This is a genomic window from Exiguobacterium sp. s193 (assembly GCF_018618755.1).
Lineage (GTDB): Bacteria > Bacillota > Bacilli > Exiguobacteriales > Exiguobacteriaceae > Exiguobacterium_A.
Window position 1 is genome coordinate 403,700 of sequence record NZ_JACSMR010000001.1, and the last position, 358,918, is coordinate 762,617.

Consider the following 358,918-nt stretch of genomic DNA (forward strand, 5'->3'; position numbering starts at 1 on the left):
TTTCAGCCAGGTTTTCGTTCGCAAATTTCTCTTGTGCGTCACGTGCACCTGCCATCAATTCTTCGATTGAAATACCGGCAGCAGCAATTGGTAATAGACCGACCGGCGTCAAGACGGAGAAACGTCCCCCGACATCATCGGGAATGACGAACGTCTGGTATCCTTCAGAGTCTGCCAGCGTTTTTAACGCGCCACGTGCTTTATCCGTCGTTGCGTAAATCCGGCTTTTTGCTTCTGCTTGTCCATATTTCTCTTCCATGAACGATTTCAAGAGCCGGAATGAAATCGCAGGTTCTGTCGTCGTCCCTGATTTCGAGATGATGTTGACCGAAACATCTTTTCCTTCGAGTACTTCAAACAAATCATGCAGATACGTCGATGAAATGTTATGACCCGCGTAAATGATTTGTGGTGCCTTCCGTTCCTCTTTTGATAATAGGTTATGGAAGGAATGACCTAACATCTCGATTGCGGCACGCGCTCCGAGGTAAGATCCACCGATTCCGACGACGAGCAATACATCTGAATCTGATTTGATTTTTTCAGCTGATTCTTGAATACGGGCAAATTCAGCTTTGTCATAGTTCGTCGGTAAGTCGACCCATCCGAGGAAGTCACTGCCGGCACCTGTGCCGTTGTGAATCGCTCCATGTAATGTCTTAACCGTGTCTGCCATGTAATCTACTTCATGTTGTCCTACGAATTGTAATGCTTTCGAATAATCAAAACGTACCGTTGTCATTCCATCGTCCTCCTTATTCATTCGCAAACAAATGCGACCTTCCCTCTCATTAAAACGCAAGAAGGAAGGTCGTTCAAGTCTTTTGTGAAAAGATTAGCAAATGTTAGCGCAACTTATAACGCTGCTGTTACGATTTCACGGACATCTTCACTACCGAGTGATTTGAAGTTACCGAAGTCACCGCGTGTCATTGCTGATTTCACGATTGAGTCGATTGTATCTTCTTTGATGTCGTAGTCAGCGAGACGGTTTGGTGCACCGAGTGATGTCCAGAATGCACTGATTGCATCAATCGTCGCATGAGCCGCTTCCATCTCTGACTTACCTTCTGTGTCGACGTTAAAGACGTTTTCACCGAGTGTGACGAAACGATGTGCGTTTGATTCGTCTAACACGTGGCGCATCCAGTTCGGGAAGAGGATTGCCAGACCACCTGCGTGCGGGATGTCATGAACAGCTGAAACCGCGTGTTCGATGTTGTGTGATGCCCAGTCACCGCGTGCTCCCATTTGGAGTACACCGTTTAGTGCCATCGTACCTGCAAAGAGGATCGTTCCACGAAGCTCAACGTTCTCAAGGTCGTTAACGAGTTTTGGTGCCGCTTCGACGACAGCTTGCATAACGCCTTCTGTCATTCGTTCTTGGACAGGTGCATGTGCTGTATGGAAGTACTGCTCAAGACAGTGACTCATCATATCGACGATCCCGTAAATCGTTTGATCTTTTGGAACACTGACCGTGTATTTTGGATCAAGAACTGAGAACGTCGGGAATGTAAGCGGGCTGCCCCAACCGTACTTCTCTTGCGTTTTCCAGTTCGTGATGACAGAACCAGAGTTCATTTCTGAACCGGTTGCTGCAAGTGTCAAGACTGTTCCGAATGGAATAACTGTTTCTGGTGTTGCTTTCCCGATGACGAGATCCCATGCTTCGCCTTCATATGGAATACCTGCTGCAATTAATTTCGTACAGTCGATGACAGAACCGCCACCAAGTGCAAGTAATGCATCAACGCCTGCTTCACGTGCAATCTTAATGCCGCGCTCTGCTGTTTCGATGCGTGGGTTTGGTTCAACGCCGTCACATTCGACATATTCGATTCCTGCTTCGTTCAGTTCGCGTGTAACGTCGTCATAGACACCATTCCGTTTAATACTTCCGCCACCGAAAACGAGCATGACTTTCTTAGCATTTAACGTTTTAAGTTCTTCTTTGATTTGGCTGACCTGACCGTCACCAAAAATTAGTTTCGTTGGATTGCGATATTGAAAGTTTTCCATTGTGTGTTGCCCCCTTGATAAGTAATGAACACCTTACATTATCCACACATTCCCCTTTCGCATCTATTTTAATGCTTATAACGCAAAAAAAACGAAAAAAAGAGAACCGACCGATGTCGATTCTCTTAAACATTCTTATTTTTGGAAGTTTGATTTTTCAATCCATTCTTCCAATTTGCCTTTCAACACGTTGAAGCCAGGAGCTTCTTCTTGTTTGAAAGCAGGACCTGCATCGCGACGTCCAGCGTTTTTGCGTGGGCCTTTAGCGCGTGCTTCACGTTTTGGAGCTTCTTGAGTTGCTTTGATCGAAAGCTTCATTTTTTTGTTAGCTTCGTCGATGTCGAGAACTTTAACAGTTACTTCATCGCCAACTTTTACGTAATCGTTGATATCTTTTACGTAATCGTGTGAGATTTCTGAAATGTGGACGAGACCTTGTGTTTGCTCGTCAAGTGCTACGAAAGCACCAAAGTTTTGAATACCAGTTACTTTACCAGTAACAACTTGGTCTTTTTCAAAGTTTGCCATAGTTTATACACTCCCTAACTAAATTCATCAACTTATAATAACATACTTTTTACAAATGGTAAAAAATATTTTTTAAATTGTTTATTTTTTATTTCTCGAGGGAACATTTCAGTAGCAAGACTTCAAGTATTCCCCCTGATTCTGCCGGACTTTTCGAGTCCGGCCCTTTTTTTGTCTAGTTCTTGATTGACCTAAAAAATAAACAGATAAAAAGGACCGGTCTGGTCTGCCCACTTTCCGCGGACAAGCCATCATGCCGCTTCAGATGCGTTGCATCTTCCAGGGTCATGATTGCCTTGTTTTTCCGCAGGAGTCGGGCATGACCTCACCTGTCCTAGCGTAAAGGAAAACGAATTGTGAAGCAATCAAAATTTAAAGATTCATTCACGGCTTACAAATCGTCAAATCCGTTCGCATCCGTCACTTTTGCGTACGACCGTGATTTCTGTTCGAAGAAATCAGATTTTGTCGCGTTCATCGAGTCATCCGAATACGCACGAATCCATGGCATGACGTCCTCGTCGTGTCCTTCGTATAAATCTGAAAGACCGATGACGCGGAGTCGTTTATTCGCAAGATACTTGACGTAGTCACGCATCTCACTGACGTCAAGTCCATCCAAGTCACGCAGGACATACTCGCTCCACTCGATTTCAAGATCGACGGCACGCTCAAACGTCGCATAAACGAACTTCGTGAATGAACCATCGGCATCGATGTCTGGATGTTCTGTCAGGACAGCACGCAACAATTGACTGATGAAGTACGAGTGTTGCAACTCGTCACGCTGGATGTAACTGATCATCGTCGATGTACCAACCATTTTTTGATGGCGCGCTAAATTATAGAAGAAGGCAAAACCAGAATAGAAGTTGATTCCTTCAAGGACGATTGATGCAACGAGTGACTTCGCAAAGTTTTCCGGTGTCCGGTCGTTTTGAAAATCTTCATATAAATCAAGAATGAAGGCATTTCGTTTCATGACCATATCGTCATCTTTTGCGATATCGAAAATCCGGTTTTGTTCCGATAGTGGGACGAGACTCGATAAGACATAGCTGTACGACTGGTTATGGACGACTTCTTGTTGTGCGATGATCGCAAGGATCGCATGGATCGATGCGTCTGATGTAAACATGGCTGACTCTAAGATGTAACGCGTTTGGACCGAGTCTAAGATTGATAGGAGACCGATGATCCGTTCGAACGCATCTTGTTCCCGCTCACTCAGCTGATTCCACTGTTGCATGTCTTTTGACATCGAAATTTCATCCGGAATCCAAAAGTTTGATAAAAGCTGTTTATAGATTGAATAAAACTGCGGATACGCGATATCGTTCCAGTTGACGATTGAACTCGTCTCCCCACCGATAATGGCTGTCGCACGATTCGGATGGCGGGCATCAAGCAGTTTGATTTTTTGTAACTGTTCCATGTTGTTCGACTCCCTCTTGCTGTAATTGCAGGATCGTTCGTTTCGTCCATTCTTTGACGGTATGCGGACGATTCCGTGGTGACTGTTCGATCTTTAACAGTTCACCGGCGAGCGGCACACCAAACTTTGCGAGATGGTATGCCATTTCATCAACGGCGCGGCAGTACTTGACGAACATTTTATCGCCCGTACCGAAGACGGCAGCTTGCGGAATTTTGTGCGGACTTTCCTTTAAGACAAGCTTCAGGCAGTCGCGCATTTCATCCGGTAATTGACCGTCACCCCATGTGTAAGAACCAAAATAGACGATATCATAAGGTGCTAATTGATATGTCGTCACATCATCAGCGAACATCATCGTTGGTTCGACGTGCATGTCGGAACAGGCTTTCGCAATCAGTTCCGCAACCTCCTCTGTGTTACCGCTCATTGACGCATATACGATTGCTGCCTTCATGATATCGTCCCCTTTCTTATGACGAACACGACTCACATTCATCAATTTCAACAGTTGTCGAACGTGTGTAGTAAATCGTCTTCATCCCAAGTTGCCATGCTTCCATGTGCATCTCGAGTAATTCAGTTGCTTTGACATTGTTTTTGACATAAAGATTAAAACTGATTGCTTGGTCAATATGACGTTGGCGTGATGCATTTTGACGAATGCTCCACAGTTGATCAATCTCAAACGCTGATTTGTAGAACCAGTTCGTGTCCGGCGTCAAATCCGGAACCGTCACAGGAATCTTGTAGTTTTTCTTTTCTTCTGCGTAGACTTTTTTATAAATTGGATCAATCGATGCCGTGCTACCGGCGATGATTGCTGTCGACGAGTTCGGTGCCACTGCCATCAAGTAGGCATTTCGCATACCATGTGCTGTGATATCTGCTTGGAGACGATCCCAGTTCAGTTCGCTCGATGATTTGTAGTGGCGACGTTTGATGTATTCACCCGTTTGCCATTCTGACCCCTCGAACAGACGGTATGCTCCTTTTTCTTTTGCCAGTTGCATCGATGCATCAATCGTCAAGTACGCGATTTTTTCGTACAGACGATCCGCATACTGGACGGCTTCGACCGATTCCCAACGAATTCCTTCGAGTGCAAGCAGGTGGTGCCAACCGAACGTCCCAAGACCAACGGCACGGTATTTTTGGTTCGTGATTTGTGCTTGCGGGACATCAATCGTATTCAAATCGATGACGTTGTCGAGCATCCGCATCTGAATCGGAATCAATCGTTCGAGGACATCCGAACGAACGGCGCGCGCAAGTGCAATTGAAGATAAGTTACAGACGACGAAATCGCCCGGTGTTTTCGTAATGATGATTTTTCCATCTTCCGTGTATTCTTCCGTCACTGTCGTCGGGCTCATGTTTTGCATGATTTCCGAACAGAGGTTGGAAGAATAAATCATGCCGGCATGTTTGTTCGGGTTGGCACGGTTAACCGCGTCACGGAAAAACATGTACGGTGTTCCGGTCTCGAGTTGCGAACGCATGTAACGTTTAACGAGATCGATCGCCGAAACTTTTGTCCGGCTGAGACGTGGTTCGTTGACACAAGCTTCATACTTTTCAGTAAAGCTGCCGCCTTGTTCCGTCTCATCGAAGTAATCTTCGAGGCTAAAGCCCATCACGGTCCGAATTTCGTGTGGGTCGAATAAATACCAGTCCCCACGCGCCTTAACCGTACGCATGAAATGATCCGGTAAATTCACGCCTGTAAAGAGATCATGTGTCCGTAACCGCTCATCTCCGTTGTTGAGTTTTGCGTCAAGGAACTCAAGGATATCTTTATGCCAAATATCGAGGTAAACCGCAATCGAACCTTGACGCATCCCGAGCTGATCGACACTGACTGCCGTGTTGTTCAACTGTTTCATCCATGGAATGACACCACTCGAAACACCTTTGAATCCTTTGATGTCTGAACCGCGCGAACGAATTTTACCCATGTAGACACCAATTCCGCCGCCACCTTTTGAAAGTGTCGCAACATCCGTATTCGAGTCGTAAATCCCCCGGAGCGAGTCGTCGACCGTATCGATGAAGCAAGAGGATAACTGTCCGTATGATTTCCCGGCATTCGAAAGCGTTGGTGTCGCAACCGTCATATAAAGGTTCGACAATGCCCAATACGACTCTTTGACAAGCTCGACGCGGCGTTCTTGCGGTTCTGTCTGCATCAACGTCATCGCGATGATCATGAAGCGTTCTTGCGGTAGTTCATATAATTTTTTTACGTGATCCCGCGCGAGATAACGGTCTGCTAACGTCCGGAGACCGATATATGTGAAGAGCTGATCGCGTGACGGATCAATCGTCGCAGCGAGTTCTTCGATTTCATCCTTCGTGTAGGCTGAAAGTAAATGTGGTGTGAAAATACCGATTTCAGTGAGCTTTTCAATCAACGTGTAAAGCGATCCATAACGTTCATCTGCTGCATATCCACGATTTTCACCCGCCTCTAAATACAGACGATTCAAGTATGTTGCTGTCGCGACGAACGTCCAGTTCGGTTCCTCTGCTTTTAACATGTCGAGCGCATGCATCGTCAATAATTCATACACTTGATCGGCCTGGAGCGTTTTCCCTTCGAGCGCCCGGATCGCACGTTCTGAATAACGTTCGATACTGAGTTCTGGATAAGACGCTGTCACTTGTTGAATCACGAATTCTACGTCTTCTATTGTCATTGCACCCTGATAGATGCGTGCTGTATTCAGTGGAGATGCCACTATGAACCACTCCTTTTGTGCATTATTTATATAAATTTTATTAGAATCCAAAAATGAAAATAGTTGATAAAACAACATTATGTATAACATAATTACCACTTCTATCATAAAAAATAGAATTCGTCTCAATCGGTTATAGTGTTATAAACTCTATAACCGATTGAGACGAATCCCAAACTATATATTGACCATTTAGGGACCCATATAACTCTCACAATACAATATGTAGATTAACCGCACATTTTATTTAATACAATCCTTGACTTTAATAGAACACTAATAGGAGGAATAATCAAATTTATCGACTCGCAATTTAAAGGCATTTGAGACATTTAAAAACTATTATGAGATAAAGCATCAATCTTTTTTCGAGTTCGTTTGACCCTTTCTTATTTTTGTTTTTTTATTTTCTTTATTTTGTATTAATATTTAATTGAATTAAAGGAGGATGGCATGAAAAAATCTTTAGAACAACTCCTGTATAAATACGATCCATTTGATTTAGGGGAAGGAAATTATCCAACGGAAATGTCTGCTATACTGAACTTAATGACGATTCATGATCAAGTAACGCCACTTGCGCAAGCAATCGGTGATGTGTTTGAAGAATCATTTGATGAACAGCCCGATCAGCAGGAACTAACTACTCTCGCCACGAATTTACTTTTGTGCGAAGACCCGTGTGAACTTTGAAAGGAGACTTATTATGCAAGTAGACTACACACCGAACCCGAATTCAGTAAAAATCACGCTCGACGGTGATCGTTTTGGATCAAAAAGTACAAGTGTCAAAAAAGACGATACACCGGAGGACGCGTTGCTCGCAGCCTTGATTACCGTCGATGGGATCGATAACCTGTTCGCTTACGGTGACTTCATCACCGTCACGAAAGAACCGACAGCTGAATGGAACGAACTGCTTCCAGTCATCGAAGAACATATGTAATTATTACGAAAAGACACCTGGATGTTGCAGGTGTCTTTGTTGAAGGAGACGATTCTTATGCCCATGGTATCTGTCATCATCCCGACCTACAATCGGCTGCGTGAACTGTCAGAAGCCCTTGAAGCACTGACACGCCAACAGTTTAAAGATTTTGAAGTCATTATCTTGAACAACAATGGTGATTCAATTGCTTCTGTCGTCGCGGCTTTTCAAGACCGGTTGACACTGACGCATGTCGATTTGCCTGAAAACCATCATGTCCGGGCACGGAATCACGGTGTCACGATTGCGAACGGTCAATACATCGTCCTTCATGATGATGACGATCTATTGTTACCGACACATCTCGCTGAATCAGTCGGCGATTTAGAAGCTGGAGCCGACTTGACCTATTCTGATGCAGAACTATTTACGTACCGCTTTGAAAACGGACGACGCGTCGTCCTCGAGACGGAACCGTTCGCCTACCCATACGACCGGGACGCGATGCAACACGACTCGACGTACATCCCGTCCGGGTCGATGTATCGCAAGTCACTCCATCAAACGTTAGGTGCGTTCGATGAAGACGTCTTTAACTATTGGGACTGGGACTGGATCCTCCGTGTCGGAAAAGACCACCTCGTGCTCCACCCAGCCCGTGCGACCGTATTATACGCATTTAATCCGTCCGGGAATCACCAATCCGCGCAGCAAGACGCGTCACGCCGCGTCTATTTCGACCGGCTCGTTGAAAAACACGACCTACCAACAACGGAAATGAAAAATTTTCATATCGTCCAAGCAGAACGACGGTCCCGTTTACGCAAGACACGCCGGACGTTCGACGGACGACTGACAGAAAGTGAGTGAATAACATGTATACAGAAAAACAATTAGAACTCTTAGAGTTATTATCCCAAAGTGGTCCTGTCGATGTGACACTCGCTGCACAAATGCTCGACATGACGACGGACGAAGTCACGTCTTCAATCGTCCGCTTCAAGGAAGACGGTGTTTTGCTTGGTTATACGGCAGTCATCGACTGGCAAAAAATCAATACCCATCATGGTGTCACGGCATTCATCGATGTCAAGGTCACACCGAAGCGGGGGCGCGGATTTGACGAAGTCGCAGAGCGGATCCACCGTTTTCCGGAAGTCACGTCCCTGTACTTGATGTCAGGGGCGTATGACTTACAAGTCGTCCTCGACGGAAAGTCGCTCCAAGAGGTCTCCCAGTTCGTCTCTGAGAAACTATCGACACTCGATTCCGTCATTTCGACGACGACACATTTCCGTCTGAAGACATATAAACACGATGGTGTCCTCTTCAGTCAGGATGACGGCGATAAACGATTGAAGGTGTCCCCATGAAGTCACTCTCGGAACGCGTCGAACAGTTAGCACCATCCGGTATCCGTCGTTTCTTCGACTTAGCCGGGTCAATGGAAGATGTTATCTCGCTTGGTGTCGGCGAACCCGACTTCGTCACCCCGTGGAACGTCCGGGAAGCTAGTTTTTCCGCACTCGAGCAAGGTTATACTGCCTATAGCGCCAATGCCGGCCTCGTCGAGTTACGCCAAGAGATCCGGACATATATGCAAGAAAAGTTTGCGATGGATTATCAAGTCGCTGACGAAATCATCGTCACGACCGGTGCATCGGAAGGACTCGACTTAGCTTTTCGGACGCTGATCAATCCAGGTGACGAAGTCATCGTCGTCGAGCCGGCATTCGTCTCGTATGCACCTTTGATTGAGCTCGCAGGTGGGATACCAGTTGCTGCTGCCTGTCGTCCGGAAGATGGATTCGCCATCTTACCGGAAACGATTGAAGCCAACATCACAGCACGGACAAAAGCGATCATTTTTTGTTTTCCGTCTAATCCGACCGGCTCTGTCATGACGCGTGATCAACTCGCCGACCTTGCGCTTCTCGCAAAAAAACATGATTTATATGTCATCAGTGACGAAATCTATGCAGAGTTGTCCTACGAAGAAGATCCGACTTGCTTCGCGACACTCCCTGATATGCGTGAACGGACCATCATCATCAATGGTTTTTCAAAAGCCTTTGCGATGACAGGTTGGCGTCTCGGCTTTACCTGTGCACCAAAAGAAATCACGGAGTGTATGTTGAAGGTCCATCAATACGGCATGATGTGTGCACCGACACTCGTTCAGTTCGCAGGAATCGAAGCACTGCGTTCACGGCATAAGACGGTCCCTGACATGGTCCGCAGTTATCGCCAACGCCGTAACTACTTTGTTAAAGCCTTGAACGAGGCGGGTCTCCCGACACATTCACCTGGTGGCGCGTTTTATGCCTTCCCTTATATCGGGCATACGGGTTTGTCGAGCGAGTCTTTTGCAGAGCAACTGCTATTAGCAGAACGTGTCGCCGTCGTTCCCGGTTCCGTCTTCGGGGCAAGTGGTGAAGGGTATGTTCGCGCGAGCTACGCCAGTTCAATCGAACAACTGCAAGAAGCCATCCAGCGGATCAACCGCTTCATGCAACAACTCGAACAACAAGCGGTAGCCGCGGATCGTCTGACATGATGTTATTGACGATTTCCTTTTAAACACAAAGAAGCGAACCACCTCATCGGGCGGTTCGCTTCAGACTGTAGACAACGTGTGATCGGGAGATAAAGCGTCTTTTTCGTTGCTTTTCTCGGGCGAGGTGCAAGCTGCGTCAAAAACGCACTCAGACTGTAGACAATGTGCAATCGAGAGATAAAGCGTCTTTTTCGTTGCTTTTCTCGGGCGAGGTGCAAGCTGTGTCAAAAACGCACTCAGACTGTAGACAATGTGCAATCGAGAGATAAGCGTCTTTTTTCGTTATACCGTGACGGAAAGCCGGGCATGCAGACGGTTTAGAGCGCAATCCGTCTCGAATCGCTTTTAAAGCAAAAAGCATGTTCACGTTTCATAAGCGTTTGTCTACACGCTAAAAGGGGCTGACTCAAAAGTGAGGATGGTTATCGATTAACTGACTCAGGACTTTTTCAGGCATGTCCCGCGCACACACTACACCATCATGAAAAAGAAGAATTTGCATCGAAATGGCCGATGATTCCCTGAAAAGTGGGATCATCGGCCATTCGATTAATCGAGGACGGAAACGTCCGTCACGAGGATGGATGTTCGTCTGACTTATGAGTCCGCCCCATTTTGTCGTTGTTTTCGTATCTCAACCTACCCACTACTCACGCATCAATGTAAAGCAACAAAAACATACGGTGGTCATCTTCAGAATGAAATGGAGAAACTGGACCGAGTTGTGAGGCATACACATCGATCCGGTACGGCGCCTCCTTGAACGATAACGGAGTTTGCTCCTTGATAATCCGTCCGATTTCTTCCGCCTTTTCTTTAACAGCAACCAATTGGTCACTTCGTTCAATCGGTGCTTCGATCACAAAAGCATCAATGCCTTCATTTCGGGCACAGCGTAAGAACCGGCGTAACGAGGGGAGCGCTTGCTCGACGTTCGCTTCTAGCGATAACGTCTCTTCATATGTCGGCGCTCCCCAAAGACGTTCTTCACTCCCGGTTGCACTCCGGTAATGATCAAGCGTCGCTTCCGTTATCGGATCCCGTGTCAACGCAAACCGTTTTTTGTCACGCGCCAGATTTTTTTCATTCGTCCGATCGATTTCTCGTAATAACTCGAGCTGTAACGGACGGGCAAAGCGGAATAGTTCGCGCTGCAGACGGGCGATTGACGTCCCGATGGTCAAAGTAGCTTCCGTTTTCTTTGGTGGCTTATCGCCTTCGTATCCGTTCATGACACGTGCGACCTGCCCCGCTTCATGGACGAGCCGATAAAACGATGCTGCCGTTGTATCCTCTGCTGTCTGTAACTGCCGGTGTTCCGACGCTAAATCGGTCACGTACTGATTCGCAAGGCACGTTGAAATCATCAAGACATCGACGAGTTCCGCACGAAGTGACGCCTCGTCCCCCGCCTCGAGCGCTTCTCCGACCTCACCGACTTCTTCAATCAGCCGCGCAAGTCCGGATAATGGACGGAAATAACCGCCTAACGCCCGAATGGTCTCATCGACCGTGTGTTGGAGTCGTATCATCTCCTGCATCTGCCTCGACCTCCGTCATTTCTTTGATCAACCGCGCTTCTGTCTGTTGTTTGAACTGCTCCGCGAACTTCCGATTTTTGCGCCATTCGCGGATTGCTACACCACTTGCAATCGCTAATGAAACCATTAATCCGACTTCTTTTCGTTTCATCCGAATTCCTCCTCTGTTTGAGCTACGTTCTCTTTCCTGAACATGCTATGATGATGGTATTACATATTTATAAGAGGTGTTGCTCGTGTCGACTGAACGTCTTTGGCAATTGGCTCGTTTCATCGGTGTCATACTCGCCTTGTTTCTCACAGGTTGGATCATCATCCGCTTATCGTCGTTGATGTATCCGTTCGTCTTCGCTTTTTTGTTAGCTTTACTCAGTCGTCCGCTTGTCGACTTTTTTCAAAAACGCCTTCGCATCAACCGCGGATGGGGTGCCTTATTATCAATCATTTTAATGAGTGGTCTCTTGATTGGTTCCCTCGTCTTAATCATCATGCAGCTGATTCGCGGACTCGTGTTTGTCGCTAATCAATTACCGGCACAGATTCAAGAGCTGAGCTTTTATTTCCAGACGCTCTATAATGATAAATTGGCACCGATGTGGAACGACGCCTCCGAAGCGCTCCGGTCACTTGGTCCATCGCAGCAAAATACCGTTCAAAATAGCATTGAATCGCTCGGAAGCTCACTTGCAAGCTTCATTGGTGAAGGCTCAAAAAGTATCGCAACCGTGCTCCAAAGTATCTTAGCGACTTTACCTTCGATTGCCTTGATTCTCGTCATTGTTTTGCTTGCCTGGTTTTTCCTCGCGAAAGACTGGCACAAATATGAAATCCGGATGAAACAGTATGAGATGTTTCCCTGGTTCGCCCGGGCAGAAACCGTCGTCTCGAGCCTACGTTCGGCATTGTTCGGATATATGAAGGCGCAGTTGACCTTGATTACGATTACTTTTTTCATCGTCTTAATCGGTCTCTTGATTCTTGGTGTCGATCATCCATTCGCGATTGCCTTCATTGCCGCCTTTTTTGACATCCTGCCTTACCTTGGTACGGGGTCCGTCTTTTTACCCTGGATTGCTTACTCAATCATCACGGGGAATACGGGTCTCGCGATTGGACTCGGCATTCTTTATGCGGTCGTCATTTTACAGCGCAATATCATGGAACCGAAAATCGTCGGTGACAACATCGGCATCCAACCGATCACCGCATTGATTGCCCTATTCGTCGGCATTAAGTTCTTCGGCGTCTTCGGTCTCATTCTCGGACCACTCGTCGCTGTCATCATTAAAGCCTTATATAATGCCCAAATCTTCCATTACTTATGGGACTTTATTAAAGGATCACCCACACCATTCCGGTGAGGGTGATTTTTTAGGTACTGCCGCATATAATGGATGCCCCGTCGAATCGACCGGTCGATCACTTGGCATATATTCCACCGGACAGGTCGCAGCGACGGCAAGCAGACAGGCATCGATCCAGTCGTCCGTCGCGACACCCGCTATCCGCTGTTCCCAAAATGCCGGGCAACCATACTGCTGTAAGAGATGGATGCGTTCATTGACTCCGTCAATCGTCTTTTTGTTATGTCGGGCCGGTCGTCCCGTCAGGCGGGCAAAACAGACTTCCGGATGCGCCTCATGCATGCCGGTTCGGTAGTAGCTCCGGGCTTCCCGAATCTTCGGTAACAAGTACCAAGCTTGTTTTGATAAGCCGAGTCCTGCAATTTGTTTTGACTGCTCGTTTGCGGTTGCATAGTCCTGCGCGTCAAGCGCTGTCACTAAAGGCGCATTAAACACACTGCTTGTCCGCCCCGGCTTCAACTCGTCTCGTAACAGCTGATCGACAAGACGTCGCACTCCTGTCTCAAGTCCGATTGGCATGTCGATGTAGAGCACGTCGGTCGGTTTCAATTGCTCGAGCTGCTCGACGATTTGATAGGAAAACCGTCCCTCTTCAATCGAGACGGCGACCCAGCCGGCTTTTGCCGCATCAATCCCGGTGACGTGCATTCGTTTTCTCCCGGAATGATTTCATCAGTGACAAAATCGTGAAGACACCTAAAAAGGTAGCCCACGCTAACGAAACTTGTGTCCTTGACTCCACATACCAGACGATGCTGAGCACCGTCATGACAAGTAAGAGTAAATTCAGACGTTTCATCCTTCTTGTTCAGCGAAGCGGTACAGGCTACGGACCATGACACCCGTCGCCCCTTTTGGACCAAGCTCTGACGCTGCATTTTGCTCGGATGTTCCAGCAATATCAAGATGGAGCCATGGTGTTTTTCCGACGAATTCACCGACGAACGCTCCGCCAAAGATCATGTGTCCCATCCGTCCTGGTGAGTTATTTAAATCAGCGACTTCCGACCGGCGCACTTGTTTGATGAATTGATCGACGTATGGCATCTGCCAAATCATTTCATTCGTTTCTTTTGTGATAGTTTCAAAACGGCTGTACAAAGCTTGGTCGTTCGTCAATGCTCCTGTGATTTCTGTTCCTAGCGCTACGAGTACGCCACCTGTAAGCGTCGCAAGGTCAATGATCATCTTCGGATTGTATTCTTTTGCATAGGTGACGGCGTCGGCTAAGACAAGACGACCTTCCGCATCCGTATTCAAGACTTCAATCGTTTTTCCAGCCATCGATGTAATGACATCGTCCGGTTTGAATGCATCACCTGAAATCATGTTATCCGTTGCCGGAATCACCCCGAGGACGTTGACGTTCGGTTTGAGGCGACCGAGTGCTTCAAATAAACCGAGTACAGCTGCCGCTCCACCCATGTCACCCTTCATACCGACGATTCCATCTTTCGGTTTAATCGAGTAACCACCCGTATCGAACGTGACACCTTTCCCGACGACGGCGATTGGTGCTGCGGCTCCTGCTCCCTTGTATTCGAGGACGATCATTTTTGGTGGTACGGTCGAACCTTGGTTAACAGCAAGCATCGCACCCATTCCGAGTGCTTCCATCTCTTCTTTTTCAATAATTTTTAACGCATGTCCGTGACGTTCTGCAATGAAACGAGCTTCTTCCGCGAGTGCTGGAGCCGTCAAGATGTTCCCAGGCATCGTCACGAGACGACGTGCTAAATTCGTTGCTTCAGCGAGTGCCTCACCACGGACGACCTCTTGCTCCCCTTCATCCGACCAAATCGTCAAATCAAGTTCGTACGAAGCGTTTGGTCCTGTTTTATAGTGCTTGACGTCATATGTAGCAAGTGAAAACGTCTCTGCGATCAGTTCGACCGGTTTTCCTGGGAATGTCGCAGCATCGACCGTTACGCTAGACAGTTTCCGTGTTTTCAAGAACTGAGCGGCTTTCCCGAGTAGACGACGTAATTCATCGTGCGACAGACGGTCCGCTTTCCCCAGTCCTACGAAAAGGACGCGGGCAACGTTTCCTGTCAAAGTCGGCAATAAACGGAGTTCGCCTTGTTTTGTCGAGATATCGCCACCCCGGACCCACTCTTCAAAGCGCTCCGGATAGAGTGCTTGAATCCGTTCTTCCATCTGTGCGTTTCCTGAAATACCGACGACAAGTACTTCGACAGCTGTTTCCTGGTTTACTTGTTTCAATCGCATCTTTAAAATCCCCCTTTTAGTCATACTAATTAGTATGAAGTGTTTCATGTTATTTTCCAACTGATAGCCTTCAACAACGATGAAAACGTTCTCATTTTTAGCGTTCGTTAATTTGTCGAAATGCACGGCTTCAAACAATTGTTGCCCGTTTCACAATGTGATAGGATTAACAGGTGAAAAGGACAGGCACTTCATATAAACGTTCATTTTGGTAACGACAGAAATGTCTACGTTTTCATTCAAAGGGAGAGTTCGCAGCCGACCCGTTAAGAGAGATGCGTTTATGGGTATCTATAGATAGCAGAGAATCGACGTCGCTGCGGCGAAAAAAATTACTGAAAAGAGGGTAATGCACATGGCACAGCATATCAAAGGAATTGGCGCTTCTGCAGGGATCGCGATTGCAAAGGCATTCGTGATGGAAACACCTGTCTTTGACATTCCAACGAATAAAATCGAGGATACAGCAGCTGAACAGGAACGTTTCCAAGCAGCAATCGCTCAATCAAAAGGTGAACTCGAAATCATCCGTGAAAACACATTAAAAGAACTTGGTGCAGACAAAGCAGAAATCTTCTCCGCTCACTTATTGATTCTTGAAGATCCTGAAATCGTCAGCCAAGTTAACGCAAAAATCGCAGACGATAAAACAAATGCAGCACAAGCACTCGACGAAGTCGCTCAAATGATGGTCAGCATCTTTGAATCGATGGATAACGAATACATGCGTGAGCGTGCAGCTGACGTCCGCGACGTAACAAAACGGACTATGGCGCACCTTCTCGGTATTACATTCGTCACTCCTGCGCAAATCAACGAAGAAGTCATCATCATCGCAGAAGACTTGACGCCTTCAGATACTGCCCAACTCAACCGGAAGTACGCAAAAGGTTTTGCGACGAACATCGGTGGACGGACTTCGCACTCGGCGATCATGTCACGTTCTCTTGAAATCCCGGCAGTTGTCGGGACAAAAGTCGTCTTGACTGAAGTCAAACACGGTGATTTCTTGATTCTTGACGGAGCAGAAGGCGATGTCATCGTCGACCCTTCAAGCGAACAAATTGCAGAGTACGAAGAAAAACGCTCCGCATATATCGCTCAAAAAGAAGAGTGGAAAAAACTTAAAAACGAAAAAACAGTTACAGCAGATGGTCATCACGTCGAGCTTGCAGCGAACATCGGAACACCAAACGATGTCAAAGGTGTGCTTGAGAACGGTGCAGAAGCTGTCGGTCTTTACCGGACGGAGTTCCTCTACATGGATGCGGAAACGTTCCCGACCGAAGATGAGCAATTCACAGCATACAAAACAGTTCTCGAGTCGATGGGCGATAAAAAAGTCGTCATCCGGACACTTGATATCGGTGGAGATAAAGAACTTTCATACCTGGACCTTCCACACGAAATGAACCCGTTCCTAGGATACCGTGCAATTCGTCTTTGCCTGGACCAAACAGACTTGTTCCGGACACAACTTCGTGCGTTGCTCCGCGCAAGTGCATACGGCAAACTTGCTGTCATGTTCCCGATGATTGCGACACTTGAAGAATTCCGTGCAGCAAAAGCGTTACTTCTTGAAGAAAAAGCGAACCTGCAAGGTGAAGGTGTAACGGTTTCTGACGACATCGAAGTCGGGATGATGGTCGAAATTCCAGCGACAGCAGTCATGGCGAAACAATTCGCGAAAGAAGTCGACTTCTTCTCGGTCGGCACAAACGACTTGATTCAATACACAATGGCAGCAGACCGGATGAACGAAAAAGTATCGTATCTTTACCAACCGTTCAACCCTGCTATCTTGAACCTCTTGAACAACGTCATCACAGAAGCACACAAAGCCGGTAAATGGGTCGGTATGTGTGGTGAGATGGCTGGAGAAGAACTCGCACTTCCAATCCTCCTCGGACTCGGACTCGACGAATTCTCAATGTCTGCTTCTTCTGTCCTTCGCGCACGTAGCTTGATGACGCGCTTGAACAAAACAGAGTGTGAAGCAATCGTTGATCAAGTACTCGATATGGATACAGCGGAAGACGTCGTCAACTTCCTCAGCACGACATTCGATATCAAAAAATAAGATTTTTCGGACATGCCTCATCCTGGGGCGTGTTTTTTTGTCGTGTCAAAAAGAATTACTGCTTCTCGTTAGTAGTGTCCAACACAAATAAAGGACGGATTTTAAAATCCGTCCCACTGTTTGCGTTTTTAAAGAACTCCTTTGGTGCGGGAGATCAAGCGTCTTTTTTCGTTGCTTTCCTCGGGCGAGGCGCAATCCGTCTCGAATCGCTTAAGAACCGCGAAAAGCAATCGGTCTCGATCCTAACTTTGCTGTAGCAGCGCGACCGATTTCCACTTTGAAGACGAGGCGAGACAGGGAAGCGCGAACGGATTGCCTCTTGATGTCGCATGTTCACGCTTCATAAAAGTTTGTCTACACGCTGAGCACAGGTGTAAACTGCGCTGTCAGAGACAAACAAAACTCGCTTTCTTGCCCACATGGGGCTGGAAAGCGAGTGCATATCCAAATGATTTCTTTTGAGTCAAATTTTGTTCGTTGACCTTCTTTTTATGCTTGCTTTGTTTTCGGTCGTTCGCCTTGTTCTTCTTTTAAGATCGGCCGTTCATTGCCCATGAAGAACACGAAGATGACACCCAGTATCGCCGGAATCAACGCCCACATGTAAACCGAGGAAATCGAATCCGCAAGTGCCGTTTTAATCGCTGTCGCCACTTCCGGTGGCATCTTCGCAAATGCAGACGCCGTCGGGAATTGCCCTCCTGCTGGAGCATTTCCACTCGGTAATTGTTCACTGATCGATGACGTAAACGTCCGCGATTGAACGATTCCGAGAATCGTTACCCCAAGCGTCATCCCAATCGTCCGGAACGTCGAACCCATCGATGTCGCCGCACCACGACGTTTCATCTCGATGCCATTGATGCCTGCAAGATTCAATAAAGAGAAACTGAAGCCGACACCAAAACCTAAGATGATCATATAGATGGTAACGGCAGTCCGTGTCGTCTCAAGTGACATCGTACTTAATAAATAAACACCGAGAACAAAGAACACAGCCGAGACCATCATGACGTTTCGGAACCCATATTTATTTGGGAGACGTCCTCCGAGTTGCGCCGAAACTACTGAAGCAATCAACATCGGCATCAAGATCAGACCCGAGTTTGTCGCACTGCCGCCAAAGACACCTTGGACGAAAATCGGAATGAAGACACTTGCTGAAATGAAGACGAATCCATAAAAAAATGCAACCCCTTGCGTCGCTGCGAACAGGCGACGACTGAACAGACTGAACGTAATGACCGGATCAGCCGCCCGACGTTCAATCAGACCAAAGAGGATGAACAATGCGAGTGATGCGCCGAATAATCCAAGAATTTGTGGAGAACTCCACGCATACTCTTTCCCACCAAGTTCAAGACCAAGCAAGAACGTGACTAATCCAGCAACGAGTGTCGCGGCACCTGCATAGTCAATTTTTTGTGTCCGGTGAATCGGTGACTCCTTGTAGAATAAAGAAACGAGCGCCAATGCAATTAAACCCAGTGGAATATTAATGTAAAATACCCAACGCCAGTTGATTGCATCTGTCAATACGGCACCGAGCAACGGTCCAAAAATACTTGAAATCCCGAATACCGCCCCAAATAAACCACTGACTTTCCCACGTTTTTCAGGTGGGAAAATATCAAAGATGATTGTAAAAGCGATCGGCATCAAGGCACCGCCACCCAATCCTTGAACAGCACGGTAAATCGATAATTCCGTAATCGAATCGGCAATCCCACAAAGGATGCTTCCTGTGATAAAAAGCAACATCCCGAATAAGAAAAAGCGTTTCCGACCATACATGTCACTTAATTTACCGAAAATCGGCATTCCCGCGACCGTCGCGATCATATAAGCGGACGTGACCCACGCATATTGATCAAAACCGTTCAGCTCACTGACAATCGTCGGCATAGCCGTCGCAACAATCGTATTATCCATTGCCGCTACTAAAATCCCAATCAATAATCCAAGTACGACATACTTTGTTTTTGTTGAAGTCGAAGCCATCGACTCACCTCTTCCTTAAAATATAGCTAATCTTCATAATAGCTAATTCATTGTATCATCATATGTGCACATTCTCATTATTGAATGTTTTCGATTACAAAAAAATCGTATCTGACAAGCTAGTCGGATACGATTTCAGGCTGTAGACAACGTGCCATCGGGAGATCAAGCGTCTTTTTTCGTTGCTTTCCTCGGGCGAGGCGCAAGCCGTTACTCCTTGATCCTCACGGACAACGAGCAGGGTCTTGCCCGCCTCTAAAAGTGCGTTAAAGACGCACTTTTCCCCGCAGGAGTCAACGAAACGTGACGCTTTTTAAGTAACACTATGACGGAAAGCCAGTCATGCAAACGGTTTAGGGCGCAATCCGTCTCGAATCGCTCAAGAACCGCGAAAAGCAATCGGTCGCGCCGCTTTGAAGACGAGGCGAGACAGGGAAGTGCGACCGGATTGTCTCTCGTCATCGCATGTTCACGCTTCATAAGCGTTTGTCTACACGCTGAAAATCGTATCCGACAATCCAGTCGGATACGATTTCGAGGTCTACTTATTTTTTAAAAATGACGTTACTTAATTTCATACGTGACTTTTTCTCCAGCCTCAACCGTCCGACCAATATCAACCGTTACTTTCCGGTCTCCACTGTTCGTGACGATGATTGGTGTTAAGAGTGACGGCACGAGTGGGCGAATTTGTTCAAGGTCGACGTTCAGCAACGGTGTTCCTGGCTCAACACGATCCCCTGCTTTCGCAAGTGCTTCAAACCCTTTTCCTTCGAGCGATACAGTATCAATCCCGATATGAATCAAAATCTCGTCTCCATTATCGGCCAAGATTCCAATCGCGTGTTTCGTTGGGAAGAACGTCGTGATTTCACCCGAAACAGGTGAAACGACATACCCTTCTGACGGTTCAATCGCATACCCGTCACCCATCATGCGGCCAGAGAACACTTGATCCGGTACGTCATCGAGCGAACGAATCGTTCCGCTAAGTGGCGAGACGTATCCGTCACTCGGAACATACTCTCCACCCGACCCTGCTAAGTTTTCCCGCTCTTCACCACGCGACTCCGCTCCCGTCGGAACTTGTGGGATTGGGTCCGCTTCTGGTTTTTCAGGAGGCTGGTAGTTCGGATCGTTCATGATTTCTGCCATTTCCGTCTTAATTCCATCTGATTTCGGACCAAAGATCGCTTGGACGTTATCCCCGACTTCGAGTACGCCGGCTGCTCCAAGTTCTTTCAGACGCTCCTTATTGACGCCTGATTTATCATTAACGGTAATCCGCAGACGTGTGATACACGCATCAAGGTGTTTAATATTCGATGGTCCACCAAATGCTTGCAGAATCTCATACGGGAGCTCACCAGCCGTTGCACCAGCTGTTGCCGCCCCTTCTTTAATTGCTTCACGCCCTGGTATTTTTAAATCAAACTTCGTGATGACGAAACGGAATCCGAAGTAGTAGATGACGGCGAAGACTAGACCAACCGGAATGACGAGCCACCAAGCGGTCCGGTTCGGCAAGATGCCGAACAAGGTGTAGTCAATCAATCCACCTGAGAAGGTCATTCCGATTTTAACGTTCAAGATATCCATGATCATAAATGAGAGCCCTGCAAACACAGCGTGGACTGCAAACAATAGTGGTGCAACGAACACGAATGAAAATTCAACTGGTTCCGTGATCCCTGTCAGGAATGATGTTAAGGCAGCGGAGAAATAAAGTCCTTCGACTGCTTTCCGGCGATCTTTCGCAACTGTGTGATACATCGCGAGACAGGCTGCCGGAAGTCCGAACATCATGAACGGATATTTACCGGTCATATACGTCCCAGCTGTAAAGGGTACACCATCTTTTAACTGGGCAAAGAAAATCCGCTGATCACCATTGACGACCGTTCCGGCTTTATCCGTGTACTCCCCAAATTGGAACCAGAAACTCGAGTACCAAATATGGTGGAGACCGAATGGAATGAGTGAACGTTCGACTAATCCAAAGATGAAAGCTGATAACGTTTCATTTGATTCGATGATTGTTTTTGAGAACGTATTGATTCCACTTCCAATCGGCGGCCAGATGAAGGACAGTGCAAAACCAGCGACTAAACTAAATAACGCTGTCGCAATCGGTACGAACCGTTTACCGGCGAAGAATCCAAGAAAGTCCGGTAGTTTGATTTTAAAGAATTTATTATAGCTATACGCGGCAATTAACCCCGCAATGATCCCTCCGAATACCCCCATTTGTAAGGTCGGTATTCCTAATACGGTCGCATACGATAAATCACTTGTTTTTTGTGCTTCTGATACTTTTTCCGGTGTGATTTGTAGGAATGAACTGATAACCTTGTTCATGATCAAGAATCCAACGATTGCGGCAAGCCCTGCGACACCTTCACCATTCGCAAGACCAATCGCAACCCCGACGGCAAACAGTAATCCTAAGTTGGCAAAGATGATATCCCCTGCGTCTTGCATGACACGCCAGATGACGACAAGCGAATCATTTTCGAGAAAAGGCAGATACTGCGTTAAGTTCGGGTTTTGAAAAGCCGTACCAAACGCCAGTAGAAGCCCCGCCGCAGGCAAGATAGCGACCGGTAACATCAATGCTTTACCGATCCGTTGCAACACTCCGAATACATTTTTCCACATCAGTGATTTCCCTCCTTTTTTTGACCAGACTATTTAGTTCATACCCTAAATCTTTCTTTCGCAAAACTATTCACCTTATTTTTTTAGAATACAAAAAAGCGAGCCTCCCCATACTAGGGAGGCTCGTATCCGATAAAACTTAAACTGATTTTTCTTGTTTACGTGTATTGATGACGGCTTGAATTTCAGATTTGATGTTATCTGATTTTGGTCCGTAGATCGCTTGAACGTTGTTACCAACTTCAAGGACACCGGCAGCTCCAAGTTTTTTCAATTCGTTTTTATCGACTTTTGATTTATCGAGAACTTCAACACGAAGACGTGTGATACATGCGTCAAGGTGTTTGATGTTTGATTCAGAACCGAGTGCGTCAAGGATACCTGCTGCGAGCTCAGAACCTTGAGCCAATGACGTTTCTTGTACTTCATCTTCACGACCTGGTGTTTTCAAGTTGAACTTGCGGATCGCGAAACGGAATCCGAAGTAGTAAATGACTGCAAGCACAAGACCGACGACGATGACGAGCCACCACTGCGTACGTCCTGGAAGGACACCGAAGAGAAGGAAGTCAATCAATCCACCAGAGAATGTCATCCCGATTTTAACGTTCAAGAGTTGCATTGTCATGAATGAAAGACCTGCGAAAACTGCGTGTACTGCGAACAAGATTGGCGCAACGAATAAGAATGCGAATTCGATTGGCTCTGTGATACCTGTTAAGAATGCTGTAAGTGCTGCTGATCCAAGAAGACCACCAACGACTGCGCGACGCTCTGGGCGTGCTTCGTGGTACATTGCAAGTGCTGCTGCTGGAAGACCGAACATCATGAACGGGAATTTACCAGTCATGAACGTACCAGCTGTTAATGTCACGTTATCTTTCAACTGTGCGAAGAAGATCGCTTGGTCACCACGGACAAGATCTCCTGCTTTGTTCGTGTACGAACCGAATTCGAACCAGAACGGTGCGTAGAAGATATGGTGAAGACCGAATGGAATCAATGAACGTTCAATGAGACCGAAGACGAATGCTGCAAGCGTCGGGTTTTTCTCCATCATAAAGTGAGAGAATGTGTTCAACCCGTCCTGAGCGAACGGCCATACGAAAACAAGAATTAAACCTGCGAACAATGAAATGACTGCTGTAACGATTGGAACGAAACGTTTACCTGCGAAGAATCCAAGGAACTGCGGCAATTCAAGATTATGATACTTACCGTAAGCCCAAGCTGCGAGTAAACCGATGATGATACCACCGAAGACACCTGTTTGAAGTGTCGGAATACCAAGTACGTTGGCGTAGCCTTGACCGTTAGCAACCATTTCTGGTGTAACGCCGAGCCAAACGCTCATTGTTTTGTTCATGATCAAGAATCCGACGATGGCTGCGAGTCCGGCTGCGCCGTCTCCCGCTAACCCAATCGCGACACCGACCGCGAATAAGAGTGCTAAGTTACCGAAGATGATGTCCCCGGCTGCTTCCATCAATTTTGCAACCTTGATGATTGCATCATTTTTTAAGAACTCGAGTTTTGACGTCAAGTTCGGATTTTGCATCGCGTTACCGAATCCAAGTAAGATCCCGGCAGCTGGCAAAATCGCAACAGGAAGCATTAACGCTTTACCGACACGTTGAAGGACAGCGAAAATCTGTTTGAACATGTGTGTTTCCTCCTTTTGATGTAAAAACTAAAAATAATGAATAATACCAATGACAGGAAGAAAAAAGTCAGACATCCGACCGATTTTTTACAGAAAAAAATCAGGCACGAGCGGATTGTAGAACAAAATACACTTATCCCGTAAAAATATAAACGGAAATAAATCATTTTTGTCCGACTTCCCACTCATGCCTGATCGTATCAGTAACACGTAGTCCGTGCGGTCATTTATCTAAGTCGTACTGCACTAAGCGTTGCAGATGCATCGTAAGATACGTCGCCTCACCGCGCGGTACCGCTTTCTTCAGCTGACGTTCCATGATGGACATCAGCTCCCAAGCAGTATCATAGCACAGGGGATATTCTTCACGCAATAGCTTTTCTACTTTTTCTGGCGCGTCTAGGTACTCCCCATTGGAAACCCTTTCAATCGCCGACCGCAAGTGCCGAATCAAACGCTTATAATCCAGCGATTTCCGGTCGATTTTGATTTGCAGCCGCTGCTCGATATGACTCGCAATTAATCCGACGAGTTGATGATGACGATTAACTTCAAGGACGTCTTTAAAGTTCGTTGCCGAATGAATATGGAGTGCGATGAATCCAGTTTCTGCCGGAGGAAGATAAAAATTCATCTCGGCGCTGATAAATTCAACGATTTCTTCTGCCAGCGCATATTCTTCCGGATATAAGGCTTCGGTCTCCGCTAAAAAGGGATTCGTCACTTCCATACCTTGCTCTAAGCGCTTGAATGTAAACGTCAAATGATCCGTCAGCCCGATATGAATATGTTCATCCACACGTTTTCCGAACCGCGTTTCAATCATCGACACGATGTCATTCATCAAGGCAACAAAGTTTTCATCGACTTGACCGACAAGCGCCTTATATTGGTCTTGCTCTTCTTTATCCTTCAAGGTATAGACTTTTTCTAATTTTTCGAGATCCGTCAGTTGATCGCCTGGCTTCCGTCCGAAGCCAATCCCTTTTGCGAGGATAATGACTTCCTGATTTGCACCAGTCGAACAAATGACGACATTATTATTCAAGACTTTGATAACGTGGTACATTTGTTTATCCATTCGCTCTCAACCCTATCTGCTCTACACATTTTTTTAAAAGACACTGTTTTTATTATAACGTGTTTTAACACACTAAAAAAGCCTACTCACTCAAGTAGGCTTTAAAACATTTGGTAACCGCTTTTCCGTAGGAAACGAATCGACATTCCGGCAATGATGATACCGGCAAGTCCTGCCGCGAACATCGTAACGTCCGCTGTCTGCAGACCCATGATTCGGTCACCTAACGCTGGAATCGCTTTTTTCGCGTTCGTGAAGTATTCAAGCGTCGACTGATTATCAATCATCATGATGATGATGATCGGATATAAGACGAGCATGATCCAGGTGCTGCGTAACAACATGTTTAAAATAAAACCAATACTAAAGAACATGACGAGATAAAGTACACTCCCGATCACGGCTTGGATGATATGCATAATGTTCCCCCTTTAAATCTCTTCGTCTAGTATAACCGACAAAAAAGGCAAATGCACGAGTGTACATTTGCCTAAAAGGTGAACTTAGAATTTACCTTTTTTGATCGCAAGACCAATTTTCTTCAGTTCAAGGAAATGTTTGTTGTCGATGACTTTTTTCATGAACGATGCGTTACGGCCATAAATCTTCTTACCGAAGACCATACCGATTCCATCTTTATGACCAAGTGATGCGACGGTTCCTTTATTTTCATATGTGAACGTCGATGTTTCACGTCCACCGATGAGTGCTGAAATGTTTTCAGCGACTTTATGCGCTTGTTGTGTCGCGATTTGTGCTGTTGGTGGGTATGGACGGTTCGAGCTTGGGTCCATGACCGCTGAACAGTCACCAATCATGAAGACATTATCATGTCCAGGGACACGTAGGTCTCCTTCGACGACAACACGGTTACGCATTGCTTCAAAACCTGAAGCCGCGACGACGGGGTTCCCGCTGACGCCACCTGTCCAGATGATTGTGTTCGCTTCAATCGTTTCTGTCGTATCACCTTGGAGTGGACCAAACGTAACTGTTCCAGGACCACATTCCTTGATGCCGTTACCGAGTTTGAACTCGATGCCTTGGCGCTCAAGCCATTTGTGTGCGTAGTTGACGAGATCTGCATCAAAACCTGGAAGGACAGTCGGAGCTGCCTCGATGTTGACGACACGAACGAGTTCGCGTGGGATGTCGTATTGTTTACAAAGTTCTGGAATTCGGTTAACGAGCTCACCCATGAACTCGATTCCTGTAAATCCAGCTCCACCGACGACGATTGTCAGAAGTGAACGATCTGTTGAACCAGTCGTTTTGTATTCCGCAAATGAGTAGTCGATGTGTTCTTTGATTTTCCGGACACTGTTCAATGAGCTGATCGTTAGAGCGTTCTCTTTCAATCCTTTGATGCCGAAAGTCTCTGGAACTCCACCAAGTGCAACAACGACGTAATCGTAAGGAACAGCTCCACCGTCTTGAAGTTTCACTGTGTTGCTTGCCGTGTCGACTTTTTCAACAATCCCTTTGACGAGTTTGACGCGTGAAGGATTGATGACATCATTGATATAGATACGTGCTTGTTCTGCTGACATCGTACCTGCCGCAGGTTCGTGCAACCAAGTAGTTTGGTAATGATAGTCGTGTTTGTTGATCAATGTGATGTTGGCTTGATCGACGCCAAGTTTCTTTTGAAGGTTGACTGCTGTGATTAATCCACCGTAGCCGGCTCCAAGAATAACAATGTTAGGTGTGTTCATGTTCTGATACTCCTTACGAATGGTAGTTTTGTTGTGATTTTCTTCACATTCAATTGCAGACGAATGCACAAAAACTTTGTTCAAATAATGTTCACATGTCTATACGCTTATTGAAACACTTTTTCTAATGGATTGCAAAAGAAAATTGTAGATTCCCTAAAAAAATGTGAGATTTCCCTCACTTGCAACATCGCCCCCTACTTCCTATATAATAGGGTTATCCAACTATAGGAGGGAATCAGATGTACCAACCATATGATGTCACGATTATCGGGGGCGGTCCAGTCGGATTGTTCACCGCGTTTTATTCAGGGATGCGTCAGATGAAGACAAAAGTCATCGAAAGTCTCCCGCAACTCGGTGGGCAACTCGCGACGCTTTATCCTGAGAAATATATATACGATATTGCCGGTTTCCCAAAGGTCAAAGCACAGGATCTAGTCGACCGCTTGCTTGAACAAGCCAACGAATTCGACCCGACGTATGTCCTCGGCGAAACCGTCGTCGCTTACGAGCGTCTCGAAGACGGAATCATCCGTCTCGTGACGAACAAGGGAGAACACTTCACGAAGACGGTCATTTTGACGGCTGGAAACGGTTCGTTCGCCGCCCGTCCACTTGGTGTCGCTGACGCTGAACGTTTCGAAACGAGTAATTTACATTATTTCGTTAACGAGATGGACCGCTTCAAAGATCGTCAAGTCGTCTTGCTCGGTGGTGGCGATTCCGCCGTCGACTGGTCATTGATGCTTGAGCCGATTGCGAAATCCGTCACGCTCGTTCACCGTCGGGATAAGTTCCGCGCGCATGAGCATTCAGTCGAACTGCTCCACAATTCATCCGTCAATGTCATGACACCGTATACGCTCGAATCCGTCACGGGTGAAGACAGTATCGAAACCCTGACGTTCAAACATGCGGAAACGGAAGAAGTCATCGTCGTCGGTGCAGATGATGTCGTCTGTAACTTCGGTTTCGTCTCGTCGCTCGGACCGTTAAAAGAATGGGAAGTCGAGTTCGAACGGAATTCGATTCGTGTCAATTCAAAAATGGAGACGGCAATCCCCGGAATCTTTGCCTGTGGTGACATCGCGACGTACGATGGTCGTGTCAAATTGATTGCGACCGGTTTCGGTGAAGCACCGATCGCTGTCAATCAAGCGAAACTACTCGTTGATCCGTCCGCCCGTCATCCGCAACACTCGACAAGCCTGTTCGAAAAAGTAAAAAACCATTAATGGACGTGAAGAAGAAGCATTTCCTCGGTGTAAGCCGAAGCAATGCTTCTTTTTTTGCGATTCCTAAAAATCTGCGTTTTTCTTCACGAAGCAGAAATCGGTAAAGCAATCCGGTATACATATTCCTCTAGCTCTTTTCCCCCGCGTTCAATCACACACTCGGAAACACGGATACCTCCAAGCCGTTCGTAAAAGTGGCAGGCCGGATTATCCGCAAGTACGGCAATGACGAGTGACGTAACACCATGCTCCTCCAACTGACGGACGACACGGTTGACTAAGGCGCGGCCGATTCCGCGACCTTGATACGGACGCAGCAAATAAATCGCGGACAGTTCGCCTTCCGTCGATTCTGTTTGACGTTGCTTCCCGTGGGCAAAACCGATCACGCCCTTCTCGTCAACTGCAACAAAAACCAGTCCATCGACTAACAATTTGCGCCATGTAGCGGCACGCTTTTCTGTCGACAACTGATTGAGGTAGTCGTCCGGAATGATGCCGCGGTAGGTTTCTTGCCACGCTGAAACGTGGACGGTGGCGATTGCTTCAGCGTCGTCTAACGTCGCTCGCCGTATCTGCATCTCGAAAACCCCCTCCCTCAAATTAAAAATCATCCTAATCAAAGTAGGATGATTAGAATGATGTTAAGACAGCGGAATGTTGAATCGTCGTACACGTGTCCCGTCTTCTTTCATAAAAGGCTCCAGTTCTTCTCCACCGTTCGCCTCAATCACGCGACCGGACGCGATGTTGTCTGCACTGCACGTAATCAAGACCGATGTTAACCCGCGTTCTTTTGCGACTTCGAGTGCTTGACGCAGACCTTCTGTCGCGTAACCGCGCTTCCGAGCACTCGGCCGAATCCCATAGCCGATATGACCGCCGATTTGTTTCAACTGATCGTTCAAATCATGACGGAAGTTCACGGCACCGACGATTCGTTCCCCATCATAAAACCAATACGTCGAATGTGTCACCCAGTTTTCCGGGGCCGCCAATGCCTCTTGCTCTTGCTCCGCTAAAAAGTCAGCGAGCGGTAAAAACGTTTTACTGACGACACTTGGGACAATCGGTTCACCTGCTTGTTCCCATTCTGCGACAAAGTCTAAATACTCCGCTTCGAGATGGACGGACGGTTTTACTAACGTAATCATTTGTGTGTTCGTACCTCCTCTTCGATGAGTCGATCGAGCCAATCGTCGACATGTTGGAATAAATAGCCGGATTTTTTCGCTGCTGATGTGTCCATATAGAAATCACGTTCCGGCGCCAGTGGTGATTCATCGTCACCTGTCGTTACGAACGTTGATTCCGTTCCTGCGACACGGTCAATTTTATCCATCACATCTTGAATCGATAATACGCCGTCACTCGCAGCATTCAGTGGTCCCGTCATCGTCGAACGACCACACCATTCAAGGAACGCAGCCGCTTCATAGCTTGAGATATATCCCATCTTCGCATAAAGGTTTTCAGCAACTACAGGCGTCCCTGCGAGCGCACGTTTCACATGGAAGACCAGTCGTTCTGTATAATCATCCGGTCCTAAAACAACCGGGAAACGAACGGCGATGACAGGAAATGTCGCCCGTTGAAAGAAATAACTTTCCGCTTGGCGCTTTCCTTCCCCGTAATCATGTTCTTGTTCTAAATCATATTTCCCGGGAAACGGATTGTAATCCCGCTCCGATAGACTTGCTCCTCCTCCGTCATAGACGGACATCGTCGACGTTAAGATGTAGCGTCCGACCTTTCCTTCGAATGCATCGACGGCAAGTTTTGCTTGATATGGGTTAAAACAAATGTTGTCGTAGATGATATCCCAGTTTTGACTGCCTAAGTCTTTCATCGTACTGCTTGACGTCCGGTCCCCTTTAAAGAATGTCAAGCCCTTCGCGACAGGTGGCGTATGTTCCCCCCGTGTGACAAGCGTCACATCATCCCCGGCATCCGCCAGTCGTAATGCCAGACGTCTTCCGAAATAACGTGTCCCACCAAAAATCAACACTTTTCGCATCGATAGTCCTCCTTCATGATGACGTACTCATTCCGTTGCCTTACTGTCTTCTCTACCCGATTCTTAAAATCCTGTATCGCACGAAAAAACAAAAAAAACGCGGACTCTGAGGTCCACGTTGTGAATTAGCAACCACCGGGTGTTCCGGCGTTCGTCGCTGTTCTGAATGATGTTCCGCAACCGCATGTCGCGATGGCATTCGGATTCGTGATCGTGAATCCGCCACCGAGCATCGATTGTTTATAGTCAATTTCTAATCCTTTGACGACAGGATAGTCTTTTTCATTGACGATGACATTGACACCATGTTGTTCAAATGTCAGGTCCGTCTCCTTTTGGCTGTCGAAACCCATTCCGTAGGAGAGACCACTGCATCCGCCACCTTGAACGAGCATCCGGAGATTTCTTTCATCGTCCGGTGCTTGTTGCATCATCTCTTTGACTTGAAGAGCAGCTGCTTCTGTTAATTGGATCATGTAATCACCTTCCCTTTTTCTATAGTATACGCAATTTCATGCGGATTCGAAACCTAGTTGCTTGAAACTATCTTGAATTCGTTGTATAAATGAATTGTATCAAAAAAATTAAATCGTTCCATCTTCAGGGCAGGGTGAAATTCCCGACCGGCGGTAAACAGACTTTTGTCTGAAGCCCGCGAGCGAATAGGGCGCTATTTGCTGATTCTGTGTGACTCAGGAGCCGACAGTATAGTCTGGATGGGAGAAGATGGCGGCATGTATATAGACTTATTCCGATTTTGCAAATTTCGGATAGGCTTATTTCATTGCGGACTTCTCCCCTGTTGAATTCATTTCAATGGGGGTTTATTTTGGACGCAAGCATGCCAATACTTCATCGAGAGGAACGAAAAAGGAGAATTTACTCGTATGAAACGCACTCAAAAAATGGTCACACTCTCAATGTTAGGTTCAATTTCGTTTGTTCTTATGTTACTCAACTTCCCACTACCTTTTTTACCCAACTATTTAAAAATCGACTTCAGTGACGTTCCGGCGTTGATTGCTGCTATCATGTTCTCACCGGTAGCCGGCGTAATCGTCGAAGCATTGAAGAACGTGCTCTATTATATCTTCCGTGGAAGCGGTGTTCCGGTCGGCGAACTTGCAAACTTCGCAGCTGGTGTCGCTTTTATCCTTCCCGTCAGCTGGTTCTACCATAAAAAGAAATCAACGCAAGGTCTTGCGACTGGTTTAGTCGCCGGAACCATTACGATGGCACTTGGACTTGCGATTCTCAACTATGTGTTGATCCTTCCCGCATACGCTTGGTTCTTCGGGATGGACTACATGCTTGATCCGGCAGTCAAATGGACAACGATCATCGCTGGTATCTTACCGTTTAACATCATTAAGGCTCTCTTCATTTCAGCTCTCTTCATTCCGCTGTTCCTGAAATTAAAACCTTGGATGAACCGTCGTCAACAAGCTGCATAAGTCCTAGGCGCGCCCGCCGACCGACAAAAATCCCCCACTTCACTTGAGGTGGGGGATTTTTTTAGAGTTCATTTTCTTCGATTTTAGCGTAGATGTTTTCTAACAGTTCTTCCGGTGTCTCTCCGATGACGGTTTCGCCGTCAACCAGACAAAAATGATCAAGCGAACAGATGCCACAGTAGCCAAGACAACCATACTCGACGACATCGACATTCGGATCCCGTTCGAGTTGCGCCATGACGACTTGTGTCCCTGCCGCTAAGTTACTGATACAAAATTCAATAATTGGATTCACTTTTTTTCCTCCTTTAAGCAGGAATTAACCTTCCTCATGTCGTATTATACAAGGTCAGACTGATTTAGGGGAACTAAGGGGGATTTTAAGTTATGAAGCAACTAGTCGTTTTAGGTGGCGGATATGGCGGAATGCGGATTTGTGAACGCTTCAAAGATGAAGAGGTCGCGGTGACACTTGTCGACCGCTTGCCGTATCATGCGCTAAAGACCGAGTATTATGCACTTGCAGCAGGTACATTATCCGATCGTGATGTCCGGATTGAATTTCCGGAGGGGAAACATCTCACATATAAATATGGACATGTCGTCAACATTTCACCAGAGACGCATTCTGTTTTCTTGCAAGACGGAACGGAACTTTTTTATGACGATCTCATCATCGCATTAGGTTGCGAAGATAAATACCATAACATACCGGGTGCTCAAGAGTTTACGTACAGCATCCAGACACTTGAAGAATCTCGGAAGACACACCATGCGATTTGTGGGCTATCGCCTGGTGCGACGGTATCGATCGTCGGTGCCGGACTCTCGGGTGTCGAACTCGCAAGTGAGCTCCATGAAAGTCGGAAGGACTTGAAGATTCGTTTATTCGACCGCGGTCCTTCTGTCTTGTCATTTTTATCCGATAAAGTATCATCTTACGTCCAAGAGTGGTTTGAAGAGCATGACGTTGAAGTCATCAACAATTCAAACGTCACACTCGTCACGGCAGATGACGTCCGCAACGGTGAGGATGTCTACCCGACGAACTTGACGATTTGGACAGCCGGAACACAACCGGTCAAAGTCGTCCGGGACCTCGGCTTTGAAGCAGATAGCGGTGGACGGATTAAACTGACGCCGCATCATCACGTGCCGGAACATGAGAATGTATTCGTCATCGGTGATTGCGCCAGCTTGCCATACGCACCAAGCGGGCAACTCGCAGAGCATCAAGCCGATCAAGTCGTTGATGTCCTCGAAGCGAAATGGGCCGGAAAAAAACTTCCGAAATTACCGGAAATCAAATTACGCGGCATGCTCGGGTCACTCGGAAAATCAGATGGATTCGGTATCGTCATGGGTAAACAGGCTCTGACGGGAAAAGTGCCACGACTCTTAAAGTCAGGTGTCTTATGGAAACATAAAAAGATTAAATAAGCACGTCCAAAATCCCCAAAGACCATTTAGGTACTTTGGGGATTTTAGCGTGTAGACAAACTCTTATGAAGCGTGAAGAGAGACAATCCGGTCGCGCTTCAAAAGCGATTCGAGACGGATTGCGCCCTAAACCGTCTGCATGACTGGTTTTCCGTCATAGTGTTACCTAAAAAGCGTCACGTTTCGTTGACTCCTGCGGGAAAAAGCGCGTTTTTGCGCGCTGCCAAGAGGCAGGCAAGACCCCGCTCGTTGTCCGGGAGGATCAAGGAGCAACGGCTTGCGCCTCGCCCGAGGAAAGCAACGAAGAAGAAACAAGCTTTGATCAACCCATACCATTTTTGTCTACATACTGAAATCCCCAAAGACCGTTTAGGCGCTTTGGGGATTTTTAAATGTTAATGAAGTTTACTTGGCAGCCTGATCCAATTTCAAATCAATCGCGCGTGTGACTTTTTTCAATTGAACATACCCTTCGTCAACCATTTCGCCATCGAGCAAGACCAGTGGGTAAAAATATTCGTCGTCTTTTAAAGCATCCACCCAACTGTCGTCTGTCGTCGCCTGTTCAAAATCAACGTAAACAAATGTTAACTCCGTCTCATATTTCCGCCCAAGCACGGCCTGTAACCAGCTGAACGTCTCTTCCGAACTCGGTGCCCCGACACAACTCGGACAGGTCACTGCTGCCCCGTATACCTTGATTTCCATCAGATATCCCCCTTCTTTCGTCTACTCTTTCTCAGTATACAAGTTTTCCAGATTGAGAACATTTTTCAACCCTGTTACAATGAATTTATAAGAAAGGATGTGTTTACGCATGGAAATGTTTGATCAAGTGAATGAAGTCCTCGAAAAATTGCGTCCGTTCCTTCTTCGTGATGGAGGAGACGTTGAGCTCGTAGATGTTGAAGATGGTATCGTTAAACTTCGTTTGATGGGAGCTTGCGGCAGTTGCCCAAGTTCGACAATCACATTGAAGGCTGGTATCGAACGTGCCCTGCTTGAAGAAGTAGCTGGCGTCGTTGAAGTAGAACAAGTCTTCTAATTCTAAAAAAATCCCCGATGACATCCGTCGTCGGGGATTTTTATGTTTACAGAATCCATTCGGCAAGCGAATCGACCATGTACGTCGGCTGAATATCCTGTCCTTGGATGAAGACAGGCGTATGGACACCCGAGTTAACGTGCATCGTCCGAATCCCACCATTGATTCCGAATAAGATATCCGTATGGTAGTTGTCACCAACCATGATGACATCTTCCTTCGCAAGACCAATCATTTCAGCAGCGATGTTGACCATGACCGGTTCCGGTTTTCCGATATAGAACGGTTCTTTTTCTGTCGTCACACGCAAGACAGACGTCAAGGCGCCATTCCCTGGTAAGAAGCCACGCTCTGTCGGAATCGCGATATCGCCATTCGTCGAGATGAATCGTGCTCCTGCCCGGATGGCCAGTGCACCGATAGCTAACTTCTCGTACGTGATTTGGCGATCAAGACCGATGACGACATAATCCGCATGCTCGTCAGCAACGACTTGAAGCCCTTGTTGTTCTAACGCATCATGCAGCCCATGTTCACCGATGGCATAAACGTTTGCACCCGGATCCAGTTCCGCGATGTAGCGACCTGTCGCCATCGCACTCGTCAAGACGTGCCCTGCATCGGAATGAACACCCATGCCGCGTAATTTTTCAGCGACAGCCTCTGCTGTCATCGATGCATTATTCGTCACGAACAGGTACGGGACACCTTCTTCCTGCAAGCGATTGACGAAATCAACCGCTTCTTTGACAGGTTCCGTGCCATTGTACATCGTTCCATCTAAATCAAATAAATATCCTTTTGCTTTCATCCTGACTCACTCCTCGTTTGGTAAAAATGCTGAGACGGGCCCGAGTTCTGTCTCTAGGTATTGGCGGACTGCGGAAGGAAAACGGCGAAGCTCCAGTTCTTCCTCATCTAAGACGGTCCGAATCTCTGCTGTACTCGACTTCGTAAACTCACGCACGATTGGCGTCCGTAAAGCGACGATTCGTTTTAGGCCCGTCGCGAGTTCCGTATCAATCACCCGCTCGTCCTCTAAAATCAATACGATATCTTCATAACTTCCCGGATCGCGCATGATGAAACCATCAATCATACTATTTCCGATATCGATGATACTTTCGATGATCAAAAACCCAATCCGTTCTAAAGCTAAGGCAGTCGTCACCGCATCCCCCGTTATTTCTTTGCTTTGACGAAGTGCCGTTTCAAAACAAACGACCGTTTGTTCAATCTTTTCCCGATTCACGAAATACATCTAGCATTCCCCCTCACATTCTTCATTTTAGCCCTATCCGCGGTCCATGAAAAGCAGAAACGCCATTTGCATCACATTCCTCAATGTGTTATCCTCAATTTAGATTTTTACCTAAAATAGTATGTCACATTACGTGACTTGGAGGTTATTTATACATGGAACGGGAACTTGCACTAGAAATCGTCCGCGCAACGGAAGCTGCTGCCCTTGCATCTGCAAAATGGATTGGTCGCGGGAAAAAGAACGAGGCGGATGATGCCGCAACAACAGCGATGCGTGAAGTCTTGAATACGGTCAACATGACGGGAACCGTCGTCATCGGCGAAGGTGAACTTGATGAAGCCCCGATGCTGTTCATCGGCGAACAACTCGGCACGACAAACGGTCCGATCGTCGACATCGCGGTTGATCCACTCGAAGGAACAAACATCGTCGCAAAAGGACTTGGTAACGCAATGGTCGTCATCGCTGTCGCTGACCAAGGTGCACTCTTGCATGCTCCTGACATGTACATGGATAAATTGACGGTTGGTCCGAACTTAAAAGGGCATGTCTCGCTCGACGATCCACTCGAAGTCATCATTGAAAAGGCAGCTGAACGAAACAATAAACGGATCGAAGACGTCACGGTCATCATGCAAGACCGTCCACGTCACGATCACTTCCGTGAAGCCGCGATGCGAATGGGCGCACGCGTCCGGTTATTCGAGGACGGCGATGTCTCTGCTGGAATCGCTCCCCTTTCACCGGCAACTGGAATCGATATCTTCATCGGAACGGGTGGCGCACCTGAAGGTGTCATTACGGCTGCTGCCGTCAAAGCCATGGGTGGCGACATGCAAGCACGCTTGCATCCGATGGACGACGAAGAAACGGCCCGTGTCATTCGGATGGGACTTGCTGATCCGTTACAATTGTTGACGCTCGACGACTTAATCAAGAGTGACGATTGCATCTTCGCGGCAACAGGTGTCACGACAGGAGAAATGCTCGACGGTGTCAAATTCATCACGGACGATATCGTGGAAACGACATCGCTCGTCATGCGCTCGAAAACACGGACCATCCGCAAAGTCATCGCGGAACACAGCCTTTCACGCAAACCGTACTTGCAAAATGTTCCCCAAACCCTTTAATCTGGGAAGAGAAGAGGAAATGAGGGACTTTACACGTCATGATGGAAGAACGCGATTTTTTATATGATGATGTCGAACAGACAAAAACACGTTTTATATGTTGGATTGGTGAAACGAGCCGGTTCGATTTAGCAATCACGCACTCGGAACACTTTTTCGGTAAGATATTAGTGCTGAATTTACTTTCGAACCGCTTTGCGATCATCGGTGCCGATGATTTTGACGAACCCGGGTATATCGCGCATGCCTTCGATCTCGAAGAAGACGCAGCTGATGAACTCGAACGCTATTTAAGTGAATACATCGGTCTCACATGAAAAAAGCAGTCGCATCCTCACGGGATGCGACTGCTTTTTCGTTTCTTATAATAGACGGTCATTGCGTTCATTCAGTGTATTCGGTCCACTAAAGACGTTCGTATTGTCTGATTCATCATGGGCTCTGCGCTCTGAATGTTCATCTGCCTCGTCCCCAACGAGCAGTACGAACTGATGATCTTCGACTGCTTTGTTTGCACGGTCGACATCTTCTTTGCTCAAGCCGCTCGCTTCCAATACACCGGTATGTGACGTCGAAGCGGATTCTTTCTTTTTGAAGATTCCTTTGATTTCCTGCCACAGATTCATATGATCTTCTTGCGACAGCTTCGTTGACGTTTGGTGATTATGCAAATCCGCCATTTCTTCGATTTGTTCTAAATCATAGCGGTCATGGGCGACGACTTTTAAGTCAGTTGAAACGACTCCAGCGACACGTAAATCATGAACAGCACTAACGATTTCTGGTACAGTTTTATAAATCCCGACGATTCTCATGGATGGTTCCCCCTATAGGTACGTGATACTTATAGTAATAGCCGAAATCAGGCGATTAGAAACGCAATTCCATATGTCTTTTTGATTACTTCGTCTCTTCGGTCGGAGAGAACTTTCGTTTCAGCTTCAGCGTATTGGCCGAAGATCCGTCGAAGCGAGGTGGTGCTTCTTCTCCTTCTACCGGTTCCATCCGCTTGACGATGAAATAGGCACAGCCGAAATTACAGTATTCATATAAATAATCCGCGACATGCGAAATCTTCGTATCAAACGTCGCTTTGATATGATCGTCATTATAGAAGCCACGTAGTCGAAGTTGACCGTGCCCCCAATCTCCAACGATGTAATCATATTTTTCGAGGACATCACTAAACCGTCCAATGAACGCTTCTTCATTGAAACCTTCACGCTTTTCTTCAACGATTTCATATCGTTCGCGATTGACTTGTATCATTTTTTCCACCCCCTGCTCCTGTTATCATAGCATATTCAATTCTGAAAACGAATCTCCGCACAGACAAAAAACCGTCCCCTGCAACTACTGAGACGGTTTTAGATACTCAATCGATTGGTAAAGCGGCTTTATTCTTTTTCGCTGCGTTGACCTGTTCATCCGCATGGTACGAAGACCGGACGAGTGGACCAGCTTCACAGTGGGAGAAGCCTTTGCCAAGCGCGATTTCTTTTAGTTCAGCAAATTCTTGTGGCGTATAGTATTTGATGACGGTCAGGTGCTTTTTCGTCGGTTGAAGGTATTGACCGATTGTCATGATATCGACGTCATTCGCACGGAGATCATCCATCGTCTGTAAAATTTCTTCCCACGTTTCACCAAGCCCTAACATCAGACTGGACTTCGTCGGGATTTCAGGAGCAAGCTCTTTCGAACGACGAAGGAATTCGAGTGTCCGGTCATACGTTGCTTTCGCGCGGACCGTCGGTGTCAAACGACGCACTGTTTCAATGTTATGGTTCATGATATCCGGTTTTGCATCAATCAAGGTTTGAAGCGCCTCAAAGTTTCCACCCATATCTGACGGCAAGACCTCGATTGAAGTTTCCGGGTTCATCCGGCGCACTTCACGCACTGTTTCGGCGTAAACTCCTGCCCCGAAGTCATTCAAGTCGTCACGTGCTACTGCTGTGATGACCGCATGTTTCAAGTTCATCAGACGGACTGACTCCGCGACGCGTTTCGGTTCTTCTAAATCAAGTTCATTTGGACGTCCTGTCGTGACGGCACAAAAACGGCAGGCCCGTGTACAGATACTCCCAAGGATCATAAACGTTGCTGTCCGGCGAACGGCCCAGCACTCATGAATGTTCGGACACTTCGCTTCCTCACAGACCGTATGTAGCTTTTTTTCACGCATCATACTCTTAAGCTCTGTGTAGGTTTCGTTTGTGTTCAACTTGATTTTTAACCATTCCGGCTTCCGTTGAATCTCTCCTCTAGCCATAAATACACTTCCCCCTTCATCCCCAAAAAAGTCATCTATTTTCTGTTTCAGTATACCAAATAATTATCGTTTAGGGGCATGCAATTCGGTAAATTCTGACTTCTCCGATAGTCGATTAAATAACAGATCACGCAGTAGTTCAGGCATGAAATAGTGTTTCGGCATATCTTTGATGGCTGGGAAGAGCGGACCGAATGTAAACATATCCGGCATTGCGACCGTGTAGTGTGCCGCCTCGTCAAACGTTGCTAAGACGGAGTCACGTCCCGCGTAATGCATTTTTCCCATCAACTTCCCACGAAAACCGAGTCCACGGACTTTGAGCTGTTCAAACTGATCGGTTTCGACTTCTTCCATGAACGTCATCAGTTGCCGACCCGTCATCGTGACGTTACACGGATTGATTGGATGTGGACATAACCGGTGCAAGTCGAAGGAAGAGACGGGACCGGGAGATAACGAACCGAGCAACATACCGGCCGGAACGCAGGCGATGTCTGCTTTACACCAGTCCTGCATCGTGTCGGCCAACAGTTGTGAAAACGGTGACGGACTAAACCAGTCATTCGCTAGACCTGATGTCCTGCCAATCGGTTCCTTCATCACTTTTTCAGCGGCATATTGTTCCCGGTCGAGCAGAACGGAGCTCGCTTCATCTGCCGTATAGTCGTGGAGCGGATGCAAGACAGCTTCCTTTTCACCGGTGTCCGTGTTGAGATAGATTTCACCCGCGTATTGTCCGTGCTTACCAGCTTGAGCAATCAAGACACCATTTTTGACGACACCATCGTCTAAGACATGATGCGTATGGGCTCCGATGATTAAATCAAGTTCCGGGAAGCGTTCTGCCAGTTCCTCATCTTGATAAAACCCGAGATGACTCAGACAAATCAGGACATCAACCTGCCCGCGAAGCGCTTCGATTTCACGCGCCGCTGCTTCGAACGGGTCTTCAATCGTCCAACCGAGCAACTCATATAATTCATAATAAGGGGCCGTCAGACCAAAGATTCCGACTTTACCAGTCGGCAGTTCCTGAATCATGCCCGGTTTCGCGAACGGCGCCGTCATGTTCGAGACAAGCACAGGGAACGCCGCTTCTGTATAAAGTGCAGCCAGCCAGTCATGCGGGAACGTGATTCCTTCATTGTTTCCGATCGTCACGGCAGTCGGTGCTAACGCATTTAAGAGATGGGTATTGATTTTTCCTTGCGTCGCTTCCGTCGCCGGTGCAACGCGGTCCGCGTGATCCCCTAAATCAAAGACAAGGGAGTCGTACGTCCGGTGTTCCTTGATGAACGACATATAGCGCGGCCACATATCAAAGTGTGAATGAAGATCATTATAATGGATGACGTGTAACTTCACGCTTAAAGCCTCCTCTAAAGTTAAAACAACGAGATTTGCCGGGGAGCGAGTTCATAATCGAGACCAAGAATCTCAATCAGACGTTTCGCATTCGGCGCGGCATCGCCTGCTGAATTGTTATTAAAGAAAACATACACGTCTTTCGCTTGTCCTGCAAGCGTCCGAACGTGTTCTGCTAATTCTTGGAGTTCTTCTTCCGAGTATCGGTATAAACAGCGGACCTTTCGCCAGTCGTCACTGCTTTGTCCGGGTTTCTTGAGCCAGCCGTTTTTGTTCCGGCCATGCAAGCGGACGAACGCCGTCTCATGTGTGACGACAGGAACGAACGGGACGGAACCGTCTTCCGTCTGCGGTTCATCACAAATCGTATGAATGAACTGATGCTCGGCTAAAAACCGGAGCGTTCGTTCCCGGTAAGCTTCCGAATACCAAGACGGGTTTCTGAATTCAATCGCGACCGGAAGTCCGGCGAGCGATTTACGAACGGTTTGCAAGTATTCAAGGTGGACCTTGCTGACATCGAACCAAGGCGGCAATTGGACGAGAATCGCCGCAATCTTTCCGCTCTCCTTCATCGGTTCAATCGAGGCAAGGTACTGTTCAAAAATCGGACCGAGCGAATCCTTGTTGTCCCGATCGTGTCCACTCATCGCCCGGTGGACCTTGACGATGAACCGGAAAGCATCCGGTGTTTCCGCGACCCACTTTTGGTAGTTCCGTTCCGGTTGAATCGCGTAAAACGTCGAATCGACCTCGACCGCCGGAAAATGTCCCGCATAGGCAGCAAGCTTCTCTTTCCGGTCTTGTGGTGTCGGATAGAGGGAATCATGATCCCCCCAACCGGTCACGCCGACATAAATCATCCGTCTACCCCTCCTTACGACAAAAAGACCTACCGCTTTCGTTGACGCAGGCTTTTTTGCACTGTCTATTTTTTTATCATACCATAGCTAAATCGAAAACTTCCCCCCGAAGATTACCGTTAACGCGTCCGTTCATAACGGAGAACGACGCAACCGGAAGAGGCAAAGTGCCGTTGTTCGACGAGGCGTAAAGCAAGTGGTTGAGCAAGGCGTCCAAACATCCGCTTCCCGCCTCCGAGCAGGACGGGATAGACGACAACATGGTATTCGTCAATCAGGTCACGTTGCATGAACTGTGCAGCAAGATTGGCGCCACCGACGGATATCCGTTTTCCAGGCATTCCCCGTAAACGGTCGACTTCCTCTTCAATCGTCCCTGTTGCGAGCCGGGCATTCCCATCGACGTGCGTCAATGTCCGAGAAAAGACGATCTTCTCGATTCCTGTCCAAATCAGTGCGTAGTCACGAATTTCTGCCACTTCTTCCGTGTCACGTACGTTCGACCAAAACGGATGCATCATTTCATATAACTTTCGTCCATAGAAATGCGTATCGAACTGTTTTTCGTAGTCATTGAAGTAGCGGTGAAGCTCCTTATCAGGTGTAAAGGGAAGCTGACCTAAGTCATCTTCGAGATAACCGTCGAGTGATACTTGAAATGAATAGACGATTGGTCGCATCAGTCATCCGTCCTTTCGAGAGAACTGTTTTTTTACTCTCTACCCGTTGTCGGAAAGAACAATCAACAATACCCCCGGATCAGTAAAATAGACCGTGCGCCAAACGAATAGTTCGTGTTGTCCGACACTCTTTTCCTTCTCGAACCACATCTTGAAAACACGTTGATTCTCGTGACTTCTACTGGAAAAGCGTTTAGCGATAATCGCTTTAGCAAACAACCTGACTTTGGTTAAAGTCAGATACTGTAGACAAATGCTATCTTATGAAGATTGAAGAGTCAACATCGCTATACTACCGTGTCGCGCTTCCATGTCTCGACTCGTCTTACTCTGCGGCACAACCTAAACAAAGCTTCTCTTTTTCGTTGACTCCTACGGGAAAAAGCGCAAGGCAACTTGCGCTGTCAGAGGCAGGCGAGACCCTGCTCATTGTCCGATAGGTCAAGGAGCAACGGCTTGCCCTCGCCCGAGGAAAGCAACAGAAAAGGGGGAAGCTTTTTCTTGCCTAATCCTGCTTCGTCTAAAAAAATACAAGAGTAGATTTTCATCTAAACGAAATCACGCGCCTCACCCGATTCCTAGAGGGAAACGAGCGAAGCGCGTGAAAACTTTGAAGTTAATTTCGTGATTTAGATTATCCGATTGAACCTTCCATCTCGAACTTGATGAGACGGTTCATTTCGACCGCATATTCCATCGGCAATTCTTTTGTGAATGGCTCGATGAAGCCCATGACGATCATTTCTGTTGCTTCTTCTTGTGAAATCCCGCGGCTCATCAGATAGAACAATTGTTCTTCCGAGACCTTCGATACTTTCGCTTCGTGTTCAAGCGAGATGTTATCGTTGAGGATTTCGTTGTACGGAATCGTATCCGATGTCGATTGGTTATCCATGATGAGTGTGTCACATTCGATGTTCGAACGGGCACCTGTCGCTTTACGGCCGAAGTGGACGATTCCGCGATACGTGACTTTCCCACCATGTTTCGAGATCGATTTCGAGACGATCGTTGAAGACGTGTTTGGCGCAAGGTGAATCATTTTCGCACCCGCGTCTTGGTGTTGTCCTTTACCTGCGATGGCGATTGATAATGTCATACCACGTGATCCTTCACCTTTTAAGATGACGGCTGGGTATTTCATCGTCAATTTCGAACCGATGTTACCATCGACCCACTCCATCGTCGCGCCGGCTTCACAGATCGCACGTTTCGTCACGAGGTTGTAGACGTTGTTTGCCCAGTTTTGGATCGTCGTGTAACGGCAATAGGCATTTTTGTTGATGAAGATCTCAACGACCGCCGAGTGAAGCGAGTTCGTCGTGTAGACCGGTGCTGTACATCCTTCGACGTAGTGTACCGATGCTTCTTCGTCAACGATGATGAGTGTCCGCTCAAATTGACCCATGTTTTCCGAGTTGATCCGGAAGTAGGCTTGAAGCGGCGTATCCATCTTGACGCCTTTTGGGACGTAGATGAACGATCCACCTGACCAAACCGCTGTGTTCAAGGCAGCGAATTTGTTGTCTGTCGGCGGAATCAATTTACCGAAGTACTCACGGAACAAGTCTTCGTTCTCTTTGAGTGCTGTATCGGTATCTTTGAAGACGATCCCTTGATCCTCGAGTTCCGTCTTCATGTTGTGGTAAACAACTTCTGATTCGTACTGTGCCGAAACACCCGCCAAGTACTTTTGTTCTGCTTCCGGGATACCGAGTTTGTCAAACGTACGTTTGATTTCTTCCGGTACTTCATCCCATGATTTTTCAGCACGTTCCGACGGCTTCACGTAATACGTGATATCGTCAAAACGAAGATCTGATAAATCGCCACCCCAAGCTGGCATCGCTTGTTCGTTGAAAATCTTAAGCGATTTCAAACGGAAGTCGAGCATCCATTGTGGTTCTTCTTTCATTTTCGAGATCGTTTCGACGACTTCTGTCGTCAAGCCACGTCCAGAACGGAAGATCGAGATATCGCGATCGTGGAAACCATATTTATAATCGCCAATTTCAGGCATGTTCTTAGCCATGTTCATTTCCTCCTCTTACTTACTGACCGAAGTTACTTGCCTTCTTCCACGCCACGTTCGAGCGCTTTCCAAGCAAGTGTCGCACACTTGATTCGTGCTGGGAATTTCGTCACACCAGAAAGTGCTTCTGCGTCCCCAAGATCAAACTTCTCATCATCATAGTCTTTTCCTTGAACCATCTCCGAAAAGATTTCTGCGAGTTGTAATGCTTCTTCGACCGTTTTTCCTTTGACGATCTGTGTCATCATCGACGCGGACGCCATACTGATGGAACACCCTTCGCCGTCAAACTTCGCATCTTGGACGATATCGTCTTCGATCGCGAGCTGTAAGCGAATCGTGTCTCCACACGTCGGGTTATTCATATCGATCGTCACGCCTCCCTCGATCGCACCGCGATTACGAGGAGTTTTATAATGATCCATAATCACTTGACGGTACAAGTGATCGAGATTGTTAAAATCCATGACTGAAATACTCCTTCGTTTGACGAAGTCCTGTCACTAAGGCATCGACTTCTTCTTGCGTGTTATACAAGTAGAAGCTTGCCCGTGCCGTTGAACTGGCACCGAGCCAACGCATCAGTGGTTGTGCACAGTGATGACCGGCGCGGACTGCGACACCTTGCATGTCGAGTACCGTCGCGACATCATGCGCATGGACATCGCCGAGATTGAATGTGACGAGACCGACACGTTCTTCCGGACCATAAATCGTTAATCCGTCGATTTCACGCATCTGTGCCATCGCATACCGTGCGAGTTCACGTTCATGGGCTTCGATGTTCTCTAGACCGATTTCTTCTAGAAAATCAATCGCTGCCGACAGACCGACTGCTCCCGCAATGATCGGTGTACCGGCTTCGAAACGGTACGGTGATGGTTTGAACGTCGATTCTTCGAGTCCGACGTAATCAATCATCTCGCCTCCGAATTCGACCGGTTCCATCGCATTCAGTAATGCTTTTTTACCATATAAGACGCCGATTCCTGTTGGTCCACACATTTTGTGGGCAGAGAACGCCAGGAAATCACAGTCGAGATCGACGACGTCAATGTTTTGATGCGGTGCACTTTGCGCTGCATCGACGACCATGACGGCACCGACGGCATGTGCGAGTTGCGCCACTTCTTTGATCGGGTTGATTGTACCGAGGACGTTCGAGACATGTGCCATCGCAACGACTTTCGTCCGATCGGAAATTTGTGCTTTGACGGCTTCGATCGTCACACGACCATCGGCTGTCAAATCAACATATTTCAATTTCGCTTTTTTCTTTTTCGCGACCTGTTGCCACGGAATGAGATTCGCATGGTGTTCAAGATAGGTGACGACGATTTCGTCCCCTTCCTGCACATGCTCCATTCCGTAACTCGACGCGACGATATTAATCGCCGTCGTCGTCCCGCGGGTAAAGATAATTTCTTCATGGTGTTGCGCCTTGATGAAACGACGTACGTTCTCACGCGCACCTTCGTACGCATCCGTCGCTCGTGTTCCGAGCGTATGGACGCCACGGTGCACATTCGAATGAACCGTCTTGTAGTAGTTGTCGATCGCTTCGATGACGACGAGCGGCTTTTGTGACGAAGCCGCACTATCTAAATAGACGAGTTTCCGGTCATTAACCTGTTGGTCAAGAATCGGAAACTGATTGCGGATGGATGCATCGATTCCCATATTAGTTTACTTTCCCTTCAATCACTTGAACGAGACGTTCCTTAACGGAGTCAATCGCAAGCTCAGAGACGACCGGTTGTAAGAAACCATGAACGACAAGACGTTCTGCTTCTTTACGTGACAACCCGCGGCTCATCAAGTAGTAGAGTTGGAGTTCGTCGACACGGCCGACAGATGCCGCGTGTCCTGCCATGACGTCATCTTCATCGATCAAGAGGATCGGGTTTGCATCACCACGTGCCTTTTCAGACAACATGAGGACACGTTCCGTTTGGACTCCGTTTGATTTCGACGCACCATGGTGAATCATGGACGTTCCGTTGAAGATCGATGTCGCCGAATCTTTCTGGACACCGTGAATCAAGATGAATCCTTCCGATCCTTTACCGAAATGATCCGTCCGGACGTTGAAGTTTTGTTTTTGATCGCCACGACCGACCGTAACGGCTTTCGTATCTGAGAACGAATCGTTCCCGACGAGGTGCGTTTTCGTTTCTGTGATCGTATGTCCGTCATTCATGTGACCGAGTGCCCATTCGAGCTTCGCACCTTGTTTGACGACACCGCGGCGGTTCATATACGTGACTGCACCTTTCGCAAGCGTATCAACGCCTCCGAAAAGAACTTTTGCGTTCGCTTCGACGAATACTTCCGTCACGACGTTAACGTTATGGGCTTCTTCGCCGTAAGAGACGAAGTTTTCGATATACGTCAATTCGCTGTCTTGATCGGCAACGATGATTGCGTGGTGGTAAAGTGCACCGCCAGCTTGTTCGAGCGTATAGATCGCTTGCATCGGTACCGTCAGCTTAACGCCTTTAGGTACGTACAAGAATGTTCCGCCGTTCATCAGTGCTGCGTTGAGTGCTGCGAGACGGTCTTCGTTGACGTTGACGCCTTCTGTCATGAAGTACTTCTCGACGAGTTCCGGATGATGCTTCATCGCATCAACGAGTGTCGTGAAGATGACACCGTTCGTCGCTTCGCTGTTTTGCGCGTGGACAAGTTGTCCGTTACGCGTGATCAACATATGGTCACGGTTTTCACCGATTAGTGTTTCGATATCCGGCGTGAGACCTGTTACTGTCTCAAGATCTGCTGTGCCTTCTGTGAAGTTCCAGCCACCGATTTTAATTTTTTCTACTTTTGGCAATGCGAGCGTTGGGGCAAGATCAAGTGCATCTTGGCGCTTAGAAATCATCCAAGCGGGCTCCCCTAAGCGAGTCGCACGTTCTGCCACTGCCTCGCGATTTACGGCAAGATTCAGTTCTACAGTCATCATGCTTCCTCCCTCGTCTTACGCTTTTGTTTCGATTTCGACTTCTTCGATGCCGAGTTCTTTTTTAACCCAGTCATATCCTTCTGCTTCAAGACGGTGTGCGAGTTCTTTTCCGCCGGACATGACGATTTTTCCACCCATCATGATGTGGATGAAATCAGGCTCGATGTAGTTCAAGAGACGCTGATAGTGCGTGATGATGAGGCAACCGAACTCAGGTGAACGCATTTCGTTAACACCTTTCGCAACGACTTTAAGTGCATCGATATCAAGACCTGAATCGATCTCGTCGAGGATTGCGATTGCTGGTTTCAGCATCGTCATTTGAAGAATTTCGTTCCGTTTTTTCTCTCCGCCCGAGAAACCTTCGTTGAGGTAACGGTGTGCCATTTCGCCTGGCATTTCAAGAAGTCCCATTTGCGCGTCAAGTTGACGGATGAACTTCATGAGTGAGATTTCATCGCCTTCTTCGCGACGTGAGTTGATTGCTGAACGAAGGAAGTCAGAGTTCGTGACACCACTGATTTCGCTTGGGTATTGCATGGCGAGGAACATTCCTGCTTGCGCACGTTCGTTAACTTCCATCTCAAGAACATCTTCGCCGTCGAGTGTGACTGATCCAGATGTTACTTCATACGTTGGGTGACCCATCAATGCAGACGCGAGTGTTGATTTACCTGTCCCGTTTGGTCCCATGACCGCGTGGATTTCGCCGCCTTTGATTTCTAAGTTAACGCCTTTCAAGATTTCTTTGCCGTCGATTGCGACGTGTAGATCTTCAATCTTCAAGTGTGAAGCCTTCATGTAGAATCCCTCCATCTATTCATTTCGTGTCTGACGATTCAGTTCACGAGAGTTACTAATTTAGTATCATTCTAATCTTAATGAATCATACCACATTATTCAAGCGTCATCGCTCATGGTTTTTTCTCAAAATGAAGCCTTTTAGTGAGAATGACTTTAAAGTGAGACGACTTCTTTCTCTTCTGCCACCTTCGTTCGTCTGTGAACACGTTGTGACAGTAAGAGCAGTGGGATTCCGAGTAATGTCAAGAGGGCTAACCAGCCAAAAATCGGCAGCGGACGATCGGCTCCAAAATAAAAAAGTAATTGTCCGCCAATGACCGGTCCGATCGATTGACCAATCGATGTCAGCCCCATCGCCCCGAAATAACTGCCCCGTAGTTCCGGTTTCGCAAAGCTGTCGGTTAGGATATCCGTCATCGTGAACATCATCACTTCCCCACACGTGAAGATGAACATCGCACCAATCATCAACCAGACCGTTCCCGCATTCCCCATGACGAATAAACCGATTGCGACGGTCGCAATCCCGACCGTGATCGAAACGAGCGGTGACGTCTTCATCCCGAATTTCATGATCGGGTACTGGACGACTAAGACGGTCACGGCATTAATCGTGATCAATAAAGCGAACAGGCTTGTCCCACCCGACAGTAACGTCGTCGTCGTCAAAAATTGTGGCAACGTCGAGTTGAACTGGCTGTAACCGAGAATCCCGAAGATGATGCCGGCGAGGGCAAACGTAAAGGCGACGTCCGTTTTCAACAGTTGAACGGTTGCCCCGAACGAAACTTTTTTCCCACCATGACTTTCCGTGATCGGATACCGCTGGAACAGGATGAAAATCGCAATCCCGTACGCGAGGTAAACGAATGCCGTTATATAGAAGGTAATCGCTGTATTGCCGGCACTGAGCAACAATGCGATTCCCGGCCCGATCGCAGCCGCGACATTGATCATCGCGTAACGGATGTTAAAGACGAACAACCGGTTTTTTTCATCCGTCGTATCACTAATCAAGGCACGGGCGGACGGTTCGAAGATGGAACGAAACACTCCGTTCAAGGCACTCAACGTAAAGAACGCCCAAAAGGTCTCGACCTGGGCCAAGGCGATGAAGACAAAGACGAAGCCAAGTGTTCCGGTCAGCATCATTGTCCGGCGCCCGTAGCGGTCGGATAAGGTTCCGCCAATGAAACTCATGACGAGACTCGAGACGGCTGAAATACTGAGGACCCAGCCGACATCGACCGGGCTGAACTTCAGTACTGTCGATAAATAAATCGCAAAGAATGGCATCGTGATGAACGTCCCGAGCCGCGAGAAAAATGTTCCGAGCAGGACGCCGATCGTCAATGGATGTAACTGGCGTAAACGGTGCACCTAAAATCCCCCCTTCAACTAAAAAAATAATGCATCCTTCCATTATATTAGGAAGAATGCATTATTCAGCGTGTAGACAAACGCTTATGAAGCGTGAACATGCGATAACGAGAGGCAATCTGTTCGCGCTCCACTGTCTCGCCTCGTCTTCAAAGCGGCAATCGGTCACGCCGCTACAGCAAAGCTGCAGGGTCGCGATCGATTGCTTTTCGCTTTAAAAGCGATTCGAGACGGATTGCGCTCTAAGCCGTCTGCATGCCTGGATTTCCCTCACGGTATTACCTAAAAAGCGTCACGTTTCGTTGACTCCTGCGGGGAAAAGTGCGTTTTTAACGCACTTTCAGAGGCAGGCAAGACCCTGCTCGTTGTCCGCTAGGACCAAGGAGCAACGGCTTGCGCCTCGCCCGAGGAAAGCAACGAAAAAAAGACGCTTGATCTCCCGATATCACTTTGTCTACAGTCTGAATAATGCATCCTTCCATTATATAGGAAGAATGCATTATTTGAGCAAATTATTTACTGACCGGAACGACGGCCCCTTTATATTCTTTCGTAATCCAATCTTGGTTCTTTTTCTCGTGTAAGATATCGAGTAATGTCGTCACGCGCTCATCTTTTTCGTCACCTTCACGTGTGACGATGATGTTGACGTACGGTGAAGACTCATCTTCAAGGGCAATCGTGTCTTTCAACGGGTTCAAACCGTTATCGATCGCGTAGTTCGTATTGATGAGGACCGCGTCGCCTTCATTGTTTTTGTAAGCTTGCGGTAAGAGTGACGCTTCGATGTTTGTTTTAAACTTAATATTTTTCGGGTTTTCCGCAATGTCTTTCAGTTGTGCATCAGTTGTTTTACCGTCTTTCAACTTGATGAGTCCTTCATTTTGAAGGAACGTCAAGACACGTCCACGCTCAGCGACGTTTGAGCTCGTCAAAATCGTTGCACCTTTCGGCAGTTCGTCGAGCGACTTGTATTTTTTTGAGTAGACGCCGAGTGGTTCGACGTGAACACCGCCGGCACTTTCAAATTTGTATGATTTGTTTTCTTTTTCTTGTTGCTCAAGGTACGGAACGTGTTGGAAATAGTTCGCATCGATTTCTTTTTCAGCGAGTGCTTTGTTTGGCAACACATAATCTTGGAACTTCTTGATTTCGAGTTTGTACCCTTTTGCTTCATACTCTTTTTTAACGTGCTCTAAGATTTCAGCATGGGGAACGTTTGAAGCACCGATGACAAGTGTCTTCGCGTCGTCGCCTGACGATTCCTCCCCACATGCTGCGAGACTGACTGCTAAGACGGATACGGCTGCTGTCCCTACGAATTTTTTCCAAAGTTTCATGAATAATTCCTCCCAAGTTAACTAAAATAGTATTATCGTTTATCGATTGCTTTTACGAGCAAGTCGCCAATAATCTGAATGATGAAGACGATGACAAGAATCAACAGTGTTGCGATAACGGTGATGTTATTTTGTGAGCGCTGAAAGCCTTCAATGAAGGCCATGTCTCCCAGTCCACCACCACCGGCTAACCCGGCCATTGCCGTGTAACCGACGAGAGCGACAAGCGTGACGGTAATACCCGAGACGATTGCCGGAAGAGCTTCCGGAATCAAGACTTTATAGATGATTTGGAACTTTGTTGCCCCCATCGATTCGGCTGCTTCGATGACACCTTTATCGACTTCACGCAGCGCAAGTTCGACCATTCGCCCGTAAAACGGTGCTGCACCGAGAATCAGTGCCGGAAGTGCTGCTGTCGGTCCTAAGAATGATCCGACGATGATGAGTGTAATCGGAATCAATAAAATCAACAAAATGATAAACGGAATTGAGCGGAAGACATTGACTAAAAAGCTGAGCACAGAATACAGTGTCCGGTTTTTAAACAACAATTCTTCGTTTGTCGCATATAACAACAGACCGATGACCAATCCTAGGATAAACGTTGCGAGTCCGGCAACAGCTGTCATATAGATCGTACTGCCGGTTGCTTCCCAGACCATATTCCAATCCACATCTGCAAAAAATGTACTCATCGGTGATCCACCTCCACTTCAACGTCACTCGCTTGAAGTTTCGCGATGACCGCTTGTGTTTCATGTTCGGCACCAATCAGTTGGATGAACAACGTTCCGAGTGCACCGTCCTGCGTCTGTCCGACGTTCCCGCCGATGATATTAAATAATAAGGTCGAATCTTTCATGACTTCTGCGAGAATCGGACTTTCTGCTGTCGAACCAACGAATGTAAGCTGGACGATTTTTCCGGTCGGATAGCGTTCACGGAGTTTCGCGAACGTCAATTCGTTTTCGGATGGTGATGTCAATTGTTTGACGAACTCTTTTGTCATCGCCTGTTTCGGGTGCCGGAAGACTTCTGACACAGGACCCTGCTCGACGATTTTCCCGGCCTCCATGACGGCGACCCGGTTACAGATTTTTTGAATGACGTGCATCTCGTGTGTAATCAAGACGATGGTCAGTTTCAGTTTTTTATTGATGTCGACGAGTAACTCGAGAATCGAGTCTGTCGTTTTCGGATCAAGGGCGCTTGTCGCCTCGTCACATAATAAGACGTCAGGATTTGATGCTAATGCGCGGGCAATCCCGACCCGTTGTTTTTGTCCACCGGATAGTTGCGATGGATACGCACCTTCGCGACCGTCGAGTCCAACGAGTTGAATCAGCTCGGCGACCCGTTCTTTTCGTCGTGCTTTCGGATACCCACCGAGTTCGAGCGGGAACATGATGTTTTCTTCGACCGTCCGTGACCAAAGCAAGTTAAAGTGCTGAAAGACCATCGAGACGTTTTTCCGGACACCACGTAATTCTTTCGGTCGTAGCGTCGTCATCTCGACACCATCAATTTGAATCGAACCGCTTGTCGGTGCTTCCAACATGTTCAGCAGGCGAATCAAAGTTGACTTCCCTGCACCGGAATAACCAATTATTCCGAAAATTTCGCCGCGCTCAATCGTGAGATCGACGTTTGCGACAGCTTCGACTTCGCCGCGCTTCGAGCGATAAATCTTTCCTACATCCTGTAAACGAATCACTACTGTCCCTCCTAAACATAAAAAAAGTGCGCACGTTTTAGAGCAAACGCGCGCACTTTCAGTACACAAAACCATTTGCTCTCATCTTGCAGACGTTCGTCTGCTGGAATTAGCACCACTTCGGAAATAAATTCCGCGGTTGCCGGGTTTCATCGGGCCAGTCCCTCCACCACTCTTGATAAGAGTTATCGGTATTTAGTTGTTTTTAATATAATCTGAATATTAGCAGGGGTTATTTTGCTTGTCAAACAGTTTTTTCAGAAACTTTTTCGAGCAAACTGAAAGCATGTGTTAAATCTTCTTTCAAATCTTCTACATCTTCAAGTCCGACCGAGATCCGGACGAGACCATCCGTGATGCCGAGTTCAGCCCGACGTTCTGCAGGAATCGACGCATGTGTCATCCGTGCCGGAACGGAAATCAAACTTTCGACCGCCCCTAAGCTTTCAGCAAGCGTGAAGAAGTGTGACGCTTCAACAAGTTTCTCTGCATTTGCAGCTGAACCGACGTCGAAGCTGATCATCCCGCCGAAACCGGTCGCTTGTTTTTGCTGGATGGCATGACCGGGGTGCGAGGCGAGTCCCGGGTAGAAAATGTTCGAGACGACGTCCTGTGCTTGCAAGAAGCTGACGAGTTCGTGTGCTGTCTCTTCGATTGCTTCCATCCGGATACCGAGCGTCCGCAAACCACGGACGAGCAGGAAGCTGTCTTGCGGTCCGAGAATTCCACCCGTCGAGTTTTGGATGAAGTGGAGTTCTTCGCCGAGCGTATCATCGTTGACGACGACAAGTCCCGCGACGACGTCCGAATGGCCGCCGATGTACTTCGTTGCACTATGCAGCACGATATCTGCCCCAAGCGCGATTGGTTGTTGCAAGTATGGTGTCGCGAACGTGTTGTCGACGACAAGCTTTAAGTCATGGCGACGCGTGATCGCTCCGATTGCTTCGATGTCCGTCACTTTTAATAACGGGTTTGTTGGTGTCTCGACGTAGAGCATCTTCGTGTTGTCCTGAATCGCCGCTTCCGTCGCAGCAAGATCCGTCGTATCGACGAATGTCACTTCGATGTTGAACTTCGGTAGGACACGTTGCATCAAACGGAACGTTCCGCCGTAAACGTCGTCCGTCATGACGATGTGGTCGCCGGACTGGAGCAGGTTGAAGACAGCATGAATCGCCGCCATCCCTGATCCGAATGCGAATCCACGGACGCCTCCCTCAAGATCAGCAATCAATCGCTCGATGCTCGTCCGCGTTGGGTTCGCTGTGCGTGAGTACTCATATCCGTCTTTTAATTGACCGATTTTTTCTTGCTTATATGTGCTCGTTTGATAGATTGGCGGCGTAACGGCACCAGTTGCCCGGTCTACACCCGTTCCTCCGTGAATCAACGCTGTTTTTTTACGCATGTGTCTCGTCCACCTTTTCAAAGATTTGTTGGCTCAAATACCGTTCTGCACTGTCTGCGAAGACGGTGACGATCGTACTTCCAGGATGGCGCTGTGCGATATCAAGCGCCGCGGCGAGTGCCGCTCCTGCCGAACTACCGACGAGTAATCCTTCACGTGCCGCCAGTTCATGGACCTTCGTAAAAGCATCCGAATCAGAAATCGTATGAATTTCATCGACTAGGTCGCGAGAAACGAGACTTGGCCATTTGGCTGTCCCGATCCCTTCTGTTTTATGCGGTCCAGCAGGGCCACCATTGAGGACGGAGCCTTCCGGTTCGACGATTGCCCCTTTTGTCCCGAAGCGTTCTTTTAAGAAAGCAGTCGTTCCGGCAAACGTCCCACCTGATCCGCATCCGGCGACGAACCAGTCGATGTGACTAAGTTCCGCTACAAGCTCCGGACCAAGTGTCCGCTGATAGGTGACCGAATTTTCTTCGTTTTCGAATTGGAGTGGCACATAACTGTTCGGAATCGTTTGTCCGAGTTCTTTTGCCTTATCGATTGCGCCTTGCATATCGAGTTCAGTCGGCGTGTTGACGACAGTCGCGCCGAGTGCCCGCATCAACGTCTGTTTCTCTTGACTGAACTTTTCCGGGACGACACAAATGACCTGTAAGTCATATTTTTTAGCGGCGAGCGCCAAACCGATGCCGGTGTTGCCGGCAGTCGGTTCGATGATCGTTCCGCCTGGTGTCACGTAACCCTGTTCGATTGCGGCATCAACGAGTTGGATACCGAGGCGGTCTTTGACGCTGCCCCCAGGGTTCATCCATTCGAGCTTCGCCAAAATCCGCGTACCAGCAGGCAAATCGAATGAAGTAATCTCGTAGAGTGGCGTATTTCCGACGAGGTCCCGGACTGACTTCGCGATCATCCGAAGACGATGTCCCATTCGTCGCGACCGGCAAGCATTTTCTCGGCATAGTGCTTCGCTCCTTTAAGGTCGTGTGCGCTCGCAAATCCACATTGTGTTTCGTTTTGTGCCGGAATCACTTCAGCCGCTAAGACGTCGTTCAGTGTCTTCTCGACGAGTTCACTCATTTTTTCGACTGAGTCAAAGTTCATCATCGCCATGTAGAAACCAGTTTGGCAGCCCATTGGCGAAACATCGATGACGTCGTCCGAATAGTTGCGGATATTTTCAGCAAGTAAATGTTCGAGTGTGTGCATCGCACGCATCGGCATTTGCTCGACGTTCGGTTGTGTGAAACGAATGTCATATTTGACGACTTGATCGACTTTACCGTCTTTATAGCCTGCTACACGAATATACGGTGCTTTGACTTTCGTATGATCCAGGTTAAAGCTTTCTACGTTCATTTTTTTAAGTGTCATGATTTATTCCCCCATTTTCTCGGCTTCTACGAGCCAGACGAAGTGATTGTATTGTGTAAAGGTCACGTCAAATCCGCGTGACGTAAAGATTTGTTCCATGACTGGAATCAGTGGATAAAATTCGCGTTCTAAATCTTCTGCGAGATTATCGAACCCTTGAGTTTTTGCTTCTGCAATCGTTTCTAGACGCGCTGCTTCCGAAACGAACATCGTGTCAGCGTAGACGATCTTTCCGTCTGCCGGTAAAATCGTTGCCATCAAGTCGACGGCGGTTCCTTTTTCTTCATCCGTCAAATGATGGAAGGCGTAAGTCGAAACAAAACTTTTTGAGTCTTCTGCTTCAAACGATAAGAAGTGTCCATCCTGTACAGGCAACGTCGGAATCTTGTTGATGAGGATTTCCCTCATCTCCGGACTCGGTTCGATTGCCAGCACTTGTTCATGACGCGCAAGCAAACGTTGCGTCAAATTTCCTGTCCCTGCACCAAATTCAGCGACGGGTGAAATCGCTTTTTCAGCGACCGTCTCTAATATTTCGTCATAACGGCGAAAGACTTCTTTGTACTCCGGATCTTGCCCCGTTACCGTGTCGTCGTAAGATGACGCCCACTCTGTAAATACATCCATGAAACGTACTGTCATGCCCTTTCGTCCTCCGTATCCCGCTTTTAATTCCGACTAATCGGATATGAATTAAAGTAATTTTCCTTAATCGCATTGTAGCAGGGACAATTCTGATTAGCAAGACGACAGCTTAAAAATCTTCCGGAAACAAAAAAAAGGCGTTGCCGGAGAACCGACAACACGAATAATGTGGTTAGAAACACCATGAAGGAAAACCCAGCTCTGATACGAACTTCTTCGTTCGTCGCATCAGAGGACGGCGCCTTTTCGAACTACAAAATCAAGATATCACCACTTCCGGATCGACCAGTCGAATCCACCATTCTTTTTTTGATCCGCTTCGTCTTTGGGGGACGACTTAAGGGGAAACAGAAAAAAGTATTTAGGATTTTAGTGAATGGTTCCGAGCAGGAGAAACATCCTATTCTATACCTCTGCCAGACTTCCTATAAAGTATTTCTAGAAGTTGATATGAATATACCATTCATAAATTGTCGTTGTCAATGAATTATTGTAAATATTCCGACAATTTAGCGTAAAGAAAAATCAACACTCGATTTTCCTCGTCATTCTGCACAAAACGCAAAGACGTTTTGAACGTTTTGAAACGCATATAACCGCTCTACGACTTGATGATCCTTCACTTTCAGTAATGCCGGTACACTCATGACTTGCGCCTGTTCTAAAAATTCAGGAATGAAATTTCCATTCGCTTTTTGAATCCATTCCCCATCTTTCGTCGCTTCGACGATTTCAAGCATCCGACTCGCGATGGCACATGTGCCGCACATCGGTGCATAGACATACAGTAAACCGTTTGCCGGGACTGTCGTTACTTCTTTCATCTTGACCCCTCCTATAATACAGTGCTTCTGAAGCCAGTATACAAAAAAAAGAACAGCGATGAAACGAAATCGTTTCACCCCTGTCCGTCTTACCTTAAGTATTACTCGTTAATCATTGATTTGTATGCCGCAGCATCCATCAATGCTTCAACTTGTGACTCATCTTCAAGCTCGATATCAACCATCCATGCACCTTCGAATGGTGATTCGTTGACGAGTTCCGGGGAATCTGAGAGTGATTCATTGATTGCGACGACTTTCCCTGAAATCGGTGCGTACAGTTCTGAAACCGTCTTGACCGATTCAACCGAGCCGAATGGTTCGTTTGCTGAAATCGTATCTCCGACTTCTGGAAGCTCAACGAATACGATGTCACCAAGTTCATGCTGTGCAAAATCCGTGATTCCGATTCGTGCTTTGTTACCTGTTACTTCGACCCATTCATGCTCTTCCGAATACCGTAGATTGTCTTTGACCTGACTCATTTGCGATTCCCCCTGTGTTCTAAAGTGGACTAACGGTTTTAGTATACCAAACCCGGTCGGCTTCTTAATACCATTTTCCTTGATACATCTCTTCTTTAAATCCAAGTGTCACATCTGTCCCGTCCGTGACGATTGGACGTTTCAACAGCATCCCGTCATTTGCGAGCAGCGCATATTGCTCTTCTTCCGACAAGTCGGGTAAGCGATCCTTGATACCACCCGCACGATACGATTGACCACTCGTGTTAAAGAATTTTTTCAGCGGTTCGCCACTTTTTTGATGGAGTTCGCGAATCGTCGCGGCACTCGGGGTTTCGTCGACGATGTGTTTGTAATCGACTTCGACGCCGTTGCTTTCGAGCGCCTTCTTCGCTTTGACACACGTACTGCATTTTGGATAGCCATACATCGTTACCATATTTATCACCTCACTTTCAAGACTAGCAGATGAATCAGTGTTTCTTCAAGTGAGCGAGCGCCGCATCGATTTGATCTTGATGGTGGTGATCGTGGGCGATAAACGACGCGACGAACTCACGTGGACAAAAGCGACCTTCATACGTTTGTTCATATTGCTCGTCCGTCAGCCGTTCGAGTTGCGTCACGAGGTCGATACGAACAGCGATTGCTTTTTTCAGTAACGCCAATGCGTCGACATGATGGGCATATTCGACCGCTAACCGGTTGAACTCATCAAAGTCTGTTTCGACTAGCGTCAGCCGATCGTCAGGGAGCTTCGCGACGGCATGGTCGAGGTAATACCGGTCCCACAAGAACAGGTGACTGACACATTCCTGGACCGTCCATTTATCGATTGCGAGCGGCGACTGCCACTCTTCTTCCGACAGACGTTCGAGCGATTTGTAGTAGTCAACGGCAAACTGAAGTTCTTTTACATCTTCACGCATCGCTATTCCCTCCTCAAAAAAATTCGCCTTTACAGAGATTTTCCCTGCAAAGGCGAACTCGTAAACCTGACTTAGACAAGATATTTGTTAGCTTCAATCAAACGTTTGGCGATGGCACGTTTCGTGCCGATTGAGTTGATTGGTTGGTAACGGCTGAATTTCTTCAGTGCCGACAGCAACATCCGTAACTCATCTCCACTTGCTGCTGCGTAGAGTGTTTCTTTCGCGTCACGTTCAACACCTTCGAATGCCTGTTGGGCGAAGACTTCCGTATAACGGATTTTGAGTTCGCTCTTCTCGACGCCTTTCGAAGCGATCGCTTTTTCTGTCCGGACGATGGCTGACTCGAGCGCATAGATCGCACTCATGATATCGGCCGTGTTCGCAAGGATTTCTTGTTCGCCTTGTAACTTATCTTGATATTTCTGAACAGCCGTTCCAGCCGTCAATAAGAAGATTTTTTTCATCATTGCGAGCAAGTGACGTTCCCGGTCGAGTGGTTCTGTTCCGACTTCTGTCGGCATGAAGCTCATGACTTCTTGTTGGAGGCGCTGCGCTTCCGCTAAGAGTGGTAACTCGCCTTTCATCGCTTTCTTCAAGAGCGTACCTGGAACAAGCAGACGGTTGATTTCGTTTGTTCCTTCGAAGATCCGGTTGATCCGTGAGTCACGGTACATGTTTTCGACTTCATATTCCGCCATGAAACCATATCCGCCGTGGATTTGAACCGCTTCATCGATGACATAATCGAATGTCTCTGACGCAAAGACTTTGTTCATCGAACATTCAATCGCGTACTCAGCAATCGAATCAGCGACGCGTTTGCCGTCTTTACTTTCTTCTTCCGACAGCTGATCGAGACTATCTTGGAAGAGACCGCCTGTCCGGTAGACTGAGCTTTCCATCGCATACGTTTGGGCTGACATCGTCGCAAGTTTCTCTTGGATCAATGGGAACGAGCTGATCGGCGTTTTGAATTGTTTCCGTTCGTTCGCATACTGAACGGCGAGATCGATCGCGCGTTTTGATGAACCGACAGCACCGACAGCGAGTTTATAACGTCCGACGTTCAAGATGTTGAAGGCGATGACGTGCCCGCGCCCGATTTCACCGAGAACGTTTTCGACCGGTACTTCCGCATCTTCTAAGATCAATGTCCGTGTCGATGATCCTTTGATGCCCATTTTTTGCTCTTCCAGACCTGTCGAGACGCCTGGGTACTCACCCTCGACGAGGAAGGCCGTGAATTTATCACCATCGATTTTTGCGTAGACGACGAACAGACTAGCGAAACCGGCGTTCGTGATCCACTGTTTTTCACCGTTCAAGATATAGTGTGTCCCGGCTTCGTTCAAGACAGCTGTCGTCTTCGCACCGAGTGCATCTGACCCTGAGCCTGGCTCTGTCAACGCGTATGACGCGATCCATTCACCTGACGCAAGCTTCGGCAAATACTTTTGTTTTTGGTCTTCGTTTCCGAAGAAAACGATTGGGAGTGAACCGATTCCGACGTGTGCGCCGTAGCTGAGAGCGAACGAACGACCGCGTGCGAATTTTTCTGTGATGATTGAAGACGAGATTTTATCCATTTGGTAACCGCCGTATTCTTCCGGAACGTCTGCTCCGAGAAGACCGAGCTCGCCTGCTTCACGTAAGAGACCGACTGACAGTTCGAACTCATGTTTTTCGATCCGGTCAAGGACAGGAACGACACGATCTTCGACGAATTTCGCCGTCATGTCACCGACCATTTTATGTTCTTCTGAAAAATCCTCCGGTGTAAAGAGACGCTCTGCTTGTAATTCATCCAGTACAAAACTTCCACCTTTAATCAATTCGTTTGTCGTTTGGCTCATTGTCCTGTTCCTCCTTCAACTAATTCGAATACACCGGCAGCACCCATGCCGCCACCAATACACATCGAGACGACACCATACTTCGCGTTGCGGCGTTTCATTTCATGCAAGAGTGATAATGTCAATTTTGTTCCCGTACAGCCGAGTGGATGACCGAGTGCAATCGCTCCCCCGTTGACGTTGACGATGTCTTCGTTGAGACCGAGCTCACGGATGACACCAAGGGATTGTGACGCGAATGCTTCATTCAATTCGATCAAGCCGACCTCTTCGAGTGTGATTCCTGCGAGTTCAAGAGCTTTCGGAATCGCGACGACAGGTCCGATTCCCATGACTTCCGGACGGACACCACCGACGGCAAACGATTTGAACTTCCCGAGAATCGGCAGGCCTTGACGCTCTGCTTCCTCACGGTCCATCACGAGTACGGCTGCTGCCCCGTCTGATGTTTGCGACGAGTTACCGGCCGTGACACTGCCACCAAGGCGGAATGCCGGGCGGAGTTTTGCCAATCCTTCTTTTGAAGAGTCTGCCCGGACCCCTTCGTCATGCTGGACGACCCAGGATTTTTCTTCGACCTTCATGTCATCGTTGACAACGTATTCCGTCACCGTGACGGGGACGATTTCATCCGTAAACTTCCCGGCTGCGATTGCGGCTGCCGCTTTTTGATGACTTTTCAGCGCAAAGGCGTCCTGGTCTTCGCGTGAGACGTTATACGTTGCTGCGACTTGCTCTGCCGTATGTCCCATGCTCATATAATATTCAGGTGCTGATTCGACGATTGATGGATTCGGACGAACGACGTGTCCGGGCATCGGGATTTGACTCATCGACTCGAGACCACCGGCGATGACGGCCGTCGCTTGACCGGTCATGATTTTCATCGACGCATCAGCGATCGATTGCAGACCGGACGAGCAGTAGCGATTGATTGTGATGGCCGGTACTTCGTGTGACAAGCCGCCAAGAACAGACGCGTAACGGGCGATGTTCATCCCTTGCTCCGCTTCCGGAAGGGCACAACCGAGAATGACATCATCGATTGTTCCCTCATATTTCGAACGCTTCAACGTTTCCTTAATCGCGATTCCTGCGAGTTCATCAGAACGCATCGCTTTAAATGACCCTTTTTTTGCTTTACCGACTGGTGTCCGCGCACCAGCGACGATTACTGCTTCTTTCATTCGAATCCCCCCAGTCAGTTACGAAGCGGCTTGCCTTTGACAAGCATATGCTGCATCCGTTGTTGTGTTTTCATCTCACCGATCAAGCTCAAGAACGCTTCCCGTTCAAGGTCGAGCATGTATTGCTCATCGACGTGTGTACCGAACGCAACGTTTCCGCCCGCGATGACATGCGCTAACTTGTTCGCGATCTTCAAGTCATGCTCCGAGACATAACCGCCATAGAACATTTCCCGTGTTGCCAGCTCAAGCGTCGCTTTCCCTGTCCGGCCGACGACTGGAATCAAGGATTTAGCAGGTGGCGTATAGCCTGTCCGGTCGAGTTCGAGGACAAGTTGTTTCGCATCATACGTCAAGTGATCCCTGTTCATCGAAATCTGGTCGACAGAGCGGACATAGCCGAGTTCGCGTGCTTCGAACGCTGATTTCGAGACTTTTGCCATCGCGACGTTTTCAAATGTCTTTTGTGCTGCTTTTTCGAGATTGACTAAACCGTCCGGCGTGTTTTCAAGTAAACGACGGTACGTGTTGACGTTTCCGCCACCACCCGGAATCAAGCCGACACCGACTTCGACGAGCCCCATGTAAGTTTCGAGTCCTGCTTGCAAGCGTGCTGCCGGAAGGGAAATCTCCGTTCCGCCACCGAGCGTCATTCCTTGTGGTGCTGCGACGACTGGACGTGACGCGTAACGAATTTTTTGAATCGATTGCTGGAATTTATTGATGATCCAGTCTAGTTCGAACCAGTTTTCATCTTCTGCTTCCATCAGCATCATTGCGAGGTTCGCACCGACACAGAAGTTTTTGCCATCGTTTGCGATGACGAGTCCGCGGTGATTTTTTTCGACTAAGTCAATCGATTGTTCAATCATCTGCATGATGTCGACGCCGATTGCATTACTCTTCGACGTAAACTCAAGCACGGCCACGTCATCTCCGACATCGAGTAAACGGGCTCCGTTGTTCTCAAGTAAGACGCCGTTCGACTTGCGGACGTCACGTAAGCGGATTTCTTTCGGATTCTGTTCGCTGCCGACATACGTTCCGCTCGTCGCATCATAATGCTGACCATTTTCGTTGTAGAAACTTGTGTTGCCTGACGTAAGCATCTCGTCGACCCATGCCGGGACGTCGTAACCATCCTGCTTCATTTTCGCGACGGTCTTTTCGACACCGAGTGCGTCCCATGTCTCGAATGGTCCCATCTTCCAACCGAAGCCCCATTTCATCGCTTCATCGATTGCTTTGATGTCATCCGCGATTTCATGTGTCAGTTGTGCCGAGTAGAGCAGTGTCTTCGCATGGATCGGCCAGAGGAGTGCACCGACACGGTCGTTCGCAAAAACAACGGCTTTCAATTTATTTTTGGCGCCAGGAAGAGCTTTCGCCTGACCAATCGACGGTTCAGTAAGCGCTTTCTTTTCGACGTATTCAAAAGAGTTCACATCGAGTTCAAGGATTTGTTTCCCGACTTTCTTATAGAAACCTTGTCCTGATTTAGCACCGAGCGAACCTTCTGTGACGAGTCGCTTCATTTCTGCCGGGACTTCAAATGTATCTTTTTCAGGACCTTCCGGTAACAGGTCATAGACGTTGTTCGCTACATGGACGAACGTATCGATTCCGACGACGTCAAGCGTCCGGAATGTCGCCGAGCTCGGACGACCGAGTAACGGTCCCGTCACGGAGTCGACTTCTCCGATTGTATAGCCGCCTTTTTTCATCTCTTCCATCGTCACGAGCAGACCATACGTCCCGATTCGGTTGCCGATGAAGTTTGGTGTGTCCTTCGCGATGACGACACCTTTTCCAAGACGCTCTTCCGCGAATTGTTTCATGAAACGGACGACTTCCGGATTCGTGTCCGTCGTCGGAATTAATTCGAGCAGCTTGAGGTAACGTGGTGGATTAAAGAAGTGTGTGCCAAGGAAACGTGCATTAAATGATGCCGAGCGTCCTTCACGCATCGCTTCGATCGAGATCCCTGACGTATTCGAGCTGACGATCGCATCTTCACGGAGGAACGGTTCAATCGTCGCAAACAGTTGTTGTTTGACATCCAAACGTTCAACGATGACTTCGACGATCCAGTCCGCTTCCTTCAAGCGTTCGAGGTCGTCTTCAAGATTTCCCACTTCGATTAAGTCAATCAACGACTTTGAAGCGAGTGGTGCTGGATTTTGTTTCAGCAACTTTTGGCGGTTTTCGCGCGCGATCCGGTTTCGGACGGCTGGGTCCGATAACGTAAGTCCTTGTTTTTCTTCTTGTGCCGTAAGTTCTTTTGGTACGATATCAAGCATCAATGTCCGAATTCCCGCATTCGCGAGGTGTGCCGCGATTCCTGCACCCATGACCCCTGAACCGATGATGACGGCGAATTGAATATGTTTCGTCAATTTAACTGTGGTCGGCTGACCGATCTGACTCGCCATGATATACCCCCTGACTAGTAATTGAATGAACAACCATTCATTATTCTGACAAAAAAAGAAGCCCATCAATCTTTCCCCTGCTCCTTCTACTCCTTTATCATAAATGAATAATGGTTCAGTAGCAATAAAAAAACACGTTTTGGTCAAATTTTCCTGTTAGACTAAAAGAAACAAGGGGGAGATGTCATGAAACAGACGGAACAACTGTGGGACCAGAAGGCAACGGACTGGGCGGAACGCTCGGAAATGATGTGGACACAAGGGAGTCGTAAAACGATCATTCCCTTCCTAAAGTCGGTCATCACCGCTGGTAAGATGCTTGATTTAGGGTGTGGCGATGGGGCGGCCTGTCGACTGCTGGCGGATTCTTTTGACATGACGGGACTTGATTTATCGGAGGAAATGATTCGGATTGCCCGCGACAAATCACCGGCACTCGACTTCGTCGTCGGCACCGGTGAAGCGTTACCGTTTGCAGATGATGCGTTTGATGCTGTTCTCGCTGTCAATTCGCTCGAGTGGTCGATGCGTCCGCTCACAGTCCTTCAGGAAATCGAACGGGTCGCACCAATTGTCATCATCAGTTTACTCGGTCCGACAGCTGCCCCACGGCAACTCGCTTATCGTCGTCTCTACGGCGAGGAAGTCGCGATGGGGAATACGATGATGCCGTGGGAATTGCTGCAACTAGCAAAAGAGCGCGGCTGGACGTTACTTGATGAAGCGGTCATCCAAAAGGAAGGAGCTGTCATGACAGGACACCGGTTACTTGATCAAGCACATGCTTTCTCGTGTTTATTTGCTTTTCAGACGACGGCTGTAAGAGAGAGATAAGATGTCGTATACAACCTTTTATACATTTATTTTGATTGCTCTAGGTATCGTTTTTATTTATTACATTGAAGCTCTCAATGTTTTGGAGCGATGGCAATTTTTCTTATTGTTTATGGTTTTCTTCATGGGTCATGGGTGTACCTGAACTCGGAAAGCGACTTTTTAGACGGTATTAAGAAAAACGATTTCATCCACAGACTGCCGTATTTCTTATCATCCTTATATTCGCGGGTATGCTGTTGTTAGGAAATATCGTGGAACCTAATTAATTGATCTCAAAAAGTAAAAGGAGTTTCCTCACTGTCTTCTCACCCGCTTTCCTCAGGCGAGACACAAGCCAGTCTTCCTCATCCTTCGGATGAAGAACCCGGGTCTTGTTTGTCTCTGACAGCGCGAGATGGAACGTCGCGCTTTTTTCTGTAGGAGTCGGGTGAAGACGTGAGAGCTAGCATAAATTTAATAAACGGTCTCTCACCAGGAGGTAAGAAACCGTTCTCAGCTAGTTCATCTATTTTAAGACTGCAAGCAACACTGTTTTTACCACACCAGTATTAGCAATGAATATTGTGATTAAAGAGCATTTACCTAACTAAAATTTATTAGGGGATTTTACATTATTTGAGATGTACTTTTTGCAGATTCAATCTTCTAAGTCATATTTCAAACTAGAAAAAGAACGACTTACCTTAAAATTTAAATCAATAAGAGTATTTAAATCGTATTTCTTTTGCTGATACATCTCTTTCATGAATTGCAAGAAAATGTAGCGACACGTATATAAATCGTCTCCAGTGTCTTCTCTCATCGAAGCATAATCAATTTCTTCACCTAGCGAATCATACACAATCGTTTCAAACTCTAAATTCGTATGCCACATAAAATCTAAAAATCCTTGTAGAACTGCTTTTTTATACATATCTAGTGGAAAAGTAGCCAATATCTGATTTTTATAATAAAACTCTACTACTTTTTTTTGATAGAAAAATCGAATGATAAAGTTAGAAGAAACTTCCTCGCTCTCATATTGTAAAAACCAGTTTGATTTTTCAATGTTATAGAGTTCACTTGTCGATACACTTTTTATTAAAGAGTGCCAAAACATGTATAGCTCACTTACATTTGCGTTAAAAGAAAGTTGTTCGCCATCTATATAAAAAACAACTTTTCCAGAAGGATACCCGTCAGCTCGACCAAATGAATAATTAAATAAATCATTGTCTTTTAAATCTGTCATCTTTATAAACCCTGGGTATTCTTGATTAATGTCTAGTTCTTCTTTTTCAGGAGGAATTTTAATGAAACTTTTAACTTCTAAATACATAATAAAATCGCCCTTTCGTCCTTATTTATTTTTCCCTATTTTACTTACAGGATAAAAAGAAGATACTGTTAGTTGTTTCTTTTCTCCAACATTTATAACTTTATTATTGGCGTTCTAAAAATCAACATTTAAATAAATAAGTAATGTGTTCAGTCACCAGCTAATAAATTATATTAATTTTTGACCGATACCTTCCGAGTCTTTTATATTTTTCTCAACGTCAAGTTAAGAAACGCATCGTGCGCAACGACTAATATAGACCTCTTAGTTTTCAGTGTATTTCGTATTAGATTTTTGTATAGATTTCGGTAAATTCGTGACTCCTGAGAAGTGATAAGTATTGATTCTCTTCTAAGTTTGATTGTATAAATCCAACATCGTTCACCAACTGATTGACTTTGGATAGTTCTAAAAACGAAAACAATTAATTCAAGGAAATTATTTTTTACCGAATTAGCATACAATAAACTCCCCTTGTAAGATTGGTATTCCATACCAGCTTTGGATAGAAAGTAGTCATTTTCAGAAGTTAGTCATTATCTTAAGTTGACATCTACGAGCTTACTCCTCGCCTGAGGAAAGCGAGGTCCGATATACTCTACGTCCTCATCCTCCATGCGTTCGCTGATACACTTTTCTTAACCGGTCCTCTACCTGTTTACCGCCTGGCCGCTCTTCCCATTTCAGTCGGAAATAGAGTGTCTGTAGCATCTGCTTGATGTTACGATATGTCGTCCACTCCGCATCACCCCATGTCACGTCACTCTCAAGCCACGCCTTCATGTTCTGGTCGATTCGTTGTAATAAGAGATTTTCCGACAGTCCATGGCGACAAGCTTGCAACCATGCCGTTACCATCCGATCAGCTTCTTCATCAATGTAGAGATAATCGGACCGCGTCAACTGACGAATCATCGCATCAATCGCTCCGATTTCCTCCTGCGGGCGACTGGCTGGATGCGTAAACCAGACCGCATAAACATCCGCGATATGCGCCATACTATGTGCCCATCCAAATCCGTTAATAAATCCTCGGACATCTCTTTCTTGCTCCAAGTAGATTTGTAAGTAATTCGATAGTAGATCCAGTTGATCTTGCGTCAATATGCGTTGGATTTTATCCATGACTAACAGCTCAGCAAGTGCCAAAGCTGAAAACGATCGCGTCAGGACAGCTGTTGCATCCGACGTTCCCATCCGGTACATCAATCCATGCCCGATTAAAATAAAATCGAAAATTTGATTTGCCTCTTCTATCGTAAAGGACTCTGATGCGATGTAGGTTGCTAACTGCGGATAGATCAAACCATCCCGCAACTCAGGATCCGTCGAACCGATATGTAGAAGTAACTCCTCGAGTAACGCAGATGTTACACGCACGTTTTGTTGTAGCAGTTCTTTTAGCTGTTGTTCCGTTCGAGCCATTTTGTTCTCTCCCTTCTGAATTCAAAAAAGACGATGCAACGTTGCATCGCCTTCTCTTCTTATCCTTTAACCATTCCTTTAAGGACAAACGCCACATTCGCCGGACGTTCTGCCAAACGGCGCATGAAGTAGCCGTACCAGTCACGACCATACGGGACGTAGACACGGACTTTATAACCGAGCTTCACGAGCTCAAGCTGACGCTCAGCGCGGATGCCGTACAGCATCTGGAATTCGAACTTATCATTTCCAATCCCATTTTCTTTCGCATAGCGAATGATTTGTTCAATCATCGCGTCGTCATGCGTCGCGACCGCAGCATAATTTCCGAGTGACAATTGAAGTTTTACGAGTTTGATGTAGTTGTGGTCGACATCTTCTTTTTCCGGGAAGGCGACCGTCGCAGGTTCCTTGTATGCCCCTTTGACGATGCGGAGGTTCGTTTCAAACCGTCCGACCCGTTTGATGTCGTCTTCTGAACGATAGAGGTAAGACTGAATGACGGTACCAATGTTATCAAACGACTGACGCAACTCTTCAAACAATTGAATCGTTTTTTCACAACGTGGTTCATCTTCCATGTCGATGGTCACGAATACGCCGAGCTCTTTCGCCCGTGTCAATATCCGTTCCATGTTCGATCGAATTAATTGATCTGAAATATCAAGGCCAAGTGACGTTAACTTTAGTGAAAGTTGCGAGTCTAATTTCTCTTCCGCAATCATTTCGACGGCGCGGATACATTCTTGCGTCATCATCTCCGCTTCGGCTCCAGTCGAGATGAACTCACCGAGGTGATCCATCGTCACACATAATCCTTTTGCATTCAAATCTTGAATCGCCCGTTTCGACGCTTCGAGTGAATCCCCCGCCACGAAGCGACCGGCCCCAAATTTCAGACCATATCGTTTCGCTAATCCGTTCAATGTCTTATTCTGCGATAAGAAGATAAAACCATCCCGTAGTACTCGTTCCATCACTCATTATTCCCCCTAAATAAATGCTAGGCTGTTTTACCGTATCGGTTCACATCACTGCACTCATATTATGACATAAAGCGCTTACATATGCTCTCTCTTTTGTTTTTTTCGTAAGGTTCGTTGTGCAAAAAAGCCAACTGTAAAAAACAGCACATATAAAAAAATTGCGAAGAAGAATTGCCAGGAGAACGGGTCACGTAGGCTCGCCCCGATATTATTGTAGACAAAGGCCCCAGGAATGATACCGAGATAGCTCGCTAAGGCAAATTGTTTAAATTTAATTTTCGATAAGCCGGACGCATAACTGATTGCGTCAAACGGAAATAGCGGAATCAGCCGGACAAGCAGGACGACCGTAAAACCATTCGAAGCAATCCGTTCGTCGAGCACTGTCAGCTTACCGGTCCCAATGATTTTTTCGACACCTCGCCGTCCGAGCAGGCGGGCAATCCAAAAGCTCAGTAAACTGCCTGTCCCGGCGCCGACAACATCTAAAATCGTTCCAATCCATGGACCGTATGTATAGCCACCGAACATCGTCAGTAAGCTCGCCGGGAAAAAGACGAGTGGACGGATCGTATAGGCGAGGACATAAAGGAGCATGCCGGGAAACCCTTGCGCAAGGATCCAGTTCGACAATACCTCTAAATCAAATTGCTCCATCATCCCCGACAAGCGGAAATAAAGGAGCAATCCAAGTCCGAACAATAAATAAAGTGAAAAGGGAAGCCAATCTCGCAAGCGAAGTTTCTTCATGACATTGGTGCCGGTGCCACGTAATAGAAAATCGACAGGAAAATCAAGACACTTCCTGCGAGGACAAACAAATGCCAAATCGCATGGTTGTATGGCAAGCGGGCCCAGACATAAAAGATGACGCCGAGTGAGTACGCGAGTCCACCGCCGAGTAGTAACAAGAACCCTTGTAAACCAAGTGCTTCATAGATCGGTTTAATGGCGAAGAGACAACACCAGCCGAGCACCAAATAAGAAACGTTCGAAATCCAGACGTGTTTCCCCGTCGAATAGAGTTTCCAAATCATCCCGAGTGTCCCGACGCCCCAGACGATGCCGAGCAACGTCCAACCGAGTGGTCCGCGTAACGTAATCAACGCGAACGGTGTGTAACTCCCTGCAATCAAGAGATAAATGCCTGCGTGATCGAGAATTTGCAGGACTTTGTTCGCTTTCGTATGCATCAGCGAATGCATCAATGTCGAGAACAGATAAAGTAAAATCATCGTCGCGCCAAAGATACTGACCGCCGTGATGTTCCATGCACTACCGGATTTTGTCGCCTGTAACACAAGCAACACGAGTGCCACGATACTGAAGATGACACCGAGCCCGTGCGTAACCGCACTGGCGATTTCTTCTTTCAAGGAATCCCCTTTTGCGAGTAACTCTTCGAGCGTTTCTTTGGACTGTTCCTTAATCGTTTTCGTAATTTCTTTTTTTGTGATCAAACAAACACCTACTTTCTAAACAAGACAGACTATGCCCTTGATTATACGCCCGAACAGCAAGACTGCCTATTAAAACATTCTGTCAATTTGATGACGATTCGGGCACTCTAATCTATTCCCGCTTTTTCATCAAAAAAATCCACTTCCCGTAAAGGAATGTGGATTTCGGATTTACCACCGTTCGATATCCGGACGATCTTTGAACGTCGATTTCGTACCGTGCCGTTCGTTCAGCACCGCTTCGACTTCTTTATACGAGACACCGCGGTCAGCAAGCAAGACCGTCAAGTGGTACAGCAGGTCTGCCGTTTCTTCCGCGAGTGTGTCATCGCCTGCGAGGACGACCTCAAATGCTTCTTCCCCGAACTTCTTCGCGATTTTCTCGCGTCCAGACTGGACGAGATAGTTCGTGTACGAAGAGTCATCATTCGCTGCAATTTTATCTTTTACTGTCTGTTCCAATTCATGTAGCATGGGGCACCTCCACTTCAGTATAGAAACATGTCCGGTTGCCGGTGTGGCACGTCGGACCATTCGCTTTAACCGTAATCAACAAACTGTCCTGGTCACAATCAATCCACATGCGACGGAGTTCAAGCGTATGTCCGCTCGTCTCCCCCTTCGTCCAGAGCCGATTCTTCGTCCGCGAGAAAAACGTGACGAGTCCGGTCGCAAGCGTTTTGTCGTAAGCGGCCTGATCCATGAACCCGACCATCAGGACATCGTTTGTCGTTTCGTCTAAAATCACCGCCGCAACGAGTCCTTTTGAAAAATTCAGTTCGATCATCGGACGTCGACTCCTCTCGCCTTCAAGTAGTCCTTCGTCTCCGGCATCGAATACGTCGCTTCGTGAAAAATCGAAGCGGCAAGTGCAGCGTCGGCACCGGCTTCGAGACCCTCGGCTAAATGCTCAAGTGTCCCGACACCACCGGATGCAATGATCGGCACGTTGACGACGTCACGTAACCGTTGAATCAGTTCCAGGTCATACCCGTCCTTCGTCCCGTCGGCGTCCATCGACGTGACAAGTAACTCACCGGCGCCGAGCGCAACGACTTCCTGCGCCCACTCGATGACGTCCCGTCCGACAGCCTGTGTCCCGCCGTGTGAGAAGACCCCCCACGAGTCGCCCGTCCGTTTGGCGTCGATCGCAACGACCGTCGCCTGGACACCAAACAACTGACTGACGTCATGGACAAGTTGCGGATTCTGCAGAGCGGACGAATTGAGAGAGACTTTATCGGCACCGGCGCGGATCAGGCGTTTCGCGTCCTCAAGCGTCTTGATCCCGCCGCCGACCGTAAACGGCATGTAGATGACTTCAGCGACCCGCTCGACGATATCGAGCATCGTTTCCCGGCCTTCTTGTGTCGCCGAGATATCAAGCAGGACGAGTTCGTCCGCCCCTTGTTCATAGTAGTACTTCGCGACGGCGACGGGATCACCGAGGTCACGTAAGTTTTGGAACTTGACGCCTTTGACGACACGGCCTTCCTTGACGTCGAGGCAGGGAATGATCCGTTTCATCAACATACGGTCAGCACCTCTTTCAACGAGAGTGACCCGTCGAGTAAGGCACGGCCGATGACGGCACCGTCCATCCCGATTTCTTTTAAGCGGGCGACATCTTCGACCGTCGTCACGCCACCGGAAGCAATCAGTTCAACGCCGTCCCGTTTCAAGCGGTCGAGTCCGTCGACATCCGGTCCCTGCATCATCCCATCGCGCGAGATGTCAGTATATAAAAACGTCTTGATGCCTTTTTGAATCAAGTGTTCGATTGCCCGTTCGAGCGTCCAATCACTTGCTTCGAGCCAGCCGCGAGTCTGGACGATGCCATTTTTCGCATCCAGGGCAACTGCTAACTTGTCGCCGGCTTTCTCAATCATCTGTTCGAGCAAGGCTTCGTCCTCGAGGGCGACCGTCCCGATCAAAATTCGATCGATACCGGCACCGACGTAGGCTTCGACCGTCTCGATGTTGCGGACACCGCCGCCTGCTTCCACGAACAACCCCGTCTCTTTTTTGATGTCGGCGATCAAGCTCAAGTGCAAGGGTTCGCCCGCTTTCGCGCCATCTAAGTCAATCAGGTGAATCGCTGTCGCGCCATCGTCCTTAAACCGTTTTGCGATGGTCAGCGCATCCCCGAAAAAAGTTTGTTGTTGAAAATCACCTTGCTTGAGCCGGACGGCTTGTCCGCTCATTAAATCGATTGCTGGGTAGAGTTGCATGTCGTCTCTCTCCATTCTTTAAGTAATTTCAGTCCGACTTCGCCACTCTTCTCCGGGTGGAATTGCATCCCCGTCACTAAGTCCTTTTGGACGATTGCCGGGACGAGTCGACCGTATTCGACGGAATCGATAATCCAGTCCGGTTCGCAGACGGCACCGTACGAGTGGACGAAATAGACGGCTTCACCATGATTCGTCAGTTCGTGCCAGCCCATATGGGGTAAGCGGACCGTTTCCGGTAACTTCTCGATCGTTCCCGGTAAGATGCCCAGACCCTGCGTCCGACCGTTTTCGTCACTCGATTCAAACAATAACTGCATCCCGAGACAAATCCCGAGGAACGGTTTTTTCGTCGCTTGGTCCTGTAAGAAGTCAATCAAGCCGGTCTCTTTTAACCGGGCCATCGCCGGGGCATAGGCACCGACGCCGGGCAGGACGAGTGCTTCCGCCTGTCCGAGCAGTTCGATGTCACTCGTGACGATGACGGCTTCCCCGAGTTCTTTTAACGCCCGTTCGATGTTCGCGATATTCCCGACGCCATAATCTACGATTGCGATCATTGATCAATCAGTCCTTTCGTCGAGGGCACGCCTTCACTCGTCACGGCGATCGCTTGGCGAACGGCCCGTCCGAGTGCTTTGAACAAACCTTCAATCATGTGGTGCGTGTTCGACCCGTAGAGGACCTCGGCATGAATCGTCATCCGCGCACTCCGCGACAAGCCTTGGAAAAATTCTTCCGCGAGCTCCGTATCGAAATCCCCGAGCTTCGGATTTTTGAATTCAGCACGGAAGACCGTATAAGGACGTCCACTGAAGTCGAGGACGACGGAGGCGAGGGTCTCGTCCATCGGCACACGCGATTCACCGTAGCGTTCAATCCCGGCCTTGTCGCCGAGTGCTTCCGTCAAGGCAGCCCCGAGGACGATTGCCGTATCTTCGACCGTATGGTGGGCATCGATCCAGAGATCGCCCTTCGCTTCGATGACAAGTCCGATTCGCGCTTGAAAGGCGAATAACGTCAACATGTGATCAAAGAAGCCGACCCCAGTTTTGATTTCGACCGGGCCTCCCGTGAGATCGACCGCGACCTTGATTTCTGATTCTGAACTTACTCGTTCGCTTGTCCCACGACGCATTGCATTTCCTCCTCTACACATCTTTCTAGTACGTTCATTGATTCAACCGAACCACAACTGATCCGGAACGCTCCGTCAAACAAGCGGATCCGCAGTCCGGCTTTGGCGCACCGTTCAGTAAAACGTTCCGCTTCATCGTATTCGACATAAACGAAATTCGCGGCACTCGGATAGGTTGTTCCGAGCGGCTCGACGAGACGGGCAATCGTGTCCCGGCTCGCATACGTTTCCGCTAAGACAAGATCAAGTTCCGGTTCGGCCATAATGGCGATCCCGACCGCTGCCGAAAGGCCGGATACATTATACGGCGACTTGATTTGTTCGACTTCCGCAACGATCGCTTCACTGGCGATCAGGAAGCCAAGCCGCAGGGACGCAAGTCCGAACGCTTTCGATAACGTCCGGAGGATGATGGCGTTCGGATACTCCTCGAGTAAGCCGACCATCGACTGCTCGAGGGCGAAGTCGATATACGCTTCATCGATGACAACGTATTTGCCGCTGTCGAGTAACCGGCGCACGTCGGCTTCTTTTCGTAAGATTCCCGACGGATTGTGCGGGTGACTGATGAAGATGATGTTCCCCGGTGCAGCAATCAAACCGTCGACGTCGAGTTCCATCCCGTCGAGGAGCGGGACTTTGCTGAAGTCGGCCCGCGCGCGGTCGGCATAAAACTGATACATGACGAAGTCCGGTTGTGACGCGATGACCGGTGACTCTGGACCAGCGTAGCGGGCACAAAGGTAACCGATCAGTTCATCGGACCCATTCCCGGCCACGAGTTGTGTCGGACGGACACCGGCATAGGTGCTGTAAGACGTTTTGACTTGGTCGATGATTTCGACCGGATATTCATTTAACGGAAACGTCTCGACGAGTTGTTTAATCGTCTCGATGCCAATCGTACTATGGGCAGTAAAGCGTTCATTTTGGTGGAGTCGCATCAGTTTTCCCTCACTTCTATCGCTTGTGCGTGCGCTTCGAGTCCTTCAACCCGGGCAACGGTTTTTGCGGCATTGGCAAGACGTTGTACGCCTTCGCGTGTTGCTTCAAGCATCGTTTGGTGACGTAGGAATGTCCGGGCCGATAAGCCGGACGCGAAGCGTGCCGTCCCTGATGTCGGTAAGACGTGGTTCGTCCCGGCGACATAGTCCCCGAGCGTTTCCGGCGTTTCGTGACCGAGGAAAATCATCCCGGCGTGACGGATCAATTTGACGACGTCTTGCGGATTAGCGACGGCGAGTTCCAAGTGCTCGGCTGCTAGGCGGTTCGCTTCTTCAATTGCATCATCGAGTGAGGCGACGAAGACACCACCGTTTTCCATCGCCCGGCGTGCAATTTCCTGACGCGGCAGTTGTTGCAGGCGTGTTTCGATGTTGGCATCGACGTCTGCTTTCATCGCTTCCGTCGGGACGAAGGCGATCGCGACCGCGTCCCGGTCGTGTTCTGCCTGGGCAAGTAAATCAGCGGCAATCCGGTCCGGGTGCGCCGTCTCATCCGCGATGACGACGACTTCTGATGGTCCGGCAACGGAATCAATCCCGACGATCCCGTAGACTTGGCGTTTCGCTTCCGCGACAAACCGGTTCCCCGGCCCGACGATCAAGTCGACGGCACCAATCGTTTCCGTTCCGAATGTCAAGGCAGCGACAGCTTGCGCGCCACCAATCGTATAGATTTCCGTCACACCGGCGATTTGAGCCGCGACCAAGACTTCATCCGTCAGTCCTGTCACGGGTGTCACCATGACGATTCGTTCGACACCGGCAACTTTTGCCGGAATCGCGTTCATCAGGACGGTCGACGGATAACTTGCCGCACCACCCGGGACGTAAATCCCGACCGAATCGACGGGAAGAAACCGTTGCCGCCGTGTGATATCCGCTTCGACGAGTTCGATGTCGGACGGTAACTCTTGTTCGTGCCACTCGACGAGGCGTGTCGCCATCAATTTGAGCGAGTCGATTAAATTCGTGTCCGCTTGCTCGAATGCTTGTTGAATCCGTGTTTCGTCTAATCGTAAATCCGTCAGTTCGATGTTGTCGAACTGTGCCGTATAGCGACGGACTGCTGCGTCACCGTTGTTTGCGACCGTTTCAAGGATCGACCGGACGGTTTGCTCCGTCTCACGGTCGACGCTGAAGTTTTTTGTCGTTGCCATTACCGTGTCACTCCTTCTGTCAGCTGTTCCAGTAATTGAATCACTTCGACCCGTTTGCGTTTCAGTGTCCATTCGCTCGTAAAGAACCGGGCACTGATGTCGATGATTTTTTCGTATTCGTTCAGTCCGTTCGCCCGTAACGTCTCGCCCGTCTCGACGATATCGACGATTGCATCGGCGAGGCCGAGGAGCGGTGCCAGTTCAACCGAGCCGTTCAACGGGACGATATCGACGTCGACGCCGAGTTCACTGAAGTACCGTTTCGCGATGACCGGATACTTCGTTGCGATCCGGACCCGGCGTCCGCCTTCGAACTGGAGCGGCTGTTTCGCACAGACCGACATCCGGCAGACGCCGAACGGTAATTCCGTCAGTTCCGATAACTCTTGATCCGACTCAAGTAAGATGTCACTTCCCGTAATCGCGACGTCAAGGACGCCCTGGGCAACGTACGGGATTAAGTCCGATCCTTTCATGAAAACGAATTCATGCTCGCCCCTTTTGACGATCAATTCACGTTCAATCGCTCCCCATGTCTCGACGCCTGCTTCTTTTAGGTAACGCTCAGTCGCTTTCGACAGGCGTCCTTTCGTGATTCCGATTCGCATTTACAGCACCTCCGCGAGACGTTCGACCGAAAATCCGATGCCGAACGCTTGTTGTTGTTGACCAAACTGTTCATATAACCGGTCGTAACGACCGCCGACTAAGACCGGCTCCGTTACACCATCGATGAAGCCGTGGATCGTCACGCCGTCATAATACGTCTGTAAGCCCATCTGTCCGAAGTCGAGATCGGCATTGACGGCGTCCGCTAAATCAAGGACGGCGTTCAACCGTGTTTCATCGACGAACGGTAAGATTTTTTCTGCGCCTTCACGTCCGAATAACAGTGGGAGTTTTGCCAGCAATCCATCATCGAGTTCCCGGGCGATTTGTTTCAATTCAATCACGTTCCGTAAGCGCAACATCTGCGTCACCTGGTCACGCAAGTGGTGGTCACCGACCCGCGTCTCAATCAAATGTTCAATCAGTCCGGCGTCGCCAATCGATAACGTCACTGCTTTGCCCGTCAATTCTTCAATCAGACGGACGGCCAGCTGAATCGCTTCAATGGCTGCGATCTCGCCCCGTTCCTCAAACCCGACTTGGAACTTCTCTTCCGGCTGAAAGACCGAACCGCTGTAAAAGACACGCTTATATTGTTCACGACCGCGCTCACTGAGGGCGCGGGCGACACTTGTCGTAAAGTCCATCCGAATTTGTTCCCGTCCACCGATTTCTTCAATTAAAGGTGTGATTAATCGGGTATAGTTAGATTGTTCGAGTCCATCCTCAAGCTGACGGATGACCCGTTGCAGACGTTCTGCTGACGGTCCGACATAGTCTGTCGCCCCGTCCTTGAGTCGAATCGTAGAAAATGATTGCATGTCGCCACTCCTTTATCTTATTATCACTGTACCACGCTAAATTATTTAACGATAAGATACCTTTTTTGCGGTCCGCTTGTCAATCCTTTTGCCTGTTTTACTACCTAAAAAAACATATCGGAGGTTTTGTCATGCATTTAATGAAATGGGACGGTCACGTCCACAGCCCGTATTGTCCGCACGGAACGAAGGATCCGCTCGAAGCCTATATCGAACGCGCCTTACAACAAGGGCTGGAACGAATCAGTTTCACGGAGCACGCCCCGTTGCCGGAAGGACTCAACGATCCGGCACCCGATAACGACTCCGGGATGTCGTTTGCGACAGCCGAACGCTACATCGAAGAACTGCAAATGTTACGGGAAAAGTATAAAAACGATATCGAGATTCGAATCGGGATGGAGTTTGACTACTGGGAGCACGACGTCGACGGGACGCGTGACATCATCGCCCGCTACGGCCCCGAGCTGACGGACGGCATCCTGTCGCTGCATTACCTCTGGATCGAGGACCGTTATTACGGAGTCGACTTCAGTAAAGAAAGTTTCGGTGAAATCGTCACGAAACTCGGCAGCGTCACAGCCGCCCACGAGCGCTACTACGAAGGCATCCAGGCACTCGTCATGACAGACTTAGGGAAACACCAACCGAAGCGCCTCGGTCACTTGACGTTGCCGACGAAGTTCATCCAAGCCTATCCGCTCGAGTCAAACCCGGCGAACCTCGACGATACGTTACGGAAAATCCGTCAGGCGGACTTCACACTCGACGTCAACACGGCAGGCCTCCGTAAACCGTTATGTGGTCTTTCCTATCCTTACCCGGAACTCCTCCAAGTCACGCAGTCTTTATCGATTCCGCTCGTCTACGGATCAGATGCGCATCTCGCGAAAGACGTCGGGGCTGATTTTGATTTTAAATGGTAAACAAAAAAACCGGATGCCGCCTGGCGTCCGGTTTTTTCATTACTTCGAGTACGGGAAACTGTCTGAGCTGACAGGCGCAACCGTCACCGCTAACTCCTTAAGTTGTGAAAGCGACAGATTGCCCGATAAGAGGACGAGTTGCTTGCCGTCCGCATAATACAGGTTGGCCCCTTGGTTGTTCTCCTGCATATAAGCCGTTCGGCCGTCTGCAAGTGTGCTTGTCTTCCAGTCAGACGCAGCAACGTCCTGCTTCGGAATGACGGTGATCACTACAGCATCAGTTTTCGTATGAAAGAGCCACATCATCTTGGAACCTTCAGTAGAAATTGTACTACTCTCAATTGCTTGAAATGTCGAGAAGGGCAGCTTCAGACCGCTCACCGCACTGGTAGCTTTTATCGGCTTGATGTCTTCAAGCAGGATGTCTTTTAAAATCCAGGTCTCTGCTTGTCGTTGATACGTCAGGACGGCAAGGCGATTTGCCCCTTTCGGATAATGGAGTGTCGCCGTGGCATGGTCTCCGACGACGGCACTGCTCCATAAATCGCTCGCTGTCGGATGCGCCGACGTCCCGTCCTTGAATTGAAATTTCAGGTGGCGACGGACTCCCTCTTCAAAAGTAGTCGCATCTTGCGGAAATGCCTCAACCTTAATCCTCTTCACGATGGCATCTGATGTCGTTCCACCATCCGCCGTGGTATCATCAATCCATTTCATTTCTTGATGACTCGAGGGCAAAAGTTGTTCCGGTTCCGCGCAACCGGTCAAGATAGTCGCAAGAAGCAGTGTGCCAATCAAATCGATTCGTTTAAATCGCATGTGTCTCTCCTTCGTAAGATTCGTCATGCATTTAGTATTGCACAGTTCATAACAACGTTTGGCATTTAATTTACAAAAATAAGGGAATCTAGATTTTCTTACACTAAAAAGTTACTCAGCAATTCTGAGCAGTCGATGTATGTAATGAATGGATCCGCCCTACAAAAAAAGATTAGCCACTTCTTCGATTTAAGAAGAGGACTAATCTTTTTCACATATCTATTTCACTCTAAATTAGCATGTTTGCCGTACATCGTTTTTGAATCAAGTTGTTTCGCCGCCATGATGTGAAGAATCAACGCATCATAGAACAGCAACATCGTTTGCTCAAACAATGATCCCATCGGCTGAACCGTTTCGTCTGCCTTGGCTGTCCGCTCTTTCGGCACTCCCGGTAGCTTGACGGTTAAGTCCGCTAACTTCGCCAGTGTAGATGTTGGCTCAATCGTAACGACCGCGACGGTTCCACCAAGTTGTTTCGCTTTCTCGACGATCGGGACGAGTGTTTTCGTCTCCCCTGATCCTGATCCGATGATCAACAAGTCTCCTTCGCGCAAGTTCGCGGTGACCGTCTCACCGACGACATATGCATCAAGTCCCATATGCATCAGACGCATGACAAACGCTTTTCCCATCAAGCCGGAGCGACCGGCTCCAGCGAGAAAGATCCGGTCTGCCTTCAAAACGGCTTCGGCGAGTTGCGTCGTCTCGGCTTGATCAATCGCTTCGACCGTCGACGTCAGCTCTTGTAAAATCGTTTGAATAGGTGTCATTTACGCCTCTTGCAGCATCCGACGCATCGTTGACGCTGTTCCTTGTTTGTCGTCTTGTCCGGTAATCCCGCCACCGACGATGATGAGGTCTGGACGTGCTGCGATGACTTCCGGTAATGTTTCCATTTTGATGCCACCCGCAACTGCTGTTTTTGCGTTTTTAACAACGGATTTGATCGTTGCGAGATCCTCGAACGAGTTTTGACCGACGGCTTGAAGATCGTAACCTGTGTGGACACAGATGTAGTCAACGCCGAGTTCATCAAGTTCTTTCGCACGTGTCGCGATATCTTTGACAGCAATCATATCAACCAAAATCTTCTTGCCTGATTTTTTCGCTTCTTCCACAGCACCTTGGATCGACATATCTTCCGCAGCTCCAAGAATCGTCACGATGTCGGCACCGTGTGCGACAGCTTGGCTGACTTCATAGCCGGCAGCATCCATGATTTTTAAGTCGGCGAGAACCGTTAAGTTCGGGAACGTTGCTTTCATTTCTTTAACGGCACGAAGCCCTTCGTTGATGACGACCGGTGTCCCGATCTCAACGATATCCAAGTTTTCTTCGCCAATTTCTTTGACTAAAGCGATGGCACCTGCTGTATCGACTAAATCGATCGCGAGTTGTAATTTCATAATTGATCTCTCCCATTCTTCTCTCTATTTATGGATCCTGGCACTTCCTTCTGACGTTCGTGAAGGAACAGAACTAAATATAATCCTCATAGACGAACTTGGGAAGTACGCACTTTTAATTTACATAGTGCGGAAAAGTATACTGTCGATGACAAGAGGGCTATACTGAAAAAGGAGGTGGGATGATGCCACATTTTGAAGACCGGCAGTTTAATTGTGAAAAGGAATTGACCCTATCGATCATCGGGGGGAAATGGAAGATGCTGATTCTTTGGCATCTCGGTAAAGAAGGCACGAAACGCTTCGGAGAGCTGAAAAGCCTGATGCCCGGCATTACGCAACGGATGCTCGTCAATCAGTTACGGGAGCTGGAAGACCACCACATCATCCACCGGGAAGTCTATCCGGTCGTTCCGCCGAAGGTCGAATATTCGTTGACGCCACACGGCCACAGCCTGATGCCGATTTTAGACGCGATGTATGACTGGGGTAAGGATTATGCCAAAAACGTCCTCGAAGTCGACTTCGAACAACAAAAATTATCCCAATAAAAAAGATGCTCGTCTGTCCCGTCTCAATCTGAGAGGAGGCAACTGAGCATCTTTTTTAGGTTTCTTCCGTTGTAAAAATCTTCGACATCGCCAGTTCGTCGACGTACTCGCCGTCAATGAACAGCGAGGCAATCCGTGTTCCTTCGATGTTGAAACCAAACTTATGATACAACTCGATCGCCCGCAGGTTATCCTTGCGGACCGTCAGTTCCAGCCGGACGAGTCCCACTTCAACGGCAAACGCATCGACGGCTTCGAGTAATCCCGCACCAAGCCCGCGACCCGTATAGGCATCGAGCAGACCGATGACAAGGTTCGCCCGGTGACGGATTCGACTCGGCTTCCCACCGACGACCAGTACATAGCCGACAAGTTGCTCATCGACATCGACAACGAAGATATCTGAGTTTGCTGCCTGACCAAACCGTTCGATGAACGCTTCCGCCTGCTCCGTCGACATGCTGCGTTCTTCCGGTTCATACAACATATATTTCGTTTCCCGATCAATTCGTCGCATCAAATCCGATAAGGCCTTTCCGTCCATCAAGGTGGCACGTCGTATCATAAGTGTCAGCTCCGTTTCTTAGTTAAACAATATTTTTTGAATAACTCTATCCTCAAAAAATATTATTCTCCAATTCATCACTTAACCTTCTAATAATTATTTTATCTGCCATTTCCACAACAAGGACATACGACATACCACTTATGACTATGACTTACTTGCAGATGATAATTTAAAGTATGTTTTATTATCAAATGCTTACGATTTTCTCGACAATGAACTTTCACCCAAAATTCGTTACAATTTTTACAGGTGAAATGATATTTTGGATGTCCTCCACTCGTCATTAGTTGACGCTTTGAAATATTAACTTCTTCACCACAACACCAACAAGTTTCATATGATTTGATTGGGTATTCCATAATCATTCTAAACCAATTTTTAAATATATGAGTTTGTGATGGAAGCAAGTAGATTGATCCATATTTATGAGCAGTTTCTGTTGAAAGTTCTTTATTAAAAATCTCCTTATTATAAAGAACATGGTACGGATTAATTTTTGAAATGCTGTCACTAGAAAAATTAGCGTCACAATGAACAATACCAGAGTGTAGTATTGGAAGCCTCCACATTTCCTTAACAGGTTGCATTTGACCGTATTTTTCAATTGCTACATCCTGAATGTCAGATTTCCATTTATTAATTCCTTGAATGCTGTAATCCCTATATTTCGCATCCAAAATCACTAATCCTGTTGGAATATTTTTGTAAATATATCGAAATACAAAGTCTGGTGTTATATAATTACCATTTTTTAAATTAATTTTGGGCTCGTAATAGAATTCTATATCCCACTCTCCATTTGTTAAAACAGTAGAAAACCCCTTTAATAATTTCCCTTTTAGTAAATAGTAGTCTAATTGATCAACTAAAGATTTACTCTTAATTTCCCAGCCGAGTTCCTTAGTTATAATCTCTAAAATTTTATATAAAACCCATACTTCGTATATTTGCTCAACTTTCGCAGTCTTGACTAAATGATTATATCCTCTGGCAAACAGAGATGCCGAAATTTCATAATTAATCGCTTTAATTGCAGTCCAAGCACTATGGTAATTAGGATCATGTAAAAACAATGGTGTCAGGTTACTCTTTAAGCGATGATTTGAAATTATATTTGTAAAGATTGAAACGTTCAAACAATCATTTATAATCTTTTCAAGACGTTTGTAACCTTGTAATTGATAATCGAGATGTTTTTTTTTCTTTTCTAGTCTAGTTAGCGTGTAAAGCTGACTTAGTTGCATTTCAGATTCTTCGATTCCATCTGCCACTTTCAATTCTTCAATCTTAACCGGTAGTTTTGTGTTTAGAAATTCTTGTAAATCTGGTCGAGATACTGGCACCGAAACTGGTACTTCATTAACAATTATTTCTGTAATTCGAGAAAATTGAAATTCATAATTATTATAATCTTCATTATTTGGATTTATATAAGATACTGGATCAATCCCGTTCATTACAGGTCGAACATATCCTTTTATAACAATTTTTGATACAGAATTTCGAAGTAACTGATCATGATGAAATGCTTCATATATTAATGAATGGGAATGAACGTGTGTTGATTCTAATGATATTGAACCAAAATAGCTATTAAATCTTCTACTTACAAGTTCATTATTATTGTTCCTAAACTTATAAGAAATTGTCTTAAAATTTGAGTCTCTATTATCATAAGAAAAATTTAATTTAATACCATTTTTTGACTGTTGATGTTTAAAGCTCGGAGTTTCTAGGCATTCGACTTCTAATTCAACGTACTTGTGATCTTGAATTACAGAATTCGTGATTGAATAATCAGCTACTTTATATATGTGTTGTCGAATATTATTTTCAAAGATTGAATACTCATTTAACTTTTTTTGAAGTTTATCTGTATAAGCGATTAATCGTTGTTCATTTTTCAAGTTTTCGATTTTCCCTATTAAATTCTTTAAATAACTATCACTATTTTCAAACAAATATTTTTGTTCATTTTCAATTTGATTTATTGTCCCTATTTTAATTTGTTGTTGTACATAATTTCTTAAGTCGATTAGTTGTTGTTTTATCAATCCATTTTCATAAGTTGTAGTAGTTTCCTCAATACTGCGCTGACGATAAGTAGGTTTTCCTGGGGAACTATATTCTTCAATTTCTGCTCTGATATCAAAACGACCATTTATTTTTTTTTTCTTGTTTCTTGAAACTAATTTCAACCTTTTATGAGGTTGCATACATATGTTATTAATAGCTTTACTTAAGTTTTTTACTTGTTGCTCTAAACTTAAAAAAGTTTTTTTCTGTCGAATTGCTATTTCTGCAAGATTTTTTTCATCTTTAACTAACTCTTCTCGGATACGATAAAGATCAATAATCATTTCTTCGTAATCCTTCATCTTTAATCCTGAAGGGACAAAATTAATAATTAATTTATTCACTACCTGATTATTTCTAACTATTGAAACACCTACTGTACCTGCACTCATGATTCCTATCGTAGTGTTATCTCTACTATATCTATAGTACTTATCTTTTTTTGTAGACTCAAACTTTGCCGGTTGGTACCACAAATTTGTTCTTTTATCCAATACCAATCTTATTCCTTCTATTGCATTTAATTCGTGAATAATTACATTATCCGTTGGTAAAGCTGATTCATCTAACCTTAAGGCTATTTGTTTTAATCTATCATTTTTAAATTCTCGATAATGATTAGTTACTACCCATTCATTTTCTTTTTTATATTGTATTTCCGATCCTACATTAATTTTTTTAACTTCTAAAAAACCAAACTCATTTGGTTTTTTAGAATGATCATAATTTATAGAAATCATTATCAATTTTGACTTCATATCTAATCAACTCCAATAAGATAAAAGACCAATATCTTTAATTTGAGATTTCATATCTTCAATTTTTTTAAGAGTTTGACTACTCTCACCTATTTCTAACTTGATTTTCTCAATTAAATTATTTATTTCTACATCTTCAAATGTATTATGAATACGAGGTAGAAATTTTAACAGTACCAAATCGTCAACTTGTTCTTGTTCACTTATATCAAATTTTTGTGCAATTTGATGATAAGATTTTAACTGTTTTTCAAAGCGATTATTAAACTCAATATTAAACTTTTTCAATTCTTTTTGAATTGAAATTAATTCTGATTGTAATAAAAGCGAATCATTACTATTTGATTTACTTTTATAATCATTAGGATTAAGAGAGTAACGTCCAATTGATTTTTTACTATAGGTCTCTTCGTCTATACTTTGTTTCATTACAGGGATAATAAAACTACGATCAATAATTTTAGGACTAATAGATTGTACAGCGCCATCTACGTTCATAGTTCCTAGAATTCTAATATTTGAAGGTATTTCTAATTTAGCGGGATATCTTTGAATGTTTTTATATCGAGATATCATTTCAAAATGCATCATCGTATCTATATTTTTATCTGACATAGCCTCTTCTATATTTTTTTCACTTTTAAGAATATTTTGAACAAACCACCGGATTTCTGAAATGTTTTGCTCATACTCCAAATCACTGTATAGACGTAATTTTTCACCAGGAACTTCACGAATACTTAACATATCTGCTAGATAATATTCTATTTGTGCTAAGTTCATTTCATCTAAACAAATGAAAAATAACTTATCTGGATTGTCTTTTGCCTTAATTAAACAATCTAAAAAAGGAGACGGTACAAAAAGCTTTCTAATTGGATTATAAAAACCAATTAAATCTTGCTTATCTGTCCAACTTGGCTGGACCGGCATTATCTCATAATCTGCATCAATAACATCAGCTAATTGTCTTACAATCGATGTCTTACCTGTGCCAGAAGGTCCAATTAAAATAATCATTTCTCCTGTTAATAAAGATAACAAGATTTGCCTTAATAAATCGATACTATAATAGAAACCACGTAGTTTTAACTGCTCTTTAATCAACAAAACTAATTCATTATTATTAGGTAATTCGAATTTTGTTAATTGATCTTTTTCGCTCTTTGTTTTTTGTAATTCTAGTGCAAAGCCTAATTCATTGATTTTTTTTATTTTTTCAGCAAATATTTTATATTCACTTTCAAACTTTTTTTCTTTTAATATTATTTCTTCTAATTTTTCTTCTAGTTTTCTATTTTCTAATTCTTTTAATTCCTTAATAGTCTGCCGCTCTTTTTCTGCTACCTTTCTTACTATATTTGTTAATTCGTCAAATTCTTTCTCTGTTCGTTCATAGTATAGGGGACTAGTAAGTGCAATAAGCGGCAAGTTCATATCTGTTTTTTCGATCAATTCAGCTACTTTATCTAGACTTTCAATCACTTTTACTTCTTTATGAAATGTTTTAAATAGAACTCCTTTTTTTGATAAGTTTTCCTCATTTGAATCTAAAGTTATTTTGGCCAATACTAGAGTTCCGTCTTTTATTTTTTCGTTTTTATGATGTATATCAAATTTTAACTTATTATTTAAGGCAATATCCGAAAAAACATTCCAATTTAAGCTTAATGTAGTATATGGATTTATAAGGTTTTCAATAAAATAAAAAGAGTTTTCTTTTCGAGTATTTTTTACATATCCCATTACCCAAAATGCCTCTAATTCCATGATTTCAAGTATGTATTCTTTTTTTTCTTCAGTGTCTAAATTATAGTAATCATGGATAGATAATTTTTTTCTCATTCTGCACCTCATTTAAAATATAAAATAGATTTTTGATATCAATCATGTATAATTTTAACATAAAATTAAAAAATCATACTAAAAAGTCATTTTTTATTCCAAAAAAAACATAAAAAAACCCCCCTGATTTACAGGAGAGTTTAATCTTCGAAATCCTTAAGATTTCAGGGTATGGAGACGGTGGGAGTCGAACCCACGTCCGAAGGCATCGTATACTTAAGCTTCTACGTGTGTAGTCAATTTATTGGGATCTCGTCGTCAGGCTGCCAATTGACAGGCGTCCGTCCGACCAGTCTGATTCCATCTCTTCTCTTTCCCTCCAGACGGAAGGGTCCAAGCGTAGCCTGTTTAAAGTGAGACCCTAGAAATCAGCCGACCAGGCGACGGCTGCTAGGATCCGTAGCTGCTATTAAGCTGCTGCGAGTTGTGTGTTAGTTTTGCCAGTTATGGCTGATGCGTTTTAACGAGGCCGACCCCTCGACACGCCACAGAAGACCGAACTACCCCCGTCGAATCCGTAACGTCCCCAAGATATAAAATTGGGGCTTTCCGAATACTATTATAATAGCAGAAAAGTGTTACGGGTTCAATACTTTTGCTTGTCGCGTAATGCACGGTCGATATCGCGCTTCGCATCCTTCTTCTTCAGATCGTCGCGTTTGTCGAATTTTTTCTTCCCGCGACCGAGTCCGATCAGACATTTCGCGTAACCGTTTTTGATGTAGACCTTCAGCGGGACGATCGTGTAGCCGTCACGTGAGACCGATCCCATCAAGGTTGCGATCTGTTTTTTGTGCAGCAACAGTTTTCGTGGACGGAGCTGTTCGTGGTTGTACCGGTTCCCTTGTTCGAAGTGGGCGATGTTCGAGTTCCAGAGAATCGCTTCTCCGCCGTCGAACCGGACGAACGCGTCGCCGATACTGATTTTTCCTTTCCGGACCGATTTGATTTCGGTTCCCGTCAAGACGAGACCCGCTTCGATCGTATCTTCAATCGCATAATCAAACGACGCCCGTTTGTTGTTGGCTAATACTTTTGAACTTGTCCCTTTTGGCATCTCTCTTCCACCACATTTCTAAACAGAAGCGCTTATTTGCGCTTCCGTTTTTTATTCGAGACCGCTTTATGGAACGGCGGTTTATCCTTCTTGTCTTTCCCGGCGAAGCCTTTCCCTTTTGACTGTTCGTTCGGTTTCCCTGGACGTTTCGACTTGCCGCGACGGTCGTCTTTCTTATCGTCGCGTTTTTGTCCCGGACGGCCGCCGCTTGAACGGATCGTCTTCGACTCAAACCGTTTTTTCTGTTGGCGTTCCGGCATGCCGACGACTGCGAAGTCGATCGTTTTTTCATCAATGTTGACACCGGTGACTTTAATTTCAACGACGTCGCCGATCCGGAACTGTTGTTTCGTCCGTTCGCCGATCAACTGGTAGTTCGCTTCATCATACCGGTAGAAGTCATCCGTCATCGCTTGGATGTGGACGAGTCCTTCAATCGTGTTCGGTAACTCAACGAACATACCGAAGTTCGTCACGCCACTGACAACCCCTTCAAACGTATCGCCGATGTGTTGCTCCATGTACTCGGCTTTTTTCAGGGCGTTCGTTTCGCGTTCGGCGTCAACGGCACGGCGTTCACGTTTTGAGGCGTGATCGGCGATTTCCGGCAAAATGGCAGAATAACGGTCTTGTGTCTTTTGCGATTTATCATTAAAGATGATGTACTCGCGCAAGAGACGGTGGACCATCAAGTCGGGATACCGGCGGATCGGTGACGTGAAGTGCGTGTAGAAATCGGTCGACAGACCAAAGTGACCGATCGGCTCGACGTCATATTTCGCTTGTTGGAGCGACCGTAACATGACCGTACTGACGACGGCTTCTTCCGGCTCGCCTTCGACGGCGTTCAGAATCGTCTGCAACGTCTTCGGTGCGACCGACTCGCCTTTACGTTCAACGTTGATGCCGAAGTTGGCGATGAACTTGAAGAACGTATCGAGACGTTCTGCTTTCGGCTCATCGTGAATCCGGTACATGAACGGCAATTTTTGGTGCTGGACGTGCTCGGCGACTGTTTCGTTCGCTGCGAGCATGAACTCTTCAATCAACTTCTCAGCGACTGACCGTTCGCGGAGGATGATCTCGCTTGTCTTGCCTTCTTCATTGACGAGGACTTTTGCTTCCGGGAAGTCGAAGTTGATCGCCCCACGGCGCGAGCGGCGTTCGCGGAGGATCGCTGCCAGTTCCGCCATCTGATCGAAGTTATCGACGAGATCGTGATATTTCGCGATCACTTCTTCGTCTTCGCGTTCGATGATTTTCCGGACATCGGTATACGTCATCCGTTCCGTCGTCTTGATGACACTCTGTAAAATCTCCTGGTTGACGACAGCACCGTTCTGGTCGATTTCCATGATACAGCTCAGCGTCAACCGGTCGACGTGCGGGTTGAGTGAACAAATCCCGTTCGACAGACGGTGCGGAATCATCGGAATGACGCGGTCGACGAGATAGACACTCGTTCCGCGTTCGCGCGCTTCTTCGTCGAGCGGTGAATCTTCCTTGACGTAATGCGAGACGTCGGCGATGTGAACACCGAGCTCGTAGTTGCCGTTCGCAAGTCTTTTGACGTGAACGGCATCATCCAAGTCCTTCGCGTCAGCGCCGTCAATCGTCACTGTGACTTCGTTCCGTAAGTCAACCCGACCGACAAGGTCCTTCTCGTCGATTTGATCCGGAATGTCATTTGCTTCGGCAATCGCTGCGTCCGAGAAGTCGACGTTGATGCCGTGCTTATGAACGATCGATAAGATATCGACACCTGGGTCATTTTTATGACCGATGATTTGTAAGACTTTTGCGGTCCCGGCGTAACGACCGTCCGGGTACTTTGTGATCTGGGCGAGGACTTTATGTCCGTCGACGGCACCGAGCGTATCTTCGTCCGCGACGACCGGTAAGAACGTCAGCTTCGAGTCATCCGGTTCGATGTAGGCGATCGATTCAATCCGTCCTTTAGGACTGACGAACGTCCCGACGAAATCAGCCGGTCCGCGTGAAAGAATCTTCAGCAGCTTGCCTTCGCGGCGGTCGCCGCCGTTTGATTCAGCAAAGACTTTGACGAGGACACGGTCGCCGTTATAGACGTTGCCGAGTTCCGGCGCCGGCAGGAAGATATCGCCTGCTGAACCGTCCTCCGGTGAAACGAATCCGAATCCGCGTTGATGGACGGAGATTTTCCCGGCGACTTGCCCGATTTGCGCGAGCGTGCCGTATTTGTTCGAGCGGGTCCGGGCGACGAGGGCCTCTTCTTCGAGTGCGTTCAACGTCCGAATCAATTCTTTGAATTCTGTTGTATCCGATAGTTCTAGTTTTTTTGTTAATTGATCAATCGACAGCGGACGTTCTTCCGCCGTGATGACCTCGAGTATTCGTTCACGTAATTCCAACGTGACACCTCCAGTTAATTGCTCCAGTTCAACGATTCTAAAAAGTCATGAATGTCCGCGTGGAGCTTATCTTTTTCTTTGTCGAGCGTAATGACATGACCTGAGTTCTCATACCAGATCAGCTCTTTTTGGAAGGCACTGACACCATCATGGATGATGTTGGCCGAGTCCGTATTGATCATATGATCATTGCGGGCCTGGATGACGAGTGTCGGCGCATAGACATCTTCGAGCGAATCGCGTGTATCTTTCAGCAACGCTTGTAAATCTTTTAAGGTCGGCATTGGTTCGAACGCTGCCATTTCTTGTTCGATTTGTTCCGGTGACTTTCCTTCCCGCTTCTTAAATTCGATAGCGTACTCGGTAACGCCTGCATACATGACGTCTTCACTTTTAATATAGGCGGGTGCGCACATCGGAATGACCGCTTTGACGGGACGGTTCATCGACAGTTTCAGTGACATGACGCCACCAAGCGATAATCCGCAAACGGCGATTTCGTCGTACCCTTTCGCGACGAGCTCTTCGTACCCGCCGAGGACGTCCTGCCACCAGTCGGCTGGCCCAGTCTTCGTCAGCTCTTCGGGTGGGGCAGCGTGCCCTTTATATTGTGGGGCGAGTGATGTATAGCCGTGTTTTTGCAGGTAACGTCCAAGGATCCGGACATCGGCACTCGATCCCGTGAAGCCGTGTAACAGTAAGACGGCCCGTTTGCCGGCTTCAAAAAAGAATGGTTTTGGTAATGTAATTTTCATAAAATGATTCCCCCTCTAACTCTATACCCCAAAATGAAAATTTAGAAATCGAGAAAACAAGAAAAAACGACAGCGCAAACGTACGGCTGTCGTTTCAATACTCACTTATAAAAAGCGACGAGTAACGCCAAAATAAAGAATAATGCTCCTAAAACAGATGCCACACGATTCAGGACCGCATCCAAGCCACGAGCTTTTTGGCGACCAAATAATTGTTCTGCCCCACCAGTTAATGCTCCGAGTCCAGCCGTACGGCCTGACATCAAGAGAACGACGATGATGAGAAGAACGGAAACGACGATGAGGCCGACAAGAGCCACGTTATGAATGATCATCGATGATCCTCCTTCAATAATATACGCTTCTTTCATTATAGAGAAAAACAGGTACGGGAACAAGGAATAGATTTAACGGATTCCAGTTCCTGCAAAAAAACATCAGTCGCTCAAGGATTGCTCCAGTGCGACTGATGATAGAAGACTTATTGTTTGATGAGATCGAGTTCAACTGGAATGTTCTTTTCGACGTCTTCCCCTTTAAGGTGTTTGATCGCCGTATCGATGCCCATCTTCCCGATTTCTGTTGGTTTTTGCGCGACTGTTCCTGCCATCTTGCCATCTTTGACGGCTTTGACAGCATCGTCCGTCGCGTCAAATCCGATGACTTTGACGTCTTCCATGCCGGCTGCTTTCAATGCTTCGGCAGCACCGAGTGCCATTTCGTCATTATGTGCGAAGACCGCTTTGATGTCTTTGTTGTTTTGAAGAATGTTTTCCATGACAGACAGACCTTTTGCCCGGTCGAAGTTGGCTGATTGTTTTGCAACGACGTCCAGTTTCCCGTCAACTGCCGCGTGGAAACCTTCGCCGCGGTCACGAGTTGCTGAAGCACCTGGAATCCCTTCAAGTTCAACCACTTTTGCTTTGTCGCCAACGAGTTCGATCATGTATTCACCCGCTTGTTTTCCACCTGCGACGTTATCCGACGCGATGTGGGCGATGACGTCACCGGCTTCAGCGTTCCGGTCGACTGTGATGACTGGAATATCGGCATCGTTTGCTGTTTGGACTGCCGCACCGACTGCTGCTGAATCCGTTGGGTTGATCAAGATGAGATCCACTTTCTTTTGAATCATGTCTTCGATGTCGCTTGCTTGTTTTGCCGCATCATCTTGTGCATCGGCAACTTGCAGTGTTGCCCCTTGTGCTTTTGCTTCTTTTTCGGCGCCGTCTTTAAGCGAAACAAAGAACGGGTTGTTCAGTGTCGAGATCGAGAGACCAATCTTAAAGTCCTTTGTCTTCTTCTCTTTTTCTGTGTCGCTGCCTGGCTGCTCTGTCGAACAAGCGGCTGCGAACACCATCAATGCCATCATGACGAGTGCGAGTAGTTTTTTCATATCAATATCCTCCTTTTGGATGGTAAATCACGTAGTTTGTTTCCGGTCCGCGAGTACCGCGAACAGGATGACGAGTCCTTTGACGACAAGTTGGAAGAACGATGACACACCGAGTAAGTTCAAGCCATTGTTGAGTGTCCCGATGATCAAGGCCCCGATTAATGTTCCGACAATCCAGCCGCGGCCACCTGAAAGACTTGTCCCACCGAGGACGACAGCCGCGATCGCGTCGAGCTCATACGATGTTCCTGCCGTCGGTTGCGCCGAGTTGAGGCGTGACGTCAAGATGATGCCGGCGAGTGCTGCCATCAAGCCGGATAAGGCGTAAATCATGATTTTGACTTTGTTGACTTGAATCCCCATCAATTTTGCTGCTTCTTCATTACCACCAATAGCATATGTGTAACGCCCGAACGTCGTTTTCTTCAAGATGAAGTACAGGACCGCGAAGGCGATTAACATCGTCACGACCGGTACAGGGAAGATCCAGAAGTAACCCCGACCGAATAATTCGAACCAACCCCCTTGACCGAGACCGGTAATCGGTTTCCCGTCCGTATAGACGAGCGTCAAGCCACGGAAAATCGTCATCGTCGCGAGTGTCGCGATGAACGGTGCGACTTTCCCGAGTGAGATGACCATGCCGTTTAACGCACCCATGATGGCGCCGACAATCAGTCCGGCAAGCACGGCGAGAAGTGCGGACGTCCCGTCCGTCATCAGTCCGGCGACGAACGCCGACGACAAGGCGAGAATCGAACCGACCGATAAATCAATCCCGCCCGTCAAGATGACGAACGTCATGCCGAAGGCGATCAAGGCGTTGATCGACACTTGGCGTAAAATGTTGAATAAGTTATTGAGTGTTAAAAAGTCCGGTTCCATAATCGATACGACAAGCACGATTGCGAACAGTCCGGCGAGCGGACCGAGCTTCTGCCCGATTCCGAGCCGACGTGGTTTCTTTTCCGTCAGTTTCCCTTGCATCAATTCCATGTCATTGTCCTCCTGTCGCAAGTGTCATGATACTTTCTTGCGTCGCCTCTTGTTGTTCGAGCATACCGCTCACTTGCCCTTCCCGCATCACGTAAACGCGGTCACTCATCCCAAGAATCTCTGGGAGGTCGGAACTGATCATGATGATCGCGACACCAGACGCGGCGAGCTCATTCATGATCAGGTAAATTTCTTTTTTCGCCCCGACGTCGACACCGCGTGTCGGCTCGTCGAGGATCAAGACATCCGGTTTCGTCCCGAGCCACTTCGCGAGGACAACCTTTTGCTGATTTCCGCCGGAGAGCGACTTCGCCGGTTGATCCATCGAACTGTGTCGGACGGACAACGACTTGAGATAGCCTTCCGCGAACTCGCGCTCCGATTGATTGGAGATGACACCTGACTTCGCTAACGAACGGATCGTCGGTAAGGAGATGTTCTCCCGGAGTGAGAAGTCGAGGAACAAGCCCTCGCCTTTTCGGTCTTCCGTCAAGAAACCAAGTCCTTGTTTGATTGCATCGTGCGGTGATTTGATGTTGATGACGTTGCCGTTTAAGCGGATTGTTCCCGCCTTCAGGCGATCGACACCGAACAGACCACGCATGACTTCCGTCCGTCCCGCTCCCATCAAACCGGAGAAGCCGACGATTTCACCGGCACGGACGGAGAAGGAGACGTCTTCAAACCGTTTCCCGGTCGCTCCCGTCACTTCTAAGACGGTGTCACCGTGTGTGACTTGACGTTCCGGATACCGTTCACCCATTTCGCGTCCGACCATTTCCCGAACGATTTGTTCAAATGATGTGTCGGCGATGCGGTGGGTCGAGACGGAGACACCGTCCCGCAAGACCGTGATCCGGTCACACAGTTCGAAGATTTCTTCCATCCGGTGCGAGATGTAGACGATTGAGACGCCTTGCGCCCGTAACGCCGTCGCGACACTGAACAAGGCGCGGATTTCACGTTCCGTCAAGGCGGCCGTCGGTTCATCCATGATGATGACTTTTGCATCAGTCATCAGTGCTTTTGCAATCTCAATCATCTGTTGTTGCCCGACCGATAACGTCCGGGCGAGCTGATTGACATCCATGAAGACATTCAGTTCCGCCAGTTCCCGTTCGGCGAGCCGTTTCATGTCCGCTTGCTTGAGGATGCCGAAGCGGGATTTCAGCTCCCGACCGAGAAACAGATTTTCCGTGACCGTTAAGTCCGGCAAGATATTCAGTTCCTGGTGGATGAAGGCAATCCCCGCTTCTTCCGCCAGTTTTGGATTTTTATAATGCTGTTCGACACCGTCGACTCGAATCGTTCCTTCGTCCGCTTTATGGACACCTGTCAAGATCTTCATCAGCGTTGACTTACCGGCTCCATTTTCCCCCATCAGGGCATGAATCTCACCTGTCGCAAGTTCGAAGTCGACACCCTTTAAGACGGGCACGGGACCAAACGCTTTTGTGATTCCTGTCATCTCAATTTGCATCGTGCTTCCCCCTTAAAAAATGACGCCGGCGTGTAAAATTACATTGGCGTAAGGTGTCGCTTCCCCTGTCCGGATGATGACTTTCGCCTGCTTCGTTAGCTCTTTGAACGCTTCATGCGAGACATAGTCCTGCGGCACAGCGAGTTTCGTGACGGCTTCGAGTGCAACCGGATTGGCGTCTTTGATTTCTGACGCCAGCGTCACCTGTTCGACCGCCATATCGTCCGCGACGACGCGCAAAACGTCGACGAACGACGGTGTCCCGAGTTCAAGTGCCAAATCAATCCGCTCTACACCTGCCGGAATCGGCAGACCGCAGTCAGCGATGACAATCATATCGGTATGACCGAGATCGGTTAGGACTTTACTGATATGACTGTTCAGAATCCCGTGTCGTTTCATACTTCAACCTCCATTTGTTCACGTGTCGGCATGCCGCCTTGAGCACCAAGCGCCCGGACGGACATACCGGCTGCCTTGTTCGCAAAGCGAATCGCTTCCATCAATGACTTTCCTTCCGTCAACGCGACAGCGAGTGCCCCGTTGAACGTATCACCGGCCCCTGTCGTATCAACGACGTCCGTCTTAATCGCCGGGACCGTCACAATCGCTTCGCCGTCATAAAAACGGGCGCCCCGGCTGCCTTCTGTCACGATCAATTTATTCGGATACTGCATCAACCAATGCTCAAGCGGTTGCTGTTGTCCGAAAATCAAGCCGCATTCATGTTCGTTTGGTGTCAGGTATGTCACGTTTGCGAGCAACTCGTCGTCCAGGACGATGGCTGGCGCCGGATTCAAGACGACGGGAATGCCGTGCTCTTTTCCGTAACGCGCCACCTGTTTGACGGTTTGAAGCGGAATTTCGAGCTGTAACAAAATCATGTCCGTCTGACCGAGCAAGCTGTCGAGCTGGCTCTCGTCATAGACGACGGCGAGGTTCGCCGACTGGACGACAACAATCGAGTTGTCGCCTTCCGCGAGCGTAATGTGCGCCGTTCCCGTCCGTTCGTTCGTTATCGTCTGGAGGTGCGTCGTACCGACGTGTTCTGCTTCGAAGTTTTGTCGAATCGCTGTCCCGCTCGCATCGTCACCGATGCAACCGACCATCTCGACGTTGCCACCGAGCCGGGCGACGGCGACCGCTTGATTCGCTCCTTTACCTCCCGGGACGGTATGGAAGGCGGAGCCGATAACCGTTTCACCGGCTGACGGACGACGATCGCTTTCAACGACCAAGTCCATCGAGATACTACCTACTACACTGATTTGTTTCATATCTGTTCATCCTTCCGCTTCGTCGTTTCCCGTTCGATGACCTCGACCATCAGTTCATGATGGACGGCAGCGATCGTCGCCCCTTCAATCCGTTGAATCAACAACTTCGCTGCGAGTTCCCCCATCTGATAGATTGGCTGGGCAATCGTCGTCAGTGGTGGTGAAATCATTTGTCCGAGCTCAATTCCGTCATACCCAATGACCTGCAGTTGCCCGGGAATCGCAATCCCGCGTCCTGTTGCGACTTGAATCGTCGCTGCTGCAATGACATCGTTCGCCGCAAAAATCCCGTTACAGGTATAGTGGTCGAATAAGTAGTTTGCTGCGTCGAGCGCACCTTGAAAATGAAACGGCGACTCGATACTTGCGACGAGGTGTTTGCCTGCAACTTCTTCAAAACCGTCACGCCGTTTTTTGATCGTCGGTAACTTCGATGGTCCGCTGATGACGGCAAGCTCATCTGCTCCGTGATCAAGCAAAAATTGGGCTGCCTTCTTCCCGCCATCGTACCCGTTCGAGGTGACGGTCGGAATCGCTCCTTGTAAGACTCGGTCAAGTGCGACAATCGGCACTTCGATGTTTTCATAGTTCGGGTTGTTCGAATAGTTCGTCGTAATGATCAACCCGTCGACATGCATCGCTTCGAGGGATCTTATATATTCATGTTCTTTCTGAAACTGCTCATCCGTGTTACACAAAATCACTTGATACCCATGTGTATGTGCCATATCCTCGACCGCACGTGCCAGTTGGGGAAAGTAAGGGTTTGTGATGTCGGGAACGATTAAGCCAATCAATCCTGACCGTTTTTGAAATAATGAACGCGCGACACGATTCGGTCGATAATCAAGCTCTTTAACCGCTTGAAGCACCGCCGTACGCGCTTTTTCGCTGACATATCCTTTTTCATTCATGACGCGTGACACCGTTGCGACTGATACATTAGCCACTTTCGCTACTTCCCGGATGGTCGACATGATTTCGCCACCTCTTTCTTTTGATAACGCTTACAATATGTATCATATTGTGTAACCGGTTACACATCAACCGTTTTTCGTAAAATATATTTTATTTCTTTTTTTGCTCCGCTTTTTCAAGAATCCGTTCATCACAAAAAGCACGAAAGAACGTTCAGAACAAACGTTTTTCGCACTTTTAGGAATCATGACTCCGCTTTTTGAATAAACGTCCGAGGACAGCACTGACAAAAGCGATAATGGCGAGCGGCTCAAATAAATAAATCAATAAAAATGTAACATCGATGATTGCATCTTGCGGATTGTACCGTAAGATATAAATCGCACCCGGTAGTAAAGCAATCAGTCCCCCGACACCTAGAATCGTCCCGATGATTAAGCTCTGTCGCGAGAAACGACTCGTAATTTGGTAAAGACCAATAAATAAAATCAATTCCGTAAAGTAGATGATCCGTAGTGGAATGTCGTCAATCGATGTCTCCATCCCAAGAAATAGATAACGAAACAGCATAGTTCTTCCCTCCCCGTTCTTTCTTCTGTACCCCGTTATCCATTTGATTAATGCATTGAATGCGACTTGACTGCATATCCTCCCATACTTTAGGGAACTATAAAATAGTGCAGAACGAGTATAAAAAGAAAGTTGGGGGTTTTGATGAAAGAAGAGTATTCAATGAAAGTCGTCAGTTGCTTAAATGACTTTTTTAAAAATAACAAAGAACCACTCGAAGTCGATTTACTGCGTGGTCTTCCACCGGTCGTCTTATTACTAAAAGACGGAGCGAAACGGTCGTTCCCGGTTGAAACCGATCTTCATGATGAATTACTTAGCGATATCAAACGGCTCGTCCAAGAGTGCCTTGATCCGGAAACCTTACGTAACCTCGACATCGATACCGACTTACCCGAATTCTTTGTCACGCGAGCGCCACTCTATTCACCGTATCATTACCTTGTGACATTTATCGAGGACTGATTTGCAAGCACTTCATTTTCCTATCACGGGATTCGACAATACGTCGCGTCTCGTTTTTTTAGATCTACCAAAAAACATTCATCCGCTCGCTTTTCTAGGGCGGAACGCGAGCCGCGGATTTCTTTCAGATCTCCGGGTCTCGCCTGTTCCTGACGGAAGCGTTGCTTCCTTTTCCCTTAGAAGTCGAGCTATGAATGCTTTTCTGCTTTCCTATGAAACTGTTGTCACGCGTTTCATGCGACTCCTACAGGAAAAAGCGCAAAGCCTGCTTGCGCTGTCAGAGACAAGCAAGACCCGATTGTCTGCCTCAAGCAGGCAATCTGGCTTGTGTCTCGCCTGAGGAAAGCGCATGAAAAAAGCGTGATTCCTGACGATCTACTGCGCCGCCTCAAAAAAGCGAGCAAACAGCTGGTTGTGGTTAGTAATCCCCAATGCAAAAAGACAGCCTCCCGCTTAGCGGAAGACTGTCGACTCAAATAAATCGGGTAATTAATTTTCAACCTCAAGAATCGCTTCGATTTCTGCTTCGACCTCTTTATTCACCATCTGTGAACGTTTTTTTCTCAATTCAAGATCCATTTCTTGGTCAATGAACTCGTTCGTATGCTTATCAAAACAGCTGTAACAAATCGGATAAAAGTCTTTTTCCTCAGTTTTCAAAGAATTAAATTCCCATGTGTTCAGTTCCAAATAACTGACTTGGTTATTCGTTTCTTTTCCGCATATTTCGCACGTCATGTTTATTATGCTCCCCTCTTCAGGCATCAATCTTATTTTTTGCTGATTGGCGATCCTTGATGCGTTTCAAACGCCCGTGATATTTCATGATGTTTGCTTGGGATTGTTTGGCCTCTTCGCTCGTAGGTTCCAAGTTGGCAATATCCCAGTATTTCACGACGACATCTAATACTTGGTCAAAGTATTGGAGTGGTCCGTAATTCGTATCGACCGCAATGGTTTTCATCCGCTCGGTAAAGTCCGGCATGATTGCACCCGGCATCGAGAAGTTAATGATGACATCTTCAAAGAACACGATGAAGTTCGGATCAAGTTCAAGGTGTGCCTTCACTGTATCGCGATAGAACGCATAATGAAGGGCTTCGTCTTTCGCCAAACGGCGGAGCAGCGTCGCTAAATCTTTATCATGAGCCCCCGCTACCTTCGCTACGTTATTATAGAAAACGAGCGTCGCAAGCTCTTGCAACGATGTGTAGGCCATTGTCGCCAATGGATTCGTGAAGTCCGGGAACCAACCGCTTTCAACGACACGTCTTCTTAATTGATGCAATCTCGTCGGATTGACGTTTCGTGTGACGAGTAAATACGTTTCGAGTAAGCTCGAGTGCTGATCTTCTTCTGCCGTCCACGTGCGGACGAAATCATTGATGACTTCCATCGAGTTTTTAAAGGTATAATCCAAATGTGACGTATACCAAGGTAGATTCACTTCTGTCAGTAAGGCCGTTTCGACGGCAACGATGACACCTTCCGGAAGCGTAACTTGACTCTCTTCCCAAGGAACGCGCTTAAACGACATCGCCTTATCCCATGGAATGAACTCGTGGTAGCTCCAGTCGATATTGGCAGAACGCTCCTTATGTAAACGGTAGAGTTCTTTAATCCGTGGTTCTAAACGTATATCTAAATCTGAATTTAACATGTGTAGGTCTCCTTTTAGATGTTTTTTGAACCTTCATTCGTTCAAATGTATTTAAGCCTTATAATGATCTAACTTAAACCTATTAATAACTATAACATTTTAATGACCAGGTAGTAAAAAACAACGTCTCATCAGCTTGATTTTTAATCCCGTTTAGAACGGATTGACAGGATTGCGATGGTTTGAATCATCCTTTCTCACGTTAAAGGGAATGTAACGATTTCTCATCATCCACACAAAAAAACCTCCTATTCGTGTATACGTATCACACGAATAGGAGGTTTTCCTTATAGCTTGTTCAAACGATCAACCTGAAATTACTTCTTAAGGTTGTAGAATGATTTGATTCCGTCGTAGACAGCAACGTCTGAAAGCATGTCTTCGATGCGGAGAAGTTGGTTGTATTTCGCGATACGGTCTGTACGTGAAAGTGAACCTGTTTTGATTTGACCAGCGTTTGTCGCAACAGCGATGTCAGCGATCGTTGAATCTTCTGTTTCACCAGAACGGTGAGAAACGACTGCTGTGTAACCAGCTTTTTTCGCCATTTCGATTGCGTCGAATGTTTCAGTCAACGTACCGATTTGGTTAACTTTAATGAGGATCGAGTTTGCGATGCCTTTTTCGATACCTTCAGCCAATTTCTCAGTGTTTGTTACGAACAAGTCATCCCCAACGAGTTGAACTTTGTGTCCGATACGATCTGTGAGAAGTTTGTGACCATCCCAGTCGTTTTCGTCACAGCCATCTTCGATTGAGATGATTGGGTATTTGTCGACGAGTTGTGCGTAGAATTCAACAAGCTCTTCTGTAGAAAGGACTTTGCCTTCGCCAGCGAGGTTGTATTTTCCAGCTGCTTTGTCGTAGAACTCAGAAGAAGCGACGTCCATAGCAAGGTAAACATCTTCGCCTGCTTTGTAGCCTGCTTTTTCGATTGCTTCAAGGATAACTGTGATTGCTTCTTCGTTTGATTTCAAGTTTGGAGCGAATCCACCCTCGTCACCAACTGCTGTGTTAAGACCCATTCCGCTAAGAACTGATTTCAACGCATGGAAGATTTCAGCACCCATACGAAGTGCTTCTTTGAATGTTGGAGCTCCAACAGGCATGATCATGAACTCTTGGAAGTCAACGTTGTTGTCAGCGTGTGAACCACCGTTGATGATGTTCATCATTGGAGTTGGAAGTGTTTTCGCGTTGAATCCACCGAGGTACGTGTAAAGTGGAAGTCCAAGCTCATCTGCAGCAGCACGGGCAGCAGCCATAGAAACACCAAGGATTGCGTTAGCACCGAAGTTGCCTTTGTTTTTTGTTCCGTCGAGGTCGATCATTTTTTTGTCGATTCCCGCTTGGTCGAAAACATCGTATCCGATGATTTCAGGTGCGATTTTTTCGTTGACGTTGTCAACTGCTTTTAAGACACCTTTACCGAGGTAACGTGCTTTGTCGCCATCGCGAAGCTCAACTGCTTCGTGCTCACCAGTAGATGCGCCTGATGGGACGAGTGCGCGACCGAAACCGCCGTCTTCTGTATAAACTTCTACTTCTACTGTTGGGTTACCGCGTGAGTCAAGAATCTCGCGTGCATAAATCTCTGTAATCATTGACATTTAAATTCGCTCCTTTTAGTTGGGAAAATAGTTTTTTCGTGTGACTCCTCCATCGACGGGATTATTTCTTTAATACGATGGATTTACCTGTCATTTCTGACGGCTGATCTGCGCCAAGTAGATCAAGTAATGTTGGTGCCAAGTCCGCTAACGCGCCAGTTAATGGTTCAAGCAATTCGACGTCTTCGACTGTCACGATACATGGGACCGGTTCTGTCGTATGGGCCGTCATCTTGCTACCGTCAGCGTTCAACACTTTGTCGGCATTACCATGGTCAGCAGTCACGATTGCTGCGCCACCTTTGCTGATGATCAAGTCAACGACTTTACCGAGACATTCATCAACTGCTTCGATTGCCTTAATTGTCGGTTCGAGCATACCCGAGTGACCGACCATGTCCGGGTTCGCGAAGTTCAGGATGATGGCATCATGTTTGTCGGAATTGATCGCTTCAACAAGCGCATCCGTTACTTCATAAATGCTCATCTCTGGTTGTAAGTCGTATGTTGCGACTTTTGGCGACGGGATTAAGATACGATCTTCGCCTTCATACGGTTCTTCACGTTGTCCGTTGAAGAAGAACGTGACGTGTGGATACTTTTCAGTTTCCGCGATCCGTAATTGTTTTAAGCCTTGCTTCGAGAGCGTTTCTCCAAGCGTGTTTTTAATGTCTTCTGGCGGGAAAACGATATCCGTATCAATTGCATCCGAGTACTTCGTCATGGAGACGAGCAGCAGGTTCTTCGGTGCATTGTCCGGAAGTTCGAATCCTGTGAATCCAGCTTTCTCTTTGTAGACCTTCGAGAGTTGAATCGCACGGTCTGGGCGATAGTTAAAGAACATGATCGCATCGTTGTCGTGGATCGGTGCGACTGGCGTACCGTCTTCCTGCACGACGACGGTTGGTTCGATGAACTCGTCCGTAACGTCCTTCTTGTATGATTCTTCGACCATTCCGATCGGGTCTTTTGTAGTTGGACCTTCACCAAATGTGATTGCATCATAAACTTTCTTGACGCGCTCCCAGCGGTTGTCGCGGTCCATTGCATAATAACGCCCAGAGATACTCGCGAATTGACCAACGTGAAGTTCGTCCATTTTCGCTTGTACGTCACGGAGGAAACCAGCACCTGATTGTGGATCACAATCGCGGCCGTCCGTGAAGGCATGCAAGTATACTTTTTCGATTTCGTGAAGTTTTGCGAATTCAAGGACAGCATACAAATGGTTGATGTGACTGTGGATTCCACCGTCAGATACTAACCCAAAGATATGGAGTGCTGAATCATGTTTCTTCACGTGACCTGCCGCATCGTTCATTGCTTGACGCGAGAAGAACGAGCGATCTTTGACGGCATTGTTGATTCGGGATAGCGATTGATAGACGACGCGACCTGCCCCGATGTTAAGGTGACCCACTTCTGAGTTCCCCATCTGACCTTCAGGCAAACCAACGTATTCCCCTTTCGCATTCAACAACGTATGCGGATATTTATTCCAGAAACGGTCGAAGTTCGGTTTATTTGCTGCTGTCACAGCATTCCCGAATGCTTCATCACGCATACCGAAACCATCAAGGATGATAAGTGCGACTGGACGTTTTTTCATTTAAATCGCCTCCAACAGTTTGAGGAACGATCCTGTCTCAAGACTTGCTCCACCAACGAGTGCTCCGTCGATGTCAGGTTGAGCCATATATTCTTTGACGTTCTCTGGCTTGACGCTGCCGCCGTACTGGATACGAACTGCTTCTGCAGCTTCTGTACCGAATTCAGCAGCGATGACGTCGCGAACGAATTTACAAGAATCTTGTGCATCTTGTTCTGTCGCTGATTTACCAGTTCCGATTGCCCAGACAGGCTCATATGCGACGACAAGATTTTTCACTTGGTCGACAGTCAAGCCTTTAAGGCTGTTTGTCGTTTGTTCACGGATGACGTCTTCGAACTTGCCGCCTTCGCGCTCTTCAAGTGTTTCACCTACACAAACGATTGGAACGAGACCGTGCTCGAACGCTTTTTTCGCTTTGCTGTTGATGAATGCATCTGTTTCACCAAAGTACTCACGACGTTCAGAGTGACCGAGGATGACGTATGTGACGTCAAGCTCTTTCAGCATGACAGGACTGATTTCGCCTGTGAATGCGCCACTTTCTTGATCGTACATGTTTTGAGCACCGATTTTAAGATCAGTTCCAGCTGCTGCTTCCGTTAAATGAGCAAGAAATACAGCTGGTGCACAGACAGCAGCATCGACAGTCGATGAAGCTGGTACTTTGCCTTTTACTTCTTCTGCGAATGCGACTGCATCCTTCAGAGTTAGATTCATCTTCCAGTTACCTGCGATGATTGGTTTACGCATTGAGAAACACTCCCTTGTGAACTATTGGATTACTTGTCGTTAAGCGCTTCGACACCAGGAAGGGCTTTACCTTCCATGAACTCGAGGCTCGCTCCGCCACCAGTCGAGATATGGCTCATCTTGTCTGCAAGACCGAATTTCTCAGCTGCTGCAGCAGAATCCCCACCACCGATGATTGAGTATGCGTCGCTGTCTGCAAGTGCTTGAGCGACACCTTTCGTTCCGTTTGCGTATTTATCAAGTTCGAATACGCCCATCGGTCCGTTCCAGACGACGAGTTTCGAGTTTTTGATTGCTTCCGCATACAGTTCGACCGTTTTTGGTCCGATATCAAGTGACATGTGATCCGCTGGGATACTGTCGATATCGCGTGGTCCGACATATGTTTCTTCGCCGAATTCCTTCGTGATGACGCAGTCGACCGGCATTAAGAACTTAACGCCTTTCTCTTCTGCTTTCTTCATGAATTCTTTCGCTTGGTCGATTTTGTCGACTTCAAGAAGTGACGTACCGACTTCATAACCTTGAGCTTTGAGGAATGTATAAGATAATCCTCCACCGATGATCAACGTATCGACGATATCAAGCAAGTGATCGATGACACCGATTTTGTCGGCGACTTTCGATCCTCCGATGATTGCCGTGAACGGACGATCTGGATTCGAGATCGCTTTCCCGAGAACTTGAAGTTCTTTTTCAATCAACAAACCTGCTACAGCAGTATCGACATGGTGCGCGATTCCTTCTGTAGAAGCATGTGCACGGTGAGCTGCACCAAATGCATCGTTGACGAAGATGTCTGCAAGTTTTGCAAATCCTTCTGCGAGTTCAGCATCATTTTTTGTTTCTCCAGGGTAGAAACGAACGTTTTCAAGAACGAGAACGTCTCCTGCTTCGAGCTTGCTGACCGCTTCTTCAGCGACCGGGCCGTATGCTTCTTCAACGAGCTTGATGTCTTTACCAAGCAATTCGCTGAGGCGTGCTACGACAGGTGCAAGTGAGAATTCAGGATTTTTTTCGCCTTTAGGACGTCCCATGTGGCTAGCGAGAATGACTTTCGCGCCGCCATCCATCAAATGCTTGATTGTTGGAAGTGCTGCACGAATCCGTGTATCGTCCGTAATTTTACCGTCTTCTAGTGGTACGTTGAAGTCGACACGTGTAAACACGCGTTTTCCTTGTACATCGATGTCGCGAATTGATTTCTTATTCATACATTCGTCCTCCGTCTCATACGTATAGTGAGGGGCTAAAACGCCCCTCCAGACTTTTTTTCGCAATAAGAGCGGAGACTGGTAGTTTCCGCTCTTATTCAATTGCTATTTAATTGCTCGAATTACTTAGCGATTTCTGCGAAGTGTTTGAGTGTACGAACGAGTTGGCTAGTGTAAGACATTTCGTTGTCATACCAAGCAACTGTTTTAACGAGTTGTTTGTCACCGACAGTAACAACTTTAGTTTGTGTTGCATCGAAGAGTGATCCGTAAGAGATACCAACGATGTCAGAAGAAACGATTTCGTCTTCAGTGTAACCGTAAGACTCGTTCGCTGCTGCTTTCATAGCTGCGTTAACTTCTTCAACTGTAACTTTTTTCTCAAGAACTGTTGTGAGCTCAGTGAGTGAACCTGTAGCGACTGGTACACGTTGTGCAGATCCGTCAAGTTTACCTTGAAGTTCTGGAAGAACGAGACCGATTGCTTTAGCAGCACCAGTTGAGTTAGGAACGATGTTAGCAGCTGCTGCGCGTGCACGACGGAAGTCACCTTTAGGGTGTGGAGCGTCGAGTGTGTTTTGGTCGCCAGTGTAAGCGTGGATTGTTGTCATGAGACCTTCAACGATTCCGTACTGATCTTGAAGTACTTTCGCCATTGGAGCGAGACAGTTCGTAGTACATGAAGCACCAGAGATAACTGTTTCAGTACCGTCAAGAATTTCGTGGTTCGTGTTGTAAACGACAGTTTTCATGTCGCCAGTTGCAGGTGCTGAGATAACAACTTTTTTAGCTCCAGCTTTCAAGTGAAGTTCAGCTTTTTCTTTGTCTGTGAAGAAACCAGTACATTCGAGAACGATGTCAACACCGAGCTCGCCCCATGGAAGTTCTTCTGGGTTGCGGTTAGCAAGTGTTTTGATTTCTTTACCGTTTACGAGGAAGTATCCGTCGTGTACTTCAACTTCTCCGTCGAAACGACCTTGAGTCGTATCATATTTTAAAAGGTGTGCAAGCATTTTAGTGTCTGTGAGGTCGTTGATTGCGACTACTTCGATTCCTTCGAATTGAAGAATTTGACGAAGAGCCAAACGTCCGATACGTCCAAATCCGTTAATACCAACTTTTACTACTGCCATGATAATTTTCCTCCTTTTAGTGTAAAGCGAGTTATCTATTATTCAAAAGGGGGCTACCCTTTCAAAATCGTTGTTGCTGCTCCTTCATCCGTAATCAAGATGATGTTTGGAGACTGTTTGACGTAGGCATTGATCGCTTCTGCTTTCGAATGACCTCCGGCGACGACAATGACATGCTCGACCTGTTTCAAGTCGTCGAGTTGAAGCCCGACCGTCTTGACACGGTGAACGATGTTTCCGTCCCGGTCAAAATAATATCCGAATGCTTCTGCGACAGCTTGCTCGTCTTCGAGCTGTTCCAAAAGAGCTGTCGAAGCACGACGGCGTTTTGCCATCGTTTTTGCCTCACCAATTCCATGTACCACGATTGAAGCATCTTTAATCATCTGTAACACATTTTTAATGCTCGGCTCCTCGACCATCTTGACGAATGTCTCGGTGCTGACCATGTCTGGGATGTGAAGCAGATGATAGTCACTTTGGGCACGTGAAGCCATGCGTGAGCAGACTGTGTTCGCTTGGAGTTCAAGCGTTTCACCAAGACCACCCCGTGCCGGTACGAAAGTCATCGGACGATTTTCTTTATCGGGCGACATCATCGCCGCGACAGATGCCATCGTCGTCCCACCTGTAACTGCAATCGTATTGTGGTCCGTTGACAATTCACGTTTTAAACGAGCAACTGTCGCCCGTCCCATATCGCGTTGTACCCAGAACGTCTGATCCGAATCACCCGGTACGATGACAACGTCTCGGACACCGAGTTTCTCTTTTAAGGCTTTTGCCATATCGGAGATACCGGCGAGTTCCGCCATCACACTGTGCATGCTTCGTAACACCGTCCGCCCTTCATCCGTCAAGGACATGCCTTGCGTCGCAACTTCTAATAAGTCTTGTTCTTTTAAGAAGTCGACCTCCCGGCGTAGAACGCGTTCCGTCAAGCCAAGGCTCGTCGCAAGTGTTCGTCGTCCAATCGGTTGCATCAGGCGTACATAGTGAAGAATGTCGTAACGTGTCTGCATTTCTTCAATCAGATCAGGCACGATTCGCTTTTGGATCTGTACTAACTGCCGAATCATGTGACTCCCGCTCCTCTCAAGTTGCTGGACACTTTACGTCCCGCGTGTCGTTTCTTGTCCCACTTGGTACATTGCTATCATAACAGCACACTTGACTTGTTTCAAGCCTCGTCCATCATCTTTTTTCAAGTAAGCGGTTTCTTACCGTTTCTGTCTCCAATTTGCCATAACTCCAGACCGCTTCTTGGTGCACGAGGACTGGTATTTCATAGAGGTACTTCAGACTGAGCGCCGCATCTTCTTCAATGTTGATCTCTTCAAATGTCCACTCGGGAAATTCGTCTAATACAAAATCGAGCAAGATGGCGGCTTCCTCACATAGTGTACAACCCGGACGTGAATAGAGTGTTAAGTGCATGTTTTCTTTTGATTGCATCATGAATTCGCCTTTCGTCTCTCGAAGTCAGCTTGGGTCAAACCGAGGGCTGCCCGATATTTTGCGACCGTCCGTCGGGCGACCGTAATCTGCTCCATCGCCAGACGGTCGGTCAATTGTTGATCGCTCATCGGAACAGGCGACGCTTCAAGAAGCTGTGCGATCCGGACCTTAATCAAAAAGCTTGATGTACCGGTCAATGTCTTCGACACGAAAAAGTCTTCTAGCTGCATCGTTCCCTGCATCGTCTTGACCGTCTTGTTCGCAACTGCACGGCCAATCGTCGACGGATGGTACCCGGTCACTGCCGCCACCTCTTTTTTAGTCAGCGGCGCGAGCTCGAGTCGTCCTTTGAACCAGTGGTGTTGCCGTTCAATGATGACGTCCAGAATTGCCCGCAGTGTCGACCGTCTTCGTTCGTACGCACTCAAGAACGGTTTTGCCGCCTCTAAGTTCGTCCAACTTCGGTCAATGTCTAAGTCAGACCAATCGATCGTCAATTCCCCGTCACTGTACCGAACCTCTGCTTCCGGAATCGCTACGACGGTCGCCTCCTGAAAAATCGGTGCTTTCGGTAACCGTTTGAGCGCAGCCTTGACTCGTTTTCGATCAGCTTCCGAAGCGATCCGAAGCAATACGTTGTTTAAAACAACACCCGCATTCAGCTCTGTCGCGGCATCAATCAACAGGTCATCCTCTTGTTCTAGTGCGTGCAACAAGCGACATTCACTTGCCGACCGCGCCGCAATTCCTGTCGGTTCACACCGTTGCAGGACAAGCCGTGCTTGTTTGACCGTCTCGACGTCACTCGCTAACAAGTCTGCAAGCCTCGTGTCCGTCGTTCGTAGTAATCCATCCGTATCTAAGTACGTCATGAGTTGTTCCGCCATATATCTTATTTCCTCTCTGGGCGATTCTAAACGTATTTGTTGAAGCAGCTCCGCTTCAAACGACGCGATACGGTCAGCGATTCGACCAAAATCAAGATTAATTGTTTTTCCGCCATCATTCTTAAAGGCGGTCGTCCGACGTACGATCCGGTACAGATGTTCTTCGAGCTCGGTTACGGATTCCTCGAGAATCGCCAGCTGAAATAAATGAGATGTTGATAATGTCAGTCGTTGTGTTTGTTCCTGTCGCTGTTCCATCGTCGGTCCTCCTTTCATCCATTTATTCTCCAACCCTTCTATATAGTATAGAGGAAAAAAATCATTCAACCGATGATAAAGCTACCATCGTGCTTCGTTCCCTCGGAAAAAAACTGCTAAATTTAACAAACGAGTATTGCTTTCCTGAAAAAATGTCGGTATACTATTAATTGTTCAGTAAATACATGCACCCGTAGCTCAGGGGATAGAGCACTGGTTTCCGGTACCAGGTGTCGGGAGTTCAAATCTCTCCGGGTGTACCATATTTGAATCTACAGGCAATGCCGTTCGCGGTGTTGCCTTTTTTCTATATTGATATGTTTAAGTCAATGCCATTCAGGAAAAATATATAAAAGCCGCATCGTATCTTTTGACCAATATTGACCAAAGGATTATGATAGGAATAAGTCGAATATGAGCTACATACCAATCATAAGGAGGCAAAGACTATGTTAATTCCAACAGTCATCGAACAAACCAACCGCGGGGAACGTGCTTACGACATCTATTCACGTTTGCTCAAGGATCGTATCATTCTTCTCGGGAGCGCGATTGACGATAACGTCGCCAACTCAGTCGTTGCCCAGTTGCTCTTCTTAGCAGCAGAGGATCCAGATAAAGAAATTTCGCTCTACATCAACAGCCCAGGTGGATCAATCACAGCTGGTATGGCGATTTACGATACGATGAACTTCATCAAACCACAAGTTTCAACAATTTGTATCGGAATGGCCGCTTCAATGGGTGCGTTCCTCTTACAAGCTGGTGCAAAAGGAAAACGTTTTGCACTTCCGAACGCTGAGATCATGATTCACCAACCGCTCGGTGGCACACAAGGACAAGCATCGGACATTAAAATCCACGCAGAACGTATCATCAAAATGCGTGAACACTTAAACAAAATCATGGCAGAGAACACAGGACAACCGCTTGAAGTCATCGAACGCGATACAGAGCGTGACAACTTCATGTCTGCTCAAGCAGCAGCTGACTACGGTCTCATCGACCGCGTCATGGAACGTGCTTAATCTGTTAACTCGACCGACCGTTGATGTTTTTACATCATCGGTCGTTTTTTTGTTGTCTTCAAAAAAAATCCTCTCCACGCCGGGCATGAACTTCATTGAATCATGAAAGTTCGTCCCGAACCGGAAAAGGATCGTTTGTGTTAGTCGATGAGATCTGTAATGTCAGACACGATGTCGTGGTTTTCACGAATCAATGTGTAAATCCCGTTCGCATGTGGTGATAATTCTTCTTCTGCTTGCAATTGTTTAAGGAAAAGTGATGTTGCAAATGTAACGAGTGTACTTTTTGGCACACCGATTGATTTTGCTTTTTTCGTCAAGACTTCATCAAATTTCGCATCAACTGTCAGCGAAATACGTTTTTTTTCGTTAGCCATTTCAAAAACTCCTTAATTCGAACATTTAGTTGCATCGACTATATATTATAGTAGACTATGGTTCATCTCGCAAGTTTCCCCTTTAGAGCGCACCTGTCAACGACTCACCATTCCGTAGTTTATCCGCGATTTGATCAATTTTCCGCAATCGGTGATTGATCCCTGATTTTGAGATGGAGCCACTTTCGACCATTTCACCGAGTTCTTGCAGGGTCACGTCTTGATGGGTCACACGTAAAATCGCGATTTCACGTAATTTGTCCGGTAAGACGTCGAGTCCGACCGTCCGTTCAAGAAACTTGATGTTCTCGACTTGGCGGAGCGCTGCCCCGACCGTCTTATTGAGATTCGCTGTCTCACAGTTGACGAGCCGGTTAACCGAATTTCGCATATCTTTTAAAATTCGCACGTCTTCAAACCGAAGCATCGAATAGGTCGCCCCAATCAGCTTAAGGAAATCAGAAATCTTTTCGCTTTCCTTGATGTAGAGGATATGACCTTTCTTCCGTTCGATTGCTTTTGCATTTAAATCGAACTGGTTCGTCAGACTCCGGAGTGCTGCATTGTGCTCCTCATAGAGGCTGAAGATCTCGAGATGATACGACGAGGTCGCTGGATTATTCAGTGAGCCTCCCGCTAAAAAGGCTCCCCGTAAATAAGCACGCGCCCGCCGTTCATCATGCAAAATCGAATCGCTGATGGAACGAATCATCGTGAAGCCTTCGCCGAGGATTCCTAAATCTTGCAGAATCTTATCGGCTTGTTGTTTCACACGGACGATGTAGACGTTATTTTTTTTGAGCCGCATTTTCTTTCGGACGAGCAAGTCGAGGTGTACCGCGTAAGCCCGTTTCAGCAACGAATAGATCCGTCGCGCAATCGATGCATTCTCTGTTGAAATATCAAGTGTCAGACCACGACCAAGTCCAAACGAAATCGCACCGTTCATCCGGGCGAGTGCCGCAAGTTCGGCTTTCATCTCGTGATCAGTCATCGCAATCTGCGTTAACTCTTTTTTGACTTCTGAAGCAAAACTCATGTCAGTTCCTCCTTTCCTTCATATTGACGGACCCGACGAATCGATAACACTTTCCGCATGACAAGGCTTGCGACGGCATCCGAATCGTGCCGAATGAAGTGATGATTGTAATCGACGATATCATCCGCGAGCACTTCGATTCCTGCTTTGACGAAACTTTCATCGTCATAGGTGACGATATCGGCATGATCTTTTTGGTATTTCCGCAAGTAACTCGCGTCGATCGATTCGTTATTGACGATGATCGTATCGACGACACCTTGACCAAGAAAACGTTCAAGCGCAGTCAAGTGATCATTCGCCGTAAAGGCGGTCGTCTCACCGGGTTGTGTCATGACGTTACAAATATAGACGACTGGTGCCAACGACTGTTTGATCGCTTCGCGAATTTCATCAATCAAAACGTTCGGAATGATGCTCGTGTAGAGGCTACCTGGTCCGAGGACGATGACATCGGCCTCTAAGATAGCTTGAATCGCTTCCGGAACCGGGCGGACGTCTTCTTCTTCTAAATAAATCCGCTCGATGACTTTGCCGACTTTCGGAATCAACGACTCGCCTTTAACGACCGTCCCGTCCTCAAACTCTGCGCATAAGGTGATTGTCCGTTCTGTTGCCGGATAGACCTTCCCTTCCGCATTCAACAGTTGTCCCATGACACCAATCGCTTCGACGAATGAACCGTTACAGAGCTGCGTTGCTGCCGTCAGCATTAAGTTTCCGAGCGAATGCCCATGTAAACCTTCCCCTGTCTCAAATCGATACTGCATGATCCGGTCCATCAACGTCTCTGATTTCGATAACGAGACGATGACGTTTCGAATATCACCGGGTGGCAACATATTGAACTCAGTCCGTAAACGTCCCGAGCTGCCACCATCGTCAGCAACTGTGACGATGGCTGTGATGTCGAGTGGATAATGCTTGAGACCACGCAAGAGAGTCGACAGGCCCGTCCCGCCGCCAATCGCGACGACTTTCCGTTCCCATTTCATTACTTTTCCTCCTTCGCGTGGACGTAATCCCGATGATTCGTCACGATATGATACTGATTCGCAAATTCCTTACTGATCGCTTCCGCAAAGGTGATCGAGCGGTGTTTCCCGCCGGTACAACCTAACGCGACGACAAGTTGGGATTTCCCTTCCCGTTCGTACTGGGGAATCAAGAATTCGAGTAAATCAACGAGTTTCTTATAGAACAATTTCGCTTCCGGCCACTGCATGACGTAGGACGAGACTTCTAAATCAAGCCCAGTTTTCGGCCGGAGCTCCGGGATATAAAACGGGTTCGGCAAGAAACGAAGGTCAAAGACTAGGTCGGCATCAAGGGGTAACCCATGTTTGAAGCCGAACGACATGACGTTGACGGTAAACGGCGGGCGTTCGCCTTCCGTGAATTCTTTCAATAAACGTTCCTTGAGCGCAAGCGGTTTGATGTCGCTCGTATCGATCAACATTTGTGCCTTATCGCGGAATCCTTCGAGCAACGTCCGTTCGCGCTCGATACCAATCAGTGGTGACGCGGTCGGTGCAAGGGGATGCGAACGCCGTGACTCTTTATAACGGCGCACGAGGACATCGTTGCGTGCGTCTAAGTACAACATTCGAATCTGTAAGTTGGTTTTCTTTAAATCTTCGTAAACGACAAAGAAACTATCGATAAAATCACGCGCCCGGGTATCGATCGCGACGGCAATCTTCGGACGGACCTGCCCGATGACTTCAATTAATTGGGGGAGTAATGTCGGCGGTAAATTGTCGACACAAAAATACCCTAAGTCCTCGAAGCTATTCATAGCAACGGTTTTTCCTGCCCCACTCATTCCCGTGATGATGACCAGTTGCGGTTGATTCTCTTCCATCTCTTCGCCCTCCAGACAACAGTTCCGTGTGTATTTTTCATTCCAAATTCAGTATATCATAAAAAAAGAGCCAGCTTGATGGAAGGAGCCTCCACCAAAGCTGGTTCATGTCTTACACGTGTGATGATTCTTGTAATTCTTCGAGTAATGCTTCGATATAATGCTGTGCATTTTGAGCAGCAATCGAGCCATCATTCGTTGCTGTCACGACTTGACGGAGCGTTTTCTCACGGACATCTCCAGCTGCGAAGATTCCTTTGATGTTTGACTCCATCCCTTCATTCGTCACGACATAACCTTGGTCATTCAAGATACCAAGATCTTGGACGTATCCAGTAATCGGGTTCATCCCGATATAGATGAAGACACCATCGATCGGATGTGTCGTCACATCTGCCGTTTTCGTATTGATTAAATCAATCGAACCGACTTTTCCATCTTGTTCGTTAATTTGTTTAACGGTATGGTTCCAGATGAAATCGATTTTTGGGTTGTCGAACGCACGTTTTTGAAGAATTTTTTGTGCACGTAATTCTTCACGACGGTGGACGATTGTGACTTTCTTCGCGAAACGTGTCAAGTAGACACCTTCCTCGACTGCCGAGTCACCGCCACCGATGACGAACAATTCTTTTTCTTTGAAGAATGCCCCGTCACAAACCGCACAGTACGAAACACCACGACCGCCAAGCTCTTCTTCGCCAGGTACGCCGATTTTTTTATATTGTGCGCCAGATGCGATGATGATCGCCCGGGCGTGATAATCCTTATTGTGTGCATGGACCGTTTTAAAAGCACGTCCGTCTTCGATACTACGTACGTCGCCGTATGCATATTCTGCACCGAATGCTTTTGAGTGGTCGAACATTTTTTGCGAGAGATCGGGTCCGAGGATGCTATCGTATCCTGGATAATTCTCGATATCTTCCGTGTTCGCCATCTGACCGCCTGGAATACCACGTTCGATCATGAGTGTCGAAAGGTTCGCACGTGATGCGTACAGTGCTGCTGTCATTCCAGCAGGACCTGCACCGATGATAATGACATCATAAATTTTTTCAGCAGTTTCTGTCATGTTTCCACCCCATCTGTAAGTTTCATTGTAGTTTGAGTATAGGTTAGAACTAGACAAACGTCTAACATTTTGCCCGAGCAGGTGTCAGCTGTTGCTTGAAGGCACGGATTGTCATTGCCACTTCATCAAAGGAAACTCCGACCAACTCTGCACATTCTTCAATCAAGATGCCTTCCCGTAACTCATGGAACAAGTGAATCAAGGCTGCTGCCGAACCTTCGACCGAATCAAACGTCTCACCACTCAGGACGAGTCGCGCAAACCGTTCGTAGAAATCACCTTCAAGGCTCATTCGTTCTTCATCGGAGACGTAGTGTTCTGCGAGACGAATCGTTTGTAACGCACGATCAATCCGCGCGTCGACGACATCACTCCGTCCGTTCATTTCATGAACAATTTGTTCAGTCAACTGCAGGACGTCTTCGTGATCCGTCACTTCCGGCATCATCGAGAGTGCCAGTCGTGCTTCTTCATCATTTAATTTTCCGAGCAGCAGTGCCGTGAAAATCCGTGAGACATCATCTTCCGTCTTCAATGCTTGAATCAACGCGGAACGAAACTGCAAGTTATGACGGATGTCATATGCTTCTCGTTCCTCACGCATACTTGCTGCTTCATTTGATTGTAAGAAAGCCGTTGCTTCTTCGACATGCCCTGTCTTGAACGCTGAAATCGACAACCAGTGTCCAAATAACGGATCGCCACGGTATCCACGGCGTTCAAGCAGTTTCAGTTCTTCATACGCTATATCATGTCGACCGATGATCGCAAGCGTCGATGCGACTTTATAACGTGTCTCCAGATTAACGGAACGAACGTGTTCGAGCTTCCGTGACAAGCGGTGCGCCTCTTCATCCTGCCCCATCTCATGTAAGAGAACGAGCGTATTACAAAGCGCATGGAGATTTCCTGGATTTCCTTCTAAAACACGTTCAAGTGACAGAAAGGCCCGGTCATTTTCGCCGAGATAAAATTCAACGATTGCTAAATTATTGTATGCTGGCCAAAATGTCGGATACGTCGCAATCAACGACTCGAGTGTTTCTTGTGCCGCAAACAACATGCCTTTATCGATTTGACGTTGCGCTTGTGCGTGGAGACGAATCAATTCGTCCTCATCGTCATCTTCCATCTCTTGTTCGAGATCAATCAATTCCACGAGTGCGGCCGATGCCTCTGCGTGTTTTCCTGCCGGTGCATACTTGAGATATTCAAGCGCATATGCTTTCGCTTCTTCATATAAAGACACATGCGCGTAATTGTTTGCTAAATAAAACAGTGATTCGGTATTTGACTCATCGAGTGTCCGGACACGTTTCAACACGTCGTTCGCATGATTGATTTCGCCTGTTTCAAACAGGACCCGTGCGTAACGTAACAAGTAACGGACATCCTCCGGCTGAAGCGTCGTCGCTTCATCGAGATGATAGACCGCCTCTTCGAGTCTCCCTTCCCGGTGCGCCTTCCGTCCGCGGAAATAAAAAAGCTCCGCTTGGCGCGTTGTAATCGCAAAGGGGTCTGCTTTGTATTCGGTTAATTCCATAGTGATTCAAGCCCCCATAATTTAAATCTGGTTTCGTAGTTGCAGAAACAAGAATAACCTATCTCGGATAGCGTTGCAACAGAAAAAAACGCCGGGGTTTACGCCCAGCGTTTTGCATAAATGGTTTCGAGTTCCTTATAGTTCTCTAAGCATTTTCGTACAAAAGCATCTTCTTGCGGATTCTTGTTTTGCAGACGTTCAACATCTTTTTCGAATGCTTGACGTAAGCTATCCGGATACGATGGAATCTCGCCATCATAGTCATAGACGACACTTGGGGAAACCGTGATCTTTTCGTGTTGATGTAAGGCTGTACGGATATGAAAGAGTGGAACGTTGACTTGGTTCGGTTGATGCAAGTCGCCTTGCGTCGGATGTTTCTCGACGGCGAGTACTTCGACGACGAGCCCTTGCGGACGTTCTGCGAATAATCTTCCGAAATACTTTCCGGTCTTATACGTAAAGCGAATATAATTCATCGCGTGTCTACCTCCTTCTCACAGTTTCGTCACATTTCATGGCGCCGGAGCGGCTGGCTCGAGACCCGTTCGTTCGGTAGGATATCCCGGTGAACGATGGACCCGGCACCGATGACGGCACCATCTCCGATCGTCACGCCTGGTAAAATCGTGACGTTCGCGCCAATCAACACATCACTACCAATCGTCACGTTGCCAATCCGGTACTCCGTCGTCAAATATTCATGACAGAGAATCGTCGTATTAAAGCCGATGATCGTATTCGAACCGATTGAAATCCGTTCCGGAAACATCGTGTCCGGCATCACCATCAAGGCAAGTGCCGTCCGGTCGCCAATCTTCATTCGGAGACACGTCCGGTACAAGCCATTTTTGAAGCGGAGCGACGGTGAAAACCGTCCGATCGTAATGATGCTGAAACACCACATGACTTTCAAGAACGAGACCGTCCGGTACATGTGCCATAGCGGATTTGTTGTCCCGACCTGATAGCGATCAGTCCGCCGTGCCATTTTGCGCCTCAATCCAGTCACTCAAGTGGTCCATCGAATCGATGATGACATCTGGTTCCAGTGCTTCAAGATACGGACGACCTTTGATGGCCCAACCGACCGCGACGGTTTTTAAGCCCGCATTTTTTCCGCCATGGATATCCGTGTCATTGTCTCCGACCATGATTGTTTCGTCGGTCGTCGACCCGAGAAGCGCCATCGCTTTTTCAAACGGTTCGACGGCTGGTTTTTCTTCCGTCACGTCGTCTGCTGCGATGATTGTCTCAAACAGTGACGTCAGTCCAAATAGTTCAATCCCTTTTAACGCGACGCGACGACTTTTTGATGTCACGATCGCCATCTTGTACCCCTGCTCCTTCAAGCGGCGTAAACCGTCGAGGACACCCGGGTATTCAAGAACGAGTGCATCATGCATCGCAATGTTATAGCTGCGGTAAAAGGCGACCATTTCTTTCCACTGTTCGGCATTGAGTTCAGAAAATGATTTTTCAAGCGTCGGACCGATGAACGGAAGCAATTCTGCCTCCGTAAACGTCCGCTCCGGATAGTAGTAATCGAGTGTATGTTCAAAGCTTTTCAGAATCAACGGATTCGTATCGATCAACGTACCATCTAAATCAAATAAAATCGTGTTAATCATCGGATCAATTCGCCTCCCGTGTTGTTCCATCCAAGTAGCGGACGGCATTTTTCCGGACGACCATCATGACAAGACCGAAGATGATCAAACAAATCGAAACGATTTGTGCCGTCCGTAGTCCGTCACCCATCATTAAGCTATCTGTCCGTAATCCCTCGATGTAGCAACGTCCGATCGAATACCAGACGAGATAGCCGAGGAAGACATAACCACGGCGTGGATTGAACTTCATCCGCCAGACAATCAACAAGATGACACCGATGATGTTCCAAACACTTTCATAGAGGAACGTCGGTACATAATAAACACCGTCGATATACATTTGGTTGACGATCCAGTTCGGTAAGTGCAACGTATCTTGCAAGAACGTCCACGTCGTTTCGCCACCATGCGCCTCTTGGTTAAAGAAGTTCCCCCAGCGTCCGACCGCTTGACCGAACAAAAGTGATGGTGCCAAGATATCGGCAATTTGCCAAAACGAAATCTTTTTCTTACGCGTATAGATGATGACCGTCAAAATCGCACCGATGATGGCACCGTGAATCGCAATTCCGCCTTGGCGGATGTTGATGATTTGATCGAGGTGTTGTCCATAGTATTGCCATTCGAAGGCAACATAATAGATCCGGGCACAGATGATGCTGATCGGAATCGACCAGATGACGACATCGACCGCATATTCTTCGTTGAACCCAATCCGCTTCGATTCGAAGATGGCGATCATCAATCCGACGATCGCGCCTAAGGCGATGACGACACCATACCAATAGATTGGAATCGGACCGAGTTCAATCGCGACCCGATCGAATGTCGGTTGTACCGTTGCAAGTGTCCCCATCATAGACCACCATTCCCGTCTTCAATCGCTTGCGCGAGACGTCCGGCGAATTCTTCTGCTGTGTTGATGCCCATATTTTTCAGGCGATAATTCATCGCCGCGACTTCGATGATGACGGCGAGGTTACGCCCGGGACGAACCGGAATCGTCAAAAACGGAATTTCCGTATCGATGATTTGTAACGTCTCCTGGTCGAGCCCGACCCGGTCATAGACTTTCGTTTGATCCCAAATTTCAAGATTACAGACGAGGCTGATTTTTTTATGCGACCGTACGGCACCTGCACCGAACAATGTCATGACGTCGATGATGCCGATTCCTCGAATCTCAAGGAGGTGTTGGATCAACTTCGGAGCCGTCCCGACTAGAATACCGTCTCCGGTCTGACGAATTTCAACGGAGTCATCCGCAACAAGGCGGTGTCCGCGTTTGACGAGTTCGAGTGCCGTCTCGGATTTACCGACGCCACTGGCCCCTTTGATGAAGACGCCGACGCCATAAATGTCGACGAGGACACCATGCATCGCCGTCGTCGGTGCGAGTTCCGCTTCGAGGAAGTTCGTGATTTGAGATTCGACCGATGTCGTATGTCCCTTCGTCGTCAAGAGCGGTACGTTCGTTTCGTCAGCTGCTTTGATGATTGCTTCCGGTACTTCAAACCCGCGCGTCACTAAAATCCCTGGTGTTTCATCTGTACAGAGGACATTTGCCCGTTCGAGCTGTTCCTCATACGTCAGGTTGTTGAAAAACGTCAATTCTGTTTTCCCGAGGACTTGCAGACGTTCTGCTGGATAATACGCATAATAACCAGCGAGGACGAGGCCTGGTCGACAGAGATCAGCCGTCAAAATTGGACGATGTAGTCCTTCTTCTCCGGTGACAATTTTTAAATTGAATTGCTTTACGATTTCAGCTGTTCGCACTTTTGCTTGCACGCTCAATCAGCCCCTTTCACTTGAAGTATTGTACCATATTTTTGTTAAAATCAATGAATTCGATTAGAAGGGGAGTAACTTGGGGAAAGAATACAGTTAAGAATAAAACAAAGGAGGTTTTTTTATGATGAATATGTCAGGTAGTGGCATCGGCTTAATCATTATCATGATTTTAGTTGCGATTGTCGCCATCCTCGGTCTTGTCTATATCATCATCTCGTTGATTGACATGTGGAAGGCTTATTCGCGTGATCAAAATCAGACATCGCTCTTATTTTTCATCATCTCACTGGTCGGAATCGTGCTAAGTGGTCCATTTATTTCACTCATTCTCGCAATCGTCTTTTATTGGAACCGGGCGCGCAGCAAAAGTTGGATGGGAATCGGCTTAATCATTGCTTCCATCGTCCTAGCAATCATCGCCATCATCACGTTCATTTCATTCGGTTATGACATGAATAACTTTGATCAGATGAATTGGGACGAACCGATGATGGATGAAGACTATAACTATTGATTCAAAAAATCCCGTCTGCCTCTCACTGAAGAGGCAGACGGGATTTTAGCGTGTAATGGTGGCAATAGAAGCGTCTTTTTTTCGTTGCTTTCCTCGGGCGAAAAGTTTCCAAAGTGATTAACCAGCATATGCACAAAGGGACATAGGTTTGCCTACAAAAAGAAGGGATTGCCATCTAAAGTCGATGGGCAATCCCTTCTTTGGTCTTTTTAAATGCGGAGTTTAGAACGCTTGCGGACTCAGGTGGACACCATGTGTCACAGAAATCGTCCCTGTCTTCGTTTCCGCTTCGACTTCAATCTTCGGCGTGCGGTCACGACCCGAGATGAAATGCAGTTTACGGTTCACGACATCTTTTTGATCGCGAATCACTTCCATCTCATCAAGGTTGCAGTTCAACCCACCAAAGTTCGTTTCAAGCTCGCCATACACTTCAGCGCCATGCGGCAACATCAAGGCAATGCTTCCGGCAAGCGATGAAGCTTGAATCTTCGCATCATGCGCTGTTTTTAGTTCACAACGGACGTTTCCGTTTGCCGTCTTCAGCTCTGAACGTTCGAAAACACCGTTAGTTATGATTTGACCATTCGCCGTTTTCGCTTTTAACAGTTTGACTTCTGATTCTTCCACTTCAATCGAGCCATTCGCCGTCGAGGCTTTGAGGTCTTCACTGTACAGGTCACGGACATGAATCCGACCATTCGCTGTCATCAGTTGAACACTCGTCGCATCAAGCGACGATAACGTAATCTCGCCGTTCAACGTCTGTAAGACGAACGACTCATAATGGCGACGCGGGACTTTCAAATGGAGCGTCGCACGGACGCGTTTGTCTTTCAAACGAATCGATAGTGTGTTCGCGGAGACAGAGTGTTGGAGTGACGCCTGCAGTTGTTCGAGCGCCTGCTCCTCATTGACTTGGCGAAGCGGGCGACCCGTCACCGTCAATTCACACTCTTCTAAATCACTTGGTTCGACGATGGCATTGGCATTAAATAAATCCAGATGAATCGTCTCACCACTGAATGGGAACTGTTTGACATACGTGACATTCGGACCGGACGTCTGATTGAACGAAAGATCGCTCTCTTTAATCCGGTTAACGAGACCGTCAAAGGCAGACATCACTTTTGACGTCAGTGAGTCGACGGTATAATGATCGACGCGGTCATATTGTTCGGGCTCATCGACATACTTATGATCACTTGCAGTCGTCGGGCGTTGATCGATGGCTTCGAGACGTTCGAGCTTATCGAGTGCCTCGTCAATCGTCAACTTTCCTTCTTTTACTTGTTCAAGTATCAATTGGCGCATATCTTGTTTCATGAACATTCCCCTCCTATTTTCTGAACACATGGTGACACAGGAAAACTTACTCACTCTTTCGTTCTACTTCCCTTACTTCCCTTTTACGAATCCTCACTCAAAAAAGTTTCATGATTCGATCCGGGCAGCGTCACGTTCTAAAACAGGTGCCAAGTAGTGACCCGTGTAGGATTCCTTGACGCGCGCGATCTCTTCCGGTGTTCCGGTCGCGACGATCACTCCGCCCCCATCGCCACCTTCTGGACCAAGATCAATCAAGTAGTCTGCCGTTTTGATGACATCAAGATTATGCTCGATGACGAGAACTGTGTCGCCGTTGTCGACGAGGCGTTGCAAGACTTTTAAGAGCCGGGCGATATCGTGGACATGAAGCCCCGTCGTCGGTTCATCAAGAATATAAATCGTTTTCCCCGTCGACCGCTTATGGAGTTCCGACGCGAGTTTGACACGTTGGGCTTCCCCACCGGATAGTTCCGTCGCCGGTTGTCCGAGACGCATGTACGTCAAGCCGACGTCGGCAATCGTTTGAAGTTTCCGACTGATTTTAGGAATTTTTTCGAAGAAGACGAGCGCATCCTCGACCGTCATCTCAAGCACGTCAGAAATCGTTTTGCCTTTATATTTCACTTCGAGTGTCTCGCGGTTATACCGTTTCCCGTGACAGACTTCACACGGCACATAGACGTCCGGTAAGAAGTGCATCTCGATTTTGATGATTCCGTCCCCGCGGCATGCTTCACACCGGCCACCTTTGATATTGAAGCTGAAACGTCCTTTTTTATAACCACGGAGTTTCGCTTCGTTCGTCGAAGCAAACACGTCACGAATGTCATCAAAGACACCGGTATAGGTCGCCGGGTTCGAACGTGGTGTCCGACCGATCGGTGACTGATCAATATCAATCACTTTATCGATTTGGTCAAGTCCCGTAATCCCTTTATGGGCACCCGGCTTTTCTTTCGCTCGGTTCATTTCGTGGGCAATCGTCTTGTAGAGAATTTCATTGATTAAAGTCGATTTCCCCGATCCAGATACCCCTGTCACAGCAACGAACAAACCGAGCGGAATGTCGACGTCGACGTTTTTCAAGTTGTTTTCAGATGCTTTCTTGATCCGTAACGCCCGACCGTCCGGTTGTTTCCGTTCAGTCGGCACAGGAATGAATTTTTTCCCGGACAGGTATTGTCCCGTCAATGAATTGGCGTCATTCATCAATTCTTCCGGACGCCCCGCTGCCGTGACGAAACCACCATGGTCACCGGCTCCTGGTCCGATATCGATTAAATAATCAGCTGCCATCATCGTATCTTCATCATGTTCGACGACGATTAACGTATTCCCGAGATCGCGCATCGTTTTCAGCGTACTGATCAAACGGTCGTTATCACGTTGATGTAAGCCGATCGACGGTTCGTCGAGAACGTACAGGACACCCGTTAAGCGGGAACCGATTTGTGTTGCGAGACGAATCCGTTGTGCTTCTCCACCAGATAATGTCCCGGCCGCACGCGAAATCGTCAAATAGTCGAGACCAACGTTTTCGAGGAATGAGGACCGTTCGTGAATCTCTCGGACGATCATCCGGGAAATCGTTTGGTCTTTTTCCGACAGCTTTTCAGGCAATTCTTCAAACCAAACGACCGCTTGTTTGACCGACATCTTCGTCACTTCTCCGATATGGATGCCAGATACTTTAACAGCAAGTGATTCACGTTTCAGACGGTGTCCCTTACAAGTTGGACATGCTTTTTTCGCCATGTATCCTTCCATCTGTTCGCGAATGTAATCGGATGACGTCTCTTTGAAACGGCGTTGTAGGTTATTTAAGACCCCTTCAAAGAACAAGTCCGTGTTCCGGACCATCCCGAAATCATTTTCATAGCGGAAGTGAATTTCTTCTTTTGAACTTCCGTTTAAGATGATGTCACGCTGTTCCTCAGGCAACTGATCGAACGGTGTATCCATATCGATCGTAAAGTGTTCACAGACCGCTTTGAGCAACTGCGGATAATATTGTGAACTCGTTGGTTCCCAGGCGACGATCGCTCCTTCGTTGAGCGTCTTATCCGGATGTGGCACAACGAGGTCGGCATCGACCTCAAGCTTAGTCCCAAGTCCGTCACACGACGTACAGGCACCGAACGGCGAGTTGAACGAGAACATCCGTGGTTCGAGCTCGCCGATTGAGAATCCACAAATCGGACAAGCATGGTGCTCACTGAAAAGTAACTCATTGCCATCCATCGTATCGACGATGACACGACCATCTGCGAGTCGAAGTGCCGTCTCAAGCGAATCAGCAAGCCGTGATTCGACGTCTGGACGAACGACGACACGGTCGACGACGACTTCAATCGAATGTTTCTTGTTTTTTTCGAGTTCGATGTCATCCGTCAAATCAATCGTTTCCCCGTTGACGCGGACACGGACGAACCCTTCTTTTTTTAAGTCCTCGAAGACTTTAACATGTGCCCCTTTTCGACCGGAGACGATTGGCGCTAAAATTTGCAGGCGTGACCGTTCCGGTAGTTCCATCACCTGGTCGACCATCTGACTGATCGTTTGACTCGAGATTTCGATGCCATGATTCGGACAGATCGGTTTGCCGATCCGTGCATAGAGCAACCGCAAATAATCATAAATCTCCGTCACTGTCCCGACCGTCGAACGCGGGTTTTTACTCGTCGTTTTTTGGTCAATCGAAATCGCAGGACTGAGTCCTTCAATCACGTCGACGTCTGGTTTGTCCATCTGACCGAGGAATTGACGCGCATAGGCAGAGAGACTTTCGACATACCGTCGTTGGCCTTCCGCATAAATCGTATCGAACGCGAGTGACGATTTCCCGGAGCCCGATAAGCCCGTCAAGACGACGAGCTGATCGCGTGGAATTTCGACATCGATGTTTTGAAGGTTATTGACGCGAGCGCCCTTGATGATAATCTTGTTTTTCTTGTCTCCCAACTTAGGCACCTGCTTTCAATTCTAATATAAGATCGCGAAGCTCTGCCGCTCGCTCGAACTGCATGTCTTTCGCTGCTTGTCGCATCTCTTGATCCAACTGTTCGAGTAACGTTTCCCGCTCCGGTTTTTTCAATTTGTTGAACTTCTCAAGTTTTTCGACCGTATCATCACTTTCAATCGTCGTACTGATGACACCACGGACATCTTTTTGAATCGTTTTCGGCGTGATGCCATGTTCTTTATTGAACGCGAGCTGAATGTTTCGCCGACGTTCCGTCTCATCCATCGCCCGTTGCATCGAATCCGTGATTTTATCCGCAAACAAGACAACGTGTCCTTCCGAGTTCCGGGCAGCCCGACCAATCGTCTGGATCAACGATCGCTCCGAACGCAAGAACCCTTCTTTATCTGCATCGAGAATCGTCACGAGTGATACTTCTGGAATATCAAGTCCTTCACGAAGTAAGTTGATTCCGACGAGGACGTCATACTTCCCAAGCCGCAGATCACGAATGATTTCGATCCGTTCAAGCGTCTTGATTTCCGAGTGCATGTAGTTGACTTTAACACCATGCTCTTTCAAATAATCCGTCAAGTCTTCCGACATTTTTTTCGTCAGTGTCGTCACAAGCACCCGTTCGTTTTTGGCGACACGCTCCCGGATGTTGTCCATCAAGTAATCGATTTGTCCCGTGATCGGATGAATCTCGATTGTCGGGTCAACGAGTCCCGTCGGACGGATGATTTGTTCGACCATCTCTTTTGAGTGCTCCATCTCATACGGTCCTGGTGTCGCTGAAATATAAATCGCCTGACTGACCTTCTCCTCGAACTCTTCAAAACGAAGCGGCCGGTTATCTTTTGCTGAAGGCAGACGGAATCCATGATCGACGAGCACTTGTTTCCGCGCTTGGTCCCCGTTGTACATTCCGCGGATTTGCGGCAATGTAACGTGAGACTCATCCGCGACAAGCAAGAAGTCCTTCGGGAAGTAATCGATCAGCGTATAGGGTGTCGATCCTTCCGGCATCAAGTTTAAATGACGGGAATAGTTTTCAATCCCTGAGCAATAACCCATTTCGCGCATCATCTCGAGGTCATAGTTCGTCCGTTGCTCGAGGCGTTGGGCTTCGAGTAACATGTTGTCTTCACGCATCTTCGCGAGTTGTGTTTCAAGCTCGACTTCAATGTTTGCAATCGCTTTTTGAAGACGTTTGTCCCCCGTCACGAAGTGGGATGCCGGGAAGATTGAAATATGCTCACGGTCGGCGATGATTTCACCCGTCAATGGGTCCATATCACGAATCCGTTCGATTTCGTCACCGAAAAACTCGACGCGGACACACTGCTCGTCTCGTGACGCCGGGAAAATCTCAACGACGTCACCCCGGACACGAAAACGTCCGCGCTGGAAGTCGATATCATTACGTTCATATTGAATGTCAATCAATCGACGGAGCATCTCGTTACGCCCCATCTCATTCCCGACACGAAGGGACAAGACATGATTGTTGTATTCTTCCGGGTTACCGAGACCGTAGATACAGGATACGGAGGCAACGATCAAGACGTCATCCCGCTCAAATAAAGCAGACGTCGCCGAGTGACGGAGTTTATCGATTTCATCGTTGATGGACGAGTCTTTTTCGATAAACGTATCCGTCGACGGAACGTACGCTTCCGGTTGGTAGTAATCATAGAAACTGACGAAGTATTCGACGGCATTGTTCGGGAAGAATTCCTTGAACTCTGAATACAGTTGTCCCGCAAGCGTCTTGTTATGCGCAAGCACGAGCGTCGGTTTTTTTATCTCCTTGATGACGTTCGAAACGGTGAACGTTTTTCCGGTTCCGGTTGCCCCGAGCAACGTCTGGTGTCGCTCTCCGTTCTTGACGCCAGCAATCAATTGCTGAATCGCGGTCGGCTGGTCACCGCCCGGTTCAAATGGTGACACTAACTCAAAATCCATCGTTAACTTCCCCCTCATCACGTTTAAAAATCTATCTCTATTGTATCACTTTACGAACAAACATTCGATTATGAAGTGCTCCTTCTAGGAAGTTACCCGTTTTTCGGAAAAAGAAAAAGTCTTAGTACGGATTCCTTCCGAAAATTGAGGGATGCCTCAAGACATAACACTGACGGGATGAACAAAGAAAAAAACGTTTGGGTTGCTCCATCTGATGCCTCACATTTGCTAACAACCCCTATCACGGATGTAATAGGGCTAGACTGTAGATAATCTCTTATGAAAAACGAACTTTCTATATCGAGATGCGATTAGTTCGCGCTTCCCTGTCTCGCCTCGTCTTTAAAACGATTGGAGACGGATTGCGCTCTAAACCGTCTGCCATCCCGGATTTGCGTCACGACGTTACCTAAAAAGCGTCACATTTCGTTGACTCCTACGGGAAAAAGTGCGTTTTTAACGCACGTTCAGAGGCAGGCAAGACCCTGCTCATTGTCCGTGAGGATCAAGGAGCAACGGCTTGCGCCTCGCCCGAGGAAAGCAACGAAAAACGAAGACGCTTGTATTACTCCATACAATGTCGTCATCTATACATAAAAAAAACCCTATCACAAAGGTGATAGGGGTTGCAGCGTGTAGACAAACTCTTATGAAGCGTGAACATGCGATAACGAGAGACAATCCGTTTGTCTCGCCTCGTCTTCTAAGCGGTAATCTTCCGCGCCGCTACAACAAAGCTGCAGGGTCGCGACCGATTGTTTTTCGCGGTTCTAAGCGATTCGAGACGGATTGCGCCCTAAACCGTCTGCCATCCCGGCTTTGCGTCACGACGTTTACCTAAAAAGCGTCACATTTCGTTGACTCCTACGGGGAAAAGTGCGTTTTTAACGCACGTTCAGAGGCAGGCAAGACCCTGCTCATTGTCCGTGAGGATCAAGGAGCAACGGCTTGCGCCTCGCCCGAGGAAAGCAACGAAAAATGAAGACGCTTGTATTGCTCCATCCACTGCCCCTTATACGCTATCCCCCCCTACCACGGATGTGATAGAGGGTGTCTGTTTATTGCAATGTCCGGATTTTCGTCCGGCGATTTCCCGGCTCACTGACGAACATGATGCCGAGTTCATGATGATCTTGTTCATAAAAGGCACGTTGCGCAAACCGGACGTCCCCGTTATGGTTCATCACCTCAAGACGTAAGTATGGTTTGTGCCGCTGAATCGCTTCATAGAAACTGACTTCTGAATCAACGAAATCACCGTTGACCTTATAGATCGCCTCTCCGGGAACGAGCCCCATTTCTGACGCCGGCAATCCCGGGAACGTACCAAGGATGACGACGCCACGTTTCCCGTTCAGGAAGATCGGCGTCTGTGAACGGTTCAATCGTTTGACCCGCTGGTGCAAGACGATATGCAGAAGCAATAGCACCGGGAGTCCGTATAACCATTCTTCACGCCCCGTTACATAGGCGCCGAGCGTCAACAATACGGCGAGGAGTAACGTAATGATCCGACTCTGGACGATCGGACGCATCAACTCAGCCGGTAGTTTACCCGTGAAGAGAAAACTAAAGCCAAGCGGGAAGAACAGAACGAGCGGAACGTATTCCGGGAAAGCGAACCGCGGAAACCATTCTTCGAGGCTGCTCCCCGGAACGATGACGAGCAACGGGATTAACCAAAGCTTGTTCGCTGACAATCCGCCGATGAAGCGCCCCCGTTTCGACAGGACGAGTGACGGCGATAAGTTCTTCCGTCCACGCCACGTGACGAGCACGAGTTCTGCGACGAGCGTGAGCGTCGCAAGCAAGAGGAACGTCGTTGCATTAACTTCTTTCACGCCGTCCACCCGCTCGTCCGTCACGAACCACACGAGTAGCGCAAGCACCGTCAATGGCCAGAGCGGCAGATTAAAGCGGACGACCCCAATCACTAATGTCACGGCGGCGAGCAGTGTGAACGCCGCGATGAACAACGGCGTCAACGTCACGCCTAAACTTAAGCTGATGGCAGAGAGAACGATCCCAACGAGAAGACCCGGGAAGAACGTCTCCAACACATCGGTTCGTTGACCACGTGCTTTCGAGCGGAATAAATTACGCTCCCGTCTGACACGACGGATACCAATTACGACACTGACTAAAATAGCTAACCACAAGATTGGATTAGCGAAAAAACTAATCACCGTCCAACCGATTCCATCGAATAATTCCACGCCCATTCAGACCTCTTTCTATGATTTATTGCGCCGCAACTTCGAGTGCTTTCATACGTTGTACATCGTTTTTCTTATCTTCCAGTTTCTTCAGGAGACGTGTCTCCATCTCAGACGCTGTCACCGGGTCGATTTTACCCGTGACCTCAAGCTTCGCGTCTGCTTGCAGTTGTTCGACTGCTTTTTTCATCGTGTCGCCGTAATAGCCGTCCTGTCCTTTCGGCTCATAGCCAATGGCTTCAAGGACGAGGTGCGCGTTTTCGACCGGTTTTCCATAGTCGCCGACAGCAAGCTCTTTATCGTCCGTCAAGACTTTCGTGACGTTGAAATAGGCCGGTTGCTTCACTTCGACGGTCGGTTTAACACCCTTTTTATGGATCCAGTTGCCGTCCGGTGTCAGCCATTTGTTCGTCGTCAACTTCAAGTCGCTGCCGTCTTTTAAGTCGTACGCACTTTGGACGATCCCTTTCCCGAACGATTTTGTCCCGACGACCTCTGCGTCCGCGCCTTCTTTTAATCCGGCTGCCAAAATTTCTGACGCTGAGGCGGAACCGCTATCTTCTAAGACAACGAGGTTATACGGTTTCTTCTCTTCTGCCTTCCCGAATTCCTGCGTCCGGTCACCTTTATTATCTTCGACCTGGAAAATCGGCGTGTCTTTCGGGATGAACGGAGCAATCATCTTCGAGACAGCGGTCAAGAGACCACCCGGATTCCCCCGGACGTCGATGACGAGTCCATCGATGTTTTTCTCTTCCAGTTTCGCCAGTTGCTTCTCAAATTCATCCGCCGTCGGATCCGAGAACTGCGTCACTTGCAGGACACCAATCGTTTTCCCTTTCACTTCGACCGTATCCGAATAGACCGTCTCAATTGGAATCGTATCGCGCTCAATCGTGATTTTCATTGGGTCTTGTCCGCTGCGTTGAATCGTCAAGACGACTTCCGTCCCTTTTTCACCGCGAATCTTTTTGACTGCCTGATCGGTTTTTTGACCTTTCGTCGACTTCCCGTCAATTTCTAAAATGACGTCCCCCGGTTTGATTCCTGCTTTTTCAGCCGGCGCCCCTTTGATCGGAGAGACGATGACGATTGCTTCGCCCTTCTGTTCAAGCGTCGCACCAATCCCTTCGAACGAGGACGACAGGTTCGTATTGAAGGATGCGGTTTCCGATTCATCCATATAGACGGAATACGGGTCATCAAGCACTTCCGTCATCCCACTGAGTGCCCCTTCTAATAACTGTTGGTCCGTCACATCCTCGAGATAATTCTGTGAAATCATCTGTCTGACCTGATCGACCTTTTTCCAGTCACCCGTCGCGTTTGACGAACTTGTCGTTCCTGTATCCGTTCCACCTGTCGCTAACATCCCGACTGCGCCCGCCCCTAAGCCAAGTCCGAATGTACTCACTGCTATGACTGCCGTTGTAGATTTTTTCACACTTGATTCCTCGTTTCCGGTGTAAACCTGCTATTTTTTTCAGTATAGCAAAAAAAGATAGGTTACCCTATCTTTTCGCTAAACGCTCTATTCGACTTTCAAAAGATGAAAGGTGCTGGATCAACCGCGTTCGGCTGTCCGACAGCCCACTCACCACGGTGGATTTCAAAGTGAAGGTGTGGTCCGGTCGACCACCCTGTCGACCCTAACTTTCCGACGACCGTTCCCGGCATGACCGTTTGGCCCGCCTTGACGGATACTGAATCGAGATGTCCATAGACCGTCGTCCAGACTTGTCCATCGATAAGATGGGTAATCATGACGACATTCCCGTAGCCGGTCGCACTGCCTGCCCGGAGAACGATACCACCTGCCGCCGCCTGAATCGGTGTCCCTTTTGCATTGACGAGGTCAATCCCGGTATGAATCTCCGCTTTTCCTGTCAACGGATTATTTCGGGGACCAAACGGACTTGAAACATATCCGGAAACAGGCAACTGGAATGGTTTTGACGTGTCAGCAGCCGGTACCGGATCATTCGGTTGCGGAACGGTTGCCGGAGGTGCGAGTGTCGTTTCTTCATTCGCCGACGCCTCAGCCTCCGCTTCTGCCCGTTGCTGTGCTTGCTCTTGTTCCCGGGCGACTCGTTCCGCTTCCGCCTTGGCAACGGCTTTCGCTTTCGCGCGTTCCGCAGCCAGTTCTGCTTCTCGGAGCTCCGTCAACTGGTCACTGATCAATCGTTGTTGATCGGCTAAGATTTGTGCTTCTTCTGCTTTCGAAAATTGTTCCTGTTTCAAGTGTTTGACTTCATCGTTCAGCTGGACGACCAACTTTCGTCTTAATTCCGACTCCGCGATGATCCGCGTCTGAAGAATCAACAATTTCCGTTGGTCTTTCTTGAGTTGACCGAGGACAAGTTCTTGACTTGAACGTTGTTCCGTCAGTTGCATCACGTTTGCTTTATACGCGTTTAAGACACCATCGTCCTGCTTGATGATTTCACTGACAGTACTGAACCGGGAAATTAAATCTCCAAAATCTTTTGAATCAAGTAACACCTCGATGTACTTGATGTCCCCGTCACGCTGGACGGCACGAAGCCGGTCGCCAAGTAAATCTTCTTGCGACCGGAGCTCGGACGACGTTTGCTTGATGTCTTCTTCTACTAAGCGTAACTCCTCTTTTGATGCAGCAACAGCCGCTTGTTGATCTGCAATTTCACTCGCTAAATCATCCAAACGGCTGCTGACTTCATCCAAACGTGCCTGTGCGAGGCGGCGTTCTTTTTTCGTCAAGACTAACTTCTCTGATGTCTGATTCTGTGATCGCTCCGTCTCTTTCAGACGGGATTCGACCTCCTGTTGTTCCTGCAACAATTCTTCTTTAGACAAAGCATGAACGGATATACTTGAACCAACGAGGGCCAAGCTGAGCACAGCTGAACAGAACCGAACTTTCATGAGAAGCATCTCTCCTCTATATTTTGTTTTCAGTTAGACTTTTAAGAAACGTCCGAGTGATGTCGTTGATCCCCAAACCCCGATGAACGCACCAAGTGCGAGTAAAATCAAGGAAACTTGTACCGACAATTCGCCTGGTGGAATCAAACTAAAGATGGAAGCGTTCAAGGAAATCAGTTGCGGTTGAAGGGCATTGTACGTCACTTCATATCCAAAGTAGACGACAGCGATTGGAATCAATGCTCCGAGTATCCCCATCAAAAGACCTTCGACGAAGAATGGCGCCCGGATAAATCCGTTTTTCGCCCCGACGAGACGCATGATCTCAATTTCCCGGCGACGCGAGAAAATCGTCACTTTGATCGTGTTCGAGATGAGGAACATCGCCATGAATGTCAGACCGACAATCAAGATGATTCCACCGATCCGGACACCTTCGAGGAAGTTAAACATTTTCTCGACGTAATCTTCGCCATATTCGACGCTATCTATATTTTCCATTTTTTTGACTGTATTTGCAATAGTTTCTGTCTCATTTGGTGAAGTTGCTTTGACGATGAAGCGGTCGTGTAAGGGATTATCCTTCTCGACTGACTGGTACGCCTGCGATCCTTCCCCTAATTGTTCTTTAAAACGATTCAGTTCATCTTCTTTTGAACTGTACCGGACCGATTCGACACCCGGCATCTGTTCCAATTTCGAGCCGACAGAATCGATTTTCGCTTGATCCGCTTCTCGTTCGACGAACACTTGAATCTCGACGTCTTTTTCGACGTTGTCTGAAATTTTATTGACGTTAAACATGACCATCGCAAAAATCCCGACGAGTAATAATGTCACAGTTACGGCACTGACAGAGGCGAATGTCATCCAGCCGTTTCGGACAAGACCTTTCGACCCTTCCCGTAAATGACGGAATCCATTAAACTTCATAGCCGTACATTCCTTTCTCTTCGTCACGGACGATTTTTCCATCGTCGATCGCAAGTACGCGGTGACGCATTTTGTTGACGATATCCCGGTTGTGCGTCGCCATTACGACCGTTGTCCCACGGCGATAAATTTCTTCGAAGACCTCCATGATTTCCCATGCCGTATCCGGGTCAAGGTTTCCGGTCGGCTCATCGGCGATGACGAGTGACGGACGGTTGACGATTGCACGGGCAATCGAAATCCGTTGTTGTTCCCCACCCGACAGTTCATCAGGATAGTTTCGTGCTTTGTGTTTGAGTTTAACGAGATCGAGGACCTCGTTCACTTTTTTCCGGATTTGCGCTTTGTCGTCTCCGACTACTTCAAGCGCAAACGCCACATTTTCATAAACCGTCAACGACGGGAGCAATTTAAAGTCTTGGAAGATGACGCCGATTTGACGGCGGAGTTCTGGAATCTGACGGTTTTTCAGCTTACCGACTTCGATTCCTTTAAACAAAAATGAACCGCTCGTCGGTTTCTCTTCGCGGTACATCATCTTCATGAATGTTGATTTCCCGGCACCAGAAGGACCGACGATATAGACGAACTCACCTTGATTGATCGTCAAATTGACCTCACGAAGTGCAGTGACTCCGTTCGGATATATTTTACTGACTTGTTGCATCTTGATCACGTACTTCACATCCTTACTTAATTACTGAGGCGATCAGCTAGGTCTCAAAACCTACCGAATCCAATTATAACAGGCATGAAAAAAATCCACATTACAATCAAATGTCATTTCCTACTGATTTCCATAAAAAAAGAACAAGAAAATGACGAACACATGTCGTGTCAGGCATCTCTTGTCCCATACTATCACATAGTCATTCTTATTTCATATCTGCCAACCAGTCAGCGACAGCGACGATTTCTTTATCGTCTTTCAAGATTCCAGCAGGCATCTGCCCTTTACCGTTCTTGATGATTTTTTGAATTTCTTCAGACGAATATTTTGAACCGACTTTTGTTAAGTTAGGTCCAACGTTTCCTTCTAAATTGTTCCCGTGACACGTTGCACAGTTGTTCGCGAAGATTTTTTCCGCGTTGACTGCTGTTTCAGTTTTTGAAGAATCATCATTCATCGACGAATCATCGTTCATCGACGTATCCTCTTTTGTTGTATCCGATGAGCTTGAATCATCACTACCACAAGCACCGAGTGCAAGTGTTGCGCCTAATCCTGCCGCGAGTAAAAGATTTTTTAATTTCATCCGTCATACCCCCTTAAAAATGCCAAGCACCATTCTTACCTAATTAGAGTATAACCGTTCCTGACGATTCTTAAGCATGATTTCACAAAAACTTCACGTTTTTACTACATTTAGGGCACATTGTGATACCGCTTGTCGTCCGTAAATCCAAGTCCGAGTACTTCATGCGCTTCGCTGACGACGAGGAACGCGGTCGGATCAATGTGTTTGACGATTTCTTTTAAGGTCGTGATTTCGCCTTGGCGGACGACAACCATCAGCATCGGTTTTCGTTTTCGGGTATACGCACCAGCCGCCTCGATTTCCGTTGCCCCACGGTCGAGCGTCTCGAAAATCTCTTTGACGAGTGCTTCCCGTTGATCCGAGATGATATACGCGAGCTTGTCGTTCGTAATCCCGAGTTGGACGATGTCGATCATCTTGATCGTGATGAACAACGCGACGAGCGCATACAGACCGATTTCGAGCGAGAAGATGATCGCGGCACTGATGACGATCGTCCCGTCGAGCAAGGCGATACATAAATGAAGCGGCAGTTTCGTGAAGCGGTGCAGAATTTGGGCAATTAAATCCATCCCTCCGGTCGAGGCGCGTCCCTTAAAGATGAGCCCAAGTCCGATTCCGACGCCAGCCCCACCAAAAATCGCGGCGAGCATCGGATTCATCGTTGCTGCCGGGACCTCGAAGCGTTCATAAATCAAGATGACGACGGGCAAAAAAATGGAGCCGACGAGTGACTTGACGCCGAACCCCATCCCGAGAATCATCCAACCGATCGCAAGCAAAATAATGTTCGCAGCAAGCTGGAACAGTCCCGGTGAAATCCCGAACAACTCATTCAGGACGATCGACAGACCACTGACGCCTCCCGAGGCAAGTTGATTCGGTGCGAGAAACAGGCTGAAGGCACTGGCGACGAATAATGAACCTAATAATAAATAAATATAGTCGCGGACGACTTCCTGACGTGTCGATGTCATGCGTTGCATTTCCCCTTACCTTAAAATCTAGAACCTGTTTTTTATTTTAGCGCAAAAAGGGAAGTGACGACTAGCCAGTCCGACCAACTCGCAGTGGTTCTCTTATACCGCACTAAAGGGTTTTGAATACCGGACCGTCCCCGTGACGCCCGTTAAGGCATTTCGGACGAGCGGCATGACGAAGAAGACGTCTGCCGGAACCGGGAACGGTGCTTCGATTCCGTAATCGATTGCCCGCTCAAACCCGAACTGGGGATAATAACTGTCGTGTCCGAGCACGACGATATGGTGTTCCCCCGCTTCCCGAGCTTCCTCGATGACTTGGCGAATCAACTCTGACCCGATGCCTTTGCGTTGCCAGACCGGCATCACCCCGACCGGTGCTAACGCAAGAGACGGGACGTCCTCGATATGGATGCGACTGAGTAAGACGTGACCGATGATTTCTCCCCGGTCAGCGACGGCGACCCGGCTGAACCGCGGCATCGCCTCGTCGTCTTCCCGCAACGCGTCGACTAAATCCGATTCTGCAGCCTGTTCAAATGCTGCTTCATGAACACGGCGAATCGCCGCCGCATCCTTAAATTTTTCCTGACGAATGATCATCGCAGTTCCTCCTTTTTTGAAAAAAACCGCCGACATGACCGTCGACGGCAGGTGCTTGTTACATATTGAGTAAACGGAGGTAGGCATCGATGAAGCCCATGATGTCGCCATCCATTGCCCCTTGCGTATTCCCGACTTCGTAGTTCGTCCGGTGATCCTTGACCATGCTGTATGGGTGGAAGACGTATGAACGAATCTGGCTTCCCCACGCGATATCCGATTTTTCGCCACGGATTTCATCGAGTTTCTTTTGTTTCTCCTCGATTTCACGTTGGTAGAGTTTTGCTTTCAACATCTTCATCGCTGCTTCACGGTTCTTGATTTGCGAACGTTCTTGTTGACATGAAACGACGACGCCCGTCGGTACGTGTGTGATCCGGACGGCAGAGTCGGTCGTATTGATGTGCTGTCCACCGGCACCTGACGCGCGGTACGTATCGACACGGAGGTCTTCCGTCCGAATGTCGATATCGATGTCATCGTTGAACTCCGGCATGACGTCACACGAGACGAACGACGTATGACGACGGCCCGACGAATCAAATGGCGAGATCCGGACGAGACGGTGAATCCCTTTTTCCGCTTTTAAGTATCCATAGGCATTGTGCCCTTGAATACGGAGCGTGACTGATTTGACACCCGCTTCGTCACCTGGTTGGTAGTCCATTGTTTCGACTTTCCAACCCTGTTTGTCGCAGAAGCGTTGATACATCCGTAACAACATTGACGCCCAGTCTTGCGACTCGGTCCCGCCTGCACCTGGGTGCAACTCAAGGATGGCATTGTTGGCGTCATATTCACCGTTCAACAAGATTTGTAGTTCAAACTCGTCGAACTTCTGTTTGATGTCGCCGAGTTCTGACTCGAGCTCTTCTTGTAACTCGACATCCGGCTCTTCTTTAATCAATTCATACGTCAAAACGATGTTCTCATGTCCATCGGCGAGGTGTTGGTACTTATCGACCATCGCCTTCAAACCGTTCGACTCGTCGATGACTTTTTGCGCTTCTTCTTGATTGTTCCAGAAGTCCGGGAACGTCATCTCGTTTTCAAGCTCTTCGATCCGGGAAATCTTCGTTTCTAAATCGAGCGATGCCTTATATTCTCCGAGTTTCTTTTCCATCCACTCGGCGGTGTTGCGTATTTCTGCTAATTCCATTGTGTTCCACCTTCTCTTTCCGTCAAAAGAGGCAGGAATCTCCCGCCTCTTTCAGTCGATTCATCACTTACGCCTGACGGCCGTGACAGTTCTTATATTTTTTACCGGATCCGCACCAACATGGGTCGTTGCGTCCGATTTGGTCATTCGGGTTTTTACGGACGGGCGCTTTTTTGACGACCTTATCCTCTTTTCCTGAGACCGCGACTTCATCTTTGACGACTTTTTCGCGTTTCAAGTTCGGATCAAGGTCGGCACGAAGGACAAATTGTGTCACTTCTTCTGCGATTGCCGCGTTCATCGTATCGAACATCATCGAACCTTCTGATTGGTATTCCCGCAGTGGATCATTTTGACCGTAGGCACGAAGGTGAATCCCTTCACGCAACTGATCCATCTGATCGATGTGGTTCATCCAGTGTTGGTCGACGGCACGTAAGACGATGACTTTTTCAAACTCGTCAAACGCTTCAGCCGGTACTTCCGACCGTTTGTGTTCGTAGTGTGCGAACGTCCGCTCTTTGAGCAGCTCGATGATTTCTTCGCGTTCTTTGCCGAACAACTCTTGCTCCGTCACTTTTTCTTCGACGGCAAGCGTCTGGTTCGCCCAGTCCGCAAGTGCACCGATGCTCCATTCTTCCGGAACGAACTCGATCGGTGTGTACTGATGGACACCTGATTCAATCGTTTGTTCCATCATTGGACGGACGATGTCGGACACAGACTGCGCATCAAGAATCGCGGCCCGGTCCGCGTACATGACTTTCCGTTGGTCGGCCATGACATTATCATACCCGAGGACTTGTTTCCGTGCATCGAAGTTATTTCCTTCGACCCGTTTTTGAGCGGATTCGACGGCACGTGAGACCATCCGGCTTTCGATTGGTTGCGAATCGTCCATTCCAAGACGGTCCATCATCGATTGCAGGGAATCTGATCCGAAACGACGCATCAGTTCATCTTCGAGTGAAAGGTAGAACTGGGATGCCCCCGGGTCTCCTTGACGACCGGCCCGACCACGTAACTGGTTATCAATCCGGCGCGACTCGTGACGTTCTGTCCCGAGGATGTAGAGACCACCTTTTTCGATGACGCCTGCGCCGAGCTTGATGTCGGTACCACGACCGGCCATGTTCGTTGCGATCGTTACCGAGTTCGGTTGCCCCGCATTCTCGATGATTTCTGCTTCACGGGCATGGTTTTTCGCATTCAAGACTTCGTGACGGATGCCACGTTTCTTGAGGATCCCACTGAGGAGTTCCGACGTTTCAACAGCGACCGTACCGACGAGGACAGGTTGTCCTTCCCGGTTCGCACGGGCGATTTCGTCTGCGACGGCAGCAAATTTTCCGTTCATCGTCTTGAAAATCAAATCCGGCTGATCGTTACGGATGACGGGTTTATTCGTCGGAACCGGTACGACATGCATGTTATAGATGTTACGGAACTCTTCTTCCTCCGTCTTCGCCGTACCGGTCATCCCGGCAAGTTTCGTATACATCCGGAAGAAGTTTTGATACGTGATCGTCGCTAGTGTCATCGACTCACGTTGAATCTCGACACCTTCTTTTGCTTCGATTGCTTGGTGAAGTCCTTCCGAATACCGGCGACCTTCCATGACACGACCTGTGAATTGGTCGATGATCATGACTTCGTCTTCCCGAATCATGTAGTCGACGTCACGATGCATGACTGAATTCGCTCGGAGCGCGAGGCTCAAGTGATGATTGAGTGCGACGTGTTCAAGTCCAAACAAGTTGTCGATGCCGAAGTATTTCTCAGCACGGTCGATTCCCTGTTCCGTCAACAGAACACTTTTCGTTTTGATGTCGACCGTATAATCTTCATCCGCTTTCATCATCTTTGCAAACATGTCCGCTTGTGAATAAAGCGCTGTTGATTTTTCGGCAGAACCTGAAATGATCAGTGGTGTCCGCGCTTCATCGACGAGAATCGAGTCGACTTCATCGACGACGGCATAAGAGAGCGGACGTTGGACGCGGTCTTCTTTATAGAGGACCATGTTGTCACGCAAGTAATCGAATCCGAACTCATTGTTCGTTCCGTACGTGATGTCACAGCTATACGCTGCTTGTTTTTCTTGACGTGACATGCTTGACAGGTTCAAACCGACCGATAGACCGAGTGCCGCGTAGAGCGGCTCCATGATGTCACGGTCACGTTTTGCCAAATATTCGTTGACGGTGATGACGTGAACGCCATTGCCGGCGAGTGCATTCAAATAAACAGGAAGCGTCGCAACAAGCGTTTTCCCTTCCCCTGTCTTCATCTCGGCGATATCCCCGTTATGCAGGACATATCCCCCAATCAATTGGACGCGATAGTGACGCATGCCTAAGACACGTGTCGATACTTCACGACAGACGGCGAATGCTTCCGGTAAGATATCATCCAAATCTTCTCCGTCCGCAAGACGCGTCCGAAACTCCACTACTTTACCTTCTAATTCTTGATCTGATAAAGCACCGATTTGTTCTTCGAGTGCTTCAACGGCGTCTGCCGCTTTGTCTGCTTTTTTCAGGACACGTTTCGTCGGTGCGAATAACTCTTTTAGAAAATTAGCCATGCCTTACAGTCCCCTTACTTCGAACGATTCTTTATATGAACAGAATTCCGAGATTTTTCCTTTATTCAGTGTACCGAATACGCCGTCAAATTTCAACACGCGGACCGCGAAACCTCTCTTCTTCCTGCTTCCATCAAGCATACGCATCAATCAAAAATATAGTTTTCTAGCATATCAAAAAGGGACTCACTCCTAAGAGCGAGTCCCTTGTACATTCATTATTCTGGTTCAATCAAGCCGTAACGACCGTCTTTCCGACGATAAACGACGTTCGTGTTACCCGTTTCAGCGTCTGAGAAGACGAAGAACGTGTGACCGAGCATATCCATTTGAAGAATCGCTTCTTCCGTATCCATCGGCTTGAGTGTGAAACGTTTTGTTCGAACGAGTTCGAGTTCCGCTTCATCCTCTTCGTAGACAGGTGCTTCTGCCTCCGGTCCTTCGAGCGTTTTGAAGTACTCCCCAATGCCGCCTTCTTTGGCGCGTCCTCTCCGATTGATCTTTGTTTTGTGTTTCCGGATTTGACGTTCGAGCTTATCGACGACGAGGTCGATTGCTGCGTACATGTCGCCATTTACATCCTCTGCACGAAGCAAGAGGTTTGGCATTGGAATCGTCACTTCGACTTTTTGCTTCTCATTGTTGACTTTGAGATTAACATAAGCCGTCTGCGCTTCCGTAGGAGTTGTAAAATAACGAGTTAACTTTTCAAGCTTTTTCTCGACGTAATCCTTGAGAGCATCTGTGACGTCCAAGTTTTCACCGCGAATGTTGTAGATCATGTAAACTCCTCCTTAAGTAACCGGTTGAACCTATGAATTCGATAAACTTCAGGCGTTTCCTTCTGAAGATTCAAAATTCTTTTGGTTCGTAATTATTATACCACGATAAACGATACAAGGAAATGAAAACGATGACATTCTGTTGAACATCCCCCTCAATCTCTAGCGTACTATAATAGTTTTGTGTGGTGATATTAGCGTATATACCCGTAACAAAATAAGATGAAACAAAAAACCGCTTTTAGGCATTGCCTAAAAACGGTGGTGGCTGCGACTTGGATTAAAGTTTCGACACGTTCGCAGCTTGTGGACCGCGATCGCCTTCGACGACTTCAAACTCAACTTCTTCGCCTTCTTCAAGTGATTTGTAACCGTCTGCTTGAATCGCTGAGAAGTGGACGAAGACGTCTTTTGCGTCTGATGTCTCGATGAAGCCGTAACCCTTTTCAGCATTAAACCATTTTACTTTGCCTTGTTCCATTCGAATTCACGTTCCCTTCGCAAACCAGAGTTCGAGAGCAAGCTCTCTACCGCTTAGTCTATCAAAAGAAGGAATTATTGACAATTAAAAATTCAGACTAATTTGAATTCAGTGACGATTTCGAAAATAAAACGCCATCTATTGCTGTATATTTAAAAAAATTACATTGTCATTACAGGTGTAGTATTGTATTATATCGTTAGTAATTACCTATTTTATCCATTGTCCTATTCTAAGGAGGATGCAGTCGAATGCGACCATTCCATAATGACGAAAAGTATCGAATCACGAAACGGACCGTTGCGATTTTGCCGTGCTACGACATGATGAAACAATCCATCATCGTCCTAGAAGACGGCTCAACGATCATGACGCCGCTTCGTCCGTATCAACTCCTGCAGCTGTCTTGCAGGCAGTACAACAGTTCCATCGAGGAACGGATCGTCACGGCTAAACGTGTCGCGTCCGTCAAAGGAAAAGTACCTGTCGTCATCGAACCGACGCTTGGTCTCGTCTTTTTCCCTACCAAATCACCAAAACGTGATGATTGCGAGTGGTATGCCTGGAGTCACATGTCCGACGTCATCGAGGAGGACGGACAAACTAAACTCCAAACTCGTAATGGCATGATCCTTCCCGTAAACGCCTCTCCCTACATCGTCCGTAACCAAATGAAAGCAACCGGCGAGCTGATGGCTCGTTACCAACAATTGAACGCGATGACATTAGAGGAACGCTTTAATGCAATCAAACATTAAAAAAAATCGATTGGGCGATGAATTCGCTCAATCCTTTTTTGTTTATGCCGATATATAATAAGATGAAGAATTTATTGAACAGGAGGTGCAGCGATGAATATCCAGTTGCAACCAAACAGTCCAGCCGTCCCGTCGAAACCGGCGACACTGTCCGACAAAAAGACCTATACCGGGACCGTGCTCGAACAGACAGGACCGAACACGGCACTCGTCCAGGTCGGACGGGATCAAATCGAGATGACGTTCACAGGTGACGTCCCCACCGGCGAATTCCAGTTTAAGGTAAAAGGAACGACGACGGAAGGATATTTAATTGAACAGTTGACGGACCAGACCACTCCTGCACCGGCGAGTCCCGTCAAGACCGACGCGACTGGCGTCGATCCGACCTTGCTCGAAGATTTACCACAAGACTTAAAACAAGCCGTCGCCCGACTGCTTGCGACAGGGCAACTGCCGCAAACACCGGAGACCGTCGCCCGGCTCGTCGCCGCTCTGCAAGGAACATACAAAGACCTCGTCGTCGCTCTTGTCACCCGCCCTTCCGACAGTGCCTTGCCGGCGGACGCCGACGCGCTGATCAGCAACTTGCTTACCTCGACTGATTCGCTCGTCGATTTATTACCGGAACGGCAAGCGGTCGTCGATAAACCGACACTCGGCAACGTTATCGCACTCGACGTCGCCCGGACGACACTTCCGACACGAAGTGATGTCGACCAGGCAACAGAGCCCGTCTTACGCCAAATCGTGACGCATTTGCCGCGCGAAGCGCAAACACAGATTTTCGAAGCAATCGACCGTGGCGCATTACACGAAGCCCGGGAGCAGCTCCGTCCCCACTTCCCGCTTGAAGTGACGGCAGCAACTCCGACGAAACTCGAACAATTGATGACACTGACGGCTGCCCGGCAAACAACGGAGACGGTCACGCCGCCCGTTGCGAAGTCGGTCGAACCGGCAACATCACCCGTCCGCTCAGCATTGACGATCGTCCGCGAAGTGACACCACGACTGGCCGAGATGACGAACGACTTCCGCAGTAATCAGCGGACGATCGTCTCACAACTGAAACAAATCGAACCGCTTGTCGAAGGGCGTCCGGCACAGATGGCACAAGTCATCGAAAGTACGGCGAACCGCCTCCGGCAAACGCTCCAACAGACGGATGCGATGTTACATACGTCGATGCGTGACGAAAAACAATTGATTCAGTGGCTGTCGAAACTCGAACGCGGGGCGGATCTTGCCGCAAGCGGCCGTGGAACTGAGGCAAAAGCAGTTCTTCAGGAAGTAAGGCTCGGTTTCGAAGCATTCCGCTTTACACCGGCAAACGTTCGGACGACCTACTTACCGGAGTTGAACCCGGCTGCCCGTCCGCTACCGACGACATTACCGGCTGCACAATCTATGCCCCAAGCGGCTAACCGGGCGATTCCTTACGAACCGGGGCAAAACAGCCCCCGTGTCTTACAGGAAACAGTTCAGAAGACTCTTCAATTGCAAACGGCCGAGTTGAAGCTCGCGACACCGGCAGCAAACCCGGAAGCGGCGAAACTGCAGACGTTCCTGACGACACAGCAGCAAGTTAATAAACCGGATGCCAGTCAACAGCTGCAACAGCTGTTGCTCGCTCTGCCCGTCCAACTCGTCGAAGGGACAGCCGGCTTACACGTCCACCTGCAAAATAAACGACCCGATGAAGTCATCGACTGGGAAAACAATACACTCTATGTCCAGCTTGAGACACCCCGGCTCGGCGACATCGGCGTCCGCGTCGAAACGGTCAACCGCAAGATGCAGATCACGATTGAAAATGATTTGCCGATTCTCGAGCGGCTGGCGACCCCATTCCTCGAGCGGACAACGGATGCTTTAGCAGCAACCGGCTTTCAAGACGTCCGGATTCGCTTCAATCCGTTCACGAAAGAACACGTAACGGAAGAACCTGTCAAACCAGCCGACACACCTGCCGGCTATGATTACCGGATTTAAGGAGGAGCCATGTATCAAAAAATCGATTTAAAACATCGGAAATCTGCAGCCGTCCTGCGGTATGATGAACAGGCAGGCAGTGCGCCAATCGTCGTCGCCCGGGCGACCGGACAAGCAGCGGACCGGATTTTACAGGAAGCCCGTGCGAGCGGTGTCGCGATTGAACACGATACGTCGCTACTCGGACACTTACTTGACCTCGATCTCGGAACAGCGATTCCGCCGCAACTCTACGATGTGATGGCAGAATTATTATTGTTGATTGAAGAACTCGATCACGCGAAAGGACGGGACTGATGACAGAACAGGAACTGTATCAAATGACACCGCAACAACTGACGGAAACGATGCTCAAAGGGCTCGTCCTGCAATACGACCGGTCGTTACTCGCCCGTGACGCCAACCGGTTCGACGAAGTCAACGAACGGTTGCAAAAAGCCTATCAACTCTTAATGAAACTTCAGGCAGGTCTACATGACGACGGTGGCATCATCACCGGTCAACTCGACGCCCTTTACCACTACTTAGCAGACCAGACGTTACAGGCCTACCGGACACCACTTGTGTTAGACGAACTGCTCCAACTGGCAGAAGAACTGCTCGTCACGTGGCAAGCCGCCAGTCTGAAAAAAGAACGGCCGCTCGTCCGGGCGGCACACCATGAACGGTATGAAGGGATGGATTATTAATGCGGATCACCAATAACGTACAGGCACTCAAAGCGTACCGGAACTTAAGCGTCAATCAGACGAACGTCAAGACGACGATGGATAAGCTGTCAAGCGGTCAAAAAATCAACCGCGGTGCCGATGACGCGGCCGGTCTCGCCATCTCGGAAAAGATGCGAAACCGTCTCAAAGCACTCGATAAAGCGGAACAAAACGTCCTCGACGGCATTTCGATGGTCCAGACGCTTGAAGGCGGCATGAGCGAAACCCATAACTTATTACAACGGATGCGCGAGCTTGCCGTCCAGGCCGGAAACGGGACACTCGCGGCCGAAGACCGGACAGCCATCCAGGAAGAAATCAACCAGCTGACGAATGAAGTCTCACGGATTGCTACAACGACCCAGTTCAACGGCAAAGATTTATTGACGGGTAACTTTAGCACAGAAGACAATGCAATTTTCATCCAGACGAATGCCGGAGCAAACGAAGGCATTTCCTTGACGATTGACGACATGCGGGCACAAAACATCGGCATCAGCTCGACTACCCAGCCGAACACCGATTTCCGCAAATTGGATGTCCCGAGCGTCGACGGTACTCCCGAATACGCCCTCAGCGTGATGACCGAGCAGGACGCGAATGATGCAATCAGCCGTTATACGCAAGCAATCGATACGATTTCAAAGCAGCGGTCAAAACTCGGCGCCATCCAAAACCGCTTCGAAGCGATGACATCCGTCCTCAGTGTCAGTAAAGAAAACCTGACGGCGTCGGAGTCACGGATTCGTGATACGGACATGGCGCGTGAGATGATGGAATATGCAAAATACAATATTTTGAATCAATCCGGTATGGCAATGATTGCCCAAGCGAACGCTTTACCGCAAGGCGTCTTACAACTACTCAACTAATCAGGGAGGACGACAGCCATGGATATCCGGCGCATCCAAGAAACGAGCCGCCTGCAGACACCGAAGACCGGACCACGCGAGGTCGAGGCGTCGACGACGTTTTCTGCGTTAATGCAAGACAAACGTGAACATAAAGGCTACGAACGGCTCCAACAAAAATTGACGCTCGTCGAAGAGCATGGACAATTGCTCGCCGAGAGCCAGACAATCGAGAACCTCGAGAGCTATAAAGAAAAAATCAAGGACTTCTTAAAAGATGCCCTCGATCAATCGCAGCAACTTGAGGAAAAACGCGGGTTCAACCGGCGCGGACGGACGAAAATCTATAAAGTCGTCGAACAGGTCGACGCGAAGTTACTCGAACTGACGAACACCGTCATCTCCGGCGAATCACGCCGCCTTGATATCCTCGATCAAGTCGGGGAAATCAAAGGGATGCTCGTCAACGTCTTCGTCTAAACTCAATCAGTTAAAGGAGCCAGCACCATGGCCGAAATCTATTCAAAAAAGTGTAAATGCCCGTATTGCCTCAAGGAAACAGAGACGAAACGTGTCTTAAGCCGACATATCCGAATTAAAAGAACAGACCTAGACGGCTTTATTCATTATCAAGGACCGAACGTCTATTATTACGAACCGGTCCAGTGTGAACATTGCCATCTCATCTTTCACGAAGCATTCGAAAAACTGCGCCCGGACGCGCGTGAGACACTTGCGACGAACATCTTGCCGTCATTGCCCGTCCTACCGTTTGCGGCGACCGAGCGGACTGCAGAGCAAGCGTTGCAGATCTACAAGTTATGCCTCTACACGGCGCAAGTGTCAAAACAAAAAGACAGCATCCAAGCGATGCTTGGGATTCGGATTGCCTGGTTGAACCGGTTGCTCGAAAACAAGGAACAGGAATTCCTCTGGCTCGAACGGTCAGTCGAAAAATACGAGGCGCTTTATCTGGATTATACAGACGCCGTCCGAACCGGCATCCCGCATGATGTTTTGCTACTGCGAATTGCCGATCTTTATGCGAGTTTGGAGCGGACAGATGACGCTAAGCAATGGTATAGCCTCATCTTCCAAAGTCCAAAAATATCTGACCGGATCAAAAAAGATGCCCGCGAACACTGGGAACTGTATCGGGAACAGCACTCTGTCTAAATCGACTGTTATTCAGCAAAAAAAGCTATCTGATCCGCTTCTACAAATGCGAATCAGATAGCTTCTTTAATTAGAAAAGGACATCCATTACGGATGCCCTTTTTTTGTTATGACTCACGTCGATATTTTTCTTCTTCGTAGACGTCAGGTCCGTCCGAGATCGGGCGTTCCGCCTCTTCCCAAGATTCGGTCTCGACGTCCGGTTCGATGAATTGATCATACGAACCATCCGATCGGTAAAACGGTTTTGGCACGGTACGTTTTTTCTCTTCACGTTTAGTCACGCAAGATCCCTCCCTAGAATAAGAAAGTTACTGACGAGAATCAAAATATGGTGAAAAACTACCTTCCACTTCTTCGTACGGGTCGATATACGATTTCCGGCTGACTTTCGTCTGTCGGAGTTGACTGATTTGTACCCCTAATTTAGCGGTTTCTTCAGATAATTTCAAGTCTAGTTTCCGACTTTCGGCGACGAGTTCTTGAATGACCGCTTGATTTGCTCCGGCAAGCAAGTTCGAATGAGCGGCAATGAACGCTTCGCGTTCATTCAGCAAGTTTTGAATCTTGCTGAGCCATTCATCATAGACTTCTTCTTCCGGTGTCTGCTCAAGCAATTCCATTAAGTGTTTCGTCTTCAGGCGCAGCGGATCAAGCGGACTCATCGCTGACGCGCGAGCTTCATCGCTTCTTTCCATGTTTCACGGAATTCTTCCGCAAAACCAATCACTTCGTCGATTGCCGTTACATCATTTTTAATGTTCGCGTCAATCAAGCGTCCCTGCATGTAATCATATAAATTATTTAAATCAGTTGATAAACTGATTGATTTATTGAGTGTCAGTTGGAGTTCCGTGATGATGGCTTGTGCTTTTTGAATGTACATATTTTTCTCTTGAATGTTCCCTTGTTCGATGTTACGTTTTGCCATCATCGCAAACTTAATCAGTCCTTCATACAGCATCAACGTCAAGTCTTGCGGTAATGCTGTCGTCACCGAATTTGATTGGTACGTTGCATATGGGTTCATCGTCTGAAGTCCTCCTTATTGTCCTAAGTAATTCGCAAGTGTAGCTGATTGACTATTTGCTTGGTTCATCGCCTGTTCCATTGCCGCGAAACGGCGATAATAGGCATTTTCTTTTTTTGCTAGCCTTTCTTCCCACGACAGCATACTCTTATCTACATCAGCTAATGATTTTCCGAGACGATACGTCGTCGCAATAGCACCATCAAGTCCGGCGACTTTTGAAATCTTCTCTCTAATAATATTCGAAAAGCCTTGGATTTGACGAACAAATCCATCCAGTCCCCCAGGGTTTGGTGTAACTGAACCATCTGGATTCGTAACAGGATTTGGTGCATCCACTGTAAATAGTTTATAAACACCTTCTGGTTGCTCCTCAAGCATTTTTTTTAGCTTTGTTTCGTCAATTTTAAGTTTGCCACCATCACGGAAATCACTCGTCGTTGTAATCCCGATTTGCGACATGTAGTTCAAGGCAACCGTATCTGTTCCTGATTGGTACGTATAACCCGTATCAATTTTCGAAGAAATTGCACTGCGGAATTGATTTATTCCATTACGAAGAAAATTGTCATTTCTTAAAACTCCACTAATCGCTTTTTCTTCCCACTTTTTAACTTGATCTTCACTAAGCTCTTTACGTTGAGCATCCGTTAAGGGTTGGAAATCGCGGTACTTCTCTTCACGCACTTTAGAGTTCATTTTATCAATCATCTCGTTGTACTTATCGATAAATTTTTTAATTGAATCAAAGTTCGCTTGCGTATCGACCTTTGTATTAAGTGTGACTGGTGAATCTGACGCACCATTTAAAGTAATTGTCAGACCGTTTTGTGTAAATGTATTTGTTCGTTGTTCCAGCTCCTGTCCACCAATCGTATACTTAGCGTTCTTTCCGTCTTTCCCCAAAACAGGATCTGCTGAATTCACCTTTTCAGTTGCTGTATTAGCATCTGTAATTGAGATATCGGCTCCACTCGGATTAAGTTTTCCAGTGCTTGTTTTTGTGATGACAAGCTTTCCGGTAAGATCATTGTAAACCGCACTCATACCAAGACTTGTTTTACTATTGATTGCTGCCGTCAAGTCAGTGAGTGTTTGCGTCGAATCAAGCGAAAGTGTTTCACTGACTGCGGTTCCGTCGGCAGAAAAAGTGTTGATTTGAACGTTCACCTTTCCATTGCCGTCGACAGTAAATAAGCCACTATCAGCAAGCGTCGCACTACCTGCTTGACCAGGTACAGTCTTCATCGTAACAGAAGCTGAAGATGCCAATTGACCTACTTTATCAATAGTGACACTCCCAGTAGTCGCAGTTGAACTTGCCGTTACTGACACCTTTGACGTATCAGAACTCGTGACGGTTTTTGACATATAGTTTTTTGATAACAACATGTCACTCGCCGCTGTCCGTAAGTCAAGTAATCCCCGGTTCATTTCACGGTAGGCATCGCGTTGCCACGTTAAGGTTTGTTTCTTTTGCGCTAAACGATCGACAGGTGCACGTTCCGCCTGCATCAATTGTTTAATCATCGTTTCTGTATCGATCCCACTTGCGAGACCACTTATCCGAAGTCCTGCCATCCAATCAGTCCTTTCTAGTTAAATCCGTTTGTCGATCAGTTGATTAAATTCCATGAATGCTGCAAAAAAATCCAGTTCTTTTTTACTTGGGATTTCTTGAACGACATTGTTGTTCGTATCAACGACTTGAATATAAAATTCATTCAGCTTTTCATGTTTGACGAACTTTAGACCGGTACGCTGTGTTTCTAATTGTAAATTTGCTTTATCAATCGCCGTCTCAAGTTTCGTTACATGTTGCGGCGTCGGTAAGATGACGATTCCGTCTTGCGCGAGTTCCTCTTGATTCGCTTCAACGAAGACGTTCCGTGTTGCTTCGTAAGGTAATACATTTGCAGGCAGGTGAAGCCGAATTTCCGTATTGATGGAATTCATAGACAGACACTCCTTATTTATTCTCTATTTAGTATATCGGTCCAGACGATTCTTTTTATTAGTTTTTCTTTAAAGTTCTTAAAATCGGGAATAAAGGAACATACGTTCTTTCATTTAAAAGGAGGAGTTTTCATGTTACTTAACGCACTAACCAAGTCACAACAAGCTATCTTACTGGGAAGTATATTAGCCGATGGTGAAATCACGAAATGTTATCCGCAATCACGTCGGAAAAACAATAGTTACCGTGAGCATTTTGGAGAGTCACAACGCTTCTATCGAGAATGGAAAATGCAACAATTACATGACTTACTTTACATTCGTCAAAATTATTTAGTTTCAAAATCTCTTCCACTTTTGACTGAGCTATACCCATTATTTTATCCGCAGCACTTGAAAGTGATACCGATGTCCTTACTTCCACGTTGTCAGCATCCGTTATTTTTGTTGACGCTTTATTTAGATGACGGTTCATTAATGATTTCAAAACGATTAAATCGAAAAGGTCAACTCTTCGTCACCCCTTCGATTGCCCTTTATTTACAGTCCTTCCCTTTAGATCAGTTGACGCTTTTCTGTCGATGGTTAAATGAGACATTTTCGCTGAATTTTCGATTATCCAAAACACCGAATGAGAGTGGTTATTTCCTAAAAACAACTCGTGTAACGGATGCTCTCGATTTCTTAAACCTGCTTACTTCGTATACAACAGCTTTACCGAATTTTTCTTACAAATTGAATTGGCCGATTCGTCTTGAACAACTTAAGCAAGACTATCCCAATCATGAAGTCGTGTCATCAAGTCCGAGTCGGCCTTATACAGTCGATGAATGTTCAACCATCCTTCAGTTAAAAGAACAAGGCCGGACGACACAAGCGATTGCCGATGAACTAAATCGAACATACTGGTCCGTCACTTATAAATTCGGACAACTAAAAAAGGCCATGGAACGAGTCCATGACCTTGAAGTAAAAAGTATGACCAATTACGATTAACGGAGTAATTGGAGAACGCCTTGCGGCTGTTGGTTCGCTTGCTACGCGCATTAGCTTTCGCTAATGATAAGACTATATCTTCATCCTAGTTGTTACTAGGAGCTGGGCGCTTCCCCCGCCGTTTACGGAGTACGGATTTCATAACCATCGGACATGTCCATTAGGTCGTTTATCCTAGTCGTTGAACCTTCACCAAGGTTTCCCTACAGGTGCTTGGCTGCTGATTGTCCAATCCTTGACGTTTTTCAGAACGGTCACGCTCGCCGTTTCCAGCCACGTTGTCGTACATCAAGGCTCTAAGGAGTTCCAGCAATTCACCCAGTCATGCTCTGATCAGTTACCCGATCAGACGCCCGGTGGAATCAAATTACCGAAGGAGTTGAAGCACGCCTTGGGGGGTTTGGTTCGATTGAGCCAACATTGCTTGTGCAGCTTGTGCAAGAATCGAGTTTTTCGTTTGGTTCATCATTTCTTTCGCCATGTCAACGTCACGAACACGTGATTCAGCTGCTGTTAGGTTTTCAGAAGATGTTTTGATGTTGTTGATTGCGTAATCTAAACGGTTTTGGTTTGCACCAAGGTTAGAACGCTCTGTCGAAACAGTTTTAATAGCATCATTAATTGTAGTGATTGCAGCTGTTGCAACTGCTGCAGTAGATGAAATATCAATTGCAGTAGCGGCTTCTGTATCATCCGATGCGATACTTAATCCTGTTGCGCCTGTCATGTTACCGACAGTTAAAGTGATTTGTTGGCTTTCGTTCGCTCCTACTTGGAAAGTAAAAGTACCGTTTGTGTTAGGACCACCAGCTCCTGTCAACAAATCTTGGCCATTGAATTGTGTATCTCTAGAAATACGGTTGATATCTTTTGCAAGTTGATCTGCTTCAGATTGTACAGCTTCACGGTCTTCAGTTGTGTTTGTGTCGTTTGATGCTTGGACAGCAAGTTCACGCATCCGTTGGAGCATTGAATGAGTTTCATTTAATGCACCTTCAGCTGTCTGAATCAATGAGATACCGTCTTGCGCGTTACGTGAAGCTTGATCAAGTCCACGAATCTGCCCGCGCATTTTTTCAGAGATTGAAAGACCAGCTGCATCGTCACCCGCTTTGTTGATGCGGAGACCTGAAGCCAGTTTCTCCATGGATTTACCTTGAGCTGCAGAAGCGCTCGAAAGTTTGTTGTGTGTGTTAAGTGCTGTAATGTTGTGATTGATAATCATTGTAGTTTCCCTCCATAGGAATAATTTTTTTGTCTCTTTGAAGATCCTTCTTCTCCGAGATGCGCCCCCTGGCCGGCCCAAGAGTAGCGCGGTGGTTGTAGTCGATGACTGCTTCCACTCTATATATCGTCGCCGTGCAGAAATGTTTAACAGTTTCTCTCAAAAAAAATAAAAAAATTCAAAAGAAAAATCGCAGACGGGACTTCCGCCTGCGATTCCTAAATTAGAGACGCGTTGCCCCTGTCTCTTCCTGCAGTTGTTCCGCGACTGCGACCAGCTCTTCCATAGCGCCGTTGACTTCACTGAGTGATGCTGCCTGATGGCTTGATGCTTGTAAGACTTGCTCGGCATGTTTTGATGCTTCTTCGACCATCGCCAGGATGTTCGCTGTCGTCAAACCGACTTGATCGATTTCTTTATCCGACTTCACGACAAGTTGATCGACCGATTTAACGCGTGAATAAACATGTTCTGTCGAATGGTGAATCTCTTCAAATGATGATCCTGCTTGTTCGACAAGTCCGACACCGGTCGCGACTTCTTTTTGAACGTCCGTCATCGCATTCGCCGTATCATTGACAAGACGTTTGACACCGGAAATCAAATCAGTGATTTCTTTTGCTGATGTCGCTGTTTGTTCGGCCAGCTTCTTGACTTCCGCCGCAACGACGGCAAAACCGCGCCCGGCTTCACCGGCACGTGCTGCTTCAATCGAGGCATTCAAACTGAGTAAATTCGTCTGTGCTGAAATGTCACTGATGACGTCTGTGATTCGTGAAATTTCACCAGTCATATCCGTCAAACGACCATTGAGTGTCGCTGATTGTTCCATTTTACTTGAAATCATATGCATCGCTTCAACGGAATCCGTTGCAAGTGTCTTGCCGTTCTCGGCTTCCGTCTGCATGACGGTCGCGGATTTCAAGGCTTCGTTCATTTCTTGGGCGACTTCATCCATCGTCCGTTTGACGGCGCCGAGCGCATCCATCGAGAGGTAAGCTTGATCAACGTTTTCGTTCATCTTCGTCGATAGCTCCGCCATCGCTGAACGGATACTCTCGCCTGACGCGTTGCCTTCCTGGACGGCTGCCGCGATTTCTTGGGCAGATGCTGTCAATTTATCGCTTGAGCTGCCCATCTGTGTCGCTTGCTTGCGAATATGTAACACCATCACTTCGAGTTCATGCATCAACTGATCCACTTCGTCGCCACGCGTCGCTTCTTCGAAATCCACATCAAAGTTGCCGTTCGCGACTTCACGTGCCGTCTGTGTCGCTTTTTCGATGGCTTTGATTGGCTGACGGAGAATCAACTGAATCAACAGTGATCCGAGAATCGACAAGACTAATCCGATGCCCGCTCCAAATAAAATCCCTTGACTTTCTGCGACGTCGACTCCACGCGAGAGGAATAATGTAAGCTGGGCAGAAATTCCGCCTGTAATGATTGAAATGACGAGAACCCATACAAATAACCGAATCTTTAAATTGCTACGTAACTTACTCATATCCGTAACTTCCCTTCCTGATTCTTTTCTCAACATTCTCCTTATCGGCACCAGATGAGAACGCTTTAATAGGATTGACCTGATTTCAAAGTCGATTCAATGATTAATTTGTAACAAAATAACAATTTCTTTCATTCTGCTTCTTACTTCATGAAAAAACCGTCCGCTTCGTCATCTGAGCATGACAAGGCGAACGGCTGATATTTTTACTTACGGTCAATTTCGACGTATTTATACGAGATGTCCGTCCCGACGTTGTGACGGACGAGGTGTGTGACTTCCGTGTTTTGTAAGAAGGCGTTTTTGCGCTGGTAGACCGGTGAGATCGCTTGATCATCGAGCAACAGCGATTCTGCCTGACTCAACAGTTCCAACCGTTTGTCCTGATCGAGTTCGTTTTCTGCCTGCTCCAAGAGACGGTCATACTTTTTGTTCGAGTAATCCATCATGTTGAACGGGTTACCGGTCATGAACAAGTTCAAGTACGTCGTCGCGTCTTGATAGTCCGGTGCCCAGCTCGCGAGTGACAAATCATAGTCCCCTCGTCCTTCACGGGCAAGGCGTTCCTTCTTCGGCAACGACAGGAGTTTGACGTCGACGTTTTGGCGTTTGAGCGTGCCCTGGATATACTCGCCGATTTTTTTCGAGACTTCATCGTCTTCGATGATCATCGTCAATTCCAGATTTTGCGGTTCAAGAACTTTCTTCGCCTCTGCTTCATCAAACGATGACGTGATTTGACGCGTTTTGTCATACTGCGGATCAAGGTCTTGTGGGACGATGTAATCGGCCGGTAACGAACCGTTTCCGAGTAATGTTTTCGTCAACGCTTCTTTATTATATGCAGCGTCAATCGCTTGGCGGGTCTGCTTGTCTTTTAAAGCGTCCGTTTTTTGATTCATCCGGATGAAGAACATCCGCGAATCACTGAACGTGTTGTACTCTTTTTTATCTTTATAGTTGATGACGTTTTCCGAGTTGAGTGGTGCGACATCAAGTTCGCCTGTTTCAAACAGGTTGATCGCAAGCATCGGGTCCTTGATGATTTTGACATCGACTTCGTCAATCTTGACCTGCTTTTTGTCCGCATAGTCGGCATTTTTCGCAAGCGTGTAGCCTTGCTCTGCTTGATATTTTTTGAACGTGAACGGTCCATTGTAGACATTCGTCTCCGGGTCCGTCCCGAACTTGTCGCCTTCCGCTTTGACGATGTCTTCACGGACCGGCATGTATGTCCCAAACGTCGTCATGCTGAGGAAGTACGGTGTCGGCCGTTTCAGTTCGATTTGTAATGTTTCATCGTCGATGACTTTCGTCTCTTTGACGGGCTCGAGCAAGTAGGCGAATGGTGAGCTCGTTTCGATGACACGCTCATACGCATAACGGAAGTTTTCTGCCGTGACGGGTTTCCCGTCAGACCATTTTGCCTTTGGGTCAAGCTTAAACGTATAGACTTTACCATCTTCCGATACGCTGTGTGACGCGGCAGCTGCCGGGACGAGTTCATTGTTTTCATCAAAGCGGTACAACCCTTCATAAATCTGGTTGAAGATGTTTGATGTGATTGCATCTGCCGGGTCGACCGACAAGAGATCATAACTTTCCATCGTGTGCAGGACTTTCTTTTCGTTTTCATTCGGTGCTGCTTTTTCTGTGTCTGTCGTCGAGCATCCTGCGAGTAGGAACGCCGTGCTTGCCGCCGCGATCAATGTCTTCTTCATAAAAAATTCCTCCTAAAGATAATGTGCGTTGGATGATTCGGCGTTCCTTGACGTAAAACAAAAGACGCCCTCTATGCATAGCAAAAGCTGCTGCATAGAGGACGCCTGTATCCGCGCGGTGCCACCTCTAGTTGAGATTAAAAATCTCCTCTTGTCGCTGGTCCAACAACCAGCTAGCCCGATAACGGGGGCAACCGTCCTGTCTACTGCAATCGTTCAACAGGCTCTCAGCGGTCCATTCCCTAATCAGCTTACCGCGTCAGGCTCTCACCTTTCCTGACTCGCTTTGTCGGCAGTGTTGACGGTACTTACTCCGCGTCGTTGATTTGTTTGATATGGCTTAACTTGGTCTTTACTTTACACGGCTCGGATTTCACTGTCAATCAAAAAAGCTTAAAACGGATGATCTTCCTGTTTCTCCTGTTCTTTTCGGACCGGACGGGGACGAATCGGTTCGACCCGCTCGACGTGTGTTCGCGTGATAATCCGGTTACCGAATGCCGCGTCGAGTAAGATTGTGATCGCCGCTGCGATGTGCAACAGCATCCCGACGACTGGAATGACACCGACTGTCGATGCGACGATTCCGACGATGTTCCCTTTTGAGACATTGCCGGCCCGTGCCGTCAACACCACAACTACGATGTGGAACGCAAGCATCAACCATAACGCGTTATAACCTGACCCGAGAACAATCAATCCACCGAGAAACGGAATCCCGAGGATTGCCTCTAAACCACCTGATACCCACTTCAACGTCCGTAATGATTCCTGTCGACCATTCACTACCGTCGCCTCCTTTGTTTTTCCATATGCCTAGTATACGACAAAACCATAGGAAGGTTTCAGACTTCTTTTAGATTATGAACTTGTTTTTAAGATCGTTTCCTTCACCACATATCATCGGATTCCTAACAAAAAAGTTTCCGTCGTCCGGGCGCGACTCCTACAGGAAAAGGAAGGGCTCGTTCCTTCCGTCAGGAACAGGCAAGACCCGGTCGGCTGAAAGTCGATCGCGGCTTGCGTTCCGCCCGAGGAAAGCGCGTCAGCGGACAAAAGGAAATGAAACTCTATCTTTTAGAGCAATAAGACCCCGACGCTATGTCTTTTATAACAATTATGATAAACAAGCCAAACTCATGAACTTTCCATCGATTTACTACGTTTCGGTCGTCCGGGCGCGACTCCTGCGGGAAAAGGAAGGGCTCGTCCCTTCCGCCCGAGGAAAGCGCGCCCGAGAACGATCGAAAACGACACCCTACCTTCTTAAAGAGTAGTAAGACATAAGGTCTATGCTTACTATACAAGTCCACAAAAAAAGCCCACTCCCGTGGACTTTCCGTCAAACTGCTTATAGTTCAAGCACGTGGAACTGATAACCGCGTCCGACGACGAACCCAGCTTCTTTATAGAGATCCAGTGCGCGAGCGTTGTCTGTCTCAACATCGAGTTCAAGCTGCGTCCGACCTGTTCGGAACAGCGCTTGGACCATTAATTTCAACATTTTTTTTCCGTAACCATTGCCTTGTGCTTCCGGACGAACGGCAAACGCATGAATGCTGGCTTGTGTGTCAGACGCTAAATATGCCCGGATGACACCGACCGATTGACCGTTCGCGACACCGATGAACGTCACGCGGTCCTCTGTTTCGATTGCTTGATAGATTGCTTCCGCTTCATCATCCGTATTTCCGAACGACTTGCCGAGCGTCTCGACGATGAACGGACGGTCATCTGCTGTCGCTTCGCGTAACTCGAAGTCAGGATCCGCTTTTAAGAACAATTGCGCTTTTTTCAGCACCATGTTGTATTCCGTCATCCGGTACTCTGCCCCGAGTGTTCCTAAAACTGCTTTACCAGATGTACTGGCATCATCGACGACGAACGTAAAACCTTCCGCTCCCGCTGCACGCGCCGACTCTGCTGCCGCTTCGACAAGTTTTGTAAAGATGCCTTGCTTCCGGTAATCCGGATCAACGAAGACATTGACTTCCCACTCTGTTGGTAAGTAGGCGAAAGCCTGCAGGTAGCCGACCAATTTCGACTCATCGTAGACGGCAAAATCATTTTCGCCGATCCAGTCCGCTGCGACCTTCAATTCAATTCCGTCATGATCATTGACACATTTCTCAAGCTGCAAGACATCTGTCGTTTGTAAGACTTTTGTTACTGTATATTCCATCTCTCTTCACCTCAACCTTTACTATATAGCGAACCATTAAAAGAAGCACTAGCAAAAAGCTAATGCTTACTGCAGTTTAAATGTTTTCATCATCGTCGGAACGTGATACGTGATCAAGCGGTCGATTTTTTTGTTCCCGACCGCCCCATCGACGGCTTCCGTCGGTTGGACGTAATAATACGTTTTATTGCCTTTTGTCCCGAGGTATGTGCCATACCCGACTTGACGTTCGAACTGTTTTTTTGACAGTTTTTTCGGCTCATAGTTCAAGTTGACGAGCAACTGATCTTTTCCTTTGACCTTATAGTAGAACGAAAACGTTCCGCTTCGTGTCACGGTACCGTATTTCGTCTTGACTGTCTTGTTTTTGATCAGCTCGACTTTGTCTTCGGCGATTGCTTTTTTCAGCGTCTTTGTCGTCTTAACGGTATAACCAAGCTGTTTGTTTTGAACCGTTCCTTTTTGATACGTAACCCCCGTCGCCCCAAAAGCTGTCACAGGAATCAGACATGCCCCGATTAATAGTCCTGTCATTGCAATTCGTTTCATGCTGATTCCTCCTCTATGTATGCGATAATAATGAAATTCCCTTTCGTACAATAGGTAAACCTTATTCTCGAAAAAGATTTGACGGAATTGTCTAAATTTCTTACGATAAGAGTAACGAAACGAAATGGGGTTAAACGGATGGCTGAACAAGAACAATTAACGCAAGAACAACTCGATAATCTGCTCAAGAACTCATTTGCGATGCAGGTACCAATCCTTGAGAAGTTCATGAAAGATACACATGACCGTTACGCGCTCGCAACCACTTCCTTTAAACGTGACATGGAAGCGATGAAAGAGTCGGAGTGGCATCAGTTTTTTGCTGGTAAATTGTTACCACACTTCTTCCTCGAGCACCTTGGGTTCGGCGCATCATTCCGCTTCAACGGACACGATAAAGAAGTCGACCTCCCGGACAACGTCGTCCCGGTCCGAAATGACGCGGATGACCAAATCGCTAAAGTCGTCCTCGGTGTTGAAAAGGCGATGAAGGACATGCACATCAAAAACCACAGCCTCGTCGCGAAGTTCTATCAAGAAACACTTGAACTCGCATGCCAGATGGGGAGTCGCGTCGGGATGAGTGACGAATTCTATACACTCGTCAAACCGAGTCTCGCACACGAAAACGAAACGAAGTAATCAGAAAGACGGCCGATTGATCAGTCGCCTTCAAATCAAAACGCCGATGGTCCCGTTTCTTAGACGGAATCATCGGCGTTTTTGATGCGTTTTTTACAACTTGACAAAGAAACAAGCCCCGCCTTGCCGGCCCGTCTGGACGCCATACTCCAGGTCGTGGCTATCGAGAATCAATCGGCTGATCGCAAGACCGAGACCATGTCCGGAACCACCGTCCTGTTTGACATACAGGTCCCAAATCGTTGCCCGGTCAGCTTCCGAAACACCACGCCCGGCGTCTTCTACCGTCAATTCAGCTTCTGTCAGCCGGACCGTGACCGGACTGCCGGGCGGGGCCGCAGCATGGGCATTCATCAAAAAGTTGACGAGGACCCGTTCAAACAAGCGAACATCAATACGGCGCGTGACAGGCACGACGTCCGCGACGAGCGACACCCCGTTTTTCTCAAACGTCGCCTTTAACCGTCCGACCGTATCGCGCACGAGGGTGTCCAGTCGTGTCTCCGTCCGCTTGAGCGGCATCATCCCTCCGGCAAGCTTCGAGTAGACGAGCGTCTCGTCAATCAACAGACCGAGCCGGTCCGTCTCTTCGATGATGCTGTCCGTGACGTCCGGCAGTTCGTCTAGCGGAATCACCCCTGCTGCGAGCGCCTCTGTTTCGTTGCGGATGATCGCGAGCGGCGTCCGCAAATCGTGTGTGATGCCGGCGATGAAGGACTTTTGTAACGTTTCTTTTTGAAGCAGTTGCTCCTGCATCTCGTCGACGGCCGCAATCAATTCCCCGACTTCATCGTTCGGCCGCTTCGGTAGCGGTACGCTCTTTTTCCCCGCCCCGATTTGCCGGGCGACGGACCGTAAGTTGACGATCGGACGCGTCAACTGACGCCCCATATAATAGGCGAGTCCGGTCGCAAGCAAGAGCGTCACCAGCAGCGCGACACCGATTGCTAAGTACACGCCATTGAGGGCGTTACTCGCAAGCGGCGCATTCCGGATCGTCGTGATGACCGTGCCGCCGTCCTTCAATTGATACGTCAACAGGCGTTGCCCTTGGACTTCAATCGCGTCTTCTTGTTGTAGGCCGTCCAGGGCTGGTAAGTTAACCGGTTGCGGTCCCCGTCCGCCGATACGTTGCGTTTGACCGTCGATCGTAACGAACCCTTGAATGTCACGGGGAATCGGTTGATTGCCGTCAATTGCCTCCTGGATGATGTTCGCTTCCCGTGCAAGTTGGCTGTAACGTTCATCTTCCGCAAAGCGGTTGACGAGGACAGCGGTCAAGATGAAGCTCAAAATCCCCATGACGAGCAGCGGTGCGACGACCGCTACTAAAAACTTCCGCATCAGTCTGCTCATTCGATCGCCTCCAGCCGGTAGCCGACCCGGTGGACCGTTTTTAATTGTCGTTTAATGGTCGGGAATTTATCACGCAGTTGTTTGACGTGGGTATCGACCGTCCGCGTATCTCCACCGAACGTATAGCCCCAGACGTCATCGAGGATTTGATCGCGGCTGAGTGCTTCACCGATATGCTCAATGAAGTATGTCAACAGCTCAAACTCCATCTTCGCAAGGTTAATCGACGCATCCGTCGTTTTGACGAGCCGCGCTTTCGGATCGAGCGATAAGTCACCTAACCGTAAACTTGATTCTTTCGGACGTTGTTTTAAGGCCCGTTCGAGCCGAATCGTCAATTCCTTTAAGACAACCGGTTTGACGAGATAGTCGTCCGCACCAAGCTCGAGCCCAAATACCCGGTCATCGGCTTCCCCGCGTGACGTCATCATGAAGACGACCGGCGGAACGGCGGTTGCTTTGATGGCCGGAACGAGCGACCACCCGTCACCATCCGGTAGCCGGACATCAACGAGGACGGCATCGAACGCGATTTTACTTAACGCCTGTTTTGCTTCTGCGAGCGACATCGCAAGCTCCACTTCATATCCATGGTGACGCAAGAACCGCTCCGTCACCTGAGCGAGCTTCCCTTCATCTTCGATTAATAAAATATGCATCGTCATCCCTCCACGTCCTTAGTGTACCGCCTTTTTCAGCCGATTTGTTTTTCTTGGCAATTTCTTTGCAACTTCCTCACAACTCCGTTTTTGATTCACGCTAACATACAAGGTGAAAGGAGTGATCACCCATGAAATTCAAAAAACAATGGATCACCGCACTTACAATCAGCGCACTCACAGTAGGAGGAGCTTCCGCTCTCGCCGCCACGAACGACAGCGATGCTTCAACGAAAACGAAATCAGAACGCCATCACTTCGAGGGTATGAAAAAAATGGACATGACCCTGCTCTTAGATAAACTCGGTATTACGGAAGACGAGGCACAGGTCGCCCGGGAGGACAGAAAATCAATCGCCGATCTCGCAGAAAGCAAAGGGATTTCATTCGCCGACTACAAAGCGGCGGAACTTGCAGCAGCAAAAGAACAACTGGCAAGCCTCGTCGCGTCAGGCGATATCACGAAGAGCCAGTCGACGGAGATGTTGCAACGTCAAACGGAACGGTTCAGTGGTGTGTCAAGTTATGACGAGCTGAACGAACAACATCCGCAAGGTCCGCGTCATGGCGATAAAGGCGGTTTCTTTAACGAAGCATTCGTTGCTGACGTCTTGAAAGCACTCGGACTCAGTCAAGACGACTTCGATGCAGCGAACCAATCGCTCGCAGCTTTCGCAAAAGCCCAGTCGATTAAATTTGCCGACTATAAGAAAGCACTCCTTGCCGCCCAAACGACGCAACTCGATCAATTCGTCAAAGACGGGAAGATGACGGAAAAACAGGCGACCGCCATCAAAGAACGCATGACGGAAGAATTTTCGGATGCGACCAGCTATGATGATTTACCAGACCGCGGCGACCACGGTCCCGGTCATCATGAGGATGGACGTGATGTCTTCGGTGATACGACAGCAAGCATCTTAGCCAGCCTCAAGCTTGATGAAACTAAATTCGAAGCCGCCAATCAACCACTCCCCGCTTTTGCTGAAGCCAATGGGATCGCCTTCGCTGATTTCGAGAAAGCGGTGATCTCGGCACAAACGGCTGCGGTTGACGCAAAAGTCAAAGACGGCGCGATCACAGAAAAACAAGCCACGGCAATCAAAGAACGGATTCAAGAACGGGCAGACGAAGTCTCGAGTTATGATGATCTCAAACAAGGTCCGCGCGGCGGACATGGCGGACGGCATCATGGAATGAACGATTCACAAACAGATGAATCTGCAGATCCAAACGCGAGTGAAACATCGGTTGATTTAGCGATTTAATCTTAAATGAGTGATGCGGGCATCTGCTTTCAGGCAGATGTCCTCATGCTGTAGACAAAGTGCCATCGGGAGATCAAGCGTCTTTTTTCGTTGCTTTCCTCGGGCGAGGCGCAAGCCGTTGCTCCTTGATCCTAACGGACAAGAAGCAGGGTCTTGCCTGCCTCTAAAAGTGCGTTAAAAACGCACTTTTCCCCGCAGGAGTCAACGAAACGTGACTCTTTTTAGGTAACACTATGACGGAAAACCATTCATGTAGACGGTTTAGGGCGCAATCCGTCTCGAATCGCTTTTGAAGCGAAAAGCAATCGGTCGCGACCCTGCAGCTTTGCTGTAGCGGCGTGACCGATTGCCGCTTTGAAGACGAGGCGAGACAGGGAAGCGCGACCGGATTATCTCTCGTTATCGCATGTTCACGCTTCATAAGAGTTTGTATACACGCTGCGGACATCTGCTTTCGGGCAGATGTCCTTTTTCCTGTTTTTTAAGAAAAGATAGTATATTTTTGAAAAAATAGTCGATTTCTCGAACTTTGATTGCAATTGTCCGCCTCTTCACCCGATACTAGATAGGAGACGAATTACATTCTAGCGAGGAGATTTGACTATGGCTTTTTTCGACGCTGTGCAACGACTAAGTCGTTCTTCTACCTCCCCTCTATTCATCGGTGAACTTGAGCTTTCGCATCCGGATAGTGTAGAACCTTTCTTCCAAAAAAATTCGGATGCGATTTTCTTTTTCAATCATTTGGGGGAAATCATCTACTTTAATGACCAGCTCCCGTCCATGCTCGGCTATTCGGCCGAGACATTGTACGAACATTTTGCAGTCTTTAACCCGCCTGAACAAATCGATGCGGTCACTGCCTTCTTTGAACGTGCCCTTGCCGGGGAAACCGTTCACTATACGGCACAAGGCCTTCATCTCGATCAACGTCGTTTGACGTTAAAGATTACGAACATGCCGATCCGCCAAGACGGTCAAGTCATCGGTGTCTACGGGATGGCGCGGGACATCACCCGTGAAAAACAGCTCGAACAGGACGTCGTCCAAATCCGCTCTCAGCTTGAACTGACCGAACAGATACCGGAGCTTGTCGTCTTCCATTATGATCCGCTGACACAAGCCGTCGAACATTCGGCGTCACTCATCAACTACCTCGGGATTTCTGCCGAACAGCTACATGCACTCTCGCGCAAGCAGATGAATCAACTGATCCATCCCCGGGACCTTGATCCGCTCCATTTCGAGATGGAACGGCTCATTCACCATAAAATCGACACCTTTGAGCAGGAAGTATCGATTTTAAATTCGGATAAACAGTATCAGTTGTTACGCTTAAAGGCATTGCGCCGGCTCGAAAATCCCTCACAGATCTCTGTGATTTTATATGATTTATCAGAAGTCAGCGAAGCACGCCGTCAATTGACACTCGAACGGACACAGACACGTGAGATTTACGAAGCGCTCGATGCAGCGATTTCGCAAATCAATCTCTCGAACGGCCGCCTCCTGTTTCATTCAAAAGGTTTCTTGCAAATCTTCGAGGAGTTACCTAACGATTTATTACTGAGCCAGGACTGGTTGTTCCATCGGATTGATCAACGGGACATCCCGGCGATGAAGCAGTTCATCCGTCAATTGACGGCGGGAAAACCGGGAACGATCCAGTATCGTCTCATCTTTCCCGATGGTCGGATGAAATGGATCGAGGATCAACAGATTCCCGTCTTCCAACTCGACGGGACGATCGCCTACTCGAACAGCATCATGCATGACATCACGCTACAAAAAGAATACGAAGATCGCCTCAAGCAATTGGCACTCCACGATACCGTGACCGGTCTTCCGAACCGGACTGCGTTACATGAAACCATCAATACCTGGATGAACCGCGGACAGGCCTTCTCGATTTTGTCCGTTTCGTTTAACCGGATCACGGAAATCAATAATGCCTTCGGCCATGAATCCGGTGATCAGTGGCTGAAAGCGACGAGTCAGTCGCTCGCGGCAAAGAAACCACCCGAGATGTTTCTCGGTCATCTCGGCGGGGATGAATATGCCCTCGTCGTCCCGTCGAGCTACAAGGATGATGTGACGTCGTGCGCGGAACAGCTCTTGAGTTTGTCGGAACAACCGATTCTCATTGAACCGTATGCCCTGTTCGCGCGAATATCAGTCGGGGTCAGCCGCTTCCCGGACGACAGTCAAGATGCGGTCGAGTTGATCAAACATTCCTATACCGCGCTACGCCGGTCGCGCCGTGAGAATCATAGTACGTTCCACCACTATGCCTCGAACCTCGATATCGACTACTATCGCAGGTATCGCCTGGAGCAAGATTTGCATTACGCAATCGAACGGGACCAGTTATTCCTCGAGTACCAACCGAAAGTCGATAGTTGGACAGGGAAAATCATCGGACTCGAAGCCTTGATTCGTTGGCAGCATCCTGAATGGGGTCGGATTCCTCCGAACGATTTCATTCCGCTCGCCGAGGAAAGTTCCCTCCACGTCGCAATCGGCGATTGGGTCGTCGAAACAGCTTGCCGGGCCATGAAGACGTGGGCGCGTGCCGGGGTCAATCTTGTCCCGATTTCTGTCAATGTCTCACCGAAGCGGTTTTTGATTCCAGGGTTCGAACATCAAATCGAGCAAATCTTACTCAAGTATAATCTCTCGGCCCATCTGCTCGAGCTTGAAATCACGGAAGCCGCACTGATCATGGATGATCCAAATACGAGCCGGATGCTCGAATACTTGAGTCATCTCGGCGTGCGCATCGCCTTAGACGACTTCGGAAAAGGCTATTCCTCGATGGTCTACCTTCAGCGTTATCCGATTGATGTCGTCAAAATCGATCGACAGTTCGCAACACACATTGCGGATAATGCCAAAGCCCAAGCAATCGTCAAAAGTATTCTCTACATGGCTTCCGTCTTCCATTTATCCGTCATCGCGGAAGGCATCGAAACACTTCGGGAACTCGAGACGTTCCGGACACTGACATGCCCGAATATCCAAGGGTATCTCTTCAGCCGTCCCGTCCCGACAGATGTCATGCAAAGTTTCTTATTACGAGAAGTCCTGTATCCAATCGAAGCCTGTTCGCTCGCTGCCGATAGTACACCGAGTTTCGCGATTGAAGGAAAAATCAAAATGTTGACGCACCATGACGCAGCACTCGATTTTCGTTACTCCGACATTCAGGCGCACCAGACGAGTACACGTTTTCTCTACTTTTCGACGGATACGGCCCTGCCCCTGAATACAGCGACGTTCGAAGTTCGCCTGATGGCAGGGATTCAACTCGTCTCCTGTACCGTGACCATCGTCCGGATGGAACAGGGACAATATGTCGCCGAGTATGCTTCCCCGCAGGAAGCTGAACTTGTTTTACGCTTTTTCCAATCGATTCGCCCCATCGGATAATCCGTTGCACTAAGGTTGCTCTCGCACGCCTTAGTGCTTTTTTGTTATAGTAATGACAGAAACAGTTCGGAAAGGAAGGGATACGGTGGAGGCAACGACACAAGCAAAAGTCCATCGTCGTTCGACGAAATGGCAACTCGTCCGGCGGCTGTTTTTGTTGACGATTGGTGCCATCGTTTTTGCGATTGGGCTGAAGGGATTCCTCGTCCCGAACAATATCATCGATGGCGGAATCGTCGGAATCTCAATCATCGGTTCAAAACTGACTGACTCGACACTCGCCTTATGGCTATTCTTCTTAAACATTCCATTCATTTTTTTCGGTTATAAACAAATCGGTAAAACCTTTGCGCTGTCGACGCTCTATGCGATTTTCATCATGGCCGTCGCAACGAAACTGCTCGAAGATATCGGACCGATGACGAATGTCGATCTCCTTGCGACCGTCTTTGGCGGTTTAATCCTCGGAATCGGCGTCGGAATCGTCATTCGCGCGAGTGGCTCGCTTGACGGTACTGAGATTCTCGCCGTCTCGTTCAGTCGCTCGACGCCATTTTCCGTCGGTGAAATCGTCATGTTCTTTAATGTCTTCATTCTTGGTTCGGCCGGGTTCGTCTTCGGCTGGGACCGGGCGATGTATTCCTTGATTACGTATTTCATTGCCTTCAAGACGATTGATGTCGTCATCGACGGACTCGACCAATCGAAAAGTGTATGGATCATTTCTGAAAACTATGAAGAAATCGGACTTGCCATCCTGGACCGGCTCGGTCGGAGCATGACGTATTTGAACGGGGAAGGTGCTTTTTCCGGTGACGGCAAAAAAGTCATTTTTTGTGTCATCAGTCGCCTCGAGGAGACCAAATTAAAAGAAATCGTCCGTGATTTTGACGAACAAGCCTTCATTGCGATCGGCAATATCCATGACGTCCACGGGGGTCGCTTCAAGAAAAAAGATATTCACTAATTCACAGTTGTCCGAGAAAGGGAGTCGCGCCGTTGTTGAAGAAACATCGTAAAAAGATTATCGGGGGCCTGATCCTCGTCATTGTCTTGTTGTTGATTGCACTCGTCGGAATATCAGCTTACGTCGGTTCCTCCCTGACGAAACCCGAACGGGAAGCCTTGACGACGAATCCTAAAAAAGCTGAAAAACTGGCTTATGAAGATGTCTCCTTCCGTTCTCTAAAAGACCGCACCCGCCTATCCGGCTGGTGGATCCCGAGTGAAGACGCCAAACTGACAATCGTCTTCGCCCATGGCTACGGGAAAAACCGTGAACAAACGGATGTCCCGATTTTACCGCTCTTCAAAAAATTCCATGATGCCGGCTATAACGTGTTGACGTTTGATTTTCGCGGTTCCGGTATCTCGGAAGGAACACGCGTCACAGTCGGGGCAAAAGAACAAGATGATTTGCTGACGGCTGTCAAATATGCGAAGTCGCGCGCTTCCAAACCCGTTGTCCTATACGGCATCTCGATGGGTGCTTCGACCGCGCTCGTGACGGCGCCGAAAGCGGACGTCGCCGGCGTCATCGCTGACAGCCCGTTCAGCGACCTGGAGAATTACTTAGAAACGAACCTGCCTGTCTGGAGCGGATTACCGAATTTCCCGTTCACACCGGTCATTCTGCAAGTCACACCACCGCTAACAGGATTGAATCCGGAACGCGTCAAACCGATTGAAGCGATTCGCCGGATCGATTATCCAATCTTGATGATTCACGGCAAGGATGATGATGCCATTCCGGTCACGGAAAGCATGCGGCTGCAAAAAGCAGCACCGCACTCCGAACTCTACGTGACGGAAAACGGCGGCCATGTCCAGTCCTACGCCCATGACCGAAAAGCGTATGAAAAAAAAGTTTTATCTTATTTAGAAGACATCAACTGATTTCACATCAATCATCGTAAATCACACGTATAGTCAGATTGGAGATCAACGAACATGAACACGCTTCTCGTTCTTGTAATGCTTGTGCTGACAGTCGTGATTGTCAGCGCGGGCATATTCTTTTTAAAGTTTTCCGCTACTATAAATCCATCAGCACGCCTCTCCGGATTGATTTTAGTTGGTGCCGGAGTCATCGGTTGTATCGTATACCTCGTAGCCATTCTCTAATTAAGGAACAGCCGATGTCCCTTCAAGCCTAAATCCAAAATCCCAAAAAAGAGTCGATCCAAGCTGAACTTGCATCAGCCGGTTAGACTCTTTTTCGTTTGGGACGACTTTACCTGGAATGCTTCGAAGTAAAGAAAAGCGTGGCGACTGCACTTCGACTCTAGACAAACGAGATGAAAGATCGCTTGAATGTGATCTTCCATTTTTTTCGCTCTCTCTCTCCTTCCTAATCGTCTTCCAGTGGCAAACATCGCGCCGCTTCGCTTCGCTGCAGGGTCGCTCCTGTTTTGCTTTCCACTAGGAAGCGATTAGATCGGAAATCGAGGCTATTTCAGATTTACTTCATAATATAAAATAAAAACCGTATCAAGAAGTAGGGGTTCCCCATGATGGGAAAACGAAAAGTTTTTTTACCCTAAGCTACTTTGTCTACACGTTTAAATACAGCTAGAAACCGCGGCAGAACATTAGCGTTTCAGACGCCTTCCAACGACAAAAAACACTTACCCATGCGCTTCATCCTGCGAAGCTTCATGTGTAAATGTTCTTTCTCTTTTCGTCCATTCGTTATCGTTTTAACACCGCACTGCCGACGATTTTTAAGACTTCTGGTCGACTGAGCTTCTCTTTTCCCCGTGCGAGCGCATCCAGTGTTCCATGTGCGAGGGCAAGTGGAATCTTACAGAACTCGTAGATTGTCGTCTCTTTCGGAATCGATGCAAGATACCGGTCTGCTTCCGCCAAGTTGTCTTGCGCATACGTAAACATCGTTTCCGTCGTCCAACCGGGTGGGAAATACCCGACACCCCGTTCTGCGTCTTCTTGTTGGTTACGCAAGATATTGACCGCCTGCAGTCCCCGACCAAAACCAATCGCTTGTTGTTTGTCGGTCACGATACCGGCTTTCCAGTACCAAATATCTGATAACATGACACCGACTAGGCCTGCGACATAATACGTGTACTCATCAAGATCCGCTTCCGTTTCGACCGTCCAGTCCCGTTCTGCCCAGACCGCCATTCCTTCTGCCATCTCAGCCGTCGATTCGAGGACTTTCGCCCGAATCCCGGTCGGGCAGTAGGCAATCCATTCTGAAAGACGAAGCGTCACTTCCGGCAATTGGTTGGCAAATGGCGCAATCAATGCCCGGTATGTTTCATCTGAAAACGTCCCCCGCATCATGAGTGCCGTCTCCCGAAGAAGCGTTGTCTTGACGTCCGTCGACAATGCTTCATGATCTTCGATTTCATCAATCGCACGCATGCAGAGATACGCTGATCCGACTGCCTCTTGCAATTCCTGCGACAGGCGACTGATTGGTATATAAAAGGTTCGGCTCGTCGCTTTAAGTACACGATTCGCATCTTTTTTCAGTTGCTTCGTCTCATTCATTTCCTACACTCCCTCTTTGTCTAAAAAGGTTTCTTTTCTCTACATTACTATACACGATTCGGCAGGAATGAGCATTTTTTTCGTGAAAATGAAAAAACTTCTTTTGATTGCTTACGCAAAAAAGAAGTTCGCTGCATCACTCTGAACGCTGTTTTAATAATTGACTCATCAGCCCCGTACTTCGTGAAGCTTCTGCATTTTCATCTTGGATTGCAAGATAAATTTCTTTCCGGTGGATATCGATTTGACGCGGTGCATCGATTCCGATCTTGATTTGATCGCCTTCAATCGCGAGAATCGTCAGCTCGATGTCATCCCCGATTTGAATGGCTTCCCCTGTTTTTCGTTTTAAGACGAGCATCAGCGACCACCTACTTCTGTCAGACTACCGATGACCTGCCGATTCGAATACGTTTCATCCAAAATGACTTGTTTGGCTTGCCGACGTTTCGTCTCCATGACGAAAGGCGCGCGCAAATTCGTCGTCGATTCTTGGAACGGTTCCCGTAACGTCACCGTCGTATAAACTGCGACTTGTGCCGTATCTTGAATCCCGAGTTGTTCTTTTGCGGATTCCGGTAGCTCAAAAACGTAATCCGGATCAATCCAAAACGGATTCGTCACGACGAAGGCACATTCCGGTTGATCAATCGATTGGAACGACCAAAAGGGAATCCCTTCTCCAAATGGCAATAAGATAAAACGACGTGCCTCTGGAAAACCAGGAACTTCGGAAGCGAATGTAATGATTTCACTTTCAACGACTTGAACGGCTCCAAAAAAATCTGTTTCGATTTGCATGTGATTATCCTTCCCCATCGAATATGCCGCCGACCGGCCACATATCCAGTTGATTTTGTTCGCGTAAGTAAATTTCTGTTGTACCCGGTGTGACATGTAACTCCGGTCGATGGATTTCAACATCAATCCGTGGTTTTTGCGCCGTATAGTTCACACGCACTTCAGCCGGCGTGTAATTGATTTTAACCCGGTCGAGACTACGTGGCGTGAAACCCAGTGTCGTCACTTCAGCCGGCGGTGTTTGACGCGACGCCGCAATCCGGGCGACGGCGTCTCCCCGTTGCTCAATCCGCATCAACTGATCCCCTTCAGCCGCTGCCCGTCCGACTGCTTGTTGCCCCATTTGGCGTCCGTAGTCGGCGTACCGCTGAACAGACTCAAATGCCGGAATCCGTCCAATCTCGATCCAAGCTTGTGAAGAATCGATTTCAAGTCGGGCAGCAACCGTTTCGAGCGACAGTTCGCCTTGAGGTTGTTCAATCGACAGCGAGGCTTGTTGCTGATGTTGCTCAAGTGTCGCGCGCGTCGTATTGATGCCAATCTTCGCAGACGTTTGACGCATTTCAAGATGCGGCAGATTCATCTCCCGTCACCTCCTCAGCGTAGGAAATCGAGTAATGTCGGTTGAATGATCCGTGCACCAGCACTTAGTGCGGCCCGGTGAAGCGTTTCATATGATTTCAATTCCATGATGACCTTCTCCGCCTCGATGTCTTCGTTATCCGACATGACGGACTTTGCGATGATTTCTTGATCTTCCAGACGTGAGGCATTCAGTTCAAGCCGGTTGACCCGGGCACCGAGATCGGCACGCGTCTCGACCGTTTGATTGAGCATGCCATCAAGGTCCTTCAGCATCCCTGACAGCTCTGCCCCGTTGTTCGAGCTGTCAACGGCACCTGTATCTGAGACTCCGCCGAGGGCATCGTACAGCTTTTTGAGTGTCGTGAAAGTCTCTTTGCTAAAGACGCTCGTTGGTGAAACGTTGACCTGGACTTCAATCCCGGAAGAGATTTCATAGCGAATGATTTCGCCGTCTTTTCCGACCGGATCCCCGTCCGTAAAGACCGTATCGACCGACTTGCCTGGTGTCTCCATGAAGTCTTTTAGACCTGCCATCGAAATGAACGGCTGATCCGTTTTTGTGCCGTTAAAAATTCCTTTTTCATTGTATTTCGTATTGGCGAGCGTCCCGATGTGTTCAACCAACTGACCGACCTCACTCTGGATTGCTTTACGTTGTGTCGCATCATACGTATCTGTCGCGGCTTGCGTCGTCAACTCACGGACACGACTCATCGCCGACGTCACTTCATTCAGCGCAGAATCGGTCAAGTCCATCCAACCGGTCGCTTCATTGACGTTCTTTTTGAACTGCTCGACTTCACGGACTTCAGTCCGGTAACGAATGCCTTGCATCGCAACGACCGGATCTTCCGATGGACGTTGGATTTTCTTCCCGCTGATCAACTGTTCTTGGAGCGTACTTAATTTTTGATAACTGGACGACAGGTGTCCGATATTCGTTTTCGTCAACATCGTTTGTGTTACTCGCATTTAGTCATCACCGTCCTACGATTCCCATACCGTTGATGATTTTATCGAGCATCTCATCAACCGTTGTGATATTTCGCGCTGCCGCGTTATAAGCATGTTGATACTGAATCATCATCGTCATTTCTTCATCGATCGAAACGGCCGAGACCGACATACGGCGTTGATCGGCACTTTCCATCAAGACAGCTGAACTCTGCCCGAGTCGTGCGACTTGATCAGTCGCAACTGCCATGTCACCGATGACGTTTTGATAAAATGAACCGATTGTCGTCGTCGTGTCTGAACGATCAAACCGGATGCTTGCCGTCTTCATGTTGGCAAGCTTCAAGGCACCGGCACTGTCGCCGATGTTTCCGTCCGTCGACGTCGCGATGTTATCGAGACTCTTTTTAATTTCGCTTCCGAGCGAAATCGTCTTCGCTGTAATCGGTCCGTTTGACGAAACGAAGAATCCGGTCGTCCCATTTGTCCCGTCTTTTTTTAGGTTACCTGCATGAGCTCCGTTAAAGGCTGTCGCAAATGTTTCCGCCATCTCATCGAGGTGTCCTTGCATCTTGACGTATTCGCCCGTTGCTTGACCATTGTCGACATGGCCATACATTTCAATTAAACCAATCAAGCGACCAGACGGAAACCCGCCAGCTTCATCAAACGAGATTGTCCGAGAAGTCGTTTTCAAACCGGTATAGAGACCGGCAGCATCTGTCGTGAAGGCAAGTGTCCCTGCTTGCGGTAAATCGGAGTCGACCGCGAGTAAACGATCCCCGTTCGGTAATGTGATGCGGACGTCAATCCGTCCTTCTGCCGTTTTGACGGTATTTCCTAGGTTTCCTTGTTGAATGGCATCTGCATCAACTGAAACCTTTTCGAAGTCGATATACTCCGAGAGTTCATCAAAGTAACGGTCCCGCTCATCGTAAAGGGCATTCGGCAACACTCCGAGTGGTTCGACCGTATGAATTTCTTCGTTGAGATTATGAATTTTTTTGAATAGGTCGTTCACTTTTTTAGTCGAGACATCAATTTCACTTTTCAAGTCACCTTGCACTTGGTTGAGGGCTTTCGCCATATAATTGAACGTCTGTGTCAGCGTCTCGGCTTTTTGGCGGACGACACTCCGTGCACCGGAATCTTGCGGGTTAGTCGATAAAGTCTGCAACGACTCCCAAAATCCATCGAATGCTTTAGATAATCCGGTATCCGACGGCTCATTGATGATGTCTTCCATTCGACTGAACGCGGCTTCTTTTGTGCCGTAATACGATGTTTTCGTCGCTTCATCGCGGTATTGTTTATCAAGCATCACGTCACGGACACGTTCGAGCAGTTCACCTTTGACCCCGGTGCCGATTTGTCCCATTTTGCCTGTACCAATCGACATCGAGAGTTGCTCCGTCGTCGCCATGATGAGACGTTGACGTGAGAATCCTGCCGTTCCGGCGTTGGCGATATTGTTCCCTGTTGATTGAAGGGCCCATTGGTTCGTCGTCAGTGCCCGACGTCCGGTCTCAAGCCCCATGAAAGTTGATGGCATTCGTCTACCTCCTTATGCATTCCGATTAAAGTGTGTGCGGTCGAGTGCGGACTGACCATATGTAAAATCATCGGCTTCTGGTATCAACAATTGAAGGTGCCAATCGAGATAGTGAAGCGATTGTTCGAGCAATTCGGCATTTAAGTCATTCAATCGTTTCAGTTGACCGATCGTTTGTAACAATTGACGTAAGGAGTCGACATCTTCCGGGTGTCCTTGCAACCATTCCGTCATCGTAAGATCGCCCATCTGCGCGCTCCGTTGCTGTTCAAGCTGCTCAATCCGTTTTAGGTAAACAGGCTCTTCTTTGACGATTTGCGAGAGCCGACGCATATCATTTTGAATCAAGACATCCTTTTTTTCTTTCGCAAGATCCAATAAGGCTTCATGCTCACTTACGAGTTGATCAATGATTTCCATCCGATTGCCTCCTCACGAGTTCTTCTTCATATAAAAAGCGACCCGCGCATCCGTGCCCCGAGTCGCCTCTACTGTCATAGCTTACCTTCTTACAAGTTCAAAAAACGCTCAGCGATTTTTTTCGCATCTGGTTTATAGGTTCCATCCTGAATGGCTTGACGAAGGGATTCGATTTTTTCGGTCCGGGCTGTTGGTGTCTCGTTAAAACGCGCACGCGCTTCGCTTGAGATCGTTACTTCATCCGGCCGATTCGTTCGTTTGGCTTCTGTTCCTTCAACTGCTTGATTTCTTTCGTACGTTTTAGGCATGTTAACCCATTTCGTAGAATCAATTCGCATGTGAACACCTGCTTTCTAGACTACAAGATTCTTAATTCATGTTCGATACGTTCTCGGTTTCGAAGGGTTAGAAGAATCTAGCATCGCTTGGGCGAGGTCACGTCGTAACTTGTCACGACATTCAGCACAAATTGTGCCGTCACGGGAAGGATTCCCGCAACTCTCACAGGTGATTTCCATCTGTGAAATTTCTGACATCAACAAACGTCCATCCTTGATATAACGTAGGACAGTTTCCCGCTTGACCCCAATCGCCTGCTCCACGTCAATAGGTGAGGTTCGGATTTTCCGCCGTTCTCGCAAGAATTCACGCACCTTCTCAAAATCAGTATGATCTTTCCTAATGCAATCGATGCACAGGTCAGAAGATTGACGAACAAATAACTTCCCACAAGATTTGCAGTTTAATACATCCATTTCCTTCACCTCATTATGAATATCGGCAGAAAGGACGAATTCTTAAACACTTCGAAATAAAGTTACGGCAGAAATTTCTTTTGCACCGGCTTCACGTAACCGTAAAGCCGCCTGGTGCAAGGTCGCTCCTGTCGTATAGACGTCATCGACAAGTAAAATTGTTTTTCCTTCGATGGAAGAAATGACAGTAAAGGGATTAACCCGTTCCAGCCGTTCTTGTCTCGAACGGCCACTTTGCGCTGGACCGTCCGATCGGGCTAGACACAACTTGATCCGCCCACGCATTAGACGCGCAATACCTTCTGCTTGATTAAAGCGACGATCACTCAGTCGTTCTTGGCTTAGTGGGATTGGCACAATGAGATCCTGTTTCACTTTTACCTTCTTCAAGTCTTCTTTAAACACATTTATTAATGCCGTGTCCCCTAAAAACTTATACCGCTTTAAAAATGCCTTGGCGTGTGCATCGTATAAAAACAATGGCGCTGTCTGTAACGAATGGCCTTGTTTACGCCAACGTTCACAATCCCAACACAGGGAATGACCGGGTTTCCCACAATCCGTGCATTCCCCTCTTTTCACAAAACTTATTTTACAGGGTAAACATACCGTTTGCCTAGTCCATACGTTCGACAACGACCAGCTCGGCAAAAAAAACTGCTGGCAGAGTAGACATTTCATCGGAACCCCTCCCGGTTTGCCCGCTTGATTTCGTGAATGGCTTCATAAAGTGCATTCGACCGGTCGTTCGCAAAAAAAATAATTTCGCCCTTCGGAAAATCGGCACTCCGACCGACCCGTCCACTGATTTGAATCAATCCGGCGGCGCGAAAGGACACATCCGCATCAACGACCGCGACCTGAACATTCGCAAACGTAACGCCTCGTTCCAAAATCGTCGTCGTCACTAAAATAGAAGTCGTCGTTCGAAACCGCTCCACTTTATCGATGCGTGCTTCGTCTGCAGCGTGAACCGTCTCTGACGACAAACCTGCCTGTTCAAGTCGTTCTTGCCACTCACTGAGTGCCGCGACGGTCGGCACAAAGACGAGTCGTGGTTTATCTTCATGGCGGCGTAACCACTCAATCAGCTGATTTGTTGTATAGGGAATCTGTAATTGCGGGACAGGTAAAGGAAAACCATGATAGCGTCGCATCAAGCGAACGGTCGGGAGTCGTTTGTTCTTAAAGGAAGGGGTCGCGCTGAGAAGGATGAGGGAGGCTGCCGGGCACATCACCCGTTTGACATAACGGTGAAGCGTCCGGTCCGTACTATAGGGGAAGGCGTCGACTTCATCGATGAAGACGACATCAAAGCAGGAACGGTAATGAATCAACTGGTGTGTTGTACTAATCGTGATGTCTCCAATGTCGAGCCGTTCTTCGGAACCCCCGAATAAGGATACGATGCGCGCTTCCTTAAAGGCTCGTTTGACGTGAAGCGTCAATTCACGGACGACATCCGCCCGAGGTGTCGTAATCAATACACGCTTTTGTAACCGGAGCGCCGTTTCAATCCCCGGGAACAGCATCGGTGTTTTCCCTGCCCCACAAACAGCATGGACGAGCAAACGTCCCGACTGCTCAATCGTCTGTCCGATCTCCGTTGCGATCCGTCGTTGATCGTCTGTCAATTCAAGTGGTTGATGTTGACTTGGCAAGACCGGATCCAATGGACGAGTGTCCGTAACGAGTGTGTCGCACGTCCGAAGTTTACCGAAAATCAGACACTGCCGGCAATAATAGCAACGTTTTCCGCATGTACATGGTCCGCGTGTCGGAATCGCCCCGCACCGCTGACAACGCCACGTGACGGCAGGAACTCGTTTTTCATAAGGACCGAGCGAGATGTTTACTTGTTCACTCGGAATCAACCGTCCCCGAATGTCCATAACTCACTTCCTTTCCGAGATGAGAGTATCCACCTTTTCGTCGGTCAAGCCTCTTCCTCCTGCACGAAACGAAGCGGACAATGAAAAAACCTTTTAACTGATTTCCAATAGAAATGGCCGATGATTCCATGAAAAGTGGAATCATCGGCCATTTGATGGGTGGAGGACGGAAACGTCCGTCACAAGGATTGATGTTGGTCTGACTTATGAGTCAGCCCCTTCACCTTCTAGACTCTTTAATCTTCTTTATACCACGTGATGCCGATTGCACCAGGACCAAGATGTGTCCCGATGACTGGACCAAACACACTCATCTCAATCCGCGCTTTCGGGAAACGTTGGCCGAGCACTTCGATTTCAGCGCGTGCTTTGCCATCGTCTTCGGCATGAATGACGCCAATGACGTATCCCGCACCGTCACCATGAATCGTATCTTCCATCATCTCTTCAATCCGTTTAACCGCCCGTTTGAACGTCCGGATTTTTTCGAACGGAACGATTTTCCCTTCGACGAAATGAAGGACGGGTTTAATCTTCAAGAAAGATCCGACGACGGCTTGCGTCATGCTGAGACGTCCGCCGCGCTGTAAATGTTCTAAATCATCAACAACGAAATAGGCACGAATCAAACCTTTTAGTTCTTCGAGACGGGCTACGATTTCTGCCGCTGTCGCTCCAGCATCACGCATCCGGACAGCTTCTTTGACGAGAAAGGCTTGGGGCATACACGAGATACGTGAATCGACCGGGTGCACATGAACGTGGTCAATCATCATGTTGATCGTATGTAAAGCTTGATACGTCCCACTGATTCCACTCGATAACGTAATCCCAATCACGTCGGTCCCTGCCGGAAGACGTTCGAACGCATCGGTGATGTCGCCGATGTTCGGTTGCGAAGTCGTCGGTAAGCTTCCTGTCTGGATCCGCTTGTAAAAATCGGGTACAGAAATGTCGTACCCTTCACGATACGCTTCTCCATCAAAGATGACGCTAAGCGGTGCGACTTGTACATTATTTTCTTCACAATAGGTAGTTGGCAGATAGGCTGTACTATCCGTTAAAATCACAATCTGGCTCATTCGTGAATTTCCTCGCTTTTAAGAGTTCCGTCGTGACATGAAGTGTTCTGACACGTCACAATCGTTATTAAGTGTATCATAATCCCGGTCGATAAAAAAAGAAAGACGGCGCTTGTTAGGCGACCGTCACAGCGTTTAGACAAACGCTTATGAAAAGTGAACATACGATAACGAGAGGCAATCCGTTTGCGCTTCCCTGTCTCGCCTCGTCTTCAAAAGCGATTCGAGACGGATTGCGCCCTAAACCGTCTGCATGACCGTCATTTTGTTAAACGACGACGACCCAGCCCCGTCGAATCGATTCGACGACAGCGCCCGTCCGGTCGGGTACGTTCATTTTCCGCAAAATTGAAGACACATGGTTCTTGACCGTCTTCTCACTGATATAAAGCGTATCACTGATCGCACGGTTCGAAAAACCATCTGCGAGCAACTGTAAAACTTCACACTCACGGCGTGTTAAAACGTGGAGCGGTGCTTCCGCGACACGTTTTTCAATCGGTTGCGATGACATCGTCTGCTTCATCTTCATCAAGCGGCGGTATTCTTGCAGCAAGTTCGGCGTGACTTTCGGGTGAACATATCCCCCTTCACGGTAGACAGAACGAATCGCGTTGACAAGTTCATCCGTCGCCATTTCTTTTAGCAAATACCCGACGGCCCCGGCACCTAACGCGTGCATGACATACGTTTCATCATCATGAATCGATAAGATGATGACACGGACATCTGGGTACACTTCCATCAAACGTTTTGTAGCTTCGACTCCATTGACTTGCGGCATATTGATATCCATTAAAACGATATCCGGTTGATGGGCTTCGACGAGCGGAATGACCTCCGCTCCACTTTCCCCTTCCGCGACGACGATAAATTCCTGTTCGAAATCAAGAATCCGTTTGACGCCTTCCCGGAACAACTGATGATCGTCGATGATGACTACTTTTACTTGCTCGTTATTCACAATGATTCCCCTCTCGCATTGGACTCCTCAATCGGAATCCTCACCTTGATGACTGTTCCTTTGCCCGGCTTCGTTTCGATGTCAAACTCACCATCAATCAATTCGATTCGTTCCCGCATGCCGACAAGTCCAAATGACTCGTCGCACGACGCGAAGACTTCGTCAAAGTTAAACCCGACGCCATTGTCCTTGACGTGAATCCGGACAGAATGATGATATTGTTCTATGATAATACGAATATCACTCGCTTTGGAGTGTTTAACTGCATTTTGAACCGCTTCTTGGACGATCCGGAACACGGCGACCTCATAGGTCGACTCAATCCGTTCCCCACCCCCAAGATAGTTGAAATGAATTTGAATGCTCGAAATTTCTTGCATATGACGCAGGTATCGCTCAAGTGTCGGGACAAAGCCCAAATCGTCGAGGGTCATCGGACGTAAGTCATAGATGATTCGGCGGATATCGGCGAGCCCGTCGCGAATCAGCTTGCGCAGTCGGCGAATTTCTTCAAAGGCTGCCTCCGCGCCGTTATGTTGATGAATCTTTTCAATTAAATCAGCACGAATCAACACATGGGCCAGTGTCTGGGCCGGTCCGTCATGCATATCCCGCGACAAGCGTCGCCGTTCATTTTCAGCGGACTGGAACACTTTTAAACCCATTTCTTGTTTTTGCATCGCTTTTTCATACTTTTCGTTCATCGCCTGCATGTCGTCCGTCAAGAAGTTTAACACAACGGAGACGCGACCAATCAACATGTCCGCGCGTTCAATCGTCTCGTCGAGGTGAACCAACCGGCGCTCCAGTTCATCCCGCCGTTTTCGGCAGTTCATTTCATCCCGTTGGTTAATGAATGACTCGAGTTGCAGTGCGTTTGCCGTTTCGTAAGCACTTCTGACGTCTTTTTCGGAGTAGTTGTCAAAATTTTTACTGACGACGACGAGTCGCGCCTTCGAATCCTTGATATGTCGTTCCAGTCGTTCGGCTTCTTTAATGTAGTCATGCACACGCGTCTTCAAATCCCGCAGCTCCTGCTGGATTTCCGCGTATTGTTCTCTCGAATCCTCTGTGATACGAACGATTTCTTCCCGACTTTCTTCTACGACACCAATGATGTTCTGTACGATATCATTCAAGGACAGCCGCTCCTTCATCTCATTCGTCATACTACTCCCTCCGCTCCTTGCCAGTCCCCATGGTTGTCTCCCTCACAAATCGTCGTTATGCTAGAAAGAACTAGTTAACGAGGAGGACATTTTTGATTATGACATTATTTAATTATTATACAGTAAAAGAAAATGGTTTCCATGAAATCATTATTCAAAAGTCACGATTTATTACATATCTGGCACGGGTTACCTCAGAACAGGAAGCTCAAAGCTTCATCACAACCATCAAAAAACAGCACTCTGACGCCAATCACAACTGTTCCGCCTATGTAATTGGCGAACAAAATGATATCCAAAAAGCCAATGATGACGGGGAACCGAGTGGCACGGCTGGCGTGCCGATGCTCGAAGTCTTAAAGAAACGTGATTTGCGAAATACTGCCGTCGTCGTTACTCGCTATTTCGGAGGCATCAAGCTCGGTGGTGGTGGTTTGATCCGCGCCTATGGGTCAAGCGTGTCAGAAGCACTGAACGCGATTGGTGTCGTTGAACGTGTTTCACATGATGTCATTGAAGTGACCGTCGACTATACCTGGTTAGGGAAACTTGAAAACGAACTACGGGCGACCGTCCACATCATCGATCAAATCCACTACCTCGATAACGTCCAAATCGATGTCCTCGTCAACTCAAACGACGTCACTTCTTTCACCAATTGGATGACGAATCTGACGAACGGTCAAGCTGTGATGAATCAAAACGGATCACGCTATATCGAACGCCCCCTTGCGTGACATTTCCCCGCGACCTGCTATACTGTTTGTAAAGAATTTAAAAGTTTTTTAACAATTCAGTAAAGTTAGGGGCAATGAAGAGTGGATGATTCTACACGATCTCGTTCTACTAAACAAAAACCAAAACGCTCATGGTTCAAGGTTTTTGTCACCGTATTTCTCATCGTCTTAGTCACAGGTGGCGCTGCTTTCGCCTATGTCGCACATAAAACATTCCAAACAGCCAACAAAACAGAAGTCGAGCTCACGCGTGGTGATAAATCAGAAAAACGGGCTGCTGCCGTTGATCTGACTAAAGACCATTTTTCTGTCCTCCTCGTCGGAACGGATGAGCGCCCGGGTGATACGTTCTCACGTTCCGATACAATGATTGTCGCAACCTTCAATAAAAATGCGAAGAAAGTCAGTATGTTAAGTATTCCCCGTGATTCGCTCGTCATGATTCCGTCTGTCGGATACGAAGATAAAATCAATCATTCGTACGCGTTCGGTGGAATCGACTCGACGATCGAAACGGTCGAGAACCTGCTCGACATCCCGATTGATTATTACGGCGCCATCAACTTTAATGGTGTCGTCGCAATCGTCAACGCGATCGGTGGGATTGAAGTCGACGTGAAATTACCGATCGACACACTCAATTCATCGGATAAACAAGGTGGGGTTAAACTTGATCCGGGTCTTCAGACATTAACAGGCGAAGAAGCCCTTGCTTATGCCCGCATGCGCTACCAGGACCCGGAAGGCGACATCGGTCGGACGAAACGTCAACAGCAGGTCTTACAAGCGATTGTCGACCAGTCGACTTCACTTGGGTCGATCACGAAGCTGAATCAATTGATGGAAGCGACAGGCGATAACTTCCAAACGAACATGTCGTTGACGGAAGCTTTCCAACTCCAACCGTTCGTCAAATCGCTCGGTACCGTGAACAGAATTGACTTAAAAGGAAAAGATGCGCGCATCAATGGTGGTTATTATTATCAACTCAACAAGAAATCTCTCGCAGCTGCGAAGACGACCTTAAAAGAAGAACTCGCTCTTCCGACGAATGAGGAGGCCGTCAGTGCATCGGAGGCGACAAATGATTCGACGACTGACACCAACTGATTTTCAAAATCTCTTTCAACTGCAACAACAAGCCTATCAAATCGAGGCTTCGTTGATTGGTGCACCGGACTTCCCGCCATTACGCCAAACGTTCGATGAATTCACACGCGAAGCCCCGACCGGCTATGTTTACGTCACAAACGCGCGACTGCTCGGATGCCTCACTTATTCCGGTGACACCATCACGCGGCTTATCGTCTCACCCGACTTTTTCCGTCGAGGGGTCGCAACACAGTTATTGACGCATGCGCTTCAAGAAATCGACTTACGTTTCGTCTCGACGGCAAAAGCAAACATTCCGGCGGTCAGACTCTATCACCAGTTCGGCTTCCTGGTCGTTTCGATGACAAACCGTCATGACATTCAACTTGTCCATCTCGAACGAACTTAAACCTGAGAGCCCTGTCCCTTTACGCGGACAGGGCTTTTTTTCATGCGAGTCCTTGTACGACTACACCGAGCACTGCGCCGAGGGCGACGATTCGTAACGGCGATTGTTTGTAAAACCGCAGCAGGCAGAACAAGCTGAACGCGACAAGAAAATCGATGCCGGTCTTGACACTCGTTGTAAAAATCGGATCATAGAGTGCAGCGAGCAACAGTCCGACGACTGCCGCATTGACACCGATCAACATCCGACCAACCTGCTGATTCGCCCGGACACGATCCCAAAACGGCAACACACCGAGCACGAGCAAGAAACCAGGAAGAAAGATAGCGAGCGTCGCAATCAGGCCACCCGTCATGCCAGAGGCGATTGTTCCGAGGTACGTCGCAAATGTGAAGAGTGGTCCCGGAACAGCTTGCGCTGCCGCATACCCAGCAAGAAAGGTATTTCCGTCCATCAACCCGGGAACGAGCGCTTGTTCTAAAAATGGCAGGACCACATGCCCCCCACCGAACACGAGCGCACCCGCATTGTACATGATGCTTGCGAGTTGGACCGGCCCTGTCGCGATCGTTGCTAAAATGGGTGTGACGAATAGAAGTCCTGTAAAGAGCACTAGTGCGGCGATACTTAAACTGCGCGGGACGTCGATCGCAAGTGTCCGGCCTGTTTCCGACTCGACTTGAAACAGCACTAACCCGAGCAGTGCCGCGACAGCCAAGACACCGACTTGAACCAGCGGATGATCAATCATCAAGACACCGGCTAACGCTAGTATCATCAACGCGAGCCGCTTCGGTCCGACTGCAAGTTTCAGACCCATTCCGAGAACAGCATCGGCGACGATCGCGACGGCAACGAGTTTAAGACCGTGGATCAAGCCGCTACCCGCCACATCAAACGCTGTCGCGAGCATCGCGAACAAAACTAACAGTACGCTCGACGGTAACGTAAATCCGATGAACGAAACAAGTGCGCCGACAACACCACCACGGACGAGTCCAATCCCCATTCCGACCTGACTCGAGGCAGGTCCCGGAAGGAACTGACAGAGCGCAACGAGATCCGCATAACTTTTTTCGTCGATCCATTTCCTTCGTTTAACGTATTCCTCATAAAAGTACCCGAGATGCGCGACCGGACCACCAAACGAGGTCAAACCAAGCTTCAGGGAGACCAGAAAGATTTCAAGCCAGCGATTCATTCCGTTACCTCCAATTAAAATTATGTCACTTCCAAACTAGTATACGAAACGGATGTAAATTTTCTGTGACAGTTCACATTTTTGCCCATTGTTTCCCGTAAGTTCCTTTTCTCCACAAAGCTTCCACCGGTCCTTGCTGATGACGATCTAAATACCAACGCGAGAAAAACATTTGGCAGACTAATAAAACGAGGGCCGCTAACGTCCCTTGCCACAGGGGAATCGTGCCGTATGTACCGGACAAGAAAACAAGAATTGTGAAGAGTAGCGTCTGTGCCAAATAATTCGTCAATGCCATCCGACCGAGTACTTGAAATCCGTCAAACCGTCTACCCGTTCTTACGAGTAAAGCAACCGCTGTTGCATACGTCACGGCAAGCGTCCGTCCGGACAACCAGACGAAGAAATAATTGACGAGTCCGTCCGGCACTTGTCCTTCGTGGACACGAACGATTTGTAATAAGGCTGGTAGCGAGAGGACAAGGCTCACGACGAGTGTGACCCCTAGAAATCGCATCGTTGGCGGACGCATCGAAAAACGTTCCATCAGGTAGGCACCAATCAAGAACAGCGATAAGATTTCTGGAAAAATCACAAAAGAATTTCCGAGTGCGTCCGGTAATTGAACCGTTGCATGATAAATGAAATAACCTTTGATGTCGTGTGAGGCCACAAGATTTGCTAAACGGTCGTCGGGTTCGACGATCGAACGGTCACTCCCAATGGCGAATGAATAGATCGATAAGTACAGCATGAGGGTATAGAGTTGGAGGAATAGACCGATGATTAACTTCGTCACCGGTTTCGTTTTCGCAAACAGTAACAGCAAAAATCCACAGATGGCATACGTTTGTAGGATGTCGCCTTCCCAGAACAATAAATGAACAAGACCAATTACAAACAGACTCGTTAAGCGCCGGACGAACACCCATAACGAACGCTCTTTTTGACGCAGACGATCGATAAAGATGATGAAACCGGCACCAAATAAGACGCTGAATAACGTATAGAACTTCGTTTGAATGAATAAATCGAACAATAAGCGGAGCATCCGGTCGGCCTGTCCCATATCAGCAACAAACCGCTCACCGAGGAAACTCGGCATATTAACGAGCAAAATCCCACATAATGCAAAACCACGTAATACATCTAAGTATACAATCCTGTTTTTCGTTTCGATTGGGTTCATAATAGGTGTCTCCTCAATCAATCAGCCGCTCAAAATGCGTATTTTGAGCGGCTGATTGGTCATTTTGATGTAATGCGTTCTAATAAATCCAACAATGGGCGGTAGCGTTCCCCAAGCAACCCAAGTGACTCGACTAAAATATCAAGCACAAGCAATAACATGATGAGTGAGACGAGGGCCCCAAGGGAGTTCGTTTGCGAAAATAAAATAGCTGTCATCCCAAAAATCGCGCATAACCCATAAATCACGAGGACGGCTTGACGCATCGTGAACCCAAGATCGAGTAGACGATGGTGGAGATGGGCTTTGTCCGGCGCAAATGGCGGACGCCCTTGTAAAACCCGACGCACAATCGCGAACAACGTATCAGAGATTGGAATCCCAAGCAAGATGACGGGAACGGCAAGAGAGAATAAGGTGACATTCTTAAAACCAAGTAACGATAACACCCCAAGCATGTAACCGAGGAATAAGGCGCCCGTATCTCCCATAAAAATCTTCGCCGGATAAAAATTATGAAACAAAAATCCAAGCGTACTCATCAAGAGCAAAATGGCGACAATCGTCACGTAAACATTTCCTTGGATGACGGCGAGACTGATCAAGGTCAGCAACACGATGCTTGAGACACCGGCAGCCAGCCCGTCCAGTCCGTCAATCAAGTTAACGGCATTCGTGATTCCGATCACCCACAGGAACGTCAACGGTACACTCCACCAGCCGAGGAACAGTTGTTGGTCGAACGGTAAGTTAATGAATTCGATGCGAATGCCTCCATTTAAGACTATGACGGCGGCAACGATTTGCCCCATCAACTTCAGCCGGGCATTCAATTGGAACCGGTCGTCGAAGGCCCCCGTCAAGATGATGACGAATCCTCCGACTAAAATATGAGTCGCATACGGACTCGAAGGTTGCAAAATAAAATAGCCAATCATGAAGGCGATATAAATCGCTAACCCACCTAGACGTGGCATGATTCGCACGTGTACTTTTCGCGCGTCCGGACTGTCAACGGCACCGACTGCAATCGCAAAGCGTTTTACGACGGGTGTGATCAGTAAGGCCGCGATAAAACAGACGATGGACGCAGTCCATAACATAATAACATCACGCTCCTGCGCGAATTATATCATAAAAAAAAAGAGCCGACGAGCGGCTCACATGAAGATTGGAACTTCAGCAGATGGATCATATGTATAAATCCCACGACCAACCTTTTTAATTGCCGGGTTCGCTTGTTCGACTTTTGCCATCAGTTGATAAATATTACTGATTTGATGACGGTAGCGTAGTTCAAGTTCCATTTGAATGTCACGCGCTGACATCGATTCGCGTTCACGCATCAAGTCACTGATTTGGTGGACGTATACTTCAAGCGGATAACGTTGATTCACGCGACGTTGTTTTAACGGACGTTCTTGTGTAACTGCAATTTCTTTTGAGTAGTCCCCTGCACCACGACTCAGTTCCCCAATCAAATACTCTGCCCGGCGTTGAAGCCGACGGTATTCCTCTTCAATTTCCATCAATTCACGATAAATATGTTCACTCGTTCCCATGATTACCCTACCTTCCAAAATTAAACATAAATATTTCAATTATGTTTCAATTGTATGTTTTTTGAAATATTACAGACTATAATTTGTCTTTATCTTATATAATTTCTTTAAGTATTTAATTATCCTGTAATATTTTAGCTTTGATGCCGATACAATGGTTACACCTCATATTAACAGAAAGGAGTACGAACGGAACATATAAATTATAAATTAAACTATCGTAAAAGCACTTATTTTCTTTTAAAAGGTATTTAAATTACTGATTTTACATAAAAGGAGACTGGAAATTTAATGGGCAAATTAACTAAATTCTTGTCGTTTACACTCGTATTTGCATTGTTACTGGCAGTGATTATCCCGTCCTCTCTAGTATCGGCAGCATCCGGTACTTCCTTTACGAAAACAACCTATCAAACAACCGATTCGTTAAACTTACGTTCTTCAGCGACGACGGCTTCAAAGAAATTGATCACGATTCCTAAGAATACAAAAATGAGTTCTTCTTATCGTCAAGGGAACTGGTACAAACTTTCTTACAAAGGTAAAACCGGTTATGTCCTCGGTACATACTTAAAGAAAGTCACGACCTCGACTTCCTTCACAAAAACAACCTATCAAACGACGGCCGCACTAACGTTACGTAAAACAAATTCCGCTTCCTCAACACGTCTCTTAACAATTCCTAAAGGAAAACAATTGAGCTCGAGCTATAAAAAAGGAAATTGGTATAAAGTAACGTACAGTAAAAAAACTGGTTACGTCTCAGGGTCTTACTTAAAAAAAATCACGCTTAGTAGTCCGACATCAAATCCTGTCCAAAAAACGACAGCTTACACGACGACCGAACGACTCAACTTACGCGGTGCACCAAACACATCCGGGAAACTTCTCTTGACGATCCCGAATGGTGGCGTCATCCAATCGATTTCACAAAGCAACGGCTGGCATAAAGTGACCTATAACGGGACGACTGGATACGTCGTCGGAACGTACTTGAAAAAAGGAACCGTTCCGCCTGTTGCTCCTCCAGCCAGTTCAGTCGATTACAGCGGTTCAAAAATGTATGTCTTAATCAACTCAAATGATACGCTCACGTTACGCTCAGCCCCGTCCGCGTCAAGCGGCCAACTCTCGCGTCTTGAGCGTGGTACACCCGTCGTCGTCGCGAACAGCCTTCATAAAACACGTGGCTACGTCGCCGTCAAAACGGCTGACGGACGTGCCGGATATGTCGAATCCCTTTACTTAACACTGTTCAAACCGGCTTCATCCAATCGTCCACTAATCATCCTTGATCCGGGACATGGTGGTCGTGATCCGGGTGCGATTCGGTATGGCGTGACAGAACGTGACATCGTTCTTGCTGTCGCGCGTCAAGTCGCGGCTATCCTTGAAGGAAAAGTCGATCTTCAGCTGACGCGTTATACAAACGACTACTATCCAACATTGACAGACCGTAGTGTCATGGCAAACGTCCATGCGACGACGCGCTTCGTCAGTATTCATATCAATGCTGCTTCTGCGACGAGTGCGTCTGGTGCTGAAAATTATTATTACAGTGGATCAACGTCCGTCCAATTAGCGAATGCAATCCAACAACGTCTTGTCAGCTACGCTGGCATGCGGAGCCGTGGTGTTCACTTCGGAAACCTTGCCGTCATTCGTGGCACTCGTGCGCCTAGTGTTCTAACGGAACTTGGATTCCTGTCGAATAGCACGGACCGTTCGAAATTAATGAGCACTGCCTATCAAGCACGTTATGCCCAAGCGATTGCCGACGGTATTCTCGCAACACTTTAATTTTCCACAACACTTCGAGCAGACTAAAAAATATGACCTACGATCACAAAAAAGGATTGCCATCCACCGATGCGCAATCCTTTTTGCGTGTAGACAAACGCTTATGAAGCGTAAACACGCGATATTGAGAGGCAATCCGTCATGGTATTACCTAAAAAGCGTCGTATTTCGTTGACTCCTACGGGAAAAAGCGCGTGATTCACGCGGCTTGCAAGAGGCGGGCAAGACCCTGCTCGTTGTCCGTGAGGATCAAGGAGCAACGGCTTGCGCCTCGCCCGAGGAAAGCAACGAAAAAAGACGCTTGATCTCCCAATCGGATGTTGTCTATAATCTTGGATTGCCATCCAGCGATGCGCAATCCTTTCAGCATGTAGACAAACCCTTATGAAGCGTAAACACGCGATATTGAGAGGCAATTCGTTCGCGCTTCCCTGTCTCGCCTCGTCTTCAAAGCGGCAATCTTACGCGCCGCTACAGCAAAGCTGCAGGGTCGCGTAAGATTGCTTTTCGCGGTTCTAAGCGATTCGAGACGGATTGCGCTCTAAACCGTCTGCATGCGACGTTTTCCGTCATGGTATTACCTAAAAAGCGTCGTATTTCGTTGACTCCTACGGGAAAAAGCGCGTGATTCACACGGCTTGCCAGAGGCAGGCAAGACCCTGCTCGTTGTCCGTGAGGATCAAGGAGCAACGGCTTGCGCCTCGCCCGAGGAAAGCAACGAAAAAAGACGCTTGAACTCCCAATAGGACGTTGTCTATAATCTGGGACTGCCATCCACCGATGCGCAATCTTTTTTGTTTAGCATTTTACGAAAAATGAGGTTTGAGAAGAAACAGAAAAGCAACTTTTCACCATTCGTTAAAATTTAAAAACGCTTAATTTGTCTACACGCAAAAAGGACCGCTCAGGGAAGCGGTCCTTTTTGACTCACATGAAAAGAGATCAATCAGATGAAACAACGGACCATCAGGGAATGGAACGTTGTTGTTAGCGACTAGCTAAGATTTGCTCAAGGGAAAGCAAATCTGTCGAATCGACACGATAGTCTGCCTCATGTAACGTCGTTTCCGGTCCTACACCAACGGCATACATACCCGCTGCGTGAATCGCCGTAATCCCGGCCGCCGCATCTTCTACACCGATACACCGACTCGGATCGACGTCAAGCGCTTCAGCTGCCCGTAAAAACACTTCAGGGTGTGGTTTTGACTGGGCGACTGTTGCCGCATCGACGATATCATCGAAATAGTGCCGGACCTTTAGTGCCTCAACGACTGTCAGCGCATTTTTAGAAGCCGACGCCATCCCGATTTTCAGCCCAGCAGCACGAATTTCATCCAAGAATGAAATAATCCCCGGAAGAAGATCCTTTTCTGAAATGTGTTGAATCAACTGGACGTAATGGTCATTCTTTTTCGTCGCAAGCGTACTTTTCTCAGCTTCCGTGAAAGCATCTTGCTTTCCGCCAAGCGCTAAAATACGTTCGAGCGAGTCCGTCCGACTCACGCCTTTGAGCGTCTCGTTGAAATCCCGGTCGAACGGAATCTCAAGTTCCTCCCCCAGTTGTTTCCACGCCAGATAATGATACTCTGCCGTATCGGTAATCACGCCGTCTAAATCAAAAATGACCGCTTCAATCGTTGGTGCCATCCGACATCCATCCTTTCTTCCATCGTACATGAAAGACAAGAAATCGAATGATTTGCGCAAACGATTGCACTTGCCTCATAAAATATTCTACCTGTTCTGTTGTACATTTGCAAGCGTTATCAAAAAACTATTTTGAAACATGAATCCGATTGTTTTTTAAAGATTGACCTCCTTAAAAAATCCTTTTAAATCCGAGGAAATGTTTTGCTTATTTATCTTTTTACTATTCGTTTTACAATTTTTAACTGGTATAATTAGGTGAAGTTACCTGTAAAAATGAAGGAGTGGCTAGCGATGTTCCAACGTGTCAAACAACTTCTCGATGAACAAAGTCGCAGGATGCGCCGTTATGAAAAGATCGTTCTGTCGATCAACAGTCTTGAAGCAGAAATGCAACAAAAAACAGATGACGAGTTACGTGCATTGACGGTCTCGTTAAAAGAACGCCTCGAAACCGGTGAGACAATCGAGTCCATCACGGCGACCGCATTCGCTCTTGTCCGGGAAGCAAGTATCCGAACGCTCGGTTTCCGTCATTACGATGTCCAACTCCTTGGCGGCTTATCTTTACTAGAAGGGCATATCGCTGAGATGGCGACGGGTGAAGGGAAGACGCTTGTCGCTTCTCTCGCAAGCTTCACGCAAGCCTTACACGGTCAAGGTGTTCATGTCATCACGGTCAATGAATACTTGGCGCAACGCGATGCCGAACAAATCGGACAAATCCATCGTTTTTTAGGACTGACGGTTGGAATCAATCGCTCCGACTTGTCCTTCGAAGAGAAACAACTCGCATACGCCGCTGACATTACATATGGTGTCGGAACAGAGTTTGGTTTCGACTACCTTCGAGATCATCTCGTCTCACGCAAGGAAGATCGGTTGCAGCGTCCGCTTCGCTTCGCACTCATCGATGAAGTCGACAGCATTTTAATTGACGAAGCGAAGACTCCCCTCATCATGGCAGAGCGTGATACTGTCCATGAAGCTTTACAACAACTCGTCCGTCGTGTCATTGAGACGTTCAAGGCGGAGGAAGATTATAATTTCGACGATGAGATCAAGGCTGTCGCCTTGACTGATCAAGGAATCGAAACGATTGAACGCTCCTTCGGGATCGACCAACTCTTCGCAGCAGAACATGCTGTGTTGTTCCACTATGTCATCCAAGCGCTTCGTGCCCATGTCGTTTTGACACGGGATATCGATTACATCGTCAAAGATGATAAGATTGCGCTCGTCGACTTGTTTACCGGGCGATTAATGGAAGGCCGCAGTTTATCAGACGGCTTACACCAAGCCCTCGAAGCAAAAGAAAATGTGACTGTGACGGAAGAAAATCGGACGACCGCCCAAATCACGGTCCAACATTACTTCCGCCTGTATCATCATGTATCGGGGATGACCGGTACTGCCGCGACGTCACGTGATGAATTTCTAAAAACGTACCGGATGGATGTCGTCTCGATCCCGTCAAACCGTCCTAAAATCCGGATTGATGATCCGGACGTCCTCTTTTTGACGAGCCAGGAAAAATATCAAGCCATCGCAAAAGCGACACGACGCGCACACCAAACGGGACAACCTGTTTTAATCGGAACGACTTCCATCGAACAATCCCTAAAAGTAGCGCATGTCTTAGATCTCGAAAACATCCGCTACGAAATCCTCAACGCGAAGACCGTCGATCAAGAAATTCGGATCATTGAGACGGCCGGACAAGCAGGTCGGATCACGATCGCGACGAACATGGCAGGTCGCGGAACCGACATCGTCCTCGATGAAGCGGCCAAACAACATGGTGGTTTGTTCGTCATCGGGACAGAGCGCCACGAATCCGTCCGGATCGATAATCAATTGCGTGGCCGGGCAGGACGCCAAGGTGACCCTGGATTGACTCGTTTTTACTTATCGCTTGAAGATGAACTGCCCCGTCGCTTCGCAAAAGACCGTCTGATCCGTGTCCAAAAAAAATTGACGACTGTTTCAGGTCCCATCACCTTAAAGGAAGCACGTCACTTGTTATCTTATGCCCAAGAAACGTGTGAATCCGTCAATCGGAGTGTGCGTGATGAACTGGTGCAATTAGAAGATGTCATCAGTGAACAACGCCTCGCGATCTATCGTCTTCGTAACCAGATTGTTGAGTCTGCTTCACTCGATACATTCATTCAGCCATTCGCTTCACGTGTCATCCACGCTTTTGTTGATCATCATTTAGACGACGAACTCGTTCCGGAAGAGTGGCCGCTCGAATTATTAATAGCAGACATTGAACAACTCGTTCAGCATCCTGTCACACTTGATCGTGTCGAGTCGATTGATGAAATGAAACAACAATTAACATCTCTCATTGCTGACACGGAATCCGTAATGCAAGATCACCTTGCCCTGCACGAAGAGGCAGCACGCCGTTTCATGCTTCTCGCACTTGATGAACAATGGACAAGTCACTTGACTGCGATGAATTCATTGAAGGAAGGCATTCACCTTCGGGGGTACGCGCAGGAACAACCTGTCCGCATCTTTGAACAGGAAGGGATGGCTTACTTCACTTACGCCATTGGTTCTTTCGAAAAGCAAGTCGTTTCAAGCCTTTGCCGTTTTGAGAGCGTTACGATTGAAGGAGGAATGATTCATGCAACCGTCGACTGACACAGCGTCGCTGCACCCAGCGCTCTATTTCACGGATGATATGCCGATTGTCAAAGAAGATGAATATGTCTTCCGCTACGTCGCGACCCAACTACCAGGGCTCGCACCGGGTCAAATGGCCATTCATCTGTTTCAACTATTAGAAAAACAGCCACTTCGGTTGATTGCCCTCTTCCAGAACACACTCGACCAATCATTCCAATTGAATGATTTAGTTGTTCTTGCGTTGTCCGGTGATCAACTGATTGCCCGGAAAACGCTCAGCGTCGAAGAAATACCTGTCCTGTTGCCAATGGCGACACTGCCGCTTTGGCTTGAGTTTTCGGAAGAAGATGTTTTTGTCGACCTGGATTCGCTGACTGATCCGGTCCAACTCGTCTTCTCGAACGAATTGTTGACGGATGTGCAGATCGATTCGTCGTTCTCGGAGACGGAACGTCAACGGATCCGCCAAATCGCTTTTTCTCACCCGGCTCCTCCGACGGACGGTTGGTCACTGCTTCCGGTATCGCTGCTAAAAAAAGAGACTTCCGTCGAGGCAATCGTCTTAGTGCGTAATCCAAGTGATCAGCTGTTGACACTCGATCAGTTGGCATTCGAACTCGTCACCGGAGAGACGACGGTTGCACAGACCGAGCACCCCACTGTATCTGTTTTTTCAATGAGCGAATATGCCATTCGCCTGCAGTTTAATTATTCAGCAACGGCAACCGAACGTCTTGCCCTCCGCTATCTTCCTTAATCAAAAAAAGCGCCTCGTCTGCTGACGAAGCGCTTTTTCATTTCATCCCTTGAGTAACCCGATGACTCGAACATTGACTGCTTTCGGTTGGAACGCCAACATGTTTTCCATGTCTTGTGCAATCCGTTCCTGAACTTTCCCCGCTGTCTTGATGATCGACATACCATACTTGATATGGAGCGACAAACTGACCGTGATGTCTCCACCGACATCTTCGACCTTAACGAGTTTAACCATTTGTTTTTCTTGTAGTTTGGAGTCATCCTGCGAAAAGGCGATACCTTCCGTTTCCTTGACCGCAACTCCCGCGATGACCTCGATTACTTGTTGCGAAACGTTTACGACACCATCCGCGTTGTTTAAGTTATATGACATACTTTCCACGCCCTTCATCTATTAATCCATCTACTTTAAAGTGTATAGCATTTAACCTTTTTTTGAAAGGTCTTCCCGCTTCTCGACGATCGGACGAATATCGATTTCAATCAACGGCCGTAACATTCGGACGACCGCAGGGTGAATGATGATGCCGACAATCAAAATCGCAGCCCCGATAATGATCAGTAAGGCGACCCAAGGTTCAGGTACAAAGGCATCCGTTACATACTGGCGCCATGCCATGACGAAAAAGACATGCAAGAGATAGACGTAGAGGCTCAGTTCGCCGGCCCGGGTCACGAGCGGCAGACGACGCATCGGTACGAGCATCATGAATCCGAGCGATGCCGTGATCGAGACGAAATAAATGACACTGTGTTTAAGGACGCCAATCCAAGCATCGCTGTCGTACTGTTCGACATAGGGAAAACGGTGTTTGAACGCATTCGCGAGATCGACGATTTCTCGTGGTGTATCCCGCCATGCTTCAAATAATAAAAAGACGACGACGGACGTAAACGCCAATCCACCAAGCAACCGGACGTTCATGCGGCGTTTGAAGTTCTTCGGCATCTCGAAGATACGAATAAATTCGTGTTCCGAGAGGTAGTTCCCTAATAAGAAATACGGATAGAACATGATTAACTTCCGTAGTGCTAAGAAGCCTGTATTTTCGAGTTCGAAACCATACAAGAGAGCGAACGCTAATCCGAACCAGACATAACCTCTCAAGTGAACGACGTATGGTGTGACGATATACCAGACGACCATGACAAACAAATACCAAAGTGCCCAGTACGGTCGGAGCAAGTGCGTCCCAATATTTTGGCCCGACAATAAGGGGAGTCCTTCACCAAATGTCGCCCACGAACCAATCAAGATTTGCCAGACGCAGTAGACGGCAAACAATTGAATGACACGTAAGTACTTGTTTTCGCGAAAGAAGTAGCCACTCAAAATGATGAACAATGGCATGTGGAACGAATAGATGATTAAATAAACCGTTTCGAGCACCTTGCCATCATAGTCGAATCGAACGTCCGTCAGCATATGACCGATGACAACGAAAATGACAAGAAATCCTTTAATATTATCGAACCATGGATTTCGATTCATGTTACACTACCCCTTATACTCCTCTGAAAGGAACGATTGTTTTATGAAAAAAGCACTATTGATTCTCTCGGTTGTCATAAACATCGTTCTCCTTGCATTACTGTTCGGACGTAAACCTCTTGATTTAATCGAAGACGTCTTTCCTGCAATGAGTTCGAAACCGGTTACGACATTCCAATACACGAAAAATTCCAACTATGTCCGATTGAATAGTCTCTTCCATACTTATCAATACCCAAAATCTCCGAATGCTGTCATGTTAGGTGATTCGATGACACATTTTGCCGATTGGCGGATCTTGATGAACGATGCATCAATCGTCAATTTCGGAATTCCCGGTGATACGACGGAAGGTTTTTTGACACGCCTCGACTTAATTCTCGAGTTAAAACCGAAACAAGTTTTCTTGATGGGTGGCATCAATGATATTCGTCACTTTACACCGGTCTCTAAAATCACTGAGAACATGACGACAATCGTGACGACACTCCGAAAAAATAACATCGATGTCGTCATCCAGTCAACGGTTCCCGTCGCGCCGAAGTACTCCGACTCCGTTCGGGTCAACCGTGAAGTCGAAGCGTTAAATCGTAATTTGAAGCAGCTCGCAGAATCAGTCGATGCCGATTTCGTCGATTTACGACCTGTCTTGACGAACGATCAAGGCTATCTCCAAAATCGGCTAACCTATGATGGACTGCATCTTGTCGGTGGTGGGTATCTACGCTGGAGCGATGCCTTAAAACCATATGCGAAAAAGATAGACGTGACAGCAAATAAATAACATCCACTCCACAAATGAAAAGGGCGATTCCGAACACGGAATCGCCCTCAGGCTGTAGACAGACAAAGTGCCATCGGGAGATCACGCGTCTTTTTTCGTTGCTTTCCTCGGGCGAGGCGCAAGCCGTTGCTCCTTGATCCTAACGGACAAGAAGCAGGGTCTTGCCTGCCTCTCGACAGCGCGTGGATCACGCGCTTCTCCCGTAGGAGTCAACGAAACATGACGCTTTTTTGGGAATACCGTGACGGAAATCCCGGCATGCAGATGGTTTAGAGCGCAAACTGATCGCAATGTTCACTCTTCATAATAGTTTGTCTACATGCAAAAAGGACGATTCCGACTGCGGAATCGTCCTTTTTGTTCGTGAAGATTCAGCGAGGCAGATGCCTGACCACTTCTTAGTCTTCTTGGTTTTTAACTCCCATGTATGCAGCAACGCTTGATGCCGCAAACACCGCGATTGCGACGATTCCGACTGCAATCCATACAACTTGATCCACCATCTTTTCTCCTCCTTTATGTAACCGCTCACTTTCTTTTTTTAGCGTACACGAAAAACGTCAAGAAAGAAACACATTTTCCATGTCTAACGACTGGACGTTTAGGGAAAAAGTAACTATAGTAGAGGGACAAGTATAAATTGTCAGAAAATTCGATTATTTAACAAGGAGGTGATTCTGATGGCCACTCCACTCTTGAAACCAAAACTTATGATTCAGCAGCGAAGCACACTCAACTTTGGTTATTGGCTTGTCATCGGACTCATTGGATGGACGATGCTCAGCTTAGTTACTGGACTTCGTGATGTAATGACGAGTCTTCCTTTGTACGAAACCCTCCCGCTCTCACTCGTCGTTGTCCTCATGACTGGTGTCACCCTGAAAATGATCCGTGACGAATGGTGGATTCGTTATCTCAATCGGCAAACGCAATTTTATATCGGTCAAGAAACTGTCCTCACCTGGTGCTCCATCATCGATAGTATGTGGCTCGTCCGAAAACCGATGCGGCGTGAGTTACGGCATCTCTATAAACACATTACGAAAATGAACGTCTCCGAGGATGCAAAAGAACTTCTGGCCATGCACCTCGTCGAACGTGGCATTCTGATTGTTTATTCCCGCCCAAAAAGTGATCATCCCGCTTGATTAGAAAAAGCATCACGCACTTAGGGATTCTGCCCCCTTAAGTCCGCGATGCTTTTTTATTAAGCTAACTGCTTCTTCAGCCAAGACGCTGCGCTGTCGATGGTCGGCATGACGAGCTGATGCCCATGATTCGACCACGTCACGTCGACACGTGCTCCGGCACCTTCAAATAGTGCTTTTAATTCTTCCGTCTCACTTGCTGCACAAATCGGATCATTTGCCCCCGCTCCGATGAAGACGTTGACGCCTGCACTATTTGGCAACGGGATGCCACGGCGCGGTACCATCGGGTGAAGCAAAATCGCTTGTGCGAACAGTGCTTCTTCGAACATCATGTTTGCTGCGATATTCGCGCCGTTTGAGTAACCGACGGGAATTAATTCTTGAACGGAGAATTGATACGTCTCACTTTTCTCTTTGATGAATGCGATCAATTCTTTTGTCCGCAATGCTAAGTCTGCTTCGTCAAATACACCTTCTGCCAAACGTTTAAAGAAACGTGGCATTCCATTTTCTGTGACTGCTCCGCGGACCGAAAGATAACCGGCATCCGGATGAAGCAATTGGACGAGCCCGATCAAATCTTGTTCTGTGCCACCTGTTCCGTGAAGGAGCAGGAAAACCGGTGCCCCTTGTTTTTTAGGTTGTTCATAAAGATGAATCATATAAGTCTCCCCTTATTGATAGTGATTGGTGCGACATGTTGTGCGATTTGCGTCCGGTGTGCCTCAAATTGCTCAGGCAACTTCAATTCTTCACCAAGCGTTTCGAACGCTTCGCCGACGGAAAATCATGGATTGTCCGTTGCGCTTTCATGACGACTCCCTATTTAATCTCTTTTACCCTTAACATAATAATAGTAACTTATTTACTAAAAGTAAATAAAGATGCTCATGTGATTTTTGTCCAAAATGGAACCTTTAACCATTTTTTTCGTAGGGATACAATGAACGGTTACATACTTACTTAATTCATCACGTTTTCAAAGGAGGTTCATATGCTAGAACTAAAGAACATCACTAAACAATTCGGCGAGTTCACAGCTGTCGACGAGCTTTCATTTCAAGTCCCGGAAGGTCAAATCTTTGGTTTACTTGGCGCAAACGGTGCTGGGAAGACGACGACGTTCCGGATGTTGCTCGGTATCTTACAACCGACGACAGGATCGATCACGTGGAAAGGAAAAGCCATTCCCCTGTCGAAAATCGGCTACTTACCAGAAGAACGGGGATTGTACCCAAAGATTCGGGTCGATGAACAGTTAATCTTTTTAGCCGAGCTTCGTGGGATGCGGCGTAAAGACGCAAAAAAATCGTTGGTCGATTGGTTGGACTATTTCCAAATCCCTCAGTATGAAAAAATGCGGGTCGAGCAGCTGTCTAAAGGGAATCAGCAAAAAATCCAATTGATTTCTGCCGTCCTACACAAGCCAGATCTGTTGATTCTCGATGAACCGTTCAGCGGACTTGACCCTGTAAACGTCGAACAACTTAAAAAAGCGGTCCGGAAACTGACGACGGACGGGACGACGATTGTCTTCTCAAGTCACCGGATGGATCATGTCGAAGAATTATGCGAACATGTCGCGATTTTAAATCATGGAAAACCCGTTGTCGCCGGTTACTTACCAGACATCAAAGCAGGCTACGGCAAAACGCGTGTTTTGTTAGCAACTGATGCCCCACCATTGTTATGGGATGCACTCCCTGGTATTTTACAGGTCGAGACGGAAGGCACCGGCTACACGCTCCAAGTCGAATCGAAAGAAGCCGCCGACGGATTACTTCGCCATTTAATTACCGAAGGTTTCCACGTCGAACGTTTCGTCTGGGATCAACTCTCACTACAGGACATCTTCATCGAGGAGGTCGGAAAACGTTATGAACCGTAAATTTATTACCTTGTATCGCTTTAGTCTATTACAAAAATTGCGGTCGAAAAGTTTTCTCATCTCGACTGTGTTACTTGTCGTCTTTTTAGTCGGTCTGACGAACATTGAACGGATTATCGATTGGTTTTCAGGAGATGACCCTAAAATCGCCGTTGTCAGTTCACTTGATGCGGACATCATTCCTGTTCTAAAAGAAAGTGGCATTAAAACCGACGTCGATAAAAAAGACTTCACCTTAAAAGAAGCACGTGACGTCGTAAAAAAAGGGACTTATGATGCCGTCGCACTAATGACCGATGATCCTTACGCCGTCACATTGATTAGTGAAAGCCCGGAACAGCAACTTCAGATGCAATTGTCAGCCGCCCTGAAACAAGTGCGTGATCAGCGTATCATTGCCGAGGCGGAGATCGATCCTACACTTCTCGCCTCAATCGCCGAGCCTGTCGCGATGAAACAGGAACTGACTTCAACCGGCGGAAAGAGCGAAGAGGAACTGTTCGCTGCTTCGTCCCTCGTCTATATTTTACTCTTTTTGATGTACTTTACGATTGCGATCTACGGAGGGATGATCGTCTCAGAAATTGCGAATGAAAAATCATCACGGGTCATGGAACTGTTGATTTCTGCCGTCAGTCCTATCCAACACATGCTTGCTAAGATTTTGTCGATTGCAACGGTCAGTATGATTCAACTTTCACTCCTCATCCTCGTCGGTTACTACAGTGGGAAGCAGAGTAGTCTGTTTGATCGTTTAGCACTCGATTCACTTGGCATTCGAACGATCAGTTACTTGTTCTTGTTCTTCTTACTCGGGTATTTCCTCTATGCGACGTTACTTGCAGCACTCGGTTCACTCGTCAGTCGGGTCGAAGATGCCCAGCAAGTGACGCTACCGGTCATCATGTTAATCGTCATTGCCTTCACGATTTCGATGTTCAGTCTGAATGCTCCGACGAATCAAGCGGTCGTCGTCTTATCATTCATTCCGTTCTTCACCCCGATGTTGATGTTCTTACGGGTCATGCTGACAGACGTCCCGATTTGGCAAGTCGCCTTGTCGATTGGTCTAATGGGTATCAGCATCGCCCTTGCCCTGTTTGTCGGGACAAAATTTTATCGAGGTGGCGTCCTGTTCTATGGGTCGAACCCCCTCAAGCAACTGCGACGTATTTTAAGTGGTCGTCAGTAGTGGTTTACAAGACGAATCGTTTCCGCTATCTTTAAGTGAGAAAAACTTTAGGAGGAACTTTGTTATGCGGTCTCGTTTTTGGGCAGCTATTCTGTTTACTGCTGCCGCCATCGTCTCGTCCCTTGTCATGTTCACGAAATTTCCACAAGCAAGCGAGACGTGGAAGCTCGTCCTTGCCTATGGTGGCACGACGTTCGTCGTCAGTCTCTTTTACTGGTCGTTCGTCGCTGTACGCATGCAATCGTCGCGTTTGTTCGGGAGTTGGATGGGAATCTTCATCGCCGGTACGACCGTGCTTCTCGTCTGTGTCGCGCGCTTCGCAATCCGTGGAGATTTCATGATGATCTTTAAATGGCAAGCTATGCTCGGTAGCTTGACGCTCAACTTCGGTTATGTCGGTTGGGTCCTCGTGATTGCGAATGCGATCATCGGGTTCGTCATCGGTCGCACACGTCAAAAAGGTCGAGCACCTTACCGCCCAGTTCCACAACGATAATCAAAACTGCCGTCTCCTCTCAACGAAGGGACGGCAGTTCAGCGTGTAGACAAAGTGACATTGGGAGATAAAGCGTCTTTTTCCGTTGCTTCCCTCGGGCGAGTCAACGAAACGTGACACTATTGGCAGTATTGCTTGAAAAAGACGGTTTAGAACGCAATCCGTCTTGAATCGCTTAGAACCGCGAAAGGTTGCCGCTTTGAAGACGAGGCGAGACAGGAAAGCGCGAACTAATCCCATTTAGATATATCATTTTTACTCTTCATAAGAGTTTGTCTACATGCTAAAACTGCCGCCACCTCTAAAAAAGGGACGGCAGTTTTTTTATTTCCGGTGATAACGTGACCGATTGATTTGTTGACTGTATTTCGCATAATGGGTCGTCCGGACGGGTGTCGTCCCTTCCGTCAACCGGTCCAAGTATTCATCCAGTTGCGTCATCGAAGGGAGTTTATCCTCGAACATCTCGAACGTTTTCAGCGTTTCTTCCCGCTGAAGTTCGCCTGCCTCCATGACGGATTCGACCAACTCATGAAAGATCCGTTGCTCCGTCGTACTCATCGTCTGTTCAATCTGTCTTACATCTTCATCGTACATTAAGTCAAACATCCGCATCCGTTCCTCGAGTTGTGCCTCGATGACAGCTTCATCCTGACCAAGTGTCTGCTCATACGCTAAACGCATTTCCTCGAGCGGTGTGTTGTCCTGCATGACAAATTTCAGTGACTCTCCCGTCCAAATATGCCGCGCTAAATAACTCGAATCGATTTTTAATACGTCTGCGAGCGACTCGATATACGCTTTTGTCGGATAGACCTCACTCAATTCCGTTCGTCGGATGAAGTAAGGTGCGACACCTAGATTTTCTGCTAACTGATCAATCGAGATGCCGGCCCGCTCCCGTAAAATCCGAATGCGGTCCCCGTACCCTCGATATGGTGAATGATCCAGCATGTTCTCCCTCCTCGCTATGCTCTTATCATACCCTTGAATCGGGTATCGGATACATCGAACTTTCGCAGGATTTTCGTAGAAGATGTTCCGGGTATCGAATCCATAATGGAAAAATACTGACGAGATAACAACACGTGACGATACCAATCCACATCAAGGACACTCCTAGGAATGGCGTCATCTTCAGTCCCGCTTCCGAGACAACGACTTGAAACAGCAACCATGCATGGAAAATCGAAATTAAGTACGGAATCATCAAGACAGCACCATACTTAACAAGCAAAAAGATGCGCACGCTTCGTCGGTCAAACCCGAGTGCAAACAGTGTCTTCAACCGCTGTTGTTCTTGTTCCGCCGTCATCTGCATCCAGACATGTAGAAAACTCGCGTTGATGACGAACAGCCAGACGGTCAAAAGAATCACGACGAATGAGACGAGACGGACGATTCGAATGCCATCAAGCTCATCTTCCGTTTCATTGATTAATTGATAAGGTGCCGCCGTTTTTTTCGTCATCTTGGCTTTCGATTGAATTTCCCGGACGATTGACATCCAGTCATCCCACGCCTTCGTCCCGTAATCACGATAAGCAGGCGTTTCAAAAACACGTATACGGGCAGGCCGTTCTGCCAGCCGATCAAACGCATCATCACGGAGGACAAATAACGTTTCAATCCGGTAGTTGTAGCCAAACAAGAGACGGTGTTTGGCAGGTGACGTGAGTGTAAATCCTGCCTGCTCCATCTTTTTCTTCGCCTGCTTCATCGTCGGTGTCACTTCTTTTAACTGGACCGGACGCGCCGGGATGAAGAAGGTCTCGTTCCGCTTCAGGGCACGCGGCTTTCGTCCAAGATGGTCGAGCAGCTGATTGTAGTCAGAGAGACCTAAGACATACCGTGTCCCCTGTCTCTTCAGCTTGATCTCTTGTTGATACTTTTCCGGAAAGGTCTGCTTCATCGTCTGCTCAATCTTTTGGAGACGCTCCGACTGTGCGTCGGTTTCTTCATAATAGACAAGACCGAATTGGTTTTGCGAAGACAAGTCTAACCCGACGAGCTGAAACATGAAGACAAGTCCGACAGCAGCCAGCGCACACGACGTTAAAATCGTTCCTAAGGCGACTAACGTACTGTTCGTCCGCAACTGTTTGGCGATTTCAGAGACAATCAGTTTTCGAAGTGACAACGTCCGCGGACGATACAGTTTCATCATCGTCGGTAAGACGTCACGACAAATAAAAAACGAGCCGATGAAAATTACGAGCGGAAATAACATAAAGAAACCTGGTTGTTTATTCAATGCGAGCACATACCCATAAAACAAAACAGCGACTGCGAGAATTCGAATAACGAAACGAAACCGTCTCCGGAACTTCGACCGTGTCCGAATCGGACGGTCGGGACGGAAACGATAGATCGCGAGAACGGTCGCCGTCATCAGGACAAGTAATGCGCCGGCGATCAGCACCAAGAAGGATAACGCCGAAATCTCGATATCGAGCGGTGGTAAAAACATGACTTTCTCAATCGCAAGTAACATCAGTTTCGTCAAGACGACACCTAACAATAAACCTGCCGAAATCGCGACCCCGCCGACGAGCAACACTTCGATCAAGAAGTATTTCAGGAAATGCGAAAACCCGCTCCCTAAAGTACGCATGACACGCAAATCATTTTTCCGGTGCTCAAGCATCGTATATGTCGTCGCATAAATAAAGAGAATACTGAAAAAAAGAATAATCAGTTCGGCGATAAAAACAAAAATCATCGTCAGTTCGATGACTTGATTCAATTGACTCAAAACTTTGGCGACATTTTGGAACGAAGCACTCGTCACTAAGTTCCAGTAGGTCGTCGAAATCGTCATCGCAATGACAATCGTCAGGGCGTACCCATAATACAGACGCTGATAGCGTTTGATGTTACGTAGGGCGTATTGTAGATAGTTGATGTTCGTCCCCCCCTAGTAACGACAACGACTCGATGACGCGTTGAAAGAAGACACGACGCGGTTCGTCACGAAACAACTCGGTTTGAATATTACCATCCTTCAAAAATAAGACATGGTTACAATACGAGGCGACGGTCGGGTCGTGTGTGACGATGACCATCGTCATTCCTGTTTCATTCAATTCAGCAAGTAATTCCATTACATGTTTTGTCGCTTGGAAGTCGAGTGCTCCGGTCGGTTCATCGGCGAGCATCAGACGTGGCGCATGGATCAACGCCCGACCGATGGCCGTCCGTTGCCGCTGTCCCCCGGATACTTCATCCACTTGTTTATCGAGTAACTCATCGATTTGCAGACGTTTTGCGAGATGCAGCATCTCGTCACGCGCCTGCTGCGTTTTTTTGCCAGTCAACATCAACGGCACAAGCATATTCTCACCAAGTGTCAACGAATCGAGCAGATTAAATTCTTGAAAGATAATTCCGAGCGTCTCTCGCCGAAAGCGTGTCGTCTCTTTCCGCTTGAATGTCGCCGTATCGACCCCGTCCATCAAAATCGCACCCCAGCTCGGTTGGTCGAGGGTCGCGAGTAAATTGATCAATGTCGATTTTCCACTTCCGGACGGACCCATCACGGCAACCATCTCGCCTTCTTCCACCCGAAAATTGAGATCCGTCAATGGCTGTTCCGTCACTTTTCCGGCATAGACTTTTCCAAGCTGTTTGACTTCAATCATCTGTTTGTCCTCCTACCAGTTTCATGCGACACGTCGTACCCACCCCTTCACTGCTATCCAGTTCGATTTCATGTCCCAGTTTCATGCAGACCTGTCGGACGAAATAAAGCCCCATACCAGTCGATTCGCCGTACCTCCGTCCATTTTCACCCGTGAAGAAAGCATTAAAGACACGCGGTAAATCCCGCTTCGGTATCCCGACCCCATCATCCGCAATCGTCAGAATGACTTGCCCGTCTTGTTCCGTTGCCCGAATGACTACTTCATTCCCATGTCCCGTCGTATATTTGACGGCATTCGTCAAGAGTTGCAGCAAGAGAAAACGAAACCACTTCGCATCTGTATAGACATAAAGCGAACGGTCGATTTCAAGTTTCGGGTAGACTTTATTTTTGACGAACAGTCGTTTTTCCTGATTGATGATTCCTGTGACGAGCGTCCGTAAATGCAATTGTTCTGCTTTCAAGTCCGTCTCAATTGCTTCAAGGCGTGACGAATACAACATTTGGTCCAGTCCTGTCCGCAAACGTTCGACTTCATGACGCAAGTCCGCCTGATAATCTTCTCCCGGATGCTCAAGAATCAATTCGATGACGGATAGTGGTGTTTTCATTTGATGAATCCACTGGTCGACATAACGGTGCCGTTCCTTTTCTTTCCTTCGCTCGGCGAACAGACTGTTCCGAAAAATCGTCTGCTGTCGTTCTAAAAAAAGTTCGACCGCTGCTGCAATCGGTTCTTCACTGCCCGGTCGAATCGGTTCTGCGACGGACGTGATCGGGTTATGTAACCGGTTGAGCAACGGAAGCATACTAAAGAAACGATAGCTCAAATAAATGGCGAGTCCAATCGTATCTAATAAAATGATGTAAAAAAAGGCGGCCGGTTGATAGAGATCGTACAACCAAAGGACAAGAAACAATCCTGCGAGTTGAATGATAAAAAAGAGGAGTCCGGGAAGTGAATAACGGAAGAAAAGTTTCATTGATCAAACACCAAGCGGTATCCGACACCGCGGACCGTCTCAAGACCCACTACTCCGATTTCCGCTAACCGTTTTCGGACACGGGTGATATTGACATTTAACGTATTTTCATCGACAAATGCCTCATCATCCCAAATCCGTTCGAGCAAGTCCCCCCGACTGACGATACGTGGACTTGCCGTCAGTAACATCTCTAAAATCAAGCCCTCTTTTTTTGATAGTTCGATTGACCGTTCACCCATTTCGACGATATAACGGTCTAAATATAACGTGATTCCGGCCTTATGGACGGTCCGCTCATCCTTTTCGCTTGATAGTGTTCCATAGGCCCGGCGAATCTGACTTTTTATCTTTGCGATGACGACGGCTCCTTGAAACGGCTTGACGATATAATCATCTGCACCATATTCAAGCGCCATGACTTGGTCCATTTCACCGACACGGGCGGAAATAAATAAAATCGGTGCCCGTGTTTTCAGGCGAAGTTGGCGGCACCAATAAAACCCGTCAAACTTCGGTAGATTGACATCCAGTAAAATGACGTCTGGTTTCGTCTCCTCGAATCGGGTGACGACATCCCCCAGACCGTCTTCATGGACGACATGAAAATCATAACGTTCGAGTAATTCTTGAAGCAGTTTTGCAATCTTTGGATCATCTTCTACTAATAAAATCGTTTCCATCGGATGATTCATCTCCTTCATCATCTATCATACCGAACAAAAAAAGGACTGAAAACGATTATTCGTTTCCAGTCTACCGTTCTTACATCACAATCCGTCGATACGCCCGAACGGTCATGATGTAATATACGAGATATACGACCGTATAACAACCGATTGCAAGAAGTGTCGGCATGACGATATTGTAATTGAGTAATTTTTGAAGCACTTGCATCGCTACGAGACTGTGGACAAGCCCAAGGACATACGGCAAGGAGAAGACGAATCCGACAAGGCGGCGAATGATACTTGCCTGTTCCTCCCGCGCGACCCCGATGTTTTGAATGATTGTAAACCGTTGTTTCGACTCTTCCGCTTCCGCTAGCATCTTGAAGTAGATGATTGAACCGGTCGCAAGTAAAAAGACAAGTCCAAGGAATCCGGCAGCAAATGCGAGCAGTCCTGTCGTTGCCGTCGTCATCGCATACACCGGATAATAAGCGGCCATATCCGTCTCTGCCTGTTTTCCGTAAAGTGCCTCGAGTTTTTTCATCAATCCATCATCCGTCCGTTCATCTGCGAACTGATAATTCGTCAAGAGCATCGCCCGTTCCGGCATCATCGCAAACGCATCATCCGAGACAACGAATGCCAATCGTTGTTTCTCATACAGTTGAGCGATTGGTAAATCCGTTGCGTCCGTGATCCGAAAAGTAGAGTGGACGTCAGTGATTTTGATTCCGATTGGTGATTTGACCCGCTCCTGCAACAACTCATTGCCTTTGAATGTCTCAAGGACAATTGCTTCGTCTTGTTTCGGCGCTGACAACACACGTTTTCCGTTCGCTTTCGCTAATCTGCTGTAATCCGAATAATTGATATAGCTGAACTGTCCTTTTTCGCCCTCCAAGCCGTACGTCTGGTAGTACTTCGTCAAATATAAGGGGTTCGGAAGTTCCTCCATCCGGTGATTGACGTTTTTGACGTTGACCATCGTCCGCTGTTCAATCGTTTGGTTCGAGTTCTTGATTAATCGTTCTGCCTCGGCCCGTTTACTCGCGATCGATAAACTATATGGCATCTGTTGCTCGACCGTCCGATCGATGAAATAGTAAATCGATGTCGCGGTGCCGACCGTCGTTAACGTGACGGCTGTGATAACTGTAATCGTCGATAACATGACGGCGTTCGACTTGACGCGTGACAACAGTTGACCATGGACAATCAAGTTCGTCCCTTTAAAATGCTGCGCCCGTTTACTCAAGATGCGCAACAGGAAAATCGTGAAGTAACTCATCGTTCCGAACGTTCCGACGATGACACAGATCATCACAAGTGGTGCGACTACTGTGAAGTGATCCAGCAAGGGCTGTCCCGTCAAGTAATAACCGACACCAATCAAGAGAACAGATAAGACGGCGAGAAACGGATGGACTTTCGGAATCCCTTCGACTTGTTGTTTTGCCCGGAACAGTTCGATCAAGGTGAAACGGTAAATCGTTCGTGCTGACCGGAGTGCAATCAGGAAAAATATTATGCAGAACACAGCAATCGTCTGACCGATTGCAGCCAAGCTAATCGTAAACGTTGCTTCGATATCGATTGCCATGACGTAGGCTAGGAGCTGGACAAAATATTTTGAGGCAATCGTTCCGAGAACGATGCCGAGGACTAACCCAATCATCCCGTACCCGATTGTTTCCATGAACAGCAGTTGGACGATTTGTTTTCGTTCAAGTCCAAGTAACGCATATAAACCCAGTTCTTGCTTACGGCGACGTAAGAAAAAATCACTTGAATACCAGATGAAAATGGCAGAAAAAATGGCCAATATGACACTTGCCCCTGTAAAGACCGTCCCGAGCTTACCATACAGTTCATTCGCTTGAAGCATCGCCTCGTTCGAGCGAATCGCCAAAAACGTATAATAGATCAAAATTGCAAACGTCACAGCTCCCAGGTACATCGCATTATGACGAATATTTTTCAAATTACGAAAGGCCAGTTTAGACAAACTCACGTGCCGCACCTCCGAGCTCGCGTTGGACTTCCATGATTTGTTCGAAAAATTCTTTTTGTGTCCCGAAGCGGTGGATTTCGCGGAACAGCTCCCCGTCTTTGACGAAGATGATTCGTTCCGCATAAGACGCCGTGACCGGATCGTGGGTCACCATCAAAATCGTTGCCCCTTGTTCATTCAACGTTTGGAGAGATTCAAGTAAACGGGTCGCTGCTTTCGAGTCAAGGGCCCCCGTCGGTTCATCGGCTAGGATGAGGGACGGTTGGTGGATGATTGCGCGTGCTGCTGCGACACGTTGTTTTTGACCACCTGAAAGTTCAACCGGCCGTTTCTTCAACAAGTCTTCGATTCCAAGTTGCTGTGCGACCTGTTCGACACGCAGTACAATCATCGTTTTCTCGATGCGGGCCAGTGCGAGTGGCAAAGCGATGTTTTCTTCGACCGTCATCGTATCAAGCAAGTTAAAGTCTTGAAAGATGAAGCCGAGTTGTTCGCGCCGAAAACGTGCCAATTGTTTTTCACGCATGTCCGTGACATTTTCACCGTTGATGGAAATCATTCCTTCACTCGGCCGGTCGATCGTCGATAAAAGATTGAGCAGTGTTGATTTCCCGGCACCGGACGGACCCATGATGCTGACGAACTCTGCCTCATGAACGGTCAGTGACGTTGGTTTTAATGCTTCGTGTTGCGCCATTTTTGTTTGATACACCTTCGTAATGTTTTCTGCATTCAAAATGGTTTTCATATGCTTGTTCCTCCTGAAGTCGATTCGTTACCTTCAGTCTACTGGGCGTTCACGTTTTGAGGGATTGCGTTAACTTTCAATCGACTTACAAAACAGTAAGGTCCGGTCGGAGTACGAAACAGGGAGAAGCTTTTCCGCCCGGATACTCCTTTTTCGGCATAGTAAAAACTCCCTCATCTCGTAAGATAAGAGAGTTTCAAGAGAAGCGCGAAAATTCGCGCGTAATCAGATTATTTATGTGTTGCTTTGAACAATTCTGTTTCACCTGCAACGACTGAAGTACCTTCAGCAGGAACAGCAGAAAGTGTGAATTGATCGTGGTTTGTGACGATGATTGGTGTGACTAATGAAGGGGCATTCGCACGGATGTAATCTAAATCAAACTCAACCAAAACATCGCCTGCTTTGACTTTATCGCCCGATTGAACGTGTGCCGTGAAACCTTCACCTTTTAAGTTAACTGTATCTAAACCGATGTGGATCAATAGTTCAAGACCATCTTCACCTTTAAGTCCGATTGCGTGTTTCGTCGGGAAAATCGTTTCGACTGTCGCATTGATCGGCGCGACGACTTTACCTTCTGTCGGTTCGATTGCAACTCCGTCTCCCATCATTTTTTGTGAGAAGACTTGATCGGGTACGTTCTCGATGCTGACGATTTTACCTGTAAGTGCAGAAGTGATTTTAGCGTTTCCTGCTTCGTTGCCACCAAACAATTTTTTAAAGAATCCCATGATACTATCCCTCTACTTTCTTGATCGTTTTCTTCATTTAAGAAGATTCGATTTTTTTATAGGAGCGTGTTTATGAACAACTCGCTCACGTTCTCACAAAAAGCATACGTTTGTCCCTCTAGTTTTGCAAGTATTTTTGTGTGATAATAGTTAGAAATCAAAAGGAGGCGCTTACATGTTACCATTTTCAGAACTTACATATGTCCGTCCTGATCTGAATGTTTTAGAAACGACCATGCAAAACGCAATTTCTCGTTTGAAAGAAGCCACACAAGTCGAACAGGCAAACGCAGCCATCACTGAGATTAATACCCTCAGAAACCAATTCGAAACAGCGAGCCAAATCGTCGAGATTCGTCATACGATTGATACACGTGATGCTTTTTACGAAACGGAACAAGGTTTCTTTGATGAAGCAGGTCCCGTCTATCAAGGCTACGTCTCGAGTTATTATCATGTATTGACGGCGCACGCGCTCCGTGAGCAGCTCGAAACGACTTGGGGGAAACAACTCTTCCTCTTAGCAGAAGCAAGCTTAAAAACTTTTTCGGAAGAGATCATACCGAAGCTTCAAGAAGAAAATCGCCTCTCGAGTGAATACACGAAGTTGATGTCCTCTGCCGAAATCGAATTTGATGGCAAAACGTTGAACTTATCTCAGTTCGGTCCTTACTTGCAGTCACCTGACCGCGCTGTCCGTAAAGCAGCTTCAGAAGCACGTTACGGTTATTTAAAAGAACACGGCGAAGCAATCGATACGATTTACGATAAACTCGTCCATGTCCGGACTGACATCGCAACGACGCTCGGCTTCCCTTCATTCGTCGAGCTCGGATATGCCCGGATGCTTCGCGTCGACTATAACCAATCGATGGTCGAAGATTACCGCAAGCAAATCCTTGAGACGATCGTTCCGATTGCGACGTCATTAAAAGAACGCCAACAGCGCCGGATCGGTGTCGATTCACTCTACTACTATGATGAAGGATTCGCTTTCAAATCAGGAAACGCTACACCGCAAGGCGAGGAAGCATTCATCATTGAGGGTGGAAAGAAAATGTATCGCGAGATGTCTCCTGAGACAAATGAGTTCTTCGACTATATGTTAGAACGTGGCGCCCTCGATTTGACGGCGAAACCAGGAAAAGCAGGCGGTGGGTACTGTACCTACATCGCTGACGAAAAACTACCGTTCATCTTCTCGAACTTCAATGGGACTTCGGGAGATATCGATGTCTTGACGCATGAAGTCGGTCACGCTTTCCAAGTCTATGAAAGCCGTCACTTCACGACACCGGAGTATGGGTTCCCGACATACGAGGCCTGTGAAATCCATTCGATGTCGATGGAATACTTCGCGTACCCATGGATGGAAGAATTCTTCGGTGAAGAAACGTCGAAGTATAAATTCAGTCACTTGGCTGGTGGGGTCACCTTCTTACCGTACGGTGTCGCAATCGATGAGTTCCAACACGTCATCTACAGCAAACCGGAACTCACACCGGCCGAACGGCGCCAGGCATGGCGGACGATTGAGAAGAAATACCTTCCGCATCGCAACTACGAGGAGAATGACTACCTCGATTCAGGTGCGTGGTGGCATCAACAAGGACATGTCTTCGGCAGCCCGTTCTATTACATCGATTACACGCTCGCTCAAGTCTGTGCCTTCCAGTTCTATGCTTGGATGGAACAAGACCGGGAAGCCGCTTGGAAATCGTATCTCGCGCTCTGTAAAGCAGGCGGGTCAGAAAGCTTCCTCGCACTTGTCGAACGCGCCGGCTTGAAGTCACCTTTCGCTGACGGAACAGTCGACGAAGCGGTCGCACCAATCAAAGCTTATCTCGAACAAGCAGACGACTTAGCACTCGACCGCGTCTAACGAACGATCACTACTAAACAAGTATCCAGCGTGTAGACAAACGCTTATGAAGCGTGAACATGCGATAACGAGAGACAATCCGGTTGCATGACCGGCTTTCCGTCATAGTGTTACCTAAAAAGCGTCACGTTTCGTTGACTCCTACGGGGAAAAGTGCGTGATTCACGTACTTTCAGAGGCAGGCAAGACCCTGCTTCTTGTCCCTAAGGATCAAGGAGCAACGGCTTGCGCCTCGCCCGAGGAAAGCAACGAAAAACGACGCTTGATCTCCTGATGGCACTTTGTCTACAGCCTGTAGTATCTTCTAGCGATAACAAAAACCCGAAAGCTTCCCATTTCTTTAATCAAGAGATGAGGAACTTTCGGGTTTTGCTTGTCTCATGCGCTTCGGTTCAAACCGGTACATATCAAGACGTCTTTAATGCCGCTTGGTGACGCATGAACCAGATTTCAAACTCCTCTGCCGGAATCGGACGGGAGTAATAGAAACCTTGTCCGTACTCACAGTCGAGTTTGCGTAAATTTTCGCTTTGTTCGAGTTGCTCGATTCCTTCCGCGACGACATCGTACTTCAATGTATGCGCGAGCTTGATGATTGTTTCAATCAACGGGGCATTCGAACACGCGTCTTCACCACTGATGAACGAACGGTCAATTTTTAAACGTTGAATCGGGAGACGACTTAAATAGGACAGGGATGAATAACCCGTTCCAAAATCATCGATTGCCAGTCGGTACCCTATCGTATGCAGTGTCTCTAACGCATCGAAGACCCGTTTATCTGAAAAGACACCAAACGATTCTGTGATTTCAAGTTCCATTCGTTGCTCGATCCCCGGATGGCGCTCCTTGATGTCGGATAAATACTCGACAATCCGGCCGGACACCAGTTCCTTCACCGATAGGTTAGCGGACACACCCAGTGTAGCAAGCGGCGTCTGATCCCAACGTTTGATTTGATTAACCGTTTCTTGGACGACCCACATGCCGACTTCCTCAATCAACATCGAGCGTTCAGCAATCGGGATGAAGACGGCCGGACTAATCATCCCCCGCTCCGGATGGAACCAGCGGAGCAATGCTTCACAGCCCTCGACGTGTCCCGTTTTTAAATTGATTTGAGGCTGATAAAATAATTGCAGCTCATTTTTCGCAATCGCCTCACGTAACTCTGCTTCAAGGACAACCGATTCCCGGTATTCCTCGCTCATCCATGCTTCGAACCAGACCGGATTGCCAGCTTGATCCCGTTTCGCATGTTGCATCGCGATATCGACCGAGGACAGGAGTGACGTCACGGCTACCGCATCGTTTGGATAACGGACCATGCTCATGCTGATACTGACGTTGATTTGTTCACCGTTCACGTAATACGGCAGCTCCATGACACGTTTTAGCTCATGGTAATCAACGAGTCCTTGTTGTGAGACGAGGACTGCGAATTCATCTCCACCGATTCGTGCTGCCGAGCCCGTACCGATGAAATGACGACGGAGGCGGTTTGCGACTTCTTTTAAGATTAAATCGCCCGCACTATGTCCATAGACGTCATTGATCCGTCGGAACTGACGCACCCCAACCGTTACGAGCTCACCAGGCTGAAACTCGGCTAACGCTTCTGTCATCTTCTGTTCAAATCCATTTCGATTGAGTAGCCCCGTTAATACGTCATACAGCGCGAGTTGCGTAATCCGTTCTTCCCGCTTGATTTGATCCGTTTCATCGTGACACATTAAATAAAGCGCAATGCCGTCGTCACTTTTAGAGGGAACGTAAATAATATTGACGAACATGTTCCGAATGTCTGATTGGAAAATCATTTTACAGCGAATCGTTTGACTGTCTCCGTCGATTGCTTGATTCAATGCACTGCGGACACGATTTAAGTCTGCCGGATGAATCAACTCTTCAATCGTCATCCACTCGGTCGTCCGGACCAACCGTTGGAACTGTTCATTCCCGTTCAAAAGTGTAAAATCAGCCGACAGTGCGACAATCGGATCGGTATTTTGTGAGAACAGTGATTCAATTTCGATTTTCTTTTGCTTCAGCTCAAGTGTTTTTCGGTCGTTATAATCCAGCAGCCCGGAAATGATCGCCGTCATCGTCCGAAACGCATAGACGACCGGGTGGAAGTCATTTCGCTTCGGTACTTGATAGAACGATTGTTGTTGTCCTTCCGCAAAGACATTCGCTTCTTCTTGCAACATGACGAGGTCCTTTCGGAAGGCCCGTAACAACGAGAGCGTCAGTAACAATAAAGCCAGAATGACGAGACATGTCACAACGAACATCAACCAGGCGTTTCGAATGATGTCATTTCCTCTGTCGACCATCTCTGTCTGGACATCGACGACCGCTTGATCAAACAGACGATACATACTACTTTGATAACGATCGGAAACACGCTCGAGCGTACCGTATTGTCTCAATGACGGTTCACGGACCGTCGCGTCGATGACTTGAAGATAATCAATCATTTGACTTTTCATCACGGAAATATCCCGCCTTGCCGACTCATCGTCAGCACTAGTCGAAGCTTCAAGTGATTTAACCAGTGTGTCGTTTCGTGAATTTAAATCTTGCCGGATTTGACGAATCCGTATCAAATCAATCGCATCCAGTTGTTTGTCCTCGTCTGCATTCAGTAACGTTTGTCCCGCTTTCCCAAAATCTTTTTCCATCAAAAAAAGATTGGAGAACAAGGAATAATACGCCCCGGTATCTTGACTGAGGACCAATTGATTAAATAAGATCTCACTTTTATAATTTGTCACTGCCGTAAAGAAACGATGATCCGTCCCATATCCGGATGTTTGAATCTGCTCGATTTCAGCTAACAAATCTGCTTTTGCCGGGCCATTCGTGTCTCTTTTCTTCAAAGCCTTACTCAAGGAGCTAAGCTCTTCTCCGACTTTTTTCGACCACTCGACTTGTTGTGTCAAAGAGTCATCGACACGATCGTTCAATGACAGATAGTAGTAATGCGTCAAATCCCGCTCGACACGATTGACTTGATCGAAGACTCCCATCATGTCGCTCGCTCGTTTGTATCCGTATCCCTCATCTAAATTTTTAATCAGTTGCTGCGCTGCAATCAATACTGCTAAAAGTCCAATAATCGAAATCATCCATGTAAATGTTTTATAGTAGGAGCGTTTCCGGAATGCTTCTACGATGGAGACTGGTTGTAAACGTCGCAACACATCGTCCTCCCTAATATGTCATTATGTCTGTATATCGTCCTGGCAGAGCGATTCGTGAAGCGAAAAGAGGTCAATAAAAAGCACTTACCCCCACTTTTTGTGAAAATAAGTGCTTTTAATACTAGATTTTAGTATTGGACGTTCTCTCGTGCTACTTTTTTAGCAAAATAATCGATGATATCACGCCGGCGGATGATGCCGATGAAGTGTTTCCCATCATCGATGACCGGTACGAAGTTTTGATCGGTGATGACTTCAATCATCTCTTCCATCTGCGCTGTGATCGAAACCGGTTTGTAACGGACACGTTGTTTTATATCTGTCAGTCTCGTCTGCAAGACATGGTCATAATCCGCATGTTCCAGGTTTTTTTCGAGCGCCCACAGGACGTCGCCTTCTGTCAGTGTTCCGGCATATTTTCCTTTATCGTCAACGAGTGGGACTGACGTGAATCGATGATGCTTCATCTTTTCAAGTGCTTGTCTGACCGTCGATTCAGGATCTAAGTATTTGACTTCATCTTTTGGTAGTAAGAAAAAAGCAATGTTCATTTCTAAGTTCCTCCCTAGTCACTCTGTGACACCCACCTTATTTTATCATGAACTCCCATTCGATTCATTTCTCAAATCATGAAATTCTCCCGATAATTCCTTCATATTTAACTCTACCCTTCCGATAATCAGAATAGACAGATTTTAAAGACTATTTAGATAGGAGAATTACATATGCGTCTTCCCATCACCCGCCGTCTTTTTATCGGCCTCATTTTATTACCCGCTTTGACACTAGGGGCTTCGACCTGGTTTTCGTACCAACAAACGAGTCAAACCGTTGAGAACCTCGTCGATTCAACCTCGCAAACAGCTCTAAAGCAACTCGAACAATCCTTCTCCCGCATCATCGATGACACAAAAAAAGATACGACCTTACTCGCCGGTTTACCGTTTAACCGGGCGAACGGGAAGTTGCCGAACTATACCGATGCATCGGATCTCCCAACCCAAGGAGAGGAGCCCTCTCAAAAAGCGAAGGATATCTACAGCGTCCTCGAAAAATACGGTTCATCGAAAATCGAAAATTCCTATATCCAATATGCTGATACAACAGGTGGTTACTTAAACTGGCCGAAACAAGATGTGGCGGCCGGTTATGATCCCCGCAGTGAACTTTGGTATAAACAAGCACTTGAAAATTCGAGCACGGTCGCGATGAGTGAACCGTATTATGACGAAGCCACAAAACTCTCCATCATCAGCTTCTCGAAGGCGACGCTTGACGAACAAGCGAACATCAAAGGTGTCTTGTCCGTCTACAAAAGCATCAACCGTCTGTCGGAAGACATGAAACGAATCGAAATCGGACAAGACGGTTTCGTATTCAGTTACACAAAGGACGGAAAAGTCGTCACCCATCCAAACAAAAACTTTTTCTTCAAGAAGCTTGATCAACTCCGTAACAACGGAAAAGCATATTTCAGTGCTCCAAAAGAAATGATTGATCAAGAATCCGGCTCAACGATTATGGACGTCGGCGGAAAAAAATCAGTCGTCATCTGGCAACTGTCATCCAAAACAGGCTTCAAGCTTGCGGTCGTGCTTGATTATGCGTCGTTGTATGCACCAAAAGATGCCATGCTCAAACAATCGCTCATTAATTTTGTCGTCGCGATTGCGCTTGCGACAATCATTGCCTGGTTGATTGGCCGTTCTATTAATCGTCCGTTGTCGACACTCCGGACAGAAGCACTTGCCATCGCTAGTGGTGACTTACGGACACCGAAACGACCGAACCGTCTAATTCGTGATGAACTGTCCGATTTAGGTGGAAACTTTGACACGATGCGTCAAAAATTACGCCAAACGATTACGGCGATGACCCAGTCAGCCGTAACGGTCCGTGATGCCTCAAGCGACTTATCGGCGAATGCGACACACGTTCAAAATGCCTCTCACCAAATCGGTCTGACGATGGAAGAAATCGCCTCTGCTGGAGAAACACAGACGAAGCAAGCAGAACGGTCCTCACATGCGGTCTATGGTGTCAAAGAACGTTCAGCAGCAATGCAGCAAGCTGCTGCCACGACACTATCTGAAGTCGCTTCCGTTGCTGATGCGGCGACGCGTGGAAGTTCTTTAACAAAACAGACGATTACGGATTTACTCCAACATTCCGTCTCACTCGAACAGGAAATCCAAAATACGTCCGACTTCCTCGGCAAACGTTCCGGCGAAATCGGAAAAATCCTTGGCACCTTACAGGCGATTTCGAGTCAAACGAACTTATTAGCGCTCAACGCTGCAATCGAAGCAGCACGGGTCGGTGAACAAGGGCGTGGTTTTGCCATCGTTGCAAGTGAAGTCCGAAAACTGGCTGAAGAAAGCGATCATTCAGCGAAACAAATTAAACAGCTCCTCGATAACATTCAAAAAGAGACGCATACTGCGATGAGTGCGATGAACCACGTCATGGATGACTTAAAACTCTCGCTCGAATCCGTCAAAACGACGGGCGTCGACTTCGAACAAATCGCCGGTTCCGTCCATCATGTCTCTCGCCGGACGGAATCACTCACAAGTGATATCAGCGCATTGACGAATGCGACGGAAGAAGTGTCTGACGCGATGGGGACGATCCTCGCCTTGACGGAAGAAAATGCTGCGGGTGTCGAAACGAGTGCCGCAAGTATCCAGGAAACGAATGCAACCATCGAAGCCGTCACGACGGCAGCGACGCACTTGGCACATATCGCAAATGAACTGCATCAATTAACATTCGACTTCCAGATTGATGATACAGACGAAGTTCCTGAAGAAGTAACGGAACACAGCACTGGAGACGAACAGGAAGATGCATCGGACGAAAAAAGCAATACCTCTTCTGTTGAAACGACGCTAGACCAGTCAGACGAAGTAGCCATCTCACTCCTCGATGAGTCGACGATTGAAGTGGAGAACACACCTGAAGAATCAACGGAAGCGTCTTCAGAAGATACATTTACCGATTCCGAATCAAATCAATCCAATCAGTAAGGCTGTTATTCAAAAAGAGGGGCTGACTAACATCCATCCTTGTGACGGACGTTTCCGCCATCCTCGCTTTCCATGGGCGGAAGGTAAGCCGCGGCAGCCCGCACTTCATGCGGTCATGCCGGGTCTTACCTAATCCTGACGGAAACGCGAATCACGTTTCCTTTTCCCATAGGAGTCGAGGATGATCGTTTCCGTCCTCCATTAATCGAATGGCCGATGATTCCAATTTTCACGGAATCATCGGCCATTTCGATGTAAATTCTTCTTTTTCACGATGGTTTAGTGTGTGCCTGGGACACGCATGAAAAAGGAAGACACTTTTGTCACCTCATGTTGCTCTATCTACACGCCGAGGAACCTAGTCCAACTGGGTTCCTTTTTGAATTTATATTTTTTTCGTGGATAAGAAACGGTTTCAGCTTTAATTCGTCCTACCTTGGTATCACGGTATGACCCTATACAATTTCTTGAACACCGCTTAGACTAGACATATTAACTTGACTAGAAAGGAGCAAACAGATGGATCGCTTAGATCAAGAGGACTTAATACAAATCGCAGAGAGCATTTATGGGACGACCGGTTTTTTCGTCACCTATCAATCTCATGACCGACTTCAACTCGACGTCCGTCCGCTAGCCCCGATTCATCCTGACGACTTGCCGATCGAAGAGGACTGGCCCGCTACAACAGACATTCCCCTGCTCTATACATTAAAAGATGGAACGGCTTATTTGTTCATCACCGTCGCAGCGCAAGGACAATACCGGATTGGCCCCGTCCTCCTTCAATCGGCCTTATTTCGCGCGCACATTCAAGATGAGTCCTACCACCAGTTTTATAAGTCGTTACCGCGGACAACAGAAAACCGGTTGGTCGACTGCGCCCATCTCGTTTATCGATTATTGAACGGAAAACAACTTCCCTCCCGCAAGATTCATATGGAATCGGAAGTGGCTGAAGCAGAAATTCCGCTAGTCGCCGATGTCCCCTCGCATACAGGTACGACAGCTTACCGAAAAGCGTGGCAACGGGAACAGCAAATCATCGACTGGATTTCATCCGGTCAAAGCGAACGGTTGGCGACGACCTATTCTTTACCTGCCTACGGAGAGTTTGGTTCGCTCGCCCGCCACCAACCACTCCGGGCGGAAAAGAACCTGTTGCTCGGTACCGTTTTGCTGAGTGCACGGGCTGCGATCCTCGGTGGTCTCGAACCGGACGAAGCTTTTTCACTCAGTGACCGGATGATTGATTCGATTGAAGCCGCAAACAGTATTTCTGAGCTCCGTAATCGTCATGTCCGGATTACGGTTAGCTTTGCGGAAGCGGTCAAACAAATCCAAGAATTGCGACACTCGCCCCATGTCTTAGCCGCAATCCGTTACATTCAACAACATCTCTATGAACCATTGTCCGTTTCGTCGATCAGTCATGCGATTCATGTGTCTGCCAATTACCTGTCTGTCCTGTTCAAAGATGAAACGGGACTGCCGCTCGCCCGATATGTCATTCGCGAGCGGATTCGGGAAGCACAGCGTCTCCTTCGCTCAACGGACGACTCCTTATTGACGATATCGAACAAATTACATTTTTCGAGCCAAAGCCACTTCAGTCAGGCGTTTAAGCAAGCGACAGGTGAGACGCCAACCCATTATCGGCAACGGCACTATCTATAACACGCAGCTGACGATTTAGTCTTTAACCGACAACAGGACCCCTCCGTTTATACGAAGGGGTCCTGTTAGGCTGTAGACAAAGTGCCATCGGGAGATCAAGCGTCTTTTTTCGTTGCTTTCCTCGGGCGAGGCGCAAGCCGTTGCTCCTTGATCCTAACGGACAACGAGCAGGGTCTTGCCTGCCTCTGAAAGTGCGTTAAAAACGCACTTTTCCCCGCAGGAGTCAACGAAACGTGACGCTTTTTAGGTAACACTATGACGGAAAGCCAGTCATGCAGACGGTTTAGGGCGCAATCCGTCTCGAATCGCTTTTGAAGCGAAAAGCAATCGGTCGCGACTCTGCAGCTTTGCTGTAGCGGCGTGACCGATTGCCGCTTTGAAGACGAGGCGAGACAGGGAAGCGCGACCGAATTGTCTCTCGTTATCGCATGTTTACGCTTCATAAGAGTTTGTCTACACGCTGACAGGACCCCTCCGTTTACACGAAGGGGTCCTGTTTTTCGAATCGCCTGATTTAGTTAAAAGGATGAGTCGAACTCTTTTTTTAGAAGATCGATCGGCGCTGCATAGCCGATCGGACCACACAATAAATTTTCTCCGACCCACATACTTAAATCCATCATATGCACTTGTTCTGTCGGTAAAAAGTCCTCAAGCTTCCACGAAATACTAATGATGGCGTCATTCAATTGTCCGATGATACTTCGATCATGCGTCTTCGAATACTCGACGTCACCGCAACGCTCAAGGTAACGGTTCACGACCGCTTCAGAAAATCCTTCTGCTAAAAATGTGTCCTTGATGGCCTTCAATGCAATGACATCAAATTGTTTGAATTCTTTCATTTTCATGCCGTAGAAGACGATACTATATCTTGTTTTGTTATTCATCAAGACAACACATTTTCTTCGATTAAACGTAAACACATTCGCATGCCATTCATAAAAAGAATCTGCGTGAGTTGCATCATACGGCGTTACATTGATTTTCATCGCATCCGCTAGCTTTTTTGTACATTCAATCAGCATGCTCCGACCCCACTTTCCCTTTAGTCAGGAAGTTGCTTTTACATTTTTACGAAAAGCGCTACACTCTCGACGTGTGTCGTATGCGGGAACATATCGACTGGCGTCACTTCCATCAGCTTGTAACCGAGTTCAGCAAGCAACTTCGCGTCACGTGCTTGTGTTGAAGCGTTACATGAGACGTAGACGATGCGTTTTGGTGCCACTTCAGCCGCTGCACGCAGGAATTCTTCGTCACAGCCTTTACGAGGCGGGTCAACGACGATGACGTCCGGTTTGATTCCAGCTTTGACGAGTGCCGGCATGACCGATTCAGCCGTTCCGTACTCGAATGATACGTTGTCGATGCCGTTCGCAGCTGCGTTACGACGTGCGTCGTCGATTGCTTGAGGAACCATTTCAATCCCGTAGACATGTTTCGCCTGTTGTGCAAGGGATAATGAAATCGAGCCGATGCCGCAATACGCGTCGACGACGATTTCTTCGCCTGTCAATTGTGCATATTCCAGTGCTTTACCGTATAGTTTCTCCGTTTGCAACGGATTGACTTGGAAGAATGAATGGGGCGAGATTTCATACGTCAACCCGGCGATTTGATCGCGGATGACAGCTGGTCCGTGCAGGACGATATTCTTTTTCCCTAAGATGACGTTCGTATCTTCCGGGTTGATGTTGTGTTGAATCGATGTCACGTTCGGGACGGCTTTTAAGATGCCGGCGACGATTTTATCGATGCCACGCAATTGTTTGACCTTCGTCACGAGGACGATCATCAATTCATTCGTATGGTACCCGTGACGTGCCATGATGTGACGGATGACACCCGTTTGTTTCTTTTCATCGTAAGCTGGGACTTTTAAGTCAGCGAGGACTTTACGGACCGCTTGGATGGCTTCATCATTTTCTTTATTTTGAATCAAGCAGTAATCCATATCAATGATACGGTGGCTCCGTTTTTGGTAGAAACCGGCCATCAACTTGTTTGATTGGAAAGCAACCGGGACTTGTGCTTTGTTACGGTAGCCCCATGGATCTTCCATACCAATCGTTTCGTGGACCGGGATTTCGAGTCCTGCGAGGCGGGCAAACGCATCACGGACACGGTTGTGCTTGAAGACGAGTTCCGCATCATATGATAAGTGTTGCAGCTGGCAGCCTCCACATTGGTTGTAGACCGGACATGGCGGCTCGACACGATCGACACTTTTCGTCTTTTGACGGATGATTCGTCCGAACCCGTATGATTTCGTTGTTTTCGTAATTCTGATTTTGACTTGTTCCGTCGGTAACGCGCCAGGAATGAAGACCGTATAACCATCGATTCGTGCGACACCTGAACCGTCGTGCGTCAAATCGACGATATCGACGACATGCTCGTCATTTTTTTGTACTGGGATCATAATTGGGTTCCTCCTAGAAAACCCCACGCCTTACGCGAGGTTCGTTTCTGTTTCTTGTAGTTGTGTATTAATCAGTTCCATCTCATCGATCCGGAACTTCGGTGTCATGACATCGAAATGCGACTGTAAATTCGTCATCTCCCCTTCACAGGTGCCACCGAACTCACCGTCGATGTTCAAGCTCATCTCAGAAGTGTTTTTCATCCGGACGAATGAAGTCGTGACATGCTCGACACAAGGATCCGAGAAGTGATCCCCTTTTAAGGCGAGACGCATGACGCGAATCAGTTCGACAAGATTACATTTTTTTAAGATGAATAAATCAAACCGTCCATCATTGAGTGACGCATTCGGAGATAGCTTCTCAAAGCCACCGACGGAGTTCGTATTCGAAGTCAAAAACAACATGACTTCGCCTTTGAATATTCCTTTTTCGTGTTCGAGCTCGACATACGTCGGGCGGATTTGCGGTAACTTCTCCATCCCTTTGACGTAATAGGCAAGTTGTCCAAGTGCTGTTTTGAGTTTTGACGGAACCTCGTAAGACAACTCCGTCATGATGCCACCACCTGCGATGTTGATGAAATAATGAACACCCGTCGTCCCTTCAATCTTGCCAATGTCGACAGGCATCGTATAGCCGGTACAGATGACATCCATCGCGCCTTCAATCGTCAACGGAATCCGCATCGCCCGTCCAAAATCATTCGTCGTCCCGACAGGCAAGACACCCAGTTTGGGGCGGACCTGATAGGCAGCCATCCCGCTGATGACTTCGTTTAACGTTCCATCTCCACCCGCAGCCACGACGAGGTCAAATTCAGCTTCACAGGCCCGTGCTGCTTCATGTGTTGCGTCACCGACCGCTTTCGTCGAATAGACGGAAGTCTCATAACCCGCTGCTTCAAGCCGGTCTAAGATATACGGCAGATTTCGCTTTACCATCTCTTTCCCGGAAGTCGGGTTATAAATCACTCGCGCTCTAGGTCTCATAAGTTTTTCTCCTTTTTAATCAACCGGTCCATTTGATACATAACTGTTTTATTTTACATGAAGTTTTGCTACATTACAAAGCCGAAAAAAAAGATGTTCCCGTTTTCCGTCTGATTACAAGACGAAAAATGGGGACATCTACTCTAATTTAAAGGATTATTTTAATTTTTCGAGTTCTTCATGGAAGAGTTGGTCGAGGAGAGCTGGATTCGCCATCCCTTTCGTTTTCTTCATGATTTGACCGATGACAAAACCTTTTTTCCGGTCCCGTCCACCCACGAGTTCTTCGACGACGGCTGGATTCGCTTCGAACATCTCGACGACCAGTCCGCGTAAGAGACCTTCGTCAGAAATTTGAGCGAGTCCTTGTTCTTCGACATACTGACGGGGTTCGACACCCTGTTCAATCGTCGCCGCGAAAACTTGTTTCGCGATTTTCGAAGAAATCGTTCCGCCGGCAATCAATTCGATCATCTCGGCGAGACGTGCCGGTGTCAGTTTGATTGTTTCGAACGTTTCACTCGACTTGTTCAAGTGTCCTTGGACTTCACCGACCGTCCAGTTCGCTGCTGCTTTCGGTTCTGCACCGGCAGCAACCGTCGCTTCGAAGTACTCTGCCATCTCACGGGTGACGGTTAATTGTTTTGCGTCATACGCAGATAAACCAAGTGTTTCTTGATAGCGGACACGACGCGCATCCGGAAGTTCTGGAATTGCGGCACGAATCGCCTCTTTCCAGTCTTTGTCGAGGACGAGCTTGACGAGATCTGGTTCCGGGAAGTAACGGTAATCGGACGCCCCTTCTTTCACACGCATCAAGACAGTTTGTTTTTTTGTTTCGTCGAACCGAAGTGTTTCTTGACGCATGACTCCACCCGCCAGTAAGAGTTTACGGTGACGGTCTTCCTCGAACTCGAGTCCTTTTAAGACGTTCCCGAACGAGTTGAGGTTCTTCAGTTCTGTTTTTGTACCGAACTTCTCTTGCCCGTATGGACGGACCGAAATGTTACAGTCGCAACGAAGTGACCCCTCTTCCATCTTGACGTCCGAGACGCCCGCGTATTGCAAGACTTCTTTCAAACGTTCGAGGTAGGCGACCGCTTCTTTTGGTGAACGCATGTCGGCTTCACTGACGATTTCAATCAAAGGTGCTCCTGTCCGGTTAAAGTCGACGACCGAATGATTGGCACCCGTATGGTTCATCTTCCCAGCATCTTCTTCTAAATGGACCCGTTCAATCCGGAAGCGTTTCGTTTCGCCATCGACTTCCGCGTCGATGAATCCGTCAAACCCGATTGGCTGATCGAATTGTGAGATTTGGTATGCTTTCGGCGTATCTGGATAGAAGTAGTTCTTCCGGTCAAATTTTGTTTGATCTGCGACGTGGCAGTTAAGCGCCATTGCCGCACGGACCGCGAGTTCGACTGCTTTTTCGTTGACCATCGGAAGGACGCCCGGATGTCCGAGACAAATCGGACAGGTCTTTGTATTTGTTTCCGCACCGTACTCACGGGCACAGCCACAAAACATTTTTGTATTTGTATTTAGTTCAGCGTGGACCTCGATGCCGATAACCGTTTCAAAGTTCATAACGCACTCTCCTTATAACTTCGGAAGCGCGAATCCGCCCGTCGCAAGCTCGAAAGCATGCGCAGCACGATAGATCGTCGCCTCGTCAAAGTGTTTTCCGATGATTTGTAGACCGACTGGTAATCCGTCGACAAGACCTGCTGGGACCGAAATCGCAGGCACACCCGCTAAGTTGATTGGAATCGTCAAGATATCATTCGCATACATCGTGACAGGATCATCGTTTTGCGCACCGAGTTCAAACGCTGGTGTAGGTGCCGTCGGTCCGATGATGACATCATAGTTTGCGAGGACGTCATCAAAGTCTTTTTTAATCAATGTCCGCGCTTGTTGCGCTTTTTTATAATACGCGTCGTAATAACCTGAACTTAACGCGTACGTTCCAAGCATGATACGGCGTTTGACTTCATCGCCGAACCCTTGGGCCCGTGAATATTTGAAAACATCTTCGAGCGCATCTGCTTCAGCACGGACACCGTAACGGATGCCGTCGAAGCGGGCTAAGTTCGATGATGCTTCAGATGAAGCAAGTAAGTAATACGTCGCAAGTGCGTACTTCGAGTTCGGAAGAGATACTTCGTCGACCGTCGCTCCGAGGGACTCGAGCTTTTTGATGGCTGTACGAATGTTGTCTTTCACAGATTCACTGACACCTTCACCGAAGTATTCTTTCGGAACGGCGATTTTCAAGCCTTTGATATCACCTGTCAGTGCTTTCGTATAATCAATCCGGTCGACGTTCGCTGACGTCGAATCCATGTCACAATGTCCTGCGATCGCGCTGAGCAAATAGGCGTTGTCTTCGACCGTCCGTGTCAATGGTCCGATTTGGTCGAGTGATGATGCGAATGCGACGAGACCAAAACGTGAAACGAGACCGTACGTTGGTTTTAAACCGACGACACCACAATAGGCAGCCGGCTGACGGATCGAACCACCTGTATCAGAACCGAGACTGAACAAGACTTCTCCTGCCGCAACAGCTGCTGCTGAACCACCTGAAGATCCACCTGGAACGTGTTTTGTGTTCCACGGGTTACGGACTGGTTTGTATGCTGAGTTCTCATTGGAAGACCCCATCGCGAATTCATCCATGTTCAGTTTACCGATCGTGATGGCACCTGCTTCATGTAAGCGTTCGACGACAGTCGCGTCGTGCGCAGGGACGAAGTTCTCGAGGAATTTCGAGCCACATGTCGTCGTCATCCCTTTTGTGACGATATTATCTTTCACACCGATTGGTAAGCCGAACAGTGGGTTTGCTTCATGTTTTGCGAGCTCATCCATCCGTTTTGCTTGTTCGAATGCGTCTTCGTTCAAGGACAAAAAGGCGCCAACCTTCCCGTCAACACGGTCGATTTGATTAAACGATTCTTGAACGAGATCCGATACTTTCACTTCGCCATCCTTGACGAGTGTATGCAGTTTTTTGACACCATGCTCAAAAAGTGACATTTCTGTGGTCTCCTCCTTATTCGAACACTGCTGGGACGCGGACTTGTCCGTCTTCCCAATCAGGTGCGAGTCGTTCTACTTCCGTGCGCGGAAGCGATGGGCGTACTTCGTCTTTTCGTAAGACGTTCTTTAAATCAAGGACATGCGTCGTAGGTTCGACACCTGTCGTATCAAGTTCATTTAATTGCTCAGCAAAACCGAGAATTTTTTCGAGCTGAACCGTAAATTGTTGTACTTCTTCATCTGTCACGGCAAGGCGTGCCAAATGCGCCACGTGGCGGACTTGCTCTTCATTAATATTTGCCATGTCATTCCACCTCCGGAACTTTTGCAGTATATTTTACACTATTTCTAATCATAGCACTTTTTAGTCAGACAAAAAAGACGATGGTGCATCGGGGGGAGGTCCGCACCATCGTCCTTATAGGGGTAGCAAAGCTTTCGGGCGGAAAGCTTCTAGTAATTCATTACCCATGCGACTGTCTTACAAAACAAAATAACAGAATATTCAAACTAAAAGATCAATCAATAAATAGACATTGAAAATGATGACAATCGTCACGATACTCCAGGCAAGGAGCTTCATCTTGATCCCGTTCTTGAAATCACCCATGATTCGCCCACTCGACGTTGCCCGAATCAATGGAATCAACGCGAACGGGATCCCGAAGGATAAGGCGACCTGACTCAAAATCAAGGCACGTGTCGGATCGAATCCAGACAACAACAATACAATGGCTGGTGCCATCGTGATGCTCCGACGAAGGAAAATCGGAATCTCAATCTTTAGGAACCCACGCATGATGGCATCGCCGGACATCGTCCCGACACTTGATGATGCGAGACCAGACACGAGTAAGGCGACCCCGAACAAGTACGGTGTTACACCGCCGAGCGACGTCCCGAGTCCTGAAAAAATACTTTCAAGTGTTGCTGCTTTTTGATCCGTTCCGAAGAAGACGGTCGCCGCGATGACGAGCATCGCCCCATTGACTGCCCCCGCAATCAACATCGCTGCCCAAATATCGAGTGTCTGAATCTTCATCAACCCTCGTTTATCCGCAATCTTTCCCATCCGGCGTTTCGTCAAATCCGAGTGCAAATAAATCGCGTGCGGCATGACCGTCGCTCCTAACATGCCGGCAGCGAGGACGATACTCGGCGTTCCCTCGAATCCCGGGATTAAGCCGCCTGCCATGTCCCGCACATTCGGCTCGACCTGAATGACTTGAATCGCAAAGGCGACAGCAATCACAAGGACGAGTCCCGCGATGACGGCTTCGAAATGCCGTAAGCCCTTCCGTTCAAATCCGAGAATGACGAACGAGGCAATCGCCGTTAAAATCGCGGCGATTTTCATATCGATATTAAACAACAGATGAAATCCGAGTGCAGCACCAACGAATTCCGCGAGATCCGTCGCCATGGCGACGAGTTCCGCCTGCGCCCAGTAAAACAGTCGGGCGACGGGTGACAGCTCGTCCCGGATGACTTCCGCCAAGCTCATATTACTGACGAGTCCAAGTTTCGCTGACAACGTTTGAATGACGACCGCCATCAAGTTCGCTGCAACGATGATCCAAAGTAATAAAAATCCGTACTGGGCACCGGCCGTCATGTTCGTCGCAAAGTTCCCCGGGTCGAGGTAAGCGACGGCGGCAACAAAGGCCGGACCGATAAATTGTCTTTTTTTCAATCGTTCGACCGGTGCTACCGGTTGACTGACCATATTGAACACCTCTCTTTAGTTGCAAGTATACGCTTTTCTTTCCTCTAGGCAACATACATGCTTCATGGAAATACTTATTAATAAAGTAAACTGAATCATTCAGTCCTGAAGTCAAGCCATCTCCCATTCTTTTTGACTGCGCATTCTAACTACAAAAAAAGTCGAAGTTCACATTCAAGTGAACTTCGACTAGCGTGTAGACAAACTCTTATGAAACGTGAACAGGCGATAACGAGAGACAATCGGTCGCGCTTCCCTGTCTCGCCTCGTCTTCAAAGCGATTCGAGACGGATTGCGCCCTATACCGTCTGCATGACTGGCTTTCCGTCATAGTGTTCCCTAAAAAGCGTCACGTTTCGTTGACTCCTGCCTCTAAAAGTGCGTTTTTAACGCACTTTTAGGGCAGGCAAGACCCTGCTCGTTATCCGTGAGGACGAAGGAGCAACGGCTTGCGCCTCGCCCGAGGAAAGCAACAAAAAAAGATGCTTGATCTCCCGATGGCACGTTGTCTACAGACTGAGAGTGGTTGCTCTCAAGAGAGAACAACCACTCGCTCGTTTCATGTTAATTCAATCAGACAATCTTCCGCTCTGATTCGACACCTTTCAACTGCGCCTTTACTTCATCAAACTCACGGTAGACCGCTTCGCTTGGTTCAGCAGTCGCCAGACTGACAACAACGAGTGCAATCGTCGACGCAAGGAATGCGGGAATCATTTCATACATTTCCGAAATGTAGAACGGTAAATCCTTCACGTACAGTTTGACTAAAATCCAGGCGATGACGACGACCGATCCCGTCAGCATCGAAGCGAGTGCTCCCGCTTTGTTCATCCGGCGCCACAGTAAGCTGAACAAGACGACCGGTCCAAAAGCAGAACCGAATCCTGCCCACGCGTAACCGACGAGTGTCAAAATCGATTTTTGTGCGCCGAACGATAACGCAATCGCAAGTAAGGCAACCGCCAGCACCATGATACGACCGACGAGCATCAACTCTTTGTCTGAAGGCGTCCGTTTCATGAACCGTTGATAAAAGTCATTCGTCGCAGCGCTCGAAGAAACAAGCAACTGTGTCGAAATCGTCGACATGATGGCAGCAAGTAACGCGGCGAGCAAAAGACCCGTAATGAAGCCTGGGAATAGGTCTCGCGAAAGCTGAATGAAGACGTTCTCCGGGTTGTTCAGCTCAATCGCTTGTTGCGTAAAGTACGCATAACCGAATAATCCTGTCACCATCGCACCGATGATGGAAAAGGTCATCCAGACCATCCCGATCCGGCGGGCTGACTTCATTTCACTTAAGTTACGTATCGCCATGAAACGGACGATGATGTGTGGCTGACCGAAGTAGCCGAGTCCCCAAGCGAGTAAGGAGATGATCCCGATAAGTGTCGTCCCTTTAAACAGTTCAAGTTTTGAACCGTCCGTCGTCCGAATCGTCTCGAGCGTCTCATTGATCCCGCCGCTCAGCGACAGCGCGACACCCGGAACAATCAAGAGCGCGATGACCATGATCATCCCTTGGACCACATCCGTCCAACTGACGGCGAGGAATCCACCAAGGAACACGTAGGCGATGACGACACCTGCTAAAATCCAAAGACCGGTCGTATACTCTAAACCGAAGACGGCTTCAAACAGCCGACCACCGGCGACAAACCCACTGGAAGCGTACATTATAAAGAATATTAAGATAACTCCAGCTGAAACTGTACGCAACACACCACTTTTGTCATGGAATCGTTTTTCAAAATAGTCCGGAATCGTGATGGCGTCGCCGGCGTGCGCCGTATACGCCCGCAGACGTGGTGCAACGAGTAACCAGTTTGCATAAGCTCCGAGCAATAAACCGACTACAATCCAGCCACTGGACAGACCAGTTGCAAACATCGCACCCGGTAATCCCATCAACAGCCACCCACTCATATCGCTTGCTCCGGCTGAGAGCGCCGTGACGACGGGACCGATCGTACGTCCTCCAAGCATATAATCATTCATGTTTTTCGTCCGGTAATACGCCATCACGCCAAGCGTCACCATCAGACCGAGATACAGTAAAATCGCCAACCACATTCCGTTCATCCTTGCTCCCCCTTTTCTATGGTGTATAAAAAAAACGGATATGCAGGTCGCATACCCGTTTCATCTATTAAACACTAATTCAAAACATTTCTGAAGTCGTTTTTGCTTGCAAGTGAAGTGTTAAATAATCCGGTCCACCGGCTTTTGAATCCGTTCCCGACATGTTGAAGCCGCCAAACGGTTGGTATCCAACGATTGCGCCTGTGCAACCACGGTTGAAATAGAGGTTACCGACGTGGAAGTTCGCCCGTGCGTACTCTTGGTTTGTCCGGTCTTGTGTGATGACCGCCCCTGTCAAACCGTACTCCGTGTTGTTTGCGATCGCGATGGCTTCTTTGAAGTCTTTCGCTTTCGTGAACGCAACAACCGGTCCGAAGATTTCTTCTTGCATTAAACGATCCGTCGGTTGAACATCAGCGACGACCGTCGGTGAGACGAAGAAGCCTGTTGAATCGTCAGCTGTTCCGCCTGCCGCAATCCGTCCTTCTTGTTTTGCGACATCGAAGTACGATGTAATTTTTTTGAAGGCCGCTGCATCGATGACCGGACCGACGTTGTTCGTCACATCAACCGGGTTCCCGATGCTAAGTTTCGCTGTGTTCGCGACGACTTTTTCGAGTAACTCGTCGTAGACGGAATCGAGTGCGACGACACGTGAACACGCTGAACATTTTTGACCGGAGAAGCCGAATGCTGCTTTTGTGATCATATCTGCCGCATAATCAAGATCGGCTGACTCATCGATGACCATCGTATCTTTTCCACCCATCTCGGCGATGACACGTTTAAGCCAGATTTGACCGTCATTTAATTTCGAAGCACGTTCGTTGATGCGAAGACCGACATCACGTGAGCCCGTGAAGCTGATGAAACGTGTTTTCGGGTGGTCGACGAGGTAATCCCCGACTTCTGCCCCAGGTCCCGGGATGAAGTTCAAGACACCAGCCGGAAGACCCGCCTGTTCCATGACTTCAACGAATTTAGCAGCGACGACAGGTGTCGTTGATGCCGGTTTCAAGAGAATCGGGTTTCCGGCGACGATTGCCGCAACCGCAGTCCCTGCCATGATGGCGAGTGGGAAGTTCCATGGTGAGATGATGACTCCGACACCAAGTGGGATGTAATCGTAACGGTTGTATTCACCCGGACGACTTTCGACTTTTTTGCCGTCTTTTAAGACGAGCATCTGACGTGCATAATATTCGAGGAAATCGATTGCTTCTGCTGTATCCGCATCCGCTTCGTTCCACGGTTTCCCAGCTTCTTTGACGAGGTACGCCGAGAATTCATGTTTACGTTTACGGATGATGTTCGCTGCTTTGAACAGGACGTCCGCACGAACACTCGGATTGACGAATTTCCACGTTTCGAATGCTGTGACTGCTGCCTGCATCGCATCCTCTGCGTGTGCTTGTGTCGCTTTTGAGACACGTCCGACGATCTCTTCTTTGTTTGCCGGATTGACCGAAACGATTTTATCTTCCGTCGTCACATGTTTGCCCCCGATGACGAGCGGATAATCTTTTCCTAGCTCTTGCGATACGAGTGCAAGTGCCTCCTCGAACGCTTTCTTGTTCGCTTCTTGTGAGAAGTCCGTGAATGGTTCGTGTTTGTACGGAATCATCTCTATTCCCCCTTTATACATACTTTTAATCGCTTACATTCTCCATTGTACAGAAGCATGACGCCGCTTACAATTATTCTAGTCAAAAAAATGAGCGGGTACGTTCTCCCGCTCACGTTTCATTTGAATTATTCAGCTGCCTGTGAAAAGACAATCTCTTCGTTTTGGATTGAGACTTTGACGTCTTGCCCTTGGAACAACCAATCATCTTGGTCCGAGACGACGAAATGAATGCCATCAACGACTTCTTCGACAGCCGCCCGTTCGACTTCTTCCATATGGACGCCGACCGAAAAGCCTTGTGTCAAATCCGTCGATCCGCCGTATTTCGCGAAAAAGCGAATCGTATCGCCTTCCTTCGCTTCCATCTCATCTTTAAAATATTGTAATGCTTCATCCGTCACGTGAATCTTCATGTTTTATCCACTCTCCTTTAGACTAGTGTACCTATTCCCTACTCAAAAAAGCGAATATCCTGTATGGTGAAGACAGTAAACACTTCACTCGATTATTCCTGTTGATTCTGATTTAGGAGGTCCCATATGAAACGATTAATCACTGCTCTGTTATCAACGAGCATTCTGTTAGCCGGATGTGGTAACGACTCCACGTCCTCTACAGATACTGAATCCCCGAAGACGTCGGAAACGAAACAAGTGGCGAAGGCTGATCAAGACGTTCTTGCTGTCTATCAAGCCTACCAAGATACATTAGGAAAAACCGGGGCGGCGGATGCAAAAGCACTTGCTAAGCTCGAGTACACGGGTGAGGAACAGCCGTTACGTGCAGCAGCGACCGGCGCCAAAAACCTAAACGTCACACCGGGTAAAGTCGTCAAAAGCTTTCAACAAGGTGACGTCGCCTATATCATCCATGAGTTCAATGATGCGGATGGATCACCGCTCCCGAATCGGGCGTCGAAGTTATTCCTCAAGAAAGACGGCGAATGGAAAGTCGTGATTGCACCAACGACCTTTGAACCATCGGTCTTTACGACGCTCGCTGAGATGTTTGATTCATTTAATGCCGACGAATACGGCGTCAATGCGAAAGCAGCGGAAGCCGTCGGGAACACGCCGGAGGATAAACAGGACAAAGTCTTCACACGCGTCAATGCCCAGACGGACTATATGGCACTCGAGATGAACAGTAACATCCTGATGATTTACGGTATGGCACTCGGCAATGATGGCAATCCCGAGGTGTTGGTCGATTACTACTCCGATTATGCGGACTGGTACACCGATGAACAGGATTTGTTACGCAAGACGGCGAAAGCCGGCACAGACTATGAAAAATATTTGATTGCACTTGACCCATTAAAGGAAAGCTTACAAAAGAAACTCGGAAAATATGCCGATCAACTGAATATGGAATTAGGTTAAAGGGGGACTCTTAATGAACGCGCCAACATTTACGTTACCGAACGCCCAGGGTGAAAACATTTCACTCGCCGATTACCGGGGTAAAAAAGTCATACTTTACTTCTATCCGAAAGACTCGACACCGGGTTGTACGACAGAAGCCTGTGATTTCCGTGACGCGACAGACGCCTTTGCAGCTGAAAATACGGTCATCCTCGGAATCTCCGCTGACAGTCAAAAACGCCATCAAAACTTTATCTCAAAATACGAACTTCCGTTCCAGCTCCTCTCCGACGTCGATCATGCGGTCTGTGAACAGTATGGGGTCTGGCAGTTAAAAAAGAACTACGGAAAGGAATATTATGGAATCGTCCGGTCGACTTTTCTCATCGATGAGCAAGGTGAATTGCTCAACGAGTGGCGGACGGTCAAGGTCAAAGATCACGTAGCTGAAGCGCTTAAATACGTCAAAGGACTTTCCTGACGAAAAAAACACGTTACTGATGTAGCGTGTTTTTTAATTTCACAATCATTTTCACGCTACCAATTTTATCCTTTAAAAAAATTATTTTACACGAAAACCCTTGATATCCCTCACAATTTTAACGTTTTTGAAATAATCTGAAAATATTCTATTGATTTTTCTGAATATTGTATTTAATATTAGAACCAAGTTGATCCGGTGCTTTCCTTCAAGAAAAGTAAAAGGCGATGACCCCTCTTATTTTTTTCATAGGACACCGGATCGCTCTAACTATCGGGTACTCATTTTATCATCATATATATTTATTCTTGGGAGGGAACTTATCATTATGAAGAAGAAAAAAACACTCGCACTCGTCGGTGCCCTATCAATCGCAGGAGCAAGCTTAGCAGCATGTTCGTCAACAGATGACTCGAAAGATACTTCAAGTTCTTCAGGTAGTAAAAAATCAGAAGACAAACAAGTCTTAAACTTAACAAGTGGATCAGACATCCCGGCACTTAGCCCTACTGTCGCAACAGACTCTGTTTCTTTCACAGTCTTAAACAACGTTCAAGAAGGTCTCTTCCGTCTTGACGAAAACCAAGAGCCTACGCCAGGTGTTGCTGAAAGTGTTGATGTCTCGGAAGACGGACTTACATACACATTCAAATTACGTGATTCGAAATGGTCTGACGGCAGCGATGTCACTGCAAAAGACTTCGAATACGCTTGGAAACGTGTCCTCGATCCTAAGAGTGGATCACAATATGGCTACATCATGTATGTCATCGAAGGTGCTGAAGCGTACAACACAGGAAAAGGAAAAGTGGATGATGTCGGCGTCAAAGCAGTTGACGACAAAACACTTGAAGTTAAGTTGACACAACCTGCTGATTACTTCAAAGCGTTGACTGGATTCGGTTCATTCATGCCGCTTAAACAGGAATTCGTCGAAGAAAAAGGAAAAGACTTCGCGAAAGATCCTGAGAACTTCCTTTACAACGGTCCATTCCAATTAACGGACTGGAAAACAGAAGTCGGCTGGTCGTACAAAAAGAACGACCAGTACTGGGATGCTGATACGGTCAAACTTGATCAAGTAAACTACAAAGTCGTTAAAGAAGTATCGACATCCGTCAACTTGTACGAAAAAGGTGACATCGATCAAGTTGGTTTAACAAGTGAATTCGTTGATCAATACAAAGACAGCGAAGACTTCGATACACGTCTTGACGCTTCGATGTACTACATCCAAATGAACTTCAAAAATGAATTGCTCAAAAACAAAGACATCCGTAAAGCAATCGACTCAGGGTATGACAAAGAACAGATGGCGAAAGTCCTCTTAAACAACGGTTCAATCCCTGCTTATTACTATGTTCCGAAAGAATTCGCTAAAGGACCGGACGGAAAAGACTTCCGTGACGGCAACGAAGGGTTCGGCTCATTCGATGCTTCTTCTGCAAAAGCATCATTCGAAAAAGGTCTGAAAGAAGTCGGTAAAGACAAAGTCAAACTCGAACTTCTCTCTTACGATGATGACAACTCGAAGAAAATCTCTGAGTACCTTAAAGGCGAGTGGGAGAAAAACCTTCCAGGTCTTGAAGTTACGATCAAACAACAACCGTTCAAGAACAAACTTGATCTTGAATCAAAAGGTCAGTTCGAACTTTCGTTCGCCGGCTGGGGACCTGACTATCAGGATCCAATGACATTCCTCGACATGTGGATGACTGGTGGACCGTATAACCGTGGTGGTTACTCAAGCGACAAATACGATTCACTCATCAAATCTGCGATGAAAGATGCGGATGCAGAAACACGTTGGCAGTCATTGAAAGATGCTGAAAAAGTCTTGCTCGAGGACGATCAAGCGATCTCAGTTATGTACCAACGCGGTGCGTCACTCTTACGTAAACCTTACGTCAAAGGCATCGTCAACCACAAAGTCGGAGCAGATACTTCGTTCAAATGGACTTACATCGAAGGAAGATAAGCAATCACCCAAGACCAGCCTCGCTTTTAAGCGGGTCTGGTCTTTTTTTCCATATGAGGCAAATGTACTGTTTTTTAGATATTGATTAAAAAGTGGTAACATTCTGTTTTCATTTGTATTACTTCCATTTATACTTATGCAGAAGAAACTAAATTCACTTTTTTTTACAATAATTCGCGGTAATTCTTCAGATTTAATGAAAAAGTGCCGATATATTCTATACAGAGGACTTTTGCCTCAATACATTGAATGACTAGGAAGGAGGACTCATCTTTGAAGCAACGTGTACTGAAGAGTCAACAAACACTTACGGAAGAACAAACCGAAATGGTAGAAGCGATTCAAGCAGTCGGTGAACTGATTCAAGACAGACCACGACGCACCATCTATCGTCGTTATGCGGTCGTCCACGGTTGGCCATTGCCCGAAAACATCATTCGACAATTCGGCTCTTGGCCGGAAGCTTTATCTGCAGCTGGGTTTGAATGGCACATCGATCAGCAACCGGAAGAACTGGAGCGGGCGCCTAAATATACGAAGGATGAAATTTTAAAATCTTTCCAGCGCTATGCAAAAGACGTCGGTTCGACCATCACCTTGAAGAAGTATCAAACTTGGCGGAAATCTGTCCACCATGCACCGAGCCACTATCATATCGTGAAAATGTTTGGTTCTTGGCATGATGCCTGTACGGCAGCTGGACTCGAAGCGAGTGTTACTTATTCGAAAGCTGAGCTTGCGTCATCACTTCGACAAGCGATCGAAGAAGTCGGCTTCTCGCTATCTTTCGAAGCCTACCGTGAATGGGCGAAACGTAACAACAAGCCCTCTACAAAAGCCCTACTTCATCGTTACGGCTCATGGTCGGCAGCCATCCATGCCATTGAAAGTGAAATTCGTTCGAGCAAACAACAAGCCCAGTAATCAAGATTATGCATTCATTTACTTCTATTTCTTTTACAATCAGGCACGCCGGTCGGTCTTCGACTTGTGTGTTTTTTTGTTTCGTTCATCGAAAATCATCTCAAAAAAAATACTTTTCCTAAGAAGGACATGTCAGCGTGTAGACAAACGATTAAGAAGCATACACATGCGATATCGAGATGCAATCTGTTCGCGCTTCCCTATCTTGCCTCGTCTTCAAACCGCCTTTGTCTCCCCACTAAAAAACCGCCACCTAAGAGGTAGCGGTTTTACTTCAAATGACTTTTTCTTTCCATTCTTGATAAGACGCGACACGATCACGTCCCTGGAATTTAGCACCTACGTACATCGCACGGTCCGCATTCCGAATCAAGCTCGCTAGGTCACCGAGTTCCTTCAACGTGTCGACACCGATACTTGCTGTGACATCAAGCGTATGCCCAGACACTTCAATTGGATTCGCATGCAACGTCTCCCGGATTCGCTCCGCGACGATTCGCGCCGATTCAATATCCGTGTTCGGTAACAAGACGACGAACTCTTCTCCCCCATAACGCGCGACAAGATCCGTGATGCGAGTTGCTTGCATCAACAGTTTTGCGACTTCGAACAAGACGACGTCGCCGATTTCATGTCCATACGTATCATTGATTTGTTTGAAATGATCCAAATCAATCATCAAGGCTGAGAAAGGATACAAATCCTTTTGTTTGATGCGACGGTCTCCCCATTCCTGTAACGCACGGTAGTTCGGAAGTTTTGTCATGGCATCCGTCCGGCTATCCATCAAGAGATGTTCGCGTTCATGTGCCCGCTCGACCGCCCAGGACAGGACACGTAACGCACGGTATAATTCATAACCAAAGTCCTTCGTGAACTCTCCACTTGCTTCCGAGGCTAACATCAAGGAACAGTTAATCGTTTCCGTCGCTTCCGGTTTAATGAATAGAATGGATTGCATTTCTTCCGGGAGCGCATCATAGAGCCGGATATCCCACTCTTGCTGCATGACATAGAGCAGTACTTCCTCTTTCTCGATAATTTCCTCGATGATGATTCCTTCGACATGATCTGCTTTTAACTTACGTCCGTCCTTCAATGAATAATAAACGGTTTTGCCCTCTCCAAAATCAAACTTAATCCAGGCAATGTCGGGTTTGACGAACTGATTCAGCTGTCTTAAGTACCGTTCGATGATGAACTGTGCGTCACCATCTTTCCATGCCGCTTCTTTTAACCGTTCAATCTGTTCCCAGTGTTCAAGTCGATCGCTCGCATGAACGGAACTCCCAAGCGAACGTTTAATGATGAACAGAGCAAAGGCGGTCATGACTAAAGCGCTATTCCCGTTATTTTGAACCATCAATGTACTGAAAACACCATATAAGAGCTCCGCTGTAATGACGACCGCTTCAAAACGTAATAACGGAAGCATGACACTCGTCGGAATGTTCTCACCGAGTAAAAAGTTTGATAATTTGTATTGGAACAATAAGACCATCCATAAGATCACGACCATTGTCATCAACGGGACAATGTTCCCAATGAGTGAGAATGCTGCTCCGTGCGTGCCGCCTAATGCGTTGTAGGCAAGGCCTGCCGGTAAAATCAACAGCAATTCAAGGGCAACGTTAAACGGATAATTGTGCAACATCCGCCGCCGACCGATTGCCGTATTGAAAGAACGTAACTGATAGATCAACATCGTCAATTGACCGACACAGATTGCCGGCAACAGTCCGTAAGTTAAAAACGTATACAGCACAAATCCGAAATGGAATGTAAAACTCATGTGTCTTCTTCGAACCGGATCGACAACAAAAATCGTCGATAAGGCGACTATCAATAAAAAGGTGAAATAATCGACATTGAGGCTATAATCATTCGCTCGCGCTAAAAGATCGAGCGCAATGACGATTATAAAGAACACGACCCAACTTCGAAGAAGGTATTGTTGAAACCGCCGCACATTGACTTCCCCTTCCTAAACTACTATCTTGTCTATTTTTGGAAAACCTTCACTTCATTCTTGTCCAAATGAATCATGAAGTCCAACTTCTGCTCTCTCATTTGCTACAATATAAAGAGAGGTGATAAATGAATGAGTACACACTTTACAAAAGAAGCGTTTAAGGCATTTGAAATTGAAGGGCTAGAAAATCGGATGGATGCGATTCGCAAGCGAATACAACCTGTTTTCCGCCACATTGGTGCGGAGGTTTCTCCTGATTTGACGGTGAATCTCGCAGAGGACATGTACGTCCATATCGCACAACACGCAAGACGAAAGGTAAATCCGCCAAACGATACATGGATGGCCTTTTCGCCTAATAAACGTGGATATAAAAAACACCCGCATTTCCAAGTCGGGCTCTTTGATGACCATCTCTTTATTTGGTTGGCCTATATTTATGAACTTCCAAATAAACAACAGTATGCGTCAAAACTTCTTGATCAGCAAGAGCTGTTACGGACATTACCAGAGGACTTCGTCATTTCGTACGACCATATGAAAAAAGAGGCCGTTCGCGTGACAGATGCCAATCTGGAACAAGGGTTGGTCCGTTTCCGCGATGTAAAAAAAGCTGAATTTCTTGTCGGTCGTCATGTGTCTGCCCAACAAGTCAGCGCGATGTCTCACGACGAACTCCTTGAATTGATTCGAAATACCTATGCGCATCTCGTCCCTGTTTATAAAAAGATTCAATAAAAAGGATGGCCTAAAAGGTCATCCTTTTGTCATTAGTTATATTTTACTAGAATTGACATGACTTGTGTACGGTCGGAATTTAAATTTAGATAAATGTTGACCTTTTTCGCCGAAACCGTCATCGTGTTGAACATTGGATCAAGTTTTGCAGTCGGATAGGCTTTTTTCACTTCCTTGACAGAAATCGTGCGTTTGACCATTTTCGGATCATAGACGATGGCAGAGACTGTTGCTTTACTATCTTTCACGCCGTACGTCGAACAATAGTGAACGGCACGATCCGCTGACATCAGTCCATTCCCACTTTGACACCAGTTTGATTTCTTTTCACCTTTATATGCACTATGTACCTGTGCTAACGTTGTCCGTTCTAACTTTACCGTTTTATCAAGTGATTTTGCATAACTGGCATTCTTTTTGATATGTTGGAGCCAACTGACGTCCGATGGTTTCGTTGCTTCCGCTGATTGATTATATGAAGTGCCTGACACGACGCTGACGGCAAGAGCTGCTGTTAAGATAAGTCCTAAGATTTGTTTCATGATGTAACCCCCTAAAAATGCTTTGTTAAATAACTCATTCCCCCAATTCTCAAAAAATACTCACGTTCCATACATTTTTCAGAAAAATATTTTTAAAAAGAATGTTGTTTGATTCAGCATGTAGACAAACTCTTATGAAGCGTGAACATACGATAACGAGAGACAATCCGGTCGAGCTTCTCTGTCTCGCCTCGTCTTCAAAGCGGCAATCGGTCACGCCACTACAGCAAAGCTGCAGGGTCACAAATGATTGCTTGTTGCGGTTCTAAGCGATGCGAAACGGATTGCGCCCTAAACCGTCTGCCTACCCGGCTTTCCCTCACGGTATTATCTAAAAAGCATCGCGTTTCGTTGACTCCTACGGGGAAAAGTGCGTCTTTAACGCACTTTTAGAGGCAGGCAAGACCCTGCTCATTGTCCGTGAGGACGAAGGAGCAACGGCTTGCGCCTCACCCGAGGAAAGCAACGAAAAAGACGCTTGATCTCCCGATGGCACTTTGTCTACAGCCTGGTTTGATTGAATAAAGCGCACCGCCCATTTGACCAATCCTTTGTTTCCACACACGATCGGGTCGGGCAAGTAACGTCTACGACCTAATAGAAAATATCCGTACTACAAAGCCAGTGAAAAACCCGCTTTCCTGTCGAGAAACGGACAGGGAAGCGGGTCTTGTGTCTTGCTTGAGGAAAGCGTGGCTAAGCCCTCACTTATTTCTTATGCATCTTAAATTCTAAAAATAACTCATTGTAATGCGCAAGCATCTTTTTGCCTAAGTTTTCATAGACTTCTAACGTATCCGTGACATCTTTGTCCGGATAAAATCGTTTATCTTCCCGGACTTCCGGATCAAGTAACTTCAAACCGTCTTTGTTCGGTGTCGAATAGCCGACATAATCGGCATTCTTCGCAGCGATATCCGGACGCAACATGAAGTTGATGAACTCGTGTGCCCCGTCGACGTTCTTCGCCGTTTTCGGAATGACGATGTTATCGAACCAGACGTTTGACCCTTCCGACGGGATGACGTAGTTCAACTCTTCATTTTCACTCATGATTTCATTGGCATCCCCGGACCAGACGACGCCAATTCCGGCTTCTTCGTTTGCGAGCAGTAGTTTGATTTCATCCCCGACGATTGCTTTGACGTTCGGCGTCAAGTCCATCAAGTTCGCTTTTGCTTCTTGCAGCTTGTCTTCGTCCGTTTCGTTCAAGGAATAACCGAGACTGTTTAGACTCATCCCCATCACTTCACGGGCACCGTCCGCTAGCAAAATTTGATTTTTAAAGGCAGGGTCCCATAAATCTTTCCAACTCGTCGGTTTTTTACCATCCAGTAGTTTTTGATTGTAGACGATGCCGACCGTTCCCCAGAAATACGGAATCGAATACTGATTATCCGGGTCAAACGACAAATCAAGGAAACGATCATCGATATGCTTAAGGTTCGGAAGTTTCGACTTGTCGATCGGGATGACGAGATCTTCTTCAATCATCTTCGCAATCGCATAATCTGAAGGAACGGCGATATCATACGTCGTCCCTCCTTGCTCAATCTTCGTCAACATCGCTTCGTTCGAGTCGAATGTCTGATAGACGACTTTAATTCCTGACTCTTCTTCAAACTGATCGATTAAGTCCGGGTCGATGTAATCCCCCCAGTTGTAAATATTCAAGACATTTCCCCCGGAATAGCCTTGTGTCGCGTTTAAGCGGTTCAAAGCAAACAGGATGACGCCCGAGATTAGAAAAATCGTTACGAACAATTGTATTAATTTTTTCAACAGTCATTTCACCTCCGGTCGTGACAACTTCGCTACAGAACGTTGGTTCAAGAAATAGTAGCCGATGACAAGTAAGAACGTAAATAAGAAGATGACGGTCGACAAGGCATTGATTTTCATCGAAATCCCTTGGCGTGCCAATGAATAGATTTCAACGGATAAGGTCGTAAACCCATTCCCCGTCACGAAAAATGTCACAGCAAAATCATCGAGTGAGTACGTCAGTGCCGTAAAGAATCCGGCAAAGATCCCCGGTGTGATGTACGGCAAGATGACTTTCGTCAGGACGTCCAAACGACTTGCCCCTAAATCACGTGCCGCATCGACGAGCGTCGGGCTCATCTCTTGCAGTTTCGGCAAGACGAGGATGACGACGATCGGGACAGAAAACGCGATGTGCGACAGTAAGACGGATGTAAAGCCAAGTTGAATCCCGAGCATCGTAAAGAAAATTAAGAACGATGCACCGATGATGACGTCCGGACTGACAATCAAAATACTATTAAGTGTCAGGAGCGACGTTTCAATCCGCTTTTTCCGAACTGCTTGAATTCCAATTGCACCGAACACGCCGACAATCGTCGAGATCGCTGCTGAGAGCAAGGCGATGACAAGTGTATTCAAGACGATGATCAAGAGGCGTGAATCTTGAAAGACTTCCTTATACCAATCCCACGTGAAGGAATCAAAGTTCGTCATGTTATCTGCACTGTTGAACGAATAGAATGCGAGATAGAAGATTGGAGCATACAAGACGATGAAGACACCAATCAAATATAGGTTTGCCAGTTTAAACCGTTTCATCATGTCGTCGCTCCTTTCTTCCGTTTTGTACTCGTCAAGGCGAGAATGATGGCCATCGCGATGATCAAGAAGACGGCGATCGTCGCACCCATCCCCCAGTTTTGGGTGACAAGAAATTGTTGTTCAATTGCTGTACCGAGCGTGATGACACGGTTCCCGGCAATCAGGCGGGTAATCATGAAGAGTGATAACGCCGGGATGAAGACAAGTTGACAGCCTGACTTCATACCATCAATCGTCAACGGGAAGACGACACGACGAAATGTCGTAAAGTTCGATGCCCCTAAGTCACGTGCCGCAAAGACGAGCGACGGACTTAACTTTTCGATGGCATTAAAAATCGGCAAAATCATGAACGGGATGAAGATGTAGACCGACACGAAGACGAAGCTGAAGTCCGTGAACAGGATTTGTTTTCGCCCGATGCCAATCGCTTCAAGCGTTTGGTTCGCGAGTCCGTACGTGCTGAACAGTCCGATGAAGGCATAGGCTTTCAGCAGCAGGTTGATCCAGGTCGGCAAGATGATCAAGAGCAACCAAAGTTGTTTATGCTTCGTTTTCGTCAATAAATAGGCTGTCGGATAACCGATCGCAAGCGAAAACAACGTGATTAAAAAGGCATACCAAAATGAACTGAGCGTCATCGTCAAATACGTCGAAGTAAAGAAATTCTGATAGTTGACGAACGAGAAGTTTCCATCTAAATCAAGGAACGAATAATAGACGACAAGTACGATTGGAGCGATGACGAATAAGGCAATCCAAAATGTATAGGGAATGAGATACCAGTTACGTGTTTTTTGCATCATAACACCCCATCGTACGATTCAAGCCGTTTATCAAAGTCTTCTTCCGTCTCATTCAGACGCATGACGTGAATCGCTTCTGGATCAAATGTCAGACCGATATGCTCACCGACCGTCGCTTTTTTCGTACTGTGGACGAGCCACTCATTTCCGACTTCATCGATACAGGCGATTTCATAGTGAACGCCACGGAAGAGTTGCGAATCGACCGTCACCCGCAGCTTCCCTTGGGCGACATCCGTGATTTCTAAGTCTTCTGGACGGATGACGATTTCGACCGGCTCATTCAATTCAAGCCCACGGTCGACACATTCGAATTCTTTTTCTGCGAACGAGACGAGGTAATCGTTTAACATCCGTCCCGGAATGATGTTCGACTCACCGATGAAGTCGGCGACGAAGCGGTTGATCGGTTCATCATAAATGTCGGTCGGCGTCCCCGATTGTTGGATTGAGCCATGATTTAAGACAAAGATTTCATCCGACATCGCCAGCGCTTCTTCTTGATCGTGCGTGACGAAGATGAAGGTGATGCCAAGGCGACGTTGTAAGTCGCGTAGCTCATACTGCATCTCTGTCCGTAACTTCAAGTCGAGCGCTGATAGCGGTTCATCAAGCAAAATCACTTCCGGTTCATTGACGATTGCCCGGGCAATTGCGACCCGTTGCCGTTGTCCACCTGACATTTCAGTGATTTCCCGTTTTTCATAGCCCGATAAGTTAACGAACTTCAATGCATCCAAGACACGTTGCTTAATGTCTGCTTCTTTGACTTTCTTGATTCGCAGACCGAAGGCGATGTTCTCAAAAACGTTCAAGTGTGGGAACAAGGCATAGTCCTGGAAAACCGTGTTGACTTGACGTTTGTTCGCCGGGACGTCGTTAATCCGTTTGCCGTTAAAAATGATTTCACCTGCTGTCGCTTCCGTAAAACCGGCAATTAAGCGCAGGACAGTCGTTTTACCGCACCCTGATGGTCCAAGCAACGTATAGAACTTTCCCCGCTCAATTTCGAAGCTGACCGCATCCAGGACCGTTTGATCGTCAAACTGTTTGGTTACTTCTTTAAATTGAATGATCGTATTTGCTGTCACTCTAATTCCTCCTTATAGATACGAATCGGTCGCTGTGACGAGAAGTTTCGCCTCCGTCGCCGACTCGTTTCGCAGTTGATGGATTTCTGACGCTTTATAATAGAATGTCTCACCTTGTTTCGCCCGAAACATCTGCCGGCCGAGCATCAATGTCACTTTACCTTTTAAGACATAAATAAACGTTTCCGCACCCGATGGTTCATATGCTTTAAAAGAACTGTTCGCAGCAAGTGTCAACAGCACCGGTTCCATTTCTTTTTCATTCGATTCCGGAATCAGCCATGTCACATGATACCCTTGTACGTCGTCCGCATAACTCGTGACGTCGTCCTGGGTATAGACGACTTTCTGATGTAACACTTCTTCATCAAAAAAATCTTTTGCTGAGATTCCGAGGACTTCGAGTAAGCTGAACAACGTCTCAATCGATGGGGAACTGATTTCCCGTTCGATTTGCGAAATATACCCTTTACTCAAATCCGTTCGCTCGCCGAGTTCTTCTTGTGTCAATCCTTTTTGAAGGCGTAAGTTTTTAATCTTGTTGCCAATCGTGCGCACACTACGTCCTCCTCTCGCATATCGAGTTTAGTATAAGACGACTGAAAGTTTACTAATCACGTACCGATTATAGCGTACTGATTTGATTTAGCAAGGGAAATCCATGATTTTCTTAAAGCGTGTTTGACAGCGATAGCGCTTACACCTACAATTAATATCAGGTACTAAAATGAAGGAGGTAATTCCGATGCGGATCGCATGGATCACGGATAGCACAACCATTTTACCAGACACAATCGCTCACCATCCGGACTTGACGGTCGTCCCCTTACTCGTCATGAAAGACGGAGAAAGTTTTATCGACGGTGTCGATGTCAATGCGGAGACTGTCTACAGCTGGATCGACGCCGGTCATAAGGTCACGACGAGTCAACCCTCGATCGGAACGTTTACGGAACACTACGAAAAACTGAAAGAAGACTATGACTTCGGTTTTGCGATCCACTTATCAAGCGAGCTTAGCGGAACATATAATGCTTCCGTCCAAGGAGCAGAAATCGCAGGGTTTCGTCTGATTGCCATCGATTCAAGATGTGGCATCTATCCGGCAGGTCAACTTCTTGCTGAAGCGATTCAGTTATCGGAGCAAGGTGTCGCAATCGAGGACATCGAACAGATGATTCTTGACCGCCGCTTCGATCACCATATCGAGTTTACCGTCGAAAACTTAAAACAATTACAAGCGGGCGGTCGTATTTCTTCGACGAAGGCCTTCGTCGGAAACTTACTTCAGTTACGTCCCCTGTTTCATTTCGAGGAGGGAAAAATCGTCCCGTACCAAACCGTCCGTACGTTCAAGAAGGCACACTCTAAAATTTATGATCATCTCGTGCACATCATCGAACGTGGAGACGTAACGGATCTCTCCCTTTTCCACGCATCTGCCTACGATTTAGCACTCGAGTGGAAAACAAACTTAGAACAACGGTTTGACGTGTCGATTCGCATCGATGACCTGACACCTGTCCTCGGTTCGCACACAGGGAATCCTGCTATCGGCATGTCATTCTTGAATCCGACGAGCCGACCATGATGTCTAAAACTGAAAGATTCAGGGTAAACCTTCTTTAGAGATTAAAGGAGGTTTTTGTTTTGAAAAATAAGTGGATTTGGCTCAATTGGCTTGGTTTCATCTTCGCTATAACAGTTAATGCACTCGATGGTGGAAAAACAGGTCGTATTTCAGACTCGATTCCGACTTTGTTCAAACCAGCTGGCTACGCGTTCTCGATTTGGGGACTCATTTATGGTGTTTTACTTGTCTGGTTGATTTTACAAACGATTCCGAAGTTCCGGGAACATGAAATCGCTAAAAAAATCGGTCCTTGGTTTTTGATCAGTTGCCTGTTTAATGCAGCCTGGATTGTATCGTTTTCTTATGAACTGTTCCCACTGACACTTGTCGTGATGATTGGTTTACTCGTTTCCCTGATCGTCATCTATACGAAAATCGATCGTGAAACGAAAGCACTCCGTTTCAAAGTCCCGTTCTCTCTTTACATCGGTTGGGTTTCGGTCGCGACAATCGTCAATGTCTTCATCGTCATGCAGACACAAGGGATTACACAATTGCTCGGAATCGGTGATGCGGGTTGGACGATGATCATGTTACCGGTCGGTGTCATCGTCGCCCTCTTGTTCATGTTCGCGAACCGTGATCCGATTTATCCACTCGTCTTCGTCTGGGCGTATATCGCGATTAACTTTAAGTCTGATGACGGTCTCGTCGATACGGTCGTCCTCGGCAGCGTCGTCGTTTTACTCGCAGGGTATGTCTTCCTCCTCGTCCGGATGCGTCGCCAGCTCAGCGTGAGCAAGTAACGTTATTTCTTACGTCAAGGCGCGTATAATAAAGACAAAGGAGTGAATGTCATGCATATCACATTTACAGATCCGGCACTTGACCGGATCGAACAATTACGGGGCAATCTCGAAGGACACCTTCACCTTTATTACGACACAGAAGGATGCGGTTGCGGCAACTCCGGTATCTTCAGTATCCGTTTCGTCGAATCGGCGACCGATGAAGATATGACGATCGATTCAAACGTCGGTCCTGTCCTCGTCAAACGGTGGTCGAGTCACTTCCTCGATCAAGAGATGACGCTCGACTATAAAGAAGAATCCAAATCGCTGATTTTAAAAAGTGATGGTCAATACTTCAATACAAACGTTTTAGTAACCGATCATACCGGCTGTCAGTTGACACCGAACCGATAAACACAAAAAAGGCAGCTCCCTTCATGGAAGCTGCCTTTTGAATTGGTTTTACAGACAGAGGCTGCATTGATTACCAGATCGAAATCATCTATAGAACGTACTGGATTTCTGTCTGTATCGTACACGAGATGGATATCCTCCCCGCCCGGGAATTTACCCCAATCACTTTGCGTCCCCCAAATCTTCGCACGCATCTTGCTGGCGTGCTTATCTAGCATACGTAACGGACGACCGTTTGGATTTAAAATAATTCATCTTTTTAGCCGACGTCGCGAACGGTTCGTTCGATGGCTTGTTGATCCAAATCAGCCACACCGACGGGGCGACTGTAATAATAGCCTTGCCCATAATCACAACCGAGCCGTTTCAAGAACTCGTGTTGTTCAAGTGTCTCGACACCTTCCGCGACGACCTCGATACCGAGATTTTTTGCTAACTGGATAATCATCTCCGTAATCGCGGTCCCCCGTTCATCATGCGGGACCTCGTCGATAAATGACTTATCGATTTTTAAGATATCAATTGGTAAATGCTTCAGATGCGTCAAGGAGGACAACCCTGTCCCAAAATCATCCAGAGCAATCGTCAAGCTCAACTGTTTCAGTTCGCCGAGCATCAACAAGGCCCGTTCCAAGTTTTCCATGACGGATGTTTCCGTGATTTCAAGTTGCAATTGTAAGTCGCCACTTTGTTTGAAAGACTGATCGACGATATCCTTAATCATCAAATTGTGCGACTCTGACCGAAAATGCATCGCTGATAAATTGACGGAAACTTGACGAATGAAATGATCTTCCTTTTTCCAAATCTCCATCTGGCGAACCGTTTCTTGCAGGACCCATTCTGTCAGACGGTGGATGAGACTGTACTTTTCAGCGAGCGGAATGAACTCTGCCGGTGAGATGAATCCGATTTTCGGGTGATTCCAACGAATCAACACTTCCGCCTGTTCGACTTTCCCGGTCGCAAGTGCGATTTTCGGTTGGTAGACGAGATTAAATTCTTTAAAATCGGTCATCGCTTTCCGTAACGATCCAACAATCAATTGCTCCCGTCGGTCGGAGTGAAGGCTCTCATCGTATAAGACAAAACGATCGCGCCCTTCATTTTTCCCGACACGTAGTGCACTCTCCATCTGGCCAATCCGACTCTCTAACGTGTCCTGCGCATCCGGAACAACGACACCGACCGTCGCCGTTAAGTGAATTTCTTGATTGTCGAGCACTATTGGTTTTCGAATTTGTTCGAGTACTTGATTAAAGGTTGTTTCCAACTGTTCCGGTGGGACGTGTTTTATCAAAAAGAACTGGGTGCCGTTATAGCGGATACAACTTTCTTCATCACCCAGCACCTGTTTAATCCGGTCGGCAAATTGCCGGATCACCGTATCGCCCTGATCAAAGCCAAACGTGTCATTGATCCATTTGTAGCCGTCTAAATCAATCAAGGCCATCGCCATCATTCGTTTCGAACGACTGTACTGGGCATCGACTTTCGCCATATGATGATCGAGCCACCGTCGATTATGTAAGCCCGTCAAGTGATCAGTGTAGGCCATCATCTGTAAAGCCCGGCGTTCTAAATGAACGTACAATCCTGCGATCAAGATGATTAAGAAGAATACCGGAATGGCGACTTCACTTAAAATATTCGAAGTGATCGGATTATCCTCTAACATCGGTGCTGAGACACGCGGAATACAAAATGTCGTCCCGAGCATCCCGACATAATGCATTGTCGAAATCGCAAACCCCATCAGAACCGCGACCGGAATTAAAATACGTTTTTTATTGACATGACGGGTCGCATACAACAACAGGAGTGCGACGTATGCAACGGTGATCGCAATCAGAATCGATAACGTGAACAGAAACGTGTCGTATCGGATTTCTCCCCCGAACCGCATCGCCACCATCCCGAGATAATGCATCATCGCAATCCCGATTCCAACGAGTGTTCCTGCAAGAATCACCTTTTTGCGGGTGATTTCCGAGTAATATAATAAATAAAAGGCAATCCAAGCTGCAGTAATGGCGGGTACGACAGACAGGAGCATCAGCACCCAGTCATAGCTGACCGCGACTGCTAATTTAAATGCCCCCATACCGACAAAATGCATTCCCCATATCGATAATCCCATCGTCAATGACGATAAAAGTAAAGTCCGCTTCCTTAAGGAAGTCGCCTTCGCTAGGCGACGATTGAGTTCAAGTGAGGCATAGGATCCGACGATGGCCACGATGACCGATAGGATGACCAACGCCTCTTCATAGTGTTTCGTTAATATGATCCATTCATTCATTGTGTAGGTGCCTCTCTTTTCAACTGACATTCTTCTTATTATCGTCTATTTTCTTGAATTCTTTCAGTCGAATATCGACTTTTTCTGCATTTCGATGTGTTTTCAGAAAAATTCATGCAACATATACAAAAAAGAGACACTGCACATGTGGCATCTCTCAAGCTGAAAGCTATTTTTTCTGAAGAGTGAACATTCTATAGCGGTCTGCTGTCATGTCGTTTCTACCGGTCTTGCTTCGTTTTCAAAACAGCTGAACGAATTGCCGTTCCTCTGTTGTTGCCTAAGCGATAATCTTTGACCAGCCTGTTCCGCTCTCGCTAAACACAAAAAGGCACCACATCCGTGGCGCCCCTTTTAATGCTGTTCAAATTATAGTGTCGCCGAAGCGATGACTTCACCCGTCGGTTTTGCGAGGTCCGGTTCAGGTTCGACCGTGATGGCTACTGCGTCGACCTTACCACTGCCTTTTAGGGCAAAGACGGCGGCAGCTTGTCCATCTTTTTCGATGACGCCGTTCGCTTTCACTTGATCGCCTTGAATCGTCCACATCTGATACAGCTCACCTTTTTTAAGTGGTGGCAAATCTTTGAGTTGGACGAGCATATATTCTTTATCGTCCTTCGTAAAAATCATACTCGACCCTTGAATCGAAGCTGTACTCTCAAAGTTCCCCATACCGTTCACTTCATCCATCGCAAGTGTTTCTGTTTGCTCCGGGTCATCTTCTTGCGCAAGAAGGTAAGCATTCGCACCAAGCGATAACACGAGAACGGCGGCGATACTCATTAACCACCCGAGCGGTACAGAACGTTTTCGTTGTTTGTTCGCCCGTGCTGCTTCAAGTTCTGTCTCCTGCGGCTTCGTCACGTGTGGCGTCTCTTGTCGTGTTTCATTTGTCGAAGCAAGGACTTCCCCTAAAATTCTTGATTTCATTCCAGTCGGTACCGGTCGTTCCGGAAGTGATTCCGCGATGGGAAGCATCAACTCTTCCATCTCTTGAAGCGCTTGCTTACATTCGTCGCAAGTCGCGATATGTGCTTCGAACGCCTCACGATCGCTCGCCGATAATGTTCCATTGAAGTAGTCAATTAAGTTATGACAACGTTCTTCCATCAACGTTCCCTCCCTTCCAATAATTTTCGTAACGCTTGAATCGCACTCCTGATCCTCGTCTTGACTGTCCCGAGCGGTAACTCAAGTTGGTCCGAGATTTGTTGTTGCGTCAAGCCAGTAAAATATACGAGTTCAATCAATTCTTGTTGTTCCGGCTTCAGTTCCTGCACCGCTTCACGTACTTCAGCAGCTGTCTCTCGCTGCATGACTGTCCGTTCAACCGGTTCATCGAATCCACCGTCTCGTTCTTCGATTTCAATCGTCGGTTGTCGTTTCTCACGTCGTAAACAATCAAGTGCTGCATTTCGGGTGATCGTCAAAATCCAAGAAGAAAACTTCCCCTTCTCTGTATTGAAATCGACCCGTCCATTCCATATTTTCATCCATACTTCTTGGATGACTTCTTCAGATAAACGGTCGTTGTTCGTAAAGCGATGTGCGAATGAAAATAACAACCTCTCGTATTTATCATATAACGTTTCGAGAGCCACTTCATCTCCTCCGCGCATCTGATGATAAAGCGATTCATCGGATTGAGTATGCATCCTTCTCCTCCTTGTGATCAGTCAGCCTTATCATATAGTATACGCAAGCTGACACGAAATCGTTTTAAATTACTTTAATTATTTTTCAATTTTTTCTCCACCACATCCATATTCCCTAATTCGCTCAAAATTATAGCTAAAAAACCTGTTGAATTGACAGAAATACCTTGATGGGCATAGCATGAAGGTATCGAAGAAACGTGTTGCATCTTAGAATGGAGGAAAACGAATGGATTACGATCAAAAGATGAAGAATCGTGTCAGCCGGATTGAAGGACAACTTCGGGGCATACTACGCATGATGGAGGAAGGAAAAGATTGCCGCGACGTCATCACCCAGTTATCGGCAGCCCGCTCTGCGATGGACCGGACGATTGGTGTCGTCGTCAGCTCGAACTTAATCGAATGTGTCAAAGAAGCGGAACAAAGTGGTGACGGTCAAACAGAAGATTTAGTGAAGGAAGCTGTCAGCCTGCTCGTCAAAAGTCGCTAAAAAAACGATATCCTTTCCCATGATTCATCCGGGAGAGATATCGTTTTTTCTTATTGCTTTTTAATACGAAACTTTGAGTTGATCGAGATAGACACGGTGTTTCGTCTTGTCACCTTTTTGTGTCTGGTCTGTCTCGACAAAATAAATCGTCTCAATCTTGAGCGGTGCTTGCCATGACGAATCGAGTTTCGCCTGGACAGTCTTGAATCCCTTCCAGTCTACTTTCTTCACGAAATCGACCGTATGCGATTTACCCGTCGCATCTTTTAGTTTGGCCCGGAGCCACGGCGCATGACGATTCCCATAAACATCGAGCGAGAGTGTTTTTGCAGGATACGGAATAATCCAATTGGGACTTGACAGGTACATGGCGCCATTTTGTTTCTGCCATCCGGAATAATCATATGTCACCGCCAGTGAAGCACGCCCCACTGTTTTTTGCTTCGTACTTATCCGCGCCGTATAACTCGACACGTAAGGAGATTGTGCTTGATAGCTTCCTTTTTCAAAGCCGTCGAGCACTGCTGTTTTCTTCGCACTTGTCACGGTGACAGGTACAATGACCGTCCGTCCGCCGGCTGTTACCTTGACCGTCGTCTTCCCGATTCGTTTCGCGACGACCGTATCTTTTGTAACGTTCGCGATGTTACCTGTGCTCTGATACGTTTTTTCAGCTTGCGGAACAGTGACCTTGCGTCCATTGAACCAACCTTCCGTGATGAGCGGTTGCTTTTGACCGACTTTTAGGACGATCGGTCGCCCACCATTGACGACGAGTCCCGATAGACGGTTCGTGACAGTAATCTTAACCGTCTTGCTCGCTTGATCTACTTTCAGCTTTCCTCTCCATTTCCCTGGCGTTATCGGTGCCGTGACTTGAAGACCGCTGACGCCTGTACCTGTCAAGGTGATTTTTTTCTTCGTCGCATCAACAGGTTGTCCGGTCCGGTCCGTCAGTTTCAATGCCAATTGACGTTTTTCACCGAGGTACATCTCTGGTTGAGCAGCGACAATCACTTTCGCCGCGACATTCGTCGGTCGATAACGGGTCGCGACCATTAATCCATTCGTGACCGAACGACTCCGTCCATCAGCCGGATAGTTCACCGTTTTGGTCGGGAACTCCCCCTCGCGCCGTACCATCATCTCGGTCGATCCTCCCCCGTCAAATGCCAAAGCCGAAGTGGCACCTAACCGCTGCATCTGCGCGACCGCTTCGACCATCGTGATGCCTCTCGAGTCGGTTCGTGCCTGATCGACCGTCACCATGTGGACAGTCCGGTCAGCACCGACACCAATCAATGTCCGTGCCTTTCGTGCTATCATCAAAAAACGATCATGATTGGTCGCTAACGCGTTTAAATCAAAGCCGATCCCATCTTTAATCAACCAGTTGTAGCCGGACACCGCTTCCTGGATATCGTTTCGGACTGCCAAGTTTGATAGTTGGATAAGATTAAATTGCGTCGTGAGTTGTTTTGCTCGAATGAGTTCAAGGAGCGGTTTTTTTTGTTTGCCAAAGGCGACAAGAACAACGCTGTTACTCGGCACATCAATTTCTGAACGGAATTTTGTCTCGACCTTTCCAACGGTCCATGCATAATCCGTTCCGAGCTGGAAGGAACGGACGGGACGACCTTGCAGTACGACGATCGCAACTGTTTTCTTCATCGTCTCGGAAGGTTCGTAGAGCTTTATTTTTTTTGATGGGTGATGTGCACTCGTAAAAAGACCCATTCGGTCACTTAAATTTTCATTTCGATTCAAGGAATGCACCGTCAGCGTTCGGTTCGCCGCGCGAATCGACCCGACCATGCCGAATGAACCAATCTCTGGTCGTCCGTGTCCATCGATGACGAAAGATGGATATTTCAATGCCGATTCTTTGACACTATGACTGATGAGCACTTCGTTTTTTTGGATTTGCAGACCGATTGGCAAACCCGTCGCTACCTTATACATATCGCCGTTGATACCAGCGACAATTCGATTACCGGATGTCATCGACCGATTCAGTTGCATCGGTAGTGGTTCTGTCGCCAAGACATAATCACGTCCCTTTGTCGTTATCCAGTAATTATTTGCATCTGGTTTAACCGTGAGTTGACGAAATACTTGGGGATTTCCTGCGATTGTTTCTTGCCTTGTCGTATAGTCGATTCCTTTTGAAACCGTCTCTGCCTGAATCATTTCTAATCCGATGAAACAGTATGTAAGGCATAGTAACATACATATTTTAGTCTTCATTTCTATCACCTCACATACATTATACCTTTTAAGTCATTTTTTTACATACGATTTCGCATGTTTACCATGAGGATAAAAAGGTAAAAAGATATGAGGAAACTTCAGTTAAACTATGTCCATGATATGACGCATTTAACCACACCTTGAATTTTGATTGATTCAAGCAAGACCCGATATAGGAGGAACAACACATGACTGTCTCACTTTTTATTGATGTAGCTTGCAAAACAGGGGAATCTCCTGTCTACGATGCAAAAACGAAACGCTTTTACTTCGTCGATATTCCGAATCAACTCTTCTTTTCATATGATTTAACGACAGAAGCATTAAAACCATTCCAACTGCCTAGTGCAATCACATCGATTGCTTTAACGGATGCGCCGGACTTCTTGCGCGTCACATCGGAGCATGGTTTCGGTACATTTGATGTCAAAGAAGGACATCTTTCGCTCGAGACACAGTTGACGATGCCTGATTCTGATCGGATGAATGATGGCAAGCTCGATCCAATCGGTCAATATGTCGCTGGCAGCATCAACGAAGAAGAGGGGGAGACGGCAAGTCTCTATCGTCTGCGTAAGGACGGTTCGATTGACGTCTTACTCGAAGGGCTTACGAATTCGAATGGACTCGTTTGGTCAGATGACGAACGGACCCTGTATCACATCGATACACCGACAAAAAAAGTCTATGCGTTCGATTACGCACCGGATCAACCCTTAACGAACCGTCGTGTCGCAATCGATTTAGAAGGCGAAGATGGTTTCCCGGATGGTATGACGAAAGACCGTGAGGGGCATGTCTTCATCGCTCATTATGCCGGTTCTTGCATCACACGTTGGAATCTCGAAACAGGCGAAAAGCTCGCACACGTTCCATTTCCTGTGTCAAATCCAACCTGCCCGATCGCTTACGAAGATCGGTTACTCGTCACGACAGCCGCGGACGGTGATGAGTCAGACCATGCAGGTGCCGTATTTGAAGTCACGTATTAAGGTCAGCGTGTAGACAAACTCTTATGAAGCGTGAAGAGAGACAATCCGGTCGCGCTTTCCTGTCTCGCCTCGTCTTCAAAGCGGCAATCGGTCGCGGTTCTAAGCGATTCGAGACGGATTGCGCCCTAAACCGTCTGCATGACCGGCTTTCTGTCACAGTGTTACCTAAAAAGCGTCACGTTTCGTTGACTCCTGCGGGGAAAAGTGCGTTTTTAACGCACTTTCAGAGGCAGGCAAGACCTTGCTCTTTGTCCGTGAGGATCAAGGAGCAACGGCTTGCGCCTCGCCCGAGGAAAGCAACGAAAAAAGACGCTTGATCTCCTGATGGCACTTTGTCTACAGCCTGGTATTAAGGTTGTTTACTCCCTGATGATTCGGGGAGTTTTTTAGTAGACGACTGTACTAAAACAGGCGATACTTAAGTATATGATTATTTAGATGAGGGAGTGAAACCGCATGCGTATCTCAACAATCGAACGACTTCATCAGTTACAGACGACCCCATCCTTTTTTCCTGTGAACTGTTATCTTTTTGAAGAGGCCGACAGTCTGACTTTAATCGATACAGGGATTTCACTAAACGCAAAAGCGATTTATCAGGTCATTCAATCTCATGAAAAACCGCTGCGGTCCATCATTTTAACGCATGCCCATGCGGATCATGTCGGATCACTCGACTTCCTCGCGAGTGCTTTTCCCCTTGCGGAAGTAGCGATCAGTTACCGGGATGCTGCGCTGTTGAGCGGCGACGAATCACTTCGGGAAGGCGAGACGACACCTTTAAAAGGTGGCATTCCGAAAAATATCAAAACCCGTCCCGACCGCCTGCTCGAAAGCGGGGAACAAGTCGGTAGCCTGAGCGTAATTGCGTCACCCGGTCATACGCCAGGTTCCATTTCACTTTGGCACGAGGGAAGCCGGACCTTGATTGCCGGGGACGCATTCCAAACACAAGGTGGCATTGCCGTGTCGGGCGATACCCGTTGGCAATTCCCGTTCCCCGCTCTTGCGACATGGGACAAAAACGTTGCACTGAAATCAGCCGACCAATTAACTGAACTGACGCCGGATATCCTTGCGACAGGACACGGTCCGCTTGTCGTCGCACCCAGTTATGAGATGCGAGAAGCCGTCGACCGCTTCGAACAATTGTTAAAACGCTGATTCCACGACAATCTACCGAACCATTTACCCTGCTTAAAAAGCAGGAAGTGCGGGAATTGAACTACCTCCACCTGCGCTGGGCTTCGCCCTGAGACGCTTAGAGGTGGGAGTATTCTCGCCTGATTTTGATAAAAGCGTCTTTTTTCGTTGCTTTCCTCGGGCGAGGCGAGGAACTGATCGCATCTAGACATAGCGTATTCACTCTTTATAAGAGTTTGTCTACACGCTGAAAGGGACTGACTCAAAAGCGGGAACGACTCTCGATTAAAATGAATCAGTTTTTTTCCATGTGTGTCTCAGGCAAGCATTCAACTATCTTGAACAATAAGAATTTGCATAGAAATGGCCGATGATCCCGTTAAAAGTGGGATTATCGGCCATTTGATTGATGGAGGACGAAAAGGTTCATCCTCGACTCCTATGGGACAAGGAAGCGCGATTCGCATTTCCGTCAGGGATAGGGCAGGACCGCATCAAAATGCGGGCTGCCGCGGCTTACCTCCCACCCATGGAAAGTGAGGATAACAAAACCGTCCGTCACTCAGATTGATGTCGTAGCGACTTTTGAGTCAGCTCCTTCTTTTTTCATTAGCCCGTTCGAAATCAGCGGACCTGACTCTTATCATGACCATCGATCAGGATGTTCTTCAAAACGACAGCACTTTTTCTAGCGTGTCACCTTCTCGTATCTTACGAAGCTGAGACCCTTCAGCTATTTCACCGAACCGTTTGGTACAGACGTGCCTCATAGGGCTGCAATATCTCACCTGCACGCTCTTCATAGTTCGAGAGGAGTAACTGTTCATCCGGTAAGGCGAATGTCGTTTTGACCTCCTCATCATGGACGTTCAAGACGATTCGCCACGTCACCCCCTCGAATTCCCGTTCATAGACGTACAGATACGGATCTTGAATCGCCAAATCACGGTATACCCCGTAGACCATGACAGGATGCTCTTTTCGTAATCGAATCAATTCCCGGTAAAACGCGAGGACGGATCTCGGATCGCTTTCCGCTGCCTCGACGTTAATCGTTTTATAGTTCGGATTGACCGTCATCCACGGTGTCCCTGTCGTAAATCCTGCCTCGCGACTCGCCTCCCATTGCATCGGTGTCCGTGAGTTATCGCGTGCCCGCAGTTGCATCGAAGACAAGACGACTTCCCCTGATTCGCCGGCTGTGACACGCTCTTCGTACTGATTCCGAAACGCAACGTCTTGATAAAGCGAAGCATCAGAAAAGCGGATGCCTGTCATCCCGATTTCTTCCCCCTGGTAGACATAAGGGATACCGGGCAACGTGTGCAACATCAAGCCGAGTAACTTCGCACTCTCGATACGATACCGTTCGCTCCCGAACCGCGTGACCTGTCGCGTATGGTCATGGTTATTCAAAAATTGTGACGCGACCCCTTCCGGATAGAGGGCATCATACCACCGTTTTTGAATTTGCTTAAACCGTGGCAAGTCCATATCTTCCATGTCATCCGCGACTTCGAAATGGAACAGTGTCCGTAACTCCTGCCGCTGCTCACTGACATACAACAGTCCATCTTCCGGACCGACGAATGGAATCTCACCGACCGTAAACAAATCTTTTCCTGCTAATACTTCTTGGTGCATCTCCTGGAGGAACGTATGAATCCCCGGTTGATTTCCTAAATACGACAAGTCGAATGGATTTGCGACATCATCGAACGATGCCCGTTTTTTAATCAAATTGATGACGTCCATCCGGAAACCGTCGATTCCTTTAGCAATCCACCACCGCATCATCGCATAAATCGCTTCCCGGACAGCTGGCTGTTCCCAATTTAAGTCCGGTTGTTCTGCTGCAAACGAATGGAAATAATACTGCTTCCGCGTTTCATCCCACGTCCAGGGACTTGGCGCAAAGTAGGACCGCCAATTGTTCGGTGGTGTCCCTTCCTCTCCGTCATGCCAAATATACCAATCCGACTTGTCATTCGTTTGATCCTGACGTGATGCGTTGAACCAGTGATGCTGATTACTTGTATGGTTGACGACAAGATCAAGAATGATTTTTAAGCCGCGCGCATGCGCCGCCTCAATCAGCTGGTCCAAATCTTCCATCGTGCCGGCTTTTTCCGTGACGCCGTAATAGTCGGAGATGTCATATCCGTTATCCACGTCAGGTGATGTATAACAGGGATTCAGCCAAATGACATCGACACCAAGGGAAGCAATGTAGTCGAGCTTTTCAATCACGCCCCGCAGGTCCCCCATCCCGTCTCCGTTCGAGTCGTTAAAACTCCGCCAGTACACTTGATAAACAACCGCTTCTTTCCACCAGGTCCGATTCATCTTTTCCATCTCCCGTCTAGTAGTCGATCGTTACCTGTCTAGTGTATCAAGAACATCGTCTAAAATCGGATTGTTCTTCTCATTTTTAAGGAATTTTAAAAAACCTCTTTCATTTTAACTGAAAATTCGCTATTCTTGACGACAATACCTGAAGGAGGAACAAAGATGAAACATTTCGCCCCATCGATCGCCATCGATCGCCTGCCCGATCCCGTCTTCGCAGCACTGGCCCAGCGGATTGGTTCCGTTAAAGCTGCAGGACATGACGTCATCACGCTTGGTCAAGGGACACCGGATCAAACGACACCCGTACATATTCTCGATGCTTTAAAGCAAGCCATCGACGATGCAAGCAATCTTCAGTATCCCCCGTTTCGCGGACATGATTTCTTAAAACAGGCCGTCGCTGATTTTTATCAGTCCGAGTTCGGTGTTTCGATTGATCCGGCGACAGAAGTTGCGATTTTGCTCGGAAGTAAGGCCGGCATCGTCGCCCTTCCGCAGACGATCGTCAATCCCGGTGAAGGCGTCATCGTCCCGGACCCCGGTTACCCGGACTACTTATCGGGCGCAGCACTCGCCGGTGCGTATCCGATCACGCTGCCACTCCTTGCTGAAAATAGCTTTTTGCCTGACTATACCTTACTTGATTCGCTTGACGTCGAACGGGCCCGGATGTTGTTCCTCAACTACCCGAGCAATCCGACCGGTGCGACCGCGACAGCAGAAGCCTTTGAACAGACGGTCGCATTCGCTGATGCGCACGACATTTGTGTGGTCCATGACTTAGCATACGGCGGGATCAGCTTCGATGGCCCGACACGAAGTTTCCTCCAGACGGAAGGTTCAAAAGATGTTGGAATCGAACTGTTTTCGCTCTCAAAACGATTCAACATGTCCGGCTTCCGGATCGCCTTTGCAATCGGTAATCCATCCGTCATCGCGAGCATCGAGACGTACCAGGAACACTTATACGTCAGTGCCTTCACACCGATTCAGCACGCAGCGACCGTCGCACTTTCAAGCGATCAAACGTGTGTCCGCGAGCTCAGTGCCCTGTATGAGACGCGACGCGATGCGTTGTTCGGTGCCTTACAGGAAATCGGCTGGGACGGACCGGTGCCCGGCGGTTCATTCTTTGTCTGGCTGCCGGTCCCAACCGGCTTCACGTCCCAAAGCTTCACTGATCATTTGCTCGACGAAGCTCATGTCGCCGTGACACCCGGTCACTTCTTCGGTACACATGGTGAAGGTTACGTTCGGATCAGTTTGATTGCTGATGTCGACCGGCTTGTTGAAGCCGTCAGACGAATCGGTACTCTTCGGTTGTTCCAAACCGCCGTTGCCGAATAATTCTGAAAAAACGTTTGACAGATGGGAATCATTTCCGTTAAAGTAAATCCCAACAGCATAACTACTTATCGAGAGCGACCGAGGGATTAGGCCCAACGACGTCCGGCAACCACCAGTAATGGAACGGTGCCACATCCTACAGAACTTCTTTTGTTCTGAGAGATAAGTTACGAAATTCTACACTTCGTCGCTTTTTTCTGGTTGCTCTCCAACTAGGAAAAAGCGATTTTTTTGTATAGGGAGGGAAAACAGGATGATTGAGTTCGCGCAGATCACAAAACAATTCGTCCGCGACCGCACACCGATTTTTGCATTAAACGATGTCAACTTAACGATTGAACAAGGTGAAATCTTCGGCATCATCGGTGAATCCGGTGCCGGGAAAAGTACACTTCTCCGGTTGATCAACGGGCTCGAGACACCGACGAGCGGTACGGTCACAGTAGACGGAACGAACCTATCACGTGTCTCGAAAACATCTCTCCGGAGGCTCCGCCTCCGGGTCGGCATGATCTTTCAACACTTTCAACTGATTCAGTCCCGCACCGTTGCCGACAATATTGCGTTCGCCTTGAAGGCAGCCGGTGTCAAGCGCAGCGAGTTCCCGAAACGGATTCAGGAATTGACGGCACTCGTCGGGCTAGAAGGATTCGAGACAACTTATCCGAGCCAACTCAGCGGTGGACAAAAGCAACGTGTCGGCATCGCACGGGCGCTCGCCAACAATCCAAGTGTCTTACTTTGTGACGAAGCAACATCAGCGCTTGATCCCGTGACGACACTCCAGATTCTCGACTTACTAAAAGATTTGAATGCCCGGCTCGGCTTGACGATCATCCTCATCACCCACGAAATCGATGTCGTCAAACAAATTTGTCACCGCGTCGCCGTCATGGCCCACGGAGAAGTCGTCGAAGTCGCTTCGACTTACGCCATATTTAGTCAAGCACAGCATCCGGTCACAAAACATTATGTCGATACAGCACTCCAAATCGAGCTACCGGAACGGATTTTACGGGCGACACCAGGTAAAGTCATCCGGCTGCAATTCACAGGTGAAAAGACAGGTGAGAGCACACTATCAGAAGCTATCAAACAATTCGACATCGCAGTCAGCATTTTGCACGGAAAGGTCGACTATATCCAGGATGTCGCGTTTGGTGTCTTGATTGTCAGTTTGACCGGCCCGACGCTGCAGGTGAATCGTGCCTTAACCTGGCTCGAAGCACAGTTACATGCAATCGAGGTGATTCAAGATGTCGCTTGAACGATTTACGACGATGCTGCCTGACTTAACGAAAGCGCTCGGCGAGACGGCCTTCATGGTCGGCATTTCACTCGCCTTCGCCATTCTCATCGGGATTCCGCTCGGGATTTTATTATTCATTACCGACCGCGGTCTCTTTTTCCAAAACATCATCATTCGTAGTACGTTAGATTTTGCCATCAATATCGTCCGCTCATTACCGTTCATCATTTTACTTGTCGCCTTGATTCCATTGACACAGTTCATTACGAAGACGACAATCGGTCCTGCTGCCGCCTCGGTGAGCTTGAGCGTCGCCGCGATTCCGTTTCTCGCCCGGCTCGTCGAAACGTCACTCCGTGAAATTCCACCCGGCTTGATTGAAGCAGCAGAAGCGTGCGGGGCGAAACCGCTCCGTATCATCATCAGCGTCCTCTTACCGGAAGCGTTACCCGGAATCATTCAAGGCTTGACGTTGACATTAATCAGCCTGATTGGATTTTCAGCGATGGCCGGCATCGTCGGTGGCGGCGGAATTGGTGACCTCGCCATCCGGTTCGGTTATTACCGCTATGATAACGTCGTCATGATCATGACGATTGTTGTGCTCGTCGTCATCATCCAAGTCATTCAAGCACTCGGCAACCGGTTTGCCCGCGTCGCAGATAAACGATAACTAAAAATAGAGAACCTAAGGGAGAGATTACGATGAAAAAACGATATGCCTTTTTAGCAACAGGATTATTAGGAGCAAGCATCTTAGCCGGATGCGGTGACAGCAGTGCCAGCGAAGACACAAAATCAATCAAAATCGGTGCGACGAGTGGTCCATACAGCGATATGGTCAAAGAAGCGATTCAACCCGGACTGGAAAAGAAAGGCTACAAAGTCGAAATCGTCGAATTCAGTGATTACATTCAACCGAACCTTGCCCTCGGAAGCGGTGATATCGATGCGAACCTGTTCCAACACTCGATTTACTTAAAAACGTTCGCGAAAGAAAAAAATCTCGACCTCACAGGACTGATCACCGTTCCGACAGCACCGATGGGATTATACAGTAAGTCCTATAAAACGTTGGACGACGTCAAAGAAGGTGCTGAAGTCGCGACACCAAACGATCCGACGAACCAGGCACGTGCTCTGAACCTGCTCGCCGACCAAGGGTGGATTGAATTAAAAGCAGACGCCGATCCACTGACTGTTTCCGAAAAAGATATCGTTAAAAACCCAAAGAAACTTGTCATCAAACCGCTTGAAGCAGCCCAGCTCCCACGCGCCGTCGAAAGTGTGGATATTTCAGCCGTCCCTGGAAATTTTGCACTTGCTGCGAAGTTCGACTTACTGGATGCACTCGCACTCGAGAAGATGGACGAGCAGTACCGGAATCTGGTCGCTGTCAAAACAAGTGATCAAGATAAACAACTCGCAAAAGACTTGACGGCCGTCGTCCAATCGGATGCTTTTAATGATGTAATTGAAAAATCATTCAAAGGATTCAGTAAACCGGACTGGGCGAATTGAGCGGCAGCGTCTGTGTCACTTTTACAAAAAGACCTTTGTCTTGTCTACTCCCCGAAGATAAATGATATAAAAAAGAATCGGACGGCACCAACTCCTTTTAACAACAGGGGTGTGCCGTCCGTTTTTTCAATAGTATCTCTGTTACTCGTCGCTCATCCCCTTCCCGAATCGTCTTTCTCGTTACTTAAATCGATTTGTCCGTTTCCCGTCGCTCCTTCCCTTCCCGAATCGTCTTTCTCGTTACTTAAATCGATTTGTCCGTTTCCCGTCGCTCCTTCCCTTCCCGAATCGTCTCCGAGCGGCAAGCCTTCGCGCCGCTTCGTTTCACTGCAGGGTCGCGCTTGCTTGCTCTTTCGCTCGAAAGCGATTCGTGTCAGGAAACGCGACGAATCGCAGGCTTTCTCAGGTCCTCTTCTATTAGAAAGCCTAAAAAGATTCGCTGCCACGTGACTCCTACGGGAAAAAGCGCAAGGGTCGCTTGCGCTGTCAGAGGCAGGCGAGACCCTGCATCTTGACCTGTAAGGGAAGGGGCAACGGCTTGCGCCTCGCCCGAGGAAAGCACGGGAAGCAGGAATCTTTTCGCCTCCTAACATTCATTCACGCCGACTGACACCACGTATTTTCTGATTCGTAGAATGTGTCGACCTCCCTTTCCGAATCGCAGGCTTTCTCAGGTCCTCTTCTATTAGAAAGCCTAAAAAGATTCGCTGCCATGTGACTCCTACGGGAAAAAGCGCAAGGGTCACTTGCGCTGTCAGAGGCAGGCGAGACCCTGCATCTTGACCTGTAAGGGAAAGGGGCAACGGCTTGCGCCTCGCCCGAGGAAAGCACGGGAAGCAGGAATCTTTTCGCCTCCTAACATTCATTCACGCCGACTGACACCACATATTTTCTGATTCGTAGAATGTCTCGCTTGCGCCTCACCCAAGGAAAGCATGGGAAGCAGGAATCTTTTTCACCCCGTGAACTCCTTCACCCGGGATCCAAGACAAACAAAAAGCCTAGGTTCCCGTTAAAGAGAACCTAAGCTTTACTTTAGTTTGTGCTAGTTTCACGGTGTTCTAAAATTAATCGTGAAGTATGGTGCATCTTTTCTAAAGGCTACGCCGACATCCGCTTGTTTGAAACCACTTTGCATGATGTTCTCACGATGCCCTTTCGAGTTCATCAATCCCCAATGCGCAGCAAACACATTCGGATAACCCATCGATAAGTTTTCACCCGCCATCGAGAATCGAATGCCTTCCGCCTTCATCCGGTCGAATGGATTACGACCTTCCGGATCCGTATGCGAAAAGAAATTGTTTTTCGCCATGTTTTCACTGTGTCCACGCGTGACCGGTTTTAATGCTGTATAAGGAGACAAGGCTCCTTTGTCGTATTCCGCACGTTCCCAGTTCATCAAACGCAACATCAACTTTTCATCCGTCGTCCGTAACGCTTTTGAAGCAGCACCGTAAAATCCTTCTTTTTTTGCTTCGACGTCTTTTGGAATCGCAAGCGTTGCTTTGACCCTGTTTTTATCATGCTGATCGAAGAAATATGTCACGTAGTTATCTTTCTTTTCATAGACAGCTGCATGATCGAGATTCAGCATGTAGTTCGTATTTCCTTTACGGTAGGACTTGACGGCCTTCCAACCTTTTTTCGCAAGTGTCGCTTCCGTATCTTTATTTAACGTCGCGCCTTGTGTCTTCGCGCCGTCCCGGAAACGATACTTTCCGTAATCTTTCCCGTCTTTCGTCAGGGCGACAAATTCTTCTGTCGACGTCCGTCTGACTTCCCACTTGTATCCTGGGTACTCACTTGTATATTGAGCAATGAGCTTTCCCCCACTTTTCGGGTACTCCGCCTCCGCTTGTTCGATTGGAACATTTTCGCAACCAAAGAAAACGAGTGCTATTACCCCAAGGATTAAAACTTTTTTCATCCTGTCGGTCCGCCTCCTTTTTTCTTGCATTACCCTTATTTTAAAAGAAATTTGAGCATTCGAACAGTCTGAGCCTCGCTTCTGGAAAAATCACACGATTCGACAATCTTCTTCACATTTTCGACACATCTTTATCTAGCAGTTCATAAAGGTCTGACATCTTATTCCAAAGCCGTTCTCAATCCATTATCATACAGAAAATAAACTATTTTTACCTCTTGTTTAATTGTGCGAACATTCTTTTATTTTAAATCTTTTCAAATGTAGTTGCCGTCCCGTTATCGCCTCGCTAATATTAGGAATCGTAAGGAAAAAATTCTGGTTCACCGATATAACCTTAATGACAAAGGAGTATGCCATGATTCTTCTCTATTTCATTTACGAATCGATTGATTTTCTAGCGATTCAGCAGTATTTATTTTCAGGTTGGATGATTCTCGTTTTGTTGACCGTTTCATTCAGTCTTGCGAACGCGCATGAGGAAGTCCACTATAGCCAACGTTTCGGATTTGAATTGCTCGTTCCTGGTGTTGGAAACCTGCTACGAAAGAATTTTGTTCTTGGTCTCGCCACGATTATTGTCTTAATCATCATCCACTTCATGTACATGTTCCGTATTCTCCCGCTTGAAACAGCACTACTACTCACGTTTTCAATCAGTTGCCTTTCTTTCTTGTCACTCTTTATCCGAAGACAGAAAAAAGCGGACCGCTAAGTCCGCTTTTTTTAATCGTTTCGATTAATACTTATTTGTTTCTTTCAATTTGTAACCATTCGATAATTCTAACCAAACCGTGTTTCCTTTTTTCGTTTTTACATGAATGTATGGACGACCTTGAGAAACGCGTAATTCAAGCAGTTCACCTTGCTGATCGGCATGTGTCTCACTTGCTTTGTCCCAGTTGCCGGCAAGCTTCCGTTCGATAAAGATATGTTTCCCTTTTTGAACGGCACGCCATTTTCCGATTTCCGCTTTCCCGTTGACAGCTTTCGCACTTTCCATCCCTTGAATTGAAATGATCGCCGGATCGTGATCGCTTGCGCTTCCGTCCGCTTCCATATAATCCGAGTTGATGTTGACGATATCTGATGACGTATACGGTTTTAAGTTTTTCGAAATTAAGATGTGGTCGAGTACTTGGGCATTCCCGTTGTAGACGTATGAATAACGTTCTGATTTCGGAAGATCATCGACCGTGTTCCACAAGTTATCCCCTTTGAGGATGTCGAGTGTTTTCGAGAACTGGAAGTCGTTCAAGTCACCGAGGACGACGACGTTCGAGTCTTTGACTTCCGTCTCCAGTTCATTGACGAAATCTTGCACGATGTTCGCAATCGCGTGACGTTGCACTTCACTCTTCCGGACGACCGGCTGGTTTTTACCGAAGTCTGCTCCGTCGCCGCCTTTTGAATTGAAGTGGTTGACGATGACATGGTACGACTCGCCTTTAAAGAGGAACTCACCGACAAGTGGTTTCCGCGAGCTAGCGAAGTTCGGATCCATCGGTTGAATGCGTCCCGGGTTACTCGTCAACTTGCCGTTTTCGACCGAGACGGCTTCCGTCGCCGTTCCTTTTTGACCCGGTGCAAGCGAAACGCGTTCCGGGTTATACAAGAATCCGACACGGATGTTTCCGCCCGGCTGACCCCCGTCTTTTTTATCTTCTGGCGCGATGTCTGTGTACGCATATTTGACGCCCGTTTTCGCTTCGATTGCTGCGATCAATGTTTCAAACGATTTCGAGGCATCGACGGTTCCGCTATCAACTGCGCCATCGTTATCCTGCATTTCTGTCAAACCGACGATGTCTGGTGTTTTGAGGAAAGTTGCGATTCCTTCAGAAACACGATCGACTTTTCCGGCATCTGCTGTCGAAGCAAAGTTCTCGACGTTATACGATGCGACCGTCAAACGCGAATCGCCTGTTTCGATGTTCGTCGGCTGACGATCGACTTCACTCGTGACGAGTTTTGGAAGGTCGGCTGCTTTTGACAAGACTTTATACGCGGAGTAGTTGTAGCTCATGACCCCTTCAATCGTTCCTTCAAAACGGTCACCTGATTTAGCACGGTATGACGAGCTTCCCATCTCGACGAAGAGACGTTCCGGGTTAACATTGTCTGCCGTCAAGATTGGTGTCCCGCGTTTCGTGTAGACTTTATCTGCTGTTTGCGTCCGGACAGGGATCGTCCGGTTTGCTTGTGGTCCTGTGACGATGGCGTTCGGAAGTGCGACACGCATTCCTTCGACACTTTCATACAAATCGATTGCGTCTTCTTCCGGATCAAAGTTTGCGAACGCATCGTTATCGACGACGTCTGTCGGGATTAAGACCCCATCACCGCCGAGGACGATGCTTGCAGGCAATCCTTCATTCAGTGCGCCTTTGACAAGGTTGACAGCACTGATTTCCGTTACCGGGAGATCCGTATCGAATTTATCGCTGTATCCGCCTAAAATCCATTCCTTGACGTAACCTGTCGTCGCGACTTTTTGTCCGACAGCAGCCCCGTGGTTTTTCGAATAGACTAAAATTCCCTCAGATGTCTTACTGTTGTTATCCGGATTCGGATCTTGCATGTAGAAGTTATTTGCATCCACGACATACGTGACGACACCTGTCGTCCGGACGAGATCATTGGCATAAGGAGATGTGTGTGCAATCCCCTGAATGCTACTGATTTTTGTGATTGGTGGTGCGATGTAGTACTTGAACGTCGAAACGGCTGATGTTTTGCCTTCTTTGACGACAACCGCTTGAATCGTCAGTTCTTCGTTGATTGTGATCGGCTCCGAGTAAACCGGACTTTCCGCTGTCGGTGTTGATCCATCGACTGTATAGTGAATCGTACCTTCGCCCGAAAGCGTGACTTTATCGCCACGTTCGACTTCGCCAACCGGGTCAGCCGTTGGTGCAACGAGAATATCTCCTGTTTCTGCTTTATGTGACCCTAAATCCGTTAATGTATCGACCGGGAAGCTTGTCCATTGTGACGGTTCATATGTTTTTGAACCAGTCGTCACGTTTGTGTTTCGGACGAGTGTCGTATCTTTCGCAAAATCCGTACTTGAACCGACTGGTCCGATGATATCGAGGATGACATCTCCTTTTTTCAACGCAACGGGATCGTTTCCGTTGAAGTTCAGTGACCCTGTCGTCTGTTGTGCTTTTGCTTTAATGTCAGCATTCGCGCTTGAGTTTGCGATGACAAATGTTTTTCCTGGATCAAGTGTTCCAGAAAGTGTGATTTTTGATTCAGACGGTCCACCGTTCGTATACTGTACGAGTGTATAGTCAGCGAGATTGATGATTTGACCTGAACCGTTGTAGATTTCAATCGCTTTATTGTTGCTTGATCCTTCTATGTACTCTGACAGGATGACGCCTTCGCCTTCTGCCCCTACGATGATGCCTGCTTGCGGAAGAATACCTGCTGTTAATGCCCCGACCAATGCCCACTTACCAAACGTACTTCCGTATTTCATGATGTTGACCCCCTATTGAATTTTCTGACACTTCTTTATAATATCAGATATATTTTATAAAAGTGTATAATTTTCGTAAAAAAAGACGTCATCCTTCGTAAATGATAAAAATGGTATCGCTTACAATAATTTATCGTTCGTCTTTATTCAGAATATTTTTTTGAGGTCTCCAGTAAAAACAAGTCCTAACATCTTGAGCAGTCTAAAAAACGGCATAAAAAAAACGCCTTTTCAGCGTGTATCAATCGTTCATTTTTGGTTGTCATCGGAATCGGGGACACAGGTGATCAAAACACCTGAAACGACGAAAGCCCTACCTCTCTTTCGTTGTTACGGCTCCTTGGCCGCGCCAGCTGAATCAAGCGTTTTAGCAAGAATCAAGTTGCGTATTAGGTTACGCATGTACTGGGATTTTTAGAGTTTCGCTCGGCTGAGCTGAAAAGTATCGAATGGAAGGTTTATCTTGCTGGGTCAACTTCTTCCCTTAGAAGAAGGACAAAATAAAAGCGATGACTTATGTCTGACTTGTTCGTCAGTTTAAGGTCTAAAAATCCTGACCTGATTATTAAATTGTGTATTGTGGGTTAAAGATTCTCACATGAGTGATCATCCCCGATTCATGACAGTTATTAATGTAACACAAAACATTTTATAAAGTCAATCTTTTTCTCTAGATTTCTTTTACTAAATCAAGTTGATACTGATCATAGAAATCGCTATCGTAAAGATATATATACTATAGAAGAAACGAGGTACGCATCATGCCGAAGAACCGCTTAATTCATGAATCAAGTCCTTATCTGCAACAACACGCTTCAAATCCCGTCGACTGGTATCCATGGGGGGAAGAAGCGTTCGCGGCTGCCCGTGCTGCAAATAAACCGATTTTTTTATCAATCGGTTATTCGACCTGCCATTGGTGTCACGTCCTCGCCCATGAAAGTTTCGAAGATGACGAGACGGCGGCAATGCTTAATCAACGGTTCATCTCGATTAAAGTTGACCGGGAAGAACGTCCTGACATTGATCAAATCTACATGACGGCAGCTCAAATCATGAATGGGCAAGGCGGATGGCCGCTCAGTGTCTTCATGTCACCGGACCAAATACCCTTTTACATCGGGACCTATTTTCCGAAGACACCCCAATTCAATCGGCCAAGTTTTCGCCAGGTCCTGCTCCAATTGAGTGAACACTATCAAACGAATCCGCAAAAAATCAAACGGGTCAGTGAAAACATCGAACAAGCCTTACGTGATGTCAACGGAAGCAAACCACCCGACGAACTCGAAGAAACCCTCCTGCATGAGACGTTTGATCAAGCGATGCGGCAATTCGATGTCGCAAATGGCGGGTTCGGCGGTGCACCGAAGTTTCCCGCTCCGTCACTCCTGACCTTTTTACTCGATTATTACCGGTACGCCGAAGACGAAACCGCACTTCAAATGGTTATGCGGACACTGACGGCGATGCGGGATGGTGGAATCACCGATCAGGTCGGATTCGGATTGTACCGGTACGCCGTTGATCAGACGTGGACGATCCCGCATTTTGAAAAGATGCTTTATGATAACGCCTTATTTGCGACGCTTTGCCTTGAAACGTATCAGGCGTCCGGCAAAGAACGCTTCAAGCGGTACGCAGAAGAAATTTTCTTGTATGTCGAACGCGATTTACTGTCGGACGACGGTGCCTTTTATTCGGCGGAAGATGCAGACAGTGAAGGACGGGAAGGACTGTTTTATACGTTTACGACGGATGAGCTCGAACACCACCTTGGAGCAGATGCCCTTTTCCCACGTTACTATCATGCGACGGCTTCAGGTAATTTTGAAGGACGCCATGTGTTTCACCGCTCGAATCAACAATTGACGACGTTCGCAGCAAAAGTTGGTTTACCAGTTTCGGAAGTCGTCCGCCGACTCGAACAGGAACGGCGACACTTGCTTGCGATCCGCTCGGAACGAACCCGTCCGTTTCGCGATGACAAGGTACTGACGTCTTGGAATGCCTTGATGATTTCAGCGTTCGCAAAAGCAGGGCGGATCCTAAACGAATCCCATTACACGTCCGTCGCAACACGTGCCATCCGCTTCATCGAAGAACATCTCTATGAGGGTGACCGCTTACGGGTCAGTTACAGGAATGGTCATGTGCAAGGAGACGGGTTTCTCGACGATTATAGTTTTCTGACGGAAGCTTATCTCGAGTTACACCAAACGACTCAAGACGTCCATTACTTGAAACACGCGATCCATTTGACTGACGTGATGATTTCAGGATTCGCTGACCCATCTGGCAGTTTTTTCTTCACTTCAGACAGCGCTGAACAACTTCTGCTTCGACCAAAAGAACTCTATGATGGTGTCACACCTGCCGGAAACAGTACGGCAGCTTTAAATCTGTTCCGGTTGTCCCAATTGACGGGTCGCTCGACCTATCTTGAGCTTGTCCACCAAGTTCTCCAGTCGACTGTCGACGAGATGAAACAACAACCGACCGGATATGCGTCGCTGATCAGCGTCTATTGCCGGATCATGATGCAGCCGCAAGAATTAATCATCTTGACCGACGACATGCCTGCAGTCGCACCGTACCTGTCACGCCTCCACAACAATCGTCTCCCGGAACTTGCCCTGCTTGTCGGCACACGACACGAACTGATGCAAGCAGCTCCGTTCATCGCTGACTATTCTATGTTGGATGATCGCCCGACCGCCTATCTGTGTCACGATTTTACATGTGATCAACCAACGACCGACCTCGAACACGTTTGCCACCAATTAGAGATTTAAACTTGAACCCTTCTGTCTTGTAAAAACAGAAGGGTCAGCGTGTAGACAAAGTGATATCGGAAGATAAAAGCATCTTTTTTCGTTGCTTTCCTCGGGCGAGGCAGGTGAATCACGCGCTTTTTCATGTAGGAGTCAACGAAACGTGAGGCTATTTAGGTAATACCGTGAGGGGAATCCAGACATGCAGACAGTGTAGAGCGCACTCCGTCTTGAATCGCTTTTAAAGCGAAAAGCAATCGGTCGCGCCCCTGCAGCTTTGCTGTAGCGGCGCGGAAGATTGCCGCTTTGAAGACGAGGCGAGACAGGGAAGCGCGAACGGATTGCTTCTCGATGTCGCATTTTCACGCTTCATAAGAGTTTTTCTACAGTCTAATCCTTCTGACTTCTAAAAACAGAAGGGTTTTTCAAAATTCTAAACCCCTCATTTCAAAAAAATTCTAATTTTACTTTAGATAAATGTTTTATTGTCGATAGTAGAGATAGGAACACTTATCTTACACCTTAGAATCGACATCCTAGAGCCCGAAACGTCTTCGGACGAATTCTAACTAGGAGGAACTACTCTTTGAACACGACACTATTCACGAAAACCTTGAAGATGCTCGTCTGCTTCGTCATGGTCCTCGGCGTATTGTTTACGTATACTAAATCACCTGAGGCTGCTACGACGAAAGCGACGACTTATCGCCTGTCTACAGATACTTATCTGTACGACCGGACGACATCTTCCCGGAAACGCTTGTTGACGATCAAGACCGGAACAATCGTTTCATCCACGTATGTGTCTACTTCTGGCTATTTCAGAAGAGTAACGTACGGTGGAAAAACGGGATACGTCGCGTCAAAATATTTAACACCCTACTATCAAAAACAAACGATTAGTGGGCAACGCTTCGCCGTCTCAAAACAGATGACACTCCATCAATCGGCGACGACAACAGCAAAAACAATCGCGACATTACACGCGAACGACGTCTATTATACTTCGCAAAAGGTCATTAATCCTTATGGTGAAGTCTGGTACCGCGTCAAGTACGACGGAAAAACAAGTTACATCCAAGCGCTCAATGCAAATCCGATCAGCTATCAACGGTTAACGGATACGTCATATGAGACAACGGACGCGTACAGCCTCCGTCAATACGCAGGAACAGGTTTCCCACGTGAACTCGTTGTCCCAAGTGGCACTACTTTAAAAACGACTGGGCGAATCGGGGATTGGTACAAAGTCGCATATGCCGGGAAATCCGGTTACATGTACAAAGAGGCGTTCACCGGTGCATCAAAACAAAATGTGACAGTCATTCCCGAGACGACGTTCAAAACAAAATTGACGACGTCACTCTATGACGCAACAGACTTAAGTAAAAAATCACTGACACTGATTCCGAGTGGTTCACTCGTCAAGTCGACGACAAAATCAGGTCTCTACCACCGTGTTACATACAACGGAAAAACGGGCTATGTATTAACGACAGCACTTGCTGAGTACACGACGACTGCCAAGTTGTCATCTTCTCGCTTCCTGCTTGCGAAGACGATTGAAATCAAGTCGACGCCATCAAGCAGCAGCACGACGAAAACAACCTTTACCTCAGGTGACGTCTACTATACGAAATATGTAGTGACGAATGCGATTGGTGAGCAATGGCACAAAGTATCGAAAGACGGTCAGACCGGTTACGTCAAAATCAATCAAGGGACAGCGATTTCTTATAAATCGAAAGCCGTTTCTTTGAAAACGACGTCTACGACACCGCTCCGTTCATATGCCGGTCCTTCTTACGCTCCTGTCAAAACGATTCCAAGTGGAACGGTCATCGACATCAAAGGACAAATCGGGAACTGGTATAAAGTTTCGTATGACGGAAAATCCGGTTATGCGGCAACGTCCATGTTCACGAGTCAAATCACAAAACAAAAAATTTCCGGTGCACGTTTCAAACTTGCGATTGCAACTGCCATCAAATCAGCACCTGCGTCTTCTGCCTCGACACTCGCGACATTCGATAAAGAGGATATCTATTATACGACGCAACTCGTCACGAACGGTTCGTCGAAATGGCACCGTGTTAAAAAGGATGGGAAAACAGGCTATATTCCAGTTGGACAAGGAACACCTGTCTCATACAAGTCAGAAGACTTAAACGTTAAGACAACTGCGTTGACGTCACTCCGTTCGTATGCTGGTTCATATGACACGGTCAAAGCGATTCCAGCAGGGACAATCTTAAAAGTCACAGGTAAGATGAACGAATGGTATAAACTTTCATTTGACGGTAAGTCAGGTTATGCTGACTCAGCGACGATGACCGAATTGATCACGAAGCAATCATTATCGTCTTCACGCTACATGTTATCAAAATCCGTCGAAGTCAAAACGAATCACCATTCGGCAGCTGAGACATTAACAACTTTATCGCCCGGGGACATCTACTACACGACACAGCTCGTCACGAATGGACGGGATGAGCAGTGGCACCGCATGTCGATCGATGGAAAAACGGGATATGTCAAAATCAACCAAGGAACACCGGTTGTGTATAACAGTTTGCCGTCCCATCAATACGAAGCAACAAGCAACACACCAATCCGCTCTTATGCCGGACCCTCATACGCGACACTAACGACAATCCCAACCGGAACAGTCGTGACACTAAGCGGTCAAATCGGCAGTTGGGTAAAAGTGAACTACAACGGGAAATCCGGGTATGCTTCGATTGCTACACTCGAAAAAAATACATCATCAAAAAAAATCAGCGGTGCCCGTTTCTTACTGAACAGTGCCATCGCGGTCAAAACTTCACCGGACGATACCGCCGCTACTGTCACGACGTTAGGCTACGGCAATGTCTATTACACGACAACTCTCGTCACAACCTTTACGAACAGCCAGTGGCATAAAGTCTCGATCGATGGGAAAACCGGGTACATCAAACTCGGTCAAGCGACATCACCGATCAGTTACACAGCAAAAGATAAGCTTTTCGTCCGGGCGACAGCGCCAACTGTCCTCCGTTCATACGTCGGGAATTCGTACAATGAATTAACGACGATCCCAGCAAACGTCGTCCTCAGTGTTACAGGGCAGATTGGGAGCTGGTATAAAGTCAGTTACAATGGAAAAACGGGGTATGCGTACAATGGTTCACTCGTTACGACATCGTCAAAATTGAACGTCTATAATTCGATTGCGACACCTTTTACATTCGACAGCTTCATCAGTGCACAGATGAAATTATATCCGGCACCACAAACGGATCTCTACAAAAATAAAGTCATGTATGTCAGTGCTGGTTATGTCCGTCTCGGTGGTTCACTTGATCCTACCTATGGAACACTTGCAACCGTCACAGCAACGACGCCGCTCAACATCCGTTCGGGTGCGACGACGGCAAGTCATATTTACGGACAATTCCAACCGAACAACATGATTCGTGTTTACCAGAACGTCAGCGGGTTCTATACGACGTATCCACGCGTCTACAGTTCTGCTTCGAACTACTCAACGATTCAATGGTTAAACGCACTTGAGTCGGACGTTCGCGATATCGCAGATCCATTAAAAGTCGATAAAAACTCACAAGCTTTCTTCCAGTTCCTCGACTTGTCGAAATCGACTGGAGCGACAGCGGCAACACTCGATACAATGTTAGCTAAAGTCACGAAAGGTGCAGGCATCTTCAACAAGTGCAGTAATGGCAGTTGCGGTCAGGCCTTCATCGATGCCGGCACGAAATATGGCGTCAACGAAGCATACCTCATCTCACATGCTTTGCTTGAAACAGGAAATGGCACGTCACGACTTGCGACAGGTGTGACATGGAATGGACGGACCGTCTACAACATGTACGGTATCGGTGCTTATGACTATGATGCAATCAATACAGGTGCAGCATATGCGTACAGTAAAGGCTGGTTCACACCGGAAGCCGCAATCATCGGCGGTGCTGAATTCATCAGTACGAAATATATCCACAATGAATACGATCAAAACACGCTCTACAAGATGCGTTGGAGTCCGATGCGTCCTGGTTCTCACCAGTACGCGACAGACATCGGCTGGGCATCAAAACAGACGGCCCGGATTTATAGCCTCTATCAACAGATGGAAAGTTATACGGCAGTCTTTGATATTCCCGTCTTCGCTCGGTAATCGCTCAGACACACCCTAACGAATACGAAAAAACGCTGTTTCCGCAACTGACGGAAACAGCGTTTTTACTTTGACCATGATTATGATTGCTCATTCAATTTAGCTTGGACCGTCAAAGGAGCTAGCATTGTCACCCACAGGGCAACCACTCCAGAAACAAGAATCACAATATCGCGTTCGAATCCGAGGGTCAACAAGGTAATACAACTTGCGACCAGTACGAGACAGAGCGTCGCGATCATGACATGACGCGATTGTTTCAACATTTTTCTCATGTGGCATCTCTCCTTTCCTTCCAGACTCCTTACTATCCTAACAAAGATTAGGTGGCTTGTGGGGCGATGACACGGGATTGACGACGCTTTGTGACGGAACTGTCATTTGAAGGTTTCAGTCTCGGCGCCTCCGGCTTTCGTTTGGTACACTAATACATAAGACACATTAAGGGGGAATTTCTTTTGCTAAACGAACATACATTCACACGCGTTGATGGGACGACGGCGACGTTAGAAGAGTACAGAGGTCAGGCTTGGCTGATCGTCAATACAGCAAGTAAATGCGGCTTGACACCACAATTCGAAGGACTCGAACAGTTGCATCAAACGTACCGCGATCAGGGGCTTGTCGTCCTCGGTTTCCCGTGCAATCAATTTGCTGAGCAAGATCCAGGTACTGATGAAGAAATCCAGGAATTTTGCCAAATCAACTATGGTGTGACGTTCCCGGTCTTCTCAAAAATTGAAGTCAATGGTGAGCAGACCCATCCATTGTTCGCTGAACTAAAAGCAGCTGCACCGAACGCGGACGATACGACGGAAGTCGAATGGAACTTCACGAAATTTCTCGTCACGCGTGACGGTGAAGTAACACGCTTTTCACCAAAAACGAACCCAACGGATTTGACAGCTGCAATCGAACGACTACTCGTACGTGTTTGATTAAAAAAACGAGGCTCGGACCTAACGGAACAGCCGGCAAAAAGCTTCGCTTAGTTTACTCATTCGAAGAAAAATAGTGACTTCGTCCTAGCATAAGGGATTGCACATCTTATCGAGATGGCAATCCCTTATGCGTGTAGACAAACGATTAAGAAGCGTAAACATGCGATAACGAGAGGCGATCCGTTCGCGCTTCCCTGTCTCGCCTTGTCTTCAAAGCAGCAATCGGTCGCGGTTCTAAAGCGATTCGAGAAAGATTGTGCTCTAAATCGTCTGCATGCCCGTCTGTCCCTCGCGGTATGACCTAAAAAGCATCACGTTTCGTTGACTCCTACGGGGAAAAGTGCGTTTTTTAACGCACGTTCAGAGGCAGGCAAGACCCTGCTCATTGTCCGCTAGGATCAAGGAGCAACGGCTTGCGCCTCGCCCGTGGAAAGCAACGAATAAAGACGCTTGATCTTCCGATCGCACGTTGTCTACAGTCTGAAGGGATTGCCCATCTTATCGAGAGGGCAATCCCTTCTGTTTAATCATTGCTTTCAAAAGTAACTCATTATGCCCCAGCCTGATTTTTTCTTTTTAAGGAGTACCCGGTTCGAGGTGTCCGGTAATCATCTCTTCTACGAGACGCGTCACGTCTTCGATGTCACGCATTTCCGTAAACGAATGCCCCCAGACGTCGAGCTGCTCGATTTCTTCAATCGGTTGTGTGCTGAATCGTTCACCTGTCGGTTCAAATGAGCTCGCGACGGTTGATTCAAAAGCAGCATATTTGAGTAACCATGGTTTATCCGTCAATAACTTCACAACATTTTTCGGTTGTTTGAATGTGATATCCCCAACGAGCACGACCGGATCGAAACGCTCATGAAGTGGGTGCGTATACTGAACAGAAACGACAAGTGCATGTTGGACATGCTTGTCATTTTGTCGGACATACGATCGCGTCAAAAAGTGTGGTACGAGCGACTCGGCACTATCTTTCGTTTGATGAATGCTCATGCCATGCTCGGTCTGTACAAGATCAGGAAGAATCGGTTCGTACCCTCGATTCGCCAACTGCTGGTCCAGCTCTTTAAATAATAATAGGGTGTGTTCGACGAGTGCCCGCACTTGACGAAACGACAGTTGAATCGATTGATTGATCATGAATGTGACCTGCCTTCCAAAATGATATGGTAATATATAGTCTTTTACCCCGCTTGCCCACGCTTCATTCCTGTTCTTTGAAAATAATCAAGAGATGTCAGATTTACCAAGTCGTTGTGTGATTTGTTTTGCCCGACGCGCGAGACGCATGCCTGTCATTTTTGAATCCAACGTCACTTCCTCACCGACATCATGAATCGATGCACATATCAAGGCTCGTTCATCCCGCTGCTCGACTCGACCGGCAAGCATCACACACGGGATACCGGCTTGATTCGCTTGCGCTCTCACGATGCCCGGCAACTTCCCGAGTGTCGTCTGCAAGTCAAGCTTTCCTTCTCCCGTCCAGACATAATCTGCAACTGCAAGCCGCCGTTCGAACTCGATCTGTCCGAGCAAAAAAGCAGCCCCGGACTGGATGTCTGCCCCTAAGGCGAATGCCGCCCCGCCTAACCCCCCGGCAGCACCGGCACCCGCAACACCGTTGACACCAAGCAGGTTACCCACTCGCTCGAGCTGCGTATCGAGCAGCTCAATTTCTGTCGCGGTCAATCCTTTTTGTGGTCCGAACACTTTCGCCGCTCCTCTCTCTCCGGCATAAGGGGCTATCACGTCTGCCAAGACATGCAATTGGACAGGAAGCTTCGGCAAGATGATGTGTTCCGTCTCGAGTAAGGGGTTGACCGTCCAAGTAACCGGTCGATTTTTTGCGTCAAGTAACGTCGCTCCAACTTCATATAGGAGTCCAAGTCCGCCATCGGTCGTCCCGGTTCCACCGAGGGCCAAAAAAATCTCCGTTGCCCCGGCTTGCATTGCGTGTCTGACGATTCGGCCGACACCCCTCGTATTCAAATGAAATCGTTGATCACCCGGTTCGACTTGTCCGAGACCACAGGCACGCGCCACTTCGATGACGACGCGCTTGTTGTTCTGCGCGTACACTGCCCGAATCGGACGACCCGCTAAATCAATCGCTTTTGCTTCGACTTGACTAAATCCATTTTCGAACAGCATCTCAAGCGTCCCTTCCCCACCGTCCGCTCCCGGACTCCAGTCGACAGTCGCGGTTGAATCTGCCTGTAAAATCCCTTGTCGTACCGCCAATGCCGCTTCCTTCGAGCTCACACTTCCTTTAAAACTGTCGATGATCACCAAGTGATGCATGATACTTCCCTCCTTCTCCTGTTCTCCGATTCTATCCGTTCCCCATGCTTGAAACCGGACAGTCACTTTTTGATTCTACTTCCAGTTAATGTTACTATGGACTTAATTTTCATAATATTTTTTTGATTGAAGAAATTATTTTCTGATACGGAGGTCTGGCGAATGGAACGCTGCTCACTTTGTGGAACACCTTTAAAAGCACAGGATACAGCTTGCTCCCATTGTCAGCATCCTGTCATTGCTAAAAATCGTTTACGTACATCATCCGCGTCCGAATCAAAAGGTCCGAACAAACGCTATCCAATCGTCTGGTTAATCGGAGTCGGGTTAGTGGTATTGCTCGCGCTAGGGAGTTGGTACTGGTTCGCACCGACGAAGATGACACAAGTCGATAACCCGTCAAACGTCCAACCGCTGGCTTTATCTGAGTGGTCGGATGAAGAGACGGCTTACAATCAAACGTATTCAGAAGACCGTCCACCGACTTCTTATGATGTTTTAAAGTTTGTCCGCCAATATACACAAACGATTCCCGAGCTCGTGACGTATTCGCGCCAAAACGATTCCTACGAGACATTTGCTGCGATTCAATTTGCAACACTCGGTGTCTTCAAGTCTGAGTTTTCATCACTTCAGGCACTGGCTGAAGTCAGTGATAGTCCGGTTCCCCCAACGCCGTATACGATTAACTTTGATCAGTTCCGCTCAACAGGTGCCGTATTTGAAGTCGAAACGACCGAAATGTACAAAATCGGGGTCACAGAAAATCAGTTTGTCACCTACGCCGTCCACTATACGGTCCGTCTTCATACGGACCATCTCCAAATCACAAATGTCATGCGAAAGGAGGTCGGCGCATGAAACGTCTCTTAATCTTGCTTCCCTTCTTTTTGATTGGATGTACACCAGATACGACGAAAATTCAAAATGAACTCGAACATTACCAGTACACGAAAGCCGTCGATCAATCGACGGAACAAGACGTCATGAACGCACCTGCCCGCTTAATGGTCCAACTCGAACAAGCCTTGGCCAGTTACCGGCTACAGGACGTGATGACGATTGCAAAAAAAATCGAGCGACTCCCGCTTGAAGATGAGGATACCGTCCGTGAACGGGCGGTCGCGATTCGCCTCAGTGCCGATGCTTTATTACGTGATGTCGCCCGCCTCGAAGCGACGTATACGATTGATCGAAGTGTGTTAGATACTGGACACTCGCAAGAAAATTTTGATGGCCAAGGAACGGTCACTGTCGATTTTGATGATGAACAATCCTTGATTGCGACGTTGACCTATCATGACTTCGGTCTACCCGATGCTTCCCGTCAAGGGACTGAATCGGTTCGTTTCGATCCTGACTTGTCTGCACGCGTCCCCTTATCTGAAGGCATCGTTTCTTATGCGTTTAATCGTTCGACGCTAAAGATTACGTATGAAGGGCCTGGGGGAAAACGCATCTATTACATGAAACAAGAAAAAAAGTAAGCGACTGGACGCATCAGCAAACTACAAAACCCGAGCGACTTTTGCCCTTCTCATAAGAGACGGCATCAGTCATTCGGGTTTTCTTGTGATCCTTTAAAGATAACTTATAGCTGCGCGACGATTTCAGCACACAACTCATGCGTCGCCAAGCTGTCTTCTGCTGTGACCGACAACGACTCCTTGCCGTTGATGCTTGCGATAAAAGCATCGACCATATCAACGAACCCACGTCGCTTCAGTGTCGCTTCCCAGTTATCGAGCGGACGGCGCAACGTGCCTGCCTTCGTGACTTGTTCGACGGACGTCACGTCGGTCGCAATCCGTTTTTCATTTGGTCCCATGACTTCGACCCGTTCTTCCGTCGCCCCGTTATTCCGGTTCATGATCCCGATGGCTGTAATCCCATTCGACTCAAACTGAATCGTGACGTGGTGCAATAAGCCGTCGACTTTTTTCCCACGGACGCTCAAGCCTTCAATCTCTCCGCATCTTGTCAAAAACCGTAATGTATCGACGACATGGACGAAATCGTCAAAGATGAACGGTTTTGCGTCTTCGATGAACGACGTCCGGTTTTTTTGCATGACGATCAGATTTGGCTGTTCGACTTCTAATAACGTCCGATGTGCTGCCGCAAAGCGTCGGTTGAATCCGGTGATGAAATGTAATTGTTTTTCTTCCGCCAACTTCGTCAATTGACGGATTTCCTCGATTTCCATCGAGACCGGTTTATCGATATAGACGTGAATGCCTGCTTCTAGTAATTGTTTTGCTTGGTGCGCATGAACTTTCGTCGCCGAATGGATCATCGCGACAGTGATTCCAGCCTCGCCTAGCTGACCGATCGATGTCAGTGTACCTGCGAAGCGGTACGCCTCACACAATTGGTTTGCCTTATCCTGATTTTCAGAGACGAGATAGACGTCTAAGTCTGAGCGCTCCGCGTAGACAGGTAAATATGCCTTTTGTGCGATGTCTCCGAGACCGATTACTGCGATTTTCATAATAAAATCCCCCTTCAATACGTCTGTTGTAGTCATTCCCTATGATACGGAGTTTCATACCTGACGTGTAGGAAATTCTATTTTTTTGAAAAAAAAGCGAATTTCCTTTTTTTGTTTTATGCTTAAGGCATATTTAAACAAGGAGGGAATGAGATTTTCATGAAATTATCGTTCAGGATCGGTTTGACATTGTTGCTGCTTATTGCCTTGTGTCTGCCTGCACTCCCGGCCCAAGCTGCGAGCTATCAAGTCATCGTCACGTCGACCATCGGAGCCAATGTCCGCTCGCAACCAAGTACGAGCTCGTCCGCAACGATCACACGCCGCGCCCCGTACAAAGCCAAGTTCACGGCTGTTTCCTATACGAACGGCTGGTACAAGATTAAAGATGGCAGTGCTTACCGCTACCTGTCAAACCAAGTCGCAAAAAAAGTCACGACGGGTTCCTCGTCTTCGACAAAGACGTATAAAATCATCGTCTTCTCGAGCTATGGTGCGAATGTCCGGACTTCCCCGAGCACGGCGTCTTCTAAAAACATTAAGCGGCTTGCTACATATAACTCCAAGTTTAATGCCGTCTCCTATTCGAACGGATGGTACAAAGTAAAAGGAAAAGTCAATTACTACTATGTATCGAGTCAAGTCGCGAAAAAGGTCACGACGGGCGCACCAGCGACTTCGAGTAGTTATCCGGTCGCTTCGATGCGTTATTTCAAAATCGGTTCTTCGGGTTATGAGGTATCAAAAGCCAGTACGACACGTCGCTACCCGGCGAGTACGACTAAGCTGTTAACGGCACTCGTCGCCTATGATGCCGCTGCAAAAAAAGGCACACTTGATCAAAGGTTTACACTGACATATTCGATGCTTGCCGTCCCGGCCGGCAGCAGTACTGCCGGTTTCCGGTCAGGTGACCAAGTTACGTTACGTCAACTCTTGAACGGAATGTTGATCCGCTCGGGTAACGACGCCGCAAAAGCAATCGCTGTCCGGACAGCCGGTTCCGAGTCTGCGTTCGTCTCACAGATGAACAGTCGCGCGAAGTCGCTCGGAATGACAGCCAGTCATTTCATGAATCCACATGGTTTCTATCACCCGAGTCACTATACGACGGCAGCGGACATGCAAAAACTGGCGAATGCCTACGCTCAGTATCATTACTTGATCGACGTCAGCGGTCGTAAATCATATCAGACAAAAGTCAAAGGTCCGTACGCCCGGACATTGACGTGGTACCATACGAATACGTCGCTTCCGAACGACTCACGGATTTATGCAAGTAAAACCGGATATACGCCGGAATCAGCCTACACGCGTGTCTTCTTCATCAAAAAAGGATCGACGCGCTACGGTCTCGTAACTTTAAAGGGAACACTCCCGCAAACTGAAACGACATTACGCGCTGTCCTAAACCGTTAACTTGCTTTCCCCGGACTCACTTTCTCTAGAAAGAAGAGTCGGGGATTTTTTGTACTCCATTCTCTCGAAATTTTACTTGCACTGGAAGCGAATTCATCATATGGTTGAATTACAATCAGACGTCTGACGTCTTAATGGAGGAATGACCGTGGGGAATGTAAGTTTATTATTTGGGGGCGTCGCGCTCTTTTTAAATAGTTTGTCGTTGTTCGGAAAAGTTGATTTAAAGAGTGCCGGTGTCTTCAGTTTGTTGACAGGGTTACTTCAAACGTTTGTCGCCACGTTACTCGTCATCGGTGCAGCAGGTGATCCTGTCTTGACGTTCGGGTATGCGAGTATTTATTTGTTTGCCTTTACGTATCTTTACGTCGGGATCACGTTCATCTTCGGCCTCGACGGAAGTGGTGTCGGCTGGTTTTCACTGTTCGTCGCAATCGCAGCCTTATTCTACGCTGGCGTCAGCTTCAGTGCAGGCGACTGGATGGGCGGAGCGACATGGTTATTTTGGACGTTCTTATGGTCGATGTTCTTCATCGGCATGGGACTGAACCGAAATGTCGATGCGATGACAGCACGTGTCGCCCTCGTCCTCAGCTGGTTGACGTTGATCGTTCCGGCACTCGTCGGACTCCGTTTTGGTACGACGGCCGGAAGCTACCAACTGTTATGGAGTGCAGCAGCCATCGTGACCGTCCTCTACTTCGTTTACTCGGCTTTGAAATTATGGCCGCTTCGCCGACCGGTCCAATCATGAGATCTGAAACGTGCGATTCCCTTGATAATTAAAGGGAATTGCACGTTTTTTAATGCATGAGATGTCGCCGTTTCTCGTCGTGCATTCTCTTCAGCTCAATCTCTGTGACGGACGCTTCCGACATCGTACTCTTCAGCTCAATCTATGTGACGGACGCTTCCGACATCGTACTCTTCAGCTCAATCTATGTGACGGACGCTTCCGACATCGTACTCTTCAGCTCGATCTCTGTGATGGACGCTTCCGACATCGTACTCTTTCAGCTCAATCTCTGTGATAGACGCTTCCGACATCGTACTCTTCAGCTCAATCTGTGTGACGGACGCTTCCGACATCGTACTCTTCAGCTCAATCTCTGTGACGGACGCTTCCGACATCGTACTCTTTCAGCTCAATCTCTGTGACGGACGCTTCCGACATCCTCGCTTTCCATGGGCGGAAGGTAAGCCGCGGCCCCCCGCATTCCATGCGGGCATGCCGGGTCTTACCTCTTCCTGACAGAAGCGCAAATTGCGCTTCTTCTTCCCATAGGAGTCGAGGATGATCGTTTCCGTCCTGCGTCATCAGTCATTTCTATCACTTACTTCTAATCTGACTACATGCTCAAAGGTGGCAGACCTTACATCCGTCACCCTTGTCTCGCCTCGCGTTCTAAAGCAATCCAAGACGGATTGCGCCCTGAACCGTCTGCCTGCCTGGTTCACAAAAGCGTCATGTTTCGTTGACTCCTACGGGAAAAAGTGCGTTTTTAACGCACTGTCAGAGGCAGGCAAGACCCTGCTCGTTGTCCGTGAGGACTAAGGAGCAACGGCTTGCGCCTCGCCCGAGGAAAGCAACGAAAACAGACGCTTTATCTCTTGATTGCACGTTGTCCACAGTCTGAATACTTTTTTAACGCGTTTTGCAAGAGACCCTGCCCGTTGTCCAAGAAAAGCAGCGAAACAGACGCTTTTAGCCCCCGATTTCACGTTATCTACGGTCTGAGTGCAATTTTTTTGCGAAGTACGGGAAGCTGGAAGCTTTTACGTTCCTCCCCCCTTCTCTAATTCAACGATTGGTGCAGACTCGTTTGTACGTCTTTTAGTGACTCCGGTGTCGGATGCCAGTAATAAATCTGATCCGCTTCGATTCCGCCGCTTCCTTCGAGTGACAACGTTTCGACGTTCTTCAAAGCATCACGGTAGTTTAACGCTATTTTTCGGACGACCGGGAACGGGACGTTCGTTTTGACGTTTTCCCCAAGGACACCGAGCACATCATTGAAACGGCTGAGTGAAAAGTCTTCCGTCAACTTGTCGGCAACCGCTTGGACGACTTGCCGTTGCCGAATTTGTCGTCCGAAATCTCCCCGCGGGTCGTCATAACGCATCCGGGCGTAAGCGAGTGCTTCTTCACCGTTCAAATCAAGTTGACCTTTTGGAAATTGCAGCTCATACACAGAAAAGTCGATATCGTTTTGGACCCGGACCCCATCGACGGCATCGACGAGATCCGTGAAACCGTCGAGGTTGATTTCAGCGAAATAATCGATTCGGATGTCGAGAAGATTTTCGACCGTATCAATCGCCATGTCCGGTCCACCGAAGGCATAGGCATGATTGATTTTATCGTTCGATCCGTTCCCGACGATTTCTGTCTTCAAATCACGCGGGATGCTGAGCATTTTACTTTTTCCGCTCGCCGGGTCAACCGTCACGACGATGATCGTATCACTCCGTCCTGCCGCATTGCCCCGTTGGTCGACACCGAGCAAGAGAAACGACAGTGCTTTATCCTGCTTGACTGCCTGTTCGGCTTCGATGCTTGCCTCGACCGGTACCTGGACGTTTTCGAGCGTCTGGCTCGCTTGATGATAGACATACCCACCTGATCCGAAGAGAACGAGCAGTCCGACGCTGATGACGGTCAAGACGATCCATTTCCACTTTTTCATTGTTTACATCCTCCTTCTCTTTCGAATCAAGTCGATTTACGATTCCAATTGGTTCGTAAGGGCCATCATCGCGTTGCTCCAGCTTCCGAACAAGGCCGTAATGACGCCGATACTCGGAACATCCTGTCCTTCGCTGAACCGTTGATAACTTGCGATCGTCAAATGATCCAGTTCACCTTTTGCTTGTTCTAAAATGACGAGGACCTCTTCTTCCGTCCACCGTTTGCGTGGCAGTTCAATCCCGATGATTTCGAGTGCATTCGTCCATGAGCCATATCGTCGGGCGATCGTCGCTACCGTCGGGCGATTTTTTCCTGCCGCCCACTTCGTATACGTCTGACTCGTCAAGCTAGGTAACGATTCTTGTGCTTCGAGTAATGATTCGATGATGCGGCGTTCCATCTCCTGGACTCGTTCTTTTAAAATGTCTGCTTCTGATAATGCCTGCTGCCACGAGTTGAATTGATGGACGATGTCGGTCAAGCTAGGCGCCTGATGTTGTTGCGCCCACTCACGGTAAGTCGCACTCGTGAACGGATCAAGTTCCACTTTCGCCGCTCGTAATGCCTCGATGATGTCCGGTTTCGTGAACGTCACCCGGACTTGCCCGATTTCAGCCCGTTCGAGCGCGATTTGCCATGATCCGAATAACATCAAAATTTCTGCGACAGTCGGATACTGGGTATTCGATTGCCACCGAAAATAGGTATTGGCCGTCAGTTCATTCTTCCCGTTCGCAGCGAGACGGAGTGCTTCAATGGCTTCCTCCATGTCGCTCATCACGATGTCTCCCTCCCACACATTCATAGCCGAACGTCGCGTCGCACGTCTTCAACAATCCCTTGACGAACGGACCGGATGACAAGCGCTTGCTCCGTGAACGTCATCTGTGAGGCGGACGGTAGACAGATGCCTTCTGCAAATAATCGGCCACTGACGTCAATCCCTTCACTCGTGACGAACGGTGCATCACGGTAGACCGGTTGCAAGTGCATCGGTTTCCAGGCCGGTCTTGACTCGATGTTCGCTTGCTGCAAACGGTCGATCAAGAAGTCCCGTTGTTCCGTCCCGCGCGGTAAGGTCAATGCCGTCAACCAACGATTCGCCCGGCTGCCGGCGCGTTCTGTTTGGTAATGTGTCGCCTCTAACATATCGAACGCCCGGACGTACCGTTTAAAGATTGCCCGCCGTGCCGCAACACGTTCTTCAATCACTTCGAGCTGTCCCCGACCGATTCCAGCCGAGACGTTGCTCATCCGGTAATTAAATCCGACTTCCGTGTGTTCATAGTGGAGGACGGGTTGCCGTGCTTGCGTCGACAGGTAAAAGGCGCGTTCGATCAAGCGCGGATTGTTTGCGACGAGCATCCCGCCGCTCGACGTCGTGATGATTTTATTGCCGTTGAAGGAATAGACCCCGAACGTCCCGAACGTCCCCGTCATCCGACCGTTGACGGTCGAACCGAGGGATTCTGCCGCATCCTCGATGAGTGGCACATCATACTCGGCACAGATCGCACTGAGTTCTTCAATCTGCGCTGCGACCCCGTACAGGTGGACGACGATGACGGCTTTCGGAAGTCGTCCGCGCGTCGCCGCTTGAATCATCGCCCGCCGCAGCGCTGCTGGCGACATGTTCCACGTCTCTTCTTCCGAGTCGATTAAGACAGGTTGTGCGCCGACGTAACGAATCGGATTGACCGAGGCGACGAACGTCAAGGACTGACAGAAGACGTCATCTCCCGTCGTGACACCGAGCGTCGCGAGGGCGAGATGGATTGCTGCCGTGCCGCTACTCGTCGCGAGGGCGGCTTCTGCTCCAGTATAGGCGCGCATGCCGGCTTCAAAGGCTTCGACGTTCGGTCCGAGTGGTGCGACCCAGTTCGTTTCGAGCGCTTCCGTGACGTAACGTGCTTCTTGACCACTGAGGTGTGGGATGGATAATGGAATTTGCTTCATGATGTTTCCTCCCCTCGTTGCGACAAGTGACGGATCGGTGTGCGGTAAGTCGGAAACCAGTTCGACGCTGCGGCTGACGGATTGTTTTTTAAGAAACTTCGGTTCACTTGTTCGTAAGCGACCTCATCCAGGACCGAGCTTCCGATTGAGAAGAACGTTCTGCTCCCTTCGTTAAACGAGCTTTTATATACGAACAGGCTGTCTGTTTCATCCGGTGTGGTTCCGCCCCCGAGATGAATCGCAACCATCCCTTTCTGTTTCGCACGTCGAATCATTTCAGCAAACAAAAGATGATTCGGACGGACTTGCAATTGCTCTGGATCCGACGCCCCGAGGTGATAGTGGGCGAATCGGTCACCGTATAAGACGAGGCACCCGCCGATGATGTTCCCACCTCGTTCAGCGACGAGGAGTTCTGCGTCTAACTCCCCTCTCGTAAACTGTTCGAAGTAGGTGTGCGAAAAGTAATAGCGGGGTGCGGCATCATGCTTGTCCATCGTCAACCGATAGAGTCGTTCGAATGTCTCATAGTCCGCCTCACCGGCGACCCGGACCGTCACGCCCTCTTTCCGTGCTTTGCGAATATTTCGTCGTGTCATTTTTGAAAATCCGCCTTCAATCGTTTCGAAAGTATCCGTCAGCTCGATCGTCACCGTCCGTTGAAGTTCCTTCGTCGAACGACACCAGTATTGACCGAGTTCAACGTTTTGTAGGAGCGGATGAAAACGGATCGTTTCCGTGATGATTTGTTCCGTTTGACAGTATTCAAGAAAGTGTTGGCGAACCTCTCGGATTTGGTCGAGCGACCATAAACCGACGAAGACCGGTCCACCGTAACCGTATGGTGTCGTGATGTCTTGATAAGGCGTCCCGTCAATATTTCGCTTCACGTATGGATAAATCAATGTCCCGAACTCCGTCGGATAGAAAAACATTTCCGGGATCCCGTCGTCTTCTTCGAGTCCAAAGTAAGCATGTTCGTAATAACAATCGAGCCGGTACTGGGCGACGAGTGCATTCCATTCTGCCGGATCATGAATCAATCGTTCATCGCTTAGCGACATCATGGGGAACACCTCCGTCAAGCCCTTTGAACTCGCCCATCCCCGTCTGATGTTCCGTCGAGTTTCCTTCTGAAGACAAGACGATTTTCACTGTTTTGAAGAGGATGAAGAGATCGAGGCGAAACGTTTGGTGTGCTGCATACCACTGATCTTGTTCGAGACGTTCCTGCCACGTCGTCGCGTTCCGACCATGGATTTGAGCCCAGCCCGTCAAGCCGGGTAAGACATCATGTCGCGTCATCTGTTCTTTCGAATAGTGGTTCAAGTAACTGACGAGGAGCGGGCGTGGCCCGACGAAACTCATCTGACCGCGGAGAATGTTGAAGAATTGTGGAATTTCATCCAGACTGAGGCGTCGGACCCATTCGAGTGAATGCGGGATCCGTTGTTCGTCCGGCAATAACTTCCCCTCTGCGTCCGTTTCGTTCGACATCGTCCGGAATTTATAGATTTTAAAGAGCTGTCCTTTATAACCGGGACGAACCTGGTTGAAGAAAATTGGGCGACCGAGTTTCGTGTAGATGAACAAGGCGACGAACAGGTAAACGGGAACTAAGATGAGGATTGCGACTAAGCTGATTGTAAAATCGAATGTCCGTTTCATGATGTCTTCCTCCTTTTACATAGTCGAAAAGAGATCGAGTTGTCGTTTGATGACATCAGCTTCATTAAAATGTTTCATCGCCCGTTCAAATCCGGCCCGCCCCATCTCTGCTGCTTGATTCGGATTGTTCACAAGATCAGTCATCCGTGCAGCTAGTTCTTTTTCGTCGTGGACTTCGACTAAATAACCGGTCGTTCCATCGATGACTTCTTCCCGGCAACCACGGATGTTCGTTGCGATGACCGGTTTTGCCGTCGCCATCGCCTCGATGATTGAGCGAGGGACTCCTTCCCGGTGTGACGGGAGGACGAAGGCATCGACTTGGTGCAGGAGTGTCGGTACATCTTCGACAAACCCTTGGTACTCGATATTCGGAATCTCACGAATCCGTTCGAGGAACCGGTGTTTCGTCGTTTGATCCCGTTCACTCTCCATCATTTCACCGGCAATGATAAGCCGGACGTCTGGGTCATGTGCCACGACTTCTTCAAAGGCATTCAAAAGTTCGAGCACTCCTTTTTCTTCGACGATCCGACCGATGAACAGAAATGTAAAAGCAGCGTTTCCTTGACGCGGGCGCGGATAGAAGCGGGTCAAGTCAATCCCGTTTCCTAAGTGCATCAAGCGGGTCGTCGTCTTGAAACGTTTTCGGTTCGCCAGTTCGTAATCTTCCTCGCTTTGAAGTAACAGATAATCCGTCGCGAAGCGGGCGAGCCATTTTTCGACGGAGTACGTCAGTTGATACGTCACGCGGCCCATCTTTTCATGAAAGTAAAAACCATGTGCCGTGTAGACGATGTGCTTCGTCCCCGCTCGTTTAGCCGCAACCCGTCCGAGCGCTGCCGCGACGGGGGTATGGACATGGACGGCGTCATAACGACCACTCTTTAGGATTTGAACGATCGAACGAATCGTTTTCCAGTTACTCGTCCAATCGATTTTTCGTTCAATCGGAATGTCGTGCATCGTAAAGCCTTTGGCTGCCAGTTTGTCGGACGCGCCTGTGTCAGCACAGGCGATCCCGACATCGTGTCCGGCGTCGCGGAGGGCGAGCAGTAGCGGTTGAAGCATCGTTTCCGCTGTCGTATCGAGCGCACAGACTTGAAGGATTCTTAAAGACGCCATAAGTGCACCCCTTCCGGCTTTTCAGCTGGTGCGAGCATCCCCTTGATATCGACGACGACACCGCGTCCGACTTTGAGTAAGTGTTTGGCGAGTAGCCAGTTTCCTTCGACGTACTCTTCGTGACTGACGGCGAAGATGACGACGTCGGCTGGTTTCAACTCTGTCATGTCGAGCAGGTCGATGCCGTATTCTCGTTTCGCTTCGGCTTTTTCAACAAGCCGGTCGGTCACTTGGACTTCAATCCCGAACTCTTCGATCTCTTTGATTAAGTTCGCGACTTTCGAATTTCGGATGTCGCTGACGTTCTCCTTGAACGACAAGCCGAGGACGGTAACACGGGCACCGAGGACGGGCATGTTTTGTTTAATTAAGTTCTTGACGAGTGATGTGGCGATGAAACGTCCCATCGTGTCGTTGATGCGACGTCCGGCCAGGATGACTTCCGGATGGTATCCGAGCGATTCGGCTTTCATCGTCAAGTAGAACGGATCAACGCCGATGCAGTGCCCGCCGACTAATCCTGGACGAAACGGAAGGAAGTTCCACTTCGTCCCGGCTGCTTCGAGGACTTCGAGCGTATCGATGTCCATCCGGTCGAAGATGATCGCCAGTTCGTTCATCAAGGCGATATTTAAATCGCGTTGTGTGTTTTCGATGATTTTCGCTGCTTCCGCGACTTTGATCGACGATGCCCGGTGGACACCTGCCTCGACGACGGCTTCGTAGACTTCCGCGACGATATCGAGTGTCTTTTCATCTTGCGCCGAGACGATTTTTTTGATGGTCTTGAAGGTATGTTCATGGTCACCGGGATTGATCCGCTCCGGCGAGTAGCCGACGAAGAAGTCGACACCTGCTTTGAGGCCGGATGCTGCTTCGAGGACCGGGATACAATCCTCTTCCGTCGCTCCCGGGTAAACCGTCGACTCGTAGACGACGATGTCCCCTTTGTTCAGTTCGCGTCCGACGAGTTGGGAGGCCCGTAAGAGCGGTGTCAAATCCGGTTGATTTTGTGCATTGATTGGTGTCGGCACAGCGACGATGATGAAGTCACTCGCTTGGAGTGCCGAAGCATCCGTCACGTAGTCGACGTCGGCATTTTTTAACGTGAATGGACTCAGTTCGAGCGTCGCATCGACGCCTTCACGTAATTCATTGATTCGTTGTTCTTTGATGTCAAACCCGATGACCCCTGTCTTTTCACCGAAGGCGATGGCGACAGGGAGACCGACGTAGCCGAGGCCAACGACGGCAATCGAACGGTTAGCGATGGGAAGTGATCGTGTTTCGGCTGTTGTCGTATCTATGATGTGTTTGACTGCCTTATTCATGATGGTTTCCTCCTATTTCATCGACTGTTTGACGATCAATGTTTTTCCATTCGGTTCTTGTTTGACTTGTTCGACCGGCTCGAGCGTGATCAACATCTCCGCTCCAAGCAGCTTTCGCATCTCGTTTAATAAAATCTTCTCGTGTTTCGGCTGAAAACGATGAATGTCCGGAATGTAGCGGAGCGTGACGCGGTTGAGTGCGTACTGTTCGACTTGAAGCCGTAAGACCGAGTTCGGCAATTCCCGGGCAATCGTCGTGATGTCGCCTTCAAACACCTTGCCCCGTTTTTCACTGACGATGAAACTCGTCCCCCGTCCGTCGATTGAAGCGATGACGGGTCCGTTCAGTCCACAGCGGCACGTCTCTTCACTGAGTGTCATCCGGTCACCAATCCGGTAACGGACGAGCGGTGTCCCGCGGGTCGTAAAGCACGTCACGACGACTTCGCCGTCTGTCCCGTATGGTTCGATGATGCCGGTCTCATGGTGTAAGTGCAGCTTACGGTTTCGACACTCCGAAATGATGGGTGCTCCTTCTGATGAGCCATACTGGTCAAATACAGGTGCTAAAAAGGCTTCTTCGAGCACGGAGCGCATTTCTTCCGTCACCGTTTCCGAAGTCGGGAAGATGGCGATCATCCGAAAGTCGAGCCGAATGTTGTGTTTTAATAAATAGCGGGCGATTTCGACCATCGCCGTCGGTGTCCCGTCGAGTACGGCAGGTCGGAAACGGTTCAGTTCCTCGATGTAGGCAGGAAAGTTCTCTTCTTTCATATGAAAGATCGACAGTAACAATTGATTGAGCGGGCGATTCATCCGCCAAAAGATTGGTTTTTTTTGATCGACTGCCGTCAACGTCCGCCCCGTGAAACTCGCCCGCGGCATCCCGGAAAAGAACCCGTGCGTTTCTTTGAAGTAATCGAGATGGGCCATCCGCTCCTGGACGTCCTCACGCATGAAGGCGACCTGGAGCGACTTCCCACTCGTCCCGCCCGTCCGTCCCCGGACCGGCGCATCGACTTCTGACATGAAGGCGTCGTTTCGCTGCCGTAACGTTTCTTTTTCAAGGACCGGAATCGTTGCGAGCTGTTCAAGCGATGTGAAAGGGAGTTTGATGTCATGCTGTCGAAACAGCTCCCGGTAGTACGGCGTATGTGCTTCGACGAACAAGAGAAACTGATTTAACCGGTCGAGTTGTTCGATCCGGTAATCCTGTGTCCGGTCTTTCTCGCGCAGCTGCCGCAACATTTTTTCGTAGCCTGCACCGTAACGTTCACCCATCAGTTTTTTACCGTACAAAGATGTCAAAATATTCTGAATAAATATCGGAGACTTATAGTAGAACTCTTCCTTAAGCGCCATCTTGGACCTCCTCCTTCACCAGGTAATGACTCTCGTACCAGTCGATGAATGCGTTGACGCCTGCTTCGACCGTCGTCTGCGGCCGGTAGCCGATTGTCTCAAACAGCGACGTGACGTCGGCGAAACTTTCGGGAACGTCCCCTGCCTGAAGCGGCATCCCGTGTTTGATCGCCGTCTTGCCAAGACGCCGTTCGATCAAGGCGACGAATTCGTTCAGTCGGATCGGACTGTGGCTTCCGATATTGAAGACGCGGTACGGGACGAAACTTCGGTCCGGCTGAGGATTTGCTTTATCAAAGGTCGGGTCAGCGACAGGTTCCGTCTGCATCAAGCGATAAATGCTTTCGACGATATCGTCGACATACGTGAAGTCACGCCCCATCTCCCCGTAGTTGTATAAATCAATCGGTTGACCGTTCGCGATTGCTTCCGTGAATTTGAATAGTGCCATATCGGGACGTCCCCATGGTCCGTAGACGCTGAAGAAGCGGAGACCGGTCGTCTTGATGCCGTAGAGGCTACTGTACGTGTGGGCCATCAACTCGTTCGCTTTTTTTGAAGCGGCGTAGAGACTGAGCGGGTGGTCGACGGCATCGGTCACTGCGAACGGCATCTTCGTATTTGATCCGTAGACGGAACTCGAAGAGGCATAGACGAGCTGTTCGACCGGATTGTGCCGGCACGCTTCAAGAATCGACAGGAAGCCGACGATGTTCGACGTGATGTAGACGTCCGGCCGATCGATGCTGTAGCGGACACCCGCTTGTGCTGCGAGATGGAGGACAAGATCAATCTGTTCGTTTACGAAGATGGCGTCGACGGCTTGCGTATCTTCGAGCGACACCCGGTAGAACGTATAACGTGCCGGATCAAGTTCGACTAAGCGGGCTTCCTTCAGTGCCGGATCGTAGTAATCATTGACTTCATCCAGTCCGATGACGCGGTACCCTTCCGCTAAAAACCGTCGTGCTGCATGAAACCCGATAAACCCTGCGATGCCGGTAATTAAGATTGTTTTATTCTGCACGTTTCTCGACCTCCTCGAAGTGGTGAAGCGCCTGGTAGCGAATGTAATGAAGAGATGTGTAGACGATCAGGAGCATCGGAAACAATTTGTAGCGGTGGCGGATCGCCGTTCCGACGTTTCCTGTCCCGAGCCCGAAGATGAGTGCATTGACGATGAAGAGAAGTAACATGAAGAACAGGACACCGGCGTAAGGATGTTGCTTCAAGTAGCGGAAGTGGCGAATCGTCAATCCGAACAGGACGAGATAAAAGGCAGCGTCCAGGAAGAAAATCGCGATGTTCATGACGCTTGACCATTGCCACGGAAATGGTGAGAAGAGGAAGTAGACCATCCGGAGCGGTGAATAAAGAATCACGTCCAGGGGTCCCGTCACGGTCAAGCCGTTCAAGTAAGCCGATCCACCGCGGTCGTAACTCATGCCGCTGAAGAGTTGACCATTTTCCGAGACATGGGTGAATTTCGCGAATAACACATCCTGAAAGCTGTAGACGATGAAACCGACGATGAGCACTTGCATCACGAGCCGCTGGACTTTCGAAGCCTCGAAATCCATCCGACCGGTCGCATGATTATAAAAGGAGAAATAAACCAATAAAACGACGATTCCAATCGCGAGACCGGAGTGAAAGATTGTACTGACGAAGTAGGCCGTGTACGCAAGTGCTAACGAAGCAACGGATTTGTCGATCGTCCAGCGCACCATGTAGTAGAGTGTGTAGACAATCCCAAGCGCGACGATTTGGTCACGCAACAGAATCGGCGAGAGCAACAACCCTTGTGGAAAGAAAGCAAAGACGGCGGTCGAGAAGAAGACGAGTGCTGTCGGTAACTTCAACAACTGGAGGGTCTTCGCGAGAATGACGATTGAAACAACGCCGAGGATGACGTTAAAGTACTGGGCCAGGATCCGTTCCGGTCCGAACAAGAGATAGAACACCCCGAGAAACTTCGAGTAGCTTCCGCGGACGACTTCGTTGAACATCGATGGATCAAGATAGATTTGTAATCCTTCCAGATGAAACGCCTCCGTGTCGTCGCCGCTATGCGGGGGGAGTCGGAATAGTTCAAGATCAACGAACATCAAGCCGAAGCGGACGATGAAGGCTGTGACGAAAATAAGAAACAGTGGTGTCGTCTCGGCGTTTTTCAACAGGTACACCAGTAACAAAATCGAGTTCACGGCGAGCATCAAGGTAATGTAGCCTTCACCTGTCGGAAAGAGCGGCCGCACCAATTGACTGAGCAACGCTTCGATGATGAGTAAGATGAAAATCGGCCGCATCTTCTTCCCTCCTTAGCTACTTTGTTCGATGACGAGTGCCAGATTTCGTGGATAGAGTGCCCGGTAAAGTGCCGGACTCAGCAAGGCGATTTGGGTGATGGCGCATAAAGCGTAAGCCGTCGTCGCTCCGTACAAGCCATACATCGGGATCAGGACGCTGCATGCAATGAGATTGACGGCGACGCTTCCGAAAATCGCGATCGTCTGGATGCGGAACTGCTGGAAGCCCGTCAGTAATGCTTGGATGACGGTCGAGTTATAGAAAAACAAGGAAGCGACCATCATCAAAACAAAAATCGTGTGGTACTGAACGAAAGAGGCGTTGTAGAAAATCGTTAGCCCCCACTTTCCGAAGAAAATCGCCCCGATGATCAGTAAGACACCAACGGCATTCGTCATCAGCAACATCGACCGTGTCAGCTTACGGAGCGCCGGCAGGCTTTGACGTTCGCCCGTCTCTGACGAAAAATTCGGTAAGAGGACGGCGACGAGCGAATGGATGAACAAACTTCCGAGAACGAGTAAGTAGGCGATACTCGCATAGTAACCAAGTTCTTCCGTCCCGATCGCACGACCGACGAACAGGCGCGGGATGTTCGCATTCAAGGCAATCAAGAGGGCGACGAAACCGAGCGGGACGGCCTTGAAGAACAACTGTCGACCCGTTTGGTACCGTTCATTCATCGTAATGTTTTCAAAGCCTTGCCCAATCCGCCGGACGGTCGGTAAATCGTAGATGATCAGCATGATTAAGTTTCCGGCAATCATCGCAAGGACAAAACCGTGGATTGAATGCGTCATGAAAAGAATCAAGGCTGCGCCCGAGACGTTGATGAGACTCCTGAAAATCTTCGATAAGGCGACTTCCTTGAATGCCATGTGTCCTTGAAGGAATCCGTACGAGAGATCGGCGAACGATTCCATGTATTTATTGAGATAGACGAGTAACGTCAACAGCAGGATGTCCGTTTCACCAAAGAAATAATAGACGACCAGTAAGACGAGCGCTCCGAGCGACAAGAGGAAAAACCGTGTCTTGATGAAAAGCGTGAAGTTCTTCAGCCCGGCCCGTTCTGCCGTCAAAATCGTGCTGGCATTGAGCCAACAGAACATGACAATCGGTGCCGTCAAGGCGAGCGCATAATTGAAATATCCGATATTGAGTGGCGTGCTCCATTTGATCAGGAGCGTCAAAATCATCCACTGGTGTAAGGAATAAGCCGTATCGGCAATGAAGATTAAGTTAAAACGTGATAACTGCCGGGGTGCTTTCATCTCATCTCACCTCTCATTCTCTCGCGATCCGGACAACTTCCGGCATCACGACCGGACGACTATCATTCGTTGCACCAAGCAGGTACGTCCGTAATGCCTCTTCATCGTCGAGGCAGCGGCTGATTTCGCGCAAGTATGGTTCAACGGATCCGAAGGGACGGGTCTTGCCGACGAGAATCTTTTCGAACACCCGCTCGTCATGGACTTCTTCAGCTGCAAGTAATTCTTCATAAAGCTTCTCGCCTTTTCGGATGCCGCTATAGACGATCGGAATCTGTTCTTCCGTAAAGCCGCTCAAGTGAATCAAGTTTTTTGCAAGTGTCGTGATATTGACCGGTTCTCCCATGTCGAGGACGAAGACTTCTCCCCCGCTCGCGAGGACACTTGCTTGAATGACGAGCCGACTTGCTTCCGGAATCGTCATGAAGTACCGCGTCATCGCCGGGTCCGTCACGGTGATCGGACCACCTTTCGCGATCTGCTCCTTGAAGAGCGGGATGACGGATCCCCGACTGCCGAGGACGTTTCCGAAGCGGACGACGGCGAATGTCGTTTCACTGTTGCGGGCGATTTGCTGAATCACCATCTCGGCGATCCGTTTCGTTGCGCCCATCACGCTCGTCGGGTTAACGGCCTTATCGGTCGAAATCATGACGAACCGTTTGACGTGTGCCGCTTCCGCCGCGAGCGCGACGTTACGTGTCCCGTAGATGTTGTTTTTGACGGCTTCGCGTGGATTATCTTCCATCAACGGCACATGCTTATGGGCGGCGGCATGGTAGACAAGATCCGGTTCGAACCGTTGCATGACTTCCGTCAGCCGCTCAAGATCCTGGACGTCGGCGATGACGGAATGGAGGGTCGTGCCGTCCGTCATACATTCCAGTTCACGGCGGATCAAGTAGATGCTGTTCTCGCCGTGCCCGAGAAGGATCAGGTGGTCCGGTTTGAACTTAATCAGCTGACGGCAGATTTCCGAGCCGATTGATCCGCCCGCTCCCGTCACGAGGACCGTCGCCCCGCTGACGCTCCGCTCGATTTCCGTGATGTCGAGTTCGACGGGTTCTCGTCCGAGTAAATCAGCGATTGAGACTTCGCGGATTTGATTGATCGAGACCTTTCCTGACGCCAGTTCGACGAGCATCGGTAACGTATGCGCCTCGACCTTCGTCTGTTTGATCCGGTTGAGGAGCGCAATCCGTTTTGGATAAGACAAGGACGGAATCGCGAGCACAACGGCTTCAATCTTGTATTCTTCGATGATGAATTCAAGCTGGTCGACCGTCCCGATGACGGGGACACCGTGGATTCGCATCCCTTTTAATTCCGACAAATCGTCAAGCATGCCGACGACGTTCAAAATATGCGCTTTCTTTTGTTTCAGTTCCTTCGTGATCATCTGACCGGACGCGCCGGCACCGATGATTAACGTCCGCTTCCCGAGCATCCGGTTGTCCCGCTTCAGCTGAAGCGTTCGCCCCCGAATCGCGAGTCGGACGAATAAAATCCCGTTCAGGACGAGTCCGGTCTGGAGAAAAACGGCCCGTTCGACGGCAAAATCGAACAATGCGTATTCAAGACCGAGTAAGACGAAGCTACTGGCGACGACGACGAATAGGAGGACACCTAAATCCCGGAGACTCGCATACCGCCAAACGATTTGGTAGAAGCGCATCCAGTGCGCGACGAGCGTTAAGGCGACCCATTGAATCAACGCGATTTCGATGGCGTTTCGTAAATCAAAATTGACGGTCAAATGGAGTGGATTAAAGAAGTAGAATGTAACGACGGTCGCAGCGGCGATGATCAAGGCATCGACGCCTCGTAAGAGTCCGATTTTCAGATGGCGACGATACTGATGCAATGGTGGTGCTTGCATGACTGCTCCTCCTTCCCCGAATCATGAATGTGGCCGACTAACGACTTGTGGGTAAGATGTATCTGTCTTAGATTCCGCTGCCGACTTTTTTCCGAGTGCCCGTGAGTAGACGATTAGTAAGCCAATCATCAAGCCGAGTACACCACCGATTGCCGTGTTCATTAAGATGTTCGGTGAAACCGGTTTTGTCGGAATGCGTGCTGTTGAGAAAACTTCGGTGCTACTTGTATTGATTAACTGAGGCAAATAGTCTTGAAAGACTTCCGTCATCGTGTTCGCTTGAATGGCCGCTTGTTCTGCCGACCGTTCTGTGATGGATAAGGCGATGACTTGAGAATCGAGGTTACTTGAGACGGTCAATCGATCCGTCAAATCAAATAGGCGTTTATCGGTCACGCCCATTTTTTGTGCGACTTGGTCGACGACTTCTGGACTGCGGAGAATGTCTTGGTAGGTACTGACGAGTGAGGCGGATGAAGTAGTCTCATTACTCTTTTGTGGGACGACGAGGATGTAAGCTGTCGCTTCATACGTTGGCTTGATGACGTAGGTGCTAATCAGATAACCGGCACCTGCAAATAAGATGGCGCAGACAATCAAGATCCACCAACCCTTTTTTAATGTCGTCAAGTGATCTGCGAAAGTTCTTTTTTGATGTATCGTATTCACATCGTTCACCTCTTTCTTGCCTGGCGTCTTGGTTGGACATTGGTTATGACTTCACCTTATTTCCAAACGACTACCAAAACAATTAGAGCTTGGTGGAAATGATTATTTTTTTTTAAGTAGTTGTTATGCATGCGTATGATTACGTCATCGAAAAATATCAGTTCACGAAAAAAAGACGATTCACAGAAAAATGATCGTCGTTTCATCAAAATCATGCAGAGAATCTGCATAATTACAGTTTATTTACGGGTAAATACAAATTTGATGATTAGAATGTCCCGTAATCGGTAATAAGTCCTATATGAAGGGTGGATAGACTTTAGAAATGATGTTAAAATCCGTCAATAGACCTGAATCGATTGTCTTATTCATCCTGCTGCTTTGGGTGACGATCGATTTATGGACACGTCCCTTACGCTTTACGGACGAAGTCCTACCGAAGCACTGGAACACGCTGACCGTCTATCTGTATCCGTTACTTTTCCTTTTGTTCTATCTCGTGTCGCGTCCTGTGTACGTCCCGTTCCAAGCCCGTTCTCATCGATTCATCACCGTTTCATTAAGTTATCTAACGATTCACGTCTTGTTCTTTTTCTTTCGCCCAGCGACGGACTCTCTTTTTTCGCTCCTCTACCTGTTGACGACATGGCTTTTCCTCCTCATCGTCCTATCACTCTCTACTTCGCTGTTCACCCACTGGCATCAACTGTTGTTTCTCATTCTCTTTTATCAAGCACTTTTTCTCGCAAGTTACGCCCTGCTCGTTTCATTTGGTCAAGTCTACATCCCAATCGACAACTTGCAGTGGTTTCGGATTGGTCCGCTGGCGTTACCACAGTTATATGTCGGAGAACAAGGTTCCTTTCTTCGGCTGGCGAGCTTAACGAACAATCCGAATGCTTTCGCTGCCTGGCTCGTCCCTGGCGGATTAATCGCCTGGGTGCATTTACTCGATTCGCTCGCGCACCGGTCTTGGCGTCGCCTCGCCGGTTATGGCTGTTCTTTCGTTCTTATCGCAAGCGGACTACTCGCCAGTGGATCACAAACAGGCATCTATTCTTTTTTCCTACTTGCCTTACTGACGACGATCCTGATTGCCCCTACCCGTCGCCTGCGCTCGATGGTTAGTACTGCTTATATCATGGGACTCATCATCTTAACCGGTGCCTTATCGTTTCAGACAGGACTCTTCACTCGTTTAGTCAGTTTGAACGGTCGCCTCGACCTTTGGCAAGCCGGACTCGCCGCTTCTGCCGACCGCTTCTGGTTCGGTCATGGATTCGGTGCTTCGGCGACCGGATTAAAAGAGCAACTCGGTGAAGAGACGCTTTATACGTTTCACAGCACACCGATTGTCTTTTTATATGAGTTCGGTCTCATCGGTCTCCTGCTTTATATCGTTTGCTTCAGTTTCATCTTGATTCGATTGGTCCGAGATTATCGGTTCGACGATTTACAATCCGTGACGCTGCTCTTGATCGGCTTTTGGTTATTCTTGGCTCAGTTCACCGAAAGTCTTCTGACCCGCCCAAGCGGATTTTATTTCATCTGGCTCAGTCTACTCGCATACGCGACGCTCCGTCGCGACACACCAACAGACAGTACCCACACCTAGACGAACACCTACACGAAAGGGGTATGACATCATGAAGAAATGGACAGAACAACAAGTCATCGATAGTTTAGTAGAGGCAAGCCATACATTCCCTGCCCTTGACGCCAAAACGTACGCCCGGTGGTCGAGCGGCAAAGACATCCCGTCCATCACGACGATCATCAATGTATTCGGATCGTGGCGCGAAGCATTACACGCGGCAGGTCTTTCATCGATTCGTCCTTATTTTTCCGACGAAGAAATCCTAGCCTTCATCAAGGAAGCGTCGAACCGGCTCCATCCATTTCATAGCAACAGTTACCGGGAATGGGCCAAAGCAAAACATGGTCCGTCACTGACGTTGATCAACCTTCGTTTCGGGTCATGGTCACGGGCCCTGGAGGAAGCACATATCGAGATGACACGTTCCGTCTGCATGACGGAAGAACGCATCATCAATGCGCTCCTCGAAGCATCGGACGTCCTCCCGCGCTTGACGACCCAGACGTACTCAATTTGGGCGCAAGAAAACGGACATCCGACGGTCGCGACGATTGCCCGAAAATACGGTTCTTGGGTCGATGCGCTCGCCTGTCTCGACATCGCCCCGCCACGCCGCAAATGGGTCGAAGAAGATGTCCTCGACGCTTTGAAGCAAGCGCAAGCTGAACTCCCATCCTTCAGCATCATCCATTACCGGAAGTGGGCAGAAGGACGATCCGTTCCAAGTACGTCGACAATCAATGCCTTATTCGGCAGCTGGACGTCTGCCGTTCAATGCCTCAAACGGTCACGTGTAACGATGTCATGATTTCCGGATGAATCAAAGAAGGGGCTGCTCCTCTATCGAGAGAGCGGCCCCTTTTGTGTGTGGATTGCTTAGCTTTTTTACGTTTTGTTGTGGTTGGATTGTTCGAATTGAGCCGCTGATACGAGGGTCACGGTGTCGTGTTTCATCATGTAGCGGTTTTCTTGATACTGACCGATCGCCGGTCGATTGATATGCCCCTGCAAATTTTGATAAAGTTGCGCCGGGAAATTGACACCACACTCATAGGCGTGCGGGTACCCACCCCCGAAGCGCGGATTGATTTCGGATAGATACAATGTCCCGTCGACGTCAAAGACATCAAAGTCAAGGGGACCGACAAGTCCCGTTCCTTCTAGCACATGCTCGACGAGTTCAAACACATCCGCACGGACGACAGAACGACTTTTATCCGTTTCTCCGGCACGCATCACAAGTTTTTCCTTAATGAAAATCGACGTCACTTCCTGAGAAAGTAAATCGACATACACATCCACACCAAGTTCCGGCCCGTCCAAAAACTCCTGGACGATCAAACCTTCCGATTGGTCAAATAAATGCTCGACTTCAGGGAGCGACCCGACCCGGCTGACGGCGATACTCGCACTCCCGTTTCGCGGTTTGACGAAAACCGGGAAATCGATTTCCTGCAATGCGAGGGCTTCTTGAAAAGCAGCTAGCGTATGATAGGTTTTTGCGTGTGCGATGCCTTGTCCGACACAATGCGTATACATCGCATACTTATCAAAACAAAGTGCACATGCTTCCTGCGGTGAAACGACGACGGTCACACCGATCGTCTCAAACCGATCATGTGCCGCAGCAAGTGATTCAAGTTCCGGATCTATCAACGATAAAAGCGCCGTCACTTGCTGCTGCTGACAAAGTTCAAGCAAATGATCGATATAATCCGGATGAGTGATTTCGGGTACGATATAGTGGTGATGTGCCATGTAGAGGGCTGGTGCGAGTGGACTACAATCCGCCGCACTGACCTGACCATCTTTAAACTCTCTTACAAAATACTCGACTAGCTTTGCGCGACGTCCGGCACTTGTAATCAATAGATGGGGTCTTCTCATATCGTCCGCTCCTTTTTGTGTATTACCTAAAAGGATTCGCTCTCACACGAACCGAACCCTTTTTTGTATCGTATTAACTAGGACAGAAGTCTCAGGATATCCTGATTGGTTGTTCCGCTAACCGTTTTCTTCGAATCAGACGATATAATAAAATACCGATGATTGCTCCAGTCCCGTCCAGTAACACATCTTGAATGAGCCCTGTCCGACCACCCGTTACGATTTGATGAAACTCATCGAACACGGCAAGTGTCGTCGCTAACGTATAGGCAAATAAACCCGCTAACACATAAGGACGTAATAAACGAAATGTTAAGTCAATCAAGGCAAAACCGAGTACAATGAAAATAGACAGATGAGCGCCCTTACGAATAAAAAATTCGATGAAGCCAGACGCACCAAGCGCTTGAACACTGACTTCTCCGTGGTAATCAAATGATACGAACCGAAATGAGTCGACAAAGTCTAAATTAAAAAAACGCGATAATCCGGGTTTTAGTGACTGTTCCTCATACGGCATCGAACTCGAAATGAATAGGATGATGACGATGAGTAATGTGACGTAACCGGACCATGGAATCTTGCGCACTGTACAATCCCTCCCTCGCTAATCTACGTTCTAGAATACCATGTTATGACTAAAACACATCCTACTCTGATAGCAATCCATGTTTAATATTAATCCCATTTCATACATAATTACTCATTTTACATTATTAGAAAAACTTTTTTTTACAGTCAACAGGTTTGCTTTGTACTCTAAATGGTTATTTAGTACTATATGTAAGGTGAAAAGAATAGGAGTTGAGGGCTTTGAATCGCGCTCTTGGGAAAAAAATCATGCAACTACGAAAACAACACAGGTATACCCAGAAATACCTCGCCGAAAGGTGCGGTGAGTCGACGACCTCGATTTCTGCTTACGAACGTGGACAACGAATGCCGAGCGTACAAACTTTGGAGCGACTCGCAATCGCACTCAATACGACAGTCATTGACTTAACGGATCCGGAACATGTCCAACATCCGACACTGACAGAATTCATCTCGTCATCGATTGAGCCGTTAAAACCAATCGACTTTAAGCACGTTCTCGAAGATATCCTCGTTCACTTGACGCTCTCGAACGAAGTTTACTTTGATGGTCGCTTGTTGCCACAAGATGTCCGAGACGAGATGGCGTCGTCCGTCAATCAAGCATTGCAGCATGGACTCGAATCCATCGAAGCCTAAAAAAACACGATGAGAAGTAGCAAGGAACATCGTTCCCCTATACTTCTCATCGTGTTTTTTAATCAATCCGTTTTGACGATATGATGAATGTATAACTGTTCGTCTTCGTATGTCGCTTCAAGCAAACGACTGAAAAATGTTGTTCCAGCTGACTTTTCTGCAAGGAATACACGTTCAAATCGACGGTGTGCTTGTTCAAGAAAACTGAATTTCAACTCGCGTTCAGTGGATTTAAATGTTAGGTGTGTCCCGACTTGACCGAAGGCGTCAGTGAGCGTTTGTGATTCGACGAATTGATACGTCTCTTTCGGAAACAAAGTCGCGATGAAGGTAAAACAGCTGTCTTGCATGGTTTGAAATCGTGCTATTTTTTTATCCATAACCGTTTTCATCCTCCGAATTCACTAATTAACTGGACTAAAATATAATCTGCACCATTTTAGTTATTACCCTGACTTTTGACTCATTCAAACAAATATTTGAAATATTATTTTAATTTTAACCTCTATCATTTTGTCATGAAATCAAATGTTAGTCAAAAATAACCCGGTCAGCGTCTGCCGACCGGGTTATTTTCTGTTCATGCTAATTTGTTTAACTCTAAGATATGAACCGTTTTTCCCGCATACAAGATTTGACCGGAATACTTCGAGAGCTTCGCAAATTCAAACAGTGTCGACGGGTCATAGAGATACTCGACCGCGTATCCGACTTTTTCATCTGCTACTGATTTTAAATACAAGTTTAAAATCAATCGTTCACCGTCAATCTTTTGACCATAAAATAACGTACAATCGTTCATTCGCTTCGAGGCGATTGGTTGGACATGCTGTTTCAAGTGCCCGATATTATGAAGATTGACCAACAGCCGACCATCGACCGTCAACAGCTGCCGAATGTTTCGGAAAAACAACAGTAATTCTCCCCGCGAGTAGCGGGCAATCGTCGTCCCCGGTAAAACCAACCTATCAAATGCTTCAAAACCGACCGCATCAACGACGTCATGACTGAGAGCATAGACTTTATGCAAAAATCGTGACGAAATCCCTTCAAGACGACTCGCTTCTGGTTCGACGAGATACAAGTCATATCCTTCCGCAGACAGCGTGTTGAATAACTCCGGATCAAACGTTCCGTACAACAGAATCCGTTCGTCCCGACTCAAGTAACGACGGTAAAACGTCAACTCATCAATTTCAGGTAGCTGCATCGTTTCTTGATAAAGACGCATGAACCGCTCATCCGCATTGAAGTTATCGAGAACTTTTACTTTTGAATAACTTCCTTTACGTGAAAACGGTCCAAATAGTGGGGCATCAGCCATGATAAATCAACTCCTTGTATGCTTGAATCGCCGTTTCATAATCGCCACCAAGCCGGTCCGGTAAGACATCGAACCGGTCCTTTTGATCCGCCTCTAAAATCCATAAAAATGCTTCGTCTGTTTCAAACAGTTGATTCGTCGTCAGTTCAAAGACGAAACACCCTTCCCGGTTATGAATGCCGATCATTGTCAACGGTCCAATTTTTCCGAGTGTTCGTGGTAAATCAAGGGTTGAATATGGCGTGACAAGTTGACTTTCCGTCATGAAAGAGGCTGCGAGTTGATAGAGTAACGGATACAGTGCCAGTTCTTGGCGCGAAGCAAGTGGCGAGAAGGACTGGCGTTGCTGTTCTCGCAACTTACTGACGTTGATACCGAGCATATCACTTAGACAAATTTGCTGACCATAATCAGCACAGATGCCATCTTTAAAGATAAAGAGCCGATGGGATACCGTCATACCGACGAGTGTCGCATAATCGAGAATCCCGATCTGCCGTTCGCGGTTCGGGACACGGCTCGTTGCGTGCCATGTCGCAAATGCTTCTTCAAGTTCCGACCGACTGACGACGGCGAGCTGTGTTTTTATATCGAGTGCTAATGTATCTGAAAATGCCATCAAGACAGGCGTCCGACTCATCAATTCGATGACCGGTAAATCGTGCCGTATCGTTTGGTCGACATACAATACACTATTGATCGTCATTTGATCAAATAATGTCGGATTGATGGAATCCAGCAGACTCGTTTCTTCGACATAGACGTGCCGAAGTGGTTGCGGATGCCGAGACGTTACCTCAGGATAGACACCTGTGAATAAAGACATGAGTGCGTCTTGCAAGGCAGTCGGGGCGTACGCGGCGATGGGCTCTTCAAACGGAAGCGTAATGCCATTTAAAAAGTACGGATCCCCGAACAACACATCCCCCTTATCATTCATCAGATGAAACTGGACATGAAGCATTTTTTGTTGGAGGTAGGCGACGAGACGCATCGTCCGTTCCCCTGAACCACGGAGAATGAACAAATAATGTTCAAATTCTTGAAAGTCCATGTAGTCCAGTAAATCGAGAAACGTATGTGTGTTGTAATCATAATGGTCGAACGAAAAACGATGTGTCTGACAAAAAGCGATAAAGGCTTCTGTCGGTTCAAGCTGATGCAGCCACCCTTCGCTCTCTGTGAGTACGGTCAGTCCAATCATGTCCATTCTCCTTTCATCTGATTGTGTAAAAAAGGGCTTCACACCGCTAGCGGAATGAAGCCTCGCCATCCGGCGGACGTTAATTATGAAGTTTTTACTTGACGCTTCGCTACTGGTTTGACACGATCCATTTCCCGACTAGCCAAGGGTGCAACCGAGACCGTCGAAGCATTGAAGCACCAGCCACAAGACGAAATCGTACGGCGCGATTCTTTAAAGGTGAGATTCATAGGTGTTACCCCTTTCTTTCGTTTAGAATGGTCATCAAAAACGTTGACGAAATATCACAGTAAAAAGTTGGTGTTGTCCGGGCATCACTTCTATAATAAAAGGAAAGACACGTTGTCGAATCCACTTGTATAGAAAGGACCGAATCCATGGATCAATTCACGTCACCCCAGATTGGCCTTGCCCTTCGCCGCCTTCGCAAAAAACATAACTTGACGCAGAAGGATTTAGCGAATGGAATTTGTAGCCAAGCGGAGATTAGTAAAATTGAAAGTGGTACACATTCACCAACGGTTGAACTACTTTTCTTAATATCGAAAAAGCTACAAGTTCCATTTTCTGCTTTTTTTGATCATGCTAATTATCGAGAATCATTTCATCAACTTGACGATGAATTACTAAAAAAATTTAGAAATAATGAATTTAAAGAAATATATGAAATTGTAAATGCTAAACTGCAAAGTACTTATATTGAGGAGGAAATTATTTTACTGCTTCAATACTACAGTAGTATCTCCGCTCATCGTTTACAAAAAATTGATTATAGAACTTGTATCGTTGTATTGCGTCAGTTATCAGAAAAATATTCTTCGACTTTTTACTCACCAAGCATGATTATTCGTATAAAATCTGCTATTGCAAATTTATATTCTGAAAATAAAAGTTATACACACAGTAGAAAAGTTTACGAAGAACTGATTGAGCTTGACTTTGAAAGCAACGAACTTTTGCTGGATAGAATTAGAATTCTTTACAATTTTTCAAAGACTCTTCTTCAACTTAAAGAATCAGAATATGCTTTAAATATCGTCGAAGAAGCCATTCAACAAAGTCTACGATTTAAAGATATGTCTTTGTTAGGCCAACTCTATTATCAACAAGGTTTGTGTTTAGAGAGTTTAAATAAAAATAAAGAATTAATAAAACAGTCCTATTTCAAAGCGAGTATTTTTTTTGATCTTTTAAATATGAATGAGTATCGTCAAATCACACTTAAATATAAATCTGATTTTTTAAATTGATTATGCTTTGTTACTGATAATGTATTCATATGGTAAGTCTTGTTTTGCTAACGGTTTGACTACGTATTCGTACGGTAAGTCTTGTTTTGCTAACGGTTTGACTACGTATTCGTACGGCAAGTCTTGTTTTGCTAACGGTTTGACTACGTATTCGTACGGTAAATCTTGTTTTGCTAACGGTTTGACTACGTATTCGTACGGTAAGTCTTGTTTTGCTAACGGTTTGACTACGTATTCGTACGGTAAGTCTTGTTTTGCTAACGGTTTAACTACGTATTCGTACGGTAAGTCTTGTTTTGAAACTTGATTAATATTTTCTTGCGTATTCACAGCTGATGTTGATAAACCGATTACGACTACTCCTAGGCACAATGCCAATTTATTTTTCAAGTTCATGAATAATGACCTCCTAATATTTTTATATGACTTATTAACATCATCATATAACCTTAGACCCCCTTCAGATATTCGAATACGAATATTTAAGGTATTTTGTACATTATTCACACGACAAGTTACTTTCGGCATAGGTCATACGTCCTGAAAGATGTTGTTTTTTAACATTTTATCCATCATTGTGTCGAATCCATGTATAAAAATAGATTTTTTAGAATATTCCTTCATGCCTATTGTATTATTTCTTTCCTATAAAATAGCGACCTCCCTGCTGAAAACATCAGCTGGAATGGTCGCTTTTCATTTAGAGGAACGTCGGAGTGTAATAAAATAACCGACACCAAGTATCAAAATCAAGCCGAGTAAAATCGTACTGATTGTCGTCCGGGTCGGCGATTCCGGTAAAAAGATCCCGAGCATCAAGTTAATACCTGCGATGATCAACACGAGCCAAACAATCGTTTTTGGTCGCATCGTTTCTTCCCTCCTGTCGTGTCCATTCTTCATGTAAAATTCCTGCTAAGAATGCTGAGTCCTTTTTCAATTCCGCTCCCCGATATGGTATGTTGAGCGGAGAACAATCTTGAAGGAGGACGATTATTTATGAAAAAACTCGCTGTTTTTTGTGGTTCAAAAGATGGAGCCTCTCACGTTTTCCGTGAAGCCGCTGCAACGCTCGGTACGATACTCACACAACATGACTTAACTCTCGTCTACGGCGGTTCACGTGTCGGGACGATGGGCGCTGTCGCCGATGCCGTACTTGCTGCGAACGGACAAGCAATCGGTGTTTTGCCTCATTTCTTACAAGAAAAAGAGATTGCCCACCCGAATCTGACGGAACTTCACCTCGTCAGTTCGATGCATGAACGAAAAGCGAAGATGGCCGAACTGGCGGACGGATTCATCATCTTACCGGGCGGCCCAGGGACAATGGAAGAATTTTTTGAGGTCTTCACGTGGGCCCAGCTTGGTCTACATGAAAAACCGTGTGGCATCTTGAATATCGACGGGTATTACGATTCCCTGATTGCTTTGTTCAAGCAGATGGAAACGCAAGGTTTCCTCATCCCGGAACATGCTGCGATGTTACTCGTCGAGTCGACGCCTGAAGCATTGCTTGAGCGGTTCCGTCACTACGAGGCACCTCATGTGAAGTCTTATTTGAATACGAAGCAAACGTAAACACCACGTTCCCTTAGATGCTTTTCTACCTAAGTTTTAAAGTCATTTCTTTTAAGAAGTGGCTTCAGCGTGTAGACAAACTCTCATGAAGCGTGAACATGCAATAACGAGAGACAATCCGGTCGCGCTTCCCTGTCTCGCCTCGTCTTCAAAGCGGCAATCTTCCGCGCCGCTACAGCAAAGCTGCAGGGTCGCGATCGATTGCTTTTCGCTTTAAAAGCGATTCGAGACGGATTGCGCTCTAAGCCGTCTGTTCCCTCACGGTATTACCTAAAAAGCGTCACGTTTCGTTGACTCCTGCGGGGAAAAGTGCGTTTTTAACGCACTTTCAGAGGCAGGCAAGACCCTGCTCGTTGTCCGTTAGGATCAAGGAGCAACGGCTTGCGCCTCGCCCGAGGAAAGCAACGAAAAAAGATGCTTGATCTCCGGATGGCACTTTGTCTACAGCCTGAAGTCACTTCGATTTAAGAAGTGACTTTTTTCTTTCCCCGCATCACCCCTGATCGTCCCACTCCGCGACGTACTGCTTCAGTAGAGCTTTGACTTCCTCTTGAATCTCCCCGTCCTTCAGCGCGAAGGCGAGTGTCGTCTCGACGTACCCCATCTTCTCCCCGACATCAAACCGGTCCCCTTCGATGTCGTAGGCATAGACGTCCTCGACCCCATTCAACCGTTCAATCGCGTCCGTCAACTGGATTTCACCACCGGAACCGACTTCTTGCGTCTCTAAGTAATTAAAGATCGCCGGGGTCAAAATGTATCGTCCGATGATCGCCATGTTCGACGGTGCCGTCCCTTGCTTTGGTTTTTCGACGAATTGACGGACTTGATAGCGGCGTCCGACTTGATCGCTTGGGTCGATGATGCCGTACCGGTGTGTATGCTCCGGCGCGACCTGCTGAACACCGATGACGGACGAATCCGTCGCTTCGTACTGATTGATCAATTGTTTGAGACCCGGAGGTTCCGCGACGATCAAGTCGTCTCCGAGTAGCACGGCGAATGGTTCATTCCCGATGAAATGACGGGCACTCCATATCGCGTGTCCAAGACCCTTTGGTTCCTTTTGACGAATGTAATGGATTTCAGCCATCGTCGTCGAGGCATCGACTTCCTTCAAAAGTGCAAGCTTCCCTTTTTGACGCAATATGTTTTCAAGCTCCGGCGCATGGTCAAAGTGATCCTCGATTGCTCGTTTGTTGCGCCCTGAGACGATGATGATCTGTTCGATTCCTGAGGCGACGGCTTCCTCGACGATGTATTGGATCGTCGGTTTCGTCAAAATCGGTAACATCTCTTTCGGCATTGCTTTCGTCGCTGGCAAAAAACGTGTTCCGAGTCCTGCCGCCGGAATGATGGCTTTTCGAATCTTCTGCATCCTCAAGTCCCCCTGTTTGTTAATTTACTAACCGTACCTGTCCGTTATACTACTTCTTTTTCGGACAACCGATTCCCTGTTTTCTAGTCAAAAAAAGACCAGCGTGCCTCGGCACCGCTGGTCGTTCCATCTTAAAATAAGTTGAGAATGGCGTCACTGAGCGAAGAGAATGATGGTGTCTCGTCAATCACCATCACACTGCCGGCAGCAAGGACGAGCAATCCGAGTCCGGACAAAATCCAACCTGGATGTTTGACCGTGTCTTCAGCATCGACATTTTGTTTCCCTCGGCGTGCGTTTTGGGCTTGCTCTTGCAAGCGGTCCTTCCGGTATTGGTGCTGCTCTTCTTTTGACAGTTTCTTATATGACAGTAAAAAGCGTTTGTACTGTGGGACGACGTCTTTCGTCGTGCCATCGAGTTTGACTTGACCGTACTCGAGCCAAATCACACGCTCACAGAAGTTTCGGATTTGCGACAACGAGTGACTGACGAAGATGATCGTCTTGCCTTCGTCCTTAAACTCGTTCATCTTATCGATACACCGATTATAGAACGTTTGGTCACCGACCGATAACGCTTCATCGACAATCAGGATATCGGCATCGACGTTGACAGCGATCGCGAATCCGAGACGCGACTTCATCCCACTCGAATATTTTTTAATCGGTTGGTCGATGAAGTCCCCGATATCAGCGAAATCGATGATACCCGGCATCCGGCGATTGATTTCTGCGTCATCCATCCCGAGCATCAAACACTTGAGGCGGATGTTCTCACGTCCCGTCAAGACACTTTTCAGTCCTTGCGAGACGGCGATGATCGCGACTTCTCCATTGATTTCGACGTCGCCTTCATTGGCATAGATGATACCTGAAATCAAGTTCGATAACGTCGATTTTCCGGAACCGTTGATCCCGACGAGACCGACGACTTCCCCTGACCCGATTTCGAGTGAGATGTCACGCAGTGCCGTGAACGTCTTCACATTTTTACTTTGTTTCTTAAATAACAGCTTAAATTTTTCTTTCGTAGTCGTGACCATGTCAAACCGTTTCGTGACATGTTCGAGTTTTATCATAGACATAGCGATTTCCTTCCCTTAAACGAGCTCAGTGAATGATTTACGGAACTTAATGTGCAAGTAAGTCCCGGCTGTGAATAATAGAAGCGTCACGCTCCAGAAATATAGTCCCGTCGGCCATTCCTGCCAGACCCAGGCGCCACCGAGCAGGCTCGCGCGGTATCCTTCGACGAGGTAGAAGACCGGGTTTAGACGGAGCAGACCATGTAAGACATCTGGGAACCGTTCAATGTTCCACAGAATCGGAGTCAAATAAAAGAGCATCCGCATCATCGATTGTAAGAAGAGCTGGATGTCTTTGACGAGTGTGATCAGCGTCGAGAAGCACAGTGAAAAGGCATAGACGAAGATGTACGTCGCCGCCATGTAATACGGCAGTTGGAGCAGCTTCCATGTCATCGGAATTCCATTCAGCAGGATGACGACAAACACGATCAACAGCATCGCGAAGTGTTGGTACATCCGTGACAGGATGACGTACGACGGGATGGCACTCATCGGGAAACGCATCTTCGTCACCATCGCGAGCCGGTTGTTGATCGAGTTCGATCCACGGAGTAACGCATCGTTGATGAAGAACCAGACGACGATCCCGCAAAGCAACCAGACGATGAACGGCGTATCGCCGTCAACGTTTTTGTTCCCTTTCAGACCAACACCAAAGACGAACCAGTAAATAAAGATTTGCAGACCGGGGTTGAGAAGCTCCCAGAGTAAACCAAGGCGTTGCTCCGCGTGCGCCGATTTAATCTCGTATCGTGCGAGGCGCCGAATCAGCGGAAAATTCTCCACTTGTTCGCGGATGATATTTTTCATTTCGTTCAACATAATTAAGTTCCTTCCGATCCGTAGAGGTACATGTATTTTAGTTCAGTTACTTCTAGTCAAGATGACGGGTAGATCCGCGATGTCTTCAAACGAATCCATTCCCGTTGGCAGGGCACATGCCCTACCTAATGTTTCGTATTCCCCCCTTCAGATGGGACAAATCTTTTCATATTAAAAGTAGGTGATATTCACCATATACTTAATCAATTCTAGCCATCGTTAAAAATCGTGTCAATCTATTGAGGAAACCGACACTAAACTGTAGCTTTCTCAACGACAAAAAACCGCTCTCCTGGATGTGTGTCTACATCAAGTGGGAGCGGTTCAGCATGTGTAAAAGCCGGAAGACCAATCGTCGTTGGTGGAGATGACAACCCCCAGACGAGCAAGGCAATCATCATACAAAGAATGATGACGATCAGACTTCCCCGAATCGATTCATTCATAAAGTTAGTCATCCTTCCATCCATAAGTTCGCTACTACCCATGATACAAGATTATCCCACTAAAAACTACAAGCTGATTATCAAATAATGGGAATGATCGATAAACTCATCGTATTTTTCTGTTCCCTTTTGCAGAAATCTGAAATATAATGAAAGCGTTATCATTTATTAATTGCTTGTCTTCTGACTGCTTCCACGTCGATTAACAGACCTTTTTAATCCGTTGTCCCGTCGTCTGACCTAAGAATTTACGAATTTTTCAAAACATTTACGACAAAACGTTTTACAAAACACTTATAGTAGAAGAAGAGGTCAACGATCGCATTTTGACCTTGCATTCATACACCCACTTTGAAGGAGGATTTCTACGTATGTACAAATCAAAACCGCTTTACGCGGCAGCCGTCGCTGTCGCCTTGACGACATCGGCAATCGTGCCGGTTGCGCAAACAACTGTTTCTGCTGCAACGCATGTTAAAGTCAAAACGGTCAAACTCAAGTCACTCGTCTTCACGAAAGGTGCCCCGGTCAAATTACCTGCTACATACAAGGGCAACAAAATCACGTGGAAAAAGTATGACACACACCTCTTCAACCGTTACCAAACCGTCAAAGGTACGTACGGTAAGAAAAAATCACCAATCGAAGTGAAAATCCACGTCCAAAACTACGCTGTCAAATTCGTCGATCATGTAAAAGAACAGACAATCTATGTCGGTGAAAAACCGGTTCTTCCGAAAAAACTGGCTGTCCTTTACGCAACAGGTCGCGTTTACGACAAACCGGTCCACTGGACGAAAGTGGATACCGATGAGTCAGGTGTTAAATATGCGGTCGCAACATACAAACGTCTTGGAAAAACGATTACGCTTAAAGCAAAAATCAATGTCCTCGACATGAATAAAGAAGATTTCTCAATCGGCTTACTCCACACGAACGATACTCACGCAAATCTTGATAAGGTCGCAAAACGTGCGACTGTCATCAAGGAACTTCGTGCAAGCTACAAAGCAGACGGTAAACCATCACTCTTGCTTGACGCCGGTGACGTTTTCTCGGGCTCGCTCTACTTCAATAAATTCCGTGGTCAAGCTGACCTCGAATTGATGAACTATATGAAATACGACTTGATGACGTTCGGTAACCATGAGTTCGACCTCGGAGATCAAGACAACCACCAAGCACTGAAAGATTTCGTCACGAACGCGAAGTTCCCATTCATCTCGGCGAACGTCGATTTCAGCAAAAACGACTTGCTTGCCGGACTTCAATCGAAGACGATCACAACAAGTCCTGCTAAAGGACATATCTACCAAGGTGTAATCAAAGAATACAAAGGACAAAAAATCGGTTTCTTCGGCTTAACAACAGAAGAAACAGCTGAAATCTCAAGCCCGGGTACAGTCGCTTTCGCGAACTATATCGCGAGTGCACAAGCCACCGTCAAAAAATTCGAAGCCCGAGGCGTCAACAAAATCGTCGCTTTGACACACATCGGATTCGATGACAACGAAGCAGTCGATAACGACCAGTTACTTGCTCGTAACGTTGACGGAATCGATGTCATCGTCGGCGGTCACTCGCATACGAAACTTGAAGCACCTGTCGTCGTCGACGGTGAAACGGTTCCTGGTAAAACAGAACCGACGATCATCGCTCAAGCTTACCAATACGGCGACTTCCTTGGAAATCTCGATTTGACGTTCGACTACAAAGGGAAATTGACGGAGTACAACGGTTCTCTGATTGACGTCTCTAAAGCAGCAGAAGACGCAAGAGCGGCTGAAATCCTTAAACCATATGCGGATCAAATCGCTGAACTCAAAAACGAAGAAGTCGGCGCGAACATCGTCAACGAGCTCACAAACCCACGCGGGGCGGTCAGTGTCCGGAACAGCGAAACAGCACTCGGTAACTTGATCACGGACGGTATGCTCAAAAAAGCAAAAGAATACAATAAAGATGCAGTCATCGCCATGCAAAACGGTGGTGGGATCCGTGCAGCGATCAGTGCCGGTCCACTGACAGTCGGTGAAGTCTTAACGACACTTCCGTTCGGTAACACACTCGCGACTGCTAAAATGACAGGTGCACAAATCAAAGACTTACTCGAAATCAGCGTCGGTGTCGCCCCAATCGAAAACGGCGGGTTCCTCCACGTATCGGGTATGAAGTTCGAATACAACAGTAAAAATGCTAAAGGTGAACGCGTAACGAAGATGGAAGTCAACAACGCCGGTACGTACGAAACAATCGACCCTGCGAAGACTTATGTCATCGCGACGAACGCTTTCACAGCAAAAGGTGGAGATGGACTGACACCATTCGCAGATGCCTATAAAGAAGGACGCGTGACGGATCTTGGTCTCTCGGACTGGGAAAACCTCCGCGACTACACAGCATCACTCAAAGAAGTTGATTACAAAATCGAAGGGCGCATCGTCGATACAGCGACTGCACCAAACTAATTTCAAAGCAAAAAGACGCTTCCTCCTCGCGGGGAAAGCGTCTTTTTTCATAACGTCTGCGTCATATTCTGTTTTAGAAGCACAATGATATCATCGAGCTCGTATTCTTCCGCGAGCATCAACGGTGTATAGCCGTCATCATTTTTGATCGCCGGGTCCGCACCCTGTTCAAGCAACAGCTTGACAGTCTCCTTGCCTTCCCCTTCGACGGCATGGTGAAGCGGGGTATAGCCGTCATCATCTTGTTGGTCAATCTTCTCACCTTGTTTCAAGTAGAGGGCGACTAGTTCCTTGTTATTGCTGTAGACGGCTGTGATGAACGGCCGTTCGCCAAACTCGTTGACGGCGTCGAGGTCACTTCCTGCCGCAAGCAACGCTTCAAAAATCGTTTCAAGCCCTTTGCTCGACTTCCGGTATCCGAGATAATGGAGTGCCGTGTCTCCGTCCGCGTCGACCGCTTCCATGTCTCCGTCCGGCAAGAGTTGCTCGACTTCTTCGAGAGTTCCCTTTTGAATCGCCGCCATCAGCTTTGTCTCGCCTAAATCCTGTTCACTGGCCACTTCCTCGTCGATAAAGGTCGTCAGGTCTGACAAGAGTTGCGGGACTTGTCCGCCGACAAAAAGCAGGGCAGTGATCGCAACGAGACTGACGCTGCCGGCAAGACCTCCAAGCATCCAGCCGTTCCGTCTTGTTTGTCTAACGTCACGCGGGTACTTGCCGGTCGCGGCTAATCGACGTAAGATGCTCGGGCGTGTCCGGAACACGTTGCTGACTTCCGTCAAAAACGTCGCGGCGTGTTGTTTTTCCGTTATGTACTGTCCTTCATTGACTTGACTCGTCACGGTTGGACCAAGCGTCGAGTAGAAAATCCCCCGGACAGCGGCATCCTGACTTTCCATACACTGAATCGCCATCCGATCCGCTGTTTCTTCACAGGCACGTAAGTACGCAAAACGCAGGAACGGAATCCAGCTTCCCAGTAATAAGAGGACCCGCTTTTCGTTATGATTTTGTTTGATGTGCGCGAGCTCACGTAAAAGTAAAAAGTCATGTGCCTCGTCGTGCTTTTGATAAGACGCCGGGATTAATAAGAGATACGTCTGAAAAATCCACAACAGGCGTGGTGCTGTCAGTCGGGCATCGTCGATCAAAAATGTCGCCGGCATCCGCCATAAGCCGATTTGTTTCGCTTGACGGTGCACGCGGTGGTAAAGTTCCCCGAACTGCTCCTCGCTCAACCGGATTTGTTCGCTCCGCAGCACCCTCACCTTGATCGACTTACGGATCAGGAGCAGACTAATTACTAGAAGTGCTATACCAAGGACGATGAGACCGACGACTCCGAGGGCAAGCAACAGAACTGCAACGCCGCAGCCCGTGACGACGGACGACAGGAGGAGCAGCCAAAAATAAAGACGTTCCCGCTTTGAGGCGGGTGTTCCGCGTCGCGCCGGTTGGTTCGATTCATGTATGTCATGCATGGGTAAATGTTAGACCCCTTTCTTTTCGTTAACGGTTCCTACCTATCGTCTATCATACCGATAATTCCAAATAGATTCCAAGTAATTATTACATTTCCTTCTTCAACTCGTCATAATATATTCTAAATACATATTATTAATTTAATACAAAATAGAAACAAAATACCTAAAATATGATTAATTCTAATAAAATAAGGGGAAAATCATTTAATACATGATAGTTCAAAAGACTTTAATCAAAATAAGTGAATACTTTGCCTCACGAAACACACGTACATAACTAAGTAAAAAGACTCACCGTAGTGTTGTATTTTATTTTTGAAGCACCCTTTATCACATAAATATAGAGAGAAATGGGAGTGGATACCTTGGGAATACTTAATCTGTTCAATAAAGAATACACGATCCAGTACCAAGTCATCGATCAGGATACAGTCACCGAGACGGACCGGCTGACTATCCGCGCAAGTGATCATACAGCCGCACGTAAAAAAGCAGATCACCTGCTGCGGAAACAGTTCGGACGGACACAGTATAAAATCGAATGGGTTCAACGCTTTTAAGACCAACGAAAAATCCACCGTCTGCTCAACTTATTTTGAGAAGACGGTGGATTTTTTGGTTAGCTCGTCTGTCCATACTCTGTTTTGACAATCCGGTCGGCTTTTAACAACAGGCGGATTCCCGTGTAGAGGACGATTCCGACGAACGCCCCGCTCCCATCGATCACGACATCACCGACGAGCGGTGTCCGCCCCCCGGTCAACAGTTGATGGAATTCATCGAACACACCAACCGTCACTGCCATCGTCCATGCGAAAAAAGCAGCCGGCACGAGGCGATAACCGCGAATCCGTAAGACATGGACGAAACTCACACCAAGGATGAAAAACAGACTGGCATGCATCCCTTTACGGATAAAGAATTCAACGAAACCTGCTGGTCCGAGCGTCGCGACACTGATCGGCACCTCATAATGGAAGGAAACGAACGAAAAATGTCTGACCCACCCGAGCGGGACATGGTTCGTCAAAAACGGAATCAAGGACTGTTGTTCATACGTCATCGAACTAAACCCAAATAATGATAACAGGATGACGCCTCCTGTCACGTAAGCAAGCGATATCCGGCGCATTCTGGCATCTCTCCTTCTACTATCGGAATAGCTTACCACGAAAATCTGCCGGCGACATACACCTAAAGGTCGATTCGATTAAAAAACCTCCCATCCTTATCACAAGGCGGGAGGTCTTATTATGAAACGGACGCTTTCGGTTCGCGTACCAGATGTTTGATGTCGCGGAACGTGACGAACGTTTTATTGTTCGCATCATATAGTTTATAACGAAGCGACTTCAGACTTGAGAACAAGCCGATCGTCGTTGCTTTTTGTAAGGGTGGAGTCGCCGTGTGGGCTTTTTCAAGATGATAGTTCGGTACACGCGGGCTTAAGTGATGGACGTGATGGAAGCCGATGTTCCCTGTCACCCACTGTAAGACCTTCGGCAATTCGTAATACGAACTTCCTTCGATCGCGGCCTTGACGTAATCCCATTCGCTTTCATCTTCGAAGTACGAGTCCTCGAACGTATGCTGGACGTAGAACAACCAGATCCCGAGCACACCGGCCGTGAACATCGTTGTCCCTTGGATGATCAGGAAGGCTTGCCAACCGACGATGTAAATCATGATCGCATACAAGACGACAAGTGACGCATTGATGACGTGTGTGTTAATACGTTCTTTTTTCCGCGCGTCTTTCCGGTTGAAGCGGCTGACGACGAGAATCAACAACAATGGTCCGAGACCGAACATGACGAGCGGGTTCCGGTAGAGACGATACTTCAACCGGGTCCATTTCGATGCTTCGACATACTCTTCGATCGTCATGACCCAGATGTCACCGACTCCTCGTTTATCGAGGTTACCGCTCGACGCATGGTGAATCGAGTGCTCGCGTTTCCATTTTTCGTATGGGAACAGCGTCAAGATTCCTGTGACCGTCCCGACGATGGCATTTGCCTTCTTATTTTTAAAGAACGAACCATGCGTACAGTCATGGAAGATGATGAACGTCCGGACGACGAATCCAGCTGCGATGATTGCAAGCGGAACCGCGAGCCATACTGAAATCTTAAGTGCTTGGTAGGCTAGGAACCAAGCGACGAGCAACGGCAGGATCGTGTTGATCATCTGCCTGACGCTCGCTTTAATGTCTGCCTTTTCAAACGGCGAGACATGTTTACGGAGCTGGGCGATTTTTTCTTTACTCATGTGTTGCTTCCTCCTCGAATTCGGTTACAGCGTTCACGACGCTAATTGGATAATGTGCTTGAATGAAACCAGGAAACGGCGTTCGTGACGGTGAATTCGTAACATCCACATGATAGTCGACCCGACCGATATAGTTAAACGCTTGAATATTTTTTATACCAGGTAATTATAGCACATGTCAGAAACAATGAAATCACAATTCTAAAAATGCCCTCAAAAATATCATGCGATAGAAAAAAACTCACGACGCATCGTGAGTTTCAGATAGTAATCAATATTTCTTTAATGCCTTCACGGCCGGTCCTTCGAGGACGTTTCCTTCATAATCGAACCGCGATCCATGACACGGACAATCCCACGACCGTTCCCCGTCATTCCATTTGACGTCGCAGCCGAGGTGCGTACAAGTCGTCTTGACGAGATGGAGTTCACCTGCTTCGTCACGGTATCCGCCAACCGTCTTCCCGTCATAGCGGACGAGTCCCCCTTCGTCAGGAATGAGCGCCTCAGCGTCTTTGTCGGACCTTGCGACTTTGCCTTTGACGAGTTCAAGCGCGACGTCCAGATTGTTTTTGACGAACTGTTTCGCATCCTGCTTGCTCAGCTTCGACCGGTTCGGATCGAACAAGGACCGGTAGCGGTTTGACTTCCCGGTCAATAGATCGGCTAAGAGCCGTCCTGCAGCAATCCCGTTCGTCATCCCCCACTTGGCGAATCCTGTTGCGACAAACAGGTTCGAATCGTCACTCATCATTTGACCGACATACGGGACTTTATCGAGCGAAATCAAATCTTGCGCCGACCAGAACTGTTCGATTGCTTCAACCCCGAACTCGTTTTCCGCAAACTGCGCCAATGCCTGATAATTAGCTTTCGTATGAGTCTCGTGTCCCGACAAATGATTTTCACCACCGAAGAAACCGAGTGTTCGCCCATCGGCCGTCTTTGCATGCCGGAGGGAGCGGCTCGGTTGATCGGCACTCATGAACATGCCGTCCGGGAACGTGGCATCGACGAAGCCGGAGACGATGTACGATCGGTGGACTTCGAGTTTCGAAAAATAGAGTCCTTTTAAATCATTGAACGGGAAATGCGAAGCGACGATGATTTTTTGCCCTTCTATTTTACGTCCGTTCTCAACAACGACAGTCGGTGTTCTTTTTGTCTCGACTGACACAGCCCGTGTCCGTTCGTATAGCTTACCGCCGTTTGCTGTGAAGTACCGGGCGAGTCCTTGTAAGTACTTGACGGGATGGAACTGGGCTTGACCACGTAAAACGACTGCTTTTTCAACCGGATAGGGCAACTTCGCTTGCACTTCCGCCGTCGCCTCTCCCCCGTCCATTCCGAGTCGGGCATAGGCTTCAATTTCTTGTTCGAGTTGGCTGACCTTTTCTTTTGAGGACGCGACGTACAGGTACGCATCCTGCGTCTCAAGCTCGCAGTCGATTCCGAGTCGTTCGATTTGCTCGCGTAAAAACTCAATCGCCTCTTCATTCGCTTGAAAATAGAGACGCGCTTTCTCCTGGCCGATTGTCTGAATCAATTCATCATAAATCATTCCGTGCTGCGAGGAGACTTTGGCCGTCGTATACCCGGTCGTCCCGCTCGCAATTTGGTCTGCTTCAATCAAGGTCACGTCATAGCCGTGATCAATCAATTGGACGGCAGCAACAAGCCCTGCAATCCCGCCGCCGATGATGACGATGTCACTCGTCATGTCCGCCTCAAGGGACGGATAGGTCGTCGCTTCGCTCGACGTCCGCCAGTAAGATGTCGGAAAACCTGTGAGTTTCTTCATTAAAAATCGCCTCCGTGTAAGTGATTTTTCAGTTCGACATGGTTACCTTTTACCCGTGTTTCGAGATTCCCACCCCCGCCTCCAGATTTTTTACGTTTACCGCCAATTCAAAGGAACTAATTTACTTTTTTAAATGATAATTGTAAATAAAAGGTTTTTAAATGCTTATACTAAAAGGACTACTTCATTTTGGATGGGAGGAGCAGGAGATGGAGATTCGACAAAAACTACTTGGACCGTTCAAACGCCTGTCGGTCGCAACGAAACTGACGGAGCAACAGCTCGCACAGGCTTTGACAGACGAGATTTCCGAACTGGAGCACATCACCGTCATGATTTCCGGCGACACGATCGAGGTCTCAGGTATCATTCCGTTGACGAAGTTCGGGGCACCGCGGGATCGTAGCGTCAAGATTTCACTCAAGCCGTTAGATATAACGCAGTCACAGCTGACCTTTCACGTCATCCATGTCTTTCCGATTGATTCTGAATCCTTTAATGAAACGTATTTGATTCGTCTGCCCTACTTGATGTACAGCGACCGATATTTGACGGTCGATTTGCGGTACCATCCATTCTTTCACCACTCAAAGTATCGTGGCGTGCGGCAGATGAAGCTTGAGGCAGGACAAGTACTCGTCTACTTAACGACCTGACAGCAGAAAAGGGGAGATTTCCAATGAAATTCGATGAAATTAAGCTCATTAAACGGCGTGGCTATATTTTTAAGCGTTGGTTTATACGATTGCGTATTGAAATCGTCCACTAAAATAGCAAACGTGTTTTATAGTGATGTATTCAAAAAAATACAAACAGGTCAGAATTCTCCTGCTTAAAGAGAACTCTGACCTGTTTATTTCTTACGCTTTAAGTATTTTCAACTCACTTCATTTGATTCAAAAGCTTATACTTATTCTTTACTTCTGAAGGCACGTTTATAAATGTTACTTCTTTTATCTTGACCAGCCGCCCGTCGGATAAAGTGAAGAAGGTTTTGCCTTTTTTAATGACTTTATACTCTTTGTTTTTGTTTTCAGGTGTACCTGATTTGATGATTTTCCCGCCTTTTTCACGGTAAAACTGAGTTTTTGTCAGTTTCGTCTTCATTTTTCCAAGCATGTTAGGGGCATAGTAGAATTTCCCCCAATACGGGTGGGCGATGCTGCTGACGTTATACGCTATCACTGGATTCAAATAACCGATTTCTTTAGACAGCTGAATTGTATAAGCATCTTTCGCTGCAATCACAGCAGCTTTTGAAATTTCAGTCCACTTATTCGAAACCGCTATTTTCCCACTACTACTACCATTTATTTTTAAACTCACTTTAGTAGATGCCGTGCTTTTTAATTTAACTTTTGTAGTAATGTAAAGCTTCTCTTTAGGTTTGATGGTATACGTATCTTGATCCGTATGAGTGTTTTCTTCAAGTAATGTTCCTTCGTATGCTTTGCCAAACGAATAATTATCTCCATTAATCTCGGAATAAGCGACTGGAGAATGCGTGATTTTAAAACGATAAGGTACTTCGTAATCTAATTCTGTCTCTTCATGTTGAATACATACTATATACGTTCCTTTCTTCAGATATTCAACAAATTGAACACCCATTTTTCCATCGTTGGCTCCTTTTGTTCGAATTTCGCTCCAGATGTTTTTCCCCGACGTATTCCACAAACTAAACTTAAGTTGATTGTCCGGCATAACTGCGCTGTCTAATTGAACCCGTCCGTCTTTATTAATCTCAAAACGGTAAAAATCTCTGTCAAAACTTTCATCATCGTATTCAATAAATGCACTAGAAAGGGTATCTGCCATTAAACTGGCCTGATAAATGTTATTCAATTCGATTGGATTGGCTGAAGATTTTGAGTTGTTTACTTCTCCTTCATATAAACCGTCACTATTTAACGACAGCATCAACTCATACTTATCTTCCGGGAAGATATTATCGAGATTTACTTGCATAAAATAGGTTCCCTTTTTTAAGTAGGCATGGATACTATTATTACTTAACTCAGGATCTACTGAAGTAAAATTCGCATATACTTGATCATCTTTATCGATGATGGAAATATCCACATCAGAGAATTCATTAAGAGGCATCGAATCTATTTTTATCGTTACCTTTCCTGCCTTGGTGACATTCAATTGATAAAAATCCGCGTCATCGTTTTTATCATAATCTAAACGTTCAGACTCTACTTTTACTGATTTTGATCCGTCCAAGATGACGACTTCCGCGTCCTCAATCTCCTCTTGACCACTGTTTGCATTAACGTTCAAACCACTGCACCAAATAACAATAAAACTAAATAATAATACTACCTTTTTCATTTATTCACTTCTCCCCTTTAGTTTTACGTTCCTCAGACATTATATCTTTTCTAAATAAGCAAAATACTTTAAATAACATTTAAAGGGAAATTTGTTTTTGAAAATTTATTCATTAACTTTATTTAGTACCTTTAAAATTTATGACGCATTCGCCTTTTACAGCACTTCTAGTAAAAATATCTTGGCGGCTTTTCAGATTAAATACAACACCTGGTAGAAAAATCTGACTAAAGGAGTCTATATGTATTTCAAAATTTACTGCGATTCATATGTGTACCTCATCTTATAGTGATGAACCCTTTTTTCTGATTGAACGTATCGCGCTCCACAAGCATCTAAACAACTATTAACCCTCTTCCACATACAAAAAATCCCCCCAAACACTTTTCCAACGAAAAGGTCTAGAAGGACTTCTCCTACGGTTCATTCCACTTTAATCCTCACTCACCCATCGGCATATACGTCACGGTACACACCTTCCCATTGTCTTCCGTGTCGACGAACAGATTAATCAGAATAGCGACACGCTCATTCTCCATGAAGGCGACCGGTTCACGGATATTTTTTCGGTAAAAACCAATCCCGTCCCCATATTCATCAATCCGGTCGATGTTCATGATTGTCCCGCTGACAATAACGGTATCAATTTTCCGATCGAACTTCAGGACCGGGCATGCCGGGAACAATTCATCATTGATCGCGACCATCGGAATCGGTATACGCCGTCCCTTCGTATCAAGCAGCCGTTCGAGCAGCGGTCGCTCATAATCCGTCCACTCCTCGACATGCTCACGGTCGACCGAAATCGTGTTATCTCCTTTGGTGTACTGGACGACGACGTGGTCGAAAAACATGTAGGTATACTCAATCGAACGCGCATGGTGAACGAGCGCCGATTTTCCGACTGCTCCAATATGGATGCCATGTTCACTCAACCACTGAAGCAGGTACGCTTTTTCGTATAACATTTTGTCGAAGATCAGGCTCACCAACTGCAGGTCATCGTCTTGCAGGAAACATTGAATCGACACTTCTTCTACCGGAAACGTATGGAGCTGTTCCCCGACGTAGACCGTTTCGTAGTCTGGTACGATACAGAATTCAAAGAAATTTTCTTCTTCCCGTAGTCGTTTCTCAAGTTGTCGCTTCTCGAATGCGTCCATCTTCACCACTCCCTCGTTTAAACGACGGCTGACTGTCTAGTCCTTTTCCCTATTTCTACCTCGAAATCCTCTACCGATCCATGAAGAAAAAACGTTCCGAACACCCCCGAGGATAAGTAGAGTTATCCTGAGGCGACTGGCGACAAGACTAGGTTTTTCCTCGGTCAATCGCCGCTATTTAGCAGATGGGCGGGACGAACGGCTTTTGAAAGCTCAGAAAACCGTTGGCATGATTCAAAAAAGACGATTTGAAAAGAGAGGATAACTCTACTTATACTAAAACTACCGCGGAATACCCTTCGATATGCATATCCGACAGATTGGACCTTCCTCATGAATGAAGCCTTACACCACTGGCTCCCTCTCATCAATTCACTCCTGCACCGTCTCTCGATCCACCCGAACGAACACGACGAATGTCGGCAAGCAGCGTTACTGCGCCTCTGGAAATCAATCGAATCCGGCAAGGAGTTATCAATCACGTTCGTCCGCATCAGGGCACGCGGGGCGATGCTCGACTATCTCGCGAAACGGACCCGGACGCTGACGAGCGAGGTCGCCGTCGAGGCCTTGCCGGAACTTCCCCGTCAGCAAACCGTCTCCTTCCCTTACTTGCTGAACGAACTCGAACACGCCCTCTCCCCGAGAGACTTCCAGTTCCTCGAGGCGATGATCGCCGGGACGGAACAGACACTCGGCTACTCCGACGCCCGGTTGCGTTCCTTGAAGTCGGACTTGAAGCGGAAAGTCGAAGGCATTCTCCTATGATGACGTTTTACCTTGAACGCTTACTTGCCTTGATCGAGCATTCCCCGACCTATAGCCGCCTGACGAAAAAAGCCTATCGTTCGGACGTCCGCCATTTGTGCCGCCATGCGACCGCGCTTGACGTCCCGTCACTCCGGCGCTACATCTCGCTGTTGCATAAGAGCTATGCCCCGACGACCGTCGCCCGGCGAATCCATGCCTTAGCGACCTTGTTCGATGCCCTCGTCGCCGAACGGTCGCTTGAGAAAAATCCCCTCCAACAGATTAAAAAACCGGCTCGACCAATCGCAAAACAACGGACGGCCTTTAGCTACCCGGACGCCCGCCGTGTCATCGAGACGCTGACGGACGAGACGACGTATGCGTTTTACTTTTTATTGCTCCATACGGGACTCCGGTTCAATGAAGCGCACCAATTGATCTGCGATGATCTTGATTTTACGGAGCGGCAACTGTTCGTCCGCCACGGCAAAGGCGAAAAGTCACGCTTCGTCCCGCTCGGTGACGAACTGATTGATGTCCTGTTTCGGTACATCGAGACCGAACGTCCCGAAGGAGAATATTTATTCGTGACCGGTCAAGGACGACGCCTGAGTCCCGATACGACGCGGAAACAGTTGCGCCAGGCAAGCGACGTTGTGCTCGGCCGGACGTTACGTCCGCACGACCTGCGGGTGACGTTCGCGACGACGCTCTACCGGGAACATCAGACCGACTTGCTGACCGTCATGCGGCTGCTTGGTCACAGTGACGCAAAGACGACCCAACAGTACATCTTGCCGTCGGCCGAAGTCGCCCGTTCGTCGGTCAACCGCCTGACGCCGACAAGGCATCGACGACTTGTCTGAGTTTCGTCTCCTGGCTCAAGATATAGCCTTCCGTCGTCTCCGACCGGGCATGTCCGAGCAGACGCTGAATCTCGAGTAACTTACAGCCTGCCGTCTGGTATAGGTAGGTCGCGTAGCCGACACGTAAATCATGCGGACGGAGCATCCGTCCCGACTGGTCGAGTGACTGGTTCCGTAATGCTTCCCGCGCCCCTTGTTCATGGATTGCCTTGCCACGGACGGAACGAAAGACATGCCCCGTCATCCGATCTCCGATAAACGCCTTTAACTTTTCGGCTAAACGGCTCCCGAGCGGAACGGTCCGCAAACGGCGTCCTTTGCCGTGGCGGACGAGTAACGTCGCCGTCGTAAACTGAATGTCCTCGATCGACAACAAACGGGCCTCCATGAAGCGGAGGCCCGTTTGGCTGATGAGTTCGAAAAAGAGACGGTACGTCGGATGCTTGATTTGCCGGATGATAGCGATTGCTTCGAGTAACGGATAATCGTCCCGTTGCCGGACGTCTTGATGGACAATCGGCCGGACGTGATGCATCGGATTATGACGCAGGCGTCGTGCACGGACGAGTTCATTGCCGAGGGCGACGCACGCATGATAGCGCCGCAGTGCCGTCGCCGGTTTATACTGTTCGATAACGTGGTCAAAATACGTTTGGAGGGACTTGACCGACCACTCGCCACACGCTTTCTTCAGCTGTCGCAGATCACTGCGGTAGGCTTTGATCGTCAGTGCTGAATACGTCGCGTGTGTACGGAGATACTGCTCGAGATAGTCGAAATGGGTCATGGTTAGTCCTCCTCTAGTTGTAGTAGTAGAAGAATTCCCTGTTTCCGTGCTTTGAAGCATCTATCTGTTGATAACTTTTCCAGTTAGAAACAACATGAAGAGTATCAACCATGTAACCATTCAATAATCCACCTTCGCCGTCTGCGGATACTTCTTCGCATTCCAGCTATGGTCTTCCCGTAACGTATCGTCCGAGACGAGCAGATAATCTTCCTGAACTTCATCCGGACGGTTCGGGACGGGATCGTTCCACGTCGTATCGAGGTGATACCAGTTCCCTTTCAGCTTGACGAGGTTCCACGCATGTAACCCGCCACCTGCTTTGCCTGAGATATACCGGACCTCGACATCCGCTGCTTGCAGCAGCAGATACGCCGTCAGCGCATAGCCTTCACAGACGCCCTCGCGGTTGAACAGGATCGAGTAAGGGGTGTACGGACTTTCTTTACTCTTGAGCTTATATGCCGTATGGCGGACGATGTAGTCATTGATGTAGCGGACTTTTTTATAGTCGGACCAGTTCTTCGGGATTTTCTTGACGATTTGCTTGACCTTCTTCTCGACACGGTCGGTCTGGTCTTGTGACAAGGTGTAGTCAAGTGTCATCGTGTACATGACATAGGAACCGTAATCCATCCCTTTTCCGTCGCTGTCTTTATAGAGCCGCATCAAGTACGGTTCGTTGCGTTGCAGCCATTCCCAGGCCTGTTCCCCGACTTCCGTAAATCGGCTTGGATCACCCGTATACTGGATTTGGAACTCGCTTTCATGCCGGCTCATGTAATAGGCGAAGGCCTGTCCCATCTCCTTGCTCGTCGTGATCCGGGATGGTAAGGCATAGGTCTTCGCTTGCGGTGTCAGCCCGACAGCGGACTTCGGGATGGACATACGCGGCGTGGCGTCCGCTTCTTCGCTGCCGCCTAACCACTGACTGACAGCTGACAAATCCACTTGAAACGAGGTCTTTTGATATTGCTCAAGCACCATGATTCCTTGAAACAGACTCACGAGCATAAAGACGCCAGCAATCAATCCGACGAGCCCGAGCTCAAACAGTGATGTAATCCGTGCCCATACCCCCTTAATCAACCGATTGAGTTCCCGGTCAATCAAATCATCAATACGGGTTTGGTTGACGGAAAACGTGCGGCCGACAGAAAAGGAAACGGCAGTATAGACGGGTTTTAATACTTCGAATTGTTGACCCGGATGATGTGCCCAGTGTGCCAGTTCGTGGCGGACTCCCCGGAGCTCCTGTTTCAGAAGCTGCCGGATGGTCCTGCGGAGACGGAACGAGCGCACGCATAAAAACGTGAGGTACAAAATAATGATGAACAACACAAGAAAGAGTATAAAATTGAACAGACGAATCACCTCTACAGAAAATATGTAAATAATATCCTGTTATTAAGTGTAATCGAAATTCGGTCATTTACCCTCTTTTTTTAATTTTTATATTTGAACTAGTCTTTTATAACTTCATAAAAAATACTCCTCCCTTTTTTAAAGGAAGAAGTACCTGCAATTAATCGCGGCTGTATAAATCGCGCGTGTAGACTTTCTCTTCAACATCGCTCAGTTCCGAGTGCATCCGGTTCGAAAGAATGACATCTGATTCCTGCTTAAACGCTTCAAGATCACGAATAACGCGTGAGTTATAGAACGTATCTTCTGTCAAGACGGGTTCAAAGACCGTTACTTCAATCCCCTTCGCCTTGATTCGTTTCATAATCCCTTGAATCGATGAGGCACGGAAGTTATCTGAGTCCGTTTTCATCGTCAGACGATAAACACCGACGACTTTCGGATTTTGTTTGATGATCGTATCCGCAATATAGTCTTTCCGTGTCCGGTTCGCTTCAACGATTGCCCCGATGATGTTGTTCGGTACTTCATCATAGTTCGCGAGTAACTGCTTCGTATCTTTCGGTAAGCAGTAACCACCATAACCGAATGATGGGTTGTTATAATGATTGCCGATTCGACTATCGAGTCCGACACCTTCGATGATTTGTTTTGTATCTAGGCTACGTACTTCAGCATATGTATCAAGTTCATTAAAGAAGGCAACCCGCATCGCGAGGTACGTATTCGAGAACAATTTAATTGCTTCAGCTTCTGTAGAATCCGTTAAAAGAATCGGCACATCCTTTTTAATCGCCCCTGCAAGCAAAAGATCCGCGAATTGTTGTGCACGTTCTGATTGCTCGCCGACGACGATACGCGATGGATAGAGATTGTCATGCAGTGCCTGCCCTTCACGAAGGAACTCCGGTGAGAAGATAATGTTCGGCGTATCGAACTTCTCTTTTAACTCTTGTGTATAACCGACTGGCACCGTCGATTTGATGACCATCGTCGCATCCGGATTAATGGCAAGGACTGTCGCGATGACACTTTCGACGGTCCGTGTATTAAAGTAGTTACGCGTTGGATCATAATCCGTTGGAGTCGCAATGATGACGAATTCCGCATCCTTGTACGCTTCAAAATTATCAGTTGTCGCATGCAGGTTCAATTCTTTATTTTGTAAAAAATTCTCGATTTCTGCGTCCACGATTGGTGATTTTCGATCATTGACGAGCTCGACACGTTCTTTAATGATGTCAATCGATGTGACTTCATTGTGTTGTGCGAGTAAGACGGCCATTGAAAGACCGACATATCCTGTTCCTGCTACTGTGATTTTCATTCTATCGCTCTCCTTCCTTATAATTTTACGTTGTAATATTCTTTATACCAATCAACGAACTTCCCAAGACCGTCTTCAATACTTGTGCTTGGTTTAAAGTCAATGTCACGCTCGAGTTCCGAGACATCTGCGTAAGTGCGAAGAACATCACCTGGCTGCATCTCCATGTACTGTTTGTTCGCTTCTTTACCGATTTTTTCTTCCAACACATTAATGAACTTCATTAATGGGACAGGACTATTATTTCCAATATTATAGACACGGTAAGGAGCAAAACTTGCACCCAGTTCGTCGACACTTTCATCCCAATTCGGATTCTTTTCTGGTGCACGTGAAATGAGTTTGACGATTCCTTCTACAATGTCATCGATGTAGGTGAAGTCACGCTCCATTTTCCCATGATTAAAGACTTTGATTTGATTTCCTTCAATGATGTCCTTCGTAAACGAGAAGTAAGCCATGTCCGGACGTCCCCATGGACCATAGACGGTAAAGAACCGTAATCCAGTTGTCGGAATATTATAAAGATGACTGTATGTATGTGCCATCAATTCATTCGATTTTTTAGTTGCAGCATAAAGGCTGACTGGATGGTCGACGTTATGATTAGTCGAGAATGGTGCGACCTTGTTCCCACCATATACAGAACTCGATGAGGCATACAGCAAATGATCGACTGGATAATTCCGACAAGCTTCTAAGATATTAAGGAATCCCGTTAGATTTGAATCTAAATAGGCATAAGGATTCTCAATAGAGTACCGGACGCCTGCTTGGGCTGCTAAATTAATGACAACTGCCGGTCGATGTTCTTCAAAAATTTTATTAATACGTTCTCGATCTGTTAAATCACATTCAACAAACGTAAAATGACTGTTATCACTTAGCTGAGCCAGCCGGTCTTTTTTTAAAGTTAAATCGTAGTATGTATTTAGATTGTCCAGACCTATTACACTATAACCATGATTCGTTAACTGATTCGATAAATGCACACCAATAAAACCAGCAGCACCTGTGACTAAAATATTTAATTTCATCAAAATATGATCTCCTTGTAAGCATATCGACATTTTAAAAAATCAATTCAAAAAAATTATCCAATCAATTGAAATACTTGTAATTAAAAACTTCATTATACTTTTCTAATACATTTTTTATATCATATCCATCAAGGAAAGACCGAACTTCTTTATCATTCCAATTATTATCTTCTTCTATTTTTTGTTCTACTTTAACAAAAAAATCTTTCCAATCATTTTTTTTAACGACTATTCCATATGGACTATCATTTAGAATCTCTTCTGGACCGTACTTACAATTAAAGCTTACTACTGGTGTTTTACAACAAATTGATTCAAGAATCACCATTGAAAAAGATTCAAAAAGACTAGTAACAACTAATACTTTAGACTTTTTTATTAAAGGGTACGGATTAGGTGTCCAATCTAAGATTTTAATTTTTTTTTCAAGATTTCTATCTTCTATTTGTTTTTTAAGTTTTTCTTTCTCTGGACCTTTACCTAAGATATACATATTATAGTTAGCATCGATAGGAAAATTTTGAATTAACAAATCAAATTGTTTTACCTTCTCTAGACGCCCCACTGCAATGACATAAGGCGTTCCTTCAATAATCTTAGTCGTTTGTTTTGATTTATCTTCAATTTCTTGAATGTTTATAGGATTATAGATTAACTTTACTATTTTTTCATTCTTATCATCTTTTAAAATATTTAAAATTTCATCCTTCACTCCATTTGAAACAGCAACAATTCTAGAGGAATTTAGATACATGATTTTATAAAGTACTTTCAAAAAAAAATTCCCGTTAATATTATTACTCGGAACACTGTGCTCATGAATTACTATTTTATGCTTTGATCCCAATAACTTGACTATTACATTTACCAAACTAGCTTTAAATAAGTAAGAATGTACCACTATTTTTTTCTTGCGTATAATTTTTGATAGTTTATATGAAGAGTAGATTAAACTAATTATTTTATATTTTTTAAATCGTTTTGGTTCCAGGCTAATTATCCTTACATTAGACGGTATTTTTAAATCTACTTCATTTTTTAATAAAAACAGTGTAATTTTATAATTAAAAGGTATTTGATGTAGTAATGTAATCAATACTCTTTCTGCACCGTTACCTCTTAAAGAGTTAATTAAGAAAAACATGTCTTCACTCCAAATTTGAAAGAATTACTTCAATATTTTTTTTATGATGGATTACTAAGTCTTCTTTTATCTTTTCAAATTTTGAATCTGAAGATTCAAAATCAAAAATTGTTCTTACAATATCATTTGCTGAAAAGTCCTTTTTAATATTAAAAGATCTATCACTCAAGCCACATAGTTCATAAAATCCTTTAACTTTTTCATCCCATATTATTGAAGAAATAGGTTTTTTTAATAACAAACCTAAAATAGAAGCATGCAATCTTGTGTTAAGCATTGTATCTAACCCATTAATAAATACAAGCAAATCACTTAAATCTTTAGGTACAAACAACTTTATATCATTATGATTTAATTTGATTTTTTTTATAATTTCTAAATCTGAATCTTCACCTGTTGTAAATAAATGTATTTCAGATTCCCTTTCAGAATTAAGTATGATTTGAATACATTCTAATACTATTTTCTCATATTCTTTTTTAAATTTTTCATTTCTTCCAATACCGTGATTTGAGAACGTCATTAGATTAATTCCGATTTTTAATAATTTTTTATTTTTCAAATCTTTTTTTGTATCAGATAAAATATGATCTATATTATATCTCAATGCATTATCCGGAATAATTTGAGAATAGATATTAAATTCTCTATAAATTATTTCGACTGATTTAGGATCTCTCATATACAATTGATCTGTTTGAAGCAAAAATTTATTAATAAATTTTTTAGAAAGCCACGAAAATTTATTACCTGAACTACACCCTACAACAGAAATTTTTTTTGAAAACTTTTTAGACATTATGCTTAAAACATATAATGCTGCTGGGAAAGTCATAGCGTTGTCTTGTAATAAAGCACCACCACCAACTATGATCAAATCACTTTTTCTAAACTCACTTTTAACTAAATTTCTATTTTTATAATAAAAAGAGAATGTTTTCAGCATATTAAACAAAGAATAGACTTTATAATTTTTTTTTATGACTTTCTTCAAAATAATTTTCCCAATATTACTTTTTTGGGGTTGGATAGAAGGTGTATCTGTTTTTTTTTGTCCTGAAGAAAATGATAATTCACTTATTTTAATCTTATCATTAGAAGTAGACAAACTATGCTTCAATCCTTCAAATATAGCTTTATCACCTATATTTTCACTATTCATTTCACCTATAATCAATACATTTTTTTCTTTCATTTTATACCTCTTTTTTTTAATCTTTCTCTCGAATTAGATTTTTGAGAAAAGTACTTTTTATAAAAATAATATATTATGTTTTTCAAAAAACTTTTAATTAATATATTCATTGAACTTATTTTATTTGTACTTATACTGTAAGCATATTTTTGAACGTTCAATGTATACAAAATTTGTTTTTTTATTCCAACAGAAGTGAACATACTGTTAGTAATATTATTATCATGAATTCTATAGTAAGAATTTACTTTATTACAATAAGTAATAGGCGAAGTTTTAGAAATTTTAAGCCAAGTTATCCATTCACCTCTGTTTATATATTTTTCTTCAAATCCTCCTAAATCTTTTATTACTCTAGAATTAATTAATATACCTGTCGAAACAATAAAATTCCATTTCGAAAGTTTCAAAAAGACCTTTTTTGAATCTAGTGTATTTATATTGTTTAAGCTCTTTTTTTTCCTAATATACTCTTCTGTTATAGATTCGTTCACTAAATATTTTGCATTAACAAAAGCAAGACCAATGTCTTTTTTTAATGACTCTATGTGATCAACTAAAACTCTCAAATGTTCTTTTTTAACTATATCATCCTGGCCTAATACCATAATATACTTACCGTCAGAAAGTTCTATACCTTTATTTAAAGCCTTCATTAGTCCTTTATTGCTTTGATTGTACATTACAATTTTTTTAGAAGGATTTTCTTGTATAAAATTCTCAATTATACTTAAAGAATCATCGATCGACCCATCATTCACTAAAATTATTTCTAAGTTTTTATAATCAATATTAATAATTGATTGTAAAGTTTTTCTCAGATAATCGCTTCCATTATAAATAGGTACTATAGCACTTATCAGGGGATCATTTTTTTTCAAATTCATTATTTATCCTCCACTTTATTAATTGTTTACTAGCAATAATATTAGTAATGATTCCTCCTATGATCATTGCCAAAGACGATGCTATAGCTGCACCTATCACGCCCCAAAACAAAATAAATAAAAAATTCAACAAGATGTTTAAAGTTGCACAAAAAAATGATAGATAAATAACAATTTTTCTTTTATTCATTACTTGAAGTAGCGGAAATAAAATCATATTTAGAGCAGATCCGACTAACATCGAACTCAAAATAGTCATAATTAAATACGAATCTTTAAATTCTTGACCATATAATACATTAACTATAAATTTTCCAAAGCATAAAAATAAAACTATTATTAAAAATGAACTTCCAAGTAATATTTTTTTGCTTGATTTTATATTTTTAGATAATAAAATGTAATCATTATCAATATAATTTTTTCTTATTTCTGGAAATATTGCTTGAGACACAAGTCCGTATATTAGTAAAAACATAGTAATGATTTTAAGAGCTGCAGAATATTGTCCCAAATCATGATTATTAGTAAATTTACTTAAAATAATTGTACTTGCGTAATCATTTCCAATAATAGATAGAGTGGTTATGAAGAAGGGAATTCCTGATAAATAAATATTTTTTAACTCAAGGAAATTTAATCTAAATTTTAATTTAGATGAATTTTTAATGATAAATAAACTTGTTAAAACCACTATTATCGAAATAATGGTAAATCCTAATTGTAAATAATAATAATTAAAGAACCATATTGCACACGTTATAGTTATGAGAAGTTTTCCAAATCCAGATAAAAAATTAACTAGATATAATGCGTTTGTGTTATTTTCAACTCTAAATACACCTTGAATTAACTTTTCTTTAATGTTTCTCATGATTGCTATTTCTATTAAAACTAATAGAAATAGCAAAACATCTAGATCTTGATTATACTTAACATAAAATATTCCTAATAACGAAGCACCTATAACATATGTAAACATTAATGAACTAAACGTATTAGAAATTTTAGATGACTTACTGGAAATTTCCATAAGAAATGCTTGTCCAGTTCCTAAAGTAACAGCATGAGCAATAATAGAACAAACAACAGTATAAAGGCTTAACTTTCCTAAAAAGCCTGGTCCGTAAATTCTGGCCACAATTAAACCACTGATAAAAAGAAAAATTATGTTAATCATCCCTGAATTCACATAATGAAATACTTTTTTGAAAAGACTATTATTACTAATCAATTTCAACATTTTTGTTACCTTCAATTTCTTTTTGTTTTGAATTAATTAACGTTACAAATATAATTAGATATAGAATAAAAATAAACTTTGAATATATATAACCACCTTTAAATTCAGAGAATGCAAGTAACATTGTAAGCATTAAAAGACTAAATGACTGCTTTTTATTGATATATAGACAGTAAATTACTGCTATGGCTACCGGTAAATAAAATAGTAACGTTCCTAATACACCATATTGATAAAGTGTTTGGATTATTCCAGCATCAGATTGAATACCATTTGTAATCCAAGGTTCTTTATTATTTCCTATAAAAAATGTATGAATGTCATTTGGAATAGAGTATGTATTAACTAATTCTTCTGTACTATTAGTAGTGATACCGGATCCATTTTTATAGCTGTAATAAAATTCAAATGTTCTAAGCAATGTAATTTTAAACATTTCTGGGTTAACTAACTCAAAAATACTTTTTATCAAGAAAACAGAAAATACTGTAAGTAAAACGTAAGAAAACAACTTCTTTATTTTTATTTTTTTTACACTCTCTTTTTTATTTATAAACATCAATATAATAATGCCTATAAATGAAACAATCATTCCTGTTCTACTCGTAAAAATTGTCGCAAAAAAACTAAACATAGCTAGTAACAGGTACTTTTCTCCTTTTATCACATTTAGTTTTAAACCTATCAATATAAAAATAGAAGATACACCCATAAATAATCCTGCACTTGCGTATCCTGGAAACAAGCCTTTTGCTCTGTAATCAACTGTTCTAGTAGTATAAAAAAACTCATGTACTGTTCTAATTAAATCTTTAAAAAATGGAATGTTTAAATACTCTAGATAAATTATTAATATATTTATACAAATAAATACACAGGAGTACCTCCACAAAGTCTTAATTGGAGTAGAGTCTAATATTATAAGAGTAATTACTAAATATAGTACTACTCTTATTAGTGCAAAAAATGCATAACGTTCCTCTAAAACAATAGTATTTATCCCTGATATAACAACTAATATAAATAGAGGAAACATCATATAAAAATGTATCGATTTTATTTTTATTTTTTCAAATAATATTAAATAAACAACTACAAGTATGCCTAAAAACAATTCAATATCTACTCCATAAATTTTAGGAACAATCATAGAGATAAACATAAACATGCCTATTAAAAGTAATTTTATCAATTTAAATTCTCCGTTCAAGAATCATATACAGAACCTATAATTCTCATTGGATTACCGGAAACAATAGAACCTTTAGGTACATTTTTCGTAACAACGGTTCTCGCACCTATTACAGAGTCTTGTTCTATCGTTACTCCTTTTAAAATAATTGCTTCAGTTCCAATCCAAACATTATCATGAATGAATACTGGTTTTGTAATTGGATTATTTCTCTTAGTAGGATTTACACCATGAAAGTCTGAATCATATATGATTACTCTAGGTCCTAAAAGACAGTTTTCCCCTATTTCTATATTGCTAATTGCTATAATCTCTGATCCATTACCTATAGTAGAATTTCCACCTATAACTATCTTCGATTCTATATTACGTGCTTGAAGCAATATCTCTCTTTTAACACTACTGGCTAAATAATATCCAAGGCTACTAGATTTACCTAAATAGATTAATCCCTTTCCGTTGACTCTAGTTTTACAGTGAATTCTATAAGAAGATTTTTTTTTCACTTTTTTAATTGTAGCTAATTCAAAGCTTACTTTTAAAAAGACTTTTTTTATTAAATCTATCATTTTTCATACCTATTTATCACATTAACAATTTTGGAAACTTCTAATTCTGATAAATTAGGATTTAGAGGAATACTTACTATTTTCTTGTGAATTTTCTCGGTTATTTTATACTCTTCTTTATTTAATTCTTCATACGCTAATTGTTTATGTGGCGGAATTGGATAGTGAATCATTGTTTCAATTTTATTTTCCAGTAAATATTTTTGGAAATCATCTCTGTTTTCCACCATTAAAACAAATAAATGCCAAACGTGTTCTTTTTCTATTTTATTGATAGGAACAATAATGTCTGCATTTTTTATTTCTTTTAAATAATAAGAAGCAATTTCTTGTCTTTTTTGATTTTCTAAATCTAATCCCCGTAATTTTATACGCAAAAATGCAGCTTGCATCTCATCTAAACGACTGTTAAATCCTTTTAGCTTATTTTCGTATTTTTTTGAAGATCCATAATTTCTTAGCATTTTTATTTTTTCAAATAGTTCAGCATCATTAGTAGTTACAGCTCCTCCATCCCCAAGTGCCCCCAAGTTTTTACCAGGATAAAAACTGAAGCCCGCAGCATCTCCAAGCGATCCTACTTTCTGATTATTAAACATCGCTCCATGTGCTTGTGCTCCATCTTCAATCACTTTGATTTTATTATTTTTAGCGATTTTATTTATTATGTCCATATTCGCAACTTTTCCATATAAGTGAACAACTAGTATTGCTTTCGTTCTTTCTGTTATTTTTTCTTCTATTTTTTCTTCGTCAATATTATAAGTAAGTAATGATGGTTCAACCAAAATTGGTTTCGCACCATTTTGAGATATTGCTAAAATAGATGCTATATAAGTATTAGCTGGAACAATTACTTCATCTCCCGGACCAATATCATACGCTCTTAAAATTAAAGATAATGCCTCCAATCCATTCGCGACGCCTACACAATACTTGGTACCACAATATTGTGCGAACTCTTTTTCAAATTCAAGTAATTCATTTCCCATTATGTACCAACCACTATCCAGCACACTTTCAAATGTTTTAAGTAGCTCTTCTTTATACTTTTCATTTGTTACCTTTAAATCTAAAAATTTAATCATGTCTAATTTATTCCTACCTTTAAATAGATTTTATAAAAAATCGTAAAATTTATTACATTCTTTGCAATAGTTCTCTTGATTTAGTTTATTTCCGCAGTTGCATATATAACCCTTAAAAGTGCTTGGATTACCATACCAAAGTGTGTTGGGAGGAATATCTTTAGTAACAACGGATCCTGCTCCAATCATTGAATATTCTCCAATTTTGTTTCCTGCAATTACAGTTGAATTAGCTCCTATAGAAGCACCTTTGGAAACGATTGTTTTTAAGAACTCTGTAGGATACTGTTTTGATCTAGGTGAAATATCGTTTGTAAATGTAACGTTCGGTCCAATAAAAACCTGATCTCCTAACTCTACTCCATCCCAAATATATACTCCTGATTTAACCGTAACATTATTTCCTATGATTACATCATTCTCTACAAAAGTATGATCACATATATTGCATCCTTCTCCAATTTTCGCCCCTTCTAAAATATGAGAAAAAGCCCATATTCTAGTATCCTTCCCTATGCTTTCACTTTCAACAATAGCATTTGGATGTTTATAAAATTTTTGATTCAATACTTTTCAACTCCTTTAAAAATTCTTCATAATTTCGAATATAGTCTGATTCATTATAAACATCATCAGCTAATACCATAAGAATACAATCATCTGTGAAGTTTAACATTTCGTGCCAGATCATTCTATCAATCAATATTCCATTTTGATTATCATTCAATAAAATTTCAGATTTAGTTTGTCCATCGTCTAGTATTAAAGAACATTCACCTTGTATACAAAAAATAATTTGTTTTAATTTTTTGTGAGCATGAAATCCTCTTGGTAAATCTGTTTTTAATTTTTTTAGTAAATATACACGTTTCATTTCAAAACTAAGCATATTATTTTCAATCGATATTAATTCTCCACGACTATCTGATACCTTATTAAACTTATAGTCAGTTAATTTCATTTCTATTACTACTCTCCTTATGGTATTTATTTAAATACCAGTCTATAGTTTTTTTAATACCAGTTTCAAAAGTCTCATCCGGTTTCCAATCTAAATTATTTATAAGTTTACTAGCATCAATAGCATATCTAAAATCGTGACCTTTTCTATCAGTAACATTTGTGATTAATTGTTTATAATCTATTGAATCATTCAAAATTTCATTTAAATATGTACATATAGTATATGCAACTTCTAAATTAGTTTTTTCATTACTTCCACCAATTAGATACGTTTCTCCCAAAACACCATTATGGAATATTAGGTCAATAGCTTTACAATGATCTTCTACATAAAGCCAGTCTCTAACGTTTTTACCATCTCCATAAATAGGAATCATCTCTTGTGCAATTGCTTTTCTAATAATTGTAGGAATTAGTTTTTCATCATGTTGATTAGGTCCATAATTATTTGAACAATTACTTGTGATAACATTCATGTTGTAAGTACTGTGATAGCTTCTTACAAAAAAGTCTGAACTCGCTTTACTTGCGCTGTAAGGGCTATTAGGTGCATAAGGGGTTTGTTCTGTAAAATAACCCTCACTCTCAAGAGTTCCATAAACCTCATCCGTCGAAATATGATAAAAAATAGAATCTCCATCTATAAACGAATTTTTCTTTCTACACGCTTCCAATAAATTTATTGTCCCGATAACATTCGTTTCAGCAAAAATCAGAGGATTATTTATTGAGTTATCTACGTGAGATTCGGCAGCAAAATGAATAACGTGTTTTATATCGTAATTCGAAAAAATCTTTTCAATTTCTTCTGACTTTCTAATATCAACTTTTTCAAAAATATAATTTTCTTTGTATAATTCAGATTTTATTGCTGAGCTATTAGCAGCATACGTACAAGCATCTATATTAACAATAATATAATCACTATATTTTTTTAATAACATCTCAATAAAATTTGATCCAATAAAACCTAATCCACCTGTAACTAATACATGTTTCATTTTATAATTCTCCCACTTTAGAAATTAGTTTTTTTTCATTACAAATATCTAATAAATAATCTTTATATTCACTTTTTTTCAATGAAGTAGCTAATAAGTATAGCTCTTCACTTGAAATAAAGTTCATTCTATAGGCAACTTCTTCAATACATGCGACTTTAAATCCTTGCCTTTTCTCAATTGTTTCAATAAATAGTGATGCTTGTAGTAAAGAATCGTGTGTTCCAGTATCTAACCATGCAAAACCTCTGCCTAATAATTCAACTTTAAGTTTTTTTCTTAGCAAGTATTCATTATTTATATCTGTAATTTCTAATTCTCCTCTTGAAGAAGGTTTTATATTTTTTGCAATATCTATTACGTCATTGTCATAAATATATAATCCTGTAACGGCAAAATCTGATTTAGGATTATCTGGTTTTTCTTCTAAAGTCATTACTTTAAAATCGTTATCAAATTCTACTACCCCAAACCGCTCTGGATCTTTTACTTTATAGCCAAAAATCGTAGCACCTGCATTATTTTTAACTGCATTTTGAAGAATACTTGGGAATCCTTGGCCAAAGAAAATGTTATCTCCAAGTATAAGAGTAACGTTATCATTACCAATAAATTCTTCACCTATTATGAATGCTTCTGCTAAACCATTAGGCTCAACTTGAACTTTATAATCAATACTAATTCCTAAGTTAGTACCATCGCCTAATAGTTTTTTAAATACATCAGTATCTTGGGGTGTAGAAATTATTAAAATTTCTTTTATCCCTGCAAACATTAGTACTGAAAGAGAATAAAAAATCATTGGTTTATCATAAATAGGGAGTAATTGTTTCGAAGTTACTGTCGTTAATGGATATAATCTTGTACCACTACCTCCAGCTAATATAATTCCTTTCATTGCTTTCCCTCTTTTCTAATTTAAGTTATTTTATTTATTCTTTCCATGTAATGTGCCACGACTATTTTTCTATCAAATTCTTTTTTTATTTTGTTATGAGAGTTTAATCCCATTAATTGAAGTTCATATTTTTTTTTCTTTAAAATCTGCTCAATAACATTGCTTAAATCATTATCATTTTTTTTCTCGAACAAGAATCCATTTTTATTGTTATCTATTGTTTCTTTACATCCCGGAATATTTGAAGCAATTAAAATTCTCCCCATTGCTCCAGACTCTAATAGCACATTTGAGATTCCTTCTCCTCCATGAGAAGGCTGAATTATACAATGTGATTTTTTAATTATCTCTTTAACATTTTTAGAATACCCTAGATAATTAATGACTTTTTCGTCACTATACTTTTCTAATATCTTAAAATATTCTTTTTGAGATGGTTCTACATATCCTAAAACATTGAACTGTACATGCTTATTCGTTTTCTTTATTTTCTCTGCTGCTTTAAGGTATTCATCGATTCCTTTATCTTTCATTATTCGTCCAATATACAGAAAATTAAATTGATTACTTTCATCAAATTCCATTTCAGAAAATTTAAAATCATTTAAATTTACACCTGATCCGGGAATAAGAACTGCATTATCAGATATAATTTTATTATCCTTTAAAAATTTTAAATCACTAGAATTCTGACAAAATACAAAATTTGATTTTTTCAAAGAGACTTTATATATTGATAATAAAAGGTTATTTATCCATCCTTTATTTATAAAAGCACTCCCTAATCCAGTTATATTGTTTATATGCTTAATCTTTAAGTACCTACTTATTAAACTTCCATACAAATTTGGTTTAAGGGTGTATGTTAAAACAACAGATGGATTCACTTTTTTTATAATCTTGTAGTATTGTAAAAGAAGTTTTATCTCTTCGAATATATTTTTTCCTCTTCTATTCAATTTCACTTCATGAAATTTGCAACCCATTTCAACTAGTAGATCAACTTTTTCGCCATATGGTAAAACTAGGTTTACTTCGTAATCATTTTTAATTAGTTCTTTAATGATTTCTTTTCGAAAATTATACGTATATGCATGATCATTTGATAGTATCATCACTTTTTTCAATATTCTTTCTCCGATCTGTATATTGATGTAAGAAAATCTTTTTCGACAAAATTAATATTATTATCTTCAGAAAAATCACGGCTATAATATAAATCACCAAATATTTTCCTGCATAAATTAATTTTTAAAAGAAAGGAGAATAAATATTTGTTTAAGTTTATAAATATTACTTTTTTATGATGAATGTTGGCAATTTCTTTAACAATTAAAGAAGTATTCATATAATAGCTGTTTTGAGGATGATAATATGTTTTAGGACTTTCCTGGTTTATAATCTCTTCAAGATATAAAATTAAATTTTCAATATATATCATGCTTCTTTTATTTTTGATATTTAAAAACAACGGTGTTTTTTTAGATAAAATTGATAATTTACTATAGTTACCTATAGATTTGAATCCATAAATCATTGGAGGACGCACAATAATTACATTGAAGTTATCATCTTTTAATTTCTCAATTAAATAATTTTCTGCAAGTAGTTTTGATTTTCCATAATGGGTGTTAGGCTTTAGCTTAGTAAATTGGTCAATCATTCCTTCAGTACTTCCAAACACGCTCATCGAACTTACAAATATAAAACTTCTTACTTTTTGCTTTTTACATTCTTCTGCAAACTCACAAGTCAGATTATAGTTTATTTGATAATATAATTCTCTGTTATATTTAGTTTCTTTTTTATGAGCTATTCCTACCAAATAAATTACTGTATCGTATTTAGATAGATTCTTTTTTTTAAAATCTAAATTTCTTAAAGAAATAGCATCAACTAAGTAGTCACATTTTTTATTAAATAAATATCTATATAGTTTTTCACCAACATAACTACTTTTTCCTACCACAAGAATTTTTTTCATTATTTTTCCATCTCGCTAGCTGCAACTTCTTTTAAAGCAACTTTTCCAGTTCCACCTTCAACTACTCCCTCACTTTTTAGAACACTAAAGATAGTCGCTACGAAGCAGCGTGCATCCATCAAGAGTCCCATTCGCTTGATATATTCTCCATCAAGTTTAGCTTTGACTTCAATCGGCAATTCATCACGCCCATTGATTTGTGCCCACCCTGTTAGTCCGGGTAGTGTGTCATTGGCTTTATACTTATCTCGCTCGTCGATTAAGTCATACTGATTCCATAAAGCGGGGCGAGGTCCGACAAAAGCCATCTCACCTTTAAGTATATTGAATAACTGTGGTAACTCATCTAAACTCGTTTTTCGCAAGAATTTACCGACTCGCGTGATGTAGACGTCCGGATCGGCAAGTAAATGCGTTGGTGTATCGTTTGGTGTCTCAATGTACATCGTTCGGAATTTTAAAATGTTGAAATGATGTTTATTTAAACCAACGCGTTTTTGTTTAAAGAAGACTGGTCCTCGCGATTCTACCTTAATCGCTGCCATGATAAAGGCAAAGACTGGAATCAATATGACACAAGCAACAAGTGCGATTGAAAAACCAAGACGACGCTTGATTGACATGTAGTTCACTGTAGAACCTCCCTCACCATTTAAATTAGATTTTTTTCACGGACAGCTACATCATTCGCGATATCGAGTAAGACATTTCGTAACTGCAATGGTGTTTCTTTATGTTGATTGACGAGAGCTAAAATATCCGATACTTGTTCCTTTTGGCGTGTTCGGCCAACAAAAATTTTCGGGTAGATCGCTTCCGGATCCACTTCGCCGTCTTTTAGCAATTCTTCATACATTTTTTCCCCAGGCCGAATCCCAGAGAAGACAATCGGCATTTCATCTTCCGTAAACCCACTCAGTTCAATCATGTTCTTCGCAAGGTCAACAATCTTAACCGACTCGCCCATATCAAGGACAAATACCTCGCCACCGTCTGCTAAAATCCCTGCTTGAATGACAAGGCGGCTTGCTTCCGGAATCGTCATGAAGAAACGTGTCATCTCCGGATGGGTTACCGTGACTGGTCCGCCGGCTAAAATTTGCGACTTAAAGAGTGGAATGACCGATCCCCGACTACCGAGGACATTTCCGAATCGGACGACAGCAAACTTCGTCTGACTGCGGCGTCCTAAATCTTGCACAATCATTTCCGCGATGCGTTTTGTTGAGCCCATGACGTTTGTTGGATTCACGGCTTTATCCGTTGAGATCATAACAAATCGTTCTGCTTGGAATAAATCAGCCACTTCAGCAACATTTTTTGTTCCATAAACGTTATTTTTGACTGATTCATAAGGATTGGCTTCCATTAACGGCACATGCTTATGGGCTGCTGCGTGGAAAACCACGTCTGGTTTATGCATTTCAAATACTTCTTCAAGACGTGTACGGTCCTGGACATCGGCAATGATTGGAATTAAGTTAATCGGCAACTGTAATCCGCGTAACTCCCGTTCAATCAGGTAGATACTGTTTTCTCCGTGACCGAGCAACAAAATCGTCGTAGGATTAAACTGTACAATTTGCCGGCAAATCTCTGAGCCGATTGATCCGCCGGCTCCCGTCACAAGGACTGTCCGCCCTTCAATTTCTGAGCGAATACCTGAGATATCAAGCTCGACGGCTTCCCGTCCGAGTAGATCTTCAATTGAAACATCACGAATTGCATTGACCGAGACTTTCCCAGTGACGAGTTCCTCAATCATCGGTAACGTCTGGACATCCTTACATAACGTTTTTGCTTCCGTGATCAGTTCAATCCGGCGCTGCTGCGATAGCGAAGGAATCGCAAGGACGATTGCTTCGATTCGGTGTTTTTCGATTACTGTTTCTAAATCGCCGGTTGTTCCAACGACTTCGATTCCTTGAATCATAAAATGCATGTTTTTTGGATCGTCATCGACAAACGCGACCGGTTTTAATTCATGGAACGGTGACGCATACAATTGACGAACGAGTGACCGTCCGGCCCGACCGGCACCAATCACGAGTGTACGTTTCCGTGACTTGACCATCCGGCGTGGTAACGCATATTTGCGCCAGTGCTGACCGATTCCGAGTAGCCGAAGCGCAACACGGATTGCTCCAAGCAACAACAATGAGATACAAAAGCTGAGAATCGTAATCCGCTCTAAAATCTGTCCAAAAACAAATTTTTGATAAATCATCAAACCAATTGAACTGATCCCTAGTGATAAAGAAAGCGTTAATGCCTCTTGAATACTGGCATACTTCCAGTTCACACGGTACAGCTTCATCAAGAACGCGACAGTTACGAATAATACGGCGAATAACACAGCTGAACGTAATAAAAGTTGTGTATCAACCAATGAGAATAATTCCTTCGGATACAGGAAAAAATATGCAAAGCTCATTGCGACAATTAGCGCAACTGCATCAATACAGGCTAACGTCAGCGTTCGATAATAATAATAAAATTTCATCTATGAAGTTCCTTTCTCTTCATATTTCGCGGGCAATAGTTAGACGAGTGATTGGTTCGCTGCCCGCTCTGCGAGCAGGTCTGCCATCATCTTCGCAACATCATCTCCGAGGTCGTCACGTTTCAACGCAAATTCGAGCGTCGTCTGGATGAAGCCAAGTTTTTCCCCGACGTCATAGCGTTTGCCATCAAATTCATAGGCAAAGACCCGTTGCATTTCGTTGAGGCGAGTAATCGCGTCCGTCAACTGGATTTCGCCACCTGAACCGACTTCTTGAGTTTCGAGGTACTTAAAGATTTCCGGTGTTAATAAGTAACGTCCTAAAATGGCTAAGTTTGATGGTGCCGTTCCCGGCGACGGTTTTTCGACAAATGATTTTACCTTATGTAAGTTCTCTGAGATGCTGGTGCTTGGATCAACTATCCCGTAGCGATGTGTGTCTTTATCCGCCACCGGTTGGACACCGATAATCGAACTGTTTGTGATGTCGTACTGTTCAATTAACTGGCGTGTACACGGAACGTCTGCTTGGACGATATCATCCCCAAGCATCACGACGAATGGTTCATTGCCGATAAAGGCTTTTGCTTGAAGAATTGCATCGCCAAGACCTTTTGGTTTGGATTGACGGATGAAGTGGATATTGATGTTTGTTGTCGCTTCGACTAAATGCAGTAACTCTGACTTGTTTTTGGCGATTAAATTCGCTTCCAGTTCCGGTACTGAATCGAAGTGATCTTCAATCGCCCGTTTCCCTTTACCGGTGATGATTAAAATATCTTCAATCCCCGATTCGATCGCTTCTTCGATAATATATTGAATCGTCGGCTTATCGACGATTGGTAACATTTCTTTCGGCATCGCTTTTGTAGCGGGTAAAAAGCGTGTCCCAAGACCCGCTGCCGGAATGACTGCCTTTTTTACACGGCTCATGAAATCAACTCCTATCTGTAATTTTCGATTACCATAATATAATCAAAATTCCATTCTTTATGTAAATTAAGATAACACATCAATGGTTCTTCTTCCATAAAGTTTTCCATATTTTAATAATGTAAGCGTTAACATAGAAAAAAGAGAGTGCTATTTCACTCTCTTTATCTATTTCTGGTTACTATCACCTTAGACCCATTGCCCTTTCCAGTTCTTCTCGACCGGGCTTGGTGGATTAATCGTCACAAGCTGATTTAGTAAGACCGCTTCATTGTTTTCATACACTTCGTCATACAACCAGTCTTCCAATTCCTGCGCCAAGTACTTTCGGCACTGCTCCCAGTAGAACGGGCGTTTTTCGATATGATGGGCATCTGATGCGACAAGATGGGCGAGACCGTTTTCAAGTAAAGCGACGGCGAACCGTTGGACGTCTTTACCATACTTGCCAATCAAACTCGCGCATGTGACTTGACTGATTGCTCCGTTCGAAATCAACTCGAACAATAATTGTGGGTTTTGAATGATTGCTTTGTTTTTTTCCGGGTGGGCGATGATTGGGATGTAGCCATCCGAGATCAACTCAGCAAAGACTTGCCGCGCATAGGACGGAATCCCGCTCGACGGAAACTCAATCAGTAAGTAACGTGAGTCAGCAAGTGGTAACGCCTTTCCCGCTTTGATTTCTTCAATCAAATCACCCGTCAAACGAATCTCGTGTCCCGGGTACACCTTTAAACGGATGTCCCGTTGCATGAGTAAGACATTTAGTTCAGCGACCGTCAACCGGACGTCGACGTCTTCCGTCTCGAACTGCGGGTGGTAGAGGTGTGGTGTCGCGATGATTTGCGACACCCCTTCCGCCACAGCCTGTTCTGCGAGTTGTAATGTATGTTCGACGCTCGCCGGACCATCATCGACGAGTGGTAAGAGATGACAGTGCAAATCAACCATGATTGAACCCCTCACTCATAAGAATAGTAGTATTGGTATGCGGAATCGTCCGTCAGTTCACGACGGTTCAAGACGACGCCAAGAATCTTCGCTTCCGCCAGTTCGAGCTGTTCTTTTGCCTTCAAGACACGTTGACGGTCAGAAGTCGTACAGCCGACGACGAGGACAACGCCGTCAGTTAATTTCGACGTAATCCGGCTATCGGCGACTTGCAGTAATGGTGGTGCGTCTAAAATGATTACGTCGTACTTTTCACGAAGTTGTAAAATCAAATTCTCCATCGACCGCGATGACAAGAGTTCTGCCGGGTTCGGCGGGATTGGACCAGCTGTCAAAATTGACAGGTTGTCGACTTTCGTTGGCAAAATTGCTTTTTCAAGTTCTGCTTGCCGTGTCAAAAGACTTGATAAACCAAGACCGTTCGCGACTTTAAACGTGTAATGTACCGTCGGACGGCGCATATCGGTATCAACGATTAAGACTTTTTTTCCTTGCTGGGCATAAGTGACGGCAAGGTTTGACGACGTCGTCGATTTCCCTTCGCTTTGTGTGGCCGATGTCACGAGGATGACTTGGATTGCTTCGTCGACGGCCATGAACTCGATATTCGTCCGGATCGTCCGGTACTGCTCGGCGATTGGTGACTTCGGTTGTGTGACCGTAATCAAGTTCCGTGCGTCTTTATTCATTTTATTTTTCTTAGCCATATTGTTTTGCCGCCTCTCGTTTTGTTGCCTTTGCTGACGATTTAAAGACTTTACTGTCGATATCCGGGATACTGCCTAAGACAGGGAGATCCAAAATTTGTTGGACTTGATCCTCTGTCCGGATTCGGCGGTCGAGAACTTCACGTAAGAAGGCAAGTCCGACACCAAGTAAGAAACCGACGACTGCTGCAATCGCTGTATTCAAGATGATGTTCGGGCTGACCGGTGACGTCGGAATACCTGAGACTGACAAGACTTTAACGTTATCGACGTTCATCAGGTCAGTGATATCTTCACTGAAGACGTTTGCGACTGAATTAGCGATGTTTGAAGCGAGTGCTGCGTCCGTACTTTGAACCGAGACGTTGATGACCTGCGAGTTTTGTTCACTTTCGACGGTAATCATACTGTTTAATGCATCAACACTCGCCGGTGCATTTTCGACTTCCGCTTGGACTTTTTCTAAGATGGCTGGACTCTTGATGACGACACGGTATGTATTGACGAGTGTGACCGACGACTGGACTTGTGACGCATCGATGACATTGTTCTCTTGTTTTTTCGGTGTGACGAGAATTTGTGTTCCAGCTTGGTACGTCGGTTTAACCAAAAACGTACTGACGGCAAAAGCGATGACGGCTGCGACGATGGTAAGTGCGAGAATCCGCCAAAGCGACTTCCGTAAAACTGAAAATAATTCTTGCAAGCTAATCGTTTCATTCATGATGTGACTATTCTCCTTTATTTGTCTAATGCAGTGATTATTTTATCAACTAGGAATCAGTATAACAAAAAATTGGGAAATGGTTACTATTATTTTAGGAAATACCATACGTTTATTGAAAAAGTTTGCGTATAATAGAGACTAACATGCTTTCCTTTGCATGAATTACCGGATATCTACATAGGAGGAATATTTTTTATGCATCGCTCTCTGCAAGCACTCCAATACTATACATCGCACTCGGAGGAAGAGATCACACGTCTTCATGAACGCATCCGTTCGAGTCTCGCTTCGACCGAATCCTTAACCGATACGATGATCCGTCTGACGGGAGACGCACCACTCATCCCATTTAAGCAGGACACGGTCACGGTAGACGAATGGCAAAACTTTTTAGCCGGGAAACACCATGAGAGTTTGGCAGATTTTTATGGGGCCATCGTCGCCCGACCAATCCTGAAAGAAGACCGAATCGAACAAGATATCTCCGAAACACCGTCGTCCTTGTCCCGTACGCAGCGACCAGATGCACCACGCCGCCACCAAACGAAGCCGACAGCTGCACCACGTACGAAACGGAAATTCCCTTGGGGCTGGATCGCGCTATTGATTCTTTGTTTCCTGCTTGGCGCCGGAGGAACATACGTCTACTCGAACTATCTCGCAAGTCCGAAATCGTCTGCACCTGACGCGACCGTCGAACAACCGGTTGCGGTCGAAGAGTCGACGGAAGACCAAGATGATCAAAAAGCAGACGATCAGCCGAAAGCTGAACCGGAAGCAAACATCCTTTACGTCAACACACGCAACAGTAACATTTACCGTGACGAAGCATTGACGGAAGAATTGTACGAAGCCGACTTCGGTGACGGCTACCGGATCCTCGAGACATCCGACTCAATCAGTAAAGTCGAACTGACTGACGGAGTAACAGGATATATCAAAAATGCAGATACGACAAAAAAAATCAAGGGTGATGCCATTGCCGATGAAACGTTACTGACATGGGTCAACGATAATCTTGATACAAGTTTTGTCACGGGCACCCTCATTGACCTTATCGGCAAATCGGACGAAGAGTTGAATACTTTATATGGCGAACCCGACCGCACATATCCCGATGAACTGAACACATACCTGTTTTATGGAAATCATTTCTTTACGTTATACGATGACCGGGTCATCGCCATCGATTGGTCGGAAACGAATATCACGAATGACACTCTCGCGACACTCGCACCGCTCCAGCTCGAATCGGATACGGCATCGCTCGTCATGAGTAACTCGTACCGACTGCAACGGTTCGCAAAAGACGGGACTGACTTCAGTCGCGTCCGTCTCGCCGAACAAAATCTCTAAACAAAAGGAGTGAGCCACGTCGGCTCACTCCTTTTTCTGTATCATTCGATTCCTAACGAATACTGTAATGCAGTTTTTGTCTGTTCGAGCGATGCGTCCGTCGGATGCCAGTAATAAATGCCATCCGCTTCTTTTCCACCCGCTCCTTCAAGCTTTAAGTTTTCCTGATTCTTAAAGGCATCCATGTAGTCAAAAGCGAGCGTCCGCATCGGTTTGAACGAGACGTTCGTCTGGGCATTTTCCCCGACGACATCCATGATTGCATTAAATTTACTGATTGATACGTCTGATGACAGTTTCGAGACGACTTGTCCGATGACATCACGTTGACGCATCTGGCGACCGAAGTCTCCGCGCGGATCTTCATACCGCATCCGTGTGTACTTTAATGCTTCGTCCCCATTGAGGTTGATTTTTCCGACACCAAAGTGTTTGTCGCCGACTTTGAAGTCTAAATCATTATTGACCGTCACACCACCGACGGCATCGACAAGCGACGTAAACCCTTCCATGTTGATTTCCGCATAGTAGTTGATTGGAATATCAAGGAAGTTTTCGACCGTCTTGATCGCCATCTCCGGTCCACCAAATGAATAGGCATGGTTGATTTTATCGTTCGTCCCTTTGCCGACGATATCAACTTTCGTATCACGGGGGATGCTGACAAGGCGACTTTCGTTCCGGGTCGGATTCAGCGTCATGACCATGATCGAGTCACTGCGTCCGCGTTCGCCCGGGCGTTGGTCGACCCCAAGTAACAGCACCGAAACCGGTTTTTGTTTTTCGACGACGGCGTCGCCCGTATTTTTGACCGGTGACTGAATCTTTTTGACTGTCTGGTCGACTTGATAATATGTATAACCGATGAATCCGCCGATGCCGACGACGAGGACCAAAGCAATCAACAGCATGATTTTCAGCGGCGTCCACCGCTTTTTAACTTTTCGTTTCTTTTTGACGCGTTCCACTCTATCATTTCTCCTTTTACCTTACGTATGATATGTAGCTATAAGTTCTCATTACTATCGGATCAATAAAAGAACTCCTACAGTCGAGTATACAAAAAAAGATGCTTGATTTGTCAAAAACGGGAAATAATGAAAAAGGCCGTTACGCACGGCCCTTTGCTTTTTATAATGACTCCTGCCAAGAGACGACATATGTTTTTTTCTTCGGATTGTAATCAAGCATGACAAGTTTCTTCGTTTTCGTTGCCGTCGGGAAGACATACGTTTTCGACTTACCTTGGATTCCGAGCCCCAACTCCAGCTCCTGTTTGCTTTGGATTGAAGTCATATCTGTCGTTTCAAGTCCCGTCCATTCTCCAAGTCCTTTCCCGGAAAGAATTGCATCGAGTTGTTTTTCCGTCATTCCTGTTTTAATCTTTTGACCTTTTGCGAGTTTCATCTTACTTTCACGGACACCGGTCGTCGTATCTCGGAATATGTCGATTCCTTTCGCTGTCAGGCGGTAGAGCGAATCGTTTTTCTTCGTCATGAAGATCAGTGATGTGACGGGTTGAGCTGAAAGTACTTTTTTATTATAAAACGAGTAGCTTGTCATCTTTTGCCCTTGTGACGTACTCGTCAGCTCGGCTTTTTGTTTTAAGACGGTCGAGCTGCCTTTTTTCGTCAGTTGTTTTTTGTAGTCTTTCCCGTAAAGGACCTTCGCCGCTTGAGTAATTGTCATGCCCGGTTTTAAGGCATTGTACTGCGTCGTCGCCTTCGTTTCCGTTGTCGTCGCCGCTTCTGTCGTCCCGGCGATTAATGTCGAGCTGGCAACTAGTGCTGCGAGTGTGAGTTTTGCGAATGTTGTTTTCATGTTCAGTTCCTACCTTCTTTTGTTATTTGATGTAACGGACAGCTTTATCTGCATCGAGCCGACCGTAGCCGTACGACGTGTCATAACCTTTTTTCCCAAGATCACGGGCTGATTTTTTTAAGATGGATTCAACTTCCTTCGCCGTGATGTTCGGCTTTAAGCTATAAAGGAGACTCGCGACACCGGTGACGTGAGGCGCTGCCATCGATGTCCCGCTCCAAAAGGCGGACACCCCGTCACTTAAATAGCTCGGGATGTCCTGTCCTGGTGCGACGAGATCAAGCTTTTCTCCGTAGTTCGAGAACTTCGATTTTTGGTCGAACCGGTTCGTTGAGCCGACTGATAAGACATACTCCGACCGCGCCGGGTACGACAGCAGACTGAAGCCGTCATTGCCGGTCGCCGCGACGACGAGGACATCATGTTTTTTCGCATAGGCGAGTGCTTCCTCAATCGTTCGTGATGAGAACCAGCCGCCGAGGCTCAAGTTGATGACCTTCGCCTTTTTCTTGACGGCGTAGATGATGCCTTTCGCGATGTCCGAGTTCATCCCGGCGTTGTCCGCGCCCATGACTTTAATCGGGATGATTGAAGCTTTTGCGTTGATGCCGGACATGCCGTATGTATTGTCACTGTTCGCCGCGATGATTGCTGCGACATGCGTCCCGTGGCCATGATCGTCAATCGCGTATTTTTGATGGTTGACGAAATCATACCCGAGATCCATCCGGACGCGTCCGGCGAAATCGGCATAGGTCGGGTTAATCCCGGAGTCGATGACGGCGACGCGTGTCGTCGTTTGTTTTTTCCCAGCAATCCGTTTTTTCATCGCATCGTAGTTGATGTCGGCTCCTTTGACGCCACCGCGTTGTCCGGTATTATCGAGCGACCACTGGTATCGTTTGAACGGGTCAACCCCCAGTCCCTGCACCCGATGGTCGAGTTCGACGTAAGCGACGTTCTTTAGTTTCGCCAGCTGTTTTTTAGCGGTCGTGGCGTCAGTGACAGATGCATAGGTCAACTTTTCGATCTGAAGCCCAGCGTCAATTGTCTCACGCGCAACCGCCTTTGTTTTTTGTGACAGGCTCTGTTTTGTACTCCCGGTCGCCCGCAGTTTGACGATCAAACTTGTCGCCTGCCCGGTCGTTTTTGTTGCCTTGACGACCTCACGGAGCGGTTGCCGCCGTTCGAGCTTGAACGGTACCGTAAAGGCGGTGTTCTTCCGTCCTTCAATCTCGACGTATTGCCGCCCCTGCCAACTTAACGGGAAGACAAGCGACTTTCCTCTGACGGCGTCATATCTTGGGTAGACGAGTTGCTTGAGATAGTCACGCTGCGTCTCATAGACCGTCACCTTTTCCCATTCGTCTGCCACAAACTTCAAGTCGGTCCCGGCGCTTATATAGTTTGCCGAGTCGAAGTAAAACAAGGCTTTTCCTTTTGAGTCGAACGTCCCCTTGAGGTAACCTTTATGCGTTTTCGCACTCGGATTCGGCAGCTTTTTCGCTCCGGTGCCCGCCGCTTCCGTCTGAACGGGCAGACTGCTGCCGAGCAATCCAGCAAGCGTCAGTCCGATTAACCATTTCTGCATTTTTTCACTCCTTTAGCTGTCGTAAGTCTTACTATTAAGTATACTGGAAATTTTTAATAACTCTATCAAATAATCGCTTTTCACTATCTTTTTTTACAAGTATTTCAAATTAAAAGAGCATTTTCGCATAACAATCAGATGTATGCCTTACCAATAGACACACTCACCCTTTCGTAAGTGACGATTCTATCCATTCCACCACACGGATTCCCTTGATACGAACTCAGCAAAAAAAACTCCCCTATCCATTGCTGGATAAAGGAGTTCTTTGTACTCGATCAGTTGACGCTAAGAATCGCTTTTTCGTACCCGCCCGTTAAGACAGAGTTGTCATAAGACTGGAGTTGTTTATTGACAGTGATGACATTTGATACGGCTTGAAGTGTTCCAGCCGGTACTTTGATTTTGACGATATCAAGACCGTTTGAAATCACACCATCCGAATCATCGAGCGAGATATGTGTCCCGACCGGAAGATTTTTTCCGTTCAGCGTATACTGGGCTGTGCTAGTGGCATCATACATTCCCGCATATTGAACACCTTCCGTGAACGTGACCAAAATCTCATCCTGGTTATTTGCTACGACACTCTCAATTTCAAATGGCGATACGCCCGGCGTAACGACCGACTTCATGATTTTGAAGTCGTGTGTCGCTGTCGCAACCGTGTTGCCGACATCATCCGATAGTGATTTTACGACGACTTTCCAATCTTCCCCGTAGCCTTTTTCGTCTACAAGCTCCTGGAGGCTTTCGTTCGCTTTGACACGGAAACTCATGTCTGTCGAATCCATATACTTCACGACATCACCATCGACCGTAACAATTTTTCCATCTTTATTTTTACCGATGAATTCAACTGTTGTTTGCGGCGGGTTCACGATACCGTCCGCATTGATCAGCGGCGTATCTGCTTGGTCGAGACCACGTACCTTAACTGGCTCGCTCATCATGACTGAGAAGTCATTCGACAGGACAATCCGGTCGATGGCTGTGATCTCCGCACTCTTCAGATCTGGTGAGTTGAGTGGTGAACCGGAATAGTTGAGGTCGAGTGACAAGGCGTCATTCTTCTCACCGTTCGCCGATGCCTTCACAGAATCTTTCTCGAGTGTGATTTTGAACTTGCCGTTGTAGTAGTTTTCTTTCGTATTGACTGTGTCGTAGATTTCCGTCCAGTCTTTATTGAGCTCGACGAGGACTTCGCCTGTTTTTTCATTGTAGTACGTGATGTCCGCATACTGACTGAGATCGTCGTACGATTTCGTTCCTGCGTTATAACTTTCGAGCTTCATTTTCGTACCAAGTAATGCTTGAACGTCAGCAAGGTCAAGGTTTTTGAGCTGTTTGCTGAACATGACACGGAACTGCTCAGGAGATTCGACGACAACACCTGCTGTCGGTTTGACCGTATCTGCCATTACCGTGAAATCAAGGTTTTGTGTCGTCCCGACATTTGCATCATCCGTCAATGCCGCGAAATCTTTTGAATCCCAAACTTGGAGCGCATGTTTTCCGGCAGTGAAGTATCCTTTTTTCGTTCCAGGATACGCATCTGCACCCATGTCTTCATCGTTGAGTGTAAGAATGACCGTATCACGTTGGTCCACACCATTTACATTATCGAAGTCAGGATATTCGACATCAAAGTACTGATCTCCGTATTGGCCATCAATTTTGAAATTCGCATCCGCAATCGCTTCAGAGAATTTCACTTCGAGTTTATTTAAGCCGATCGGCATGACCGATGTGACTTCCGGTTGACGTGCATCTGTCAATTTGAAGCTTGCTTTTGACTCTACTTCCGTACCTGTGCTGCTCTTAATATTCGCTGTCACTTTAACGATCGCATTATCTTGGAGATAATCTTTACGGTCGAGGATCAGTTCGAACGCTTTCGGGTTAGACGGTACGGATTTGATTCCGATGACCTTTTTCATGTCATTGCCTTGTTCGACCATGAATCCACCAAGCGATTTGAGCAGCATTTCACGTGATAATGCCTTATCAAGGAAAATCGTGATCCGGTCTGCCTGGTTCGATTCAGCCGCAAGCATATTGACCATCTCGATTGGTGTCGGTGTGACCACGACCGTACTGAATTTCACTTTTGCTTTCCCGCTGACTTTACCGATCAAGTCTTTGTACTCACCGTTGACGGTCTCGATGATTTGCGCATCGATTGCTGCTTCGAGGTCCGTGTTGCTGAACTCAGATGTGAGGAGGACTGTTGCTTTACCGTCTTGGATCGTCACGCGGTCTTTTGCGAGTGAACCGAATGATGCCGAAAGTTTCAGCACGATATCGTCCGCATTCATGTCGACTTCGCCTGTTGCTTTATCTTTAAGCAAGAACGTCACTTCCGTGTTGTCTGAACCGTTCGCAAGGATTGAAGACACTTTCGGCATGACTTCAAGCATCCAGAGGTTTTCGACACCTTGCGTCATGAAGCTCATTGATCCGAGGTCACGTGCGACGCCACCGATCATGATTCCTTTTGCTTCAAGCGTATAGTCTTTATCGTAATCTAGGCCAGATACTTCGAGGATTGCTGATTTTTTGTCAGCACCGATTGTCGCCGAAGTGACAGTTCCACCTGCGATTTTGAAGTTATCTGCTTTGACTTCGTCGACTGCGCGCGAGAATGATACCATGACTTTCTTTTTGCCCATTGCTTTGACTGAAGACAACATCGTCTTAGCGATTGTGAAGTCCATTGCTGGAGACTTCATGTCACCGACTTTAACGACGTAGCTGTGTGTTCCTTCAGGAATTCCACCTTTTGAAGCCATGAACTTCCCGTCTTTGAGCATGCCTTTTTCAATGATTGGCGTAGCAGACATGTCTTTACCCGGGTAAATCATGAGTTCTGCCATCGCGTCAGCTGAAGCGTACATGACGTCCGCCTTAACAGAAAGTGTCTGATCATCGACGCTTCCCATGACGTTCGAGATATCAATCGCTTTGACTTCATACTTGATTGAACCCGTTACGACAGAGTTCGCTCCTTTATACGAGTAAGCGATTTTATAGTTACCCGGCTTTGATGTATCCGGTGTTTTGATGTTGAATTTGCTGATTGGACGCTTGACGATGATCCCTGATTTATAGCGGATACTGATTGTGCTAGGAAGCACAACTTTTTCGCCGACTGCGACTGGTGCGAGTTCTGGTTCGAGGACGTCAACCGGGTAGTTTTGAAGTTCGACTTTGAGGATCGCTTTTTTCGATGTGCCAGCGACTTTACCGTAAAGGACTTGGTACTTATTGATGTATTTCTTTTCGAACTTGATTGAACCACTCCATTTGACCGTACGCATCGAGTATTTACCGTTCGAAAGTTTGACTTTAACTTTTGTTGGTAAAACTAATTTTTTTGTCGCATATTTCGAACCACCTGCATGCTTCATCAGGATTGGAGAAATTGACTTGATTGTGACCTTCGATGCTGCGTCTGCAGCAACCGGTGCGACGACAGATGCCGTGACTGCGAGAGCAGCGGCAGCAGCGTACAATTTGTTCGATTTTTTCGTGTGAGCCATTTTTACGATTCCTCCTCTTATCTTTCAAGACCAAATGTGACAACCCCAACTAGATAACCTACATTTTAAGTAATATTTTTGTAAATATTTACTTAAAAACACGCAGTTCTACTCTATTCTTCTTTGGAGGAATACGTTCTGTTTCACACGTCGATCTTTCACCTAACATCGAGATGATCGTCAGTGATTCATATGTATCCAGTTTGGGATGAACAAGAGAGAACTGTGGAAATGCTTATTTAAAGCGATTTCTTATGTCGTAGGTTCGTGCAAAATACTCGCTAATACATTCGGCGAGTAATTAAGCTACAGGTCAAATATACAAAAATAGGAATCATACGACAATAGGTTTTATGTAAAAAAAAGGGGAATAAAGCTATACATAAAAATATATTGATAGGCTGTATATGGAAATTTAAAATCTGAACTACCCTAAAATTGAAAACGCTTACATAATTAAAAATAATCACTCAACCTTGATCAAAAAGATTACAGCTCTCTTTTTTGATTCCCCCTGGTAGTCAGGATATAAAAAGAGCCCGAAGTCGAATTGACTTTGGGCTCTGGTATACCGGATTCCATTTAACGGTACAGTATATTTTTTTATTTAATTACTTCTTTACTTTCAGGACTTTTGTTGACGTCCCGTATTTATTTTTTGCCGTGACTTTAATCGTCGTTCCGACTTTTTGTTTTGCGATCTTCAGCTTGAACTGTCCTTTAGCATTGGCTTTTCCTTTATAGGTCTTCTTGCCAATCATCATTGATACAGCCGCATTTTTTTCTGTTTTCCCATTGACGCTCGTCGCACTCTTCTTGACCGTATTGACGGCTAACGCCGGTAACAGATGGCTTGATTTAACTTGGAGCTTGTAGATTCCTGTATAATCACTCGAAACATGGACGTAGTACGTCCCTTTAGAAAGCGTTCGTTTTTCTACAGTCCGTCCAGCCGTATTTCGTTTTCCCCAAACATCTTCCACGTACAGACTCTGGTTTCGCGTATCAATCACTTCAATCAAGGCGTCCGGATAAATATACGAAGAAAAATCGAGGGTGACGGTACTTTTCTTCGGAAGCACGATTTTATAGTAGTCGTCTGTGTCATTCCATGATAGCAAACCCGTCATTTTTTTATAAAGCGCCAGTTTTTGAGCTTCGACCACACCATTGTTCGGTTCCGACTCATTATTTCCGGCAGCTTTAAAGCTCGCGAGAAGATTATAGATCCCTGTATCGCTTACATAAGAACGGTCGATTGAAACGTAGTATGTTCCGGCCTCTAAATCAGTCGACTCGAGTAATTTTCCGGGCGTCGTCTCCGTACTATTTACATAATCATTAAAAATCGACTTATTGTAACTATCCGTCAGGGTGATCTCTAATCCTTCCTGGGCATACGAAGAAAAGTCCAAACTCAAGCTCCCCGCACGCGGAAGTACAACTTTGTAGACGTCACGATCGTCCTGCTCTGAAATCAAGCCGATTGTCTTCGCACCGAACGGCAGTGCTTGTGCTTCGCTCGTCCCGTTGTTCGGTTCAAGATCCATTGCATTCGCATCCTTAAATGCTGTTTTGACTGTATAGTTGCCTGTTTCTCTTGAGTAAGAGGAATCTGAAATCACGAAATGATAGTTGCCCGATTCTAAATAATACGCATTTCTTTCATGTTCCGGCGTCTTTCCATCACTTGTCATCAGTTCGCTCATGATGAGGTGATTTTGATCGTCATATAGTTCGAAATCTGCTTCTTGAACGAACGAGCTGATATCGAACGACATGTTTCCGGACTTCTTCAACGAGAAATCATATACAATTTCCTGTTCTTGTTTTAAAGTACCCGCAACAGTACCATCGAGCGGTAAAACTTCCGCTGCGAACACGTTTTGTGATGGTGACGTTAAGCTAAGTGCCAAGGCAGTCGTTGTGACGAGCGCCGTTACTTGTTTAAATCGTTTGTTCATCATATTTCCCCCTCTTTTATCTGTTATATCTTTTTTTAGTATAACGAAAGAGGAAACAGAAAGATTACTACCACTTACATAAAAAGGGAACTATTTCTTGATAAATTCACTCTTAATTTAGAAACAGATTCTTTTCACAAGCCAATAAGAACGATTCGCGTTTAAAACAGAATGTCTGTCCAGCAGTCAATTCGATAATTGCACCTTTTCGTTGCAAACGTAAGGACAGCCCCCGCCCAATCCAGTCAAGTTGTCGTTGCAACAGGTGACGGGCCCGCTTCGTCTGCCGTTCCGCTTCGACGAACTGACGGATGTACTGGAGGACATATCCGAATCCGAACTCGATTGGAATCCGCAACTCGACCCCATTGTCCGTCACTTGAATCAATCCTGCCCCGTAATGAATCGCCCGCGACCACTCTTCATCGACTGCTTGATGCCAGTCGGCCGGTAAGAGATGTGTCTCGAGCTGACCGTTTTTACCGCTCGGTTGGACCGTAAAGTAGTTGATTTTCATGTTTCGTCTCCTCTGCACAAAAAATAGGATGAATCCGCGATGGATTCACCCTATATAACAGGTCAGTTCGTAGGATTGTTCGAAAATGTCTGACGGGGACGCCCGATTCCTTCGTACTGGACGGCACCTGGTGACTCGAAATAGTGCCAACAGTTCCGCCCGTCAATCAAACGGGCCGTCTGCATCTGTTGTTCGAAGACACGGGGCTCAATCCGTTTGATTTCGTCCCACTCCGTCATGATGACGGCGACGTCCGTTCCTGCTAACGCCTCTTCGACCGTCTGCTTTTGGTTGAGCAATGTCGTTGCTGCCGGATCATAACCTGTCACGACGGCACCGACCTGCTTCAGTCGCTCCGCTAACCGTAACGCGGGGGCGTCACGTAAATCATCAGTACCCGGTTTGAAGGCAAGACCGAGCAACGCGACTTTTGTCCCTCGCTTCGCTTTGATTTTCTCAAAGACATACGTCAGCTGATCCTCATTTGTCCGGTCTGCCGCCTCGATGACGTGCAGCTGTGTATCATGCGTTTTCGCAAGTGTCGTCAAAGCGGCGATGTCTTTCGGGAAACAGGAGCCGCCGTAGCCTGCTCCGGCCCGGAGGAAGGCGGGACCGATCCGCGGGTCAAGTCCGATTCCGTGTGCGATGTCATCGACGTTCGCGCCGACCTGATCGGCAAGACGGGCGATTTCATTGATGAAGCTGATCTTGACGGCAAGGAAACTATTCGCCGCGTACTTCGTCAATTCAGCCGTCGTCGGGTCGACATGGACGACCGGTGCATCCGTCGTCTTGAACAATTCCTCGAGCCGCGGCGCAAGCAACGCATCGCGCGTCCCGATGACAATCCGGCTCGGTTGACGCATGTCGGCAAGGGCCGTTCCTTCCCGCAAAAATTCCGGGACCATCGCAAAACGGAGCGACGGATGCTCTGTACTTAACCGTTCCGTCGTCCCGGGAGGAACCGTCGATTTCAGGACGACCGATGCCCCCGGACTGATGGATTCAATCAATCCGACGACCGCTTCGACGGCCGATACGTCGCAACTGCCGTCTGCCCGTTCCGGTGTACCGACGGCGACGAGGTAGATGTCCGAGACGGGATAGTCCGTCGTGAAGGTCAATCGACTTTGATTTTTCGCCAAGGCTTCGTCAATCCCGTGCTCCTTAATCGGTGTAATCCCGCGGCTGAGCTGGTCCATCCGCTCTGCGTTCAAGTCGACGCACGTCACCTCATGCCCTGTATCTGCTAATCCGATCGCTGTTACGAGACCGACATACCCTGTCCCAATCACCGTTAGATGCATGCAATCACTTCCTTCGTTAGTTTCTCTGTCTCCACTATACGGGAGGATGAAAGATTTGTGCATCGAAAAAGCTTTTCGAATACGCTATACTAGTCATGGGAATGGGAGGAATGTCCGTGGCGATTATCATTTTCAGCCTCGTCTGTCTCTTCGCATATCGTATCCGGAAGCTTCCTGAAGCCATCCGGACGATCTTACTCATCCTCGGCTTACTCAGTGGATGGTTCGCGCTGTTTGAGATCATCAGTTATCTAGAAGCCAACCCGTATCTGGCCGCGATTCCGATCGCACTCGGACTTGGGTATTGGTACTGGCGCCGGAAGAAAAAACAAAAAAACATCTTACCGCCCTCTGCCTGAAGGAAGGGGACGCGCCAGCCGACAAAGCTCACCTCTGTGAACTTTGTCTTTTTTGTTCAGGACGAAAAAAAGACTACCCTGTCGTTCGGGGGTAGTCTCAGCGTGTAGACACATTTTTATGAAGCGTGAACAAGTTATAACGAGAGGCAATCCGTCACGGTATTGCCTAAAAGCGTCACGTTTCGTTGACTCCTACGGGGAAAAGTGCGTTTTTAACGCACTTTTAGAGGCAGGCAAGACCCTGCTCATTGTCCGCTAGGATCCAAGGAGCAACGGCTTGCGCCTCGCCCGAGGAAAGCAACGAAAACAGACGCTTTCTCCCGATAGTACTTTATCTACATACTAAGACTCCCCTATCGTTCAGGGGAGTCTCCATCCTCATAAATTGTTTGCTTTATGTTCGAGCGCTACGATTTTTTCTTCAATCTCAAGCAACTTCAATTCATGTTCGAGCTCAAGACGGCGTTTTTTCCGCTTCAGCTGACTGAGTTGCTCGGCAATCGATTCTGCCGTCGCTTCCGGTTTCGGCGGCACCGTTCCGGTCGTCTGATCCATCGATTGGCGGAGCGGGTCAAACAAGTTCGATTTCGCGAACTTCGCTGCTTCCGGACCAAACATGTCGTTGATGATCGGAAGGATTTTATTCATCGCCGTCCCTGGGATTTGTGATTTTTCATCGACGAGCCGCTTGAGGGCGAGTTCATCGACCAGATACCCTTTTCCATCCTGTTCCGCATGCAATTCGCCTGTCCGGATCCAGCGACGGACCGTCTCTTCCGATACTCGTAACAATTCACTGATTTGTTTCGTCGTTAACATCGTCATCCCTCTTTCTGTTCATTTGATACTACAACTATACACACATGTGTGCGTGTGTGTCAATTTATACACACACACGAAAAACCCTCCCGGACGCGTTCAGTCCAGGAGGGAGGAATTATCCGTTTCGACGTACCATTAACCACAGTCCGACAACCGCGATGCCAAGGCCCGTCGCAGCGAATGGGAATGGCTTGCTTTCGCCCGCTTGCGGCAATTGACCTGTCGTCACATCGTCGGCTTTTGTTTCACTCGTTGTCGTCACCTTCGTCGGTGTTTCATTCGGTTTGACCGGTTCCGCCGGTGCTTCTTTCGTCCGGACGACCTCCATGATGATCATGAAACCCGTCGTCTCTTCCGTCAGCTTGATGATCGTTCCCGGGGCTTCGTGCTTGAATAGGCGGGCGAACTCACCTTTTGCGAACACGTCTTCCGCCGCCTCTTCCGCCATCGCCTTCATGCCGGCCTTTGACTTCGCCGTTGAAAACGACTCACTGTTATCCAGGTTGTCAATCGCGGTCCGATGCATCGTTTTGACGGTGTATCCTGCCGGAAGTTCCGTCTTGATGATGTAGTTGCCCGGATCGAGTACGACGAGCATGGCTTCTTCCGCCGTCACTTTATCTTTGTAGACGACACTGCCCGTAATCGTATCCGTCACCGTATACGTCGCAGGCACTGAAATTTCCGCTCCATCCGGTTCGTGGTTCGCGTTCTCATCTACAAAGTTCGCAATCGTGACGAGATTCGAGAAATCTTCGTCTCCTTCGTCCCCATACATCCCTGCATCGACGACAGCGACTTCCCCTGCTTTAAGTGTCAGGTCAACCAAACTGTCGACTTCATCAAAGTCGGAGTCGACCGTACGATTTTTTCCGACATGCTGCGGTGAATTGTTGTAATAACCGAGATCGTAGCCGTCGACCGCCAGCGTATAGTCACCTGGCAGTAAGTTCGCAAACGTGTACTTCCCGTCCTTGGTCGTGATTTCCTCTTCGACATCCGCATCATGATCGAGCAACAGGATTCTCAAGTCATCAATCAGACGCTCGTCCGGTTGCCGAATCCCATCCATGTTTTCATCATACCAAGCAAGACCGGTAATCGTCGCCGTCTCAACCGCTGTTTCTTTGGCTGGTGCTTCTTTGACAGGCTGTTCTTCGACCGGTTCCTCTAGTGTCGGCTCATCCGCCGTCGGTTCCTCCGTTACCGGCTCCTCAGTCGTCGGTTCTTCAACGACTTCCCGTCCGAATTTGATGACAATCGTTTTTGAATCGTCAGCCGAAACGACGGTGACGGTCGGTGCAGTCGTTGCCGTGAATGTCACGACCGGTGTTTTCGCGACATCAATCGTTTGTCCTGTCACGCCGTCTTCGAAGACGAGTTCTGTTTCTGACTTGAGATTGACGGTGCCGTCTCCTGTAAAGGTCAAGGTGTAGGGATTGGCTCCCGTTCCCGTGACGTCCCAAGTGGTCGCCGCCTGGACTGGCTGAATCAGACTAAAGCTGAGTACGAGTACTACAAGGTACATTCCAAGTTTTCGCATTATGTAAGTGTTCGCTCCATTCTAAAAATAAGTTCTCCCTAAATCTTAAACAATGCAGGGAAAATAAACCACTTAAATCTGAAATTGTCTGCTTCTATCTAAAAAAAGACTACCGGCTCGCTTTTTTGCGATCGATAGCCTTGATGATTCGGTTTAGACGAGTGATTCACATGCCTTCGCACATGCTTCACAGGCAGCCGCGCATTTTTGACAATGGTCATGGTCGTGAGTTGCACATTCTTTGGCACACGCGCGACAAATTTCCACGCAAGCTTGCGCGAGGACCGGTACGTTCGGACTGTTCCGGGCGATTGCTTGACTGAGCAGGTTGCAGATATCGGCACAATCGCGGTCGAGACGGATACAGTTCGTCATGTGTCCGACATGCTCTTCATTAAGGCAGGCATCGAAACATTCGTTACAGGCCACGATACAGGCATTTAGTTCTGTTAGGACGGCTTGATGGTTTTCAGACATGATGGATTCCTCCTTGGATAGTGAGTTATATGTGCTACTTTAATTTGTTTCCCTGTTCACGCTATCGAAAACATCAAAAAAGAAGCATCCGATAACCGGGGGAAACCGATCGTTATCGTATGCTTCTTCATCATTTAACGCACAATTTCAAGCGGAATCTCAATCCCACGTCCGGCACCGGCATCGATGATTAGGACCGGTAGACGGTCTTCCTTGAAGACGTCATCCTCGACCGTCGTATCTGCCGTGTACGTCCGAACCTCACCCATTTTTTTCGCTTCGAACGAAACGAACGGGAATGGAATCGATTGGTTGGCGACGTCGAGTCGAATGTCGACTTGCTGGTCATCAAGACGGATATCGTTTGCCGTCCGAATCGTCAGACGCATCCGGTCTTTTTCCGTCAAGGAGATTTGAGCTGAAATGTTTTCCGTTTGTCCGGCGCGTTTGACAGGATCAATGAAGACCGTCGGGGAAGCCGTCTTCACCTCGTCAGCACGCTGACACCCGGGAATGATTAATAAAGAAATTGCTAGAGGAATCAACCAGCGTTTCATCGCACGGTCACTTAATCGCGAAAGTAAGTTCTGCAGTACAGGCGACTTCCCCATCGACCGTAGCTGTAGCACGCCCTTTACCGATTGGTCCACGCAGTTTCGTCAGTTCAACTTCCAGTCGGAGCTGATCACCTGGTACGACCTGACGCTTGAAACGGCAATTCTCGATTCCCGCAAAGAATGCGAGTTTCCCTTGGTTTTGTTCCATCTTCAAGACGGCGAATGCACCTACTTGTGCCAACGCCTCGACGATCAAAACACCCGGCATGACGTTATAGTCAGGGAAATGCCCATTAAAGAACTCTTCATTCGCCGTAACATTCTTGATTCCGACCGCTCGCTTACCTTCCTCGACCTCAAGAATGCGATCGACGAGTAGAAACGGGTAACGGTGCGGGATAACTTCCTTAATTTGTTCGATTGTATACATATATACAGCTCCAATCACTGATTAATCTACGCTTTCATCCAAAAATCGGTGATGCGGGTCCACGTCTCAATTTTCAGGACGTCCATCGCTTCACCACCACCAAATGTCGCATAACCAACCATCGCGCCAACAACCAGTGCAATCACGACAAGGACGAGAACGATCAATAAACGAACAAGGATCGGTACCCGGCGTGATGAATACTCACGAAGACGTTTCCGTTGCTTTTGCTCCGGGTTTTCTTGCTGTTCCTGATTCGACTCGTTTTGATGTCGCTTCAGACGTTCACGTGTCGGTTGACCCGTTCCTGCTTGATTTTGTACCATCTTGATCACCTTTCATTGAGTCAGTCTAAAGAACAGTATAGCATATTAGTACCTGGTATTAAATAGTTCCGATTTAGCTACAATGTCATTCTTTTTTTAAGTGTAACATGATGAATCCAACAACATATAAAAAAATTTCGTATTGTGTATATAAGGAAAGAAAAAATACTTTCCCATATTTTTAGAGATTCTTTTACATTTTTTAAATCCATTCCCACTGCTCATGCGTAAGCTACACAGAACGGCAAGCAAGACGAGAACAAACACGCATTAAAATACATTTCAGATTTTCTTCAACTTTTTAAAACTTTTTAAAACTTTTTAAATCCAAACGAAATCCGGATGCGTACGCTGTTCAGAACGATGAGGAAATGAATTACCAGATTGGTTAAAATAAAACCCAAATTTGAAAGGATGATTACAGATGAAACACACTAAAAAATTCGCAGCATCAGCAATGGCAGCAGCACTCGTATTACCAGGGACGGCAGCATTCGCGTCAGGCGGTTCAGACGACATGATGCATGAGGACAAAGCAAAAAACGTCACGGTCAAAACGAAAGCAGCAGACCTTCGTGCGACACTCGACCAATTGCTTTCTGAGCACTTCGTGCTTGCCGTCATGGACATGAAAAAACAATATGATGGTTCGAAAGATGCAGAATACTACGAAGCAGCACTCAAACAAAACGCACTCGACATGACACCGGCAATCGCTTCAGTCTATGGCGACGAAGGTGCAA

336 protein-coding genes, 1 tRNA gene, 1 other RNA gene, 4 pseudogenes, 3 riboswitches and 1 other annotated feature (1 of these 346 only partly in view) are annotated in these 358,918 nt (G+C 46.9%); of the genes and pseudogenes, 83 read left to right on the forward strand and 259 right to left on the reverse strand.

The features are described from left to right. The 6 genes from KNQ04_RS01925 to KNQ04_RS01950 form a co-directional block, all read right to left on the reverse strand. A protein-coding gene (locus KNQ04_RS01925; RefSeq protein ID WP_214846938.1) for a glucose-6-phosphate isomerase crosses the window boundary here: on the reverse strand, nt 1–742 show its 5' portion. It extends 608 nt beyond the left edge of the window; only the first 742 of its 1,350 coding nucleotides appear in the window; its start codon is at nt 740–742; its stop codon lies off the left edge, out of view. A gap of 113 nt (nt 743–855) precedes the next feature. After that, nucleotides 856–2,022, reverse strand: coding sequence for an iron-containing alcohol dehydrogenase (locus tag KNQ04_RS01930; protein WP_214846939.1), 1,167 nt, complete (start codon nt 2,020–2,022; stop codon nt 856–858). A gap of 135 nt (nt 2,023–2,157) precedes the next feature. Then, nucleotides 2,158–2,550: a S1 domain-containing post-transcriptional regulator GSP13 gene (gene yugI, locus KNQ04_RS01935; RefSeq protein WP_012371159.1), complete on the reverse strand. Its 393-nt coding sequence runs from the start codon at nt 2,548–2,550 to the stop codon at nt 2,158–2,160. A gap of 391 nt (nt 2,551–2,941) precedes the next feature. Beyond that, nucleotides 2,942–3,985 carry a ribonucleotide-diphosphate reductase subunit beta gene (locus KNQ04_RS01940; protein ID WP_214846940.1) on the reverse strand — a complete coding sequence of 348 codons (1,044 nt, stop codon included), beginning with the start codon at nt 3,983–3,985 and terminating at the stop codon, nt 2,942–2,944. Next, nucleotides 3,954–4,442, reverse strand: a complete 489-nt coding sequence (locus tag KNQ04_RS01945; protein ID WP_159173458.1) for a flavodoxin domain-containing protein — start codon at nt 4,440–4,442, stop codon at nt 3,954–3,956. The genes KNQ04_RS01940 and KNQ04_RS01945 overlap by 32 nt, the downstream gene beginning before the upstream one ends. Before the next feature lie 16 nt (nt 4,443–4,458). Next, complete coding sequence (locus tag KNQ04_RS01950) at nt 4,459–6,726, reverse strand: ribonucleoside-diphosphate reductase subunit alpha (RefSeq protein WP_214846941.1); 2,268 nt, start codon at nt 6,724–6,726, stop codon at nt 4,459–4,461. A 453-nt stretch (nt 6,727–7,179) separates the two neighbouring features. Between KNQ04_RS01950 and KNQ04_RS01955 the strand changes: the two genes are divergently transcribed. The 5 genes from KNQ04_RS01955 to KNQ04_RS01975 are packed head-to-tail and all read left to right on the forward strand — an operon-like array spanning nt 7,180 to nt 10,211. Then, the gene (locus KNQ04_RS01955; RefSeq protein ID WP_214846942.1) at nt 7,180–7,419 is read left to right on the forward strand and encodes a DUF1871 family protein; all 240 of its coding nucleotides are present in this window, start codon (nt 7,180–7,182) and stop codon (nt 7,417–7,419) included. 13 nt (nt 7,420–7,432) lie between these two features. Continuing rightward, nucleotides 7,433–7,672 carry a NifU N-terminal domain-containing protein gene (locus KNQ04_RS01960; protein WP_029331228.1) on the forward strand — a complete coding sequence of 80 codons (240 nt, stop codon included), beginning with the start codon at nt 7,433–7,435 and terminating at the stop codon, nt 7,670–7,672. Between the two features lie 57 nt (nt 7,673–7,729). Further along, on the forward strand, nt 7,730–8,524 hold the full coding sequence (locus tag KNQ04_RS01965) for a glycosyltransferase family 2 protein (RefSeq protein WP_214846943.1): 795 nt from the start codon (nt 7,730–7,732) through the stop codon (nt 8,522–8,524). Between the two features lie 5 nt (nt 8,525–8,529). Then, nucleotides 8,530–9,027, forward strand: a complete 498-nt coding sequence (locus tag KNQ04_RS01970; protein ID WP_214846944.1) for an Lrp/AsnC family transcriptional regulator — start codon at nt 8,530–8,532, stop codon at nt 9,025–9,027. Further along, entirely contained in the window at nt 9,024–10,211 is a 1,188-nt protein-coding gene (locus KNQ04_RS01975; RefSeq protein ID WP_214846945.1) for an aminotransferase, read from the forward strand. The genes KNQ04_RS01970 and KNQ04_RS01975 overlap by 4 nt, the downstream gene beginning before the upstream one ends. Nucleotides 10,212–10,861: 650 nt before the next feature. Here KNQ04_RS01975 and KNQ04_RS01980 read toward each other — a convergent pair. Together KNQ04_RS01980 and KNQ04_RS01985 are read right to left on the reverse strand one after the other, a co-directional pair. After that, nucleotides 10,862–11,752 (reverse strand): MazG nucleotide pyrophosphohydrolase domain-containing protein, encoded by an 891-nt coding sequence (locus KNQ04_RS01980; protein ID WP_251136814.1) that lies wholly within the window; start codon nt 11,750–11,752, stop codon nt 10,862–10,864. Next, nucleotides 11,715–11,903, reverse strand: coding sequence for a hypothetical protein (locus KNQ04_RS01985; protein WP_214846946.1), 189 nt, complete (start codon nt 11,901–11,903; stop codon nt 11,715–11,717). The genes KNQ04_RS01980 and KNQ04_RS01985 overlap by 38 nt, the downstream gene beginning before the upstream one ends. 85 nt (nt 11,904–11,988) lie before the next feature. Here KNQ04_RS01985 and ytvI point away from each other — a divergent pair, with 85 nt between their 5' ends. Next, the gene (gene ytvI, locus KNQ04_RS01990) at nt 11,989–13,113 is read left to right on the forward strand and encodes a sporulation integral membrane protein YtvI (RefSeq protein WP_214846947.1); all 1,125 of its coding nucleotides are present in this window, start codon (nt 11,989–11,991) and stop codon (nt 13,111–13,113) included. Here the strand turns inward: ytvI and KNQ04_RS01995 are convergent. The 3 genes from KNQ04_RS01995 to KNQ04_RS02005 are packed head-to-tail and all read right to left on the reverse strand — an operon-like array spanning nt 13,093 to nt 15,345. Continuing rightward, the gene (locus KNQ04_RS01995; RefSeq protein ID WP_214846948.1) at nt 13,093–13,764 is read right to left on the reverse strand and encodes a DUF429 domain-containing protein; all 672 of its coding nucleotides are present in this window, start codon (nt 13,762–13,764) and stop codon (nt 13,093–13,095) included. The genes ytvI and KNQ04_RS01995 overlap by 21 nt on opposite strands. Next, entirely contained in the window at nt 13,745–13,915 is a 171-nt protein-coding gene (locus tag KNQ04_RS02000; RefSeq protein ID WP_214846949.1) for a hypothetical protein, read from the reverse strand. The genes KNQ04_RS01995 and KNQ04_RS02000 overlap by 20 nt, the downstream gene beginning before the upstream one ends. After that, nucleotides 13,912–15,345 (reverse strand): leucyl aminopeptidase, encoded by a 1,434-nt coding sequence (locus tag KNQ04_RS02005; RefSeq protein ID WP_285801158.1) that lies wholly within the window; start codon nt 15,343–15,345, stop codon nt 13,912–13,914. Before KNQ04_RS02005 ends, KNQ04_RS02000 begins: the two co-directional genes overlap by 4 nt. A gap of 355 nt (nt 15,346–15,700) precedes the next feature. Here KNQ04_RS02005 and ptsP point away from each other — a divergent pair, with 355 nt between their 5' ends. Then, a complete protein-coding gene (gene ptsP, locus KNQ04_RS02010; RefSeq protein ID WP_214846950.1) occupies nt 15,701–17,425 on the forward strand; it encodes a phosphoenolpyruvate--protein phosphotransferase in 1,725 nt (574 codons plus the stop codon). Between the two features lie 489 nt (nt 17,426–17,914). On the opposite strand, the gene KNQ04_RS02015 is transcribed toward ptsP, so the two are convergent. From KNQ04_RS02015 to KNQ04_RS02040, 6 genes and pseudogenes are all read right to left on the reverse strand, one after another. Next, a complete protein-coding gene (locus tag KNQ04_RS02015) occupies nt 17,915–19,426 on the reverse strand; it encodes an MDR family MFS transporter (RefSeq protein WP_214846951.1) in 1,512 nt (503 codons plus the stop codon). Nucleotides 19,427–19,990: 564 nt separating this feature from the next. Then, on the reverse strand, nt 19,991–22,084 hold the full coding sequence (gene ptsG, locus KNQ04_RS02020) for a glucose-specific PTS transporter subunit IIBC (protein ID WP_214846952.1): 2,094 nt from the start codon (nt 22,082–22,084) through the stop codon (nt 19,991–19,993). Nucleotides 22,085–22,244: 160 nt separating this feature from the next. Continuing rightward, nucleotides 22,245–23,747 (reverse strand): annotated as a pseudogene (gene ptsG / locus KNQ04_RS02025) (glucose-specific PTS transporter subunit IIBC); the annotation flags it as partial. 223 nt (nt 23,748–23,970) lie between these two features. Beyond that, the gene (gene glcT, locus KNQ04_RS02030; RefSeq protein WP_214846954.1) at nt 23,971–24,828 is read right to left on the reverse strand and encodes a glucose PTS transporter transcription antiterminator GlcT; all 858 of its coding nucleotides are present in this window, start codon (nt 24,826–24,828) and stop codon (nt 23,971–23,973) included. Nucleotides 24,829–24,929: 101 nt separating this feature from the next. After that, nucleotides 24,930–25,247 carry a YuiB family protein gene (locus KNQ04_RS02035; protein WP_214846955.1) on the reverse strand — a complete coding sequence of 106 codons (318 nt, stop codon included), beginning with the start codon at nt 25,245–25,247 and terminating at the stop codon, nt 24,930–24,932. 84 nt (nt 25,248–25,331) lie between these two features. Next, entirely contained in the window at nt 25,332–26,543 is a 1,212-nt protein-coding gene (locus tag KNQ04_RS02040; protein ID WP_214846956.1) for an NAD(P)/FAD-dependent oxidoreductase, read from the reverse strand. A 242-nt stretch (nt 26,544–26,785) separates the two neighbouring features. Here KNQ04_RS02040 and KNQ04_RS02045 point away from each other — a divergent pair, with 242 nt between their 5' ends. Next, nucleotides 26,786–27,781 carry an NAD(P)/FAD-dependent oxidoreductase gene (locus KNQ04_RS02045; protein ID WP_029331247.1) on the forward strand — a complete coding sequence of 332 codons (996 nt, stop codon included), beginning with the start codon at nt 26,786–26,788 and terminating at the stop codon, nt 27,779–27,781. 83 nt (nt 27,782–27,864) lie between these two features. Here the strand turns inward: KNQ04_RS02045 and KNQ04_RS02050 are convergent, their stop codons facing one another. From KNQ04_RS02050 to KNQ04_RS02065, 4 genes are all read right to left on the reverse strand, one after another. Beyond that, complete coding sequence (locus tag KNQ04_RS02050) at nt 27,865–28,362, reverse strand: GNAT family N-acetyltransferase (RefSeq protein WP_214846957.1); 498 nt, start codon at nt 28,360–28,362, stop codon at nt 27,865–27,867. Between the two features lie 63 nt (nt 28,363–28,425). After that, nucleotides 28,426–28,935, reverse strand: a complete 510-nt coding sequence (locus KNQ04_RS02055) for a GNAT family N-acetyltransferase (RefSeq protein WP_214846958.1) — start codon at nt 28,933–28,935, stop codon at nt 28,426–28,428. After that, nucleotides 28,932–29,798 (reverse strand): NAD-dependent epimerase/dehydratase family protein, encoded by an 867-nt coding sequence (locus tag KNQ04_RS02060; RefSeq protein ID WP_214846959.1) that lies wholly within the window; start codon nt 29,796–29,798, stop codon nt 28,932–28,934. The genes KNQ04_RS02055 and KNQ04_RS02060 overlap by 4 nt, the downstream gene beginning before the upstream one ends. 125 nt (nt 29,799–29,923) lie before the next feature. Continuing rightward, a complete protein-coding gene (locus KNQ04_RS02065; protein ID WP_029331252.1) occupies nt 29,924–30,274 on the reverse strand; it encodes a HesB/IscA family protein in 351 nt (116 codons plus the stop codon). A 116-nt stretch (nt 30,275–30,390) separates the two neighbouring features. Continuing rightward, nucleotides 30,391–30,530, forward strand: a riboswitch (FMN riboswitch). Between the two features lie 155 nt (nt 30,531–30,685). Here KNQ04_RS02065 and KNQ04_RS02070 point away from each other — a divergent pair. Beyond that, nucleotides 30,686–31,252: an ECF transporter S component gene (locus tag KNQ04_RS02070; protein WP_214846960.1), complete on the forward strand. Its 567-nt coding sequence runs from the start codon at nt 30,686–30,688 to the stop codon at nt 31,250–31,252. Nucleotides 31,253–31,313: 61 nt separating this feature from the next. Here KNQ04_RS02070 and KNQ04_RS02075 read toward each other — a convergent pair whose 3' ends face one another. Beyond that, nucleotides 31,314–31,547, reverse strand: coding sequence for a YuzB family protein (locus KNQ04_RS02075; RefSeq protein ID WP_214846961.1), 234 nt, complete (start codon nt 31,545–31,547; stop codon nt 31,314–31,316). A 92-nt stretch (nt 31,548–31,639) separates the two neighbouring features. Between KNQ04_RS02075 and KNQ04_RS02080 the strand changes: the two genes are divergently transcribed. Next, a complete protein-coding gene (locus KNQ04_RS02080) occupies nt 31,640–32,692 on the forward strand; it encodes an NAD(P)/FAD-dependent oxidoreductase (protein ID WP_214846962.1) in 1,053 nt (350 codons plus the stop codon). A 405-nt stretch (nt 32,693–33,097) separates the two neighbouring features. On the opposite strand, the gene KNQ04_RS02085 is transcribed toward KNQ04_RS02080, so the two are convergent. Further along, the gene (locus KNQ04_RS02085; protein ID WP_214846964.1) at nt 33,098–33,400 is read right to left on the reverse strand and encodes a DUF1462 family protein; all 303 of its coding nucleotides are present in this window, start codon (nt 33,398–33,400) and stop codon (nt 33,098–33,100) included. A 109-nt stretch (nt 33,401–33,509) separates the two neighbouring features. Here KNQ04_RS02085 and KNQ04_RS02090 point away from each other — a divergent pair, with 109 nt between their 5' ends. Next, entirely contained in the window at nt 33,510–33,737 is a 228-nt protein-coding gene (locus tag KNQ04_RS02090) for a NifU family protein (RefSeq protein ID WP_012371190.1), read from the forward strand. Nucleotides 33,738–33,783: 46 nt separating this feature from the next. Here KNQ04_RS02090 and KNQ04_RS02095 read toward each other — a convergent pair whose 3' ends face one another. Beyond that, a complete protein-coding gene (locus tag KNQ04_RS02095; RefSeq protein ID WP_214846966.1) occupies nt 33,784–34,548 on the reverse strand; it encodes a TIGR01457 family HAD-type hydrolase in 765 nt (254 codons plus the stop codon). A 6-nt stretch (nt 34,549–34,554) separates the two neighbouring features. Next, nucleotides 34,555–34,998, reverse strand: a complete 444-nt coding sequence (locus KNQ04_RS02100) for a DUF86 domain-containing protein (RefSeq protein ID WP_214846967.1) — start codon at nt 34,996–34,998, stop codon at nt 34,555–34,557. A gap of 155 nt (nt 34,999–35,153) precedes the next feature. On the opposite strand from KNQ04_RS02100, the gene glpX reads away from it, so the two are divergent. Both glpX and KNQ04_RS02110 read left to right on the forward strand, forming a co-directional pair. Beyond that, complete coding sequence (glpX, locus tag KNQ04_RS02105) at nt 35,154–36,134, forward strand: class II fructose-bisphosphatase (RefSeq protein WP_214846968.1); 981 nt, start codon at nt 35,154–35,156, stop codon at nt 36,132–36,134. Nucleotides 36,135–36,172: 38 nt separating this feature from the next. After that, complete coding sequence (locus KNQ04_RS02110; RefSeq protein ID WP_088837691.1) at nt 36,173–36,451, forward strand: DUF3055 domain-containing protein; 279 nt, start codon at nt 36,173–36,175, stop codon at nt 36,449–36,451. Between the two features lie 45 nt (nt 36,452–36,496). Here the strand turns inward: KNQ04_RS02110 and KNQ04_RS02115 are convergent, their stop codons facing one another. The 26 genes from KNQ04_RS02115 to KNQ04_RS02240 form a co-directional block, all read right to left on the reverse strand. Continuing rightward, nucleotides 36,497–36,949 carry a general stress protein gene (locus tag KNQ04_RS02115; RefSeq protein ID WP_214846969.1) on the reverse strand — a complete coding sequence of 151 codons (453 nt, stop codon included), beginning with the start codon at nt 36,947–36,949 and terminating at the stop codon, nt 36,497–36,499. An 85-nt stretch (nt 36,950–37,034) separates the two neighbouring features. Continuing rightward, entirely contained in the window at nt 37,035–37,403 is a 369-nt protein-coding gene (locus tag KNQ04_RS02120) for a YutD family protein (protein WP_214846970.1), read from the reverse strand. 106 nt (nt 37,404–37,509) lie between these two features. After that, nucleotides 37,510–38,409: a lipoyl synthase gene (gene lipA, locus KNQ04_RS02125; RefSeq protein WP_029331265.1), complete on the reverse strand. Its 900-nt coding sequence runs from the start codon at nt 38,407–38,409 to the stop codon at nt 37,510–37,512. Nucleotides 38,410–38,472: 63 nt separating this feature from the next. Then, entirely contained in the window at nt 38,473–39,777 is a 1,305-nt protein-coding gene (locus KNQ04_RS15810) for a bifunctional metallophosphatase/5'-nucleotidase (RefSeq protein ID WP_214846971.1), read from the reverse strand. A 20-nt stretch (nt 39,778–39,797) separates the two neighbouring features. After that, a complete protein-coding gene (locus tag KNQ04_RS02135; protein WP_214846972.1) occupies nt 39,798–40,640 on the reverse strand; it encodes a DUF72 domain-containing protein in 843 nt (280 codons plus the stop codon). Nucleotides 40,641–40,759: 119 nt separating this feature from the next. Further along, on the reverse strand, nt 40,760–41,320 hold the full coding sequence (locus KNQ04_RS02140) for a dihydrofolate reductase family protein (protein WP_214846973.1): 561 nt from the start codon (nt 41,318–41,320) through the stop codon (nt 40,760–40,762). A gap of 634 nt (nt 41,321–41,954) precedes the next feature. Beyond that, a complete protein-coding gene (gene sufB, locus KNQ04_RS02145; RefSeq protein WP_159173437.1) occupies nt 41,955–43,352 on the reverse strand; it encodes a Fe-S cluster assembly protein SufB in 1,398 nt (465 codons plus the stop codon). 32 nt (nt 43,353–43,384) lie between these two features. After that, the gene (gene sufU, locus KNQ04_RS02150) at nt 43,385–43,819 is read right to left on the reverse strand and encodes a Fe-S cluster assembly sulfur transfer protein SufU (RefSeq protein ID WP_029331275.1); all 435 of its coding nucleotides are present in this window, start codon (nt 43,817–43,819) and stop codon (nt 43,385–43,387) included. Continuing rightward, nucleotides 43,809–45,032: a cysteine desulfurase gene (locus KNQ04_RS02155; RefSeq protein WP_214846974.1), complete on the reverse strand. Its 1,224-nt coding sequence runs from the start codon at nt 45,030–45,032 to the stop codon at nt 43,809–43,811. Before KNQ04_RS02155 ends, sufU begins: the two co-directional genes overlap by 11 nt. A gap of 1 nt (nt 45,033) precedes the next feature. Beyond that, nucleotides 45,034–46,311, reverse strand: a complete 1,278-nt coding sequence (sufD, locus tag KNQ04_RS02160) for a Fe-S cluster assembly protein SufD (RefSeq protein ID WP_214846975.1) — start codon at nt 46,309–46,311, stop codon at nt 45,034–45,036. A gap of 18 nt (nt 46,312–46,329) precedes the next feature. Next, nucleotides 46,330–47,115, reverse strand: a complete 786-nt coding sequence (sufC, locus tag KNQ04_RS02165; RefSeq protein ID WP_012371204.1) for a Fe-S cluster assembly ATPase SufC — start codon at nt 47,113–47,115, stop codon at nt 46,330–46,332. A gap of 156 nt (nt 47,116–47,271) precedes the next feature. Beyond that, a complete protein-coding gene (locus tag KNQ04_RS02170; protein WP_214846976.1) occupies nt 47,272–48,498 on the reverse strand; it encodes an MDR family MFS transporter in 1,227 nt (408 codons plus the stop codon). A 512-nt stretch (nt 48,499–49,010) separates the two neighbouring features. Then, nucleotides 49,011–49,838 carry a MetQ/NlpA family ABC transporter substrate-binding protein gene (locus tag KNQ04_RS02175; RefSeq protein WP_214846978.1) on the reverse strand — a complete coding sequence of 276 codons (828 nt, stop codon included), beginning with the start codon at nt 49,836–49,838 and terminating at the stop codon, nt 49,011–49,013. Nucleotides 49,839–49,870: 32 nt separating this feature from the next. Further along, nucleotides 49,871–50,536 carry a methionine ABC transporter permease gene (locus KNQ04_RS02180; protein WP_214846979.1) on the reverse strand — a complete coding sequence of 222 codons (666 nt, stop codon included), beginning with the start codon at nt 50,534–50,536 and terminating at the stop codon, nt 49,871–49,873. Then, nucleotides 50,533–51,555 (reverse strand): methionine ABC transporter ATP-binding protein, encoded by a 1,023-nt coding sequence (locus KNQ04_RS02185; protein WP_214846980.1) that lies wholly within the window; start codon nt 51,553–51,555, stop codon nt 50,533–50,535. The genes KNQ04_RS02180 and KNQ04_RS02185 overlap by 4 nt, the downstream gene beginning before the upstream one ends. A gap of 78 nt (nt 51,556–51,633) precedes the next feature. Continuing rightward, nucleotides 51,634–51,740: riboswitch (SAM riboswitch) on the reverse strand. A gap of 59 nt (nt 51,741–51,799) precedes the next feature. Next, nucleotides 51,800–52,966 carry a bifunctional cystathionine gamma-lyase/homocysteine desulfhydrase gene (locus tag KNQ04_RS02190; protein WP_214846981.1) on the reverse strand — a complete coding sequence of 389 codons (1,167 nt, stop codon included), beginning with the start codon at nt 52,964–52,966 and terminating at the stop codon, nt 51,800–51,802. Further along, complete coding sequence (locus KNQ04_RS02195) at nt 52,959–53,882, reverse strand: PLP-dependent cysteine synthase family protein (protein ID WP_214810671.1); 924 nt, start codon at nt 53,880–53,882, stop codon at nt 52,959–52,961. The genes KNQ04_RS02190 and KNQ04_RS02195 overlap by 8 nt, the downstream gene beginning before the upstream one ends. Further along, a complete protein-coding gene (locus tag KNQ04_RS02200; RefSeq protein ID WP_214846982.1) occupies nt 53,879–54,343 on the reverse strand; it encodes an S-ribosylhomocysteine lyase in 465 nt (154 codons plus the stop codon). Before KNQ04_RS02200 ends, KNQ04_RS02195 begins: the two co-directional genes overlap by 4 nt. A 3-nt stretch (nt 54,344–54,346) precedes the next feature. Continuing rightward, nucleotides 54,347–54,985 (reverse strand): class I SAM-dependent methyltransferase, encoded by a 639-nt coding sequence (locus tag KNQ04_RS02205; protein WP_214846984.1) that lies wholly within the window; start codon nt 54,983–54,985, stop codon nt 54,347–54,349. Between the two features lie 548 nt (nt 54,986–55,533). Then, on the reverse strand, nt 55,534–55,812 hold the full coding sequence (locus KNQ04_RS02210) for a thioredoxin family protein (RefSeq protein WP_214846986.1): 279 nt from the start codon (nt 55,810–55,812) through the stop codon (nt 55,534–55,536). A gap of 101 nt (nt 55,813–55,913) precedes the next feature. Further along, nucleotides 55,914–56,297 (reverse strand): glycine cleavage system protein GcvH, encoded by a 384-nt coding sequence (gene gcvH / locus KNQ04_RS02215; protein ID WP_214846988.1) that lies wholly within the window; start codon nt 56,295–56,297, stop codon nt 55,914–55,916. Between the two features lie 64 nt (nt 56,298–56,361). Then, nucleotides 56,362–56,715, reverse strand: a complete 354-nt coding sequence (locus KNQ04_RS02220; protein ID WP_214846989.1) for an arsenate reductase family protein — start codon at nt 56,713–56,715, stop codon at nt 56,362–56,364. 34 nt (nt 56,716–56,749) lie between these two features. Continuing rightward, nucleotides 56,750–57,205: a DinB family protein gene (locus KNQ04_RS02225; protein WP_214846990.1), complete on the reverse strand. Its 456-nt coding sequence runs from the start codon at nt 57,203–57,205 to the stop codon at nt 56,750–56,752. Nucleotides 57,206–57,276: 71 nt separating this feature from the next. Then, on the reverse strand, nt 57,277–59,061 hold the full coding sequence (locus tag KNQ04_RS02230; RefSeq protein WP_214846991.1) for an acyl-CoA dehydrogenase family protein: 1,785 nt from the start codon (nt 59,059–59,061) through the stop codon (nt 57,277–57,279). Continuing rightward, complete coding sequence (locus KNQ04_RS02235) at nt 59,058–60,248, reverse strand: acetyl-CoA C-acetyltransferase (RefSeq protein WP_214846992.1); 1,191 nt, start codon at nt 60,246–60,248, stop codon at nt 59,058–59,060. Before KNQ04_RS02235 ends, KNQ04_RS02230 begins: the two co-directional genes overlap by 4 nt. 14 nt (nt 60,249–60,262) lie before the next feature. Beyond that, a complete protein-coding gene (locus KNQ04_RS02240; RefSeq protein ID WP_214846993.1) occupies nt 60,263–62,680 on the reverse strand; it encodes a 3-hydroxyacyl-CoA dehydrogenase/enoyl-CoA hydratase family protein in 2,418 nt (805 codons plus the stop codon). A 186-nt stretch (nt 62,681–62,866) separates the two neighbouring features. Here KNQ04_RS02240 and KNQ04_RS02245 point away from each other — a divergent pair, with 186 nt between their 5' ends. Further along, nucleotides 62,867–63,514: a class I SAM-dependent methyltransferase gene (locus tag KNQ04_RS02245; protein WP_214846994.1), complete on the forward strand. Its 648-nt coding sequence runs from the start codon at nt 62,867–62,869 to the stop codon at nt 63,512–63,514. A gap of 640 nt (nt 63,515–64,154) precedes the next feature. On the opposite strand, the gene KNQ04_RS02250 is transcribed toward KNQ04_RS02245, so the two are convergent. From KNQ04_RS02250 to KNQ04_RS02315, 14 genes and pseudogenes are all read right to left on the reverse strand, one after another. Further along, nucleotides 64,155–64,835: a hypothetical protein gene (locus tag KNQ04_RS02250; RefSeq protein WP_214846996.1), complete on the reverse strand. Its 681-nt coding sequence runs from the start codon at nt 64,833–64,835 to the stop codon at nt 64,155–64,157. Nucleotides 64,836–65,441: 606 nt separating this feature from the next. Next, on the reverse strand, nt 65,442–66,260 hold the full coding sequence (locus tag KNQ04_RS02255) for a DUF2785 domain-containing protein (RefSeq protein ID WP_214846998.1): 819 nt from the start codon (nt 66,258–66,260) through the stop codon (nt 65,442–65,444). A gap of 59 nt (nt 66,261–66,319) precedes the next feature. Continuing rightward, entirely contained in the window at nt 66,320–67,237 is a 918-nt protein-coding gene (locus KNQ04_RS02260) for a proline dehydrogenase family protein (protein ID WP_214847389.1), read from the reverse strand. Nucleotides 67,238–67,321: 84 nt separating this feature from the next. Then, nucleotides 67,322–67,981, reverse strand: a complete 660-nt coding sequence (locus tag KNQ04_RS02265) for a TVP38/TMEM64 family protein (protein WP_251136816.1) — start codon at nt 67,979–67,981, stop codon at nt 67,322–67,324. Between the two features lie 11 nt (nt 67,982–67,992). After that, nucleotides 67,993–68,676, reverse strand: coding sequence for a PAQR family membrane homeostasis protein TrhA (gene trhA / locus KNQ04_RS02270; RefSeq protein ID WP_201302359.1), 684 nt, complete (start codon nt 68,674–68,676; stop codon nt 67,993–67,995). A 201-nt stretch (nt 68,677–68,877) separates the two neighbouring features. Beyond that, nucleotides 68,878–69,493 (reverse strand): annotated as a pseudogene (gene hisIE / locus KNQ04_RS15860) (bifunctional phosphoribosyl-AMP cyclohydrolase/phosphoribosyl-ATP diphosphatase HisIE). After that, complete coding sequence (gene hisF / locus KNQ04_RS02280; protein ID WP_029331307.1) at nt 69,490–70,239, reverse strand: imidazole glycerol phosphate synthase subunit HisF; 750 nt, start codon at nt 70,237–70,239, stop codon at nt 69,490–69,492. The pseudogene hisIE and the gene hisF overlap by 4 nt, the downstream one beginning before the upstream one ends. Then, nucleotides 70,233–70,937, reverse strand: coding sequence for a 1-(5-phosphoribosyl)-5-[(5-phosphoribosylamino)methylideneamino]imidazole-4-carboxamide isomerase (gene hisA / locus KNQ04_RS02285; RefSeq protein WP_029331308.1), 705 nt, complete (start codon nt 70,935–70,937; stop codon nt 70,233–70,235). The genes hisF and hisA overlap by 7 nt, the downstream gene beginning before the upstream one ends. Then, on the reverse strand, nt 70,910–71,497 hold the full coding sequence (hisH, locus tag KNQ04_RS02290; protein ID WP_088837716.1) for an imidazole glycerol phosphate synthase subunit HisH: 588 nt from the start codon (nt 71,495–71,497) through the stop codon (nt 70,910–70,912). Before hisH ends, hisA begins: the two co-directional genes overlap by 28 nt. Further along, on the reverse strand, nt 71,494–72,075 hold the full coding sequence (hisB, locus tag KNQ04_RS02295; RefSeq protein ID WP_214847002.1) for an imidazoleglycerol-phosphate dehydratase HisB: 582 nt from the start codon (nt 72,073–72,075) through the stop codon (nt 71,494–71,496). Before hisB ends, hisH begins: the two co-directional genes overlap by 4 nt. Beyond that, complete coding sequence (locus KNQ04_RS02300; protein ID WP_214847003.1) at nt 72,048–73,019, reverse strand: pyridoxal phosphate-dependent aminotransferase; 972 nt, start codon at nt 73,017–73,019, stop codon at nt 72,048–72,050. Before KNQ04_RS02300 ends, hisB begins: the two co-directional genes overlap by 28 nt. Continuing rightward, nucleotides 73,019–74,236: a histidinol dehydrogenase gene (gene hisD / locus KNQ04_RS02305; RefSeq protein ID WP_214847005.1), complete on the reverse strand. Its 1,218-nt coding sequence runs from the start codon at nt 74,234–74,236 to the stop codon at nt 73,019–73,021. Before hisD ends, KNQ04_RS02300 begins: the two co-directional genes overlap by 1 nt. After that, entirely contained in the window at nt 74,236–74,844 is a 609-nt protein-coding gene (hisG, locus tag KNQ04_RS02310; protein WP_214847007.1) for an ATP phosphoribosyltransferase, read from the reverse strand. Before hisG ends, hisD begins: the two co-directional genes overlap by 1 nt. Further along, nucleotides 74,845–75,666: an ATP phosphoribosyltransferase regulatory subunit gene (locus tag KNQ04_RS02315; protein ID WP_214847009.1), complete on the reverse strand. Its 822-nt coding sequence runs from the start codon at nt 75,664–75,666 to the stop codon at nt 74,845–74,847. It abuts the gene before it with no gap. 131 nt (nt 75,667–75,797) lie between these two features. Here KNQ04_RS02315 and hisJ point away from each other — a divergent pair, with 131 nt between their 5' ends. Then, on the forward strand, nt 75,798–76,592 hold the full coding sequence (gene hisJ / locus KNQ04_RS02320) for a histidinol-phosphatase HisJ (RefSeq protein WP_214847010.1): 795 nt from the start codon (nt 75,798–75,800) through the stop codon (nt 76,590–76,592). A gap of 39 nt (nt 76,593–76,631) precedes the next feature. Here hisJ and KNQ04_RS02325 read toward each other — a convergent pair whose 3' ends face one another. From KNQ04_RS02325 to hxlA, 3 genes are all read right to left on the reverse strand, one after another. After that, nucleotides 76,632–77,411: a hypothetical protein gene (locus tag KNQ04_RS02325; protein WP_214847012.1), complete on the reverse strand. Its 780-nt coding sequence runs from the start codon at nt 77,409–77,411 to the stop codon at nt 76,632–76,634. Nucleotides 77,412–77,635: 224 nt separating this feature from the next. Then, the gene (gene hxlB, locus KNQ04_RS02330; RefSeq protein WP_214847013.1) at nt 77,636–78,184 is read right to left on the reverse strand and encodes a 6-phospho-3-hexuloisomerase; all 549 of its coding nucleotides are present in this window, start codon (nt 78,182–78,184) and stop codon (nt 77,636–77,638) included. Then, complete coding sequence (gene hxlA, locus KNQ04_RS02335) at nt 78,185–78,820, reverse strand: 3-hexulose-6-phosphate synthase (protein ID WP_029331318.1); 636 nt, start codon at nt 78,818–78,820, stop codon at nt 78,185–78,187. A gap of 185 nt (nt 78,821–79,005) precedes the next feature. Between hxlA and hxlR the strand changes: the two genes are divergently transcribed. After that, complete coding sequence (gene hxlR / locus KNQ04_RS02340; RefSeq protein WP_131972332.1) at nt 79,006–79,371, forward strand: transcriptional activator HxlR; 366 nt, start codon at nt 79,006–79,008, stop codon at nt 79,369–79,371. 55 nt (nt 79,372–79,426) lie between these two features. On the opposite strand, the gene KNQ04_RS02345 is transcribed toward hxlR, so the two are convergent. From KNQ04_RS02345 to KNQ04_RS02415, 15 genes are all read right to left on the reverse strand, one after another. Beyond that, entirely contained in the window at nt 79,427–79,936 is a 510-nt protein-coding gene (locus KNQ04_RS02345; protein WP_214847014.1) for a GNAT family N-acetyltransferase, read from the reverse strand. Nucleotides 79,937–80,037: 101 nt separating this feature from the next. After that, nucleotides 80,038–82,773 (reverse strand): nuclease domain-containing protein, encoded by a 2,736-nt coding sequence (locus KNQ04_RS02350; RefSeq protein ID WP_214847015.1) that lies wholly within the window; start codon nt 82,771–82,773, stop codon nt 80,038–80,040. 6 nt (nt 82,774–82,779) lie between these two features. Then, nucleotides 82,780–84,618, reverse strand: coding sequence for an AAA family ATPase (locus KNQ04_RS02355; RefSeq protein WP_214847016.1), 1,839 nt, complete (start codon nt 84,616–84,618; stop codon nt 82,780–82,782). A gap of 169 nt (nt 84,619–84,787) precedes the next feature. Further along, nucleotides 84,788–85,146: a transfer-messenger RNA gene (ssrA, locus tag KNQ04_RS02360) on the reverse strand. A 58-nt stretch (nt 85,147–85,204) separates the two neighbouring features. Next, the gene (gene smpB, locus KNQ04_RS02365; RefSeq protein WP_088837732.1) at nt 85,205–85,675 is read right to left on the reverse strand and encodes an SsrA-binding protein SmpB; all 471 of its coding nucleotides are present in this window, start codon (nt 85,673–85,675) and stop codon (nt 85,205–85,207) included. A 32-nt stretch (nt 85,676–85,707) separates the two neighbouring features. Next, nucleotides 85,708–88,065, reverse strand: coding sequence for a ribonuclease R (gene rnr / locus KNQ04_RS02370; RefSeq protein WP_214847017.1), 2,358 nt, complete (start codon nt 88,063–88,065; stop codon nt 85,708–85,710). A gap of 14 nt (nt 88,066–88,079) precedes the next feature. After that, entirely contained in the window at nt 88,080–88,820 is a 741-nt protein-coding gene (locus tag KNQ04_RS02375) for an alpha/beta hydrolase (protein ID WP_214847019.1), read from the reverse strand. Nucleotides 88,821–88,921: 101 nt separating this feature from the next. Further along, the gene (gene secG, locus KNQ04_RS02380; protein WP_029331335.1) at nt 88,922–89,155 is read right to left on the reverse strand and encodes a preprotein translocase subunit SecG; all 234 of its coding nucleotides are present in this window, start codon (nt 89,153–89,155) and stop codon (nt 88,922–88,924) included. 146 nt (nt 89,156–89,301) lie between these two features. Beyond that, entirely contained in the window at nt 89,302–90,216 is a 915-nt protein-coding gene (gene rbsB, locus KNQ04_RS02385) for a ribose ABC transporter substrate-binding protein RbsB (RefSeq protein WP_214847021.1), read from the reverse strand. A gap of 27 nt (nt 90,217–90,243) precedes the next feature. Continuing rightward, a complete protein-coding gene (locus tag KNQ04_RS02390) occupies nt 90,244–91,203 on the reverse strand; it encodes an ABC transporter permease subunit (protein ID WP_483299240.1) in 960 nt (319 codons plus the stop codon). A gap of 10 nt (nt 91,204–91,213) precedes the next feature. Then, nucleotides 91,214–92,692: a sugar ABC transporter ATP-binding protein gene (locus KNQ04_RS02395; RefSeq protein WP_214847024.1), complete on the reverse strand. Its 1,479-nt coding sequence runs from the start codon at nt 92,690–92,692 to the stop codon at nt 91,214–91,216. 12 nt (nt 92,693–92,704) lie between these two features. Continuing rightward, nucleotides 92,705–93,094, reverse strand: coding sequence for a D-ribose pyranase (gene rbsD, locus KNQ04_RS02400; RefSeq protein WP_214847025.1), 390 nt, complete (start codon nt 93,092–93,094; stop codon nt 92,705–92,707). Beyond that, entirely contained in the window at nt 93,091–93,969 is an 879-nt protein-coding gene (rbsK, locus tag KNQ04_RS02405) for a ribokinase (protein ID WP_214847027.1), read from the reverse strand. Before rbsK ends, rbsD begins: the two co-directional genes overlap by 4 nt. Continuing rightward, nucleotides 93,966–94,946, reverse strand: a complete 981-nt coding sequence (locus KNQ04_RS02410) for a LacI family DNA-binding transcriptional regulator (protein WP_214847030.1) — start codon at nt 94,944–94,946, stop codon at nt 93,966–93,968. The genes rbsK and KNQ04_RS02410 overlap by 4 nt, the downstream gene beginning before the upstream one ends. Before the next feature lie 178 nt (nt 94,947–95,124). Continuing rightward, on the reverse strand, nt 95,125–95,457 hold the full coding sequence (locus KNQ04_RS02415) for a hypothetical protein (RefSeq protein ID WP_214847031.1): 333 nt from the start codon (nt 95,455–95,457) through the stop codon (nt 95,125–95,127). A 144-nt stretch (nt 95,458–95,601) separates the two neighbouring features. Between KNQ04_RS02415 and KNQ04_RS02420 the strand changes: the two genes are divergently transcribed. Then, the gene (locus KNQ04_RS02420; RefSeq protein WP_214847032.1) at nt 95,602–95,922 is read left to right on the forward strand and encodes a hypothetical protein; all 321 of its coding nucleotides are present in this window, start codon (nt 95,602–95,604) and stop codon (nt 95,920–95,922) included. 489 nt (nt 95,923–96,411) lie between these two features. Here KNQ04_RS02420 and KNQ04_RS02425 read toward each other — a convergent pair whose 3' ends face one another. From KNQ04_RS02425 to KNQ04_RS02470, 10 genes are all read right to left on the reverse strand, one after another. Beyond that, entirely contained in the window at nt 96,412–96,660 is a 249-nt protein-coding gene (locus tag KNQ04_RS02425) for a hypothetical protein (RefSeq protein ID WP_028105779.1), read from the reverse strand. Between the two features lie 19 nt (nt 96,661–96,679). Next, a complete protein-coding gene (locus tag KNQ04_RS02430; RefSeq protein WP_214847033.1) occupies nt 96,680–97,582 on the reverse strand; it encodes an acyl-ACP desaturase in 903 nt (300 codons plus the stop codon). Nucleotides 97,583–97,899: 317 nt separating this feature from the next. Beyond that, nucleotides 97,900–99,192 carry a phosphopyruvate hydratase gene (gene eno, locus KNQ04_RS02435; RefSeq protein WP_087681330.1) on the reverse strand — a complete coding sequence of 431 codons (1,293 nt, stop codon included), beginning with the start codon at nt 99,190–99,192 and terminating at the stop codon, nt 97,900–97,902. 61 nt (nt 99,193–99,253) lie between these two features. Next, nucleotides 99,254–100,801 carry a 2,3-bisphosphoglycerate-independent phosphoglycerate mutase gene (gene gpmI, locus KNQ04_RS02440; RefSeq protein WP_214847034.1) on the reverse strand — a complete coding sequence of 516 codons (1,548 nt, stop codon included), beginning with the start codon at nt 100,799–100,801 and terminating at the stop codon, nt 99,254–99,256. After that, nucleotides 100,802–101,554: a triose-phosphate isomerase gene (gene tpiA / locus KNQ04_RS02445; protein ID WP_214847035.1), complete on the reverse strand. Its 753-nt coding sequence runs from the start codon at nt 101,552–101,554 to the stop codon at nt 100,802–100,804. It lies immediately after the preceding gene. Nucleotides 101,555–101,583: 29 nt separating this feature from the next. Continuing rightward, complete coding sequence (locus KNQ04_RS02450) at nt 101,584–102,768, reverse strand: phosphoglycerate kinase (RefSeq protein ID WP_214847036.1); 1,185 nt, start codon at nt 102,766–102,768, stop codon at nt 101,584–101,586. Between the two features lie 122 nt (nt 102,769–102,890). After that, nucleotides 102,891–103,901, reverse strand: coding sequence for a type I glyceraldehyde-3-phosphate dehydrogenase (gene gap, locus KNQ04_RS02455; RefSeq protein ID WP_088837744.1), 1,011 nt, complete (start codon nt 103,899–103,901; stop codon nt 102,891–102,893). Nucleotides 103,902–103,954: 53 nt separating this feature from the next. After that, the gene (locus KNQ04_RS02460) at nt 103,955–104,977 is read right to left on the reverse strand and encodes a sugar-binding transcriptional regulator (RefSeq protein WP_214847392.1); all 1,023 of its coding nucleotides are present in this window, start codon (nt 104,975–104,977) and stop codon (nt 103,955–103,957) included. 118 nt (nt 104,978–105,095) lie between these two features. Further along, nucleotides 105,096–105,356, reverse strand: a complete 261-nt coding sequence (locus KNQ04_RS02465; protein WP_251136819.1) for a glutaredoxin family protein — start codon at nt 105,354–105,356, stop codon at nt 105,096–105,098. Then, complete coding sequence (locus KNQ04_RS02470) at nt 105,356–106,504, reverse strand: RNA polymerase factor sigma-54 (protein WP_214847038.1); 1,149 nt, start codon at nt 106,502–106,504, stop codon at nt 105,356–105,358. The genes KNQ04_RS02465 and KNQ04_RS02470 overlap by 1 nt, the downstream gene beginning before the upstream one ends. A gap of 187 nt (nt 106,505–106,691) precedes the next feature. On the opposite strand from KNQ04_RS02470, the gene KNQ04_RS02475 reads away from it, so the two are divergent. Both KNQ04_RS02475 and clpP read left to right on the forward strand, forming a co-directional pair. Beyond that, nucleotides 106,692–106,767, forward strand: a tRNA-Arg gene (locus KNQ04_RS02475). Between the two features lie 177 nt (nt 106,768–106,944). Further along, nucleotides 106,945–107,532: pseudogene (gene clpP, locus KNQ04_RS02480) on the forward strand (ATP-dependent Clp endopeptidase proteolytic subunit ClpP); the annotation flags it as partial. Nucleotides 107,533–107,672: 140 nt separating this feature from the next. On the opposite strand, the gene KNQ04_RS02485 reads toward clpP, so the two are convergent. The 11 genes from KNQ04_RS02485 to hprK form a co-directional block, all read right to left on the reverse strand. Then, nucleotides 107,673–107,909, reverse strand: coding sequence for a hypothetical protein (locus tag KNQ04_RS02485; RefSeq protein ID WP_029331360.1), 237 nt, complete (start codon nt 107,907–107,909; stop codon nt 107,673–107,675). A gap of 82 nt (nt 107,910–107,991) precedes the next feature. Further along, nucleotides 107,992–108,948: a DNA-binding protein WhiA gene (whiA, locus tag KNQ04_RS02490; RefSeq protein ID WP_214847040.1), complete on the reverse strand. Its 957-nt coding sequence runs from the start codon at nt 108,946–108,948 to the stop codon at nt 107,992–107,994. Beyond that, a complete protein-coding gene (locus KNQ04_RS02495) occupies nt 108,945–109,943 on the reverse strand; it encodes a gluconeogenesis factor YvcK family protein (RefSeq protein WP_214847042.1) in 999 nt (332 codons plus the stop codon). The genes whiA and KNQ04_RS02495 overlap by 4 nt, the downstream gene beginning before the upstream one ends. Beyond that, a complete protein-coding gene (gene rapZ, locus KNQ04_RS02500; protein ID WP_214847044.1) occupies nt 109,943–110,812 on the reverse strand; it encodes an RNase adapter RapZ in 870 nt (289 codons plus the stop codon). The genes KNQ04_RS02495 and rapZ overlap by 1 nt, the downstream gene beginning before the upstream one ends. Before the next feature lie 112 nt (nt 110,813–110,924). Beyond that, complete coding sequence (gene trxB, locus KNQ04_RS02505) at nt 110,925–111,887, reverse strand: thioredoxin-disulfide reductase (RefSeq protein WP_214847046.1); 963 nt, start codon at nt 111,885–111,887, stop codon at nt 110,925–110,927. 61 nt (nt 111,888–111,948) lie between these two features. Continuing rightward, complete coding sequence (locus KNQ04_RS02510) at nt 111,949–113,430, reverse strand: tetratricopeptide repeat protein (RefSeq protein WP_214847047.1); 1,482 nt, start codon at nt 113,428–113,430, stop codon at nt 111,949–111,951. Between the two features lie 98 nt (nt 113,431–113,528). Further along, nucleotides 113,529–113,909, reverse strand: coding sequence for a sporulation phosphorelay system protein KapB (kapB, locus tag KNQ04_RS02515; protein WP_214847048.1), 381 nt, complete (start codon nt 113,907–113,909; stop codon nt 113,529–113,531). A gap of 29 nt (nt 113,910–113,938) precedes the next feature. After that, nucleotides 113,939–114,421, reverse strand: coding sequence for an acyltransferase (locus tag KNQ04_RS02520; RefSeq protein WP_214847049.1), 483 nt, complete (start codon nt 114,419–114,421; stop codon nt 113,939–113,941). Then, a complete protein-coding gene (gene ppaX, locus KNQ04_RS02525; RefSeq protein WP_214847050.1) occupies nt 114,405–115,061 on the reverse strand; it encodes a pyrophosphatase PpaX in 657 nt (218 codons plus the stop codon). The genes KNQ04_RS02520 and ppaX overlap by 17 nt, the downstream gene beginning before the upstream one ends. A 4-nt stretch (nt 115,062–115,065) precedes the next feature. Continuing rightward, nucleotides 115,066–115,899, reverse strand: a complete 834-nt coding sequence (gene lgt / locus KNQ04_RS02530) for a prolipoprotein diacylglyceryl transferase (protein WP_214847051.1) — start codon at nt 115,897–115,899, stop codon at nt 115,066–115,068. After that, nucleotides 115,899–116,834 carry an HPr(Ser) kinase/phosphatase gene (gene hprK / locus KNQ04_RS02535; protein ID WP_029331373.1) on the reverse strand — a complete coding sequence of 312 codons (936 nt, stop codon included), beginning with the start codon at nt 116,832–116,834 and terminating at the stop codon, nt 115,899–115,901. The genes lgt and hprK overlap by 1 nt, the downstream gene beginning before the upstream one ends. A gap of 124 nt (nt 116,835–116,958) precedes the next feature. Here hprK and KNQ04_RS02540 point away from each other — a divergent pair, with 124 nt between their 5' ends. Then, complete coding sequence (locus tag KNQ04_RS02540) at nt 116,959–117,351, forward strand: Asp23/Gls24 family envelope stress response protein (protein WP_214847052.1); 393 nt, start codon at nt 116,959–116,961, stop codon at nt 117,349–117,351. Between the two features lie 222 nt (nt 117,352–117,573). Here the strand turns inward: KNQ04_RS02540 and KNQ04_RS02545 are convergent, their stop codons facing one another. The 15 genes from KNQ04_RS02545 to KNQ04_RS02615 form a co-directional block, all read right to left on the reverse strand. Continuing rightward, nucleotides 117,574–118,677 carry a DUF4097 family beta strand repeat-containing protein gene (locus KNQ04_RS02545; protein ID WP_214847053.1) on the reverse strand — a complete coding sequence of 368 codons (1,104 nt, stop codon included), beginning with the start codon at nt 118,675–118,677 and terminating at the stop codon, nt 117,574–117,576. Between the two features lie 108 nt (nt 118,678–118,785). Beyond that, nucleotides 118,786–121,641: an excinuclease ABC subunit UvrA gene (uvrA, locus tag KNQ04_RS02550; protein ID WP_214847054.1), complete on the reverse strand. Its 2,856-nt coding sequence runs from the start codon at nt 121,639–121,641 to the stop codon at nt 118,786–118,788. A 1-nt stretch (nt 121,642) separates the two neighbouring features. Then, a complete protein-coding gene (gene uvrB, locus KNQ04_RS02555) occupies nt 121,643–123,610 on the reverse strand; it encodes an excinuclease ABC subunit UvrB (protein WP_483299239.1) in 1,968 nt (655 codons plus the stop codon). Between the two features lie 1,058 nt (nt 123,611–124,668). Further along, on the reverse strand, nt 124,669–125,832 hold the full coding sequence (locus KNQ04_RS02560) for a PDZ domain-containing protein (protein WP_214847056.1): 1,164 nt from the start codon (nt 125,830–125,832) through the stop codon (nt 124,669–124,671). Between the two features lie 19 nt (nt 125,833–125,851). Next, nucleotides 125,852–127,270 (reverse strand): S41 family peptidase, encoded by a 1,419-nt coding sequence (locus tag KNQ04_RS02565; RefSeq protein ID WP_214847058.1) that lies wholly within the window; start codon nt 127,268–127,270, stop codon nt 125,852–125,854. Nucleotides 127,271–127,368: 98 nt separating this feature from the next. Further along, nucleotides 127,369–128,730, reverse strand: a complete 1,362-nt coding sequence (locus KNQ04_RS02570) for a murein hydrolase activator EnvC family protein (protein ID WP_214847059.1) — start codon at nt 128,728–128,730, stop codon at nt 127,369–127,371. A 33-nt stretch (nt 128,731–128,763) separates the two neighbouring features. Then, complete coding sequence (gene ftsX / locus KNQ04_RS02575; RefSeq protein WP_214847061.1) at nt 128,764–129,663, reverse strand: permease-like cell division protein FtsX; 900 nt, start codon at nt 129,661–129,663, stop codon at nt 128,764–128,766. Further along, nucleotides 129,653–130,339, reverse strand: coding sequence for a cell division ATP-binding protein FtsE (ftsE, locus tag KNQ04_RS02580; RefSeq protein WP_214847063.1), 687 nt, complete (start codon nt 130,337–130,339; stop codon nt 129,653–129,655). The genes ftsX and ftsE overlap by 11 nt, the downstream gene beginning before the upstream one ends. Before the next feature lie 199 nt (nt 130,340–130,538). Next, complete coding sequence (cccB, locus tag KNQ04_RS02585) at nt 130,539–130,919, reverse strand: cytochrome c551 (RefSeq protein WP_214847064.1); 381 nt, start codon at nt 130,917–130,919, stop codon at nt 130,539–130,541. 110 nt (nt 130,920–131,029) lie between these two features. Then, a complete protein-coding gene (locus tag KNQ04_RS02590; RefSeq protein ID WP_214847066.1) occupies nt 131,030–131,899 on the reverse strand; it encodes a YitT family protein in 870 nt (289 codons plus the stop codon). Between the two features lie 102 nt (nt 131,900–132,001). After that, entirely contained in the window at nt 132,002–132,505 is a 504-nt protein-coding gene (locus KNQ04_RS02595) for a GNAT family N-acetyltransferase (RefSeq protein ID WP_214847068.1), read from the reverse strand. Between the two features lie 58 nt (nt 132,506–132,563). Beyond that, complete coding sequence (gene prfB / locus KNQ04_RS02600) at nt 132,564–133,664, reverse strand: peptide chain release factor 2 (RefSeq protein ID WP_034800913.1); 1,101 nt, start codon at nt 133,662–133,664, stop codon at nt 132,564–132,566. Nucleotides 133,665–133,731: 67 nt separating this feature from the next. After that, entirely contained in the window at nt 133,732–136,251 is a 2,520-nt protein-coding gene (gene secA / locus KNQ04_RS02605; protein ID WP_214847070.1) for a preprotein translocase subunit SecA, read from the reverse strand. A 218-nt stretch (nt 136,252–136,469) separates the two neighbouring features. Beyond that, nucleotides 136,470–137,033, reverse strand: a complete 564-nt coding sequence (gene hpf / locus KNQ04_RS02610; protein ID WP_026827559.1) for a ribosome hibernation-promoting factor, HPF/YfiA family — start codon at nt 137,031–137,033, stop codon at nt 136,470–136,472. Nucleotides 137,034–137,313: 280 nt separating this feature from the next. Beyond that, nucleotides 137,314–137,514, reverse strand: coding sequence for a cold shock domain-containing protein (locus tag KNQ04_RS02615; protein ID WP_214847072.1), 201 nt, complete (start codon nt 137,512–137,514; stop codon nt 137,314–137,316). A 251-nt stretch (nt 137,515–137,765) separates the two neighbouring features. Between KNQ04_RS02615 and KNQ04_RS02620 the strand changes: the two genes are divergently transcribed. From KNQ04_RS02620 to KNQ04_RS02650, 7 genes are all read left to right on the forward strand, one after another. Beyond that, nucleotides 137,766–138,272, forward strand: a complete 507-nt coding sequence (locus KNQ04_RS02620; RefSeq protein ID WP_214847073.1) for a competence protein ComK — start codon at nt 137,766–137,768, stop codon at nt 138,270–138,272. 93 nt (nt 138,273–138,365) lie between these two features. Then, nucleotides 138,366–140,267, forward strand: a complete 1,902-nt coding sequence (locus tag KNQ04_RS02625) for a hypothetical protein (protein ID WP_214847075.1) — start codon at nt 138,366–138,368, stop codon at nt 140,265–140,267. Between the two features lie 9 nt (nt 140,268–140,276). Next, nucleotides 140,277–140,564 (forward strand): EscU/YscU/HrcU family type III secretion system export apparatus switch protein, encoded by a 288-nt coding sequence (locus KNQ04_RS02630; protein WP_029331404.1) that lies wholly within the window; start codon nt 140,277–140,279, stop codon nt 140,562–140,564. Further along, nucleotides 140,564–140,956: a flagellar export chaperone FliS gene (locus KNQ04_RS02635; RefSeq protein ID WP_214847077.1), complete on the forward strand. Its 393-nt coding sequence runs from the start codon at nt 140,564–140,566 to the stop codon at nt 140,954–140,956. Before KNQ04_RS02630 ends, KNQ04_RS02635 begins: the two co-directional genes overlap by 1 nt. After that, nucleotides 140,956–141,849, forward strand: coding sequence for a flagellin N-terminal helical domain-containing protein (locus KNQ04_RS02640; RefSeq protein ID WP_214847078.1), 894 nt, complete (start codon nt 140,956–140,958; stop codon nt 141,847–141,849). The genes KNQ04_RS02635 and KNQ04_RS02640 overlap by 1 nt, the downstream gene beginning before the upstream one ends. Nucleotides 141,850–141,867: 18 nt before the next feature. Beyond that, on the forward strand, nt 141,868–142,308 hold the full coding sequence (locus tag KNQ04_RS02645) for a YaaR family protein (RefSeq protein ID WP_029331409.1): 441 nt from the start codon (nt 141,868–141,870) through the stop codon (nt 142,306–142,308). 27 nt (nt 142,309–142,335) lie between these two features. Beyond that, on the forward strand, nt 142,336–143,004 hold the full coding sequence (locus tag KNQ04_RS02650; protein ID WP_214847080.1) for a DUF2225 domain-containing protein: 669 nt from the start codon (nt 142,336–142,338) through the stop codon (nt 143,002–143,004). Nucleotides 143,005–143,111: 107 nt separating this feature from the next. Here the strand turns inward: KNQ04_RS02650 and KNQ04_RS02655 are convergent, their stop codons facing one another. From KNQ04_RS02655 to KNQ04_RS02675, 5 genes are all read right to left on the reverse strand, one after another. Beyond that, nucleotides 143,112–143,288: a hypothetical protein gene (locus KNQ04_RS02655; RefSeq protein WP_214847083.1), complete on the reverse strand. Its 177-nt coding sequence runs from the start codon at nt 143,286–143,288 to the stop codon at nt 143,112–143,114. A gap of 27 nt (nt 143,289–143,315) precedes the next feature. Then, nucleotides 143,316–143,702 carry a hypothetical protein gene (locus KNQ04_RS02660; protein ID WP_251136820.1) on the reverse strand — a complete coding sequence of 129 codons (387 nt, stop codon included), beginning with the start codon at nt 143,700–143,702 and terminating at the stop codon, nt 143,316–143,318. Continuing rightward, nucleotides 143,666–144,034 carry a flagellar export chaperone FliS gene (gene fliS, locus KNQ04_RS02665; protein ID WP_214847084.1) on the reverse strand — a complete coding sequence of 123 codons (369 nt, stop codon included), beginning with the start codon at nt 144,032–144,034 and terminating at the stop codon, nt 143,666–143,668. The genes KNQ04_RS02660 and fliS overlap by 37 nt, the downstream gene beginning before the upstream one ends. Before the next feature lie 15 nt (nt 144,035–144,049). Further along, on the reverse strand, nt 144,050–145,564 hold the full coding sequence (fliD, locus tag KNQ04_RS02670; protein ID WP_251136821.1) for a flagellar filament capping protein FliD: 1,515 nt from the start codon (nt 145,562–145,564) through the stop codon (nt 144,050–144,052). Nucleotides 145,565–145,633: 69 nt separating this feature from the next. Beyond that, on the reverse strand, nt 145,634–145,990 hold the full coding sequence (locus KNQ04_RS02675; protein ID WP_029331418.1) for a flagellar protein FlaG: 357 nt from the start codon (nt 145,988–145,990) through the stop codon (nt 145,634–145,636). A gap of 132 nt (nt 145,991–146,122) precedes the next feature. Between KNQ04_RS02675 and KNQ04_RS02680 the strand changes: the two genes are divergently transcribed. Next, nucleotides 146,123–146,986 (forward strand): endonuclease, encoded by an 864-nt coding sequence (locus KNQ04_RS02680; RefSeq protein WP_214847086.1) that lies wholly within the window; start codon nt 146,123–146,125, stop codon nt 146,984–146,986. A gap of 367 nt (nt 146,987–147,353) precedes the next feature. On the opposite strand, the gene KNQ04_RS02685 is transcribed toward KNQ04_RS02680, so the two are convergent. From KNQ04_RS02685 to KNQ04_RS02710, 6 genes are all read right to left on the reverse strand, one after another. Further along, entirely contained in the window at nt 147,354–148,211 is an 858-nt protein-coding gene (locus KNQ04_RS02685; protein WP_214847087.1) for a flagellin N-terminal helical domain-containing protein, read from the reverse strand. Nucleotides 148,212–148,434: 223 nt separating this feature from the next. Then, entirely contained in the window at nt 148,435–149,718 is a 1,284-nt protein-coding gene (locus tag KNQ04_RS02690; protein WP_214847089.1) for a methyl-accepting chemotaxis protein, read from the reverse strand. Between the two features lie 206 nt (nt 149,719–149,924). Continuing rightward, nucleotides 149,925–151,439, reverse strand: a complete 1,515-nt coding sequence (locus KNQ04_RS02695; protein ID WP_214847091.1) for a peptide ABC transporter substrate-binding protein — start codon at nt 151,437–151,439, stop codon at nt 149,925–149,927. Nucleotides 151,440–151,533: 94 nt separating this feature from the next. After that, nucleotides 151,534–151,770 (reverse strand) — a binding site (T-box leader). Nucleotides 151,771–151,832: 62 nt separating this feature from the next. After that, nucleotides 151,833–152,225, reverse strand: a complete 393-nt coding sequence (locus KNQ04_RS02700; RefSeq protein WP_214847092.1) for a hypothetical protein — start codon at nt 152,223–152,225, stop codon at nt 151,833–151,835. A gap of 565 nt (nt 152,226–152,790) precedes the next feature. Continuing rightward, complete coding sequence (locus KNQ04_RS02705) at nt 152,791–153,621, reverse strand: GNAT family N-acetyltransferase (protein ID WP_214847093.1); 831 nt, start codon at nt 153,619–153,621, stop codon at nt 152,791–152,793. Nucleotides 153,622–153,687: 66 nt separating this feature from the next. Then, nucleotides 153,688–154,170: a hypothetical protein gene (locus KNQ04_RS02710; protein WP_214847094.1), complete on the reverse strand. Its 483-nt coding sequence runs from the start codon at nt 154,168–154,170 to the stop codon at nt 153,688–153,690. A 138-nt stretch (nt 154,171–154,308) separates the two neighbouring features. Between KNQ04_RS02710 and KNQ04_RS02715 the strand changes: the two genes are divergently transcribed. Next, complete coding sequence (locus KNQ04_RS02715) at nt 154,309–154,812, forward strand: hypothetical protein (RefSeq protein ID WP_214847095.1); 504 nt, start codon at nt 154,309–154,311, stop codon at nt 154,810–154,812. Nucleotides 154,813–154,905: 93 nt separating this feature from the next. Here the strand turns inward: KNQ04_RS02715 and KNQ04_RS02720 are convergent, their stop codons facing one another. Together KNQ04_RS02720 and KNQ04_RS02725 are read right to left on the reverse strand one after the other, a co-directional pair. Beyond that, the gene (locus KNQ04_RS02720) at nt 154,906–156,168 is read right to left on the reverse strand and encodes a HAMP domain-containing sensor histidine kinase (RefSeq protein WP_214847096.1); all 1,263 of its coding nucleotides are present in this window, start codon (nt 156,166–156,168) and stop codon (nt 154,906–154,908) included. Beyond that, a complete protein-coding gene (locus KNQ04_RS02725) occupies nt 156,165–156,827 on the reverse strand; it encodes a response regulator transcription factor (protein ID WP_214847097.1) in 663 nt (220 codons plus the stop codon). Before KNQ04_RS02725 ends, KNQ04_RS02720 begins: the two co-directional genes overlap by 4 nt. 131 nt (nt 156,828–156,958) lie before the next feature. Between KNQ04_RS02725 and KNQ04_RS02730 the strand changes: the two genes are divergently transcribed. The 4 genes from KNQ04_RS02730 to KNQ04_RS02745 all read left to right on the forward strand — a co-directional run bounded on the left by KNQ04_RS02730 (nt 156,959) and on the right by KNQ04_RS02745 (nt 163,420). Further along, nucleotides 156,959–158,095, forward strand: coding sequence for a hypothetical protein (locus KNQ04_RS02730; RefSeq protein WP_214847098.1), 1,137 nt, complete (start codon nt 156,959–156,961; stop codon nt 158,093–158,095). Between the two features lie 603 nt (nt 158,096–158,698). Continuing rightward, the gene (locus KNQ04_RS02735; protein WP_214847100.1) at nt 158,699–161,524 is read left to right on the forward strand and encodes a sensor domain-containing protein; all 2,826 of its coding nucleotides are present in this window, start codon (nt 158,699–158,701) and stop codon (nt 161,522–161,524) included. A 52-nt stretch (nt 161,525–161,576) separates the two neighbouring features. Further along, on the forward strand, nt 161,577–162,491 hold the full coding sequence (locus KNQ04_RS02740; RefSeq protein ID WP_251136822.1) for a YitT family protein: 915 nt from the start codon (nt 161,577–161,579) through the stop codon (nt 162,489–162,491). A 32-nt stretch (nt 162,492–162,523) separates the two neighbouring features. Further along, complete coding sequence (locus KNQ04_RS02745) at nt 162,524–163,420, forward strand: alpha/beta hydrolase (protein WP_214847104.1); 897 nt, start codon at nt 162,524–162,526, stop codon at nt 163,418–163,420. A 795-nt stretch (nt 163,421–164,215) separates the two neighbouring features. On the opposite strand, the gene KNQ04_RS02750 is transcribed toward KNQ04_RS02745, so the two are convergent. The 13 genes from KNQ04_RS02750 to KNQ04_RS02810 form a co-directional block, all read right to left on the reverse strand. Further along, entirely contained in the window at nt 164,216–165,040 is an 825-nt protein-coding gene (locus tag KNQ04_RS02750; protein ID WP_214847106.1) for a squalene/phytoene synthase family protein, read from the reverse strand. Between the two features lie 136 nt (nt 165,041–165,176). Next, nucleotides 165,177–165,401 (reverse strand): carbon storage regulator CsrA, encoded by a 225-nt coding sequence (gene csrA / locus KNQ04_RS02755; protein ID WP_214847108.1) that lies wholly within the window; start codon nt 165,399–165,401, stop codon nt 165,177–165,179. Further along, nucleotides 165,401–165,841 (reverse strand): flagellar assembly protein FliW, encoded by a 441-nt coding sequence (gene fliW / locus KNQ04_RS02760; RefSeq protein WP_251136823.1) that lies wholly within the window; start codon nt 165,839–165,841, stop codon nt 165,401–165,403. The genes csrA and fliW overlap by 1 nt, the downstream gene beginning before the upstream one ends. A gap of 4 nt (nt 165,842–165,845) precedes the next feature. Beyond that, nucleotides 165,846–166,424 carry a DUF6470 family protein gene (locus KNQ04_RS02765; protein ID WP_214847112.1) on the reverse strand — a complete coding sequence of 193 codons (579 nt, stop codon included), beginning with the start codon at nt 166,422–166,424 and terminating at the stop codon, nt 165,846–165,848. Nucleotides 166,425–166,438: 14 nt separating this feature from the next. After that, a complete protein-coding gene (gene flgL, locus KNQ04_RS02770; protein WP_214847114.1) occupies nt 166,439–167,398 on the reverse strand; it encodes a flagellar hook-associated protein FlgL in 960 nt (319 codons plus the stop codon). Between the two features lie 7 nt (nt 167,399–167,405). After that, nucleotides 167,406–168,932: a flagellar hook-associated protein FlgK gene (flgK, locus tag KNQ04_RS02775; RefSeq protein ID WP_214847115.1), complete on the reverse strand. Its 1,527-nt coding sequence runs from the start codon at nt 168,930–168,932 to the stop codon at nt 167,406–167,408. A gap of 12 nt (nt 168,933–168,944) precedes the next feature. Next, nucleotides 168,945–169,352 (reverse strand): flagellar protein FlgN, encoded by a 408-nt coding sequence (locus tag KNQ04_RS02780; RefSeq protein ID WP_214847117.1) that lies wholly within the window; start codon nt 169,350–169,352, stop codon nt 168,945–168,947. Between the two features lie 89 nt (nt 169,353–169,441). After that, nucleotides 169,442–169,690, reverse strand: coding sequence for a flagellar biosynthesis anti-sigma factor FlgM (gene flgM / locus KNQ04_RS02785; protein ID WP_214847119.1), 249 nt, complete (start codon nt 169,688–169,690; stop codon nt 169,442–169,444). A gap of 459 nt (nt 169,691–170,149) precedes the next feature. Continuing rightward, nucleotides 170,150–170,482, reverse strand: coding sequence for a ComF family protein (locus tag KNQ04_RS15570; RefSeq protein WP_353049702.1), 333 nt, complete (start codon nt 170,480–170,482; stop codon nt 170,150–170,152). 302 nt (nt 170,483–170,784) lie between these two features. Continuing rightward, nucleotides 170,785–171,999, reverse strand: coding sequence for a helicase-related protein (locus tag KNQ04_RS02795; RefSeq protein ID WP_214847124.1), 1,215 nt, complete (start codon nt 171,997–171,999; stop codon nt 170,785–170,787). A gap of 236 nt (nt 172,000–172,235) precedes the next feature. After that, nucleotides 172,236–173,081: a DegV family protein gene (locus KNQ04_RS02800; protein WP_214847126.1), complete on the reverse strand. Its 846-nt coding sequence runs from the start codon at nt 173,079–173,081 to the stop codon at nt 172,236–172,238. A 268-nt stretch (nt 173,082–173,349) separates the two neighbouring features. Continuing rightward, a complete protein-coding gene (locus KNQ04_RS02805; RefSeq protein WP_214847128.1) occupies nt 173,350–174,045 on the reverse strand; it encodes a response regulator in 696 nt (231 codons plus the stop codon). Beyond that, nucleotides 174,042–175,214 carry a sensor histidine kinase gene (locus KNQ04_RS02810; protein ID WP_214847130.1) on the reverse strand — a complete coding sequence of 391 codons (1,173 nt, stop codon included), beginning with the start codon at nt 175,212–175,214 and terminating at the stop codon, nt 174,042–174,044. Before KNQ04_RS02810 ends, KNQ04_RS02805 begins: the two co-directional genes overlap by 4 nt. A 98-nt stretch (nt 175,215–175,312) precedes the next feature. Between KNQ04_RS02810 and KNQ04_RS02815 the strand changes: the two genes are divergently transcribed. The 3 genes from KNQ04_RS02815 (at nt 175,313) to KNQ04_RS02825 (ending at nt 177,452) form a co-directional block, all read left to right on the forward strand. Beyond that, entirely contained in the window at nt 175,313–175,951 is a 639-nt protein-coding gene (locus tag KNQ04_RS02815) for a YigZ family protein (protein ID WP_214847396.1), read from the forward strand. 81 nt (nt 175,952–176,032) lie between these two features. Beyond that, complete coding sequence (locus tag KNQ04_RS02820) at nt 176,033–177,061, forward strand: LCP family protein (protein ID WP_214847132.1); 1,029 nt, start codon at nt 176,033–176,035, stop codon at nt 177,059–177,061. Next, nucleotides 177,036–177,452, forward strand: a complete 417-nt coding sequence (locus tag KNQ04_RS02825) for a GNAT family N-acetyltransferase (protein WP_214847133.1) — start codon at nt 177,036–177,038, stop codon at nt 177,450–177,452. Before KNQ04_RS02820 ends, KNQ04_RS02825 begins: the two co-directional genes overlap by 26 nt. Before the next feature lie 40 nt (nt 177,453–177,492). Here KNQ04_RS02825 and chrA read toward each other — a convergent pair whose 3' ends face one another. From chrA to KNQ04_RS02845, 4 genes are all read right to left on the reverse strand, one after another. Beyond that, entirely contained in the window at nt 177,493–178,653 is a 1,161-nt protein-coding gene (chrA, locus tag KNQ04_RS02830) for a chromate efflux transporter (protein WP_214847134.1), read from the reverse strand. 73 nt (nt 178,654–178,726) lie between these two features. Beyond that, nucleotides 178,727–179,842 carry a DUF418 domain-containing protein gene (locus KNQ04_RS02835; protein ID WP_214847135.1) on the reverse strand — a complete coding sequence of 372 codons (1,116 nt, stop codon included), beginning with the start codon at nt 179,840–179,842 and terminating at the stop codon, nt 178,727–178,729. A gap of 59 nt (nt 179,843–179,901) precedes the next feature. Continuing rightward, a complete protein-coding gene (locus KNQ04_RS02840; protein ID WP_214847136.1) occupies nt 179,902–180,945 on the reverse strand; it encodes a glycosyltransferase family 4 protein in 1,044 nt (347 codons plus the stop codon). 57 nt (nt 180,946–181,002) lie between these two features. Then, nucleotides 181,003–181,404 (reverse strand): Rok-like winged helix domain-containing protein, encoded by a 402-nt coding sequence (locus KNQ04_RS02845; protein WP_214847137.1) that lies wholly within the window; start codon nt 181,402–181,404, stop codon nt 181,003–181,005. Nucleotides 181,405–181,695: 291 nt separating this feature from the next. Here KNQ04_RS02845 and KNQ04_RS02850 point away from each other — a divergent pair, with 291 nt between their 5' ends. Beyond that, nucleotides 181,696–183,204 carry an N-acetylmuramoyl-L-alanine amidase family protein gene (locus KNQ04_RS02850; RefSeq protein ID WP_214847138.1) on the forward strand — a complete coding sequence of 503 codons (1,509 nt, stop codon included), beginning with the start codon at nt 181,696–181,698 and terminating at the stop codon, nt 183,202–183,204. Between the two features lie 987 nt (nt 183,205–184,191). Here the strand turns inward: KNQ04_RS02850 and pgmB are convergent. After that, nucleotides 184,192–184,854, reverse strand: coding sequence for a beta-phosphoglucomutase (pgmB, locus tag KNQ04_RS02855; RefSeq protein ID WP_214847139.1), 663 nt, complete (start codon nt 184,852–184,854; stop codon nt 184,192–184,194). Nucleotides 184,855–185,148: 294 nt separating this feature from the next. Between pgmB and secA (KNQ04_RS02860) the strand changes: the two genes are divergently transcribed. Then, nucleotides 185,149–187,509, forward strand: coding sequence for a preprotein translocase subunit SecA (gene secA, locus KNQ04_RS02860; RefSeq protein ID WP_214847140.1), 2,361 nt, complete (start codon nt 185,149–185,151; stop codon nt 187,507–187,509). Further along, nucleotides 187,493–188,251: an SLAP domain-containing protein gene (locus KNQ04_RS02865; protein WP_214847141.1), complete on the forward strand. Its 759-nt coding sequence runs from the start codon at nt 187,493–187,495 to the stop codon at nt 188,249–188,251. The genes secA (KNQ04_RS02860) and KNQ04_RS02865 overlap by 17 nt, the downstream gene beginning before the upstream one ends. 42 nt (nt 188,252–188,293) lie before the next feature. Here KNQ04_RS02865 and KNQ04_RS02870 read toward each other — a convergent pair whose 3' ends face one another. Both KNQ04_RS02870 and KNQ04_RS02875 read right to left on the reverse strand, forming a co-directional pair. Beyond that, a complete protein-coding gene (locus tag KNQ04_RS02870; protein ID WP_251136824.1) occupies nt 188,294–188,626 on the reverse strand; it encodes an Asp23/Gls24 family envelope stress response protein in 333 nt (110 codons plus the stop codon). A gap of 51 nt (nt 188,627–188,677) precedes the next feature. Further along, nucleotides 188,678–189,745 (reverse strand): acyltransferase family protein, encoded by a 1,068-nt coding sequence (locus tag KNQ04_RS02875; protein ID WP_214847143.1) that lies wholly within the window; start codon nt 189,743–189,745, stop codon nt 188,678–188,680. Between the two features lie 43 nt (nt 189,746–189,788). Between KNQ04_RS02875 and KNQ04_RS02880 the strand changes: the two genes are divergently transcribed. Together KNQ04_RS02880 and KNQ04_RS02885 are read left to right on the forward strand one after the other, a co-directional pair. Next, nucleotides 189,789–190,529, forward strand: a complete 741-nt coding sequence (locus tag KNQ04_RS02880; RefSeq protein WP_214847145.1) for an SGNH/GDSL hydrolase family protein — start codon at nt 189,789–189,791, stop codon at nt 190,527–190,529. Nucleotides 190,530–191,209: 680 nt separating this feature from the next. Further along, nucleotides 191,210–191,677, forward strand: coding sequence for a hypothetical protein (locus KNQ04_RS02885; protein WP_214847147.1), 468 nt, complete (start codon nt 191,210–191,212; stop codon nt 191,675–191,677). Between the two features lie 59 nt (nt 191,678–191,736). Here the strand turns inward: KNQ04_RS02885 and KNQ04_RS02890 are convergent, their stop codons facing one another. Beyond that, nucleotides 191,737–192,342, reverse strand: coding sequence for an alpha/beta hydrolase (locus KNQ04_RS02890; RefSeq protein WP_214847148.1), 606 nt, complete (start codon nt 192,340–192,342; stop codon nt 191,737–191,739). A 332-nt stretch (nt 192,343–192,674) separates the two neighbouring features. Here KNQ04_RS02890 and KNQ04_RS02895 point away from each other — a divergent pair, with 332 nt between their 5' ends. The 3 genes from KNQ04_RS02895 (at nt 192,675) to KNQ04_RS02905 (ending at nt 195,256) form a co-directional block, all read left to right on the forward strand. After that, entirely contained in the window at nt 192,675–193,568 is an 894-nt protein-coding gene (locus KNQ04_RS02895) for an ABC transporter ATP-binding protein (protein WP_214847150.1), read from the forward strand. Continuing rightward, nucleotides 193,558–194,760: an ABC transporter permease gene (locus KNQ04_RS02900; protein WP_214847152.1), complete on the forward strand. Its 1,203-nt coding sequence runs from the start codon at nt 193,558–193,560 to the stop codon at nt 194,758–194,760. Before KNQ04_RS02895 ends, KNQ04_RS02900 begins: the two co-directional genes overlap by 11 nt. A 64-nt stretch (nt 194,761–194,824) precedes the next feature. After that, nucleotides 194,825–195,256, forward strand: a complete 432-nt coding sequence (locus KNQ04_RS02905; RefSeq protein WP_214847154.1) for a hypothetical protein — start codon at nt 194,825–194,827, stop codon at nt 195,254–195,256. 324 nt (nt 195,257–195,580) lie between these two features. On the opposite strand, the gene KNQ04_RS02910 is transcribed toward KNQ04_RS02905, so the two are convergent. The 8 genes from KNQ04_RS02910 to KNQ04_RS02945 all read right to left on the reverse strand — a co-directional run bounded on the left by KNQ04_RS02910 (nt 195,581) and on the right by KNQ04_RS02945 (nt 204,046). Further along, nucleotides 195,581–196,210 carry a helix-turn-helix domain-containing protein gene (locus KNQ04_RS02910; protein WP_214847156.1) on the reverse strand — a complete coding sequence of 210 codons (630 nt, stop codon included), beginning with the start codon at nt 196,208–196,210 and terminating at the stop codon, nt 195,581–195,583. Between the two features lie 25 nt (nt 196,211–196,235). Continuing rightward, a complete protein-coding gene (locus tag KNQ04_RS02915; RefSeq protein WP_251136825.1) occupies nt 196,236–198,077 on the reverse strand; it encodes an ABC transporter permease in 1,842 nt (613 codons plus the stop codon). 55 nt (nt 198,078–198,132) lie between these two features. Beyond that, nucleotides 198,133–198,897: an ABC transporter ATP-binding protein gene (locus tag KNQ04_RS02920; protein ID WP_214847158.1), complete on the reverse strand. Its 765-nt coding sequence runs from the start codon at nt 198,895–198,897 to the stop codon at nt 198,133–198,135. Further along, nucleotides 198,890–199,882 (reverse strand): sensor histidine kinase, encoded by a 993-nt coding sequence (locus KNQ04_RS02925; RefSeq protein ID WP_214847160.1) that lies wholly within the window; start codon nt 199,880–199,882, stop codon nt 198,890–198,892. Before KNQ04_RS02925 ends, KNQ04_RS02920 begins: the two co-directional genes overlap by 8 nt. Then, on the reverse strand, nt 199,879–200,565 hold the full coding sequence (locus KNQ04_RS02930; RefSeq protein ID WP_214847162.1) for a response regulator transcription factor: 687 nt from the start codon (nt 200,563–200,565) through the stop codon (nt 199,879–199,881). The genes KNQ04_RS02925 and KNQ04_RS02930 overlap by 4 nt, the downstream gene beginning before the upstream one ends. An 82-nt stretch (nt 200,566–200,647) precedes the next feature. Further along, nucleotides 200,648–202,564: an ABC transporter permease gene (locus tag KNQ04_RS02935; RefSeq protein WP_214847164.1), complete on the reverse strand. Its 1,917-nt coding sequence runs from the start codon at nt 202,562–202,564 to the stop codon at nt 200,648–200,650. Continuing rightward, entirely contained in the window at nt 202,551–203,312 is a 762-nt protein-coding gene (locus tag KNQ04_RS02940; protein ID WP_214847166.1) for an ABC transporter ATP-binding protein, read from the reverse strand. Before KNQ04_RS02940 ends, KNQ04_RS02935 begins: the two co-directional genes overlap by 14 nt. 230 nt (nt 203,313–203,542) lie before the next feature. Beyond that, complete coding sequence (locus tag KNQ04_RS02945; protein ID WP_214847168.1) at nt 203,543–204,046, reverse strand: PTS sugar transporter subunit IIA; 504 nt, start codon at nt 204,044–204,046, stop codon at nt 203,543–203,545. Nucleotides 204,047–204,221: 175 nt separating this feature from the next. Between KNQ04_RS02945 and KNQ04_RS02950 the strand changes: the two genes are divergently transcribed. Continuing rightward, the gene (locus KNQ04_RS02950) at nt 204,222–205,928 is read left to right on the forward strand and encodes a M3 family oligoendopeptidase (protein ID WP_214847170.1); all 1,707 of its coding nucleotides are present in this window, start codon (nt 204,222–204,224) and stop codon (nt 205,926–205,928) included. A 407-nt stretch (nt 205,929–206,335) separates the two neighbouring features. On the opposite strand, the gene KNQ04_RS02955 is transcribed toward KNQ04_RS02950, so the two are convergent. Together KNQ04_RS02955 and KNQ04_RS02960 are read right to left on the reverse strand one after the other, a co-directional pair. Beyond that, on the reverse strand, nt 206,336–209,134 hold the full coding sequence (locus tag KNQ04_RS02955; protein WP_214847172.1) for a putative bifunctional diguanylate cyclase/phosphodiesterase: 2,799 nt from the start codon (nt 209,132–209,134) through the stop codon (nt 206,336–206,338). Between the two features lie 128 nt (nt 209,135–209,262). Beyond that, nucleotides 209,263–209,685: a CBS domain-containing protein gene (locus KNQ04_RS02960; RefSeq protein WP_012371366.1), complete on the reverse strand. Its 423-nt coding sequence runs from the start codon at nt 209,683–209,685 to the stop codon at nt 209,263–209,265. 174 nt (nt 209,686–209,859) lie between these two features. On the opposite strand from KNQ04_RS02960, the gene KNQ04_RS02965 reads away from it, so the two are divergent. Next, entirely contained in the window at nt 209,860–212,163 is a 2,304-nt protein-coding gene (locus tag KNQ04_RS02965) for a methyl-accepting chemotaxis protein (RefSeq protein WP_214847174.1), read from the forward strand. 519 nt (nt 212,164–212,682) lie between these two features. Next, nucleotides 212,683–213,840, forward strand: a complete 1,158-nt coding sequence (locus KNQ04_RS02970; protein ID WP_214847176.1) for a helix-turn-helix domain-containing protein — start codon at nt 212,683–212,685, stop codon at nt 213,838–213,840. A gap of 518 nt (nt 213,841–214,358) precedes the next feature. Here the strand turns inward: KNQ04_RS02970 and KNQ04_RS02975 are convergent. The 10 genes from KNQ04_RS02975 to KNQ04_RS03020 all read right to left on the reverse strand — a co-directional run bounded on the left by KNQ04_RS02975 (nt 214,359) and on the right by KNQ04_RS03020 (nt 226,157). Next, nucleotides 214,359–214,868, reverse strand: a complete 510-nt coding sequence (locus tag KNQ04_RS02975; RefSeq protein ID WP_214847178.1) for a DUF6933 domain-containing protein — start codon at nt 214,866–214,868, stop codon at nt 214,359–214,361. Nucleotides 214,869–214,906: 38 nt separating this feature from the next. Beyond that, nucleotides 214,907–216,265 (reverse strand): 23S rRNA (uracil(1939)-C(5))-methyltransferase RlmD, encoded by a 1,359-nt coding sequence (gene rlmD, locus KNQ04_RS02980; RefSeq protein ID WP_029331518.1) that lies wholly within the window; start codon nt 216,263–216,265, stop codon nt 214,907–214,909. A gap of 30 nt (nt 216,266–216,295) precedes the next feature. Then, nucleotides 216,296–217,258 (reverse strand): diacylglycerol kinase, encoded by a 963-nt coding sequence (locus KNQ04_RS02985; protein ID WP_214847180.1) that lies wholly within the window; start codon nt 217,256–217,258, stop codon nt 216,296–216,298. Nucleotides 217,259–217,414: 156 nt separating this feature from the next. Next, nucleotides 217,415–218,848, reverse strand: coding sequence for an Asp-tRNA(Asn)/Glu-tRNA(Gln) amidotransferase subunit GatB (gatB, locus tag KNQ04_RS02990; RefSeq protein ID WP_214847182.1), 1,434 nt, complete (start codon nt 218,846–218,848; stop codon nt 217,415–217,417). 12 nt (nt 218,849–218,860) lie between these two features. After that, nucleotides 218,861–220,303: an Asp-tRNA(Asn)/Glu-tRNA(Gln) amidotransferase subunit GatA gene (gene gatA, locus KNQ04_RS02995; RefSeq protein WP_214847184.1), complete on the reverse strand. Its 1,443-nt coding sequence runs from the start codon at nt 220,301–220,303 to the stop codon at nt 218,861–218,863. Between the two features lie 16 nt (nt 220,304–220,319). After that, on the reverse strand, nt 220,320–220,610 hold the full coding sequence (gene gatC / locus KNQ04_RS03000; RefSeq protein ID WP_029331522.1) for an Asp-tRNA(Asn)/Glu-tRNA(Gln) amidotransferase subunit GatC: 291 nt from the start codon (nt 220,608–220,610) through the stop codon (nt 220,320–220,322). A gap of 201 nt (nt 220,611–220,811) precedes the next feature. Then, complete coding sequence (locus tag KNQ04_RS03005) at nt 220,812–222,032, reverse strand: Nramp family divalent metal transporter (RefSeq protein WP_214847186.1); 1,221 nt, start codon at nt 222,030–222,032, stop codon at nt 220,812–220,814. A gap of 573 nt (nt 222,033–222,605) precedes the next feature. Beyond that, nucleotides 222,606–224,117, reverse strand: a complete 1,512-nt coding sequence (gene putP, locus KNQ04_RS03010) for a sodium/proline symporter PutP (protein WP_285801159.1) — start codon at nt 224,115–224,117, stop codon at nt 222,606–222,608. A gap of 79 nt (nt 224,118–224,196) precedes the next feature. Further along, a complete protein-coding gene (gene pruA, locus KNQ04_RS03015) occupies nt 224,197–225,741 on the reverse strand; it encodes an L-glutamate gamma-semialdehyde dehydrogenase (protein WP_214847189.1) in 1,545 nt (514 codons plus the stop codon). Between the two features lie 128 nt (nt 225,742–225,869). Continuing rightward, nucleotides 225,870–226,157, reverse strand: a complete 288-nt coding sequence (locus tag KNQ04_RS03020; protein WP_214847190.1) for a HesB/YadR/YfhF family protein — start codon at nt 226,155–226,157, stop codon at nt 225,870–225,872. Between the two features lie 126 nt (nt 226,158–226,283). On the opposite strand from KNQ04_RS03020, the gene KNQ04_RS03025 reads away from it, so the two are divergent. The 4 genes from KNQ04_RS03025 (at nt 226,284) to KNQ04_RS03040 (ending at nt 230,491) form a co-directional block, all read left to right on the forward strand. Continuing rightward, nucleotides 226,284–227,126, forward strand: a complete 843-nt coding sequence (locus KNQ04_RS03025) for a hypothetical protein (protein WP_214847191.1) — start codon at nt 226,284–226,286, stop codon at nt 227,124–227,126. 13 nt (nt 227,127–227,139) lie between these two features. Continuing rightward, nucleotides 227,140–227,589, forward strand: a complete 450-nt coding sequence (bcp, locus tag KNQ04_RS03030; RefSeq protein ID WP_214847192.1) for a thioredoxin-dependent thiol peroxidase — start codon at nt 227,140–227,142, stop codon at nt 227,587–227,589. A gap of 328 nt (nt 227,590–227,917) precedes the next feature. Further along, nucleotides 227,918–229,567, forward strand: coding sequence for a peptide ABC transporter substrate-binding protein (locus KNQ04_RS03035; RefSeq protein WP_214847193.1), 1,650 nt, complete (start codon nt 227,918–227,920; stop codon nt 229,565–229,567). A 273-nt stretch (nt 229,568–229,840) separates the two neighbouring features. After that, the gene (locus tag KNQ04_RS03040) at nt 229,841–230,491 is read left to right on the forward strand and encodes a homing endonuclease associated repeat-containing protein (RefSeq protein WP_214847194.1); all 651 of its coding nucleotides are present in this window, start codon (nt 229,841–229,843) and stop codon (nt 230,489–230,491) included. Between the two features lie 274 nt (nt 230,492–230,765). Here the strand turns inward: KNQ04_RS03040 and KNQ04_RS15815 are convergent, their stop codons facing one another. Then, a complete protein-coding gene (locus KNQ04_RS15815) occupies nt 230,766–232,460 on the reverse strand; it encodes a GGDEF domain-containing protein (protein WP_214847195.1) in 1,695 nt (564 codons plus the stop codon). Between the two features lie 132 nt (nt 232,461–232,592). Between KNQ04_RS15815 and KNQ04_RS03050 the strand changes: the two genes are divergently transcribed. Next, nucleotides 232,593–233,201 (forward strand): YktB family protein, encoded by a 609-nt coding sequence (locus KNQ04_RS03050; RefSeq protein WP_214847197.1) that lies wholly within the window; start codon nt 232,593–232,595, stop codon nt 233,199–233,201. Between the two features lie 32 nt (nt 233,202–233,233). Here the strand turns inward: KNQ04_RS03050 and KNQ04_RS03055 are convergent, their stop codons facing one another. The 6 genes from KNQ04_RS03055 to KNQ04_RS03080 all read right to left on the reverse strand — a co-directional run bounded on the left by KNQ04_RS03055 (nt 233,234) and on the right by KNQ04_RS03080 (nt 238,787). After that, nucleotides 233,234–233,743, reverse strand: coding sequence for a hypothetical protein (locus KNQ04_RS03055; protein WP_214847199.1), 510 nt, complete (start codon nt 233,741–233,743; stop codon nt 233,234–233,236). Between the two features lie 708 nt (nt 233,744–234,451). Beyond that, nucleotides 234,452–235,525, reverse strand: coding sequence for an ABC transporter substrate-binding protein (locus KNQ04_RS03060; protein ID WP_214847201.1), 1,074 nt, complete (start codon nt 235,523–235,525; stop codon nt 234,452–234,454). Nucleotides 235,526–235,528: 3 nt separating this feature from the next. After that, the gene (locus KNQ04_RS03065) at nt 235,529–236,332 is read right to left on the reverse strand and encodes an ABC transporter permease (RefSeq protein WP_088837844.1); all 804 of its coding nucleotides are present in this window, start codon (nt 236,330–236,332) and stop codon (nt 235,529–235,531) included. Then, complete coding sequence (locus KNQ04_RS03070; protein WP_214847203.1) at nt 236,329–237,138, reverse strand: ABC transporter permease; 810 nt, start codon at nt 237,136–237,138, stop codon at nt 236,329–236,331. The genes KNQ04_RS03065 and KNQ04_RS03070 overlap by 4 nt, the downstream gene beginning before the upstream one ends. Then, complete coding sequence (locus KNQ04_RS03075; protein ID WP_214847205.1) at nt 237,135–238,229, reverse strand: ABC transporter ATP-binding protein; 1,095 nt, start codon at nt 238,227–238,229, stop codon at nt 237,135–237,137. Before KNQ04_RS03075 ends, KNQ04_RS03070 begins: the two co-directional genes overlap by 4 nt. Nucleotides 238,230–238,241: 12 nt before the next feature. Beyond that, nucleotides 238,242–238,787, reverse strand: coding sequence for a helix-turn-helix domain-containing protein (locus tag KNQ04_RS03080; protein ID WP_214847207.1), 546 nt, complete (start codon nt 238,785–238,787; stop codon nt 238,242–238,244). A 187-nt stretch (nt 238,788–238,974) separates the two neighbouring features. Here KNQ04_RS03080 and KNQ04_RS03085 point away from each other — a divergent pair, with 187 nt between their 5' ends. From KNQ04_RS03085 to KNQ04_RS03095, 3 genes are read left to right on the forward strand one after another with little or no spacing between them, the layout of a single operon-like run. Next, entirely contained in the window at nt 238,975–239,820 is an 846-nt protein-coding gene (locus tag KNQ04_RS03085; protein WP_214847208.1) for a DegV family protein, read from the forward strand. 59 nt (nt 239,821–239,879) lie between these two features. After that, nucleotides 239,880–240,608 (forward strand): tryptophan-rich sensory protein, encoded by a 729-nt coding sequence (locus KNQ04_RS03090; protein ID WP_214847210.1) that lies wholly within the window; start codon nt 239,880–239,882, stop codon nt 240,606–240,608. Between the two features lie 51 nt (nt 240,609–240,659). Continuing rightward, the gene (locus tag KNQ04_RS03095) at nt 240,660–241,007 is read left to right on the forward strand and encodes an iron-sulfur cluster biosynthesis family protein (protein WP_214847212.1); all 348 of its coding nucleotides are present in this window, start codon (nt 240,660–240,662) and stop codon (nt 241,005–241,007) included. 259 nt (nt 241,008–241,266) lie between these two features. Here the strand turns inward: KNQ04_RS03095 and KNQ04_RS03100 are convergent, their stop codons facing one another. The 3 genes from KNQ04_RS03100 to KNQ04_RS03110 form a co-directional block, all read right to left on the reverse strand. Continuing rightward, a complete protein-coding gene (locus KNQ04_RS03100; RefSeq protein WP_214847214.1) occupies nt 241,267–243,309 on the reverse strand; it encodes a putative bifunctional diguanylate cyclase/phosphodiesterase in 2,043 nt (680 codons plus the stop codon). Between the two features lie 369 nt (nt 243,310–243,678). After that, nucleotides 243,679–244,422 carry an anti-sigma factor gene (locus tag KNQ04_RS03105; RefSeq protein WP_214847215.1) on the reverse strand — a complete coding sequence of 248 codons (744 nt, stop codon included), beginning with the start codon at nt 244,420–244,422 and terminating at the stop codon, nt 243,679–243,681. Beyond that, nucleotides 244,422–244,967: an RNA polymerase sigma factor gene (locus KNQ04_RS03110; RefSeq protein WP_214847217.1), complete on the reverse strand. Its 546-nt coding sequence runs from the start codon at nt 244,965–244,967 to the stop codon at nt 244,422–244,424. The genes KNQ04_RS03105 and KNQ04_RS03110 overlap by 1 nt, the downstream gene beginning before the upstream one ends. Nucleotides 244,968–245,196: 229 nt before the next feature. Here KNQ04_RS03110 and KNQ04_RS03115 point away from each other — a divergent pair, with 229 nt between their 5' ends. Next, nucleotides 245,197–245,460: a metal-sensitive transcriptional regulator gene (locus KNQ04_RS03115; protein ID WP_214847219.1), complete on the forward strand. Its 264-nt coding sequence runs from the start codon at nt 245,197–245,199 to the stop codon at nt 245,458–245,460. Nucleotides 245,461–245,520: 60 nt separating this feature from the next. Here the strand turns inward: KNQ04_RS03115 and KNQ04_RS03120 are convergent, their stop codons facing one another. Then, on the reverse strand, nt 245,521–247,707 hold the full coding sequence (locus KNQ04_RS03120; RefSeq protein WP_214847221.1) for a phosphodiester glycosidase family protein: 2,187 nt from the start codon (nt 247,705–247,707) through the stop codon (nt 245,521–245,523). A gap of 191 nt (nt 247,708–247,898) precedes the next feature. On the opposite strand from KNQ04_RS03120, the gene KNQ04_RS03125 reads away from it, so the two are divergent. After that, entirely contained in the window at nt 247,899–248,702 is an 804-nt protein-coding gene (locus KNQ04_RS03125) for an SMP-30/gluconolactonase/LRE family protein (protein WP_214847223.1), read from the forward strand. Between the two features lie 456 nt (nt 248,703–249,158). Next, the gene (locus tag KNQ04_RS03130; RefSeq protein ID WP_214847225.1) at nt 249,159–249,866 is read left to right on the forward strand and encodes an MBL fold metallo-hydrolase; all 708 of its coding nucleotides are present in this window, start codon (nt 249,159–249,161) and stop codon (nt 249,864–249,866) included. Between the two features lie 717 nt (nt 249,867–250,583). On the opposite strand, the gene KNQ04_RS03135 is transcribed toward KNQ04_RS03130, so the two are convergent. Further along, nucleotides 250,584–252,191, reverse strand: coding sequence for an alpha-glucosidase (locus tag KNQ04_RS03135; RefSeq protein ID WP_214847227.1), 1,608 nt, complete (start codon nt 252,189–252,191; stop codon nt 250,584–250,586). Between the two features lie 165 nt (nt 252,192–252,356). On the opposite strand from KNQ04_RS03135, the gene KNQ04_RS03140 reads away from it, so the two are divergent. The 4 genes from KNQ04_RS03140 (at nt 252,357) to KNQ04_RS03155 (ending at nt 256,314) form a co-directional block, all read left to right on the forward strand. Beyond that, on the forward strand, nt 252,357–253,544 hold the full coding sequence (locus KNQ04_RS03140) for an aminotransferase class I/II-fold pyridoxal phosphate-dependent enzyme (RefSeq protein ID WP_214847229.1): 1,188 nt from the start codon (nt 252,357–252,359) through the stop codon (nt 253,542–253,544). Nucleotides 253,545–253,606: 62 nt separating this feature from the next. Further along, nucleotides 253,607–253,713, forward strand: a riboswitch (SAM riboswitch). A gap of 84 nt (nt 253,714–253,797) precedes the next feature. Then, nucleotides 253,798–254,811, forward strand: a complete 1,014-nt coding sequence (locus KNQ04_RS03145) for a methionine ABC transporter ATP-binding protein (protein ID WP_214847231.1) — start codon at nt 253,798–253,800, stop codon at nt 254,809–254,811. Beyond that, complete coding sequence (locus KNQ04_RS03150) at nt 254,801–255,466, forward strand: methionine ABC transporter permease (RefSeq protein WP_214847233.1); 666 nt, start codon at nt 254,801–254,803, stop codon at nt 255,464–255,466. Before KNQ04_RS03145 ends, KNQ04_RS03150 begins: the two co-directional genes overlap by 11 nt. Before the next feature lie 32 nt (nt 255,467–255,498). Next, a complete protein-coding gene (locus KNQ04_RS03155) occupies nt 255,499–256,314 on the forward strand; it encodes a MetQ/NlpA family ABC transporter substrate-binding protein (protein ID WP_214847234.1) in 816 nt (271 codons plus the stop codon). Between the two features lie 1,051 nt (nt 256,315–257,365). Here KNQ04_RS03155 and KNQ04_RS03160 read toward each other — a convergent pair. Beyond that, nucleotides 257,366–258,244 (reverse strand): CAP domain-containing protein, encoded by an 879-nt coding sequence (locus tag KNQ04_RS03160; protein ID WP_214847235.1) that lies wholly within the window; start codon nt 258,242–258,244, stop codon nt 257,366–257,368. Nucleotides 258,245–258,602: 358 nt separating this feature from the next. On the opposite strand from KNQ04_RS03160, the gene KNQ04_RS03165 reads away from it, so the two are divergent. Further along, nucleotides 258,603–258,959: a hypothetical protein gene (locus KNQ04_RS03165; RefSeq protein WP_214847236.1), complete on the forward strand. Its 357-nt coding sequence runs from the start codon at nt 258,603–258,605 to the stop codon at nt 258,957–258,959. Nucleotides 258,960–258,983: 24 nt separating this feature from the next. Here KNQ04_RS03165 and KNQ04_RS03170 read toward each other — a convergent pair whose 3' ends face one another. Beyond that, nucleotides 258,984–261,731, reverse strand: a complete 2,748-nt coding sequence (locus tag KNQ04_RS03170) for a chitobiase/beta-hexosaminidase C-terminal domain-containing protein (protein WP_214847237.1) — start codon at nt 261,729–261,731, stop codon at nt 258,984–258,986. Between the two features lie 761 nt (nt 261,732–262,492). Between KNQ04_RS03170 and KNQ04_RS03175 the strand changes: the two genes are divergently transcribed. Both KNQ04_RS03175 and KNQ04_RS03180 read left to right on the forward strand, forming a co-directional pair. Further along, a complete protein-coding gene (locus KNQ04_RS03175; RefSeq protein WP_214847238.1) occupies nt 262,493–264,526 on the forward strand; it encodes a thioredoxin domain-containing protein in 2,034 nt (677 codons plus the stop codon). 565 nt (nt 264,527–265,091) lie between these two features. After that, a complete protein-coding gene (locus KNQ04_RS03180; protein ID WP_214847240.1) occupies nt 265,092–268,682 on the forward strand; it encodes an SH3 domain-containing protein in 3,591 nt (1,196 codons plus the stop codon). A gap of 80 nt (nt 268,683–268,762) precedes the next feature. On the opposite strand, the gene KNQ04_RS03185 is transcribed toward KNQ04_RS03180, so the two are convergent. Then, complete coding sequence (locus KNQ04_RS03185; protein WP_029331583.1) at nt 268,763–268,957, reverse strand: hypothetical protein; 195 nt, start codon at nt 268,955–268,957, stop codon at nt 268,763–268,765. 183 nt (nt 268,958–269,140) lie between these two features. Between KNQ04_RS03185 and KNQ04_RS03190 the strand changes: the two genes are divergently transcribed. Beyond that, the gene (locus tag KNQ04_RS03190) at nt 269,141–269,620 is read left to right on the forward strand and encodes a glutathione peroxidase (protein ID WP_214847242.1); all 480 of its coding nucleotides are present in this window, start codon (nt 269,141–269,143) and stop codon (nt 269,618–269,620) included. A gap of 579 nt (nt 269,621–270,199) precedes the next feature. On the opposite strand, the gene KNQ04_RS03195 is transcribed toward KNQ04_RS03190, so the two are convergent. Both KNQ04_RS03195 and KNQ04_RS03200 read right to left on the reverse strand, forming a co-directional pair. Beyond that, on the reverse strand, nt 270,200–270,769 hold the full coding sequence (locus tag KNQ04_RS03195) for a hypothetical protein (protein ID WP_214847244.1): 570 nt from the start codon (nt 270,767–270,769) through the stop codon (nt 270,200–270,202). A gap of 87 nt (nt 270,770–270,856) precedes the next feature. Next, the gene (locus KNQ04_RS03200) at nt 270,857–271,933 is read right to left on the reverse strand and encodes a glycerate kinase (RefSeq protein ID WP_214847246.1); all 1,077 of its coding nucleotides are present in this window, start codon (nt 271,931–271,933) and stop codon (nt 270,857–270,859) included. Between the two features lie 162 nt (nt 271,934–272,095). Between KNQ04_RS03200 and KNQ04_RS03205 the strand changes: the two genes are divergently transcribed. Further along, entirely contained in the window at nt 272,096–272,794 is a 699-nt protein-coding gene (locus tag KNQ04_RS03205; protein ID WP_214847247.1) for a zinc ribbon domain-containing protein, read from the forward strand. Then, a complete protein-coding gene (locus KNQ04_RS03210) occupies nt 272,791–273,420 on the forward strand; it encodes a hypothetical protein (RefSeq protein WP_214847249.1) in 630 nt (209 codons plus the stop codon). The genes KNQ04_RS03205 and KNQ04_RS03210 overlap by 4 nt, the downstream gene beginning before the upstream one ends. Nucleotides 273,421–273,524: 104 nt before the next feature. Here the strand turns inward: KNQ04_RS03210 and KNQ04_RS03215 are convergent, their stop codons facing one another. Beyond that, entirely contained in the window at nt 273,525–274,424 is a 900-nt protein-coding gene (locus KNQ04_RS03215) for a Gfo/Idh/MocA family protein (RefSeq protein WP_214847251.1), read from the reverse strand. Nucleotides 274,425–274,583: 159 nt separating this feature from the next. Here KNQ04_RS03215 and KNQ04_RS03220 point away from each other — a divergent pair, with 159 nt between their 5' ends. Together KNQ04_RS03220 and KNQ04_RS03225 are read left to right on the forward strand one after the other, a co-directional pair. Beyond that, a complete protein-coding gene (locus tag KNQ04_RS03220) occupies nt 274,584–275,843 on the forward strand; it encodes an SH3 domain-containing protein (RefSeq protein ID WP_214847252.1) in 1,260 nt (419 codons plus the stop codon). A 142-nt stretch (nt 275,844–275,985) separates the two neighbouring features. Continuing rightward, complete coding sequence (locus tag KNQ04_RS03225; RefSeq protein ID WP_285801160.1) at nt 275,986–276,597, forward strand: AmiS/UreI family transporter; 612 nt, start codon at nt 275,986–275,988, stop codon at nt 276,595–276,597. A gap of 179 nt (nt 276,598–276,776) precedes the next feature. Here the strand turns inward: KNQ04_RS03225 and KNQ04_RS03230 are convergent, their stop codons facing one another. The 14 genes from KNQ04_RS03230 to KNQ04_RS03295 form a co-directional block, all read right to left on the reverse strand. Next, nucleotides 276,777–276,974, reverse strand: a complete 198-nt coding sequence (locus KNQ04_RS03230; protein ID WP_214847254.1) for a hypothetical protein — start codon at nt 276,972–276,974, stop codon at nt 276,777–276,779. Between the two features lie 665 nt (nt 276,975–277,639). Beyond that, a complete protein-coding gene (locus tag KNQ04_RS03235; protein ID WP_214847255.1) occupies nt 277,640–278,530 on the reverse strand; it encodes an LCP family glycopolymer transferase in 891 nt (296 codons plus the stop codon). Nucleotides 278,531–278,566: 36 nt separating this feature from the next. Then, nucleotides 278,567–279,310 (reverse strand): hypothetical protein, encoded by a 744-nt coding sequence (locus KNQ04_RS03240; RefSeq protein ID WP_214847402.1) that lies wholly within the window; start codon nt 279,308–279,310, stop codon nt 278,567–278,569. Nucleotides 279,311–279,333: 23 nt separating this feature from the next. Beyond that, the gene (locus tag KNQ04_RS03245; RefSeq protein ID WP_251136827.1) at nt 279,334–280,488 is read right to left on the reverse strand and encodes an aminotransferase class I/II-fold pyridoxal phosphate-dependent enzyme; all 1,155 of its coding nucleotides are present in this window, start codon (nt 280,486–280,488) and stop codon (nt 279,334–279,336) included. After that, a complete protein-coding gene (locus KNQ04_RS03250; protein ID WP_214847256.1) occupies nt 280,485–281,555 on the reverse strand; it encodes a lipid II:glycine glycyltransferase FemX in 1,071 nt (356 codons plus the stop codon). The genes KNQ04_RS03245 and KNQ04_RS03250 overlap by 4 nt, the downstream gene beginning before the upstream one ends. Beyond that, complete coding sequence (locus KNQ04_RS03255; RefSeq protein ID WP_214847257.1) at nt 281,536–282,156, reverse strand: sugar transferase; 621 nt, start codon at nt 282,154–282,156, stop codon at nt 281,536–281,538. The genes KNQ04_RS03250 and KNQ04_RS03255 overlap by 20 nt, the downstream gene beginning before the upstream one ends. Nucleotides 282,157–282,171: 15 nt before the next feature. After that, complete coding sequence (locus KNQ04_RS03260; RefSeq protein ID WP_214847258.1) at nt 282,172–283,281, reverse strand: glycosyltransferase family 4 protein; 1,110 nt, start codon at nt 283,279–283,281, stop codon at nt 282,172–282,174. Further along, on the reverse strand, nt 283,269–284,612 hold the full coding sequence (locus tag KNQ04_RS03265; RefSeq protein WP_251136828.1) for a nucleotide sugar dehydrogenase: 1,344 nt from the start codon (nt 284,610–284,612) through the stop codon (nt 283,269–283,271). The genes KNQ04_RS03260 and KNQ04_RS03265 overlap by 13 nt, the downstream gene beginning before the upstream one ends. Nucleotides 284,613–284,624: 12 nt before the next feature. Beyond that, nucleotides 284,625–285,974: a phenylacetate--CoA ligase family protein gene (locus tag KNQ04_RS03270; RefSeq protein ID WP_214847259.1), complete on the reverse strand. Its 1,350-nt coding sequence runs from the start codon at nt 285,972–285,974 to the stop codon at nt 284,625–284,627. Next, nucleotides 285,964–287,001 carry an NAD-dependent epimerase gene (locus KNQ04_RS03275; RefSeq protein ID WP_214847261.1) on the reverse strand — a complete coding sequence of 346 codons (1,038 nt, stop codon included), beginning with the start codon at nt 286,999–287,001 and terminating at the stop codon, nt 285,964–285,966. The genes KNQ04_RS03270 and KNQ04_RS03275 overlap by 11 nt, the downstream gene beginning before the upstream one ends. Beyond that, entirely contained in the window at nt 286,991–288,283 is a 1,293-nt protein-coding gene (locus KNQ04_RS03280) for a hypothetical protein (protein ID WP_214847263.1), read from the reverse strand. The genes KNQ04_RS03275 and KNQ04_RS03280 overlap by 11 nt, the downstream gene beginning before the upstream one ends. 12 nt (nt 288,284–288,295) lie before the next feature. Further along, nucleotides 288,296–289,558: a lipopolysaccharide biosynthesis protein gene (locus tag KNQ04_RS03285; protein ID WP_214847265.1), complete on the reverse strand. Its 1,263-nt coding sequence runs from the start codon at nt 289,556–289,558 to the stop codon at nt 288,296–288,298. Nucleotides 289,559–289,571: 13 nt separating this feature from the next. Next, on the reverse strand, nt 289,572–291,437 hold the full coding sequence (locus KNQ04_RS03290; protein ID WP_214847267.1) for a polysaccharide biosynthesis protein: 1,866 nt from the start codon (nt 291,435–291,437) through the stop codon (nt 289,572–289,574). Nucleotides 291,438–291,458: 21 nt separating this feature from the next. Continuing rightward, nucleotides 291,459–292,106 (reverse strand): YveK family protein, encoded by a 648-nt coding sequence (locus tag KNQ04_RS03295; RefSeq protein ID WP_214847269.1) that lies wholly within the window; start codon nt 292,104–292,106, stop codon nt 291,459–291,461. Nucleotides 292,107–292,431: 325 nt separating this feature from the next. Here KNQ04_RS03295 and KNQ04_RS03300 point away from each other — a divergent pair, with 325 nt between their 5' ends. Further along, the gene (locus KNQ04_RS03300) at nt 292,432–293,721 is read left to right on the forward strand and encodes an O-antigen ligase family protein (protein ID WP_251136829.1); all 1,290 of its coding nucleotides are present in this window, start codon (nt 292,432–292,434) and stop codon (nt 293,719–293,721) included. Between the two features lie 31 nt (nt 293,722–293,752). Next, a complete protein-coding gene (locus KNQ04_RS03305) occupies nt 293,753–294,511 on the forward strand; it encodes a hypothetical protein (RefSeq protein ID WP_214847271.1) in 759 nt (252 codons plus the stop codon). A gap of 77 nt (nt 294,512–294,588) precedes the next feature. Here the strand turns inward: KNQ04_RS03305 and KNQ04_RS03310 are convergent, their stop codons facing one another. Further along, on the reverse strand, nt 294,589–295,590 hold the full coding sequence (locus KNQ04_RS03310) for an ATP-grasp domain-containing protein (RefSeq protein WP_214847273.1): 1,002 nt from the start codon (nt 295,588–295,590) through the stop codon (nt 294,589–294,591). Nucleotides 295,591–295,681: 91 nt separating this feature from the next. Continuing rightward, a complete protein-coding gene (locus tag KNQ04_RS03315; protein WP_214847275.1) occupies nt 295,682–296,179 on the reverse strand; it encodes a VanZ family protein in 498 nt (165 codons plus the stop codon). Nucleotides 296,180–296,403: 224 nt separating this feature from the next. Here KNQ04_RS03315 and KNQ04_RS03320 point away from each other — a divergent pair, with 224 nt between their 5' ends. After that, a complete protein-coding gene (locus KNQ04_RS03320; protein WP_214847277.1) occupies nt 296,404–296,823 on the forward strand; it encodes a helix-turn-helix domain-containing protein in 420 nt (139 codons plus the stop codon). 62 nt (nt 296,824–296,885) lie between these two features. On the opposite strand, the gene KNQ04_RS03325 is transcribed toward KNQ04_RS03320, so the two are convergent. The 4 genes from KNQ04_RS03325 to KNQ04_RS03340 all read right to left on the reverse strand — a co-directional run bounded on the left by KNQ04_RS03325 (nt 296,886) and on the right by KNQ04_RS03340 (nt 299,581). Further along, on the reverse strand, nt 296,886–297,203 hold the full coding sequence (locus tag KNQ04_RS03325; RefSeq protein WP_214847278.1) for a hypothetical protein: 318 nt from the start codon (nt 297,201–297,203) through the stop codon (nt 296,886–296,888). Nucleotides 297,204–297,403: 200 nt separating this feature from the next. Further along, entirely contained in the window at nt 297,404–298,147 is a 744-nt protein-coding gene (locus KNQ04_RS03330; protein WP_214847280.1) for a hypothetical protein, read from the reverse strand. Continuing rightward, on the reverse strand, nt 298,140–299,351 hold the full coding sequence (locus tag KNQ04_RS03335) for a hypothetical protein (RefSeq protein WP_214847282.1): 1,212 nt from the start codon (nt 299,349–299,351) through the stop codon (nt 298,140–298,142). The genes KNQ04_RS03330 and KNQ04_RS03335 overlap by 8 nt, the downstream gene beginning before the upstream one ends. Nucleotides 299,352–299,434: 83 nt before the next feature. Beyond that, on the reverse strand, nt 299,435–299,581 hold the full coding sequence (locus KNQ04_RS03340) for a hypothetical protein (protein WP_214847284.1): 147 nt from the start codon (nt 299,579–299,581) through the stop codon (nt 299,435–299,437). Nucleotides 299,582–299,728: 147 nt separating this feature from the next. Here KNQ04_RS03340 and KNQ04_RS03345 point away from each other — a divergent pair, with 147 nt between their 5' ends. Further along, nucleotides 299,729–300,601: a helix-turn-helix domain-containing protein gene (locus tag KNQ04_RS03345; RefSeq protein ID WP_214847286.1), complete on the forward strand. Its 873-nt coding sequence runs from the start codon at nt 299,729–299,731 to the stop codon at nt 300,599–300,601. On the opposite strand, the gene KNQ04_RS03350 is transcribed toward KNQ04_RS03345, so the two are convergent. Together KNQ04_RS03350 and KNQ04_RS03355 are read right to left on the reverse strand one after the other, a co-directional pair. Next, nucleotides 300,602–300,997: a hypothetical protein gene (locus tag KNQ04_RS03350; protein ID WP_214847288.1), complete on the reverse strand. Its 396-nt coding sequence runs from the start codon at nt 300,995–300,997 to the stop codon at nt 300,602–300,604. Between the two features lie 300 nt (nt 300,998–301,297). Continuing rightward, on the reverse strand, nt 301,298–301,471 hold the full coding sequence (locus KNQ04_RS03355) for a hypothetical protein (protein WP_214847289.1): 174 nt from the start codon (nt 301,469–301,471) through the stop codon (nt 301,298–301,300). A 129-nt stretch (nt 301,472–301,600) separates the two neighbouring features. On the opposite strand from KNQ04_RS03355, the gene KNQ04_RS03360 reads away from it, so the two are divergent. Continuing rightward, nucleotides 301,601–302,182 (forward strand): LOG family protein, encoded by a 582-nt coding sequence (locus KNQ04_RS03360; protein ID WP_214847291.1) that lies wholly within the window; start codon nt 301,601–301,603, stop codon nt 302,180–302,182. A 493-nt stretch (nt 302,183–302,675) separates the two neighbouring features. Here the strand turns inward: KNQ04_RS03360 and galU (KNQ04_RS03365) are convergent, their stop codons facing one another. The 4 genes from galU (KNQ04_RS03365) to KNQ04_RS03380 form a co-directional block, all read right to left on the reverse strand. Further along, entirely contained in the window at nt 302,676–303,560 is an 885-nt protein-coding gene (galU, locus tag KNQ04_RS03365; protein WP_214847294.1) for a UTP--glucose-1-phosphate uridylyltransferase GalU, read from the reverse strand. 131 nt (nt 303,561–303,691) lie between these two features. Further along, complete coding sequence (locus tag KNQ04_RS03370; RefSeq protein ID WP_214847296.1) at nt 303,692–304,645, reverse strand: ABC transporter ATP-binding protein; 954 nt, start codon at nt 304,643–304,645, stop codon at nt 303,692–303,694. Nucleotides 304,646–304,660: 15 nt separating this feature from the next. After that, nucleotides 304,661–305,470 carry an ABC transporter permease gene (locus KNQ04_RS03375; RefSeq protein WP_214847297.1) on the reverse strand — a complete coding sequence of 270 codons (810 nt, stop codon included), beginning with the start codon at nt 305,468–305,470 and terminating at the stop codon, nt 304,661–304,663. Between the two features lie 254 nt (nt 305,471–305,724). Next, nucleotides 305,725–305,916: a hypothetical protein gene (locus tag KNQ04_RS03380; protein WP_214847299.1), complete on the reverse strand. Its 192-nt coding sequence runs from the start codon at nt 305,914–305,916 to the stop codon at nt 305,725–305,727. Between the two features lie 371 nt (nt 305,917–306,287). Here KNQ04_RS03380 and KNQ04_RS03385 point away from each other — a divergent pair, with 371 nt between their 5' ends. Further along, on the forward strand, nt 306,288–308,384 hold the full coding sequence (locus KNQ04_RS03385) for a 5'-nucleotidase C-terminal domain-containing protein (protein ID WP_214847300.1): 2,097 nt from the start codon (nt 306,288–306,290) through the stop codon (nt 308,382–308,384). A gap of 47 nt (nt 308,385–308,431) precedes the next feature. On the opposite strand, the gene KNQ04_RS03390 is transcribed toward KNQ04_RS03385, so the two are convergent. Next, on the reverse strand, nt 308,432–309,865 hold the full coding sequence (locus tag KNQ04_RS03390; protein WP_214847301.1) for an ankyrin repeat domain-containing protein: 1,434 nt from the start codon (nt 309,863–309,865) through the stop codon (nt 308,432–308,434). Nucleotides 309,866–310,233: 368 nt separating this feature from the next. Here KNQ04_RS03390 and KNQ04_RS03395 point away from each other — a divergent pair, with 368 nt between their 5' ends. Further along, nucleotides 310,234–310,428, forward strand: a complete 195-nt coding sequence (locus KNQ04_RS03395) for a hypothetical protein (protein WP_214847302.1) — start codon at nt 310,234–310,236, stop codon at nt 310,426–310,428. A gap of 59 nt (nt 310,429–310,487) precedes the next feature. Here the strand turns inward: KNQ04_RS03395 and KNQ04_RS03400 are convergent, their stop codons facing one another. The 3 genes from KNQ04_RS03400 to KNQ04_RS03410 all read right to left on the reverse strand — a co-directional run bounded on the left by KNQ04_RS03400 (nt 310,488) and on the right by KNQ04_RS03410 (nt 313,940). Continuing rightward, nucleotides 310,488–311,000 (reverse strand): VanZ family protein, encoded by a 513-nt coding sequence (locus KNQ04_RS03400; protein ID WP_214847303.1) that lies wholly within the window; start codon nt 310,998–311,000, stop codon nt 310,488–310,490. 119 nt (nt 311,001–311,119) lie between these two features. After that, nucleotides 311,120–312,139: a Delta(5) desaturase DesA gene (gene desA / locus KNQ04_RS03405; protein WP_214847304.1), complete on the reverse strand. Its 1,020-nt coding sequence runs from the start codon at nt 312,137–312,139 to the stop codon at nt 311,120–311,122. 271 nt (nt 312,140–312,410) lie between these two features. Further along, the gene (locus tag KNQ04_RS03410) at nt 312,411–313,940 is read right to left on the reverse strand and encodes an FAD-dependent oxidoreductase (RefSeq protein ID WP_214847305.1); all 1,530 of its coding nucleotides are present in this window, start codon (nt 313,938–313,940) and stop codon (nt 312,411–312,413) included. A gap of 209 nt (nt 313,941–314,149) precedes the next feature. Here KNQ04_RS03410 and KNQ04_RS03415 point away from each other — a divergent pair, with 209 nt between their 5' ends. After that, entirely contained in the window at nt 314,150–314,596 is a 447-nt protein-coding gene (locus tag KNQ04_RS03415) for a hypothetical protein (protein ID WP_214847306.1), read from the forward strand. A 226-nt stretch (nt 314,597–314,822) separates the two neighbouring features. Here KNQ04_RS03415 and KNQ04_RS03420 read toward each other — a convergent pair whose 3' ends face one another. Beyond that, the gene (locus KNQ04_RS03420; protein WP_214847308.1) at nt 314,823–316,277 is read right to left on the reverse strand and encodes a PPC domain-containing protein; all 1,455 of its coding nucleotides are present in this window, start codon (nt 316,275–316,277) and stop codon (nt 314,823–314,825) included. Nucleotides 316,278–316,717: 440 nt separating this feature from the next. Further along, nucleotides 316,718–317,440, reverse strand: a complete 723-nt coding sequence (locus KNQ04_RS03425) for a hypothetical protein (RefSeq protein ID WP_214847310.1) — start codon at nt 317,438–317,440, stop codon at nt 316,718–316,720. A 333-nt stretch (nt 317,441–317,773) separates the two neighbouring features. Between KNQ04_RS03425 and KNQ04_RS03430 the strand changes: the two genes are divergently transcribed. Together KNQ04_RS03430 and KNQ04_RS03435 are read left to right on the forward strand one after the other, a co-directional pair. Further along, on the forward strand, nt 317,774–318,208 hold the full coding sequence (locus KNQ04_RS03430; protein WP_214847311.1) for a sigma factor: 435 nt from the start codon (nt 317,774–317,776) through the stop codon (nt 318,206–318,208). Beyond that, entirely contained in the window at nt 318,205–319,056 is an 852-nt protein-coding gene (locus KNQ04_RS03435) for a tyrosine-type recombinase/integrase (protein ID WP_214847312.1), read from the forward strand. The genes KNQ04_RS03430 and KNQ04_RS03435 overlap by 4 nt, the downstream gene beginning before the upstream one ends. Here the strand turns inward: KNQ04_RS03435 and KNQ04_RS03440 are convergent. The 23 genes from KNQ04_RS03440 to KNQ04_RS03550 form a co-directional block, all read right to left on the reverse strand. Next, nucleotides 319,016–319,843, reverse strand: coding sequence for a tyrosine-type recombinase/integrase (locus tag KNQ04_RS03440; RefSeq protein ID WP_214847313.1), 828 nt, complete (start codon nt 319,841–319,843; stop codon nt 319,016–319,018). The genes KNQ04_RS03435 and KNQ04_RS03440 overlap by 41 nt on opposite strands. 120 nt (nt 319,844–319,963) lie before the next feature. Next, nucleotides 319,964–321,145, reverse strand: coding sequence for a transglutaminase domain-containing protein (locus KNQ04_RS15820; protein ID WP_214847314.1), 1,182 nt, complete (start codon nt 321,143–321,145; stop codon nt 319,964–319,966). Between the two features lie 223 nt (nt 321,146–321,368). Continuing rightward, nucleotides 321,369–322,535, reverse strand: a complete 1,167-nt coding sequence (locus tag KNQ04_RS03450; protein ID WP_214847315.1) for a nucleotide sugar dehydrogenase — start codon at nt 322,533–322,535, stop codon at nt 321,369–321,371. 17 nt (nt 322,536–322,552) lie between these two features. After that, a complete protein-coding gene (locus KNQ04_RS03455) occupies nt 322,553–323,572 on the reverse strand; it encodes an NAD-dependent epimerase (protein WP_214847317.1) in 1,020 nt (339 codons plus the stop codon). A gap of 64 nt (nt 323,573–323,636) precedes the next feature. Further along, the gene (locus tag KNQ04_RS03460; RefSeq protein WP_214847318.1) at nt 323,637–324,719 is read right to left on the reverse strand and encodes a glycosyltransferase; all 1,083 of its coding nucleotides are present in this window, start codon (nt 324,717–324,719) and stop codon (nt 323,637–323,639) included. Nucleotides 324,720–324,723: 4 nt separating this feature from the next. Further along, a complete protein-coding gene (locus tag KNQ04_RS03465; protein WP_214847319.1) occupies nt 324,724–325,914 on the reverse strand; it encodes a polysaccharide pyruvyl transferase family protein in 1,191 nt (396 codons plus the stop codon). Continuing rightward, the gene (locus KNQ04_RS03470) at nt 325,911–326,801 is read right to left on the reverse strand and encodes a glycosyltransferase family 2 protein (RefSeq protein ID WP_214847320.1); all 891 of its coding nucleotides are present in this window, start codon (nt 326,799–326,801) and stop codon (nt 325,911–325,913) included. Before KNQ04_RS03470 ends, KNQ04_RS03465 begins: the two co-directional genes overlap by 4 nt. Beyond that, a complete protein-coding gene (locus KNQ04_RS03475) occupies nt 326,782–328,044 on the reverse strand; it encodes an oligosaccharide flippase family protein (RefSeq protein WP_214847321.1) in 1,263 nt (420 codons plus the stop codon). The genes KNQ04_RS03470 and KNQ04_RS03475 overlap by 20 nt, the downstream gene beginning before the upstream one ends. Continuing rightward, nucleotides 328,028–329,236, reverse strand: coding sequence for an O-antigen polymerase (locus KNQ04_RS03480; RefSeq protein WP_214847322.1), 1,209 nt, complete (start codon nt 329,234–329,236; stop codon nt 328,028–328,030). The genes KNQ04_RS03475 and KNQ04_RS03480 overlap by 17 nt, the downstream gene beginning before the upstream one ends. 14 nt (nt 329,237–329,250) lie before the next feature. Continuing rightward, nucleotides 329,251–329,805, reverse strand: coding sequence for an acyltransferase (locus KNQ04_RS03485; protein ID WP_214847324.1), 555 nt, complete (start codon nt 329,803–329,805; stop codon nt 329,251–329,253). Next, nucleotides 329,802–330,893: a DegT/DnrJ/EryC1/StrS family aminotransferase gene (locus tag KNQ04_RS03490; protein ID WP_214847326.1), complete on the reverse strand. Its 1,092-nt coding sequence runs from the start codon at nt 330,891–330,893 to the stop codon at nt 329,802–329,804. The genes KNQ04_RS03485 and KNQ04_RS03490 overlap by 4 nt, the downstream gene beginning before the upstream one ends. Nucleotides 330,894–330,923: 30 nt before the next feature. Further along, the gene (locus KNQ04_RS03495; protein WP_214847328.1) at nt 330,924–331,460 is read right to left on the reverse strand and encodes an acyltransferase; all 537 of its coding nucleotides are present in this window, start codon (nt 331,458–331,460) and stop codon (nt 330,924–330,926) included. Continuing rightward, nucleotides 331,441–331,854, reverse strand: coding sequence for a sugar 3,4-ketoisomerase (locus KNQ04_RS03500; RefSeq protein WP_214847330.1), 414 nt, complete (start codon nt 331,852–331,854; stop codon nt 331,441–331,443). The genes KNQ04_RS03495 and KNQ04_RS03500 overlap by 20 nt, the downstream gene beginning before the upstream one ends. Beyond that, nucleotides 331,841–332,857 (reverse strand): dTDP-glucose 4,6-dehydratase, encoded by a 1,017-nt coding sequence (gene rfbB / locus KNQ04_RS03505; RefSeq protein WP_214847332.1) that lies wholly within the window; start codon nt 332,855–332,857, stop codon nt 331,841–331,843. Before rfbB ends, KNQ04_RS03500 begins: the two co-directional genes overlap by 14 nt. 1 nt (nt 332,858) lies before the next feature. Beyond that, the gene (gene rfbA / locus KNQ04_RS03510) at nt 332,859–333,755 is read right to left on the reverse strand and encodes a glucose-1-phosphate thymidylyltransferase RfbA (protein ID WP_214847334.1); all 897 of its coding nucleotides are present in this window, start codon (nt 333,753–333,755) and stop codon (nt 332,859–332,861) included. Nucleotides 333,756–333,775: 20 nt separating this feature from the next. Next, on the reverse strand, nt 333,776–334,873 hold the full coding sequence (locus tag KNQ04_RS03515; RefSeq protein ID WP_353049705.1) for a glycosyltransferase family 4 protein: 1,098 nt from the start codon (nt 334,871–334,873) through the stop codon (nt 333,776–333,778). Between the two features lie 5 nt (nt 334,874–334,878). Next, entirely contained in the window at nt 334,879–335,739 is an 861-nt protein-coding gene (locus tag KNQ04_RS03520) for an NAD-dependent epimerase/dehydratase family protein (RefSeq protein WP_214847336.1), read from the reverse strand. Further along, a complete protein-coding gene (locus tag KNQ04_RS03525; protein WP_353049703.1) occupies nt 335,739–336,371 on the reverse strand; it encodes a sugar transferase in 633 nt (210 codons plus the stop codon). Before KNQ04_RS03525 ends, KNQ04_RS03520 begins: the two co-directional genes overlap by 1 nt. Before the next feature lie 20 nt (nt 336,372–336,391). Further along, nucleotides 336,392–338,242 (reverse strand): nucleoside-diphosphate sugar epimerase/dehydratase, encoded by a 1,851-nt coding sequence (locus KNQ04_RS03530; protein WP_214847338.1) that lies wholly within the window; start codon nt 338,240–338,242, stop codon nt 336,392–336,394. Between the two features lie 39 nt (nt 338,243–338,281). After that, nucleotides 338,282–339,175 (reverse strand): UTP--glucose-1-phosphate uridylyltransferase GalU, encoded by an 894-nt coding sequence (gene galU, locus KNQ04_RS03535; RefSeq protein WP_214847340.1) that lies wholly within the window; start codon nt 339,173–339,175, stop codon nt 338,282–338,284. 189 nt (nt 339,176–339,364) lie between these two features. Next, a complete protein-coding gene (locus KNQ04_RS03540; RefSeq protein ID WP_214847341.1) occupies nt 339,365–340,129 on the reverse strand; it encodes a tyrosine-protein phosphatase in 765 nt (254 codons plus the stop codon). A gap of 11 nt (nt 340,130–340,140) precedes the next feature. After that, entirely contained in the window at nt 340,141–340,836 is a 696-nt protein-coding gene (locus tag KNQ04_RS03545) for a CpsD/CapB family tyrosine-protein kinase (protein WP_214847342.1), read from the reverse strand. Next, the gene (locus tag KNQ04_RS03550; protein WP_214847343.1) at nt 340,829–341,560 is read right to left on the reverse strand and encodes a YveK family protein; all 732 of its coding nucleotides are present in this window, start codon (nt 341,558–341,560) and stop codon (nt 340,829–340,831) included. Before KNQ04_RS03550 ends, KNQ04_RS03545 begins: the two co-directional genes overlap by 8 nt. Nucleotides 341,561–341,758: 198 nt before the next feature. On the opposite strand from KNQ04_RS03550, the gene KNQ04_RS03555 reads away from it, so the two are divergent. Continuing rightward, a complete protein-coding gene (locus tag KNQ04_RS03555) occupies nt 341,759–342,919 on the forward strand; it encodes a hypothetical protein (protein ID WP_214847344.1) in 1,161 nt (386 codons plus the stop codon). A gap of 41 nt (nt 342,920–342,960) precedes the next feature. On the opposite strand, the gene KNQ04_RS03560 is transcribed toward KNQ04_RS03555, so the two are convergent. The 7 genes from KNQ04_RS03560 to KNQ04_RS03590 form a co-directional block, all read right to left on the reverse strand. Then, a complete protein-coding gene (locus KNQ04_RS03560) occupies nt 342,961–343,887 on the reverse strand; it encodes an LCP family glycopolymer transferase (protein ID WP_353049704.1) in 927 nt (308 codons plus the stop codon). A gap of 163 nt (nt 343,888–344,050) precedes the next feature. Further along, nucleotides 344,051–344,740 (reverse strand): hypothetical protein, encoded by a 690-nt coding sequence (locus tag KNQ04_RS03565; protein ID WP_214847345.1) that lies wholly within the window; start codon nt 344,738–344,740, stop codon nt 344,051–344,053. 22 nt (nt 344,741–344,762) lie between these two features. After that, the gene (locus KNQ04_RS03570; RefSeq protein WP_214847346.1) at nt 344,763–346,331 is read right to left on the reverse strand and encodes a S8 family peptidase; all 1,569 of its coding nucleotides are present in this window, start codon (nt 346,329–346,331) and stop codon (nt 344,763–344,765) included. Between the two features lie 278 nt (nt 346,332–346,609). Next, a complete protein-coding gene (locus KNQ04_RS03575) occupies nt 346,610–349,873 on the reverse strand; it encodes a hypothetical protein (RefSeq protein ID WP_214847348.1) in 3,264 nt (1,087 codons plus the stop codon). A 611-nt stretch (nt 349,874–350,484) separates the two neighbouring features. Then, nucleotides 350,485–351,837 carry an Ig-like domain-containing protein gene (locus KNQ04_RS03580; protein WP_214847350.1) on the reverse strand — a complete coding sequence of 451 codons (1,353 nt, stop codon included), beginning with the start codon at nt 351,835–351,837 and terminating at the stop codon, nt 350,485–350,487. A gap of 112 nt (nt 351,838–351,949) precedes the next feature. Next, nucleotides 351,950–352,354, reverse strand: coding sequence for a hypothetical protein (locus tag KNQ04_RS03585; protein WP_214847352.1), 405 nt, complete (start codon nt 352,352–352,354; stop codon nt 351,950–351,952). Between the two features lie 62 nt (nt 352,355–352,416). Further along, the gene (locus tag KNQ04_RS03590; RefSeq protein WP_214847353.1) at nt 352,417–353,661 is read right to left on the reverse strand and encodes a UDP-glucose dehydrogenase family protein; all 1,245 of its coding nucleotides are present in this window, start codon (nt 353,659–353,661) and stop codon (nt 352,417–352,419) included. Between the two features lie 110 nt (nt 353,662–353,771). Between KNQ04_RS03590 and KNQ04_RS03595 the strand changes: the two genes are divergently transcribed. Then, entirely contained in the window at nt 353,772–354,020 is a 249-nt protein-coding gene (locus KNQ04_RS03595; RefSeq protein WP_251136831.1) for a hypothetical protein, read from the forward strand. A 378-nt stretch (nt 354,021–354,398) separates the two neighbouring features. On the opposite strand, the gene KNQ04_RS03600 is transcribed toward KNQ04_RS03595, so the two are convergent. The 6 genes from KNQ04_RS03600 to KNQ04_RS03625 all read right to left on the reverse strand — a co-directional run bounded on the left by KNQ04_RS03600 (nt 354,399) and on the right by KNQ04_RS03625 (nt 358,175). After that, nucleotides 354,399–354,839 (reverse strand): helix-turn-helix domain-containing protein, encoded by a 441-nt coding sequence (locus KNQ04_RS03600; RefSeq protein ID WP_214847355.1) that lies wholly within the window; start codon nt 354,837–354,839, stop codon nt 354,399–354,401. Nucleotides 354,840–354,957: 118 nt separating this feature from the next. Further along, complete coding sequence (locus KNQ04_RS03605) at nt 354,958–356,385, reverse strand: SdrD B-like domain-containing protein (RefSeq protein ID WP_214847356.1); 1,428 nt, start codon at nt 356,383–356,385, stop codon at nt 354,958–354,960. A 153-nt stretch (nt 356,386–356,538) separates the two neighbouring features. Next, nucleotides 356,539–356,862 carry a four-helix bundle copper-binding protein gene (locus KNQ04_RS03610; RefSeq protein ID WP_214847357.1) on the reverse strand — a complete coding sequence of 108 codons (324 nt, stop codon included), beginning with the start codon at nt 356,860–356,862 and terminating at the stop codon, nt 356,539–356,541. A 134-nt stretch (nt 356,863–356,996) separates the two neighbouring features. Further along, nucleotides 356,997–357,419 carry a hypothetical protein gene (locus tag KNQ04_RS03615; RefSeq protein ID WP_214847358.1) on the reverse strand — a complete coding sequence of 141 codons (423 nt, stop codon included), beginning with the start codon at nt 357,417–357,419 and terminating at the stop codon, nt 356,997–356,999. A 7-nt stretch (nt 357,420–357,426) separates the two neighbouring features. Beyond that, a complete protein-coding gene (fabZ, locus tag KNQ04_RS03620; protein ID WP_012371522.1) occupies nt 357,427–357,849 on the reverse strand; it encodes a 3-hydroxyacyl-ACP dehydratase FabZ in 423 nt (140 codons plus the stop codon). A 26-nt stretch (nt 357,850–357,875) separates the two neighbouring features. Continuing rightward, nucleotides 357,876–358,175 carry a DNA-directed RNA polymerase subunit beta gene (locus tag KNQ04_RS03625; RefSeq protein ID WP_214847360.1) on the reverse strand — a complete coding sequence of 100 codons (300 nt, stop codon included), beginning with the start codon at nt 358,173–358,175 and terminating at the stop codon, nt 357,876–357,878. A gap of 424 nt (nt 358,176–358,599) precedes the next feature. Here KNQ04_RS03625 and KNQ04_RS03630 point away from each other — a divergent pair. Next, nucleotides 358,600–358,918: pseudogene (locus KNQ04_RS03630) on the forward strand (copper amine oxidase); the annotation flags it as partial.

What these genes read in the sequence shown, in the direction of transcription:
- KNQ04_RS01930 (WP_214846939.1), bottom strand. Translation starts at nt 2,022, where the DNA reads ATGGAAAACTTTCAATATCGCAATCCAACGAAACTAATTTTTGGTGAC.
- yugI (WP_012371159.1), bottom strand. Translation starts at nt 2,550, where the DNA reads ATGGCAAACTTTGAAAAAGACCAAGTTGTTACTGGTAAAGTAACTGGT.
- KNQ04_RS01940 (WP_214846940.1), bottom strand. Translation starts at nt 3,985, where the DNA reads ATGGAACAGTTACAAAAAATCAAACTGCTTGATGCCCGCCATCCGAAT.
- KNQ04_RS01945 (WP_159173458.1), bottom strand. Translation starts at nt 4,442, where the DNA reads ATGAAGGCAGCAATCGTATATGCGTCAATGAGCGGTAACACAGAGGAG.
- KNQ04_RS01955 (WP_214846942.1), top strand. Translation starts at nt 7,180, where the DNA reads ATGAAAAAATCTTTAGAACAACTCCTGTATAAATACGATCCATTTGAT.
- KNQ04_RS01960 (WP_029331228.1), top strand. Translation starts at nt 7,433, where the DNA reads ATGCAAGTAGACTACACACCGAACCCGAATTCAGTAAAAATCACGCTC.
- KNQ04_RS01965 (WP_214846943.1), top strand. Translation starts at nt 7,730, where the DNA reads ATGCCCATGGTATCTGTCATCATCCCGACCTACAATCGGCTGCGTGAA.
- KNQ04_RS01970 (WP_214846944.1), top strand. Translation starts at nt 8,530, where the DNA reads ATGTATACAGAAAAACAATTAGAACTCTTAGAGTTATTATCCCAAAGT.
- KNQ04_RS01975 (WP_214846945.1), top strand. Translation starts at nt 9,024, where the DNA reads ATGAAGTCACTCTCGGAACGCGTCGAACAGTTAGCACCATCCGGTATC.
- KNQ04_RS01980 (WP_251136814.1), bottom strand. Translation starts at nt 11,752, where the DNA reads ATGCAGGAGATGATACGACTCCAACACACGGTCGATGAGACCATTCGG.
- KNQ04_RS01985 (WP_214846946.1), bottom strand. Translation starts at nt 11,903, where the DNA reads ATGAAACGAAAAGAAGTCGGATTAATGGTTTCATTAGCGATTGCAAGT.
- KNQ04_RS01995 (WP_214846948.1), bottom strand. Translation starts at nt 13,764, where the DNA reads ATGCACGTCACCGGGATTGATGCGGCAAAAGCCGGCTGGGTCGCCGTC.
- KNQ04_RS02000 (WP_214846949.1), bottom strand. Translation starts at nt 13,915, where the DNA reads ATGAAACGTCTGAATTTACTCTTACTTGTCATGACGGTGCTCAGCATC.
- KNQ04_RS02005 (WP_285801158.1), bottom strand. Translation starts at nt 15,345, where the DNA reads ATGCGATTGAAACAAGTAAACCAGGAAACAGCTGTCGAAGTACTTGTC.
- ptsP (WP_214846950.1), top strand. Translation starts at nt 15,701, where the DNA reads ATGGCACAGCATATCAAAGGAATTGGCGCTTCTGCAGGGATCGCGATT.
- KNQ04_RS02015 (WP_214846951.1), bottom strand. Translation starts at nt 19,426, where the DNA reads ATGGCTTCGACTTCAACAAAAACAAAGTATGTCGTACTTGGATTATTG.
- ptsG (WP_214846952.1), bottom strand. Translation starts at nt 22,084, where the DNA reads ATGTGGAAAAATGTATTCGGAGTGTTGCAACGGATCGGTAAAGCATTG.
- glcT (WP_214846954.1), bottom strand. Translation starts at nt 24,828, where the DNA reads ATGGATAAACAAATGTACCACGTTATCAAAGTCTTGAATAATAATGTC.
- KNQ04_RS02035 (WP_214846955.1), bottom strand. Translation starts at nt 25,247, where the DNA reads ATGCATATCATCCAAGCCGTGATCGGGAGTGTACTTTATCTCGTCATG.
- KNQ04_RS02040 (WP_214846956.1), bottom strand. Translation starts at nt 26,543, where the DNA reads ATGAACACACCTAACATTGTTATTCTTGGAGCCGGCTACGGTGGATTA.
- KNQ04_RS02045 (WP_029331247.1), top strand. Translation starts at nt 26,786, where the DNA reads ATGTACCAACCATATGATGTCACGATTATCGGGGGCGGTCCAGTCGGA.
- KNQ04_RS02050 (WP_214846957.1), bottom strand. Translation starts at nt 28,362, where the DNA reads ATGCAGATACGGCGAGCGACGTTAGACGACGCTGAAGCAATCGCCACC.
- KNQ04_RS02055 (WP_214846958.1), bottom strand. Translation starts at nt 28,935, where the DNA reads ATGATTACGTTAGTAAAACCGTCCGTCCATCTCGAAGCGGAGTATTTA.
- KNQ04_RS02060 (WP_214846959.1), bottom strand. Translation starts at nt 29,798, where the DNA reads ATGCGAAAAGTGTTGATTTTTGGTGGGACACGTTATTTCGGAAGACGT.
- KNQ04_RS02065 (WP_029331252.1), bottom strand. Translation starts at nt 30,274, where the DNA reads ATGATCCAATTAACAGAAGCAGCTGCTCTTCAAGTCAAAGAGATGATG.
- KNQ04_RS02070 (WP_214846960.1), top strand. Translation starts at nt 30,686, where the DNA reads ATGAAACGCACTCAAAAAATGGTCACACTCTCAATGTTAGGTTCAATT.
- KNQ04_RS02080 (WP_214846962.1), top strand. Translation starts at nt 31,640, where the DNA reads ATGAAGCAACTAGTCGTTTTAGGTGGCGGATATGGCGGAATGCGGATT.
- KNQ04_RS02085 (WP_214846964.1), bottom strand. Translation starts at nt 33,400, where the DNA reads ATGGAAATCAAGGTATACGGGGCAGCAGTGACCTGTCCGAGTTGTGTC.
- KNQ04_RS02090 (WP_012371190.1), top strand. Translation starts at nt 33,510, where the DNA reads ATGGAAATGTTTGATCAAGTGAATGAAGTCCTCGAAAAATTGCGTCCG.
- KNQ04_RS02095 (WP_214846966.1), bottom strand. Translation starts at nt 34,548, where the DNA reads ATGAAAGCAAAAGGATATTTATTTGATTTAGATGGAACGATGTACAAT.
- KNQ04_RS02100 (WP_214846967.1), bottom strand. Translation starts at nt 34,998, where the DNA reads ATGTATTTCGTGAATCGGGAAAAGATTGAACAAACGGTCGTTTGTTTT.
- glpX (WP_214846968.1), top strand. Translation starts at nt 35,154, where the DNA reads ATGGAACGGGAACTTGCACTAGAAATCGTCCGCGCAACGGAAGCTGCT.
- KNQ04_RS02110 (WP_088837691.1), top strand. Translation starts at nt 36,173, where the DNA reads ATGATGGAAGAACGCGATTTTTTATATGATGATGTCGAACAGACAAAA.
- KNQ04_RS02115 (WP_214846969.1), bottom strand. Translation starts at nt 36,949, where the DNA reads ATGAGAATCGTCGGGATTTATAAAACTGTACCAGAAATCGTTAGTGCT.
- KNQ04_RS02120 (WP_214846970.1), bottom strand. Translation starts at nt 37,403, where the DNA reads ATGATACAAGTCAATCGCGAACGATATGAAATCGTTGAAGAAAAGCGT.
- lipA (WP_029331265.1), bottom strand. Translation starts at nt 38,409, where the DNA reads ATGGCTAGAGGAGAGATTCAACGGAAGCCGGAATGGTTAAAAATCAAG.
- KNQ04_RS02135 (WP_214846972.1), bottom strand. Translation starts at nt 40,640, where the DNA reads ATGATTTATGTCGGCGTGACCGGTTGGGGGGATCATGATTCCCTCTAT.
- KNQ04_RS02140 (WP_214846973.1), bottom strand. Translation starts at nt 41,320, where the DNA reads ATGCGACCAATCGTCTATTCATTTCAAGTATCACTCGACGGTTATCTC.
- sufB (WP_159173437.1), bottom strand. Translation starts at nt 43,352, where the DNA reads ATGGCTAAGAACATGCCTGAAATTGGCGATTATAAATATGGTTTCCAC.
- sufU (WP_029331275.1), bottom strand. Translation starts at nt 43,819, where the DNA reads ATGGATTTTAACAATCTCGATCACTTGTACCGTCAAGTGATTATGGAT.
- KNQ04_RS02155 (WP_214846974.1), bottom strand. Translation starts at nt 45,032, where the DNA reads ATGGGAATCGATGCATCCATCCGCAATCAGTTTCCGATTCTTGACCAA.
- sufD (WP_214846975.1), bottom strand. Translation starts at nt 46,311, where the DNA reads ATGACTGTAGAACTGAATCTTGCCGTAAATCGCGAGGCAGTGGCAGAA.
- sufC (WP_012371204.1), bottom strand. Translation starts at nt 47,115, where the DNA reads ATGAAGGCTTCACACTTGAAGATTGAAGATCTACACGTCGCAATCGAC.
- KNQ04_RS02175 (WP_214846978.1), bottom strand. Translation starts at nt 49,838, where the DNA reads ATGAAACTTTGGAAAAAATTCGTAGGGACAGCAGCCGTATCCGTCTTA.
- KNQ04_RS02180 (WP_214846979.1), bottom strand. Translation starts at nt 50,536, where the DNA reads ATGAGTACATTTTTTGCAGATGTGGATTGGAATATGGTCTGGGAAGCA.
- KNQ04_RS02190 (WP_214846981.1), bottom strand. Translation starts at nt 52,966, where the DNA reads ATGCGTAAAAAAACAGCGTTGATTCACGGAGGAACGGGTGTAGACCGG.
- KNQ04_RS02195 (WP_214810671.1), bottom strand. Translation starts at nt 53,882, where the DNA reads ATGATCGCGAAGTCAGTCCGGGACCTCGTCGGAAATACGCCACTCTAC.
- KNQ04_RS02200 (WP_214846982.1), bottom strand. Translation starts at nt 54,343, where the DNA reads ATGACACTTAAAAAAATGAACGTAGAAAGCTTTAACCTGGATCATACG.
- KNQ04_RS02205 (WP_214846984.1), bottom strand. Translation starts at nt 54,985, where the DNA reads ATGACAGTACGTTTCATGGATGTATTTACAGAGTGGGCGTCATCTTAC.
- KNQ04_RS02210 (WP_214846986.1), bottom strand. Translation starts at nt 55,812, where the DNA reads ATGAAAGAAGTAACGACAGTCCCGGCAAACGGTTTACTGTATGTCTAT.
- gcvH (WP_214846988.1), bottom strand. Translation starts at nt 56,297, where the DNA reads ATGAGTCAGGTCAAAGACAATCTACGGTATTCGGAAGAGCATGAATGG.
- KNQ04_RS02220 (WP_214846989.1), bottom strand. Translation starts at nt 56,715, where the DNA reads ATGGTAACGATGTATGGCTATCCAAAATGCAGTACGTGTGTCAAAGCG.
- KNQ04_RS02225 (WP_214846990.1), bottom strand. Translation starts at nt 57,205, where the DNA reads ATGCGTGAAGATGTAAAAGAACTTCAGTTTGCCGTTGACTACTACAAA.
- KNQ04_RS02230 (WP_214846991.1), bottom strand. Translation starts at nt 59,061, where the DNA reads ATGAGCCAAACGACAAACGAATTGATTAAAGGTGGAAGTTTTGTACTG.
- KNQ04_RS02235 (WP_214846992.1), bottom strand. Translation starts at nt 60,248, where the DNA reads ATGAAAGAAGCAGTAATCGTCGCTGGTGCGCGGACACCAGTCGGTAAA.
- KNQ04_RS02240 (WP_214846993.1), bottom strand. Translation starts at nt 62,680, where the DNA reads ATGGCGAGTCAGATCGGTCAGCCGACCACAGTTAAATTGACGAAACAT.
- KNQ04_RS02245 (WP_214846994.1), top strand. Translation starts at nt 62,867, where the DNA reads ATGAAACAGACGGAACAACTGTGGGACCAGAAGGCAACGGACTGGGCG.
- KNQ04_RS02250 (WP_214846996.1), bottom strand. Translation starts at nt 64,835, where the DNA reads ATGTATTTAGAAGTTAAAAGTTTCATTAAAATTCCTCCTGAAAAAGAA.
- KNQ04_RS02255 (WP_214846998.1), bottom strand. Translation starts at nt 66,260, where the DNA reads ATGGCTCGAACGGAACAACAGCTAAAAGAACTGCTACAACAAAACGTG.
- KNQ04_RS02260 (WP_214847389.1), bottom strand. Translation starts at nt 67,237, where the DNA reads ATGGAACGAGTACTACGGGATGGTTTTATCTTCTTATCGCAGAATAAG.
- hisF (WP_029331307.1), bottom strand. Translation starts at nt 70,239, where the DNA reads ATGTTGATGAAACGGATCATTCCCTGCCTCGACGTCAAGGAAGGCCGT.
- hisA (WP_029331308.1), bottom strand. Translation starts at nt 70,937, where the DNA reads ATGCAACTCTACCCAGCAATCGATTTAATGAGCGGACAAGCCGTCCGG.
- hisH (WP_088837716.1), bottom strand. Translation starts at nt 71,497, where the DNA reads ATGATCGCAATCGTAGATTATGGCGTCGGGAATATCGCGAACATCGAA.
- hisB (WP_214847002.1), bottom strand. Translation starts at nt 72,075, where the DNA reads ATGCGTCGTGGGACAAGCGAACGAGTAAGTTCAGAATCAGAAATCAAG.
- KNQ04_RS02300 (WP_214847003.1), bottom strand. Translation starts at nt 73,019, where the DNA reads ATGCGACTCCACCAAAATGAACGCTTTACTGCCCATAGTACGATTGGC.
- hisD (WP_214847005.1), bottom strand. Translation starts at nt 74,236, where the DNA reads ATGGCAACGACAAAAAACTTCAGCGTCGACCGTGAGACGGAGCAAACC.
- hisG (WP_214847007.1), bottom strand. Translation starts at nt 74,844, where the DNA reads ATGCGAATCGGAATCACGAAAGGACGCCTGTCGAAAGCGACTGAGCGT.
- KNQ04_RS02315 (WP_214847009.1), bottom strand. Translation starts at nt 75,666, where the DNA reads ATGCAATCATTTTCTACGATTCGACTCAAGGACGGGGCGACAGACTAT.
- hisJ (WP_214847010.1), top strand. Translation starts at nt 75,798, where the DNA reads ATGCATTTAATGAAATGGGACGGTCACGTCCACAGCCCGTATTGTCCG.
- KNQ04_RS02325 (WP_214847012.1), bottom strand. Translation starts at nt 77,411, where the DNA reads ATGCGATTTAAACGAATCGATTTGATTGGCACACTGCTTCTTGCGACT.
- hxlB (WP_214847013.1), bottom strand. Translation starts at nt 78,184, where the DNA reads ATGACACCTATTCAAACGATTTTACAAGAGCTGACGTCGACGGTCGAA.
- hxlA (WP_029331318.1), bottom strand. Translation starts at nt 78,820, where the DNA reads ATGAAATTACAACTCGCGATCGATTTAGTCGATACAGCAGGTGCCATC.
- hxlR (WP_131972332.1), top strand. Translation starts at nt 79,006, where the DNA reads ATGCCACATTTTGAAGACCGGCAGTTTAATTGTGAAAAGGAATTGACC.
- KNQ04_RS02345 (WP_214847014.1), bottom strand. Translation starts at nt 79,936, where the DNA reads ATGATACGACGTGCCACCTTGATGGACGGAAAGGCCTTATCGGATTTG.
- KNQ04_RS02350 (WP_214847015.1), bottom strand. Translation starts at nt 82,773, where the DNA reads ATGAAGTCAAAATTGATAATGATTTCTATAAATTATGATCATTCTAAA.
- KNQ04_RS02355 (WP_214847016.1), bottom strand. Translation starts at nt 84,618, where the DNA reads ATGAGAAAAAAATTATCTATCCATGATTACTATAATTTAGACACTGAA.
- smpB (WP_088837732.1), bottom strand. Translation starts at nt 85,675, where the DNA reads ATGCCAAAAGGGACAAGTTCAAAAGTATTAGCCAACAACAAACGGGCG.
- KNQ04_RS02375 (WP_214847019.1), bottom strand. Translation starts at nt 88,820, where the DNA reads ATGAAAATTACATTACCAAAACCATTCTTTTTTGAAGCCGGCAAACGG.
- secG (WP_029331335.1), bottom strand. Translation starts at nt 89,155, where the DNA reads ATGATCATTCATAACGTGGCTCTTGTCGGCCTCATCGTCGTTTCCGTT.
- rbsB (WP_214847021.1), bottom strand. Translation starts at nt 90,216, where the DNA reads ATGAAAAAACTACTCGCACTCGTCATGATGGCATTGATGGTGTTCGCA.
- KNQ04_RS02390 (WP_483299240.1), bottom strand. Translation starts at nt 91,203, where the DNA reads ATGCAAGGGAAACTGACGGAAAAGAAACCACGTCGGCTCGGAATCGGG.
- KNQ04_RS02395 (WP_214847024.1), bottom strand. Translation starts at nt 92,692, where the DNA reads ATGCAAATTGAGATGACAGGAATCACAAAAGCGTTTGGTCCCGTGCCC.
- rbsD (WP_214847025.1), bottom strand. Translation starts at nt 93,094, where the DNA reads ATGAAACGACACGGGATTCTGAACAGTCATATCAGTAAAGTCCTAACC.
- rbsK (WP_214847027.1), bottom strand. Translation starts at nt 93,969, where the DNA reads ATGAAACAAATCAGTGTAGTAGGTAGTATCTCGATGGACTTGGTCGTT.
- KNQ04_RS02410 (WP_214847030.1), bottom strand. Translation starts at nt 94,946, where the DNA reads ATGTCGACCATCCGGGAAGTAGCGAAAGTGGCTAATGTATCAGTCGCA.
- KNQ04_RS02415 (WP_214847031.1), bottom strand. Translation starts at nt 95,457, where the DNA reads ATGCTGTTTCGTTATCTATTTCTTGGGATGGAGACATCGATTGACGAC.
- KNQ04_RS02420 (WP_214847032.1), top strand. Translation starts at nt 95,602, where the DNA reads ATGAAAGAAGAGTATTCAATGAAAGTCGTCAGTTGCTTAAATGACTTT.
- KNQ04_RS02425 (WP_028105779.1), bottom strand. Translation starts at nt 96,660, where the DNA reads ATGACGTGCGAAATATGCGGAAAAGAAACGAATAACCAAGTCAGTTAT.
- KNQ04_RS02430 (WP_214847033.1), bottom strand. Translation starts at nt 97,582, where the DNA reads ATGTTAAATTCAGATTTAGATATACGTTTAGAACCACGGATTAAAGAA.
- eno (WP_087681330.1), bottom strand. Translation starts at nt 99,192, where the DNA reads ATGTCAATGATTACAGAGATTTATGCACGCGAGATTCTTGACTCACGC.
- gpmI (WP_214847034.1), bottom strand. Translation starts at nt 100,801, where the DNA reads ATGAAAAAACGTCCAGTCGCACTTATCATCCTTGATGGTTTCGGTATG.
- tpiA (WP_214847035.1), bottom strand. Translation starts at nt 101,554, where the DNA reads ATGCGTAAACCAATCATCGCAGGTAACTGGAAGATGAATCTAACTCTG.
- KNQ04_RS02450 (WP_214847036.1), bottom strand. Translation starts at nt 102,768, where the DNA reads ATGAATAAGAAATCAATTCGCGACATCGATGTACAAGGAAAACGCGTG.
- gap (WP_088837744.1), bottom strand. Translation starts at nt 103,901, where the DNA reads ATGGCAGTAGTAAAAGTTGGTATTAACGGATTTGGACGTATCGGACGT.
- KNQ04_RS02465 (WP_251136819.1), bottom strand. Translation starts at nt 105,356, where the DNA reads ATGCAATCAAAAGAAAACATGCACTTAACACTCTATTCACGTCCGGGT.
- KNQ04_RS02470 (WP_214847038.1), bottom strand. Translation starts at nt 106,504, where the DNA reads ATGGAACAGCGACAGGAACAAACACAACGACTGACATTATCAACATCT.
- KNQ04_RS02485 (WP_029331360.1), bottom strand. Translation starts at nt 107,909, where the DNA reads ATGGCTAACGAAAAAAAACGTATTTCGCTGACAGTTGATGCGAAATTT.
- whiA (WP_214847040.1), bottom strand. Translation starts at nt 108,948, where the DNA reads ATGAGTTTTGCTTCAGAAGTCAAAAAAGAGTTAACGCAGATTGCGATG.
- KNQ04_RS02495 (WP_214847042.1), bottom strand. Translation starts at nt 109,943, where the DNA reads ATGAAATGGGAACGGAAAGTCGTCGCGATTGGCGGCGGGACGGGCCTG.
- rapZ (WP_214847044.1), bottom strand. Translation starts at nt 110,812, where the DNA reads ATGGAAGAGAATCAACCGCAACTGGTCATCATCACGGGAATGAGTGGG.
- trxB (WP_214847046.1), bottom strand. Translation starts at nt 111,887, where the DNA reads ATGACAGAAACTGCTGAAAAAATTTATGATGTCATTATCATCGGTGCA.
- KNQ04_RS02510 (WP_214847047.1), bottom strand. Translation starts at nt 113,430, where the DNA reads ATGGAATTAACCGAATACAAAGCAGACCCCTTTGCGATTACAACGCGC.
- kapB (WP_214847048.1), bottom strand. Translation starts at nt 113,909, where the DNA reads ATGAATTATATTCGCTTTACGTATAAGACCGGAAAGTATTTCGGAAGA.
- KNQ04_RS02520 (WP_214847049.1), bottom strand. Translation starts at nt 114,421, where the DNA reads ATGGCACGGCGGACTGATCGCTATCAGGTCGGGACAACAAATCCGCTA.
- ppaX (WP_214847050.1), bottom strand. Translation starts at nt 115,061, where the DNA reads ATGATTAACACGATTTTATTTGATTTAGATGGTACGTTGATCGATACG.
- lgt (WP_214847051.1), bottom strand. Translation starts at nt 115,899, where the DNA reads ATGGGGACACTTGCAACGGTACAACCGACATTCGATCGGGTCGCGATT.
- KNQ04_RS02540 (WP_214847052.1), top strand. Translation starts at nt 116,959, where the DNA reads ATGATGAATATGTCAGGTAGTGGCATCGGCTTAATCATTATCATGATT.
- KNQ04_RS02545 (WP_214847053.1), bottom strand. Translation starts at nt 118,677, where the DNA reads ATGAAACAAGATATGCGCCAATTGATACTTGAACAAGTAAAAGAAGGA.
- uvrB (WP_483299239.1), bottom strand. Translation starts at nt 123,610, where the DNA reads ATGGATTTTGAGTTAGTGTCACCATTTGAACCGGGCGGTGACCAGCCG.
- KNQ04_RS02560 (WP_214847056.1), bottom strand. Translation starts at nt 125,832, where the DNA reads ATGGGCGTGGAATTATTCGATGGAATCGGTTGGACGGTGATTAGTTTT.
- KNQ04_RS02570 (WP_214847059.1), bottom strand. Translation starts at nt 128,730, where the DNA reads ATGAAAGTTCGGTTCTGTTCAGCTGTGCTCAGCTTGGCCCTCGTTGGT.
- ftsX (WP_214847061.1), bottom strand. Translation starts at nt 129,663, where the DNA reads ATGAAGTTTAATGGATTCCGTCATTTACGGGAAGGGTCGAAAGGTCTT.
- cccB (WP_214847064.1), bottom strand. Translation starts at nt 130,919, where the DNA reads ATGAAATTAAAAAATCTTTTACTCGCGGCAGGATTAGGCGCAACACTT.
- KNQ04_RS02590 (WP_214847066.1), bottom strand. Translation starts at nt 131,899, where the DNA reads ATGACATCGACACGTCAGGAAGTCGTCCGCGACTATATTTATTTATTA.
- KNQ04_RS02595 (WP_214847068.1), bottom strand. Translation starts at nt 132,505, where the DNA reads ATGATCATTCGTCAGGAAAAATTTAAGGATGCGGCGGCGATTCGCCGT.
- prfB (WP_034800913.1), bottom strand. Translation starts at nt 133,664, where the DNA reads ATGGAATTAGCAGAAATACGCAACACCGCCGAGTGGATGGAAAAGAAA.
- secA (WP_214847070.1), bottom strand. Translation starts at nt 136,251, where the DNA reads ATGGCTAATTTTCTAAAAGAGTTATTCGCACCGACGAAACGTGTCCTG.
- hpf (WP_026827559.1), bottom strand. Translation starts at nt 137,033, where the DNA reads ATGATCTACAACATTCGCGGTGAAAACTTGGACGTCACAGATGCTCTC.
- KNQ04_RS02615 (WP_214847072.1), bottom strand. Translation starts at nt 137,514, where the DNA reads ATGGAACAAGGCAAAGTAAAATGGTTTAATGCTGAAAAGGGTTACGGC.
- KNQ04_RS02620 (WP_214847073.1), top strand. Translation starts at nt 137,766, where the DNA reads ATGCGACCATTCCATAATGACGAAAAGTATCGAATCACGAAACGGACC.
- KNQ04_RS02625 (WP_214847075.1), top strand. Translation starts at nt 138,366, where the DNA reads ATGAATATCCAGTTGCAACCAAACAGTCCAGCCGTCCCGTCGAAACCG.
- KNQ04_RS02630 (WP_029331404.1), top strand. Translation starts at nt 140,277, where the DNA reads ATGTATCAAAAAATCGATTTAAAACATCGGAAATCTGCAGCCGTCCTG.
- KNQ04_RS02635 (WP_214847077.1), top strand. Translation starts at nt 140,564, where the DNA reads ATGACAGAACAGGAACTGTATCAAATGACACCGCAACAACTGACGGAA.
- KNQ04_RS02640 (WP_214847078.1), top strand. Translation starts at nt 140,956, where the DNA reads ATGCGGATCACCAATAACGTACAGGCACTCAAAGCGTACCGGAACTTA.
- KNQ04_RS02645 (WP_029331409.1), top strand. Translation starts at nt 141,868, where the DNA reads ATGGATATCCGGCGCATCCAAGAAACGAGCCGCCTGCAGACACCGAAG.
- KNQ04_RS02650 (WP_214847080.1), top strand. Translation starts at nt 142,336, where the DNA reads ATGGCCGAAATCTATTCAAAAAAGTGTAAATGCCCGTATTGCCTCAAG.
- KNQ04_RS02660 (WP_251136820.1), bottom strand. Translation starts at nt 143,702, where the DNA reads ATGGAAAGAAGCGATGAAGCTCGCGCGTCAGCGATGAGTCCGCTTGAT.
- fliS (WP_214847084.1), bottom strand. Translation starts at nt 144,034, where the DNA reads ATGAACCCATATGCAACGTACCAATCAAATTCGGTGACGACAGCATTA.
- fliD (WP_251136821.1), bottom strand. Translation starts at nt 145,564, where the DNA reads ATGATTAAACAATTGATGCAGGCGGAACGTGCACCTGTCGATCGTTTA.
- KNQ04_RS02675 (WP_029331418.1), bottom strand. Translation starts at nt 145,990, where the DNA reads ATGAATTCCATCAATACGGAAATTCGGCTTCACCTGCCTGCAAATGTA.
- KNQ04_RS02680 (WP_214847086.1), top strand. Translation starts at nt 146,123, where the DNA reads ATGTTACTTAACGCACTAACCAAGTCACAACAAGCTATCTTACTGGGA.
- KNQ04_RS02685 (WP_214847087.1), bottom strand. Translation starts at nt 148,211, where the DNA reads ATGATTATCAATCACAACATTACAGCACTTAACACACACAACAAACTT.
- KNQ04_RS02690 (WP_214847089.1), bottom strand. Translation starts at nt 149,718, where the DNA reads ATGAGTAAGTTACGTAGCAATTTAAAGATTCGGTTATTTGTATGGGTT.
- KNQ04_RS02695 (WP_214847091.1), bottom strand. Translation starts at nt 151,439, where the DNA reads ATGAAGAAGACATTGATCGCGGCGGCAAGCACGGCGTTCCTACTCGCA.
- KNQ04_RS02705 (WP_214847093.1), bottom strand. Translation starts at nt 153,621, where the DNA reads ATGGAATATACAGTAACAAAAGTCTTACAAACGACAGATGTCTTGCAG.
- KNQ04_RS02710 (WP_214847094.1), bottom strand. Translation starts at nt 154,170, where the DNA reads ATGAAACGAATTGCAATGACAGGACTATTAATCGGGGCATGTCTGATT.
- KNQ04_RS02715 (WP_214847095.1), top strand. Translation starts at nt 154,309, where the DNA reads ATGGCTGAACAAGAACAATTAACGCAAGAACAACTCGATAATCTGCTC.
- KNQ04_RS02720 (WP_214847096.1), bottom strand. Translation starts at nt 156,168, where the DNA reads ATGAGCAGACTGATGCGGAAGTTTTTAGTAGCGGTCGTCGCACCGCTG.
- KNQ04_RS02725 (WP_214847097.1), bottom strand. Translation starts at nt 156,827, where the DNA reads ATGCATATTTTATTAATCGAAGATGAAGGGAAGCTCGCTCAGGTGACG.
- KNQ04_RS02730 (WP_214847098.1), top strand. Translation starts at nt 156,959, where the DNA reads ATGAAATTCAAAAAACAATGGATCACCGCACTTACAATCAGCGCACTC.
- KNQ04_RS02735 (WP_214847100.1), top strand. Translation starts at nt 158,699, where the DNA reads ATGGCTTTTTTCGACGCTGTGCAACGACTAAGTCGTTCTTCTACCTCC.
- KNQ04_RS02740 (WP_251136822.1), top strand. Translation starts at nt 161,577, where the DNA reads ATGACAGAAACAGTTCGGAAAGGAAGGGATACGGTGGAGGCAACGACA.
- KNQ04_RS02750 (WP_214847106.1), bottom strand. Translation starts at nt 165,040, where the DNA reads ATGAATGAGACGAAGCAACTGAAAAAAGATGCGAATCGTGTACTTAAA.
- csrA (WP_214847108.1), bottom strand. Translation starts at nt 165,401, where the DNA reads ATGCTCGTCTTAAAACGAAAAACAGGGGAAGCCATTCAAATCGGGGAT.
- fliW (WP_251136823.1), bottom strand. Translation starts at nt 165,841, where the DNA reads ATGCAAATCGAAACAGATTTTTTTGGAGCCGTTCAAGTCGTTGAAAGT.
- KNQ04_RS02765 (WP_214847112.1), bottom strand. Translation starts at nt 166,424, where the DNA reads ATGAATCTGCCGCATCTTGAAATGCGTCAAACGTCTGCGAAGATTGGC.
- flgL (WP_214847114.1), bottom strand. Translation starts at nt 167,398, where the DNA reads ATGCGAGTAACACAAACGATGTTGACGAAAACGAATATCGGACACCTG.
- flgK (WP_214847115.1), bottom strand. Translation starts at nt 168,932, where the DNA reads ATGCCATCAACTTTCATGGGGCTTGAGACCGGACGTCGGGCACTGACG.
- KNQ04_RS02780 (WP_214847117.1), bottom strand. Translation starts at nt 169,352, where the DNA reads ATGGAAATCATTGATCAACTCGTAAGTGAGCATGAAGCCTTATTGGAT.
- flgM (WP_214847119.1), bottom strand. Translation starts at nt 169,690, where the DNA reads ATGCGAATTGATTCTACGAAATGGGTTAACATGCCTAAAACGTACGAA.
- KNQ04_RS02795 (WP_214847124.1), bottom strand. Translation starts at nt 171,999, where the DNA reads ATGGACATTCGGGGACGGTTGATTCCGAGTGAACAAGTAAACATCTCG.
- KNQ04_RS02800 (WP_214847126.1), bottom strand. Translation starts at nt 173,081, where the DNA reads ATGAGCCAGATTGTGATTTTAACGGATAGTACAGCCTATCTGCCAACT.
- KNQ04_RS02810 (WP_214847130.1), bottom strand. Translation starts at nt 175,214, where the DNA reads ATGACGAATGAGATGAAGGAGCGGCTGTCCTTGAATGATATCGTACAG.
- KNQ04_RS02815 (WP_214847396.1), top strand. Translation starts at nt 175,313, where the DNA reads ATGACATTATTTAATTATTATACAGTAAAAGAAAATGGTTTCCATGAA.
- KNQ04_RS02825 (WP_214847133.1), top strand. Translation starts at nt 177,036, where the DNA reads ATGATTCGACGACTGACACCAACTGATTTTCAAAATCTCTTTCAACTG.
- chrA (WP_214847134.1), bottom strand. Translation starts at nt 178,653, where the DNA reads ATGAATCGCTGGCTTGAAATCTTTCTGGTCTCCCTGAAGCTTGGTTTG.
- KNQ04_RS02835 (WP_214847135.1), bottom strand. Translation starts at nt 179,842, where the DNA reads ATGAACCCAATCGAAACGAAAAACAGGATTGTATACTTAGATGTATTA.
- KNQ04_RS02840 (WP_214847136.1), bottom strand. Translation starts at nt 180,945, where the DNA reads ATGTTATGGACTGCGTCCATCGTCTGTTTTATCGCGGCCTTACTGATC.
- KNQ04_RS02845 (WP_214847137.1), bottom strand. Translation starts at nt 181,404, where the DNA reads ATGGGAACGAGTGAACATATTTATCGTGAATTGATGGAAATTGAAGAG.
- KNQ04_RS02850 (WP_214847138.1), top strand. Translation starts at nt 181,696, where the DNA reads ATGGGCAAATTAACTAAATTCTTGTCGTTTACACTCGTATTTGCATTG.
- pgmB (WP_214847139.1), bottom strand. Translation starts at nt 184,854, where the DNA reads ATGGCACCAACGATTGAAGCGGTCATTTTTGATTTAGACGGCGTGATT.
- secA (WP_214847140.1), top strand. Translation starts at nt 185,149, where the DNA reads ATGTTCCAACGTGTCAAACAACTTCTCGATGAACAAAGTCGCAGGATG.
- KNQ04_RS02865 (WP_214847141.1), top strand. Translation starts at nt 187,493, where the DNA reads ATGCAACCGTCGACTGACACAGCGTCGCTGCACCCAGCGCTCTATTTC.
- KNQ04_RS02870 (WP_251136824.1), bottom strand. Translation starts at nt 188,626, where the DNA reads ATGTCATATAACTTAAACAACGCGGATGGTGTCGTAAACGTTTCGCAA.
- KNQ04_RS02875 (WP_214847143.1), bottom strand. Translation starts at nt 189,745, where the DNA reads ATGAATCGAAATCCATGGTTCGATAATATTAAAGGATTTCTTGTCATT.
- KNQ04_RS02880 (WP_214847145.1), top strand. Translation starts at nt 189,789, where the DNA reads ATGAAAAAAGCACTATTGATTCTCTCGGTTGTCATAAACATCGTTCTC.
- KNQ04_RS02885 (WP_214847147.1), top strand. Translation starts at nt 191,210, where the DNA reads ATGGCCACTCCACTCTTGAAACCAAAACTTATGATTCAGCAGCGAAGC.
- KNQ04_RS02890 (WP_214847148.1), bottom strand. Translation starts at nt 192,342, where the DNA reads ATGATTCATCTTTATGAACAACCTAAAAAACAAGGGGCACCGGTTTTC.
- KNQ04_RS02895 (WP_214847150.1), top strand. Translation starts at nt 192,675, where the DNA reads ATGCTAGAACTAAAGAACATCACTAAACAATTCGGCGAGTTCACAGCT.
- KNQ04_RS02900 (WP_214847152.1), top strand. Translation starts at nt 193,558, where the DNA reads ATGAACCGTAAATTTATTACCTTGTATCGCTTTAGTCTATTACAAAAA.
- KNQ04_RS02905 (WP_214847154.1), top strand. Translation starts at nt 194,825, where the DNA reads ATGCGGTCTCGTTTTTGGGCAGCTATTCTGTTTACTGCTGCCGCCATC.
- KNQ04_RS02910 (WP_214847156.1), bottom strand. Translation starts at nt 196,210, where the DNA reads ATGCTGGATCATTCACCATATCGAGGGTACGGGGACCGCATTCGGATT.
- KNQ04_RS02915 (WP_251136825.1), bottom strand. Translation starts at nt 198,077, where the DNA reads ATGACGATTTCGACGACCTACTGGAACTTAGTGACGAGTGCTTCGTTC.
- KNQ04_RS02920 (WP_214847158.1), bottom strand. Translation starts at nt 198,897, where the DNA reads ATGATTGAAGTCAAACAGCTTGGAAAAGTCTATGCCGGAAAAGTGACG.
- KNQ04_RS02925 (WP_214847160.1), bottom strand. Translation starts at nt 199,882, where the DNA reads ATGAAACTTTTCTTCCGTTATTCACTTCCCGGACTCCTCTTTTTTATC.
- KNQ04_RS02930 (WP_214847162.1), bottom strand. Translation starts at nt 200,565, where the DNA reads ATGGAAACGATTTTATTAGTAGAAGATGATCCAAAGATTGCAAAACTG.
- KNQ04_RS02940 (WP_214847166.1), bottom strand. Translation starts at nt 203,312, where the DNA reads ATGAAAACCATTTTGAATGCAGAAAACATTACGAAGGTGTATCAAACA.
- KNQ04_RS02945 (WP_214847168.1), bottom strand. Translation starts at nt 204,046, where the DNA reads ATGGGATTCTTTAAAAAATTGTTTGGTGGCAACGAAGCAGGAAACGCT.
- KNQ04_RS02950 (WP_214847170.1), top strand. Translation starts at nt 204,222, where the DNA reads ATGTTACCATTTTCAGAACTTACATATGTCCGTCCTGATCTGAATGTT.
- KNQ04_RS02960 (WP_012371366.1), bottom strand. Translation starts at nt 209,685, where the DNA reads ATGAACATTGCTTTTTTCTTACTACCAAAAGATGAAGTCAAATACTTA.
- KNQ04_RS02965 (WP_214847174.1), top strand. Translation starts at nt 209,860, where the DNA reads ATGCGTCTTCCCATCACCCGCCGTCTTTTTATCGGCCTCATTTTATTA.
- KNQ04_RS02970 (WP_214847176.1), top strand. Translation starts at nt 212,683, where the DNA reads ATGGATCGCTTAGATCAAGAGGACTTAATACAAATCGCAGAGAGCATT.
- KNQ04_RS02975 (WP_214847178.1), bottom strand. Translation starts at nt 214,868, where the DNA reads ATGCTGATTGAATGTACAAAAAAGCTAGCGGATGCGATGAAAATCAAT.
- rlmD (WP_029331518.1), bottom strand. Translation starts at nt 216,265, where the DNA reads ATGATCCCAGTACAAAAAAATGACGAGCATGTCGTCGATATCGTCGAT.
- KNQ04_RS02985 (WP_214847180.1), bottom strand. Translation starts at nt 217,258, where the DNA reads ATGAGACCTAGAGCGCGAGTGATTTATAACCCGACTTCCGGGAAAGAG.
- gatB (WP_214847182.1), bottom strand. Translation starts at nt 218,848, where the DNA reads ATGAACTTTGAAACGGTTATCGGCATCGAGGTCCACGCTGAACTAAAT.
- gatA (WP_214847184.1), bottom strand. Translation starts at nt 220,303, where the DNA reads ATGTCACTTTTTGAGCATGGTGTCAAAAAACTGCATACACTCGTCAAG.
- gatC (WP_029331522.1), bottom strand. Translation starts at nt 220,610, where the DNA reads ATGGCAAATATTAATGAAGAGCAAGTCCGCCACGTGGCGCATTTGGCA.
- KNQ04_RS03005 (WP_214847186.1), bottom strand. Translation starts at nt 222,032, where the DNA reads ATGGTCAGTCAACCGGTAGCACCGGTCGAACGATTGAAAAAAAGACAA.
- putP (WP_285801159.1), bottom strand. Translation starts at nt 224,117, where the DNA reads ATGAACGGAATGTGGTTGGCGATTTTACTGTATCTCGGTCTGATGGTG.
- pruA (WP_214847189.1), bottom strand. Translation starts at nt 225,741, where the DNA reads ATGATTCCGTACAAACACGAACCATTCACGGACTTCTCACAAGAAGCG.
- KNQ04_RS03020 (WP_214847190.1), bottom strand. Translation starts at nt 226,157, where the DNA reads ATGAAGATTCACGTGACGGATGAAGCATTACAATATTTTAAAGATGAG.
- KNQ04_RS03025 (WP_214847191.1), top strand. Translation starts at nt 226,284, where the DNA reads ATGAAACGATTAATCACTGCTCTGTTATCAACGAGCATTCTGTTAGCC.
- bcp (WP_214847192.1), top strand. Translation starts at nt 227,140, where the DNA reads ATGAACGCGCCAACATTTACGTTACCGAACGCCCAGGGTGAAAACATT.
- KNQ04_RS03035 (WP_214847193.1), top strand. Translation starts at nt 227,918, where the DNA reads ATGAAGAAGAAAAAAACACTCGCACTCGTCGGTGCCCTATCAATCGCA.
- KNQ04_RS03050 (WP_214847197.1), top strand. Translation starts at nt 232,593, where the DNA reads ATGAGTACACACTTTACAAAAGAAGCGTTTAAGGCATTTGAAATTGAA.
- KNQ04_RS03055 (WP_214847199.1), bottom strand. Translation starts at nt 233,743, where the DNA reads ATGAAACAAATCTTAGGACTTATCTTAACAGCAGCTCTTGCCGTCAGC.
- KNQ04_RS03065 (WP_088837844.1), bottom strand. Translation starts at nt 236,332, where the DNA reads ATGATGAAACGGTTTAAACTGGCAAACCTATATTTGATTGGTGTCTTC.
- KNQ04_RS03070 (WP_214847203.1), bottom strand. Translation starts at nt 237,138, where the DNA reads ATGATGCAAAAAACACGTAACTGGTATCTCATTCCCTATACATTTTGG.
- KNQ04_RS03085 (WP_214847208.1), top strand. Translation starts at nt 238,975, where the DNA reads ATGCGGATCGCATGGATCACGGATAGCACAACCATTTTACCAGACACA.
- KNQ04_RS03095 (WP_214847212.1), top strand. Translation starts at nt 240,660, where the DNA reads ATGCATATCACATTTACAGATCCGGCACTTGACCGGATCGAACAATTA.
- KNQ04_RS03100 (WP_214847214.1), bottom strand. Translation starts at nt 243,309, where the DNA reads ATGAATGAATGGATCATATTAACGAAACACTATGAAGAGGCGTTGGTC.
- KNQ04_RS03105 (WP_214847215.1), bottom strand. Translation starts at nt 244,422, where the DNA reads ATGGAAGAACGTTGTCATAACTTAATTGACTACTTCAATGGAACATTA.
- KNQ04_RS03110 (WP_214847217.1), bottom strand. Translation starts at nt 244,967, where the DNA reads ATGCATACTCAATCCGATGAATCGCTTTATCATCAGATGCGCGGAGGA.
- KNQ04_RS03115 (WP_214847219.1), top strand. Translation starts at nt 245,197, where the DNA reads ATGGATTACGATCAAAAGATGAAGAATCGTGTCAGCCGGATTGAAGGA.
- KNQ04_RS03120 (WP_214847221.1), bottom strand. Translation starts at nt 247,707, where the DNA reads ATGAAGACTAAAATATGTATGTTACTATGCCTTACATACTGTTTCATC.
- KNQ04_RS03125 (WP_214847223.1), top strand. Translation starts at nt 247,899, where the DNA reads ATGACTGTCTCACTTTTTATTGATGTAGCTTGCAAAACAGGGGAATCT.
- KNQ04_RS03130 (WP_214847225.1), top strand. Translation starts at nt 249,159, where the DNA reads ATGCGTATCTCAACAATCGAACGACTTCATCAGTTACAGACGACCCCA.
- KNQ04_RS03135 (WP_214847227.1), bottom strand. Translation starts at nt 252,191, where the DNA reads ATGAATCGGACCTGGTGGAAAGAAGCGGTTGTTTATCAAGTGTACTGG.
- KNQ04_RS03140 (WP_214847229.1), top strand. Translation starts at nt 252,357, where the DNA reads ATGAAACATTTCGCCCCATCGATCGCCATCGATCGCCTGCCCGATCCC.
- KNQ04_RS03145 (WP_214847231.1), top strand. Translation starts at nt 253,798, where the DNA reads ATGATTGAGTTCGCGCAGATCACAAAACAATTCGTCCGCGACCGCACA.
- KNQ04_RS03150 (WP_214847233.1), top strand. Translation starts at nt 254,801, where the DNA reads ATGTCGCTTGAACGATTTACGACGATGCTGCCTGACTTAACGAAAGCG.
- KNQ04_RS03155 (WP_214847234.1), top strand. Translation starts at nt 255,499, where the DNA reads ATGAAAAAACGATATGCCTTTTTAGCAACAGGATTATTAGGAGCAAGC.
- KNQ04_RS03160 (WP_214847235.1), bottom strand. Translation starts at nt 258,244, where the DNA reads ATGAAAAAAGTTTTAATCCTTGGGGTAATAGCACTCGTTTTCTTTGGT.
- KNQ04_RS03165 (WP_214847236.1), top strand. Translation starts at nt 258,603, where the DNA reads ATGATTCTTCTCTATTTCATTTACGAATCGATTGATTTTCTAGCGATT.
- KNQ04_RS03170 (WP_214847237.1), bottom strand. Translation starts at nt 261,731, where the DNA reads ATGAAATACGGAAGTACGTTTGGTAAGTGGGCATTGGTCGGGGCATTA.
- KNQ04_RS03175 (WP_214847238.1), top strand. Translation starts at nt 262,493, where the DNA reads ATGCCGAAGAACCGCTTAATTCATGAATCAAGTCCTTATCTGCAACAA.
- KNQ04_RS03185 (WP_029331583.1), bottom strand. Translation starts at nt 268,957, where the DNA reads ATGAGAAAAATGTTGAAACAATCGCGTCATGTCATGATCGCGACGCTC.
- KNQ04_RS03195 (WP_214847244.1), bottom strand. Translation starts at nt 270,769, where the DNA reads ATGATCAATCAATCGATTCAACTGTCGTTTCGTCAAGTGCGGGCACTC.
- KNQ04_RS03200 (WP_214847246.1), bottom strand. Translation starts at nt 271,933, where the DNA reads ATGCATCACTTGGTGATCATCGACAGTTTTAAAGGAAGTGTGAGCTCG.
- KNQ04_RS03205 (WP_214847247.1), top strand. Translation starts at nt 272,096, where the DNA reads ATGGAACGCTGCTCACTTTGTGGAACACCTTTAAAAGCACAGGATACA.
- KNQ04_RS03210 (WP_214847249.1), top strand. Translation starts at nt 272,791, where the DNA reads ATGAAACGTCTCTTAATCTTGCTTCCCTTCTTTTTGATTGGATGTACA.
- KNQ04_RS03215 (WP_214847251.1), bottom strand. Translation starts at nt 274,424, where the DNA reads ATGAAAATCGCAGTAATCGGTCTCGGAGACATCGCACAAAAGGCATAT.
- KNQ04_RS03220 (WP_214847252.1), top strand. Translation starts at nt 274,584, where the DNA reads ATGAAATTATCGTTCAGGATCGGTTTGACATTGTTGCTGCTTATTGCC.
- KNQ04_RS03225 (WP_285801160.1), top strand. Translation starts at nt 275,986, where the DNA reads ATGACCGTGGGGAATGTAAGTTTATTATTTGGGGGCGTCGCGCTCTTT.
- KNQ04_RS03230 (WP_214847254.1), bottom strand. Translation starts at nt 276,974, where the DNA reads ATGTCGGAAGCGTCCGTCACAGAGATTGAGCTGAAGAGTACGATGTCG.
- KNQ04_RS03235 (WP_214847255.1), bottom strand. Translation starts at nt 278,530, where the DNA reads ATGAAAAAGTGGAAATGGATCGTCTTGACCGTCATCAGCGTCGGACTG.
- KNQ04_RS03240 (WP_214847402.1), bottom strand. Translation starts at nt 279,310, where the DNA reads ATGAGCGACATGGAGGAAGCCATTGAAGCACTCCGTCTCGCTGCGAAC.
- KNQ04_RS03245 (WP_251136827.1), bottom strand. Translation starts at nt 280,488, where the DNA reads ATGAAGCAAATTCCATTATCCATCCCACACCTCAGTGGTCAAGAAGCA.
- KNQ04_RS03250 (WP_214847256.1), bottom strand. Translation starts at nt 281,555, where the DNA reads ATGATGTCGCTAAGCGATGAACGATTGATTCATGATCCGGCAGAATGG.
- KNQ04_RS03255 (WP_214847257.1), bottom strand. Translation starts at nt 282,156, where the DNA reads ATGAAACGGACATTCGATTTTACAATCAGCTTAGTCGCAATCCTCATC.
- KNQ04_RS03260 (WP_214847258.1), bottom strand. Translation starts at nt 283,281, where the DNA reads ATGGCGTCTTTAAGAATCCTTCAAGTCTGTGCGCTCGATACGACAGCG.
- KNQ04_RS03265 (WP_251136828.1), bottom strand. Translation starts at nt 284,612, where the DNA reads ATGAATAAGGCAGTCAAACACATCATAGATACGACAACAGCCGAAACA.
- KNQ04_RS03270 (WP_214847259.1), bottom strand. Translation starts at nt 285,974, where the DNA reads ATGGCGCTTAAGGAAGAGTTCTACTATAAGTCTCCGATATTTATTCAG.
- KNQ04_RS03280 (WP_214847263.1), bottom strand. Translation starts at nt 288,283, where the DNA reads ATGCGGCCGATTTTCATCTTACTCATCATCGAAGCGTTGCTCAGTCAA.
- KNQ04_RS03285 (WP_214847265.1), bottom strand. Translation starts at nt 289,558, where the DNA reads ATGAAAGCACCCCGGCAGTTATCACGTTTTAACTTAATCTTCATTGCC.
- KNQ04_RS03290 (WP_214847267.1), bottom strand. Translation starts at nt 291,437, where the DNA reads ATGCAAGCACCACCATTGCATCAGTATCGTCGCCATCTGAAAATCGGA.
- KNQ04_RS03300 (WP_251136829.1), top strand. Translation starts at nt 292,432, where the DNA reads ATGATGTTAAAATCCGTCAATAGACCTGAATCGATTGTCTTATTCATC.
- KNQ04_RS03305 (WP_214847271.1), top strand. Translation starts at nt 293,753, where the DNA reads ATGAAGAAATGGACAGAACAACAAGTCATCGATAGTTTAGTAGAGGCA.
- KNQ04_RS03310 (WP_214847273.1), bottom strand. Translation starts at nt 295,590, where the DNA reads ATGAGAAGACCCCATCTATTGATTACAAGTGCCGGACGTCGCGCAAAG.
- KNQ04_RS03325 (WP_214847278.1), bottom strand. Translation starts at nt 297,203, where the DNA reads ATGGATAAAAAAATAGCACGATTTCAAACCATGCAAGACAGCTGTTTT.
- KNQ04_RS03330 (WP_214847280.1), bottom strand. Translation starts at nt 298,147, where the DNA reads ATGGCTGATGCCCCACTATTTGGACCGTTTTCACGTAAAGGAAGTTAT.
- KNQ04_RS03335 (WP_214847282.1), bottom strand. Translation starts at nt 299,351, where the DNA reads ATGATTGGACTGACCGTACTCACAGAGAGCGAAGGGTGGCTGCATCAG.
- KNQ04_RS03340 (WP_214847284.1), bottom strand. Translation starts at nt 299,581, where the DNA reads ATGAATCTCACCTTTAAAGAATCGCGCCGTACGATTTCGTCTTGTGGC.
- KNQ04_RS03345 (WP_214847286.1), top strand. Translation starts at nt 299,729, where the DNA reads ATGGATCAATTCACGTCACCCCAGATTGGCCTTGCCCTTCGCCGCCTT.
- KNQ04_RS03350 (WP_214847288.1), bottom strand. Translation starts at nt 300,997, where the DNA reads ATGAACTTGAAAAATAAATTGGCATTGTGCCTAGGAGTAGTCGTAATC.
- KNQ04_RS03355 (WP_214847289.1), bottom strand. Translation starts at nt 301,471, where the DNA reads ATGCGACCAAAAACGATTGTTTGGCTCGTGTTGATCATCGCAGGTATT.
- KNQ04_RS03360 (WP_214847291.1), top strand. Translation starts at nt 301,601, where the DNA reads ATGAAAAAACTCGCTGTTTTTTGTGGTTCAAAAGATGGAGCCTCTCAC.
- galU (WP_214847294.1), bottom strand. Translation starts at nt 303,560, where the DNA reads ATGCAGAAGATTCGAAAAGCCATCATTCCGGCGGCAGGACTCGGAACA.
- KNQ04_RS03370 (WP_214847296.1), bottom strand. Translation starts at nt 304,645, where the DNA reads ATGTCTATGATAAAACTCGAACATGTCACGAAACGGTTTGACATGGTC.
- KNQ04_RS03375 (WP_214847297.1), bottom strand. Translation starts at nt 305,470, where the DNA reads ATGTTGAACGAAATGAAAAATATCATCCGCGAACAAGTGGAGAATTTT.
- KNQ04_RS03380 (WP_214847299.1), bottom strand. Translation starts at nt 305,916, where the DNA reads ATGAATGAATCGATTCGGGGAAGTCTGATCGTCATCATTCTTTGTATG.
- KNQ04_RS03385 (WP_214847300.1), top strand. Translation starts at nt 306,288, where the DNA reads ATGTACAAATCAAAACCGCTTTACGCGGCAGCCGTCGCTGTCGCCTTG.
- KNQ04_RS03390 (WP_214847301.1), bottom strand. Translation starts at nt 309,865, where the DNA reads ATGCATGACATACATGAATCGAACCAACCGGCGCGACGCGGAACACCC.
- KNQ04_RS03400 (WP_214847303.1), bottom strand. Translation starts at nt 311,000, where the DNA reads ATGCGCCGGATATCGCTTGCTTACGTGACAGGAGGCGTCATCCTGTTA.
- desA (WP_214847304.1), bottom strand. Translation starts at nt 312,139, where the DNA reads ATGAGTAAAGAAAAAATCGCCCAGCTCCGTAAACATGTCTCGCCGTTT.
- KNQ04_RS03410 (WP_214847305.1), bottom strand. Translation starts at nt 313,940, where the DNA reads ATGAAGAAACTCACAGGTTTTCCGACATCTTACTGGCGGACGTCGAGC.
- KNQ04_RS03415 (WP_214847306.1), top strand. Translation starts at nt 314,150, where the DNA reads ATGGAGATTCGACAAAAACTACTTGGACCGTTCAAACGCCTGTCGGTC.
- KNQ04_RS03420 (WP_214847308.1), bottom strand. Translation starts at nt 316,277, where the DNA reads ATGAAAAAGGTAGTATTATTATTTAGTTTTATTGTTATTTGGTGCAGT.
- KNQ04_RS03425 (WP_214847310.1), bottom strand. Translation starts at nt 317,440, where the DNA reads ATGGACGCATTCGAGAAGCGACAACTTGAGAAACGACTACGGGAAGAA.
- KNQ04_RS03430 (WP_214847311.1), top strand. Translation starts at nt 317,774, where the DNA reads ATGAATGAAGCCTTACACCACTGGCTCCCTCTCATCAATTCACTCCTG.
- KNQ04_RS03435 (WP_214847312.1), top strand. Translation starts at nt 318,205, where the DNA reads ATGATGACGTTTTACCTTGAACGCTTACTTGCCTTGATCGAGCATTCC.
- KNQ04_RS03440 (WP_214847313.1), bottom strand. Translation starts at nt 319,843, where the DNA reads ATGACCCATTTCGACTATCTCGAGCAGTATCTCCGTACACACGCGACG.
- KNQ04_RS03450 (WP_214847315.1), bottom strand. Translation starts at nt 322,535, where the DNA reads ATGAAAATCACAGTAGCAGGAACAGGATATGTCGGTCTTTCAATGGCC.
- KNQ04_RS03455 (WP_214847317.1), bottom strand. Translation starts at nt 323,572, where the DNA reads ATGAAATTAAATATTTTAGTCACAGGTGCTGCTGGTTTTATTGGTGTG.
- KNQ04_RS03460 (WP_214847318.1), bottom strand. Translation starts at nt 324,719, where the DNA reads ATGTTTTTCTTAATTAACTCTTTAAGAGGTAACGGTGCAGAAAGAGTA.
- KNQ04_RS03465 (WP_214847319.1), bottom strand. Translation starts at nt 325,914, where the DNA reads ATGAAAGAAAAAAATGTATTGATTATAGGTGAAATGAATAGTGAAAAT.
- KNQ04_RS03470 (WP_214847320.1), bottom strand. Translation starts at nt 326,801, where the DNA reads ATGAATTTGAAAAAAAATGATCCCCTGATAAGTGCTATAGTACCTATT.
- KNQ04_RS03475 (WP_214847321.1), bottom strand. Translation starts at nt 328,044, where the DNA reads ATGTTGAAATTGATTAGTAATAATAGTCTTTTCAAAAAAGTATTTCAT.
- KNQ04_RS03485 (WP_214847324.1), bottom strand. Translation starts at nt 329,805, where the DNA reads ATGATAGATTTAATAAAAAAAGTCTTTTTAAAAGTAAGCTTTGAATTA.
- KNQ04_RS03490 (WP_214847326.1), bottom strand. Translation starts at nt 330,893, where the DNA reads ATGATTAAATTTTTAGATTTAAAGGTAACAAATGAAAAGTATAAAGAA.
- KNQ04_RS03500 (WP_214847330.1), bottom strand. Translation starts at nt 331,854, where the DNA reads ATGAAATTAACTGACTATAAGTTTAATAAGGTATCAGATAGTCGTGGA.
- rfbB (WP_214847332.1), bottom strand. Translation starts at nt 332,857, where the DNA reads ATGAAACATGTATTAGTTACAGGTGGATTAGGTTTTATTGGATCAAAT.
- rfbA (WP_214847334.1), bottom strand. Translation starts at nt 333,755, where the DNA reads ATGAAAGGAATTATATTAGCTGGAGGTAGTGGTACAAGATTATATCCA.
- KNQ04_RS03520 (WP_214847336.1), bottom strand. Translation starts at nt 335,739, where the DNA reads ATGAAAAAAATTCTTGTGGTAGGAAAAAGTAGTTATGTTGGTGAAAAA.
- KNQ04_RS03530 (WP_214847338.1), bottom strand. Translation starts at nt 338,242, where the DNA reads ATGAAATTTTATTATTATTATCGAACGCTGACGTTAGCCTGTATTGAT.
- galU (WP_214847340.1), bottom strand. Translation starts at nt 339,175, where the DNA reads ATGAGCCGTGTAAAAAAGGCAGTCATTCCGGCAGCGGGTCTTGGGACA.
- KNQ04_RS03540 (WP_214847341.1), bottom strand. Translation starts at nt 340,129, where the DNA reads ATGGTTGATTTGCACTGTCATCTCTTACCACTCGTCGATGATGGTCCG.
- KNQ04_RS03545 (WP_214847342.1), bottom strand. Translation starts at nt 340,836, where the DNA reads ATGGCTAAGAAAAATAAAATGAATAAAGACGCACGGAACTTGATTACG.
- KNQ04_RS03550 (WP_214847343.1), bottom strand. Translation starts at nt 341,560, where the DNA reads ATGAATGAAACGATTAGCTTGCAAGAATTATTTTCAGTTTTACGGAAG.
- KNQ04_RS03555 (WP_214847344.1), top strand. Translation starts at nt 341,759, where the DNA reads ATGCATCGCTCTCTGCAAGCACTCCAATACTATACATCGCACTCGGAG.
- KNQ04_RS03565 (WP_214847345.1), bottom strand. Translation starts at nt 344,740, where the DNA reads ATGAAAACAACATTCGCAAAACTCACACTCGCAGCACTAGTTGCCAGC.
- KNQ04_RS03570 (WP_214847346.1), bottom strand. Translation starts at nt 346,331, where the DNA reads ATGCAGAAATGGTTAATCGGACTGACGCTTGCTGGATTGCTCGGCAGC.
- KNQ04_RS03575 (WP_214847348.1), bottom strand. Translation starts at nt 349,873, where the DNA reads ATGGCTCACACGAAAAAATCGAACAAATTGTACGCTGCTGCCGCTGCT.
- KNQ04_RS03580 (WP_214847350.1), bottom strand. Translation starts at nt 351,837, where the DNA reads ATGAACAAACGATTTAAACAAGTAACGGCGCTCGTCACAACGACTGCC.
- KNQ04_RS03585 (WP_214847352.1), bottom strand. Translation starts at nt 352,354, where the DNA reads ATGAAAATCAACTACTTTACGGTCCAACCGAGCGGTAAAAACGGTCAG.
- KNQ04_RS03590 (WP_214847353.1), bottom strand. Translation starts at nt 353,661, where the DNA reads ATGCATCTAACGGTGATTGGGACAGGGTATGTCGGTCTCGTAACAGCG.
- KNQ04_RS03595 (WP_251136831.1), top strand. Translation starts at nt 353,772, where the DNA reads ATGTCCGTGGCGATTATCATTTTCAGCCTCGTCTGTCTCTTCGCATAT.
- KNQ04_RS03600 (WP_214847355.1), bottom strand. Translation starts at nt 354,839, where the DNA reads ATGTTAACGACGAAACAAATCAGTGAATTGTTACGAGTATCGGAAGAG.
- KNQ04_RS03605 (WP_214847356.1), bottom strand. Translation starts at nt 356,385, where the DNA reads ATGCGAAAACTTGGAATGTACCTTGTAGTACTCGTACTCAGCTTTAGT.
- KNQ04_RS03610 (WP_214847357.1), bottom strand. Translation starts at nt 356,862, where the DNA reads ATGTCTGAAAACCATCAAGCCGTCCTAACAGAACTAAATGCCTGTATC.
- KNQ04_RS03615 (WP_214847358.1), bottom strand. Translation starts at nt 357,419, where the DNA reads ATGAAACGCTGGTTGATTCCTCTAGCAATTTCTTTATTAATCATTCCC.
- fabZ (WP_012371522.1), bottom strand. Translation starts at nt 357,849, where the DNA reads ATGTATACAATCGAACAAATTAAGGAAGTTATCCCGCACCGTTACCCG.
- KNQ04_RS03625 (WP_214847360.1), bottom strand. Translation starts at nt 358,175, where the DNA reads ATGGTACAAAATCAAGCAGGAACGGGTCAACCGACACGTGAACGTCTG.